The 453,378-nt window shown below is 64.5% G+C and carries 411 protein-coding genes, 6 tRNA genes, 16 pseudogenes and 1 riboswitch (1 of these 434 only partly in view); of the genes and pseudogenes, 209 read left to right on the top strand and 224 right to left on the bottom strand.

The features are described from left to right. Nucleotides 1–1,523 carry the 5' portion of a hybrid sensor histidine kinase/response regulator gene (locus QA640_RS02165; protein WP_283039143.1) on the bottom strand. It extends 1,252 nt beyond the left edge of the window, so the window shows 1,523 of its 2,775 coding nt (coding positions 1–1,523); it begins with the start codon at nt 1,521–1,523; its stop codon lies off the left edge, out of view. Between the two features lie 653 nt (nt 1,524–2,176). Here QA640_RS02165 and QA640_RS02160 point away from each other — a divergent pair. The 4 genes from QA640_RS02160 to QA640_RS02145 all read left to right on the top strand — a co-directional run bounded on the left by QA640_RS02160 (nt 2,177) and on the right by QA640_RS02145 (nt 4,615). After that, a complete protein-coding gene (locus QA640_RS02160) occupies nt 2,177–2,887 on the top strand; it encodes a Crp/Fnr family transcriptional regulator (RefSeq protein ID WP_283039142.1) in 711 nt (236 codons plus the stop codon). A 193-nt stretch (nt 2,888–3,080) separates the two neighbouring features. Next, nucleotides 3,081–3,788, top strand: coding sequence for a Crp/Fnr family transcriptional regulator (locus QA640_RS02155; RefSeq protein ID WP_283039141.1), 708 nt, complete (start codon nt 3,081–3,083; stop codon nt 3,786–3,788). Nucleotides 3,789–3,879: 91 nt separating this feature from the next. After that, nucleotides 3,880–4,254 (top strand): Hpt domain-containing protein, encoded by a 375-nt coding sequence (locus QA640_RS02150; protein ID WP_283039140.1) that lies wholly within the window; start codon nt 3,880–3,882, stop codon nt 4,252–4,254. 112 nt (nt 4,255–4,366) lie between these two features. Continuing rightward, nucleotides 4,367–4,615 carry a hypothetical protein gene (locus tag QA640_RS02145; protein ID WP_283039139.1) on the top strand — a complete coding sequence of 83 codons (249 nt, stop codon included), beginning with the start codon at nt 4,367–4,369 and terminating at the stop codon, nt 4,613–4,615. A 38-nt stretch (nt 4,616–4,653) separates the two neighbouring features. Here the strand turns inward: QA640_RS02145 and QA640_RS02140 are convergent, their stop codons facing one another. Then, nucleotides 4,654–5,250 carry a helix-turn-helix transcriptional regulator gene (locus QA640_RS02140; RefSeq protein ID WP_283039138.1) on the bottom strand — a complete coding sequence of 199 codons (597 nt, stop codon included), beginning with the start codon at nt 5,248–5,250 and terminating at the stop codon, nt 4,654–4,656. 340 nt (nt 5,251–5,590) lie between these two features. Between QA640_RS02140 and QA640_RS02135 the strand changes: the two genes are divergently transcribed. The 3 genes from QA640_RS02135 (at nt 5,591) to QA640_RS02125 (ending at nt 10,104) form a co-directional block, all read left to right on the top strand. After that, complete coding sequence (locus QA640_RS02135) at nt 5,591–6,751, top strand: hypothetical protein (RefSeq protein WP_283039137.1); 1,161 nt, start codon at nt 5,591–5,593, stop codon at nt 6,749–6,751. 425 nt (nt 6,752–7,176) lie between these two features. Next, complete coding sequence (locus QA640_RS02130; protein WP_283039136.1) at nt 7,177–8,508, top strand: MFS transporter; 1,332 nt, start codon at nt 7,177–7,179, stop codon at nt 8,506–8,508. A gap of 381 nt (nt 8,509–8,889) precedes the next feature. After that, nucleotides 8,890–10,104 carry an EAL domain-containing response regulator gene (locus QA640_RS02125; protein WP_283039135.1) on the top strand — a complete coding sequence of 405 codons (1,215 nt, stop codon included), beginning with the start codon at nt 8,890–8,892 and terminating at the stop codon, nt 10,102–10,104. 10 nt (nt 10,105–10,114) lie between these two features. Here the strand turns inward: QA640_RS02125 and QA640_RS02120 are convergent, their stop codons facing one another. Then, complete coding sequence (locus tag QA640_RS02120; RefSeq protein WP_283039134.1) at nt 10,115–10,975, bottom strand: DMT family transporter; 861 nt, start codon at nt 10,973–10,975, stop codon at nt 10,115–10,117. Between the two features lie 157 nt (nt 10,976–11,132). Here QA640_RS02120 and QA640_RS02115 point away from each other — a divergent pair, with 157 nt between their 5' ends. After that, entirely contained in the window at nt 11,133–12,500 is a 1,368-nt protein-coding gene (locus QA640_RS02115) for a PLP-dependent aminotransferase family protein (RefSeq protein WP_283043094.1), read from the top strand. A 107-nt stretch (nt 12,501–12,607) separates the two neighbouring features. Beyond that, nucleotides 12,608–13,630, top strand: coding sequence for an LLM class flavin-dependent oxidoreductase (locus QA640_RS02110; RefSeq protein WP_283039133.1), 1,023 nt, complete (start codon nt 12,608–12,610; stop codon nt 13,628–13,630). A 741-nt stretch (nt 13,631–14,371) separates the two neighbouring features. Here the strand turns inward: QA640_RS02110 and QA640_RS02105 are convergent. The 4 genes from QA640_RS02105 to QA640_RS02090 all read right to left on the bottom strand — a co-directional run bounded on the left by QA640_RS02105 (nt 14,372) and on the right by QA640_RS02090 (nt 18,235). Next, a complete protein-coding gene (locus QA640_RS02105; protein WP_283039132.1) occupies nt 14,372–15,580 on the bottom strand; it encodes an MFS transporter in 1,209 nt (402 codons plus the stop codon). Between the two features lie 112 nt (nt 15,581–15,692). Then, on the bottom strand, nt 15,693–16,175 hold the full coding sequence (locus QA640_RS02100) for a cupin domain-containing protein (protein WP_283039131.1): 483 nt from the start codon (nt 16,173–16,175) through the stop codon (nt 15,693–15,695). Nucleotides 16,176–16,289: 114 nt separating this feature from the next. Next, on the bottom strand, nt 16,290–17,651 hold the full coding sequence (locus tag QA640_RS02095) for an NAD(P)/FAD-dependent oxidoreductase (protein ID WP_283039130.1): 1,362 nt from the start codon (nt 17,649–17,651) through the stop codon (nt 16,290–16,292). An 89-nt stretch (nt 17,652–17,740) separates the two neighbouring features. Next, on the bottom strand, nt 17,741–18,235 hold the full coding sequence (locus QA640_RS02090; RefSeq protein ID WP_283039129.1) for a DUF302 domain-containing protein: 495 nt from the start codon (nt 18,233–18,235) through the stop codon (nt 17,741–17,743). A 231-nt stretch (nt 18,236–18,466) separates the two neighbouring features. Here QA640_RS02090 and QA640_RS02085 point away from each other — a divergent pair, with 231 nt between their 5' ends. Together QA640_RS02085 and QA640_RS02080 are read left to right on the top strand one after the other, a co-directional pair. Beyond that, nucleotides 18,467–18,748: a hypothetical protein gene (locus QA640_RS02085; protein ID WP_283039128.1), complete on the top strand. Its 282-nt coding sequence runs from the start codon at nt 18,467–18,469 to the stop codon at nt 18,746–18,748. A 69-nt stretch (nt 18,749–18,817) separates the two neighbouring features. After that, on the top strand, nt 18,818–19,540 hold the full coding sequence (locus QA640_RS02080) for a peroxiredoxin-like family protein (RefSeq protein ID WP_283039127.1): 723 nt from the start codon (nt 18,818–18,820) through the stop codon (nt 19,538–19,540). Between the two features lie 31 nt (nt 19,541–19,571). On the opposite strand, the pseudogene QA640_RS02075 reads toward QA640_RS02080, so the two are convergent. Then, nucleotides 19,572–20,460, bottom strand: a pseudogene (locus QA640_RS02075) (LysR family transcriptional regulator). 191 nt (nt 20,461–20,651) lie between these two features. Here QA640_RS02075 and QA640_RS02070 point away from each other — a divergent pair. From QA640_RS02070 to QA640_RS02060, 3 genes are all read left to right on the top strand, one after another. Continuing rightward, on the top strand, nt 20,652–21,476 hold the full coding sequence (locus tag QA640_RS02070; RefSeq protein WP_283039126.1) for a 3-hydroxybutyrate dehydrogenase: 825 nt from the start codon (nt 20,652–20,654) through the stop codon (nt 21,474–21,476). Nucleotides 21,477–21,551: 75 nt separating this feature from the next. Further along, the gene (locus tag QA640_RS02065) at nt 21,552–22,697 is read left to right on the top strand and encodes a patatin-like phospholipase family protein (protein WP_283043093.1); all 1,146 of its coding nucleotides are present in this window, start codon (nt 21,552–21,554) and stop codon (nt 22,695–22,697) included. A gap of 92 nt (nt 22,698–22,789) precedes the next feature. After that, a complete protein-coding gene (locus tag QA640_RS02060) occupies nt 22,790–23,029 on the top strand; it encodes a DUF2798 domain-containing protein (RefSeq protein ID WP_283039125.1) in 240 nt (79 codons plus the stop codon). A 272-nt stretch (nt 23,030–23,301) separates the two neighbouring features. Here QA640_RS02060 and QA640_RS02055 read toward each other — a convergent pair whose 3' ends face one another. Continuing rightward, the gene (locus QA640_RS02055) at nt 23,302–23,961 is read right to left on the bottom strand and encodes a hypothetical protein (RefSeq protein ID WP_283039124.1); all 660 of its coding nucleotides are present in this window, start codon (nt 23,959–23,961) and stop codon (nt 23,302–23,304) included. Between QA640_RS02055 and QA640_RS02050 the strand changes: the two genes are divergently transcribed. Then, the gene (locus QA640_RS02050) at nt 23,962–26,520 is read left to right on the top strand and encodes an AAA family ATPase (RefSeq protein ID WP_283039123.1); all 2,559 of its coding nucleotides are present in this window, start codon (nt 23,962–23,964) and stop codon (nt 26,518–26,520) included. Between the two features lie 66 nt (nt 26,521–26,586). Here the strand turns inward: QA640_RS02050 and QA640_RS02045 are convergent, their stop codons facing one another. From QA640_RS02045 to QA640_RS02030, 4 genes are read right to left on the bottom strand one after another with little or no spacing between them, the layout of a single operon-like run. Continuing rightward, nucleotides 26,587–27,099, bottom strand: coding sequence for a DoxX family protein (locus tag QA640_RS02045; protein ID WP_283039122.1), 513 nt, complete (start codon nt 27,097–27,099; stop codon nt 26,587–26,589). Continuing rightward, nucleotides 27,099–27,881, bottom strand: coding sequence for a DNA-binding domain-containing protein (locus QA640_RS02040; RefSeq protein WP_283039121.1), 783 nt, complete (start codon nt 27,879–27,881; stop codon nt 27,099–27,101). The genes QA640_RS02045 and QA640_RS02040 overlap by 1 nt, the downstream gene beginning before the upstream one ends. Then, on the bottom strand, nt 27,871–28,782 hold the full coding sequence (locus tag QA640_RS02035) for a DUF692 domain-containing protein (protein WP_283039120.1): 912 nt from the start codon (nt 28,780–28,782) through the stop codon (nt 27,871–27,873). The genes QA640_RS02040 and QA640_RS02035 overlap by 11 nt, the downstream gene beginning before the upstream one ends. A gap of 36 nt (nt 28,783–28,818) precedes the next feature. Next, complete coding sequence (locus tag QA640_RS02030; protein WP_283039119.1) at nt 28,819–29,124, bottom strand: DUF2282 domain-containing protein; 306 nt, start codon at nt 29,122–29,124, stop codon at nt 28,819–28,821. 303 nt (nt 29,125–29,427) lie between these two features. Between QA640_RS02030 and QA640_RS02025 the strand changes: the two genes are divergently transcribed. Further along, nucleotides 29,428–31,542, top strand: a complete 2,115-nt coding sequence (locus QA640_RS02025) for an adenylate/guanylate cyclase domain-containing protein (protein ID WP_283039118.1) — start codon at nt 29,428–29,430, stop codon at nt 31,540–31,542. A gap of 446 nt (nt 31,543–31,988) precedes the next feature. Next, on the top strand, nt 31,989–32,627 hold the full coding sequence (locus QA640_RS02020; RefSeq protein ID WP_283039117.1) for a protein phosphatase 2C domain-containing protein: 639 nt from the start codon (nt 31,989–31,991) through the stop codon (nt 32,625–32,627). Nucleotides 32,628–32,932: 305 nt separating this feature from the next. Here the strand turns inward: QA640_RS02020 and QA640_RS02015 are convergent. Both QA640_RS02015 and QA640_RS02010 read right to left on the bottom strand, forming a co-directional pair. Further along, nucleotides 32,933–33,022: transfer RNA gene (locus QA640_RS02015), tRNA-Ser, on the bottom strand. A 605-nt stretch (nt 33,023–33,627) separates the two neighbouring features. Then, a complete protein-coding gene (locus QA640_RS02010; protein WP_283039116.1) occupies nt 33,628–34,782 on the bottom strand; it encodes an ROK family protein in 1,155 nt (384 codons plus the stop codon). A 331-nt stretch (nt 34,783–35,113) separates the two neighbouring features. Between QA640_RS02010 and rplU the strand changes: the two genes are divergently transcribed. From rplU to QA640_RS01995, 3 genes are all read left to right on the top strand, one after another. Further along, on the top strand, nt 35,114–35,500 hold the full coding sequence (gene rplU / locus QA640_RS02005; RefSeq protein ID WP_283039115.1) for a 50S ribosomal protein L21: 387 nt from the start codon (nt 35,114–35,116) through the stop codon (nt 35,498–35,500). A gap of 102 nt (nt 35,501–35,602) precedes the next feature. Beyond that, nucleotides 35,603–35,872, top strand: a complete 270-nt coding sequence (gene rpmA, locus QA640_RS02000) for a 50S ribosomal protein L27 (RefSeq protein ID WP_283039114.1) — start codon at nt 35,603–35,605, stop codon at nt 35,870–35,872. A 131-nt stretch (nt 35,873–36,003) separates the two neighbouring features. Further along, complete coding sequence (locus QA640_RS01995) at nt 36,004–36,597, top strand: GNAT family N-acetyltransferase (RefSeq protein WP_283039113.1); 594 nt, start codon at nt 36,004–36,006, stop codon at nt 36,595–36,597. Between the two features lie 84 nt (nt 36,598–36,681). Here QA640_RS01995 and QA640_RS01990 read toward each other — a convergent pair whose 3' ends face one another. After that, complete coding sequence (locus QA640_RS01990) at nt 36,682–37,596, bottom strand: DMT family transporter (protein WP_283039112.1); 915 nt, start codon at nt 37,594–37,596, stop codon at nt 36,682–36,684. Nucleotides 37,597–37,860: 264 nt separating this feature from the next. Here QA640_RS01990 and QA640_RS01985 point away from each other — a divergent pair, with 264 nt between their 5' ends. The 3 genes from QA640_RS01985 (at nt 37,861) to QA640_RS01975 (ending at nt 41,192) form a co-directional block, all read left to right on the top strand. Then, entirely contained in the window at nt 37,861–38,340 is a 480-nt protein-coding gene (locus tag QA640_RS01985; protein ID WP_283039111.1) for a MaoC family dehydratase, read from the top strand. A 98-nt stretch (nt 38,341–38,438) separates the two neighbouring features. Continuing rightward, nucleotides 38,439–39,491: a GTPase ObgE gene (gene obgE, locus QA640_RS01980; protein ID WP_283039110.1), complete on the top strand. Its 1,053-nt coding sequence runs from the start codon at nt 38,439–38,441 to the stop codon at nt 39,489–39,491. Between the two features lie 69 nt (nt 39,492–39,560). After that, nucleotides 39,561–41,192, top strand: a complete 1,632-nt coding sequence (locus QA640_RS01975) for an alkaline phosphatase family protein (protein ID WP_283039109.1) — start codon at nt 39,561–39,563, stop codon at nt 41,190–41,192. A 151-nt stretch (nt 41,193–41,343) separates the two neighbouring features. Here QA640_RS01975 and QA640_RS01970 read toward each other — a convergent pair whose 3' ends face one another. After that, the gene (locus QA640_RS01970) at nt 41,344–42,309 is read right to left on the bottom strand and encodes a Bug family tripartite tricarboxylate transporter substrate binding protein (RefSeq protein WP_283039108.1); all 966 of its coding nucleotides are present in this window, start codon (nt 42,307–42,309) and stop codon (nt 41,344–41,346) included. Between the two features lie 186 nt (nt 42,310–42,495). On the opposite strand from QA640_RS01970, the gene proB reads away from it, so the two are divergent. The 10 genes from proB (at nt 42,496) to QA640_RS01920 (ending at nt 52,412) form a co-directional block, all read left to right on the top strand. Beyond that, entirely contained in the window at nt 42,496–43,617 is a 1,122-nt protein-coding gene (gene proB, locus QA640_RS01965; protein WP_283039107.1) for a glutamate 5-kinase, read from the top strand. Nucleotides 43,618–43,877: 260 nt separating this feature from the next. Further along, the gene (locus tag QA640_RS01960; RefSeq protein WP_283039106.1) at nt 43,878–45,173 is read left to right on the top strand and encodes a glutamate-5-semialdehyde dehydrogenase; all 1,296 of its coding nucleotides are present in this window, start codon (nt 43,878–43,880) and stop codon (nt 45,171–45,173) included. Nucleotides 45,174–45,189: 16 nt separating this feature from the next. Then, the gene (locus QA640_RS01955) at nt 45,190–45,834 is read left to right on the top strand and encodes a nicotinate-nucleotide adenylyltransferase (RefSeq protein ID WP_283039105.1); all 645 of its coding nucleotides are present in this window, start codon (nt 45,190–45,192) and stop codon (nt 45,832–45,834) included. Nucleotides 45,835–46,041: 207 nt separating this feature from the next. Beyond that, a complete protein-coding gene (gene rsfS / locus QA640_RS01950; RefSeq protein ID WP_283039104.1) occupies nt 46,042–46,398 on the top strand; it encodes a ribosome silencing factor in 357 nt (118 codons plus the stop codon). A 110-nt stretch (nt 46,399–46,508) separates the two neighbouring features. Next, a complete protein-coding gene (gene rlmH / locus QA640_RS01945; RefSeq protein ID WP_283039103.1) occupies nt 46,509–46,991 on the top strand; it encodes a 23S rRNA (pseudouridine(1915)-N(3))-methyltransferase RlmH in 483 nt (160 codons plus the stop codon). A 32-nt stretch (nt 46,992–47,023) separates the two neighbouring features. Further along, nucleotides 47,024–48,358: a peptidoglycan DD-metalloendopeptidase family protein gene (locus tag QA640_RS01940; protein ID WP_283043092.1), complete on the top strand. Its 1,335-nt coding sequence runs from the start codon at nt 47,024–47,026 to the stop codon at nt 48,356–48,358. Beyond that, nucleotides 48,355–49,710: a S41 family peptidase gene (locus tag QA640_RS01935; protein ID WP_283039102.1), complete on the top strand. Its 1,356-nt coding sequence runs from the start codon at nt 48,355–48,357 to the stop codon at nt 49,708–49,710. The genes QA640_RS01940 and QA640_RS01935 overlap by 4 nt, the downstream gene beginning before the upstream one ends. Nucleotides 49,711–49,857: 147 nt before the next feature. Further along, the gene (locus QA640_RS01930; protein ID WP_283039101.1) at nt 49,858–51,069 is read left to right on the top strand and encodes a divergent polysaccharide deacetylase family protein; all 1,212 of its coding nucleotides are present in this window, start codon (nt 49,858–49,860) and stop codon (nt 51,067–51,069) included. A 71-nt stretch (nt 51,070–51,140) separates the two neighbouring features. Beyond that, entirely contained in the window at nt 51,141–51,647 is a 507-nt protein-coding gene (locus QA640_RS01925; RefSeq protein WP_283039100.1) for an RNA pyrophosphohydrolase, read from the top strand. A gap of 264 nt (nt 51,648–51,911) precedes the next feature. Beyond that, nucleotides 51,912–52,412: an RNA pyrophosphohydrolase gene (locus QA640_RS01920; protein WP_283039099.1), complete on the top strand. Its 501-nt coding sequence runs from the start codon at nt 51,912–51,914 to the stop codon at nt 52,410–52,412. 357 nt (nt 52,413–52,769) lie between these two features. Here the strand turns inward: QA640_RS01920 and QA640_RS01915 are convergent. After that, nucleotides 52,770–53,017, bottom strand: a pseudogene (locus QA640_RS01915) (thioesterase); the annotation flags it as partial. A gap of 149 nt (nt 53,018–53,166) precedes the next feature. On the opposite strand from QA640_RS01915, the gene QA640_RS01910 reads away from it, so the two are divergent. Then, nucleotides 53,167–53,748, top strand: coding sequence for a hypothetical protein (locus QA640_RS01910; RefSeq protein ID WP_283039098.1), 582 nt, complete (start codon nt 53,167–53,169; stop codon nt 53,746–53,748). 49 nt (nt 53,749–53,797) lie between these two features. On the opposite strand, the pseudogene QA640_RS48235 reads toward QA640_RS01910, so the two are convergent. The 6 genes and pseudogenes from QA640_RS48235 to QA640_RS01880 all read right to left on the bottom strand — a co-directional run. Continuing rightward, nucleotides 53,798–54,217, bottom strand: a pseudogene (locus tag QA640_RS48235) (hypothetical protein); the annotation flags it as partial. A 149-nt stretch (nt 54,218–54,366) separates the two neighbouring features. Continuing rightward, complete coding sequence (locus tag QA640_RS01900) at nt 54,367–54,774, bottom strand: F0F1 ATP synthase subunit epsilon (RefSeq protein WP_283039096.1); 408 nt, start codon at nt 54,772–54,774, stop codon at nt 54,367–54,369. 90 nt (nt 54,775–54,864) lie between these two features. Then, on the bottom strand, nt 54,865–56,307 hold the full coding sequence (gene atpD / locus QA640_RS01895) for a F0F1 ATP synthase subunit beta (protein ID WP_283039095.1): 1,443 nt from the start codon (nt 56,305–56,307) through the stop codon (nt 54,865–54,867). A 54-nt stretch (nt 56,308–56,361) separates the two neighbouring features. Further along, nucleotides 56,362–57,234, bottom strand: a complete 873-nt coding sequence (locus QA640_RS01890) for a F0F1 ATP synthase subunit gamma (protein ID WP_283039094.1) — start codon at nt 57,232–57,234, stop codon at nt 56,362–56,364. A gap of 135 nt (nt 57,235–57,369) precedes the next feature. Further along, nucleotides 57,370–58,899: a F0F1 ATP synthase subunit alpha gene (gene atpA, locus QA640_RS01885; RefSeq protein ID WP_283039093.1), complete on the bottom strand. Its 1,530-nt coding sequence runs from the start codon at nt 58,897–58,899 to the stop codon at nt 57,370–57,372. Next, on the bottom strand, nt 58,899–59,459 hold the full coding sequence (locus tag QA640_RS01880; RefSeq protein WP_283039092.1) for a F0F1 ATP synthase subunit delta: 561 nt from the start codon (nt 59,457–59,459) through the stop codon (nt 58,899–58,901). The genes atpA and QA640_RS01880 overlap by 1 nt, the downstream gene beginning before the upstream one ends. A 631-nt stretch (nt 59,460–60,090) precedes the next feature. Between QA640_RS01880 and QA640_RS01875 the strand changes: the two genes are divergently transcribed. Beyond that, nucleotides 60,091–60,600 (top strand): septal ring lytic transglycosylase RlpA family protein, encoded by a 510-nt coding sequence (locus QA640_RS01875; RefSeq protein ID WP_283039091.1) that lies wholly within the window; start codon nt 60,091–60,093, stop codon nt 60,598–60,600. Between the two features lie 411 nt (nt 60,601–61,011). Here the strand turns inward: QA640_RS01875 and QA640_RS01870 are convergent, their stop codons facing one another. Further along, a complete protein-coding gene (locus QA640_RS01870) occupies nt 61,012–63,222 on the bottom strand; it encodes a primosomal protein N' (RefSeq protein ID WP_283039090.1) in 2,211 nt (736 codons plus the stop codon). 113 nt (nt 63,223–63,335) lie between these two features. Between QA640_RS01870 and QA640_RS01865 the strand changes: the two genes are divergently transcribed. After that, nucleotides 63,336–64,301 carry a tyrosine recombinase XerC gene (locus QA640_RS01865; protein WP_283039089.1) on the top strand — a complete coding sequence of 322 codons (966 nt, stop codon included), beginning with the start codon at nt 63,336–63,338 and terminating at the stop codon, nt 64,299–64,301. Between the two features lie 228 nt (nt 64,302–64,529). Further along, complete coding sequence (locus QA640_RS01860; protein WP_283039088.1) at nt 64,530–65,123, top strand: DUF4337 domain-containing protein; 594 nt, start codon at nt 64,530–64,532, stop codon at nt 65,121–65,123. 188 nt (nt 65,124–65,311) lie between these two features. Here QA640_RS01860 and QA640_RS01855 read toward each other — a convergent pair whose 3' ends face one another. The 12 genes from QA640_RS01855 to QA640_RS01800 form a co-directional block, all read right to left on the bottom strand. Next, nucleotides 65,312–65,842: a hypothetical protein gene (locus QA640_RS01855; RefSeq protein WP_283039087.1), complete on the bottom strand. Its 531-nt coding sequence runs from the start codon at nt 65,840–65,842 to the stop codon at nt 65,312–65,314. A 34-nt stretch (nt 65,843–65,876) separates the two neighbouring features. Continuing rightward, a complete protein-coding gene (lpdA, locus tag QA640_RS01850; RefSeq protein ID WP_283039086.1) occupies nt 65,877–67,277 on the bottom strand; it encodes a dihydrolipoyl dehydrogenase in 1,401 nt (466 codons plus the stop codon). Nucleotides 67,278–67,310: 33 nt separating this feature from the next. Next, entirely contained in the window at nt 67,311–68,060 is a 750-nt protein-coding gene (locus QA640_RS01845) for an SDR family oxidoreductase (protein WP_283039085.1), read from the bottom strand. A gap of 65 nt (nt 68,061–68,125) precedes the next feature. Next, nucleotides 68,126–69,358: a 2-oxoglutarate dehydrogenase complex dihydrolipoyllysine-residue succinyltransferase gene (gene odhB / locus QA640_RS01840; RefSeq protein WP_283039084.1), complete on the bottom strand. Its 1,233-nt coding sequence runs from the start codon at nt 69,356–69,358 to the stop codon at nt 68,126–68,128. Between the two features lie 180 nt (nt 69,359–69,538). Then, entirely contained in the window at nt 69,539–72,496 is a 2,958-nt protein-coding gene (locus tag QA640_RS01835) for a 2-oxoglutarate dehydrogenase E1 component (RefSeq protein WP_283039083.1), read from the bottom strand. Between the two features lie 137 nt (nt 72,497–72,633). Continuing rightward, on the bottom strand, nt 72,634–73,518 hold the full coding sequence (gene sucD, locus QA640_RS01830; RefSeq protein WP_283039082.1) for a succinate--CoA ligase subunit alpha: 885 nt from the start codon (nt 73,516–73,518) through the stop codon (nt 72,634–72,636). 33 nt (nt 73,519–73,551) lie between these two features. Next, nucleotides 73,552–74,031: a DUF1579 family protein gene (locus QA640_RS01825; RefSeq protein WP_283039081.1), complete on the bottom strand. Its 480-nt coding sequence runs from the start codon at nt 74,029–74,031 to the stop codon at nt 73,552–73,554. A 3-nt stretch (nt 74,032–74,034) separates the two neighbouring features. Next, the gene (gene sucC, locus QA640_RS01820; RefSeq protein ID WP_283039080.1) at nt 74,035–75,231 is read right to left on the bottom strand and encodes an ADP-forming succinate--CoA ligase subunit beta; all 1,197 of its coding nucleotides are present in this window, start codon (nt 75,229–75,231) and stop codon (nt 74,035–74,037) included. Nucleotides 75,232–75,432: 201 nt separating this feature from the next. Next, on the bottom strand, nt 75,433–76,401 hold the full coding sequence (mdh, locus tag QA640_RS01815; protein ID WP_283039079.1) for a malate dehydrogenase: 969 nt from the start codon (nt 76,399–76,401) through the stop codon (nt 75,433–75,435). A gap of 252 nt (nt 76,402–76,653) precedes the next feature. After that, entirely contained in the window at nt 76,654–77,841 is a 1,188-nt protein-coding gene (gene zapE / locus QA640_RS01810) for a cell division protein ZapE (protein ID WP_283039078.1), read from the bottom strand. Nucleotides 77,842–78,037: 196 nt separating this feature from the next. Further along, nucleotides 78,038–78,574 (bottom strand): RNA 2',3'-cyclic phosphodiesterase, encoded by a 537-nt coding sequence (thpR, locus tag QA640_RS01805; RefSeq protein ID WP_283039077.1) that lies wholly within the window; start codon nt 78,572–78,574, stop codon nt 78,038–78,040. 172 nt (nt 78,575–78,746) lie between these two features. Beyond that, nucleotides 78,747–79,382, bottom strand: a complete 636-nt coding sequence (locus QA640_RS01800; protein WP_283043091.1) for an arylesterase — start codon at nt 79,380–79,382, stop codon at nt 78,747–78,749. Nucleotides 79,383–79,437: 55 nt separating this feature from the next. Here QA640_RS01800 and QA640_RS01795 point away from each other — a divergent pair, with 55 nt between their 5' ends. The 4 genes from QA640_RS01795 to QA640_RS01780 all read left to right on the top strand — a co-directional run bounded on the left by QA640_RS01795 (nt 79,438) and on the right by QA640_RS01780 (nt 84,656). Continuing rightward, nucleotides 79,438–80,160 (top strand): ABC transporter ATP-binding protein, encoded by a 723-nt coding sequence (locus tag QA640_RS01795; RefSeq protein WP_283039076.1) that lies wholly within the window; start codon nt 79,438–79,440, stop codon nt 80,158–80,160. After that, nucleotides 80,157–82,772, top strand: coding sequence for an FtsX-like permease family protein (locus QA640_RS01790; RefSeq protein ID WP_283039075.1), 2,616 nt, complete (start codon nt 80,157–80,159; stop codon nt 82,770–82,772). The genes QA640_RS01795 and QA640_RS01790 overlap by 4 nt, the downstream gene beginning before the upstream one ends. 269 nt (nt 82,773–83,041) lie before the next feature. Further along, nucleotides 83,042–83,833: a Bax inhibitor-1/YccA family protein gene (locus QA640_RS01785; protein WP_283039074.1), complete on the top strand. Its 792-nt coding sequence runs from the start codon at nt 83,042–83,044 to the stop codon at nt 83,831–83,833. Nucleotides 83,834–84,125: 292 nt separating this feature from the next. After that, a complete protein-coding gene (locus tag QA640_RS01780; protein WP_283039073.1) occupies nt 84,126–84,656 on the top strand; it encodes a GNAT family N-acetyltransferase in 531 nt (176 codons plus the stop codon). 118 nt (nt 84,657–84,774) lie between these two features. On the opposite strand, the gene QA640_RS01775 is transcribed toward QA640_RS01780, so the two are convergent. The 3 genes from QA640_RS01775 to acnA form a co-directional block, all read right to left on the bottom strand. Next, nucleotides 84,775–85,146: a DUF2794 domain-containing protein gene (locus QA640_RS01775; protein ID WP_283039072.1), complete on the bottom strand. Its 372-nt coding sequence runs from the start codon at nt 85,144–85,146 to the stop codon at nt 84,775–84,777. Nucleotides 85,147–85,626: 480 nt separating this feature from the next. Then, on the bottom strand, nt 85,627–86,445 hold the full coding sequence (locus QA640_RS01770) for a DUF1223 domain-containing protein (protein ID WP_283039071.1): 819 nt from the start codon (nt 86,443–86,445) through the stop codon (nt 85,627–85,629). 247 nt (nt 86,446–86,692) lie between these two features. Further along, nucleotides 86,693–89,413, bottom strand: a complete 2,721-nt coding sequence (gene acnA / locus QA640_RS01765; protein ID WP_283039070.1) for an aconitate hydratase AcnA — start codon at nt 89,411–89,413, stop codon at nt 86,693–86,695. 263 nt (nt 89,414–89,676) lie between these two features. Here acnA and ccmA point away from each other — a divergent pair, with 263 nt between their 5' ends. The 5 genes from ccmA (at nt 89,677) to QA640_RS01740 (ending at nt 92,859) form a co-directional block, all read left to right on the top strand. Beyond that, on the top strand, nt 89,677–90,279 hold the full coding sequence (gene ccmA, locus QA640_RS01760) for a heme ABC exporter ATP-binding protein CcmA (RefSeq protein WP_283039069.1): 603 nt from the start codon (nt 89,677–89,679) through the stop codon (nt 90,277–90,279). Between the two features lie 271 nt (nt 90,280–90,550). Further along, nucleotides 90,551–91,219 (top strand): heme exporter protein CcmB, encoded by a 669-nt coding sequence (gene ccmB, locus QA640_RS01755; protein ID WP_283039068.1) that lies wholly within the window; start codon nt 90,551–90,553, stop codon nt 91,217–91,219. A gap of 77 nt (nt 91,220–91,296) precedes the next feature. Then, nucleotides 91,297–92,088, top strand: coding sequence for a heme ABC transporter permease (locus tag QA640_RS01750; RefSeq protein ID WP_283039067.1), 792 nt, complete (start codon nt 91,297–91,299; stop codon nt 92,086–92,088). A 1-nt stretch (nt 92,089) separates the two neighbouring features. Next, nucleotides 92,090–92,269, top strand: coding sequence for a heme exporter protein CcmD (ccmD, locus tag QA640_RS01745; protein ID WP_283039066.1), 180 nt, complete (start codon nt 92,090–92,092; stop codon nt 92,267–92,269). Beyond that, on the top strand, nt 92,266–92,859 hold the full coding sequence (locus tag QA640_RS01740; protein WP_283039065.1) for a DsbE family thiol:disulfide interchange protein: 594 nt from the start codon (nt 92,266–92,268) through the stop codon (nt 92,857–92,859). The genes ccmD and QA640_RS01740 overlap by 4 nt, the downstream gene beginning before the upstream one ends. 130 nt (nt 92,860–92,989) lie before the next feature. Here the strand turns inward: QA640_RS01740 and QA640_RS01735 are convergent, their stop codons facing one another. Further along, nucleotides 92,990–93,592 (bottom strand): septation protein A, encoded by a 603-nt coding sequence (locus tag QA640_RS01735; RefSeq protein WP_283039064.1) that lies wholly within the window; start codon nt 93,590–93,592, stop codon nt 92,990–92,992. A 1-nt stretch (nt 93,593) separates the two neighbouring features. Continuing rightward, nucleotides 93,594–94,538: a signal recognition particle-docking protein FtsY gene (gene ftsY / locus QA640_RS01730; RefSeq protein WP_283039063.1), complete on the bottom strand. Its 945-nt coding sequence runs from the start codon at nt 94,536–94,538 to the stop codon at nt 93,594–93,596. A gap of 60 nt (nt 94,539–94,598) precedes the next feature. Between ftsY and QA640_RS01725 the strand changes: the two genes are divergently transcribed. Continuing rightward, nucleotides 94,599–95,300, top strand: a complete 702-nt coding sequence (locus QA640_RS01725; RefSeq protein WP_283039062.1) for an RNA pseudouridine synthase — start codon at nt 94,599–94,601, stop codon at nt 95,298–95,300. A gap of 270 nt (nt 95,301–95,570) precedes the next feature. Next, nucleotides 95,571–96,680, top strand: a complete 1,110-nt coding sequence (locus tag QA640_RS01720; RefSeq protein ID WP_283039061.1) for a DUF2336 domain-containing protein — start codon at nt 95,571–95,573, stop codon at nt 96,678–96,680. Nucleotides 96,681–96,911: 231 nt separating this feature from the next. Here the strand turns inward: QA640_RS01720 and mtaB are convergent, their stop codons facing one another. Together mtaB and dapF are read right to left on the bottom strand one after the other, a co-directional pair. Further along, nucleotides 96,912–98,165, bottom strand: coding sequence for a tRNA (N(6)-L-threonylcarbamoyladenosine(37)-C(2))-methylthiotransferase MtaB (mtaB, locus tag QA640_RS01715; RefSeq protein ID WP_283039060.1), 1,254 nt, complete (start codon nt 98,163–98,165; stop codon nt 96,912–96,914). Beyond that, complete coding sequence (gene dapF, locus QA640_RS01710) at nt 98,165–99,037, bottom strand: diaminopimelate epimerase (RefSeq protein WP_283039059.1); 873 nt, start codon at nt 99,035–99,037, stop codon at nt 98,165–98,167. Before dapF ends, mtaB begins: the two co-directional genes overlap by 1 nt. 201 nt (nt 99,038–99,238) lie before the next feature. Here dapF and QA640_RS01705 point away from each other — a divergent pair. Beyond that, nucleotides 99,239–99,983: pseudogene (locus QA640_RS01705) on the top strand (GyrI-like domain-containing protein). 5 nt (nt 99,984–99,988) lie between these two features. Next, entirely contained in the window at nt 99,989–100,699 is a 711-nt protein-coding gene (locus QA640_RS01700) for an SIMPL domain-containing protein (RefSeq protein WP_283039058.1), read from the top strand. A 96-nt stretch (nt 100,700–100,795) separates the two neighbouring features. Here the strand turns inward: QA640_RS01700 and QA640_RS01695 are convergent, their stop codons facing one another. Next, nucleotides 100,796–101,791, bottom strand: a complete 996-nt coding sequence (locus QA640_RS01695) for an MBL fold metallo-hydrolase (RefSeq protein ID WP_283039057.1) — start codon at nt 101,789–101,791, stop codon at nt 100,796–100,798. Between the two features lie 453 nt (nt 101,792–102,244). Between QA640_RS01695 and ffh the strand changes: the two genes are divergently transcribed. The 7 genes from ffh (at nt 102,245) to QA640_RS01660 (ending at nt 108,333) form a co-directional block, all read left to right on the top strand. Further along, nucleotides 102,245–103,798, top strand: a complete 1,554-nt coding sequence (gene ffh / locus QA640_RS01690) for a signal recognition particle protein (RefSeq protein ID WP_283039056.1) — start codon at nt 102,245–102,247, stop codon at nt 103,796–103,798. 178 nt (nt 103,799–103,976) lie between these two features. Continuing rightward, entirely contained in the window at nt 103,977–104,309 is a 333-nt protein-coding gene (gene rpsP, locus QA640_RS01685) for a 30S ribosomal protein S16 (protein WP_283039055.1), read from the top strand. Between the two features lie 9 nt (nt 104,310–104,318). Then, the gene (rimM, locus tag QA640_RS01680) at nt 104,319–104,864 is read left to right on the top strand and encodes a ribosome maturation factor RimM (protein ID WP_283039054.1); all 546 of its coding nucleotides are present in this window, start codon (nt 104,319–104,321) and stop codon (nt 104,862–104,864) included. Nucleotides 104,865–104,976: 112 nt separating this feature from the next. Then, nucleotides 104,977–105,720, top strand: coding sequence for a tRNA (guanosine(37)-N1)-methyltransferase TrmD (gene trmD, locus QA640_RS01675; RefSeq protein ID WP_283043090.1), 744 nt, complete (start codon nt 104,977–104,979; stop codon nt 105,718–105,720). Nucleotides 105,721–105,828: 108 nt separating this feature from the next. Next, a complete protein-coding gene (rplS, locus tag QA640_RS01670; protein WP_283039053.1) occupies nt 105,829–106,209 on the top strand; it encodes a 50S ribosomal protein L19 in 381 nt (126 codons plus the stop codon). Between the two features lie 409 nt (nt 106,210–106,618). Further along, nucleotides 106,619–108,025 (top strand): 3-isopropylmalate dehydratase large subunit, encoded by a 1,407-nt coding sequence (gene leuC / locus QA640_RS01665; RefSeq protein WP_283039052.1) that lies wholly within the window; start codon nt 106,619–106,621, stop codon nt 108,023–108,025. A gap of 98 nt (nt 108,026–108,123) precedes the next feature. After that, a complete protein-coding gene (locus QA640_RS01660; RefSeq protein ID WP_283039051.1) occupies nt 108,124–108,333 on the top strand; it encodes a hypothetical protein in 210 nt (69 codons plus the stop codon). Between the two features lie 73 nt (nt 108,334–108,406). Here the strand turns inward: QA640_RS01660 and QA640_RS01655 are convergent, their stop codons facing one another. Then, entirely contained in the window at nt 108,407–108,670 is a 264-nt protein-coding gene (locus QA640_RS01655) for a hypothetical protein (RefSeq protein ID WP_283039050.1), read from the bottom strand. 97 nt (nt 108,671–108,767) lie between these two features. Further along, nucleotides 108,768–108,986, bottom strand: a complete 219-nt coding sequence (locus tag QA640_RS01650; protein ID WP_283039049.1) for a hypothetical protein — start codon at nt 108,984–108,986, stop codon at nt 108,768–108,770. A 258-nt stretch (nt 108,987–109,244) separates the two neighbouring features. Between QA640_RS01650 and QA640_RS01645 the strand changes: the two genes are divergently transcribed. Next, nucleotides 109,245–109,457 (top strand): hypothetical protein, encoded by a 213-nt coding sequence (locus QA640_RS01645; RefSeq protein WP_283039048.1) that lies wholly within the window; start codon nt 109,245–109,247, stop codon nt 109,455–109,457. Between the two features lie 10 nt (nt 109,458–109,467). On the opposite strand, the gene QA640_RS01640 is transcribed toward QA640_RS01645, so the two are convergent. Next, entirely contained in the window at nt 109,468–109,764 is a 297-nt protein-coding gene (locus tag QA640_RS01640; protein WP_283043089.1) for a hypothetical protein, read from the bottom strand. Nucleotides 109,765–109,921: 157 nt separating this feature from the next. On the opposite strand from QA640_RS01640, the gene QA640_RS01635 reads away from it, so the two are divergent. The 4 genes from QA640_RS01635 to QA640_RS01620 all read left to right on the top strand — a co-directional run bounded on the left by QA640_RS01635 (nt 109,922) and on the right by QA640_RS01620 (nt 112,777). Continuing rightward, nucleotides 109,922–110,320 (top strand): metallopeptidase family protein, encoded by a 399-nt coding sequence (locus QA640_RS01635; RefSeq protein WP_283043088.1) that lies wholly within the window; start codon nt 109,922–109,924, stop codon nt 110,318–110,320. A gap of 279 nt (nt 110,321–110,599) precedes the next feature. Continuing rightward, a complete protein-coding gene (gene leuD, locus QA640_RS01630; protein WP_283039047.1) occupies nt 110,600–111,205 on the top strand; it encodes a 3-isopropylmalate dehydratase small subunit in 606 nt (201 codons plus the stop codon). Between the two features lie 140 nt (nt 111,206–111,345). Then, entirely contained in the window at nt 111,346–112,131 is a 786-nt protein-coding gene (locus tag QA640_RS01625; RefSeq protein ID WP_283039046.1) for a hypothetical protein, read from the top strand. A gap of 226 nt (nt 112,132–112,357) precedes the next feature. After that, nucleotides 112,358–112,777 carry a hypothetical protein gene (locus QA640_RS01620; RefSeq protein ID WP_283039045.1) on the top strand — a complete coding sequence of 140 codons (420 nt, stop codon included), beginning with the start codon at nt 112,358–112,360 and terminating at the stop codon, nt 112,775–112,777. Nucleotides 112,778–112,883: 106 nt separating this feature from the next. On the opposite strand, the gene QA640_RS01615 is transcribed toward QA640_RS01620, so the two are convergent. Beyond that, a complete protein-coding gene (locus QA640_RS01615) occupies nt 112,884–113,765 on the bottom strand; it encodes a CoA ester lyase (RefSeq protein ID WP_283039044.1) in 882 nt (293 codons plus the stop codon). A 108-nt stretch (nt 113,766–113,873) separates the two neighbouring features. On the opposite strand from QA640_RS01615, the gene QA640_RS01610 reads away from it, so the two are divergent. Beyond that, nucleotides 113,874–114,518, top strand: coding sequence for a carbonic anhydrase (locus QA640_RS01610; protein ID WP_283039043.1), 645 nt, complete (start codon nt 113,874–113,876; stop codon nt 114,516–114,518). Between the two features lie 151 nt (nt 114,519–114,669). Here QA640_RS01610 and QA640_RS01605 read toward each other — a convergent pair whose 3' ends face one another. Continuing rightward, nucleotides 114,670–115,704 (bottom strand): aspartate-semialdehyde dehydrogenase, encoded by a 1,035-nt coding sequence (locus tag QA640_RS01605; protein ID WP_283039042.1) that lies wholly within the window; start codon nt 115,702–115,704, stop codon nt 114,670–114,672. A gap of 116 nt (nt 115,705–115,820) precedes the next feature. Here QA640_RS01605 and QA640_RS01600 point away from each other — a divergent pair, with 116 nt between their 5' ends. Together QA640_RS01600 and QA640_RS01595 are read left to right on the top strand one after the other, a co-directional pair. Next, complete coding sequence (locus QA640_RS01600) at nt 115,821–116,591, top strand: hypothetical protein (RefSeq protein WP_283039041.1); 771 nt, start codon at nt 115,821–115,823, stop codon at nt 116,589–116,591. Nucleotides 116,592–116,748: 157 nt separating this feature from the next. Further along, on the top strand, nt 116,749–117,132 hold the full coding sequence (locus QA640_RS01595; protein WP_283039040.1) for a hypothetical protein: 384 nt from the start codon (nt 116,749–116,751) through the stop codon (nt 117,130–117,132). Nucleotides 117,133–117,156: 24 nt separating this feature from the next. On the opposite strand, the pseudogene QA640_RS01590 reads toward QA640_RS01595, so the two are convergent. Both QA640_RS01590 and leuB read right to left on the bottom strand, forming a co-directional pair. Further along, a pseudogene (locus QA640_RS01590) lies at nt 117,157–118,080 on the bottom strand (IS630 family transposase); the annotation flags it as partial. A 275-nt stretch (nt 118,081–118,355) separates the two neighbouring features. Next, nucleotides 118,356–119,468: a 3-isopropylmalate dehydrogenase gene (leuB, locus tag QA640_RS01585; protein WP_283039039.1), complete on the bottom strand. Its 1,113-nt coding sequence runs from the start codon at nt 119,466–119,468 to the stop codon at nt 118,356–118,358. Between the two features lie 307 nt (nt 119,469–119,775). On the opposite strand from leuB, the pseudogene QA640_RS01580 reads away from it, so the two are divergent. Both QA640_RS01580 and QA640_RS01575 read left to right on the top strand, forming a co-directional pair. Further along, a pseudogene (locus tag QA640_RS01580) lies at nt 119,776–120,358 on the top strand (YbfB/YjiJ family MFS transporter); the annotation flags it as partial. Between the two features lie 394 nt (nt 120,359–120,752). After that, entirely contained in the window at nt 120,753–121,880 is a 1,128-nt protein-coding gene (locus tag QA640_RS01575; protein WP_283039038.1) for an IS110 family transposase, read from the top strand. A 38-nt stretch (nt 121,881–121,918) separates the two neighbouring features. Here QA640_RS01575 and QA640_RS01570 read toward each other — a convergent pair whose 3' ends face one another. The 4 genes and pseudogenes from QA640_RS01570 to QA640_RS01555 all read right to left on the bottom strand — a co-directional run bounded on the left by QA640_RS01570 (nt 121,919) and on the right by QA640_RS01555 (nt 124,697). Further along, nucleotides 121,919–122,701, bottom strand: coding sequence for a molybdopterin-binding protein (locus QA640_RS01570; RefSeq protein ID WP_283039037.1), 783 nt, complete (start codon nt 122,699–122,701; stop codon nt 121,919–121,921). Nucleotides 122,702–122,715: 14 nt separating this feature from the next. Next, nucleotides 122,716–123,345, bottom strand: coding sequence for a cytochrome b/b6 domain-containing protein (locus tag QA640_RS01565; protein WP_283039036.1), 630 nt, complete (start codon nt 123,343–123,345; stop codon nt 122,716–122,718). A gap of 180 nt (nt 123,346–123,525) precedes the next feature. Continuing rightward, the gene (locus tag QA640_RS01560) at nt 123,526–124,080 is read right to left on the bottom strand and encodes a fasciclin domain-containing protein (RefSeq protein WP_283039035.1); all 555 of its coding nucleotides are present in this window, start codon (nt 124,078–124,080) and stop codon (nt 123,526–123,528) included. Nucleotides 124,081–124,287: 207 nt separating this feature from the next. Beyond that, a pseudogene (locus QA640_RS01555) lies at nt 124,288–124,697 on the bottom strand (SDR family NAD(P)-dependent oxidoreductase). Between the two features lie 108 nt (nt 124,698–124,805). Here QA640_RS01555 and QA640_RS01550 point away from each other — a divergent pair. Then, entirely contained in the window at nt 124,806–126,335 is a 1,530-nt protein-coding gene (locus tag QA640_RS01550; protein WP_283039033.1) for a malonyl-CoA synthase, read from the top strand. Between the two features lie 194 nt (nt 126,336–126,529). On the opposite strand, the pseudogene QA640_RS01545 reads toward QA640_RS01550, so the two are convergent. Then, nucleotides 126,530–126,948 (bottom strand): annotated as a pseudogene (locus QA640_RS01545) (sulfite exporter TauE/SafE family protein). A gap of 498 nt (nt 126,949–127,446) precedes the next feature. Between QA640_RS01545 and sdhC the strand changes: the two are divergent. From sdhC to QA640_RS01495, 10 genes are all read left to right on the top strand, one after another. After that, nucleotides 127,447–127,845: a succinate dehydrogenase, cytochrome b556 subunit gene (gene sdhC, locus QA640_RS01540; RefSeq protein ID WP_283039032.1), complete on the top strand. Its 399-nt coding sequence runs from the start codon at nt 127,447–127,449 to the stop codon at nt 127,843–127,845. Then, nucleotides 127,842–128,246, top strand: coding sequence for a succinate dehydrogenase, hydrophobic membrane anchor protein (sdhD, locus tag QA640_RS01535; RefSeq protein ID WP_283039031.1), 405 nt, complete (start codon nt 127,842–127,844; stop codon nt 128,244–128,246). The genes sdhC and sdhD overlap by 4 nt, the downstream gene beginning before the upstream one ends. 3 nt (nt 128,247–128,249) lie before the next feature. Then, complete coding sequence (gene sdhA / locus QA640_RS01530) at nt 128,250–130,085, top strand: succinate dehydrogenase flavoprotein subunit (RefSeq protein ID WP_283039030.1); 1,836 nt, start codon at nt 128,250–128,252, stop codon at nt 130,083–130,085. A 24-nt stretch (nt 130,086–130,109) separates the two neighbouring features. After that, complete coding sequence (locus QA640_RS01525; RefSeq protein WP_283039029.1) at nt 130,110–130,892, top strand: succinate dehydrogenase iron-sulfur subunit; 783 nt, start codon at nt 130,110–130,112, stop codon at nt 130,890–130,892. A 194-nt stretch (nt 130,893–131,086) separates the two neighbouring features. Continuing rightward, nucleotides 131,087–133,225 carry a hybrid sensor histidine kinase/response regulator gene (locus QA640_RS01520; protein ID WP_283039028.1) on the top strand — a complete coding sequence of 713 codons (2,139 nt, stop codon included), beginning with the start codon at nt 131,087–131,089 and terminating at the stop codon, nt 133,223–133,225. A 54-nt stretch (nt 133,226–133,279) separates the two neighbouring features. Further along, nucleotides 133,280–135,238 carry an ABC transporter ATP-binding protein/permease gene (locus QA640_RS01515; protein ID WP_283039027.1) on the top strand — a complete coding sequence of 653 codons (1,959 nt, stop codon included), beginning with the start codon at nt 133,280–133,282 and terminating at the stop codon, nt 135,236–135,238. Between the two features lie 85 nt (nt 135,239–135,323). Then, complete coding sequence (locus tag QA640_RS01510; RefSeq protein WP_283039026.1) at nt 135,324–136,148, top strand: FkbM family methyltransferase; 825 nt, start codon at nt 135,324–135,326, stop codon at nt 136,146–136,148. Between the two features lie 24 nt (nt 136,149–136,172). Then, a complete protein-coding gene (locus QA640_RS01505) occupies nt 136,173–136,559 on the top strand; it encodes a VOC family protein (RefSeq protein WP_283039025.1) in 387 nt (128 codons plus the stop codon). Nucleotides 136,560–136,645: 86 nt separating this feature from the next. After that, nucleotides 136,646–136,888: a hypothetical protein gene (locus QA640_RS01500; RefSeq protein ID WP_283043087.1), complete on the top strand. Its 243-nt coding sequence runs from the start codon at nt 136,646–136,648 to the stop codon at nt 136,886–136,888. Nucleotides 136,889–137,090: 202 nt separating this feature from the next. Beyond that, on the top strand, nt 137,091–139,256 hold the full coding sequence (locus QA640_RS01495; protein WP_283039024.1) for an OmpA family protein: 2,166 nt from the start codon (nt 137,091–137,093) through the stop codon (nt 139,254–139,256). Between the two features lie 167 nt (nt 139,257–139,423). Here the strand turns inward: QA640_RS01495 and argG are convergent, their stop codons facing one another. From argG to QA640_RS01465, 6 genes are all read right to left on the bottom strand, one after another. Further along, nucleotides 139,424–140,761: an argininosuccinate synthase gene (gene argG, locus QA640_RS01490; protein WP_283039023.1), complete on the bottom strand. Its 1,338-nt coding sequence runs from the start codon at nt 140,759–140,761 to the stop codon at nt 139,424–139,426. A 108-nt stretch (nt 140,762–140,869) separates the two neighbouring features. Next, nucleotides 140,870–141,646, bottom strand: coding sequence for a phosphatase PAP2 family protein (locus QA640_RS01485; protein WP_283039022.1), 777 nt, complete (start codon nt 141,644–141,646; stop codon nt 140,870–140,872). Between the two features lie 48 nt (nt 141,647–141,694). After that, complete coding sequence (locus QA640_RS01480) at nt 141,695–142,183, bottom strand: hypothetical protein (protein WP_283039021.1); 489 nt, start codon at nt 142,181–142,183, stop codon at nt 141,695–141,697. A gap of 100 nt (nt 142,184–142,283) precedes the next feature. Further along, a complete protein-coding gene (gene rlmN, locus QA640_RS01475) occupies nt 142,284–143,486 on the bottom strand; it encodes a 23S rRNA (adenine(2503)-C(2))-methyltransferase RlmN (RefSeq protein ID WP_283039020.1) in 1,203 nt (400 codons plus the stop codon). A 161-nt stretch (nt 143,487–143,647) separates the two neighbouring features. Next, the gene (locus tag QA640_RS01470) at nt 143,648–144,289 is read right to left on the bottom strand and encodes an invasion associated locus B family protein (protein WP_283039019.1); all 642 of its coding nucleotides are present in this window, start codon (nt 144,287–144,289) and stop codon (nt 143,648–143,650) included. A gap of 126 nt (nt 144,290–144,415) precedes the next feature. Further along, the gene (locus QA640_RS01465) at nt 144,416–145,255 is read right to left on the bottom strand and encodes an SDR family oxidoreductase (protein ID WP_283039018.1); all 840 of its coding nucleotides are present in this window, start codon (nt 145,253–145,255) and stop codon (nt 144,416–144,418) included. Between the two features lie 303 nt (nt 145,256–145,558). Between QA640_RS01465 and QA640_RS01460 the strand changes: the two genes are divergently transcribed. The 3 genes from QA640_RS01460 to QA640_RS01450 all read left to right on the top strand — a co-directional run bounded on the left by QA640_RS01460 (nt 145,559) and on the right by QA640_RS01450 (nt 149,115). Then, nucleotides 145,559–146,533, top strand: a complete 975-nt coding sequence (locus QA640_RS01460) for an NADPH:quinone oxidoreductase family protein (protein ID WP_283039017.1) — start codon at nt 145,559–145,561, stop codon at nt 146,531–146,533. A gap of 529 nt (nt 146,534–147,062) precedes the next feature. Further along, entirely contained in the window at nt 147,063–147,926 is an 864-nt protein-coding gene (locus tag QA640_RS01455; protein ID WP_283039016.1) for a hypothetical protein, read from the top strand. Nucleotides 147,927–147,945: 19 nt separating this feature from the next. Next, entirely contained in the window at nt 147,946–149,115 is a 1,170-nt protein-coding gene (locus QA640_RS01450; protein ID WP_283039015.1) for a TAXI family TRAP transporter solute-binding subunit, read from the top strand. A gap of 157 nt (nt 149,116–149,272) precedes the next feature. Here the strand turns inward: QA640_RS01450 and QA640_RS01445 are convergent, their stop codons facing one another. Both QA640_RS01445 and QA640_RS01440 read right to left on the bottom strand, forming a co-directional pair. Beyond that, on the bottom strand, nt 149,273–149,668 hold the full coding sequence (locus QA640_RS01445; protein ID WP_283039014.1) for a YkvA family protein: 396 nt from the start codon (nt 149,666–149,668) through the stop codon (nt 149,273–149,275). A 120-nt stretch (nt 149,669–149,788) separates the two neighbouring features. Further along, nucleotides 149,789–150,079, bottom strand: a complete 291-nt coding sequence (locus tag QA640_RS01440; protein WP_283039013.1) for a 4a-hydroxytetrahydrobiopterin dehydratase — start codon at nt 150,077–150,079, stop codon at nt 149,789–149,791. 149 nt (nt 150,080–150,228) lie between these two features. On the opposite strand from QA640_RS01440, the gene QA640_RS01435 reads away from it, so the two are divergent. Both QA640_RS01435 and QA640_RS01430 read left to right on the top strand, forming a co-directional pair. Further along, on the top strand, nt 150,229–151,677 hold the full coding sequence (locus QA640_RS01435) for a TAXI family TRAP transporter solute-binding subunit (protein ID WP_283039012.1): 1,449 nt from the start codon (nt 150,229–150,231) through the stop codon (nt 151,675–151,677). 104 nt (nt 151,678–151,781) lie between these two features. Continuing rightward, complete coding sequence (locus tag QA640_RS01430; RefSeq protein WP_283039011.1) at nt 151,782–153,329, top strand: alkaline phosphatase D family protein; 1,548 nt, start codon at nt 151,782–151,784, stop codon at nt 153,327–153,329. A 9-nt stretch (nt 153,330–153,338) separates the two neighbouring features. Here QA640_RS01430 and QA640_RS01425 read toward each other — a convergent pair whose 3' ends face one another. Further along, nucleotides 153,339–153,746: a response regulator gene (locus tag QA640_RS01425; protein WP_283039010.1), complete on the bottom strand. Its 408-nt coding sequence runs from the start codon at nt 153,744–153,746 to the stop codon at nt 153,339–153,341. Nucleotides 153,747–153,911: 165 nt separating this feature from the next. On the opposite strand from QA640_RS01425, the gene QA640_RS01420 reads away from it, so the two are divergent. From QA640_RS01420 to QA640_RS01410, 3 genes are all read left to right on the top strand, one after another. Continuing rightward, a complete protein-coding gene (locus tag QA640_RS01420; RefSeq protein ID WP_283039009.1) occupies nt 153,912–154,709 on the top strand; it encodes a Crp/Fnr family transcriptional regulator in 798 nt (265 codons plus the stop codon). Nucleotides 154,710–154,948: 239 nt separating this feature from the next. Further along, nucleotides 154,949–156,775, top strand: a complete 1,827-nt coding sequence (gene typA / locus QA640_RS01415; protein WP_283039008.1) for a translational GTPase TypA — start codon at nt 154,949–154,951, stop codon at nt 156,773–156,775. A gap of 101 nt (nt 156,776–156,876) precedes the next feature. Then, nucleotides 156,877–158,214 (top strand): NAD(P)/FAD-dependent oxidoreductase, encoded by a 1,338-nt coding sequence (locus tag QA640_RS01410; protein WP_283039007.1) that lies wholly within the window; start codon nt 156,877–156,879, stop codon nt 158,212–158,214. Between the two features lie 6 nt (nt 158,215–158,220). Here the strand turns inward: QA640_RS01410 and QA640_RS01405 are convergent, their stop codons facing one another. Genes QA640_RS01405 through QA640_RS01390 form a run of 4 tightly spaced genes read right to left on the bottom strand, consistent with a single transcriptional unit; the run spans nt 158,221 to nt 159,974 of the window. Next, nucleotides 158,221–158,454: a DCC1-like thiol-disulfide oxidoreductase family protein gene (locus tag QA640_RS01405; protein WP_283039006.1), complete on the bottom strand. Its 234-nt coding sequence runs from the start codon at nt 158,452–158,454 to the stop codon at nt 158,221–158,223. Then, nucleotides 158,447–158,602: a hypothetical protein gene (locus QA640_RS01400; protein WP_283043140.1), complete on the bottom strand. Its 156-nt coding sequence runs from the start codon at nt 158,600–158,602 to the stop codon at nt 158,447–158,449. The genes QA640_RS01405 and QA640_RS01400 overlap by 8 nt, the downstream gene beginning before the upstream one ends. Nucleotides 158,603–158,610: 8 nt before the next feature. After that, entirely contained in the window at nt 158,611–159,078 is a 468-nt protein-coding gene (locus QA640_RS01395) for a DUF2269 domain-containing protein (protein ID WP_283039005.1), read from the bottom strand. Then, entirely contained in the window at nt 159,075–159,974 is a 900-nt protein-coding gene (locus QA640_RS01390) for an alpha/beta fold hydrolase (RefSeq protein ID WP_283039004.1), read from the bottom strand. The genes QA640_RS01395 and QA640_RS01390 overlap by 4 nt, the downstream gene beginning before the upstream one ends. A 268-nt stretch (nt 159,975–160,242) precedes the next feature. Here QA640_RS01390 and QA640_RS01385 point away from each other — a divergent pair, with 268 nt between their 5' ends. Both QA640_RS01385 and ppa read left to right on the top strand, forming a co-directional pair. After that, complete coding sequence (locus tag QA640_RS01385; protein WP_254101691.1) at nt 160,243–160,752, top strand: GNAT family N-acetyltransferase; 510 nt, start codon at nt 160,243–160,245, stop codon at nt 160,750–160,752. A gap of 176 nt (nt 160,753–160,928) precedes the next feature. Continuing rightward, the gene (gene ppa, locus QA640_RS01380) at nt 160,929–161,465 is read left to right on the top strand and encodes an inorganic diphosphatase (protein WP_283039003.1); all 537 of its coding nucleotides are present in this window, start codon (nt 160,929–160,931) and stop codon (nt 161,463–161,465) included. Nucleotides 161,466–161,572: 107 nt separating this feature from the next. On the opposite strand, the gene folD is transcribed toward ppa, so the two are convergent. Genes folD through QA640_RS01365 form a run of 3 tightly spaced genes read right to left on the bottom strand, consistent with a single transcriptional unit; the run spans nt 161,573 to nt 163,145 of the window. Continuing rightward, nucleotides 161,573–162,457 carry a bifunctional methylenetetrahydrofolate dehydrogenase/methenyltetrahydrofolate cyclohydrolase FolD gene (folD, locus tag QA640_RS01375; protein WP_283039002.1) on the bottom strand — a complete coding sequence of 295 codons (885 nt, stop codon included), beginning with the start codon at nt 162,455–162,457 and terminating at the stop codon, nt 161,573–161,575. Between the two features lie 3 nt (nt 162,458–162,460). Continuing rightward, nucleotides 162,461–162,838 carry a DUF167 domain-containing protein gene (locus tag QA640_RS01370; protein ID WP_283039001.1) on the bottom strand — a complete coding sequence of 126 codons (378 nt, stop codon included), beginning with the start codon at nt 162,836–162,838 and terminating at the stop codon, nt 162,461–162,463. 16 nt (nt 162,839–162,854) lie between these two features. Continuing rightward, nucleotides 162,855–163,145 carry a YggT family protein gene (locus QA640_RS01365; protein ID WP_283039000.1) on the bottom strand — a complete coding sequence of 97 codons (291 nt, stop codon included), beginning with the start codon at nt 163,143–163,145 and terminating at the stop codon, nt 162,855–162,857. 198 nt (nt 163,146–163,343) lie between these two features. On the opposite strand from QA640_RS01365, the gene QA640_RS01360 reads away from it, so the two are divergent. Continuing rightward, nucleotides 163,344–163,419: transfer RNA gene (locus QA640_RS01360), tRNA-Ala, on the top strand. 172 nt (nt 163,420–163,591) lie between these two features. Here the strand turns inward: QA640_RS01360 and QA640_RS01355 are convergent. The 6 genes from QA640_RS01355 to QA640_RS01330 all read right to left on the bottom strand — a co-directional run bounded on the left by QA640_RS01355 (nt 163,592) and on the right by QA640_RS01330 (nt 170,614). Then, a complete protein-coding gene (locus QA640_RS01355) occupies nt 163,592–164,386 on the bottom strand; it encodes a glutamine amidotransferase (protein ID WP_283038999.1) in 795 nt (264 codons plus the stop codon). A gap of 269 nt (nt 164,387–164,655) precedes the next feature. After that, entirely contained in the window at nt 164,656–165,435 is a 780-nt protein-coding gene (locus QA640_RS01350) for an SDR family oxidoreductase (RefSeq protein WP_283038998.1), read from the bottom strand. A gap of 223 nt (nt 165,436–165,658) precedes the next feature. After that, entirely contained in the window at nt 165,659–166,147 is a 489-nt protein-coding gene (locus QA640_RS01345) for a TerB family tellurite resistance protein (RefSeq protein WP_283038997.1), read from the bottom strand. Between the two features lie 233 nt (nt 166,148–166,380). Further along, the gene (locus tag QA640_RS01340) at nt 166,381–167,790 is read right to left on the bottom strand and encodes an adenylate/guanylate cyclase domain-containing protein (protein WP_283038996.1); all 1,410 of its coding nucleotides are present in this window, start codon (nt 167,788–167,790) and stop codon (nt 166,381–166,383) included. 50 nt (nt 167,791–167,840) lie between these two features. Next, nucleotides 167,841–169,208: a cytochrome P450 gene (locus tag QA640_RS01335; protein ID WP_283038995.1), complete on the bottom strand. Its 1,368-nt coding sequence runs from the start codon at nt 169,206–169,208 to the stop codon at nt 167,841–167,843. 35 nt (nt 169,209–169,243) lie between these two features. Beyond that, the gene (locus tag QA640_RS01330; protein ID WP_283038994.1) at nt 169,244–170,614 is read right to left on the bottom strand and encodes a hydrolase; all 1,371 of its coding nucleotides are present in this window, start codon (nt 170,612–170,614) and stop codon (nt 169,244–169,246) included. 136 nt (nt 170,615–170,750) lie between these two features. Between QA640_RS01330 and QA640_RS01325 the strand changes: the two genes are divergently transcribed. Then, the gene (locus QA640_RS01325; protein WP_283038993.1) at nt 170,751–172,439 is read left to right on the top strand and encodes an MFS transporter; all 1,689 of its coding nucleotides are present in this window, start codon (nt 170,751–170,753) and stop codon (nt 172,437–172,439) included. Between the two features lie 115 nt (nt 172,440–172,554). Here QA640_RS01325 and QA640_RS01320 read toward each other — a convergent pair whose 3' ends face one another. Together QA640_RS01320 and QA640_RS01315 are read right to left on the bottom strand one after the other, a co-directional pair. Then, nucleotides 172,555–172,770, bottom strand: a complete 216-nt coding sequence (locus QA640_RS01320) for a hypothetical protein (protein WP_283038992.1) — start codon at nt 172,768–172,770, stop codon at nt 172,555–172,557. A 186-nt stretch (nt 172,771–172,956) separates the two neighbouring features. Beyond that, entirely contained in the window at nt 172,957–173,253 is a 297-nt protein-coding gene (locus QA640_RS01315) for a hypothetical protein (RefSeq protein ID WP_283038991.1), read from the bottom strand. A gap of 254 nt (nt 173,254–173,507) precedes the next feature. Here QA640_RS01315 and QA640_RS01310 point away from each other — a divergent pair, with 254 nt between their 5' ends. Continuing rightward, the gene (locus tag QA640_RS01310) at nt 173,508–174,557 is read left to right on the top strand and encodes a polysaccharide deacetylase family protein (protein WP_283038990.1); all 1,050 of its coding nucleotides are present in this window, start codon (nt 173,508–173,510) and stop codon (nt 174,555–174,557) included. Nucleotides 174,558–174,624: 67 nt separating this feature from the next. On the opposite strand, the gene QA640_RS01305 is transcribed toward QA640_RS01310, so the two are convergent. The 5 genes from QA640_RS01305 to QA640_RS01285 all read right to left on the bottom strand — a co-directional run bounded on the left by QA640_RS01305 (nt 174,625) and on the right by QA640_RS01285 (nt 179,165). Then, nucleotides 174,625–174,942, bottom strand: coding sequence for a hypothetical protein (locus tag QA640_RS01305; protein ID WP_283038989.1), 318 nt, complete (start codon nt 174,940–174,942; stop codon nt 174,625–174,627). 147 nt (nt 174,943–175,089) lie between these two features. Then, nucleotides 175,090–175,165: transfer RNA gene (locus tag QA640_RS01300), tRNA-Thr, on the bottom strand. A 101-nt stretch (nt 175,166–175,266) separates the two neighbouring features. Then, entirely contained in the window at nt 175,267–177,081 is a 1,815-nt protein-coding gene (locus QA640_RS01295) for a heme biosynthesis HemY N-terminal domain-containing protein (RefSeq protein ID WP_283038988.1), read from the bottom strand. 21 nt (nt 177,082–177,102) lie between these two features. Beyond that, on the bottom strand, nt 177,103–178,344 hold the full coding sequence (locus QA640_RS01290) for a hypothetical protein (RefSeq protein ID WP_283038987.1): 1,242 nt from the start codon (nt 178,342–178,344) through the stop codon (nt 177,103–177,105). A 74-nt stretch (nt 178,345–178,418) separates the two neighbouring features. Then, on the bottom strand, nt 178,419–179,165 hold the full coding sequence (locus QA640_RS01285) for a uroporphyrinogen-III synthase (RefSeq protein WP_283038986.1): 747 nt from the start codon (nt 179,163–179,165) through the stop codon (nt 178,419–178,421). A 147-nt stretch (nt 179,166–179,312) separates the two neighbouring features. Here QA640_RS01285 and tsaD point away from each other — a divergent pair, with 147 nt between their 5' ends. From tsaD to QA640_RS01270, 3 genes are read left to right on the top strand one after another with little or no spacing between them, the layout of a single operon-like run. Beyond that, a complete protein-coding gene (gene tsaD, locus QA640_RS01280; RefSeq protein WP_283038985.1) occupies nt 179,313–180,386 on the top strand; it encodes a tRNA (adenosine(37)-N6)-threonylcarbamoyltransferase complex transferase subunit TsaD in 1,074 nt (357 codons plus the stop codon). 2 nt (nt 180,387–180,388) lie between these two features. Then, nucleotides 180,389–181,369 carry an NAD(P)H-dependent glycerol-3-phosphate dehydrogenase gene (locus QA640_RS01275; protein ID WP_283038984.1) on the top strand — a complete coding sequence of 327 codons (981 nt, stop codon included), beginning with the start codon at nt 180,389–180,391 and terminating at the stop codon, nt 181,367–181,369. 2 nt (nt 181,370–181,371) lie between these two features. Beyond that, nucleotides 181,372–181,785: an EVE domain-containing protein gene (locus QA640_RS01270; protein ID WP_283038983.1), complete on the top strand. Its 414-nt coding sequence runs from the start codon at nt 181,372–181,374 to the stop codon at nt 181,783–181,785. Nucleotides 181,786–181,925: 140 nt separating this feature from the next. Here the strand turns inward: QA640_RS01270 and QA640_RS01265 are convergent, their stop codons facing one another. Then, entirely contained in the window at nt 181,926–183,008 is a 1,083-nt protein-coding gene (locus tag QA640_RS01265; RefSeq protein ID WP_283043086.1) for an adenylate/guanylate cyclase domain-containing protein, read from the bottom strand. A gap of 116 nt (nt 183,009–183,124) precedes the next feature. On the opposite strand from QA640_RS01265, the gene QA640_RS01260 reads away from it, so the two are divergent. Continuing rightward, nucleotides 183,125–183,583 (top strand): SRPBCC domain-containing protein, encoded by a 459-nt coding sequence (locus QA640_RS01260; protein WP_283038982.1) that lies wholly within the window; start codon nt 183,125–183,127, stop codon nt 183,581–183,583. Nucleotides 183,584–183,596: 13 nt separating this feature from the next. Here QA640_RS01260 and QA640_RS01255 read toward each other — a convergent pair whose 3' ends face one another. Then, complete coding sequence (locus tag QA640_RS01255) at nt 183,597–184,763, bottom strand: DNA topoisomerase IB (RefSeq protein ID WP_283038981.1); 1,167 nt, start codon at nt 184,761–184,763, stop codon at nt 183,597–183,599. 393 nt (nt 184,764–185,156) lie between these two features. Between QA640_RS01255 and acs the strand changes: the two genes are divergently transcribed. Continuing rightward, entirely contained in the window at nt 185,157–187,109 is a 1,953-nt protein-coding gene (acs, locus tag QA640_RS01250) for an acetate--CoA ligase (protein WP_283038980.1), read from the top strand. A gap of 372 nt (nt 187,110–187,481) precedes the next feature. Next, complete coding sequence (locus QA640_RS01245; RefSeq protein WP_283038979.1) at nt 187,482–187,997, top strand: L,D-transpeptidase; 516 nt, start codon at nt 187,482–187,484, stop codon at nt 187,995–187,997. A gap of 53 nt (nt 187,998–188,050) precedes the next feature. Here QA640_RS01245 and QA640_RS01240 read toward each other — a convergent pair whose 3' ends face one another. Both QA640_RS01240 and QA640_RS01235 read right to left on the bottom strand, forming a co-directional pair. Continuing rightward, nucleotides 188,051–188,647: a thermonuclease family protein gene (locus QA640_RS01240; protein WP_283038978.1), complete on the bottom strand. Its 597-nt coding sequence runs from the start codon at nt 188,645–188,647 to the stop codon at nt 188,051–188,053. 165 nt (nt 188,648–188,812) lie between these two features. Then, complete coding sequence (locus tag QA640_RS01235; RefSeq protein WP_283038977.1) at nt 188,813–189,019, bottom strand: DUF1674 domain-containing protein; 207 nt, start codon at nt 189,017–189,019, stop codon at nt 188,813–188,815. 191 nt (nt 189,020–189,210) lie between these two features. On the opposite strand from QA640_RS01235, the gene QA640_RS01230 reads away from it, so the two are divergent. The 3 genes from QA640_RS01230 to purH all read left to right on the top strand — a co-directional run bounded on the left by QA640_RS01230 (nt 189,211) and on the right by purH (nt 194,191). After that, a complete protein-coding gene (locus tag QA640_RS01230) occupies nt 189,211–190,557 on the top strand; it encodes a transcription antitermination factor NusB (protein ID WP_283038976.1) in 1,347 nt (448 codons plus the stop codon). Between the two features lie 157 nt (nt 190,558–190,714). Further along, nucleotides 190,715–192,433 (top strand): heparinase II/III family protein, encoded by a 1,719-nt coding sequence (locus QA640_RS01225; RefSeq protein WP_283043085.1) that lies wholly within the window; start codon nt 190,715–190,717, stop codon nt 192,431–192,433. 59 nt (nt 192,434–192,492) lie between these two features. Continuing rightward, nucleotides 192,493–192,574, top strand: a riboswitch (ZMP/ZTP riboswitch). Nucleotides 192,575–192,598: 24 nt separating this feature from the next. After that, complete coding sequence (purH, locus tag QA640_RS01220) at nt 192,599–194,191, top strand: bifunctional phosphoribosylaminoimidazolecarboxamide formyltransferase/IMP cyclohydrolase (RefSeq protein WP_283038975.1); 1,593 nt, start codon at nt 192,599–192,601, stop codon at nt 194,189–194,191. A gap of 89 nt (nt 194,192–194,280) precedes the next feature. On the opposite strand, the gene QA640_RS01215 is transcribed toward purH, so the two are convergent. Next, entirely contained in the window at nt 194,281–195,708 is a 1,428-nt protein-coding gene (locus QA640_RS01215; protein WP_283038974.1) for an MFS transporter, read from the bottom strand. A gap of 151 nt (nt 195,709–195,859) precedes the next feature. On the opposite strand from QA640_RS01215, the gene ggt reads away from it, so the two are divergent. Further along, nucleotides 195,860–197,608 carry a gamma-glutamyltransferase gene (ggt, locus tag QA640_RS01210; protein ID WP_283043084.1) on the top strand — a complete coding sequence of 583 codons (1,749 nt, stop codon included), beginning with the start codon at nt 195,860–195,862 and terminating at the stop codon, nt 197,606–197,608. Between the two features lie 94 nt (nt 197,609–197,702). Beyond that, the gene (locus tag QA640_RS01205) at nt 197,703–198,998 is read left to right on the top strand and encodes an MFS transporter (protein ID WP_283038973.1); all 1,296 of its coding nucleotides are present in this window, start codon (nt 197,703–197,705) and stop codon (nt 198,996–198,998) included. Nucleotides 198,999–199,052: 54 nt separating this feature from the next. Here the strand turns inward: QA640_RS01205 and QA640_RS01200 are convergent, their stop codons facing one another. Next, entirely contained in the window at nt 199,053–199,718 is a 666-nt protein-coding gene (locus QA640_RS01200; protein ID WP_283038972.1) for a glutathione S-transferase, read from the bottom strand. Nucleotides 199,719–199,873: 155 nt separating this feature from the next. On the opposite strand from QA640_RS01200, the gene QA640_RS01195 reads away from it, so the two are divergent. From QA640_RS01195 to panE, 4 genes are all read left to right on the top strand, one after another. Beyond that, nucleotides 199,874–200,458: a DUF2239 family protein gene (locus QA640_RS01195; RefSeq protein WP_283043083.1), complete on the top strand. Its 585-nt coding sequence runs from the start codon at nt 199,874–199,876 to the stop codon at nt 200,456–200,458. 110 nt (nt 200,459–200,568) lie between these two features. Next, nucleotides 200,569–201,120: a hypothetical protein gene (locus tag QA640_RS01190; protein WP_349253685.1), complete on the top strand. Its 552-nt coding sequence runs from the start codon at nt 200,569–200,571 to the stop codon at nt 201,118–201,120. 60 nt (nt 201,121–201,180) lie between these two features. Further along, complete coding sequence (locus QA640_RS01185; protein WP_283038971.1) at nt 201,181–201,789, top strand: 2-hydroxychromene-2-carboxylate isomerase; 609 nt, start codon at nt 201,181–201,183, stop codon at nt 201,787–201,789. Between the two features lie 201 nt (nt 201,790–201,990). After that, the gene (panE, locus tag QA640_RS01180; protein WP_283038970.1) at nt 201,991–202,914 is read left to right on the top strand and encodes a 2-dehydropantoate 2-reductase; all 924 of its coding nucleotides are present in this window, start codon (nt 201,991–201,993) and stop codon (nt 202,912–202,914) included. A 23-nt stretch (nt 202,915–202,937) separates the two neighbouring features. On the opposite strand, the pseudogene QA640_RS01175 reads toward panE, so the two are convergent. From QA640_RS01175 to QA640_RS01165, 3 genes and pseudogenes are all read right to left on the bottom strand, one after another. Continuing rightward, a pseudogene (locus QA640_RS01175) lies at nt 202,938–203,036 on the bottom strand (cytochrome c4); the annotation flags it as partial. Nucleotides 203,037–203,144: 108 nt separating this feature from the next. After that, a complete protein-coding gene (locus QA640_RS01170; protein ID WP_283038969.1) occupies nt 203,145–204,131 on the bottom strand; it encodes an NAD(P)-dependent oxidoreductase in 987 nt (328 codons plus the stop codon). A 76-nt stretch (nt 204,132–204,207) separates the two neighbouring features. Next, nucleotides 204,208–204,282, bottom strand: a tRNA-Gly gene (locus tag QA640_RS01165). A 275-nt stretch (nt 204,283–204,557) separates the two neighbouring features. On the opposite strand from QA640_RS01165, the gene trxA (QA640_RS01160) reads away from it, so the two are divergent. Next, the gene (trxA, locus tag QA640_RS01160; protein ID WP_283038968.1) at nt 204,558–205,481 is read left to right on the top strand and encodes a thioredoxin; all 924 of its coding nucleotides are present in this window, start codon (nt 204,558–204,560) and stop codon (nt 205,479–205,481) included. A gap of 37 nt (nt 205,482–205,518) precedes the next feature. Continuing rightward, nucleotides 205,519–206,196 carry an LON peptidase substrate-binding domain-containing protein gene (locus tag QA640_RS01155; RefSeq protein WP_283038967.1) on the top strand — a complete coding sequence of 226 codons (678 nt, stop codon included), beginning with the start codon at nt 205,519–205,521 and terminating at the stop codon, nt 206,194–206,196. A 15-nt stretch (nt 206,197–206,211) separates the two neighbouring features. On the opposite strand, the gene QA640_RS01150 is transcribed toward QA640_RS01155, so the two are convergent. Beyond that, nucleotides 206,212–206,562 (bottom strand): hypothetical protein, encoded by a 351-nt coding sequence (locus tag QA640_RS01150; protein WP_283038966.1) that lies wholly within the window; start codon nt 206,560–206,562, stop codon nt 206,212–206,214. A gap of 110 nt (nt 206,563–206,672) precedes the next feature. On the opposite strand from QA640_RS01150, the gene QA640_RS01145 reads away from it, so the two are divergent. After that, complete coding sequence (locus QA640_RS01145; protein WP_283043082.1) at nt 206,673–207,206, top strand: TetR/AcrR family transcriptional regulator; 534 nt, start codon at nt 206,673–206,675, stop codon at nt 207,204–207,206. Between the two features lie 7 nt (nt 207,207–207,213). Here the strand turns inward: QA640_RS01145 and QA640_RS01140 are convergent, their stop codons facing one another. Together QA640_RS01140 and QA640_RS01135 are read right to left on the bottom strand one after the other, a co-directional pair. Further along, nucleotides 207,214–208,044: an FTR1 family protein gene (locus tag QA640_RS01140; RefSeq protein WP_283038965.1), complete on the bottom strand. Its 831-nt coding sequence runs from the start codon at nt 208,042–208,044 to the stop codon at nt 207,214–207,216. A gap of 9 nt (nt 208,045–208,053) precedes the next feature. Next, complete coding sequence (locus QA640_RS01135; RefSeq protein WP_283038964.1) at nt 208,054–208,413, bottom strand: cupredoxin domain-containing protein; 360 nt, start codon at nt 208,411–208,413, stop codon at nt 208,054–208,056. Nucleotides 208,414–208,674: 261 nt separating this feature from the next. Here QA640_RS01135 and QA640_RS01130 point away from each other — a divergent pair, with 261 nt between their 5' ends. Continuing rightward, on the top strand, nt 208,675–208,872 hold the full coding sequence (locus QA640_RS01130) for a Trm112 family protein (RefSeq protein WP_283038963.1): 198 nt from the start codon (nt 208,675–208,677) through the stop codon (nt 208,870–208,872). 138 nt (nt 208,873–209,010) lie between these two features. Here the strand turns inward: QA640_RS01130 and QA640_RS01125 are convergent, their stop codons facing one another. Next, nucleotides 209,011–210,231 (bottom strand): ubiquinone biosynthesis hydroxylase, encoded by a 1,221-nt coding sequence (locus tag QA640_RS01125; RefSeq protein WP_283038962.1) that lies wholly within the window; start codon nt 210,229–210,231, stop codon nt 209,011–209,013. Between the two features lie 153 nt (nt 210,232–210,384). On the opposite strand from QA640_RS01125, the gene tesB reads away from it, so the two are divergent. Further along, nucleotides 210,385–211,248 (top strand): acyl-CoA thioesterase II, encoded by an 864-nt coding sequence (gene tesB, locus QA640_RS01120; protein WP_283038961.1) that lies wholly within the window; start codon nt 210,385–210,387, stop codon nt 211,246–211,248. Nucleotides 211,249–211,379: 131 nt separating this feature from the next. Here the strand turns inward: tesB and QA640_RS01115 are convergent, their stop codons facing one another. Continuing rightward, a complete protein-coding gene (locus QA640_RS01115; RefSeq protein ID WP_283038960.1) occupies nt 211,380–212,273 on the bottom strand; it encodes a DUF4339 domain-containing protein in 894 nt (297 codons plus the stop codon). A 244-nt stretch (nt 212,274–212,517) separates the two neighbouring features. Here QA640_RS01115 and QA640_RS01110 point away from each other — a divergent pair, with 244 nt between their 5' ends. From QA640_RS01110 to QA640_RS01085, 6 genes and pseudogenes are all read left to right on the top strand, one after another. Next, on the top strand, nt 212,518–212,856 hold the full coding sequence (locus QA640_RS01110) for a P-II family nitrogen regulator (protein ID WP_254101593.1): 339 nt from the start codon (nt 212,518–212,520) through the stop codon (nt 212,854–212,856). Nucleotides 212,857–212,928: 72 nt separating this feature from the next. Further along, the gene (locus QA640_RS01105) at nt 212,929–213,174 is read left to right on the top strand and encodes a hypothetical protein (protein ID WP_283038959.1); all 246 of its coding nucleotides are present in this window, start codon (nt 212,929–212,931) and stop codon (nt 213,172–213,174) included. Next, nucleotides 213,156–213,328, top strand: a pseudogene (locus tag QA640_RS01100) (ammonia channel protein); the annotation flags it as partial. The gene QA640_RS01105 and the pseudogene QA640_RS01100, both read left to right, overlap by 19 nt. A gap of 310 nt (nt 213,329–213,638) precedes the next feature. Then, entirely contained in the window at nt 213,639–213,977 is a 339-nt protein-coding gene (locus QA640_RS01095; RefSeq protein WP_283038958.1) for a P-II family nitrogen regulator, read from the top strand. A 37-nt stretch (nt 213,978–214,014) separates the two neighbouring features. Further along, nucleotides 214,015–215,463, top strand: a complete 1,449-nt coding sequence (locus QA640_RS01090; RefSeq protein WP_283038957.1) for an ammonium transporter — start codon at nt 214,015–214,017, stop codon at nt 215,461–215,463. A gap of 216 nt (nt 215,464–215,679) precedes the next feature. Further along, entirely contained in the window at nt 215,680–216,084 is a 405-nt protein-coding gene (locus tag QA640_RS01085; protein WP_283038956.1) for a GFA family protein, read from the top strand. A gap of 89 nt (nt 216,085–216,173) precedes the next feature. Here the strand turns inward: QA640_RS01085 and QA640_RS01080 are convergent, their stop codons facing one another. After that, nucleotides 216,174–216,959 carry a GGDEF domain-containing protein gene (locus QA640_RS01080; RefSeq protein ID WP_283038955.1) on the bottom strand — a complete coding sequence of 262 codons (786 nt, stop codon included), beginning with the start codon at nt 216,957–216,959 and terminating at the stop codon, nt 216,174–216,176. Between the two features lie 292 nt (nt 216,960–217,251). Here QA640_RS01080 and QA640_RS01075 point away from each other — a divergent pair, with 292 nt between their 5' ends. The 4 genes from QA640_RS01075 to QA640_RS01060 all read left to right on the top strand — a co-directional run bounded on the left by QA640_RS01075 (nt 217,252) and on the right by QA640_RS01060 (nt 222,929). Continuing rightward, nucleotides 217,252–218,466 (top strand): aminotransferase class I/II-fold pyridoxal phosphate-dependent enzyme, encoded by a 1,215-nt coding sequence (locus QA640_RS01075; RefSeq protein WP_283038954.1) that lies wholly within the window; start codon nt 217,252–217,254, stop codon nt 218,464–218,466. Nucleotides 218,467–218,470: 4 nt separating this feature from the next. Further along, on the top strand, nt 218,471–220,939 hold the full coding sequence (locus QA640_RS01070) for a DNA translocase FtsK (protein WP_283038953.1): 2,469 nt from the start codon (nt 218,471–218,473) through the stop codon (nt 220,937–220,939). Nucleotides 220,940–221,102: 163 nt separating this feature from the next. Continuing rightward, the gene (locus QA640_RS01065) at nt 221,103–221,867 is read left to right on the top strand and encodes an outer membrane lipoprotein carrier protein LolA (protein WP_283043081.1); all 765 of its coding nucleotides are present in this window, start codon (nt 221,103–221,105) and stop codon (nt 221,865–221,867) included. A 246-nt stretch (nt 221,868–222,113) separates the two neighbouring features. Further along, a complete protein-coding gene (locus QA640_RS01060) occupies nt 222,114–222,929 on the top strand; it encodes an exodeoxyribonuclease III (protein WP_283038952.1) in 816 nt (271 codons plus the stop codon). Nucleotides 222,930–223,071: 142 nt separating this feature from the next. Here QA640_RS01060 and QA640_RS01055 read toward each other — a convergent pair. From QA640_RS01055 to QA640_RS01045, 3 genes and pseudogenes are all read right to left on the bottom strand, one after another. Then, nucleotides 223,072–224,403, bottom strand: a pseudogene (locus QA640_RS01055) (IS1182 family transposase). A gap of 193 nt (nt 224,404–224,596) precedes the next feature. Further along, nucleotides 224,597–225,040 carry a cyclic nucleotide-binding domain-containing protein gene (locus QA640_RS01050; RefSeq protein ID WP_283038951.1) on the bottom strand — a complete coding sequence of 148 codons (444 nt, stop codon included), beginning with the start codon at nt 225,038–225,040 and terminating at the stop codon, nt 224,597–224,599. A 59-nt stretch (nt 225,041–225,099) separates the two neighbouring features. Next, nucleotides 225,100–225,786, bottom strand: a complete 687-nt coding sequence (locus tag QA640_RS01045; protein WP_027525091.1) for a response regulator transcription factor — start codon at nt 225,784–225,786, stop codon at nt 225,100–225,102. A 201-nt stretch (nt 225,787–225,987) separates the two neighbouring features. Here QA640_RS01045 and QA640_RS01040 point away from each other — a divergent pair, with 201 nt between their 5' ends. Continuing rightward, nucleotides 225,988–226,548, top strand: a complete 561-nt coding sequence (locus QA640_RS01040; protein WP_283038950.1) for a L,D-transpeptidase family protein — start codon at nt 225,988–225,990, stop codon at nt 226,546–226,548. Nucleotides 226,549–226,553: 5 nt separating this feature from the next. Further along, a pseudogene (locus QA640_RS01035) lies at nt 226,554–226,896 on the top strand (hydratase); the annotation flags it as partial. Between the two features lie 160 nt (nt 226,897–227,056). Here the strand turns inward: QA640_RS01035 and QA640_RS01030 are convergent. After that, nucleotides 227,057–228,700 (bottom strand): S53 family peptidase, encoded by a 1,644-nt coding sequence (locus QA640_RS01030; protein WP_283038949.1) that lies wholly within the window; start codon nt 228,698–228,700, stop codon nt 227,057–227,059. Between the two features lie 270 nt (nt 228,701–228,970). Here QA640_RS01030 and QA640_RS01025 point away from each other — a divergent pair, with 270 nt between their 5' ends. Then, complete coding sequence (locus QA640_RS01025) at nt 228,971–230,143, top strand: hypothetical protein (protein WP_283038948.1); 1,173 nt, start codon at nt 228,971–228,973, stop codon at nt 230,141–230,143. A gap of 88 nt (nt 230,144–230,231) precedes the next feature. Continuing rightward, the gene (locus QA640_RS01020; RefSeq protein WP_283038947.1) at nt 230,232–230,984 is read left to right on the top strand and encodes a sulfate transporter family protein; all 753 of its coding nucleotides are present in this window, start codon (nt 230,232–230,234) and stop codon (nt 230,982–230,984) included. A gap of 181 nt (nt 230,985–231,165) precedes the next feature. Here QA640_RS01020 and nth read toward each other — a convergent pair whose 3' ends face one another. Then, entirely contained in the window at nt 231,166–231,960 is a 795-nt protein-coding gene (gene nth / locus QA640_RS01015; RefSeq protein WP_283038946.1) for an endonuclease III, read from the bottom strand. A gap of 22 nt (nt 231,961–231,982) precedes the next feature. Between nth and QA640_RS01010 the strand changes: the two genes are divergently transcribed. Together QA640_RS01010 and QA640_RS01005 are read left to right on the top strand one after the other, a co-directional pair. Beyond that, a complete protein-coding gene (locus QA640_RS01010; protein ID WP_283038945.1) occupies nt 231,983–232,516 on the top strand; it encodes a DUF2244 domain-containing protein in 534 nt (177 codons plus the stop codon). A 54-nt stretch (nt 232,517–232,570) separates the two neighbouring features. Further along, nucleotides 232,571–233,467 (top strand): bifunctional helix-turn-helix domain-containing protein/methylated-DNA--[protein]-cysteine S-methyltransferase, encoded by an 897-nt coding sequence (locus QA640_RS01005; protein ID WP_283038944.1) that lies wholly within the window; start codon nt 232,571–232,573, stop codon nt 233,465–233,467. Between the two features lie 292 nt (nt 233,468–233,759). Here QA640_RS01005 and QA640_RS01000 read toward each other — a convergent pair whose 3' ends face one another. The 8 genes from QA640_RS01000 to dnaK all read right to left on the bottom strand — a co-directional run bounded on the left by QA640_RS01000 (nt 233,760) and on the right by dnaK (nt 241,143). Continuing rightward, complete coding sequence (locus QA640_RS01000) at nt 233,760–234,383, bottom strand: 2,3-bisphosphoglycerate-dependent phosphoglycerate mutase (RefSeq protein WP_283038943.1); 624 nt, start codon at nt 234,381–234,383, stop codon at nt 233,760–233,762. A 30-nt stretch (nt 234,384–234,413) separates the two neighbouring features. Then, nucleotides 234,414–235,229, bottom strand: a complete 816-nt coding sequence (dapB, locus tag QA640_RS00995; RefSeq protein WP_283038942.1) for a 4-hydroxy-tetrahydrodipicolinate reductase — start codon at nt 235,227–235,229, stop codon at nt 234,414–234,416. Nucleotides 235,230–235,507: 278 nt separating this feature from the next. Beyond that, nucleotides 235,508–235,813 carry a DUF1330 domain-containing protein gene (locus QA640_RS00990; RefSeq protein WP_283038941.1) on the bottom strand — a complete coding sequence of 102 codons (306 nt, stop codon included), beginning with the start codon at nt 235,811–235,813 and terminating at the stop codon, nt 235,508–235,510. Nucleotides 235,814–235,833: 20 nt separating this feature from the next. After that, nucleotides 235,834–236,544 carry an orotidine-5'-phosphate decarboxylase gene (gene pyrF / locus QA640_RS00985; RefSeq protein WP_283038940.1) on the bottom strand — a complete coding sequence of 237 codons (711 nt, stop codon included), beginning with the start codon at nt 236,542–236,544 and terminating at the stop codon, nt 235,834–235,836. Nucleotides 236,545–236,550: 6 nt separating this feature from the next. Further along, the gene (locus QA640_RS00980) at nt 236,551–237,129 is read right to left on the bottom strand and encodes an NAD(P)H-dependent oxidoreductase (protein ID WP_283038939.1); all 579 of its coding nucleotides are present in this window, start codon (nt 237,127–237,129) and stop codon (nt 236,551–236,553) included. Between the two features lie 57 nt (nt 237,130–237,186). After that, complete coding sequence (locus tag QA640_RS00975) at nt 237,187–237,786, bottom strand: rRNA adenine N-6-methyltransferase family protein (RefSeq protein WP_283038938.1); 600 nt, start codon at nt 237,784–237,786, stop codon at nt 237,187–237,189. Nucleotides 237,787–237,874: 88 nt separating this feature from the next. Continuing rightward, nucleotides 237,875–239,008 carry a molecular chaperone DnaJ gene (gene dnaJ, locus QA640_RS00970; protein WP_283038937.1) on the bottom strand — a complete coding sequence of 378 codons (1,134 nt, stop codon included), beginning with the start codon at nt 239,006–239,008 and terminating at the stop codon, nt 237,875–237,877. 233 nt (nt 239,009–239,241) lie between these two features. After that, a complete protein-coding gene (dnaK, locus tag QA640_RS00965; RefSeq protein ID WP_283038936.1) occupies nt 239,242–241,143 on the bottom strand; it encodes a molecular chaperone DnaK in 1,902 nt (633 codons plus the stop codon). 415 nt (nt 241,144–241,558) lie between these two features. Between dnaK and QA640_RS00960 the strand changes: the two genes are divergently transcribed. Next, the gene (locus QA640_RS00960) at nt 241,559–242,497 is read left to right on the top strand and encodes a hypothetical protein (protein WP_283038935.1); all 939 of its coding nucleotides are present in this window, start codon (nt 241,559–241,561) and stop codon (nt 242,495–242,497) included. 86 nt (nt 242,498–242,583) lie between these two features. Next, nucleotides 242,584–243,306, top strand: coding sequence for a bifunctional nicotinamidase/pyrazinamidase (pncA, locus tag QA640_RS00955; RefSeq protein WP_283038934.1), 723 nt, complete (start codon nt 242,584–242,586; stop codon nt 243,304–243,306). Between the two features lie 149 nt (nt 243,307–243,455). On the opposite strand, the gene grpE is transcribed toward pncA, so the two are convergent. Together grpE and hrcA are read right to left on the bottom strand one after the other, a co-directional pair. Beyond that, on the bottom strand, nt 243,456–244,070 hold the full coding sequence (gene grpE / locus QA640_RS00950) for a nucleotide exchange factor GrpE (protein WP_283038933.1): 615 nt from the start codon (nt 244,068–244,070) through the stop codon (nt 243,456–243,458). A gap of 101 nt (nt 244,071–244,171) precedes the next feature. Further along, on the bottom strand, nt 244,172–245,260 hold the full coding sequence (gene hrcA, locus QA640_RS00945; protein WP_283038932.1) for a heat-inducible transcriptional repressor HrcA: 1,089 nt from the start codon (nt 245,258–245,260) through the stop codon (nt 244,172–244,174). A gap of 159 nt (nt 245,261–245,419) precedes the next feature. On the opposite strand from hrcA, the gene rph reads away from it, so the two are divergent. Genes rph through hemW form a run of 3 tightly spaced genes read left to right on the top strand, consistent with a single transcriptional unit; the run spans nt 245,420 to nt 247,923 of the window. Beyond that, the gene (gene rph / locus QA640_RS00940; protein ID WP_283038931.1) at nt 245,420–246,133 is read left to right on the top strand and encodes a ribonuclease PH; all 714 of its coding nucleotides are present in this window, start codon (nt 245,420–245,422) and stop codon (nt 246,131–246,133) included. Nucleotides 246,134–246,143: 10 nt separating this feature from the next. After that, a complete protein-coding gene (gene rdgB, locus QA640_RS00935; protein ID WP_283038930.1) occupies nt 246,144–246,779 on the top strand; it encodes an RdgB/HAM1 family non-canonical purine NTP pyrophosphatase in 636 nt (211 codons plus the stop codon). Next, nucleotides 246,766–247,923 carry a radical SAM family heme chaperone HemW gene (gene hemW / locus QA640_RS00930; RefSeq protein ID WP_283038929.1) on the top strand — a complete coding sequence of 386 codons (1,158 nt, stop codon included), beginning with the start codon at nt 246,766–246,768 and terminating at the stop codon, nt 247,921–247,923. The genes rdgB and hemW overlap by 14 nt, the downstream gene beginning before the upstream one ends. 115 nt (nt 247,924–248,038) lie before the next feature. Here the strand turns inward: hemW and QA640_RS00925 are convergent, their stop codons facing one another. Then, nucleotides 248,039–249,271 (bottom strand): penicillin-binding protein activator, encoded by a 1,233-nt coding sequence (locus QA640_RS00925; protein ID WP_283038928.1) that lies wholly within the window; start codon nt 249,269–249,271, stop codon nt 248,039–248,041. 240 nt (nt 249,272–249,511) lie between these two features. Between QA640_RS00925 and rsmI the strand changes: the two genes are divergently transcribed. The 7 genes from rsmI (at nt 249,512) to QA640_RS00890 (ending at nt 256,575) form a co-directional block, all read left to right on the top strand. Then, nucleotides 249,512–250,465 (top strand): 16S rRNA (cytidine(1402)-2'-O)-methyltransferase, encoded by a 954-nt coding sequence (gene rsmI / locus QA640_RS00920; protein ID WP_283038927.1) that lies wholly within the window; start codon nt 249,512–249,514, stop codon nt 250,463–250,465. After that, nucleotides 250,452–250,859, top strand: coding sequence for a YraN family protein (locus QA640_RS00915; protein ID WP_283038926.1), 408 nt, complete (start codon nt 250,452–250,454; stop codon nt 250,857–250,859). Before rsmI ends, QA640_RS00915 begins: the two co-directional genes overlap by 14 nt. A gap of 10 nt (nt 250,860–250,869) precedes the next feature. After that, a complete protein-coding gene (gshB, locus tag QA640_RS00910) occupies nt 250,870–251,814 on the top strand; it encodes a glutathione synthase (protein ID WP_283038925.1) in 945 nt (314 codons plus the stop codon). 363 nt (nt 251,815–252,177) lie between these two features. Then, entirely contained in the window at nt 252,178–252,987 is an 810-nt protein-coding gene (gene cpaB, locus QA640_RS00905; protein WP_283038924.1) for a Flp pilus assembly protein CpaB, read from the top strand. 14 nt (nt 252,988–253,001) lie between these two features. Further along, a complete protein-coding gene (locus QA640_RS00900; RefSeq protein WP_283038923.1) occupies nt 253,002–254,513 on the top strand; it encodes a type II and III secretion system protein family protein in 1,512 nt (503 codons plus the stop codon). 35 nt (nt 254,514–254,548) lie between these two features. Then, nucleotides 254,549–255,283 (top strand): CpaD family pilus assembly protein, encoded by a 735-nt coding sequence (locus tag QA640_RS00895; protein WP_283038922.1) that lies wholly within the window; start codon nt 254,549–254,551, stop codon nt 255,281–255,283. Between the two features lie 2 nt (nt 255,284–255,285). Continuing rightward, nucleotides 255,286–256,575: an AAA family ATPase gene (locus QA640_RS00890; RefSeq protein ID WP_283038921.1), complete on the top strand. Its 1,290-nt coding sequence runs from the start codon at nt 255,286–255,288 to the stop codon at nt 256,573–256,575. Nucleotides 256,576–256,598: 23 nt separating this feature from the next. Here the strand turns inward: QA640_RS00890 and QA640_RS00885 are convergent, their stop codons facing one another. After that, complete coding sequence (locus QA640_RS00885; protein WP_283038920.1) at nt 256,599–257,366, bottom strand: tetratricopeptide repeat protein; 768 nt, start codon at nt 257,364–257,366, stop codon at nt 256,599–256,601. Between the two features lie 377 nt (nt 257,367–257,743). Here QA640_RS00885 and QA640_RS00880 point away from each other — a divergent pair, with 377 nt between their 5' ends. Beyond that, entirely contained in the window at nt 257,744–259,075 is a 1,332-nt protein-coding gene (locus QA640_RS00880) for an IS1182 family transposase (RefSeq protein WP_283038919.1), read from the top strand. A gap of 143 nt (nt 259,076–259,218) precedes the next feature. Here the strand turns inward: QA640_RS00880 and QA640_RS00875 are convergent, their stop codons facing one another. Further along, nucleotides 259,219–259,464: a PilZ domain-containing protein gene (locus QA640_RS00875; protein ID WP_283038918.1), complete on the bottom strand. Its 246-nt coding sequence runs from the start codon at nt 259,462–259,464 to the stop codon at nt 259,219–259,221. A gap of 230 nt (nt 259,465–259,694) precedes the next feature. Here QA640_RS00875 and QA640_RS00870 point away from each other — a divergent pair, with 230 nt between their 5' ends. The 3 genes from QA640_RS00870 to QA640_RS00860 all read left to right on the top strand — a co-directional run bounded on the left by QA640_RS00870 (nt 259,695) and on the right by QA640_RS00860 (nt 264,184). Beyond that, nucleotides 259,695–261,233 (top strand): YifB family Mg chelatase-like AAA ATPase, encoded by a 1,539-nt coding sequence (locus tag QA640_RS00870; RefSeq protein ID WP_283038917.1) that lies wholly within the window; start codon nt 259,695–259,697, stop codon nt 261,231–261,233. Between the two features lie 122 nt (nt 261,234–261,355). Then, nucleotides 261,356–261,823 carry a hypothetical protein gene (locus QA640_RS00865; protein WP_283038916.1) on the top strand — a complete coding sequence of 156 codons (468 nt, stop codon included), beginning with the start codon at nt 261,356–261,358 and terminating at the stop codon, nt 261,821–261,823. A gap of 126 nt (nt 261,824–261,949) precedes the next feature. After that, nucleotides 261,950–264,184 (top strand): ATP-binding protein, encoded by a 2,235-nt coding sequence (locus tag QA640_RS00860; protein WP_283038915.1) that lies wholly within the window; start codon nt 261,950–261,952, stop codon nt 264,182–264,184. A gap of 267 nt (nt 264,185–264,451) precedes the next feature. Here the strand turns inward: QA640_RS00860 and coaA are convergent, their stop codons facing one another. From coaA to hisB, 7 genes are all read right to left on the bottom strand, one after another. Next, complete coding sequence (coaA, locus tag QA640_RS00855) at nt 264,452–265,408, bottom strand: type I pantothenate kinase (RefSeq protein WP_283038914.1); 957 nt, start codon at nt 265,406–265,408, stop codon at nt 264,452–264,454. A 134-nt stretch (nt 265,409–265,542) separates the two neighbouring features. Further along, entirely contained in the window at nt 265,543–265,866 is a 324-nt protein-coding gene (locus QA640_RS00850; RefSeq protein WP_283038913.1) for a phosphoribosyl-ATP diphosphatase, read from the bottom strand. A gap of 76 nt (nt 265,867–265,942) precedes the next feature. Further along, nucleotides 265,943–266,719 carry an imidazole glycerol phosphate synthase subunit HisF gene (gene hisF, locus QA640_RS00845; protein WP_283038912.1) on the bottom strand — a complete coding sequence of 259 codons (777 nt, stop codon included), beginning with the start codon at nt 266,717–266,719 and terminating at the stop codon, nt 265,943–265,945. A gap of 9 nt (nt 266,720–266,728) precedes the next feature. Beyond that, complete coding sequence (gene hisA, locus QA640_RS00840; protein WP_283043080.1) at nt 266,729–267,469, bottom strand: 1-(5-phosphoribosyl)-5-[(5-phosphoribosylamino)methylideneamino]imidazole-4-carboxamide isomerase; 741 nt, start codon at nt 267,467–267,469, stop codon at nt 266,729–266,731. Beyond that, complete coding sequence (hisH, locus tag QA640_RS00835) at nt 267,466–268,116, bottom strand: imidazole glycerol phosphate synthase subunit HisH (protein ID WP_283038911.1); 651 nt, start codon at nt 268,114–268,116, stop codon at nt 267,466–267,468. The genes hisA and hisH overlap by 4 nt, the downstream gene beginning before the upstream one ends. After that, the gene (locus tag QA640_RS00830; RefSeq protein WP_283038910.1) at nt 268,113–268,646 is read right to left on the bottom strand and encodes a DUF2628 domain-containing protein; all 534 of its coding nucleotides are present in this window, start codon (nt 268,644–268,646) and stop codon (nt 268,113–268,115) included. The genes hisH and QA640_RS00830 overlap by 4 nt, the downstream gene beginning before the upstream one ends. 69 nt (nt 268,647–268,715) lie before the next feature. Further along, entirely contained in the window at nt 268,716–269,309 is a 594-nt protein-coding gene (gene hisB / locus QA640_RS00825; RefSeq protein WP_283038909.1) for an imidazoleglycerol-phosphate dehydratase HisB, read from the bottom strand. Between the two features lie 279 nt (nt 269,310–269,588). On the opposite strand from hisB, the gene hslV reads away from it, so the two are divergent. From hslV to QA640_RS00800, 5 genes are all read left to right on the top strand, one after another. Further along, nucleotides 269,589–270,149, top strand: a complete 561-nt coding sequence (gene hslV / locus QA640_RS00820) for an ATP-dependent protease subunit HslV (RefSeq protein ID WP_283038908.1) — start codon at nt 269,589–269,591, stop codon at nt 270,147–270,149. Nucleotides 270,150–270,337: 188 nt separating this feature from the next. Beyond that, complete coding sequence (locus tag QA640_RS00815; RefSeq protein ID WP_283038907.1) at nt 270,338–270,823, top strand: GNAT family N-acetyltransferase; 486 nt, start codon at nt 270,338–270,340, stop codon at nt 270,821–270,823. After that, nucleotides 270,820–271,437, top strand: coding sequence for a DUF2585 domain-containing protein (locus QA640_RS00810; protein ID WP_283038906.1), 618 nt, complete (start codon nt 270,820–270,822; stop codon nt 271,435–271,437). Before QA640_RS00815 ends, QA640_RS00810 begins: the two co-directional genes overlap by 4 nt. A 53-nt stretch (nt 271,438–271,490) precedes the next feature. Beyond that, complete coding sequence (hslU, locus tag QA640_RS00805; protein WP_283038905.1) at nt 271,491–272,795, top strand: ATP-dependent protease ATPase subunit HslU; 1,305 nt, start codon at nt 271,491–271,493, stop codon at nt 272,793–272,795. A gap of 226 nt (nt 272,796–273,021) precedes the next feature. Then, complete coding sequence (locus QA640_RS00800) at nt 273,022–274,146, top strand: hypothetical protein (RefSeq protein WP_283038904.1); 1,125 nt, start codon at nt 273,022–273,024, stop codon at nt 274,144–274,146. Nucleotides 274,147–274,324: 178 nt separating this feature from the next. Here QA640_RS00800 and QA640_RS00795 read toward each other — a convergent pair whose 3' ends face one another. The 3 genes from QA640_RS00795 to QA640_RS00785 are packed head-to-tail and all read right to left on the bottom strand — an operon-like array spanning nt 274,325 to nt 277,167. After that, the gene (locus QA640_RS00795) at nt 274,325–274,906 is read right to left on the bottom strand and encodes a Smr/MutS family protein (protein WP_349253766.1); all 582 of its coding nucleotides are present in this window, start codon (nt 274,904–274,906) and stop codon (nt 274,325–274,327) included. Nucleotides 274,907–274,910: 4 nt separating this feature from the next. Further along, the gene (locus QA640_RS00790) at nt 274,911–276,485 is read right to left on the bottom strand and encodes an MltA domain-containing protein (RefSeq protein WP_283038903.1); all 1,575 of its coding nucleotides are present in this window, start codon (nt 276,483–276,485) and stop codon (nt 274,911–274,913) included. Beyond that, nucleotides 276,463–277,167 carry a Tim44/TimA family putative adaptor protein gene (locus QA640_RS00785; protein WP_283038902.1) on the bottom strand — a complete coding sequence of 235 codons (705 nt, stop codon included), beginning with the start codon at nt 277,165–277,167 and terminating at the stop codon, nt 276,463–276,465. Before QA640_RS00785 ends, QA640_RS00790 begins: the two co-directional genes overlap by 23 nt. A 404-nt stretch (nt 277,168–277,571) precedes the next feature. On the opposite strand from QA640_RS00785, the gene secB reads away from it, so the two are divergent. After that, nucleotides 277,572–278,054: a protein-export chaperone SecB gene (secB, locus tag QA640_RS00780; protein WP_283038901.1), complete on the top strand. Its 483-nt coding sequence runs from the start codon at nt 277,572–277,574 to the stop codon at nt 278,052–278,054. 208 nt (nt 278,055–278,262) lie between these two features. On the opposite strand, the gene dnaQ is transcribed toward secB, so the two are convergent. From dnaQ to QA640_RS00760, 4 genes are read right to left on the bottom strand one after another with little or no spacing between them, the layout of a single operon-like run. After that, the gene (gene dnaQ, locus QA640_RS00775) at nt 278,263–278,985 is read right to left on the bottom strand and encodes a DNA polymerase III subunit epsilon (RefSeq protein WP_283043079.1); all 723 of its coding nucleotides are present in this window, start codon (nt 278,983–278,985) and stop codon (nt 278,263–278,265) included. A gap of 20 nt (nt 278,986–279,005) precedes the next feature. Then, nucleotides 279,006–279,605, bottom strand: coding sequence for a dephospho-CoA kinase (gene coaE / locus QA640_RS00770; RefSeq protein ID WP_283043078.1), 600 nt, complete (start codon nt 279,603–279,605; stop codon nt 279,006–279,008). 22 nt (nt 279,606–279,627) lie between these two features. Further along, nucleotides 279,628–280,236, bottom strand: coding sequence for a Maf family nucleotide pyrophosphatase (locus QA640_RS00765; protein ID WP_283038900.1), 609 nt, complete (start codon nt 280,234–280,236; stop codon nt 279,628–279,630). A gap of 7 nt (nt 280,237–280,243) precedes the next feature. Further along, on the bottom strand, nt 280,244–281,083 hold the full coding sequence (locus QA640_RS00760; RefSeq protein ID WP_283038899.1) for a pyruvate, water dikinase regulatory protein: 840 nt from the start codon (nt 281,081–281,083) through the stop codon (nt 280,244–280,246). A 471-nt stretch (nt 281,084–281,554) separates the two neighbouring features. Here QA640_RS00760 and hemJ point away from each other — a divergent pair, with 471 nt between their 5' ends. The 8 genes from hemJ (at nt 281,555) to QA640_RS00720 (ending at nt 291,437) form a co-directional block, all read left to right on the top strand. Continuing rightward, nucleotides 281,555–281,989, top strand: a complete 435-nt coding sequence (hemJ, locus tag QA640_RS00755) for a protoporphyrinogen oxidase HemJ (protein ID WP_283038898.1) — start codon at nt 281,555–281,557, stop codon at nt 281,987–281,989. 250 nt (nt 281,990–282,239) lie between these two features. Beyond that, on the top strand, nt 282,240–283,505 hold the full coding sequence (rho, locus tag QA640_RS00750) for a transcription termination factor Rho (RefSeq protein WP_027525104.1): 1,266 nt from the start codon (nt 282,240–282,242) through the stop codon (nt 283,503–283,505). 228 nt (nt 283,506–283,733) lie between these two features. Further along, on the top strand, nt 283,734–285,110 hold the full coding sequence (mnmE, locus tag QA640_RS00745) for a tRNA uridine-5-carboxymethylaminomethyl(34) synthesis GTPase MnmE (RefSeq protein WP_283038897.1): 1,377 nt from the start codon (nt 283,734–283,736) through the stop codon (nt 285,108–285,110). A gap of 509 nt (nt 285,111–285,619) precedes the next feature. After that, nucleotides 285,620–287,503 carry a tRNA uridine-5-carboxymethylaminomethyl(34) synthesis enzyme MnmG gene (gene mnmG / locus QA640_RS00740; protein ID WP_283038896.1) on the top strand — a complete coding sequence of 628 codons (1,884 nt, stop codon included), beginning with the start codon at nt 285,620–285,622 and terminating at the stop codon, nt 287,501–287,503. A gap of 320 nt (nt 287,504–287,823) precedes the next feature. Then, nucleotides 287,824–288,465, top strand: a complete 642-nt coding sequence (gene rsmG, locus QA640_RS00735; RefSeq protein ID WP_283043077.1) for a 16S rRNA (guanine(527)-N(7))-methyltransferase RsmG — start codon at nt 287,824–287,826, stop codon at nt 288,463–288,465. Between the two features lie 51 nt (nt 288,466–288,516). After that, entirely contained in the window at nt 288,517–289,371 is an 855-nt protein-coding gene (locus QA640_RS00730; protein WP_283038895.1) for a ParA family protein, read from the top strand. A 152-nt stretch (nt 289,372–289,523) separates the two neighbouring features. Continuing rightward, nucleotides 289,524–290,408 (top strand): ParB/RepB/Spo0J family partition protein, encoded by an 885-nt coding sequence (locus tag QA640_RS00725; RefSeq protein WP_283038894.1) that lies wholly within the window; start codon nt 289,524–289,526, stop codon nt 290,406–290,408. An 89-nt stretch (nt 290,409–290,497) separates the two neighbouring features. Next, nucleotides 290,498–291,437, top strand: a protein-coding gene (locus tag QA640_RS00720) for an IS630 family transposase (RefSeq protein ID WP_283038893.1) whose coding sequence is annotated in 2 segments (ribosomal slippage) — nt 290,498–290,844 and nt 290,843–291,437 — 942 coding nt in all. Because the reading frame shifts where the segments join, the coding sequence is not laid out codon by codon here. Between the two features lie 317 nt (nt 291,438–291,754). On the opposite strand, the gene holA is transcribed toward QA640_RS00720, so the two are convergent. From holA to QA640_RS00700, 4 genes are all read right to left on the bottom strand, one after another. Next, the gene (gene holA / locus QA640_RS00715) at nt 291,755–292,783 is read right to left on the bottom strand and encodes a DNA polymerase III subunit delta (protein ID WP_283038892.1); all 1,029 of its coding nucleotides are present in this window, start codon (nt 292,781–292,783) and stop codon (nt 291,755–291,757) included. 5 nt (nt 292,784–292,788) lie between these two features. Next, on the bottom strand, nt 292,789–293,340 hold the full coding sequence (lptE, locus tag QA640_RS00710; RefSeq protein ID WP_283038891.1) for an LPS assembly lipoprotein LptE: 552 nt from the start codon (nt 293,338–293,340) through the stop codon (nt 292,789–292,791). Beyond that, nucleotides 293,327–295,951: a leucine--tRNA ligase gene (gene leuS, locus QA640_RS00705; RefSeq protein WP_283038890.1), complete on the bottom strand. Its 2,625-nt coding sequence runs from the start codon at nt 295,949–295,951 to the stop codon at nt 293,327–293,329. The genes lptE and leuS overlap by 14 nt, the downstream gene beginning before the upstream one ends. Before the next feature lie 112 nt (nt 295,952–296,063). Next, nucleotides 296,064–297,761 carry a diguanylate cyclase gene (locus tag QA640_RS00700; RefSeq protein WP_283038889.1) on the bottom strand — a complete coding sequence of 566 codons (1,698 nt, stop codon included), beginning with the start codon at nt 297,759–297,761 and terminating at the stop codon, nt 296,064–296,066. 109 nt (nt 297,762–297,870) lie between these two features. On the opposite strand from QA640_RS00700, the gene QA640_RS00695 reads away from it, so the two are divergent. Together QA640_RS00695 and trpS (QA640_RS00690) are read left to right on the top strand one after the other, a co-directional pair. Next, nucleotides 297,871–298,581, top strand: coding sequence for a YggS family pyridoxal phosphate-dependent enzyme (locus QA640_RS00695; protein ID WP_283038888.1), 711 nt, complete (start codon nt 297,871–297,873; stop codon nt 298,579–298,581). Between the two features lie 242 nt (nt 298,582–298,823). Next, nucleotides 298,824–299,840 (top strand): tryptophan--tRNA ligase, encoded by a 1,017-nt coding sequence (trpS, locus tag QA640_RS00690; protein WP_283038887.1) that lies wholly within the window; start codon nt 298,824–298,826, stop codon nt 299,838–299,840. 95 nt (nt 299,841–299,935) lie between these two features. On the opposite strand, the gene nikR is transcribed toward trpS (QA640_RS00690), so the two are convergent. Together nikR and QA640_RS00680 are read right to left on the bottom strand one after the other, a co-directional pair. Continuing rightward, nucleotides 299,936–300,376, bottom strand: a complete 441-nt coding sequence (gene nikR / locus QA640_RS00685; protein ID WP_283038886.1) for a nickel-responsive transcriptional regulator NikR — start codon at nt 300,374–300,376, stop codon at nt 299,936–299,938. A gap of 71 nt (nt 300,377–300,447) precedes the next feature. After that, a complete protein-coding gene (locus QA640_RS00680; RefSeq protein ID WP_283038885.1) occupies nt 300,448–302,898 on the bottom strand; it encodes a heavy metal translocating P-type ATPase in 2,451 nt (816 codons plus the stop codon). A 50-nt stretch (nt 302,899–302,948) separates the two neighbouring features. Here QA640_RS00680 and QA640_RS00675 point away from each other — a divergent pair, with 50 nt between their 5' ends. Continuing rightward, nucleotides 302,949–303,224, top strand: coding sequence for a metal-sensitive transcriptional regulator (locus QA640_RS00675; RefSeq protein ID WP_027525166.1), 276 nt, complete (start codon nt 302,949–302,951; stop codon nt 303,222–303,224). A 96-nt stretch (nt 303,225–303,320) separates the two neighbouring features. Here QA640_RS00675 and QA640_RS00670 read toward each other — a convergent pair whose 3' ends face one another. After that, the gene (locus tag QA640_RS00670) at nt 303,321–304,244 is read right to left on the bottom strand and encodes a YiiX/YebB-like N1pC/P60 family cysteine hydrolase (RefSeq protein WP_283038884.1); all 924 of its coding nucleotides are present in this window, start codon (nt 304,242–304,244) and stop codon (nt 303,321–303,323) included. A gap of 191 nt (nt 304,245–304,435) precedes the next feature. Between QA640_RS00670 and QA640_RS00665 the strand changes: the two genes are divergently transcribed. Next, nucleotides 304,436–305,818 (top strand): NAD(P)/FAD-dependent oxidoreductase, encoded by a 1,383-nt coding sequence (locus tag QA640_RS00665; protein ID WP_283038883.1) that lies wholly within the window; start codon nt 304,436–304,438, stop codon nt 305,816–305,818. A 294-nt stretch (nt 305,819–306,112) separates the two neighbouring features. Here the strand turns inward: QA640_RS00665 and QA640_RS00660 are convergent, their stop codons facing one another. The 6 genes and pseudogenes from QA640_RS00660 to rpmI form a co-directional block, all read right to left on the bottom strand. Next, nucleotides 306,113–306,883: a sulfite exporter TauE/SafE family protein gene (locus QA640_RS00660; protein ID WP_283038882.1), complete on the bottom strand. Its 771-nt coding sequence runs from the start codon at nt 306,881–306,883 to the stop codon at nt 306,113–306,115. A gap of 55 nt (nt 306,884–306,938) precedes the next feature. Then, nucleotides 306,939–309,347, bottom strand: a complete 2,409-nt coding sequence (gene pheT, locus QA640_RS00655; RefSeq protein ID WP_283038881.1) for a phenylalanine--tRNA ligase subunit beta — start codon at nt 309,345–309,347, stop codon at nt 306,939–306,941. Between the two features lie 136 nt (nt 309,348–309,483). Further along, nucleotides 309,484–309,789, bottom strand: a pseudogene (locus QA640_RS00650) (DUF559 domain-containing protein); the annotation flags it as partial. A gap of 221 nt (nt 309,790–310,010) precedes the next feature. Continuing rightward, nucleotides 310,011–311,093 (bottom strand): phenylalanine--tRNA ligase subunit alpha, encoded by a 1,083-nt coding sequence (gene pheS, locus QA640_RS00645; RefSeq protein ID WP_283038880.1) that lies wholly within the window; start codon nt 311,091–311,093, stop codon nt 310,011–310,013. Between the two features lie 219 nt (nt 311,094–311,312). Then, complete coding sequence (gene rplT / locus QA640_RS00640) at nt 311,313–311,672, bottom strand: 50S ribosomal protein L20 (RefSeq protein WP_027528250.1); 360 nt, start codon at nt 311,670–311,672, stop codon at nt 311,313–311,315. Between the two features lie 82 nt (nt 311,673–311,754). Next, entirely contained in the window at nt 311,755–311,955 is a 201-nt protein-coding gene (gene rpmI / locus QA640_RS00635) for a 50S ribosomal protein L35 (RefSeq protein ID WP_008539890.1), read from the bottom strand. A 286-nt stretch (nt 311,956–312,241) separates the two neighbouring features. Between rpmI and QA640_RS00630 the strand changes: the two genes are divergently transcribed. After that, the gene (locus tag QA640_RS00630) at nt 312,242–312,640 is read left to right on the top strand and encodes a hypothetical protein (protein ID WP_283038879.1); all 399 of its coding nucleotides are present in this window, start codon (nt 312,242–312,244) and stop codon (nt 312,638–312,640) included. A gap of 232 nt (nt 312,641–312,872) precedes the next feature. Here the strand turns inward: QA640_RS00630 and infC are convergent, their stop codons facing one another. Further along, nucleotides 312,873–313,412: a translation initiation factor IF-3 gene (gene infC / locus QA640_RS00625; protein ID WP_283043076.1), complete on the bottom strand. Its 540-nt coding sequence runs from the start codon at nt 313,410–313,412 to the stop codon at nt 312,873–312,875. Between the two features lie 244 nt (nt 313,413–313,656). Here infC and QA640_RS00620 point away from each other — a divergent pair, with 244 nt between their 5' ends. Then, nucleotides 313,657–314,457: an alpha/beta hydrolase gene (locus QA640_RS00620; RefSeq protein ID WP_283038878.1), complete on the top strand. Its 801-nt coding sequence runs from the start codon at nt 313,657–313,659 to the stop codon at nt 314,455–314,457. Between the two features lie 139 nt (nt 314,458–314,596). Here QA640_RS00620 and QA640_RS00615 read toward each other — a convergent pair whose 3' ends face one another. The 3 genes from QA640_RS00615 to QA640_RS00605 form a co-directional block, all read right to left on the bottom strand. Beyond that, nucleotides 314,597–315,394 carry an acyl-CoA thioesterase domain-containing protein gene (locus tag QA640_RS00615; protein ID WP_283038877.1) on the bottom strand — a complete coding sequence of 266 codons (798 nt, stop codon included), beginning with the start codon at nt 315,392–315,394 and terminating at the stop codon, nt 314,597–314,599. Between the two features lie 298 nt (nt 315,395–315,692). After that, entirely contained in the window at nt 315,693–316,871 is a 1,179-nt protein-coding gene (queG, locus tag QA640_RS00610) for a tRNA epoxyqueuosine(34) reductase QueG (RefSeq protein WP_283038876.1), read from the bottom strand. Further along, nucleotides 316,820–317,512, bottom strand: a complete 693-nt coding sequence (locus tag QA640_RS00605; protein WP_283038875.1) for a glutathione S-transferase family protein — start codon at nt 317,510–317,512, stop codon at nt 316,820–316,822. Before QA640_RS00605 ends, queG begins: the two co-directional genes overlap by 52 nt. 164 nt (nt 317,513–317,676) lie before the next feature. Between QA640_RS00605 and QA640_RS00600 the strand changes: the two genes are divergently transcribed. From QA640_RS00600 to QA640_RS00590, 3 genes are all read left to right on the top strand, one after another. Next, nucleotides 317,677–318,483 (top strand): undecaprenyl-diphosphate phosphatase, encoded by an 807-nt coding sequence (locus tag QA640_RS00600; protein ID WP_283038874.1) that lies wholly within the window; start codon nt 317,677–317,679, stop codon nt 318,481–318,483. A 206-nt stretch (nt 318,484–318,689) separates the two neighbouring features. Then, the gene (locus QA640_RS00595; RefSeq protein ID WP_283038873.1) at nt 318,690–320,027 is read left to right on the top strand and encodes an FAD-binding oxidoreductase; all 1,338 of its coding nucleotides are present in this window, start codon (nt 318,690–318,692) and stop codon (nt 320,025–320,027) included. Then, the gene (locus tag QA640_RS00590; RefSeq protein ID WP_283038872.1) at nt 320,024–320,764 is read left to right on the top strand and encodes an SDR family oxidoreductase; all 741 of its coding nucleotides are present in this window, start codon (nt 320,024–320,026) and stop codon (nt 320,762–320,764) included. Before QA640_RS00595 ends, QA640_RS00590 begins: the two co-directional genes overlap by 4 nt. A gap of 58 nt (nt 320,765–320,822) precedes the next feature. On the opposite strand, the gene QA640_RS00585 is transcribed toward QA640_RS00590, so the two are convergent. Then, a complete protein-coding gene (locus tag QA640_RS00585; RefSeq protein ID WP_283038871.1) occupies nt 320,823–321,788 on the bottom strand; it encodes a complex I NDUFA9 subunit family protein in 966 nt (321 codons plus the stop codon). A 138-nt stretch (nt 321,789–321,926) separates the two neighbouring features. Here QA640_RS00585 and QA640_RS00580 point away from each other — a divergent pair. The 11 genes from QA640_RS00580 to ptsN all read left to right on the top strand — a co-directional run bounded on the left by QA640_RS00580 (nt 321,927) and on the right by ptsN (nt 333,421). After that, nucleotides 321,927–322,013 (top strand) — tRNA-Leu (locus tag QA640_RS00580). A 237-nt stretch (nt 322,014–322,250) separates the two neighbouring features. Continuing rightward, the gene (locus QA640_RS00575) at nt 322,251–323,588 is read left to right on the top strand and encodes a UbiA family prenyltransferase (protein ID WP_283038870.1); all 1,338 of its coding nucleotides are present in this window, start codon (nt 322,251–322,253) and stop codon (nt 323,586–323,588) included. Beyond that, entirely contained in the window at nt 323,588–325,330 is a 1,743-nt protein-coding gene (locus QA640_RS00570) for a DUF6798 domain-containing protein (RefSeq protein ID WP_283038869.1), read from the top strand. Before QA640_RS00575 ends, QA640_RS00570 begins: the two co-directional genes overlap by 1 nt. 19 nt (nt 325,331–325,349) lie before the next feature. Then, nucleotides 325,350–326,690: a hypothetical protein gene (locus tag QA640_RS00565; RefSeq protein ID WP_283038868.1), complete on the top strand. Its 1,341-nt coding sequence runs from the start codon at nt 325,350–325,352 to the stop codon at nt 326,688–326,690. Nucleotides 326,691–326,805: 115 nt separating this feature from the next. Further along, the gene (locus tag QA640_RS00560) at nt 326,806–327,420 is read left to right on the top strand and encodes a ribonuclease D (RefSeq protein WP_283038867.1); all 615 of its coding nucleotides are present in this window, start codon (nt 326,806–326,808) and stop codon (nt 327,418–327,420) included. A 236-nt stretch (nt 327,421–327,656) separates the two neighbouring features. Further along, complete coding sequence (lptC, locus tag QA640_RS00555) at nt 327,657–328,391, top strand: LPS export ABC transporter periplasmic protein LptC (protein ID WP_283038866.1); 735 nt, start codon at nt 327,657–327,659, stop codon at nt 328,389–328,391. Nucleotides 328,392–328,396: 5 nt separating this feature from the next. Further along, nucleotides 328,397–329,098 (top strand): LptA/OstA family protein, encoded by a 702-nt coding sequence (locus tag QA640_RS00550; protein ID WP_283038865.1) that lies wholly within the window; start codon nt 328,397–328,399, stop codon nt 329,096–329,098. Nucleotides 329,099–329,321: 223 nt separating this feature from the next. Beyond that, nucleotides 329,322–330,302, top strand: coding sequence for an LPS export ABC transporter ATP-binding protein (lptB, locus tag QA640_RS00545; protein ID WP_283038864.1), 981 nt, complete (start codon nt 329,322–329,324; stop codon nt 330,300–330,302). Nucleotides 330,303–330,393: 91 nt separating this feature from the next. Continuing rightward, nucleotides 330,394–332,016 (top strand): RNA polymerase factor sigma-54, encoded by a 1,623-nt coding sequence (rpoN, locus tag QA640_RS00540; protein ID WP_283038863.1) that lies wholly within the window; start codon nt 330,394–330,396, stop codon nt 332,014–332,016. Between the two features lie 82 nt (nt 332,017–332,098). Continuing rightward, nucleotides 332,099–332,692: a ribosome-associated translation inhibitor RaiA gene (gene raiA / locus QA640_RS00535; RefSeq protein ID WP_283038862.1), complete on the top strand. Its 594-nt coding sequence runs from the start codon at nt 332,099–332,101 to the stop codon at nt 332,690–332,692. A gap of 267 nt (nt 332,693–332,959) precedes the next feature. Further along, on the top strand, nt 332,960–333,421 hold the full coding sequence (gene ptsN / locus QA640_RS00530) for a PTS IIA-like nitrogen regulatory protein PtsN (protein WP_283038861.1): 462 nt from the start codon (nt 332,960–332,962) through the stop codon (nt 333,419–333,421). 107 nt (nt 333,422–333,528) lie between these two features. Here the strand turns inward: ptsN and QA640_RS00525 are convergent, their stop codons facing one another. Beyond that, nucleotides 333,529–334,167: a TetR/AcrR family transcriptional regulator gene (locus QA640_RS00525; protein WP_283038860.1), complete on the bottom strand. Its 639-nt coding sequence runs from the start codon at nt 334,165–334,167 to the stop codon at nt 333,529–333,531. 327 nt (nt 334,168–334,494) lie between these two features. On the opposite strand from QA640_RS00525, the gene QA640_RS00520 reads away from it, so the two are divergent. From QA640_RS00520 to QA640_RS00510, 3 genes are read left to right on the top strand one after another with little or no spacing between them, the layout of a single operon-like run. After that, nucleotides 334,495–335,298, top strand: a complete 804-nt coding sequence (locus QA640_RS00520) for an SDR family oxidoreductase (RefSeq protein ID WP_283038859.1) — start codon at nt 334,495–334,497, stop codon at nt 335,296–335,298. Between the two features lie 36 nt (nt 335,299–335,334). Then, the gene (locus QA640_RS00515; RefSeq protein ID WP_283038858.1) at nt 335,335–336,465 is read left to right on the top strand and encodes a DUF5938 domain-containing protein; all 1,131 of its coding nucleotides are present in this window, start codon (nt 335,335–335,337) and stop codon (nt 336,463–336,465) included. A gap of 56 nt (nt 336,466–336,521) precedes the next feature. Then, a complete protein-coding gene (locus QA640_RS00510) occupies nt 336,522–338,045 on the top strand; it encodes an AMP-binding protein (protein WP_283038857.1) in 1,524 nt (507 codons plus the stop codon). A 99-nt stretch (nt 338,046–338,144) separates the two neighbouring features. Here the strand turns inward: QA640_RS00510 and QA640_RS00505 are convergent, their stop codons facing one another. Then, nucleotides 338,145–338,417 (bottom strand): DUF1150 domain-containing protein, encoded by a 273-nt coding sequence (locus QA640_RS00505; protein WP_283038856.1) that lies wholly within the window; start codon nt 338,415–338,417, stop codon nt 338,145–338,147. Nucleotides 338,418–338,467: 50 nt separating this feature from the next. Next, nucleotides 338,468–338,893: an Hsp20 family protein gene (locus tag QA640_RS00500; protein WP_283038855.1), complete on the bottom strand. Its 426-nt coding sequence runs from the start codon at nt 338,891–338,893 to the stop codon at nt 338,468–338,470. Nucleotides 338,894–339,711: 818 nt separating this feature from the next. Here QA640_RS00500 and QA640_RS00495 point away from each other — a divergent pair. From QA640_RS00495 to QA640_RS00485, 3 genes are all read left to right on the top strand, one after another. After that, nucleotides 339,712–340,587, top strand: a complete 876-nt coding sequence (locus QA640_RS00495) for a tyrosine-type recombinase/integrase (RefSeq protein WP_283038854.1) — start codon at nt 339,712–339,714, stop codon at nt 340,585–340,587. Between the two features lie 9 nt (nt 340,588–340,596). Then, nucleotides 340,597–341,796, top strand: coding sequence for an IS91 family transposase (locus QA640_RS00490; RefSeq protein ID WP_283038853.1), 1,200 nt, complete (start codon nt 340,597–340,599; stop codon nt 341,794–341,796). A gap of 434 nt (nt 341,797–342,230) precedes the next feature. Next, nucleotides 342,231–343,544: an adenylate/guanylate cyclase domain-containing protein gene (locus QA640_RS00485; RefSeq protein ID WP_283038852.1), complete on the top strand. Its 1,314-nt coding sequence runs from the start codon at nt 342,231–342,233 to the stop codon at nt 343,542–343,544. 1,447 nt (nt 343,545–344,991) lie between these two features. Here the strand turns inward: QA640_RS00485 and QA640_RS00480 are convergent. The 7 genes from QA640_RS00480 to QA640_RS00450 form a co-directional block, all read right to left on the bottom strand. Continuing rightward, nucleotides 344,992–346,026 (bottom strand): IS110 family transposase, encoded by a 1,035-nt coding sequence (locus QA640_RS00480; RefSeq protein ID WP_283035464.1) that lies wholly within the window; start codon nt 346,024–346,026, stop codon nt 344,992–344,994. A 677-nt stretch (nt 346,027–346,703) separates the two neighbouring features. Beyond that, nucleotides 346,704–347,795 (bottom strand): sn-glycerol-3-phosphate import ATP-binding protein UgpC, encoded by a 1,092-nt coding sequence (locus QA640_RS00475; protein WP_283038851.1) that lies wholly within the window; start codon nt 347,793–347,795, stop codon nt 346,704–346,706. A gap of 6 nt (nt 347,796–347,801) precedes the next feature. Next, the gene (gene ugpE, locus QA640_RS00470; protein ID WP_283038850.1) at nt 347,802–348,650 is read right to left on the bottom strand and encodes a sn-glycerol-3-phosphate ABC transporter permease UgpE; all 849 of its coding nucleotides are present in this window, start codon (nt 348,648–348,650) and stop codon (nt 347,802–347,804) included. Next, nucleotides 348,650–349,531 carry a sn-glycerol-3-phosphate ABC transporter permease UgpA gene (gene ugpA, locus QA640_RS00465; protein WP_283038849.1) on the bottom strand — a complete coding sequence of 294 codons (882 nt, stop codon included), beginning with the start codon at nt 349,529–349,531 and terminating at the stop codon, nt 348,650–348,652. The genes ugpE and ugpA overlap by 1 nt, the downstream gene beginning before the upstream one ends. A 48-nt stretch (nt 349,532–349,579) precedes the next feature. Further along, the gene (gene ugpB / locus QA640_RS00460; protein WP_283038848.1) at nt 349,580–350,896 is read right to left on the bottom strand and encodes a sn-glycerol-3-phosphate ABC transporter substrate-binding protein UgpB; all 1,317 of its coding nucleotides are present in this window, start codon (nt 350,894–350,896) and stop codon (nt 349,580–349,582) included. Between the two features lie 215 nt (nt 350,897–351,111). Beyond that, entirely contained in the window at nt 351,112–352,317 is a 1,206-nt protein-coding gene (locus QA640_RS00455) for a CaiB/BaiF CoA-transferase family protein (protein ID WP_283038847.1), read from the bottom strand. A 185-nt stretch (nt 352,318–352,502) separates the two neighbouring features. Further along, nucleotides 352,503–352,928 (bottom strand): organic hydroperoxide resistance protein, encoded by a 426-nt coding sequence (locus QA640_RS00450; protein WP_283038846.1) that lies wholly within the window; start codon nt 352,926–352,928, stop codon nt 352,503–352,505. A gap of 157 nt (nt 352,929–353,085) precedes the next feature. Between QA640_RS00450 and QA640_RS00445 the strand changes: the two genes are divergently transcribed. Further along, on the top strand, nt 353,086–353,547 hold the full coding sequence (locus QA640_RS00445; protein WP_283038845.1) for a MarR family transcriptional regulator: 462 nt from the start codon (nt 353,086–353,088) through the stop codon (nt 353,545–353,547). A 5-nt stretch (nt 353,548–353,552) separates the two neighbouring features. On the opposite strand, the gene QA640_RS00440 is transcribed toward QA640_RS00445, so the two are convergent. From QA640_RS00440 to QA640_RS00430, 3 genes are all read right to left on the bottom strand, one after another. Next, a complete protein-coding gene (locus tag QA640_RS00440) occupies nt 353,553–353,795 on the bottom strand; it encodes a GIY-YIG nuclease family protein (RefSeq protein ID WP_283038844.1) in 243 nt (80 codons plus the stop codon). Nucleotides 353,796–353,944: 149 nt separating this feature from the next. Beyond that, a tRNA-Ala gene (locus tag QA640_RS00435) sits at nt 353,945–354,020 on the bottom strand. Nucleotides 354,021–354,086: 66 nt separating this feature from the next. After that, on the bottom strand, nt 354,087–354,494 hold the full coding sequence (locus QA640_RS00430) for a TIGR02300 family protein (protein WP_283038843.1): 408 nt from the start codon (nt 354,492–354,494) through the stop codon (nt 354,087–354,089). 180 nt (nt 354,495–354,674) lie between these two features. Here QA640_RS00430 and aroA point away from each other — a divergent pair, with 180 nt between their 5' ends. The 11 genes from aroA (at nt 354,675) to QA640_RS00375 (ending at nt 366,220) form a co-directional block, all read left to right on the top strand. Next, nucleotides 354,675–356,012 (top strand): 3-phosphoshikimate 1-carboxyvinyltransferase, encoded by a 1,338-nt coding sequence (aroA, locus tag QA640_RS00425; RefSeq protein ID WP_283038842.1) that lies wholly within the window; start codon nt 354,675–354,677, stop codon nt 356,010–356,012. After that, on the top strand, nt 356,009–356,647 hold the full coding sequence (gene cmk / locus QA640_RS00420; RefSeq protein WP_283038841.1) for a (d)CMP kinase: 639 nt from the start codon (nt 356,009–356,011) through the stop codon (nt 356,645–356,647). Before aroA ends, cmk begins: the two co-directional genes overlap by 4 nt. 266 nt (nt 356,648–356,913) lie before the next feature. Beyond that, complete coding sequence (rpsA, locus tag QA640_RS00415) at nt 356,914–358,623, top strand: 30S ribosomal protein S1 (RefSeq protein WP_254101372.1); 1,710 nt, start codon at nt 356,914–356,916, stop codon at nt 358,621–358,623. A gap of 342 nt (nt 358,624–358,965) precedes the next feature. Next, nucleotides 358,966–359,946: a signal peptide peptidase SppA gene (sppA, locus tag QA640_RS00410; protein ID WP_283038840.1), complete on the top strand. Its 981-nt coding sequence runs from the start codon at nt 358,966–358,968 to the stop codon at nt 359,944–359,946. A gap of 172 nt (nt 359,947–360,118) precedes the next feature. Beyond that, the gene (locus QA640_RS00405; protein WP_007598410.1) at nt 360,119–360,424 is read left to right on the top strand and encodes an integration host factor subunit beta; all 306 of its coding nucleotides are present in this window, start codon (nt 360,119–360,121) and stop codon (nt 360,422–360,424) included. Nucleotides 360,425–360,494: 70 nt separating this feature from the next. Then, complete coding sequence (locus QA640_RS00400; protein WP_283038839.1) at nt 360,495–360,887, top strand: lipopolysaccharide assembly protein LapA domain-containing protein; 393 nt, start codon at nt 360,495–360,497, stop codon at nt 360,885–360,887. Between the two features lie 65 nt (nt 360,888–360,952). Next, complete coding sequence (locus QA640_RS00395) at nt 360,953–361,612, top strand: phosphoribosylanthranilate isomerase (RefSeq protein ID WP_283038838.1); 660 nt, start codon at nt 360,953–360,955, stop codon at nt 361,610–361,612. Further along, a complete protein-coding gene (gene trpB / locus QA640_RS00390; RefSeq protein WP_283038837.1) occupies nt 361,609–362,826 on the top strand; it encodes a tryptophan synthase subunit beta in 1,218 nt (405 codons plus the stop codon). The genes QA640_RS00395 and trpB overlap by 4 nt, the downstream gene beginning before the upstream one ends. 148 nt (nt 362,827–362,974) lie before the next feature. Then, on the top strand, nt 362,975–363,811 hold the full coding sequence (gene trpA, locus QA640_RS00385) for a tryptophan synthase subunit alpha (protein ID WP_283038836.1): 837 nt from the start codon (nt 362,975–362,977) through the stop codon (nt 363,809–363,811). Nucleotides 363,812–363,938: 127 nt separating this feature from the next. Continuing rightward, nucleotides 363,939–364,880, top strand: a complete 942-nt coding sequence (accD, locus tag QA640_RS00380) for an acetyl-CoA carboxylase, carboxyltransferase subunit beta (RefSeq protein ID WP_283038835.1) — start codon at nt 363,939–363,941, stop codon at nt 364,878–364,880. Further along, nucleotides 364,877–366,220 (top strand): folylpolyglutamate synthase/dihydrofolate synthase family protein, encoded by a 1,344-nt coding sequence (locus tag QA640_RS00375; RefSeq protein WP_283038834.1) that lies wholly within the window; start codon nt 364,877–364,879, stop codon nt 366,218–366,220. The genes accD and QA640_RS00375 overlap by 4 nt, the downstream gene beginning before the upstream one ends. 40 nt (nt 366,221–366,260) lie before the next feature. Here QA640_RS00375 and QA640_RS00370 read toward each other — a convergent pair whose 3' ends face one another. The 12 genes and pseudogenes from QA640_RS00370 to ubiE form a co-directional block, all read right to left on the bottom strand. After that, nucleotides 366,261–367,274: an ATP-dependent DNA ligase gene (locus tag QA640_RS00370; RefSeq protein ID WP_283043075.1), complete on the bottom strand. Its 1,014-nt coding sequence runs from the start codon at nt 367,272–367,274 to the stop codon at nt 366,261–366,263. Between the two features lie 145 nt (nt 367,275–367,419). Then, complete coding sequence (gene trxA / locus QA640_RS00365; protein ID WP_254101356.1) at nt 367,420–367,740, bottom strand: thioredoxin; 321 nt, start codon at nt 367,738–367,740, stop codon at nt 367,420–367,422. A 68-nt stretch (nt 367,741–367,808) separates the two neighbouring features. After that, complete coding sequence (gene addA, locus QA640_RS00360) at nt 367,809–371,318, bottom strand: double-strand break repair helicase AddA (RefSeq protein WP_283038833.1); 3,510 nt, start codon at nt 371,316–371,318, stop codon at nt 367,809–367,811. Further along, complete coding sequence (gene addB / locus QA640_RS00355) at nt 371,312–374,458, bottom strand: double-strand break repair protein AddB (RefSeq protein WP_283038832.1); 3,147 nt, start codon at nt 374,456–374,458, stop codon at nt 371,312–371,314. Before addB ends, addA begins: the two co-directional genes overlap by 7 nt. Nucleotides 374,459–374,623: 165 nt before the next feature. Further along, nucleotides 374,624–375,346: a nucleotidyltransferase family protein gene (locus QA640_RS00350; RefSeq protein WP_283038831.1), complete on the bottom strand. Its 723-nt coding sequence runs from the start codon at nt 375,344–375,346 to the stop codon at nt 374,624–374,626. Nucleotides 375,347–375,459: 113 nt separating this feature from the next. After that, nucleotides 375,460–375,770 (bottom strand): annotated as a pseudogene (locus QA640_RS00345) (PilZ domain-containing protein). A 210-nt stretch (nt 375,771–375,980) separates the two neighbouring features. Next, nucleotides 375,981–377,507: a tRNA (adenosine(37)-N6)-threonylcarbamoyltransferase complex ATPase subunit type 1 TsaE gene (gene tsaE, locus QA640_RS00340; RefSeq protein WP_283038830.1), complete on the bottom strand. Its 1,527-nt coding sequence runs from the start codon at nt 377,505–377,507 to the stop codon at nt 375,981–375,983. Continuing rightward, nucleotides 377,504–380,008: a PAS domain-containing sensor histidine kinase gene (locus QA640_RS00335; RefSeq protein WP_283038829.1), complete on the bottom strand. Its 2,505-nt coding sequence runs from the start codon at nt 380,006–380,008 to the stop codon at nt 377,504–377,506. The genes tsaE and QA640_RS00335 overlap by 4 nt, the downstream gene beginning before the upstream one ends. Nucleotides 380,009–380,202: 194 nt before the next feature. Further along, nucleotides 380,203–380,661, bottom strand: a complete 459-nt coding sequence (gene dut, locus QA640_RS00330) for a dUTP diphosphatase (RefSeq protein ID WP_283038828.1) — start codon at nt 380,659–380,661, stop codon at nt 380,203–380,205. Next, the gene (gene coaBC, locus QA640_RS00325; protein ID WP_283038827.1) at nt 380,658–382,109 is read right to left on the bottom strand and encodes a bifunctional phosphopantothenoylcysteine decarboxylase/phosphopantothenate--cysteine ligase CoaBC; all 1,452 of its coding nucleotides are present in this window, start codon (nt 382,107–382,109) and stop codon (nt 380,658–380,660) included. The genes dut and coaBC overlap by 4 nt, the downstream gene beginning before the upstream one ends. A gap of 56 nt (nt 382,110–382,165) precedes the next feature. After that, nucleotides 382,166–383,740, bottom strand: coding sequence for a 2-polyprenylphenol 6-hydroxylase (gene ubiB / locus QA640_RS00320; RefSeq protein WP_283038826.1), 1,575 nt, complete (start codon nt 383,738–383,740; stop codon nt 382,166–382,168). After that, nucleotides 383,737–384,498, bottom strand: coding sequence for a bifunctional demethylmenaquinone methyltransferase/2-methoxy-6-polyprenyl-1,4-benzoquinol methylase UbiE (ubiE, locus tag QA640_RS00315; RefSeq protein WP_283038825.1), 762 nt, complete (start codon nt 384,496–384,498; stop codon nt 383,737–383,739). The genes ubiB and ubiE overlap by 4 nt, the downstream gene beginning before the upstream one ends. Nucleotides 384,499–384,579: 81 nt before the next feature. Here ubiE and mutM point away from each other — a divergent pair, with 81 nt between their 5' ends. Continuing rightward, the gene (mutM, locus tag QA640_RS00310) at nt 384,580–385,461 is read left to right on the top strand and encodes a bifunctional DNA-formamidopyrimidine glycosylase/DNA-(apurinic or apyrimidinic site) lyase (RefSeq protein WP_283038824.1); all 882 of its coding nucleotides are present in this window, start codon (nt 384,580–384,582) and stop codon (nt 385,459–385,461) included. Between the two features lie 365 nt (nt 385,462–385,826). Here mutM and QA640_RS00305 read toward each other — a convergent pair whose 3' ends face one another. After that, nucleotides 385,827–387,185, bottom strand: a complete 1,359-nt coding sequence (locus QA640_RS00305) for a serine protease (protein WP_283038823.1) — start codon at nt 387,183–387,185, stop codon at nt 385,827–385,829. Between the two features lie 229 nt (nt 387,186–387,414). Here QA640_RS00305 and moeB point away from each other — a divergent pair, with 229 nt between their 5' ends. Next, nucleotides 387,415–388,218, top strand: a complete 804-nt coding sequence (moeB, locus tag QA640_RS00300) for a molybdopterin-synthase adenylyltransferase MoeB (RefSeq protein WP_283038822.1) — start codon at nt 387,415–387,417, stop codon at nt 388,216–388,218. Nucleotides 388,219–388,472: 254 nt separating this feature from the next. Here moeB and QA640_RS00295 read toward each other — a convergent pair whose 3' ends face one another. Both QA640_RS00295 and QA640_RS00290 read right to left on the bottom strand, forming a co-directional pair. After that, nucleotides 388,473–389,273, bottom strand: coding sequence for a phytochelatin synthase family protein (locus QA640_RS00295; RefSeq protein WP_283038821.1), 801 nt, complete (start codon nt 389,271–389,273; stop codon nt 388,473–388,475). Nucleotides 389,274–389,484: 211 nt separating this feature from the next. After that, nucleotides 389,485–390,486: a D-glycerate dehydrogenase gene (locus QA640_RS00290; RefSeq protein WP_283038820.1), complete on the bottom strand. Its 1,002-nt coding sequence runs from the start codon at nt 390,484–390,486 to the stop codon at nt 389,485–389,487. A gap of 324 nt (nt 390,487–390,810) precedes the next feature. Between QA640_RS00290 and QA640_RS00285 the strand changes: the two genes are divergently transcribed. Then, complete coding sequence (locus QA640_RS00285) at nt 390,811–391,338, top strand: SH3 domain-containing protein (protein ID WP_283038819.1); 528 nt, start codon at nt 390,811–390,813, stop codon at nt 391,336–391,338. A gap of 178 nt (nt 391,339–391,516) precedes the next feature. On the opposite strand, the gene irrA is transcribed toward QA640_RS00285, so the two are convergent. Then, entirely contained in the window at nt 391,517–392,008 is a 492-nt protein-coding gene (gene irrA / locus QA640_RS00280) for an iron response transcriptional regulator IrrA (protein ID WP_283038818.1), read from the bottom strand. A gap of 352 nt (nt 392,009–392,360) precedes the next feature. Between irrA and fabA the strand changes: the two genes are divergently transcribed. From fabA to fabI, 3 genes are all read left to right on the top strand, one after another. Continuing rightward, nucleotides 392,361–392,882, top strand: coding sequence for a 3-hydroxyacyl-[acyl-carrier-protein] dehydratase FabA (gene fabA / locus QA640_RS00275; protein ID WP_283038817.1), 522 nt, complete (start codon nt 392,361–392,363; stop codon nt 392,880–392,882). Between the two features lie 47 nt (nt 392,883–392,929). Continuing rightward, nucleotides 392,930–394,153, top strand: a complete 1,224-nt coding sequence (fabB, locus tag QA640_RS00270) for a beta-ketoacyl-ACP synthase I (protein ID WP_283038816.1) — start codon at nt 392,930–392,932, stop codon at nt 394,151–394,153. A gap of 149 nt (nt 394,154–394,302) precedes the next feature. Further along, entirely contained in the window at nt 394,303–395,103 is an 801-nt protein-coding gene (gene fabI / locus QA640_RS00265) for an enoyl-ACP reductase FabI (RefSeq protein WP_283038815.1), read from the top strand. A 109-nt stretch (nt 395,104–395,212) separates the two neighbouring features. Here the strand turns inward: fabI and QA640_RS00260 are convergent, their stop codons facing one another. The 3 genes from QA640_RS00260 to QA640_RS00250 form a co-directional block, all read right to left on the bottom strand. Next, entirely contained in the window at nt 395,213–395,809 is a 597-nt protein-coding gene (locus QA640_RS00260) for a glutathione S-transferase family protein (RefSeq protein WP_283038814.1), read from the bottom strand. Between the two features lie 111 nt (nt 395,810–395,920). Then, nucleotides 395,921–396,376, bottom strand: a complete 456-nt coding sequence (locus QA640_RS00255) for a GNAT family N-acetyltransferase (protein WP_283038813.1) — start codon at nt 396,374–396,376, stop codon at nt 395,921–395,923. A 24-nt stretch (nt 396,377–396,400) separates the two neighbouring features. Further along, nucleotides 396,401–397,339 (bottom strand): hydrogen peroxide-inducible genes activator, encoded by a 939-nt coding sequence (locus QA640_RS00250; RefSeq protein WP_283038812.1) that lies wholly within the window; start codon nt 397,337–397,339, stop codon nt 396,401–396,403. Between the two features lie 114 nt (nt 397,340–397,453). On the opposite strand from QA640_RS00250, the gene katG reads away from it, so the two are divergent. Continuing rightward, nucleotides 397,454–399,610, top strand: coding sequence for a catalase/peroxidase HPI (gene katG / locus QA640_RS00245; protein ID WP_283038811.1), 2,157 nt, complete (start codon nt 397,454–397,456; stop codon nt 399,608–399,610). A gap of 74 nt (nt 399,611–399,684) precedes the next feature. Here the strand turns inward: katG and pnp are convergent, their stop codons facing one another. The 8 genes from pnp to rimP all read right to left on the bottom strand — a co-directional run bounded on the left by pnp (nt 399,685) and on the right by rimP (nt 410,050). Further along, nucleotides 399,685–401,847, bottom strand: coding sequence for a polyribonucleotide nucleotidyltransferase (pnp, locus tag QA640_RS00240; protein ID WP_283038810.1), 2,163 nt, complete (start codon nt 401,845–401,847; stop codon nt 399,685–399,687). Between the two features lie 378 nt (nt 401,848–402,225). Further along, entirely contained in the window at nt 402,226–402,495 is a 270-nt protein-coding gene (gene rpsO, locus QA640_RS00235; RefSeq protein ID WP_283038809.1) for a 30S ribosomal protein S15, read from the bottom strand. A 2-nt stretch (nt 402,496–402,497) separates the two neighbouring features. After that, nucleotides 402,498–403,625: a tRNA pseudouridine(55) synthase TruB gene (gene truB / locus QA640_RS00230; protein ID WP_283038808.1), complete on the bottom strand. Its 1,128-nt coding sequence runs from the start codon at nt 403,623–403,625 to the stop codon at nt 402,498–402,500. Then, nucleotides 403,622–404,065 (bottom strand): 30S ribosome-binding factor RbfA, encoded by a 444-nt coding sequence (rbfA, locus tag QA640_RS00225; protein ID WP_283043074.1) that lies wholly within the window; start codon nt 404,063–404,065, stop codon nt 403,622–403,624. The genes truB and rbfA overlap by 4 nt, the downstream gene beginning before the upstream one ends. A gap of 157 nt (nt 404,066–404,222) precedes the next feature. After that, nucleotides 404,223–406,904: a translation initiation factor IF-2 gene (gene infB / locus QA640_RS00220; protein WP_283038807.1), complete on the bottom strand. Its 2,682-nt coding sequence runs from the start codon at nt 406,902–406,904 to the stop codon at nt 404,223–404,225. Between the two features lie 69 nt (nt 406,905–406,973). Then, the gene (locus QA640_RS00215) at nt 406,974–407,657 is read right to left on the bottom strand and encodes an RNA-binding protein (protein ID WP_283038806.1); all 684 of its coding nucleotides are present in this window, start codon (nt 407,655–407,657) and stop codon (nt 406,974–406,976) included. Nucleotides 407,658–407,681: 24 nt separating this feature from the next. Then, nucleotides 407,682–409,292: a transcription termination factor NusA gene (nusA, locus tag QA640_RS00210; protein WP_283038805.1), complete on the bottom strand. Its 1,611-nt coding sequence runs from the start codon at nt 409,290–409,292 to the stop codon at nt 407,682–407,684. 2 nt (nt 409,293–409,294) lie between these two features. Further along, entirely contained in the window at nt 409,295–410,050 is a 756-nt protein-coding gene (gene rimP, locus QA640_RS00205) for a ribosome maturation factor RimP (RefSeq protein ID WP_283043073.1), read from the bottom strand. 345 nt (nt 410,051–410,395) lie between these two features. Here rimP and QA640_RS00200 point away from each other — a divergent pair, with 345 nt between their 5' ends. Further along, nucleotides 410,396–411,466 carry a DUF2336 domain-containing protein gene (locus QA640_RS00200; RefSeq protein ID WP_283038804.1) on the top strand — a complete coding sequence of 357 codons (1,071 nt, stop codon included), beginning with the start codon at nt 410,396–410,398 and terminating at the stop codon, nt 411,464–411,466. A gap of 3 nt (nt 411,467–411,469) precedes the next feature. On the opposite strand, the gene trmB is transcribed toward QA640_RS00200, so the two are convergent. From trmB to murJ, 17 genes are all read right to left on the bottom strand, one after another. Continuing rightward, nucleotides 411,470–412,183, bottom strand: coding sequence for a tRNA (guanosine(46)-N7)-methyltransferase TrmB (gene trmB / locus QA640_RS00195; protein WP_283038803.1), 714 nt, complete (start codon nt 412,181–412,183; stop codon nt 411,470–411,472). Beyond that, the gene (locus QA640_RS00190; protein ID WP_283038802.1) at nt 412,180–413,307 is read right to left on the bottom strand and encodes a M20 family metallopeptidase; all 1,128 of its coding nucleotides are present in this window, start codon (nt 413,305–413,307) and stop codon (nt 412,180–412,182) included. Before QA640_RS00190 ends, trmB begins: the two co-directional genes overlap by 4 nt. Nucleotides 413,308–413,441: 134 nt before the next feature. Then, nucleotides 413,442–413,855 (bottom strand): helix-turn-helix transcriptional regulator, encoded by a 414-nt coding sequence (locus QA640_RS00185; RefSeq protein ID WP_027550026.1) that lies wholly within the window; start codon nt 413,853–413,855, stop codon nt 413,442–413,444. A 217-nt stretch (nt 413,856–414,072) separates the two neighbouring features. Then, the gene (gene lnt, locus QA640_RS00180; RefSeq protein WP_283038801.1) at nt 414,073–415,686 is read right to left on the bottom strand and encodes an apolipoprotein N-acyltransferase; all 1,614 of its coding nucleotides are present in this window, start codon (nt 415,684–415,686) and stop codon (nt 414,073–414,075) included. Beyond that, complete coding sequence (locus QA640_RS00175) at nt 415,683–416,801, bottom strand: hemolysin family protein (protein WP_283038800.1); 1,119 nt, start codon at nt 416,799–416,801, stop codon at nt 415,683–415,685. Before QA640_RS00175 ends, lnt begins: the two co-directional genes overlap by 4 nt. Before the next feature lie 13 nt (nt 416,802–416,814). Further along, nucleotides 416,815–417,312, bottom strand: a complete 498-nt coding sequence (gene ybeY / locus QA640_RS00170) for an rRNA maturation RNase YbeY (RefSeq protein ID WP_283038799.1) — start codon at nt 417,310–417,312, stop codon at nt 416,815–416,817. A gap of 55 nt (nt 417,313–417,367) precedes the next feature. After that, entirely contained in the window at nt 417,368–418,363 is a 996-nt protein-coding gene (locus QA640_RS00165; protein ID WP_283038798.1) for a PhoH family protein, read from the bottom strand. A 65-nt stretch (nt 418,364–418,428) separates the two neighbouring features. Next, nucleotides 418,429–419,826 carry a tRNA (N6-isopentenyl adenosine(37)-C2)-methylthiotransferase MiaB gene (gene miaB, locus QA640_RS00160; RefSeq protein ID WP_283038797.1) on the bottom strand — a complete coding sequence of 466 codons (1,398 nt, stop codon included), beginning with the start codon at nt 419,824–419,826 and terminating at the stop codon, nt 418,429–418,431. Between the two features lie 190 nt (nt 419,827–420,016). Then, nucleotides 420,017–420,697: an HAD family hydrolase gene (locus QA640_RS00155; protein WP_283038796.1), complete on the bottom strand. Its 681-nt coding sequence runs from the start codon at nt 420,695–420,697 to the stop codon at nt 420,017–420,019. 92 nt (nt 420,698–420,789) lie between these two features. Continuing rightward, on the bottom strand, nt 420,790–421,245 hold the full coding sequence (locus tag QA640_RS00150) for a Fur family transcriptional regulator (RefSeq protein ID WP_283038795.1): 456 nt from the start codon (nt 421,243–421,245) through the stop codon (nt 420,790–420,792). A 38-nt stretch (nt 421,246–421,283) separates the two neighbouring features. Beyond that, the gene (rimI, locus tag QA640_RS00145) at nt 421,284–421,769 is read right to left on the bottom strand and encodes a ribosomal protein S18-alanine N-acetyltransferase (RefSeq protein WP_283038794.1); all 486 of its coding nucleotides are present in this window, start codon (nt 421,767–421,769) and stop codon (nt 421,284–421,286) included. Next, a complete protein-coding gene (gene tsaB, locus QA640_RS00140; protein WP_283038793.1) occupies nt 421,766–422,461 on the bottom strand; it encodes a tRNA (adenosine(37)-N6)-threonylcarbamoyltransferase complex dimerization subunit type 1 TsaB in 696 nt (231 codons plus the stop codon). Before tsaB ends, rimI begins: the two co-directional genes overlap by 4 nt. 87 nt (nt 422,462–422,548) lie before the next feature. Beyond that, entirely contained in the window at nt 422,549–423,118 is a 570-nt protein-coding gene (locus tag QA640_RS00135; RefSeq protein ID WP_283038792.1) for a NifU family protein, read from the bottom strand. 147 nt (nt 423,119–423,265) lie between these two features. Next, nucleotides 423,266–423,760: a universal stress protein gene (locus tag QA640_RS00130; protein WP_283038791.1), complete on the bottom strand. Its 495-nt coding sequence runs from the start codon at nt 423,758–423,760 to the stop codon at nt 423,266–423,268. A gap of 77 nt (nt 423,761–423,837) precedes the next feature. Next, nucleotides 423,838–424,233, bottom strand: coding sequence for a hypothetical protein (locus QA640_RS00125; protein ID WP_283038790.1), 396 nt, complete (start codon nt 424,231–424,233; stop codon nt 423,838–423,840). Beyond that, nucleotides 424,220–425,305 (bottom strand): tryptophan--tRNA ligase, encoded by a 1,086-nt coding sequence (gene trpS, locus QA640_RS00120; protein ID WP_283038789.1) that lies wholly within the window; start codon nt 425,303–425,305, stop codon nt 424,220–424,222. The genes QA640_RS00125 and trpS (QA640_RS00120) overlap by 14 nt, the downstream gene beginning before the upstream one ends. Before the next feature lie 76 nt (nt 425,306–425,381). Then, nucleotides 425,382–426,932 (bottom strand): murein biosynthesis integral membrane protein MurJ, encoded by a 1,551-nt coding sequence (gene murJ, locus QA640_RS00115; protein ID WP_283043072.1) that lies wholly within the window; start codon nt 426,930–426,932, stop codon nt 425,382–425,384. A 124-nt stretch (nt 426,933–427,056) separates the two neighbouring features. On the opposite strand from murJ, the gene QA640_RS00110 reads away from it, so the two are divergent. Further along, nucleotides 427,057–428,058: an adenosine kinase gene (locus QA640_RS00110; protein WP_283038788.1), complete on the top strand. Its 1,002-nt coding sequence runs from the start codon at nt 427,057–427,059 to the stop codon at nt 428,056–428,058. Between the two features lie 264 nt (nt 428,059–428,322). Here QA640_RS00110 and QA640_RS00105 read toward each other — a convergent pair whose 3' ends face one another. Together QA640_RS00105 and QA640_RS00100 are read right to left on the bottom strand one after the other, a co-directional pair. After that, nucleotides 428,323–430,017, bottom strand: coding sequence for an AMP-binding protein (locus QA640_RS00105; protein WP_283038787.1), 1,695 nt, complete (start codon nt 430,015–430,017; stop codon nt 428,323–428,325). Between the two features lie 116 nt (nt 430,018–430,133). Continuing rightward, nucleotides 430,134–431,327, bottom strand: a complete 1,194-nt coding sequence (locus QA640_RS00100; RefSeq protein WP_283038786.1) for a serine hydrolase domain-containing protein — start codon at nt 431,325–431,327, stop codon at nt 430,134–430,136. Nucleotides 431,328–431,649: 322 nt separating this feature from the next. Between QA640_RS00100 and QA640_RS00095 the strand changes: the two genes are divergently transcribed. Both QA640_RS00095 and QA640_RS00090 read left to right on the top strand, forming a co-directional pair. Beyond that, nucleotides 431,650–431,970, top strand: a complete 321-nt coding sequence (locus QA640_RS00095) for a hypothetical protein (protein ID WP_283038785.1) — start codon at nt 431,650–431,652, stop codon at nt 431,968–431,970. 112 nt (nt 431,971–432,082) lie between these two features. Further along, nucleotides 432,083–433,576: an NAD-dependent succinate-semialdehyde dehydrogenase gene (locus QA640_RS00090; protein WP_283038784.1), complete on the top strand. Its 1,494-nt coding sequence runs from the start codon at nt 432,083–432,085 to the stop codon at nt 433,574–433,576. A 318-nt stretch (nt 433,577–433,894) separates the two neighbouring features. Here the strand turns inward: QA640_RS00090 and QA640_RS00085 are convergent. From QA640_RS00085 to QA640_RS00075, 3 genes and pseudogenes are all read right to left on the bottom strand, one after another. Beyond that, a pseudogene (locus tag QA640_RS00085) lies at nt 433,895–434,131 on the bottom strand (hypothetical protein); the annotation flags it as partial. A 310-nt stretch (nt 434,132–434,441) separates the two neighbouring features. Next, entirely contained in the window at nt 434,442–435,356 is a 915-nt protein-coding gene (locus tag QA640_RS00080; RefSeq protein ID WP_283038783.1) for a phosphoribosylaminoimidazolesuccinocarboxamide synthase, read from the bottom strand. Between the two features lie 63 nt (nt 435,357–435,419). Next, a complete protein-coding gene (locus QA640_RS00075; RefSeq protein ID WP_283038782.1) occupies nt 435,420–436,337 on the bottom strand; it encodes a pirin family protein in 918 nt (305 codons plus the stop codon). 187 nt (nt 436,338–436,524) lie between these two features. Between QA640_RS00075 and QA640_RS00070 the strand changes: the two genes are divergently transcribed. Both QA640_RS00070 and QA640_RS00065 read left to right on the top strand, forming a co-directional pair. Continuing rightward, complete coding sequence (locus QA640_RS00070; RefSeq protein ID WP_283038781.1) at nt 436,525–437,589, top strand: helix-turn-helix domain-containing protein; 1,065 nt, start codon at nt 436,525–436,527, stop codon at nt 437,587–437,589. Between the two features lie 144 nt (nt 437,590–437,733). Beyond that, complete coding sequence (locus QA640_RS00065) at nt 437,734–439,161, top strand: serine hydrolase (protein WP_283038780.1); 1,428 nt, start codon at nt 437,734–437,736, stop codon at nt 439,159–439,161. A 164-nt stretch (nt 439,162–439,325) separates the two neighbouring features. Here QA640_RS00065 and QA640_RS00060 read toward each other — a convergent pair whose 3' ends face one another. Next, on the bottom strand, nt 439,326–440,693 hold the full coding sequence (locus QA640_RS00060) for an MmgE/PrpD family protein (protein WP_283038779.1): 1,368 nt from the start codon (nt 440,691–440,693) through the stop codon (nt 439,326–439,328). Nucleotides 440,694–440,810: 117 nt separating this feature from the next. Between QA640_RS00060 and QA640_RS00055 the strand changes: the two genes are divergently transcribed. Further along, entirely contained in the window at nt 440,811–441,926 is a 1,116-nt protein-coding gene (locus QA640_RS00055; protein ID WP_283038778.1) for an FUSC family protein, read from the top strand. Between the two features lie 112 nt (nt 441,927–442,038). On the opposite strand, the gene QA640_RS00050 is transcribed toward QA640_RS00055, so the two are convergent. The 10 genes and pseudogenes from QA640_RS00050 to dnaA form a co-directional block, all read right to left on the bottom strand. After that, nucleotides 442,039–442,689 (bottom strand): DsbA family protein, encoded by a 651-nt coding sequence (locus QA640_RS00050; RefSeq protein WP_283038777.1) that lies wholly within the window; start codon nt 442,687–442,689, stop codon nt 442,039–442,041. Continuing rightward, nucleotides 442,686–443,027, bottom strand: coding sequence for a DUF2867 domain-containing protein (locus tag QA640_RS00045; protein WP_283038776.1), 342 nt, complete (start codon nt 443,025–443,027; stop codon nt 442,686–442,688). The genes QA640_RS00050 and QA640_RS00045 overlap by 4 nt, the downstream gene beginning before the upstream one ends. Further along, the gene (locus QA640_RS00040) at nt 443,024–444,412 is read right to left on the bottom strand and encodes an MATE family efflux transporter (RefSeq protein ID WP_283038775.1); all 1,389 of its coding nucleotides are present in this window, start codon (nt 444,410–444,412) and stop codon (nt 443,024–443,026) included. The genes QA640_RS00045 and QA640_RS00040 overlap by 4 nt, the downstream gene beginning before the upstream one ends. Nucleotides 444,413–444,582: 170 nt before the next feature. Continuing rightward, complete coding sequence (gene murA / locus QA640_RS00035; protein WP_283038774.1) at nt 444,583–445,878, bottom strand: UDP-N-acetylglucosamine 1-carboxyvinyltransferase; 1,296 nt, start codon at nt 445,876–445,878, stop codon at nt 444,583–444,585. A gap of 17 nt (nt 445,879–445,895) precedes the next feature. After that, on the bottom strand, nt 445,896–448,331 hold the full coding sequence (gyrB, locus tag QA640_RS00030) for a DNA topoisomerase (ATP-hydrolyzing) subunit B (protein WP_283038773.1): 2,436 nt from the start codon (nt 448,329–448,331) through the stop codon (nt 445,896–445,898). A gap of 143 nt (nt 448,332–448,474) precedes the next feature. Further along, nucleotides 448,475–448,744 (bottom strand): hypothetical protein, encoded by a 270-nt coding sequence (locus QA640_RS00025; protein WP_283038772.1) that lies wholly within the window; start codon nt 448,742–448,744, stop codon nt 448,475–448,477. Between the two features lie 71 nt (nt 448,745–448,815). Further along, the gene (recF, locus tag QA640_RS00020; RefSeq protein ID WP_283038771.1) at nt 448,816–449,952 is read right to left on the bottom strand and encodes a DNA replication/repair protein RecF; all 1,137 of its coding nucleotides are present in this window, start codon (nt 449,950–449,952) and stop codon (nt 448,816–448,818) included. 73 nt (nt 449,953–450,025) lie between these two features. Beyond that, nucleotides 450,026–450,390, bottom strand: a pseudogene (locus tag QA640_RS00015) (DUF559 domain-containing protein). 209 nt (nt 450,391–450,599) lie between these two features. Then, the gene (gene dnaN, locus QA640_RS00010; protein WP_027527810.1) at nt 450,600–451,718 is read right to left on the bottom strand and encodes a DNA polymerase III subunit beta; all 1,119 of its coding nucleotides are present in this window, start codon (nt 451,716–451,718) and stop codon (nt 450,600–450,602) included. Nucleotides 451,719–451,959: 241 nt separating this feature from the next. Next, nucleotides 451,960–453,378: a chromosomal replication initiator protein DnaA gene (dnaA, locus tag QA640_RS00005; RefSeq protein WP_283038770.1), complete on the bottom strand. Its 1,419-nt coding sequence runs from the start codon at nt 453,376–453,378 to the stop codon at nt 451,960–451,962.

The raw sequence follows: 453,378 nt of genomic DNA, 5'->3' as shown, positions 1-453,378 counted from the left end.
TGGGGGATCGCAAAGCGGTCGCCGCCGGCCTCCACGATCAGGGCGGAGACGATGGCCAGCGTCAGCGGGATCTTGATGGTGACGGACGAGCCCTCGCCGGCGACGCTCTTGATGTCGATGGTGCCGCCGATCTGGTCGATGTTGGTGCGCACCACGTCCATGCCGACGCCGCGGCCCGAGACCGAGGTGATGGCGGCCGCGGTCGAGAAGCCCGGCGCGAAGATGAACTTGTGGATCTGCGCTTCGCTCATCTTCTCCAGCTCGGCCTCGCTGACGAGACCGCTAGAGAGCGCCTTGGCCTTGATCCTCTCGGTGTTGAGGCCGCGGCCGTTGTCGGCGATGCAGATGATGATGTGGCCGCCCTCGTGATAGGCGGACAGCCGGATGGTGCCCTGCTCGCCCTTGCCGCTCGCCAGGCGCTCGGCCGGGGTCTCCAGGCCGTGGTCGGCGGAGTTGCGCACCATGTGGGTGAGCGGATCCTTGATCAGGTCGAGCACCTGGCGGTCGAGCTCGGTGTCGGCGCCGTGCATCTCCAGCTCGATCTGCTTGCCGAGTTCGCTCGACAGGTCGCGGACGATGCGCGGCAGCTTCTGCCAGGCATTGCCGATCGGCTGCATGCGCGTCTTCATGACGCCCTCCTGCAGCTCGGCGGTGACGTTGGAGAGGCGCTGCAACGGCACCTTGAACTCGGTGTCCTCGTTGCGGCGGGAGATCTCGAGCAGCTGGTTGCGGGTCAGGACCAGCTCGGAGACCATGGTCATCAGATGCTCCAGCGTATCCACGTTGACGCGGATCGACTGGTTGGCGACGCGGTCGCCTTCGGTGACGGCCTCGTCCGCCATCGATTTCTTCGGCGAGGGTTTGGCTTCCCTGGCGGATTTTGCAGCATCCTTCGCGGCGGGCGCGGCGACAGCAGCAGCCGCCGGCACCGGCACCTCGATCGCGGTCTCGCGGAAGGCGCGCTCGAGCTCGTCGAGCGAGACCTCGCCCGGACGCAACGGACGCTCCAGCGTCTGCTCGATCAGCGTGCCCTGGGTCAGCTCTTTGGCGGGCGCGGCCGGGGCTTCCGGCGCCAGCGGCGGCGCGTCGGCAACCGCTGCGGCGCCACCTGTCGGCATCGGCTGCGCCGAGCCGGACATCGCCGCCATGCCCTGCTCGACCATCGCTTCCAGCTTGTCGATGAGGTCGCGGTCGGTGCCCTCGGGCTCGGCTTCGGTCGCCTCGAGCCCGGCCAGAATCTCCTTGATGCGATCGATCGACGACAGGATCACCGTCACCGCCTCGGCGGTCACCGGCATGCCGTCGCGGAATTTGCCCATCAAGGTCTCGCCGGCATGCGCCAGCGCTTCGAGCCGCGGCAAACCCAGAAAGCCGCAGGTACCCTTGATGGTGTGGACGAGGCGGAAGATGTTATCCAGGATCTTGGCGTTGTTCGGCTCCTGCTCGAACTTCACCAGCTGATTGTCGACGGTGTCCAGGCTCTCGCTGGTCTCCGTCAAAAACTCCCGCAACAGATCATCCATGGAATACGCCTTACTAGCTTGGACTTCAGCGGAGGGTGTCGTGGCAACGCCGGCTTCGCCTTCCCGACATCGACGCAACGCCTCCTCTCAACCGTTAGACATCGCATTTCACGGCCGCGTTAATTTCGACCTCCGTGCTAATACGGATATTGAAGACAAGTTTGCGTTCGGCAAAAACGGCCGCAGGCGCCGCAACGATGACGCGACTGGCCACGCGCCGCGAGTTGGTTACGCCCCGCAATAAAAAGCCTCGGCGGTGAAAGGTGCTATGCCGGTGCCGCTCGGATTGAATCAAATCATCCGTATCGGGCATCGCCCGCAAGGCCGGCGGTTGTCGCGACGAGAGTGACGCAGACGACCCGCGTTCGCGGTAAACAGACCCTTACCCCGTGAGCGCATCGGGCGAGAGCGTGCTAACCCAATCGCGCCGCTGAAAGAGCTCTGCCGGCATGGTCTTCCGACAGGCACTCGTTGATGGCAGCAAGCGGCTGACGCAGGCGTGAACGGCTTGCGCAAGCAGCGCGCGCGTCTGCCCCCTAACGTGTATATGGACCAATGCACAACTCATATTGTATCGTCGATCAGCCGTGCAACAGCGCCACGAGACGCAGCGCGCGGCGTGACGACGAACCGCAGCGCCGGATTGATTTCGCATGACTGCAAGCGGTCGCCCGCCCAATCAATTGCTCGGGACGCTCGATGCAGCAGACTTCAAGCTGCTGGAGCCTCATCTCGTGGCCGTCGAGCTGGTCAGGGAGATGTCGCTCGGCGTTGATGGAGTTCCGCCGAAGCAGGTCTACTTTCCACTTCGCGGCGCGGTCTCGATCACGGTCAAGCTCGCTGGCGGTCAGACGATCGAGGTGGCGATGCTGGGCCGCGACAGTGTCATCGGCAGCGGCGCGGCACTGGCCGGCTGGACTGCGCTGGCGGATGCCGTCGTGCTGTTTCGCGGCACAGCCGTGAGCCTGGACCACACCGCGTTTCGGGACATCGCCGACCGAAGCCCGGAATTCCGTCGCCTGATGGTCCGGCACGAACAGGCGCTGCTGGCCCACGTGCAACAATCCCTGCTCTGCAACACGCTGCACCCGGTCGAGGCCAGGCTTGCGCGCTGGCTGCTGCGCGCCCGCGACCTCTGCGACGGTACGACCGTTCCACTGACGCAGGAACTGCTGGCGCAAATGATCGGGGTTCGGCGCAACGCGATCTCGCTGGTCGCGCATTCGCTACAGCGGGCCGGCATCATCCGCTACAGCCGCGGCCAGATCGAAATCACGGACTTTCATGCGTTGGAGGCAACATGCTGTGCGTGTTACGGAGCGGTGAAAAATGTCTATGCACGGCTGCTGGTATCCGCTCCTTGAGCCGGCTGGCTGCGTCGTGGTGACGCGACCCGGTGTGCATGCCGACGTGCACACAAGCTGCTCACGCCCATCAGGACGCTATATGTCCAATTGCCAACATATCCGGGAAGGCACATGATGCGCGCCTAGACCCGTGCGAGAGATGGCGAATGCGTGTCAGCGCTTCGCCGGCTGGGAAAGACGGGAGGCAGTTATGGAAACGATGGTGCGTCCATCCAATGGTTTCCTGTCTGCGCTGTCGGCGGATGACTATGATTTGATCCGCCCGCACTTACGCACCAGCGATCTGCCCCATGAGGCCGTGCTGGTGGAGACGGGCGAAACGCTCAAACGCGCCTACTTCCCTCATCGCGGCGTGATCTCGCTTGTCGTGGAACTCGCCAAGGGCGAACATGTGCAGGTTGCGATGATCGGTCGCGATAGCCTGCTCGGAACATTGTCAGCGATGGGTGATGCGCGCGCGCTGAACAGCGCGGTGGTGCTCGTCGGCGGAACGGCCTCGGTCATGGATCTCGACCGGTTGTGCGTGGCGGCCGATCAGAGTTCCTCCCTGCGGACCCTGCTGGCGCGCCACGGGCTTGCGGTCTACGCGCAGGTCCAGCAGACCGCCGGCTGCAATGCCGCCCATCCCGTGGAGTCGCGGCTGTCGCGGTGCCTGTTGCAAATCCACGACCTGTCGGGCGACGTCAGGCTGCTGCTGACCCAGGAAAACCTCGCTCAGATGATCGGCGCGCGGCGCAACAGCGTCTCGCTGGTCGCCAACACGCTGCAACAGGCCGATTTCATCCACTACAGCCGCGGCCACATCCAGATCAACAATCTCGACGGGCTGCGCCAGACCGCGTGCGAATGCTATGCCACGGTGAAGGCGCAGTACGACCGGCTGCTTGGGCCGCGATGATCCGCTGCCCCGCAGCAGCCGCCCGATCATGCATAGTGTCACGCGGCAGGGAATTTACACGGCGTAGACGTTCAGCCGCTAGAACCCTCTCATGCGCGAAGTTGCCGCTCTGCTGTCCGCCGAATCCGCCCTCGCCGCCGAGCCGGCACGGGATCCCGGTGCATTCCAGGCGCTGGTGCGCGAGATCGGAGAGGACGGGGCCGGCGAAGTCCGCGCCGTGTTCTGGAGCGAGACGGATGCGCGCCTGAAGCGGTTCGGCGACCTCACCCTTGCGCAGCAGCGCGGTCGGATCGAACGCGAAGCCCATTCGCTGAAAAGCGCGGCGCGCACCTTCGGCTATCGGCGGCTCGCGGCGCTTGCCCAAGAGCTCGAGCGAAACGCGGCGGCGCTCGACGACGCCGTCTACCGCGAGCTGCTGGACGCGATGGCGAAAGCCTATGCCGCGGCGCGCGACGAGGACGCCTGATCCCTCGGGCAAAATCCCGCCGTACTTCTACGGCTTGGGATTTTCACACATGGCTAATCAACATTTGGCTAATCATAGGTGGCGATAGTCGCGCGAGACCAGGAGGGTTTCCATGTTCACCTATGAAACCGCGGACCAGAAGGAAGTCCGCCGCTTCCGCATCGCTCAGTTCAACGGCCGTATGGCAACGGTGAAATCGGGCGAGGAGACGGTGACAGGCTTCGTGCGCTCCGTGCTGGAACAGGAATCGAGCATCCCGCCGCGCTGGACCATCACGATCATCCCGAGCGCGCCGAAGGACGAGGTGAAGCCGCTGCGTCCGACCTCGCGCCTGCGCCCCTTCGCGGACGACTATTACTGACACGGCAGCCGGCCCCACCACCGCCCGTACAGCCGGCCTCAATCGATCGAATGCAGCAGCGCCGCGCGGACCAGATCCGCGGTGTTGCGCGCCCCGAGCTTGCGCATGGCCTCCGCGCGATGGCTCTCGAAGGTGCGCGGGCTGATCTGCATTCGCAGCGCGCCCTGCTTGTTCGAATAGCCTTCGGTGATCAGCCGCAGCACCTCGCGTTCGCGCCGGGTCAACCGCTTCGAGCCATGCGGGCCTGAGAGCTCGCTGCTGGCCGGGCGCAAGGCCGTCGCCTCGCTGGCGTCGATCCCCGACACTCCGTTCCGCGGCCCGCCGCCGAGCTGCTTGACCAACGTGCAGACGCGCTCGGTCTGCGCCAGCGCATTCTCGACCACGCGCTGCAAATAGGTCCGATCGGCGAAGACCGGGGAAAGCTGGTCGCTGTGATGCTTGATCTCGCCCATGTAGAGGAGAAGGGCGGTCAGAGGGCCATTCAGCTCGCGGGCTATCGCGGCGGCGGTCTCCTCGGAAGCCTTGGCGCAGGCGGCGTTCAACCGGGCGAGTTCGAGCTCTTCGTGCTGAGACGTGCTGCTTTCGTACCAAGCCGACGATCGCGAATCAGCGATCGGATCATTCTGTTGCCCCATGGGCTTCGTTTAGCGGAACCCGGGGCGAATCGTGGTTAACTTTTTGCTCCGTAAGACTACGGTGAACTTGGCGATTTTGCAGCAAATCCCCGGCGACGGCACAATTCCTGCTTGCTATGATGACCAGCGGACCGCCTAGCGGTTGCAAATCTACCTAAATCTCGGGCGTTTCTTGAAGTCCATTCTTAACGTCAGGATAGCGGGCGGAGCGCCGCGCCCTACGACTTTACCAATTAATTAACAGTGACTTGCTTCTCTGAAGCACAGTTGAGAGCGCGCAAATGCCTCCTCGCGAGGAACCAAGTAACAGCTCCGGAAAAGTTGCGGAAAATTGCGTGCCATGAGCGAGGTCAATCAGCTCTGGGAATTCCTGCAGCGGCTGACGCCGTTGTCGCGGAGCTGTCTGCTCAGCGAGCTCGAGCGGCTCGAGCTTTGCGGGATCGACATGCCGGGCTCGCCCGACATCCAGGCGAAGCTGCGCGCCGAATTCCGCAAGGACGGTTCGCCCCAGGCGCGCGCCAATCCGGCGCGCTTTTTCTTCGCACCGCTCGAGCTGCTTCTGATCGACGGTGCGCCCGAGCACGCCAATATGGGGCGGATCTCGCGCAACACGCTGACGCCGATCTGGGAGTGGATCTGCCGCGACCTGCTGCCGACCATGGCGCGCGACTACATCAAGGCGATCAACGACCAGGTCGCCGCCAATAGCCCGAAGGACGCGCAGAAGACCGCGACCGCGTTCCAGATCAAGGTCATCAAGGTCCTCGAGAACACGCTCGCCTCGCCCGATGGCACCGAGCTCGCACGCGCCAAGCTCGGGCACTACACCGCCTCGCGCTTCGCCTTCGACGACGTGACCAAGATGCTGCAGGTCCTGCGCGCCCACAACGCGCTGGCAAAATTCAACGAGAAGCTGCCCGAAAAGATCTCGAAGTTCGACGACGGCCAGGTGGCGCAGATCACCGCGCGGCTCGACACCTTCAGGAAGACCAATCCCGAGGCGCTGCCCTTTGCGCTGACGCTGGTGGCGCGGCGGCTTAAGACGCCCTGGCAGCTGATCCGCCTCGCCACCAAAGCCGCGCCGACCAAAACCGCCGTCGACATCGCCGCCACGCCCTACGCCATTACGGTTCCGATGGTGCTCGACCGGCTCGACGACAAGCGCCTGGCGCTCCGGGTCGCGCTCAAGCACAACCGGGTGCTGGTCGCGCGCGACCTGCTCGCCGAGATCTATGACACCGAATATGCGCTCAAGGTCCGCATCGACGAGATCGAGCCATCGGAGTGGGGCATCCGCCTCCAGCAATTGATGGACGCGATCGCCGCGCTCGTCGCCGCCGAGGTCAGCCGCTTCCCGGCCAATGTCGGCCACATCCTCGGCTCGCGCCGCCTGCGCAACCATGACTCGCTCACCGGCAAGCTGACCTATCTCGCCTGGAAGGGGCGCGATGCCGTGCAGGACGGCGCGGCGGCGTTCCGCAAGCTGATCGGGCAGACCTAAGCCCTTGAGTTGCGCATCATCTCCGCGCAAACGCTCTGCGTTTGTCGAGAGAAAAAACCGTTACACAGTTTTCCGGATCATGCGCAGGCTAGTCTAGTCCCGCGGAGCGGGCGGCAGGCTGAGGAAGCGGTCGAGAAATCGTCCCGACAGCACGAGCCAGAACCACCAAGCCATCATACGCCGCATCGTCATTGCTGCGATCCATTGGACGGCCCACCACCGGTTGCCCGCATGAATAGCGCAGGCGGGCGGAAAACGCATGTGAGCTGCTTCACAGTCGTGCGGCGGCCGACCGCCGCCGCCGGAACCGGGCGGCGCGCGGTCCGGCTGTGGCCCTATTGGAACCGTCACGCGGTTTGGGAAGTTTTTTTCGCAAAACAACCCCATGCAAAGGAGGGGGCGGCGCTCCAGGAAAGGTTCCCGCCATGTCCCTGTCCAATGTCGACCCGATCTCGCTGCCCGACAGCGAGCACCAGATTCAGCTGCGCCGCGCCGTGGTCGCCTCCACCATCGGCACCGCCATCGAGTGGTACGATTTCTTCCTCTACTCGACGGTCACCGGCCTCGTTTTCGCAAAACTGTTCTTTCCGCACTCCGATCCGTGGGTCGGCACGCTCGAGGCCTTCGCGATCTACGCCGTCGGCTTCATCGCCCGTCCCGTCGGCGCCGCCATTTTCGGCCATTATGGCGACCGCATCGGCCGCAAATCGACGCTGATCGCGACGCTTCTGCTGATGGGGCTCGCCACCTTCGCGGTGGCGCTGGTCCCGACCTATGAGAGCATCGGCATCTGGGGCGCGGTCATCCTGACCGTGCTGCGCTTCATTCAGGGCGTCGGCGTTGGCGGCGAATGGGGCGGCTCGGTGCTGATGTCGATGGAGTGGGCGCGCAACGACCACTCGCGCGGCCTGATTGCCTCCTGGCCGCAATTCGGCGTGCCCTGCGGGCTGTTCCTGGCGAACCTCGCCGTGCTGGCCTTCAGCCAGATGTCCGGCGAGCAGTTTCTGTCATGGGGCTGGCGCGTACCCTTTGCGCTCAGCCTCATCCTGGTGGGCGTCGGCCTCTACATCCGGCTCGGCATTCTGGAGACGCCGGTATTTTCCAGGCTGGTCGCGGAGCGAAAAGTCGAGCGCACGCCGATGCTGCAAGTGATCAAGGAGCATCCGAAGGAGATCTTGCTGTCGGCCTTCGCGCGCATGGCCGAGCAGGCGCCGTTCTACATCTTCACCGCCTTCATCTTCGCCTACGGCGTCAAGACGCTGAACGTATCGCGCGATTTCCTGCTCACCGCGGTGCTCGCGGCCTCGGTGCTGTCCTTTGTCTCGATCCCGCTGTTCGGGCACCTGTCCGACCGCATCGGGCGCAAGACCATGTACATGATCGGCGCGGCCGTGACCGGCGTGTTCGGCTTCATCTATTTCAGCATGCTCGACACCGGATCGGAGCCGGTCATCTTCCTCGCCATCATCCTGTCGCTGATCCCGCATGACATGATGTACGGCCCGCAGGCCGCGCTGATCGCCGAGAGCTTCACCGGGAGGCTGCGCTACAGTGGCGCCTCGCTCGGCTACCAGCTCGCCTCGGTGATCGCCGGCGGACCGGCGCCGCTGATCGCGGCCTGGCTGTTCGGCACCTTCCAGTCGGCGACCGCGATCGCCGCCTATGTCGCGCTGTGCGCCGTGATCAGCCTGATCGCGACCGCGGCGATGACCGACTACACCGGCAAGAACATCTCGGGCGAGTACAGGGCGGGCTGAAGCATCGTGAGAGGGAGTCTGGTTGCGAGCTGCGGAGGACGGTGCGCTCCCTCTCCCGCTTGCGGGGGCAGCACGACAAGGCTGCCAGCAACTTAATACCGGCGTTATCGAATGAGGCGACATCGCGCGCGGTGTCGCCTCTTCGCTGGGTCAGGTCAGTTGCCGCACCGCGTGCGCGGCATCGCCGATAGCGCAACGATTGCAGCCTCACGTGCTCGCCAGAGCTGCGAGTGTGAAGTTCGATTCAACAAGATCCGTACAATTTTACATATGATGAGAGCTTTAACGTTACCCAAATAATTCAACAATGAAGCTGAAGCTCTCCACATTTGAAGCCGCACACGCCGTTATGAAGCTGTCACGGAACGGGAGTGGTGTGCGATGGACGAGGGGCTGGGCGAGCTCGCCGGACGGAAGACTGTAACCTTTGGACGGCGGAAGGTGACGCCGCGCGCTTGCGTGGCCGACGGCAAAAGGCACCTGCGTGCCTTCATGAGCGAGGTGCTGGAAGATCTCGGCTTCGTCACCAGCGAATGCGGCACGGCCGATGAGCTGCGAGGCGCGCTCACCGCAGAGCTCCCCGATTTGATCCTGCTCGGCGTTGCCGCCGACGGCATCGAGCCGGGGAAATTTCTGGAAACGCTGGTGCGCGGGGAGTTCGGCGGCAAGGTGCTGGCTGTCGGCGCGCGCGAGTCGATCATCGTGAAGGCCGTGCAGCAGGTCGGCGAGGAATACGGCCTGGCCATGCTGCCGCCGCTGACGACGCCCTTTGCCGCCGAGACGCTGCGCGACCTCATCGCGATGCTGCTGCCGGACGAGCCGGCGCCGAGCCCGGCCGTGCATGTCGGCGAAGCCTTGCATGCGGGCTGGCTCGAGCTCTGGTACCAGCCGAAGATCGATGCCCGCACGCTGATCCGCTGCGGCGCCGAGGCGCTGGTGCGGATGCGGCATCCAACCTGGGGCGTGGTGCCGCCGGCCTATTTCATTCCGGAAGAGCGCGATCCGCACTTCCGCGAATTGTCCGAGTTCGTGATCGAACGTGCCCTGCAGGACTGGCATTATCTCGTGGAGCGGCAGAGCCCGGTCGATCTCTCGATCAACCTGCCGGCCTCATTCCTGCGCGAGCCGCAGGCCGTGCGCGATCTCTTCCGGCGCATGCCCGCGCATCCCGCCTTCGGAGGGCTGACGATCGAGATCGAGAGCTCCGAGGTGATCCGGGATCTCGACCTGCTGCTCGACGTCGCCTCCGAGGTGCGCTTTCACAACATCGGGCTTGCGATCGACAATGTCGGCACCAACTGGCCGGAGCTGATGGGTCTCGACCGGTTTCCCTTCGTCAAGCTCAAGGCCGACCGGCACTTCGTCACCGGCTCTGGCAACGATGCCCTGAAGCGCAACGTGTGCCGCCACATCGTCGAGCTCACCCGGGATTACGGCGCGCGCAGCGTCGCCGAAGGCGTTGAGACCCGCGCCGATCTCGTCGCCGCCAACGAGATCGGCTTCGACCTCGTGCAGGGCTACCTGTTCGGCAAGCCGATGCCGCTGAAGAAGTTTGCAAGGAGTGCGCTGATGCGGACGGTGATGGGACAGGGGTGAGGCAGCGGCCTCACGCAAACCGCCGCGCGAAGGCGACACAGATAACCACGATCGCGGTCGCAGCCACCATCGTCCACGCCACCGGCTCGTGCAGGACGAGGCCGGCGAGCGCGAGGCCGAAGAAGGGTTGAAGCTGTTGCAGCTGGCCGATGCGAGCGATGCCGCCGAGGGCGAGGCCGCGGTACCAGAACACGAAGCCGACGAACATGCTGAAGACCGAGACGTAGGCAAGGCCGACCCAGGCAGGAAGCCCGATGCCGTCCCAGGTTTGCGGCAACGACACGATCGCAACCGGCAGCATCAATGGCAGCGCGAGGATCAGCGCCCATGAGATGACCTGCCAGCCGCCGAGCCGGCGGGAGAGCGTCGCGCCTTCGGCGTAGCCGAGGCCGCAGAGCAGGATCGCGGCCACCATCAGGAGATCGCCGGTGAGCGAGCCCGCGCTGCCGCCCGACAGCGCAAAACCCGCAACCGTTGCGCTGCCGAGGATCGAGAATAGCCAGAACCGCAGTTGCGGCCGCTCGCGGCCGCGCAGCACGGCGAAGACGGCGGTCGCAAGCGGCAACAGGCCGATGAAGACGATCGAATGCGCCGAGGTGATGTGCTTGAGCGCCAGCGCGGTCAGCAGCGGAAAGCCGATCACGACGCCCAGCGAGACGATGGCGAGCGAGGCGAGGTCTTTTCGCGCGGGCCGCTCCTGACGAAGCAGGGCAAGCAAGGCTGCGCCCAGGAGCGCTGCGATCACCGCGCGCGCCGAAGTTAGGAAGGTTGCCGAAAAGCCGCCGACGGCGACGCGCGTCGCCGGCAGCGAGCCGCTGAAGATGACGACGCCCAGGAGTCCGTTACCCCATCCGTTGCCGGCCGCTTGCATGTCGCCTCGCTTTCTCCATCGACCCTCGCCCTTTGGCAGTGGCGAAACCAGCGACAATCCCATACAATCTGGCAAAACTGTATTGGTATGGAAGCCCATACACTTGGACCAGACGACGCAAACCAGAGGCCGCGGCGGGGCGCGCACCACCGACGTGATGAGCGCAATCCGAGCCAAGGTCGCGGGCCGCGTCCTTGGCCCCGGCGACCGCCTGCCGTCGATCCGCAAGCTTGCCGTGGCCATGGGCGTTTCGCCCTCCACCGTGGTGGAAGCCTATGATCGGCTGGCAGCCGAAGGCTTGATCCGGGCGCGTCGCGGCTCCGGATTCTATGTCGCGGCGACCACCATGCCGCCGCTCGCGCTCGCCGATGTCGAGCCGCGCCGCGACCGCGCTGTCGATCCGTTCTGGGTCTCGAGGCAATCGCTCGATGCCGATGCAGCCGCGCTCAAGCCGGGTTGCGGCTGGCTGCCGGCCGACTGGATGCCGGAGGCGGCCTTGCGCCGCGCGTTTCGCGCGCTCGCCCGCAGCGATGACGGCGTGCTCGCAGACTATGGCACCACGCGCGGCTCGCTGGCATTGCGCCGGTACTTGCTGGCCCGCTTTGCCGAGGACGGCATCGAGGCCTCGATCGACCAGCTCCTGCTCACGGGTTCAGGAACGCAAGCGACCGACCTCGTCTGCCGCTTCCTGCTGCGGCCCGGCGACACCGTGCTGGTCGATGATCCCTGCTACTTCAATTTTCGCGCGCTGCTCCGCGCGCATCAGGTGAAAATCGTGGGCGTGCCCTACACGCCGTCGGGCCCGGACGTCGCTCGTTTCGAGGCGACCCTCGAAGCTCACCGGCCGCGCCTCTACATCACCAATTCCGCGCTCCACAACCCGACCGGCGCCACGCTGTCGCTGCAGACTGCGCATCGCGTGCTCCGCGCCGCCGCTGCACATGAGCTGGCGATCATCGAGGACGACATCTTTGCCGATCTCGAGCCCGAGCGCTCGCCGCGCCTCGCCGCGCTCGACGGGCTCGCCAACGTCATCCGAATCGGCAGCTTTTCCAAGACGCTCTCCGCTTCGGTGCGCTGCGGTTATATCGCCGCGCGCGCCGACTGGATCGAGCATCTCGTCGATCTCCAGGTCGCAACCAGCTTTGGCGGCCCGAGCCCGGTTGCGACCGAAGTGATTGCGAAGGTGTTCGCCGGCGGCAGCTACCGCAAGCACATGGACGAGCTCAGGCAAAAGCTCACGCGCACGCGGCGCGAGGTGGCGCGAAAACTCGGGGCGCTGGGCATCGAGCCGTGGCTGACGCCGCGGGGCGGATTCTTTCTGTGGTGCCGCCTGCCCGACGGGCAGAATGCAACGCATGTCGCGCGTGCGGCGCTCGCCCAAGACGTGGTGCTCGCGCCGGGCAACGTGTTCAGCGTGTCGCAAACGGCCGGGCACTTCATGCGATTCAACGTCGCGCAATCGACCGAACCGCGCATGTGGGACGTGATGCGGCGGGCGTTGAAGGCGGCTGAGGGAGCGTGATGGCCAGTCGCGCCTCACGTGAATGTGCTTGCCAGCGCGAAGGATCCTCGATTCTTCGCCGTGATCGCATTGACGATCGCCAATCAATCCGGACATAGACTGACGGCATGAAAAGAATCGGCTTTCTCTCGTTCGGGCACTGGACGCCCTCGCCGCAATCGCAGACCCGCTCGGCCGCGGATACGCTGTTGCAATCCATCGAGCTCGCCGTCGCTGCCGAGGAACTGGGCGCGGACGGGGCCTATTTCCGCGTCCATCATTTCGCGCGCCAGCTTGCTTCGCCCTTTCCGCTGCTGGCGGCGGTCGGGGCGAGGACTGGCCGTATCGAGATCGGCACGGCAGTGATCGACATGCGCTACGAGAATCCGCTCTATATGGCGGAGGACGCTGGTAGCGCCGATCTGATCGCCGGTGGACGCCTGCAGCTCGGCATCAGCCGCGGCTCGCCGGAGCAGGTGATCGATGGCTGGCGCTATTTCGGCTATCAGCCGGCCGAGGGGCAGAGCGATGCCGACATGGGCCGGCGTCACGCCGAGATCTTCCTCGACCTCTTGCGCGGCGAGGGTTTTGCGAAACCCAATCCGCAGCCGATGTTTCCGAACCCGCCCGGCCTGCTGCGCCTCGAGCCACATTCGGAAGGCCTGCGCGAGCGCGTCTGGTGGGGCGCCGGATCGAACGCCACCGCCGTCTGGGCCGCCAGGCTTGGCATGAACCTGCAAAGCTCGACGCTGAAGAACGACGAGACCGGCGAAGCCTTCCACGTGCAGCAGGCCGCGCAGATTCGTGCCTACCGCGCCGCCTGGAAGGAGGCCGGCCATACCCGCGAGCCGCGCGTTTCGGTCAGCCGCAGCATTTTCGCGCTGATGGATGATCGCGACCGCGCCTATTTCGGACGCGGCGGCGAATCTGAGGACCAGATCGGATTCATCGACGCGCAGACGCGCGCGATCTTCGGCCGCAGCTATGCCGCCGAGCCGGACGTCCTGATCGAGCAGCTCCGCAACGACGAGGCCATCACTGAAGCCGACACGCTGCTGCTGACCATCCCCAACCAGTTGGGCGTCGCCTACTGCGCCCATGCGATCGAAGCGATTTTGAAGCACGTCGCGCCCGCGCTTGGGTGGCGCTGAGTCTCAGCTCCGATCCGGCTCGCCGGTCCAGCGATCGCGCCCCCCACGCCAGCCTCGGGCATCGCTAGTATTTCAAGCCGCGCTGGCTATCCTTTTCGAAGAGATCGACAGAACGCTGGCGCTCATTGGCTGTCCCGCGGCTTCTCGGTTGAACGAGTCATTCATCGCAGCGTCTGCGCACTTGCCCACGTGCCTTTGGTCGTCGGGCATGGCAACTTAGAACCACCCTAGGGGCTACACCAGAGACCTCTGGCGTGCATTAGGACCTGATCTTACGGGGCTTTCTCGACGTCGTTTTATTATGGCGGAGAGGGTGACAAAATTAGCGTATATCGCCCTTGTTCGCACGCGTTCGGCGAAATTCAAGAAACACCTGCGCAACTGGAGCGAACCGTACGCCCGACCTCACGCGGGTTCATCCCAATTCGCGTGCAATCTTCAGGCAAATATGGGCCGGAGTATGGGCGGTAACGTTCGACGGAAGGTGGGATTGACGGATAGAGCTGACCAGCGCGTTTACTTGAATGACTGTGGGATCGAAACGCTCTTTTTGTTGGCCGACTGCTTGGGCCAGCCGCGCCGCTTGACAAGGTCTTTCGTGTGAACGATCCGTATTCAGCTGTGGGCCCAACAGCCGACGCTAGGTCAAGCATCGGGGTTGTCGCGGACGGCCAGAAGGCGACCTCACCGAAATGATCGGTAACAGCGCAGCGACGGACACTCGGATCGAGCCAAAGTATATCATTGCTGTGGCGTCAACATCGCGGTGAGCAGCGCGGCCGCGAACAAAGAGCCGGTCACGCCGATCACACAGGCCATCCATCCAAAGGAATCGAATAGTCGGCCTAGAAGCGCGGTACCCACAAGCCCTCCAAAGAAATAGCAGGCAAGATACGTCCCACTGGCGATTCCCCGGTTCTCACTGGCGGCCTGGCCGACGAAGCCGGTCGCTGCTGCCTGCGCGAAGAACGTTCCGACGCCAACCAGTACCATTCCGGTGAGAACCAGCGGCAAATGCGACGTAAGCATCAGAGGGAGGCCTATCACGGCAACGCCAAGGGCGGCCCAGATCGTCAAGCGAGTCCCGAGCCACGCGGCGACCCTTCCGGCAAGCAGGGTCGTGAAAATCGACGGCAGAAAGACGAAGTAGACAAGGCCGAGGTCCATCATGCCGAGCGATAGTGGTGGCCGTACCAAAACGAAGTTCACGAATGTGAAGGTGCCGATAAAGGCGAACAGAATGCAGAAGCCGAGGCCGTAGGCTGCCCGTAGCCGAGGATTTCGCCAATGCGCGAGCATGGCGCTGAGCGGTGAGTCGATCGCCATCATCACCTGCATTGGTTGCACGCGATGTATGGAGAAGTAGACCAGGACGGCGCCGGCGAGATTCAAGGCCGCGAAGAAATAGAAGTTCCAGGCCAGGCCCAGACCGTCGGCAACTGCGGCGGAGACCAGCCGGCCAATCAGATTGCTGGCAACGTTGCCGGTGATGTAGGCGGCAAACGCACCGCCCGCGTCCATAGCGCTGCACTGCTCACCAAGGTAGGCAAGCGTCAGGGTAAATGCAGAAGCCATGCACAGACCCTGCGCGACGCGCAGTATTGTGAAGACGGTGATATTAGGTGCGATCGCAAGCAGACTTGTGGGGATCGCGAGTAGCGTCAGGCTTAGAAGAATACCGAGCCTTCGGTCGATATGCGGGCTGAAGAAGCCAACGACGAGACCTGCGATTGCCATTCCAAATGTGCTGGCATTGACCGCAAATCCCATAGCCGCCGGGGTCACGCCGTAGTGGCGCGTCAAGGAGGGGAGGATCGCTTGCGTTGCGAACAGGTCGACAACGGTCAAAAATGCGGTCAGTCCGATCACGAGCGAGCGAAGCACGACACCCGGCGAATGCTCGTGCATCTCCATCGCGGCCGGCTTCATGTGGGCGGACAAATCGGTCATTGCACGACGTCTCCTGGTGTTTGAAATGAGGATGTGACGCCCGGCGTGCGGGGCGGCACGGGGGATCCCGGGTCGTCACATCCGGTAACGAGGCTGGGGCTGGGAGCACTCGTTACATGTTGTGGTCGTGCGGATCCTTGCGGACGTCGCCGACATAGAGAATGACGGTTTCCTTGCCGAGGTTCTTCCACCAGTGCGAGGTGCCGAAAACTTCGGGGCGAAGATCGCCGGCCTTGTGCACGATCGGGTCGACGCAGTTGGAGGCGTATTCGACGATCTCGCCCTGCTGCACGAAGATCAAAGCCGGACGATCGTCATGACTGTGCCAGGGCACGATGCCGCCAGGCTCGATGGTCAGCTTGCGGAAGCGCAACTCGCGGTCCTTGATGTTGGCGGGCTGTTTTTCGAGGTTGATTGAGCCGAGCGTGACGTCGGTGACGCCGACCGGCATGTAGTCGACCATATGGCGTGCATTCGGCTTGATCTTGTCGGCCGGGCACTCGCCCGCGAATACGGGCTGCGTGGTGAGCGTGAGCGCGCCGAGGAGGGCGACGCCAGGCCAGACAACATGCGATAATTTGAAGTTCTTGAGCATAGTGAGGTCTCCTGTGTTGGCCGTAACCTCATTGGTCGCCGGCTATGGGAACAGCTTCGCCGAAGTTGAGCGCTCCTTGAAATGCCGTATGTCTTTTGAAACGATAGCGGGCCGCTATGCGTGCCCGAGCATGTGCTTGATGTCGGCTGAAAACGTCGGATAGGCGTAGACGTTGTCGCGCAGTTGCTTTGCGGTGATGCCGAACTTGACCGCGAGACCAAAGACGTTGATCAACTCCTGGCCGGCATGGCCGACGAAATGCGCGCCGAGGATTCGGTCTGTGGCGTGATCGACAATCACTTTCGACCAGGCGACGGTCTCGGCATATGATCGCGACGAGAACCAGTCGCGCATGTCGTTGACGTGAACGTCGACTGCAGAGCCAGTCTGCCGCGCCGCCTCCTCGGTGAGGCCGACTGCGGCCAGCGCCGGCACGGTGTAGACTGATGTCGCCATGCCCGTGTAGTCAGGCGCGTGTTTCGGTCCGTCGACGATGTTGCGGCCGACTATGTCGCCTTCATAGGTTGCAATCGGCGAAAGTTGGGCTGAGATCGGCACCGCATCGCCGCAGACGTGGACTCGAGGGTTTGAGGTCGAGCGCAGGTGGCGATCGATGGCGACCCGGCCATTTGCGTGCTCGACCTGACCTCTCGCCAGATCGAGCGAGCCGACATTGGCGATCCGGCCGGCGCCGTTGACGACACGATCGGCTTCGAGCGCCTGTTCGATGCCGCCGTGGGCGAAGATTACGCGAAACCGGCCGTCCGCCGGCTCGATCCGCTGGACGGCGACGCCGGTTCTGACTTTGATGCCGATGCGCTCGCTCTCGGCCTGCAGTTGCGCGACCGCGTCAACGTCCATCGCCGGCAGGAGCTGCGGCAGGGCTTCGAGAACCGCTACCGCGGAACCTGCGCGTGCATAGACATGGCCAAATTCCAGCGAGATCACGCCGCCGCCGATGAAGATCACGGATGCCGGCAGCTCGCGCTCGCTCAGCATCTCGTCCGAGGTGATCATGTGCTCGGCGCCAGGAATCGGCAGCGGTCGCGCCTTGGATCCGGTGGCGATCACGATGTGCTTAGCCTCGAGCACGCGATCTCCGACGCGGATGGCGTTGGGGCCGACGAAGGCACCCTGCCCCCTGATCACCTCGACGTCCCGGCGCGCCATCGCGAGGGCGAGATTAGCCGGAATATCCTTGATCATCGCCTTCTCACGGTCGATCAGCGCCGCCCAATCGAGCTGGGGATTGCCGACCGTGATGTGATGAGCGGACGCGCGCTCGATGTCGTGCAGTGCCTGGCCCGCTGCGACCAGAATCTTCTTCGGCGTGCAGCCGCGGTTGGGACAGGTGCCGCCAAGATCGCGGGGCTCGATCATCGCGACCGAGAGGCCGGCGCGGCGAACCGGGCCGGTCACACCGATGCCCGCGTTGCCGCCGCCCAGGATCACCACGTCGAATTTCTTGCTGGTCATGGGACGGCTCTCCAAGGCCGGATTAGAGCGTCGCTTGCGTGATCGGTCCGCGTCTTTCGATGCGGCCCGACGCCCGGGCATTTTCGCTGCTACTTGGTAGCGATGGTGGAGGTGATGGACTTGACAACCATGGTCGCCATCTTGAACTGCGCGTCGCGATTGCCGATTTTGTGGCGCTTGGCGATCCAGTCGAAATCTGTCCATACGGCCCAGACGTCGCCGTTGTCGTCCTGCGTGAGCAGCAGGCGGACCGGCCAGTCGAGCCCCGCGTTGGCATTGGCTGTGATGAACTGAGTGCCGAGCGGCGGATTACCGAAGATGAGCAGAGTTGAGGGCCGGAGCTTGATGCCGGCGTCAGCGGCAAGCTTCGACTGATCGACCTGCAGGAAAAATTTGATGCCCTTGGCGGCAATGTCCGCCTTGATGCGGCTGATCGCTTCCGACATCGGTACTGCGCTCTTCACGCGCACGATGCCATCATCGCTGTCGGCCCGCGCGACGGATGTCGCAGCCGAAAGCAAGAGGAACAACAGCAGAAGCGAGGTGGCGAGATTCGCAAGACGCAAAGTGATGTGACGGCCCATGGCATTTCCTCCGGTGGATGGCAGCTTTGGATTGCGGGAAGGATGCACGCCGCCCTCAAGAAGGTGAAATGCCGTCTGGCTCTTGAGGCGATAGCCCCACGCTATCGCGGCGCGATAGGCGGCGGCTATCAAACCGATTGGGCATCGGCATTTCCGTTCCCTTGTCATCGGGCGTTCGATGGCAGTGCGTCCGACTGTCGGGCGTCCAGGTCAAATCAGGAGGAGTATCCAATGACGACGCTGTCCAAGAGCCTCATCGCCGCGGGCGCATTTGTGATCGCCACGGCCGCATTCGCGCAGACACCCTGGGAATTGAAGTCTGGCATCGCCTACATCTACGGCAGGCCGGGCAAGATGTCGGCCATGGCAATGGCGTCAACTGAGAAGAACCATGAAGCGATGGTGAAAAATGCTAAAAAGGTCCCCGAGAACACGGTGTTCTTCATGGATAAGGGCTCGCTTTACTACACCTCTGGTAGGCTCGACCCGACTGGCAATTTTTACGTGAACTGATTGCAGCTCTTCTTGCGGGGCGGACGAAATGCAAAATAGTAGGCCTTAACTCTTGTGCCGGAGCTGAAGATGACGTCCCTTTCACCAGCCAATGCCGAACGGCTCAAACTTGCCTTCAAGCGCTGCCGTGACATGGAGGGCACGCTGAACGAGCAGCTTCGAGCCTATGCCGATGCCGGCCGCGAGATCTTTCCGGCCTATGGCCAGGCGGTCGATCGCCTTGTGGCAAGACTTGTCGAGAATGGCGGCGGCGAGAATGCGCCGCGCCCGGGCGAGGTGATGCCGCCGTTCATGTTGCCTGACGAGAATGGGCGGCTGGTCACGCTGCCGTCGCTGCTCGAGCGCGGCCCGGTGGCGGTCATGTTCTTTCGCGGCCATTGGTGCCCTTATTGCCGGCTGAACGTGCGGGCGGTGATCCAGGCGCAAGACCGTATCAAGGCGATGGGCGCGCACGTTGTTGCCATCATGCCGGAGACGCAGGAATTCACCGAGCAGCTCAAGGCCGATTCAGGTGCGCCGTTCCCAGTCCTGACCGATCTCGACAACGGCTACGCGCTGTCCCTGAATCTGGCGATCTGGCTGGGTACCGAGATCCAGGGGCTGCTTTCCTATCAGGACATGGCGCGCTTTCATGGCAATGATGGCTGGATGCTACCGATCCCCGCAGTGTTCGTCGTTGGGCGCGACGGCCTCGTGAAGGCGCGCTTCGTCGATCCCGACTTCCGCAAGCGCATGGAAATCGATGACTTGCTCAAAGCGCTGGAAAGCGCGAGCCGATTGACTTTGGGCTGACCTCGCTCTGCGGGCGGCAAAATCGGCCGAGCTATCCCGCGATCTCCCGCCAGTCGGCGCCGCGCAGCATTCGCATGACGGCGGACGCGACTGCGGTGCGCTGGCGCCCGGCAAACGCCATACAAATTGACGGTGCGGCGGGCGTCCAGTCCGGCAACGGCTGCGCGTTTGAGGCTTGCCGGGACAGGCGAGGTGTGCGGCACCATCGCCACCCCGATGTCGGCTTCGACGAGCTCGATCAGATCGCGCTCACTGGAAACTTCATGGCTGTGAACGACGTCGATGCCGTGCTCGCGCAGGTTCGCCAAGATCCGCTTGGAATGCTCGCAATAGGTTCGACTCAGCAATTGTTCTGAGCGCAGATCATCGAACTCGATATTGCCTCGCTCGGCCAGTCGGTGGCTCTTGCTGACCACGAGGTCGAAATCCTCGGTGAACAGCGGCCAGACATTGCCGCTCCCAGGCTTCATCGATCACGGCAGCGATGCCGAGTTCGGCTTCGCCCTTTTTCAGGAGTTCGCAGACCTCCCGGCCGGTGCCGCGCAGGAAGCGGAATTCGAGCCGGTTGAACTGCCGTTTGATCTGGTCGAGGTGAGGAATGAGCAGCGCAAGGTCGATCGAATGCGTCAATGCGACGCGCAGCGCACCGATCTCGCCGCTCTTGAACGACGAGGCGAGTGAGCGGGCGCCGGGCCGCCGCCTCATAGCATTGCTTGAGCAGTGGATGCATACGCTGACCGTGCTCGGTCAATTGGGCAGCCGGCCGCTCACGCCGAAACAGATCGCCGCCGAGCTCGGCTTCGAGCTGCTTGATCGCGCGGGTCAGCGAGGGCTGCGTCACATTGCATACTTCGGCGGCGCGTGTGAAGTTGAGGTACTGCGCCACCGCGAGGAAAATAGCGGACCTGGTGCATTTCCATGGATCGGCTCCCAGCAAGATCGTCCCGAAATCTAGCCGATCGGGGCCGCGAATGACATCCCAACCGCAATAGCGCCAGCGTATGGTTTCGGAAGCCAATGAGCATTTCCGCGAAGTCGGGAAATCCCTCAGAGTCCACGAAAGCCAAGGTCCGGTCGTGAGATCGGTAACCACCAACGAGAGGCTCGGATCATGAATATTTCGGTCAAATCGCAGGCTCCAACTGCTACGCGGACGCTGGTCGGCAAGGTGGCGCTGGTCACGGGCTCAACAAGCGGTATCGGGCTTGGCATCGCGCGGGAGCTGGCGGCTGCCGGTGCTGATATCGTGCTCAATGGCCTTGGCGCCCCAGAAGCAATTGGTCGGACACGCGAGCAGATTGCCGCGGAATTTGGCGTCAAGGCGAACTATTCGGCGGCCGATATGAGCAAGCCGAAGTCGATCGCCGAAATGATCGCGGCTACGGTCGCACAATCTGGCCGGCTTGATATCCTCGTCAACAATGCTGGGATCCAGCATGTTGCGCCGCTCGACCTGTTTCCAGTAGAAAAGTGGGACCAGATCCTCGCGATCAACTTGTCGTCCGCATTTCATACGACGCGTCTTGCACTGCCCGCGATGCGCCAGAATGGGTTCGGCAGGGTCATCAATATCGCTTCTGCGCATGCCTTGGTGGCATCCCCCTTCAAGGCAGCGTACGTCGCGGCCAAGCACGGCATCGTCGGTCTGACAAAGGTCACAGCGCTCGAGACCGCGGAAGAGGGTATCACCTGCAACGCAATCTGCCCGGGCTACGTCTATACTCCCCTCGTGGAAGCGCAGATCGATGGCCAAGCGAAAGCGCACGGCATTTCCCGTGATCAAGTCATTCGTGACGTGCTGCTCGCGCAGCAACCCAATAAGCGCTTTGCCACCGTTGAGGAGATCGGAACGCTTGCGGTGTTCCTGTCTACCGACGCGGCGGCTTCGATCACAGGCATCGCGCTTCCGGTCGACGGCGGCTGGACCGCCCATTGAGATGAAAAGGCGTAACAAAAGTCCAAAGCCTTGCGAAGAACGCTGAAGCGCTGGCAGGAGCGAAACATGGATGCGATGCAGGACAATTCGACCCAAGTCGCCAAGGTGAGGGATCTGCCGGGCCAGGTGGTGCTGGTGCTACAAGGGGGTGGAGCACTCGGCTCGTATCAGGCCGGCGTTTACCAGGCGCTCCACGAGGCCGGTATCGAGCCGGATTGGATCATCGGCACCTCAATCGGAGCCATCAATGCCAGCCTGATCGCGGGTAACAAGCCGCAGGACAGGTTGGCGCGGCTGAAGACCTTCTGGAAGCGGATGGAGCAGAATCCAATCTGGAATCTCCGGACGGCCTTTCCCGATTTCAACGACAAGCTCTCGTACTGGGCGACGGTTACCAACGGAATTCCGGGCTTCTTTCGTCCCAACCCGCTAGCTCATGCAGGGGACTCCTATCCGCTCGGTGCCGATCACGCGGGCTTCTATTCAACGGCGCCACTCGAGAAGACGCTGGGCGAACTCGTGGATTTCGATCTCCTCAATCGTTGCAAGCCGCGCCTCACCGTCGGCGCAGCCCACGTCCGTACCAGCCAGATGCGCTACTTCGACAGCCGCGATGGCGAACTGACGGTGAAGCACATCATGGCCTCCGGTGCGCTGCCGCCGGCATTTCCGGCCATACGGATCAATGGTGAACTCTATTGGGATGGCGGCATCCTCTCGAACACGCCGACGGAAGCGGTCTTTGACGACAACCCGCGCAAGGACTCCCTGATCTTCGCCGTGCATTTGTGGAATCCGGCCGGGCACGAGCCCACCACGATGGCCGAGGTGTTCAATCGGCATAAGGATGTGCAGTATTCCAGCCGGATCGCCAGCCAGATCGCGCGACAGCAGCAAGCGCACCGGCTGCGTCATGTCATCAATCAGCTTGCCGCCCGGCTGCCCGAGAGCGAGCGCACCGATCCCGCCGTCCGCGAGCTGATTGGCTATGGCTGCCGGACCCGCATGCACGTGGTCCGTCTTCTTGCGCCTCAGCTCGACCGCGAGACCCATACCAAGGACATCGATTTCAGCCCGAAAGGAATCATGCGACGGTGGGAGGCGGGCTACGCCCATACCAAGGCTGTGCTGGAGCGTGCGCCATGGAGAGGCGAGTTCGATCCTCTCACGGGTGTGGTCCTCCATGAGCAGCAGGAAATTATGCCGATGGCGGCAGAATGAGCAGCTAAGGCACCCTTTTGAGCATCCGCACGCATTGAAATCGTGCTGCGCACAAGTAGCATAGCCACCGTCCGATCGGTTTTGAGGGGCCTATGTTCGCAATTCCGCGCCGCTACAGTCACTTTGTCTTTGGCGTCATCCAGTCGGGATTGACCTCTCTCATTGCGGCAGGCATCGCAAGCTTTCCCGCGGTCGCAACCGGACATTTCATGTCGAATTGGCTGGCTTCCTGGCTCGTCTCCTGGGCCGTCATGTCACCCGTTGTTCTGCTTGCCGCACCGACGATACGATCGCTGTCCATGGTTCTCACGCGAGAGGAGTCCTTGGATTGATCAGAGCCCGATACGTCTGAGCTGAACTATCAGTTTCGGCCGGGGCGGCGTTCGATACTGGCGCCGACTGTAACGCAATGATGAGAAGAAGACAGCTCGGACGAATTTCCGCTTAGGTTCTCGCTCCGGCTGAGTTACCATCAGCCACGATATCGCAATCGAAGGATCCAAAGGTGCCGGAGCGCCCGATGGAAGTCGCCGATTGGCTCAGGACTTTGGGACTCGAGCAGTACGCGCCGCAGTTTTGCGACAATCACATTACTGCCGACCTGTTACCCAATTTGACGACCGACGATCTCAGGGATCTTGGTGTCACCTCGGTCGGACATCGGCGTCGCCTGCTCGACGCGATTGCGCTCTTGCGCGACGAGCCAGGTGCCGGCGCGCGTGCGAATACGGAGCCGCAGCCAGAAGAGCCGCACAAGACCGCTCCAAGCGAGCGGCGGCAGGTTACCGTGCTGTTTGCGGATCTCACGGGATATACCCGGCTGAGCAAGCTGCTTGATGCTGAGGATATCGAGGGCATTCTCACCGCATTCTTCGAAATTGCCGATGCTGCGATCATTGAGCACGGCGGCACCATCGACAAGCACATCGGTGACTGCGTCATGGCCGTGTTCGGCGCTCCGATAGCTCATGGCAATGATGCCGAGCGAGCGGTCCTCGCGGCACTGAGAATCCGCCACGCGATCCCGATGCTCGGAAAGCGGCTCGGCCGCGACATTGGCGTGCATGTAGGAGTCGCAAGCGGTGAGGTCCTGGCGAGTCAGGTGGGGAGCGCGCGTCACAAGGCCTACACCGTCACCGGCGAAAGCGTGAACTTGGCCTCGCGTCTGACAGATCACGCCCGAAGCGGCGAAGTGCTGCTGTCGTCCGCCGTCCATCGTGCGTTGCAGGACCGACTCGACTGTGTCGATCTTGGCGAGATTCACGTGAAAGGCTTCGCCGCGCCGGAGAGAGCCTGGCGGCTGTCGGGGACGAGGAACGTGCCGCTGGAGGGCCGCATCTTCGTGGGACGCGCGGCCGAGCTGGATCAGTTTGCAGCCGCGATGGCGGCTTGCCTTGAGGTCCGTCGCGGCCGCGTCGTCTACGTCCGCGGTGAAGCCGGGCTCGGCAAGACACGCCTCGTCGAGGAGTTTCAACACCGTGCGCGAATAGGCGGCTTCACCTGCCATGGCGGCTTGGTGCTCGACTTCGGCGCGCGAAGCGGGCGTGATGCGGTGGCCACTGTCATCCGCAGTATCGCCCTCGAAGGGGATGCCGAACAATCCGAATGCGTTGTCGGCCCCGATCGGGTCGGTGCGCTCGTCGAAGCCGGCCACATTGCCGCGGACCACGCGATCTTTCTCTATGATCTGCTCAACCTGCCCCCGCCGATTGGCTTGCACGCGCTGTACGACGCGATGGATATCGGCACACGGAGTCGCGGCGTCCTGGCCACGATCACGGAGGTTATCGCCTCGGCTGCCAAAGAGAAGCCCTTGCTGATCGTGATAGAGGACCTGCACTGGGCCGACGACGCGGTTCTCGCCCGGATTGCGGCTGTTGCAGAGGCGACGAGCGACTGTCCCCTGCTGGTCATCCTCACCTCGCGCAACGTCGGCGACCCCTCGACTCGCGGATGGCAGCCAGGTAGCCCGATCCTGACGATCGATCTCGCCCCGTTGCACCGTGAAGAGGCGCTGGCGCTCGCGCGCAACGTGTTCGGGCAGATGGGTCCCCTGGCCATGAGCTGCCTCGAGCGAGCAGCAGGCAATCCGTTGTTCCTGGAGCAGTTGCTGCGCAATGCGGAGGAGCATGCCGACGGTGCTGTTCCGGACTCAGTGCAGAGCCTGGTGCAGGCCCGCATGGATCGGCTCGCGCTGCGGGACAAGCAGGCCCTGCAGGCGGCATCCGTCTTCGGCCAGCGCTTCTCACTCGGCGAACTGCGCGCCCTGATCGAGGAACCGGTTTATGCGCCCCGCGTGCTCGTGGAGCATGCGCTGCTCCGACCGCATGGCGACGAGTTCCTATTCGGCCATGCCCTGATCAGGGACGCCGTCTATGCGACGCTGCTCCGCTCACGGCGGCGGGAGCTTCACAAGCGCGCCGCAGCATGGTTTGCGGAGCGGGATGTGATCCTTCATGCCCAGCACTTGGATCGCGCCGAGGATCCACGTGCGCCGCAGGCGTATCTGGCGGCTGCCCGCCACGAAGCCGCGCGATATCGCTATGAGCAGGCGCTTACGCTGGTCAGGCGTGGCGCCTCCCTGGCTCGGGAGCTGCCGGATCGCTTTGCGCTCGCCTGTTGCTGTGGTGAGTTGCTGCACGACATGGGCGAAGTCGCCGAGGCCCGCGCGGCCTATGAGGAGGCGCTGCAGCAGAGCCAGGACGATGCGGACCGCTGCCGCGCCTGGCTTGGGATTGCCGCCGTCAAGCGGGTGACCGACGAGGTTCATGAAGCCCTGGCGGATGTCGAACGGGCGGAGGGCATTGCAACCCGTTTGTCGATGCCCGGCGAGGCCGCTCGCGCACATTTCCTACACGGCAATCTCTTGTTTCCGCGCGGCGATGTGGAAGGCTGCCTCCGCGAGCACCGGCAGAGTCTGGCTCTCGCGCGAGAAGTGGGCTCGGCGGAGCTTGAGGCTGCAGCGCTCGGCGGACTCGGCGATGCAGAATACGCACGGGGCAGGATGCTGAGCGCACGCGACCATTTTGCCATCTGCATCTCACTGTCGCGCCATCATGGCTTTGGCCGGATCGAGGTCGCAAACCTTCCGATGTCCGCGTTCATGCGATATTTCGCGGGCGAGATGCGGGCTGCGCTCGCCGAAGCGCTCGCCGCGGTCGAGATGGGAGCCAAGGTTGGGCACCGCAGGGCGCAGACCATCGCGCACCACGCCGCCTACCACGCGCGTCATGCGCTCGGCGAATTCGCGGCCGCGCAGACCAATGTCGATGCGGCCCTGGATCTGGCCCGGCAGCTCAAGGCGCGACGCTTCGAGGCAGAGGCGCTGGCCTTTGGCGCTGAACTCCACCGCCTGGCCGGACGCCGAGATGAAGCCCATGCCGCCATTCGCGAGGCGCTCGCCATCAGCGCTGAAACTGGAATGGCCTATTTCGGACCCATCTACTACGGCATACTGGCTTTGATCGAGGAGGACGAAGCGCCTCGCAGGGCGGCTCTGTTGGACGGCGAAGCGCTGCTCTCCGACAACGTCGTCGCGCATAATCATCTGTTGTTTCGCAAGGACGCGGTCGAGGCTTCCATGATGCTCCACGACTGGAATGAAGCGGAACGTCATGCCGCGGCCCTCGAGGAGTTCGTCCGTCCGGAGCCGCTGCCCTGGACCGACTTCATCATCGCGCGAGCGCGCACCTTCGCGGCGATCGGTAGAGGGGATCGCAGCAAGCGGCTCGATCACGAATTGCAGCGTCTGCGGACCGATGGCGATCGGCTAGGGATTTGCCTTCCGAGTTTTTCGGAAGTGGTTGATCTTGCACTTGGCTGAAGCCGGTGGCCGGATCAGCTTGATTGCAAGCGTCTACCTTTACCTTAGCCTAACAACTGGAAGAGACTATTCCTCTGATGCTTGAACGATGCGGCCGGCCACATGGTCAATCGAGAAACGTCCGGGCCCCCAACACATAATGCCCAGCGCCATGGCCGCCCAGGTGAGGTGGATTGGCCAGCCGTGCGGCACCGTAAGCTCGACGATCACCGTCATGAACAACAAGCCGAGAGCCGCGAAACGGGTACCGAGACCAAGAATCAGCAGGACTGGAAAACAGATCTCCCCCAATCCGGACAGAAAGGCCATGACCGTCGGCACCGGGAAATGATAGGGTCCCCCGGGAAGATGCAACATGAACTCGTCGCTGAACAATGCAACCGCGGTATCATTGAGCTTGAGGAAGCCGCCCCATTTCAGAATGCCTGAACGCCAAAAGGGCACCGCCAAGGCCACGCGCGTGACCAACTGAACCAAGGACGGCGACGCAATGGATTGCACCAGCCGGTTGACCCTACCCGCGAGGTGCATCAGCGGCGCAAATCCTAAGGCGGGCGCCATCCGTTGCTGCGTAATCATCATTTGTCTCCAAAGCTTATCGAGGCGAATACGCCAGCCTCCATCATGCCGGCGAGGTTTGGCGCGATATCAAAGGAGTCAGTCTCGTTTTGGGCCTCTGCGACTGCCTCGCCCAACGTCCATCCCGAGATCAGCAACGAAATGAATTTCGCGCCTCCAGATGGAAGGCGCCGTACGACGACTTCAAAATCGGGTCGAGTGATCAACGCATCCTCTGGTATCGAGGCATCGATATTGCGGCTTTGCTGCGCTGCTTCGCGGCTGGCGGCAAAGATCGACACGGCCGAAAATTCTGACCTGACGATTCGCACCGCGGGATGTGCTTCAAACGTCACCGCTGCGAGCTGGTCATGTGGCACCGATGCAAGCGCGTCGATGGCGAGCGGGCGCATGTCCGCAGCGTGATACGCATCGAGCCACGCTCGCTCGATCCGCGCGACATCGGCAAGCCAGGGCATCGAACGCGCATACTCATACTGCTCGATGAAGGCCGGGAAATCGCGGCCATACTCGAACAGCAGGGGCGATATCGGCGGGGTGGCCCGGATATGAAAGCGAGCCATGGCGCGGAAGAAGTCCACGCCGGTGATACGCTGCACGGCCGGATAGACGGCCGCAAGCGCGTCAATCAGGCTCACCGTGACATTGTTACGATAGACATTGTAGCGCTTTGTCACCGCCTTGCCGCTCGGCCCAGTAACCCGGGACGGAGTCTGACGTGTCGGATCAAGCAGTCCCGACGCGAACGCCGCCGCGTGAGAAAGGTGAATTTCAAGCGGCACGACGGTCCCCCAACGATGCAATGCCTTGGTAGCGATCGAGGATCCCCTGCGCAGCAGCGGCTTCTGCCCTCAGGACGGGCCAGACCGGGATTTGGCTGTCCCACTCGATCAGCGTGGGGACCGGCCCAAGCCGCTTGATAACAATCTCGAACAGCTTCCAGACGGCATCGGCGACCGGTCCATCGTGGCTGTCGATCAGCAACGGGTCACCTTCGTCGTCGCTCTGCTCAGCGTGGCCGGCGAGGTGAATCTCGCCAACATGTACGAGCGGGAAGTCGGAGAGGTACTCGAGAGCCGAGAAGCCGTGATTGGTTGCGGAGATGAACACGTTATTGATGTCGAGCAACAGACCGCAGCCGGTACGTTTGACGACATTGTGGATGAAATCCGTCTCGCTCATCGTCGACTCCGCGAAGGCGAGATATGTCGACGGATTCTCAAGCAGGATGGGACGCCGGATTGTTTCCTGCACCTGGTCGATGTGGTCACAGACGTATCGGAGTGTCGCGTCCGTGTAGGGCAGTGGAAGCAGATCATTGAAGTAGGTGCTATCGTGCGTCGACCAGGCCAAATGCTCGGAAACCAGCGCTGGTTGATACCGGGCGACAAGGCCGCGAAACCGCGCAAGATGCGCCCGATCCAGCGGTTGGGGGCCGCCGATCGACATGCAGACCCCGTGCACGGAAAGCGGATGATCGCGACGTATCGTTTCGAGAGCCCGGTGCGGTGGACCGCCTGCGCCCATATAGTTCTCGGCGTGAACTTCGAAGAATCCACGCTGTTTGCCGTCGACGAGGATTGCGGGGAGGTGCTCCTGCTTGAAGCTGGTCCCCGCTCGCCCGCCAATCGGGAACGAGAAGCGAAGGGGCACCGCAGGCGGGGTAAGTGGTCTGATGGCCATGTGCTCCCTCCTTCTCTTGATCCGGTCTTTGGCTGATCAGACCGGCTTCAGTGAACCATGCTTCCCGTTCGGCAGCTCGATGTTGGTGCAGGTGCCGCCCTGGACGAACTTCCAGGCGTTGCCTTGGAAATCGACGGTGGAAGTGCCCTGGCACGTGGTGCCCGGTCCCGCCGCGCAATCGTTCTGACCTTTGAGCGCAACGCCGAAGCACTTCTCCTTTTTGGCGGCGATCGCGGCATCGGCTTCTGCCTTGGTCAGCGGGGCTGCCGCGGCAAGTGTGGCAAGCGCCGTGGAAACTGCGCCGGCAAGAACGAGCGAACTCACAACATGTTTCGTCGACATGAATTTCTCCTCTCGAGTGGTTGGTTCGGCTGCAAAGGTGAACGTTGTCTCTTCGGGCCGTTCGCAGCCTTTGTTACAGTCTGACCTGCTCACATGTCCGTGAGACCATCAGTGTGCTACGCAACGTGCGTTGCCCGTGGGCTCTGAATACTGGCGGGAGAGGTACCTATCCAATGCTTTGGCTCTATGGGCTTGTTAGCCAGCGGGCATTGGAGAGAACGGGCGATTGTTGCCAGAGGTAACGATCGAACGGCGCACTCGTATAGCCGTTCAGGCACCCTTAAGGCGGGAGCGGAAAACAGGATGGCCGTCGTTCCAATGAGAGATCGCCCTAAGCCGCATTCCTTCAATCTCAGGCTGAAACAGCTAACGATCAGCATCCGGCTTGCTGTTTCCGGCTTGGTATTGGCCGCAATTCTCCTGACCGCGGCCGGATCGAGCCTCTTGTGGTGGCGGACGGCCGAAGCCATCAGCCGTCAGCTCGCGAGCACGATCAACGGGCAGATCGTCGCCGCAGTGCGGAAAGAAGTGTCAGGGATCGTCGACGAAGCCCGCGCGGCCCATACGGCTATTCGGACGCTGTTCCTGCAGAACGTCCTGGATACGCGCGAGGCAGACAAACGGGAGTTCGTCTTTCTGTCGCAGTTGCAATCTCAGGCGACAATATCCTGGGCAGCCTTCGGTTGGCCCGACGGGTCATTTTTTGCCGCCCACAAGCTCGGCGACCGCCGTTTGGAGATGATGGAGATCTCGCTGACCGATCACCCCGGTCAGCGCCGGATCGACGAATATGATGTTGTCCCAGGCGACATCGAATTCGCAAACCGCCGGTTCGAGCCAACCAATTTTCACGTTGCCAACCAGACCTGGTTCAAGACAGGCATCAAGGCTGATGAGCCGGAGTGGTTCAAGGTGATCGACTACCCAACGGGACAACGTCCCTCGATCGCCTTTGCCGGGCCGATTGACGTGTACCAGGAGCGTCAGGGCGTTCTCGCTATCGTCATCGAATATACGAGACTGGCGCGTTTCTTGTCCCAGCTAGAGGTGGGGCGCACGGGCGCGGCATTTATCTTTGATGGCTCTGGCGAGCTTGTAGCCGCGCCAGACAATGAAGCCGACGAATTGCATCCCGTCCGCGGCGAGCAGCGCCTGTTGCCTGTTGCCCGACTGGCGTTCACTACTGCCGGAGAAGAAGGTCGCCGGGACGTCTGGCGCAGCCGAATTACCGCAGGCGCGGCTTACGAGGTCGCGCTCACGCCATTGCCGTTTCCTGGATGGTCCCTCGCCACGGTAATCCCTGAAGCCGAATTCCTCGGGCCTGTCGAGACCGCACTCCGTCGATTGATCATCAGTCTGGGCTTGGGCGCAACCGTTGCCGCGCTGCTGTCAGCGCTACTGGCTCGTACTGTCGTTGCTGCTCCTCTTGCCCGTGTGGTCGGTGAGCTCCGCCACGTCGAGAGCTTTGCACTCGAACAGGTCCGTCGCTATCCATCTCGCCTGAAGGAGATCGCGAGCCTCTCCAGCGCGATCGCCGAGATGGCGAGCGGCTTGTCTGCGTTTCGAAAATTTATACCCGCCGACCTGGTCCGCCTGCTGCTTCGCCAGGGCGTCGAAGCAAAACCGGGCGGCTCAATTCAAGAGCTAACTGTGATGTTTATCGACATCGCCGGATTCACCGGACTGTCGGAGCGCATGGGTGATCGTATCGTTCCGCTTCTATCGAAATACCTCGACGTTCTTTCAGAAGTCATCGTGGCCAACGGAGGCACAATCGACAAATACATCGGCGACGCCGTCATGGCATTTTGGGGAGCTCCAACGGCCCAACCCGATCATGCTCTGCTGTGCTGCCAAGCGGCGCTTGCCTGCCGCAAGGCGATCGAAGAAGCAAAATTGATAGACGATCAGGGGCATCCGCTGCAAATCCGTATCGGCATCAATTCGGGCCGCATGCTGGTCGGCAATATCGGTTCCGAACTGCGGCTGAACTACACGGTGATTGGCGATGCAGTTAACGTGGCGAGCCGACTAGAGAGTGCGAACAAGAGCTACGGCACTCGCATTCTCATCGGCGAAGCCACCCACTGTCTTGTGAGTGCCTCTATGATCACGCGTGAGGTCGACAAGATCGCGGTTTATGGCCGCGAAGAGGGCCTTTCCGTCTACGAACTGATCCAGGATGCACGAGACAAAGCCGCAAAGGAAAGCGCTTGCTCCTGGATTACGCGATATCAGGACGCACTGGAAAAGTACCGCAATCGTGAGTTTTTGAGCGCCCTTCGCGGTTTTGAGGACCTCTTGCGAGAGCGCCCGCACGATGGGCCTGCTGAGGTGATGCGAGCCCGCTGTAGTGAGCTGTCGCGAACGGGGCTTGGCGAATCTTGGCAGCCGGTCACCACGCTGACATCGAAGTAGGAAAACTGTGCGCTTCTATGCCGACCAATCTCGCCGCCATAGACGCACTGCATCGGCACTAGAGCAATACAGCATTTCCGAATTGACTCGCGCTCCAGCAGGATTGTGCTCTCCTGATCAGCAGGACAGCACAACTCTTGGAGGAATCGATGAAGAACTATGCTCTTTTGCTGCTCGCCGGTTTGGCAGCTATCAGCTTCCATTCGCAAGCATTCGCGGATGGTTTCAGGTATGCTGGGTCGCCCAAGCTTGGCGCGTACTACGTCAGGACCAATACACATGGTTCTGGCGCTACCTGGACTGACACAAGAGCCGAGCTGCCTCGAATGCCATCCTCCCAGATCCGCGGCGGGATTGGACTGCGGACACCCTGAAGCGACGGCGTTCGTGCGCGGACGCCTTTATGCCTTGACAAGGGCGGCATCATCCGCCCGGATTGTCTGAATATGCCAAGCTGGACCATCGCTGCGTTCACCCATCGCGGTCGCGTGCGTCCGAACAACGAGGACGCTATCGCGATCGACAACCGTGTCCTCACCGGCGACATGGACGTGCCGATAATCATGTCGTCACCGAACGATTGCTGCCTCCTGATGATCGCGGACGGCATGGGTGGCCACGCGCACGGCGCGATGGCCAGCCGTGCTGTCCTCGATTATCTGGTTGCTGCGATTGATCGGCTTTCAAATCCCGCCTCCTGTGCTGAGGTGGTCGAGGAAGCTAATCGATACCTCTACGAACTCATGCTGGAGCACGAGGAAGCGCTCGGCATGGGTTCGACGCTCGTGGGAGCGGTTCTGACGGCCGGTCAACTACTCACATTCAACATTGGCGACAGCCGCTGCTATCTGCTCAGCGGGGGCCAATTGGTGCAGCTCAGCCACGACGATGTACCCGAAGGCGAGAGCAGTCACTTCGGTCACCGCCGGTCCCATGCCCTCACTCAGGCCTTGGGCGGCTCTTCATTTCCTATCGCGGTCGAACCTCACATCTCCGTCGACCCGCCGCTTGCTCCCGGAGAGACCCTGCTCCTGTGCAGCGATGGCCTCACCGACATAGTCACCAGTGAGATCAGTCACCAGTGAGATCAGTCACCAGTGAGATCAGTCACCAGTGAGATCATCGGGAGCACCTCGAGAAGGGCCAACGATCCTCTCCAGGTCACGCGTAAGCTCGCCGCGAAGGCCTTCAGCGGCGGCGCGCGAGACAACATCTCCCTGGTGGTGGCACGCTGTTCAGATACCCCCGACGCCTCGCAAAGGTAACCGTATCGCTCGAACACGCACGCCCAAGGCAGTGATTCCGCCCCATCGGAAGTATGGGCCGGGATATGGGCCGCTCAACAGCCAGCTTCAGGAAGCGCTGAAAAATAAGAGCTTTTCGGCCTATATGGCGGAGAGGGAGGGATTCGAACCCCCGATAGGCTTGCACCTATGCCGCATTTCGAGTGCGGTGCATTCAACCACTCTGCCACCTCTCCTGAAGGCGCCAAATCGGGGGTAGCCCCGGGCGGTCGGGGCGTGTTCTAGGCGAGGATGACGGGCCAGACAAGGCGCGGCGGAGGAAAATCCAGTGCCTCGTGGTGGCGGCAAAGAGGAACGAGCGGCCGACCCCGGGCCGATGGCCGGTTTTCGTGCAGATTCGTTCGCCGCCATCGGAGCGCGCGGAGCCTGACTGCCTCAGTTCGAGACGGGGGTGCCGAGCAGGGCGACAGCCGTCAGTACGACCGGCAGCGTTCCCAGGACGATGACCGCGATACGAAACACCAGATCGTTCCCCATGCGGTAATACTAGACCGGGGAGAACGGGTGCAAAGTGCAGTTTGTGCCAAAACTTCCCGAATCCGGCGGGGCGCAACCGAGCCCTGCGCGAATCACGCTGGTTGGGAAGCGACGGGGCCGGCATGGCGGCGCCAAAGGCGGGACCGCCAGACGCGGTAAAACACTGGCGGTCCCGTTGCCGCTCATTGAGATGCAGGCCGAGAAGGGCGGCTTCGCCGGCCGGCGTGAGGCGACGGATGCAACTATAGCGAGTGTGCGACACACCTCGCAACGCAATCCGTTCCTTAACCTTAACCGCTCAGGGTTACTCCTTGTCGTTCTGCCTGTCTTCCTTGTTGTTCTCCTTGGCCTTCTTCTTCCCGTTGTCCGCAGAGGAACGGTCCTTGCCGTTGCCGCCCTCCTTGCGGCGGTTGGTGAAGCGCGCATTCCCAAGGCCTGTGCCGATCGTGAGCACGCCCCAGCGCTCGACATCCTGCATGAAGGGCACCTCCGAGAGGCCCTGGACGACGCCGTCATTGTGCATCACGATCGCGGTGTCGTGCCCGCCGATCTCGGGGATGCCCGCGATCAGGCTGGCCGGCAGGTTGAACTTGCTGCTCTCCCAATTGCCCGGCAGGTTCTGCGCGCCCTTCTCGATCGAGCCGTCCGCGTTGATCACGCCGGGACAGGCAATGCCGATGAAGGGCGCAAGCTTGAAGCCTTCGGCCTCGGCGTCCTCGATCAGGCCTTCGAGCATCTTGACCAGCCGTTTCACTGCGGCCTCGCGGCTCGGCTCACCATCGGCATGGCGCCATAGATCGGATTTGAAGACCACCGCCTTGGACAGATCGGGCGCTTTCTTCCAGCGCGTCTCGACGATGCCACAGCGGATGTTGGTGCCGCCGATGTCGACCGCGAGGATGCTGTCATAAGCCTCGAAGATCCAGGACGGCGCGAGATGCAGGGCTCCGATCAGGCCGGCATCATCCGGATCGAAGCGGATCGGCACCAGGTCGACCTTGAAGCCTTCCGATTTGAGAATGATCTCGGCCCGGGCGATGGCAATTTCGCCGAGCCGGCTGGCGCGAAAGCCGCCACCGACCACGATGCACTCGGTCTTGGCCCAGGCCTTGGTCTTGAGGAACCGCCGCGTGACGTAAGCGAGCTCCTGGGCGAAATCCTCGATCGCGCTGTGCACGACGGCCGTGGCCTCGGTATCGTCGCCGATCAGGACCGCATCGAGGGCCTTCTTGCTGATCTTGTCGGATGGCTCGTCGCCGAAGGGATCCTCGCCGCTCTTGCGCAGCGGCTTGCGCCACTCTTCGAGAATGTCGCGAAACGCACCCTTGCTGGCGCGGTCGCCGAGGAAGCCATCATCGTCCTTGATCTCGATGTTGAAGCTGTCGACATCGACCGACGGCAGGCGGCTCGCCCCGTGCTGGGCGATGCCCGTCGTCTTGACCAGTTCGTCTGTTGCCATGGGAGCCCTTGCCCGCATATCTGTTCCGGCCGGGACAACTGCGGGGGAACCGGTTTGTTGCAAAGCCGGTCGAGATTCGGCCGAAGGCCGCCAGCGCGGCCAAATCCTTCAAATCCGGGCCGTTTTCAGCGGTTTTCCTTGACTTGCGGCGGATGGCCGCTATAAGTCCCGCAGCCGGCGCGGGGCGTTTCTCGCGCCGCTCGTTTTTGCGTGGGTTTTCAATGGGATTCCTCCCGCCCGCGCGAAACTTAAGAAAACCCATAGCGACTGACAAAAAGCCGACCCGGACGATGCTCGTCCCGAGGCCGGGATTGAACACGGAGAAAGAACGATGTTCGCAGTCATCAAAACCGGCGGCAAGCAATACCGCGTCGTGCCGGATGATGTTCTCGAAGTAGGCAAGATCGCCGGCGAAGTCGGCACGATCGTGCAGCTGAGTGAAGTTCTGGTGGTCGGCGGCGACACGCCGGTCCTGGGTGCCCCGACGGTTGCCGGCGCGTCCGTGGCGGTCGAGGTGCTCGACCACAAGCGCGGGCCGAAGGTCATCGCGTTCAAGAAGCGCCGCCGCAAGAATTCGCGCCGCAAGCGCGGCTATCGCGACGAGATCACCGTGCTCCGCGTCACCGAGATCCTGACCGACAACGCCAAGCCCACCAAGGGCCCGCGCCCGAAGAAGGAGAAGGTGGCCAAGGAGTCGGTAAAGGAAGCCGCCGAATAACGACATTTGATCACGCCAATTCACGAATTGATGCGTGAGAAAAAGTGAAATGATTCCGTCAAGGAATTGATCTAGAGATACGCAGGATTTCGGAGACGAGCCATGGCTCACAAAAAAGCAGGCGGTTCATCGCGCAACGGACGCGATTCGAAGGGCAAGCGCCTCGGCATCAAGGTGTTCGGCGGGGAGCATGTGATTCCCGGCAATATCATCGCGCGTCAGCGCGGCACCACCTGGCATCCCGGCCTTAATGTGGGCATGGGCACTGACCACACTCTGTTCGCCAAGGTGGAAGGCCGCGTTGCGTTCCAGGCCAAAGCCAACGGCCGCACGCTGGTATCGGTGCTTCCGGTCGTAGAGGCGGCTGAATAATACGGTGGATCAAATCTGGAGTCCGCCGGGTCCTGACCAAACCGGCGGAGTCCTAAGATCAAGGCTCCAGGGGAGGCGGGAAACCGGCCTCCCCTTTTCGTTTTGACTTTAAGTCTTTGACGGAGCCGGACATGTTGCAGGACTTTTCGAGCACGACCTTGCGCGAAGCGAGGCCGAACGTCGTCGCCACCGAGCGGCTGACCTTGCGCAAGCCGACACTCGCCGACGTCAAGGCGATCGCCCGCCTCGCCAACGACCGCCGCATCGCCGAGAACACGCGCCGCCTGCCGCATCCCTATTCGCACGACGACGCCGTGGAATTCATCCGCGCCACCGCCGAGCTCGGCAACGAGACCGTGTTCCTGATCGAGCATGACAATGCGCCCGTCGGCATGATCGGCATCGACTGTTCGACGCCCGATAGCGCCGAGCTCGGCTATTGGCTCGGCGTCGAGCATTGGGGCAAGGGCTTCGCCACCGAGGCTGCGCGCGGGGCGATCGACTTCTTCTTCGAGGAGTTTTCCGAGGATCATCTCTATGCGGGTGCGCGCGTCACCAATCCGGCCTCGCGCAACGTGCTGGAAAAGTGCGGCTTCCAGTGGAGCGGCGTCCAGCTGCATCGCTTCTACGCGCTGGGATCCTCGACCCCCGTCGACTGCTTCCGCCTGTCGCGCGGCGTGTGGTCCTCGCTGAAGAGCTGGAGCAGCGCGCGGCGGGTCAGATAGGCACGGCGTCGCCGCAACAACGGCCGTCGTCCCGGGGCGCGCGAAGCGCGAGTCCGGGACGACAGCAGATTTGTGGCGCCGCTCTTACACGGGCGGATTCACCTGGTCATCCTGCCGTCCCAGATCCCGCTCACGCAGATAGATGTAGAAGCCGGCTCCGATGATGATGGCGGCGCCGATGATGGTGGCGATCTGCGGCACGTCGCCGAACACGATGAAGCCGAAGATCACGGCCCAGACGATCATCGAATATTGATAGGGCACCACAACGCTCGCCGGCGCGAGCTTGAGCGAACGGTTGACGCACAGAAGCGCCGCCACCGAAGTGCAGCCGGACAGCACAAACAGCACGAGGCTGCCCGCGCTGGGCGGCACCCAATGAAACATGGAGAGGCCGAGCCCGAGCAGGAACGTTCCGCCGAACTGCGAGGAGGCCATCACGATGTCGGGAGTGGCGCGCAGCGAACGCGTGACCAGCATCAGCGTCGCAAACGACAGGCTGCCGCCGAGCGCAATCAGCGCCGGCAGGCTCACCGTCTGCGCCGACGGCCGCAAGGCGATCAGGACGCCGGAAAAGCCGATCAGGATCGCGGTCCAGCGCCGCCAGCCGACCTGCTCGCCCAAGACGATCGCGGATAGCGCGGTGACGAAGATCGGACCTGCCAGATAATAGGTGATGACGTCGGCGAGCGGCAGATAGACGGTCGCGAGGAAGAAGGCCGCCACCTCCAGCGTCGAGAGCACCACGCGGAAGAGTTGCAACCAAGGCCGCTCCAGATGAATGAATTCGTGACGCTGCCGCCAGATCGTTGGTGCCAGCACGAGCAAGGCCGCGCAGGCGCGCAGAAACAGAAGCTGCCCTACCGAATAGGTCGCGACGATGAACTTGCCCATGGCATCGCCGAACGAGAACATGAAGATCGACAGCACCATCAGCAAAATGCCGGCCAACCGCGCCGAGCGTTCGTCATAGGCCGAGAGTTTCTTGAAGATAGGCATTGCTGTCGTTCGTGGAGACTCCTCATTGCGAGGAACAAAAGCGACTTCAGCAATCCAGACTGCTTTCGCGGAGACAGACTGGATTGCTTCGCTTCGCTCGCAATGACGGGCGGAAGGAGCGTCAGAAACCGGCGAATAGATTCGCTTGCGGTCGTTTTAATGACGTGGAGCCGCGGGACAAGCCCGGTCATGACGAATTGAACATATTGTCGCGCTCCTCGCATCGCGGTAGCGATTGGTATCTCCGGCAAGAGAGCACTCGACATGACCGCGTTCAATCCGAACCAGCACCGCATGATCCCAGCGCAACGCTGGTTTGAGGATTTCGTCCTCGGCGAACGCTTCGTGCTGCCGAGCCGCACGCACACCTCGGCCCTGTTCGCCGCGTTCCAGACCGCGAGCGGCGACACCCAACCGGTGCACTGCGACGTGGAGATTTGCCGCGCCCGCGGCATGCCGAACCTGCTCGCCCACGGCTTCCAGACGCTGATCCACACCGCGCCCGGAGCAGGCCTGTTTCCGTTCATGGTCGAAGAGTCCCTGGTCGGCTTCCTCGAGCAATCGAGCCGCTTTCTCAAGCCGGTGTTCGCCGACGACACGATCGATCCGGCGCTCGAGGTGACCGAGCTCGTGCCGGGCCGCTCGACCGGCGTGGTCGCGCTCGCGAGCACCGTCTACAACCAGCGCAAGGAGCTGGTGCTGGAAGGGACGCAGAAATTCCTCATCCGCCGGCGGCCGGCCTGATCTTAAGGGTCAAGCAAGGGCCGAAAATCGCGGAATTTCGCTCCCCTCCCGGGCAAGTTCGGGTTGCCGCGCCCGCTCCCCTGCCCTACCTATGGCCCATGAAATTCCTCGACGAAGCAAAGGTCTATATCCGTTCGGGTGACGGCGGGAACGGCTGCGTGGCGTTCCGCCGCGAGAAGTTCATCGAATTCGGCGGCCCGTCCGGCGGCAATGGCGGCCGCGGCGGCAATGTCGTCATCGAGGTCGCGGACGGGCTCAACACGCTGATCGACTACCGCTACCAGCAACATTTCAAGGCCCAGAAGGGCGAGAACGGCATGGGCTCGGACCGCCACGGCGCCAACGGCAAGGCGATCGTGCTGAAGGTGCCGGTGGGCACGCAGATCTTCGACGAAGACCGCGAGACGCTGATCCACGACTTCACCAAGGTCGGCGAAAAGTTCGTGCTCGCCGAGGGCGGCAATGGCGGTTTCGGCAACGCGCATTTCAAGTCGTCGACCAACCGCGCGCCGCGCAACGCCAATCCCGGCCAGCCCGGCGAAGAGCGCTGGATCTGGCTGCGGCTGAAGCTGATCGCCGACGCCGGCCTGGTTGGGCTTCCCAACGCCGGCAAGTCCACCTTCCTCTCCAAGGTCAGCGCGGCAAAGCCGAAGATCGCCGACTATCCCTTCACCACCCTGCATCCGCAACTCGGCGTCGTGAATGCCGACGGCCGCGAATTCGTGCTGGCGGATATTCCGGGTCTGATCGAGGGCGCGCATGAGGGCGCCGGCCTCGGCGACCGCTTCCTCGGCCATGTCGAGCGCTGCCGCGTGCTGCTGCATCTCGTCGACGCCACGTCCGAGCACGCCGGCAAGGCGTACAAGACAGTGCGCAAGGAGCTTGATGCCTATGGCGGGCTGCTGACCGACAAGATCGAGATCGTCGCGCTGAACAAGATCGACGCGGTCGAGCCGGATGAATTGAAGAAGCAGAAGGACCGCCTCAAGCGCGCCGCCAAGAAGACGCCCCTGCTGCTCTCCGGCATCACCGGCCAGGGCGTCAAGGAAGCGCTGCGCGCGCTCGCGGACGTGATCGGCGAAAGCCCGGTGTCCAGCAAGGCCAAGAGCGCCGCCGAAGCGGAGCCGTGGTCGGTCGACGTCGAGCGTTGAACCCAGCCTGGATGTCTTCGCCGACGCGATGGCGCAGCATCGAGCAATCAAGAAAAGCGGGGGCGAACCATGTCGCGCGCGAAGAACGTTCTCTGGATCATGTGCGACCAGCTTCGCTACGACTATCTCGGCTGCACCGGTCACCCCTCGCTGAAGACGCCGAACATAGACGCCATGGCGAAGCGTGGCGTGCTGTTCTCCAAGGCCTATGTGCAGTCGCCGATCTGCGGGCCGTCGCGCATGTCGTTCTACACCGGGCGCTACATGCGCTCGCATGGCTCGCACTGGAACGGCTGGCCCTTACGCGTCGGCGAGCCGACGCTCGGCGATCATCTCAACAAGATCGGCGTGCGCAACGTGCTGGTCGGCAAGACCCACATGGCGCCCGACCTCGAAGGCATGAAGATGCTCGGCATCCCGCCGGAATCGATCATCGGCGTGCACGTCGCCGAATGCGGTTTCGAGCCCTATGAGCGCGACGACGGCCTGCATCCGACGGGCCGGCCGCGTCCGAAATACGACGAGTATCTGCGCAGCCAAGGATTTGAGGCAACCAATCCCTGGGAGCATTGGGCGAATTCAGGTGCTGCCAACGACGGCACCTTGCAGAACGGCTGGCTGCTGGTGCACGCCGACAAGGCCGCCCGCGTGCCGGACGAGCATTCCGAAACGCCCTACATGACGCGCCGCGCGATGGATTTCATCACCGAGGCCGAGAGCGATAGCCGGCCGTGGTGTCTGCATCTGTCCTACATCAAGCCGCACTGGCCCTACATCGCGCCGGAGCCCTACGCCAGCATGTACAAGACGTCAGACATGCGGCCGGCGATCCGCTCCGAGCGCGAGCGGCAGAACCCGCATCCGGTGTTCGGCGCCTATATGGACATGCGTTACTCCCGCAACATGGCACGCGACGACGCCCGCGAGAAGGTAATCCCGACCTATATGGGCCTGATCACGCAGATCGACGACCAGATGGGCGTGCTGATGAAGTTTCTGGAAGAGCGCGGCCTGCTTGAGACCACCATGATCGTGTTCACGTCGGATCATGGCGATTATCTCGGCGATCACTGGATGGGCGAAAAGGATCTGTTCCACGAGCAGTCGGCGAAGATCCCGCTGATCGTGATCGATCCCTCGCAGGAGGCGGATGCCACACGCGGCACGCAATGCGACGCGCTGGTCGAGGGCATCGATCTCGCACCAACCTTCGTCGACTACTTTGGCGGCAAGGTGCCGGGCCACATCCTCGAGGGCCGTTCGCTATTGCCGCTGCTGCGCGGTGAGAAGCCGGAATGGCGCAAGGTCGCTTTCTCCGAATACGACTACGCCATGCAGGACGTGCGGCTGAAATTGAACCAGCCGATCGAGCGCTGCCGACTGTTCATGGTGTTCGACGGCCGCTGGAAATACATCCACGCCTCCGGCTTCCGCCCGATGCTGTACGACCTCGAGACCGATCCGGACGAGTTTGTCGATCGTGGCGACGATCCTGATTGCGCCGCAATCATTGCGCGGCTGCAGGCCGAGCTGTTCGACTGGGCGCTGCATCCGAGCGGTCACATCACAACACCCCCTGAGAAGATCGCGGCCTATGCCGACAACCAGCTGCAGGTGAAGGGCGGGTTTTTGATCGGCATCTGGGACGAAGCCGAGCTGACCGCAATCCGCGACGGCATCGCACAGCGCGCGAAGTTGTGAGTATTTCGCCTCTCCCCGCCTGCGGGGAGAGGCGGACGCGCGAAGCGCGGCGGGTGAGGGGAAGCCTCCGCGAATCCAACTCTCACTGCATTTGCGGAGACAGCCCCTCACCCCAACCCTCTCCCCGTAAGAACGGGGAGAGGGAGAGAAATCAATTCTCGATCTTATACCCCGTCGCTTTCACGATCGGCTGCCAGAAGGCCGTGTTCGCGGCGAGCTCTTGAGCCAACCCGTCCGCCGTGCTGCCGATCGGAATGAGTCCGATTCCCGTGAGCTTCTCCTTCACCTCGGGCTTGGCGAGCGCTGCGGCCGCCGCCGCGCTGAGCTTGCTCGCAAATTCCGGCGGGCTGCCGGCGGGAAGCCACATGCCGTACCAGGCGTCCGCGACGAGATCGATGCCGCTCTCCTTCAGCGTCGGAACATCCGGCGCGAACGGCGAACGCTCTGCGCTCGAGACGGCGATGATCGTCACGCCCTTGGCGCGATGCTGCGGAAGCGCGTCGGCCAGCGTCGTGATGCCGAACGGCACATGGCCGCCCACGAGATCGTTGAGGACCGGCGCGCTGCCGCGATAGGGCACACGGCTTAAGGGGATGCCGAGGTCCTTCTCCAGCTTCGAGCCCATGAAGTGCGGGATGGTACCGTTGCTGGGCACGCCGAACGTCGCCTTGTCCGGATTCGCCTTCAGCCAGGCGACGAACTCGCCGAAATTCCTGGCTGCGATGGCCGGCCCGATCACGACGGCGAACTCGAAGCGCGCCAGCAGCGACACCGGCATGAAATCCTTCGCCGTATCGAAGGTCGGCGTCGTCTCCACCATCGGCAGCAGATACATGGTGGGACCCGTCGTCACCAGCACCATGCTGCCGTCGGGATTGGCGCCCTTCACGGCCTTGATGCCGATCAGGCCGTCGCCGCCGGTGCGGTTCTCGACGACGATGGTCTTCTGCAGCACCGGCGCCATGTCCTGCGCGATCAGCCGGCACAGCGTATCGCCGCCGGCGCCCGCCGCGAACGGGAAGATGATCTTGGTCAGCCCGGCTTGGCCGTGTGCCCGGCCCGCCGGCGCCAGCAGCGGCAGGCTGAGACATCCGGCGATGAAGTCACGGCGATCCATGCGTGTCCTCCGTCTTGCCCGGCCGCATTAGACAGGTGCCGCGCTGGCAGACAAGGCCGTTAACGCTGTTTACCTGCTGCCCCGCCTTGCGCCGGCCATCGTCCTGCTGCAAAAGCAGGCCTCACCGGCGCCGCCTTTTTGCTCCGCCGCTTCCCAAATGCAGAGCAGATCGTCGCAAGCGCGCCCATGGCCAGCCCCGAACTCAGTCAATTCCGCCGCATCGTGGTCAAGGTCGGCTCGGCCCTGCTGGTCGATTCCGACGCCGGCGAAGTGCGCGCGTCCTGGCTGGCCGCGCTTGCGGCCGACCTCGCAAAGCTGCACCGCGAGGGGCGCGATGTCCTGATCGTCTCCTCCGGCTCGATCGCGCTCGGCCGCAGCCGGCTCAAGCTGCCGCGTGGGCCGCTGAAGCTCGAGGAGAGCCAGGGGGCCGCTGCCGTCGGGCAGATCGCGCTGGCGCGGATCTGGTCGGAGGTGCTCGGGGCCCATGGCATCGGCTCCGGGCAGATATTGGTGACGCTCCAGGACACCGAGGAGCGGCGCCGCTATCTCAACGCGCGCTCGACCATCGGCAAGCTCCTGGAGTGGCGCGCAATCCCCGTGATCAACGAGAACGACACGGTCGCGACCAACGAGATCCGCTATGGCGATAATGACCGCCTCGCCGCGCGCGTGGCCACCATGGCGAGCGCCGACCTCCTGGTGCTGCTCTCCGACATCGACGGGCTCTACGATGCGCCGCCGAAGAACAATCCGAACGCACGGCTGATTCCGGTGGTCGACAGCATCTCCTCGGAGATCGAGGCTGTGGCAGGCGACGCCGGGTCCGAATTGTCGCGCGGCGGCATGCGAACCAAGGTCGAGGCGGCGAAAATCGCGACCACCGGCGGCACACATATGCTGATCGCCTCGGGCAAGATCGAGCACCCCTTGCTGGCGATCGCAGACGGCGGCCGCTGCACCTGGTTCCTGACGCCTGCCAATCCCGTGACCTCGCGAAAGCGCTGGATCGCGGGCTCGCTGGAGCCGAAGGGCACGCTGACGATCGACGCCGGCGCGGTCGCCGCGCTTCGCGCAGGCGCCAGCCTGTTGCCGGCGGGCGTGATCAAGGTCGAGGGTCAGTTCGCCCGCGGCGATGCCGTGATCGTGCGCGGCCCCGACATGCGCGAAATCGGCCGCGGCCTGATCGCCTATGACGCCGACGATGCCGAGCGGATCAAGGGCCGCTCCTCGCCTGACGTGATGGCCGTCCTCGGCATCAGCGGCAGGTCGGAGATGATCCACCGCGATGATCTGGTGGTGGGCGGGTAAGGCACGGAAGAACTCCAGCCGTCATGCCCGGGCATAGCCGTCCGAAGGACGGCGTTGCTTCGCTCGCCTATGTCCCGGGCATCCACGCTGTCTCGTCCCGGACAAGGCGTGGATGGCGGGGTCAAGCCCGGCCATGACGAGAACTGGGCCATTGGCCGAGCACTGACCCGCCAATGGAAGCCCTGCCATACCCTTCCAACCCTTCGCAGGCCCGGGATTTCCGTGCTAGGACACCGCCTTAGCAGAAGGTTGAACTAGCCATGGCCGCCCCCCTCAAAGCCCTCGACGGCACCGCCGACCTCCAGGCGCTGATGACCGATCTCGCCGCCCAAGCCCGCGCTGCGGCGCGCGTGCTGGCGCTGGCGCCGGCGGAGCGGAAGAACCGGGCGCTGGAGGCCATGGAGCGGGCGGTCCGCCAGAACGCGGCCGCGATTCTCGCGGCCAATGCGGAGGACGTTGCCGAGGCCCGCAGCAGCGGCAATGCGACAGGCGCCTTCATCGACCGTCTCACGTTGACGCCCGCGCGCGTCGAGGCGATGGCCGAGGGCATCGCCATCGTGCGCGGCATTGCCGATCCCGTCGGCGTCGTCACCGAGAGCTGGCAGCGGCCGAACGGCATGACCATCGAGCGCGTGCGCGTGCCCCTCGGCGTCGTCGGCGTGATCTTCGAGAGCCGGCCCAATGTCGCGGCCGATGCCGGCGTGCTGTGCCTGAAGTCCGGCAATGCCGTGATCCTGCGCGGCGGCTCCGACAGTTTCCGCTCCTGCCGCGCGATCCACGAATGCCTGGTGCAGGGTCTGCGCGAGGCAGGCCTGCCTGAGGCTGCGATCACGCTGGTGCCGACGCGCGACCGCGCGGCGGTCGGCATGATGCTTGCGGGTCTGAACGGCGCCGTCGACGTGATCGTGCCGCGCGGGGGAAAGAGCCTGGTCGCGCGCGTCGAGGCGGAGGCGCGCGTGCCGGTGTTCGCGCATCTCGAAGGCGTCAACCACGTCTATGTCGATGGCAGCGCCGATCTCGATATGGCGAAGTCGATCGTGCTCAATGCCAAGATGCGCCGTACCGGCGTCTGCGGCGCGGCCGAGACGTTGCTCGTCGATCGCGCCGGCGCCGCGAAAAGCCTGAAGCCGCTGGTCGAGATGCTGATCAATGCCGGCTGCGAAGTGCGCGGTGACGACGCCGTGCAAAAGACAGATGCGCGCGTAAAACCCGCCAGCGAGGACGACTGGGACACCGAATATCTCGACGCGATCATCGCGGCGAAAGTGGTGGACGGCGTCGACGGCGCGATCGCGCATATCCAGAGTCATGGCTCGCATCACACCGACGCGATCGTCAGCAAGGACGAAGCTGCGGCGCAGAAGTTTTTGAGCGAAGTGGATTCCGCGATCGTCCTGCACAACGCCTCGACGCAATTCGCCGATGGCGGCGAATTCGGCTTCGGCGCTGAGATCGGTATAGCCACCGGCAGATTCCACGCCCGCGGCCCGGTCGGCGCCGAGCAGCTCACGAGTTTCAAGTACCGCGTCCACGGCACCGGACAGACGCGGCCGTGACCTCGCAGGGCGGGCATTGAGCAACAATTTCGCCGTGCCGCGCTTCGTGGCGCAAGCATTGCCGCCCTACACCGATGGCATGCGCGTCGGGCTGCTCGGCGGCTCCTTCAATCCGCCGCATCACGCACACCGCGCGATCAGCCGCTTCGCGCTCACGCGCTTGCAACTCGATCGCGTGTGGTGGCTGGTGACGCCGGGCAATCCCTTGAAGGAGAACGGCGCGCTGCATGCGCTCGGCGAACGCATGAAGGCAGCACGCGATGTCGCCGACGATCCGCGCATCGAGGTGAGCTGTCTCGAATCCGTCATCCGCACGCGCTACACTATCGACACGATCAACTTCTTGCGCCGCCGCGCAAGCGGCTTGCGCTTTGTCTGGATCATGGGCGCCGACAATCTCGCGCAATTCCATCGCTGGCAGGACTGGCAGCGCATTGCTGCCCAGGTGCCGATGGCGGTCATCGACCGCCCGCCGCAAAGCTTTCGGGCCCTCGCCTCGCCCGCCGCCCAGGCACTCGCCCGTTACCGTTTGCCCGAGAACGAGGCAGCGCAGCTCGCGGACCGGCAGGCGCCGGCATGGGTCTTCCTCCCCGGGCTGAAGCTCAGCCTGTCGTCAACCACCTTGCGGAACCCGGACGGCAGCTGGAAGGCGGCCAAATGAGGCATCGCGTGAGGCGGATCGTGCGAGGAACACGCTCTGGCATATTGAAACCCTTAACCCCACATGATGTAGTGTAACCAGTGAGCGCGGGATTCGGCGTTCGCGATACAGTGAAAGGAATGGTCCCTGGCCACATCTGTATTGTCCAAGTCTGTTTTACCCAAGGTTGCTAAGCCTACGCGTAAAACATCGACCCAAGCTGCGGCCTTGAAGGCGCAACCCGACGCCGACAAGACGCTGAGCCTGATCCTCTCCCGCCTCGAGGATATGAAGGCGGAAGAGACGGTCACCATCGACCTTCGCGGCAAATCGGCGTACTCCGACTACATGATCGTCACCACGGGCCGGGCCAACCGGCACGTTGGCGCGATCGCGGAAAACGTCACGAAGGGCCTCAAGGAAACCGGCCTCAAGAACATCCATGTCGAGGGCTTGCCCAATTGCGACTGGGTGCTGATCGATTCCGGCGATGTGATCGTGCACGTGTTCAGACCCGAGGTCCGTGAGTTCTACAATCTCGAGAGATTGTACACGCAGGGCCCTGGGGCGGCGAAGGCGATCTAGAGGCTGAAGAGGCCGATATCGAATCGGCTGGCGCGCATGCTAGCGTCGTGCGCGCGCGTGGTGTGCGCGGTCTGAAAACGCGGCTCTCAAGACGCGATTCTAAGAATGCTATGCGTGTTGCAGTCATTGCGGTTGGCCGGCTGAAGCAGGGCCCCGAACGGGAGCTTGCCGATCGCTACTTCGAGCGGTTCGACGAGGTCGGCCGCAAGCTCGGGTTTCGCGAGCTCACGATCTGCGAAATTCCCGAAAGCCGCGCGCGCGACGCCGCAACGCGCATGGCCGAAGAGGCCGCTGCGATCGAAGCGCATATTCCCGACAAGTCGGTGATCGTGGCGCTGGACGAGCGCGGGCAAAATCTCGGTTCGACCGTATTTGCACGGAATCTCGGCCGCTGGCGCGACGAGGGTAGCGCGCATACAATATTCATCATCGGCGGGGCGGACGGACTTTCGCCCGAATTGCGCCGTAAGGCCAAGCTCGCGATCGCGTTCGGCTCGGCGACATGGCCGCACCAAATGGTCCGCGTCATGCTCCTGGAACAGCTTTATCGGGCCGCAACCATCCTGGCCGGCCATCCCTATCATCGCGCGTGATCCGCGCCTCAACGAGCACCTTTTCCGACGAGATGCGGGCGCCGCTTTTCAACCTGTTGCTGATCGCAGGCTTTGCCGGCAGCCACCTTGCGCCGGCGGCCGCGCAGACGGCGACGCCCGCGCCGCAGACGACTGCCGCGATCTCGGAGGATGCGATCAAGCAGCGCGAGCAGGAGCTCGAAGCCGCGCGGCAGCGGCAGAAGAGCGCCGAGGAGGCGCAGGCCAAACTGAAGGCCGAGATCGCCTCGCTCGGTCAGGACCGCACCCAGCTCAACCAGCAGCTGATCGACACCGCCGCCAATGTCCGCACCGTCGAGACCAAGATCGGCGAGGCCGAGCAGCGGCTGACCGCGCTCAATGGACGCGAGCAGGAGATGCGCGCTTCGCTCGTGTCGCGGCGCGCCGAGATGGTCGAGGTCCTGGCCGCGCTCCAGCGCGCCGGACGAAGGACGCCGCCGGCGCTCCTGGTACGGCCCGAGGACGCGCTGCAATCGCTGCGCACGGCGATGCTGCTCGGCGCCGTGGTTCCGGAACTGCGTGGCCGCGCCGAAAAGATCGCAAGCGAACTCGGCGAGCTCGTGGCCTTGCGCAAGACCATCGCAACCGAGCGCGACCAGCTCGCCTCCGACCGCGACAAGGTCCGCAACGATCAGACGAGGCTTGCAGCCCTCGTCGACGAGCGGCAGCGCCAACAGGCCTCGCGGGAAAAGGACCTCGATGCCGAGAATGCGCGCGCCATGACGCTCTCCCGGCAGGTGGGCGACCTCCAGGGCCTGATCACCAAGATGGAGCAGGACCTGCAAAGCGCCGCCAAGGCTGCTGAGAAGGCGGCCGAGGCCGCAAAGCAGGCCGAGGCAAAGGCCGCCGCCAACGCCAAGCCAGGGCCGGCCGCCTTCAAGGACCGTTCCCGGACCAGCCCAGCAATCGCCTTCGCCTCTGCCAAGGGCCTACTGCCCCTGCCTGTCAACGGTACCAAGATCAGGGATTTCGGCGGTTCCGACGGCCTCGGCGGCGTACAAAAGGGCATTTCTTTGGCAAGTAGGCCCGGCTCCCAGGTCACGACGCCGTGTGACGGCTGGGTGGTCTATTCCGGCCCGTTCCGCAGCTATGGACAACTCTTGATCCTTAACGCTGGGGGCGGGTATCATGTCCTGATCGCCGGGATGGAGCGCATTTCGGTAAACATCGGACAGTTTGTGCTCACGGGGGAGCCGGTCGCGACCATGGGGTCGACATCTCAAGTCGCCTCCATTCTCGCCACCAATGCGAATGAACCCGTGCTCTATGTCGAGTTCCGCAAAGACGGCACTCCAATCGATCCAGGCCCATGGTGGGCCGCAAATGAAGGCGAGAAGGTTCGCGGATGATGCGCAAGACTTCAGTTATCCTCCTCAGCGCGGCCACCGGTGCGGCGCTGACGCTGTTCGTGACCCAGCCGCGCGCGGTGTTCATGGGCTCGAGCGCGCGCGCCGCGACCGCGGACACGTACCGCCAGCTCAATCTGTTCGGCGACGTGTTCGAGCGCGTGCGTTCCGACTATGTCGAAAAGCCCGACGACACCAAGCTGATCGAATCGGCCATCAGCGGCATGCTCTCCGGCCTCGATCCGCACTCCAGCTACATGGACGCCAAGAGCTTCCGTGACATGCAGGTGCAGACCCGCGGCGAGTTCGGCGGCCTCGGCATCGAGGTCACCATGGAGGACGGCCTGATCAAGGTGGTCTCGCCGATCGACGACACCCCGGCCTCCCGCGCCGGCGTCATGGCCAACGACATCATCACCAATCTCGACGACGAAGCGGTGCAGGGCCTGACCCTGAACCAGGCGGTCGAGAAGATGCGCGGCCCCGTCAACACCAAGATCAAGCTCAAGATCATCCGCAAGGGCGTCGACAATCCGATCGAGGTCACGCTGGTGCGCGACAACATCCGCGTCCGCTCGGTGCGCGCGCGCGTCGAGGCCGACGACATCGCCTATATCCGCATCACCACCTTCAACGAGCAGACCACCGAAGGCCTGAAGAAGGAAATCGCCAATCTTTCGAATCAGATCGGAGACAAGCTGAAGGGCTACGTCATCGACCTCCGCAACAACCCCGGCGGCCTTCTTGAGGAAGCGGTCACCGTGTCCGACTCCTTCCTGGAGCGCGGCGAGATCGTGTCGACCCGTGGCCGCAATGCCGAGGAGACGCAGCGCCGCTCCGCTCATCCGGGCGACCTGACCAAGGGCAAGCCGGTGATCGTGCTGGTCAATGGCGGCTCGGCCTCGGCTTCAGAAATCGTCGCCGGCGCGCTGCAGGACCACAAGCGTGCGACCATCGTCGGCACGCGCTCCTTCGGCAAGGGCTCGGTGCAGACCATCATTCCGCTCGGCAGCGGCAACGGCGCGCTGCGGCTGACCACGGCGCGCTACTACACGCCGTCGGGCAAGTCGATCCAGGCCAAGGGCATCGTGCCCGACATCGAAGTGCTCCAGGACGTGCCGGACGAGCTGAAGTCCCGTACCGACACCAAGGGCGAGGCCTCGTTGCGCGGCCACCTCAAGAATGACGGCGACGAGAAGACCGGCTCGCAGTCCTACGTTCCGCCGGATGCCAAGGACGACAAGGCGCTCAAGATGGCCGACGATCTCCTGCACGGCATCAAGAACAGCGCCTCTGCGGCACCCACGCCCGGTGACAGCAAGGCCGTGGCCGACAAGCCAAAAGCGGCGAACTGACACAACGCGGAAATCGCGCGGTCTCGACAAAAGGGCGGCTCCATGAGCCGCCTTTTTTGCTGGGAGGGCTTGAGCCCGGTACACCCACGGCCTGCCGCCGCTTGACCCGGCCGTGGTATCGTCGGCCTGAGTGATTCGGGATCGCGCATGACTGAAACGGCCGATGATCTGAGCGCCCCGCTCGGACAAGACAAGCCGCGCCGGAAACGCCGGCTGCGGCTGCCGTTCACGGGGCTCCAGGCGCTCGCCGTCCTGCTTCTCCTGTTTCTCGCGACCTTTGCCGGCTTTGCCATCTTTCATAAGGACCCGCTCGGCGGCGAGCCGATCGCGCGCGTTGCCATCCGCGAGCAGAAGGCGGCCGAGGACAAGCCGGCGGCCGCCGCGCCCGAAAGTTCGGGCCACGAGACCAAGGCGGCGCCGAAGCAGGCGGCAAGCGGCGACCAGAAGACCGTCACCATCATCGACGGCTCCAGCGGCGCCCGCCATGACGTCGTGATCGGCAGCGGCAGCGAGGCTGCCGACAAAGGCGAGCCAGCCGCCGCAGCGCCCGCCGTCATGTCCGGGGTCGACCAGCGGCTGCTCGAGAAGTCGCGCTACGGCATGATCCCGGTCGCAGCCGCCGATCTGAAACCGTTCACTGCCTATGCGGCGGACGCCGATCGCGCCAAGGCGGCCAATACGCCGGTTGTCGCGATCGTCATCGGCGGGCTCGGCGTCGGCGCCGCCAAGACCGCCGATGCGATCATGAAACTGCCGGGCGCGGTGACGCTGGCCTTCACCCCCTATGGCGCCGATCCCGGCAAGTTCGCCGAGCGCGCCCGCGCCCAGCGCCACGAGATCTTCCTCCAGATCCCGATGGAGCCCTACGACTTCCCCGACAATGATCCGGGCCCGCAGACCCTGCTCACCTCGCTCAGCGCCGACCAGAACATGGACCGGCTGTACTGGCACCTGAGCCGGATGCAGGGCTATGCGGGCCTCGCCAATTTCATGGGCGCGCGTTTCATTGCCACCGACGCGGCGATGCAGCCGATCGTACGCGAGGCGGCCAAGCGCGGCCTCGGCTTCTTCGACGACGGCTCCTCGCCGCGCAGCGTCGCGCCCCAGGCCGCCGCAAGCCAGGCCATGCCGTTCGGCAAGGGCGACATCGCGATCGACGCGGTACCGACCGGCGCCGAGATCGACCGCGCCCTGAACAGGCTCGAATCCGTCGCCCGCGAGCGCGGCGTCGCGATCGGCACCGCCTCCGCCCTTCCCGTCTCGATCGAGCGAATCGGCGCCTGGATCAAGACGCTTCCCGACCGCGGTGTCCTGCTGGTGCCATTGACAACCGCGATGTTGAAATCAAAATCCAGCTGAATCAACGGATTGGCACGGCAGGTCCCACGGGGCCGAAAGGGTCGGCCACGAGTGGCGAGAGGTTTGGCGGAATGGCGCGTTACGAGGATCTGCCCTACCGCACCTGCGTCGGGGTAATGCTTCTCAACAAGCACGGACTGGTCTTCATCGGGCGCCGCGCCGGCGGCATCGAGCATGTCGACGAGACCCATGTCTGGCAGATGCCGCAGGGCGGTGTCGATCCCGGTGAGGATACGTGGGAGGCCGCCAGGCGCGAGCTTTACGAGGAGACCAGCGTGCGCTCGGTGGAACGGCTCGGCGAGGTCGCAGACTGGCTCACCTACGACATTCCGCGCACCGTAGCGGGCCGTGCCTGGAAAGGCCGTTACCGCGGCCAGCGCCAGAAATGGTACGCCATGCGCTTCACTGGCAAGGACAGCGAGATCGACGTCGCCAATCCCGGCGGCGGCGGCCACAAGGCGGAATTCGTCAGCTGGCGCTGGGAGCCGATGAAGAATCTTTCCTCGCTGATCATTCCCTTCAAGCGCCCGGTCTATGATCGCGTGGTGCAGGAATTTGCCGCGCTCGCGGACGACTAAAGCGCGATGAGATTAGGATGAATCGTCATCGCGCTTTAGGTTGTTGTTTGCGCATGATCTCCGCGCAAACGCGTTCCGCGTTTGTCGCGAGGGAAAACCGCTTCACACTTTTCCGGATCATGCTTTAGTCGGACGAGCTTTCAACCGCCTGCCGCCTGTGGTTATGGATTCCGGGCTGGCGTGGAGCCTGTCATCGGGCCGCGCTCCGCGCGGTCCCCGTGGCGCGCCCCGGAATGACAAAGAAAATGACAAAGAAAGAAGTCCGTGTCCGATCAGAAACCCTATCGTCCCAATGTCGGGATCGCGCTGTTCAATGCCGACGGCCTGGTGCTGATCGGCCATCGCTTCCGGGGTGACGGCCCGGAGATCATCCTGCCGGGACTGGACTGGCAGATGCCGCAGGGCGGCGTCGACGAAGGCGAGAACCTGCGCGATGCCGCCATGCGCGAACTCTGGGAAGAGACCGGCGTCAAGAGTGCCGAGTATCTCGGCGAGACCGATTGGCTCACTTACGAATTCCCATCCTATGACGGACCGCAAACGCATCGCCTGGCGAAATTCCGCGGTCAGCGGCAAAAATGGTTTGCGCTGTGCTTCACCGGACGCGACGAGGAGATCGATCCTTTGACGCCGCGCAACGGCCAGCCCGCGGAGTTCGATGCCTGGCGCTGGGAGCATCTGGACCGCGTCGCCGATCTCGTGGTGCCGTTCCGCCGCGAGGTTTATCGCGCGGTAGCGCAGCACTTCGCGCGCTTCGCAACCTAAAATATCGAAAAACAACCCCATGCAAAGGAGCGGGCAAACCGCCGGCACGATGCGCTGTGGGTTCAGAGAAGCCACTGATTCCCCGGGCAAAATCAGCGGCGGGGCGCAAATCGCCGCAATGTCGATCGGTAGCGCCCTTTGCACGATGCGACCAGGCTGAACCGTGCGGCATCAGGAGTTCACCTCTCCCCGCTGGTCCCGACTGGAGTTCTGCCCGTTCGCCGCTTCCCTTGTGGATAGCCCGGCTGGCTGCGCCGCGTGGCCGCCGGTGCTGCCGCCCCGGGCCCTGGGCGGCCTTCCTATGGCCTCGCCTGTCGCCTCTGCCCGTTGCGCTGGTGACGTGAGTGCATTGACGGGCTAGCGGGGATGGGTGTCGCCCTCGTGCTTCGGCACCACGCGGAACGTAGCGTTCGCCCGAACGATTACGCTGTCGTCGGCCTTGATTAGGCTTTGTGCGAAGCAGATCGTCCTGCCGGTTTTGATGACGTCGCTTTCCACGGTGAGCCATTGCCCGATCTGCGCAGCCCGCCGTGAACGTTGCCACGTGCATTGGTGTGCGGATCAGCCAACCGTAATCCGATGATCACGGCTTTGTCTGTCCGCTTCGGTGACGGCAGCAGCGCGAGCGTGAGCTATGTGGACTTCCGGTTAAGGCATCCTGCCATTCACCAACATTTCACGTGGCGCCCCCCAACGCGAAGCAGTAGACGGTATCGACGGGGTTCTTCGCGAAGCCCGGCGGTGGAGCGCAAAGGTGATTGCGGCCGTCGGGGTTATCCCTGTTCCGCTCTATTTTCTGGGGCGGAATGAGAATGTATTTCCCGTCCTCCCGGCGCTTCGCATAGATCTTGCCGTCGACAGATTTGATTTCGGTCGGGTAGCAGTCCGCATTATTGCAACAGCTGAACGCCGGGTTATCAGGCATGTGCCACGTCGAATAAAACCTCTCGTGCAGAAGCTGATCCTGCGCGGGATGGTGGCGATGAGCGGCCTGGTTCTGCTCACCTTCCTGCGCATGGACGAGCGTTGGCAGCAGGCCAAGAGCGCTCGAGAGGAGGAGCTGGCAAAGAACGTTCAAGGCGCGGTCTCCTTGCTCATGGGAGCCCTATACGAAGGTAAGATCGTCTCGAACAACGTCAAGCGCCAACGCCTAAACTCCGGTCAGCGCGCGATGGCGGTAGCGATGATGTACCCGGAATGGTGGCAGTCGCCGGGCGGCGCGGTTCTTGCCGCCGCGGTTGCCCGACTTCGGCATCGTCAGGCGCGGGGTCGCGCCACGATGCAAGTCCTCGACCAGAGGCCGCGAGCCCGCTTCAATCGATCGGGCCAACCGTGAAGGGGCCAATCGCGATGACGTGGCAATCGCTGTCGCGCTTGGCGCATTTGCGCGCGGCCTCCTCGTTCGGCTGGTGCAACGCGGAGCCCGTGAAGCCCCCGACATTGAGCGCGAAGGCCTTGTAGTCTCCGGCAGCGGAATATTCGCCAGCCAGGTAGTTGCGGACGCGCTCGTTGACGAAGGGGACGGAGTCGGCCGGAAACTTGGCGGCGGCCGGCGGCGGAGCCTGCGTCGAGGCTGCCGCGGTCGCCGTCGGGGTTCAGCGCACCGCGTCCACCGCGCTCGGGAATTCCGCGAGCACGGCATCGCCGGCGGTATTGAAGATCCGCCCGCCAGCTTTCGCGATGAAATCGTCGACGACGGCCCGACAAGACGCGAGACGCCGCAGCGTCTCCTCTTCGTCTTCCGCGACCCGTCTGGAATAACCGGCAATATCAGCCGCGAAGATCGCCGCGATCTTGCGTTTCATCTGTACCAGCCCTGGAACTCCGTCTGCCGCAGCAGAATGCCGTTATCCAAGACGCGGTGCAACAAGGTTTCAGCGCCCGTCACGGGTGTGACGAGCGCTGAGTTTATTCAACTATTTCCAGTTCGAGCCCCGGAGCGGTGCCCCGGGGCTTAGTGCATAGCCGTGGTGTTGAGCTCGTGCTGGATGCTCTTGAAGTGGTCGAGCCGCTCGACCGCGTGGTCGAGCTCGGAGCCCTCCTTCTCAGAAAGCTTCTCCTGCATCTGCGCGATCGTGTCGGCGAACTGCGCCCGGTCGAGCTCATCGATCGAGGTCGCAACGTCGGCAAGCACCGTCAGACGGTTGTCGGAGACCTCGGCCAAACCGCCGAGCACGATGACCTTCTGCTTCTGGCCGCCGATGAAGATGGTCAGGATGCCCGGCCGCACCGCGGCCACCACCGGCGCATGTCCGGCGAGCACGCCGAAATCACCTTCCCAGCCGGGAACGTCGACCTGATCGACCTCGCCGGCGAAGGCGAGCTTTTCGGGAGAGACGAGATCGAAGTGGAAGGTGGCCATGGAAAGGAAACCTGCGAATGGTGAGTAGCGAATGGTGAGTGGCGAACCAGGGAGCAGCCAGTCGCCACTCCCTATTTCGGCATTCGCTGCTTAGGCCGCCTCGGCAGCCAGCTTCTTGCCCTTCTCGACCGCCTCTTCGATGGTGCCGACCATGTAGAAGGCGGCTTCCGGGAGATGGTCGTACTTGCCTTCGCAGAGGCCGCGGAAGCCCTTGATGGTGTCCGCGAGCTCGACGAACTTGCCGGGCGAGCCGGTGAAGACTTCGGCGACGTGGAACGGCTGCGATAGGAAGCGCTCGATCTTGCGGGCGCGGGCCACCGTCAGCTTGTCCTCTTCCGAAAGCTCGTCCATGCCGAGAATGGCGATGATGTCCTGGAGCGACTTGTAGCGCTGCAGCACCTGCTGGACCTGACGGGCGACGGCGTAGTGCTCCTCGCCGACGACCAGCGGGGAGAGCATGCGCGAGGTCGAGTCGAGCGGGTCAACCGCCGGATAGATGCCCTTTTCCGAAATTGCGCGCGACAGCACCGTGGTGGCGTCCAAGTGCGCGAACGAGGTCGCGGGCGCCGGGTCGGTCAAGTCGTCAGCCGGAACGTAAATGGCCTGCACCGAGGTGATCGAGCCCTTCTGCGTGGTGGTGATGCGCTCCTGGAGCGCGCCCATGTCGGTGGCGAGCGTCGGCTGATAACCCACCGCCGAAGGAATACGGCCGAGCAGCGCCGACACTTCCGAACCGGCTTGCGTGAAGCGGAAGATGTTGTCGACGAAGAACAGCACGTCCTGGCCCTGGTCGCGGAAGTGCTCGGCGACGGTGAGACCCGTCAGACCGACGCGGGCGCGCGCGCCCGGCGGCTCGTTCATCTGGCCGAACACCAGCGCGCACTTCGACTTCACGCTCGGATCCGGATTGTGCGGATCGGCGTTGACCTTGGACTCGATGAACTCGTGATAGAGGTCGTTGCCCTCGCGGGTACGCTCGCCGACGCCGGCGAACACGGAGTAACCGCCGTGCGCCTTAGCGACGTTGTTGATCAGCTCCTGAATCAGCACGGTCTTGCCGACGCCGGCGCCGCCGAACAGGCCGATCTTGCCGCCCTTGGCGTACGGAGCAAGAAGATCGACGACCTTGATGCCGGTGACGAGAATTTCAGCCTCAGTGGACTGGTCGGTATAGGTCGGCGCTTCCTGGTGGATCGCGCGAATGCCCTCGGCCTTGATCGGACCAGCTTCGTCGATCGGCTCGCCGATTACGTTCATAATGCGACCGAGCGTGCCGTCTCCGACGGGAACGGCAATCGGCTGGCCGGTATCGGTCACTTCCTGGCCGCGCACCAGGCCTTCGGTGGCATCCATCGCGATCGTGCGCACCGTGGACTCACCGAGGTGCTGCGCGACTTCCAGCACCAGGCGATTGTTGCCGTTCTTGGTCTCCAGCGAATTGAGAATGGCGGGCAGGTGGCCCTCGAACTGCACGTCGACAACGGCGCCCATGACCTGGGTGACGCGACCGATCTGGTTAGCTGCTGTGGCCATGAATGGTTCTCCTTCGAAATTCTGTACTTGAACGACCGTCGGTTGATTGGTGCGCTAGACCGCCTCGGCGCCGGAGATGATCTCGATCAGCTCCTTGGTGATCTGGGCTTGACGGGTTCGGTTGTAGACCAGGGTCTGCTTGCGGATCATTTCGCCCGCATTGCGAGTGGCGTTGTCCATTGCGCTCATCTGCGCGCCGTAGAACGAGGCGTTGTTCTCCAGGAGTGCACGGAAGATCTGCACCGCGAGATTTCGCGGCAGCAGGCGGGTGAGGATCTCGTCCTCCTCCGGCTCGTATTCGTAGGACGTGGCACTGGTCGCACCGCCCTCTTCGACCACCAATGGGATGATCTGCTGGGCGGTCGGGATCTGCGCGATCACCGACTTGAAGCGGGAATAAAACAGCGTGCAGACGTCGAATTCGCCGGCGTCGAAACGGGCGAGCACCTTCTTCGCAATGTCCTCGGCGTTGACGAAGCCGAGCTGACGGACGCTGCGAAGGTCGAGATGCTCGACGATCTGCTTCTCGAACAGACGGCGGAGCTGCTCATAGCCCTTGCGGCCGACGCAGAAGAATTTGACTTCCTTGCCCTCGTTCATCAGCGCCAGCGCGCGCTCGCGCGCCAGACGCACGATCGAGGAGTTGAACGCGCCGGAGAGGCCGCGCTCACCGGTGCAGACCAGGAGCAGGTGGACCTGATCCTTGCCGGTGCCCGTGAGCAGCGCAGGCGCGCCGGGCGATCCAGCGGCGGCGCTGGCGATATTGGCGATCACGGCAGACATCTTGTCCGCATAGGGACGCGCTGCTTCGGCGGCAGTCTGGGCGCGGCGCAGCTTCGAGGCCGCCACCATCTGCATGGCCTTGGTGATCTTCTGCGTCGCCTTGGTGGAGGCGATGCGGACCCGCATGTCTTTGAGAGACGCCATTCTTCGTTCACCCCGACGGTCCGACCGATCAGACCGCTAGCCTATCCCTATCGTCATGCCCGGCCGTGTGCCGGGCACGCGCTCTTCATTTGTTACGTCAAGCGAAACGCGTGGCCGGGTTGCCCGGCCGCGCTATCAGGCAAAGCTCTTCGCGAAGCCCTCGACCACCGACTTCAGCTTGGCGGCGGTGTCGTCGGAGAGGTCGCGGCTGTCGCGGATCGAATTGAGGATCTCGACGTTCTTGCCGCGCAGCAGCGACAGCAGGCCGTCCTCGAACGCCTTCACCTTGTTGAGCGGGAGCGGATCGAGATAGCCGTTGGTGCCGGCCCAGATCACGCAGACCTGCTCTTCCATCTTCAGCGGCGAGAACTGCGGCTGCTTCAAGAGCTCGGTCAGGCGCGAGCCGCGGTTGAGCAGGCGCTGGGTCGAGGCGTCGAGGTCGGAGCCGAACTGCGCGAACGCCGCCATTTCGCGGTATTGCGCGAGCTCGCCCTTGATCTTGCCGGCGACCTTCTTGGTGGCCTTGGTCTGCGCCGAGGAGCCGACGCGCGACACCGACAGACCGACGTTCACGGCAGGGCGGATGCCCTGGAAGAACAGGTCGGTTTCCAGGAAGATCTGGCCGTCGGTGATCGAGATGACGTTGGTCGGGATGTAGGCCGACACGTCGTTGGCCTGGGTTTCGATGACAGGCAGCGCCGTCAGCGAGCCCGAGCCCTGGTCCTTGTTGAGCTTCGCCGCGCGCTCGAGCAGGCGGGAGTGCAGGTAGAACACGTCGCCCGGATAGGCTTCGCGGCCCGGCGGGCGGCGCAGCAGCAGCGACATCTGGCGGTAGGCGACGGCCTGCTTGGACAAGTCGTCATAGATGATGACGGCATGCATGCCGTTGTCGCGGAAGTACTCGCCCATGGTGCAGCCGGTGAAGGGGGCGATGTACTGCATCGGCGCCGGATCGGAGGCGGTGGCGGCGACGATGATCGAATATTCCAGCGCGCCCTGCTCTTCGAGCACCTTCACGAACTGCGCGACGGTGGAGCGCTTCTGGCCGATCGCGACGTAGACGCAGTACAGCTTGATGTTCTCGTCCGGCTGCGCGTTGAGCGGCTTCTGGTTCAGGATAGTGTCGAGCGCGATCGCGGTCTTGCCGGTCTGGCGGTCGCCGATGATCAGCTCGCGCTGGCCGCGACCGATCGGGATCAGGGCGTCGATCGCCTTGAGGCCGGTCGCCATCGGCTCGCTCACCGACTTGCGCGGAATGATGCCGGGCGCCTTGACGTCGACGCGCATGCGCTTGTCGGCCTGGATCGGACCCTTGCCATCGATCGGGTTGCCGAGCGCGTCGACGACGCGGCCGAGAAGGCCCTTGCCAACCGGCGCGTCCACGATGGCGCGGGTGCGCTTGACGGTCTGGCCTTCCTTGATCTCGCGGTCGGCGCCGAAGATGACCACGCCGACGTTGTCGGTTTCGAGGTTCAGCGCCATGCCGCGGGTGCCGTTCTCGAACTCGACCATTTCACCGGCCTGAACGTTGTCCAGACCGTAGACGCGAGCGATACCGTCGCCGACGGACAGCACCTGTCCGACTTCGGAGACTTCAGCTTCCTGGCCGAAATTCTTGATCTGGTCCTTGAGGATCGCGGAAATTTCCGCGGCGCGGATGTCCATCAGCCTGCCTCTTTCATCGCGTGCTTGATCGAATTGAGTTTGGTGCGAAGCGAACTATCGATCATGCGGCTGCCAAGCTTGACGACGAGGCCGCCGATGATCGAGCGGTCAACTTTCACGTTGAGCGCGACGTCCTTGCCGGTCACCGATTTGAGGGCGGCCTTGAGGGCGTCGAGATTCTTGTCCGAGAGCTGCTCCGCGACGGTCACGTCGGCAGAGGCCTCGCCTTTATGTTTGGCGACCAGCGCGCTGTAGGCGCGGATCACGTCGGCCACCGCGAACAGCCGGCGGTTGGCCGTCAGAACTTTCAGGAAATTGGCGGAAATGCCGGTGATGGCGGCCTTGTCCAGCACAGCGGCGAGCGCCTTGGACTGTGCATCGGCGGAGAACACCGGGCTGCGGACGAGGCGCTTCAGATCGGCGCTTTCGCTGAGCATGGTGCCGAACCTGTCGAGATCGGCTTTGACCGCATCGACCACATTCTGGTCGCGGGCCAGTTCAAACAAGGCCGTTGCATAACGGCCGGACACACCTGAAACGGACGTATCTTCTGCAGCCACAGACGCGCTCTTTATAGCTGTCAAACTCGCAAGGGAAAAACCGTCGCCACGAAGCGGCGCCTAGCGATCCAAGCCCTTGGAATTCAAGCGGGACTTCGATTTTCGACCGACACAGGGAAGTGCCGGCTCGTTAAAATCGCGGCTTTGCTAACATAGCAGGCGCGCAGGTGCAACATGACGCCAAATTAAAGGCTGCGGCTCTCCGTCCTGCCTTGGTCGGAGGCAGGCGTCATCAGCTACGTTCTCGCCGCCACCCCGATAGGCCCTCGCGCCGCCTCGACGTCATTGGTTCCTGTCCTCAGCGCATAGCGGCCATGAACACATGTCGCAGAGGCGTGAACGCGGCGTTGCTGCTCCACTTGGTCAATTACTTATCAAATTCTCAACGCGCCTCGCGATGACTTGGTTTTACAGTATTCGCAGGTACTCGATCGGTTAACCTGTCGTTAACATCAGAGCTCACTGAACGGCTCTCGAATATCTGGCCAGATGACAAGATATTTCATCCGGGCACATAGCGAAATTACTGCCCAATTCATGCCGCATTGCAACGTGAAACGCGCAAGCGCTCACAAACTGATGGGGGCTCCACTGGCCACACATGTGGCAATACTAGCGTAGGGACCTATAAATGTTGTCATCGAAGATGCCGGGGTTCGCAACCCGGCCGCGCGCCGCGATCGCTTTGGTCGCGGCAACTCTCGTCATCGGTGGAACTGCCACCGAAGCATCCGCCAAATCCCGGCATCACCATTACCGGCACCACCACCGCCAGCACGAGGCCAATACCAGCGACACGTCCAATGCGGGCTCCTGGATGAATGCCAGCGCCTCCGTGGCGCCCTCCTCGGGTTCCAGCCACAGCTTCTCGGGCATGGCCTCCTATTACGGCAATGAGTCCGGCAGTCGCACCGCGTCGGGCCAGCGCTTCAACCAGAACGCCATGACCGCAGCGCACCGTTCGCTGCCATTCGGCACCAAGGTTCGTGTCACCCATGGCGGCCAGAGCGTGATCGTCACCATCAATGACCGCGGCCCGTTCGTTCGCGGCCGTGTCCTCGACCTCTCTACCGGCGCTGCTCGCGCCATCGGCCTGACCGGCGCCGGCGTCGGCCGCGTCACCGCAGAGGTCGTCTCCTGACGGCGCGAGAAGCGCCTCAGTCCACACGCGCAGTTTTCATCACCGTCCAGAAGGACGTGAGCAGTTTGATGCGCGCGTGAAACAAGCCCGTGGTCTTGGGGGACCACGGGCTTTTTGTTTGCCGTCATTGCCGCTCGTGTCCCGGACAAGCTGCAACGCCGCTTGGCGTCGCGGCGCAGAGCCGGGACCCAGAACAGCCACACGGCAATGTGTGGAGACATGGGCCCCGGCTCTGCAGCGCACCGTCGAAGAGACGCTGCGCTGCGTCCGGGGCACGAGATGAGAGTGACGTGCGTACTCTCTCCACCGTCATTGCGAGCGAAGCGAAGCAATCCAGAATCTTGCCGGGGAGGGACTCTGGATTGCTTCGTCGCAAGGGCTCCTCGCAATGACGGGGAGAGAGCGGTGGCCCTACAAAAAGCTCTGCGGGTCGACGTCGACTTCCAGCTTCTGATTGCCTGTCGGCTTCGGGCACACCGCGAGCCAGTTGCGCAAGTAATCCGAGAGATCGAAGCCGCGCGCTGATTTCACCAGGATACGGAAGCGATAGCGGCCCTTGATCACGGCGAGCGGCGCCTCGGCAGGGCCCAGTACCTTCACGCGCTCGTCGCGCGGCGCGACCGCTACGAGGCGGCGCGCAAATCCCTCCGCACTCGGGCGATCGCCGGCGGAAATGACCAGGCCCGCGAGCCGCCCGAACGGCGGATAGAGCGTGCGCTCGCGCAGCTCGATCTCGCTGTTGTAGAACGCCTCGCGATCGCAGGCGATCAGCGCCTTCATCACGGGATGCTCGGGCTGATGGGTCTGGAGATAGCCGACACCGCGACCCTGCTCGCGGCCGGCACGGCCGATCACCTGGTTGAGCAGCTGCCAAGTGCGCTCGGCGGCGCGCGGATCGCCGTTGCTGAGGCCGAGATCCGCATCGACCACACCGACCAAATTGAGCCGCGGAAAATTGTGGCCCTTGGCGACGAGCTGGGTTCCGATGATGATATCGACGCGGCCCTCGGCAATTTCATTCAGCTCCGAGCGCATCGTCTCGATCGAGGTAATGAGATCGCTCGACAGCACCATGGCGCGGGCTTGCGGGAACAGCGCCGCCGCCTCCTCCTGCAAGCGCTCGACGCCGGGCCCGACCGCGACCAGAGATTCTTCGGCCGCGCAATGCGGGCAGACGTTCGGCCGCGGCATCGAGAAGCCGCAGTGATGGCAGACCAGCCGCTGGCGGAATCTGTGATCGACCAGCCAGGCATCGCAAATGGTGCAGGCGAAGCGATGGCCGCAGGCGCGGCACAGCGTCAGCGGCGCGTAGCCGCGACGATTGAGGAACAACAGCGCCTGCTCGCGCCGCTCGATCGCGGTCCGGATCTCGCTGGCAAGTCGCGGCGAGATGAAGCGGCCGCGCGCCGGCTGCTCACGGCGCAGGTCGATCGCCTCGATATGCGGCATGTGCTGGCCGCCGAAGCGCGAGGGCAGCGCGATGCGCTGATAGCGTCCCTTGCGCGCATTGACCTCGGACTCGACCGACGGCGTCGCAGACGCCAGCACGATCGGAATTTTTGCGATATGCGCCCGCACCACCGCCATGTCGCGGGCGTGATAATGCACGCCGTCGTCCTGCTTATAGGCCTGGTCGTGCTCTTCGTCGACGACGACGAGGCCGAGATTGGCGTAGGGAAGAAACAGCGCCGAGCGCGCGCCGACCACGACCGGCGCGCTGCCTTCCGAGATCGCCGCCCAGTTGCGCGCGCGGGTGCGCGGGGTGAGCTCCGAATGCCATTCCAGCGGGCGCACGCCGAAACGGCGTGCGAAGCGATCGAGGAACTGGCCGGTGAGTGCGATCTCGGGCATCAGGATCAACGACTGCTTGCCACGGCGGATGGTCTCGGCGACCGCCTCGAAATAGACCTCGGTCTTGCCCGAGCCGGTGACGCCGTCCAGCAGCGCGACATGGAAGGTGCCGTTGGCCGCAAGCGCGCGCATCGCATCGACCGCCGCGCGCTGGAGATGACTGAATTCCGGCTGGCCGTAGGCGGGGTCGGGCGCCGGTGGTGGCGGCGGCGGCGGCAACGGCTCGACCGTCAGGGTGCCTTCATCGACGAGGCCGTCGATCACCCCGGCCGAGACGCCGGCCTCCTTCACGACATCGGACTTGCCGTGCAGCAGACGATCCGAGAGTACCTCGATCACGCGCCGCCGCGCCGGCGTCAGCCGCCTTGGCGGATCGCCGACCAGCCGGACGCCGGCGCGCATCCGCTCGGGCCCGAGATTTTCGCCCATGCGCAGGCACATGCGCAAAACCATGCCGCGCGGACCGAGCGTGTAGTTGGCAACCCAGTTGACCAGCGCGCGCAGCTCGCTCTTGAGCGGCGGGACGTCGAGCTTTTCGCTGACGTCCTTCAGACGGTTGTGCAGGCGCGGATCCGGATTGGCGTTCTCCGCCCACACCACCGCCAGCACCTCGCGCGGGCCGAGCGGCACGCCGACGAGATCGCCCGCCTTCAACTCCATGCCGCGCGGCACGCGGTAGGAATAGGTCTGGTCGAGCGCGACCGGCACCAGCACGTCGACCATGCGGGTCGCGTTGGCGGAAACGGCGTTGCTGCGCGGCGAATGATCCATGACCAGAGAATCGGAACCCGGGGGGCCTCAAGGCTAGCCGCGCGAGGCGGCCTTAGCGAACGATAAACGAGTGTGATGCGATATACTGTGCGGAATCATTACGTCCAGAGCGCATGAGCAAAGCGGCTGCCCCACAAATCGAGCTCGCCAGCGCCGACGACAGCATCGCGCAGGAGATGATGCGCTGGCTGTCGCACCTCGGCGCCGAGCGGCGGCTGTCGCCGAAGACGCTGGAGGCCTATGCGCGCGACCTCAGGCAGTGCCTGGATTTCCTTTGCGCGCATTGGGGCGAGCCCGTGACGCTGAAGCGCTTCGCCGCATTGGAGGCCAGCGACATCAGAGCCTTCATGGCGATGCGCCGCGCCGACGACGTCGCCGGCCGCTCCTTGATGCGCGCGCTTGCCGGCCTGCGCTCGTTCGGCCGCTTCCTGGAGCGCGAGGGCAAGGGTAAAGTCGGCGCGCTCTCGGCGATCCGCGCGCCAAAGGTGGCCAAGAGCCTGCCGAAGCCGCTGCCGATGGCATCCGCCAAACGCCTCACTGATGCCGACGAACGCGCCGGCGAAGAGCGCGAGACCTGGATTCTCGTTCGCGACGCCGCCGTGATGGCCCTGCTCTACGGCTCGGGCCTGCGGATCTCGGAAGCTTTGGGACTAAAGCGGCGCGACGTGCCACGCCCCGGTGAAGGCGACGTGCTCGTCGTCACCGGCAAGGGCAACAAGACGCGCATGGTGCCGGTGCTGCAAAACGTGCTGGCGCTGGTCGCCGAATATGTCGCGATGTGCCCGCATCCGCTTGTACCCGAAGGGCCGATCTTCGTCGGCGCGCGCGGCGGCGCCTTGAGCCCGCGCATCATCCAGCTCGCGATGGAGCGGCTGCGCGGCGCACTGGGACTACCCGACAGCGCCACGCCGCATGCACTCCGGCATTCCTTTGCCACGCATCTATTGTCGCGCGGCGGCGACTTGCGCGCGATCCAGGAATTGCTCGGCCATTCCTCGCTGTCGACCACGCAGGTCTACACCGACATCGATTCCGAGCGGCTGCTCGAAGTCTACGCCAGCGCGCATCCGCGGCGGTGAATTCACGCAGAAGCCGTCGCGCCCCGGACCAGCGCGGCACGCTGTGATGCACTGCTGAGCCGGGGCCCACGCCATGGAGCCCGGCTCTGCGTCGCACCGCTTACGCGCTGCGCCGCGTTCGGGATACAAGAGTTGGCGACCTGACACACTCCCGTCACAACGCGCTGGCCTCTTGCGCATGCCGCACGGTTCGGTCAATCGTGGGGCACCGAGGCAGGAGAGGAATTCATGAGCGCACACGAAAGCATGGAGCATGCGGAGCATGCCGAGCACGCATCCGGCGAGAACAAGAAGATCGCCCTTCTGATCGCGGTGCTGGCGCTGTTCCTTGCGATCTCTGAGACGCTCGGCAAAGGCGCGCAGACCGAGGCGATCAGCAAGAATGTCGAGGCCGCCAATCTCTGGGCGTTCTTCCAGGCCAAGAGCATCCGCCGCACCGTGGTGCAGACCGCGGCCGAGCAGGGCAAGCTCACGCTGGGCTCGATCGCCGACGACGCCAACAAGGCGGCCATCCAGAAGCAGATCGAAGACTGGCAGAAGACCGCGGCGCGCTATCGGTCCGAGCCGGAAACCGGCGAGGGCACCGAGCAGCTTGCCGAGAAGGCCAAGCACGCCGAGCACGAGCGCGACGAGGCGACCGCAAAATACCATCACTTCGAGCTGGCCTCGGCCGCCTTCCAGATCGGCATCGTGCTGGCCTCCGCCACCATCATCACGGGCATTCTGGCGCTCGCCTATGTCGGCGGCCTGCTGACGCTGGCCGGCATCGTGATGACCGTGCTCGGCATGTGGTGGCCGCATCTGCTGCATCTGCACGGATAGCGGCGCGCGGGACAGCGCAGCAATCTGCCGCCACACATTCCGCTGTCATGCCCCGCCACCGGGTCTCGCCTTCGGCGAGCCCGATGACAGGCTGGCGGGCCATCCAGTACGCCGCAGCCGCTCCGTATCCACACGCCGTCTCTGGAATACTGGAATGACCGCGAGTGAGATAACGCCGGTCGTGATGGTCAGCGCGCCTCGTGCACGCTCTTGCGGAAGCGCTGGATCAGGCGGAGCACCCGGGAGGACCATCCCTCGCCATTGCCAGTGAGGACGTTCTTGAGGCGCAGCTTGATCGGCTCGACCAACGCAGTTGCCCTGGCGCGGATCGTCAACACGAGCTCATAGAGCCGCTCGAACCAGGCCATCTCCAAGAGCTTGTCGCGCGTCACGTCGAACACGAAGGCAGTGATGCCGACGCCGAGCAGTTTGGCAAACAGGAGCGTGAACACCGCGCTCATCCAATATTCGTGGGTGAGCAGCCAGAGCCCGACCAGTTTCAGCGGAAACAGCGGGATGATCGGTACGGCGAAGACGATCAGCGTCATTGCCGGCGACAGCGCGTCGACGCGATCTGTCAGCCATTCCTTGAAGCGCGCGAGCGGGATCGCGGCGACGACACGCGCCACGATCGGCTCGAGATGGTCCCACAGCCAGGCTTCGATCAAGAAGATGATCGCCAGCAGGACCCAGACCGGTTGAAGAAGGCGGCGCAGCATATGTTTCCCGCCCGATTCCGCGTAGGGCGCGTACCTACATATGGATGGCCCGCTTGCCGACCGCAAGCGCGGCTTCCTTGATGGCCTCGGAGCGGGTCGGATGCGCATGGCAGGTGCGGGCGAGATCTTCCGCGCTGCCCCCAAACTCCATCAGCACACACGCTTCGTGGATCATTTCGCCGGCTTCACGACCGACAATGTGCACGCCAAGCACACGATCGGTCTTCGCGTCTGCGAGAATCTTCACGAAACCGTCGGTGGTCTGGTTGACCTTGGAGCGGCCGTTGGCGGTAAAGGGAAACTTCCCGACGGTGTAGGCCGCACCCGCCTGCTTCAACTCTTCCTCGGTCTTGCCGACGGAAGACACTTCCGGCGTGGTATACACCACACCTGGGATCACGTCGTAGTTCACGTGGCCGGCCTGACCGGCGAGAATTTCTGCAACCGCAACGCCCTCGTCTTCCGCCTTGTGCGCGAGCATGGGGCCGGCGACGACATCGCCGATGGCATAGACGCCCCTCAGGGTGGTCGCGAAGTGGGCATCGATCTGGACGCGGCCGCGGTTGTCCAGCGCAACGCCGGCCTCCTTCAGCCCCAGACCGTCGGTGTAGGGCACGCGACCGATGCAGACCAGCACGACATCGGCTTCGATGGTCTCGGCGGCGCCGCCGGCGGCCGGCTCTACCTTCGCAAGCAGCGCCTTGCCGTTTGCTTCGACGCCCGTGACCTTGGAGCCGAGCTTGAATGCAAATCCCTGCTTTTCAAGAATGCGCTGGAATTGCCGTGCGATCTCGCCGTCCATGCCAGGCAGGATGCGATCGAGGAATTCGACGACCATGACTTCGGCCCCGAGGCGGTGCCAGACCGAGCCGAGCTCGAGCCCGATCACGCCCGCGCCGATGATCAGCAGCTTGCCCGGCACCTTCTCCAGCGACAGAGCGCCGGTCGACGACACGATGCGCTTCTCGTCGATCTCGATGCCGTTCAGCCGTGCGATATCCGAGCCGGTGGCGATCACGATGTTCTTGGTCTCGATGACTTGCGATTTGCCGTCGGCGGAGACCTCGACCTTGCCGGTGCCCAGGATCTTGCCGCTGCCCATGAGCACGTCGATCTTGTTCTTCTTCATCAGGAATTCGACGCCCTTGACGTTACCGTCGATGCCCTGCTGCTTGAAGTTCATCATCGCGGGCAGATCGAGCTTCGGCGCCGGGACCGAGACACCCATCTTGGCAAACGAATGCCCGGCTTCCTCGAACATCTCGGAGGCGTGCAGCAGCGCCTTCGACGGCATGCAGCCGACATTGAGGCAGGTGCCGCCGAGCGTGGCATTCTTTTCCACCACGGCGACTTTCATGCCGAGCTGGCTTGCGCGCACCGCGCAGACATAACCGCCCGGTCCGGTGCCGATGACGACGAGATCGTAGGTAGCCATGAGAGGAAGTCCTGTAGGAGATGTTGAGATGTGTCAGCGTCCGCCGGACACATCGAGAATGGCCGAGGTCACGTAGGAGGCATCGTCGGACATCAGCCAGACGATGGCATTGGCGATTTCCTCCGCCGTGCCGACGCGCTTCATCGGCACCATATGGGCCAGACGATGGGCGCGGTCGGGCTCGCCGCCGGCGGCGTGGATTTCGGTGTCGATCAGGCCGGGACGGATCGCGGCGACGCGGATGCCTTCGCCGGCGACCTCATAGCCGAGGCCGACGGTGAAGGAATCGATCGCGCCCTTGGAGGCGGCATAGTCGACATAGGTGTTGGGCGAGCCGAGCTTGGCGGCGACCGACGACAGGTTGACGATCACGCCGCCCTTGCCGCCATGCTTGGTCGACATCCGCTTCACCGCCTCGCGCGCGCAGAGGATGGAGCCGGTGACGTTGACCGCCATCACGCGCTGGATGCGCTCGGCCGACATCTCGTCGACGCGCACGCCGCTCTTGCCGACGATGCCGCCATTGTTGACGAGCGCGCCGAGCGTGCCGAACTGGTCGGCGGCCTTGAACAGCGCGAGGATGTCCTTCTCCTCGGCGACGTCGCACTTCACCGCGATCGCCTTGCCGTTCATGGCCTCGATCCGGGCGACGACCTCGTCGGCGGCCTTCTTGTTGCTGGCATAGCCCACAACGACGCGGAAGCCGCGCGCGGCCGCCGCAATCGCCGTCGCCCGCCCAATGCCACGGCTACCGCCGGTGATGATCGCAACCTTGTCCGTCACGCTCGCCTCCATCTTTGCGCACACGCCGTCGCCCGTGCAGGCGACGGCGTTTTCAGGCTTGGATATCAGAGATCGAGAACCAGCCGCGCCGGATCTTCCAGGCTCTCCTTGACGCGGACCAGGAAGGTCACGGCTTCCTTGCCGTCGATCACGCGGTGATCATAGGACAGCGCCAGATACATCATCGGGCGGACCTCGATCTTGCCGCCGACGACCATCGGCCGTTCCTGGATCTTGTGCATGCCGAGGATGCCGGACTGCGGTGCGTTCAGGATCGGCGTCGACATCAGCGAGCCATAGATGCCGCCATTGGTGATGGTGAAGGTGCCGCCCTGCATCTCCTCGATCTTGAGCTGGCCGTCGCGCGCGCGGCGGCCGAAATCGGCGATGCCCTTCTCGATGTCGGCGATCGACTTCTGATCGCAGTCGCGGACCACGGGCACGACAAGCCCCTTGTCGGTGCCGACGGCGACGCCGATGTGATAGTAGTTCTTGTAGATCAGGTCGGTGCCGTCGATCTCGGCGTTCACCGCCGGGATGTCCTTCAGCGCCTGCACGACCGCCTTGGTGAAGAAGCCCATGAAGCCGAGCTTGGAGCTGTGCTTCTTCTCGAACACGTCCTTGTAGTGCGCGCGCAGCGCCATGACGTTGGTCATGTCGACCTCGTTGAAGGTCGTCAGCATCGCAGCCGTGTTCTGCACGTCCTTCAGCCGCCGCGCGATGGTCTGGCGCAGGCGGGTCATCTTGACGCGCTCCTCGCGCGCGGCGTCATCCGCCGGCGACGGGGCGCGCACCTGCACCGCCGCGGCCGGCTGGTTGACCGGGGTCGGCGCCGCGGCGGCGCGCTCGATCGCGGCGAGCATGTCGCCCTTGGTGACGCGGCCGTCCTTGCCGGAGCCGGGCACGGTCGAGGCGTCGATGCCGGTCTCGGCCGAAAGCTTCCGCACCGACGGGGCGAGCGGCGCATCGGCCGCAGGCGCCTTGGGCGCTGCGGGCGCGGGCGCAGCAGCGGGAGCGGCGGCGGCCGGCCTGGCGGCAGCAGCCGTCGGCTTGGCGGCGCCGGCGCCATCGGTGATCTGTCCGAGCAGCGCGCCCACCGCGACCGTCGCACCGTCAGCGGCGATGATCTCGCTGAGCGTGCCGGCCGAGGGCGCCGGCACTTCGATGGTGACCTTGTCGGTCTCGAGCTCCACCAACGGCTCGTCGACGGCGACAGGATCGCCGGCCTTCTTGAACCAGCGGCCGATGGTAGCCTCGGTGACGGATTCGCCGAGTGTCGGCACACGAATTTCAGTCATGGTCTTTTCCTTAAGGGATCGCCAGTGCGGTCATAAAGTCTTGAACGTCATCGCCCGCGTAAGGCAGGCCATCCAGCAAGCCGGGACGTTCGCACTCAGCACGGACGACACGGCGTACCGGATGCCCCGCTCCAGTGCGCAGTTGCGCACAAGGCGGGGCATGACGCAGTTCAAAATTGGTCAGCTCAAAGCTTCGTCCAGGAATGCCTTCAACTGCGCCAGATGCTTCGACATCAAGCCGGTCGCGGTCGCGGCGGATGCGGCGCGGCCGACATAGCGCGGACGCCGGCTCACGCCGTTCACCTGGTTGAGCACCCATTCGAGATAGGGCTCGATGAAGTGCCACGCACCCATGTTGCGTGGCTCTTCCTGGCACCAGATCACCTCGGCCTTCTTGAAGCGCGAGAGCTCGGCGACCAGCGCCTTCAGCGGCACCGGATAGAGCTGTTCGATACGCATCAGGTAGATGTCGTCGATGCCGCGCTTCTCGCGCTCCTCGTAGAGGTCGTAATACACCTTGCCCGAGCAGAGCACGATACGACGGATCTTCTCGTCCGGAACGAGCTTGAAGGCCTCGGTCGGCAGCATCTGGGCGTCATCATACAGGATGCGGTGGAACGTCGTGCCCTTGGCGAGCTCGTCGAGCCGCGACACCGCGCGCTTGTGGCGGAGCAGCGACTTCGGCGTCATCAGGACCAGGGGCTTGCGGATCTCGCGATGAAGCTGGCGGCGCAGCACGTGGAAGTAGTTTGCCGGCGTCGTCGGATAGACCACCTGCATGTTGTCTTCGGCGCACATCTGCAAGTAGCGCTCGAGGCGCGCCGAGGAGTGCTCCGGCCCTTGCCCCTCATAGCCATGCGGCAGCATGCAGACGAGACCCGACATGCGCAGCCATTTGCGCTCGCCCGAGGAGATGAACTGGTCGAACACGACCTGCGCACCGTTGGCGAAATCACCGAACTGCGCTTCCCACATCGCCAGCGCATTGGGCTCAGCCAGTGAAAAGCCGTATTCGAAGGCGAGCACCGCTTCTTCGGAGAGCAGCGAATTGATGACCTCGTAGTGGCCCTGCTCGCCGCCGAGATGGTTGAACGGCGTGTAGCGGCTCTCGTCTTCCTGGTCGATCAGCACGGAATGGCGCTGCGAGAACGTGCCGCGCTCGGAGTCCTGGCCCGACAGCCGCACATGATGACCTTCCTGCAGCAGCGAGCAGAACGCCAGCGCTTCGCCGGTCGCCCAGTCGATGCCGACGCCGTTATCGATCGCCTTGGCGCGGTTCTCCAGGAAGCGTTGGATGGTGCGGTGAACGCGGAAACCATCCGGCACCTTGGTGATCTTGCGGCCGATCTCCTTGAGGATCGGCAGATCGACGCCGGTGACGCCGCGCCGCGCATCCTCTTCCTGGTCGGCAAGCTTGAAGCCGGCCCACTTGCCGTCGAGCCAGTCGGCCTTGTTCGGCTTGTAGCTGGTGCCGGCCTCGAACTCGGCATCCAGCCGCGCGCGCCAATCGGCCTTGGCCTTCTCGACCTCGCCTTCCGTGATGACGCCCTCGGCAACCAGCCGCTTCGCATAAATCGAGAGCGTCGATGGATGCGAGGCGATCTGCTTGTACATGACCGGCTGGGTGAAAGCCGGCTCGTCGCCCTCGTTATGGCCATACCGGCGATAGCAGAACATGTCGATGACGACCGGCTTGTGGAATTTCTGCCGGAACTCGATTGCGACCTTGGCTGCGAACACCACGGCTTCCGGATCGTCGCCGTTGACGTGGAAGATCGGCGCATCGATCATCTTCGCCACGTCGGACGGGTAAGGCGAAGAACGGGAATAACGCGGATAGGTGGTGAAGCCGATCTGGTTGTTGACGATGAAATGCAGCGAGCCGCCGGTGCGGTAGCCCTTCAGGTCGGACAGGCTGAAACACTCGGCAACCACGCCCTGGCCGGCAAATGCCGCGTCGCCATGCATCAGCAGCGGCAGCACCGAGATGCGCTGGTCCGGCGGATCGCCATGCTGATCCTGCTTGGCGCGCACCTTGCCGAGCACGACGGGGTCGACGATCTCGAGATGCGAGGGGTTGGCAGTCAGCGACAGATGGATGCGGTTGCCGTCGAACTCGCGGTCCGAGGACGCTCCAAGATGATACTTGACGTCACCGGAGCCTTCGACGTCCTCCGGATTCGCCGAGCCGCCCTTGAACTCATGGAACAGGGCGCGGTGCGACTTGGCCATCACCTGCGTCAGCACGTTGAGGCGGCCGCGATGCGGCATGCCCAGCACGATTTCCTTCACGCCGAGATTGCCGCCGCGCTTGATGATCTGCTCGAGTGCGGGGATCAGCGACTCGCCGCCGTCGAGGCCGAAGCGCTTGGTACCGGTGAACTTGATGTCGCAGAACTTTTCAAAGCCTTCGGTTTCGATCAGCTTCATCAGGATCGCACGGCGACCTTCACGAGTGAACGAGATCTCCTTGTCCGGACCTTCGATGCGTTCCTGGATCCAGGCCTTCTGCGCCGCGTTGCTGATATGCATGAACTCGACGCCGAGCGTCTGGCAGTAGGTGCGCTCGCAGATCGCGACGATCTCGCGGAGCGAGCCGTATTCGAGGCCCAGCACGTGATCGAGGAAGATCTTGCGGTCGAAGTCGGCCTCGCTGAAGCCGTAGGTGCGCGGGTCGAGCTCCTCGCGGTTGCGGGGCGCCTCGATGCCGAGCGGATCGAGCTTGGCGTGGAAATGCCCGCGCATGCGGTAGGCGCGGATCAGCATCAGGGCGCGCACCGAATCGCGGGTGGCCTGGAGCACGTCCGCGGAGGACAGATCAGCCCCCTTGGCCTGCGCCTTCGCGGCGATCTTGCTGCCGACCGCTTTCTCGACCTGGGCCCAGTTGCCGTCGAGCGCCGAGGTCAGCTCGTCCTGGGGGGCGACCGGCCAGTTGTCCCGGGCCCAGGACGGCCCCTCCGCGTTCTTGCGAACGTCGGCTGGCTGGTCCTTCAGGCTCCGGAAGAACTCCTGCCACTCGGCGTCAACAGAGGAGGGGTCTTCCTCGTAGCGGGCGTAGATTTCGTCGATGTAGGTGGCGTTGGTGCCCTGCAAAAAGGAGGAGAGGGCAAAGGCTGCGTTCGCGTCCTGGCGAGACATACTTGAGTTCCTGGCGATTTCGGTTCGCGCAAATGAAAACGGCGCCGACACCGATCCTCCGGCAGCGGATCGGCGTGTCAGGCACCGTTTACCCTATCTGCTCCGAACTTTCGCCCGGAAAAGCACCAAGAACTGAATCAGTTTTTCAACATTTCGGCAAGGGTATGCCCGAGCCGAGCGGGGGACGGAGAGACGGTAATACCGGCCGATTTCATCGCTTCGGTCTTGGAACCGGCGTCACCCTTACCGCCCGAAATGATCGCGCCGGCATGGCCCATGCGACGGCCGGGAGGTGCAGTAACACCGGCAATGAATCCGACCATCGGCTTCTTGCGGCCACGCTTGGCCTCGTCCTTGAGGAACTGCGCAGCGTCCTCCTCGGCGGAACCGCCGATCTCGCCGATCATGATGATCGATTCGGTCTTGGGGTCGGCCAGCAGCATTTCCAGCACGTCGATGAACTCGGTGCCCTTGACCGGGTCGCCGCCGATGCCGACCGCGGTGGTCTGGCCGAGGCCTTCCTGCGAGGTCTGGAACACGGCTTCATAGGTCAGCGTACCGGAACGGGAGACGATGCCGACGCTGCCGGTCTTGAAAATATTGGCGGGCATGATGCCGATCTTGCATTCGCCGGCCGTCATGACGCCCGGGCAGTTCGGCCCGATCAGGCGCGACCTGGAGCCGGCGAGCGAGCGCTTCACCCGCACCATGTCGATGACCGGAATGCCTTCGGTGATGCAGACGATCAGCGGGATCTCGGCATCGATGGCTTCGCAGATCGCATCCGCAGCCCCCGGCGGCGGCACGTAGATCACGGACGCATCGGCGCCGGTCTTCTCACGCGCCTCGCGCACGGTGTCGAACACCGGCAGCCCGAGATGCGTCGCGCCGCCTTTGCCGGGTGAGGTGCCGCCGACCATCTTGGTGCCGTAGGCAATCGCGGCCTCGGAGTGGAAGGTGCCGTTCTTGCCGGTAAAGCCCTGGCAGATGACCTTGGTGTTCTTGTCGATCAGGATGGACATGAGGTCTGCTTTCGCGAAACTAACAGTGAGAGGTCAGTGGATGCGGCGATAGACGCCAGTGAGCACGTCGGCCCAGCCTTCCGCGTCCGGCGAGAACTGAATCTTCAACGAGTAGGAATTGTCGTCGATGATCTCGTAGACGTGGCGCGCATTGCCGCGCAGCGAGCCCCGCACCAGCGTCAGGGTCTTGCCGACCCAGCCGCCGGACGCGGGCGAGGGCGGCGTGTAGCCGAGCGAGTCGTACCAGAACAACTTGTAGGTCCGGTCGTCGCGGTCGTAGGTGAAGATGCCGTGGGTGGCGAAGATCTGCTTGCCGTCGCGCATCTGGACGCTGTCCTGGATCAGATAGAAGCCGTTGAGATCCATGCGTGCCACCGTGCGCGAGGTCGCAGGTCCCCCAGCATTCCAGCGCGACGGGTAGACCATCTCCTCGCCATTCCATTCACCGGCGAAAGCGGCGAGACGCGCGTGTTCCGGCAGCGGAGATGATTGAGCGAGATGGTCCTGGGGCATGGCCTAGCCTCCCTTGACGGCCTTCACGATCTTCTGTGCGGCGTCATCGAGATTGTCGGCCGGCACGACATTCAGGCCTGATTCACGGATGATCTTCTTGCCGAGCTCGACATTGGTGCCTTCGAGGCGGACCACCAGCGGGACGCTGAGACCGACTTCGCGCACTGCAGCCGTGACGCCCTCGGCGATCACGTCGCACTTCATGATACCACCGAAGATGTTGACCAGAATGCCCTTCACGTTCGGGTCGGCGGTGATGATCTTGAAGGCGGCGGCGACCTTCTCCTTGCTGGCGCTGCCGCCAACGTCGAGGAAGTTGGCCGGCGCCATGCCGTAGAGCTTGATGATGTCCATGGTCGCCATGGCAAGGCCGGCGCCGTTGACCATGCAGCCGATATTGCCGTCGAGGGTGACGTAGTTGAGATCGTATTTCGAGGCCTCGATCTCCTTGGCGTCCTCCTCGGTCTCGTCGCGCAGCGCCAGCACTTCGGGATGACGGAACAGCGCGTTGTCGTCGAAGGAGACCTTGGCATCGAGCACGCGGAGCTGACCCTGCTTGGTCACGACCAGCGGGTTGATCTCCAGCATCGACATGTCCTTGGCGACGAAGGCGGCAAAGAGCTGCGCGGTGAGCTTTTCCGCCTGCTTGGCGAGATCGCCGGACAGGTTCAGCGCCTTGGCAACGGTGCGGCCGTGATGGCCCATGATGCCGGTCGCCGGATCGACCGAGAAGGTGACGATCTTCTCAGGGGTGTTGTGCGCGACGTCCTCGATGTTGACGCCGCCTTCGGTCGACACCACGAAGGAGACGCGCGAGGTCTCGCGATCGACCAGGATCGAGAGATAGAACTCCTTGTCGATGTCCGAGCCGTCCTCGATGTAGAGGCGGTTGACCTGCTTGCCCGCCGGGCCGGTCTGCACGGTCACGAGCGTGGCGCCGAGCATCTGCTTGGCGAATTCGGCAACCTCAGTGACCGACTTGGCGATGCGGACACCACCCTTGTCGCCGGCGCTGGCCTCCTTGAACTTGCCCTTGCCGCGGCCACCGGCATGGATCTGGCTCTTCACCACCCAGACCGGGCCCGGGAGAGCCTTTGCCGCCGCTTCCGCGTCGGCTGCCTTCAGGACCGGAACGCCCTTGGAGATCGGCACGCCGAACTCGTTCAAAAGCGCCTTGGCCTGGTACTCGTGGATATTCATCTGGTCGCTCCCTGAACCCGCGCGCGGTGACCTCGGGGGTTCACCTCAAATTTGCCCTCTGGCATACCATATACCACAGCTGCTGCAACCCGGAATCTTTTGGAATCTGGGGACTACCGGATCCGGGAACCCACCTGACGGGGAACCCCGGATATGAAAGCGCCGAGGATCGGGTCCGATCCTCGGCGAGATTTTTCCCGATCAGCGGCCCAGAAGGTCGGGCGCGATCTTCTTGCAGGCATCGACCAGGCCTGACACCGCGCCGACCGACTTGTCGAAAGCCTCGCGGTCCTTGCCGGCGAGCTCGATCTCGACGACGCGCTCGACGCCCTTGGAGCCGATGACGACGGGCACGCCGACATACATGTCCTTCACGCCGTATTCGCCGTTCAGATAGGCGGCGCAGGGCAGCACGCGCTTCTTGTCCTTCAGATAGCTCTCGGCCATCGCGATCGCGGAGGCCGCCGGCGCATAGAAGGCCGAACCGGTCTTCAGCAGGTTGACGATCTCCGCGCCGCCATTGCGGGTGCGGTCGACGATCTCGTCGAGGCGCGCCTGCGAGGTCCAACCCATCTTGACGAGGTCGGGCAGCGGAATGCCGGCGACGGTGGAGTACTTCACCAGCGGCACCATGGTGTCGCCGTGGCCGCCGAGCACGAAGGCGGTGACGTCTTCGACCGAAACGTTGAACTCATCGGCCAGGAAGTAGCGGAAGCGCGCCGAATCCAGCACGCCGGCCATGCCGACGACCTTCTTGTGCGGCAGGCCCGAAGCCTTCTGAAGCGCCCAGACCATCGCGTCGAGCGGGTTGGTGATGCAGATGACGAAGGCGTCGGGGGCGTACTTCTTGATGCCGGCACCGACCTGCTCCATGACCTTGAGGTTGATGGAGAGGAGGTCGTCGCGGCTCATGCCGGGCTTGCGCGGCACGCCGGCGGTGACAATGCAGACCTTGGCGTTGTCGAGCGCCTCGTAGGAGTTCGCGCCGGCGTAGTGCGCGTCAAAACCGTCGACCGGCGAGGACTGCGCGATGTCGAGCGCCTTGCCCTGCGGCACGCCCTCGGCGATGTCGAACATCACCACGTCGCCGAGTTCTTTCAGGCCGATGAGATGAGCCAACGTTCCGCCGATCTGGCCGGAGCCAATCAAAGCAATCTTGTCGCGCGCCATGTGAACCTGTCCTCTAGCATCCGAAGGAGGGGAAAAACTGAGAGGGTGGTTATCCCTTTCGCCTCCCCCGTTCAAGTCGCCGAATGCCCAATTGTCGGGCTTGCCGACGCCTCGGGCACGCAGCCCTGTCATTCCGGAGCGCGACGAAAGTCGCGAGCCCGGAATCCATCGGGCGAAAGAAGCGCGCTGATGAATGGATTCCGGGCTCGTCGCTTCGCGACGCCCCGGAATGAAAGGATCAGAGCATAGGACTTAAGTCTCCACGAGGCCCTTGGTGGAGCCGCTGGCCGTGGAATCCCTGCGGCCGTGCGGCTGCGCCAGATAGGATTCCGAGCTCATCTCGATCAGGCGCGAGGACGTGCGCTTGAACTCGTTGGCCTCGTTGCCTTCGTTGGCCAGGTACAGCGACACCGGATTGGCTTCGGCCGAGGCCATCAGCTTCACGGCATTGTCATAGAGCGTGTCGATCAGCGTGATGAAGCGCTTGGCGGCGTTGCGCTCGGCAAAGTCCATCACTGGAATATGGTCGACCAGGATGGTGTGATAGTCGTGGGCGAGCCTGAGGTAGTCGGATGCTCCGAGCGGCTTCTCGCAGAGATCGGCGAACGAGAACCGTGCCACGCCGTGCGCGGAGCACGGCACGTGCAGGATGCGACCCTTGATCGAAATGTCGCGCGACTTGCCTCTGGCATGGCCGGTCATCCTCGCCCAGGCGCGATCGAGCGCGACATCGGCGTCGGCATCGGCCGGCACCAGCCACATCTTCACGCCCTGAAGTTTCTCCAGCCGGAAGTCGGTGCGCGCATCGAGCCGCAGCACGTTCATGTGGTCGTTGATCTCTGCGATGAAGGGGAGGAACAGCGCGCGGTTGAGTCCGCCCTTGTAGAGATCGTCGGGTGCGACGTTCGACGTCGCCACCACCACCGTGCCGAGGTCGAACAGTTTTGCGAACAGCCGTCCGAGGATCATCGCATCCGCGATGTCGGTGACGTGAAACTCGTCGAAGCAGAGCAGCCAGCTCTCCTCGAAGATCGCATTCGCCGTAAGAGCGATGACGTCGCCGTCGGCGATCTCGCCGCGCGCGATGTTCTGGCGATAACCGTAGATGCGCTCGTGCACCTCGGCCATGAATTCGTGAAAATGGGCGCGGCGCTTGTGCGTGACGGAGGAGTACTGAAAAAACAGATCCATCAGCATGGTCTTGCCGCGACCGACCTCGCCATGGATGTAGAGCCCGCGCGGCGCGTCATCCTTGTCGCCGTTGCCGAACAGACGGCCGAGCAGGCCCTGCTTGCGTGCCGGCTTGTAGCTCGCAAGCCGCTGGTCCAGCGCCGCAAAGGCCTGCGCGACCTCGGCCTGGGCCGCATCCGGCTCGATCGCGCCGGATGAGATCTGCGCCTGGTATTCCGCGCGGAACGATGAATTGGGGGTGGAGAGCATGGCCCCTTACCGCCAGAGACTGGCCGAAAATGCAAGCCGAGAATTGGCGGTGGGGGTATGCGGATTTCATGTCCCGGACGCACGGAGTGACGCTGCGCAGAGCCGGGACCCACGATTTCGTTCCTAGGAGGCGATCGGCCCCGGCTCAGCAGCGCACGGCGCACGCGCTGCGCCGCGTCCGGGGCGCGAGAGTTACCTACGCGCAGAGGTCGTAGGAATCCTCGACGATGTAAGGCCCACCGCCGGTGGATGCGCGCGAGGAGAACAGCACGAAACGTTCGGCCGTGAACACCTTGCTGGGGAAATAGCCGCGCACCGAGAGATAGTCGGCCACGTCCTGGCTCGAGGCATCATGCAGCCGCGCCAGCGTGACGTGCGGGATGAACTTGCGGCCCTCGGGATCGAGGCCGATGCGCTGCATCATCCGCTCGAGCTCGGCCTGCAATTCGATCAAGGGCCGGCTCGGCTCGATGGCAGCGACGACTGCGCGCGGCTTGCGGCCGCCGAAGCTCGTGAGTCCCTGCACCTTCACCTCGAACGGCTTGCGGTTGACCCGAAACAGCAGCGAGGCGATCTCGTTGGCGAAAGCGCCGTCGATATCGCCGATGAAGCGCAAGGTAACGTGATAATTTTCGGGATCGATCCAGCGGGCGCCTGGAAGGCCACCGCGTAAGTTGGAAAGCGTCTGACCGACCTCGGCCGGAATTTCCAGACCCGTGAACAAACGTGGCATCGTTGAGCCTCCCGATGCTTGGGCATGACCCTGGATTAAGGACCATATCCAAATTAGAGCCGGCGACGAATCACCGGTAACCTGATTCCTATCGCAGTTATGTGACTCTGCGAAGCTTGGTGCGGGCTACTCCGGGAAAACCCTGGGAATTAGGGTTGGTTTTGCCTGCTTTTCAACGCTGTTGCCCGCTTATCGTGCCAAGGAATGCCTCGACGGTGGGCATGATGTTCTTGACGATGATGTCGACGCCCGCGGGCGTGGGATGAATGCCGTCGGCCTGGTTGAGCTTGGCGTCGGCCGCAACGCCGTCGAGGAAGAACGGATAGAGCGGCACGTCGAATTTTTTCGCCAGATCCGGATAAATCGAATTGAAGCGCGCGGCATAATCAGCCCCGTAGTTCGGCGGCGCCAGCATGCCACACAGCATCACCGCAACGCCACGCGCCTTCAGCCGCGCCACGATGTCGCTGAGCGCCGCCCGCGTGACGTCGGGATCGAGCCCGCGCAGCGCATCATTGGCCCCGAGCTCGACGATCACGCCCTCGGTTCCCTCCGGCACCGACCAGTCGAGCCGGTCGCGGCCGCCGGACGAGGTGTCGCCGGATACCCCGGCATTGATCATCTCGACCGCTATATCTTTGTCCCGCAAGGCTTTTTGGAGCTTCATGGGAAATGCCTCCTGGCCCTGGAGGCCGAGACCGGCGCTCAGAGAATCGCCGAGCACGACGAGCTTGATCGGTGGTTTGGCCTGCGCACTGGCGCCGGCAATCCCCGTCATCAAAGCGACCATCAACACGGCTATGTGCATGAAGAATCCGTAACGCCTCTCGACCGGGTGCGCGGAGTTGCCATATGACCGGACCATGGACAGTCGCATCGAATCCTCTTCGCTGGCCGGCACGACGCCGGACACCATCTCCATCGCCAACGTCAATCTCTCACTGGGCACGGGCGCGGCACGCGTTCACATTCTCAAGGATATCAGCCTTCGGGTCGGCCGCAGTGAAGCGATCGGCCTGATCGGCCCGTCAGGCTCGGGCAAATCCACGCTGCTGATGGTGATGGCGGGGCTGGAGCGTCCTGATAGCGGAGAGGTGGTGGTGGGCGGCACGCCTTTCAATGCCCTCGACGAGGACGCACTCGCCCGTTTTCGCGGCCGCGAGGTCGGCATCGTCTTCCAGTCCTTTCATCTGATCCCGACCATGACCGCGCTCGAGAATGTCGCAGTCCCCCTCGAACTCGCCGGCAATCCCGATGCGGGAAAGCGCGCCGCGCAGGAGCTGCAATCTGTCGGGCTCGGAGATCGCCTGCATCACTATCCCTCGCAACTCTCGGGCGGCGAGCAGCAGCGAGTCGCGCTCGCCCGCGCGCTGGCGCCGGACCCTGCGATCCTGGTCGCCGACGAGCCCACCGGCAATCTCGATGAAGCGACCGGAAAGCAGATCGTCGATCTCATCTTCGGCAAGCATGCCGAGCGCGGCATGACGCTGGTGCTGGTGACCCATGATTCCTCGCTCGCGCACCGCTGCGACCGCGTAATCCGCCTGCGTTCCGGGCGCATCGATACGCAGTTTTCGCAGTCATGAGCGTCGCCGGCGAACCGTTCGCGCCAAAACCATTCGCGCCAAAACCATTCGCGCCAAGACCATTCGCGCCAAGACGCGCGGCCGCGCTGTCGCTGCGCTATGCGCTACGCGAACTGCGCGGAGGCCTGCGCGGCTTCTACGTCTTCATCGCCTGCATCGCGCTTGGCGTGATGGCGATTGCCGGTGTCGGCTCGGTCGCGGCGAGTCTCAGCGAAGGCCTCGCGCGCGAAGGCCGCACGCTGCTCGGCGGCGACGCCTCGTTCGTGCTGTTCCAGCGCGAGGCAAAGCCGGAGGAGATCGCCTTCCTGCGCTCGCGCGGCACGCTGTCGATCGCCGCGACCTTGCGCGGGATGGCGCGGGCGGCCGACGGCAGGCTCGCGCTGGTCGAGATGAAGGCGGTCGACGGCAATTACCCGATGCTCGGCCAGCTGATGCTGACGCCGGCGATGCCGCTGACGGATGTCCTCGCGGAGCGTGACGGCGCGTTCGGTGCCGCCGCCGATCCGACGCTGCTGGCCCGGCTGTCCCTCAAGACCGGCGACCGCGTCACCATCGGCAACGCGACCTTCCAGATCCGCAGCGCGGTCGAGGCCGAGCCCGACAAGCTCGCCGGCGGTATCGGCTTTGGCCCGCGCTTCCTGATCAGCGAGGCGGGCCTGCGCGCCACCGGCCTGATCCAGCCGGGCAGCCTGGTGCGCTGGGTCTATCGCGTCAAACTGCCGGACAGCGCCAACAGCGAGCGCGCGACCGAGGCCTTCATCAGCGATGCCCGTAACGCGGCACCGCAGGCCGGCTGGGAGATCCGCAGCCGCTCCAATGCCTCGCCGCAGCTCGAGCGCAATATCAGCCGCTTCACCCAATTCCTGACGCTGGTCGGCCTCGCCGCGCTGTTGGTCGGAGGCGTCGGCGTCGCCAATGCCGTGAAAAGCCATATCGACCGCCGGCTCGAGGTCATCGCGGCGTTCAAGGCCGTCGGCGCGACAGGACGTGACGTGTTCGGCATTTATCTCGCGCAGGTGATCCTGCTCGCGGGGATCGGCTCGGTAATCGGGCTGGCGCTTGGCGCAGCGCTCCCCTTCGCCATCGTCGCCCTTTTTGGAAAGCTGTTGCCGCTGCCGGTGATCCCGGCCGTGCATGCCGACGAGCTGGCGCTCGCCTTCGTCTATGGCTTGCTCACCGCGCTCGCCTTCGGCCTGTGGCCGCTCGGGCGCGTCCATGACGTGCCGGTGGCCGCGCTGTTTCGCGACACGATCAGCGCCGAATGGCACCGGCCGCGCTGGCGTTATCTCGCCTTCATGGCCGTGGTGGTCGCGCTTCTCGTCGCAGTCGTGATCGGGCTGTCCTTCGACAAGCGCATCGCCACGGTATTCGTGCTCTCGTCTGTCGTGGTGTTTGCGGTGCTGCGCGGCATTGCGGGCCTCTTGATGGCCGTCGCGCGGCGATTGCCGCGCACGCGGCTGCCGATGCTGAGGCTTGCGGTCGCCAACATCCACCGTCCGGGAGCGCTGACGCCGTCGGTCGTGCTCTCGCTGGGGCTCGGGCTCGCTGTCCTCGTCACCATCACCCAGATCGACGGCAATCTGCGCCGGCAGTTTCTCGCGGCGCTGCCGGACCGGGCGCCGTCGTTCTACTTCATCGATATTCCGAGCGCGCAAGCCGAGCGGTTCGACGGCTATCTGCGCCAGATCGCGCCGGGGGCGAAGGTTGAGGACGTGCCGATGCTGCGCGGCCGCATCGTCGCCGCGCGCGGCGTCAAGGCCGAGGAGCTCAAGCCTGCGACCGACGCCGAGTGGGTGCTGCAAAGCGACCGCGGCCTGACCTATACCAGCGAGCTGCCGAAGGGCTCCAAGGTGGTCGACGGCGAATGGTGGCGCGCCGACTATTCCGGCCCGCCGCTGGTCTCGATGGAGAAGAAGATCGCCGACGGGCTCGGGCTCAAGCTCGGCGACGAGATCGTCGTCAACGTGCTCGGCCGGGACATTCCCGCAAAGATCTCCAACCTGCGCAACATCGACTGGCAGGGGCTCGGCATCAATTTCGTTCTGGTGTTCTCGCCCAATGCCTTCAAGGGCGCGCCGCACACCCATATCGCCACCCTGACCGAGCAGGGCGGCGATGCGGCCGGCGACGGACGCATCATCAAAGAGGTCGCCGATGCCTATCCGATGGTGACGAGCGTGCGGGTCCGCGAGGTCATGGAGACGGTCGGCTCGGTCGTCACCAATCTCACGCTGGCGATCCGCGGCGCCAGCGCGGTGACGCTGATCTCGGCCGTCCTGGTGCTGGGCGGCGCGCTCGCCGCCGGCCATCGTCACCGGGTCTACGACGCCGTGATCCTGAAGACGCTGGGCGCCACACGGCTGCGGCTGCTCGGCGCCTATGCGCTCGAATATCTCCTGATCGGGCTCGCCACCGCCGTGTTCGGCGTCATCGCCGGCAGCATCGCGGCCTGGATGATCGTGACCCGGCTGATGACGCTGAGCTTCGTCTGGCAGGCCGGCAGCGCGGCCGGCGTGGTCGCCTCCGCGCTTGTCGTCACGGTCGGGCTCGGGCTTGCCGGGACGCTGCTGGCGTTGAACCAAAAACCCGCCACGGTGTTACGGAATTTGTGACAAATTGAAGCGGGCAGCGGCGCGGTACCCCCCAATCGAGGAATTTTCCGGGGTTAACCACGGCCGCGCGTCGGGATTGCGCGTCCAGGCGACATTCAGCCGCGCGTGAACGCTTGCAGTGAATGTGTTAGTTTCCCACATATCGAGTGGGTTCGGATCCCCGATTGTTATGCAAAATTAATGTCGGCAGACATCGGTATCCGAGATAGAGTTTTGACGACCCGGCGGCGCCAACCCTTGCGTCCCGGCCAACCAACGGGAATTCGACCATGTCGGACCTAGACCGCAACTACGCTTCTCCTTTCGGCAGAGCCGCCGGGCGTGTCGACGCCGCGACGGTCGATGCCGGCCTGCGCGCATACATGCTGCGCATCTACAATTACATGAGCGTCGGCCTGGCCATCACCGGCCTCGCCGCGCTCGGTGTCTACATGGCGGCCGTGACCAACGACCCGTCGGGCGCCGCCGCGAAGATCGGCAACGCGTTCCTGACGCCGTTCGGCTACGCGATGTTCGTGAGCCCGCTGAAATGGCTGTTCATCCTGGCGCCGCTCGCCATGGTGTTCGTGATCTCGGCCGGCATCAACCGCCTCGCCCCCTCGACCGCCCAGATCCTGTTCTGGGTGTTCTCGGCGCTGATGGGCATCTCGCTGTCCTCGATCTTCCTGGTGTTCACGCACACCTCGATCGTGCGGGTGTTCTTCATCACCGCGGCCACCTTCGGCGCGCTGAGCCTCTATGGCTACACCACCAAACGTGACATGAGCGGAATGGGATCGTTCCTGTTCATGGGCCTGATCGGCATCATCATCGCGAGCCTCGTCAACCTGTTCCTGGCGAGCTCGGCGCTGCAGTTCATCGTGTCGGTGGTCGGCGTGCTGGTGTTCGCGGGCCTCACCGCCTGGGACACCCAGCGGCTGAAGAACGACTACATCTACGGCTACGCCTCGGCCGGCGGTGACATTGCCGAACGTGCGGCGATCACCGGTGCGCTGTCGCTCTACCTGAACTTCATCAACCTGTTCACGCTGCTGCTGCAGCTGCTCGGCCAGCGCGACTAGGCGCCGATACGAGTGAGCAACACGAACCCCGGCCGCAAGGCCGGGGTTTTCGTTTGGGCGAGGTCGCATCCGCTAACTCCGTCGTTGCGAGGAGCCACCCGGTCCCGCCTTCGGCGGGCCGGATGACAGGCTCCGCGACGAAGCAATCCACCTTCCACGGATACATTTCTGGATTGGTTCGCTGAGCCTGTCATCGGGCCGCGCTACGCGCGGACCCGGTGGCGCGCAATGACGATGGGGGAAGCGGTGTTGCCCCCTTCCGGCCGCCGCGGGGAGGCTCTAATCTCCCCCCATGTCTGCACCTGAAATCAGGCCCACGACCGAGGCCGATCTTCCCGCCGTCACCGCCATCTACGAGCACGCCGTGCGCCACGGCACTGCGACCTTCGAGCTCGAACCACCCGACCTCGCCGAGATGACGCGCCGCTACCGCGCGCTGGCGGATGGAGGCTACCCGTATTTCGTGGCCGTGCTCGAGAACCGGATCGCCGGCTACGCCTATGCCGGCGCCTACCGGCCGCGGCCGGCCTATCGCTTCACGGTGGAGAACTCGATCTATCTCGATCCGTCGTTCCATCGACGCGGCATCGGCTCGGCGCTGTTGCAACGCCTGATCGTCGAATGCGAGGCGCGCGGCTTCCGCCAGATGATCGCCGTGATCGGCGATTCCGCCAATGCCGGCTCGATCGGGGTACACACCAGCGCCGGCTTCAAGATGATCGGCACGCATCCCAATGTCGGCCTGAAGTTCGGCCGCTGGCTGGACACGGTGATGATGCAGCGCGAACTCGGCGAGGGCGCAACGAGCGTGCCGGAGAGGTAGGCGAAGCGCAATCCGGGAACGCCCCGCATGTGGATTAACCCCGGATTTCGCTTCCGCTCCATCCGGGCTGCGATGCCCTTGTCGCACCACCGCCAGTGCCGATGACTTAATCGAGCCGCTACACCACCGCCAGCTTGCGGTCGATCGCGAGCAGCACGCGCTCGAGCTCGTGGCCGCGGCGCAGGATCAGGCCGGTCGCCGAGATCACGCTGTACATGCCCTGCTTGCGCGCGAGCCGCGGGTCTTTCTCGATGCGGTAGATCGGCACTTCGGAGGCGCGGCGATAGACCGAGAACACGGCACGGTCTCTCAGGAAATCGATGGCATAGTCGCGCCACTCGCCGTCGGCGACCATGCGGCCATAGAGGTTGAGGATGCGATGCAATTCGGGCCGGTTGAACGTCACCCGGCCTGCCTGGGAACCCGCAGCGGCGCTCCGCGCCACTGCGCGCTGCTCGCTCGGATCGGCATCCTCCGGCATCAGACTCATGGGCGCCTCCCTGTCGCTCCGACACGTGACCGGCGGCCGTAAAAACCGTGCCCGTCCCGCGGATCATGACAGTTGCATGATTGCGCCAACCGCGGCCCGCCGCAAGGGGCGCCAACCGCGCGGCTGCACATCGCACCGCAAACACACCTCCCGGCTGTGGAACCCGCTCGCGACATACCGTCACGGGATCGTTAGCAGGAATCATAGTCTCGCCGCTTTTCCGCCCAGCGCCTGCCGCCCTGCACTGCGAAAAGATTCGTGTGCGTTGGCCCGGTCCTTTCGGTTCCGGATTCCTCAGCCCCCAGCCCCCCGGGGTCGTCGGGATCGGGCCTGTTCGCACAAAGGAAGGGCCAACGCGAGTTGGTCCTTTTTTGTTGTGGGGGTGTTTCTGCTCGCTGTCATTCCACATTGCGCGATGGGGCGCGATGGCGCGAGCCCTGAATGACCGGAATGCCGCGCGTTGGCGGCTGAGTTGAGTAATCAGTGCAGTGACGTGTACGCCGCGCCCAGCATCGGTCCCGGCTTCTCGCGGTTGCCATCCTGGACGTAGACGACCGCACCGTCGACGCCCTCGCGCGTGAGGTTTTCCAGCGGCACGGTCCAGCTTTCCGGAGTACCGTTCCAGTCACCGACCTTCAGCAGGTTGCGCACCACGTTGTGGTAGGTGATCTGCTGCCCGCGATTTTCGCCACGGCTGATCGAGATCGGCACCGCCCTGGTGATCGAGCAGATCCAGACCTCGCCATGCGAGACCGCCGCCTCCTTGCTCGCCGCTACCGAGACGTTGAGCTGCTTGCCTGCAAGCGACATCGACACCGGCACGCTCATCACGGTGTCTCCCTTGGCGGTCTTCTCGATCGCGCTCTCGATGCCGGCGCGGTCGCTGCCAATGACATGCGCGGAGCCGTTGACCACGACTTGCGGCGTGTAGACCTCGCGGTCGCCGCGCATGCGGGAATAGGCGCGCTGCCGCGCCGAGAAACGCGAATCCGCCAGCGTGTCCTTCCAGCCGAGATAATCCCAGTAGTCGATCGGCATGCTCAGCGCGATGATCGAGGGATCGTTGGAGAGTTCGCCGATGATTTTGTCGGCGGGCGGACAGGACGAGCAGCCCTGCGAGGTGAAGAGCTCGACCACCGCGCGGGGATCGGCGTGGGCGGGACGGATGACGGCGATGATTGCGCAGACGCCAAGTGCACTTGACCAGATCGCACTTGACCAGATCGCACTTGACCAGATCGCACCTGACCAGATCGCACCTGACCATCGCGAAATCAAACCAGAGGCCATCATAGTCATGTTGAACGCCGCACACCTTGCTGATGTCGAGGAGAAATCTTATCGCCGATTGGTCACCGTAGTCTTACGGACAAGCCTTACGGAGAAGTCCCGCGCGCGGGTACGCTCCGCATCGTCCGAGACGAAGATCTTTCGCCGGACGCGCCCATCGGAACATACCGCAAACGAACAAAGGCGACCCTTGATAGGCCGCCTTTGCTCAACCTTCTACTCACTTCGCAGTGAGCCATCGTTCACAAATCCGCGCTTACGCAGCGAGTTTGCGCAGCACATAGTGCAGGATGCCGCCGTTGCGATAGTAGTCGAGTTCGTCCAGCGTATCGATGCGGCAGAGCAGCGAAACGCGCTGCAGGGAGCCGTCGGCCGAGACGATCTCGGCGGTCAGCTTCTGGCGCGGCTTGAGGTCGCCGACGAGGCCGCGCAGCGTAACCTTCTCATCGCCCTTCAGACCAAGCGACTGCCAGGAGGCGCCCTCCTCGAAGGTCAGCGGCAGCACGCCCATGCCGACCAGGTTGGAGCGATGGATGCGTTCGAAGCTCTGGCAGATCACGGCACGGACACCGAGCAGACGCGTGCCCTTCGCGGCCCAGTCGCGCGACGAACCGTTGCCGTATTCGGCGCCGGCAAACACCACCAGCGGCACGCTCTCCTGCTGATACTTCATCGCCGCGTCGTAGATCGACATCTGCTCGCCATCAGGCCAGTGCTTTGTCAGGCCGCCTTCCGGAATATTTCCGTCAGCGCCTTTCAGCATGAAGTTCTTGATGCGGATGTTGGCAAACGTGCCGCGCATCATCACCTCATGGTTGCCGCGCCGCGTGCCGTATTGGTTGAAGTCGGCCGGACGCACCTGATGCTCGCTGAGATACTTGCCGGCCGGCGAGGTGAGCTTGATCGAGCCTGCAGGCGAGATGTGGTCGGTGGTGATCTTGTCGCCGAACATCGCGAGGATGCGCGCCTCGACGATATCGGTGACCGGCTCCGGCTCCTTCTTCATGCCTTCGAAGTAGGGCGGGTTCTGCACATAGGTCGAGCTCATGTTCCAGCGATAGGTCTCGCTCTCGACCGTCTTGATCTTGCGCCAGTTGGTGTCGCCCTTGAACACGTCGGCATACTTCTTCTTGAAGATCGATGCGGTCACGAATTTCTTCATGAAGGCGTTGATCTCCTTGGTCGTCGGCCAGATGTCCTTCAGGTACACCGGCTTGCCGTCCTTGCCCTCGCCGAGTGGCTCGGTGGCGAGGTTCTTGGTCACGCTGCCCGCGAGCGCGTGGGCGACGACGAGCGGCGGCGAGGCCAGATAGTTCGCCTGCACGTCCGGCGAGACGCGGCCTTCGAAATTGCGATTGCCGGAGAGCACGGCGGCCGCGACGATGCCGTTGTCGTTGATCGACTTCGAGATTTCCTCCGGCAGCGGACCGGAATTGCCGATGCAGGTGGTGCAGCCGAAACCGACCAGGTTGAAGCCGACCTTGTCGAGATCGGACTGCAGGCCCGAATTGGCGAGATATTCGGCGACGACCTGGCTGCCCGGCGCGAGCGAGGTCTTCACCCAGGGCTTCGCCTTCAGGCCTTTCTTGGCCGCATTGCGCGCCAGCAGGCCGGCGCCGATCAGCACGCTCGGATTGGAGGTGTTGGTGCAGGAGGTGATCGCCGCGATCACGACGTCGCCATGGCCGAGCTCGAAGTTCTTGCCCTCGACCGCGTAGCGCTTCTCGGCGTCATCGCCCTTCTTGTACTCGTTGGCCATTGCCAGCGAGAAACCTTCCGACACGGAGGGCAGCGCGATGCGGCCTTCGGGACGCTTCGGACCTGCCATCGACGGCACGACGTCTCCGAGGTCGAGCGTGAGCGTCTCAGTGAACACCGGGTCCGGCGACTTGGCGGTGCGGAACAGACCCTGCGCCTTGGCATAGGTCTGCACCAGCGCGACGCGCGCCGAGGCGCGGCCGGAGGTCTTGAGGTAATCAATCGCGGCGGCATCGACCGGGAAGAAGCCGCAGGTCGCACCGTATTCGGGCGCCATGTTGCCGATCGTGGCCTTGTCGGCGACCGAGAGATTATCGAGACCGGGGCCGAAGAACTCGACGAACTTGCCGACGACACCGAGCTTGCGCAGCATCTGCGTCACGGTGAGAACGAGGTCGGTCGCGGTGACGCCTTCCTTGAGCTGCCCCTTGAGCTTGAAGCCGACGACGTTCGGCAGCAGCATCGACAGCGGCTGGCCGAGCATGCAGGCCTCCGCCTCGATGCCGCCGACGCCCCAGCCGAGCACGGCGAGGCCGTTGACCATGGTGGTGTGGGAGTCGGTACCGACCAGCGAATCGGGATAGGCGACCTCGAAGGTGCCGGTCTTCTTGCCGACCGTCATCTTCTCCTTCTTGGTCCAGACGGTCTGGGCCAGATATTCGAGATTGACCTGGTGGCAGATGCCGGTGCCGGGCGGCACGACGGAGAAGTTCGAGAACGCCTTCTGGCCCCACTTCAGGAACTCGTAGCGCTCCTGGTTCTGCTTGTATTCCTCGGTGACGTTCTTGGCGAAAGCCTTGTTGTCGCCGAAGAAGTTAACGATCACGGAATGGTCGATGACGAGATCGACGGGCACCAGCGGATTGATCTTCTCGGCGTCGCCGCCGAGCTTCTGCATCGCATTGCGCATCGCGGCGAGGTCGACCACGGCCGGCACGCCGGTGAAATCCTGCATCAGGACGCGCGCCGGGCGGAACGCGATCTCATGCTCCAGCGATTTCTTGCGCAACCATTTGGACACCGCGACGATGTCCTCTTTCTTGACCGAACGGCCGTCCTCGTTGCGCAGCAGGTTCTCGAGCAGGACCTTCATCGAATAAGGGAGCTTTGAAATCCCCTTCAGACCATTCTTCTCCGCGGCCGGCAGGCTGTAATAGACATAGGTCTTGGCGCCGACCTTGAGGGTCTTTTTGCATTTGAAGCTGTCGAGCGAGGTCATGTAGGAAATCCCAATTGTTAGGTATACCCGGCAGAGGGTACTTTAACACCGTCAGCAAATCCGGCTGGGTCGCTTGCAGGAGCGAGTGGAGTGCTGCATCAAGTTCCGGGCTTATAGAAGCTTTCTAACCGCACCGCCACAAGGACGATCGTGCCGCAGCAATCCGGAAGCCACAAATTCTGATGCGCTACCCCAAGATTTTCTGGCGGTATGCTTGAAGGTCTCCTTGGGGCTCGCTTGAGAGCGTGGATGTAAGAGGCGACATGCAGCTCTCAGGGCGTGGCATCAGATGCGTGCGGGGCGGCCGCGAGGTGTTTGCCGGCCTCGATTTTGCGGCCGCCTCCGGCGAGGCGCTGGCGGTCCTGGGGCGCAACGGCTCCGGCAAGACCTCGCTGCTGCGACTGATCGCGGGGCTCCTGGTCCCAGCCGGGGGCACCATCGAGCTTTCCGGCGGTGACGCCGAGCTGAGCTTGGCTGAACAATGCCACTATCTCGGCCATCGCGACGCGCTGAAGCCGGCGTTGAGCGTTGCCGAAAACCTCGCATTCTGGGCTGATTTCCTGGGTGGCGAACGCTTCGACGGCGCGACGAGCCTTGCGACCGTCGGCCTTGACCACGCCACCCGTCTGCCGGCCGCGTTCCTCTCCGCCGGCCAGCGCCGCCGCCTGTCGCTCGCCCGCCTGCTGACGATCCGCCGCCCGGTCTGGCTGCTGGACGAGCCGACCACCGCGCTCGACGCCGCCGGTCAGGACATGTTTTGCGGCCTGATGCGGGAACACCTGGCGCACGGCGGAATGATCATCGCCGCCACCCACATGTCGCTGGGGATCGAATCGCGGGAGCTGCGGATCGGGGGGGCGGCGTGAGGTCTAACCACCCTCAGCTTTACGAGCGGCTGGGTACAGCTCTCTCCGTTCCCTCGCCCTTACGGGGGAGGGTCAGGGAGGGGGCGCCACGCTGTGCGGCCTCGCGGTTCGAGTACTTGCGAGGCGGGAGCTCTGTTGCCGGCGGTCCACACCCCGCGAACTGCTTTCCCGGGGCCACCCCCTCCCCCCCGCCCTCCCCCGCAAGGGGAGGGAGCGCGGCGGCCGGGCGGCTCGACTCGAATCTCTATCAGCGTGTAACGAGAGGCACCGCATGACCGCCCTCTCCGCCCTTATTCATCGCGACGTCCGGATTGCCCTGCGGGTGGGCGGCGGGGCGCTCATTGGGGTGCTGTTTTTCCTGACCGTGGTGGTGCTGATGCCGTTCGCGGTGGGGCCGGATCTGGCGCTGTTGTCGCGGCTGGGGCCGGCGATCCTGTGGCTGGGGGCGCTGCTGGCGAGCCTGCTCACCCTCGACCGGCTGTTCATGGCCGACCATGAGGACGGCTCGCTCGACCTGATCACGATGAGCCGGACGCCGCTGGAACTCGCCTGTGCGGCGAAGGCGCTGGCGCATTGGCTGGCCGCGGGCCTGCCGCTGATCGTCGCAACTCCCATTCTCGGCCTCCTGCTCAATCTCGACATGGTCGCGACCGGGGCGGTGGCCCTGACGCTGCTGGCGGGAACGCCGGCCCTGACCTTCACCGGCATGATTGGCGCGGCGCTGGCAGTAACGCTGCATCGCGGCGGGCTGTTGATGGCGGTACTGGTGCTGCCGCTGTCGATCCCGGTGCTGATTTTCGGCGTCGCGGCCTCGCAGGCCGTGATCGTCGGACCAATGTCATTCGGTGCCCCGTTCTCGATCCTGTGTGCGCTGTCGCTCGTCAGCCTGGTGATCGGCCCCTTCGCGGCCGCCGCAAGCCTCAGGCACGGACTGGACTGATCTTGACCCCGATCAACTTTCGCTGCGCGCTTTCGTGCTGATTGCCTGAGCGGCCACCGGTGATTATCAGGGTACCCATGACGCTGACCGACCTCGCCAATCCATCGCGGTTCCTTGCGCTGACGGCGCGCGTGCTGCCGTGCCTTGCGGGGGCGACCGCGATCCTGCTCGCCCTTGGCCTCTATCAATCGGCGCTTGCGCCCGACGACTACCAGCAGGGCGCCACCGTGAAGATCATGTTCATCCACGTGCCCAACGCGTGGCTGTCGATGTTCGTCTGGGGCGTGATGAGCGTGGCCTCGCTCGGCACGCTGGTGTGGCGGCATCCGCTCGCCGACGTCGCCGCGAAAGCGGCTGCTCCCATCGGCGCCGCCTTCACTTTCCTCGCGCTGCTCACCGGCTCGCTGTGGGGCCGGCCGATGTGGGGCACCTATTGGGAATGGGACGCCCGGCTGACCTCCGTGCTGATCCTGTTCCTGATGTATCTCGGCCTGATGGCGCTATGGCGCGCGGTCGAGGATCCCTCGCGCGCGGCACGCGCTGCTGCGGTGCTGACGCTGGTCGGCGCGATCAATCTGCCGATCATCAAATTCTCGGTCGACTGGTGGAACACGCTGCATCAGCCGGCCTCTGTGATGCGCATGGGCGGCTCGACGCTCGACAAGTCGTTTCTGATTCCGCTTCTCGTGATGGCGATCGCCTTCACACTGCTGTTCGTTACGCTGCACCTGGCGGCGATGCGTAACGAGATCCTGCGCCGCCGTGTCCGTTCCCTGCAAATGATGCAGGCAAGCCGTATCGCGTTTTCGAGCGAGGTTGGCGCCGGTTCGCGTGAAGAAAGCGCGTCAAAAGAAGCTGGGGCTGCATAACATGTCGCTCGGCCCTTACGCATCCTTCATCGTGACGTCCTATCTTGCCGCAGCCATCGTGGTGGCGATCCTGATCGGCTGGATCATGATCGACTATCGCAACCAGACTGGGCGCCTGCGTGAGCTGGACAAGAGCGGCGTCACCCGCCGTTCGGGCCGCAGCGCAACGGAGCTGCCATGAGCGAGCACTCGACCTCCGCCACGCCGTCGCGCGGCACCTTCCTGGTGGTGCTGCCGCTGATCGCCTTCATCGGCCTTGCGCTGCTGTTCTGGGTCCGGCTCGGCAGCGGCGATCCCTCGCGCATTCCCTCGGCGCTGATCGGACGCCCTGCGCCGCAGACCTCGCTGCCGCAGCTCGATGGCCTGCAAAACAACGGCGCACAGGTGCCGGGGCTCGACCCGGCCGCGTTCAAGGGCAAGGTCAGCCTTGTCAATGTCTGGGCGTCCTGGTGCGTGCCCTGTCACGACGAGGCGCCGCTCTTGACCGAGCTTGCCAAGGACAAGCGCTTCCAGCTGATCGGGATCAACTACAAGGACGCGTCCGACAATGCGCGCCGTTTCCTCGGCCGCTACGGCAATCCGTTCGGCCTCGTCGGCGCTGATACCAACGGCCGCGCCTCGATCGAATGGGGCGTCTATGGCGTGCCGGAGACCTTCGTCGTCGGACGCGAGGGCAAGATCGTCTACAAGCTGGTCGGCCCGATCACGCCGGAGAATTTGCAGACCGTGCTGCTGCCGCAGCTCGAGAAGGCGTTGAAGGCGGGGTCTTAGCTCCACTGTCGTGCCCCGGACGCAGCGCGTCATTGCATGCCGCGCTGCTGAGCCGGGGCCCATCTCCAAGCGATTGCTCTTTGCGATTTCTGGGTCCCGGCTCGCGCTTCGCGCGTCCGGGACACGAGACTTACCCCTTGCTCACATCGCCTGCTTCGGCCTCGCTCGCTTCCAGCGAGACCGGCGCAATGTGATAGCGCTTCGTCAGCGGCATCTGCGCGATGGCAAAGATCATCGTCAGCGGCGTCACGCCAAACACCTTGAAGTTGACCCAGAAATCCGTGCTCTGGGTGCGCCAGATGATTTCGTTGAGCACCGCCATGCCGGCGAAGAAAAGCGCCCAGCGGAAGGTGAGGATGCGCCAGCCCTGCGGCGTCAGGTTGAACATCTGATCGAACATGATGGCGATGAAGGAGCGGCCGAACAACAGCCCGCCGCCGAGCACGGCTGCGAACAGGCCGTAGATGATGGTCGGCTTGACCTTGATGAAGGTCTCGTCGTGCAGCACCAGCGTCAGCGTGCCGAACACCAGCACGATCACGCCGGTAACCAGCGCCATGATCGGCACGTGGCGCGTCACCACATAGGAGGCGATCATCGCCGCCACGATCGCGACCATGAAGGCGCCGGTCGCGGCGAACAGGTTGAACCTCGAATTCACGAAGAAAAACACGAGCAGCGGGCCGAGCTCGGTTGCCAGCTTGAACAGCGGATGCGGCTGGGTCTTGTCCATCTCAACTCTCAATTCCGGCGATCGCGCGGGCGAAGTCGCGCGCGGTGAACGGCGCGAGATCGTCGACGCCTTCGCCGACGCCGATGAAATGCACCGGCAGTTTGAACTTCTCGGCGAGCGCCACCAGAATGCCGCCGCGCGCGGTGCCGTCGAGCTTCGTCATCACGAGGCCGGTGACGCCTGCGGTGCGGTGGAACGCCTCGACCTGCGACAGCGCGTTCTGCCCGACAGTGGCGTCCAGCACCAGGAGCACCGCATGCGGCGCCGAGGCATCGACCTTGCGGATCACGCGCACGACCTTTTCGAGCTCGTTCATCAGCTCGGACTTGTTCTGCAAGCGACCCGCCGTATCGACCAGCAGCACGTCGATCGCCTGGTCCTTCGCCGCCGTCAGCGCGTTGAAGGCGAGGCTCGCCGAATCCGAGCCTTGCGCACCGGCAATGACCGGCGTCTTCGTCCGCTCGCCCCAAACCTTGAGTTGCTCGATGGCTGCTGCGCGAAACGTGTCGCCGGCGGCCAGCATCACCTTGCGGCCTTCGGAGGCGAATTTCGCCGACAGCTTGCCGATGGTCGTGGTCTTGCCCGAGCCGTTGACGCCGACCACCAGGATGACGAAGGGCTTTTTCGCCGTGTCGATCTCGAGTGACTTGGCGACCGGCGACAGGACCTTCTCGACCTCGGTGGCAACGACGTCCTTCACCTCGTCTGCCGAGATCGCCTTGTCGTAGCGTCCCGCGCCGACCGCATCCGCGATGCGCACCGAAACCTCGGTGCCGAGATCGGCGCGCAGCAGCACATCCTCGATGTCGTCGAGCATGGCGCGGTCGAGCTTGCGCTTGGTCACGAGGTCGGCGACCGCGCTCCCGAGCGAGGACGACGTGCGCTTCAGCCCGTTGGACAGGCGTCGCCACCAGCTCAGTTTGGGGGTGTCGGTGGTATCGTTCATGGTGGGGGTGTGTTAGCCGTTCCGGCTCGCGAACGAAAGTCTTGAACGAAAGTCCTGATATTGCTCGATGTTCCCGAACTGACATCAGACGAAATTGTGGCGCGCGTGCTTCACCGCGACGGGTTGATGCTGGTGATCGACAAGCCGGCGGGCCTGCCCGTCCATCGCGGCCCCAAGGGCGGGGCGAACCTGGAAGCCTCGTTCGATGCGCTGCGCTTCGGCCTGCCACGGCCGCCGGTGCTGGCCCACCGGCTGGACAAGGACACCTCCGGCTGCCTCGTGCTTGGGCGTCACCGTAAGGCGACCGCCTCGCTCGGCCTGCTGTTCAAGCACGGCAAGATCGGCAAGACCTACTGGGCCGTGGTCGAAGGCGGCCCTGCCGAGGACGAAGGCACCATCGACTTAGCCCTCGGCCGCCTCAATGCCGAGCGCGGCTGGTGGCAGAAGCCGGACCCGGAAGGCCAGAAGGCGATCACCAACTGGAAGGTGATGGGCCGCGGCGAGGGCCTGACCTGGCTCGCCATGGAACCGGTCACCGGCCGCACCCATCAATTGCGGGTGCACTGCGCGGCCCGGGACTGGCCGATCGTCGGCGACAACGTCTATGGCAACGGCCCGCGCTTCGGCGAGCCGCGGCTGCACCTGCACTCGCGCGAGATCGTGGTGCCGATCTCACGCAACAAGGAGCCCGTGCGCGTGGTCGCACCGGCACCGCCGCACATGCAGGAGCGGCTCAGGGTCTGCGGCTGGAACGGGGAATAGGCGCTGCTGTCGTTCACCTCTCCCGCTTGCGGGAGAGGTCGCGCCGAAGGCGCGGGTGAGGGCTTTCCCCCTTGGGGGTTCTTCATTGCGAAGACACCCTCTCCGCAACCCTCCCCCGCAAGCGGGGGAGGGAGCCGCGGTTCCTCCGCGGCGGCATCTCCCCGAAGCGACGGCCTTCCATGGTTTACGAAACGTTCAGCGCTCGCCTCTAATGATACCGGTTGCTTAGAACAAGCTTCTTTCGAACCGGCTCAGGATGAGCAACGTTTCATGCCGCAGATTCAGCCATCGATCATCGCCGAAGTCGAGGGTGCGATTCGCGCCGGCTCCGACGAGAAGCGCCTGGAGACGGCGCGGCGCGTCACCGACCTGTTCCTGTCCTCCGCCGGCAACTTCAATGACGAGCAGATCGCACTGTTCGACGACGTGCTCGAGCGGCTGATCAAGACCATCGAGCTGCGCTCGATCGCCGACATGGGCGCGCGCGTCGCGCTTGCCGAGATCAGCGCGCAGCTTGCACCGATCGCACAAGCGCCGCCGTCCGTAATCCGCCGTCTTGCCGGAAATGACGAGATCAGGATCGCCGGCCCGGTGCTTCAGGAATCCGCGCGCCTCGACGAGGCCGAGCTGCTCAACATCGCGGCCAGCAAGGGCGAGCAGCATCTGCTCGCGGTCGCCGGCCGCTGGTGGCTGAAGGAAATTGTCACCGACGCGCTTCTGGCGCGCCGCTATCCGAGCGTCAGCCGGCGGCTCGCCTCCAATCCCGGCGCCCGGTTTTCGGCAAGTGGCTTTGCCGTCATCGTCGGACAGGCCGAACGGGACCCCGAACTGACCGTGAGCGTCGGCGTGCGCGTCGATCTGCCGTCGGACCTGCGCCGTCAATTGCTGCGCTCGGCGACCGACACGGTTCGCACGCGCCTGTTGTCACGCGCCCCGCCGCATCTGTTCGAGGAAATCCAGAACGCCATCGCAGCGGTCACCACCGGCGTCGACCGCGAGATGTCGGGTATCCGCGATTTTGAAGGCGCCAAGCGTGCCATCGCAAAGCTGAAGAACGCCGGTCAGCTCAACGAGGCGACACTCTACGGCTTTGCCAAACAGCGGCGCTATGAGGAGACCGTCGCAGCACTGGCGGCGCTATCCGAATCGACTTACGAGGTCATCCGGCCGCTGATGCAGAGCCTGCGCGATGACGGCCTGCTCGTACCCTGCCGCGCCGCCCTCCTGAGCTGGGAAACGACCAGCGCCGTGCTGGAGAGCCGCTACGCCACCGGCACGATGAAACCCGCCGACCTCGCCAAGGCCAAAGGCCATTTCGCCAGAATGACGCCGGAAAATGCGCGGCGCACGCTCAGGTTCTGGCAGGTGCGGGCGTCGTAGGCGGTGCACACGTGACGAGCGTCCTCGCCAAATAGACGGTGTCATCACCCGCCTTTGTGCGCACTTGCGCACTGGGGCGGGTGATCCAGTCTTCCAGAGACAGTGGTGGGATACGGAGAAGCCGCGGCGTACTGGGTCGCCCGGTCCCGGCTCCGCCAAAGGCTTCGCCGGACTTTCAGTGTTGGGCCGGCGTAGCGTAAGCGAAGACGGCAAGCCGGGCGACGACAGCGACTATGTGGTGAGCCGCACGCCATTCTCACCGGCGATCCTGACCGACATCACACTCCCCACCGACGCACCCGCAACCGCCACCGGCAGATAGTGCTCCGTGCGGCCCTGGCAGTCGCTCTCGATCAACACGTCGCGCGTCGCGCCGATCTCGTCCTGGAGCCTGCGCCGCAACGCCGCTTCGCCCGCTGCACGCAGCCGCTTCGCGCGATCCTTGATCACCGCGCCCGCGACCTGCGGCATCCGCGCGGCGGGGGTGCCGGGGCGTGGGGAATAGGGGAAGACGTGCAGGAAGGTGAGACCGCATTCCTCAACGAGGTCGTGGGAGCGCGCAAACATCTCTTCCGTCTCGGTCGGAAAGCCCGCGATGATATCGGCGCCCAGTGCGATGTCCGGCCGCAGGCGGCGGACCTGCTCGCAGAACGCAATCGCGTCGCGCCGCGAATGCCGTCGCTTCATCCGCTTCAAAATCATGTCGTCGCCGGATTGCAGCGACAGATGCAGATGCGGCATCAGCCGCCCATCATCGGCGATGGCGTCGAGCAGATCGCTGTCTGCCTCGATCGAATCGATCGAGGAGATCCGCAGACGCTTCAATTCCGGCACATGCCGCAGGATCTGCTTCGTCAGCATGCCGAGCTTTGGCGCGCCCGGCAGATCGGCGCCATAGCTCGTGAGGTCGACGCCGGTCAGCACGATCTCGGCATGACCTCGTTCGACCAGTGCACGGACCTGCTCGACCACCGCCCCCATCGGCACCGAGCGCGAATTGCCGCGACCGAACGGGATGATGCAGAAGGTGCAGCGATGGTCGCAGCCGTTCTGAACCTGCACGAACACGCGCGGCAGGCCGGCGGCAAAGCCGTCGATCAGATGCGGCGCCATCGCCTTCACCGTCATGATGTCGCTGACCGCGATCTTCTCGCGCGCACCGACGTCGAATGCGCTGCGCGCCGCGCGCCAGGCTTCGCTGCGCATCTTGTCGTCATTGCCGACGACGCGGTCGACCTCGACCATGTCCGCAAACATCGCGCTTTGCGTCTGCGCGGCGCAGCCGGTGACGACGATGCGCGCTTCCGGCCGCTCGCGCCTCAGTTTGCGGATCGACTGCCGCGCCTGCGCCACCGCCTCGTTGGTGACCGCGCAGCTATTGATGACGATGGTGTCGGAAAGCCCTGCGCTCTCCGCCTCGCGGCGGATCACCTCGGCCTCGAAGGCGTTGAGGCGGCAGCCGAAGGTCAGGACCTCGACGCCCATCAGGCGACCGAGGCGAACAGCGCCGGATCGAAATTGCCCTCATATTCGAAGGTCGCGGTGCCCGTCATCAGCACGTGATCGTCGCGCTCGCGCCATTCGATGCCGAGCTTGCCGCCGGGCAACGTGATCTCGACGGTGCGGTTGGCGCGCTTCAGCCGCGCCGCCGCCACCGCGGCCGCGCAAGCCGCCGAGCCGCAAGCCTTGGTGAGGCCGGCACCGCGCTCCCAGGTACGGATCGTGATGTGGTCGCGATCGACGATATGGGCGAGCGTGATGTTGGCGCGCTCGGGGAAGATCGGATGGTTTTCGAGCAGCGGACCAAAACGCCCGAGGTCATAGGCGTTGACGTCGTCGACCCAGAAGATCGCGTGCGGATTACCCATGCTCACTGCCGACGGTGAATGCAGGATCGGCTTGTCGATCGGCCCGATCTGCAATTCGATGTAACGGGTGTCGCGAAACTCCTCCGCCAGCGGAATGTCCTGCCAGCCGAACTTCGGCGCGCCCATGTCGACGGTATAGAGATCGGGAGCCGGCCCCTGCCAGCAGTTCAGAAGCCCCGCTGATGTCTCGAATGTCGCGGTGGTCTGCCCGGTCTTCTCAAAAACGCGCCGCACCACGCAGCGCATGCCGTTACCGCAGGCGCCGGCCTCCGAGCCGTCATTGTTGTAGATGCGGATGAAGGCCTCGGTGCCGTCGAGCCGCGGCTTCTGCAGCACCATGAGCTGGTCGTAGGGCACGCCCTTCGCGGAGGCGACCGCACGCGCGTCGTCCGGCGTGACCGGGGCAGCGGAATCCCGCATGTCGACAACGACGATCTCGTTGCCGATGCCGTTCATCTTGGCAAATGCGTGATTGGCGAGCGCGCTCATGAAATGTCCTGAATTTCGCCTGCCTTATATGGCGATCATGGGAGGGTTGGCCAGTCATTTGCCGCGCGTGACCTATGACGCATCTGTCATGGGACGAATTTGGCACATGCGTGTTAGATAGGAGCGTTCGCGCGAACAGGGACGCGTACGTGGTGCAAGAATGCGGCAGGGGCCTCTAAAAGTGCCTTGGGGAGACACGCAATGACTAGTTTTTTCCGTCCTTTTTTGGCTGCGGTGATCCCGGCAGCGGCCATTTCCCTCTGCCTCTCAGGCGCGTTCGCCCAGTCGCCGAGCCCGGCTCCGGCCGCGTCCGCAAGCCCCTCGCCGGCCCCCTCGGCTTCGCCCTCCCCGGCCGCCAGCGCATCGCCATCACCTGCGGCGAGTCCGGCGCCGGCTCCGGCGGCCAGCGCCTCCCCCTCGCCCAGCCCGACGGCGCCCCCGCCGCGGCCGCGACCCCGCCCGCCGCTGGCGCCCCGTGCAGACTGCCGACCCCTTTGGGCTCGAGACGACGCTGGAACCGAAAAAGGTCGTGATGGCCAAGGGCAGCGCCAATTGGGATTCGGCCTTCGACACGCTGATCGATTCGTTCAAGGCGCTGAACGCGCTTCTCGACAAGCAGGGCATCAAGCCCGCGGGTAACCCGATGATCGTCTACACCTCGACCGACGACACCGGCTTCACCTTCCTCGCCGAGATCCCGATCGATCAGGAGCCCAAAAACTTGCCTAAGGACATGAGCATCGGCAAGTCGCCGGAGGGCAAGGCGCTGAAGTTCGTCCATCGCGGCTCCTACGACAACATGGACAACACCTATGAGGCGATCACCAATCACCTCGACGACAAGAAGCTGGAGGCCAAGGACACCTTCATCGAGGAGTACCTCACCGATCCCCTGAAGACGGCAGAGGACAAGCTCGTGATCAACGTCTACGTTCCGCTGAAGTGAGGCCGATGAAGAGCCCCGCGATCATCGCCGCTATTATCGCCGCCGCGCTTGGCGCGACGCCTGTGCTTGCCGACGATTTTCCCTCGGCGGTCTCGGTGAGCGGGGAGGCAACCGTGTCGGCGGCGCCTGATCTCGCGCAGATCGATGCCGGCGTCGCCAACGACGCGAAGACGGCAAAAGAGGCCTCCGACGCCAACAACGCGGCGATGGGCAAGGTGCTGCTGGCCTTGAAGGGCGCAGGCATCGACGAGAAGGACTATCAGACCTCGCGGCTGTCGCTGCAGCCGCAATATGCGACCTCGTCCAAGACGTCGGACCGCGCAACCAGCATCGTCAGCTTCCGCGCCAGCAACCGCGTCACAGTCAAGATCCACGACGTCACGAAGGTGGCCAGCGTCATCGACACGCTGGTCGGCGCCGGCGCCAACGATATCGGCAACATTTCCTTCGAAGTCACGCAAGCCTCGAAACTGCTCGACGGCGCCCGCGAGCAGGCACTCGCCGACGCCCGCCGCAAGGCCGAGATCTATGCCAAGGCGGCCGGCGTCACGCTCGGCGCACCCCTCAGCATCTCCGAAGGCGGCGGCCCGATGCCATTGTTCAAGAGCCGCGTCGCCGCCGCGCCGGTGGCCGCAGCCCCGGCGCAGGTCGCTCCCGGCGAGGAGACGCTGTCGGTGACGGTGAATGTGGGCTGGGCGATCAAGCCGACGCAGTAGCCGCCACGTCGTCATTGCGAGCGAAGCGAAGCAATCCAGACTGCTTCCGCGGAAACAGTCTGGATTGCTTCGTCGCTTCGCTCCTCGCAATGACGGTCAAATCTCCACCACCTGCCCGGGCCTCATCGCAACGAACCGCTCCTGCGGGATGTTCGCCGCAGCCAGCGCTTCGACCAGCGCCTTGGCCGGCGCATCGATCGCTTCATCGGTGAGCTGGAACGTGCCGTGATGATGGCCGAGCGCGGCCTGCGCGCCGCAATCGATCAGCGCCTTCACGGCGTCTTCCGGGTTCATGTGCTGCTCGCGCATGAACCAGCGCGGCTCGTAGGCGCCGATCGGCAGGATCGCGAGCCTTAAAGGTCCATGCGTTTCGCCGACGCGGCGGAAATGCGTGCCTTCGCCATAGCCGGAATCGCAGACGACGTAGATCTTCCCAGCCGGCGTCTCCAGCACGAAGCTCGCCCACAGCGCCTTGTTGCGGTCGAACAGGTTGCGCGCCGACCAGTGCCGTGTCGGCACGAGATGCACGGCAATGCCGCCGCCGAGCTCGACGCGGTCATGCCAATCGAACGCCTCGGCCTGGATCGCGCCATCGCCCTCACGCATGGTGAGGTCATTGCCGAGCGGCGTGATCACGCGCGGGGCAAAGTTCTTTGCGAGCCGCGACAGCGTCGCGATGTCGAGATGGTCGTAGTGACCGTGCGAGACCAGCACGACATCGATCTTCGGCAGCTTGTCGAAGGCAATGCCGGGATCGTTGTGACGTCTCGGCCCGGCCCAGCCCACCGGCGAGACCCGCGTCGACCAGACGGGATCAACGAGGATGTTGAGACCGCCGGTCTGGATCAGCCAGCTCGCGTGCCCGACGAAGGACAGCCGCACCTTGCCGCCATTAACCTCGGCCGGCGGATGATCGGCGTAGGGGCTCGGAACCCAGGCCGGCCAGACTGACCGGCTGCGCTTGCCGCCGAATTGCCAGCGCAAGACCTCGCGGAGCGATTTTGGTGGAACCCCATCGGGGTCGAAGAATTTTTCGCCGTCGAAATGATCGGACGGCGGGCCGGAATAGGTCTTGATGCGACGGGAGGTCATTCCACGGCCCGGCTGGCCCCAAAATTGGGTTCCGGCAAGGAATAAGCAGCCGAACCGGCCCCTTCAAGATGCCGCATTTCGGCTTGTTTCCTTGACTTTTGCGCCTTGCGGAGGTTTAAGGCCGCACCACTTCTCGGAAAGGCTTTCTTTTCGACCCGCCGACTGGTCCTGGAGGCCAGAGGTCAACGCCCGACAGCGCGATGCGCCCTCGGGCGCAAAGGTGTTTGGAAGGCCGCTTTCTGGCTTTGGCCAGGACCGAAACCAGTGGTCATCACCCGCCACCGGGTCTCGCCTTCGGCGAGCCCGATGACAGGCTCCGGCGGGTGATCCAGTATTCCAGAGGCAGCTCGGCTTGAACCGAGGCGCCGCGGCGTACTGGATGCCCCGGTCAAGCCGGGGCATGACAGCGGTGAACGAGGCAACCCTGCGCGAGCAGGATAAAGGACGACTTCATTGTTCGACAATCTGTCGGAAAGGCTTGGCGGCATCCTCGATCGTCTGACGGGGCGCGGTGCGCTGACCGAGAAGGACGTCGACGCCGCGATGCGCGAGGTGCGGCGCGCGCTGCTGGAAGCCGACGTTGCGCTCGAAGTGGTGCGCAGCTTCACCGAGCGCGTGCGCGAGCAGGCGATCGGCGCCACCGTCGTCAAGTCGGTGACGCCCGGCCAGATGGTCGTCAAGATCGTCCATGACGAGCTGATCAACACGCTCGGCGCCGAAGGCCAGACCATCGACGTGAATTCCGTGCCGCCGGTGCCGATCATGATGGTCGGCCTGCAAGGCTCCGGTAAGACGACCACCACCGCAAAGCTCGCCCGCCGCCTCGTCCAGCGCGACAAGCGCAAGGTGCTGATGGCTTCGCTCGACGTCTACCGCCCGGCGGCGATGGAACAGCTGGCCGTGCTCGGCCGCGATCTCGACATTCCGACGCTGCCGATCGTCGCGGGCCAGCAGCCCCCGCAGATTGCCAAACGCGCGCTCGAAGCCGGCAAGCTCGGCGGCTACGACATCGTACTGCTCGACACCGCCGGCCGCACCACGCTCGACGAAGAGATGATGGCAGAGGCCGCCGCGATCAAAGCTGCCGCCAATCCGCACGAGGTGCTGCTGGTCGCCGATAGCCTCACCGGCCAGGACGCGGTGAACCTCGCGCGCTCGTTCGATCAGCGCGTCGGCCTCACCGGCATCGTGCTGACGCGCGTCGACGGCGACGGCCGCGGCGGCGCCGCGCTGTCGATGCGCGCGGTCACCGGCAAGCCGATCAAGCTGATCGGCACCGGTGAAAAGACCGATGCGCTGGAGGACTTCCATCCCGACCGCATTGCCGGGCGCATCCTCGGCATGGGCGACGTGGTGTCCCTGGTCGAGCGGGCTGCCGCCAACATCGACGCGGAAAAGGCCGCGCGCACCGCCGAGCGGATGCGCAAGGGCCAGTTCGACCTCAACGACATGCGCGAGCAGCTCTCGCAGATGGCGAACATGGGCGGCATCAGCGGGCTGATGGGCATGATGCCCGGCATCTCCAAGATGAAGAACCAGATCGCGGCCGCAGGGATCGACGACAAGATCCTGAAGCGCCAGGTCGCGATCATCGATTCGATGACGCGGGAGGAGCGTCGGCACCCCGATCTTCTCAAGGCGAGCCGCAAGAAGCGCATCGCCGCGGGAAGCGGCCAGAGCGTCGAGCATGTCAACAAGCTGCTCAAGATGCACCGGAACATGGCCGACGTGATGAAGGCCATGGGCTCGGGCAAGCGCGGACCGCTCGCCGGCATCGCGCAGGCCATGGGCTTTGGCGGCGGCATGAAGATGCCCTCGCCCGAGGAGATGAAGGCGCTGCAGGAGAAGATGCAGGGTGGTGGCGGACAGGGCTTGCCGAACCTGCCGAAGGATTTGCCCGCGGGCCTGCGCCAGGGCTTACCGAATGTGCCGGGGCTCACGGGCCTCAGCAACAAGCCGACCCTGCCCGGGCTCGGCGGCTTCCCCGGACTGGGGAAGAAGAAGTGATGTCACTCACCCTCACCCGTCATTGCGAGGAACCAACGGGTCCGGCCTTCGGCCGGCCCGATGACAGGCTCCGCGACGAAGCAATCCAGACTGTTTCCGCGGAAAGATTTCCGGATTGCTTCGCTTCGCTCGCAATGTCGTACCAACCTTTCAATTAACAGACACTCAGGAGACCAACATGCCAGTCGTTATCCGCCTCGCGCGCGCGGGCACCAAGAAGCGCCCCGTCTATCACGTCGTCGCCGCCGACTCGCGCTTCCCGCGCGATGGCCGCTTCATCGAGCGTCTCGGCTATTTCAACCCGCTGCTGGCGAAGGACAACGAGGCGCGCCTCAAGCTCGACATGGACAAGGTGAAGGCCTGGCTCGCCAAGGGCGCGCAGCCGTCGGACCGCGTGATGCGCTTCCTCGATGCCGCCGGCGTCAAGAAGCGCGAAGCGCGCAGCAACCCGCAGAAGGCCGTGCCGCGCAAGGAGCGCAAGGCACAGGCCGAAGCCGCCGCGAAGGGCTAAGGCCAGCCCATGCCGGCGCTGGTCTGCGTCGCGCGGATCGGCGCCGCGCATGGTGTGCGCGGCGCGGTCAAATTGTGGACCTTCACCGAAGATCCCTTTGCCGTGCAGCGTTATGGTCCGCTCGTTACCAAGGACGGCGCGCGCCAGTTCGAAGTCGCGCAAGCGCGTGAAGCCAAGGATCATCTGGTCGCGACGTTCAAGGGCGTCACGACCCGCGATGAGGCCGAGCGCCTCAACGGCATCGAGCTCTACGTCGCGCGCGAAAAGCTGCCCGCGACCGACGAGGACGAATATTACCACACCGATTTGATCGGGCTCGCCGCCGTCACCACGGCCGGCAATGCACTCGGCCGCGTGCTCGCGATCCATAATTTCGGCGCTGGCGACATCATCGAGATCGCGCCCCCGAAAGGCACGACGATGCTGCTGCCGTTCTCCAATGCGGTGGTGCCGGAGGTCGATCTTGCAGGCGGTCGCGTCGTGATCGCGCTGCCGCAGGAGATCGAGGGCGAGGACGAAGACTCCGTCCCGAGTCGTCCCGGCGGGGACCCATAACCACAAAACGTAGTTTTTGGTTAAGCTGATGGCCCCGATCATCGCAAAAACGACCTGCGGTGATTGGGTCCCGGATCGCGCTTCGCTGTCCGGGACGACGAGAATGGAAGCAATGACGAACCCCTCACCCTGGCGCGCGACCGTGCTGACGCTGTTTCCGGAGATGTTTCCGGGACCGCTCGGCGTGAGCCTCGCTGGCCGGGCGCTGGCCGCGGGTCTCTGGGAGCTCGAGGCGCGGGACATCCGGGCGTCTGCGACCGACCGCCACCGCAGCGTCGACGACACACCGGCCGGTGGCGGCCCGGGCATGGTGCTGCGGGCGGATGTCCTGGCAGCGGCCATCGATGCCGCCGAAATCGGCGAGGGGCGGCCAAAGCTGCTGATGAGCCCCCGGGGTCGGCCATTGACCCAGGCCCGCGTGGTGGAGCTGGCACAGGGCCCCGGCCCCCTGATCGTCTGCGGCCGGTTCGAGGGGATCGACCAGCGGGTGATCGACGCACGGGGCCTGGAGGAGGTCTCGATCGGGGATTACGTGCTCTCAGGTGGCGAAATCGCCGCGCTGGCGCTGATCGACGCCTGTGTCCGGCTCTTGCCGGGGGTGATGGGCAAGGAGGCTTCGGGGACCGAGGAGAGCTTTTCGGACGGTCTTCTGGAATACCCTCAATACACCCGTCCGCAGCTGTTTGAGGGGGTTCCGATCCCCCAAATCCTCACCTCCGGCGACCACGCCAAGGTTGCGGCCTGGCGGCGGGCCGAATCCGAGGCCCTGACGGCCGCCCGGCGCCCGGATTTGTGGGAAAAAGCCGAGAATCGGGCGGTCGGCCAAAAAACGCCAAAAAACACGACAGACGGGTGACAAACGCTCCCGCGTGCCTTATAGGAGCGGCCAAATCCGCAATGGCTGGATAGACGAATTTCGCGCAGCCCCCGTTTCTCAAGGCTGGGCGCGCCGATGGAGTTACCCATGAACCTGATCAAGCAGCTCGAAAAAGAGCAATTCGACAAGCTCTCCGCCAGCAAGGAGATTCCGGAATTCGCCCCCGGCGACACCGTGATCGTCAACGTGAAGGTCGTCGAAGGCGACCGCACCCGCGTGCAGGCCTATGAGGGCGTCTGCATCGGCCGTTCCGGCGGTGGCCTCAACGAGAGCTTCACCGTGCGCAAGATCTCCTACGGCGAGGGCGTCGAGCGCGTATTCCCGCTGCTCTCGCCGATGATCGACTCGATCAAGGTGGTGCGTCGCGGCAAGGTGCGTCGCGCCAAGCTCTATTACCTGCGCAATCTCCGCGGCAAGTCGGCTCGCATCGTCGAGAAGCAGGACCGCGCGGCCGCAGTCAACGAGTAATCTTCGCAACAGGCGGATCGGCAAAAAGCGCGGGGCTTGGCTTCGCGCTTTTTTGTTGCGTACGTCGTCATTGCGCGGAGCCAAGCGACGAAGCAATCCAGACTGTTTCCGCGGCTGCATTCTGGATTGCGTCGCTTCGCTCGCAATGACGGTCAGGGAAGGCTCTCGCGCTTTTAACTCCGCGTGTTATATAGCCTCTAGAATGTTTCCAGATCTGACCAGCTTCGCACCCATCAAGCGCATCGTCATCGACGATCGCTCGCGGCTGCCTGGCCGGTTCTTCGGACGATTTGCGACCTCGGCAACGTCAGAGCTTAGGCGCGCAGCTTAAACGCTGCGCTGACGATTTTTGATGCCCCGCGCGTAAGGCGCGCGTTTCGCTCACACAACATTCCCGGAGCTCACGCTCATGTCCAAACCGACCACGCTGTACGACAAGATCTGGAACGACCATCTGGTGCACGAAGCCGAGGACGGCACCTGCCTGCTCTATATCGACCGCCATCTGGTGCACGAAGTGACCTCGCCGCAGGCCTTCGAAGGCCTGCGCGCCACCGGCCGCAAGGTGCACGCGCCGGAGAAGACGCTCGCCGTCGTCGACCACAACGTGCCGACCACCGACCGCACCAAGCCGAATCCCGACCCCGAGAGCATCGAGCAGATCAAAGCGCTCGCCGAGAACGCCAAGGAATTCGGCATCGAATATTACAACGAGTTCGACAGGCGCCAGGGCATCGTCCACGTCATCGGCCCCGAGCAGGGATTTACGCTGCCCGGCACCACCATCGTCTGCGGTGACAGCCACACTTCGACGCATGGCGCGTTCGGCGCACTCGCGCACGGCATCGGCACGAGCGAGGTCGAGCACGTGCTGGCGACGCAGACGCTGATCCAGAAGAAGGCGAAGAACATGCGCGTCACCGTCGACGGCAAATTGCCGGAGGGCGTGACAGGCAAGGACATCATCCTGGCCATCATCGGCGAGATCGGCACCGCCGGCGGCACCGGCTACGTGCTGGAATACGCCGGTGACGCGATCCGCGCGCTCAGCATGGAAGGCCGCATGACGGTCTGCAACATGTCGATCGAAGGCGGCGCGCGCGCCGGCCTCGTCGCCCCCGACCAGAAGGCGTTCGATTTCCTGCGCGGCCGCCCGAAGGCGCCGCAGGGTGCCGCCTGGGACGCCGCGATGCGCTATTGGGAGAAGTTGCGCTCCGATGACGGCGCGCATTTCGACCACGAACTGCGGCTGGATGCCGCCAAGCTGCCGCCGATCGTGACCTGGGGCACAAGCCCTGAGGACGTGATCTCGGTGACCGGCCTCGTGCCGGATCCGGACAAGATCGAGGATGAGGCCAAGCGCCTCTCCAAGCATCGCGCGCTGAAATATATGGGCCTGGCCGCGGGCACGAAGATCACCGACATCAAGCTCGATCGCGTCTTCATCGGCTCCTGCACCAACGGCCGCATCGAGGACCTGCGCGCCGCGGCGAAGATCGCCGAGGGCAAGACCGTCAGCGCCCACGTCAACGCCATGGTCGTGCCGGGCTCCGGCATCGTGAAGGAGCAGGCCGAAGCCGAAGGTCTCGACAAGATCTTCATCAAGGCCGGCTTCGAATGGCGCGAGCCGGGCTGCTCGATGTGCCTTGCCATGAACCCCGACAAGCTGAAGCCGGAAGAGCGCTGCGCTTCGACCTCGAACCGCAATTTCGAGGGCCGCCAGGGCTTCAAGGGCCGCACGCACCTCGTCTCGCCGGCGATGGCAGCGGCAGCAGCGATCGCGGGTCACTTCGTTGACGTCAGGGATTGGCGCTGAGCCACTCCCGCGCAATTCTAACGATCCGGGCAAGCCTGCCTTAAGCGGTATGCCCGAAGACTTCATCCTCGCGACGAGCTCGCGAGGATGAAAAGGCCATGGCCAACAAGCCGGAATATGTCGATCTCATCAGCGATGCGACACGCCAGCATCGGCGGCGCGCGGCGCCGTTGCGCGTCGCCGCCAAGCCCGAGGTCGAGGAGACGTCGCGCCTGAGCCGCTGGCCGCCGGCGATGTTTCGGCAATGGAAGCTCGACAATCTGATGCGCTGGAAGTCAGCATCGTGGAAGCTCAGGGATTGGCTCTGAGCTGGCACAGCGCAAACCAAGGGCGCCCTTTTCGATTCAGCCGTTGCGCCTCACATCACCAAAGAGCGCGCCGTCACCACCACGGCCCGAATCCGAGCACGAAGGGAGCGGGCACGCCGTAAGGATAGGGACGATAATAGACGGGCCTGGCGTAGTAGTGCGGCTGGTAGGGCACGTGCCGAACGCTGCGTGCGTATCGGTCGTGACGCCGCATTCCGAAATCGACCGTTCGCACTGAGGCCTGCTGCTGCGTTGCGATTGACGCCGCCGCAATCGAGCCCTCCGGCAGGGCCATCGCCAGTCCAAAGGCGCCGACGATCACGATCGCTGTCTTCATGACAATCTCCATGCCTCCAGCATGGGGCCTTCACGATAGCGCCTGCAAGCGAAAACAGGCCCGGCGATCCGGGCCTGTTTTGCCGCCGATCGACGCGTTACCACCAGTGGCGGTGATGCCAGCGGTGCCAGCGCCAATGATGATGGTGCCAGCCATGCCAATGCACTTCCGTTGTTGGACTCGCGACATCCTGCACCGACGGCGCGGCGCCGGGATTGATCAGCGATACGGCCTGCGCGCGCTCGACGGGCACAGCACACATCAGTACCGCTGCGATGGCAGCGAGACCAAGCACCTTGACGTTCGTGGATTGCATGTCGTCCTCCTCCGATCTCCAAAAGTGACGCAACAAGTGTGACGCAATCCAGCATGGCGTCACGGAGGAGAACGCTAGAGCCAGCGGGCTGAATCGTGTATGAATGAACGGGCCGCAAAGGTGACTGCAAAGAGATGCACGCGAAAGTCCCGCGGCCCGATGCTTTCGAGACCCGCGCGAACACATTTCGTTTGCGCCAACAAAACCAACCGTCAACGATCGGCGTATCTTCTGGACGACCAGATGCAGGAGATGGTCATGGCACAGTCTCGCGGCGGGCTGCCGGTTTCTCGCCTTGCGGTTTCAACGGTCACGCTGTTCGGTTCGGAGGCGGCGCTCGCCGCACAGGGGCCGGGCGTCGAAGCCGGCACGGCGAGCCCATTGGCACAAGCCGTGATGGCGATCCTGGTCTATGGCGCGTCCGCACTCGTCGTCGGCGTCGGCCTGATCGGTGCGCTGCGCGGTCGTTAGGCGCGAGACGTCAACCGCGTCGCCAGTAGCAGCTCATCCGCGGCACGATCACCGTGCCGCTCGGCCGATATTCCTGCACATAGGTGGCGTTGCATTCGCGCACCGCGTCAGGGCCGGGATTGTAGCGCGGATAGACCCCATCCGGCGTCTCGTACGGCACCACGCGGAGCCGCGGCCGGCGGCGCGGAGACGGGGCATCCGGCGGCAGGACATCTGGCGGAAAGGCCTGGGCCAGCTTGATGCCCGCAGCCGCGGTCCGGGCTTGCGCGCCGGCGTCAGGCAACAAAAAAAGCGAAAACAACCCCATGCAAAGCAAAATCAATGCTGTTCCCGCCCGCATCATACCACCCACCTGAACCGTCCCCATCGAGGCGCCGTACGCTCCCCGTTTTGGCGCCGCGCGTCAACCTTGCCGCGATCATAAAGCGGGATGCATCGCCATGGAACCCGCGCTAAGAGAGGGCATGTGGACGGAATTGAAAGCGCCCTCGCTGGCCGAAATGGAAGTGGTGGCGCATGACATCTTCGAGCGGCTGCCCAAACAGTTTCGCGATCTCTGCGAAGGCGTGATCATCCGCGTCGACGACTTCCCGACCGAGGACGTCCTGGACGAGATGGACTGCGAAAGTGAGTTCGACCTGCTTGGCCTGTTCCAGGGGGTCGGCCTACCGCAGCAGAGCCTTGGCGACGTGGCGCGACTGCCGAACATGGTCTGGCTCTATCGCCGGCCGATCCTGGACTACTGGGCGGAGCACGAGGAGAGCCTCGGCCATATCGTGCGCCATGTGCTGATCCACGAGATCGGCCACCATTTCGGCCTGTCGGACGACGATATGGCCGCGATTGAGTCTGGGGCTGATTAGGACGCGCCAGCAGGTGCGCCCCCTCTCCCGCTTGCGGGAGAGGGCTGGGGAGAGGCTGTCTCCGCAATGGGACAATCCCCAAGCGGAAAGAACCCTCACCCGGCGCTGCGCGCCGACCTCTTCCGCATGCGGGAGAGGCGCAATCCCGATGCCGCACCAGTCCGGCCTCAAGCCCCGCAAGCGGGAGAGGTAAGGCAGACCTGCCGAATTTGGCCTAGGATTTGGGCCTCGATCGCGATAAATAGCCGTTCTCCTGTACCATCCCCGGGAAGCGCAACCATGGACAAGTTCACCACGCTGGAAGGCGTCGCGGCACCGCTGAAGATCATCAATGTCGACACCGACATGATCATTCCGAAGCAGTATCTGAAGACCATCAAGCGCACCGGCCTTGGCAAGGGGCTTTTCTCCGAGCAGCGCTACAAGGACGACGGCAGCGAGAATCCGGACTTCGTGCTCAACCAGCCGGCCTACCGCAACGCCAAGGTGATCGTTGCCGGCGACAATTTCGGCTGCGGCTCGAGCCGCGAGCACGCGCCCTGGGCGCTGCTCGACTTCGGCATCCGCTGCGTGATCTCGACCTCGTTCGGCGACATCTTCTACAATAACTGCTTCAAGAACGGCATTCTGCCGATCCGCGTCTCCCAGGCAGACCTCGACAAGCTGTTCGACGATGCCGAGCGCGGCGCCAATGCGACGCTCACCATCGACCTGCCGAACCAGGAGATCCGCGGTCCCGACGGCGGCAAGGTCAAGTTCGAGATCGATCCGTTCCGCAAGCACTGCCTGATCAACGGCCTGGACGACATTGGCCTCACGATGGAGAAGAAGGCCTCGATCGACACCTACGAGGAAAAGCTCAAGCGCGAACGCGCTTGGGCCTGAACTTGGGCCTGAACTTGGGCCTGAGATCGGCCACCGTTTCGAGCCCCGGTGCTGACGGCGCCGGGGCTTGTTGTTTGCTCGCTTGTTCTTTGCCCGCTTGTTCTTTGCCCTCCTGCGTTTGTCATCTATAGCTTCCGCGTATGTTGCCCGACGTCGTCACCTTCTGGCATGGCCCGATGGATGCGCTGCGCCAGACCTGTCTGCGCTCGCAGCTCGCGGCCGGCCACAAGGTCACCGTCTACAGCTTCGACACCATTCCGGGTCTGCCCGCGGGCGTCGACAATGCCGAGGCCGAAGCGATCCTGCCGCACGTGTTCTCCGAAAAGCTGCGGCCGCCGCAGCCGGACGGAAGCTGGCGCGACTGGACCACGCTGCAATTCAGCGACTTCTTCCGGATGAAGCTGATGGCGAAGGGCGCTGGCCTGTGGCTCGACGCCGATGTGCTGCTCCTGAAGCCTGTCGAGATCGATCCGGCAAAACCCTATTTCGCCTGGGAGCGGCCGCGCCAGCTCGGCAACTCCGTGCTCTATCTGCCGGCGAAGCACGGCATCATCAGCGCATTCGAGGCGCTGATGGAGCAGGAGGAGCTGACGCCGGACTGGCTATCATTGCGCCATCGCCTGACCTTTGCGATGCGCCGCCTGCGCGGCGGCTCGAACCGGCTCTCGGATATTCGCGTCGCGATTTATGGCCCCGCTGCGCTGACCGCACTCGCGCATCGCTTCGGCGAATTGCAGCAGGCACTGCCGAAGCAATCGTTCTACGCCGTGCACGCCGAGCCAAAACTGTTCTTCGAACCGTCCAACTATCTCGGCCTCATCGCCAACCCCGACATCATCGGCCTGCACATCTCGCCCAAGGGTCGCGGTGGCCAGAAGCCGATTCCTGGGAGTCTGTACGCCTGGGCAGCGGAGCGGTTTGCGTAACAACTCTGCTCTCGTGCCCCGGACGCAGGGGCAGCGCGAAGCGATGCGCTGCTGAGCCGGGGCCCAGCGATGAAAGCGAGATAGGTCCCGGCTCTGCGCAGCAGCGTTTCACGCTGCAGCGCGTCCGGAACACGAGATCAGCAGCCCGCTGATTCCAATTTGATCCAGCGCAACGAAATTTCCTGCATGTCTGCTCTATTGCCTCCAATACCGATGGAGCTTCGAGATGAGCACCCAGAGCAGACCCTATCCCGTGGTTCAGGACCTCATCGATTCCTTTGCCGGCTGGCTGAAGCATCGCCGCGAGCTGAACGAGATGCGGCAGCTCGATCGTTCCGATTTCAACCGGATCGCGAGCGATCTGCGCGTGTCGCCGGTTGACCTCGAAGAGCTGGTCCGTCACGGCCATCATGCCGCCGATGAGCTTCCCAAGATGCTCGAACAGCTCGGCATCAGCGAAGAGCAGCTCGGCCGCGCGCAACCGCTTCTGCTGCGTGATATGGAACGGGTCTGCGCGCTGTGCCGTAACAAGCCGCAATGCGACCGCGATCTCGCCGACGGCAGCGCTGCGGAGAACTATCACGGCTATTGCCCGAACGCGTCCACGCTGACGTCACTCGATCGCGCCGATCTCGCGCCGCACTGAGACGCCTGAGGTTTTGCCGCACGAAGGCCCGACTTACTTGGCTCTCAGCAGCGGACTTACGTCGCCGGCGTCCGTGACGCCGAGCATCCGCCCAGCTCGAGCGGCTCTAGCCTTTCCCCATCGCCGCGATCGCGTCCGCGATCTCGATCGTGCGGCGCGCCATGTCGGCGTGCAGCCGCTCCACCATCTGGCCGTCGAGGCGGATTGCGCCGCGCGAGACGTTCTCCGGCAATTCGAACGCCGCGATGATTTTTCGGGCGCGCGCGACATCCTCTTCGGGTGGCGTGAAGATCGCGTTGCAGGCTTCGATCTGCGAGGGATGAATCAGTGTCTTGCCGTCGAAGCCGAGATCGCGGCCTTGCGCGCATTCCGTCGCAAAGCCGCTCGAGTTGTTGATGTCGCTATAGGGCCCGTCGAGGATTTCGAGGCCGTGCGCGCGCGTCGCCAGGATGCAGTGGGTCATCATCGGGATCATCGCGGCGCGGCCCGGCAGCATCCTGATCCGCGTCTCGCGCGAAATGTCGTTCGGTCCGAACACGTAGCCGACGAGGCGGGTGACCGGATCGCGCGCGGCGGCCGAGAGCTCTTCCGCGTGCAGCACCGCGCGCGCGGTTTCGATCATGGCCCAGACCTTCACCGTCGGAGCCGCGCCGAGCTCGGCCAGCCGGCTGCCGATCATGTCGAGATCCTCGACGCTGGAGACCTTCGGAACCAGGATGCCATCCGGCGATACCTTGGCGGCCATGGCGACGTCATCGGCCCACCAGGGCGTATCGAGGCCGTTGGTCCGGATCAGGATCTCGCGCTTGCCAAAACCTCTGGCGGCAATCGCGGCCGCGATCTGGTCCCGCGCCACCGCCTTGGCGTCGGGAGCGACGGAATCCTCAAGATCCAGGATCAGGCCGTCGGCCGCCAGGTTGCGGGCCTTTTCCAGCGCGCGGGGGTTGGAGCCGGGCATGAACAGGTGGCTGCGGCGCGGACGGGTCATGCTGGCGCTCCCTTGAAGTTCAAGTGTGTTCCCTCAGGAGCCGATAGCACCTGGCCTGCCTATTCGAAAGGCTTGTTCGCCCCTGCGGTATATGATTAGGCATAGGCCATGATCACATTCCCTGAGCACTTGCTGCAAGGCTACAAGGCCTTCGCCACCCAGCGATTGCCGGCCGAGCAGAGCCGCTACCGCGAGCTGTCGGTGAAAGGGCAGTCGCCCGAAGTGATGGTGATCGGCTGCTGCGATTCCCGCGTCTCACCCGAAGTGATCTTCGACGTCGGCCCGGGCGAGCTCTTCGTCGTCCGAAACATCGCCAATCTGGTGCCGGTGTATCAGCCCGACGAGAATGCGCATGGCGTCTCGGCGGCGCTGGAATATGCCGTGACGGTGCTGCGCGTCAAACACATCGTGGTGCTCGGGCACGCGCAATGCGGCGGCATCCGCGCCTTCGTCGACAAGATCGAGCCGCTGACGCCGGGCGACTTCATCGGCAAATGGATGCAGATGTTCATCAAGCCCGGCGAGGTCGTCGAGCAGCGCAACCACGAGACGATGGCGCAATTCGTCGAGCGCATCGAGAAGGCCGCGGTGTTCCGCAGCCTCGAAAACCTCATGACCTTCCCGTTCGTGCGCAAGGCTGTCGATACCGGCCAGATGCAGCTCCACGGCGCTTATTTCGGCGTCGCGGAAGGATCTCTGTTCGTGCTCGACAAGGTCGCGAAGGAATTCAAGAGCGTACGCGACGCGGCGTGAGTTCGTAAGGTGGGCAAAGGCGCGAAGCGCCGTGCCCACCTCCCGCCGCCGCCTGGCCACGCCTTGACGGACCCGAGCACGGCGTCATGCTCACAGCAATCGGACCTCGCTTTAATGGTTGCTACGCAGATCCTACGCCTACGGCAGCTCGTTACGCCGCCTTCTTCTTCGCGGTGATCAGCTTGCGGTTGATCAAAACTTCGGCGATCTGGATCGCATTCAGCGCGGCGCCCTTGCGAAGATTGTCCGACACGCACCAGAACGCGAGACCGTTCTCCACCGTGGCGTCCTCGCGGATGCGGCTGATATAGGTCGCGTCCTCGCCGGCCGCCTCGTACGGCGTGGCGTAGCCGCCGGGCTCCTGCTTGTCGATCACGAGGCAGCCGGGCGCCTTGCGCAGGATCTCGCGCGCCTCGTCTGGCGCGAGCGGGGTCTCGAACTCGACGTTGACGGCTTCCGAATGACCGACGAAGACAGGCACGCGCACGCAGGTCGCGGAGAGCTTGATCTTGGGATCAAGGATCTTCTTGGTCTCCGCCATCATCTTCCACTCTTCCTTGGTGTAGCCGTCCTCCATGAAGACGTCGATGTGGGGGATGACGTTGAAGGCGATGCGCTTGGGGAATTTCTTCGCGACCAGCTCGTCATTGGTGTAGACGGCCTTGGTCTGCGAGAACAATTCGTCCATCGCGTCCTTGCCGGCGCCCGAGACCGATTGATAGGTCGAGACCACGACGCGCTTGATGGTGGCCTTGTCGTGCAGCGGCTTCAGCGCGACGACGAGCTGCGCGGTCGAGCAGTTCGGGTTGGCGATGATGTTCTTCTTGGCGAAGCCCTTGGTCGCATCGGCATTCACCTCGGGCACGATCAGCGGCACGTCCGGATCCATGCGCCAGGCCGAGGAATTGTCGATCACGACCGCGCCGACGGCGCCGATCTTCGGTGACCATTCCTTCGAGACCGAGCCGCCCGCCGACATCAGGCAGATGTCGATGTCGGAGAAGTCGTAGTGCTCGAGCGCTTTGACCTTCAAGGTCCGATCGCCATAGGAGACCTCGACGCCGACGCTGCGGCGTGAGGCCAACGCCACGACCTCGTCCGCGGGGAATTTGCGCTCATCGAGGATGTTGAGCATCTCCCGTCCGACATTGCCGGTCGCTCCAACGACTGCGACTTTGTAACCCATCGTTCACTCTCCGATGAAAAAGGCCTTCCGAAAGCTGTGCGCTTAAGCAGGAAGAGCAGCGCTTCTATGCGAGAACCGCCCTCAAGACAACGTTTGACCGTGCCAGAAGGCATTGGATGCCGCCGTACCATGCCCCCGCGGCCGCACTTCCCAGAACCTGGGTCCATCTGGCACTCCTAGGCTTCGCCGACGAGATCGTTGGCACGCTGGCGCGCCTGTTCGCCTATCTGGGGACGCTGGCGCTGCTTGGCATCCTGTTGCTTGCCACACTCGGCCAGTTGCCGAGCCTGCATGACGACGAGGTAGCGACAAGGCCAGGCTGGAACGTGGCCGACCGCTCGCGTCCGGCCTTTGCCGTCAGCCGGCTCGATTCCAACGGTAAAACAGCCGCTTACATCATCCTTCGGCATCCCGAGGGCGGCCGCATGGACGTCATGCGCTGGGTCGGCGATCCGCCGGTGCCAGTCGCCGAGCTCGAAATCTACCGCCCCGGCGGCGAGTTCGATCCGGCGGCACGCCTGCCGGCCCGGAGGGGCCTCAAGGACGCGACGCCGATCGAGGAAGCCGGCGTCATCGACAGCAAGTTCGGGCCCGTAGCCCTGTATCGCCCGAGCGGGCAGGCGTCGGGCTGTCTCGGCTATGTCAAGCGGATCGTGGAGCCCCCGCTTCAGATCTCCGGCTGGTCGTGCCAGGGTGACGCACTGCCCGCCCGGCGCGCCGCAATCGCCTGCACATTGAACCGGCTGACGCTGCTCGCCTCCGGCAACGAGCCGAAGCTGGCCGAATTGTTCGCCCATGCCGAGCTCAAGCGCCGCTCTTGCCGCACCCCTGCTGCCGCGGACTGGCTGATGGTCGCTGGAAATGCGCAGCTGCGCGGCGCGCTTTGACGCGCATCAAGCCCAAGTGGCTGGTTTTCATGCAACTTTTGGTCGTTGCTACAATTATTCCGGCGCGGTGTGACCCAATTGACCTAGTTCCGGCCACGCCCGGCGCGCTAGTATGGGGCGAAATCGATTGGCGGCCCTGCCGCCTGAAGGGGACGTGATGAGCTCGAAATTCTCTGCCGCGAACAAATTGGCGATCTGGCTTGCGGCCGGCGCTGTTGCCGCCATCGGCCTGACCGCCTCGGCCGATGCCAGGACCAAGCGCACCTATGACGATCGCGGTCGCGTCTATTACGGACCGGGCGGCCCCAACGTTGTTTATCAGCAGGGCCCGCGTACCCGCATCTATGTCAGCAAGCGCTCCTGGCTGGACGGCGGCACCGAGGTCAATCCGGGCGACCGCAAGTTCTCCGACTATGCCTTCCCGCCTGCGATCGGCTATCCGACCTTCGCGCGTGAGAACAACAACCGTCCGATCGATCGCCAGCCGCTCTCGCCGCCGGCCGATCTCGGCGGTTACCCCACGGCGTTCCCGCTGTACTAGAAGCGTTAGCCGATCAGATTGCAAATAGCCGGCGGCGGCGAAGTAGTTCCTAGACTCTGCGGGCGTGTAGGTGTCGACGATGCGCCCGATCGCATCCCAAAGGCCGCCGATGGTCCGTTCGGCGGCCTTTCGCAAGTGTGCTTTGAGCTTGGCGAAGGCGTTCTCAATCGGATTGAGGTCGGGGCTGTAGGGCGGGAGATAGAGGAGCGTGGCGCCGGCCGCCTCGATCATCTTGCGTATGCGTGGTCCTTTGTGGCTGGACAGGTTGTCCATGATGACGATGGCGTGTTCCGGCAGCTCGGGGACGAGCACTTTTTCGACATAGGTCTCAAAGGCGTCGCGGTTGATGGGGCCATCGAGCACCCATGGAGCGATGATGCCGTTCGTGGTGAGGGCGGCTACGCAGGTTGTCGTTTTCCAGTGACCGTGAGGAATGCTGGCCACCGCGCCGGCAGCGGCCGTGTGTTCGCGCCATGTTGGTCGATGCCCAAGTCTCATCAATGAAGACGAGGCGATCCCGGTCGAGCTTGTCCTGGCTCTCGCGCCAAGCCTCGCGGTCCTTCAAAACGTCCGGACGGTTCTGCTCTGCGGCATGGGCAGTCTTTTTTTGCGCGTGATCTTGTGACGTTCGAAGAAGCGGCGGATCGTGCCATAGCCAAAGGATAGGCCTTGTTTGCTCAAGCTGTGCCGCAATTCCTCAATGGTGATATCGGGCGACGCCTCGAGCAAAGCTATGATCGCCGCCTGGTGAGCATCGATCCGGTGCGATTTGCGATCACCGCCTTGAGCCTTTGGCAGAGCATCGCCTTGCTCCCGCTCGCGCGTTCGCCAACGGCTTACGCTGGCCGGGCTCACTCCAAATCGCTCAGCAGCCTGCCGGCCTGAAACGCCGCTCTCAATACAGCTAAGAACACGTTCGCGAAGATCCATCGACAACGGTTTCGCCATGCTCGCCGGCCTCCGGTCCCGGCCAACAGCTTGAATCAGGAAACCGCTGATTTGGGAATCCCCAACGATTCAGTAAGATGGGCTACCGCTCTAGTAACAACAGCTACGCCTGAATCGAAATGGCCGGGCATTGCCCGGCCATTTTGTTTGGGAAATAAAAGGTTGGGCAAAGGCGCTCTTGCGCCGTGCCCACCATCTCTCAGCAATGACGACAGAAGTGGTGGGCACGCTGCGCTTTGCCCACCCTTGCTACGATTGCTACAACTCTGCTGCGCTTACGCGTGCAGCTTCTGCAATTCCTTCAAGATCGCTTCGCCCATCTGCGTGGTGGAGGCGGCGGTCGTGCCTTCCGACTTGATGTCGGCAGTGCGCAGGCCGCTCGCCAGCACGGCTGATATCGCGGCGTCCAGCTTGTCGGCGAGCGCGCCCATATCGAAGGAGTAGCGCAGCGCCATGCCGAAGGAGGAGATCATCGCGATCGGGTTGGCGAGGCCCTTGCCGGCGATGTCGGGCGCCGAGCCGTGCACGGGCTCATACAGCGCCTTGCGCTTCTTGCTCTTCACATCCACTTCGCCGAGCGAAGCCGAGGGCAGCATGCCGAGCGAGCCGGTCAGCATCGCCGCGATGTCCGACAGCATGTCGCCGAACAGATTGTCGGTGACGATCACGTCGAACTGCTTGGGCCATTTCACCAGCATCATGCCGCCGGAATCGGCGAGCTGATGCTCGAGCGTCACGTCCGCGTATTCGCGCTTGTGGACTTGCGTCACCACCTCGTTCCAGAGCACGCCAGACTTCATGACGTTGCGCTTCTCCATCGACGTCACCTTGTTGCGGCGCTTCCTGGCGAGGTCAAAGGCGACACGGGCGATGCGCTCGATCTCGTAGGTGTCGTAGACCTGGGTATCGATGGCGCGCTTCTGGCCGTTGCCGAGATCGGTGATGGTCTTGGGCTCGCCGAAATAGACGCCGCCGGTGAGCTCGCGCACGATGACGATGTCGAGGCCCTCGACGGCCTCACGCTTCAGGCTCGATGCGTCCGCGAGGGCCGGATAACAGACGGCAGGGCGGAGGTTGGCGAACAAAGCGAGATCCTTGCGCAGCCGGAGCAGGCCGGCTTCGGGGCGCACCTCATAGGGCACGGCATCCCACTTCGGGCCGCCGACCGCACCGAAAATGACGGCATCGGCGTCCTTGGCCTTGGCCATGTCGCCCTCGGAGATCGACACCTTGTGCGCGTCATAGGCGGCGCCGCCGACGAGGCCGGTATCGGTCTCGAATTTGGCGATCCCTGCCGCATTGAGCCAGTCGATCAGCCGCTTCACCTCGCCCATCACCTCGGGGCCAATGCCGTCACCGGGGAGCAGCAGCAGTTTATGGGTCGCCATGGTCAATTTTCCTCTCGATCTCACCGCGTCATTCCGGGGCGCGAGCAAGGCGAGCGAGCCTGGAATCCATCTGGCCACGGAACAGGCGGCGAAATGGATTCCGGACTCGCGCATCCAAGTCGGCTGTTGCCGGCTTGAGCACCACCTAAGTCCCAACTCGGGTAAGCCCGAGTTAGGCGGCGCGCCCCGGAATGACGGTTGGCCGGAGTGCTAGAGCGGCGTTGCGCGCTTGGCAAGACACCATTGCCGCGGCGCGGCTTTGCAAGGCGCACCGGGCCTGCCACAATCGGCATTGCCGGAGTACCCCTTGCACGCCCCTGACCGTCCGCCACTCAAGGCGCGCCCTGCGCGGCTGATCCTGACGCTGTCGCTGGCGGCGACTATCGGGCTCGGCATCGGCCGCTTTGCCTATGCTGCCGGACATGCGGGACGGCCTGAACTGGTCCTACTCGGCCGCCGGCTTCATGAATACCATCAACGCCGTCGGCTACCTTGCGGGCGCCCTGATGGCCTCGCGGCTGGTCAAGCGGGTGGGCTGGTCGGCCGCGATCCGCGGCGGAACACTGGCCTGCCTTGCGGCGCTCGCCGTCTGCGCGCTGACCGGCAATTTCATTGCGCTCAGCCTGGCGCGGCTGGTGCCGGGCCTTGGCGCCGCGGCGGACTTCGTCGCCGGCGGTGCGCTGGCCGCGACCATCGCGCAGTCGCATCCCGAGCGGGCGAACTTCCTGCTCAGCCTGTTCTATGCGGGACCCGGCGTCGGAATTCTCGCCTCCGGGCTGATTGCGCCATTCACGCTGCAATATTTCGGACCGGGCTCGTGGTGGATCGTGTGGTGGGCGCTGACGCTGCTCTCGGCCGTCATGACGATCCCGCTGTTTTTGATCCGTTTGAGGAGCTTGCGAAGCAAGCGTCTCGAAGGATGTGGGCCACAGGCGGGGCCTCATGGTTCGAGACGCGCTTCGCGCTCCTCACCATGAGGGTTCGTGACACAGTAAGGTTCGCGAAGCGTAATCCACCTCTTCCGTCTCCGCGGCGGCAGAAGTGGTGGGTTAGGCCTTCGGCCAAACCCATCCTTGTATTAGCCCGATCTCTTATGATGGTGCCGTTCCGTGAGGAATGGCCCAGCCCGGGTGACGGCCCGAGCTGGGTCGCCGTTCGATCGGATCGGTACCCATCGAAGCCTTAAGGGCTGTCCGACGTAGCGAGATCGCGACCGGCACTTCATCGGGACCCGAATGGTTGAACGAACTTGAGGTTCGCATAACAAGGGAGGGATCGACGAAGATGGGCAAGCATACCACGACCTGTGCCGGGGTCGATACCGGCAAACGGAAGCTTGATGTGGCGATCGAGGGCCGCCGCGAGCAGTTGCAGGTGGAGAACACGTCGGAAGGTCACGAGGCTTTGTTGGCGTGGCTGCGACAGCATCGCGTCAAGCGCATCGGCATCGAGGCGAGCGGCGGTTACGAACAGCCTGTCGTCGCTGAACTGCGACGCAAGCGGTTTGTGGTTGTGGTGTTTCAGCCGGCTCAGGTCCGGGCCTATGCCAAATTCCACTTGCGGCGGGCCAAGAACGATAAGATCGATGCTGCTCTTATCGCAGCTTGCACCGCAGCGGTGCGGAAGATCCATGCCGCTCCCGATCCTCGGTTGCGGCCATTCGCCGAGCAACTGACCATGATCGATCAGATCGGCGAGGATATCGCGCGCCTCAAGAACAGGATCGAGAGCTGCCGCAATGTAGGGATTAACCAGCTCTGGCATGAGGATATCGCGCGTTTGGAACAACGTGAGAAGGCCGCACTCAAGGCTCTGGTCGCCTCGATCTGCAAGCATCCCGACCTTGCCAAGAGGCTTGCGCTGATCAACAGCGTCGACGGCATCGGGCTGCCGACCGCCGTTGCCATCCTGGTGCGTCTGCCTGAGATCGGCCGGATCACACGGGAGCAAGCTGTCGCTCTCGCCGGACTTGCGCCCTATGACGACGACAGCGGCGACCAGGTCGGGGTTCGGCATATTGAAGGCGGACGAAAGCGGCTGCGTCGCGCCCTTTATACCGCTTCACTGGCTGCATCGTTTCGATGGAATCCACAGCTCATCGAGCTCTACCGCAGGCTGACCGCAGCCGGAAAGGAACACAAGCGCGCGCTCGTTGCCTGTGCCAGGAAGATGCTCATCTGGCTCGCGGCACGCCATGGTGCGGCGAACCGCCGGTGCGATCCTTCTCTGTTTCTTAGTTGGACCGGGACGAGTTTCTTCGTCCCGACCTACGGCCTCTCACGACGCCGCGCGCAGCGTCCGTCAAGGCTGGCCGTCGCTCGCCAGAACTCACCTTATCTGCCGCCAGGCCACGCCTTGACGGACGCGAGTACGGCGTCATCGTGGCGGGCTCGGATGATCAAAAGGGCGTAGAACACAGCCACCATTTAATGGTTGCTACGGCAGGGTAGCTAGCTTCCACTGAACGAATTGTACCCCTGGTCTTCCCAGTAGCCGCCCTTGTACTCGTTGGTGACTTCCATCGAGACCACATATTTTGGGTTCTTGAATCCGAGCTTCGTCGGCACGCGGATCTTCATCGGGTAGCCGTACGCGCGCGGCAGAATGTCGTTGGCATATTTGAATGTCATCTGCGTCTGCGGATGCAGCGCCGAGCGCATGTCGAGCGGGGAGTTGTAGCCATCCTTGTCGGCGCACTGGAACCAGACATATTTCGCGCGGGTGTCGGCACCGATCAGTTTCAGGAAATCGCGCAGCGGCGTGCCGGTCCAGCTGCCGATCGCACTCCAGCCCTCGACACAGATGTGGCGGGTCACTTGCGTGACTTGCGGGAGCTTGTAGAGCTCGTCCAATGTCCAGGACTTCTTGTTGTCGACGAGGCCGCGCACCTCGAGCCTCCAGTCCTTGCCGTCGAGGTCAGGCGCCTCGTCGAGATCGTAATAGCCGTTAAACGGGAACGGCTTGGTGATCGCGCTCTCAGGGAACGTCGGCGCCAGCGCGTCCGGATTGAAGATGAAGGCCTGCACGGCGTCGTTGAATTTCGAGACCGACTTCAGCATCTCTTCAGCCGACGAGGAATCGACGACGTCGCAGCCGGTGAGCAGGCTCAGCGCGCCGAGGCTGGCGCCGCCGGTGATAAAGCGGCGGCGGGTCAGGTCCGGCATCACCTTGAGCGAGTCCTTGACGAGGAGACGCTTGTCGACGCCCGGGATCAGGAATGAACGTTTCGCCATGACAGGTCTCCCGATCAGCGGCCGATGATCATGGCGCGCAGGCTCTTCGGCACGAGCAGCGCGAGCGCGACGTGGACCACGAGGAAGGCGCAGATCGCGGCCATGCAGAAGAAATGGACGTAGCGCGCGGTCGGATAGTCGCCAAACAGCATCACCAGCCAGTAGAGTTGCACGGGCTTCCATATCGACAGGCCGGACAGCACGATGAGCACGCCGACCACGATGATCCCGGCGTAGAGCAGCCGCTGCACATAGTTGTAGACGGTGAGATCGTCATGGCCGAGCTTGAGGGTCAGCGCCGCCCTGACGTCGTGGAGCACGCCGGACGGCGTGATCGGCAGCAGTTTTTTCCGGAAGCGGCCGGTGGCAAGGCCGGTGACGAGATAGGCGAGCCCGTTGATCATCAGGATCCACATCGCCGCGAAATGCCAGAGCAGCGCACCGCCGAGCCAGCCGCCGAGCGTGATGTGGCGGGAGAAGCTGAAATTGAACAGCGGGGAAGCGTTGTAGATCTGCCAGCCCGACATGATCATCAGGATCATGGCGAAGGCATTGATCCAGTGCATCACCCGCACCCAGGCCGGCTGGATGGTCCTGGCCTTGGTAGCGCTGATGGCAGCGTCGGCTGCGGCTAGGCTCGACATGGTGGTCCGTCCTCAGAGATCGCGTGACGATGAATATACGCCAGCGGCTGCGGTTTCGTTACGTCCTGCCAGCTATCGATTTGATACCCGAAAGGTATCTTGGTCACAAAAAAGCGAGCCGGGATCCCCGGCTCGCCGTTTCGCGCGTCCTGTTCGGGGATGAAACAGGGCGTGTCGGTGTTACGTCGACGGCATCAGCACGCTATCGACCACATGAATGACACCGTTGGACTGATTGACGTTGGAGATCGTCACCATGGAGGTGCCGCCCTTGGCGTCAACGATCCAGGTCTTGCCGTCCATCTTCTTGACCGTCAGTTCCTCGCCTTCGGCGGTCTTCAGCTTCTTGCCGTCGGTGAGGTCGGAGGCCTCGAGCCTGCCGGGCACGACATGGTAGGTCAGGATCTTGGTCAGGGTCGCCTTGTTCTCAGGCTTGACCAGGGTGTCGACGGTGCCGGCCGGCAGCTTGCCGAAGGCCGCGTTGGTCGGCGCGAACACCGTGAACGGGCCCTTGCCTTCCAGCGTCTGCACCAGGCCGGCGGCCTTCACCGCGGCCACCAGCGTGGTGTGGTCCTTGGAGTTGACGGCGTTCTGGATGATGTTCTTGGAGGGGAACATCGCGGCCCCACCGACCATGACGGTCTTTTCCTCGGCGCGAGCCGGCGCGACGACGGCTGAGGTGATGGCGAGCGCGCTGAAAGCGGCAGCGGCGAGATAGGCAATACGCTTCGACATGGAGAGTCTCCCGATCATTGGATGAAGTCCTGCAACAACAGCGCCCGATGTTGAGGCAGCAGCGCCGTCGTTGGGCCGAACTACGGGAGATTTTGCGAGACGGTTTCGGAGTATAATTTATTGTGATGCGTGAAACTTTGGGTCGGCATGTCCGTGTGATGGCGCTGCGTCCTCACACGGGATGCCGCGGCAACCACGAATGTGTCGTCAATCCCTGCTCAGCGGCGTCTGGATGAAGCCGCGATTGTGGGTCGGGCTGATCAGCACCTCGTTGATGCAGACGCGCGGCGGCATGGAGGAGGTTGATCTCGACGAGCTTGTCCCAACCCTCCAGTTCCAACTCATTCCAGCTTCGCCTGGGAACGTTGATACCGGCGCTGTTGACCAGGAGGTCGATGCGGCCGTGTTTCGCCAGTATTGCGCCTTCTGGACATCGGCGGCAACGCTGACATCGAGCGGGATCGCTCCGCCGCCCCGCCAGCTTTGGCGATCTTGACGACCACGGCATCCAGCGCGTCCTTGCGCCGGCCGGACACCACCACCGTCCAGCCGTCGGCCGCGAGCGCCTCCGCGCCGGCCTCCCCGATCCCGCTGCCGCCGCCCGTGACCCAGGCCACGCGTTTCCTTGCCGTTTGTCATGCAAACTGTCTCCGTTGCTTCATCGGGGCTGTTTTTGCTAATCCAGCCCTCGGTTTTGACCGGCCTTCGCCGGCGAGGAATGTTGCATGAACCAAGCTGCCAACGCCAATCTGTTTTCCCGCCTGTTCGATGACATCAAAGATCCGACGCGGCTTGCGATCGAGACCCATGACGGCAGACGCATCAGCTATGGCGAGCTGATCGCACGCGCGGGCCAGATGGCGAATGTGCTGGTCGAGCGCGGCGTGAAACCTGGCGACCGTGTCGCTGTGCAGGTCGAAAAATCCGTCGCCAACATCGTGCTGTATCTCGCAACCGTGCGGGCCGGCGCGGTCTATCTGCCGCTCAATACCGCCTACACGCTGAACGAGCTCGACTACTTCATCACCGACGCCGAGCCGTCGCTGGTGGTCTGCGATCCCTCCAAAACTGACGGCATCGCAGGGATCGCCGCCAAGGTGAAGGCCAAGATCGAGACGCTCGGACCGGACGGCAAGGGTTCGCTGACTGATGCGGCCGACAAGGCGAAGAGTGAGTTCGCCACCGTGGGGCGCACGAATGACGATCTCGCCGCGATCCTCTACACGTCAGGGACCACCGGCCGCTCAAAGGGCGCGATGCTGTCCCACGACAACCTCGCCTCGAATTCGCTGACGCTGGTCGACTGCTGGCGCTTCACCGACAAGGACGTGCTGATCCACGCGCTGCCGATCTACCACACCCACGGCCTGTTCGTGGCGACCAACGTCACGCTGTTCGCGCGCGCCGCGATGATCTTCCTGCCAAAGCTCGATCCGGACCTGATCATCAAGCTGATGGCGCGCGCCACCGTGCTGATGGGTGTGCCGACCTTCTATACCCGCCTGCTCCAGAACCCCGCGCTGTCGCGCGAAACCACAAAACACATGCGGCTGTTCATCTCGGGCTCGGCGCCGCTGCTCGCCGAAACCCATCGCGAATGGTCAGCGCGCACCGGTCATGCCGTGCTCGAGCGCTACGGCATGACCGAGACCAACATGAACACGTCGAACCCGTATGACGGCGAGCGCGTGCCCGGCGCGGTCGGCTTCCCGCTTCCCGGCGTCGCCGCGCGCGTCACCGACCCTGAAACCGGCAAGGAGCTGCCGCGCGACGAGATCGGCATGATCGAGGTGAAGGGCCCGAACGTATTCAAAGGCTATTGGCGCATGCCGGAGAAGACCAAGTCGGAATTCCGTCCCGACGGCTTCTTCATCACCGGCGACCTCGGCAAGATCGACGCCAAGGGCTACGTCCACATCCTCGGCCGCGGCAAGGATCTTGTGATCTCCGGCGGCTTCAACGTCTACCCGAAGGAAATCGAGAGCGAGATCGACGCCATGCCCGGCGTGATCGAATCCGCCGTGATCGGCGTGCCGCACGCCGATTTCGGCGAAGGCGTCACCGCGGTCCTCGTCTGCAACAAGGGCGCCGACGTCAGCGAAGCCTCGGTGCTGAAGGCGCTCGACGGTCGCCTCGCAAAATTCAAGATGCCCAAGCGCGTCTTCGTCGTCGACGAACTGCCGCGCAACACCATGGGCAAGGTGCAGAAGAACGTGCTGCGGGATACGTACAAGGATATCTACGCGAAGAAGTAGGGGCGCGCTTTTCCGGTCATTGCGCGGAGCCGTTGCGAAGAGTTGGCCACCGTCACGCTGTCATGGCCCGGCTTGACCGGGGCATCCAGTACGCCGCGATTTCTCGATTCATCGCGGACGCCTCGGGGTACTGGATCGCCCGATCAAGTCGGGCGATGACACCGAGAATGTGGTGAGCGCGTACACCCGCTCTGTCACTGCCCATCCACCAGGCTCACCACAAACCGGCTGCCGACAATAAACAGATAGCACCCGAACGCGGTCTCCAGCGTGCGCTTCGACATCGCATGCGCGGCTCTCACGCCGAGCGGCGCTGTGACGAGACTCATCGGCATCACCAGCACGGCGCCGATCAGCGAGACGTAGCCCAGCGCGAACGGAATTTGCAGAGCCACAACGCCAGGATAGTTCGCTGGCGCGGGCCAGCCGGCATAGAGGTAGCCGAGCGCGCCCGGGATCGAGATCAGCGGAAGCATTCATAGAATACGGGGACCAGGATCGCACCGCCGCCGATGCCGAACACGCCGGCGAGAAAGCCCGAGAGCGCACCGACCGCGATGAGCAACAGCGCCAACTCGACGATGTCCTGGAGATTGAGACACGCGAATCGTATCCCGGCACGCAACGCGAACCTCCTGGCTGGATCCGGACGAAGAGCGATGCATTCGCAACTTCTAGATTATGTCGGTGGGAATGTGACAGGCGCGGAATGCGGAGCATGCATATCGGAGCCGCCCGGTTGCGGTGACAAAGGGCGGAAACGTTCAAACGCCGGGCGCCCCGGCTCTTTTGGGGTTCCTCCAACACTATTTCGGCTGCATTTTGCAGCATGACCGAACTGGTTCGCGTGAGGATGATCCTCTTGTGATTTCAAATCGCGAGGCGAGCGTGGGAAAGATTGGTTCATTATTCATTCTTTCAACATCCCGATGTCGCTCTGGTATACCAAGCCCCTGATGGGTCTTGTTTTGCCACCCCACTAGAGCTGAACGGCGATTCGCTTTATGGCGATTTGGTGATTGCGCAGGTGAATTCGACTCCGTAAATAGGGCCGACCTTTCGCGATCCCCGCGTGCCCCTGCCGGGCCGCAATAAAACACCAAAGTCGCCCATGACCGCACGGATCGAACGACCGCTTTCACCACACCTGCAAGTCTACCGCTGGACGCTGACGATGGTGCTGTCCATCGTCCACCGCGCCACCGGGATCGCTCTTTATGTCGGAACCCTGCTGCTGGCCTGGTGGTTGATCGCCGCGGCCTCCGGCCCGACGGCGTACTCCCACGTGCAGGCCTTTACCGGCAGCATCATCGGCCGCCTGATCGTGTTCGGCTACACCTGGGCGCTGATGCACCATATGCTGAGCGGTATCCGGCATTTCATCTGGGACCTCGGCTATGGCTTCAAGGCCAATGAGCGCGAGGCGCTGACCTGGGGCGCGCTGATCGGCGGCATCGCGCTCACTGTCCTGATCTGGATCATTGCCTACGCGATCGGAGGCGGACGATGAGCACGACCGATACGCCCAAGCGCAGCATGCGCACCCCGCTCGGCCGCGTCCGCAATCTCGGCGCCGCGCATTCCGGCACGTCCGACTTCTGGCGCCAACGCCTCACCGGCGTCGCGATGACGCTCTTGATGCTGCCCGTGATCGTCGTCGTCATGATGCTGCTCGGCCGCAACCAGGCGGGCGCTGCGCAGATCCTCGGCTCGCTGCCGATCGCGCTGATCCTCCTGCTCTTCATCTTCGCCAGCGCCTGGCACATGAAGATCGGCATGCAGGTCGTGATCGAGGACTACGTCCACAACGAGAAGCTGAAGCTCGTTGCGGTCATGCTCAACAACTTCTTCTCGATCGCGGTGGCGCTCGCCTCGACCTACGCGATCCTCAAGCTGTCATCCGGAGTGTAACCCATGGCCGCCAGCACGAATGGCAAGGGCAACGGCGCTCCCGCCACCAACGGAAAAGCCTATCCGCTTGAAGACCACACCTACGACGTCGTCGTGGTTGGCGCGGGTGGCGCAGGACTGCGCGCAGTCGTCGGCTGTAGCGAGGCGGGCCTGCGCACGGCCTGCATCACAAAGGTATTCCCGACCCGCTCGCACACCGTCGCTGCGCAGGGCGGCATCTCCGCTTCGCTTGGCAACATGCACAAGGACGACTGGCGCTGGCACATGTACGACACCGTGAAGGGGTCGGACTGGCTGGGCGACCAGGATGCGATCGAATACATGGTGCGCCACGCCCCCGAAGCGGTCTACGAGCTCGAGCATTGGGGCGTGCCGTTCTCGCGCACCGAGGACGGCAAGATCTATCAGCGCCCGTTCGGCGGCATGACCACGGAATTCGGCAAGAGCCAGGCGCAGCGCACCTGCGCCGCCGCCGACCGCACCGGTCACGCCATGCTACACACAATGTACGGCCAGTCGCTGCGCCACGCGGCGGAATTCTTCATCGAGTTCTTCGCCATCGACCTGATCATGGACGACCAGGGCGCCTGCCGCGGCGTGATCGCGCTGAAGCTCGATGACGGCACGCTGCATCGCTTCCGTGCCCAGACCACGATTTTGGCGACCGGCGGCTACGGCCGCGCCTACGCCTCCTGCACCTCGGCCCATACCTGCACCGGCGACGGCGGCGGCATGGTGCTGCGCGCCGGCCTGCCGCTCCAGGACATGGAGTTCGTGCAGTTCCACCCGACCGGCATCTACGGCTCGGGCTGTCTCGTCACGGAAGGCGCGCGCGGCGAAGGCGGCTATCTCGTCAACTCCGAGGGCGAGCGCTTCATGGAGCGCTACGCGCCGTCGGCCAAGGATCTCGCCTCGCGCGACGTCGTCTCGCGCGCCATGACCATCGAGATCCGCGAGGGCCGCGGCGTCGGCAAGAAGAAGGATCACATCTTCCTGCATCTCGATCACCTCGATCCCGCAGTGCTGGCCGAGCGGCTGCCGGGCATCTCCGAATCCGCAAAGATCTTCGCCAATGTCGACGTGACGCGCGAGCCGATCCCGATCGTGCCGACCGTGCACTACAACATGGGCGGCATCCCCACGAACTATCACGGCGAGGTGCTGACCAAGAAGGACGGCGACGACAACGCCGTCATCCCCGGCCTGATGGCGATCGGCGAAGCGGCCTGCGTCTCCGTGCACGGCGCCAACCGTCTCGGCTCCAACTCGCTGATCGACCTCGTGGTGTTCGGCCGCGCCGCGGCGCTGCGCTGCGCCGAAAAGCTCACCGCCAACGGCAAGCAGCCGGAGCTGCCGGCGAACTCGGCCGAACAGGCGGTCGGCCGCCTCGACCATTACCGCTACGCCTCCGGCGGCACGCCGACAGCGAAGCTGCGCGAAGGCATGCAGCACGTGATGCAGAACAATTGCGCGGTGTTCCGCACCGGCGAGGTCCTGAGCGAAGGCCAGAACCTGATCCAGAAGGTCCACAGCGGCATCACCGATATCGCCGTCTCCGACCGCTCGCTGGTATGGAATTCGGACCTCGTCGAGACGCTCGAGTTCGACAATCTGATCTCGCAGGCGGTGGTGACGATGAACTCGGCCGCCAACCGCACCGAGAGCCGCGGCGCGCATGCCCGCGAGGACTACTCGGAGCGCGACGACAAGAACTGGATGAAGCACACCCTGGCCTGGCTCGACGATGCCGCCAAGGTCACCATCGACTACCGCCCGGTGCATAACTACACCATGACCAACGACGTGCAGTACATCCCGCCGAAGGCGCGCGTGTATTGAGCGAAAGCGAAGGCCTGATCGAAAATGGTTGAATTCGCACTTCCGAAGAACTCGAAGATCACCGGCGGCAAGACCTGGCCGAAGCCCGCGGGCGCGACTGAGCTTCGCGAATTCCGAGTCTATCGCTGGAACCCGGACGACGGCAAGAATCCGAGCATCGACACCTACTACGTCGACACCAATGACTGCGGTCCGATGGTGCTGGATGGCCTGATCTGGATCAAGAACCACATCGACCCGTCGCTGACCTTCCGCCGCTCCTGCCGCGAGGGCGTCTGCGGCTCCTGCGCCATGAACATCGACGGCCAGAACACGCTCGCCTGCACCCGGTCGATGCACGACGTGAAGGACGGCGCGGTGAAGATCAATCCGCTGCCGCACCAGCCAGTCGTGAAGGACCTCGTCCCCGACCTCACCAATTTCTACGCGCAATACGCCTCCGTCGAGCCGTGGCTGAAGACGACCTCGCCGACGCCGCAGAAGGAATGGCGCCAGAGCCACGAGGACCGCGAGAAGCTCGACGGCCTCTACGAGTGCATCCTCTGCGCCTGCTGCTCGACCTCCTGCCCGAGCTACTGGTGGAACAGCGAACGCTATCTCGGCCCCGCCGCCCTGCTCCAGGCCAACCGCTGGGTGTCCGATTCGCGCGACGAGGCGACCGGCGAACGGCTCGACAATCTCGAGGACCCGTTCAGGCTCTATCGCTGCCACACCATCATGAATTGCGCCAAGGCCTGTCCGAAGGGCCTCAACCCCGCAGAGGCGATCGCCGAGCTGAAGCTGAAGCTCGTCGAGCGGCAAGTTTAGGCGAGCTTTATGCATCGGCCACGGCCGTTAGGGCCGCGGCCGATTTGCCACCTATAGTAGTCTTCACTATGATTGCTACCGGCGCAGCCTTCGCGGGCGGAGACGCGCCAGTCGCAACCAAAGGTTCCCCCCCATAAGCCACTTCCTTCCCTGCGGGAAATTCAAGTAAACTTCGTTCCGGGTCAGGAGCGACTGTGCAGGGCGCGCAACGCAATTCGTTGAAACTGCTGCAGTGGATGATGGCGGCATCCCTGGCGCTGCCGATTGCGCTGTTCGTCATCGCTTCGGCGATCTCCTATAACTCGACCAATGACATCGCCGACCGCGAGATCGAGCGCACGCTCGACGTCGCCCATGAGCATGCGCTCAAGGTCTTCGAAACCATCGATCGCAGCCTTGGCGAGCTCAACGAGGTGGTGCGCGGCCTTTCCGACGAGGCGATCCGGTCCCGCGAGGAGGCGCTGCACAGGCGCCTGAAGCGGCTGACGGACTCGCTGCCGCAACTCAAATCCGCCTGGATCTTCGACGCCCGGGGTCACGCGCTGGTCAACAGCCTGCTATACCCGGCGCCGCAGATCAGCTTTTCGGACCGTGATTATTTCAACGCCCATGTCGACCAGACCATCGGCACCTTCATCGGCACGCCGCTGACGCCGCGCCAGCCCTACCAGGGCGCGCGCTTCTTCGGCGTGAGCCGCCGTCGCGATTCCGACGACGGCAGCTTCATCGGCGTGATCCAGGCCTCGGTCTTCCCCGAATATTTCGAGAGCTTCTACGCCCGCATCGGCAGCGATCCCGGCAGCTTCTTCGCGTTGGGACGGACCGATGGCGTCCTGCTCGCGCATTATCCCCACCTCGATCACGACGTCCGGCTCGATCCGGGCGGGCCGGTGGGCCGGAAGATCGCGCTGAGCCCCGAGCACGGGCTGATGACGATCGCCTGGCCCGCCGACGGGATCGAGCGGCGCATTGGCTACAAGCGCGTCGCCGAATATCCGATCTATGTCAGCGCAGGAATCGAGACCTCGGCGATCCGTTCGCGCTGGCTCGCCACCATGGGCCAGCACCTGATCTTCGGCCTGCCTGCCACAGCCCTGCTGTTCTTCATCCTCGCGCTGGCGTTGCGGCGCACGCAGAACCTCCAGGCCGAAGCGGCACGGCGGCGCGACGCCGAGGAGGCGCTCAAGCACAGCCAGCGCCTGGAGGCGCTCGGACAGCTCACCGGCGGCGTGGCGCACGACTTCAACAACCTCCTGACCGTGATCCGCGCCTCCATCGACCTGTTGAACCGACCGCAATTGTCGGAGGAGCGACGGCAGCGCTACATCAACGCCATCACCGACGCGGTCGCGCGCGCCGCAAAGCTGACCTCGCAGCTGCTGGCCTTCGCGCGGCGTCAGACGCTGAAGCCCGAGGTGTTCGATGTCGGCACGCGCGTGCAGTCGCTGCGCGACATGATCGCCACGCTGACCGGACCGGCCATCGAGATCGTGATGCGGCTGCCGACGGAGGCCTTTCTCGTCAACGCCGATGCCGGTCAGTTCGAGACGGCGCTGTTCAACATGGCGGTCAACGCGCGCGATGCGATGCAGGGCCGCGGCAGGATCACGTTCACGGTGGAGGCCGCGACGGCCGTTCCCGACAGCCTGGCACATCTCATCGGCAGCCATGGCTTCATCACCGTCACGGTCACCGACACAGGGTCCGGTATTCCCGCAAGCCAGCTCGGCCGCATCTTCGAGCCTTTCTTCACCACCAAGCAGGTCGGCCAGGGCACCGGCCTCGGCCTGTCGCAGGTGTTCGGCTTCGTCAAGCAATCCGGCGGCGAGGTGACGGTTGCGAGCGAGGTCGGTCACGGCAGCACCTTCACGCTGTATCTGCCGCGTGTGCCCGCCGAGGTGCTGCCGCAACGGCAGGCGCCCGACACCGCGCCCGCACTCGCCGGCAGCGGAATGTCGGTGCTGGTCGTCGAGGACAATATCGAAGTGGCCAATTTCGCCGCCGACGGGCTCACCGAGCTCGGTTACAGCGTCACACTGGTCGACAATGCCAGCGACGCCCTGGTCGAGCTGGCGGCGGATGTGGACCGCTTCGACGTGGTATTTTCCGACGTCGTGATGCCCGGCATGACCGGCCTTGATCTTGCGCACGCGATCCGCGATCGCGGCATCGACGTGCCGATCGTGCTCACCAGTGGCTACAGCCACGTGCTGGCGCAGGACGGCAGTTTCGGCTTCGAGCTGCTGCAAAAACCCTACTCGATCGAGGCCCTGTCGCGCATGCTGTACAAAGCCGCCCGGCTGCGCCGGGTGCGAGACGGCGCCGCGGAATGAACGCGGCCGCCGGAACCCCTTGGAACCGCCTGATTTCCCTCGCGTTGTTCCAACATGCAAATGCCGGACACAAAGCGCGAGCAGGGAAGGAAGCCGGCTATCGTCGAGATCGTCGGTGAGGGCGGCGAGGAGGCCGCCCCACCGCCGCCCGAAGTGCTCGAGCCGGATGAAGAGCTGTCGCCGGAGGACATCGAGCAGGCGCGCAAGGATTATCTGCTGACGCGCTTCTGGATTAGCGCCAGAGGCTTCTGGGGCCGCAAAGGCGACCGGCTGGCCTGGCCATTCTCCATCGGCCTTGTCGTGCTGATTGTCTTAACGGTCGGCTTCCAATACGGCATCAACGTCTGGAATCGCGCGATCTTCGATGCCATCGAGAAGCGCGACGCTGCGACCGTTTTCCATCTCTCGGCGGTGTTCTTTCCGCTCGCGATCGGCAGCATTGCGCTTGGTGCGGCGCAGGTGTTCGCACGCATGCGCATCCAGCGCCGGTGGCGGGCCTGGCTCACCGCAAGCGTGCTGACGCGCTGGCTCGCCAACGGCCGCTATTACCAGCTCAATCTCGTGAGCGGGGACCACGACAATCCCGAATACCGCATCGCCGAGGATTTGCGGATTGCGACCGATTCGCCGGTCGACTTTCTCGCAGGCGTCACCTCGGCGCTGCTGTCCGCCGCGACCTTCATCGTCGTGCTCTGGACCATCGGCGGCGCGCTCACCGTCACGTTTGGCGGATCGTCGCTCACTGTTCCCGGCTTCCTGGTCATCGCTGCGATCCTCTATGCCGCGATCGCCTCCGGCTCGATCACGGTGATCGGACGACGCTTCGTGCAAGTCTCCGAAAACAAGAACCAGGCGGAAGCCGACTTTCGCTACACGCTGACGCGCGTGCGCGAGAACGGCGAGAGCATCGCCTTGCTCGGCGGCGAGGACGAGGAGCGTGACGGCATCGACCGCAATTTCACCAACGTGCTCCAGCAATGGGCGCGTCTCGCGGGCCAGCATATGCGTACGACGCTGGTTTCGCAGGGCTCGAGTCTGGTTGCTCCAGTGGTCCCTCTCTTGCTCTGCGCGCCCAAATTCCTCGATGGCAGCATGACGCTTGGGCAAGTGATGCAGGCGGCTTCCGCCTTCACCATCGTGCAGGGCGCCTTCGGTTGGCTGGTCGACAACTATCCGCGGCTCGCCGACTGGAACGCGTGCGCGCGCCGAATTGCCTCGCTGATGATGTCGCTCGATGGGCTTGAGCGCGCCGAGCAGGGCGACGGCCTCGGCCGCATCAGGCGTGGCGAAACCGGGAATGAGGCGATGCTCGAATTGCGCGATCTCTCCGTCACGCTCGACGACGGCACCGCGGTGGTCGGCGAAACCGAGGTGGTGATCGAGCCCGGCGAACGGCTGCTGGTGGCCGGCGAATCCGGCACCGGCAAGAGCACGTTGGTGCGCGCGATCGCGGGCCTGTGGCCATGGGGCGGCGGCAGCGTCAACCTCCATGCCGACCGCCGGCTGTTCATGCTGCCGCAGCGCCCCTACGTGCCGTCGGGGACTTTGCGCCGCGCGGTCGCCTATCCCGGCGCCGCCGAAGACTGGACGATCGACGAGATCTGCGAAGCCCTGCACAAGGTCGGCCTCGATCATCTCAGGGAGAAGATCGAGGAGGAGGGGCCGTGGGACCAGACGCTCTCAGGTGGCGAGAAGCAACGCCTCGCCTTCGCGCGCCTCCTGCTGCACAGCCCCGACATCGTGGTCCTCGACGAAGCGACGTCGGCGCTCGACGAGAAAAGCCAGGACAGGATGATGCAGATGGTCACGGACGAATTGCCCAGGGCGACCATCGTCAGCGTGGCGCATCGCGTCGAACTCGAGGCCTTTCATAGCCGCAAGATCGTGCTGGAGCGGCACAGGGGCGGCGCCAGGCTCGTGAGCGACGTCGATCTCATTCCGCGCAAGGGCAGACGGCGGCTGCTCGGCAGCTTCCTGCGCCAGCGCAGGCCTGCGGCGAAAAAGGTCGCGTGAAATGTAGCCCGGATTCTTTGGCCGCAACATTGGAGTCGGGGGCAAAACCGGCTATGCATGCGCCGCTTGCAACGAGGACTTCTGCTTGACGCCCGACACCGCCCCCTCGCCCGCGCCGTTCGGCGCGTTTGCGCCGAATGCGGCGCAGGCTGCGATCATTTCACTTGCGCACCGCTCCGGGCTGAAGCGCGGCGCGTTCCGCCCGTGGCTGTCGCGGTTGGTCAACCTGCTGCGCCCAGGTCCCGTCGACGTGCAATATCAGGGCGCCTCGTTCCGCTTCCATCACCAGGCGAGCGCGACCGAGCGCGGCGCGCTGTTCAACCCCGACTATAATCTCGACGAGCTCGACTTCCTGCGCCAGCACACGCCGGCTGGCGGCGTGTTCGTCGACGTCGGCGCCAATGTCGGCACATTTGCGCTGGTGATGGCGCGTCATGTCGGCCCACAGGGCAAGGTCGTCGCGATCGAGCCGCATCCCATGACCTTCGCGCGACTCTCGTTCAACAATGCGGCGTCGGGCCCGACCCAGCTCCGCCTCGTGCAGGCGGCGGCCGGCGAGGCCGACGGCGAACTGATGATCGAGACCGACGGCGACAATCTCGGCGCCAGCCATGTCGTGACGGGCACGGCGACGGCAAGGGCCATCAAAGTGCCGTCGTTGCGGCTGATACGCATCCTCGAGGAGTCCGGCGTCACGCAGGTCGATACCCTCAAGATCGACGTCGAGGGCTTTGAGGACCGCGTGCTGATCGGCTTTTTCCGCGATGCGCCGCGATCGCTATGGCCCCGCGCTGTCGTGATCGAGCATCTGTCACAAAACGAATGGCGCGAGGATTGTATTACAGACATGGTCGCGCGTGGCTTTGCCATCGCGCGCAGGACGCGGAGCAACACCTTCCTGTCGCGCTGACGACAATCAACAACGGAGATTGCGATGATCGATCACATGGGTTTTCCGGTTTCCGACTACGAGCGCGCCAAGGCGTTCTACATGAAGGCGCTGGCGCCGCTCGGCTACAGCCTGATCATGGAGGTCACGCAGGAGCAGACCGGCCACGATCCCGCCGCGGGCTTTGGCGCCGACGGCAAACCGGACTTCTGGATCGGCGGCGAAGGCGCGTTGAACAAGCCGGTGCATGTCGCGATCCTCGCCAAGGATCGCGCCACGGTGGATGCGTTCTACAAGGCGGCCATGGCGGCCGGCGGGCGCGACAATGGGCCGCCGGGCATTCGCGCACATTATCATCCGAATTATTACGGCGCGTTCGTGCTCGACCCCGATGGTCACAACATCGAAGCCGTCTGTCACGCGCCCGAATAGGCCTGTTCCATCGTCCCGATGCGCGGGAACATCGCCGCATCGGCAACGTTGTCTTCTTTCGAGCAACGACATGTCGATGATGGATGATGCCGATCGAACCTCCGGAGATTCCTCCGGCAACACCGGGCACACCGAGTGAGCCGCCACCAGGAATTCCACCGGGCAATCCGCAGCCGGATATCACGCCGCCAGTTCGCGAGCCCGGCGAATCACCGCGCCCCGATGAGTTGCCCGGCCGTATCCCGGAGGAGATTCCACCACGCGGACCGAACGGGCCGCGCACGCCCAATCCCGCGACGGATGCGAATTTGCCGCGCCGTCACACCTGAGGCGATTGCAAACACCTGAGGCGATTGCAAGATGGGCCTGAATGCGCAATGAACGTCGATGTTCTGAAGTGATTTGCATGCAGAAATAAATCGCGACGCGGCTGCTTCGCCCGCCACAATCCGGCCTAACGCGTATCCGTTGATCGCAACACTGACTCTCCAAGCCCTTCCTCGACAAGAACCTTCCCTAGGAACTCACCACATGACTCAATTTCGCTTCGTGCTGCTTGCCACGACGGCTCTGACCGCGATGCCATTCGCAAGCTCCGCATCGCACGCGCAAAGCGCACCCATCGTGATCGCGCAGGCGCAGCCGCAGGGCGAAGTCGGCCCTGACGGAAAACCGAAGCAGCCATCCCGGGAGCAGCCGAAGGCACCGCCGCAACAACCGCCGGCCGCTCGCCCCGCACCAGCCCCGCCGCCGCCGCCCGCGGCTCCCCAGCGTCCGAGTGCACCGCCGCCGGCGGCTGCGCCTCCGCATGCCCCGACGCCACCGCCGCCACCGGCGCCCGCGCGGCCGACAGCTCCACCGCCGCCCCCTGCGACGCATCAGGCACCAACGCCACCACCACCTCCGCCGCCTGCGGCCCCCAAGCAACCGTCACCGCCACCGGCGGCGGCGCCGCAGCAGCATGCGCCGACGCCGCCTCCGCCGCCTCCGGCTGCACCGCCCGCGCGCGTTGCTCCGACACCGACGCCTCCGCAAGGTCGGGTCGCCCCAACGCCGACGCCCACCGCAACGCCGGCACCGACACCGGCCGCGCCGAACGTCCGCCAAACGCCAGCGCCGACGGCAACGCCTGCACCGGCAGCGCCAACGACTCGCGCCACGCCGGCACCGACGGCGACGCCAGCTCCCGCAGCGCCAACGACTCGCGCCACACCGGCGCCGACGGCGACGCCTGCTCCGGCAGCGCCAGCGACCCGCGCCACGCCGGCGCCGACGCCGACGCCTGCACCGGCAGCGCCAGCGACTCGCGCCACACCGACCCCGACGCCCGTACCAACCGCCACACCCGCCCCCGGCGGCGCCACGACCACGCCGCCACCGGCAGGTCGAACGGGTCCGGCACCGGCGCCCGGCGCAACCCCGGCCCCCACGGCGACGCCGGCCCCCGGCGGGGCCGCAACGCCGGCGCCAGGACGTCAAGGTGGAACGCCTCCTGCAGCTACGCCGCCTGCGGGCGCGCCCGCTGCCGGAACTCCGACTGCGCCGCAGGCAGCCGCCCCGGCCCGGCCCACTGCTCCCGCCGGCGCCGCGGCGCCGACTGTCGTCCCCGGCTCGGCAGCTGCAGCTCCCCCGCCGGACAGGGCGCAATACGCTCCGCCGACGGTCGCGCCGGCTTTCCGCGCCGCGCCCACGGTCGCAGCGCCCCTGCCGCCACCGCCGCGTCCGCCGCAGCGTGACCTGACGCCGCTCGCAATTGGTGCAGGCGTGGTGGCCGGTGCCGTGATCGGGGCGACCATCGCCGACTACCGCAATCAGCGGCAGGAGGTCGTCGAAGACGGCCGCACGATCTACACCGAGCCGGACCGCATCATCATCCGCGATCCGAGCGGGCAGGAATATGTCCGCGGTAATGATCTCTACCGCTTCCGTTACGGCGCCCGCGACATCCGCACCGAGACGTTCGGCGGCGAAACCCGCACCGTGGTGATCCGTCCCGACGGCAGCGAGGTGATCACCATTGTCGGTGCCGACGGTCAGCTGCTGCGCCGAATTCGCAGGGATCCGCGCGGCCGCGAGATCATCATCATCGACAACACCTACCGCGATCCGCAGGCCGTCGGCGGCTTCTATGTCGACGTGCCGCCGCCGGTGGTCAACATCCCCTACGATCGCTACATCGTCGATGCCGAGGAGGCTTCGCCGCAGGTGATCTACGACACCATGCGGGCGCCGCCGGTGCAACGGATCGAACGGCGCTACTCGCTCGACGAGATTCGCTACAGCCCCAATGTTCGCATGCAGATGCCGAGCATCGACGTCAACACGATCAACTTCGAGACGGGATCGTGGACCATACCGCCGGACCAGGCCGCGCGGCTGCAAGTGATCGCCGACGGCATCAACCAGGCGATCCAGAGCAACCCGCAAGAAGTATTCCTGATCGAGGGCCACACCGATGCGGTCGGCAACGACGTCGACAATCTGTCGCTGTCGGATCGCCGCGCGCAGGCTGCCGCCGAACTGCTGACCCAGCAGTTCGGTGTGCCCGCGGAGAACCTGACCTCGCAGGGCTACGGCAAGCAGTATCTGAAGGAGCAGACCGACGGCCCGAGCCGCATCAATCGCCGCGTCACCGTCCGCCGCATCACCCCGCTGCTCAACGGCGGCCAGGCCAACGCTGCGCCGCCGCCGCGCTGAGCAGGCGCATCACGAGACAAAATGGCCGGGAGCGATCCCGGCCATTTTCGTTTTCGTCATTGCGAGGAGCGAAGCGACGAAGCAATCCAGACTGTCACCGCGGAAGGATTCTGGATTGCTTCGCTTCGCTCGCAATGACGAATGAGGCGACAGTTGCCGGCCACGCCTCAACCCTTGTCGCTCTCGAGCCTGAAGATCTGCGCGCCTTCGCCGCCGGACAGCAAGCCGTTCTCGGTGTAGAGCTTGAGCTTGGTGCGGGTGTCGGCGATGTCGAGGTTGCGCATGGTGAGCTGGCCGATGCGATCGGCCGGCGTGAACGCCGCATCCTCGACCTTCTCCATGCTGAGCCGTTCCGGCGCATAGGTGAGGTTCGGACTCTCGGTGTTGAGGATCGAGTAGTCGTTGCCACGGCGCAGCTCGAGCGTCACCTCGCCGGTGACGGCGCGCGCGACCCAGCGCTGCGCGGTTTCGCGCAGCATCAAGGCCTGCGGATCGAACCAGCGGCCCTGGTAGAGCAGGCGGCCGAGGCGCAGGCCGCTGACGCGGTATTGCTCGATGGTATCCTCGTTGTGGATGCCGGTGACGAGGCGCTCATAGGCGATGTGCAGGAGCGCCATGCCGGGCGCCTCATAGATACCGCGGCTCTTGGCCTCGATGATGCGGTTCTCGATCTGGTCGCTCATGCCGAGACCATGACGGCCGCCGATGGCATTGGCTTCCAAGAACAACGCGACGGGATCGGCAAAGGTCTGGCCGTTGAGCGCGGTGGGCTGGCCCTCCTCGAAACGCACGACGACCTTCTCGGCCTTCACTGTGCAGTCGTCGCGCCAGAACGGCACGCCCATGATGGGATTGACGATCTTGATGCCGCTGTCGAGGCTCTCGAGATCCTTCGCCTCGTGCGTGGCGCCGAGCAGATTGCTGTCGGTCGAGTACGCCTTCTCCGCACTCATCTTGTACGCAAAACCCTGGGCGGTCATGAACGCCGACATTTCGGCGCGGCCGCCGAGTTCGTCGATGAACTGCTGGTCGAGCCAGGGCTTGTAGATACGCAGGCTCGGATTGGTCAAAAGGCCGTAGCGATAGAAGCGCTCGATGTCGTTGCCCTTGAAGGTCGAGCCGTCGCCCCAGATGTTGACGCCGTCTTCCTTCATCGCGGCAACCAGCATCGTGCCGGTCACGGCGCGTCCGAGTGGCGTGGTGTTGAAATAGGTGATGCCACCGGTCGAGATGTGGAAGGCGCCGGACTGGATCGCGGCGATGCCTTCGTGGACGAGCTGCGTACGGCAATCGACGAGCCGCGCCTTTTCGGCACCGAACTCCATCGCCTTGCGCGGAATCTCGTTGTAGTCGGCTTCATCGGGCTGGCCGAGATTGGCGGTATAGGCGTAGCAGCGCGCGCCCTTCTGCTTCATCCAGAGCAGAGCTGCGCTGGTGTCGAGACCGCCCGAGAAAGCTATCCCGACTTTTTCCCCCTTGGGCAGGCTCTTCAGAATCGTACTCATGGCGCTTCCAATCGGATCTTAAGGGGCTGATATCGTCCGCGGTTTGACTTAAGCGGTTTGACTTGCGCGATTATCAAATTTCGCGCGGGGGGGCACGCCTTTAATGGCTCACAGCGACGCCGCCGGGCCGGTTTTGCCGCCGAACAGGCGCTGCCGGAGCCGATAGGCCGGCCAGGCCAGTCGGGTCAGGGCGGCATCGACCGCCTCGTCCGAAAACCGTGTCCGCGGCCAGCGGTAAATCAGGGCGTAGGCGAGCCAGATCACCACGAAGGTGACGAGGCCGGCGATCGAGACGTCGGTGAAGAAGTGCCCGCCGAACGCCATGCGCAGGCCGCTGGTCACGGCGCCGAACACCACGGCCCCGGCATAGGCGAGCGGCCGCCACGGCGGCGGCGCCAGCGCCGCGGGCGCCAGCGTCCAGAACGCCGTCGCGCCCTCGCCGGAGAAGAACGAGCAGTTGCGCCCGCAGCCGCCACGCGGATCCCACCACGGCACGAACGGCAGATCGCCGGCAAACTCGCTCACCACCACCGGGCGCGGTCGCCCCCAATAGGACTTGAAGGCGAGATTGGCGAGAATGGCGGCCGACAGCGTCAGCGTCACCAGCAGGAAGACGATGGCTCGCCCCGACACCAGCAGCGGCCGGTCGGGCCTGATCAGCTTGACCACCAGCGCCACGATCGATGGCAGCGCGAACGCCCAGGCGATCCACATCGCCGCATCGCGCGCAAAGCCGGCCCAGCCATTCAGCTTGAGCGGAAACGTCTTCGTGGCAGGGTCGAAGAACAGCGAGGCGAGCTTGAGATCGAGCTCGGGAAAGACGCCGAAGACGACGCCGATGACGAGCCACAGCGCCAGCGCGATGAAGAGTCCGGTCCGGTTCATGGCGCGCGGTTTAGCCGAGCGGGGAGCGGATGAAAACCCCGGCGCGCCTCATTCCGGCCGCGAGGCGGCGGGCAGCGGCGGGGGCGGCTTGCGCGGGGGCGGCGGGTGGCGCCAGGCGCCGGCGTTGCGGCCGGCGATCATCCAGTAGACGACACCGGCAACGATGCCCGCGCCGGTCATGATCTCGAGATGGCGGCGCACGATGCCCTCGAACTGCAGCGTCTCGGGATGGAAGGGGACGAGGCCGAGATAGCAGGCGAGCCCGACGAGCCCGCCGCCGACCGCGTAGGCGAGCGCGCTGCGGATGTAGAACGCTTCCGTGATCACGACGATCACCATCGCCGGCAAGAGCGCAAAGCCGGAGACGAAGATGAAGCCAAAGCCGAGCAGGATGTCGATCGTGCCTTCATCGACGGGACCTGCGCCGAGATCGGAGAATTCCGGAAACAGCAGCGCAGCCACGACGATCATGCCGCCGACCAGGCACGAGGCCAGAAAGCCGAGAAAGATCACGACGAGGCGCCCGATCAGTGCCATCGGACGCGACCATCATCATTGAGCGTGAACAGCACCACATCCCCCGCGGTCATGCCGAACCCCGTCCGTGGCCATGACGGAAGTTGATGGCCGCTTCATGTCAATCGGTCATCGCCATCGCGCGTAGCGTCTGGCGCTCGCGGGCCGAGAGCTTTTCCGTCTCCGATTTGAGCTGGCCGCAGGCGGCGAGGATGTCGCGGCCGCGCGGCGTACGCACCGGGGAGGAATAGCCGGCGTTGAAGATATATTCGGAGAATTTTTCGATCTGGTCCCAGTCCGAGCATTCATAGGCCGTACCGGGCCAGGGATTGAACGGGATCAGATTGATCTTGGCCGGAATGCCCTTCAACAGCTTCACCAGAAGCTTCGCATCGTCGAGGGAATCGTTGACGCCCTTGAGCATCACATATTCGAAGGTGATGCGGCGCGCATTCGACGCGCCCGGATAATCGCGGCAGGCCTGCAACAATTCCGCGATCGGATATTTGCGATTGAGCGGCACGAGCTCGTTGCGCAGCTCGTCGCGCACCGCATGCAGCGAGATCGCGAGCATGACGCCGATCTCGTCGCCGGCGCGCACGATGTTCGGCACCACGCCCGAGGTCGACAGCGTGATGCGGCGGCGGGAGATGCCGATGCCCTCATTGTCTCCGACGATAAGAAGCGCGTCGCGCACCGCGTCGAAATTGTAAAGCGGCTCGCCCATGCCCATCATCACGATGTTGGTGACGAGACGCGTGCCGTTCTCGCGATCGGCCCAATCATTCAGGCGATCGCGCGCCACCATGACCTGCCCGACGATCTCGCCGGCGGTGAGGTTGCGCACCAGCCGCTGCGTGCCGGTGTGGCAGAAGGCGCAGTTCAAGGTGCAACCGACCTGCGAGGAGACGCACAGCGTGCCGCGATCGGTCTCGGGGATGTAGACGCACTCGACCTCGTGCGCCTTCTCGACATTGTCGCCGCTCGGCAGGCGCAACAGCCATTTGCGGGTGCCGTCGTTGGAGATCTGCTCGGCCACGACTTCGGGCCGGTCGACAGTGAAGTGCTTTGCGAGCTCGGCGCGGATGTCCTTCGAGATCGAGGTCATCTCGTCGAAACTCCTGGCGCCGCGGAAATAGATCCAGTGCCACAATTGCTGCACGCGCATCCTGCGCTGCGCGGGCCCAACGCCGATCTCGCCGAGGCGTTCGGCAAGCTCGTTGCGCGACAGGCCGATGAGCGAGGGCCTCGCCGGCGGCACATAGGCTTCGAGCGGCGTCTTCTCCACCAGGGTGGCGCTGTGCGGCGTGGCAGGCGACTGCATTGAATGGACCTAAAGGTTATTTGGTCGTTCCGGGATGGTCCGAAGGACCAGACCCGGAACCTCGAGATTCCGGGTTCGATGCTGCGCATCGCCCCGGAATGACGGGAATGAAGCTTGGAGCTGCCTCTATATAGCAACCGGAAAGTCGGATTGCGACTGCGCTAGCGCTTGCAGTCCTGCGCGATTCGATCGAGGGCCTGGGCTAGGCCCTTGAGCGAGAAGGTGTCGGTGGTCTCGGTCCCCTTGGCCGAGACGCCCTTGACCACGAGATCGGCGGATTTGCGCATGGCCTCGACCATCCGATCCTCCTCGGCCGCGTTCTTGATCCAGAGGCCGTCGCCTTGCGTATACATCGCGTAGGACGCACCCCCGACCTCCAGGGTCGATTCGGAGCCCGGTTTCAGCGCGTAGCCGATCATGACCGAGACTTCGTTGCTGACCTTCTCCGACGGCCGGGTGGAGACGAAGGCATAGGCCGGATCGCGCGGACGGTTCGGCGGATTGGTCTTCGAGGACGAAGGTTTTGCCAGCGCGAAACAGACTTTCTTGCCGTTGGGTGTCGCCGAATAGGCGCCCCAGGTGCCGAACTGGCCGATCAGGGTCGGCTCCGCACCGCCCGCAATGGCCGGGGGCGGCGCCACCTGCTTGCTCTCGGGCTTTGCGGCCGTCTTGGCGGCAGCAGCCGGCTTGGCCGCTGCCTTTGGCGCCGGTTGCGCGGTTGGCGCGGTTTGCGCGCGCGCAAGATCGGCCATCCCGCACGCCGCCACGCCAGTCATCAACGATAAAAAAAGCACCCGCCACATGCTGGAGTGGTTCCCTCAATATTGTGACTGGAAGATGGCCCGGCCGGACTTTGTCCCAGACCGAAAATAACCTGTAAGGGTCTGATTCGGAACGAGGATATAGGGAAGAAAGTCCTAGCCCGCCGACTAGCCCTTGGATCTTGCGGCGCGTTGCGCAGCCCATTGTGCTTCGGTCCAGCCGAGCAGGTCCTCGGCGCCGGAGCTGCGCAAATGGGCACCGCCGTCGATCACGACCATTTCGCCATTGATATAGCCAGCGCGGTCAGAGACCAGAAAGCTGGCGAGATCGGCGAGTTCGGCATGCTCGCCGGTGCGGCCCAGCGGATTGCGCGACGTCCAGCCCTCATCGCGGCCCTCCGGGCGCAGCTGGCCGGAGGCGCCGGCGGTTGGGAACGGACCCGGCGCAATCGCCACGGTTCGGATGCCCTTCGGTCCCCATTCCACGGCAAGGCTCCTGGTCATCGCCAGGACGGCCGATTTCGCCATCGCTGAAGGCACGGTGAAGGCGCGTCCGGTGATGGTCGAGGTGGAGAGGATGGACAGCACGACACCCTTGTGCGCGCCTTCGATCCAGCGGCGGCCCGCCGCAAGCGTGCAATACATCGCGCCGTGCAGCGTCGGCGCCAGGATCGCGTCCGCCGCACGGAATGAGAGATGCTCGCTCTGCGCGATGAAGGTCGCGGCCGCGTTGTTGACGAGGATATCGAGCGGCGCCTCGCGCCAGATCTGATCCATCATGCCGTCGACCGGGGCTCCCTCGCGGATATCGCAGACGATGATGGTGACCTTGCCGCCGGTTTCCTTTCGCATCTCGGCAGCGGCAGCCTCGAGGCGATCGAGCTTGCGGCCGCAGATCACGAGCTCGGCGCCGAGCGCGAGGAAGCGGCGTGCCATCGCAGCACCAAGTCCGGAGCCACCGCCGGTAACCAGGATGCGCTTGTTCCTGAGCAGGCCTGTTTCAAACATCGTTTGAATCCTGTCCTCTCGTCATTGCGAGGAGCTCGCGACGAAATTGCGGAGCAATTTTGCGCTGAAGCGACGAAGCAATCCAGGCTGTGTCCGCTGATGCATTCTGGATTGCTTCGCTTCGCTCGCAATGACGGAGAATAGGCCTATGTTTTGCTCCCATAAAGAAACCGGATTGTCGGGCCGCTTCAAATCCGGCAGAAACGAGCCCAACTATAATTCCGATTTCGAAACGCCAAGCGCGCTCAAGCAAGTGCTCTGAAGCAAGTACTCTGAAGCAAGTGCACTCAAGAAGGTATCGCCATGAAAGCCATCCTCTGCTCGCAATATTGCCAACCCGACGATCTCGTCCTGGCCGATGTGCCGGATCCGGTGGCAGGGCCCGGCGAAGCCGTGATCGCGATCAAGGCGGCGGCGCTGAATTTCTTCGACATCCTGATGATTCAGGGCAAGTACCAGGTCAAGCCGCCGTTCCCGTTCTCGCCGGCCGCCGAAGTCGCCGGCGTGATCGAGAGCGTCGGCCCCGGCGTGACCGATCTGAAAGCGGGCGATCGCGTGGTGGCCTCCTGCGGCCATAACGGCGCGCGCGAGAAGATCGCGCTGCCGGCCGCTTCGATCGTGAAGATCCCGGACAATCTCGACTACGACCGCGCGGCCGGCATCATCATCATCTACGGCACCGCGCTGCATGCGCTTGAAGATCGCGCGAGCCCGAAGCCGGGCGAAACGCTCGCGGTGCTGGGCGCAGCCGGCGGCACGGGGCTTGCGGCCTGCGAACTCGGCAAGCTGATGGGGCTGAAGGTGATCGCCTGCGCCTCGTCAGATGAGAAGCTTGCCTTCGCGAAAGCGCACGGCGCGGAGCTGACTCTCAACTACGGCAAGGAAGATCTGAAGGAAGGCCTGCGCAAGCTCACCGACGGCAAGGGCGTCGACATCATCTTCGATCCCGTGGGCGGTGCTTACGCGGAAGCCGCGCTCCGCTCGATCGCCTGGGAAGGCCGCTTCCTGGTGATCGGCTTTGCCGCTGGCGACATCCCAAAGATGCCGCTCAACCTCGCGCTCTTGAAGGGTTGCGACATCCGCGGCGTGTTCTGGGGCGCCTGGACGCGGCTCAATCCGGCGAAGAATCGCGCCAATCTGGAGAAGCTCGTGAAGTGGACAGCGGAAGGCATGATCTCCTCCCACGTCGACCGCACCTTCCCCCTGGCGCAGACCGCCGATGCGCTGAAAGTGCTGGCCGGCCGCCAGGCGATGGGCAAGGTCATCCTGCGTCCCTGACGTCGCGCGAATGTTGCTAAATGCTGCTCGCCACGAAGCTGGCCGTCATCGCCCGACGTCGTGCCCCGGTCAGGGGCATGACAGCAGAATGCGCGGTCGACAGCGCAGCTAACTCACCGCGCCCCCGCCTTCACGCGCAATAACGCGTCACCCAGGCGCGATGAGATTGCGATGAGTCGTCAATCGCGCTTCGGGTTATTGTTTGAGCATGATCTCCGCGCAAACGCTCCGCGGCTGTCGCGAGGGAAAACCGCTTCACGCTTGGCGCTAACCCGGCCCTTCGGTCCGGATCATGCTCCAGATAGTAAAAATATTCTCAACCACCGCGATCAAAATTGCGGTGCACTCCCCGCTGCTGCCTCAATCAAACCCAAATCTTTCCTGATTCGCCCAAATCGCGGTCGTCTTTTGGGCTGAATCGGACGGCGATTTACCGGTTCCAGTGAGCGGGGGCTTCTGGACAATAACAAGAAGACTTCACCCGAGATGCCCCAGCGCGTCGCGTTCAGTATTTGGGGAGCATCATACCATGGAGAGGACGGCCTACCGTCTGTCCAACACGTCGCGGACGTTCGACGTCGAGCAAGTCACGACCGAACCGAACGTCATGCCCTTTCATCTGGCACAGGCCGACCGGACCGAGCTTTCACCGCACGATCCGATCCCGCTGTTTCTGTCCGATCCGCTGGGCACGCCGGATCCGCGGGAGTTTGCGCCCCGCCGCGTGCGGCGCGTTGGCCTCGCAACGCAGATCGTGGCCAGCGTGCTGGCCGCATCCGCGATCGCCGTGCTGGTCACGCTGTTTCACTCCGACGTCAGCCGCCTGTTCGCCGTCAATGCCAAGGACTGGATGAGCAGCCTCGCGGCAGAGCAGCCGGCGGAACCTCCGGCGCCGGTCGCGCCCCAGTCTCCGCTGAAGGATCCGGCCCGCGTGTCGAATCCGATGCAACTTGCGAGTGCAGAAGCCAGGGAGGTCATCGCGCCGGCAGCGCCGAGCCGCGAAGCGATCGCGACCGCCTACCAGAACGCGCTGCAAGCGCAGACGCCGGCACAGGCCGCCGTCGCACCCGTCGCGCCACCGCCTGCGCCGACGCCGCCTCCGCCGGTCAAGACGCTCGATGCCGACACACTGGCCGGGCTGATGACGCGCGCCAGGAGCCTGATGACGATCGGCGATATCGCCGCCGCCCGGCTGCTGCTCGAGCGCGCGGCGAATGCGCAGGACGCGACAGCGGCGTTCGTTCTGGCACAGACTTTTGACCCGGCCGTGCTCGGCACCAAGGATACGCGCAGCATCACCGCGGATCCCGCCGCTGCACGCAGCTGGTACCAAAAGGCCGCCGCGCTCGGATCCGCGGAGGCTCGGGCGCGCCTCACGCAACTTCAAGACTAAGACTTCAGCAGGGAACATCATGCGTAACGCTTTGAGAATGGCGCTTGCCGCCATAATGACGATGTATGGCCTGTCGGCACAGGCCGAGCAGACCGAATACGACCCAAGCAAGGTCTCGGACAGCCTGAAGGCGATCTTCCAGTTCGGATCGGTCTCGACCAAGCAGGCGTTGAACGCCAACACGGTCACGCTGATCACCGGCACCATCGGCGGCACCTATGTGCAGTTCGGCGCCGACCTGGCCTCCGTGCTCGACGACGGCAACAAGCTGCGCGTACTGCCGATCGTCGGCCGCGGCTCGGTGCAGAGCGTCGCCGACATCCTGTTCCTCCAGGGCGTCGATCTCGGCATCGTTCGCGCCGACACGCTCGACTATCTCGAGCGCAAGGGTTTTGCGAGCGACATCAAGAAGCAGTTCACCTATGTGACCAAGCTCTACAACGAAGAGATGCAGGTCATCGCGCCGAAGTCGGTTGCGACGCTGAAGGATCTCGAGGGCAAGAAGGTCAGCGTCGACCTGCCCAATGGCGGCACCTTCGTCACCGCGCTCACGGTGTTCGAGCGGCTCGGGATCAAGGCCAACTTCGTCTATATCGAGCAACGCATCGCGATGGAGAAGCTGAAGGCCGGCGAAATCGACGCGGTGATCGTCGTCGGCGGCAAGCCGTACAAGTCGGTTTCGACCTTCAACAATGACGGCCGCTTCCACCTTGCTGGCGTGGACTACGCCAAGCCGCTCCAGAGCGACTATCTGCCGGCGACGTTGTCCGCAAAGGACTATCCGAACCTGATCAAGGACGGCGAGACGGTCGACACGATCGCGGTGCCGGCCGTGCTCGCTGCGTATAATTGGGGGCCGAAGTCGGAGCGTTATCGCAAGATCACGCAGTTCGTGGACGCGTTCTTCACGAAATTCCCGATGCTGCAGAACCCGCCCTTCCATCCCAAATGGAAAGAGGTCTCGCTCGCGGCCCCGTTGTCGGGCTGGAACAGGCTGCCGGTGGCGCAGCAATGGCTGGACAGCCACGGTGTCGAGCCGGTGGCGCGCCAGCGCTTCGAGACGTTTCTGAAGCAGAATCCCGCGGCGGCTAAAGTGTCCGACACCGACAAGGAGGCGCTGTTCAAGCAATTCCAGGCCTGGGAAGCGCAGAACGGCTCGCGGACGCAGGCGAGGTCGGAGAAGAAGTAGAAAGCGCCATCCGTCCACTCACTGTCCTCACCCGCCTTGTGCGCAATTGCGCACTGGAGCGGGTGATCCAGTATTTTAGAGGCAGCGCGACGACGCGAACAAGCCGCGGCGCAATGGATTGCCGGCTTCCGCGGGCAATGACGGCGCAGCGTGTTGACTACGCTGCTTCGGCTTCCGGCTCGGCCTCGCCCATACCGCGCTTCAGCGCGGCGCGGGCAGCCTCGCGATGGTCCGGCGTGATGTGGCTGGCGACCAGTTTGATTGCAGTCGCGAGCACGGCGGCATCATCGGTGAAGCCGAGCATCGGCAGCATGTCGGGCACGACATCGAACGGCAGGATGAAATAGGCGATCGCACCCAGCAGCGACGCCTGCACATGGCGCGGCGTCTGCTTGTCGAAGGCGCAGTAATAGGCGGCGAGCAGATCCTCGGCGAACGGCAGGTGCGCGACCACGCGCTTGAGCTTGCGCCAGAAACGCCGGCGCACGGTCTCGCGATCTTCCGCCAGGCGATCGGCCGGCTCAAAGCCGACGCTGTGTTCGGCAGCAGCCATCGTCAACCTCCCCGTTGTCTAACTCCCCGTTCAGGCCGGCGCGGTCGATTGTCCCAGCCGATGCCGATCACAAGATGGGGATTCGCCGGCACAGCAACAAGGCATCAACCGTGGCGCAAGCTACCTCGCGATGGCGTTCATCGCCTTGGCGAGCTCGATATCGAGCGCGGTGACGCCGCCGGCATCATGGGTCGACAGCACCACCTCGACCGTCTTGTAGATGTTCTTCCACTCGGGATGATGGTCCATCTTTTCGGCCACCAGCGCCGCGCGCGTCATGAAGCCGAAGGCCTCGTTGAAATCCCTGAAGGCAAACGTCTTGCCGATGGCCTCACGGCCGGGGGTCTCGGTCCAGCCGGATAGTCCATTCAAGGCCTGATTGCGTGCTTCCGCCGACAGCCGCTGCGCCATGATCGCCTCCGTTTTTTCAGGGGAACTTTACCCTAACACCGTGCCGACGTCCGGGTTCACCGAGGTGTCCCATCCGCTAACCATGACGCAGATGTAACCCTTCCAGGCAAGAAATTTGCTACAATTGCTGGTCTAATGACCAGGCCAGGATGAAACCGAGCCTGAAGCGCCTGTATGGGAGATCGATGACCGGGGGCCTCGACCTGGCCGAAACACCCACACCGACGTCGCCGCGATCGGCGGCCCGGAAGACGATGCTCGTGTCGCTCGCGTTCGTGCTGGCGATCGTCGGCGCGCTCGTCGGCGGCTATTATTTTGCGATGCGCCCGGTGACGCTCAGAATCGCGGTTGGCCCGGCCAACAGCGACGACGTCAAGGTCGTGCAAGCGCTGACGCAAGCCTTCGTCCAGAGCAAGGGCCAGGTCAGGCTGCGTCCGGTCCAGACCGAGGGCGCCTCCGCGAGCGCCGAAGCGCTCGCGGAGAACAGGGTCGACCTCGCCATCGTGCGCGGCGATCTCGACGTGCCGAAGAACGCGCAGGCGGTCGCCACGCTGCGCAAGAATGTGGTCGTGCTGTGGGCGTCTCCGGCCGGCAAGGGCAAGAAGAAGGGCGCCAAGATCACCAAGATCGCGCAGCTCGCCGGCCATCGCATCGGCGTGGTCGGCCGCACCCAGGCCAACGTCAATCTCCTGAAGGTGATCCTCCAGCAATATGGCGTCGATCCCGCCAAGGTGGAGATCGTGCAATTCCCGGCCAATGAAGCCGCCGAAGCGATCCGCACCCAGAAGGCCGACGTCTATCTCGCGGCCGGCCCCGTCAACAGCAAGATCACCGCGGATGCGATCGCCGCCTCCACCAGGGACGGCGGCACGCCGACCTTCCTCGCGATCGATTCGGCCGACGCCATCGCGCAGAACCATCCTGTCTATGAAGCGGCCGAGATCCCCGCCGGCACCTATGGCGGCTCGCCCGACCGGCCCGATGACGAGGTCAAGACGATCAGCTTCGCCCACCACATCGTGGCGCGCAAAGGCCTCTCGGATACCACCGTCGCCGCCTTCACGCGGCAGCTTTTCGCGATCCGCCAGCAACTGGTGACGGAATTCCCGCTGGCGGCGAAGATCGAGACGCCCGACACCGACAAGGATGCGGTGATCCCCGTGCATCCCGGCGCCGCCGCCTTCGTCGACGGCGAGGAAAAGACCTTCCTCGACAGATACAGCGATTACATCTGGTGGAGCCTGATGGCGCTCTCGGCGATGGGCTCGATCGGCGCCTGGTTCGCCGGCTACCTGAAGAAGGACGAGCGGGACAACAACAGCCATCTGCGCGAACGGCTCCTGGACATGATCGCGGCAGCGCGGCGCTCGGAGACCGTCGACGAGCTCGACCAGATGCAAAGCGAAGCCGACGACATCCTGCGCGACACCCTGCGCTGCTTCGACCACGGGGCCATCGAGGAAGGGGCGCTCACCGCCTTCAACATCGCGCTCGACCAGTTCCACACCGCGGTCGCCGACCGCAAGGCGGTGCTGCTCAGCCTCCCGCAGAACCTGCAGCGCGCCGGCGCCCAATTCCGCGCCGCCGGCAACGCGTAAAAATTTGCGCGCGTAATCGCTGCGTCACATTGTCTCAATATAGCGTTGGCTTCGCAGTGACGGCTGCCACCGCAGTCGTCCGACCGATCTCGAGACGATTCCCCATGAAAATCAAATTCTCCCGCCGCCAATTCCTCTCCACCAGCGCTGGTGCGCTCGGCGCGCTCGCGATGCCCTATGTGTCGCGCGCAGCCGACCGCCCTGTGATCACCCATGGCGTGCAGTCGGGCGACGTCACCGTCGACGGCGGCGTGGTCTGGGCGCGTGCCGATCGTCCCTCGCAGATGTTGGTCGAGGTGGCGACGACTGATAGCTTCAAGGATGCCCGTGCGCTGCCGCCGATCGCGGCACTGCCCGAGAGCGATCTCACGGCGAAGATGCTGGTCGAGAATCTGCCCGGCGGCCAGGACATCTTCTACCGCGTCCGTTTCCGCGACCTCTCTCATATCGCGATCGAGAGCGAGCCGGTGGTCGGCCGCTTCCGCACCGCGCCCGCTGACCGCCGCGACGTCAGCTTCGTCTGGGGCGGCGACGTTGCCGGCCAGGGCTGGGGCATCAACCCCGACGACGGCGGCATGTTCACCTTCTCGGCGATGCGCAAGCACCGCCCGGACTTCTTCCTGCACTCGGGCGATACGATCTATGCCGACGGCGTGATCCCCTCCGAGGTGAAGCTGGCCGACGGCAAGACCTGGAAGAACGTCACCATCCCCGAAAAGGCCAAGGTCGCCGAGACGCTCGACGAGTTCCGTGCCGCGCACAAATACAATTTCACCGACGACAATCTCCGCGCCTTCAATGCCGAGGTACCGATCTTCGTGCAGTGGGACGACCATGAGGTCACCAACAACTGGTCGCTGTCGAAGGACCTGCCCGCCGCTTACAAGGAGCGCAACATCACCCTGCTCGCCGCGCGCGCGGCGCGCGCCTTCCACGAGATGTATCCGATGCGCGAGAGCATCGTGGAGCCGGGCCGGGTCTATCGCCAGATCTCCTACGGCCCGCACCTCGACGTCTTCGTGCTGGACGAGCGCAGCTATCGCGGCCCCAATGGTCCGAACCTGGAAACGGAATACGGCCCCGCGTCCTATTTCCTCGGGCCGGATCAGCTGGCGTGGCTGAAGCGCGGCCTGCTCAATTCGCGCGCGACCTGGAAGGTGATCGCCTCCGACATGCCGCTCAGCATCCTCGTCTACGACGATGCCGCGAACAAGAAGGGGTCGGAAGCCTTCGCGCAGGGCGACGGCCCGGTGCGCGGGAGAGAGTTCGAGATCGCCGATCTTCTGCGCTTCATCAAGATGGCGCCGATCAGGAACACGGTGTGGCTGACCGCCGACGTGCATTACGCCGCCGCGCACTACTACAATCCGAACAAGGCGCAGTTCCAGGAGTTCGAGCCGTTCTGGGAATTCGTCTCGGGTCCGCTGCATGCCGGAACGTTCGGACCGGGCGAGATGGACAACACGTTTGGACCGGAGGTGCGTTTCGTCAAGGCGCCAGGGCTGGACAAGCAGAACCTGCCACCGTCGGCCGGCATGCAGTTCTTCGGTCACGTCAAGATCGACGGCGCAAGCGGCCAGATGACGGTGACCTTGCGCGACCGCGCCGACGTCGCGCTATGGTTGACAACACTCGATCCGAAGCTGGCCTAGGTCGCACAGCTAGCTGGAGGCGCGCTTTCGCAGCGCGGCCTCCATCGCATCGCTCGAGCAGGGCTTTTGCAACCGCGGCACGTCAGCGAACTCAGGCGGAATCCGCGTCTCCGCGCCATAGCCGGTGACGAAGACGAATGGGATCTTAAGCGCAACCAGTCGCTCAGCGATCGCAAAGCTCTTCTCACGCACCAGCTCGACATCGAGAAACGCGAAGTCGGGCGCTTGGTTGGCGATCGCATCCAGCGCCCGCGCGACGGATGCGACCGTGCGCACGTGCTCCACGCCGAAGCCGAGCAGGCGATCCTCGAAATCGATCGCGATGATGGGATCGTCCTCAACGATCAGCACGTCGGCGGGGACATCGGAGCCGTCGAATGAAGCGCGCTGCATGATCTCGTCGGTTGAAGGCTGCATGGTCTTCCAATCAGCACGGGGCCTCGCATCCCGATGCCTCCGTCCCCGCGCATCGGTGTTCCAGGAACGAAACCCACCACATCGTTGTTTCTTCGTCTGTCCACTTGTGCGCACAAGCGGTGAGCGGAACCAGCTAATGTCGAGGGGAGATCGGAGAGCGTTGCGATGGATGCGCGAAGCAGCAAGGCAGCGGAGATTGCGAGCCGGCCATACAACAATCTGCTGCGGCGGTTGAACGCGGCCGACTACGCGCTGGTCGCGCCGCATCTGACGAGCGAGGCAGCATCGGCGAACGATCTGCTCTACAATCCCGGCGACGACGTCCAGGTCGTGCACTTCCCCTGCGGACCGTCGCTTGCGACCTTTCTCGTCCCCAACGAAGACGGCCGCGACGTCGAGACCATTCTGGTCGGCCGCGAGGGCGCCGTCGGCGGCATCGTCAGCGAGGGCTATCTGCCGGCCTATACGCGGATCGTCGTGAAGTTCGGCGGGCCCTTCGCGCGCATCCATGTCGGCAAGCTCGAGGCGGCCAAGCGGAGCTCGCCGTCGCTGCGCAACGTCTTTGCGCGCTATGCCGATTGCATGCTCGCGCAGATCTTCCAGTCGACGGCCTGCAACGCCATCCACTCGATCGAGCAGCGCACCGCCAAATGGATTTTGGCCGCGATGGAGCGCACCGACGGCGACGACAGCGTGCCGCTCACTCACGAGCAGCTCGCGACCCTGCTCGGCGTCGGGCGCAGCTATGCGAGCCGCGTCATCCAGTCCTTCAAGGCGCAGGGCGTGATCGAGACGCGCCGCGGCTCGATCCTAGTGCGCAATCGCGATGGCCTCAAACTACGGGCCTGCCTGTGCAATGACGCAGTGAAGGATCATTTCGAGGAGGTGCTGCGTGGGGTCTATCCGACCGAGGAGGCGGATGACGGCGCGGCAGGCGGTCCGCAACCTCGCTCCCGTCCGTAAGCCCGGGGATTTCCGGGCAAAATTCAGTCAACCAACCCGCAAAGAACCCGTTGTTTTTTGGCGTTTTTTGCCTATATTGCGCTGCAAACGCGTTGAGGTGCCCGGCTCGCTAGGCCGGGCTTCCTTTTTGGGCGGAAAGCGCCCTTTTTCTCAGGTTTCAAAGCGTTATCCGAAAAGAGGTCCCGGTCTGACCGGCGAGATCGCGCTAACCCATTGTTCGACCGCAAAGAAGCTCACTCATGAACCTTCGTAACGTCGCCATCATCGCCCACGTCGACCACGGCAAGACGACCCTCGTCGACCGTCTCCTCCAGCAATCCGGCACCTTCCGCGAAAACCAGAAGGTGGCCGAGCGAGCCATGGACTCCAACGATCTGGAGCGCGAGCGCGGCATCACCATTCTGGCCAAGGCGGCCTCGGTGCAGTGGAAGGATACCCGCGTCAACATCGTCGATACCCCCGGCCACGCCGATTTCGGCGGTGAGGTCGAGCGCATCCTGAACATGGTGGACGGCGCGCTGGTGCTGGTCGACGCCGCCGAAGGCCCGCTGCCGCAGACCAAATTCGTGGTCTCCAAGGCGCTCAAGGTCGGGCTGAAGCCGATCGTCGTCATCAACAAGGTCGACCGCCCCGACGCGCGCCCGACCGAAGTCATTAACGAGGTGTTCGACCTGTTCGCCGCGCTCGATGCGAGCGAGGAGCAGCTCGACTTCCCGATTCTTTATGGATCAGCCAAGCAGGGCTGGATGGCCGAGAGCCCGGAAGGTCCGAGGGACAAGGGCATGGAGCCACTGTTCGACCTGATCCTGCGCCACGTCGCGCCGCCGAAGGTCGAGGAAGGTCCGTTCCGCATGATCGGCACCATCCTGGAGGCCAACCCCTATCTTGGCCGCATCATCACCGGCCGCATCTCCTCGGGCGTGCTGAAGCCTAACCAGCAGGTCAAGGTGCTGAACGCCGACGGCAAGCTGGTCGAGCAGGGCCGCATCACCAAGATCCTGGCGTTCCGCGGGCTCGAGCGCACGCCGCTCGATGAAGCCGAAGCCGGCGACATCGTCGCCATTGCCGGCCTGACCAAGGGCACTGTCGCCGACACCTTCTGCGATCCGACCGTCGAGGTGCCGCTGCCGGCGCAGCCGATCGATCCGCCGACCGTGTCGATGTCCTTCATCGTCAACAACTCCCCGCTCGCCGGCACCGAAGGCGACAAGGTGACGAGCCGCATGATCCGCGACCGTCTCTTGCGCGAAGCCGAGGGCAATGTCGCGCTGCGCGTGGTCGAGGCCGACGACAAGGATTCGATGGAAGTTTCGGGCCGCGGCGAATTGCAGCTCGCGATCCTGATCGAGACCATGCGCCGCGAGGGCTTTGAGCTCTCGGTGTCGCGTCCGCGCGTCGTGCTACAGAGGGATGAGGCGACCGGCGCCACCATGGAGCCGATCGAGGAGGTCGTCATCGACGTGGACGAGGAGCATTCCGGCGTCGTCGTGCAGAAGATGAGCGAACGCAAGGCCGAGCTGATCGAGATGAAACCCTCGGGCGGCAACCGCCTGCGCCTGGTGTTCTACGCCCCGACCCGCGGCCTGATCGGCTATCAGGGCGAACTGCTCACCGACACCCGCGGCACCGCGATCATGAACCGCCTGTTCCACGGCTACGCCCCATACAAGGGCGAGATCCAGGGCCGCCGCAACGGCGTGCTGATCTCCAACGACCAGGGCGACGCGGTGGCCTACGCCATGTTCAAGCTGGAAGACCGCGGCCCGATGATGATCGAGCCGGGCTGGAAGGTCTATCGCGGCATGATCGTCGGCGAGCACACCCGCGACAACGATCTCGAGATCAACGTGCTCAAGGGTAAGCAGCTCACCAACATCCGCACGACGTCCAAGGACGAGGCGGTCCGCCTGACCCCGCCGATCAAGATGACGCTGGAAAAGGCGCTCGCCTATATCGAGGACGACGAGCTCGTCGAGGTGACGCCGAAGTCGATCCGCCTGCGCAAGAAGCACCTCGACCCGAACGAGCGCAAGCGCGCGGAAAAGGCCAAGGAAGCGGTGGCGTAACGCGGCGAATGGTGTATGGCGAATAGCGAATAGGGCTGTTTGGCCTTCGGTTCGCTTTACGATACGCTATTCGGCAATCGCCATTCGCTATTCGCTCCCTCATGTCCCTCCCCTCCTCCGTCGATGTCGCGATTATCGGTGCGGGCGCCGCCGGTCTCGGCGCGGCGCATGCGCTGAGGGATTCCGGACTCTCGGTGATCGTGCTGGAGGCGCGCGATCGGCTCGGCGGCCGCGCCTGGACGGTGCAGGCCTCGCCTGAGGTGACCTTCGACGTCGGTTGCGGCTGGCTGCATTCGGCGGACAAGAACTGCTTCGTTCCGATCGCCCGGCAACTCGAATTCGAGATCAACAGGGATCTGCCGCCGTGGCGCGAGCGCGCCTATGGCAATGCCTTTCCGCAAGCCGAGCGCGACGATTTCATGCGCGCGATCGACGCCTTCTATGAGCGCCTCTGGGAAGCCGCCCAGAAAGGTGACGACGGTCCCGCGAGTCAGAGCCTGGAGCCCGGCAATCGCTGGAATCCGATGATCGACGCGATCTCAACCTACATCAATGGCTGCGAGCTTAAGGAGATGTCGACGCTGGACTGGGACGCCTATGAGGACAGCAACGTCAACTGGCGCATCCGCCGCGGCTATGGTGCGCTGATCGCGGCCTACGGCGCGCCCTGTCCGCTGGCACTGAACTGCAACGTCACGCTGATCGATCATTCGGGCGCGCGCATCCGTCTCGAAACCTCACTAGGCACGCTCCATTCGGCGAAGGTCATCATCACCGTGCCGACCAACCTGATCGCGGATGAAGCGATCCGATTTTCGCCCGCGTTGCCCGTCAAGGTCGATGCCGCGCACGGTCTGCCGCTCGGCGTCGACGACAAGGTGACGCTCGCGCTCGACAATGCCGAAGCCTTCCCGACGGAAGCAAACTTGCGCGGCGCCACCATGCGCACCGCGATGGGCACCTATCACATCCGCCCCTTCGGCCAGCCCTGCATCGAAGGCTTCTTCGGCGGCAGCTTTGCGCGCGAACTCGAAGATGCCGGCGACGGCGCTTTCGCCGCAGAGAGCATCAACGAGATCGCCGGCTTCCTCGGCAACGACATCAGACGCAAGCTGAAGCCGCTATACGAATCCCGTTGGGCGAAGGACCCCTTCGCCCGTGGCGCCTACTCGCACGCGCTGCCGGGCCACGCCGGCGACCGCGCCGTGCTGGCCGCGCCGGTCGACGGCCGGCTGTTCTTCGCGGGAGAAGCAACGTCGCCGAATTTCTTCACGACCGCGCATGGGGCGAGGGACAGCGGGGAACGCGCTGCGAGGGAAGTGCTGGCGGAAATGGCGAGCCGTAGCAACCAACTCCGTCATTGCGAGCGAAGTGAAGCAATCCAGAAGCTTCCCGTGGATAAATTCTGGATTGCTTCGTCGCTTCGCTCCTCGCAATGACGAGTGCTACTCAATCACCCGCGCCCGCAAATCGGCGTCAGGCACGAAGCACGCATCATACTTGCCAAAAATGCGGTAACGGTTGCGCGCGACGAGATTATAGACGCTGTTCCGAAGCGGGATCGGCGTGAAGCGGAAGCGCCTTGCCGTGTCGCGCGCCGCGACGAAGCGGACCCAGCGCGAGCAGAAGATGCAGACGCCGTCGAACAGGATCACATCGTCGTCGGGCCATTTATTCATTCGATTCTCTGTCTTGACGCGTTTTCTTCAGCAGCCATCGAGCCACGCCGACGACGCGAAAGGCGCGGGCGCGGAGATCGTTGGTGACGAAGCGGCCGATCAGGCCGGAGGCTGCCAACAGGAGAACGTTGCGCACCACGTCGCTCATCGCGTCACTCAAAACGGCTTGGCGATCATCAGCCAGAGGATCAGCATCGTCGCGCCGAAGCCAGGGAAGCCGAAGACGAACCAGCGGCGGAACAGCACGAAATAGCGCGGCGGCAAACCTGCGCGCTGCTCGGCCGCCTTGCGCGCGAGATCGCGCATCTCGATCTGCATGAACACGACAGGCACCCAGAATAGGCCGGCGACGGCATAGAGCGCGAGCGAGGCGATGAGCCAACGCTCCGTGAGCGACGTTGCCGAGAGCATCATCAGCATTCCGCCCGTGATCGGCTGGAGGATGACCGCTGATAGCGTGAACAGCGCGTCCGCAATCACCACGACCGATGCCGTGCGCGCGACGAACTCGGCATCCTGGCTGCGATGCGCCATCAGCATGAAGAACGCGATGCCGCCGCCGGTGCCGAGAATGACGATGGCGCCGAGCACATGCAGATATTTGACCAGGAAATACAGCGTCATGGCTTCTTGGCCACCACCGGCTTCGGCGATTTCAGCGCGCGCTCGAGCTCGGCGCCGGCGGCTTTGACGCCGGCTTCGGTCTCGATCATCCAGTGGCCCTCGCTGCCCATGGCAGGCAGCGCGCGGAAATCGACCGTGCCACCACTGCTGCGAAACGCATCGGCCAATTGCCGCGAAAATGCCGGCGCGAAATATGTGTCGTTGGCCGCGACCAGCCACGTAACGGGCACGCGCGCCGCCCTGCCGAATTCGCCTGCCACCGCAATCAGCGTATGCGGCGCGCAGATCTGGTTCAGGAAATCGTTGGCATGGCCACCGCGCCCCGGCGCGAAGGCGATGATGGCGGCAACCGTCTTCGGGCCGGCATCGGCAAGCGCCAGCGCACCCCAGCCGCCCGCGGAATGACCGAGCACGACGGCGCCGTCCTTGCGGACGAAATCCTGTGTTTGCAAAAATTTCAGCGCGCGCGCGATTTCCTCGGCGGTGGCGCGGCCCGAGCGCGCATAGTCCGCCTCGTCGCAGCCACCCTGGTCCTCGATATAACCCCCGCCGGTTGCGCCATGGCCGAGCCGTTCCGGCACCAGCACGGCAAAGCCGCGCGCGACCAGGAACGCGGCCAGCGCGCGATACTCCGGTTGCGGCATTTGCGCACGACGCAGCACATTTTGCGTCGATGCATGCGCGATCAGCGCGAGGCGAAACGGGCCGTCGCCCGGCGGGCGGAAGAGCAATGCGCGCGCTGCGATTCCGGCGTCGGAGGTGGGCACGCGCCACTCTTGCCGGCGAAACGGCTCGCCTTCGTCACCTGACGCCCCCAATGCGCTCTGAGCACGGGCGGGCGAAACCGCCAACGTGGCAAGCAGGGAGAGGGCAAGGACGAGCTTCAGGGACTGCATGAATGGCCGGATGCGAATTCTAACAGCGTGAGGCAAGACTAGCTGGAACGAATCATCCTGGGCGGACTTTTCTCGCGTTGCCGCCATCCAGTCCTTCGCGACACGACCAGTTTTGCACCCGCGCACGGCGTCTCGGTGCCGTCCAAAGCGGCGCCCTGTCCTCTTTCGGTACACCATCGCTTGAAAACTGATGCAGAAAGTCCACAGGTTAACCGATAATTAACGATAGCTCTTGCCGCCGGCGCGGCGACTTGGTTTGATCGCGTCCATGAGCACAACCCTGATCGAGGTCCGGCCGGCCAAAGCTGCTGACGCAGCCGCGGTGGCGTCTACCCATGACGAAGCCTGGCGCTCGGCCTATCAGGGCATCATTCCCGGCGCCGAGCTGGAAAAACTGATCAACCGCCGCGGCCCGCAATGGTGGGACAGCGCGATCCGCAAGGGCAGCCGCGTCAGCGTGCTTGTGTTCGGTGACAAGATCGCCGGCTATGCGAATTACGGCCGCAACCGCGCCCGCAGCCTGCATTTCGACGGCGAAATCTATGAGCTTTACCTGCGTCCGGAATTCCAGGGGTTGGGCTTTGGCCGGCGTCTGTTCGCCGCCGCCCGTCGCGACCTGATGCAGAGCAATTTGAAGAGCATGGTGGTCTGGGCGCTGTCCGACAATGATCCGGCGACGGAGTTTTACCGGGCGCTGGGCGGCCGCATGGTGGCGCGCTCCTCGGAGCGGTTCGGGCCGAAATCGCTTGATAAGGTCGCTTTCGCCTGGACCAATTGATCTGCCACCGTTTGGTCGGCCGTACTTCCTTCCGCTGATACCGTTTGCCCATTTGCGCCGGTAGAACCGGGGTTCACAATTTCGCGAAAAGTCGATGGATCGGCGGGCCAAGCCCGCGTATGACAGCGCGAAATCGCGGCCGGGCGAGATCCCTTTCGGCAAACACGGAGTCTTTTATGCGTATCGATGCGGTCTCGATCGGGACCAAAGCGCCAAACGAAGTCAACGTCATCATCGAAGTGCCGGTTGGCGGCGAGCCGATCAAGTACGAGATGGACAAGGAAGCCGGCACATTGGTGGTCGACCGCTTCCTCTATACGCCGATGCGCTACCCCGGCAATTACGGCTTCATCCCGCACACGCTGTCGGATGACGGCGACCCCTGCGACGTCTTGATCGTCAACACCCGCGCCATCATCCCCGGCGCCGTCATGAGCGTGCGCCCGGTCGGCGTGCTGTTCATGGAGGACGAGGCCGGCGGCGACGAGAAGATTTTGGCGGTGCCATCGTCAAAGCTCACGCAGCGCTACGACAAGATCAAAGCCTATAGCGACCTGCCCGACATCACGCTGCAGCAGATCCAGCACTTCTTTGAGCACTACAAGGATCTCGAGAAGGGCAAATGGGTGAAGGTGCTGCGCTGGGGCGGCCCGGAGGACGCGCACAAGCTGATTCTCGAAGGCATCGAGCGCGCGAAGAAGAACAAGAAGTAGGAGATCCCACCGTCATTCCGGGGCGCGCGCGCAGCGCAGCACCCGGAATCCGGAAGTTTGGCGCGAGATTCCGGGTTCGATGCTACGCATCGCCCCGGAATGACGGTTCAAACCGCGGGCTTCGGCAGGCCCGCGATCGCACAGGCGGCGCGCAGCGTATTCACCAGCAGGCACGCCACCGTCATCTGGCCGACGCCGCCGGGCACTGGTGTGATCGCACCGGCGACGCCAAGCGCTTCCTGATAGGCAACGTCTCCGACGAGACGCGCCTTGCCGTCTTCTTTCGGGATCCGATTGATGCCGACGTCGATCACGGTCGCGCCCGGCTTCAGCCAATCGCCGCGCACCATTTCCGCCTTGCCGACGGCGGCATAGACGAGGTCGGCGCGCTTGACGAGACCGGGCAGATCGCGCGTGCGCGAATGCGCAATCGTCACCGTGGCGTTCTCGTTCAGCAGCAACTGCACCAAGGGACGACCGACCAGGTTGGAGCGGCCGATGACGATGGCGTTCAGGCCTTCGAGGGACGCGTGCACGCTCTTGGTCAGGATGATGCAGCCGAGCGGCGTGCAGGGCGACAGCGCCTGGAAGCCGCCGGCGAGCCGGCCGGCATTGTTCGGATGCAGCCCATCGACGTCCTTGGCGGGGTCGATCGCGTTGATCACCGCCTCGGTGTTGACGCCCTTGGGCAGCGGCAGCTGCACCAGGATGCCGTGCACGGCCGGATCGCGATTGAGCTTTGCGACCATCGCAAGCAAGTCCGCCTGCGAGACATCGGCCGGCAGCTTGTGCTCGAACGAGGCCATGCCGGCCGCTTGCGTCTGGGTGTGCTTGGAGCGGACATAGACTTCGCTGGCGGGATCATTGCCGACCAGCACGACCGCAAGCCCCGGCACCAGATTGTGCTCGCGCTTGACGCGAGCGACCTCATCGGCGACGCGGGCGCGGAGCTCCGCGGCAATAACTTTTCCATCGATGATCTTGGCCGTCATGTCCTAATCCTTGTCCGTCGGTTTGGCCGCGGCGAGCAGGCCGAGCGTCTCGCCAAGGCGCACCGGATCGCCATCGACCGCAATCTGCTTCAGCCGCGAGGTGGCGCCCGAGAGCAGCCGTACGCTCGTCTTCGGGACCCCGAGCGATTTCGCAATCAATTGCAAGACCGCACGGTTGGCCCCGCCGCCATCGGCGATCGCGCGCACCCGCACCTTGAGCACGCTGCGGCCGTCGGAGAGCGCCTCGATGCCGTCGATGTCGTCGCGGCCACCGCGTGGCGTCACCCGCAGCGCGATGCTGATACCCGAGGTGGAATAGCGCCAGGGCGGCGCTTGAGAAGGCTCTTGGGACGACTCTCTGGAGGACTCCGGGGTGGCCAAGGCCCGCCTGCTTTGCCTAAATCACGTTCGGGTAGATGTAGTACATGATCACCCGCTCGATGAACATGATGACCAGAATCAGGATGATCGGCGAGATGTCGATGCCGCCGAGATTGGGCAGGAAATTGCGAATCGGCGCCAGCACCGGTTCGGTGATGCGGTACAGGAACTCCGCGACCGCCGAGACGAACTGGTTGCGGGTGTTCACCACATTGAAGGCGATCAGCCAGGACAGGATCGCGGAGGCGATCAGCAGCCAGACGTAGAGGTCGAGCACGATGATGACGATGTCGAGAACGGCACGCATGGCGGGGAAAACTCTGGCTTGCGTCGGGGATTTGGGACTTTTGGGACTTTTGCTAGATATCGGTTCCCCCCCGCCCAAACAAGGGAAGTTCGGGCGCCGGGATGGCTAAAACCGGGTTACGCCCGTCCTTGACTTGACCTTGGCGGGGACTTAAATGGCGCCCGGTTGTCGGCCGCATTCACCAGAGCGGCCTACGACGGGGCCATAGCTCAGCTGGGAGAGCGCGTCGTTCGCAATGACGAGGTCGGCGGTTCGATCCCGCCTGGCTCCACCACGCTTCGCCCTTCGGGCTACGCGTGGCGCGGCCACGCCGGAAGCCTGAAGGGTGAAGCGTGGTGTCCGGCGAAGCCCAAAGAGCGAAGACGGACTTTCTCCGTAAATCGAAGCATTCTCCGTAAATCGAAGCATCCAAACAAGAGCAACGGCAGATCGAAAGCGCCTAGATCTTACTCGGCGGCTTGCGCCATGACCGGCCGGCGCGCGAGCCAGCCGTCGATGAAATTCTTCAGCCAGGCGCGCTCGGCAACATCATAGACAGCGCGGTCCGCGAAATGATGGTGGCGGGCGCACGCACCGGGCGCACTCAGGCCGTCATAGCCGCGCGTGGTCCAGCGATGCATCATGGCGTAGGTCACGTCAGGATGAAACTGGAAGCCGAAGGCATTGCCGGCGCAGAACGCCTGCACCGGAAAATCGTCGCCCTCTGCGAGCAGCTCCGCGCCAGTGGGCAGCTCAAAGCCTTCGCGGTGCCAGTGATAGACCTTTCCCGGCCAGTCCGGGCACAGCGCGTGACCGGCCGCCGTCGGATGAATCGGATAGTAACCGATCTGGGTGAGCGCGTCGGGGTGCGGCGCGACGCGAGCGCCGAGCTGCATTGCGAGCATCTGCGCGCCGAGGCAGATGCCGAGAAACGGGCGCTGCTCGCGGAGCGGAATTTCGATCCAGTCGATCTCGCGGCGGATGTAGTCGTCGCAATCATTGGCGCTCATCGGCCCGCCGAAAACCACGGCACCGGCGTGATGCTCGAGTGTCCGGGGCAAGGGATCGCCAAAGCGCGGCCGGCGGATGTCGAGGCGATGGCCGAGCGCGCGCAAGGCGTTGCCGACCCGGCCGGGTGTCGAGGATTCCTGATGCAGAACGATCAGAACGGGCAGCGGCGGCTGGCGGTCGGCGGCCGCTGGCGTCCTTCTCCTGAAGGGGACCACCTCCGCGCCACCAAGCCTGTCCGTCCGGAACGACATTGCCTTTTCGAAAGCTACGGTTCAGACCGCCAGCATAACTAAGCGATCGTTAATTTCGTGTGAGTTTACGCACACACTGAACTGAAAGGAGATCAAGCAAGCACCGGGCCAAAATCGGCTTTCGTTGCACGGTTAAAGCGCAAAAGATCGCATCGCGCATCAGGTTGTTGTTCGAGCATGATTTCCGCGCAAAAACGGTCCGCGTTTGTCGCGAGAAAAAGCCGCTGCGCACTTCGCGCCAACGCGGCCCTTCCTGTCCGGATCATGCTTTAGCGCCTGCGCCTTTGGAACCGGCCGACGGCGGCCAAAATGAAGCCGCGTGGGAAGAAGCGCAGCAGAAAAGGCACGATCTTGATCCCAAGACCAGGCAGCACCGCCCGTTTATTGGCCATCAGCCCCCGATAGGCGGCGCGCGCAACGTCAGCGGCCGAGACGTCGAGAACGGCGGAATCGAATCCCGGGGCAAAGCCCGCGCGGGCCTGAAATTCGGTCGCCACAGGACCCGGGCAAAGTACAGTGACGCGAACGCCGCGCGGCCCGAGTTCGCCGCGCAGCGCCTCGGTGAAGGAGATGACGTAGGCCTTGGAGGCGTAATAGACGGCCATGCCGGGGCCGGGCAGGAAGCCCGCAACCGAGCCGACGTTGAGAATGCCGCCCTTGTACTTGACGAGCTGATCCGCGAAACGCAGCGACAGATCGGTCAGCGCGCGGACGTTGACGTCGATGATGCCGAGCTGCTCGGTGCGATCGCAGTCGATCGCGTCACCGAATACCCCGAAGCCGGCATTGTTGACGAGATGGTCGAGCTCGACGCCTGCAGCGGCCAGCGCCGCCGCGATCTTCTCGCCCGCACCGGGCTCTTCCAGATCGCAGGCGAGCACGATCGGCGTCTTGCCGCCGTTGGCCGCGATCTCGCTGGCCAAGGCATCGAGCCGGTCGGCGCGGCGCGCCGTCAATGCGAGACGGTGACCGTTCGCGGCAAACACGCGCGCCAGCTCCGTGCCTATGCCCGCCGAGGCACCGGTAATCAGCGTCACACGCTCAGTCACGATCGACGTCTCTTCAATGCAAGCGAAATTAGGGCGACAACCCCAGGACGAGAGCATAGGCCGCGTGCGGGATGCAAGTCGCACGTCAGCCTCGCTGATGTGCACCAGGATGGAGGATGCAGAAAAACCGCTGATTTGCAGGGGGATTTGGCCAAGTCGCGATTCGGCCGATACATTAAAGTTTCGTCATGTGGTCGCGACTGACCGCGTCCCGCCGATGCGATCAAATCCTGGCGACACCGTCCTTGACCTGACCGGCACGGCGGCTGGCGATGAGATGCTTGAGGTCGATCCGGTCGCGCTGTGACACGCCGAGCAGATCGGAGGCACGCCAGACGACGTTGTCCTCGAACTCCGTCACCTGGCCGTCGGCATAGACGAGCTCCCACATCATCTCGACGATGCGCTTGCGGCCCTCGTCATTGAGCGAGCGCATGATGACGCTGGTGAAGTGATAGAGATCGACCGCCTCGCCCTCGACCTGGGTTGCGGAGGCGATCAGGCGGTCCGCGGTGCCGCGATCCAGCGAGAAATGACTTTCGATCAGGCTGTGCAGCTTGCGCCGCTCGGCGTCCGTCGGCTCGCCATCGAGCGAGATCACATGGATCAGCAGCGCGGTCGCCGCCAGGCGATAATCGCTGTCGCCGAAGGCGCGGTCCTGCGCCTGGGGGGCGACGATGTCGGCAATGAATTGGCGCAGTCCGTCGAGCATGAAATCCTGCCGCAATGGTGGCGCTGCAAAGGCAGCTTGCCCCCTTTATATGAGCGGGAAATTCGCACCGCGCAATGCGCGCTTATGCCCCGCGCTGCATTACGTTTCGGCAATCCACTTTATGTCATTCCGGGACGCCTAAAGCGCGAACCCGGAATCTCGAGATTCTCAGGTGCGCAACTGCGCACCATAGTTCGATGCTGACGCTTCGCCCCGGAATGACTCCAAGGAACTCACGGCAGTTCGTATACCACCATCTTGTCGGCGATGCCGCGGAGCGCGGCCTGTTTCTGGATCGGCTTGATCGACCACTGCTCCAGGATCCTGGCGACCGCCGGCGCGTCCAGCACGGGACCGGTGATGTGGATTTCCTGAGCCATCGACACGCTCTGCACGCGCGCAGCGATGTTGACGGTCCGGCCGAAATAGTCCTGTCGCTCATTGAGCATGACCGCCAGACAAGGCCCCTCATGAATGCCGATCTTGAGAACGAGATCTTCGGAGCTGCGTTTCTTGTTCAATTCCTCCATTGCGGCACGCATGCGCAAGCCGGCGACAAGAGCGTGCTCCGGCTTGACGAACGTCGCCATCACGGCGTCGCCGATCGTCTTCACCACCGCGCCCTTCTCGGAGGCGATGATCTCGAGCAGCGCATGGAAATGCGCGCGTACGAGGTCGAAGGCGGCGAGATCGCCGACGCGCTCATAGAGCGCCGTCGAGCCCTTCAGATCGGTAAACAGGAAGGTCAGCGAGGTGATCTGTAGCCGCTGGTCGATGTTGAGATTGTCGGCCTTGAAGACGTCGCGGAAGGTCTGGTTGGACAGCATCCGCTTGGCGGTGAGGAACGGCTTGCGCTTGCCGATCAGCTGATGCAGCGCCTCGGCGGCAATGAACACCGTCGGCAGCACGCGCATGCCAGTCTGATTGTCCAGTGAGAGCCGCAAGGGTCCGGGACGAAAGGTCGTGGTCCCCGTCGGGGCCTGGACCTTGTTGTACATGATCGCGAGCTGCTGACGCTCCTTGGTCGGCTCGCCCTGAACATCGATGAAATGCGCGGCGTGCGTCACGGGCTCGAACACGATGACGAAATCGTTCGGGAGCTGGAGCGACATCGTCGCCTTTTCGCCGGGCGGAAGCTCGAGCGTATCGAGCGTGACCTCATTGGCGAGGGTCGCGAACTGCTCCTTGTTGAAGTCGACGCCCGAGCTCCAGAACATCTGCTTGAAATAGTCCCATACCGGCAGCGAGTCAGGATCGTGTGCCGCGATGCGCCGCACGCGCGGGCTGACCGTGAAGGAAACCTCGACCGCCTCGTCGACGGACGCCTTGTAGCCGCAGGCGCAAAGCGCGCAGTTGTAATCGTCGGACTTGAGCGACTTCAGCGTCGAATGCGCACCCAGCACGCCGCCGCAACCCGGGCACAGCACGTTCCAACCGAGATCGAACAGCCCGAGCCGCGCCGAATGCAGGAATGCGGAGATTGCCCGCTCCTCATTGAGGCCGTACTGCTTGGAGAAGTCGATGACGTTGATCCGGTTGAGCTCGTGATCTTCGCCCTGCTCGATAAGGCGCTGGATTGCTTCGACCGCGCCGGGATCAGCGGTCTGCTTCAAGACGGAAAACTGGGCTTGAATGTCGCTCATGGCGAGACTCTATCTAGGGTGGATCACGCCATTGGCCAGACAGCCGCCTGTCACCGTGGCGTGATGCGGAACATGGGAGAATGGTCCGGTTGCGTCGTGACGATGCCGAGGGGAATGACGGGTGCGGTATCGACCAGCTCGACACGGAATTCTCCGATCAGCCGGGCCAGGGCCAGCACCGACTCGGCTTGCGCAAATGGCGCGCCGATGCAGACGCGTGGGCCGGCGCCGAACGGCAGATAGGCGAAGCGGTCGGGCGGGGTCGCCGCCATGAACCGCTTGGGGATGAAGGCATTGGGCTGCTCCCAGAGCTTTTCATGACGGTGCAGAAGCCACGGCGCGATCATGATGATATCGCCCTTTTCGATCTCGACACCCGCCGCGTTGTCCTTGTCGAGCGCCGCGCGTGCGATCAGGAAGGCTGGCGGATAGAGCCGCATGGTCTCCTCGATCACGGCGCGGGTGAATTTCTGCCGGTCGATATCGGCCATGCTGTCGAGATGCTCGCCGCGCGTCTCGGAGGCGACTTCCTCCTGGGTTTCGGGATCGAGCGCCAGGAGATAGAGCGCCCAGGACAGCGCCGTCGCGGTCGTCTCGTGACCGGCCAGGATCATGGTGGCGACCTCGTCGACGAGCTGCTCGTCCGAAAAGGCCTTGCCGGTCTCGGGATCGCGCGCTTCGTCCATGAGGTCGAAGAGATCGCGCGGCGGCGCCCCCTCCTTCTTGCCGGCGGCACGCCGCTCGGCAATCAGCATCGCGACGAACGCGGTCCAGCGCTTGCGGAAGCGGGCGCGCGCAAAATCCATCGGGCTCGGCCACGACACCGGCAGCAGCATGTCGAGGAAATACGGCCGGCCCAGGCGCTGGCCATACTCCATGACGAAGTTGCGCAAGGTCGCGCCATGCTTGTCCATGCCGAAAGAGAACATGGTCCGGCCAGCGATCTCGAGCGTCATCCGCTGCATGATTTCTCTGATGTCGACGACCTCACCGGACTTCGTCTTGAGCTTCGCGATGGTCTCGTCGAGCACCGCGGTCATGTGCGGGACGAGGTTGGTGGTAGCGTGTGGCGTGAACGCAGGCGCCAGTGTTCGACGCTGGTGCCGCCAAGGCTGCCCTTCCGCGATCAAAAGACCCTGGCCGAGCACCGGACGCAGCATCCGGATGCCGGCCGGCGTGCGCGTGTAGTTCTCGTAATTGGTGAGCAGGATGTGCCGGATCGCGTCCGGCTGGTTGAGGATGAAGCTGTTGTGAAGGAAGAAGCGCCCCTGGATGACGTCCTCCTCATAGGCACGCTGCCCCCAGGTCGCGATCATGTTCTTGCGGATCACCGCAACGCGGCGGAGGAACGACATCCCCTCCGGCGCGCGCGGCGGGGTCGGCGGAATGATGGGCCGGCGTACCTGGGTGACATTCATGGGCTCTCTCCCCGCATTCCACCGCACCCACAGAGCTAGGAAGTCAGCTCCGCAATCGCAATCCTGTTCTCGGCAGCCGGCCAGGTCCTGGCCACGATCCGTTCTTCGTTGAATTGAACCACAACGTTACGCCCCGCCTCCGCAGCCGAAAGGCGCAGGGTTGCTGCCGAATCCGTGGGCACGCCCGGCTTGACGTCGGCCGGCTCCTTGCCGTCGAACAGCACGATATCCCGCGGCAGGCCAAAATAGCCGCGCGGTCGCGACATGATCAGGACTGCGCCCGCACCGGCGTCGGGCGGCCCGAGCGGACGCGCCGCGCGCAAATGCACGACATCCGACGAGCGCAGGAACGGCGAACGGTAGATATGCGTCGTGGGGGCGTCCGGCGAGGTCAGGACGAATTCGAGCGGCCAGGCCGGATCGGCCTGCACCGGCCCCCAGCGGCCGTCGGCGGTGGTCTTCGCGCCGTACAGCGCGGCGCCCTGGCGCTCGCCGCTCACGGGATCGAGGCGAAACACCTCGAGCAAAGCGCCCTCCACGGGACGATTGGTCGGCACGCCACCGGGCGTTCCCGTCACCAGCCCGCTCAACTTGACGCTGCTCTCGGGCGTGATCGCGATGCGGTCGGGCTCGCGGCCCGCGATGAACTTGTAGATCTCGCGAAACGCGCGTGGATGGAACGCCACCTCGCGGTGATCGAGCGTGCCGAGCACGAGATTGGTGGCGCCTTTCAGCTCCGGGCCTTCGGCCGTGACATTGGTAGGCACACCGGGCATGCCGATGAAGCGGCCATCCGCTTGCGCATATTTGTCCATGCCGTCGCTGCGCAGGGTGAGAAAGGCGGTGCCCGGTGTGACCTCGCTCTCGCCCGCGTTCAGGCCGCGCAGGAAGGCGCCGCGGCCATTGAACTCGCTGCCGAGCAGGTCGTCGATCGCGAACACGCCGTGATTGGGCGTGCCGCACAGCACGGCATGGCTGACGTCGCCGGCGCCGCCATTCTTGATCACGTTGCGGATGGCGTAGCCGCCGCGCGAGCTGCCGACCAGCGCGACGCGCGGAGCGCCGGTACGGCGCTTCAATTCAGCGATCGCGGCGGCGAGCTCACGGCGCTGATCCTCGGTCGAGGAGCGGTTGGGCTGTTCGACCCTGTCGTCGTCGCGCGCCTTGGGGTTGGTGAAATTGATCGCTAACATGCGCTCGCGCGCGATGCCGTTCGACTGCATCCGCCATAATGTCGTCATCCAGAGCGCGTCGTAGTCGCTATCGCCGTGGACGAACAGGATCGGCGGCACCTCGGCGGGCGACGCTTGGGGCGTGCTTTGGGCCAGCGCCGACGTCCGCAAGCTCGCAACCGCGAAAGGCAGCGCGCTGGCGCCCTGCAAGACCGTCCGTCGCGATAGTTTCATGTCGTTCCTCCCCGGCAAACCAGTTGGTTGCGCCGCTTATAACCGTCTAACCACTGGACAGCGAAGGACTTTCGCGGGCATCACTGGGCCAGCAGGAATCGCCGAACCATTTCTCGCAAGCCATTTGGAAGGGGATATGACCGAGCAGCCCAAACGCCAGAAATTTGCCAATGACGGCATTACCGCGCCCCTGCGGTATACCGTATTCCGGCGCATCTGGCTTGCCAGCCTGCTCTCCAATCTCGGGCTGCTGATCCAGGGCGTGGGCGCGGCCTGGGCGATGACGCAGATGGCCGCCTCCGCCGACAAGGTCGCACTGGTGCAGACCGCGCTGATGCTGCCGATCATGCTGATCTCGATGCCGGCCGGCGCCATCGCCGACATGTATGATCGCCGCATCGTCACCCTGATCTCGCTTTCGATCGCGCTGATCGGCGCGTCGGCGCTCACGATCCTGGCCGGGCTCAAGCTCATCACTCCCGAAACGCTGCTCGCCTTCTGCTTCATCGTCGGCAGCGGCAACGCGCTGTTCGGCCCGGCCTGGCAGTCCTCGGTCAGCGAACAGGTGCCGCCGGACTCGCTGCCATCGGCGGTTGCGTTGAACGGCATCAGCTACAACATCGCACGCAGCTTTGGCCCCGCGATCGGCGGCGTGATCGTCGCTGCGGCCGGTGCGGTGGCGGCCTTTGCCTGCAACGCGATCCTCTATCTGCCGCTGCTGGTCGTGCTGCTGCTCTGGCGGCGCAGCACCGAACCGTCGCGCCTGCCGCGGGAAAAGCTCAACCGGGCCATGGTCTCCGGCGTGCGCTACATCACCAATTCGCCGCCGATCAAGATCGTACTGACGCGGACGCTGCTGATGGGCCTGATCGGCGGCGCCATCATGGCGCTGATGCCGTTGGTCGCGCGCGACCTGTTGCATGGCGGCGCACAGACCTACGGCATCATGCTGGGCGCTTTCGGCATGGGCGCGGTGATCGGCGCGCTCAACATCCACGAGCTGCGCAAGCGCATGAGCGGCGAATCGGCGATCCGCGCCTGCACGATCTCGATGGCGTTTGCGATGGCCGCCATCGCGCTCAGCAGCGAGCCGGTGCTGACGGCCGCTGCCCTGGTGCTGGCAGGCGCGGTATGGATGGCGGCGGTGGCGCTGTTCAATATCGGCGTGCAGCTTTCGGCGCCGCGCTGGGTCGCGGGCCGCTCGCTCGCGGCATTCCAGGCCTCGATTTCCGGCGGCATCGCGATCGGCGCCTGGGGCTGGGGCCATCTCACCGATTATGCCGGCGTCGAGATGGCACTGCTCGTGGCCGCCGGCCTGATGCTGATCTCGCCGGTGCTCGGCCTTTGGCTGGCAATGCCGCGCGTCGGCGCGCGCAATGAGGACGCCGAGGTGCTCGCCGATCCGGAGGTGAGGCTGTCGCTGACCGGCCGCAGCGGTCCCCTGGTGGTCGAGATCGAATATCGCGTCGCGCAGGAGAACGCGCGCGCCTTTCACAATGTGATGCAGGACGTGCAGCTCTCCAGGCAACGCAACGGCGCCTATGGCTGGTCAATCGCGCGCGACATCGCCGATCCCGAGTTGTGGACCGAGCGCTATCACTGTCCGACCTGGCTCGACTATTTGCGCCAGCGCAACCGATCGACGCAGTCCGAGCGAGCGCTGCATCAGCAGGCGATCGATTTCCACATCGGCCCCGAGCCGGTGCGGATCCGCCGCATGCTCGAGCGTCCATTCGGCTCGGTACGCTGGAAGGAAGAGACGCCGGACCGCAGCAGCGGCGAGGTGCTGCCGGTCGTCGCGACCGCGGCAGGGAGCAGTACGTAGTTATTGTCATTCTGGGGGCGCGCCGTCAGAGCCCGGAATCCATTCCTCCAGGCAGATGCAGCTCGATGGATTTCCAGGTTCGCGCTTCGCGCGCCCCCGTATGACGCTTGAGAGATTACTGCCCGTGCTCGGTCAGGACCTTGTCGCAGGCCTTGCTGAGGCGGGCGCGGTTCTGCTTCAGGCAGGCGAGCACGGCCGAATCGCCATTGTTCATCACGGAACGGCAGAAGCGCGAGACGTCGCGGGCGCAGGCGTCGTGTCCCGGCTGCTGCTGCGCCGACGCACGCGATGCGATCAGGGCCAATGAAAGAATGAAAAGGAATCTGCTCATCTCGTAATGCTCATACCCGAAACGATGGGCGGGCGACGCTAGAGCGATGGTTCCCGCGCTGCAACGGCTTTGTTGGTGAGCCGCGCCGGCGAGAAGCGAGTGGCCCTCGGCCTGGCACCAGGGCACTTCGCGCGGGGAGTTCGAGCGCGCGATGATGGCATCATCAGCACGCGGGCAGCGCTTGTCCTACTGCGCGCTCTCCTTCGCGTCGGCGACCTTGCGCGATGACGCCTTGGCGAGGTCCTTGTCCATCACCGCGCGGCAGCCGGGGCTGAGGTCGGCGCGATGCCTGATCATGCAGGCGGTGATCGCGGGGATGTTGGGAATTTCCGAGGAGCAGAGGCGGAAGGCGTCGCCGGTGCACATCTGCTGCGCCTCGGCAGTGTAGGCAAAGCTTGGCGTCGAAGACGGGATCGAGACGAAAACGGCAAAAACCAGCGCCAGGCTGGCGTCGCGGATCTTGGACGAGAACGACATGGTCATTTGAGGCTCCCGTTGGCGCCGCCGTCAGGGCGGGCGCGTTGTTAACGGGGGCTACGATGCTCTGGCAAAACCGTTTCCACTGTGATGACGGTCACGACCGGCCTGCCGACCGTAAGGTCGGTCACTTTGGCGCACCCTGCTGAAATTCCACCGCAACCGCCGTCGCGTTGGTGTCCCGTTAACTGTTTCTTCGCATTAATGGCTCGGCGCGGGGAAAAACCGCTTGTTTGGTTGCGTATTTGGAAAGAGTAGCGATGCGTAATGCGTTGGGCCTGATGGTGGCCAGTGTGATTGCGGCGGTCGTGATCGCCGGAGGTTGGTTCTTCTATTCCTCGCGTGCCGAACAGGCCGCTCCCCAGACAATGGCCGCCCGCCCGCCCGAGCCTCTGCCCGCGACGGCGAGGCTTGCCGCCAAGGACGACGTCGAGACCACTGCGGCGCTCTCCGGCAAGCCGGCTGCGGCGTCGAGCGCGCCGCCTGCGCCGGTGCCGGCGATGCCGGTTCAGCAGAAATCGACCTGCGCCAATCCGAACGCGCTTGGCGTCGCACGCGTGGTTGAGATCGACACCACCGGCGGACCGGGTTTTGGCTTCGAGCATTTCAAGCAGTTCGACTTCCTCACTGACAAGGAGGTCGTGCTGACCTTCGACGACGGACCGTGGCCGAACAACACGCCCGCGGTGCTGAAGGCGCTCGCCGACGAATGCACCAAGGGCCTGTTCTTCGCGGTCGGAAAGCACGCGACCTATCATCCCGAGATCCTGCGCCAGGTGCTGGCCCAGGGCCACACGGTCGGCTCGCACACCTGGTCGCACGTCAACCTGAACGGCAAGAAGATGACGGAGCAACAGGCCAAGGACGAAGTGGAGAAGGGTTTTAGCGCGGTGAAGTTCGCGCTCGGCACCAACCCCGCGCCGTTCTTCCGCTTCCCGCAGCTTCAGCACAATCCGGCGATCGTGAGCTATTTCGGCACCCGCAACGTCGCAATGTTCTCGACCGACCTCGACTCCTTCGACTTCCGGAAGGAAAGCACCCCGGACAAGATCGTCAGCAACGTGATGACCAAGCTCGACAAGCTCGGCAAGGGCATCATCCTGATGCACGACTTCCAGAAGCACACGGCCGAAGCCCTGCCGACGCTGCTCGCACGCCTGAAGGCCGGCGGCTACAAGGTCGTGCAGATCAAGGCCAAGACGACCTTCGAGACACTGCCGGAATATGACGAGGCGCTGCTCAAGGAACTGAAGGTGCCGACCTCGAGCGCGCGTCCGATCTCGAGCGTGGTGCAGACGGTTTCGCAGTAGCGCGACAAGCCAGTACGCTTCGACAGTTCATGATGGCCGGGCTTTCCCGGCCATCATCGTTTTCGGGCTACCAATAGATTCCGTGGCGATGCAGCTCGCCGATGATGCGGCCTTCGGTCCAGTAAGCCTTGCGCTTCGGCTTCTCAGCCTTCGCTGCGGTCGTTGAACTGGTGGTGGCCGTCGTCGCCGGTGTCGTGGACACGGCCGCGGGCCGGTCGACATATTTCGGAGCCTCTGGGCGCTTGGAGGCCGCCGGCGCGGCGGTGGTCGTGGTCTGCTGCGCAGCCGGATCATCGGCGGAAGCGAGCGTAAGCCCGCGCGAACCGGCGGCCTGCGCGGACGCGGAGGCCAGAATCATGGCAGCAATCAGCATGATCTTGCGCATGTGAGTGTCTCCCGTGTTTGAGCATGCGGAGACAGTAGGAAAGGCCGGTGCGCAGTTATGTGATGCGTCTCACGCAAGCGGCCTCGGAGCAGGCAGCCAGCACTCAAGGCGATAACGGTGTCGCTCCGGGTCGGACAATTGAGGCAATGGTGCCGCAAGAGGGATTCGAACCCCCGACCCCGTCATTACGAATGACGTGCTCTACCGACTGAGCTATTGCGGCGGACCCTTGGCGGCCGGCACGATGTGCGGCCCCAAATGCGCGCGCCCCTGATATCGGGCGTGGCCCGAATTGGCAAGGACAAGCCGGGCCGAACTTGCCGATCAGCGGCCCCAGCGGGACCAGAACCCCCGCCAGCCGCCGGCCTGGGCCTTTGGCGTGCCGATTTGTTCCGTAAATTCATCGCTCGTCCCCTCGTCATCGATTCCGGGGTCGTCTGGCGCGCGGATGATCGGGATGACGGCAGGAATCGGCGAAGACGCCGGTTTGCCGAGGTCGGCCCGGGCGCGGAACACCGGCGTTGCCGCTATGGGGGCTGATTCGGCGGGTTCCGGCGCCGGTCTGGCCGGCTCAGTGGCGGCGGTAGCCGGCTCGGGCGTTTCGGGCGCCTTCACGTCGACTGTGTTCGCTTCGGCCTTGGTTTCCGGCACCTTTACCTCCGAAAGCTTGACCTCCGAAGGAGTCTTGGTTTCCGAAGGTTTGGGCTCGGGCGGCAGATTGTCCTGCGCGGCCGGCACAGGCGCTGGCTGGACCGGTTCCAGCGCCTCGCTGCTCACGGTGATATGCTTCGGCGGCGGGGCAGCCAGCATGGCCTCCTCGAACGGGGAGGCCTCGATCGTCGTGCCCTTGTCCGAGGGCAGGCTTGCCACCGGCGTCTGCCATTGGAAGGCGTCGAGCCGGCCGGTGACCGGCGAAACCGGACGCCAGCGGCTGCTGACATAGCCGTCGGCCGTCCAGGCCGGGTCGTGACGGGCGCGCACCGCGCGCAATGTCCAGGCCCGCGCGCGGCCGCTGTCGCCATGCTCGGCGCGCTCGATCTCCGCCATCAGGAGCGCAACCCGCTGGGTCGGATCGTTGATCAGCGGCGCCAGCGCCTGGCGGGCGCGGGCGAATTCGCTGGCGTCGATCGCGGCGCGCGCGAGCGCGAGCTGGCCTTCGACATGACCGGGCGTCTTGGCCGCCAGCGTCTCGATCCGCTGCAAGCGCTGCCGCGCGGAATCGCCGAGCTTCACATGCGCATAGGCGTCGGCGAGATCGGGATGCGGATGGGAGAGCCAGGCGGCTTCCACCAGCTTCATGGCCCGTCGCACCTGATGCGCCTCGCTTTCGAATTTCGCGGCGAGGGCCGCAGCCGGCACCAGCGTCGGCGCGAGCTTCACCGCTTCCATCACGCTCTCGCGCGCGACGTCGCGGTCCATGGTCTCGAGCTCGAGCGCGCGCGCCGTGAGCAGCACGCCGCGCTGCCGGCGCCAGGTCCTCTTGTCGATCAGGCCCGCCGAGAGATTTGAATCGAGGATCGCGAGTGCACCGCTCCAGTCGCTGCGCGCGCAGCGGAAACCGAGCACCGCCTGCGAAGCCCAGGTCGAGGACGGCGACAGCTTGATCGCCTCTTCTGCGATTGCCACCGCAGAGACGGCGTCATCGGCGCGCTGCGCCTCGATGAAGAGACCGCGAAGGCCGAGGAGCCGCGTGTCGGGTCGTTCGGCCATGGCGCGGAACGCGCGCTGCGCCTCGTCGCGATTGCCGTCGAGTTGCGCCGACTGCGCATGGAGCAGCAGCGCCAGCGGATCGTCCGGCGCATGCCGCCGCGCCGCATCCGCGTGGCGGCGCGCGAGCGCGGTGTCGCCGTGGCCGATCGCCAGCAGGCCATGGGTGATGGCGTGACGGCCGCGCGCGTGGCGCTTCTCGTGACGACGGCGGCGCATCCGGGCGGGCGTACGCCAGATCGCGCTCAAAATGCTCCAGGCGAATACCGCTATCACCGCAACGAGGCCGAGTCCGAACGCGAACACCGGCACTGTCGTCTTGGCGCGCAGATTGCCCCAAGTCAGGACGACGTCGCCGGTCTGATCGGCGACCCAGGCGGCGCCGGCCGCGGCAAGTGCGATGAGGATGAGGAATGATACGACGCGAAGCATGGCGATCCCTTTGGCGCGGGTCTATTGCGCGGGCTTGGCGAGATCCGCCATGGCATCGTCGGCGAATTTGCGGGACGCGGCGAGCGCGGCATCGCGCGCGTCGGCCTTGTCGAGCCAGGCCTTTGCGGCTTCGCGATCGGCTTCCGGCAAGGTCTTCAGCTCGCGCCGCGCCTCGTTGAAATCGCTACGCAGCGCCGCCGCCGTCACCCGCGCGATGATCGCGCCACGGTCGTTGCCGACGCCGTCGGTGCGCTCGATGCGGACGAGCTTTGAGGCACCCGCCTGCAGGCGTTCGACGATGCCGTTACCGCTGGTCTGCGCTTCAGCCGGCGGCGAGAGTTTTGGCACGATGTTGAGGAGATCGCGGCTCAGCATGACCGGGTTTGGAATGCCGCTGGAAGCAAACGTCTCGAGCGGCTTCAACGTCTCGGAATCGGGCGCGAATGATTTCGCCGCCGCAAGCTGCGCGGCGTAGGGATCGTTGTGTCGAACGGCGACGTCGAGCAGTGCCGCCGCGACGACGCGACGCAACGCCATGTCGTCGGTGGACTTTGCATCGGCGATCTTCTCGCCCTGCTGTGCGAGCTCGGCACGCTCGGCCTTGATGGTACGCTCGAGCTGCGCGATGCGATCGGTGACGCCTGACAGATCCGGCGTTGCACCTGCGTCGCGCGGCGCCGATTTCACGTCGTTCAGTGCACTGCCGAGCTTGTCCGATTGCGTACGCAGGATTGCGACGTCGCTGCGCAAGGCGGCGACGGATTTGTCCAGCGCGTCAAGCCGCGCCGCTGCGGCCGGGTCCGCGGCCGGTGCCGCGGGCTTGTTGATCTTGGTCTCGACAGCGGCGAGGCGCCCGCTCAATGCGTCGACCGTCGTAGTCGTGGCCTGCGGCGTCGCCGTTGGCGCTTGCACCTGGGGCCAGCCCAGCATCCAGCCAACCGCGATCACGAGCGCTGCTGCGACCGCACCCGACAGCGGCGCGATGATCCAGGGGGACACGGGTTTGGACATCGGAGGCACCGCGGCCCTCGCCTCGGCGCGTTCCGGTTCGTCTTCCGGCTCGTCTTCCGGCTTGGCTGCCTCGGCCGCGACCGATTCGGCCCTGGCCGCATCGGCGTCGGCCGGCTCCGGCTGCACCTCATCGGCCGGCTGTTGCGGCTGGGTGGACACCTCGGTCGCCTCGAGATCGATGGTGGGCGGGGTGCGCTTGGCACGGCCGGACTCGGGGGCCAATCCTGCGTCTTCAGGCTTGTCTTCGGCCATCGTGACGTTTCCTTCACACTTGCAAGCGACGTACTCGGACCGGACCCCTCAGGTTAAGGATTCGGCCCGTTCTCTTACGCCATACGGGTGCGCAAAGCACGCGCCAAGGTCTCAAATAAGGAATTTTCGTCCGGCCTGGCCGCGACCGCAACCTGCGTCGCGCCCGCCTCGCGAAGCACGCCGGCGATGCTCTCGGACAGGCAGCACTGCGGAATCGACAACGCGGAGATTTCGACGCCCTCGTCGCGCGCCGCATCCAGGAATGCGCGCGCGCTGCGCCGCGAATAATGCAGCACCGCCCGGATGCCATCGGCGGCAAAACCTTCGCAGACCTCGCGCGGCAGGTGCTTGACCGGCGCCATGCGATAGATGGTCTGCGTGACCACGTTGAATCCGTCCGCGCCGAGCTCGCTCGAGAGATCGCGCGACAGATCCGCGCCCGCGAGATAAAGCAACGTGCTCTTTTTCTTCACGACCTTGTCGCGCGCGCCTTGCAGCACCTTGTCCCTTAACGCCGCCGCATCGCCGCCGGCGACGATGACGTTGACAAAGCCGGCCTCGCGCGCGGCTGTGGCGGTGTGCTCGCCGACCGCGAACAGCGGCAGCTTCGACAGACGAAGCTTCGGCAATTGCGGCGCGATGGCGCGGATCGCGTTCGCCGAGGTGACGATGATGCCGCTGTAGCTTGCCTCACTTTCGTCGCGAAACGCCACCGGCTCGAACTTGAGTGCCGGCGCCAGCAGCACCACATAGCCCAGGGCACGCAAGCCTGCCGCGGTGGCCTCATTGTCGGGATGCGGCCGTGTGACAAGAATGGCCATGATCTCTATTCTCCGGTGCACCGCGACGAGGCTTTCGGGAACGTTGCAAGGCGCGATTGCCTTTGGCGACCCCGGAATGCTACCGGACGTACCAGAACTCTGCTTTGCGGAAGAGCGCAAGGGCGCAAATTGGATAACGATTCGCCAATGCTGGTATTGGGCATCGAAACCACCTGCGACGAAACCGCCGCCGCCGTGATCGCGCGCGCGGGCGATGGCGACGGCAAGATTCTGTCCAACATCGTGCGCTCGCAGGTCGAGGAACACGCCCGCTTCGGCGGCGTGGTGCCGGAGATCGCCGCGCGCGCCCATGTCGACCTGCTCGACGGTATCATTGACCGCGCGATGAAAGAGGCCGGCATCGGCTTCGCCGAATTGTCGGGTGTCGCCGCTGCGGCTGGCCCGGGACTGATCGGCGGCGTCATCGTCGGGCTCACCACGGCAAAGGCGATCGCGATGGTGCACGACACCCCGCTCGTCGCGGTGAACCATCTCGAGGCGCATGCGCTGACGCCGCGACTGACCGATCACCTCGAATTCCCCTATTGCCTGTTCCTGGCTTCGGGCGGCCACACCCAGGTCGTCGCGGTGGTCGGCGTCGGACAATATATCCGGCTCGGCACGACCGTCGATGATGCGATCGGCGAAGCCTTCGACAAGGTCGCCAAGATGCTCGGGCTGCCTTATCCAGGCGGACCGCAGGTCGAGCGCGCCGCGGCAGACGGCGATGCGGCGCGATTCGCGTTTCCGCGGCCGATGCAGGGGCGGCCCGATGCCAATTTCTCGCTATCGGGACTAAAGACGGCGGTGCGCAATGAAGCGAGCCGGATCGTTCCGCTCGAGCCACAGGACATCAGCGATCTCTGCGCGAGCTTTCAGGCCGCGGTGCTGGACTCGACCGCGGACCGCCTGAGCATGGGCCTCAAACTATTCCGCGAGCAGTTCGGTGCGCCGCAGGCGCTCGTCGCGGCCGGCGGCGTTGCCGCCAATCAGGCGATCCGCGGGGCGTTGCAGGACGTCGCCGACGCAGCGGGGACGCGGCTGATCATGCCGCCGCCCGCGCTCTGCACCGACAACGGCGCGATGATCGCCTGGGCCGGCGCCGAGCGTCTCGCGCTCGGCCTCACCGACACGATGGAGGCCCAGCCCCGCGCCCGCTGGCTGCTCGACGCCAACGCCACGGCGCCGGCCGGTTACGCCAACACACGCGCGGGATTCTAGCGATGACATCCTTCCAATCCGTCGCGGTGATCGGCGCGGGCGCCTGGGGCACGGCGCTGGCGACGGTCGCTGCACGGGCGGGACGAAAAGTGACGCTGTGCGCGCGTAGCACCGAGCACGCGGGCCGGATTGCCTCGACGCGCGAAAACCCGCGGCTGCCTGGCGTGCAGCTCTCGTCCGATATCGTGGTGACGAGCGAGCTTGCCCTCACCGCGCGCGCCGACATGCTGCTGATCGTAACACCGGCGCAGCACCTGCGCGGTGCGGTCAACGCGCTGGCGTCACATCTCACAAAGCCTGTGCCGGTCATTGCCTGCGCCAAGGGCATCGAGCACGGTACCCACAAATTCATGACCGACGTGATCGCCGAAGCTGCGCCGCATTCGCTGCCAGGGATCCTGTCGGGACCGAGCTTTGCGGACGACGTCGCGCGCGGCTTGCCGACGGCGGTGACGCTGGCCGCAAAAGATGAGCAGCTCGCCAGCTCCCTGGTGCAGGCGCTGGGCTCGCCGACCTTCCGCCCCTATCACTCCACCGATGTACGCGGCGTCGAGATCGGTGGCGCGGCCAAGAACGTGCTGGCGATCGCGGTCGGCATCGCGGTCGGACGCAAGCTCGGCGCCTCCGCGCAGGCCGCATTGACCACGCGCGGCTTTGCCGAGCTCGCCCGCTTCGGCCGTGCGCTCGGCGCGCGCAGCGAGACGCTCGCAGGCCTGTCCGGCCTCGGCGATCTGATCCTGACCTGCTCGAGCCCGCAATCGCGCAACTTCGCGCTCGGGCTCGCACTCGGGCGCGGCGAGACGCCGCCAGCCGGCAAGCTCGCCGAAGGCGAATTCACCGCACCCGTGCTGATCGAACTCGCGTCTTCGCAAAACATCGAGATGCCGGTATCAGCAGCAGTCGCAGCGATCCTGAGTGGCAAGAGCACGATCGACGCCGCAATATCCGGACTTTTGACGCGCCCCTTCAAGGCAGAGGAATGAACATGGCGTACTGGCTGGTGAAATCCGAACCGTCCGTCTGGTCGTGGGACCAGCAGGTCGCCAAGGGCGCCAAGGGCGAGGCCTGGACCGGGGTGCGCAACTTCACCGCGCGGCAAAACCTCGTCAACATGAAGAAGGGCGACAAGGCGTTCTTCTATCATTCCAACGAGGGCAAGGAGATCGTCGGCATCGCTGAGGTCATCAAGGAGGCCTATCCCGATCCGACCGACAAGACCGGCAAGTTCGTCTGCGTCGACATCAAGGCCGACAAGCCGCTCAAGACGCCGGTGACGATGGCCGCGGTCAAGGCCGAGAAGAAGCTCGCGGACATGGCGCTGGTGAAATATTCGCGCCTCTCGGTGCAGCCGGTGACGGCGGACGAGTGGAAGCTCGTCTGCAAGATGGGCGGGATGTAGTCAGCCACGAATGTTAAGGCGGGCAAAGCGACTTGTCCGCCGTAGCTCAACGAGCGAAGGCGGAAGCGTGCCCACCAATCAAAAAGACCGCTCGCGATTGGATGGTGGGCACGGCGCGCGCAGCACCAGCGGCTACGTCATCAACTGTCCGGCAGAGCGAAGACCTCGCAGGGCGCGGCGATCCCACGCAGCGGATGCATCCCGAGCGCAAGCAATGGCGTGTCGGTCTCGGCAGCGAGCGCACCCGACACCAGAACCGTTCTGCCGAGCGGCTTGCACAATCCCTCGAGCCGGCTCACCAGGTTGACGGCCGAACCGATCGCGGTGAAATCCAGCCGGTTGGCCGCGCCGATATTGCCCCACAGCATCTCGCCGAGGTGAAGCGCGGCGCCGAATGACAGCGACGGCAATCCGCGGGCGCGGCGTTCGTCATCAAGGTGCATCATGCCGGCGCGCGCCGCGGTCGCCGCGCGCAAGGCAGCATCGCAGGCACGACGCGGCGAGTCATCAACCACGGGGAAGATCGCCAGCACGCCGTCGCCGATAAATTTCAGCACCTCGCCGCCAAAGGCGTGCACCGCGCCGGCGATGCGATCGAACCAGGCATCGAGCGCCGAGATGACAGCGGCCGGCGGGTTGGCTTCGGACAGCGCCGTGAAGTCGCGCAGATCGGCATAGAGCAGTGCCGCCTGGATGGTTTCGCCGAGGTCGCGGCGGAGCGGCGCCGCCAGCACGCGCTCGGCGCTGCGCCGGCCGAGATAGGCTTCGAGCGCCGCCGCCAGCGTGGCCCGCGCGGCGAGCACGGCGAGCGGCGCGGCGGCGAAGCGCGCGGCTTGCCGGAGATCGTCGATTTCGCGCGGCGTGAACGGGCGCGGCCCGATCCAGCCGAGCAACGGCCCGTCCTGCCGCGGCCCGATCACGTCTTCGTGGACGATGCCGGCGGCCGTCGCGCTCAGCCAGCGCCGGCCGGCATCGTTGCGTGGCGCGAGCGCGGCTGCCCCCGGCGCAAAACCGAGGGCTTCGACGACCTCGCCGCTCTCGGCGCGCCACAGCCAGGTTCGCTGTGCGATCAATGGATGCGGGACGTCCAGCGTCAGGCTGCCCGCAACGAGCGGCAATCCATCGGCAACCAGATGCCCGCCGAGATCCGCGAGCAACCGGTGGGCACCCGTGGTCTCAGCGGCGGCATCGACGAGCCAGGCGAGCGTCGAGGACAACTGCATGGTGCGATCATGTGGTCTGCTCGCCATTCTTGTCACGACCTATCGTCGGTGGGCGGGCCTTGAACACGTGCTGTAGCGGCGCCATCTGCCTAGTTCAGCCTTGGGAACCGACGCCGATGACTGAGCCCTTCATAGTCCGCCGCGAGACCCATATCCCGGCCCCGCGCGCCACTGTCTTCGCTTACCTCGCCGACCCCGACAAAATCGTGAACTGGATGGGCACGGAGGCGGCGATGGAGCCGCATCCCGGCGGGCTCTATCTGCTCAAGGGTATTGGCCAGCGCGGCGGCATCGCCCGCGGCGCTTTTCGCGAGGTCGTTCCGGTGCATCGTCTCGCCTACACGTTCGGTTGGGAGGGCGGCCAGGAAGTGCCGCCCGGCTCGAGCCTGATCGAAATTGACCTGATCGAACGCGATGGCGGCACGCTGTTGCGCATGACGCACAGCGGCCTGCCGACCGCAGAACAATGCGAAGCGCATAACAAGGGCTGGGAACACTATCTGGGCCGGTTGAGCCTCGTGGCCGGGGGTCGTGACCCCGGACCCGATGTGATGCAGCCCGCGAACCGAATGTGACGTCGGTTCTGCGCTACACGGCCGCGGTCGCCACCACCTGCGCCAGGAGCTGCTCGCGCCTCGCCTGAGAGCGCTGGCCTTTCATCGTCGCGGCAAAACGCTCGAGGATGCCGTCCTCGAACGCGGTGACGATGGTGTCGTGGACGTAGCTCCTGCGGCAGATCGCCGGTGTGTTGGAGAGCTGGTCGGCAGCCGCACGAATCGCGTCCAGCACCTGCCGCTTGCGGCCGCGCTGGCTGGTTGCCGGCGTGATCCGCGACAGCGATTCCACCACGACGGCCGAGGCCATCAGGGTGCGAAAATCCTTCAGCGAAATCTTGATGCCAGCGATCTCGCGCAGGAATGCGTTGACCTGCGTGGTGTTCACCGAACGCACCGTACCGTAGGCATCGCGATACTGGAACATGCGCTTGCCCGGCACGCTGCGCAGGATGCCGATGGCACGCACGAGCTTGGCCGCGTCGCACTCCTTCCGCACCGCCTTGCCGCCCTTGGCCTTGAAGGTCAGCACGAAGCAGTCGTCTTCCAGCGTGACGTTGGACTTCAGCAGCGTGGTGGCGCCGCGGGTGCCGTTGAGACGGGCGTAGGATTCATTGCCGGGACGGATCGCGGTGCGTGCGATCAGCTCGATCACCGCCGAGAGCGCGAACTCACGCGTCGGCTCCTCGCCCGACAGGAACATGGACACCTTGCGCCGGATCTTCGGCAGCGCGCCAACGAGCTTCTCCAGGCGATGCGCCTTGCGCTGCTCGCGGACCTTTTCCCAGTCGGCGTGGTAGCGATATTGCAAACGCCCTGCGGCATCGCGCCCCACCGCCTGGAGATGCGAGTTCGGGTCGGCCGAGTAGCGTACCTCGCGATAGGCCGGCGGCACCGCCATGGCGTGCAGGCGGCGGATGGTGCGGGCGTCGCGGATATGGGCACCGTTGGGACGGACGAAGGAGTAGCCCTTGCCGCGCCGGATGCGGCGGATGGTCAGCTCGTTCTGGTCGCCGAGCCGCAAGCCGAGCTCCCTCGCGAGCGCCTCGACCGTCGCAGGGGCCGTGTCATAGGTCTTTTTCGGGTTGGGACGCTTGAAACCGGTCGGTTTCGGCCATTGTCCGAGCGCCTTGGCCAGCGCAATAGCGGCGGGATCGGCTGAAGCGGGCCGCATCGTCCCGAAATTCTGCTGATCCATCATAGCCTTACGCCTAAGCTCCGCCTGTTATCGAACAATGCGGTTGTTTTGATGTTTGTTCCGTCGGGTCTCTTTGGACCCGGTCAGGCCATTTAGGGGGTTCCGAACGGCATTGCGAGTCCCGAATCAGTGACGAATGGTTTCTAAATACCTCCAATCCGCGCATGGGCGCCCTGCGCGGGCGGCTTCCGGAGATCTCGGTAAAGAAGCCGGCGGGTCAGATCGGCGTCTGTTTCAGATTTGCGACAGGCATACTGCCCAGCTTGATCTTGCTCATGGTTGCTTGCCCGCCGAAGGTCCAGCTTGTCCTCCTTGTCGGGTCCGGTTAGCCCGACGCATAATCATTCGAATGACGACGTCGGCATTGCCTGAGCTTGCCGCTTGTGGAGGGAAAACATGTCCGAGAAGATCTACGACGTGCCGGCAGAGTGGGCGAAACGCGCCTGGGTCGATCAGGCCAAGTACAAGGACATGTACGATCGCTCGATCTCGGACCCGAACGGCTTCTGGGCCGAGCAGGCCAAGCGCGTCGACTGGATGAAGCCACCGACCAAGATCGAGAACGTCTCCTTCGCGCCCGGCAACGTCTCCATCAAATGGTTCGAGGATGGCGTCCTCAACGTCGCCTGGAACTGCATCGACCGGCACCTCGCCAAGCGCGCCAACCAGACCGCGATCATCTGGGAAAGCGACGATCCCTCGCAGTCCCGGCACATCACCTACAAGGAGCTGCACGACGAGGTCTGCCGGATGGCCAACATCCTGCGCACCCGCAACGTCAAAAAGGGCGACCGCGTCACCATCTACCTGCCGATGATCCCCGAGGCCGCCTACGCGATGCTGGCCTGCGCGCGGATCGGCGCAATCCACTCCGTGGTGTTCGCCGGCTTCTCGCCCGACAGCCTCGCCCAGCGCATCAACGACTGCAAATCCAAGGTCATCATCACCGCGGACGAAGGCATGCGCGGCGGCAAGAAGGTGCCGCTGAAAGCCAATGTCGACTCTGCGCTCGCCAAGACCGAAGGCGTCGACTGGGTCATCGTCGTCAAGCGCACCGGCGGCAAGGTCGATATGAATCCGTCGCGCGACCTCTGGTACCACGACGCGGCCAAGATGGTGACGACGGAGTGCCCGGCCGAGCACATGCACGCCGAGGATCCGCTGTTCATCCTCTATACGTCGGGCTCGACCGGCACACCGAAGGGCGTGCTGCACACCTCCGCCGGTTACCTCGTCTATGCCGCGATGACGCACCAATACGTGTTCGATTATCACGACGGCGACATCTACTGGTGCACCGCGGACGTCGGCTGGGTCACAGGCCACAGCTACATTCTCTACGGGCCGCTGTGCAATGGCGCGACCACGCTGATGTTCGAAGGCGTGCCGAACTACCCCGATAATTCGAGGTTCTGGAACGTCATCGACAAGCACAAGGTCAACATCTTCTACACCGCGCCGACCGCGATCCGCGCGCTGATGCAGGGCGGCGACGAGCCGGTGAAGAAGACCTCGCGCGCTTCGCTCCGCCTGCTCGGCTCGGTCGGCGAGCCGATCAATCCGGAGGCGTGGGAGTGGTATCACCGAGTCGTCGGCGAGGACCGCTGCCCGATCGTCGACACCTGGTGGCAGACCGAGACCGGCGGCATCCTGATCACGCCGCTGCCGGGCGCGACCAAGTTGAAGCCTGGCTCGGCGACGTTGCCGTTCTTCGGCGTGGTGCCGGAGATCGTCGATGCCGATGGCAAGGTGCTGGACGGCGAAACCACTGGCAATCTCTGCCTCACCCGGTCGTGGCCGGGCATGATGCGCACGGTCTATGGCGATCACGCCCGCTTCGAGCAGACCTATTTCTCGACCTACAAGGGCAAGTATTTTACGGGCGACGGCTGCCGGCGCGACGCCGACGGCTATTACTGGATCACAGGCCGCGTCGATGACGTCATCAACGTCTCCGGCCACCGCATGGGCACCGCCGAGGTCGAGAGCGCGCTGGTCGCGCATGAGAAGGTCTCGGAGGCCGCCGTGGTCGGCTTCCCCCACGACATCAAGGGCCAGGGCATCTACGCCTATGTCACCCTGATGGCCGGCGTCGAGCCGACCGAGGATCTACGGAAAGAGCTCGTCACCTGGGTGCGCAAGGAGATCGGCCCGATCGCCTCGCCGGACCAGATCCAGTTCGCGCCCGGCCTGCCCAAGACCCGTTCCGGCAAGATCATGCGCCGCATCCTGCGCAAGATCGCCGAGGACGAGCCGGGCAGCCTGGGGGACACCTCGACGCTCGCCGATCCCGCCGTGGTCGACGACCTCGTCAAGAACCGCCAGAACAAGAAGCAGACGTCGGCGTAAGCCAACAACACTTGTCATTCCGGGGCGGTCCGCAGGACCGAACCCGGAATGACGGGATTCCGGGTCGCGCTGCTGCGCGCCCGGAATGACGGCGCTTGGTCCTCACGCACTTGTCAGGGCGTGCGCCGGCGCGGCCGCATGTTTCTCGGCGAGTGTTGTTTTCCGGTCATTTACTTTAATTCGAACTTTTCCTTTGTCCCCGCGGCTGGCTGGGCCCAAGGCGCGGCGCGTGGAAACCATCCGGTTAACGCGCGCGGTTAAGAATACGCGGTTAAGAATACGTGGTTAAGAATACCTGGGCGAGCGGGCGATTTCCGGGATTTGCGTGCATTTTGAACGACCCGTTCGGGGCGACGGATAAGGAAGCAAGCGATGTCGATGAGGATTGCGGTGGCATTGGCCGCCACCATCGGGGCAGGGATCTTGATGTCGACGGTGGCCGAGGCGCGGCCGGAAGTCGTGGGGCTGCACGGTGGCGAATATTCGCCGGGCACCATCGTGGTCAAAACCAACGAGCGCCGGCTCTATCTCATTCTCGACGACGGGCACGCCATGCGTTACCCGGTCGGCGTCGGCAAGTCCGGCAAGCAGTGGGCCGGCACCACCCGCATCGACGGCAAGTACCGCAACCCGGCCTGGTCGCCGCCGGCTGAAGTGAAGCGCGACAAGCCACAGCTTCCCGACGTGATCCCTGGCGGCTCGCCGCGCAATCCGATGGGGGTTGCGGCGATGACGCTTGCCGGCGGTGAATACGCCATCCACGGCACCAACGTGCCGGGCTCGGTCGGCGGCTTCGTCTCCTATGGCTGCATCCGCATGCTCAATGACGACATCACCGATCTCTATAGCCGCGTGTCGGTCGGCACTCCGGTGGTGGTGACGCGCTGAGATCGATTTGCATCAAGGCGAACGATAAAGGCCGCGCTTTCTGCGCGGCTTTTTTAGTGCCAGAAACGCCAGCCGCGCGCGCACCAGCCCTCGCGATGGCCACCGTTATAGCTGCGCGTATAACCGCCCGCGAGCAGCGCCGGCGAGACGTTGGCCGTGCGCTTTGTCGCGACGTCGGCAACGATGCGGCCTTGATATTTGTCCGGTCCGATATTGTAGATGGCGATGCCGCCCTCACGCAGCAGATTGCGCAGCGCGTCCGTCGCGGCCTCGGCCTTCTCCAGTTCCGCGCGGCAGGACGCCTTCAGCTCAGGCGCATCGATGCCGCGCAAGCGGACCCGCGTGACGAGATCACGGCCATCCTGTTGGTGCACGCGCGCGACAAAGGTGTCGCCGTCGATGGTGCGGATCACGTCCACGCCGTAGCGGACGTCAGCCTTGCCGGCGTGCTGCAACACGATCTCGGCATCCTGCGCCCGGTCATCCCCGACATGCGGAACGGGCCAGTTCGTGCCATGCCGGTAGGTGAGCACGATCGCCGTCACGACAACGACCACGAACATCCATGGCAGCAGGCCCGCAAAGCGGCGGCCAAATGGCGCGCCGCTGAACGAGGGCCGATACGGAGTGATTCGGTCGCGGGACGACATCGGCCGAGGCTAAAGCATGATCCGGAAAAGTGCGAAGCGGTTTTCCCTCGCGGCAAACGCGGAACGCGTTTGCCGGAGACCATGCGCGATCAATAATCCAACGCGGGATGACGATTGATCTCAATCTCGTCGCGCTTTAGTCAGCCGGCAAGAGACAGCCCGGTCTCAGAAATCCGAGGCGATGCCCTTGCGCTCCCAGTCGCCGAAACGCGTGGGCTCGGGCCCTTTCGGACCCTGCAACTCCTTGGGCGCGGCTTTGGCATTGGCATTGGCCTCAGCCGCCTGCCGGCGTGCCTCAGCTTCCGCCAACGCGCGCTGGGCGGCCGGCGTGAGCGGCTTGCGCTGGGGCGGGCTTGAGGGAGTGTCGTTCATCTCTGGCTTCCTAGCCCAGGCGCGCGCCGCGCGCGATCCAAAAAACACAGCGCTTGTGGCAGAGATCGTCATGCTGGCTGAAAAAACCAGAGTCGATTCTTACATTTGGCATATTCGCATGCCACAGATGCGCTTCTTAAGGCATGCGCCCTCACGGCGGAACTGCCGCTCGCTCAGAACCTTACCTTCGCATGCCGTCTCAACGTTTTGCTCCACCGACCGAAGTGCCTGGTCTCGCGGCGCGCCGGATCGCCGCCGACATCGTCGATGGTGTCCTCCATAAGCGCCGCACGCTGGACGACCAGCTCGATGGGGGCGGCGCCCATCCCGGACTGAAGACGCTCGCCGATCGCGACCGCGCGCTGATGCGGCGCATGGTGGCGACTGTCCTGCGCCGGCTCGGCACGCTCGGCCACGTGCTGTCGCGTCTGCTCGACAAGGGCATCCCTGCCGAGGCACCGCGCGCGCAAAGCGCGCTTCTGATCGGCGCTGCGCAAATTCTCTGGATGGATGTTCCCGATCACGCGGCCGTCGATCTCTCGGTGCGCCTGGTGCAATCCGACCGCCGTGCCGCGCGCTATGCCGGCCTCGTCAATGCCGTGCTGCGCCGCTGCGCGCGCGAGGGCAAGGCGCTGGTGGAGGAAGTCGCGACGCAATCGCTCGACCTGCCGCCCTGGCTGCTTGCGCGCTGGAGCACGCATTATGGTGAGGCGACCGCGCGCGAGATGGCGCTCGCGCTCGGCCATGAGCCCTCACTCGATCTGACCGTGAAGTCGGATGCCGCGCAATGGGCGAGCCGCCTGCATGGCGAGGCACTGCCGACCGGAACCGTGCGTACGCTGCTGCACGGCTCGGTGACCATGCTGCCCGGTTTCAGCGAGGGACAATGGTGGGTTCAGGACGCCGCGGCCGCACTGCCGGCCCGGTTGTTCGGCGATGTCGCCGGCAAATCCATCGCCGATCTCTGCGCCGCTCCCGGCGGCAAGACGGCCCAGCTGGTTCACGCCGGCGCGAATGTTGTCGCTGTAGACCGTTCGCCGGCGCGCGTGGCACGGCTGCGCGAGAACCTGGCGCGGCTGTCGTTGCGGGCCGAAACAGTCGTCGCCGACGCCGTGGAATGGGCGGGTCCGCCGCAAAGTTTTGACGGCATCCTGATCGATGCGCCCTGCACTTCGACCGGCACGATCCGCCGCCATCCTGATGTGGCCTGGCTGCGCCAGGAGTCCGACATTGCGGCGCTCACGGCACTTCAGCAGCGCCTGCTGGGCAAATCCGTCTCGCTGCTCAAACCGGGTGGAACGCTGGTCTATTGCACCTGCTCGCTGGAGCCTGAGGAAGGCGAGCAGGCGATCGCCGCGCTGCTGGCCGCCGAACCGGCGCTGCGCCGCGTAGCGATCCAGCCGTCCGAGGTCGCAGGGCTGGCTGAGATCATTACCGCCGACGGCGACCTGAGGACCCTGCCGAGCCACCTGCCAAACGCCGACCCACGGCTCGGCGGGCTCGACGGATTCTTCGCCGCCCGGCTCGTTAAATCCTGATTTTGCACCGGATTTTGCGTAGCCGATGCTGATTCGCCGCCTTTCAAGGTGGTGTCAGCCGGCCGATTTTGGGATTAAAAGGATTCGTCAGGAATCCTCTCCCCCTTCAAGGCAAGGCGTGTCGGTCGCTCAACGCAGACGCATCTCGACGCTGGTCATGAACCGCTTCGCGCGGAACATGCTTGCGCGCGCGAGCGGCGGTTCCGTGACGCTGTCGCGGCTGTGGCCGGGCCGCACCGACCGGCTGATCATCGCGCCGCACGATTTACGCACCGCGGATGCCACCCGCGCGGCGGAGATCTATGCCGGGCGATTCGTGTTCGCCGGCAAGATTGTCAATTGCCATGGCCGCTCGATCTTCGATCTCGAGCCGCCGTCGGAAGACTGGGAGGTCGCCCTGCTCGGCTTCGGCTGGCTGCGCCATTTGCGCGCCGCCGACACCGCGCTGACCCGGGCCAATGCCCGCTCGCTGGTCGAGGACTGGATCTCCAATCCCGCCAACAAGCGCCGGGCCGTGGCCCGCCGCGCCGACGTGCTGGCTCGGCGCGTGATCTCGCTGCTGTCGCAGGCACCGCTGGTGCTGGGTGACACCGACAACAAATTCTATCGCCGTTACTTGCGGGCGATCGCGCGCGAGCTCCGCTATCTCCGTTTCACCATGGTCGACATCCCGGACGGGGTGCCGCGGCTGCAAGTGTTGATCGCGCTCTGCTACGCCTCGTTGTGCCTTGCCAACCAGGCGCGCCATATCCGCAGCGCCTCGCGCAAACTGTCCGACGAGTTGCAACGCCAGATCCTCCCCGACGGCGGACACATCTCCCGTAATCCAGGCGCATTGATCGAGCTCCTGATCGATTTGCTGCCGCTGCGGCAGACCTTTGCGGCGCGCAACATCGCGCCGCCGCCGGCGCTCCTCAACGCGATCGACCGCATGATGCCGATGCTGCGTTTCTTCCGGCACGGCGACGGCAACTTTGCGCTGTTCAACGGCATGAGCGCGACGCCGTCGGATCTGCTCGCCACGCTGCTCGCCTATGACGATACCCATGGCGCGCCGATGGCGACCATGCCGCACACCGGCTTCCAGCGTCTCGACGCCGGAGCGTTGACGCTGATCATGGATACCGGCGCGCCGCCGCCGGCCAATGTCAGCCACGACGCCCATGCCGGCTGCCTGTCGTTCGAATTATCCTCGGGCACGAGCCGCATCGTGACCAATTGCGGCATGCCGACGACGGGACGCGACAATTGGCGGCCGTTCGCGCGCGGCACCGCGGCGCACTCCACGCTGACCTATCACGAAACATCGTCCTGCCAGTTCGTCCAGCTGTCGGCAATGAAGAAGCTGTTGCACGGCGCACCCGTGATCAGCGGGCCGGCGGTGGTTGAGAATTTTCGCGAGGTCGTGGCGAACGGCACGCTGCTGACGACGTCCCATGACGGCTATCTCGCCAAGTTTGGCGTGATCCACCGGCGTGTGGTGATGGTCGCCAATGACGGCACGCGGCTCGACGGCGAGGACACGCTGTCACCGCCGCAAGGCGCGCGGCTCAAGGGCGCGAATACCGATTTCGCGCTGCGCTTCCACCTGCACCCGGCGGTGAAGGCGAGCCGGCTGTCGGACGCCCGCGGCGTGATGCTGGTGCTGCCGAACCGCGAAGTCTGGACCTTCGAGGCGCTCGATGACAAGGTCGAGCTCGAGGACAGCGTATTCCTGGCCGGCAATGACGGGCCGCGCCGCACCGCGCAGATCGTGATCCGGCAGGACGCACGCCAGACCCCCTCCATCCGCTGGAGCTTTGTCCGCTCCACCGCCTCGCCGGCGGTCACCAATGCCCGCCGCAACGCCCGGCGCGAGCCGGAACTTCCGCTGTAAACGCGCGCGGCTCGCGTCTATCTAGCCGTTGTGAAGAGCGTCGAAAGCTGGTAACGAGCACCCGCTCGCGCGACTGGCGACCTTGGATGGAGCACCATCGGGAAGCGCGGGACATATCTGCCGCGCGCCTGGGCATAGGTACTCCCCACACAGAGGATCTTGCCCATGACTGATCATCCCCGCCGCGTCACCCGCGCCCTGCTCTCCGTTTCCGACAAGACCGGCCTGATCGAATTCGCCAAGGCGCTTTCCGCCCATGGCGTCGAGCTGGTGTCGACCGGCGGTACCGCCAAGGCGATCGCGCAAGCCGGCCTCAAGGTGAAGGACGTCTCCGAGCTCACCGGCTTCCCCGAGATGATGGACGGCCGCGTCAAGACGCTGCATCCGAAGGTGCATGGCGGTCTGCTCGCGATCCGGGACAACAAGGAACATGCGGAGGCGATGAAGACGCACGGGATTGCGCCGATCGATCTGCTCGTCGTCAACCTCTATCCGTTCGAGGCAACCGTCGACAAGGGCGCCGGTTTTGAAGAGTGCATCGAGAACATCGACATCGGCGGTCCCGCGATGATCCGCGCCGCGGCCAAAAATCATGACGATGTCGCCGTCGTCGTCGAAGCGCAAGACTATCAGGCCGTGCTCGATGAGCTCGCCGCCAACAACGGTGCGACCACGCTGAAGCTGCGCCGGCGCCTCGCCGCCAAGGCCTATGCCCGCACCGGCGCCTATGATGCCGCGATCTCAAACTGGTTCAACCGTCAGCTCGAGATCGATGCGCCCGACTACCGCGCCTTTGGCGGCAGGCTGATCCAGGCGCTGCGCTATGGCGAGAACCCGCACCAGACCGCCGCGTTCTATGCGACGCCTGACAAGCGGCCCGGCGTCTCGACCGCGCGGCAGTTGCAGGGCAAGGAGCTCTCCTACAACAACATCAACGACACCGACGCGGCCTATGAGTGCATCGGCGAGTTCGACGCCAAGCGCACCGCGGCCTGCGTCATCGTCAAGCACGCCAATCCCTGCGGCGTCGCGGAAGGTCCCGACCTCGTCACCGCGTATCGCATGGCCCTCGCCTGCGACTCGACCTCCGCCTTTGGCGGCATCATCGCGATGAACCGCGCGCTCGATGCGGACACCGCGCGCGAGATCACAAAAATCTTCACCGAGGTGATCATCGCACCCGATGCCAGCGAGGAAGCGATCGCCATCATCGGCGCGCGCAAGAATCTGCGCCTGCTGCTCGCCGGCGGCCTGCCCGACCCGCGTTCGGCGGGTCTCACCGCCAAGACTGTTGCCGGCGGCTTGCTCGTGCAGAGCCGCGACAACGCCGTGGTCGACGACATGACGTTCAAGGTGGTCACCAAGCGCGCGCCGACCGACGCCGAGATGCGCGACCTGAAATTCGCGTTCCGGGTGGCAAAGCACGTCAAGTCCAACACCATCATCTACGCCAAGGATCTCGCGACCGTCGGCATCGGCGCGGGCCAGATGAGCCGGGTCGATTCGGCGCGGATCGCGGCGCGGAAGGCCCAGGAGGCGGCGCACGAGCTGAAGCTCGCCGAGCCCCTCACCAAGGGATCGGTCGTAGCATCCGATGCGTTCTTCCCGTTCGCCGACGGCATGCTCGCATGCATCGAGGCCGGCGCCACCGCCGTTGTGCAGCCCGGTGGCTCGATGCGCGACGACGAGGTGATCAAGGCTGCCGACGAGCACGGCATCGCCATGGTGTTCACCGGCACGCGGCATTTCCGGCATTGATCTACTTGTCATTCCGGCGCGCCAGCGCGAACCCGGAAATCTCGCGCAGCAACATCGGCATTCTCTGGTGCGCATTTGCGCACCAGAGTTCATCGCTCCGCGATGCCCCGGAATGACGACAGTGGAGGCGGCTGCTCCCTCACCCGCATCAACAGCGCGAGCCCCGCGGCGAAGAACACCACCAGCACGCCCATGCCGGCCTTCTGGCTCGCGGTCCCGGCCGTGATTGCGCCGATCAGAAGCGGGCCGATAAAGGATGTCACCTTTCCGGTCAGCGCGAACAGGCCGAAATACTGCGCGATGCGGTCCTTTGGCGCGAGACGGATGAGGAGCGTGCGCGAGGCGGCCTGGAGCGGGCCGCCGGCAGCGCCGATCAGACAGCCCAGCACGAGATAGGCGCGTTCGGCCGCGCCCGCGAACAGGGTGCCGCCCGGCTCGGGCGAGGCGACCTTGATGAACAGGATCGAATCCTTGTCGACCAGCAGGATCGCGGCGAGCGACAGCAAGAGGACCAGCATGCTGCCGGCGATCACGCGCTTCGGTCCCAGCAGATCGTCGAGCTTGCCGCCGAGCCATGCGCCGAAGGTGCCAGCGATCGCCAAGATGATGCCGAAGGTGCCGATCTGGATCGTCTGCCAGCCGAACGTGCCGGCGGCGTAGATGCCGCCGAAGGCGAACAGCGAGACGAGGCCGTCGCTGTAGATCATGTTGGCGAGCAGGAACGTCGCCAGCGATTGCTGCCGCGGCAGTTCGCCGAGCGACTGCTTCAGTTGTGCAAGGCCGGCGCGCAGCGCCTGGCGCACCGGACGCTTGGCCGGGTAATCCGGCGTGAACACGAACATCGGCGTCACGAACACGATGAACCAGAGTCCCGTCAGCGGCCCGGTGATGCGATCGCCTTGATGCGTGGCCGGATCGAGCCCGAACAGCGGCGTGAAGCCGAGCAGCGTGCGTCCGGTCTCTGGATTCGCGGCGAGGAAGCCAAGCACGATGATCAGGCTGATGATGCCGCCGACATAGCCGGTGGCCCAGCCATTGCCGGAGAGCCGCCCGATGCGCTCCGGCGGCACCAGTGTCGGCATCATCGCATTGTTGAAGACGGTCGCGAACTCCGCACCGACGCTGGCGAGCGCCACCGCGGCGAGCAACGCGGGAATGATGCTGGCGTCGCCGGGCTTGCCGATCCACAGCGCGCAGGAACCCAGCACCAGCATGGCGCCGAACGCCGCAATCCAGGGCTTGCGCCGGCCCGCGGCGTCGGCGATGGCGCCCAGCACCGGCGACAGGAGCGCAATGACCATGCCGGCCGCCGCCATCGCGAATCCCCACAGCGATTGTCCGGTCGCAGGGTCCGGCGCGACGCTGGTGGCGAAATAGGGCGCGAAGACGAATGTCGTGATCAGGGTGAAATAGGGCTGCGCAGCCCAGTCGAAGAAAATCCAGCTGACGACGGCGGCGCGCGGCGGATAGGTCCGCTCCGTGTCGGCCATATCGGCATCAGACGCGATCGTCGTCATCAGCATTCCTTATCACGAACAGTTTTGCATCACGAACAGTTTTGCCCCACTTGGCGCAACCGGTATAGCATTGCCGCGACGGCTGTGGAGTGGCGCCAAGACAAGGCAAAAACAAGACACAGCAGAAGGAAGGCGCGGTGGAATTTTGATGATGTCGTTAGTTCTGGCACGACGAAAAGTCGTAGCCGCCATCGCGATTCTAGGTATCTGCCTGTTCCCGGCGCGCGCTCAGGATGCGCGCCGCATCTACCAGCCGCCAGCGCTCGACACCGTTCACGCCATCGCCGCCGAGCATGGCATGGTGGTGGCGCAGGAAAGGATCTCCGCGCAGATCGGCGCAGACATCCTGCGGAGTGGCGGCAACGCGGTGGACGCCGCGGTCGCGACCGGTTTCGCCATGGCCGTGACCTATCCGCGGGCCGGCAATATCGGCGGCGGCGGCTTCATGGTGATCCACTCAGCCGACCGCAAGCAGGACATCGCAATCGACTATCGCGAGACCGCAACAAGCGCGACCACATCAGATATCTTCCTCGGCGCCGACGGCAAGCCGGACATCGCGAAGTCGCGCGACTCCGCGCTCGGCATCGGCGTGCCTGGTACGGTCGCGGGGCTGGCGCTGGCGCTGGAGAAATACGGCTCCGGCCAATTCACGCTGGCGCAGTTGCTGAAGCCCGCGATTTCGCTCGCCCGCGACGGTTTCGTCATCAGCGACGACATCGCCGACACACTGCCGGGCGCGCACAAGCGACTAGCCCGCTGGCCGGCGTCGGCGAAAATCTTCTCGCGACCGGACGGCACGCCGCTGCAAGAGAATGACCGGCTGGTGCAAGGCGATTTGGCTGAGACGCTGTCCACCATAGCCGCCCGAGGCCCGCGCGGATTTTACGAGGGACCGATCGCCGAAAAGCTCGCCAAAACCGTCACCGATGCCGGCGGCATCATGACTCCAGATGATCTGCGGTCATACGAGCCCGTCATCCGCGAGCCGGTGCGGGGAAGCTACCGCGGCTTCGACATCGTCTCGATGCCGCAGCCGTCATCGGGTGGCGTGGTTCTGGTGGAGGCCCTGAACATCCTGGAAGGCTTTCAGCTCTCGGACCTGAAGCAGGGCTCGCCGGCCTCGCTGCATCTGCTGATCGAAGCCATGAAGCGCGCCTATGCGGATCGCGCGCGCTATCTCGGCGATCCGGCTTTCGTCGAGGCGCCGATCGAGACCCTGATCGCCAAGGACTATGCGGCGAAGCTCCGCGCCGGCATCAGCGCCGACAGGGCCACGCCGGCGAAAGAGATCGCGGCGCGCGCGACACCGCCGCGCGAAGGCAGCAACACCACGCATTTCTCCGTCGTCGACAGCCGCGGCAATGCGGTGAGCAACACCTATACGCTGAACTTCAGCTACGGCGTCGGCCTCGTCGCCGACGGCACCGGCGTGCTGCTCAACAACGAGCTCGACGATTTCACCGCAGCGCCAGGCGCCGCCAACGCCTATGGCCTCGTCGGCTACGAGGCAAATCTGCCGGGGCCGGGCAAGCGGCCGCTGTCCTCGATGTCGCCGACCATCGTCCTGAAGGACGGCAAGCCGGTGCTGGTGACGGGCTCGCCCGGCGGCAGCCGTATCATTTCGACGGTGCTCCAGGTGATCGTCAACGTGCTCGACTATCATATGGATGTCGCCGCTGCCGTCGCAGCGCCGCGGCTGCATCACCAATGGCTGCCGGATGAAGTGCGCGTCGAACGCGGCTTTTCCGACGACGTGCTGTTCGAGCTGAAGGCGATGGGTCACATCGTCGTCGAGCCGATGGGCCAGACATCGGCCAACTCGATCGCGGTGACGCCGAGCGGGCCGTTCGGCGCGCCCGACCCGCGCACACGGGGCTCTGCTGCCGAGGGACAATAGGCTTTCCCTTTTGGGAGCCCCGCGATCAATGGCGCTGGTTTTCCGGCGCCGCAGCGCGTGCTACCACCCGTCAACGAGTAGACGGGGAAACGCCATGACCACAGCCGAGCCAACCGAGCGCATCGAGCGCGCCGAGATCGAAGACACCAGCCTTCTTGCCTTCTACCGCGACATGAACGTAGCCGAACGGCGGACGTTCTGGGCCTGCGCCGCCGGCTGGGCGCTCGACGGCATGGACTTCATGATATATCCGCTCGTCATCGGCACCATCATCGCGCTGTGGAAGGTCGATGCCGGCTCTGCCGGGCTCGCCGGCACCGTCACGCTGCTGGCGTCCGCGATCGGCGGCTGGCTCGGCGGCTATCTCTCCGACCATATCGGCCGGGTCAAGACGCTCCAGTTCACCATCATCTGGTTCTCGTTTTTCTCGCTGGTCTGCGCGGTCGTGAAGAATTTCGACCAGCTCCTGGTCGCGCGCGCCCTGCTTGGCCTCGGCTTCGGCGGCGAATGGGCGGCGGGCGCAGTGCTGATGGGCGAAGCGATCCGGCCGCAATATCGCGGGCGCGCGGTCGGCTCGGTGCAATCGGGCTGGGCCGTCGGCTGGGGGCTTGCGGTGCTGTCGCAGGCGATCCTGTTCTCGCTTCTTCCTGCCGAGACGGCGTGGCGCTGGATGTTCGTGATCGGCGCGCTGCCGGCCCTCCTGGTGTTCTACATCCGCCGCTCCGTCACCGAGCCGGAGATCGCGGTCGCGGCGCGCGCGAAGCAAGCGGAAACCGGCAGCCATCCAAAGCTGTGGGAGATCTTCTCCTTCCCGATCGTCAAGACCACGGTCCTCGCGTCCTTGATGGTGACCGGCTGCCAGGGCGGCTATTACGCGATCACCTTCTGGGTCCCGCAGTTCCTGACCAAGGAGCGGCATCTCACCATCGTCGGCTCGACCGGCTATCTCGCCGCGTTGATCATCGGCTCCTTCGCCGGCTATCTCGTCGGCGCCTGGCTCGCCGACCGCATCGGCCGGCGCAATCTGTTCCTGATCTTCTCGCTCGGCGCGATGGCCGTGGTGCTGCTCTACACGCAATTGCCGCTCACCAACGAAATCCTGTGGCTGCTCGGCTTTCCCCTCGGCTTCTTTGCGTCCGGCTATTTCTCCGGTGTCGGCGCCTTCCTGACCGAGCTCTACCCGACGCGGCTGCGCGGCTCCGGCCAGGGCTTTTGCTACAATTTCGGCCGCGGCATCGGCGCGCTGTTCCCGTTCCTGGTCGGCGCGCTGTCGGCGACGACCTCGCTTGCCAATGCGATCGCGATCTTTGCGGCCGCGGCCTATGCGGTGTTCTTCCTCGCCGCCTTTGCGCTGCCGGAGACACGGGGCCGCGTGCTGCGTGCGGATTGATAGAGTGCTGTCATTCGGGGCGCGCGAAGCGTAAACCCGGAATGATGAAGAAAACTACCGCCCGACCTGATACGGCCCGCCCTTCTCCAGTGCGCGTTGATAGGCTGGACGCGCGTGGATGCGCTCGAGGAACGCCATTGCCTTGGGATGGCCCTGCTCCAGGCCGCCGCGCGCTTGGGCCGCTTCCAACGGAAAGCTCATCTGGATGTCGGCCGCGGTGAACTCGTTGCCGGCGAACCACTCGGTTTTGCCGAGCTCGCCTTCCCAATAGTCCATGTGCTGCTTGATCTGCGGGTTGACCAGCGCAGTCAGCGCCTGGTTCGACACTTTGCGGACCAGAGGGCGCAGCAGCGCCGGCGCACGCTTCGGCATCAGCGTGAACAGCAGCTTGAGCAGCAGCGGCTGCATCGCCGAGCCTTCGGCATAGTGCAGCCAATAGGTGTAGCGCAGACGCTCCGGCGTGTTTGGCGGCGGGATCAGGCGTCCTTCACCATAGGTGCCGACGAGATATTCGACGATCGCGCCTGATTCGGCGATGGTGTTGCCTTTGTCGGTGATCACGGGCGACTTGCCGAGCGGGTGGATGGCGCGCAACTCCTTGGGCGCACGCATGTCCGCCTGGCGCTGATAGCGCACGATCTCGTACGGCACGCCCAGCTCCTCGAGCAGCCACAACACGCGCTGCGAGCGTGAATTGTTGAGGTGATGAACGGTCAGCATTTTTTGAGGTCCCCCGGGTGGTCTCGGGCGCGTTGGTGCCAGCCCGGCGGGCGAATGTCGAGCCGGATGGTCGGTATTTTTACCCGGGCATATTGACGCTGCTATTTTACCCGGATATTAAATGGACCGTCAGGTGTGATTTCGTAGTGATTTCAATGCAGGCAACCTTCACAGCCTTTGTGGGCCAACGGCGTCTGGCCTCAGGGCCGATCGCGGATGTGGTCCTGGCGGTCAAGCGCGCGGATGCGTGGGCGGGCTCGCCGATCGTGATCTTCAGCGACCTGACCGGACGGTCGGTGGATTTCGACCTGCGCGGCGACGACCAGGAGGTGCTGGCCCGCCTGGCGACGATCGCGCCGGCGCAATCCGATGCCGGCATCGAGAAACCGAGCGCGCCGCGCGGCCGCGGCCGGCCCAGGCTCGGCGTCGTGGCGCGCGAGGTGACGTTGCTGCCGCGGCACTGGGAATGGCTCAACGCACAGCCGGGCGGCGCCTCGGTCGCGCTGCGCAAGCTTGTCAACGAGGCGCGACGCGCCAGCGGCGATCGCGACCGCGAGCGGCAGGCGCGCGATGCCGCCTACCACTTCATGTCGGCGATGGCCGGCAATCTCGCGCATTTCGAAGAGGCCTCGCGCGCGCTGTTCGCAGGCGATCGCCGGCGCTTCGCGGCGGAGATCGTCGACTGGCCCGCCGACATCCGCGACCACGTGCTGAAACTCGCAAGCAGCGACCGCGCGTAGCCGAGTCTTTTCCACCGCGATCAACGACCGCAGCCGCGCTGCGTTCCGCGGCAACGGTTGCGCATGCCCAATCGAAAGCGACCTCCTATGCGCGCATCATGATGGTCTCGATGCCCTTGATCTTCGTCCTCATGCTCATGGCAGCCATGCTGCGTGGCGTCGGCGACGCCATGACGCCGCTCGTGGCGCTGGCCATCTCGGCCGCGATCGGTCTCCTAGCAACGCCGGCGTTGATCCTAGGCTGGTTCGGCCTGCCCCGGCTCGGCATCGTCAGCGCGGCCTGGGGATCAGTCGTATCGAGTGTGCTCACGCTCACATGGCTTGCCTTTCATCTCCGCCGCCGCGAGCACGTGCTGATGCTCGGCACCGCCCTGGCGCGCGCGATGCGGCCTGACCTCGCGCTGCTGCCGACGCTGCTGCGCCTCGGCATCCCGGCCGCCATCGGCATGGTGGTGATGTCGGTGGCGGAGCTGGTGTTGCTCGGCCTCGTCGGCGATTGCGCTCAGCCGCATGATCGGAGTCGAAGGCGTCTGGGCCGCCTATCCGATCACGTTCTCTGCCATGTTCATTCTGCAGATGGGCTATTACCTGCTGGTGTGGCGAAAGCGCGCAGTCCGGCGTCTGATCTGATCGACTCATCAGAGTATGACGACCATCATTAAACAGTAGACCCGCCACGCCGGCTGCGCCACAATTGCGCACAAACTCACGGGAGGACGGTTTTGACGCGCGCGGCCCCACAATTCCTGTTCGATTTCGGCAGCCCCAATGCGTTTCTCAGCCATGAGGCGATCCCCGCGATCGAGACGCGGATCGGCATGAAATTCGAATATGTGCCGATTCTGCTCGGCGGCATCTTCAAGGCGACCAATAACAAGTCGCCGGCCGAGACACTTGCCGGCATCAAGAACAAGCGTGAATTCCAGGCGGTCGAGACCGAGCGCTTTCTCAAGCGCTTCCATGTGCAGCCCTATGTCTGGAACCCGTTCTTCCCGATCAACACGTTGAACCTGATGCGAGCCGCGATCGCGGCGCAGCTCGAGGGCGTGTTCGAACGCTATGTCGAGGCCGCATTCCATCACATGTGGCGCGAGCCGAAGAAGATGGACGATCCGGAGGTCGCGATGAAGGCGCTCGCGTCCTCCGGGCTGGATGCGCAAAAACTGTTCGCCCGCGCCCAGGAGGGCGAGGTGAAGGCGAGACTGATCGGGAACACCGAGGAGGCCGTCGCCCGCGGCGCGTTCGGCTCACCGACCTTCTTCGTCGGCAAAGAGATGTTCTTCGGCAAGGAGCAGCTCCGCGAGGTCGAGGAGATGGTGTCGGGAAAGTGATCCCTCCTCCAGGGCGAAGCGAGCTATCTCCCCGATGTCGTCCTGGCGAAGGCCGGGACCCATGACCACCGAACGTCGTTGTTCTGGTGAATCGGACCTCTGACTTGTCCGACACCGAGCAATCGGGGGAGCGGGTCCTGGCCTTCGCCACGACGACGGCGAAGCAAGCGCAACAAGAGCAAGAACAAACGGAGCATCCCCATGCGCATTCTCGTGGTCGGCGCCGGCGCCATCGGCGGCTACTTTGGTGGCAGGCTGTTGCAGGCCGGGCGCGACGTCACCTTCCTGGTGCGGTCGCGGCGGGCAGCAGAGCTTGCGAGTGCCGGTCTCGTCATCAAGAGCCCGAACGGCGATGCGACGCTGACGAACCCACCGGTGGTGCAGGCAGACAAGCTCACCGAAAAATTCGACGTCGTGCTGCTCAGCTGCAAGGCGTTCGACCTCGACGACGCCATGAAATCCTTTGCGCCGGCGGTCGGGCCGAACACGACGATCATTCCGGTGCTCAACGGCTTGCGGCATCTCGACGTGCTGGACCAGAAGTTCGGCGCCGAGCACGTGCTCGGCGGCCTCTGCGCCATCGCCGCGACGTTGAACGAGAAGCGCGAGGTGATGCAGCTCCAGCCGATGCAATCGATCAACTACGGCGAGCGCGACGGAAAACTGTCGGCGCGGGTGAAGGCGATCGACGAAGCCTTCACGAGCGGCATCGCCGGCGCGGGTGCGAGCCAGAGCATCATGCAGGACATGTGGGAGAAGTGGGTGTTTCTCTCCTCGCTCGCGGCATCGACCAGCCTGATGCGCACCTCCGTCGGCAACATTCTGGCGGTCCCCGGCGGCAAGGATTTTCTCCTGGGCATGCTCGATGAGACCAGCGCGACTGCGACCGCATCGGGCTATGCGCCCGGCGGGCCGTTCTTCGAGCGGGTCAAGGGCTTGATCACCACCGAAGGCTCGCCGATGACCGCGTCAATGTTCCGCGACATCAAGGCCGGCCTCCCGGTCGAGGCCGACCACATCATCGGCGACCTCATCGCGCGCGCCGATGCTGCAAAAGTGCCGGTGCCAAAACTGCGCATCGCCTATACGCATTTGAAGGCGTATGAAAAACAGCGGGCGGGGTAGGAGTTTGCTGCTTGCACTTTCCGCTACGGCAAATGCGCGAGATAATGCGCCAGTGCGGTGATTTCTTCCTCGCTCAGCGAACAGGCGATATCCGTCATGGCGGCGACGCCGCCTCCGACGCGCAGAACTGGTCGCCGGTATAGAACTTCATGCCGAGCGGAGCGACATGCGCCCCTAAGTTCAGCACGGACGGTGCAGATGCGCTGCGTGCACGCGATGAGAATTGAGACTTATGAGCCTACGGGATAAGGCCCGTGGTCGAAGATCGTGTCATGATAACCTTTTGAGCCGACCTGACGCGCCAGCTCGCTGCGAAACTCGCTGTTTGCGCGCAGACTGCTCAGCACGTGGGCAAAGTCGAATGCGGGCCGCCAACCCAATTGGCGGCGGGCGCGATCGTTGACGTAGACGCGGTCGATGGTCGGAAACAGGCGCCAGCCCCGTGCCGCATAGAGCTCCGCGCAATCGGGATAGAGCGTGCGCACAACGCTTGCCGCATCCTCGGCCAGGGCTTTGAGGTGGCTTTGCGTGAATGGGCTCGTCGCCGACACGATGTAGCGCGCGAAGCCGATTCTCGGCGCGTGCTCGACGGCGAGCAGATGCGCGCTCACCGCGTCCGCTATATCCAGCCGACGATAAAGCAGCTCGTTCGCCTGCGCGTTCTCGGTCCCAAAGCTCGCGCGTGCGATGGGATCGTCGTCCTCTTCCGGAAAGAAGCGGGAGGTTCTGAGCACGATGACGGGAAGACCGCGCTCGCGAAAGAACAGCTCGCACAGATTCTCCGCCATCAGCTTGGAGGTGCCGTAGATATTCTTCGGCACCGACGGCAGATCTTCGGTGACCCAGACCGCGGCGTCCCCCGCGCCCGGCTTGAGCTGCGAGCCGAACGCGCTCGTGGTGCTGGTGAAGACGAAGCTCTTCACGCCAGCGGCAGTGGCCGCCTCCAGCAGGTTGAGCGTGCCGGTGACGTTGGTGTCGATGAAATCCTGCCTGGAATGCGTGGCGACATGCGGCTTGTGCAGGGTCGCGGTATGGATGACGGCGGTGACGCCTGCCATCGCGGTCCGCACGAAGCCGGAATCCGTGATCGAGCCGACGGCGTCGGTGAACTCCGATTTCCGCAAATCAACCCCATGCAAAGGCAAGCCGCGCGCGTAAAGCGTCCGGAGAATGGCTTCCCCGAGATGGCCTGCGCTGCCCGTGACCAGGATTGTCATTCCAACGTCCAACGCACATCCGGACGGGGCCGCCCAAGGGCGATCCAGTCCTGTCAGGCTCGACGCTGGGAGAAATTGGAGCGGGCGAAGGGGCTCGAACCCTCGACCCCGACCTTGGCAAGGTCGTGCTCTACCACTGAGCTACACCCGCGTCCTGTGTCGGTCGCATGACGCGCCGGCAACGGCTGTCGTATGCCAAAAGCGGAGGGCGAATGCAACAGCTACCGGCAGCATCAATTCGCTTTCCAGCACCCCATATGGGCTCGAATCGGGGCGAAAACGATCCCAAACGCCCAGGAATCACCGAATCACTCGGCATGCATTGAAATTCGGCCGGCCCGGCCCAATTTAGGAGCCGGAACCGCAGCATATGGGCGCGCGACGTGCTAAAGAGCCGCCTTTCCAGACATCAGATGAGGGACTTCCGTGACGATCATTGACCAGGGCAACGGAGCGGCGGGCCAGGCTGCGCCCGATCTGATCAAGGACACGACCACCCAGACCTTCGTGAAGGACGTCATCGAGGAATCGAAGCGCCAGCCGGTGCTGATCGACTTCTGGGCCGAGTGGTGCGGCCCGTGCCGGCAGCTCACCCCGGCGCTCGAAAAGGCCGTCAAGGCGGCCAAGGGCAAGGTCAAGATGGTCAAGATGAACATCGACCAGCATCCGGCGATCCCGGGCCAGATGGGCATCCAGTCGATCCCGGCCGTGATCGCCTTCATCAACGGCCAGCCGGCCGATGGCTTCATGGGTGCGGTACCCGAGAGCCAGGTCAACGCCTTCATCGAGCGCCTGACCAAGGGCGTGACCGCGCCGGGCGAGGTCAACGTCGCGGAGATCGTGAAGGAAGCCGACGCCGTGCTCGCCGAGGGCGACGTCACGGGCGCCGCGCAGATCTATGCCGAGGCGCTGTCGCACGACGCGACCAACATCGCCGCGCTCGCGGGCCTTGCAAAATGCTACGTCACCTCGGGCGCCATCGAGCAGGCCAAGCAGACGCTCGCCATGGTGCCGGAATCCAAGCACGGCGATCCCGCGGTGAAGGCGGTGCAGGCCGCAATCGATCTCGCCGAGCAGGCGGAGCAGCTCGGTCCGGTCGGCGATCTGGAACAGAAAGTCGCCGCAAATCCGCTCGATCATCAGGCCCGCTTCGACCTTGCGACCGCGCTCAACGCGCAGGGCGACCGGGCGGCCGCGACCGACCAGCTGCTGGAAATCGTCAAGCGCGACCGCAAATGGAACGACGATGGCGCACGTAAGCAGCTCATCCAGTTCTTCGAGGCTTGGGGCGGCGCTGATGATGCGACCGTCGAGGGACGCAAGCGGCTCTCGACGATCCTGTTCTCTTAAGGCGATAGACATCATGTGAATCAGCGGGGACCGGGGTATGCCGATCAACATCGAATATCGCGGGCCCGCCGATCTTCCCGAGATCATCCCGGTGTTTCCGCTGCCCGGCGCGCTGCTCCTGCCGCGCGGGCAGATGCCGCTGAACATCTTCGAGCCGCGCTATCTGGCGATGGTCGACGATTCCTTGCGCGACGGCCATCGGCTGATCGGCATGATCCAGCCGGATGTCGCCCATTCGCCGAAGAATTCGGACAAGCCGGTGCTGTTCAATGTCGGCTGCGTCGGCCGCATCACCCAGCTCGCCGAATCCGGCGACGGCCGCTACATCCTCGAGCTCACCGGCATCGCGCGCTTCAAGGTGGTCGAGGAGCTGGAGGTGCTGACATCCTACCGGCAGTGCAAGGTGGACTTCTTCGCCTTCACGGATGATTTCATCGCCCGCAAGGGCGAGGACGCGGTCAACCGCGAGGCGCTCCTGGTGGCGCTGGCCGACTTCCTGAAGGCCAACAACCTCAAGGTCGATTGGGAAGGCGTCGAGAGCGCACCCAACGAGGCGCTGGTCAATGCGCTGGCGATGATGTCGCCCTATGGTCCCGCGGAGAAGCAGGCGATGCTGGAAGCGCCCGACCTGAAGACCCGCGCCGAAATCCTGATCGCCATCACCGAGATGGACCTCGCCAAGAAGCGCACGAGCGGCGATCCGCCCCTGCAATAGCGATCGCGGTTCGCTTTAGTATCCAGCCACCGCCATCGCCACCACGGCGCTCAATGCCATCCAGCCGAAATGGCGGCCGCGCGTTGCGAAGGCATTGGCGAAGGTGGCAAAGCCGAACACGACAGCCAGCGTGATGACGATCCAGTGGCGCGCGGGCTCGGACGCCATCCATGGCGTGGCCAGCAGCAGGACGCCGCCGCCGATCCAGGCGACCGTCGAGGTCTGCCAGACCAGACGGATCAGGGTCCGTAAGCGTTCCGGTTCGATTTTGGCGCGGGCAAAGACCTTGGTCTCGCCGAGAACGCCGTGAGCGAACGCCACGACGATCGTGGCCAAGCCGGCGCATTGCAACAGCAGATCACGCATGGGTTCGTAACCTCGCACGATCGGTCCATACACATCTGTATGGTTGTAGGCACGGGATTGCCCGCTGTCAATACAGGAGTGTATGGTTGAGCATCATACGGAACCCCGACATGACCGAGCAGCTTTCTGCCCAGGACTGGATCAAGCAGGGCCTGAAGGCGCTCACCAAAGGCGGCTTCACGTCACTGAAAGCCGATCCGCTCGCCAAAACCATGGGCGTCTCCCGCGGCAGCTTCTACTGGCACTTTGCCGATCTCGGCGCGTTCCACGCCGCGGTGTTGAAGCGCTGGCGCGAGATCGCGGCCGAGCAGATCATCGCCGATGTCGAGGCCGACAGCGGGGGCGAGCCGCTGCGCGCGCTGTTGCGGCGGAGCTTTGGCGCCCGGCTCGATCTGGAGCGCGCGGTGCGCAACTGGGCGGCGTTCGAACCGGCGGCGCAAGCTGCCGTTCGCGCGATCGACCGCCGCCGGCTCGACTACATCGAAGGACTGCTCGAAAAGCGCGGCCTAGCCTCGGCCGCGGCACGGACGCGCGCGCAAATCCTGTACTGGACGTTTCTCGGCTTTGCGCTGTCGGACACTCAGCTGCCGGCAGCGCGCCTGGAGTCGCTGCTCGACGAGCTCTTGCGGATGATCTTGGCGTAACGACGGCTCAGCCTGCGGCGACCGCGTGCCGGGGCGGCTCGGATCCGATCAGCCGCATCAAAGCGCTCGTGACCAGGACGACGGCCGCATAGATCACGAGCTGCATCCCGGTCGGCTGATCGGTGTAGCCGATCAGCGTGTGCAGGGTGCGGCCCAAGATGCTGTCCTCGGAGAGCAACCAGCTCGTGTCCCACACCACGGTGCCGAGCGCGGTGAGCCAATTGGCGCGTTCAAGGAACGAGACCGCCTGCGCGGCCATGCCGGCCGCGAGCAGGGTGATGAGCACCGTCGTGGTCGTAAACAGCGCGCGCGGCGGAATCCGCAGCAGGCCGAAATAGGTCAAAAGGCACACCGCGCCGCCGAGCACGAGGCCGAGCAGGCCGCCCAGGAACAGGCTCATCGCCGGGCCGCCATCGGATGCGGCAACGCCGTAGAGAAACAGCGCCACCTCGCTGCCTTCGCGCAGCACCGCGACCCCGACCACGACCGCGAGCGCCAGCAGCGATTTGGAGCCTTCGGCGACCGCCTGGCCGACGGCGCGCAATTCGCCCGCCATCTCCTTGCCATGCCGCGCCATCCAGACATTGTGCCAGGTCAGCATGACGACGGCGACGGTAAGGATCGCCGCGTTGAACAGCTCCTGCCCCATGCCTTCAAACAGCTGCGACAGGGCGCCCGCAAACGCCGCGACCACGCATGCGCCCACAACACCCGCCAGCACCCCGCCCACGATCCAGCGATTGCGATGCGCAACGGAGCGCGTCACCGCGAGCACGATGCCGATGATCAGACCGGCCTCGAAGACCTCGCGGAAGACGATGATGAGCGCGGCGAGCACGAGCGGACCCTATTCGACGACGAGCGTGCCGCGGGCTTTTTCGTTGAACTCGTCGAAGAACTCGTAGCGGCCGGCCTTCTGGGCGCGGACGTTGACGACGGCTTCGCCCTTCGACGGAATGACCTTCTCGACCTTCAGCGTCTTGCTCTCGAACTCCATCGCCTTGGAGGTGTTGTTCTTGACCTTGACGGTGACCGGCTTGCCGGCCGGTGCGCGCAGCTCGTTCGGCTGGAACGCGCCGTCATAGGCGATCTGGAGTTCGGTCGCCTGCTGCGCGTTCGCGGCGGAGAGCGGCAGCAGCGCGGCGACGCAGAGCGCGGCGAGGGCGCAAGTTGTTATCGAAGTCCTTGACGTGAGCGAAGCGAACATGGATCGGCGTGTCCTAAGGCTTTGGAAAGGTCATAATCGATGGCAAGCGCGGGCCGCGCTCGCCCCGTCCTTGCAAACCAAAAATCGGCGCTGGCGGCTAGGCGGCGCCCTCGCAAAAGGACTTACTCTAAAGCTATTCTAAGTTGGAAAGCCGCGCAGAAAATGCCGTCGCGCCAGGGATCGCGCAGCGCATGAGACCCGTGTGCGGCGACACGCCGCAGCTTTCTGTGCTAAGGGCTGGACCACCGCCGGAGACCATTCATGACCACGCCAACTGAACGCCCCGAAGCCACGGTCGATCCTAAATTGCTGGAGATCCTGGTGTGCCCGCTGACCAAGGGCCCGCTCGAATTCGACGCCACCAGGCAGGAGCTGATCTCGCGCTCCGCCAAGCTCGCCTACCCGATCCGCGATGGCATCCCGATCATGCTGCCGGAGGAGGCGCGGAAGATCGATTGACACGGCAGCTCCTCATGGTGAGGAGGCGCGTCAGCGCCGTCTCGAACCATGAAGGCCCCGCTGCCGCAACTCGGCCTTCATCCTTCGAGACGCGCGCAAGCGCGCTCCTCGGGATGAGGGTCATGGTCCTGGCGACCGCTAAAGCGCCTCGCCCTTCAACAATTTCGGCACTTCGCCGGTGAGGCCGGCGGCCTGGCGGATGAAGAGATTCTTCAGCGGCGGGGCACGGTCAACGATGCCGAGGCCGATGTCGCGCACGGTGCGGAGCAGCGTCGATCTGTTGGAGAACAGGAAGTTCAGCGAATTGGTCGCAACGCCCATCGCCATGGTGTCGAAGCGCCGCCAGCGCTGGTAACGCTCGAGCACATCGGCTTGCCCGATATCCATGCCGAGCCGGGCGGCATCGACGACCACTTCGGCGAGGGCCGCGACATCCTTCAGGCCCATGTTGAGACCCTGGCCCGCGATGGGGTGAATGACATGCGCAGCATCGCCAACCAGCGCAAGGCGCTCGGCGATGAAGGAGCGCGCCACGAAATAGGACAGCGGAAACGCGCGCGGCTTGTCCAGTGCCTTGATCTCGCCGAGATGCAGGCCAAAGCGCTGCTCGAGCTCGTTGTGGAATTCATCCTCGCTCAACGCCGCGATGCGCGCGGCCTCCGTGCGGCGCTCGGTCCACACCAGCGAGGAACGTTTTCCGGTGAGCGGCAGGATCGCGAAGGGACCGGCGGGCAAAAAGTGCTCCTCGGCACGGCCCTCATGATCGCGCTCATGGCCGACGGTGACGACGATGCCGGATTGATCGTACTCCCAGCCATGTGTGACGATACCGGCACGCTCGCGCAGCTTCGACTTGGCGCCGTCGGCCGCGATCAGCAGGCTCGCCGCGACCATGCTGCCATCGCCGAGCGTCACGTCGATGCCGTCCGGGCGCGCCTCATAGGAAGCGACAGTGGTGGCGCGAAGATCGATGCCTTCGGCCTCGGCGCGCCCCACCAGCACGTCGATGAGCTGGCGGTTCTCGACCATATGGGCAAAGGGCTCGCCGGGCTCGACATCGCCGGCGAAGGTCAAGAACACCGGACGCGTGACGTCCTCCAGCTTGGAATCGGTCACGACCATGTCGAGGATCGGCTGCGCGACGCCCTTGACGTCATCCCAGGTGCCGATCGCCTCGAACAGCCGGCGGCAGGCCGTCACGATGGCTGTGGCGCGCGGGTCGCGGCTCGGCCGTGTGGCCAATGCCGGATCGGCGACGATCACGGGAATTTCGGGACCGAGGCCCTGGCGCAATGCGAGCGCGAGCGCCAGGCCCGCGAATGCGCCGCCGCCGATGACAATGCTATCCTGTACTGACATACCCTGAATCCCGGCTAACTCTTGGACTTGCTAGCAGACTTGAGCTGGGCGAAACAGTGCGGTGAAACAAGGGCCGAAAGGGCCCAAAGAACGTCATTCCGGGGCGCGCGCGACCGCACATCCGGCAATGACAGGCCAAGCGAAAGCGTCACCATGTCCAAAAGCCTGATCGACCTCATCTCCATCCTCGATATCGAACCGCTCGAGGTGAATTTGTTCCGTGGCAACAGCCCGAAGACGAGCTGGCAGCGGGTGTTCGGCGGGCAGGTGATCGGGCAGGCGATGGTCGCAGCCTGCCGCACCGTGGAGGGCCGGCTGCCGCATTCACTGCATTGCTATTTCATCCTGCCGGGTGATCCGCAGGTGCCGATCATCTACCAGGTCGAGCGCCTGCGCGACGGCAAGAGCTATTCGACGCGCCGCGTCACCGCGATCCAGCACGGCAATGCGATCTTCTCGATCATGGTCTCGTTCCATGCCGAGGAGGAGGGCGCTTTCGACCACCAGGACAAGATGCCCGACGTGCCGCCGCCGGAAAAGCTGACGGCGGAAGAAGTCTCGAAGCAGCCGATATTCCGCGAGATGCCGGAATTCATCCGCCGCTATTACGAATCCGATCGTCCGATCGAGCTGCGCCCGGTCGAGCTCAGCCGCTATTTCGGCCAGAAGATCGAGGACGGCCGCATTCACGTCTGGATCAAGACCGCGGCGACATTGCCCGATGATCCGGCGCTGCACATGTGCGCGCTCGCCTATGCCTCGGACTTCTCGCTGCTCGATGCGGTGATGGCGCGCTACGGCCGCACACTGTTCGACAAGCGCATGATGCCGGCGAGCCTCGATCATGCGATGTGGTTTCACCGCCCGTTCCGCGCCGACGAATGGCTGCTCTACGCACAGGACTCGCCAAGTGCGCAATCAGGCCGCGGCTTGACCCGCGGCCTGATCTTCAAGCCCGATGGCACGCTGGTGGCCTCCGTCGCGCAGGAAGGCTCGGTGCGCGAGCGGAAGGCCTGAGAGCTAGGGCATGATCCGGAAAAGTGTGAAGCGGTTTTCCCTCGCAACAAACGCGGAACGCGTTTGCGCGGAGATCATGCTTAAACAATAACCTAAAGCGCGATGATGATTCAGCCCGATCGCATCGCGCTTTAGACCGACCCCTTCGGCACGAGCTCGGTCTGCGACGCCAGCCAGCCCATCATCCAGCGATACATCCAGGGAATCGGGATGATGAAGGCGCAGAGGATGGCGGTCACAATCGCGCGCCAGAGAAACTCAAGTCCGGTGCCTTTGAAGACGATGTCGCGCCGCGTGCCCTCGATGCTGCGGCACATCCAGCGGATCTGGGCCACGGCGACCCAGGCCCAACCGATGATGGTGAAGATGGAGATCGCGAACAGCAGGTTCCAGCCGATATAGGCCCAGACCGAGCCCGTGAAGCTGAGGCCAAGCAACTGCCCGTTGGAGGCGAGGTTCGCGACCATCCATTTGATCAGCAGCCAGGCCAGAACGATCTCGATGATGGAGGTCAGAGTGTTGAGCGACTGGATGCCGATGAAGTTGACGGCGATCACCAGAACGATGAACCCGAAATACCAGGGCACGAGCGTCATCGCATTGCCGGTGAAGCTCATGTTCGGGCGCCCGGGAACCCTCACGCAGGACACGATCCATTGCGTGTACCAGACGAACGCCCAGGGCGCCGGGATCACGAGGATCATGCCGATCAGCGTGACGATGCTGCGCCAGGTGAACTCCAGGATGCCAAAATCGATCGAGAGCGCGGCGCCACCGCCGCTGTAGCCGCTGCTAAAGCCCCCGCCGGAGGCCATCGCAGGCCGTCCACCCTCCGGAATGGTCGGCGGCGCGCCGCCGCCAGCCATCAATCCCGGAATTTCGGCGGCCCTCTGCCAGCCCGCCATGCCCTCGGTCCATACCAGCGTATCGGCGCGGACCACGCCCTGGGCAATGAGATCGCGGAATTGACCGTCCGGATAGGGCCCCTGCTGCTTGCCCTCGGCCGCGTAGAACCAACTCGCCATGAACGTCCCCCTTAGTAACAATACTTTTGTACCGGCCTGGGACGGTTGGGTTCACCGCTTCCATGCCAAAAATGCATCGTGGAGAACGATCGGCTGCTCTGTATAGAGGTGGCGGCCCTCGTTGCTTCGCCTTTTTCCCTCTTCAACCTGCAACATTTTTATGCCATTTGCCTAGAAAGATGCCAAATTGACGCAGCGCTACCTGCGCATTATGTGGCGAAGTCCCGGGGAAACAGGCCTGACCATGAAACTCGTCGTCGCGATCATCAAACCCTTCAAGCTCGATGAGGTCCGCCAGGCGCTGACGGCGATCGGCGTGCACGGCATGACCGTCACCGAAGTGAAGGGCTACGGCCGCCAGAAGGGCCATACCGAAATCTATCGCGGCGCCGAATATGTCGTGAACTTCCTGCCCAAGCTCAGAATCGAAATCGCGGTCCCCTCCGACATCGCCGAGAAGGCCGTCAACGTCATCACCTCGACGGCGCGCACCGGGCAGATCGGCGACGGCAAGATCTTCGTTACGCCGATCGATCACGCGCTGCGCATCCGCACCGGCGAGACCGACAGCGACGCGCTGTGAACTTTTTCTTCGAAACGCGCCGGCCGATGACGCCATAGCGCGCGTTCGATTTCCATGCATGGGGGAAACGACATGGCGGTTGCTTTGCGCCGCGCAGCCACTATGGCTGCGCCGATCGGACTGTTGTCCGCGATTGCACTGGTTGACGCCGGCGCACGCCGCGACGACCGAGATCAACACCGCCGACACCGCCCGGATGATCGTCGCCACCGCCTGGTGCTGATGATGACGATCCCGGGGCTTGCGCTGTCCTACTCCGGCATGGTGCGCAACGTCGTGCATCTCTCGGCCGGCACCGGCACCCGCAGCGGTTCCTGATCCAGCTTTACGGGGTGGCCGTCACCTTCGTCTGCTCGGCGGGCGCGAGCTTCGTCCTCCTCAAGCTGGTCGCGCTGTTCGTGCCCTTGCGTGTCTCGCGTGAGCACGAATTGGAAGGCCTCGACATTCCCAGCACGGTGAGGCGCTCCAGTAAGCGTTGATACGTAGCCAAATACCTTTCTGCTGCCCCACGCATGAGCAACATTGTGTCGGCAGATTGTCCTGCATCCGTTTTGGGCAGACGTGGCTACGTTTTGGGCGCGACGTATTAGCGCACTGCAGCGCGACACCCGCAAACCGGGAAAAGCCTCGCATTCATAATCCGTTAGGTAACACCGTCGATCTGGCACGGCATTTGATTCTCAGGCCCCCGGCTGTGCCCGCGGTGTGAAGCTTCTCCTCGTGGTGAACCAGTCGAGAACGCCCGGCCATGTCCGGACCGGGCCCAAGCGGGGATAGGACCCATGAAAATTGTTATGGCGATTATCAAGCCATTCAAACTGGAAGAAGTCCGGGACGCCCTGACCGCCATCGGCGTTCACGGTCTCACGGTGACGGAAGTCAAGGGATATGGCCGGCAGAAGGGCCATACGGAAATCTATCGCGGCGCCGAATACGCCGTGAGCTTCCTGCCCAAGATCAAGATCGAGGTCGCTGTCGGTTCCGAACAGGTCGACAAGACCATCGACGCCATCACGTCGGCTGCGAAAACCGGACAGATCGGCGACGGCAAGATCTTCGTCATCAGCCTCGACCATGCGGTCCGCATCCGCACCGGCGAGGCCGACGCCGCGGCACTTTGATTTCGCGCTCAACCTTATCGAATCAGGAGAAAATGAAATGACGTTTAAGCGTCCCTACGGCGCGGGACTGGCCGCCCTCGCAGTCGGCATGTTCGCTGCGACCGCAGCCTATGCCGAGCCAACGGTCAACAAGGGGGATAACGCCTGGATGCTGACATCGACAGTGCTCGTGCTGTTGATGACGATCCCGGGCCTCGCGCTGTTCTATGGCGGTCTCGTCCGCTCGAAGAACATGCTCTCGGTTCTCGCCCAGGTCTTCTACACGGTCTGCGTCGTCACCGTGCTCTGGGCTCTCTATGGCTACAGCCTCGCCTTCACCGGCGGTTCCGACTTCATCGGCGGCTTCTCCAAGGCCTTCATGATGGGCATCACGACGGACTCGAAGGCGGCGACCTTCAGCGTCGATGCCAATATCTCGGAGCTCGTCTATGTCTGCTTCCAGATGACCTTCGCGGCGATCACGCCTGCCCTCATCGTCGGCGCCTTTGCCGAGCGCATGAAGTTCTCGGCGGTGGCGCTGTTCATCCCGCTCTGGGTCACGCTGATCTACTTCCCGATCGCGCACATGGTCTGGTACTGGCCCGGCCCGGATGCGATCCAGGATGCTGCCAAGGCTCTGGCTGCTGCGGGTGATGCGGCGGCGAAGACCGCGGCCCAGGCCAAGCTCGACGAGATCAACGCCGACGCCGGCTGGATCTTCAAGAAGGGCGCGATCGACTTCGCGGGCGGCACCGTGGTGCACATCAACGCCGGCATCGCCGGTCTCGTTGGCGCGCTCCTGATCGGCAAGCGCACCGGCTACGGCAAGGAGCTGATGGCCCCGCACTCGCTGACCATGACCATGATCGGCGCCTCGCTGCTCTGGGTCGGCTGGTTCGGCTTCAACGCCGGCTCCAACCTGGAAGCCAATGGCGGTGCCGCGCTCGCCATGACCAACTCCTTCGTCGCCACCGCGGCCGCTGCGCTCGCGTGGATGTTCGCGGAGTGGATCGTGAAGGGCCATCCCTCGGTGCTCGGCGCGCTCTCGGGCGCTGTCGCAGGCCTCGTGGCGGTGACTCCGGCGGCCGGCTACTCCGGCCCGATGGGTGCGATCGTTCTCGGCCTCGTCGTCGGCATCGTCTGCCTGTTCTTCTGCACCGTGGTGAAGAACGCGCTCGGCTACGATGACTCGCTCGACGTGTTCGGCGTGCACTGCGTCGGCGGCATCGTCGGCGCGCTCGGCACCGGCATCCTCGTCAACCCGGCGCTGGGTGGTGCCGGCATCATCGACTACACGGCGATCCCGCCGAAGGTTGCCGATTACGACCTCGTGGCACAGATGACCTCCCAGGTCTGGGGCGTCTGCACCACGCTGGTGTGGTCGGGCATCGGTTCGGCGATCCTCTACAAGGTCGTCGACGTGATCGTCGGCCTGCGTGCCAACGTCGAGACCGAGCGTGAGGGCCTCGACATCACCGAGCACACCGAACGCGCTTACAACATGTAACGCTCTCCTCCCGGATGCGATCTCCCCTGGCAGATCGCATCCAGAACTACGGTTTGGGCACGTACCCGGCAATGCCCCGACCGTTGAGGGGCTCCAGCGCAAGTTGGAGCCCCTTTCTTTTTGATCGTTTTTTGACCGACCCGACAAAAAAGAGGGATTGCCAGGCCGCAGCGTCGGCGCCGAAATAGCGACCTCAACAACAAAAGGGAGGTCCTCATGCGGCTCGAAGGTGGATGCTATTGCGGCGAGGTGCGCTACGTCGCCGAGGGCGACCCGATGATGCAGGCGCAATGCCATTGCCGCGAATGCCAGTACATCTCGGGCGGCGCACCCAACACGTTCATCGCCATGCCGGCCGCCGGCTTCACCTACATCACCGGACAGCCCAAGCAATTCATGCGCAAGGATCTCGAGCGTGCGGTGACGCGGGAGTTCTGCGCGGAATGCGGCACGCATCTGGTGACCAGAGTTCCGGGCCTGCCCGCCGTCGTCGTCAAGGTCGGCACGCTGGACGAGCCGGCGCAATTCCATCCGCAACTGGCGATCTACACCTGCGACAAGCAGGAATTCCACCAGATCCCCGCGGGCATTCCGACGTTCGATAAGCTGCCGGGCCGCTAGCGTGTGACAAATTGAGTCCGATCGGCGACGTCGGTGTTCACCTCTCCCCGGCCGGGAGAGGTGAACCGTTCCTATCAACCCGCAGACGATCACGCCGCCACGAGCGCGCGCTCGTCGGCCTCGACCACGCGATCACGGCCGCGGTGCTTCGCAGCATAGAGCGCGCGGTCGGCGATCCGGATCAACTCGGCGAGCTCGGCGTCGGCGCATGACACCGTGAAGCCGACGCTGATGGTGACGCGCTCGAGATTTTCACCGATCGGGATTTCGCGCGCAGCGCACCGCGTGCGCAGCGCCTCCGCATGCCGCTCGGCCTGATCGCGGGTGACGCCGACGATCAGGCCGGCAAATTCCTCGCCGCCATAGCGCGCGACCAGCGCGCCCTCGGTCCGCGCAAGCTGCCGCAACACGTCGGCGACTTCGACCAGAACCTTGTCGCCGGCGTCATGGCCGAAGCGGTCGTTGATCGACTTGAAATGATCGATGTCGCACAAAAACACCGTGACCGGCACGCTGCGCTTGCGCGCCGAGGTCAGCGCGAGCACGGCCGCATCGTCAAAGCCGCGCCGGTTGAAGAGGCCCGTGAGCTGGTCAGTCTGGGAGATGCGCGCCAGCTCGCTGCGGGTCAGCGTCAGTTCCTGCATCAGAAGCGCCGAGCGATAGCTGAGCGCGGAGGACAGCGAGGCCGAGATTGCGGTCGCAACGCACAGGCTGAAGCCGATGATGTGGCCAACGCTGACCGTGGCGCTGAAATTGGTGCCGAGATGCAGCAGCAGCGTCGATGCCGTCATCACGATGGTCAGGCCAGCGGCGATCGCCGCGCGCCTCGCAGTGTGGCGAAGCACATCGCCATGTGTCGCAATCTGAATGGTCACGCGCGCCCCCGCTTGTCGTCGAGAGCCATAACACTGGCGGACCGAGCGAATCGCCAACGCGAAAACCTTCTTGAGTCAATGAGGTGAGACGGCCTTGCCTAAAATGTCGAGAAGCGGGAACCACCGACGGCCGCGCATTCCCTTGTCAACGGCTGCAATTATTCGGCTCTGGACGGGGGCGCCAGTCGATGGTTAATCGCGTCTTAACCTCGCCCTATCTATGGTGAACTGAACCGCTTCCGGCCGGTGCGACCTGCAACCGGCAGTTACAAGAGTGCTGGCGCCCCAACGTATGGCTATGACCGCTTCATCCCGTGCGCCGCAGGGCAGTGGAAGCTCTGATACCGAACGCTCGCCCTTCATCCGGCTAAACGAGCTTCTGGCCCCGCACCAGCCGGGTAAGTCCTTGATTACGCTCGCCGTTGGCGAGCCGCAGCATCCGGTCCCCGATTTCGTCGGCCCAGTGTTGGCAAAACACACCAACGAATTCGGGCGCTATCCGCTGGCCAAGGGCATCGAGCCGTTCCGCAAAGCCGCGGCGGCCTGGCTCGGCCATCGCTTCAAGCTGCCGCGCGCCGTCGATCCCGAGAGCGAGGTCCTCGTTCTCAACGGCAGCCGCGAAGGCCTGTTCTTCGCGGCGATCACGGCCGCGCGCTATGTCGGCCGGCGCCCCGGCAAGCCAGCGATCCTGATGCCGAACCCGTTCTACCCGGTCTATGGCGCCGGCGCCCGCGCCGCTGCTTGCGAGCTGGTTTACCTTCCCACCACGGTCGCGAACGGCTTCCTGCCCGATCTCGATGCGATCGACGAGGCGACGCTCGCCCGCACCGTCGCGTTCTATATCGCTTCGCCCGCCAACCCGCAGGGCTCGGTCGCCTCGCGCGACTACTTCACCCGCCTGAAGAGCCTCGCCGATCGCTACGGCTTCGTCATTCTCAGCGACGAGTGCTATTCGGAGATCTACACGCGGGAAGCGCCGGGCAGCGCGCTCGAATGCGCCGGTCCCGACTTCACCCGCGTCGTCGCCTTCCAGTCGCTCTCCAAGCGCTCGAACCTGCCGGGCATGCGCGTCGGCTTTGCTGCCGGCGACAAGAAATTCTTGAGCCTGTTCCTCGAGCTGCGCAACGTGGCGGCGCCACAGGTGCCGGTGCCGCTCCAGCATGTCGCGACTGTCGCCTATGGCGACGAGACACATGTCGAGGAGAACCGCAGGCTCTACCGCATCAAGTTCGATCTCGCCGATCAGATCCTCGGCAACCGCTACGGCTATCGCCGGCCCGAGGGCGGCTTCTGCGTCTGGCTCGACACCTCGCCGCTGGGCGACGACGAAGCGGTAACCGTCAAGCTCTACAAGGAAGCGGGCGTGCGTGTCGTGCCGGGCAGCTATCTGGCGCGACTCCAGCCGGATGGTTTCAATCCGGGCGCAGGCTTCATTCGCCTGGCGCTGGTGCAGAACGGCGAGGTCACCGCCGAGGCCCTGCACCGGCTGGTCGCGACGTTGGATTAGGCGGATGAGCATGTCGGCAATCGAACGTGTCATCCCACTGGTTGGACACCTGCCACCGTCAATCCGCGACGCGCTGACGCGCCGTGTACGCGAGCTCACCGGACTTGGCCTGATCGCGCTATCCGGCGTTGCCGCGACCGGACTGATGACCTGGTCGGTGCAGGACCCGAGTCTGAGCCATGCTACCTCGCGACCGATCCGCAACATCCTCGGCTATGCTGGCGCGATCGGCGCCGATCTCGCAATGCAGATTCTCGGTCTCGGCGCGATCATGCTGATCCTCACCATCGCGGTGTGGGGCTGGCGCATGATGACCCACCGCCCGTTCGATCGCGAAGCGCTGCGGCTCGGCTCCTGGACCCTCTCCACGGTGGTCGCCGCTGGTTTTGCGAGCTGCTGGCCGCATGGCGGCGCATGGCCGCTGCCGACCGGGCTCGGCGGCGTGATCGGCGACGCGCTGGTGCGCGCACCGGCCGTGATCTTCGGACCTGCGGGCGCCATCTATCGCATCGTACTGGGCCTGATCCTGTTCGTCGCGATGACCGCGACGTTCCTGATCGCCTGCGGCCTCGGAGCGCGCGCGCGCGACGACGAGTTGACGCCGATCGAGGACGACGACACCCCGTTCGAAGAAGAGGACGAGGACCGCGGCTCGGTGTCGCTCGGATGGCTGTTCCATGCGCTGATGAGCACGAAGGCACGGATCGTCTGGCTGTGCGGCGCCGCCTATCGCTCGCTGGTCTCGAGCGGATCCAAGCCGCGCGCTGCATCTTTCGATCGCCAGGAGCCCAGTCTCGGCGGCCGCGCAGCACCTCCGATCTCGCCGCATGCCGGGGACGAGGACTACGAGGAGGAAGAGGACGAGGAGGACGAAGAGGAGGAGGAGCAGACGCCAGCCGCGCGCGCCCCGCGCAAGAAGGCTGCACCGAAAGCGCCTTCGAAAAAATCTTCCGACAAGTTCGACCTTCCGTCCGTCGCCATGCTGGCCGCGCCGAAGGCTGGCGATCGCCAGCCACTCAGCAAGGCCGAGCTGGAAACCAATTCGCGTTCGCTCGAAGGCGTACTCCAGGACTTTGGCGTGCGCGGCGAGATCGTCAAAGCCAATCCGGGTCCGGTCGTCACGCTGTACGAGCTGGAGCCGGCCCCCGGCATCAAGTCATCGCGCGTGATCGGCCTTGCCGACGACATCGCGCGCTCCATGAGCGCGCTTTCGGCGCGCGTCGCCGTCGTGCCCGGCCGCAACGCCATCGGCATCGAATTGCCGAACGCGCATCGCGAAAAGGTTTACCTGCGCGAACTGCTGGTCGCGAAGGAGGCGACCGAGACGGTGGCAAAACTGCCGCTGTGCCTCGGCAAGACCATCGGCGGCGATCCCGTCATCATCGATCTGGCGCGCACGCCGCACATGCTGATCGCCGGCACCACCGGCTCGGGCAAGTCGGTCGCGATCAACACCATGATCCTCAGCCTGGTCTACCGGCTGCGCCCGGATCAGTGCCGGCTCATCATGGTCGATCCGAAGATGCTCGAACTCTCCGTCTATGACGGCATTCCGCATCTGCTCACTCCCGTCGTGACCGACCCGAAAAAGGCGGTGGTCGCGCTGAAATGGGCCGTGCGCGAGATGGAAGAGCGCTACAAGAACATGGCCAAGCTCGGGGTGCGCAACATCGACGGCTACAACGCGCGCCTCCTGGAAGCCAAGGGCAAGGGCGAGGAACTGACACGCACGGTGCACACCGGCTTCGACAAGGAGACCGGCAAGGCGATCTACGAGGAAGAGAAGCTCGCTCTCGATCCGCTGCCCTACATCGTCATCATCGTCGACGAAATGGCCGACCTGATGATGGTCGCCGGCAAGGACATCGAAGGCGCGGTGCAGCGCCTCGCACAGATGGCGCGCGCCGCGGGCCTGCACGTGATCCTCGCGACGCAGCGTCCGTCGGTCGACGTCATCACCGGCACCATCAAGGCGAACTTCCCGACACGCATCGCCTTCCAGGTCACCTCCAAGATCGACAGCCGCACGATCCTGGGCGAGATGGGCGCCGAGCAACTGCTCGGCCAGGGCGACATGCTCTACATGGCCGGCGGTGGCCGCATCAGCCGCGTGCACGGCCCGTTCGCCTCCGACGAGGAAGTCGAGAAGGTGGTGCGTCACCTCAAGACCCAGGGACAGCCGGAATATCTCGAAGCGGTGACCGCGGAAGAACCTGCCGAGGGCGAAGACGGCGCGGTTTTCGACGCCACCGGCATGGGTGCGGATGGCGGCGGCGACCTGTTCGCCCAGGCCGTTGCGATCGTCAAACGCGACCGCAAGGCCTCCACCAGCTACATCCAGCGCCGGCTCCAGATCGGCTACAACCGCGCCGCCTCGCTGATGGAGCGCATGGAACTGGAAGGCATTGTCGGACCGGCCAATCATGCCGGCAAACGCGAGATTCTGGTCGAGGAAGAGGACAGCCATATGTGAGGCGTCGCGCTCGAGCCGACCTCACAATGAGTTTTTCACGCAAAAACGATATCCGCTTTTGACCGAAATCACGGTAAAAGGGCGCCCAGCCACACAGGACGACGCGTTGACCGGAAATCCAGATACTCGTTTTGCTGCCTCCTTCGCTGCGCGCAGCGCGCGGCTGGCGGGCATGCTCGTCATCACCGCCTCGATGGCTGCCGCCAGCGCGACCTCGTTCGCGCAGACCGTGCCCGTTCCGAAACCCGCGCCGAAGGGCCGCGACGGCGGACAAACAAGCGGCGGGGCCGCCACGACCGGAGCCACCCAGGCGCCGCCCAATCCGATCATTCCGGATCCGCGCCGCAACGTGCCGAGCAGCATCTTCCAGACTTTTGACGACAAGCAGAAGGCACAGGCCGCCAGGGTCAGCGCCTATCTGTCCTCGTTGCAGACGCTGGTCGGCAATTTCGTGCAGGTCGGGCCCGACGGCAGCAAGACGCAAGGCGACTTCTACATCCAGAAGCCCGGCAAGATGCGCGTCGAATACGATCCGCCCAATCCGATCGACATCATCGCCGACGGATCCTCGCTCGTGGTGCGCGACCGCAAGCTCGCGACCCAGGACGTCTATCCGCTGTCGCAGACACCGCTCCGCTTCCTGCTCTCGGACCGTATCGACCTGATGAAGGACACCAACGTCATCAACGTCAGCGCGGACGATCTCTTCATCAGCGTCACCATCGAGGAGAAGCAGGCGCTGATCGGCACCAGCCGCCTGTTGCTGATGGTCGGCGCCAAGGACGGCCAGTTGAAGCAATGGACGGTGACCGACCCGCAGGGCTACGACACCACCTTCGCGGTCTATAATCTCGACAGCACCAAGAAGCTCGATCCGAACATGTTCAAGATCGACTTCACCAACTACAACGTACCGTCGCCTGGTTGAGCTTTCTCGTGTCCCGGACGCGGCGCAGCGCGAAGCGATGCGACGCCGAGCCGGGACCCAGAAGCGGGGATAAATCGGTTATAGGCCCGGCTCAGCAGCACGTCACCATAGCGCGTCAAAGACGCGCGTGAACGCGCTTTCGGTGCCGCGCCGCGTCCGGGGCACGAGAGATTGCCGTGGATGGCCTTGATTGGCCGTGGCTCCCAGTGATTCCCAACTTGCAATCCATGCTATGACGCATCCCTCATGCGTCTTTCCCTGACAACCTGGAACATCAATTCGGTGCGGCTTCGCATCGATCTCGTCGCCAAATTCCTCAAGAGCGCGCGGCCGGACGTGCTGTGCCTCCAGGAGACCAAGTGCATCGACGATGCCTTTCCGCTGAAGCGCTTCAAGCGGCTCGGCTATGAACACGTCGCGCTGAACGGGCAGAAGGGTTATCACGGCGTCGCCATCGTCTCGAAGATTCCGTTCGAGAACACCGATATCCGCACCTTCTGCGACAAGGTGGATTCGCGCCACATCTCGGTGTCGTTCGGCGGGAAGGCGAACATCGCAAAGCCGCTGGTGCTGCACAATTTCTACGTCCCCGCCGGCGGCGACATTCCCGATCCCGCACTGAACGAGAAGTTCGACCACAAGCTTCGCTTCCTCGACGAACTAAAGGCCTGCGAGCCGCTGCATCCGCGCGGGGAGGACCGCCACATCCTGGTCGGCGATCTCAACGTGGCGCCACATGAGAACGACGTCTGGTCGCACAAGCAGCTCCTGAAGGTGGTCTCGCACACTCCGATCGAATGCGAGAAGCTGCTGGCGGCGCTCTCCGCCGGTGAATGGATCGACGTTGCGCGCGAACGGATTCCGATGACGGAGAAAGTCTACACCTGGTGGAGCTATCGCGCCGCCGACTGGACCGTCGGCGACCGCGGCCGCAGGCTCGACCACATCTGGGTCTCACGCGCGCTCAAGGACATGTTGCAGGATTTCAGGATTCTTCGCGATGCCCGGAGCTGGGAACGGCCGTCGGACCACGTGCCGGTAACGGTGACGCTGGAGGTGTGATCTCCGCACCCGGTCCTCATCCTGAGAGCTTGCCAATCTTTCTCGTTTTGCGTGGTCATCGAAGGATGTGGCAGTTCCTCGTCGTGGCAACGCGTGGGCTGGGCGGCTGTGGCGAGGTTGGGGGATGTCGATGAACGCTCCTCTATGCGCTAGCGAGGCGGTTGCCTTGCAGGATGTTGTTGGCGAGGGCGTACCAGAGCACGACGGCGCGGACCTTTTCGAAGCCGCGCACGGTCAATTGGCGCAGGTCCCAGTTGCGCCAGCGGGCATGTATGCACTCGCAAATCGACCGGGGCTTGTATCGGGCCTTGCCCTCTTCGCTCGCCATGCGCGCACGCTAGGCCAACACCCCCGGGCCGCCGCCGCGTCGCGGTAGATGGGGATCGGTGCCGTGCTTGGATTGAGTGGGCGGGCAAAAGATATCGATGCCCTCGGCGTGCGCCCACTCGATGTCCTCGGCACTGCCAAAGCCGCCATCGACGAGATGGTCCTTGGGCAACCCGCCAGGACGCGCGCGCTGCCGCTCCAGCATGGGCCGCATCAGGCCGCGGTCGGACCCGGTGTTGCAGACCTTGATGTCAACGACGATCGGCTGGCCGGCGGCACTCGTCACCTGCACGTTGTAGGCGGGGCGGAAGCCGCCGTCGGCCATCTTCATGACCCGTGCGTCGGCGTCTGTCGTGGAGGCCCGCGGCTCTTTCGGCTTCTTGCCGTTGCCGCGCTTTTCTTCGCGCTCCTTGCGCTGCTGCTTGATTTCGGCGAGCGCCGTCTGCGCCGCTTTGACGCGCGCTCTGCGCTCACGCGCGGCGCGCTCCTTGGCGGCCTTCATGCGCTGATTGCTAGCATCCGAACGAGCGTCAACCTCGCGTTTGAGGTCTTCCACCACCGCCTCAGCCAAGGCCAGGTGCCGATCGAGCGTCGCCTCCCGCCGGAACGAAGCGGCCCCGGCGCTGGCCCGGACCCGAACACCGTCCTGCGCCAGCGTTTCCAGATTGACGAGGCCGACCTTCGCCAGCACCGCCAAATGCTCGCAAAGCAGCCGGTCGAGCAGGTCGGCGCAACCGACCCGGAAGTCCGCCAGCGTGTGATGGTTCACCGACACCCCGCCACACAGCCAACGATAGGCGTCATGGCTCTCGCAAAGCCGCTCCAACGCGCGCGCGCTGCCGACGCCCTCGCTGGTGGCATAGAGCCACAGCGCCAGCAAAAGCCGCGGCGATGTCGCGGGGTGACCGGGCCGATCGCCCCGCGCTTTGATCCGGTTCTCCAGCTCACTCAGGTCGAGTTCCTCGACATAGGACCAGATCAGGCGCACCGGATGGTCTTCCCCGATCAGGCTCTCGATATCCACTGCTCGCAACTCGATTTGATCGCGTTGGGGCTCACGAAGTCGCGGCGCTGCGAGCGGCGCCGCACCGGCTTGCGGCTTTGCCTGCTCCGGCAGATCCCCAAACAATTCATCAGCGGCCATCATCCCTCCTGCGAATCCATCACCGCAAGAGAATCACACAGCACCAGCTTTCGGCTATACCGCTTGCGAGCAGTCAAAAAGATTCACAGCCTCTGAGGAGACCGCGAAGCGGTCGTCTCGAAGGATGACCACTGGCGAGATCCGGGCCTTCATGGTTCGAGACAGCGCTGACGCGCCTCCTCACCATGAGGGGCTGCTACGAATTCAGCTTCGAGCCCGCCATCAAAATATCGCTCGCGATCTGGCTCGACCGGATCGCGAACTCGTCGCGGAGGCGGCGGGCGGCGGCGGGGTCGCTTTCCAAGACGCGCTGAAACAGGCTGCGGGCGACGCGGATGACGGAGGAATGCTCCAGCGCGGTCGCGCTCGAGGGCCGCTTCATCGGCACCACGAGCGCGAGCTCGCCGATCAGCGTCCCGGGGCCGGCGATCATCTCGGCGCCGGCGCCGTCCTCGACGCGAAAGGCGCCGCGCTGAACCACGAAGCCGGCGTCCGCATCGTCGCCCTGGTTGAAGAGCACATCGCCGCGCACGAAATCGCGCTGCTCGGAGCCGATCGCCAACATGCGCAGCGAGGCGTCTCCCAACAGGCGCAGTGTCGGGACACGCTCGAGCAGCGCTACGTCATCGTCGATTGACATTCAGGTCCGTGGCTCAAGGGCCCGCGATCTAGAACGATTCGCGGGACCATCGGAGCGTATCACGGCACCAGCTTGTAGCCACCGGCTTCCGTGACCAGGATTTCCGGATTGGCCGCGTCCTTCTCGATCTTCTGGCGGAGGCGGTAGATATGAGTTTCCAGCGTGTGGGTGGTGACCCCGGAATTGTAGCCCCAGACCTCCTGCAGCAGGGTCTCGCGCGAGACCGGCATCTGGCCGGCCCGGTAGAGGAAACGCAGGATGGCGGTTTCCTTCTCCGTGAGGCGCACCTTGCGGGCGTTGGCGGCAGTCAGCATTTTCGAGCCCGGGCGGAAACTGTAGGGGCCGACCGAGAACACCGCGTCCTCGCTGGCTTCGTGCTGGCGAAGCTGGGCGCGGATGCGCGCCAGCAGCACCGCGAAGCGGAAGGGCTTTGCCACATAGTCGTTGGCGCCGGATTCCAGCCCCAAGATCGTGTCGGAATCCGTATCGTGCCCGGTCAGCATGATGATCGGGGCCTTGAAGCCGCCCTTGCGCAAGCTACGCACCACCTCGCGGCCATCGGTGTCGGGCAGGCCGACATCCATCAGCACGAGATCGGGGGAATTGGCCTTTGCGGCGCTCGCGCCCTTCGCACCGGTATCGACTGCCGAGGCTTCGAACTCTTCGTGTAGCGATAATTGCTCCACCAACGTATCGCGCAGATCGGAATCGTCATCCACGATCAGGATCTTGCGGGCATTGGCCATGGGGTCATCCTTTTGGAGTCGAACTCCGACGCGCGCATGCCGCGTGAGAGCTGCGATTGGTAAGTTAGAGGTCGCCGTTATTATTGTTGTTCGTCTTGAAGTAGTGGGCTGTTACCGATTCACAAGCCAGAACTACTCTAACCCACAATAGCAGGACAATTCGATGAATGTCCTGTAATGAAGCCGACACCGCGCCTTCAGATGAAAAAACATGTTATATCAACCACTTACAGCAAGAACAGTCCGCTTTCATCGATCCGGGTGAGGGCGTCGGCCGGTAATCCGCGGCGGGGCTGGCTGACAGCCGGATCCCTGGCGATTCCCGTGGCACTCGGACGCGGCGGCATTCGCGCAAATAAGCGCGAGGGCGATGGTGGCACGCCGAAGGGCAGTTTTCGGCCGCGGCAGCTCTGGTGGAGGGGCGACCGTCACCGCCGGCCGCAGACCTTTCTGCCGGTCCGCGCCATCCAGCCTGAGGACGCCTGGTGCGAAGACCCAAGCGACCGTCACTACAACCGGCCGATCCGGCGGGGAGCGGGACAGGGCGGTGACCGGCTGACGCGCGCCGACCAGCTCTATGACTTCATCGTCGAGATCGACCACAATACGCGGCCGCGCATCGCCGGCCGTGGCAGTGCGGTGTTCCTGCATTTGGCGCGCGACAATTTCGGCCCGACCGCAGGTTGCGTCTCGATGACGCAAGCCGCGATGCTGCAATTGCTGCGGCGGCTCGGACCAAAGACAAGAATCATCATCGGGTGAGGACCATGCTCGACCAGAACCAGATCCGGGCTGCCTCGCACGTACTTGCGGGTCACTGGCATGCCGGCACCAAGCTCGACACGCTCGAGAGCTCCTTGCGTCCACGCACACGCACGGAGGGCCATCCAGGCCGCGCTCGAATCCTCTTCGAGCGGCAAGCGGTTCGGCTGGAAGATCGCGGCGACCAGCGAGGCCGGCCAGAAGCACATCAATGTCAGGGGCCCCATGGCCGGGCGCATCCTGAGCGACACCGTCATTGCCGATGGCGGCACGGCCTCGATGGCGGGCAACGAGATGCGGGTGGGCGAGCCGGAATTCGCCTTCCGCATGGCGCGTGACCTGCCGCCAGAAGGTGTCGGTGAGATTCGCGTAAGTGCCGCACGCTCCGCCGTCATTGCCATGACGGGGGACGCTTTCGGCGAGTCTGACTCTCGCCGCGATTGCGCCCACAGCCCTTCGCTCCCGCCCTCTCCCCGCGAAGGGCGGGGAGAGGGCGAAGCACCCGTGATCAAGCCGCCAGCAGGTCCTGCAACGCCGAGCCGTTGGGAACGCCGAGACCGGAGCAGGCGTCCCAGCCGGGGCCCGCCTTGTACGTGCCGTGCAACTGGCCGGTGATGTCGTTGTTGCCGCTGGTGATGTCGCGGAACGCGGCTTGCGCATTCGGCGCGTAGATCAGCGGATTGATGAAACCGACCGTCTTGCCGAATTTCTTCGTCGTCGCCTCATTGATCCGCGCGATCAAACCGGCCATCAGCGGCGCCACCGCGCTGGTGCCGCCGATCGTGGTGCCGACGCCGTTGAGGAAGATCTGATAGCCGGTCGCCGGATCGGCGTCGCCCGCGACGTCGGGCACGCCGCGCCCGCTCTGATGCGTCGGCGATTTCGGGACATGGGCGTTGGCCTGGTATTTCGGCTGCGCGAACACGACACTCACCCCGCCGCCGCCCGCGCCATCCTCCGGCCCGCCATTCCAGACCACCTCTTCGATATGACCGTTCGGCGCCCTGAGATTGGTACCGCCGCAGCCCAGCGCAAATGGGCTCGACGCCGGGAAATCCGCATGGGGCTTGCCGTCCCATCCTTCGCCCATGTCGGCCGAGCCGTTGTCGCCAGAGGCGACACAGACCGTGACTCCCATCGCCGCTGCGTCGCGGATCGCCTCATTCAGGCCGTCGACGAATTGCTGCGAGCCTTGCGGATCTTCCGGGCCGCCCCAGCTGATCGAGATCACCGATGGTTTTCGCGCGGTGTCGTGGACTGCGGCCTTGACCGCATCGATGAAGCCGTTGGTGGTGTTGGGCGCGAAATAGACCACGATATTGGCCCCCGGCGCAACGGCGCCTGCGATCTCGATATCCAGCACGACCTCGCCGTCGGCCTCGGAATGGCCGGGCTTGTTGGCCCCGCCGTCGACGCTCGCCGGCGCGATATGCGGCATCGGGATGCCGGCCTTCTTGAAGAACGTCTTCAGGTCCGACGTCTTGTAGCCGGCCCCGATCGGCTTTCCCTTCTGGTCGATGTCGTTGAGCTCGATGATGGCGATACACTGGCCGGCGCCGGTCTCGCCGTCCGGGAAGTTGTAGAGCTGGGCGATCTGCTGGACCGAGAAGCTGCGGTTCTGCGCCGCGCGCGCGATCGCCGCCCGTCCGATCCGCTTGTGCCGGAAGTGCGGACGCGCGACCGGGCGATTGTCGAGCCCGTGCACGCCAATGACGATACCCTCGAGCTCGGCCGGTATCTGCACGTTGCCCTTGCGCATCCGATAGGTCGCGCCCTCGTGCTTGACCTTGTTGAGCTTGACGCCGAAGGCTGCGCTCATCGCCTTCACCGTGCCGGTCAGCTTTACCGTGCGCGAGCCCAGATGCACGCTCTTGACGTTGAGATCGTGGTGGTGGGCGAAATTGTCGATCTTGGCGACGTCAGCGGGATCGGCGCCCATCTGCTCGGCAAATTCGCTGCGGGAAAGATATTGCCGTTCACGCGGCAATTGCGCACCCAGCGCCATCACGGTGTCATCGTCGGAGCGCTTGGCGCGCAGGCGGACGCTGATCTCGATCTCCTGCTTGGAATCGGCCGCGCCGACGAGCTTGGCCCCCTTCGGCAACTTCCGTGCGCTATTCGCCAGTGCCACGCGTTTGATCGTACCTGCCATGACTTCCTCCGTTTGTGATTGGAAGGGCGATTGCCGGTATTCAACTATAGGTGTAATCTGGAATAGTCATTGGTTCAGATATTGGACGATATTTTTTTCAGAGAAGCCTTTGTCTTGCAGCTCAAAACATCGACAGCCCAATCCGGAGCGGAATTGGTCAGCGGCTCGGACCAATTGATATCGGCGAACTCGATTTAAAATTGCAACCGTCGGCCTGCTTGGCCGACCAATGGAAGATACCGTCAAAATCAATTGGCGCAGGAGCGTACGATGCTGGCTGACCGCAAATGGGTTCAGACAAATCTTGGTTTCGATCCGATCACGACACCGCCGCCGCGCGAGACCTTCACCGTCAAGCGTCTGGCGGACGCGGCGGTGAAGCGGTCCACAACAGTTTCTCCGGAAGATTTTCAGCGCGAGATCATCGACTTCGATTCGGAATCGCCTGCGGGCCGCGAGTTCATGGCCTTCTCGACCGCGACCGGACTGTCGCGCTTCACCGACATTCCCTGGCCGAAGGGGCTCGCACCGCAGACCGGGCCGAAGCCGAAGGGCAACGGCAACAGCGCGCTGCCGCGCGCGGACGTGCTGGTGGTGACCTGGACCGTCGACGAGGGCCATGCGCTCAGCCGCGTCCTGACGCCGGGCAAGGACTCCCGCAACGACTACCTCCCCTACACGCACAATTTTACGACCATCTCTAGGAAGATGCGCAACGGCTGCCCGGCCATGGAGCTGAAACGGCTCGGCACCTACTGGACCACGACGATCGGCAAGAAGAAGGTCGTGATCTTCAAATCCGATTCGCACATGTCACAGGACGGCCCGCAATTGCCGAACATCGACGTCTGGCGCCAGATCATCCAGGAAGTGCAGCCCTCGCTCGTCATCACCACGGGAACCGCCGGCGGCATCGGCAAGGACGTCGAGGTCGGCGACGTCATCGTCAGCCCGATCGTTCGCTTCGACTGCCTGTCGAAATTCAAGAAGCAGCCTTTCGCGCAGGAGCATTTTTCGAGCAGGTCGGCAAAGACGACGCGCTTTGCGCAGGCCAAGACGCTGTTCAAGGCCAATGCCGGCCAGCTGCCGAAGGACAATACGAGGCCGCCAAAAATCTTCGTGGTGAAGCCGGGCGGATTGAACTCGTCCGTGGTCACCACCGACTTCTTCGGCTTCGACACCTCGGACGATCACTTCCATCTCCAGGGGCTCGGCGACGTCTCCGAGATGGGCGACGCGATCCTGGGGCTGGTCGCCAAGGACATGGGCGCGAAGGCGCCGCGCTGGCTTGCGATCCGCAACGTCTCCGATCCGCAGATCAAGGCCGAGGGCACTTTGAAGCAGCAGGAGCAGGTCGCCGCCCAGATCTACAAGGGCTTCGGCCGCTGGAGCTCGGTCTGTAGCGCGATCACCTGCTGGGCCAGCATCGCGGCCGAACAATAGGCCGCACGCTTGGGCAGATCGGCCTCTCTTGCCGAAAGGGGCCTGCATGTCTACCTCTCGCGAGTGAATTCTCGTGAGAGGGACCTCGATGCTTGACGCCGCCGTCAAAGCACTGTCGCAGATCATCTCGCCGCCGATGCGCTCGATCCTGTGGCGCTCGATCGGCGTCGCGCTCGTGCTGATCACCGTGCTCGCGATCGGCTTGCAGCGGCTGCTCAGCTGGTTTGCCACCTATGGCGAAGTCTGGCTCGAGGGGCTGCTCGGCCCCGGCTGGCACTCCGCGCTGGAAGTGCTGTCCTGGATCGTCTCGATCGCCGCCGGCCTTGGCGTGGTGTTCGGCGGAATCCTGTTGATGCCCGCGATCACCTCGCTGGTGGCGAGCCTGTTCGTCGACGAGGTCGCCGATCACGTCGAGCGCGAGCACTATCCGGCCGAGCGGCCCGGCGTTGCGCTGCCGTTCACGATGGCCATCCACGAGGGCGTCAAGACGGCGCTGCTGACCATCCTGGTCTATCTGATCGTGCTGCCCTTCGTGTTCCTGGCGGGCGCCGGCTTTTTGATCTTCTTCCTCGCCACCGCGTGGCTTCTGGGCCGCGAATATTTCGAGCTTGCCGCGATGCGGTTCCGCTCGCCGGAGGAAGCCAAGGCGATGCGGCGCGACAACGCGGCGACGATCTTCGCCGCCGGCCTGATCATCGCCGCCTTCGTCTCGATCCCGATCGTCAATCTGGCGACGCCGATCTTCGGCATGGCCTTCATGGTCCACATGCACAAGCGCCTGTCCGGTCGACGGCCGGAGCTGATCGAGCCAAGGCGCAGGAGCGGCGTGCCGGTGCGATAGATGGACCCGTCATTGCGAGGAGCTCGCAACAAATTGCGAAGCAATTTTGCGCTGAAGCGACGAAGCAATCCAGACTGCTTCCGCGGATAGAATCTGGATTGCTTCGCGGAGCCTGTCATCGGGCCGCGCTACGCGCGGACCCGGTGGCTCGCAATGACGGCGGAGAGGCGTGGCACGCTTCTCAGTAGCCCGTCTTCTCCGGCCACCGGCAGAGATCGTTGATCAGGCATACCTCGCAGCGTGGCTTGCGCGCGAGGCAAGTATAGCGGCCGTGCAGGATCAGCCAATGATGGGCATGCAGCATGAACTCCGCCGGGATCACCTTTTCGAGACCGAGCTCGACCTCGAGCGGCGTCTTGCCGGGCGCAAGCCCTGTGCGATTGCCAACGCGGAAGACATGCGTGTCGACTGCCATGGTGTGCTCGCCGAAGGCCATGTTGAGTACGACATTGGCGGTCTTGCGCCCGGCGCCCGGCAGCGACTCGATCTCCGCGCGCGTGCGCGGTACCTCGCCGCCGAAATCGGTCAATAGCTTGGCCGACAGCGCGATCACGTTCTTCGCCTTGGTGCGGTAGAGGCCGATGGTCTTGATGTAATCGCGCAGGCGCTCCTCACCGAGATCGAGCATCTTCTGCGGAGTGTCCGCGACCTGAAACAATTCGCGCGTCGCCTTGTTGACTCCGGCGTCAGTGGCCTGCGCCGACAGAACGACGGCAACGAGCAGCGTGAAGGGATTGAGATGCTCGAGTTCCCCCTTCGGCTCCGGGTTGGCCTTGCGGAAGCGGGAGAAGACCTCGTGGATCTCGGCCCGCGTCCAAGGTTTAACGGTCTTGGGCCTTATGGCCTTGAGCGATGTCTTCGCCGATGTCTTTGCCGATGTCTTGGCGGCCCGCGCGGGCTTGGTGGCTTTCGCCTTTGCCTTCTTCTTCGGCACAGGGGATTTGCGGACGGCCGTCTTGCGGGTGATTTTTGCCATGACCGGGATATACTGACAGGCCATGAGCACAGGCAACGAATTTGAGCGCAGGGAATCTGAAGGCCACGGCGAGGTGCAGATCTTCGCTGCGCTGCTGACGCCGCATCGCTCGCTGAATCGCACCGGCTTTCTCGCGGTGATGCTGTTCCTGAGCCTCGTCAGTTTTGTGACCGGGATGGTCTTTCTGATGATGGGCGCCTGGCCGGTGTTCGGCTTTTTCGGCCTCGACGTGCTGGTGATCTGGTGGGCCTTCAAGGTCAATTTCCGTACCGCGCGGGCGAGCGAGGAGATCGTGGTTACGGTTTCGGAATTGCGCGTGCGGCGGGTCAGCCATCGCGGCCATGTCGCCGAATGGGCGTTCAATCCGCTCTGGGTGAAGCTCGATCTCGAGGCCGACGAGGAGTTCGGCATTGAGCGGGTCTATCTGATCTCCCGCGGCCGCCGCCTGTCGATCGGCAGTTTTTTGGGGCCCGACGAAAAGGCAAGCTTTGCCAAAGCCTTACTGGAGGCATTGAACGCCGCCAAGCGCGGCCCGACCTACAATCCGATCGCTTGAACCCTGTCGGAAATCGGGTGGTTTGCGGCCGCTCCTCCTCCTACATTTCCGGACATGATGACCCTCGCCATACATGACCATCGCCTGGCCAAGCCGGGCTCCCAGAACGCCGCGCTGCGGGATTACGATTCCGTGCGTCGCGCGATCGCCTTCATCTCGGAGAACTGGCGCGCGCAGCCGACCATCGAGGCGATGGCGGATGCGGCCGGCGTCACGCCGGATGAGCTGCACCATCTGTTCCGTCGCTGGGCGTCCATCACGCCAAAAGCCTTCATGCAGGCGCTGACGCTCGACCACGCCAGGAATCTGCTGCGCGATTCCGCGAGCATCCTCGACGCCGCGCTCGACTCTGGCCTCTCGGGTCCGGGACGGCTGCACGATCTCTTCGTGACTCACGAAGCGATGTCGCCGGGCGAATGGAAGAACGGCGGCGCGGGCCTGACGCTGCGTTACGGCTTCCATCCCTGCCCCTTCGGCACCGCGATCGTGATCGCGACCACTCGCGGCCTGTCGGGGCTTGCCTTCGCCGACGCGAACGAGGAGCAGGCCGCACTCGCAGACATGATGCGGCGCTGGCCGAACGCCACTTACGTCGAGGACCATGAGGGCACCGCGCCGCTCGCCCAGCGTATCTTCGACACAAAACTGTGGCGACCGGATCAACCGCTGCGCGTCGTCTTGATCGGTACCGATTTCGAGGTGCGGGTGTGGGAGACGCTGCTCCGGATCCCGATGGGTCGCGCGGTGTCCTATTCGGACATCGCCTGCAAGATCAACAGTCCGAAGGCCTCACGCGCAGTAGGCGCCGCGGTCGGAAGGAATCCGGTGTCCTTCGTCGTGCCCTGCCACCGCGCACTCGGCAAGGACGGCAAGCTGACCGGCTATCACTGGGGCGTCACCCGCAAGCAGGCGATGCTGGGCTGGGAAGCCGGGCGGGTCGGGGTGCAGTAGGGCGAGATGCCGTAGAGTGGGTTAGCCTTACTGTTTCACTAACCCTCATGGTGAGGAGCGCGAAGCGCGTCTCGAACCATGAGGCCCCGCCTGTGGCCCACATCCTTCGAGACGCTTGCTTCGCAAGCTCCTCAGGATGAGGAGTTAGAGCGTTTATGACGCAGCAAGGTTAGCTTGCGGCTGCGCGAAGCGTAGTCCGCTAGCGTAACCCACCTCTTTGGTTTCTGCGGTGGCAGAAGTGGTGGGTTACGCTGCGCTAACCCACCCTACGGCTCTGCGTTTGTGGCGAGGCCTACCCCGCCAGATCCAGCTTCGACGCCACGGTCGAATCCGCATTGAGCTGGTAGATGATCGGCACGCCGGTGGCGAGCTCGCGCTTCAGGATGCCTTCGGGCGAGAGCTTCTCCAGCACCATGATCAGCGCGCGCAGCGAGTTGCCGTGGGCGGCGACCAGCGTACGCTTGCCGTTGAGCACGCCCGGCAGGATCTCCTGCACGTAATAGGGCAGTGCGCGTGCGAGCGTGTCCTTCAGGCTTTCGCCGCCGGGCGGCGCCACGTCAAACGAGCGGCGCCAGACGTGGACCTGGTCCTCGCCCCATTTCTTGCGGGCGTCGTCCTTGTTGAGGCCGGAGAGATCACCATAGTCGCGCTCGTTCAGCGCGAGGTCCTTCGATGTGGGCAGCCCGGTCTGGCCGAGCTCGGTGAGAATGAGATCGAGCGTGTGCTGGGCGCGCGTCAGCACCGAGGTGAAGGCGACGTCGAAGACGAGGCCCTTCGCCTTCAGCTTGCGGCCGGCTTCCTTGGCTTCCGCCACGCCCTGTTCAGTGAGATCGGGATCCTTCCATCCCGTGAACAGGTTCTTCAGATTCCATTCGCTCTGGCCGTGGCGCACGAGCACGAGAAGACGTTCGCTCATTCCTGCTTTCCGTTCGTTGCGTTCGATTGTTCAGATATCGGCGAGACCGAGCACATCGGCCATCGAGTAGAGGCCCGGCTTCTTGCCATGGGCCCACAGCGCGGCCTTCAGCGCGCCATGAGCGAACAGCATGCGATCCTCGGCGTGGTGCGACAGTGTCAGGCGCTCGAACGGCCCGAGGAAGCTGACGCTGTGATCGCCGGCCGCGGTGCCGCCGCGCAGCGAGGCAAAGCCGATGTCACCGGTTCGACGCGCGCCCGTGACGCCGTCGCGGCCGCGGGCCGAATGATCCCTGAGCGAAATGCCGCGGCCGCTGGCTGCGGCTTCACCCAACATCAGCGCCGTGCCCGAGGGCGCATCGACCTTGGCACGGTGATGGGTTTCGACGATCTCGATATCGAACGTGTCGCCCAGCGACTGCGCCACGCGCTTGACCAGCGCGGTGAGCAGATTGACGCCGAGACTCATATTGCCGGATTTGACGACAACGGCGCGGTTGGTGACGCTCTTGATCACCGCGTCATCCGACGCCGAGAGGCCGGTCGTGCCGATGACGTGAACGAGCCCGCGCTGCGCGGCGATCGCCACGTTGGCGATGGTCGCGGCCGGCGCGGTGAAATCGAGAATGCCGTCAGCCTCCGCCGTCATGGCCCAGAGATCGGCCGAAAGCATCACGCCGTTGGCCGGGAGACCTGCGAGCACACCGGCGTCCTTGCCGAGCAGTTCCGAGCCCGGCGCCTCCAACGCGCCGGCCAGCACCGCGCCTTCGGTCTCGGAAATCGCACGCGTCAGCGCCCGGCCCATCCGGCCGCCAGCTCCAGCAACAATCAAGCGCATGTCGGACATGATGTGATCCTCTCGGGGCCCGTTGTAGCGGGGGGATGCTGTTCCGGCAACCGAGGGGCATCAGCTGCGGGACGCTCTTACCCTCCCCTGGAGGGGGGAGGGTCGGCACGCGATCGAGCAAAGCGAGATTGCGTGACGGGATGGGGTGACGGTCCCTCCGCGACCAACAGCGCCCGAGTGGAGAGATCACCCCACCCCGCTGCGCATCTCGCTTCGCGACATGCTCAGCGACCCTCCCCCTCCAGGGGAGGGTAAGATGAGATCGCGGCTCAGCCGTCCTACGGCTGCGGGCCGTCGTAGCCCTCGATGACGATGAGGTCGGCGATCGAGTGCGGCTGGCGCACCTTGATGTTGGCCTGGTATTCTGGCGAGTTGTAGCAGGCGAGCGCGGCCTCGTAGCTCGGGAATTCGATCACGACGTTGCGGGCGCGGCTATGGCCTTCGACGCTGGTGAGCTTGCCGCCGCGAACCACGTAGCGTCCGCCGAACTTCTTGAAAATCGCGAGATTGGCGGCCGCATAGGGCTTGTAGCCCTCGTCATTGTGAACGTCGACGCGGCCGATCCAGTAGCCTTTTGCTGCCATTCTTCTTCTCCTTGTGATGTTCAGGTGAGCGCCCGCGCGATCTCGGCCTGGATGGCCTCGGCCGTCGCCTTGGGATCCGCGGCTTCGACGATCGGGCGTCCGACCACCAGATAGTCCGCGCCCGCGGCAATCGCGCGTCCCGGCGTCATGATGCGCTTCTGGTCGCCGGCGGCCGCCCCGGCCGGCCGGATGCCGGGCGTGACGAGGTTCATCTGGTGGCCGACGATCTTGCGCAGGGCGCCGGCTTCCTCCGGCGAGCAGACGAGGCCGTCGATGCCGAGCACCTGCGCCTGCTGCGCGCGCGCTTCGACGAGTTCGGAGACGCCGAGGCGGTAGCCGGCCGCATGCAGATCGTCATCATTGTACGAGGTCAGCACGGTGACCGCGAGAATCTTCAAGCCCGATTTGCCGCGACCTTCAACGGCTGCCTTCATGGTCTGCGGATAGGCATGCACGGTGAGGAAGGTCGCGCCCGATTTGGCGACGCTTTCCACGCCGCGCATCACGGTGTTGCTGATGTCGTGCATCTTGAGATCGGCAAACACCTTCTTGCCCTGATCGGCGAGCTTTCCGATCAGCGGGAGGCCCCCGGCATAGGCGAGCTGATAGCCGATCTTGTAGAACGTGACGCTATCGCCGAGCCTTGCGACCATCGCCTCCGCGGCCTCCGGGCTCGGCAGGTCGAGCGGGACGATCAGGCGGTCTTTCGCGGCGATTTCGGCTTGCGTCATGTCACCTCACATCATGCGTTGGGAAATGTCGATCAGTTGCCGCACCAAGTCCTTCAACGCGGCGATATCGCCCTCGTTCTTCAGCCTGTCCATATCGTCATAGGCTTGGTCGGCAAAGGCGAGCGCGAGCTGGCTGGCTATCACATTGGCGTGGCAGGAGGTCAGGATCAGCCGCAGCGCAGAAAGCGCACGCGCGCCGCCGAGACGGCTCTGCGAGGCGCCGGCGATCGCGAAGGCGCGACCCCGAAACACCTCGCCGCGCGCTTCATGCGGATCCTGCACGCGGCTGACCCAGTCGATCGCGTTCTTCAGGAGCGGCGGCACGGAGGCGTTGTATTCGGGCGTCACGATCAGCACGCCCTGATGCGCGCCGATCATGCGCTTCAGGTTGACCGCGTGCTTCGGCACACCGGACTTCACATACAGGTCTTCGTCATAGATCGGCAGCGGGAAGTCGGCGAGCGAGACGCGGGCGACGTCGACGCCGGCCTGCGCGAATTCGAAAGCGGCGACCGCCGCCAGCTTCGCATTGTGCGAGCCGGTGCGCAGCGAGCCGGGAATGACCAGGATCTTGGGTGCGGGCATCCAGAAAAACGCGTTCGGCGAAAGGCATCCGCCGCGCGAAGACGAAAGCCGGCGGAATTAGTCCTTGCGATACACCCAGACGCGGGCCGGCGGAAGGTTCATCCAGATCCGTTCCGAGGCCTCTGTGGACACGCCGGGCAGCGATTTCGGGATCGGCGGCACCACCGAATAGGTGAACTGCACGAAGGGCGCGCCGGGCGCGAGCGCCGTGAAGGCGTCGCGAATGAGCCTCAGGCGCGTGAACATCGGCTTTGTGACCAGCGGCAGGCCGGAGACCACGGCGGACGCGGGCGCACCCAGCACGTGCCAGAGCGTGTCGCGCAAGCGGTAGGCGTCGCCCTGCACCACCTTGGCTTGCGGATAGCGGTCGCGCAGCAGCGCGCAGAAGCCGGGATTGTATTCGACCAGGACGAGGCGCTTCTGGTCGATGCCGCGCTCGATCAGCGCGGAGGTGATGGCGCCGGTGCCGGGCCCGAGCTCGACCACCGGTGCATCCGAATCGACATCGACATATTGCGCCATGGTGCGGGCGAGCAGCCGGCCCGACGGCATCACCGCACCCATGTGCAGCGGCTTTTCGATCCATGACCGGAGAAAACGGACCTCGTCGTCGAGACGGGGCTTCTTCAACGCGCGCACGGACGATTGCATGGGCATGTCTGGACCGGACGGGACCGCGGGACCGCGGCGTGTCAGAAAATGGTCATAAAGACGTATAGGCCGCGGGCGATACGGTCAAGCCGAGTCAATTCGCCCGATTACCGAAGAAATCCTTGACCTTGGCGAAGAAGCCCGCGGATTCCGGCTGGGTCGCACCGGACGAGAGCTTTTCGAACTCGGCCAGCAATTCCTGCTGCTTCTTGGTGAGATTTTGCGGCGTCTCGACCGCGACCTGGACGTACATGTCGCCCATCTGGCGCGAGCGCAGCACCGGCATGCCCTTTGATGCAATGCGGAATCGGCGACCGGACTGGGTTCCGGCCGGAATCTTCACCTTGGACTTGCCCTTGTCGATGGTCGGCACCTCGAACTCGCCGCCAAGGGCCGCCGTGACCATCGAGATCGGCACGCGGCAATGCAGATCGGCGCCGTCGCGCTGGAAGAACTGGTGCTGGGACAGCGACAGGAAAATGTAGAGGTCGCCGGACGGACCGCCGCGCACCCCCGCCTCGCCTTCGCCGGCGAGCCTGATCCGCGTGCCGTCCTCGACGCCCTGGGGAATATTGACCGACAGTGTCCGCTCGCGCGTGACGCGGCCCTGTCCTGCGCAGGACGGGCAGGCGTCCTCGATCATCTGACCGCGGCCCTGGCAGCCCGGGCAGGTGCGCTCAAGCGTGAAGAAGCCCTGCGACTGCCGCACGCGGCCGGCGCCGGCGCAGGTCGAGCAGGTCTTCGGCTTGGTGCCGGCCTTGGCGCCGGTGCCCGAGCAGGATTCGCAGGTGACGGAGACCGGGATCTCGATCTGCGCGGTCTTGCCGGCAAAGGCTTCCTCGAGCGTGATCTCCATGTTGTAGCGCAGGTCCGCCCCGCGCTCGCGGCCGCCGCGGCCGCGCTGTCCGGCCATGCCGAACAGGTCCTCGAAAATGTCGGAGAAAGAGGAGGCGAAGCCCGCGCCGAAACCGGCGCCGCCGCTGCCGAAGCCGCCGCCCTGCTCGAAGGCCGCGTGGCCATAACGGTCGTAGGCTGCGCGCTTGTCCTTGTCCTTGAGGACCTCGTAGGCCTCGTTGATCTCCTTGAAGCGAACTTCGCTGCTGTCGTCCCCGGGATTGCGGTCGGGGTGGAATTTCATCGCCAGCTTGCGGAAGGACGATTTCAGCACCGACTCGTCGGCGTCGCGGTCGACTTCGAGGGTCTCGTAATAACAGCGCTTGGTGGACATTGTGAGCTCGGTCGCAGTTTAGGCCGGGACAAAACAGCGTCGCCACGCGACGATATGAGCACCCCCTCGCCTCACGACAATGGGCTGCATGGCTGCATGCAAAATAGCGGCTGGGAGTTGATCTATCGTAACGGGGAGGCGCCCCGTCTGACCCGGCACGACGGCCTCCCCCTTGTGGGGGGAGGCGATCGCAGCGTGGGTGCAAGCCGTCCGCATCATGACCCTCTAAGGGCTTAGGCGGACTTCTTGTTGGTCTTGTCGTCGTCGACTTCGGTGAACTCCGCGTCGACCACGTCGTCCTTGGCAGCATCCTTCTTGGCGTCGGCCTCGGCCTGCTGCTTGTACATGGCTTCGCCAAGCTTCATCGAAGCCTGGGCCAGCGTGTTGGTCTTGGCCTTGATCGCCTCGGCATCGTCGCCCTTCAGCGCTTCCTTGAGGTCGCTGACGGCATCCTCGATGGCGCGGCGCTCGGTCTCGGCGACCTTCGAGCCGTGCTCGGCCAGCGCCTTCTCGGTGGAATGCACCAGCGCGTCCGCATGGTTCTTGGCGTCGACCGCCTCGCGGCGCTGCTTGTCGGCCGCGGCATTGGCCTCGGCGTCCTTGACCATCTTCTCGATGTCGGCTTCCGACAGGCCGCCGGAGGCCTGGATGCGGATCTGCTGCTCCTTGCCGGTCGCCTTGTCCTTGGCCGAGACGTTGACGATGCCGTTGGCGTCGATGTCGAAGGTCACCTCGATCTGCGGCATGCCGCGCGGGGCCGGCGGAATGCCCATCAGGTCGAACTGGCCGAGCATCTTGTTGTCGGCGGCCATCTCACGCTCGCCCTGGAAGACACGGATGGTGACCGCGTTCTGGTTGTCTTCGGCGGTCGAGAACACCTGGCTCTTCTTGGTCGGGATCGTGGTGTTGCGGTCGATGATGCGGGTGAACACGCCGCCCAGCGTCTCGATGCCCAGCGACAGCGGGGTGACGTCGAGCAGCAGCACGTCCTTGACGTCGCCCTGGAGCACGCCGGCCTGGATCGCAGCGCCGATCGCGACGACTTCGTCGGGATTGACGCCCTTGTGCGGCTCCTTGCCGAACAGCTGCTTCACGACTTCCTGGACCTTCGGCATGCGGGTCATGCCGCCGACCAGCACCACTTCGCCGATCTCACCGGCGGTGACGCCGGCATCCTTCAACGCCTTGCGGCAGGGCTCGATGGTCTTCTGCACGAGGTCGTCGACCAGCGCCTCGAACTTGGCGCGGGTGAGCTTCATGGTCAGGTGCTTCGGCCCGGTCTGGTCCGCCGTGATGAACGGCAGGTTGATCTCGGTCTGCGTCGTCGAGGACAGCTCGATCTTGGCCTTTTCAGCAGCTTCCTTCAGGCGCTGCAAAGCGAGCTTGTCGTTGCGCAGGTTGATGCCCTGCTCCTTCTGGAACTCGTCGGCGAGGTAGCCGACGAGGCGCATGTCGAAATCCTCGCCGCCGAGGAAGGTGTCGCCGTTGGTCGACTTCACCTCGAACACGCCGTCGCCGATCTCGAGAATCGAAATATCGAACGTGCCGCCGCCGAGGTCGTACACCGCAATCGTGCCGGCCTTGGTCTTGTCGAGGCCATAGGCGAGCGCGGCCGCGGTCGGCTCGTTGATGATGCGCAGCACTTCGAGGCCCGCGATCTTGCCGGCGTCTTTCGTCGCCTGGCGCTGGGCGTCGTTGAAGTAGGCAGGAACGGTGATGACGGCTTGGTCGACCTTCTGGCCGAGATGAGCTTCCGCGGTCTCCTTCATCTTCTGCAAGATGAACGCCGAGACCTGCGAGGGCGAGTAGGTCTGGCCGTCGGCCTCGACCCAGGCGTCGCCGTTGGAAGCCTTCATGATCTTGTACGGAACGAGCTTCTTGTCCTTCTCGACCATCGGGTCGTCGTAGCGGCGGCCGATGAGGCGCTTCACTGCGAAGAAGGTGCGCTCGGGATTGGTGACGGCCTGGCGCTTGGCAGGCTGTCCGACGAGGCGCTCACCGTCGTCCGTGACGGCGACGATCGAAGGCGTCGTGCGCATGCCCTCGGAATTCTCGATAACTTTGGCGTTCTTGCCATCCATTACGGCGACGCACGAGTTCGTGGTGCCGAGGTCGATCCCAATGACCTTTCCCATGGTCCTGATATCCTTCTTTTTGCGGCAGGTTGGTTGGGCCCAGAAGGCACCCGATCCAAAACCCCCTAAGATCAAACATCCGCGATATTGCGACGGTTGAGCCTCATATAGGAGGGGGGGACCTGCCCGCAAGGACCGAACGCAAGTTTCAGCCGCGAAAACATTGGGTTTTGGAATGGCATATCGGCCTCTCCGGCGCGCTCACAGTGAGGGTTTATTAACGGGTTCAGTCCTCAAGCCCCGGGGCCATGCCCGATCGTGCCCCACCCTGTTACGGCGCAGCCAAACCCGTTAAAAGTCCGGGCGACAAGACTCCGGGCGGCCGGACAGCTCCGCCAGGGCCCGCGCCCCGCACGACAAAGAGGCCCGACGGCCGACCATCGAACGGCCTCAATGTGGACCAAGTAGACTAACCATGAAATTGATACGCCCCCTTGCCGCGCTCGCCCTCCTCATTGCCTCCGCCCTTCCGGCCCTCGCGGCCGATGCCATCTTCCCGCCGGGCCTGCGCGTCGGCATGGTGCCGTTGATCGGCCTCTCCCAGGCCAGGACCTTTCCGGGCTTCGAGAGCGACGACGGAGGCGTGAAGGTGCTGGTCACCGAGCTGCCGCCCGACGCCTATGGCGAGGTTGCCAACGCCTTCAAGGCCAATCCCGGCGGCCCCGGCGGCATCAAGCCGGAGAAGCTCGATACGCCGGCGGGACTTGCCTATTACACCGCCGAGACCGGCAAGGCCGGCACGGCGACGGTGAAGCGCTATTCGATGATCGTGCCGGGCACCGGCTTCTCCGGCTATGTCGCCGTGCAGGTGCCTGAGAACGTCACCAGGATCTATTCGGACGACGCGGTGCGTCAGATGTTCGCCACCGCCGTCACGCGCAAGGAGGTGCCGGTCGACGAGCAGCTCGCGCAGATGCCGTTCAGGATCACCGATCTCGCCGCCTTCAAGAACGTCCGTACGCTGTCGCCGGGCGCCAGCATCGTGCTGGCCGACGGCGACGAGGCCACCGGCTTCGAGCCAAAGCCGTACATGATCATCGGCCTCATCGGCGCAACGCCGCAGCAGGCGGAAGACCGCGCCCGCTTCGCGCAGGAGGCCGCGATGCAGATCCCGGGCATGCGCGAGTCCAGAATCACCATGTCCGAGCCGATCCGCGTCAACGGCCAGCCGGCGATCGAAACCCGCCTCGACGGCGTCAGCGGCAAGGACAAGACAGCGGTCACGGTGGTGCAGTGGATCCGCTTCGGTGGGGGTACGTCGCTGCGCATCATCGCCAGCGCCCCGCGCGATCAGTGGTCGGAGGCGTTCACCCGCTTCCGCGCGGTGCGCGACGGCATCCAGCCCAAGAGCTGACCAAAGCCGGCCGTATTTTCGGGCTTTTGTTTGTACACAAATGGAACTACGCTTGCCTCCCTGGTTCATTCCTGGAGGGACGTACGATGCTGGATCGGCGCAAAGTACTCGCGGGCGTTTCCACTGTTGCTCTCGCGAGCCTCGTTTCAAGCAAGCTCTGGGCAGCGTCGGCGATTAAACCCGACGATGCCTCCGCACTGCTCGTGATCGACGTGCAGAACTGCTTCCTGCCCGGCGGCAGCCTCGCCGTGAAGGAAGGCGAGCAGGTGGTGCCGGTGATCAACAAGATCGCAAAATCGTTCGCCAATGTCGTGATGACGCAGGACTGGCACACGCCGGGGCACGTGTCGTTTGCGTCAGTCCATTCCGGCAAGAAGCCGTTCGAGACCATCGACCTGCCGTACGGCAAGCAGGTGCTGTGGCCCGATCATTGCGTGCAGGGCACCGACGGCGCCGCGCTCTCGAAGGACCTGTCGATCCCGCAGGCCGCGCTCATCATCCGCAAGGGTTTTCACAAGGACGTCGACAGCTACTCGGCTTTCATGGAAGCCGACGGCAAGACCACCACGGGGCTCGCCGCTTACCTGAAGTCGCGCAAGATCAAGCGCGTGTTCGTCGCAGGGCTCGCCACCGATTTCTGCGTAGCCTGGACTGCGCTCGACGCGCGCAAGACGGGCTTCGAGGTCTATGTGGTGGAAGACGCCTGCCGCGGCATCGACACCCAGGGCTCGCTGGCAAAGGCCTGGGCCGACATGGCGAAGGCCGGCGTGAAGCGGATCCAATCGGGCGATATCGCGGTGACGGCGTAAGCTACCTGACCCTCATGGTGAGAAGGCGCGAAGCGCCGTCTCGAACCATGAAGGCCGAGATGCAGCAGCGGGGCCTCCATCCTTCGAGACGCCGCTAACGCGGCTCCTCAGAATGGGGGTCTCGTGTCGTGCGCGTGGCGAGGCGCGGCTTACGCCGCGTTGTTCGGCTCGTTGGTGTTGGCGGCGGCTGCCGCCTTGGCGCCGCCCTTGGCGACCCCGACGAGAGCCGGGCGCAGCACGCGCTCGCCGATGGTGTAGCCGGCCTGCACGACCTGCACCACGGTGCCCGACGGCACCGACGGATCGGGCACCTCGAACATCGCCTGCTGGAAGTTCGGATCGAACTTCTGGCCCTGCGGATCGAACTTCTTCACGCCGTGCTTCTCCAGCGCGTTGAGCAGCGAGCGCTCGGTGAGTTCCACGCCCTCGATCAGCGCGGTCAGGCCGGGATCGGCATTGGCACGCGCCTCGGCCGGCACCGCATCGAGCGCACGCTGGAGGTTGTCGGCGATATCGAGCACGTCGCGCGCAAAACCGGTGATCCCGTAGAGCCTGGCGTCGGCGACCTCCTTGGTGGTGCGCTTGCGCAAATTCTCCATCTCGGCCAGCGTCCGCAGCATCCGGTCGCGCGCTTCGGCGGCTTCCTTCTGCAAGGTCTCGACCGAACCGGGCTCCGGATCGTCGGGCATCACATACGGCTTCGACACAACGGGCTCGCCGGTCGGCGCGGTCGTGTCTTCGGGTTGCCGGTCTTGATCGGTCATCGGCTGCCTTCTCGAACTGGTCTCAAGGGATTTTTTCTCGACCGGGATATCGTGCTTCGCAGCGCGAAAATCAAGCGCCCGTGATCAGGCGAAAACGGGTGTCAGCCACCCAGGAGGCGGCTGACGATGCGGGCGGCATAGTCTACGGTCGGGATCACGCGGGCATAATTCAGCCGCGTCGGCCCGATCACGCCCAAAACGCCGACGATGTGACCGGCGGCATCCCGATAGGGCGAGATGATCGTCGAGGAACCCGACAGCGAGAACAGCTTGTTCTCCGAGCCGATGAAGATACGCACGCCCTCCGCGGTCTCGGCACGCCCGAGCAGGTCGATCACGCCGCGCTTGGTCTCGAGATCGTCGAACAACAACCGCACCCGCTCGAGATCCTCCAGCGCATGCAGGTCTTCCAGCAGATTGGCGTGGCCGCGCACGATGAGCTGGCGGTCCTCGCTCTCGCCGCCGGACCAGCTCGCGATGCCCGCCGAAATGACCTTCTGGGTGAGCTGGTCGAGCTCGGCGCGTGCCTGGCCCAGTGCGGTTTCCAGCTCGAGCCGAGCCTCGGCCAGGGTGCGGCCCCGGATACGGGCATTGAGGAAGTTGGAAGCCTCGGTGAGCGCCGAGGAGGGAACCCCGGGCGGCAGCGTCAGCACGCGGTTTTCGACCTGGCCATCCTCGCCGACCAGGATCACCAGCGCCCGCTCGGGTTCCAGGCGGACGAATTCGATATGTTTCAGCCGCGCATTGGACTTCGGCGTCAACACCACGGCCGCGGCGCGGGTGAGGCCCGACAGCCGCGTCAGCGCCTCCTCGAGGACCGCCTCGACCGATTGCGCGTGGCCGACAGTGGTGAGCTGGCTCTGGATCGATTGCCGCTCGGCCTCGTTGAGCTCGCCGACCTGCATCAGGGCGTCGACAAAGAAGCGCAAGCCGAGTTCCGTCGGCAGCCGGCCGGCGGAGGTATGCGGGGCGTAGATCAGGCCGAGCTGTTCCAGATCGGCCATGACGTTGCGCACCGAGGCCGGCGACAGCGGCAGCGCGATCAGGCGGGAAATATTGCGCGAGCCGACCGGCTCGCCGGTCGCCAGATAACTTTCGACGATTTGACGAAAGATGTCGCGAGAACGCTCGTTGAGCTGGGCGAGGCCCGCGCGCGGCGCGATCAGATGAATCGGATCGTGATGGGCCACAGACGGTAACTCCTCTCAGATGCACATAATTTGTCCATCCGGAAGGCCCCTGACAAGCGCGTCTTTGGCCGGAGCGGGGAAAAGCCCTTGCCGGGCCCCCTTCCCGCTCCTACAAGCACCGCGAACAGCCTTTTCCCTGCGAGTTTTGGAGGATTTCCCATGCGGCCAAGCCGCCGTGCGCCCGACGAATTGCGCCCCGTGACGCTGGAGCGCGGCGTGGTCAAATATGCGGAAGGCTCCTGCCTGGTAAAATTCGGCGACACCCATGTGCTGGTCACCGCGACGCTGGAAGACCGCCTGCCGCCCTGGCTGAAGGGCCAGGGCCGCGGCTGGGTCACCGCCGAATACGGCATGCTGCCGCGCGCGACCTCGGAACGGACGCGCCGCGAGGCTTCCGCCGGCAAGCAGAGCGGCCGCACCGTCGAGATCCAGCGCCTGATCGGCCGCTCGCTTCGCGCCATCGTCGATCTCGAAGCGCTCGGCGAACGCCAGATCACGGTCGATTGCGACGTGCTCCAGGCCGACGGCGGTACGCGCACGGCCTCGATCACCGGTGCCTGGGTCGCGCTGGCCGACTGCATCAACTGGATGAAGACGCGCAACATGATCAAGGCCAACGTGATGCGCGATAACGTCGCCGCAATCTCCTGCGGCATCTATCAGGGCACGCCGGTGCTGGATCTCGACTACGCCGAGGATTCCGAAGCCGAGACCGACGCAAACTTCGTCATGACCGGCGATGGCCGCATCATCGAGGTGCAGGGCACCGCGGAACGCGAGCCGTTCACGCAAGACGAGTTCCTGTCGTTGATGGCGCTGGCGCGCAAGGGTGTCGCGCGTCTCGTGGACTTGCAGAAAATGGCGGTGGCGTAGTCAATAAGCCATGCACCGGCGAATCACAGGCAAGCTGATCATCGCGACCCATAATCCCGGCAAGCTTGCCGAGATGCGGGAGCTGCTCGCGCCACACGGCGTCGAGGCGGTCTCGGCCGGCGAGCTTGGCCTGCCCGAGCCGGAGGAGACCGGCAAAGATTTTCGCAACAATGCCGCGATCAAGGCGATCGCCGCTGCGAAGGTTATGGGGCTTCCGGCCTTCGCCGATGATTCCGGCATCGTGGTCGATGCGCTCGACGGCGCGCCCGGAATTTACAGCGCGCGCTGGGCGGGCCCCAAAAAGGACTTTGCCGCGGCGATGGCGCAGATCGAGCGCTTGTTGCAGGAGCGCGGCGCCACCGCGCCCGACAAGCGCAAAGCGCATTTCGTCTCCGCGCTTTGCGTCGCCTGGCCCGACCACCATCTCGAGGAGGTCGAGGCGCGCGTCGACGGTACGCTGGTCTGGCCGCCGCGCGGCACGGCGGGCTTCGGCTACGACCCGATGTTCTTGCCCGACGGCCACACGCGCACCTTTGGCGAGATGGAAAGCATCGAGAAGCACGGCCTGCCACCGTTGGGCCTTGGCCTGTCGCACCGCGCCCGCGCCTTCGTGAAACTTGCGGAGATCTGCCTTGAGCCGCGCTGAAAAGGAAGCCTTCGGCGTCTACGTGCACTGGCCGTTCTGCCTGTCGAAGTGTCCTTATTGCGACTTCAACAGCCATGTCCGCCACGCCGCGATCGACGAGGCACGCTTTGCCCGCGCCTTCGGCCGCGAGATCGAGACCACGGCCGAGCGCGCGCCCGGCCGCGAAGTCACCTCCATCTTCCTCGGCGGCGGCACGCCGTCCCTGATGCAGCCCGCAACCGTCGGCGCCGTGCTGGAGGCGATCGGCAAGCACTGGCGCGTCGCAAGCGACGTCGAAGTCACGCTGGAAGCCAATCCCACCAGCGTCGAGGCGACCCGCTTTGCCGGCTATCGCACAGCCGGCGTCAACCGCGTCTCGCTCGGCGTGCAGGCGCTGGACGATGTCTCGCTGAAGATGCTGGGCCGCCTGCACAGTGCACGCGAGGCGCTCGATGCGGTTGCCATCGCGCGCCGCTCGTTCGACCGCTACTCGTTCGACCTGATCTACGCGCGCCCGGACCAGACGCCGGCGATGTGGGAGGGTGAGCTCCGCCACGCCATCGAGGAAGCCGCCGAGCATTTGTCGCTCTACCAGCTCACCATCGAGGAAGGCACGCCGTTCTTCGGCCTGCACCAGGCCGGCAAATTGAAGACGCCTGACGAGGCGGTCGCGCGCGCGCTCTATGACGTCACGCAGGAGACCTGCGACAAGCTCGGCCTGCCCGCCTACGAGATTTCCAACCACGCACGCCGCGGCGCCGAGTGCCGGCACAATCTGGTCTACTGGCGCGGCGAGGAATATGCCGGCATCGGCCCCGGCGCCCATGGCCGCCTCGACATCGACGGCATCAGGCACGCGACCGCCACCGAGAAGCGCCCGGAAGCCTGGCTGATGCGCGTCGAGACCAACGGCGACGGCGTCGTCACCGACGAACTCCTGAACAGCGAAGAGCGCGCCGACGAGTTCTTGCTGATGGGATTGCGCCTCGCCGAAGGCATCGACCCCAAGCGCTACGCCGCGCTCGCCGGCCGCCCGCTCGATCCGCGCCGCATCGCGCTGTTGCGCGAGGAAGGTGCCATCACCGTTGACACAACCGGCCGCCTGCGCGTGACCAGCAGCGGATTTCCGGTGCTCGATGCGGTGGTGGCGGATCTGGCAGCGTAGCGGAGTGCCGTAGGGTTGGCAAAGCGAAGCGTGCCCACCGCTTGCAGCAATCTTGAGAAAGATGGTGGGCACGGCGCATTCGCGCCTTTGCCTACCCTACGGCCCTATAAATACGCTATGCCCCAAAACTCTTCGGCGAGCCCGCGACGGCGACGCCGCCGCCGGTCGTCACCTTCATGACCGCAAGGCCGCGCTCATTGGTGCCGTCGGCGCGGAAGCGGAACAGACCGTCGATGCCGGCAAAACCGGATGGGTTGGTGAGAACGTCCTGGGAGAAGCGCGTGGTGCCTTGGGTGCGCGCGAGCGCTGCGACGAGCGCCACTGCATCATAGGCGAGCGTCGCCGTGCGCACCGGCTCAGCGCCATATTTCGTGCGGTAGCGACCGGAGAAGGCGCGGAAACCCGCCGGGTCCGGCGCGGCGTAGAGACCGCCTTGCAGCGCCTGGCTCGCATAGACGCGCGGATTGTCCCACAGCCCGGTGCCGAGCAGCTGGATGTTACGCAGGTTCGCGCCCGCCGCGGTGAGCGCATCGGCCACCGCGACGACGGAATCGCCGTCATCGGCGATGAACAGCGCATCCGCACTGCCGAGCGCCTGCGCCACTGTGCGAGCCGGCGTAGCGCGATCGCCCCCGAATTTCTCGAACGCAACGACGCGTCCGCCCCGCCGCGGCACGGCCGCCTTGAAGGCCGCCTCCACCACATTGCCGTAAGCGTTCTCCGGTAGTAGCGCCGCGAAGGAGCGCTTCCCGATGCTGGCGGAATATTCGACGATGCGGTTGACGTCCGACTCGGGCAGGAAACTCAACAGGAAGACGCCGCGGCCAGCGATGCTGGCATCGGTCGAGAACGCCATCACCGGGATGCCGCGCGTGCGCGCGACCTGCGCAACCGCCGGCACCGACTGCGCGAACAGCGGCCCCAGGATGATCTCCGCGCCTTCGTCGACCGCCTGCTGCGCGCCGCCTTGCGCGCCTTGCGGCGTGCCGTTGTCGTCCTTGATCAGGAGCTGGACGTTCGGGTTCTGGAATTCGGCGAGCGCCATCTCGGCGGCGTTGCGCATCGACTGCGCGGCGAGCCCGGCATTGCCGGCGGCCGACAGCGGCAGGATCAGGCCGACCTTCACCCCGCCGGTGCCGGCGGTGGTAGCCTGCTGCGGCGGCCCGGCGGGCCCCGGCTGGGGGGCGGATGAGCTGAATGGATTGGAGAATTGGCTCAGACTCTGCTGCACGCCGGCGCACGCCGAGAGCAAGGGCGTGCCGAGCAAGAGCCCAAGCGCGCTGCGCCGGGTCGCCCCCGACGAAGGGGAAGCGGAGATGGGAGACTTGGGGTAACGCGGACCCGGCATGGCAGCTCTTCGTAGCGACCAGCCCATTCCAGGCCCGGTCAAGACTTCACCTCCGCAAGGGAGGACGCGGATTGCAGCATATTGTCGGCAAATAGTTAACCAAAACAAAAGGATAATAACCGCTTAACGCGGCCGCCCCTCCACAATGGCAAGCTGTCCGCCGATTTTGCCGGGCTGCACCAACGCGGGCTTTTCGCCGCGAATATGGCGCAAGCACGTCTCTCCCTTTAAGTATCCATTATGCGCGCAAAAGCCGCCCCGATAAATACGCCTGAAGGTGCGGCGGAACCCGCCGCGCACGGTTTTGCCGTTGGTGCCCATCACTTTTCAGCCAGCAAGGCGGCGCCGGGCCTCTACCTCGTCGCCACCCCCATCGGCAATCTCGGCGACATCACCTTGCGGGCGCTCGAGACGCTCGCCGGCGTCGACATCATTGCCTGCGAGGACACCCGGATCACGCGGCGGTTGACCGAGCGCTACGGCATCGCGGCGCAGCTCAAACCCTATCACGAGCACAATGCGGAGGCGGCGCGGCCAAAGATCCTGGCGGCGCTGGCGCAGGGCGGCTCGATCGCGCTGGTCTCCGATGCCGGTACGCCGCTGATTTCCGACCCCGGCTTCAAGCTGGTGCGCGAGGTCTCTGCCGCAGGTTACGCGGTGCATGCGCTGCCAGGTCCTTCGTCGGTGCTGGCGGCGCTGTCGGTTTCGGCACTGCCGACCGACCGCTTTTTCTTCGAAGGCTTTTTGCCGGCCAAATCAACCGCACGCCGCAAGCGCCTGACCGAGCTCGCCCGGATCGATGCGACCCTGGTGCTGTTCGACTCCGGCAATCGCGTGCAGGAGACGCTGGCCGATCTCGCCGAGGTCATGGGGAATCGCGAAGCCGCGATCTGCCGCGAGCTGACGAAGCTGCACGAGGAGATTTCGCGCGCGCAGCTCAGCGAGCTCGCGCGCCAGGCCGATACGCTGGAGACCCGCGGCGAATTCGTGCTGGTGATCGGCCCGCCGGCAGCCGATGCGCAAGAGATGACGCCGGATGCGCTCGACGATCTGCTGCGCGAACAGCTCGCGAACGGCAGCGTCAAGGACGCGGTCGCGCATGCGGTCGAGCTCTCGGGGAGGCCGCGACGCGAGGTCTATGCCCGCGCGCTCGAGCTCGCCAAGGATTTGCGGGGTGGCGATGGCGAAAACTGACGGCGCCGGGCCGGCGGAACCGAAGGCGCCCTCGCCCGAACGTGTCGCCGCGTTCCAGACCGGCATTTCTGCGGAAAGCCGCGCTGCGGCCTTCCTGATCGCCAAGGGCTATCGCATTCTGGCGCGACGCTTCCGCACGCCGCATGGCGAGATCGACATCGTGGCCCGCCGGCGCAATCTGATTGCCTTTGTCGAGGTCAAGGCCCGTGCCAGCCTCGATGGGGCCGCCTTCGCCGTGACACCGCGCCAGCAGCAGCGCATCATCGATGCCGCGCAGGGCTGGCTTGCGACGCATCCCGAGCATGCCGAATTTGAATTGCGATTCGACGCCATGCTGATTGCGCCGCGGTCTCTCCCACGCCATGTGATGGCGGCATTCGACGCCTCGACCTGAAAGGCAACCCATGAAACTGAACGTCGCCGTCCAGATGGATCCCATCGCCCGCATCAACATCCGCGGCGATTCCACTTTTGCTCTGCTTCTGGAGGCGCAGAAGCGCGGCCACGGGCTGTCCTACTATACGCCCGATAAGCTGTCGCAGCTCGGCGACGAGCTGGTCGCTCCGGTGCAGCTCCTCACCGTACGCGACGAGCCCGGCAATCACTTCACCCTCGGGGAGCCCAGGCGCGAGGCGCTGAACGGCTTTGACGTGGTGCTGCTGCGCCAGGATCCGCCGTTCGATCTCGCCTACATCACCTCGACGCATTTCCTGGAATGCATCCACCCCAAGACGCTCGTCGTCAACGACCCCGTGAGCGTGCGCAACGCGCCGGAAAAGCTGTTCGTGATGAACTTTCCGCAGCTGATGCCGCCGACGCTGATCTCGCGCGACCTCGACGAGATCAACGCCTTCCGCGAGCAGCACGGCGCCGTCGTCATGAAGCCCCTGCACGGCCATGGCGGCGCCGCGGTGTTTCGCGTGATGCCGCAGGACATGAATTTTGGCTCGCTCTACGACATGTTCTCGGTGACCTTCAGGGAGCCGTGGGTGATCCAGCAGTTCATCCCCGAGGTCAAGCACGGTGACAAGCGCATCATCCTGGTCAACGGCGAGTTCGCCGGCGCCGTCAACCGCGTCCCGGCTCCCGACGATCTCCGCTCCAACATGGTGCGCGGCGGCGCGGCGCAAGCAACCGACCTCACCCCGCGCGAACGCGAGATTTGTGAAACAGTCGGACCTGCGCTGCGCGAGCGCGGCCTCCTGTTCGTCGGCCTCGACGTGATCAACGACCGGCTCACCGAGATCAACGTCACCTCGCCCACCGGCATCCGCGCCATTGCACGGCTTGGCGGTCCGGACATCGCGGCGAAGATCTGGGACGTGATCGAGAAGAAGCGAAGCAAGTAGCATTGCCGGATGGAGCGAAGCGAAATCCGCGATTGCAGCGTGCTGGACGGCCCCGGATTGCGCCTGGTTTCATCCGAGCTACACATCTGTGGAGCATGGCGCACCCCAAGCGGGGCCATGCACTCGACTAAACCACCCGTTCACCATGACGCCTCGCGACACGCGCGCAAACGTCCGAGCTTTGCGTAAATCTACGTAGTTATCGCATTCCGAATAACGCCGCGTTCACCATGCGGCCAAGACTCGCTACGTGACCGGCGATCACATTCGGCCTCGCAACACCCCTTATACTTTTACTGCCTACTCATCGACGACGGGGGAACCCGCCACGTGCGGTTCGAGTGTCCCCGAAGAGTAGGGCGTATGAATACCGCACGCATTGTCGTTCTCGTCATCGCGCTCGGCGCCGGCGGCGTCGCCGCGTATCTTGCGAGCGGCTATGAGAACACGCCGGCACCGGCGACAACACCCGTGGCCGCGCAGCTGCCCACCGTCGAGGTTCTCGTCGCAAGAGCCGACATTGGCCTCGGCCAGACCGTCAAGCAGGAAGACCTGCAATGGCAGACCTGGCCGGCGTCCGCCGCGAGCGGCAGCTTCATCCGTCGTGAAGGCCGCCCCGACGCCGTAACCCAGATTGCCGGCTCGATCGCGCGCACACCGCTGATGCAGGGCGAGCCGATCCGCGAGCAGAAGCTGGTGAAGGCAGACGGCTCGGGCTTCATGGCCGCGATCCTGCCCACGGGCATGCGGGCGATCTCGACCGAAATCTCCGCCGAGACCGGCGCAGGCGGCTTCATCCTGCCGAACGATCGCGTCGACGTGCTTCTCACCCGGCGCGACAAGAACGCGGGCGCCAACAATAACGGCGGCGGCGGCGACGTCGTGTCCACCGAAACCATCCTGTCGAACATCCGCGTGCTGGCGATCGACCAGGCACCGAAGGAAAAGGACGGACAGAACAGCGTCGTCGGCAAGACGGTGACGCTCGAATTGAAGCCCGAGCAGGCCGAGACGCTGGCCCGCTCGCGGCAGACCGGCCAACTGACGCTGGCGCTGCGCAGCATCGTCGACGCCAAGGTTGCCGAGAAATCCGACGACGAACAGCCCGTGAAGCGCGGAGCCAGCGTGAACGTCGTTCGTTACGGCGTTTCAAGCACATCGTCACAGAAGTGATGGGGATACCCGGAATGAAGAGTGGGGGAAATCGGAACGCGATGCGCATTCGGGGGAATGGCGCGCGTTCTCTGGGGGTGGGGATCATGCTGCTGCTCGGCCTCGCCGCAGCACCGGCGACCGCGGCGGACGCGCCGGTCGGCGACCAGACCCCGGTGCAGGCACCCGATCTCGGCGTATCGCCGGTCGCAACGATCGCGCCGGCCAGGACACGCTTCCTCGCGCTCGGCGTCGGCAAGTCGGTGGTGATCGACCTGCCGCGCGAGGTGAAGGACGTGCTGGTCGCCGATCCCAAGATCGCCAACGCCGTGATCCGCTCCGCACAGCGCGCCTATATCATCGGCGGCGCGGTCGGGCAGACCAACGTCGTGTTCTTTTCGGCCGATGGCCAGCAGGTCGCATCCTACGACATCGCGGTGAAACGCGATCTCAACGGCGTGCGCGCCGCGCTCCGGCAGTCGATGCCTGGCGTCCAGATCGAAGGCGTCGGTGACGGCGTCATGCTGACCGGCTCGGTGTCGAGCCCGGTCGAGGCGCAGCAGGCCGGCGACGTCGCCGCCAAGCTGGTCGGAGGCGCCGACAAGGTCGTCAACAACATCGTCGTGCGCGGCCGCGACCAGGTGATGCTGAAGGTCGTCGTCGCCGAAATGCGCCGCGACATCATCAAGCAGATGGGCGTCGATCTCAGCGCCAGCCTGAACGCCGGCACGGCGGTCGTGAACTTCAACAATTCCAACCCTTTCACCGTGAGTGGCGGGCCGCTGGTCAGCAACAACGGGCTCGGGCTAGGCGCCCTTGCCAAGGGCAATGTCACGGTCGCCGCAACCATCCGCGCCATGGAAAGCGCAGGCGTCGTGAAGACGCTGGCCGAGCCGAACCTCACCGCGATCTCGGGTGAATCAGCGACCTTCATCGCAGGCGGCGAATTCCCGATCCCGGGGGGCTATGCCTGCGATCCCGTCACGCATGTCTGCACCACCCAGATCTCCTACAAGAAGTTCGGCATCTCGCTGAACTTCACGCCCGTGGTGCTGAGCGAGGGCCGCATCAGCCTGCGCGTGATGACCGAGGTCTCGGAGTTGTCGAACACCAACGCGATCACCGTCTCGCAGTCGATCTCCTCGACCGCGACGAGCTCCGTCACGATTCCCTCGATCCAAACCCGCCGCGCCGAGACCTCGCTCGAGATTCCGTCAGGCGGCTCGATGGCGATGGCCGGCCTGATCCAGCAGCAGACCAAGCAGGCGATCAACGGCCTGCCCGGCTTCGACCAGATCCCGATCCTCGGCCAGCTGTTCCGCAGCCAGGACTACGTGAACAACGAAACCGAGCTGATGGTGATCGTGACGCCCTATGTCGTGCGGGCGGTCGCGCAGAAGGAGCTGTCCCGGCCCAATGACGGATTTGCGCCGCCATCGGATGCGCAATCGGCGCTGCTCGGCCGCATGAACCGTCTCTACGGCATCGCGCGCCAGATCGATCCCGTCACCGGTTACCAGGGCGATTTCGGCTTCATCATCGACTGAGACGAACCAGGCTTCAACACGAGGGGGATGAAGCGATGACGAAACTACCGGTCGATAGCCGCAACAAGCTGCGCCTTGCGGTCGCGCTGATAGGGCTCACCGTCGCGCTCGGCGCGTGCAACACCACCGAGGAGGTCGTCACCCAGACGGTGCCGACCGACTATCGCCAGCGCCACCCGATCGCGGTGCAGGAGGCCAAGCGCTCGATCGTGATCTTCGTCGGCCAGGCCCGCGGCGGCCTGTCGGAAGCGCAGCGCGCCGACGTCATGGGCATCGCGCGGGACTGGGTGCACGAAGGCACCGGCGCCGTCGTGGTCGACGTGCCCATCGACACCAAGAACGCCCGCGCTGCGGCTGCGACCTCCCACGAAATCCGCTCGGTGCTGGCGGCCGGCGGCGTGCCGGCGCGCGGCATCGTGCAGCGCCCCTATCGCCCCGACGATCCCGGCCTGCTGCCCACCATCCGCCTGAGCTACTCGAAGATCGCCGCGGTCGCAGGTCCCTGCGGACTGTGGCCGGAGGATACCGGGCCGTCGATCTTCGACCCCGGCTACAACGAGAACAGGCCGTACTTCAACCTCGGCTGCGCGACGCAGCGCAATCTCGCGGCGATGATCGACAACCCCGCCGATCTCGAGCAGCCGCGCGCCGAAACGCCTGCCTATACATCGCGGCGCGCGATCGCGTTCGACCGGTACCGCAAGGGCATGCCGACCTCGACGACCTATCCCGACGCCGACAAGGCCAAACTCAGCGACACGGGCAAATGACCATGAGCGGCCAATACGAAGACGACGCCGACGATCCGCAGCACCCCGACGAACACATTGCACCGGTCCCGCGGGTCTCCGTGCAGGCGTTTTGCGAGACCGAGCAGACCTATGACGCGATCACCGCGGCTGGCCAGGACCGGCGGCTTACGAAGGCACATCTCACCGTCAAGGAGGGTGGCCTTGCGGCGGCGGTCGAGGCCTATGGCTCGATGCCGACGCCGAACGTGATCGTGATCGAATCCGACGGCACGCGCGACATCCTCGAAGGGCTCGACGATCTCGCCGGCGTCTGCGATCCCGGCACGCGCGTGGTCGTGATCGGCAGTCCCGGCGACGAAGCGCCCTATCGCGAGCTGGTGCGCCGCGGCGTCAACGACTACGTGATCGGGCCGGTCGAGACCATCGACGTGGTGCGCTCGATCTGCAGCCTGTTCTCGGCCTCGGAAGCCATCATCACCGGCCGCGTCATCGCGGTGGTCGGCGCCAAGGGCGGCGTCGGCGCATCAACGGTCGCGCACAATGTGGCCTGGACGATCGCGCGCGATCTGGCGCTCGATTCCGTCGTGATCGATCTCGACCTCGCCTTCGGGACCGCGAGCCTCGACTACAACCAGGATCCGGTGCAGGGCATCGCCAACGCGGTGCTGACGCAGGAGCGCCCGGACACCGCGCTGATGGAGCGTCTGCTCGCCAAATGCACCGAGCGTCTCAGCCTGCTGGCAGCACCAGCCACTCTCGACCGCGTCTATGATTTCGGCGCCGAAGCCTTCGACGCCGTGTTCGATACGCTGCGCATGACCACGCCCTGCATCGTGCTCGACGTGCCCCATCAATGGTCGGGCTGGACGCGCCGCGCGCTGATCAACGCCGACGACATCGTGATCGTGGCCGAGCCAGATCTCGCCAACTTGCGCAACACCAAGAACATGCTGAACGTGCTGAAGGCCGCGCGGCCCAACGATCGCCCGCCGCTCTACTGCCTCAACCAGGTCGGCATGCACAAGCGCGCGGAGATCGAGGTCAAGGCCTTCGCCAAGACCATGGAAAGCCAGCCGGTCGCGGTCATTCCCTTCGATTCAAAACTGTTCTCGACGGCTGCCAATAACGGCCAGATGATCGCGGAGGTCTCCAAGAGCCACCGCACCGCCGAGACGTTCCAGAACCTCGCCAACCGGCTTGCCGGGCGCGGCGAGGTCAAGAAGCCGAGGCAGTCGCTGCTGGCGCCGCTGCTGAAGAAGTTGAAGGGCAAGCCGAAGCGCGCATCCGCACCGCATCGCAAGGCGTCGTAAGCCGGCGCCGAAAGCAGGCGGCGCTATTTCTCCGCCCGCTGCTGCTTCCTGGTGAGGAGCTGCCGCAGCGCCGTGACCTTGGCCTGCGCCTCGTCCGGCGGCAGATCGGCCTTCACGATAGCCTCGGCCTCGGCCTGGCGGCCTTGTAGTCCCACCACGAGCGCGAGATTGGCCCGCACGCGCGCGTCCTGCGGCGCGCGCTCATGGGCACGGCGCAGCGTCTCCTCCGCCTTGGGCAGATTGTTCTGGAGCACGTAGGACAGACCGAGATTGGACAAAACCTGCGGCTCGTCCGGCACGATCTTCAGGGCGCTGCCGTAATATTGCTGCGCCTCCTCGTTGCGACCGAGCTGATCGAGCACCGCGCCTTGCGCCGACAGGATGTGCCAGTCGGGATCCTCCGGCGTATGCGCGCGGCTGAGCACGTCGAAGGCCTGCTGGAAATTGCCGTTGTCGGCGAGCGCACGGCCATAAGCCGCAAGCAGCGGCTTGTTGGCGGAGTGGGTGAGCACGGCCTGCTCGAGCACGGCGACGGCCTGCGAGCGCTGGCCGTTCTCGCGCAGCGCCTTGCCGTATTGCAAGGCAAGTTCGGGATCGCTTGGGGTCGCGCGGTAGCGCTCACGGAGCGCATCGAGATCGGGCTTGGCCTCGCGCGCTTTTTCCGAGTTGGTGCCGAGCGCGCCGGTGACGTCCTCGAGCCCGGTGGTCTGGCAGCCGCAGAGCCCCAGCGCGAGAAGCGCGGACAACAGCCATCGCGCCGGGGAAGAGACGAGGGACGAACGCTGGGACATACTCTGATCTACCGTCGGCGACTGATCGGAGATGCTTTCCCGATTAACGCTAAATTCCCGTTAAGGCGCAGCCCGGCGCCCTATTGTTTGCGCATGATCTCCGCGCAGTCGCGAGGGAAAACCGCTGCACACTTTTCCGGATCATGCGCTGGTTGTGTCACAAGACCCTCATGGTGAGGAGCGCGAAGCGCGTCTCCGGACGATGCTTCGCATCGCCGGGGGAACCATGAAGGCCCGGCTCTCGCCCGCTGCCATCCTTCGAGACGCCCGCCTTCAGCGGCTCCTCAGAGGCTGTGAATCTTTTTGACTGGTCGCAAGCGGTATAGCCGAAAGCTGGTGCTGTGTGATTCTCTTGCGGTGATGGATTCGCAGGAGGGATGATGGCCGCTGATGAATTGTTTGGGGATCTGCCGGAGCAGGCAAAGCCGCAAGCCGGTGCGGCGCCGCTCGCAGCGCCGCGACTTCGTGAGCCCCAACGCGATCAAATCGAGTTGCGAGCAGTGGATATCGAGAGCCTGATCGGGGAAGACCATCCGGTGCGCCTGATCTGGTCCTATGTCGAGGAACTCGACCTGAGTGAGCTGGAGAACCGGATCAAAGCGCGGGGCGATCGGCCTGGTCACCCCGCGACATCGCCGCGGCTTTTGCTGGCGCTGTGGCTCTATGCCACCAGCGAGGGCGTCGGCAGCGCGCGCGCGTTGGAGCGGCTTTGCGAGAGCCATGACGCCTATCGTTGGCTGTGTGGCGGGGTGTCGGTGAACCATCACACGCTGGCGGACTTCCGGGTCGGTTGCGCCGACCTGCTCGACCGGCTGCTTTGCGAGCATTTGGCGGTGCTGGCGAAGGTCGGCCTCGTCAATCTGGAAACGCTGGCGCAGGACGGTGTTCGGGTCCGGGCCAGCGCCGGGGCCGCTTCGTTCCGGCGGGAGGCGACGCTCGATCGGCACCTGGCCTTGGCTGAGGCGGTGGTGGAAGACCTCAAACGCGAGGTTGACGCTCGTTCGGATGCTAGCAATCAGCGCATGAAGGCCGCCAAGGAGCGCGCCGCGCGTGAGCGCAGAGTGCGCGTCAAAGCGGCGCAGACGGCGCTCGCCGAAATCAAGCAGCAGCGCAAGGAGCGCGAAGAAAAGCGCGGCAACGGCAAGAAGCCGAAAGAGCCGCGGGCCTCCACGACGGACGCCGACGCACGGGTCATGAAGATGGCCGACGGCGGCTTCCGCCCCGCCTACAACGTGCAGGTGACGAGTGCCGCCGGCCAGCCGATCGTCGTTGACATCAAGGTCTGCAACACCGGGTCCGACCGCGGCCTGATGCGGCCCATGCTGGAGCGGCAGCGCGCGCGTCCTGGCGGGTTGCCCAAGGACCATCTCGTCGATGGCGGCTTTGGCAGTGCCGAGGACATCGAGTGGGCGCACGCCGAGGGCATCGATATCTTTTGCCCGCCCACTCAATCCAAGCACGGCACCGATCCCCATCTACCGCGACGCGGCGACGGCCCGGGGGTGTTGGCCTGGCGTGCGCGCATGGCGAGCGAAGAGGGCAAGGCCCGATACAAGCCCCGGTCGATTTGCGAGTGCATACATGCCCGCTGGCGCAACTGGGACCTGCGCCAATTGACCGTGCGCGGCTTCGAAAAGGTCCGCGCCGTCGTGCTCTGGTACGCCCTCGCCAACAACATCCTGCAAGGCAACCGCCTCGCTAGCGCATAGAGGAGCGTTCATCGACATCCCCCAACCTCGCCACAGCCGCCCAGCCCACGCGTTGCCACGACGAGGAACTGCCACATCCTTCGATGACCACGCAAAACGAGAAAGATTGGCAAGCTCTCAGGATGAGGGGAATCACAATAAGACTAGTCGATGAATTCGGCGCCGAATTCGCAGCCGATGCGCCAGCGGAGCTGGCACTGGCGGGAATAGTCCGGCGCGAAGATGATGGTGAATTGCGGCGGCACCTCCAGAAACTCCGCCACCACTTTCACGCCGCCATCGGAAATATCCGTGATCGTGCAGTCCCTCGGCAGCGACCCCGCGCCAAGATGAATCTTGGCAAGCCGACTGCACACCCGACGTTCGCTTCTCCGGCGATTTGCTAGCATTTCGATTATTCACTTGTTAGATCACGGCCCATCCCGCGCTCCTACACTTAGCGAACATTCGTTGGGATGTGCTGAGCGGATCGGCTCGCATTCGAGGCTTACTGTCCCCGTCCCGTTTACGCCTCGTTAGGAAATGCGCGGGGGCCGGGACATATGTTCCCGTATTGTTCTTGCCAGCCGATCGGCCGCCTGCTACCCTCGATTGTGTACGAAAGCAGGCTGGTTCGAGCATGGTTCAGCGGGTTTCTACTGTCGCCTTTGAGGGGATCGAGGCCCGCGCGGTCGACGTGCAGGTGCAGGTCGCGCCTGGCCTGCCGGCCTTTGCCATTGTCGGTCTTCCGGACAAGGCGGTCTCGGAGGCGCGCGAGCGGGTGCGCTCGGCGCTGATCGCCTCGGGCCTGGCGCTGCCGGCGCGGCGGATCATCGTCAATCTGGCGCCGGCCGATCTGCCCAAGGAAGGCAGCCATTACGACCTGCCGATCGCGCTCGGGCTGATGGCGGCGATCGGCGCCATCCCGCCGGATGCCCTCGCCGGCTTTACGGTGCTGGGCGAGCTCGGCCTCGACGGCTCGATCGCGCCGGTTGCCGGCGTGCTGCCGGCGGCGATCGGCGCCAATGCCCGCGAGGAAGGTTTGATTTGTCCGGCGGCCTGCGGCTCGGAAGCCGCCTGGGCGAGCCCGGATATCCAGATCATCGCCGCCAGCTCGCTGATCCAGATCGCCAACCACTTCAAGGGCACGCAGGTGCTGTCGCGGCCCTCGCCGAAGGTGCATGAGGCGGCCGCCTCCCCGCTCGATCTGCGCGACATCAAGGGCCAGGAGAGCGCCAAGCGCGCGTTGGAGATCGCGGCGGCAGGCGGACATCACCTGCTGATGATCGGCGCCCCAGGCGCCGGCAAATCGATGCTGGCCGCGCGCCTGCCCTCGATCCTGCCGCCGCTGTCGCCGGGCGAACTTTTGGAGGTCTCGATGATCGCCTCCGTCGCCGGCGAGATCGAAGGCGGCGCGCTGACCGCACGGCGGCCGTTCCGCTCGCCGCATCATTCCGCCAGCATGGCCGCGCTGACCGGAGGCGGCATGCGCGCAAAACCCGGCGAGATCTCGCTGGCACATCAGGGCGTGCTGTTTCTCGACGAGCTTCCTGAGTTCGATCCGCGCGTGCTGGATTCGCTGCGCCAGCCGCTGGAAAACGGCGAGGTCTCGGTGTCGCGCGCCAATCATCGCGTCACCTACCCTGCCCGCTTCATGCTGGTCGCGGCAATGAACCCGTGCCGCTGCGGCAACGCGTTCGAGCCCGGCTATGCCTGCAAGCGCGGCCGCATCGATCGCTGCACGGCGGACTACCAGGCGCGCATCTCGGGTCCGCTGATGGACCGCATCGATCTGCGCATCGAGGTGCCTGCGGTGACGGCTGCCGACCTGATCCTGCCGCCGTCGGCGGAAGGCTCGACCGAGGTCGCCGCACGCGTCGCCGCTGCCCGTGACATTCAGCTCGCGCGTTATCAGGCCGCAGGACTGCCAAACGTGCGCACCAATGCCGAGGCGCCGGCCGCGGTGCTCGAGGAAATTGCCAAACCCGATGCGCAGGGCCAGAAGCTGCTGCGCGATGCCGCCGAGACCATGCGACTGTCGGCGCGCGGCTATCATCGCGTGCTGAGGGTGGCGCGCACGCTGGCCGACCTCGACAACGCCGACAAAATCGGCCGGCTGCATCTCGCCGAGGCCCTCTCCTACCGCGCACTCGCGGAGGATGTGCGCCAGATGGCGTGACGCGCATGCGTATATCAACCCGGCAGTAACGAGTTTCCTTTACGCTCTGCAAACCATAAAGGCCCACGCGTTTCCACGAGCTCCTCCTGAGTTCACTTGGGGCCTCAGGCGAGTAGAGTGTCATGTTGCGTTTCAAGGTTCTGGCTTCGGTTGTTCCCTTGATGGCGGCGGCGGTGCTGGCGCGCGGCGGGCCCGGGACTCCATCGCACCCCTGCATCGTCGTCGGCGAAACCCCGGTCGAGCTCGCTTCCGTTCCCTGGTCTGCCGGCCTGCACGTCGCCTTCACCGACGATCCCGCCCACGCCACCGTCCGCGTCCAGATCACCGAGACGGCGGAAGCTGCGGATTTCGTCCTGGTCGACGACGGGCCGACCGCGGAGACGGACGCCTGCCAGGCCAGCGCGGCAACGCGCCTCGTCGCGATCTCCGCGCATCCGAGCAGCGCCGATCCGGTGATCTATCTCTTCAGCGCGGGGCCGGCCGACTACCACATCTATGTGCGGTCGAAGACGTTCTCCGCCCGCGATGCCGCCGCGCTGATCGTCGGCGCTGCCGGCGAACATCGCCATCTTCAGGCGGCCTCGCTCTGAGCCGTTAACGTCTCATCAACCCTGTTTCGAGCCGGCTGCAAAACCTCAAACTGTTCGCAAGGTCGAGCGACGCATCGTCACCGAGGGCGGGCAAAAGAATTCTAGGCAGAGTCAGGATCTTTGGCGATGGGTCGGTCGTTCCGGATCAAGGTGCACATGCGCCGCTTCAGGCGCCGCCATCCCAGGATCGCCTTCGCGATCCGCTCCTTCATGATCTTTTCGGCAACGTTCGGCGGCGCCTATGGCTTCATCGCCGGCAGCCGGGCCGAGAAGTCCGGCTACGATCCCAACGCCTTTGCCATCGGCGCGAGCTTCCTGTTCGCCCTCGCCTGCCTTGGACTCGCCACGCTCAGCATGCGGCTGCGCTTCGTCAACAAAAGGCTGCGCACGCTCGCAACGCATAACGAGGCGCTGGTCGATCGCAATTGGGAGCTCAAGGAGGCCGAAGAGCGCGCGCGCAGTCTCTTCGAATCGCAGGGTGATCTGATCGTGCTGCGCGATCACCAGGGACGCATCACCTTCGCCAACGACGCCTATTGCGAGCTTGCCGGGCAGGCCCGCAGTACGTTGGTCGGCACGCGCTTCAATTTCGACGTGCTGGAGCAGGGCGACGCCGCGCTCGAGAGCAACGGCACGCGCATCCACGACCAGAAGATCGCGACCCCTATCGGCGCCCGCTGGATCGCCTGGCGCGAGGGCTTTGTGCGGCTGGATGCCGGTCAGCCGGCCGAGCTCCAGAGCGTCGGCCGTGACGTCACCGATCGCACCGAGACCGAACGCGCGCTCACCGAGGCCCGCGACCAGGCGGACGCGGCCAACCGCGCCAAGTCGCGTTTTCTCGCAATGGCCAGCCACGAGATCCGCACCCCGCTCAACGGCATCATCGGCATGAGCAGCCTGTTGCTCGACACCACGCTGACGGCGGAGCAGACGACCTATGCGCGGGCCGTGAAAACCTCCGGCGAAGCGCTGACCGCGCTGATCGAGGAACTGCTCGACTATTCCAAGATCGAGGCGGGCAAGCTCGACCTCGAACAGCGTGCCTTCGCTTTGTCGACGCTGGTCGAGGAGATCACCGAGCTGCTCGCGCCGCGCGCGCAGGCAAAAAACCTCGAGATCGCGGCCTATGTCGACGAGCGCCTGCCGCTCGACATCGTCGGCGATGCCGCGCGGCTGCGCCAGGTGCTGCTCAATCTCGCCGGCAATGCCATCAAGTTCACCTCGCATGGCGGCGTCGCGCTGATCGTCGAGCCTGGTCTCTGGCCAAACGAGGTCAGCTTTTTGGTGCGCGACACCGGCATCGGGATCGCGGCCGAGGCGCAGTCGCGCATCTTCCGCGAATTCGAGCAGGCCGACGAGCGCGTCGCGCGCACCTATGGCGGCACCGGCCTTGGCCTTGCGATCAGCGAGCGCATCGTCAAACGCATGGGCGGCCGGATCACGCTGGAGAGCGAGCCGGGCAGGGGCTCGACCTTCGAGGTCTCCCTTCCGCTCACTCCAGTCGAGGCAAGCGCCCGACACACGACGTTCCCGAGCCCCGACCTCACCGCCAAATCGATCCTGCTGATCGCGGCCCAGGGCATCGAGGCGTCGCTGATCGCGCGGCGGCTGGAGCGCTGGGGCGGCCAGATCTGCACGGTCTCGGACGTGGACGTCGCGCTGGCGCTGCTGCCGGAGCGTTCCTGGCATGCCGTGCTGATCGATCGCGCGCTCGGTCCGGACATCGCGGCACGGCTTGGCGATGCGGCGCGTAGCCATGCCGTCCAGCGGCTGGTGCTGCTCACGCCGGCGACGCGGCACGAACTCTTCTCGCCGGCCTTCACGGGCTTTCTGGTGAAGCCGTTGCGCGCAGCCTCGCTCGCCGCACGTCTGTCACTGACCCCGGAGGTCGCCTCGCCCGAGCTCGCGCCGGAGCCGCCAGCCGAGGCATCCATCACGCCGTCTGCTGTGACAAAGGGTCTGTCGACCCTGGTCGCCGAGGACAACGAGATCAACGCACTGTTGATGCGATCGCTGCTGACGCGGCTTGGGCATCGCGTCGTGATCGCAACCCATGGCGAGGCGGCGCTGGAATCCTGGCTCGCGGCGAAATCGGCCGGCACGCCGTACGATCTCGTGCTGATGGACATCCAGATGCCGCAGCTCGACGGCATCGAAGCGGCCAAACGCATCCGCGCGCATGAGGCAGGCGAGGGCGGTCGCCACACGCCGATCCTGGCGCTGACCGCGAACACCCTGGTGGAGGATCGCTACGCCTGTTTCGAAGCAGGCATGGACGGATTTTTGATCAAGCCGCTCGACCGCGAGAAGCTGGAAGAGGCACTGGCGGGCCTCGCGGCGTCACGGCATCTGGCGCTGTAGCCACAATCGACACTGCCGTACGGTGGGTTAGATTAGACTAATCTTTGTCACTAACCCTCATGGCGAGGAGCGCGAAGCGCGTCTCGAACCATGAGGCCCCGCCTATGGCCCACATCCTTCGAGACGCTTGCTTCGCAAGCTCCTCAGGATGAGGAGTTAGAGCGTTTATGACGCAGTAAGGTTAGCCGAAGGCGTAACCCACCACTGACTATCTCCACGGAAGCAGAAGAGGTGGGTTACGCTTCGCTAACCCACCCTACCAAATGGTTACAACCTTCGCAGCGCCACACTTTCCACCACGTGGTCGGCGCCCTTCTTCAGGATCAGCGTCGCGCGGGGGCGGGTGGGCAGAATGTTGTCCTCGAGGTTGGCGAGGTTGGTGCGCTCCCAGATCGCGATCGCGGTGGCGGTGGCCTCGTCGTCCGAGAGCAGCGCGTAACGGTGGAAGTAGGACTTTGGATTGGTGAACGCGGTGTCGCGCAGCGCCAGGAAACGCTTGACGTACCATTGCCGCAGCGCCGCCACGTCGGCGTCGATATAGACCGAGAAATCGAAGAAGTCGGAGACGACAGGCACCGCCTTGCCGTCACGCGGCAGCTTGCCGGTCTGCAACACGTTGACACCCTCGACGATCAGGATGTCAGGCTGATCGACCTCGGCCCACTCATTGGGCACGATGTCGTAGGTCAGATGCGAATAGACCGGGGCGCGCACGGGGTGGCGGCCGGACTTGACGTCGGAGAGGAAGCCGAGCAGCAGCGGCAGGTCGTAGCTCTCCGGAAAACCCTTCTTCTGCATGATGCCCTGCCGCTCGAGCACGGCATTGGGATAGAGAAAACCGTCCGTCGTGATCAGATCGACTTTCGGTCGCGGCGACCAGCGCGCGAGCAGCGCCTGCAACACGCGGGCGGTGGTGGATTTGCCGACCGCGACCGAGCCGGCCACGCCGATGATGTAGGGCACCTTGCGATCGCGGATGTTGAGGAACTGGCGCTGTGCGTAATACAGGCGCTGCATGGCGTCGACGTAGATCGAGAGCAGGCGCGACAGCGGCAGGTAGATGTCCTCGACCTCCTGCAAGTCGAGGCGGTCATGCATGGAGCGGAGCCGGTCGAACTCGCCCGGCTCCAGCGTCATCGGCGTATCATCACGCAACCGCGCCCACTGCTCGCGCGTATAGAGGCGGTACGGATTGTACTGTTGCTCGGGTGCGCGGATATCCATGACGCCGCCTTTCCGTTCCGACTCTAGCTCTTTGGTTTGAGCATGACCTCCGCGCAAACGCGTACCGCGTTTGTCGGGAGGGAAAACCGCTTCGCAAATTGCGCTGACGCGGTCCTTCGGATCAGGATCATGCTCTACTCGCTCTTGCGCGACGCTTTCTCTTCCAACCCCGACATTGACGTCCGCTTCTCGAGCGCCGCCTCGACCTCTTCCAGCTTTACGCCACGCGCCTTGAGCAACACAAGGAAGTGGTAGAGCAGGTCGGCGCTTTCAGCGATCAGATGTGCGCGATCGTTTTCGACTGCTGCGATTACGGTTTCGACTGCTTCCTCGCCGAACTTTTTCGCGCAATGTTCCGCGCCCTTGTCCAGGAGCTTGCGCGTATAGGACACCTCGCCAGCAACCGCGGCGCGGGTATCGATGGTTGCGGCCAGATCATGGATCGTGAAACGCGACATACAAGATACTCAGAAACACGCCGGCTTTACCAACCGTCCAGACTTGCCCGTGTAGCACTTTTACGAACCGGAGTCGTCAGGCATCCAGCCGCATCGGCAGGCCGCGACGGGCCATGTGGTCCTTGGCCTCGCGGATGGTAAATTCCCCGAAGTGGAAGATCGACGCCGCCAGCACTGCGGTGGCGTGGCCGTCGCGGATGCCGTCGACGAGGTGATCGAGATTGCCGACGCCGCCCGAGGCGATCACGGGAACGAGAACGCTGTCCGCGATGGCCCGGGTCAGCGGGATGTCAAAGCCCTGCTTGGTGCCGTCGCGGTCCATCGAGGTGAGCAAAATTTCACCGGCACCCAGCGACACCACCTCCTGGGCATATTCGATGGCATCGATGCCGGTCGCATTGCGCCCGCCATGGGTAAAAATCTCCCAGCGGTCGGAGCCGCCGGGGCGCTTGACGCGCTTGGCGTCGATCGCGACCACCACGCACTGCTCGCCGAACTTTTCCGCGGCTTCCTTGACGAACTCGCGCCGCGACACCGCGGCACTGTTGATCGAGACCTTGTCGGCGCCCGAGCGCAGCAGCGTCTTGATATCATCGACCTTGCGCACACCGCCGCCGACGGTCACCGGCATGAAACAGGCCTCCGCCGTGCGCCGGACCACGTCCAGCATGATGCCGCGGTTCTCATGGGTCGCAGTGATGTCGAGAAAGCAGAGCTCATCGGCGCCGGCGGCGTCATAGGCGATCGCCGCCTCGACGGGATCGCCGGCATCGCGCAGGTCGACGAAATTGACCCCCTTGACGACCCGGCCGTCCTTGACGTCGAGGCAGGGGATTACGCGCACCTTGAACATTTGATTCTCCTAGGCAGCAGCGCGCGCGTTGCGGATCAGGGTGAGGGCGCTAGCCGGATCAAGCCGGCCGTCATAGAGAGCGCGGCCAGCGATCGCACCGGCGAGCTTTCTGGCGTGCGGCGTCAGCATGGCCTTGACGTCCTCGATCGAGGCGAGGCCGCCGGAGGCGATGACGGGGATCGAGATGCTATCTGCCAGTGCGATGGTCGCCTCGAGATTGAGGCCTTTCAGCAGGCCGTCGCGGGCGATATCGGTGAAGATGATGGCGGCGACGCCGGCATCCTCGAAGCGCTGCGCGATTTCCAGCACCGTCACCTGCGAGGTCTCGGCCCAGCCTTCGACAGCGACCTTGCCGTCGCGGGCATCAAGGCCGACGGCCACGCGGCCGGGGAATTTCTTCGCCGCGCTTTTCACCAGTTCCGGATCGCGCACGGCAGCCGTGCCGATGATGACGCGCGTGATGCCCTTGGCGAGCCAGGCTTCGACGGTCGCAAGATCGCGAATGCCGCCGCCGAGCTGCACCGGGATCTTGATCGTCTTCAGCATGGCCTCCACGGCATCCGCGTTCACCGGCTTGCCGGCGAAGGCGCCGTCAAGATCGACGACGTGGAGATATTCGAATCCCTGCGCGGCGAAACTTCGCGCCTGCGCCGCAGGATCGAGGTTGAATACGGTGGCGCGCGCCATGTCGCCTTGCTCCAGGCGCACGCATTGGCCGTTCTTCAGATCGATGGCGGGGAAGAGGATCACGGCTTCCATCTCAAAAAGTTCGAGATCAGGGCGAGGCCAAAGCGCTGGCTCTTCTCGGGGTGAAACTGGGTGCCGATGGCGGTGTCCTTGGCCACGATGGCCGTGACGGGCCCGCCATAGTCGGCGCGCGCGAGCACGTCCGCCTCAAAGGCGGCATTGAGGTGATAGGAATGCACGAAATAGGCGTGCTGGCCCTTCGGGCCGAGCGGCAGCTTGTCCATCACCGGGTGCTCGCGCACGACGTCGAGCGTGTTCCAGCCCATGTGCGGGATCTTCAGGTTTTCGTCGCGCGGCGTGATCTTCTCGACGTCGCCGGCGATCCAGTTCAGGCCTTCGGTGATGACGTGCTCCTTGCCGCGCGTGGCAAAGAGCTGCATGCCGACGCAGATTCCGAACATCGGTCGCGCCTTCACGCGCACCGCTTCGGTGATCGCCTCGACCATGCCGTTGACGGCATCAAGCCCACGCCGGCAGTCGGCGAAGGCGCCGACACCGGGCAGCACGAGGCGATCGGCGCTGTAGGCCTGATCCGGATCGCTCGTCACGAAGACCTTTTGCCCATCCTCCATGCTGCGCGCGGCGCGCTCGAAGGCCTTTGCGGCGGAATGCAGATTGCCGGAACCGTAATCGATGATGGCAACGCTCATCGTGATGACCCTCCCGGTTCTGGAAACAATCCAATGATGCCACCGGACGGAAGCGGCGGCGGGTTTGAGAACGGCTGACCCGGGACGGAGCGGGTCGGCGGTGGGCCGCCGCGGTCGACGGCCCATTGATCATTGACGAGGCCGCGCTGCTTCTGGCTCCAGCGCTCGAAGAAGCGGCGCTCGGCGGTGTCCTGGTCGTCGGCGATGACCACGTCGAGCTGACGCCAATTGCCGCGCGACAGCGTCCAGCGGCGCAGGCTCGACGCCTCGAGGCCCATCAAGAGGGCCACGACGATATCGGCAAAGAAGATCGAGGAGCGGCCGACGCCAAGGCTCGACAGCCCGGCCTGGAACGCGGCGAAGAAGATCGCCCAGCCGAGCAACGCCAGCCACAGCCGGTGCCACAACAGCCAGAACGGGCCGAAGATCGCCGCCCAGAAATGAAAGCCGTCGCGCACAAAGACGAACCTGTCCGTCGCGCGTAGGTCCGCGCCGCTAGGGCCTGGAGCATGAACTGTGTAGGCAGGCATGTTGGATGCCCCGTTCTCAAGAAGATATTTGATACCGTCAGCGGCGCCCATCGCCGCGAGACGGAGATGTCAGCCGCCGAGCGAGCCCTTGGTGGAGGGCACTTCGCCCGCCGCCTTTAGGTCGATCGCCACGGCGGCGCGCAGTGCCCGCGCCAGACCCTTGAAGCAGGATTCGGCGATATGGTGGCTGTTCTCGCCATATAGGGTCTCGACGTGGAGAGTCACGCCGGCGTTCATGGCGAAGGCGTTGAACCACTCGCGCACGAGCTCGGTGTCGAACTCGCCGATCTTGTCGCGGGGGAAGTCGGCCTTGAACACCAGGACCGGACGGCCCGAGATGTCGATGACGACGCGCGACAGCGTCTCGTCCATGGGCATATGGACGCTCGCATAGCGGGTAATGCCCGCCATGTTGCCGAGCGCCTGCCTGACGGCCTGGCCGAGCGCGATGCCGGTGTCTTCGGTCGTATGGTGATAATCAATGTGCAGGTCGCCCACTGCCTTGACCGTGAGGTCGATGCGGGAATGGCGGGCGAGGAGATCGAGCATATGGTCGAAAAAGCCGATACCGGTCGTGATATCAGACACGCCGGACCCATCGAGGTTCACGGATACCTCGATATCGGTCTCTTTGGTCTTGCGCTTGATCGTCGCGGTGCGCATTGAAAGTTGGCTTTCGCTTCTATTTGAGTATTTGAGCAAGACCTCCGCGCAAACGCGTTCCGCGTTTGTCGCGAGGGAAAACCGGTGCCCACTTGTCCGGATTGTGCTCCCTTGGGGCCGAAAACGGCGGTCTTTTAACAGCCAAATGACGCCTTCGCTACTGCGGGATGCTCCCGGCAGGGCTCTACTTCGGCCTATGGTGAGCGAATTTAGGGCCGGAGCGGCCCGTTGTGCCCCGGGACCGGACCGCCTAAATCAGGCCGGACAACGAGGTACTTCATGCAGGATTCCCAGAACAGCCCGCCGGTCTGGCACGGCACGACGATCGTAACCGTCCGCAAGGGCGGCCGGGTGGTGGTCGGCGGCGACGGCCAGGTCTCGATCGGCCAGACCGTGATCAAGTCCAACGCTAAAAAGGTCCGCAGGCTCGGCAAGGGCGACGTGATCGGCGGCTTCGCCGGCGCGACCGCGGACGCCTTCACCCTGTTCGAGCGGCTGGAGAGCAAGCTCGAGCAATATCCGGGGCAGCTGACCCGGGCCGCGGTCGAGCTCGCCAAGGATTGGCGCACCGACCGCTATTTGCGGCGGCTGGAGGCCATGATGATCGTGGCCGACAAGGAGGTCTCCCTGGTCCTGACCGGCACCGGCGACGTGCTTGAGCCCGAAGCCGGCGTGATGGCGATCGGCTCCGGCGGCAACTACGCGCTCGCCGCGGCCCGCGCCCTGCTCGACACCGACAAGGACGCCGAGACCATCGTCCGCCGCTCGCTCGACATCGCCGCCGACATCTGCGTCTACACCAACCGCAACGTGACGATCGAAAGCCTGTCGAGCGGCTAGGTCATGGGTTTGACGGACAAGCCCGTCCGCATGCCGGCTGCAACCTCTCCCACTTGCGGGAGAGGTCGCGCCGAAGGCGCGGGTGAGGGCTCTCTCCACATCAGGATTATCGGTTGCGGAAGCACCCTCTCCCCAACCCTCTCCCGCAAGCGGGAGAGGGAGCGCAGTCCCGCCGTTGCTACTATTAGATGACTAGCATTTACAACTTCCGCCCGATGACAGCGGCCGACCTGCCGCTGATCCGGCGGTGGCTGGCCGAGCCGCATGTGCTGAAGTGGTGGGGCGATCCGGAGGAGCAGTTCACGCTCGTGAGCGGCGACCTCATTGAGCCTGCGATGGACCAGTTCATCGTGTTGGCCGAGGGCCAGCCGTTCGGCTATCTTCAGTGCTACAGCCTGACTGCCTGGAATGCGGGCTTTGGACCGCAGCCGGAGGGTACACGTGGCATCGACCTCTTCATCGGTGAAGCCGGCATGATCGCTCGCGGGCACGGCTCGTCGTTCATCCGGCAGTTCGTGGATGAGCGCTTTCGGCAAGGGCTGCCGCGCATGGTGACCGATCCCAATCCGCTCAACATTCGCGCCGTGCGCGCCTATGAAAAGGCGGGTTTTGAGAGAGTTGGCATGGTGGAGACACCCGACGGGCCATCGCTGCTGATGATGCGCAATCCATGACGCCCGCGCCAACCCGCACCATCAAGACGGCGTTTCCGCCGATCACCTGGATCGGTCTCGCGCTGTTGCTGCTGGCGCTGCAGGCTTCGATCCTGTTTGCGATGGGGCGGGTACCGATCTGCACCTGCGGCTATGTCAAATTCTGGCACGGCGTGGTCAACAGCTCGGAGAATTCCCAGCACATCGCCGACTGGTACAGCTTCTCCCACATTCTCCATGGCTTCCTGTTCTACGGATTGACGTGGCTGCTGTTCGCGCGCCTGCCGTTCTTCCAACTGTCCTGGCCGGCGCGGCTGATCATCGCCATGCTGATCGAAGGCACCTGGGAGATCGTGGAGAACTCGCCCTTCATCATCGAGCGCTATCGCGCCGGCACGATCTCGCTGGATTACTACGGCGACAGCATTGTCAACTCGGTCTCCGACACGCTGTTGATGGTGCTCGGCTTCCTCGCGGCGCGGATTCTGCCGGTCAAGGCCATCGTCCTGATCGGGCTCGTTTTCGAGATCATGATGGCGCTCCACATTCGCGACAATCTGACGCTCAATATTCTGATGCTGATCCATCCGATCGAGGCCGTGAAACATTGGCAATCCGGTCCGCCGATTATCTGACCCCTGCAAAATGCGGCTTGTCCCGGCCGGTTTCTGATCCTAGCTAAGGTCCCATGACAGACTTCTCCCCCCGTGAAATCGTTTCCGAACTCGACCGTTTCATCGTTGGCCAGTCCGAGGCCAAGCGCGCCGTCTCGATCGCGCTCCGGAACCGCTGGCGGCGCCAGCAGCTCACCGGCTCGCTTCGCGAGGAGGTGCTGCCGAAGAACATCCTGATGATCGGGCCGACCGGCGTCGGCAAGACCGAGATCGCGCGGCGGCTGGCCAAGCTCGCCAACGCGCCGTTCCTTAAAGTTGAGGCGACCAAATTCACCGAGGTCGGCTATGTCGGCCGCGACGTCGAACAGATCGTGCGCGATCTCGTCGAGGTCGCCATCTTCCAGGTGCGCGAGCGCAAGCGCAAGGACGTGCAGGCGCGCGCCCAGCTCGCCGCCGAAGAGCGCGTGCTGGATGCCCTGGTCGGCGCCAATGCCAGCTCCGCGACGCGGGAATCGTTCCGCCGGAAGCTGCGCGCCGGCGAGCTCAACGACAAGGAAATCGAGATCGAGACACAGTCCTCCGGCGGCGGCCTTCCGATGTTCGAGATCCCGGGCATGCCCGGCTCGCAGATGGGCGCGATCTCGATCGGCGACATCTTCGGCAAGTTAGGGGGCCGCACCAAGACGCGGCGGCTGACCGTCGAGGGCTCGCACGAGATCCTCGTCAACGAGGAATCCGACAAGCTCCTGGACAACGACCAGCTCACGCTGGAGGCGATCGGCGCGGTCGAGAACAACGGCATCGTGTTCCTGGACGAGATCGACAAGATCTGCGCGCGCGACGGCCGCGTCGGCGGCGACGTCTCGCGCGAGGGCGTGCAGCGCGACCTCTTGCCGCTGATCGAGGGGACCACCGTCTCGACCAAGCACGGCGCGGTGAAGACCGACCACATCCTGTTCATTGCGTCCGGCGCTTTCCACGTCGCAAAGCCCTCGGACCTGCTGCCGGAATTGCAGGGCCGCCTGCCGATCCGCGTCGAATTGCAGGCGCTGACCCGCGATGACCTGCGGCGCATCCTCACCGAGCCCGAGGCCTCGCTGATCAAGCAATATGTCGCGTTGATGCAGACCGAAGGCGTGACGCTCGACATCACCGACGGCGCCATCGACGCGCTCGCCGACATCGCGGTCGCCGTCAATTCGACGGTCGAGAACATCGGCGCGCGGCGGTTGCAAACGGTGATGGAGCGGGTGCTGGACGAGATCTCCTTCACCGCGCCGGACCGCAACGGCGAGACCATCCGGGTCGACGCCGACTTCGTGCAGAAGCACGTCGGCGACCTCGCCAAGAATGCCGATCTGAGCCGGTTTATTTTGTAATTCGCCGGAGGTCGGCTATCTATCCCGCCGTCGTCATGGCGAAAGCCAGGACCTCCGCGCGAGCGCTCGTGCTCGTTGCGACTACCCCTGACGGCAATCGTCGACAAGATAGCGGCCCCGGCTTTGGCTCAAACGAATATTAGTGGTTACGGGTCCCGGATCGGCGCTCACTTCGTGCGCTTGTCCGGGATGACGGCGGGGGCAATGTCCGCAGCGCGGGTGCCCTGTGCGCGGTAGTCTTTGGCAAAATCCCTGGCGCCTGTTGCTCGCCATCAACGCCGCCGTGATCGCCGGCGTCTTCCTGCACAAGATCCTGCTGCCGCCTTACGTTCCCTACATCCACCTTCTCGTCGACTATCATTTCGGCTTCATCAAGCGCGCGCTGATCGGCGCCATCGTTGCGCTGTTCACGGCGAAGGTGCCGGTGTGGCTGGTGTTCGCGCTCGGCGGCGTGACATGGCTGGTGACGCTGGGGCTGTTCGTAATGCTGTTCCGCAGGGTGTTTGGTCTCAACGAGAAGACCCTCCCGCTGTTCGTGTTCATCGCGGGCTCGCCCTTCTTCCTGAAGAACTTCATGCATACGCTCGGCCATTTCGACATCTATGGCTGTGCGCTCGCGATCGTGCTGCTGCTGCTCCCGGCGCGCTCGGTCCTCTATGTTGCGATCGCCGCCCTGTTCTCGATCGTGCTGATCCTGATCCACCACATCCATCTGTTGATGTATGTGCCGACGATCATCATGGTCGTCGTCGTCAGGCATTATCTCGGGCACGGCATCAATCGCGTGAACGTCGCGTTCGGGCTCGCGGCTCTGCTCGTCGTCAGCGCGCTGTTCTTCGCCGCGCAATTCCTGGGAACGATGCCGATACCGGAGGCTGATTTCGTCGCCTATCTGAAGAGCCGCATGGCCGATCCCGCCCGCACCGAGCTGCTGCAATTCAGCTACATCTGGTACCAGCCGCTGGCGAAGGAGCTTGCGGACACCTGGGGCCGCATGCCCCACAACGTTCTCGGCGTGCCCGTCTTTGCGCTGCTGATCTGGCTGCACATGCCGTTATGGCGTTATTTTACGCGCCTGATCCGCGCGCTCGCCGATGAGACTCACCGGCGTCTCGTCATCGCAGGCCTCCTCGGCGTCAGCCTCGCCTATGTCGTGATGTTCGCGATGGTATTCGACTATTCGCGCTGGATCTCGAACTGGGCGGTCTGCATGTTCCTGATCCTGCATGCAGTGAAGATGCTGCCGGCCAAGCAGGAGACAGCGCTGATCCCAGAAGAGGATCAGAGGACAAATATCTTCGGATTGATCATCACTTTGATCCCGCGAGTCGGAATTGTGCGGCCGTTTTAGAGTTCTGCAAGAGCAGATTACTTGTGGCCACACCGGAGGTGCGCTCCCTCTCCCGCTTGCGGGGGAGGCCTGGGGCAGGGGTGTCTCCGCATTGGGACTCCCCGTGTTGAGAGAGCAACCACCCGGCGCTTCACGCCGACCTCCCCCGCAAGCGGGAGAGGTTGCAGCGAGTCCGCGGCTAAGACCTCGCGCGCCTGATCCGCACGTAAAGCGCGCCCGCCCCGCCATGGCCGATATGGGCTTCCTCGAAGCCGACGACGAAGGCGCGGAATTCCGGCAGGCTCAGCCACTCCGGCACCTGGCGGCGGAGCACGCCGCTTTCGCCGCCGGCTTTTCCCTTGCCGGTGATGACGAGCACGAAGGTGAGGCCATCATGATGGGCGCGCTGGAGGAAGCCTGAGAGCGCGCGATGGGCGCGCATCTGGGTCATGCCATGCAGATCAAGCCGCGCCTCGATCTCGCTGCGGCCGCGTGACAGCTTTGCGCGCTCGCGCCTGCCGAGCGGCGCCAAAGGCGGGACGGCGGGCTTCATCACGCGAGGAGCCGGCGCAGGGACGATCGGCCTTGACGGCGCTGGATGCCTCGCCGCGGGCCCAGCCGGCAAGACTTCGGCGCGCGCCGCCGCCTCCGCCTTCGTCACGCGACGTTTTCGGAGCGGCTTGACCTGCTTTGCAACCATCTCCCACAGCGCGCGCTCGTCCTCGCTGAGCGCTCGGCGGCGGGGGAGGGCGGCGGGTCCAGAACGGGCGGGCGGGACGATCGCTTCATTGCGGGCTGGTACGACGGCGCACGTGCTTGCGTTGCTCGCGAACAGGTTTGATGATGGGGCGCGGCTCCGGCAGCGGCACGGGATTGGCCACCACAACGGTCGCGTCCCTGGCTTGTGACACCGTGGAAGCCGCAGCGCCAGCCTTTGCAGCGTCCGAAGATTTGGCTGCCTGCCCCGCCCCGGCGTTCTGACCGGACACCGGCGCCGTTTGCGGAAACAGCTTTGCGATCTTCGCCGAGGGCCGCGGATCGGGCAGGGGCAGCCTCGTACCGCGCGCGACGGGATCGAGGCTCTTGGGCACCAGCATCACGAAATGCATGTTGTGGCGCAGCCGGCCCGAGACGCGGCCGGCTTCCTGGCCGGCTCCGAAATAGAGATCGGCGCGCGCGGGGCCGATGATCGCCGAGCCCGTGTCCTGCGCGATCATCAGGCGATGGAACGGCGTCCTGGATTTCTCGGAGTCGATCGGCAGCTCGCCCTCGATGAAGAACGGCGTGCCATAGACATGCAGCGATTTGTCGACCGCAATCGAGCGGCCCGCCGTCAGCGGAATGCCCTGCGCGCCGACCGCCTCGTCCTTGTCGGACAGGTTGACCTGGCGGAAGAAGATGTAGGAGCGGTTCTGGCGGCGGAGCTCCTTGGCGCCATCAGGGTTCTGCGTCATCCACTCCCTGATCTTCTGCATGGACATGTCCTGCTTGGGGATGATGCCGCGCTCGATCAGGATCCGCCCGACCGCCGTATAGGGATAGCCGTTATAGGCGTCGTAGTTGAGGCGGATGGTCGAGCCGTCGTCGAATTTGATCCGCGCCGAACCCTGGATCTGCGCGAACAGCAGGTCCGTCGGATCCTTGAGCCAGCAGATCTCGAGGCCACGGCCGGCGATCGCACCATCCTCGATCTCGCCGCGGTCGTAATAGGGCACCAGCTTGCGGCGACCGATCTTGCGGTACACCGGGCCGTTGTTGGGCAGGCTCGGCGCATCCTGCTTGAAGCCGCGGACGAAGAGATTGGAGGGACGGCGATAGACCGGAACGTTGTAGACGTCGGTCTGGACGCGCGAGCCGTCGAGCACCGGCTCGTAATAGCCGGTGACAAAGCCGTCGGCCTCGCCGAGCCGCGAGATGCGCAGCGGCGAAAAATGCCGTTCGAAAAACGCCTTGGCCTTGCTCGCGTCGGAAAGGTCGAGCGATTTGGCGATCCGGCACGGCTCCTTCAGCGAACCGCCGATGGCCTTGGGCTCGATCACCTGCGGCTGTGGCGCCGCAATCGATTTGCAGCTCGCGCGAAACGCCCTGTAGGCCGCAAGATGATCGTCATCGCTCCAGCCGGCCACATCGGACCAGGCGAGCGGCAGATATTGCGCGCCGGGAATCTCGAGCGGCAACGCGAGCTGGGGGTAGGGCAAGGCCCGCGGTGGTGGGGCGGCGATTTCGGAAGCAATGCGGCTGTGATGATGACGGCGCGCCGCTTCAGCGCCCAGCGAAAACGACGATAGCGCGACGGCACCTGCGCACAGCGCCGTCGCGCAATTTGTCAGGGCCGCCTTAATGCGCGCTTCCGGTGCCAACCAGCTTCCAGTTCGGATCGCGAGAGGTGGTATCGCGGGCGAAGGTCCAGATGTCGGTGATATCGGCGACCTTGTCGGCATTGCCGTCGACGATGTTGCCGGCCTTGTCGCGGGTCACCGAGATCATCTGCGAGACGAAGCGGACGGTGAGCTGCGCGGTGCGGTCGCGCATCTCGGCGCCGACCAGCTCGGCCTTGTCGATCGAGACGAAGCGCGTCTCGGTCTTCTGCTCGTTCTTCTCGCGCTCCTTGATCGCGGCGTCGAAGCTCTCGAACACTTCCGAGGACAAGAGGTCGCGCAGCGACCGGCGATCGCCATTGGCAAAGGCGAGCACGATCATCTCATAGGCGCTGCGGGCGCCGGACAGGAAGTGGCGCGGATCGAAGGAGGCGTCCTTCTCGACGATCGCGTCCAGCCCCTGGGCCAGTGCGGTGCCGGGTTCAGTCAGACCTTTCCAGCGGTCGGCAGGCTGCGTGACATCAGCGGTCGGCGCCAGCGGAGCCTGATCGATCACCTTGCCCGGCATGGTCACGATGTTCTTGTCCTGGGCACCCTGGAGCGCATTACGGGCGGTGCGGTCGAACGGCGGCCGCTCGTTGCCGGTCCGCTGCCCCAGCACGCTGCGCAGGCGCAGGAAAATGAAGACCGCCAGCGCTAGGAAGATGATGGTGTAGATGTCCACGTCGTGTTCGCTCTCTGGTCTCTGCCAAGGTCTCTGCCAAGGGTCTTCGCCGGGAAAATCAGTCCGGCCAATCAACCGTTCCATACATGAACGGCAAGGCGACATCAGGTCCGCTTCAGATCCAAGCGATGTAGGCACGAAATCTTGCCCGGCCAATGGCGCCTTTTGGCACAGCGCGAAGTGTAGCGCGTTTTATCCTTAAGGGGAAATCGGATCCTGGCCGGAAATCGCGCATCTTCAATCGTTTAAGATGTGCTTCGCCCCCGCGAGGACGGGTAAAGGGCCACCCTTTTCGACCCTGCCAGGAGTCCGGATCCGGGGCCGTTCGTCCTTGTGGAACGAGGCGGGCCTATGTTAGCCAACCGGCCGCGATATCAGGCCCATTCGGGTAAGGAGACATTTTCATGACCAACGGAAACGGCACCCCCGAGGCAGGCCAGGCTCCGCAGCTCAACGTCCTGGCGCAATATACCAAGGATCTGTCGTTCGAGAATCCAAACGCGCCGGCCTCGCTTCAGCCGCAGGGCCAGCAGCCCCAGATCAACATCCAGATCAACGTCAACGCCAACAACCTCTCGGAACACGAATACGAGGTCGTGCTGTCGGTCGAGGGCAAGGCCGAGACCGCAGGCAAGGTGATGTTCTCCTTCGAGCTCGCCTATGCCGGTGTGTTCCGCATCGTCAACGTGCCGCTGGAAAATCTGCACCCGCTGGTCATGATCGAATGCCCGCGGCTCTTGTTCCCGTTCGCCCGCGAGATCATCGCCACCGCCGTGCGTGACGGCGGGTTCCCGCCGCTGATGCTGGATCCGGTCGATTTCGTCGGTCTCTACCGGCAGAACATGGAGCGGCAGATGGCCGCCCAGGGTCAGGTCAAGCCGAGCTAAGCTGAACTCGGTGGGAGGCGATCCTCGGTCTTCACCTCTCCCCAGCGGGAGAGGTTGGATTGCGAAGCAATCTGGCTGAAGGACCGCTGCGCTCAGTGAGACCGTTACCCTCACCCGGATCGCATCTTTCGATGCGCTCCGACATCTCCCTATGGGAGAGGTGAATCGCGGCTGGCAGCGACCGAAACTCACCGTCCTCTAATCTAAGTCAAGTTGAGCTTACGGCTGGCTGGGCGAGATACTCGTTCCAGATCGCCTTTTCGCCTATCGTTGCAATGAAGGCTCGATGGGCCTCGCGCTCGGCTTCGCTGACGCGCGGGGCCAGCGGCGCCGGCCGCTGCCGCCGCGGCGCGTCCCCGCTCGTCCCGATACGAATTTCCTCGGACTCCGACGCCAGGATGAGCTGCGACTGCCGGGCGCCGATCAAATCGACATAGACTTCCGCGAGCAACTCGGCGTCGAGCAGCGCGCCGTGCTTGGTGCGGTGGGAATTGTCGATCGCATAGCGCGAGCAGAGATCGTCCAGCCGGTTCGACACGCCGGGATGCTTGCGCCGCGCCAGCAAAAGCGTGTCGACCAGCCGCTCGCGCGGGATCGCTGCGCGCTTGATACGGTCGAGCTCGGCATTGATGAAGCTGATGTCGAACGAGGCGTTGTGGATCACCAGCGGCGCATCGCCGATGAACTCCAGGAACTCGTCGACGACCTCATCGAACAGCGGCTTGGTCGACAGAAATTCGGCCGAAAGGCCATGGACCGCGAAGGCCTCGGCCGGCATGTCGCGCTGCGGATTGATGTAGCGGTGGAAGGTTTGCCCCGTGGGCATGCGGTTGAATATCTCGACACAGCCGACCTCGACCAGGCGGTCGCCGCGCAGGGGATCAAGGCCGGTGGTTTCAGTGTCGAGAACGATTTCGCGCATATTCTTCAGGAGCCGGTCAGATAAGCGAATCAGCTTCGCCGCTGCGGCATCTTAACGACCTCGGCCAGGATGTGCTTGATCTGTGCGCGCACGGGATCGAGCCCGTGCGAGGTATCCACCACGAAATCGGCCCGCTTGCGCTTCTCGGCATCGGGCGTCTGCTTGGCGATGATGGCGTCGAGCTTTTCGGCGTCCATGGTGCCGCGCGCCAGCACGCGCTCGCGCTGAAGTTCCGGCGAGGTCGTGACTACGACGACCGCATCGACGCGCTTCTCTCCGCCGGTCTCGAGCAGCAACGGGATATCCAGAACGACGACGGGCGCCTTCCTGGCCTCGGCGTCTGCGAAGAACTTCTGGCGCGAGGCGCCGAGCATGGGATGGACGATCTGCTCGAGCTGCTTCATCGCCGCGGCATCGCCCACCACACGCGCCGACAGCTTTGCACGATCGACCTTGCCGTTCGCGGTGGTGCCGGGAAAGGCAGCTTCGATCGCAGGAGCGGCCTCGCCCTCATAGAGTTGATGAACGGCGGCATCGGCGTCGTAGACGGGGACATCAGCCTCCGCGAACAGTTTTGCGGTGGTGGACTTGCCCATCCCGATCGAGCCGGTCAGTCCGAGGATCAGCATCAGGTCGCAGCCATTTGTCGGTTCATACCGCAACTAGACGCTCGTGCCGCAGAAACGCAAGCAGCGGCAACAGCGGCAGGCCGAGGATCGTGAAATGATCGCCCTCGATTTTCTCGAAAAGATGAATTCCGAGGTTTTCGAGCTGATAGCCGCCGACGCTGGTGGTCACGGCCTCGCCGGCGGCATCGACATAGGCAGAGAGCTCAGCCTCGGTCATTTGTCGCATGGTCATGCGGGCCACCGAAACATCCTCGAACAGAACGGCGCCGTCACGCGCCACCGCAACCGCGGAGTGCAGCGCATGCGTGCGGCCGGCGAGATCGCGCAGTTGCGCCATCGCCTGCGTCCGGCCGGACGGTTTTGTGAACAGCTGCTCGCCGAGCGCCAAGGTCTGGTCGGCGCCGATGACATGACGGCCAGGATGTTGAACCGATACCGCTTTCGCCTTTTCGCGGGCCAACAGCAGGGCGATCTCGCGCGGGCTTTGAAGTCGCGATGCCGCCTGCACGCCGCGCTCGTCGATATCGGCCGGGATCGCCTCGAACTCGAGCCCGGCATTCGCCAACAGCATTTTTCGCGCCTGGCTTTGCGACGCCAGGATCAACGGAGCTTTGCCACGCCAGAGGGACATGGAGGGCCTAGTCCGAGGGACGGTTGCGTTGCCGGTCGGTATAGAGCTTCATGATCGCAGCCGCCGTTTCCTCGATCGAGCGGCGCGTCACCTCGAGCAAAGGCCAATTGTGCTTGGCGCTGAGCTTGCGGGCGAACGCGACCTCGTCGGCGACAGCCTGCTTGTCGATATAGGTGTCGCTGCTGGTATCGGCGCCCATGGTCAAGAGGCGGTTCTGGCGGACCTGGATCAGACGCTCCGGCGTCGCGTGCAGGCTCACCACCAATGGCCGCGTCAAGGTCTCCAATTGCGAAGGCACCGGAATGCCCGGCACCAGCGGCACGTTGGCGGTGCGGATGCCGCGATTGGCGAGATAGATCGAGGTCGGCGTCTTCGACGTCCGCGACACCCCGACCAGGACGACGTCAGCCTCTTCCAGGCCATCGACGTGCTGACCGTCGTCATGCATCATCGTGTAGTTGAGGGCGTCGATGCGCTTGAAATATTCCGCATTGAGCACGTGCTGAGCGCCGACGCGACCCGTCGTTGCCGCGCCGAGATAGGCCTCGAACAGCTGCATCACCGGGCCGATGATCGACAGGCTCGGAACGTTGATCTCCTTGCACTTGTCCTCGAGCCGGGCGACCAGATCCTTCTCCAGCAGCGTGAACAGCACGATTCCCGGCGCCTCCTCGATCTCGTCGAGCACGCGATCGAGCTGCTTCTGGCTGCGCACCAGCGGATAGACATGCTCGACCGGCGTGACGTTGGCGTATTGCGCGGCAACCGCGCGCGCCACGGTGATCAGGGTCTCGCCGGTGGAGTCGGAAACCAGATGAAGATGGAAATAATTGTTGGAGGTCGGCACGAAAACTCTTCGCTTGAGGGCCTGGGATGAGCGCTGGGTGATTTGTGAATTTCTGTGGAGCTTAACCCCTCGGAAAGGGTTGTGCGACATCACCGGCGGGATAACCGCCAAGTTTCTTCACATCGCTGTTCGGAAGGACAAGTCCCGGGACCAGGCGAGGGGAAGCGGGACAGCACCAGGCAAGCCTTTTCATAAGCTGCCGATAATATCTCACAAGCCTTTGAATATGGACGGATTATCCGCGTTCGCCGGATCCGCGCCGGAGATGTTGATGGATGTGTACAAGCATCCGCAAAGCGCCTGACAGCGTTGCGTGAGTCCAATCCACCGTCATGAAGACTCAAACCTTAAGAATCTAAGATTCTAGATTTGAGAAGGGCGCTACGGACGGATATGTGTGCGCGGAAGAACTTAACGAGTTCTTACTATCCCCAGCGACGGTGAGGCTGGGCGCAAATTCGGACGTTGCAAATGCTCGACGAGCTCTACCCTTGGATCAAGGCGCTGCATGTGATCGCCGTCATCTCCTGGATGGCGGGCATGCTCTACCTGCCGCGGTTGTTCGTTTATCACTGCGAAGCCGAGATCGGCTCGAAGCAGTCGGAAACCTTCAAGGTGATGGAGCGCCGGCTTCTCAAGGCGATCATCAACCCCGCGATGACCGTGACCTGGGTCCTCGGGCTCTATCTCGCGTGGTCGGGCCATTGGTTCGCCTCGCCCTGGTTGCACGTAAAACTGGCACTGGTGCTGGCGATGTCCGCGGTCCACGGCTTTTTTTCCCGCTGGGTCAAGGATTTCGCTGCCGACAAGCGACCCCGGAGCCAGAAATTCTATCGTATTATCAATGAGGTGCCGACGGTCCTGATGATCTTCATCGTGATCATGGTGATCGTGAAGCCGTTCTAGGCAAAGTTCGAACCTCGCCGCTCAGCGCTTCGGCTTGCGAAGGGCGAAGCGATTTTCTATATTGAGGCTATCCCCACCCAACGCAGGCGGATGTGGTTGTGTCCGAGCTTCTTCGAAAGCCGGGCGCCGCATCAGGTTTGAAGCCCCACCGGCACTCACCTTGCTAGACCTGCGGACCTTACCTGCTCGCGTCCGCATTTTCGAAGCCTCCTCGCACCCCCTTCCAAGGTTACCCCACAGGACCACCCCAATGCGGGAAATCAAACTCCAAGACCTCAAGTCCAAAACCCCGGCCGAGCTCGTCTCGTTCGCGGAAGAGAATGGGGTCGAGAATGCCAGCACCATGCGCAAGCAGGAGCTGTTGTTCGCCATCCTCAAGCAGCTTTCGCTCGCTGAGACCGACATCGTCGGCGAGGGCGTCGTCGAGGTGCTCTCCGACGGTTTCGGCTTCCTGCGCTCGCCGGACGCCAATTATCTGCCGGGCCCGGACGACATCTACGTCTCGCCGTCGCAGATCCGCCGCTTCGGCCTGCGTACCGGCGACACCATCGAGGGCCATATCCGCAGCCCGAAAGAGGGCGAGCGCTATTTCGCGCTGCTCAAAGTCAACACGCTGAATTTCGAGGACCCGGAAAAGGCCAAGCACAAGGTCAATTTCGACAACCTCACGCCGCTGTTTCCCAACCAGCGTTTCCGCATGGAGATCGACGATCCGACGCGCAAGGATCTCTCTGCGCGCGTGATCGATATCGTCGCGCCGATCGGCAAGGGCCAGCGCGCTCTGATCGTGGCGCCGCCGCGCACGGGTAAGACCGTGCTGATGCAGAACATCGCTCACTCCATCACCGCCAATCACCCTGACTGCTATCTGATCGTGCTCTTGATCGACGAGCGCCCGGAAGAAGTCACGGACATGCAACGCTCGGTGAAGGGCGAGGTGGTGTCCTCGACCTTCGACGAGCCGGCCGTTCGTCACGTCCAGGTCGCCGAGATGGTGATCGAGAAGGCAAAACGCCTGGTCGAGCACGGCCGCGACGTCGTGATCCTGCTCGATTCGATCACGCGCCTCGGCCGCGCCTACAACACCGTGGTTCCGTCATCCGGCAAGGTGCTGACCGGCGGTGTCGACGCCAACGCCTTGCAGCGGCCGAAGCGGTTCTTCGGTGCCGCGCGCAACATCGAGGAGGGCGGCTCGCTGACCATCATCGCGACCGCGCTGGTCGATACCGGCAGCCGCATGGACGAAGTCATCTTCGAAGAGTTCAAGGGCACCGGTAACTCGGAGCTGATCCTCGACCGCAAGGTTTCGGACAAGCGCACCTTCCCGGCGATCGACATCTCGCGCTCCGGCACGCGCAAGGAGGAGCTCATCACCGATCCGCAGGTGCTCAAGAAGATGTACGTGCTCCGCCGCATCCTGAATCCGATGGGCACGATGGATGCGATCGACTTCCTGCTCGACAAGCTGCGCTCGACCAAGAGCAACGCCGAGTTCTTCGATTCGATGAACACCTGAGCTAACTTGCAGCAATCTTGCGGAGGGCGCCCTTTTGCGTCCATGCTGCGGCTTTGCTGCAGCATGGTGCAGCAAAGTGGGAAGCGCGCTCAGTGCGATGCGATATTGCGGTGCAATATGGAGCATCTGCTGCGCGAGAACCGCCCCGGCGGGCGCGAAGAGACTCCGAACGCGAAGAGACTCCGTAAACGAGATTTGCGTTTTGGTGGGCGCGCGGACAAATAGGCCATGCATCCCCGCGACCAGACCATCTTTGCACTATCCTCAGGCCGGCCGCCAAGCGCGATCGCGATCGTTCGCGTCTCGGGCACAGAGACCAGCCAGGTTCTGATGCGACTGGCGGGAGAGTTGCCGAAGCCGCGGCTTGCCCACCGGGTGCTGCTGCGGGACGCGACCGGCCAGGGGATCGACGATGCCGTGGTGCTCTGGTTTCCGGGGCCCGGGAGCGCGACCGGCGAGGACGTCGCCGAATTCCACGTCCATGGCGGGCGGGCGGTACTTGCGGCGCTGTTTACAGCTATTTCCGTTATTCCGAATTTGCGAGCCGCCGATCCCGGCGAGTTCACCCGCCGCGCTTTCGAGAACGGCAAGCTCGATCTCACCGAGGCCGAGGGTCTCGACGATCTCATCCACGCCGACACTGACCGGCAGCGGCGTCAGGCGTTGCGCCAGCTGCAAGGCTTGTTGGGCGATCGCGCGCGCGACTGGCGCGAGCGCATCATCGAGGCGTCCGCGCTGATCGAGGCTGGCATCGACTTCTCGGACGAAGGCGACGTATCGGCGGAATTGCTCGCGCCGGCGCGCACGAAGATCAAAACCCTGCAGGACGAGATCGCAGCAGTGCTTGCAGGAGAGGGTAAAGCCGAACGTCTGCGCGACGGCCTTGTCGTCGCGATCGCCGGTCCGCCGAACGTCGGCAAGTCGACGCTGATCAATCAGCTGGCGCGGCGCGAGGTTGCGATCGTCTCGCCGCATGCCGGCACCACGCGCGACGTGATCGAGGTGCAGCTCGATCTCGACGGCTATCCCGTGACCGTCATCGACACCGCCGGCATTCGCGAGACGGATGATCCGGTAGAGCAGGAAGGCGTGCGCCGAGCGCGGGCGAGGGCCAAGGATGCCGATCTCGTGTTGTGGTTGGCCGATGCAGATCGCACCGAGGAAGGCCGGCCGGCCGGGACCACGCCGGTCTGGACCGTGCGCAACAAGATCGACCTTGGCCAAGAAAACCTGAGGGAGATCTCGAGCGTGACCTTGAGGCCGGAAGCGAACACGGCTATGGGGCCTGACCCGCGCACCAGGATGTTTGCGATCTCGGCGCGCCGCGGCGACGGACTGCCCGAGCTGATCACGGCGCTGGTGGAGTTCGCCGCCGATTTCTTCGGGACCAGTGAGGGCGCGCTGGTCACCCGCGCCCGGCAGCGCGATCTGTTGAGCCGCGCGGCGGGTTCGCTGGAGCGGAGCCTCGATCTCCTCGGTGAAGGCGAAGAGCTCGCCGCAGAGGAACTTCGCGCCGCCGCCTACGCGCTCGGCCGGCTCTTGGGCCGGGTCGATGTGGAGGACGTCCTCGGGGCGATCTTCCAGAAATTCTGTATCGGAAAGTAGTGGTAGTTCTTCATTGTAGAACTAGTGCTTGTTCCAGTTCTTCGCGGTGTTTCACGTGAAACGCTCGAGGACTGGCGGGCACGCGCTCCCTCTTGCGGTGCCGTTGCAGATGGCAGCGTGTCGCGTAACTCGGCCTCATGGTTCGAGACGTGCCGCAACCGCCGCTCCTTACCATGAGGATCTAAGATTTCTCCGCGAAACATAGTCCTCATCCCGAGGAGCCCGCCGAAGGCGGGCATCTCGAAGGATGGCCGCAACGAGGCCTCCCACCACGTTCTGTTTCAGATGCGATAGGTCTGCCGTTGCGGGGAGGACCAAGGTTGGAGGCTTCCACAATCGTCGCTCTCAAGAGGAGAGAACCCTCGCTCGCATGGAGCAACAGCAGTCCTTTGCATGGGGTTGTTTTGCGAAAATGATTTGGGCCTCGGCGTACTCCTGTTTCACGTGAAACAATCGTCTCGCCCAGTTTCTACTTCCGGCTTCTTCCACCCTGAGTTAGAAGTTCGCCCATGCGGACAGAGCGAGAGAGTTTTGACGTCATCGTCATTGGCGGCGGCCATGCCGGCTGTGAGGCCGCGGCTGCTTCTGCCCGGATGGGTGCGACGACCGCGCTAGTGACGCACCGTTTCGCGACCATCGGCGCGATGTCCTGCAATCCCGCCATCGGCGGGCTGGGCAAGGGCCATCTGGTCCGCGAAGTCGACGCGCTGGACGGTCTGATGGGCCGGGTGGCTGATGCCGGCGGCATCCAGTTCCGCATGCTCAATCGCCGCAAGGGTCCGGCCGTCCGCGGCCCACGGACCCAGGCCGACCGCAAGCTCTATGCGGCCGCGATGCAGGCCGCGATCCAAGAGACTGATGGTCTCAGCGTGATCGAAGGCGAGGCGGACGAGCTGATTGTCTTCGACGGTCGCGTGACCGGGCTCCGTCTGGCCGATGGCCGGACGATCCGGGCAGGGGCTGTCGTGATCACCACCGGTACCTTTTTGCGCGGCCTGATCCATCTCGGAGAGAAGAACTGGCCTGCCGGCCGGGTCGGCGAGGCTCCGGCAATGGGTCTGTCGAAGTCTTTTGAGCAGGCCGGCTTCACGCTGGGCCGGCTCAAGACCGGTACACCGCCGCGTCTCGATGGCACGACAATCGACTGGTCGGCGGTGGAGATGCAGCCCGGCGATGATCCGCCGGAGCCGTTCTCGGTCATGACGGAGCGGATCACGACGCCGCAGATCCAGTGCGGCATCACCCGGACCACGGCCGCCACTCATGAGGTGATCCGGGCCAATGTGCACCGCTCGCCGATGTATTCCGGCCAGATCAAGAGCACCGGCCCCCGTTATTGCCCGTCGATCGAGGACAAGATCGTCCGCTTCGGCGATCGGGACGGCCACCAGATCTTTTTGGAGCCTGAAGGGCTCGACGATACAACCGTCTATCCCAACGGCATCTCGACTTCGCTGCCTGAGGAAGTTCAGCTCGCGATCCTCGCCAGCATCCCGGGCCTTGAGCGGGTCAGGATGGTCCGGCCGGGCTACGCCATCGAATACGACCATGTCGATCCCCGCGAGCTCGATCCGACCCTTCAGACCAGGCGGGTGCAGGGGCTGTTCCTGGCCGGGCAGATCAATGGCACCACGGGATATGAGGAAGCCGCTGCACAGGGCATCGTCGCCGGCCTGAACGCGGCACTCGCCGCCAGCGGGTCAGCGTTGACGGTATTCGACCGCGCGGACGGCTATCTCGGGGTGATGATCGACGATCTCGTCACCCGCGGCATCTCCGAGCCCTATCGGATGTTCACCTCACGCGCCGAGTACCGGCTGACCCTGCGGGCCGACAATGCCGACCAGCGTCTGACCGCGAAGGGCATTGCACTGGGATGCGTCGGCAACGCCCGGACGGCGCACCATCTCGCCAAGATGGCAGCTCTCCAGGCCGCCAAGACGCTGTCAAAGTCGCTGACGCTGACGCCGAACGAAGCGGCAAAACATGGGCTGTCCCTGAATCGCGATGGCCAGCGCCGGTCGGCCTTTGAGCTATTGGCCTATCCGGACGTCGGCTGGAGCCAGGTTCGTGCCATCTGGCCGGAGCTGTCGGCCATTGACCCCGTAATCGCGACCCACCTCGAGATCGACGCCAAGTACGACGTCTATCTTGAGCGCCAGAGCGCCGACGTCGAAGCCTTCCGGCGGGACGAGGGACTTGTCCTGGCCGATGTCGACTACCAGCTCGTGCCGGGGCTCTCCAACGAGGTGCGGACCAAGCTGGAGAAGGCGCGGCCTTTCACGGTCGGCCAAGCCGGCCGGATCGACGGCATGACGCCAGCCGCGCTGGGCATTCTCGCCGTCTACTTGCGCCGCGAGGCACGCCGGAAGATCTCCAAGGCGACTGCATAGAGTACGGCGATGTTGTCCACTGCGAGCCAGGAAGGCAGTGTGCTCCCTCTCCCGCTTGCGGGAGAGGGCCGGGGTGGGGGTGCTTGCGCAGTCGATATCCCCAGCGTGGAGAGAGCCCTCACCCGGCGCTTCGCGCCGACCTCTCCCGCGAGCGGGAGAGGTGAAACGAGTCTTCGGCTCGGTCGAGCCGCGCGGCGGTTATCTTCCTGCAGGCGTTTCACGTGAAACAGCGCGGACCGGCCAGGGGCAAATCCTCATCACGGCAACCTGACGCGGGCGAGGGGGACCGGAAGCACGCGTCATCGCAAGGTGCGGGGGCGCTGGACGTGGCGCTGGCGGCGGACAAAGCCGTAGCACTCAAGCTCGCTCCCGTTTCACGTGAAACGGAGGCGCGTCTCGATCGCTACGTTGCGCTGTTATTGGACTGGCAGGCCAAGACCAATCTGGTCGCGCCCTCGACGCTACCCCATCTCTGGACCCGGCACATCGCCGATTCGCTCCAGCTCGTTTCGCTGGCACCGTCCGCCAAGCGCTGGGCGGATCTCGGCAGTGGCGGCGGTTTCCCGGGCGTGGTGCTGGCCTGCGCGATGGCGGAGACGCCGGGTGCCAGCGTCCACCTTGTCGAGCGGATCGCCAAGAAAGCGGCCTTCCTGCGCGAGGCGATTCGTGTTGCTGGTGCGCCAGGGGTCGTACATCTCGCCGAGATCGGGGATAATGTGGATAGAATCACCGGCCCGGTCGATTGCGTCACCGCCCGCGCGCTGGCTCCGCTACATCAACTCATCGGCTTGGCAGAGCCCTTGGTGCGCAGCGGTGCAAAAGCGTTGTTTCTCAAGGGTCAAGATGTAGAGGCTGAATTGACCGAAGCCGCTAAATATTGGACTATTCAGCCTCAACTCCATCAAAGCCGCACGGGAGATGGCTGGATTGTCGAGCTGAACGAGATCAAGCGGCGCGGGTGAGGCGCCAACATCGGTAGAGGGTCATGACGGGGTCGCGGGGGGAAATTGGCTATGACCGTGATTGACGAACCGCAACAAGAACAGACCGACGCGGTGCCACCGGGGCATCCGCGGATCCTGGCGCTCGCGAATCAGAAGGGCGGCGTGGGAAAGACAACCACGGCGATCAATCTCGGAACCGCACTCGCGGCGATTGGTGAACGTGTCCTGGTCGTCGATCTCGATCCCCAGGGCAATGCCTCGACCGGTCTGGGCATCGATCGCCGCAACCGCTCCTGCTCGACCTACGACGTGCTGGTCGGCGAGGCGAGCTTGCGCGAAGCGGTGGTCGCAACCGCGGTGCCTCGGCTGCACATTGCGCCCTCGACCATGGACCTCTCCGGCCTCGAGCTCGAGCTCGGCCACACGCCCGGCCGCGCATTCAAGCTGCGTGACGCAATCAGCTCGCTCAACAACAACGTCTCGCCGGATGCCGATTACACCTACGTGCTGATCGACTGCCCGCCCTCGCTCAACCTGCTCACGGTGAATGCGATGGCGGCCTCCGATGCGATTCTGGTGCCGCTGCAATGCGAGTTCTTCGCGCTCGAAGGTCTGTCGCAATTGCTGCAGACGGTCGAGCAGGTGCGCTCGACGCTCAATCCCAATCTGTCGATCCACGGCATCGTGCTGACCATGTTCGACTCGCGCAACAACCTCTCGAACCAGGTCGTCGCCGACGTCCGCCAGTTCATGGGCGAGAAAGTCTACAAAACGATGATCCCGCGCAACGTGCGCATCTCGGAGGCGCCGTCCTACGGCAAGCCGGTGCTGGTCTACGATCTCAAATGCGTCGGCAGCGAAGCGTACTTGCGGCTCGCCACCGAAGTGATCCAGCGCGAGCGCGAGCTGCGCACCACACATTGACGACGCCGGCCCGTAGGGTGGGTTAGCCGAAGGCGTAACCCACCAAGCCTGCCGCCTCGAACAAAGCAATGGTGGGTTACGCTTCGCTAACCCACCCTACAATTCGAAATTCAGTTCTGGAGTGCTGCCACGTGAATCCAAGGGAGCTGGCGATGGCCGATGAAGCGCGTTCGCGACTGGGCCGGGGTCTTGCGAGTCTGATCGGTGACGTCGGCGGCGAGGCCGCGCATGTCGAGCGGCCGCGCGCGCATCGCAAGGTGCCGATCGAATTCCTCAAGCCCAATCCGCGCAACCCGCGCCGCGCTTTTTCGGAAGTAGAGCTCAAGGAGCTGAGCGACTCCATCAAGCAGCACGGCGTGATCCAGCCGATCGTGGTGCGTCCGGTGAAGGGCACGCAGGACCGCTACGAGATCATCGCCGGCGAGCGGCGCTGGCGTGCCTCGCAGCTCGCAGGCCTGCACGAGGTGCCGATCGTCCCGGTCGACATCAGCGACAGCGATGCGCTGGAATTCGCGATCATCGAGAACGTGCAGCGCGAAGACCTCAACCCGATGGAGGAGGCGCAGGGCTACCACGCGCTCGCAGGCGAGTTCAAACGCAGCCAGGACGACATCGCAAAAGTCGTCGGCAAGAGCCGCAGCCACGTCGCCAACATGATGCGGCTGACGAAGCTGCCGGCCGAGGTGCAGGCCTTCATCGCCACCGGACAGTTGACGGCCGGCCACGCCCGCGCGCTGATCGGCGTGCCCGATCCGCTCGCCGCTGCCAAGCGCATCGTCGCGGAAGGTCTCAATGTGCGCCAGGCCGAAGCGCTCGCGCACGAGGAGGGCGTGCCGGAGCGCAAGCCGCAAAAGGCGCGCGCCGGGGCCAAGGAGAAGGACCCCGATACGATCGATCTCGAGAAGCGCGTCAGCGACGCGCTCGGGCTCAAGGTCACCGTCAACCATCGCGATCCCGGCGGCTCCGTGCAGATCAACTACCGCAACCTCGAGCAGCTCGACGAGGTGATGCGACGCCTGGCGAAGGGCGTCGTCTAAAGCGGGATGGGGTTAAGTTGAATCGATTTGGGATTCCCAAATCAGCTTGTTTCTGATTCATCATGCTGGCTGGACGGAGGCCAGCATGGATGGGCAAGCCGTATTCTCTGGATCTTCGCAAGCGTGTCGTGGCTGCGATCGAGGGCGGGATGTCCCGCAATCAGGCGGCCAAACAGTTTGGAGTAGCGATCAGCACGGCTATCGGCTGGATGCAGCGGGTCGAGCAGACCGGCAGCGTTGAACCCGGCCAGATGGGCGGTCACAAGCCGAAGGCTGTTTCGGGAGACCACGCCGTCTGGCTGTCGCAGCGGATCAAGGACGGCGATTTCACCATACGTGGTCTCGTTACCGAGCTTGCCGGTCGCGGTCTGAAGGTCGACTACCACTCGGTCTGGGACTTCGTACATGCCGAGAAGCTCAGCTTCAAAAAAAAGCGTGGCGGCTGGCGAACGGGATCGACCCGAGGTGGCGCGGCGACGAGCCCAGTGGGCAAAGTATCAAAATCGCGTCGAAGCTGAGCGCCTGGTCTTCATCGACGAGACCTGGACCAGGACCGATATGGCACCCTTGCGGGGATGGGCGCCGCGCGGGTGTAGACTTCACGCCAAGGTTCCCCACGGCCGCTGGAAGACTATGACCTTCCTGGCGGCCCTGCGCCACGACCGGATCGATGCTCCATGGTTCATCGAGGGGCCGATCGACGGCGTGAGCTTTCGCGCCTATGTCGAGAAGGTTCTTCTGCCCGTCCTTCGACCCGGCGATATCGTCATCTTGGACAACCTCGGCAGCCACAGGAGCAAAGCAGTTCGCCAGCTCATCCGTTCGGTCGGGGCCAAGCTCTTCTTCCTGCCAAAATACTCGCCCGACCTGAACCCGATCGAGCAGGTCTTTGCCAAGCTCAAGCACCTGCTTCGCAAAGCTGCCGCGCGAACTGTCGACGCAGTCTGCACCGCAATCGGCAACGCACTCGATGCCTTTACCTCAGAGGAATGCGCCAACTACCTCAAAAATTCAGGCTATCGAACTTAATGCCATCACGCTTTAACTAACTCCGAAATCGCCATTCCGGGGCGCGCGAAGCGCGAACCCGGACTCTCGTGCCGCAACTACATTCTATCACCCTCACCCTGAAGGAGCCGCGAAGCGGCGTCTCGAAGGGCCGAGGGCTACCAGCCGGGCCTTCATCCTTCGAGACGCTTGCTGCGCAAGCTCCTCACGATGAGGGGTTTGACGATTCCATGCGTCGTCATTGCGAGCGAAGCGAAGCAATCCAGAATCTTTCCGCGGAAAGACTCTGGATTGTTTCGTCGCTTTGCTCCTCGCAATGACGAAGGGAGAGGGCGGTGTCAGCCCCGCCGCTTCGCGTTCGCAGCGATCGCCATCAGCGTGCGCTGCGCGATCGCGGCGGCGAGGGCCGGCTGCTTGCGGGTGTCGAGCGCTGCGGTTGCGAGTTGCTCGATGACGCCGGCGAGCCGCGCCACGCTGAAATTGCGCAGCGCCGTTTCGACCGCAGGCTTCCGTGAAAAATGCAGCCGCGGAAAGCCACCATCCAGCACCGCGGAAGCGGGCGCGCCGTCGGCGATGGCGAGCGCGGATTTGTGGAGCCACGCGGCCTGGCGCTGCGCGGCCGAGATGATCACGCCGGGATAGGTGCCGGCGATCATGGCTTTCGCGAACTCGCTTTCGACGATATCCGGCCTGCCGGCGAAGGCACCGTCGACGATCGGATCGAGCTTCAGCTCGGACGCGTCAGCGACGACCGCCATCACGTCGTCAAGCGTGATCTCGCCCTTGCCATGGGCGTAGAGCGTCAGCTTGCGCAGCTCGTTGCGCGAGGCCTGGCGATCGCCGCCGAGGAACGACGTCAGCGCGGCGCGCGCGTCCTGCGCGATGCGCAGGTTCGCGATGCGAAGCTCGTCTTCCATCAGCTTGGCGAGATCGCGTTCGGTGTCGGGATAGCAGCCGATCGCGACCGCCGTCTTGGCGCGTTCGCAGGCCTTGCGCAGCGGCGATTCCGGTCGCAACTCGCCGGCCTCGATCACGATGCGGCAGTCCTTCACGTTCATCTCGGCCAGCGTATCGACGCCGCTGGCAAAGCTGCGCGAGCCGGCACGTACGCGGATGGCCCGGCGGCCGCCGAACAGCGGCACGGTCATGGCTTCGTCGACGAGGCGTGAAGGCTCCGCGGAGAGCTCGTCGCCGTCGAGCTTGACGAGAGAGAAGGGGTCGTTGGGATCGTCGACGGCCGACGCAATCAGCGCGTCGGCGCGCTCGCGCACGAGCCCGGCGTCGGGACCGTAGAGCAGGATGATGGGACGGCCCGAATCGGGACGGGCGAGGAAGGCGTCGATCTCTTTTCCGCGCAGCGCGACCAAGAACGTCAGGTGCCGGCGGTGAAGAACGCGGCGAGCCGGGTCGAGATGTTCTCGGCGACCTCGTTGGCGGCACGATCTTCCGCATCGCGAACGGCGCGCTGACGGGAGAAGCGCTGGTAGGAGCCCGGGATGTCGTAGGATACGCGCGAGAATGTGGTGCCGGTCATCACCGACTTGTTGGTCGCGTTGTCGATCAGATTATACTGAACGTCGATGCCGTAATTCTCGCTGGTCGGCAGGCCGGTCGCGGCGCTGACAATGAGCGAGGAGCGGCTGGTCGAGAACCGCAGCTCCAGGCGGTGGGTTGGCGGCGCGCCAGTGGCGGTACCATAAAGCTTGAAGGCGAGGGCGTTGCGGATCTCCACGCCGACCCGGGCCTCGCGCGAGGCGTTGGGCTTTTCGACGGGGGGGATTTCCACCCCCATCAGCTTGTCCCGCAAGCCCGGAGTGCCGTCGGTATGCTCGGCATACATCGGCTGGAAGCAGCCGGCCGTCATTGCCGCGAGGGCGGCAACCACCAGCAGGCGGGCTGCGATGCGGATCCTAGCCGACAACATTCACGATCCTCTTGGGGACGATGATCACCTTGCGGACGGGTTTGCCGTCCAAGGCCAGTTTTACCGCATCGAGCGCCAAAACGGCAGCCTCGATTTCCGGATTCTGGGCCGCTGTTGCAACAGTGACCTCGCCCCGCTTCCTGCCATTGACTTGGACCACCAGGGTCACGGTGTCTTCAACCAGCAAATCGCGTTCGATTTGCGGCCATTGGGCCTCCGAAACGAACCCGGTCTGGCCCTGCACCTGCCAGCATTCCTCGGCCAGATGCGGCATCATCGGAGAAAAGAGCTGGACCAGGATGGTCCCGGCCTCCCGGATCGCCCAGCCGAGATCGGCGGAAGGCTGATCGGAGCGCTGGAGCACCTCCGACAGGCTATTGGCGAATTCGCGGATATGGGCGAGGCAGACGTTGAAGTGCAGCCGCTCGATGCCCGTGGTGACCTTGTCCAGCGCGCCATGGGCGGCCTTGCGAAGGGCGAGCGCATCGGCGCCAAAGTCCGCCGGCCGGGCCGCCGGCGCGCCCCTCGAGGCTTCGGCGGATTCGTTCACCAGCCGCCACAAACGCTGGACGAAACGCGAGGCGCCCTGGACGCGCTCATCGCTCCAGATCACGTCGCGGTCGGGCGGTGAGTCCGACAGCATGAACCAGCGCGCGACGTCGGCGCCGTAGGTCTCGATGATGTCGTCGGGGTCGACGGTGTTCTTCTTCGACTTCGACATCTTCTCGATCGCGCCGATCTGGATGTCCTCGCCGGTTGTGAGCAGCGTGGCGCGGCGGCCATTGCCGCCGGTCTCGATCTTCACCTCGGCCGGCTGCACATAGCTGCCGTCGGCCTTCTGGTAGGTCTCGTGCACCACCATGCCCTGTGTGAACATGCCGGCGAACGGCTCGTCCAGCGCGATGTGCCTGGTCGCCTTCATCGCGCGGGTGAAGAAGCGGCTGTAGAGCAGGTGCAGGATCGCGTGCTCGACACCGCCGATATACTGGTCGACCGGCAGCATCCGGTTGGCGACCGCGGGAGTCGTCGGCGATGCCTCGTTCCAGGGATCGGTGAAGCGCGCAAAGTACCAGGACGAATCCACGAAGGTGTCCATGGTGTCGGTTTCGCGTTGGGCCTTGCCGCCGCATTTCGGGCAGGTGACGTGCTTCCAGGTCGGATGATGGTCGAGCGCGTTGCCCGGCCTGTCGAAGGTCGCGTCGTCAGGCAGCTTCACCGGCAGGTCTGAATCCGGCACCGGCACGACGTCGCATTTCGGGCAGTGGATCACCGGGATCGGGCAGCCCCAATAGCGCTGCCGCGAAATGCCCCAGTCGCGCAGGCGGAAATTCACCTGACGCTCGCCGACCGGCGCATTGCCGCGCATCTCGTTTTCCAGGCGCTTTGCGATCTCTTCCTTTGCCGCGTCGATGGTCATGCCGTCGAGGAAGCGCGAATTGATCATGCGGCCGTCACCGTCGTAGGCGGTGTCGGTGATGACGAAGGATTTCGGATCCTGGCCCTCGGGGCACACCACCGGCGTGTTGCCGAGGTTGTACTTGTTGACGAAGTCGAGGTCGCGCTGGTCGTGCGCGGGGCAGCCGAAGATCGCGCCGGTGCCGTATTCCATCAGCACGAAGTTCGCGACATAGACCGGCAGCTTCCAGGAAGGATCGAACGGATGGATCGCGCGGATGCCGGTGTCAAAGCCCTGCTTCTCGGCGGTGTCGATGATCTCCTGCGCGGTGCCGATCTTCTTGATCTCGGCGATGAACTCCGAAAGGTCAGGGTTCTTGGCAGCCGCCGCGATCGCCAGCGGATGATCGGCCGAGATAGCCATGAATTTTGCGCCGAACAGCGTATCGGCGCGCGTCGTGAAGATCTTCAGCTCGCTCTCGCCGGCGGGCGTCGTCGCCTGATCCAGCGCGAAGCGGATCAACAGGCCCTCCGAGCGGCCGATCCAGTTGCGCTGCATCAGCCGCACTTTGTCGGGCCAGCGGTCCAGCGTATCCAGCGCGCTCAGGAGTTCCTGCGAGTACTTCGTGATCTTGAAGACCCACTGGTTCATTTCCCGTTGTTCAACAACGGCACCCGAACGCCAGCCGCGGCCGTCGATCACCTGCTCGTTGGCGAGCACGGTCATGTCGACGGGATCCCAGTTCACCTTGCGCTTCTCGCGCTCGGCGAGGCCTGCCTGCAGGAAGTCCAAAAACATCTTCTGCTGGTGCTTGTAGTAGGAGGGATCGCAGGTCGCGATCTCGCGGCTCCAGTCCAGCGACAGCCCGATCGAGCGGAGCTGCTTCTTCATCGCGGCGATGTTGTCGTAGGTCCACGCCTTCGGCGCGACCTTGCGCTCGATCGCGGCGTTCTCCGCCGGCAGGCCGAAGGCGTCCCAGCCCATCGGGTGCAGCACGTTGAAACCCTTGGCGCGCATGAAGCGGGCCAGCACGTCGCCGAGCGTATAGTTCCGGACATGGCCGATATGGATGCGCCCGGACGGGTAGGGGAACATCTCGAGCACATAGTATTTCGGCCGCGAATCGTCGTTCTTCGAGACGAAGATCGCCTTTTCGTCCCAGGCGGCTTGCCAGCGCGGTTCGGAATCGCGGGCGTTATAGCGTTCGGAGGTCATGGAATCGTTGGGTTTTCTTAGGTTCGGCCGTCGTAAAGACGGCGGACTAGGCCACAAAAACCGCTGTGGGGTCAACGTCTAAGGCCTTCAAAACACCCCTGGCAGGGCTGTTTCAGCCTGCCATTGCCATTTCGCCGGCACCTTCGCTTTCCTGCACCAAACCGTGCTCGATGACGGTATTGCGGCCGCGATGCTTGGCGGCGTAGAGCGCGGCATCGGCCGCTTCGATCAGATCGCCCGGACGCAAGGCCTCGTTGGGCTGTGCCGCGGCAACGCCGATCGAGACGGTGACGATCATGTGGCTCGAGGTGATGTGCGGCAGGCACAGCCTCAGCACTGCAGCGCGCACGGTCTCGCCGATCTCGACGGCGTGCGTGAGGTCGGTATTCGGCAGCAACAGGCAGAATTCCTCGCCGCCATAGCGCGCGGCAAAGCCCATGGTGTCGGCAGCGATCCCCGACAGCGTCTCGCCGATCCTCGTCAGGCAGGAGTCGCCCTCGAGATGGCCATAGGTGTCGTTGAAGAGCTTGAAATGGTCGACGTCGATCATCAGCAGCGACAGGTTGCTGTCATATTGCTGCGCGCGCATCCACTCGAAATCGAGGCGGCTCTGGAAGCCGCGGCGGTTGGCAAGGCCCGACAGCATGTCGATCGAGGCCATCACGGTCAGCCGGTCGTTGCTTGCGATCAGCTCGCGCTCGCGCTGGCCGAGCTGCGCGGCCATCGCATTGAAGGCGCGGGCGAGCGGCACGAACTCGGCGGGCAGGCGGTTGCGCGCGGCGCGCGCCGAGAGGTCGCCCTCGCCGAAACGCTTGGCCATGTCGGCAAGCATCTCGATCGGCCTGATCACGAGTTTTTCGGCTGCGATCAGCGCGCCGAGCAGGACGAACACGACGACGAAGGCGAGTTGCAGATAGGCGGTGCGGATGTCGCGGCTGACCGCGGCGGACACCTTGTCCTCGTCGATGCTGGCGATCAGGCGCGCATTGGTGCCGGCGATGCGGATGTAGCTCACCGCCCGACGGGAGCCGTCGACCGCGATGAAGGACAGCGATCCCTCGTCCTGATCCGAGCGCAGCGCCATGTCGGCGATTGCCGACATCAGCGGTAGATTGTCGAGCGGGCGTCCGACCGCGCTGTGCTGATCGGCGGGCGCGGCCAACACCGTGCCGGTGCTGTCGACCAGCACCGCCGAAATGCCGGAGCGTCCGCCCAGATTGTTCATGATCTTCGACATCCAGTCGAGATTCACGGCTGCGAGGACGACGGCGTCGGAGGTGCCCGAGAGCGCGGAGACCGGATAGACCGCCATCACGCTCGGCGTCTGCGAGGGTCTTGACAGCAGGAAATCGGAGAGGACGAAGCGGCCGGTCTCCTGCGCCTGCTGGAAATAGGGCCGGTCACTCAAGTCGAGGCCGACATACATGTTGTTGGTCGAGCACTGGATGCGTCCGTCCTGGCCGGCGATCAGCAGCGTGCGGATCCAGGGCAGGCTGGTCGGCAGGCTCGCGCGCAGCACATCGCAGCTCTTGCTGACGCCGCCGGCGGAGGCGCGGATGAACGCCTCGGACTTCAGAATGGTCTCGACCGAGGAAATCACCTCGCGCTGCGCGTCGGCGCTATGTCTCGCGATGGCGGTGAACTCGGTTGTCGCCTGCGCAATCTGCTTGACGCGCGCGTCCTCGAGCGAACGAATGCGCTCCAGCATCAAGGGCGCCACCAGTATCACCGCGAGCAACGCAAGCCGGGCCCGGATTCCGAGAACCTGCTTGAGTTTCGCGCGTTTGCGGTTGAGACTGACGTTGGCCATTTGTGCTACCCACCCCGCGCGCAACATAGTTCGAAGGGTTCAAGAAGCCTTAGTTGAACTCGGTAAAATTGGAACTACCTCCGTAGAGACACGGGCCTCGAGCGACGTCATGACAGAAGCCAACGCCTCGCCGCTAACCGGGCATTCACCAAATGCGCTCGCCATCGTGGAGCAGGAGATTACGCGTGCCTGCAAGGACGCGGAGCGCGACCGCGCTGCGGTGACGCTGATCGCAGTGTCGAAGACGTTCGCTGCGGATGCAATTACACCGGTCATCGCGGCCGGGCAGCGCGTATTCGGCGAGAATCGCGTGCAGGAAGCCAAAGCGAAGTGGCCGGCGTTAATTTCGAGTTACTCCGGTATCGCACTGCATCTCATCGGACCATTGCAGTCGAACAAGGCGAAAGAGGCGGTCGCGCTGTTCGACGCCATTCATTCGGTCGACCGTCCGAGCATTTGCCAAGCGTTAGCCAAGGAAATAGAATCCCAGAACAGGCACCCGCAGCTCTTCGTTCAGATCAACACCGGCGAGGAGCCGCAGAAGGCCGGCGTTGCGCCCGGCGACGCCGATGCCTTCATCGCGAGCTGCCGCGACACCTATGGCCTCAACATTTCCGGCCTGATGTGCATCCCGCCGGCGAACGAGCCGCCCGCCGCGCATTTCGCCCTCACCGCCAAGATCGCCGCGCGCAACGGATTGAAAAATCTCTCGATGGGCATGAGCGCGGATTTCGCCACCGCCATCATGCTCGGCGCCACGCATATACGCGTGGGCTCGGCGATCTTCGGCCATCGCTCACAGCCGTCGCCGAGGTCGTGACGCTCTTGCAGTGACGGCGAACGAACGCCGGTGATGCCTCCTCTTGTCGACGCAACGTGGTTGTGCGAATAGAGTGTCATGATCGACGTGGTGATCCCTTCCATCTGCACCTGGTGGCGCTCCTTCTGAAGGAGCGGCGAGTCGTCATGTCTTTCATTCGACCAATCGCCGCCGTCGTTCGGCATGGTCGTCATTCCCGCACCCTCTGTCGAAGCGCGGCGGCTCCAATCCCGGAGACGTCAATGCTTTCCCCTGCGCAAGACAAGCCGATCATCCTGACCGGTGATCGCCCCACCGGCCCGCTGCATCTCGGGCACTATGCGGGTTCGCTGCGAAACCGCGTCGCGCTGCAGCGGTCGCACTGCCAATACGTCCTCATCGCCGACAGCCAAGCGCTGACCGACAATGCGGATGATCCCGACAAGGTGAAGCGCAACGTCATCGAGGTCGCGCTGGACTATCTCGCCGTCGGCGTCGATCCTTCGGAGACGACGATCTGCCTGCAATCGGCGCTGCCGGCATTGTCGGAGCTGTCGCTGCTCTATCTGAACTTCGTCACCGTGGCGCGGCTGGAGCGCAACCCGACGGTCAAGGCGGAAATCCAGCTGCGCGGCTTCGAGCGCGATATCCCGGCCGGCTTCCTCTGCTATCCCGTCGCGCAAGCCGCGGATATCACCGCGTTCAGGGCGAGCGTCGTCCCCGTGGGCGAGGACCAGGCGCCGATGATCGAGCAGACCAATGAGATCGTGCGGCGGATCAACCGCCAGGTCGGACGAAAACTGCTGCCGGAAGCCGAAGCAATGATCCCGACCACGGGGCGACTTCCCGGTATCGATGGCCGGGCGAAGATGAGCAAGTCGCTGGGCAATAGCATCGCCCTGTCGGCGTCGCCGGATGAGATTCGCGAGGCCGTGCGCAAAATGTACACCGATCCCGGCCATGTCAGGGCCAGCGACCCCGGACGGGTCGAGGGCAATGTCGTCTTCATCTATCTCGATGCATTCGCCGAGGATCGGGCCGAGGTGGACGACCTGAAGGCGCGCTATCGGGCAGGGGGCCTCGGCGATGTCAAGGTCAAGACGCGCCTTGAGGACATCCTGCAAGCCTTGCTCGCGCCGATCCGGGAGCGCCGCCACCGGCTCGCGCAGGATCAATCCCATGTGCTTGCAGAGTTGCGCAAAGGAACCGAACGCGCGAAGCAGGTCACGCAGGCGACGCTGGATGAGATCAAGTCAGGCCTGGGGTTGTTCGTCCTCTGATGCGAGCCTGCTCCGAAGACAGCGTGAGGGGCGCGCGCTACGCTCCCTTCTCCCCTTGTGGGAGAGGGTGATGCAGCGCCTGCGCGGTTGCTGAACTACCCATGCTTACGCGCATGCTTGCGTGACCTTGCTTGCTTGCCCTCGCCCGTCGGAATCATCACGACGCGGCCGTAGCGCACGCCGCGTTCGGCGATGGTGTGGTCGGCGAAATGCTTGACCTCGTCGGCGGATCCCCGCGTCATTTCCATGCAGTTGTCGTCGTCGAGATCGACGTGGAGCGTCGCCAGCGCGAGGTCGTGATGGCCGTGGAATTCCTGCACCAGGCGCTTGGAGAGATCGCGCGCCGCGTGGTCGTAAACATAGACGAGGCCGGCGACGCAAGGACCCGTTCGCGCGGTGTCGCCCGCCGTCTGCTGCAACCCCGTCCTGGCGAGATCGCGGATGATCTCCGAGCGGTTCTGGTAGCCGCGCGCCTGCGCCGCCGCATCGATCTCCGCCAGCAAATCGTCCCCGATCGTGATCGTAACCCGCTGCATGGAACGCCCCCGTAACGTCGCGCGATATCGCGCGGCGTCAACATGATCGTTCTAGACGGATTTCGCGCACATCACAGCCGTGTTGCGCGAAGCCTCAGCGCGTTGCCGACGACGCTGACCGACGACAGCGCCATCGCGGCGGCCGCGATGATCGGCGACAGCAGGATGCCGAAGGCCGGATAGAGGATGCCGGCCGCGATCGGGATCCCGGCCGCGTTGTAGATGAAGGCGAAGAACAGGTTTTGCCGGATGTTGCGCATCGTCGCCTGCGACAGTTTTCGCGCGCGAACGATTCCCGTGAGATCACCCTTGAGCAGGGTGACGCCGGCGCTTTCCATGGCCACGTCCGTGCCAGTGCCCATGGCGATGCCGACCTCGGCCGCCGCCAGCGCCGGCGCGTCGTTGACGCCGTCGCCGGCCATCGCGACGGAACGGCCCGATGTCTGAAGCCTGGTCACCACCACGCCCTTCTGATCCGGCAGCACCTCGGCCTCGACGTCGGCAATGCCGAGCCTGCGCGCAACGGCCTCGGCCGTGGTGCGGTTGTCGCCGGTCAGCATGATGACCTTGATGCCCTCGGCGGCGAGATCCTTCAGGGCCTGCGGGGTCGACGCCTTGACCGGATCGGCGATCGCGAACAGCCCGGCCAGCCTGCCGTCGACCGCCATGTTGATCACGGTCGCGCCGTCCTGGCGCAGCCGCTCTCCCTCCGCATCGAGCGACCGCGTATCGATGCCGATCGCGGCAAAATATTTTGCGTTGCCGAGCGCGATGGTCTTGCCGTCGACCATGCCGGTCGCGCCCTTGCCGGTCGGCGAATCGAACTGATCGACCTCGCCGAGGCTGAGCTGCTTCTCCTTCGCCGCCCGCACAACCGCATCGGCCAGCGGATGCTCGCTGGCGCGTTCGACGCTGGCGGCAAGGCGCAGGATGTCATCCTCGGCAAAGCCTTGAGCCGGAACGATCCTCACCACCTTCGGCTTGCCTTCGGTCAGCGTGCCGGTCTTGTCGACCACCAGCGTGTCGATCTTCTCCATCCGCTCGAGCGCTTCGGCGTTCTTGATGAGAACTCCGGCCTGCGCGCCGCGGCCGACCCCAACCATGATCGACATCGGGGTTGCGAGGCCAAGTGCGCAGGGGCAGGCGATGATGAGGACGCTGACGGCCGCGACGAGGCCGAAGGCGAGCCGCGGCTCCGGCCCGAACCAGGCCCACGCGGCGAATGCGATGATGGCGACGGCGATCACCGTCGGCACGAACCAGCCCGCGACCTGGTCGGCGAGACGCTGGATCGGCGCGCGCGAACGCTGGGCGTCGGCAACCATCTGCACGATCTGCGACAGCAGCGTCTCACGCCCGACCTTTTCGGCGCGCATGATGAAGCTGCCGGACTGGTTCAGCGTGCCAGCGATGACTTTCGCGCCGACCTCCTTGGTGACCGGCATGGATTCGCCGGTGACGAGCGATTCATCGAGCGAGGAACGTCCTTCCAGCAGGAGGCCGTCGACCGGTACCTTCTCGCCGGGGCGGACGCGCAAGCGGTCGCCGGCATGAAGCGTGTCGATCTCGACCTCGTGCTCGCTGCCATCAGGCTCGACGCGCCGCGCGGTCTTTGGTGCGAGCTGGAGCAGGGCCTTGATCGCGCCTGATGTCGCGTCCCGGGCGCGCAGCTCCAGCACCTGGCCGAGCAGCACCAGCACGGTGATGACAGCGGCGGCCTCGAAATAGACCGCGACCGCACCACCGTGGCCGCGGAAGTTCGCGGGGAAACTCTGCGGCGCCAGCGTGCCGAACAGGCTGTAGACGTAGGCGACGCCCGTGCCCATCGCGATCAGCGTGAACATGTTGAGGTTGCGCGTGAGGAGCGATTGCCAGCCGCGTACGAAGAACGGCCAGCCGGCCCACAGCACGACGGGTGTTGCGAACACGAGCTGGATCCAGTTCGATAGCGTCGGATCGACCCAGTTGTGCGGGCCGGCGAGATGGCCGCCCATTTCGAGCACGACCGGCGGCAATGCCAGCGCGCCGCCGATCCAGAACCGCTGCGTCATGTCGGCGAGCTCGCGATTGGGGCCGGTGTCGAGGCTCGCCACCTCCGGCTCCAGCGCCATGCCGCAGATCGGGCAGCTTCCGGGACCGACCTGGCGGATCTCCGGATGCATCGGACAGGTGTAGATGGTGCCCGCGGGCATCGCGGGCTCGGGCGTCTTGTTGACGAGATACCTGGCGGGGTCGGCCGCGAATTTGGTGCGGCAACCGGCGGAGCAGAAATGGAAGGTCTCGCCGTGATGTTCGAAGCGATGCCTTGATGTTGCGGGATCGACCATCATGCCGCAGACGGGATCGCGGACCTTGTCGCTGGACGCAGCGTGATGGCGATGATCGTGACCGGCGTGATCGCCATGGCCGCCGCAGCACGATGATGCCGCGGGCTTTTCCGCCGGCGGGGCAGCCTTGGCCGAACAACCGCATCCGGAGGGCTTAGCAGCTGCGTCGGCCTGCTTGTGTTCGGCTTCGTTCATTGCAGTGCTCCGCCCTTGCAACCCATACCCGGTAGGGGTATATAGACCCGATGCGCAAGGACATCAAGGCATCCGTCGGCAAACGTCTGGGCCGGATCGAAGGACAGGTCCGCGGCCTCTCCAAGATGGTCGACGAGGACCGCTACTGCATCGACATCGTGACGCAGATTTCTGCGGTGCGCGCCGCGCTGCGCCGCGTCGAGGAGGAGATCCTGAAAGATCACGTGGCGCACTGCGTCGAGCACGCGATCTCGAGCGGCAACAAGACGGATCAGCGGGAAAAGATCGCGGAACTGATGGCGGTCATCAGCCGCGCGGAGCGGTAGTTTTCACAGCCTGGTTCGCCAGGACGACTTTGGGGGTCGCCCTCACGCCGCGAAATCGGGCGCACGGCGCCGGGGGCGGTACATGGCGATGGTCTTTCACAATGCAAAACGTTCCTTGACTGGAACGCGCGCGGCGATATCGGCCTTGGCCGCACTCATTTCTTCAGCCGGAACCTCAGCCGGCGCTTTTTCGTCAGGCGCTTCAGGAACGAGCGGCGGCGAACGGAGCGCTTCTGGAAACACACTGAAAGTGCCCGCCACCTCCTCGAGCGGCTTCTGTTTGTCGGCCCAGTGCAAGGCGGTGTAGTCGAAGCCATGCACGATGGTGGGTTTGACGACCTCGAAATAGGGCGAGATGTCGAAGTCGCGGGGCATGTAGAGCGAGGAATCGCGGATGTGCAGGATTTCGCGCTTGGCCTGGCGGCTGCCCGCCTTGGTGATCTTGGGCAGGATCGGATAGCGCACCGCGTCAAAAGCTTGCGCGATCAGCGCCGAGCAGATGATCTTGGTCGGATCGCCCGAGCCAATCGCGATCATGCGCCGCCGCCAGCGCTGCGGGATCGGCAGCGGAAACAGATAGCGCATCAGGTCCAGGATGTTCTTGGTGTCGTAGCCGAAGCCGATGCGGTTGACGGCATAGCGGCAGACGGCGGTGCGGTCCTCGTAGGACAGTCCCACCGGACGGCACAGCCGGGTGTGGTACGGAAAATATTTCGACAGCGGCGCGGAGGTGACGCCTTCGCCGATATTGGCTTCGATCAGCACATGCTGCTCGCCATTGGGCTCCTCCGCGCCCTCGACGGGCCCGACATAGAGCGCGGCATGCGACCAGGTCGATTGCGTGAGATATTTGATGATGCCGGAGATGCGGTTGTTGCCCTCGACCAGCAGGACGTCGCCGGGCTGGATGACGCCGCGCAGATGCTCGGGATCGCTCGGCGTGAACGGCTCGTAGCCCGGCACCTCCTTGGAGAGGTACGCGGCAATCAGCTTGCCGACTGAGTCTAGGACGGTCCCCATCGCGAGCTCCCCGCAGCCTTTTCCGGCTGCCTTTTTCCCTTCTCTTATCATGGTCGATACGCGTTGCAATTTGGTTCATCGCGCGCAGCGATCAAGTACGATTGATTCACCATGATGGTTGCCGCGCTGCGCCAGATACGGCAAGGTTCGCTAGCTGTTCCCGTTCCCTTCAAGTCCCCGGAAACCATGAGATGACAATCACGCGCCGCAGCTTCCTATCGGCGTCGGCGGCGTTCGCCGCTTCCCCGATCCTGCGCGCGACAGCGGCAACCCTGCCGCGCGAGGCTGACATCGTCGTGATCGGCGCCGGCGCGGCGGGCATCGCTGCAGCGCGGCGAGTGATGGCGGCCAATCGCAAGGTCGTGGTGGTGGAAGCGGCAAGCCAGATCGGCGGCCGCTGCATCACGGACGGCGCCACGTTCGATACGGCATTCGATCGCGGTGCGCGCTGGATGCACAACCCCGACACCAACCCGATGATCCGCCTTGCGCGCAGCGTCGGTCTCGACGTGTCGCCGGCCCCCGCCGGCCAGAAGATGCGCATCGGCCGCCGCAACGCGCGCGCCGGCGAGACCGAAGAGTTTCTGGCGGCACTGGTGCGCGCCAATCGCGCCATTGATGAAGCCTCGCGCGGCAAGCTCGATACGTCCTGCGCGTCGGTGCTGCCGAAGGACCTCGGCGACTGGGCGGGCACGGCCGAGTTCTTGCTGGGCGCGAGCTTCGCCGGCAAGGACCTCAAGGAGCTTTCGGCGATCGACAAGGCGCGCGCGCAGGACCGCAATTCCACGATCGCGTGCAAGCAGGGACTGGGCACGCTGATCACCAAGCTCGGCGAGCAGACGCCGGTCGCGCTGTCGACGCCGGCGAGCCGCATCGTCTGGAGCAACCGCGACGTCAGCGTCGAAACGTCAGCCGGCAAGATCGTCGCGCGCGCCGCCATCATCACGGTCTCGACCAATGTGCTCACCGCAGGGGCGATCAAGTTCGCGCCCGATATCCCCAAGCGCACGCTCGATGCAGCCTCCAAGCTCAGCCTCGGCAGTTATGATCACATCGTGCTGCAACTGCCGGGCAATCCGCTCGGGCTCGCGCGCGACGACATGCTGATCGAGCAGAGCAATTCGACGCGCACCGCGCTTTTGTTTGCCAATATCGGCGGCTCCTCGCTGTGCTCGATCGACGTCGGCGGTTCCTTCGGCCGCGACTTGTCGGAACAGGGCGAGCAGGCGATGGCCGCATTCGCCAGGGAATGGCTGACAAAGCTGTTCGGCAGCGAGGCCACAATGGGAATCAAGAAGATCAGCGCAACGCGCTGGAATGCCTCGCCCTTCGTGATGGGCGCGATGTCGGCGTCCGCGCCGGGCGGCCAGCTTTCGCGAAAAATCCTGACCGAGCCGATCGGCTGCATGTATCTCGCCGGCGAAGCCACGCACGACACGCTGTGGGGCACCGTTGACGGCGCCTGGGAGAGCGGCGAGCGCGCCGCCGAAGCCGCGCTCCACCGCATCGGTGCGCTGAGGGACGAGTCGGTCGACGTTCCGACTCAATCAACCAAGCGGCGGCAAAAGCACTAACCGGCGGAGGCGGTCCTAATCTTACTGTGTCACTAACCCTCATGGTGAGGAGCGCGACTCGAACCATGAGGCCCATGAGGCCCCGCCTGTGGCCCACATCCTTCGAGACGCTTGCTTCGCAAGCTCCTCAGGATGAGGAGTTAGAGCGTTTATGACGCAGTAAGGCTAAAGCGCAATGAGATTAGGATGAATCGTCATCGCGCTTCAGGTTGTTGTTTGCGCATGATCTCCCCGCAAACGCGTTCCGCGTTTGTCGCGAGGGAAAACCGCTTCGCACTTTTTCCGGATCATGCTTTAGCGCAACGCCCCGTCGAGCGCCGGCAGCCCGAAAATGACGGCCATTGCGATCAGCGCGTAGCAGATGGCGCGAAACACTTTTTCGCTGGCACGGCCGAACAGTGACGCGCCGAAGGCCACGCCTGCCGCATAGACCGGGCCGACGACGAGGGAGAGCAGGACCGCATCGCGCGTGATCAGGCCGCTCATTGCGTAGCTCACCATGGAAAAGAAATCCGAGGCGCCGAAGAACAATACGATGTTGGCACGGGCGACCGTGGCGGCAATGGGACGGCCGAGCCAGTAGCCGACGATCGGCGGGCCGCCGGTTTGCGCGAGCCCGCTGCAAAAGCCGGAGAGGCCGCCAATGCCGACCGAAAGCCAGGCGTGATCCTTGCCGCGATAGCGCCAGCCCGACAACAGCAGCATCAACAGCGCCGCGACAAACCCGGAGATGATCCAGCGCGTCGTGACGGGATCGAGTACGCTGAGGAAATAGGTGCCGATCGGCACGCCGATCAGCGCGCCCAGCACGATCACCGCCGTCGCCTTGCGGTCGGCCTTGCGCCAGGCGTCTGGCAGCAGCGGCGCGGCGGCGACGAAATCGATGATCAGCAGCAGCGCCGCGACCAGCCGTGGCGGCGCGACGCTGCTCGCAAGCGGCATGAAGATCAACGCCGAGCCGAAGCCCGAGAAGCCGCGCGCGGTGCTCGAGACGAGGGCGACGACGCAGATCGCCAGCGCCGTCGCAAGACCGACGTCCTTCGGCAGAAGGTCGGTCAGACTCATGCTCCATGACTTCTGAGCATGACGTCGTGAGAAAACCGCCTCACACTATTCGGCATCATGCTCGCAGGATACCGCCGGTCTTCTTCGTCACCTCGGCCGCGATCTTGGCGGCTACGGCCTCGATCTCCTGGTCGGTCAGCGTCTTCTCCCGCGGCTGGATCGTCACCGCGATCGCGATCGACTTCTTGCCGTCGTCGATGCCCTTGCCCTCATAGACGTCGAACACGTTGACCGCGGTGATCAGTTTCCTGTCGACATTTTGCGCCGTGCGCACGATATCGCCGGCCTTCACGCCGCGATCGACGATGAAGGCGAAGTCGCGCGAGACCGGTTGGAACGCAGACAGCTCGATCACGGGCTTAGCCCGCGTCGGCTTCTTCTTGGCCTCGGGAATGCGATCGAGGATCACCTCGAACGCCATCACGGGGCCGTCGGCGCCGAGCGCCTCCAGCGCGCGCGGGTGCATCTCGCCGAAATAGCCGAGCACGTTCTGCGGGCCGATCTGGATGGTGCCGGAGCGCCCGGGGTGCAGCCAGTTTGGTCCACCGGCAACGATCTGCAGCGCTTGCATCGGCGCGCCGGCCGCGGCGAGCACCGAGAGCGCATCGGCCTTGACGTCGAACGCGTCGGCGGCGGCCGAGCCGGACCAGTGACGGCCGAGACCCTCTGATGATGCAAAGCCGCGACGGACGCCGGACGCGGCCATGAACTGATCCTGCGGACGATCGCCCTTGAAAAGCTGGCCGACCTCGAACAGCGCGACGTCGCCGAAGCCGCGATCGGCATTGGCCTGCGCCGCGGCGATCAGTCCCGGCAGCAGGCTGGGCCGCATGTCGGAGAGATCAGATGCGATCGGGTTGGCAAGCTCGAGCTCGCGCTGACCGCCGCCGAACAGCTCGGCCACCGGCTTGGCAATGAACGACCACGTCACCGCCTCGACCATGCCGCGGTTCGCGAGTGCGCGCCTGGCGCGGCGGGTGCGGAGCTGTGGTGCCGTCAGCACCGGTTTGCGCGCATCCTCGCCGCGCTCGAACGGCGTTTCCGGCACCTTGTCGACGCCAAAGATGCGGACGATCTCCTCGACGATGTCGGCCTTGCCGTGCACGTCGGTGCGCCAGGAGGGAACAGCGACCTTCACGGTCGGACCCGAGCCCGCCATCATGAAGCCGAGATGGCTCAGAATGCGCTTCATCTCGACCTGCGGCACCTCGATCCCGGACAGCCGCTTGACCTCGGACAGCGGGAAATCGATCACGCGGTCATCGCCGAACGCCTTGCCGGTGACGAACGTTTCCGACGGGGCGCCGCCGCACATCTCCATCACCAGCCTGGTCGCAAGCTCCAGGCCCGGCACCATGAAGGCCGGATCGACGCCGCGTTCGAAACGGTAGCGCGCATCCGAATTGATGCCGAGCTTGCGGCCGGTCTGCGCGATGTTGATCTCGTTCCAGAGCGCCGATTCGATCAGCACGTCGGTGGTGTTCTCGTCGCAGCCCGAGGCCTCGCCGCCCATGATGCCCGCGAGCGATTCGACGCCGTGCTCGTCCGAGATCACGCAGATGTTGGAATCGAGATTGTAGGTGCGGCCGTCGAGCGCGAGCAGGCTCTCGCCGTCGCGCGCGCGGCGCACGACGAGATTGCCTCTCACCTTCTTGGCGTCGAACACGTGCAAGGGGCGCGCGCGATCGAAGGTCATGAAATTGGTGATGTCGACCAGCGCGTTGATCGGGCGCAGCCCGATCGCGGTCAACCGCTTTTGCAGCCATTCCGGCGACGGGCCGTTCTTTACCCCGCGCACCAGACGCAGCGCGAAGCCCGGGCACAGCGTCGTGTCCTCGACGCTCACCTTCACCGGGCAGGGGAATTCACCCTTCACGGCCTTGATGGTGGGGTCCTTGAACTTGCCCATGTCAGCCGCGGCAAGATCGCGCGCGATGCCATGCACGCCAGTGCAGTCCTGCCGGTTCGGCGTCAGGTTGATCTCGATGACGGGATCGCCGAGGCCGGCCCATTCGGCATAGGGAGCGCCGACGGGCGCGTCCGCCGGCAATTCCATGATGCCGTCATGGTCGTTCGAGATCTGCAATTCGGCCGCCGAGCAGAGCATGCCGCGGCTCTCGACGCCGCGGATGGTGCCGACGCCGAGCGTGATGTCCTTGCCGGGAATGTAGGTCCCGGGAGCTGAGAACACGCTGACGAGCCCGGTGCGCGCATTCGGCGCGCCGCAGACGACCTGCACCGGCGCACCGCCGTCACCGGTGTCGACCATGCAGACGCGCAGGCGATCGGCATTCGGATGCTGCTCGGCGGAAATCACCTTCGCGATCGTGAACGGCTTCAGCGCCTTCGCCTTGTCCTCGATGTTCTCGACCTCGAGCCCGATCATGGTGAGCTTCTCGGCGAGCTTTTCCAGCGGCTCGTCGGTGTCGAGATGATCCTTCAGCCAGGAGAGGGTGAATTTCATGGCCGCTTTTTCTCCACGGGGACGGTCTTCTCCCCCTTCCGCTTGCGGGGAGGGCTGGGGTGGGGGCGCTCTCCACGATGGCTGTAGCGATTGTTTCGAGAACGCCGACACGATTTGTCATCACATCGTGATTGCTGAAGCGGAGCACCTTGAAGCCCTTCGCTTCGATCACGGCAGATCGCCGCTCGTCGGCGCGTTCGCCTTCGTCCGAGAAGTGTTGGCCGCCGTCGAGCTCGATCACGAGCTTGGCCGCGTGGCAGACGAAATCGGCGATGTAATTCTCGATCGCGACCTGGCGGCGAAAATTCACGCCGTTCAATCGGCCGGCGCGCAGCTCCGACCAGAGGATACGCTCTGCATCAGTCGAATTGCGTCTGAGCGCGCGCGCATTGGCGCGGAGCTTGGGCGGCACTTTCCAGTCCGGATGATCTGGATCGACCATTGACAACCCCATCGAGGAGACACCCTCACCCCAACCCTCCCCCGCAAGCGGGGGAGGGGGCTCGGCCTGTCGAGCCGACAGAGCATACGTACCCATGAGACGAACGCCACGCGCGCGCTCCATCCATTCCCTCCCCCGCTTGCGGGGGAGGGGCAGGGAGAGGGCTGTCTCCGCACAGGGAACGGAGAGAGTCTTCGCAAGCTCTTGCTGGAGACCGAGCATCACGAGCTCAGCCCTCCTGCCAGCGTCGGGACTTCGAGCGGCTTGAAGCCATAGTGGGACAGCCAGCGGACGTCGCTGTCGAAGAGCTGGCGCAGATCCGCGATGCCGTATTTCAGCATGGCGATACGGTCGATGCCCATGCCCCAGGCAAAGCCCTGGTACTCGTCGGGATCGATGCCGCAGGCACGCAGTACGTTCGGATGCACCATGCCGCAGCCGAGAATCTCGAGCCAGTCCTCGCCTTCGCCGAAGCGGATCTCGCCCTTGTCGCGGCGGCACTGGATGTCGACTTCCAGCGACGGCTCGGTGAACGGGAAGAACGACGGGCGGAAGCGCATGTTGATGTGGTCGACCTCGAAGAATGCCTTGCAGAACTCGTGCAGGATCCACTTGAGGTGGCCGAGATGCGAGCTCTTGTCGATCACGAGCCCCTCGACCTGGTGGAACTGCGGCGTGTGGGTCGCATCCGAATCGATGCGGTAGGTGCGGCCCGGGCAGATCACGCGGATCGGCGGCTTCTGGCTCAACATGGTGCGCACCTGCACCGGCGAGGTGTGGGTGCGCAGAAGCATGCGTGAGCCGTCCTCCTTCGGATGGAAGAAGAAGGTGTCGTGCATCTCGCGCGCGGGATGGCCGACCGGGAAGTTGAGCTTCGTGAAGTTGTAGTCGTCGGTCTCGACATCGGGGCCTTCGGCGACCGAAAAACCCATGTCGGCGAAGATCGTGGTCAGTTCGTCCCAGACCTGGCTGAGCGGATGGATGCGGCCGGCCTCAGTCGCAGCGTCGCGCAGGGGCAAGGTGACGTCGATGGTCTCGGCGGCGAGCCGTGCATCGAGCGCTGCCGACTTCAGGACGTCGCGCCGCGCGGCGAGTGCCTGCGTGACCTTGTCCTTGGCCTGGTTGATCGCGGCGCCCTGCGTCTTGCGCTCGTCGGGCGACATTTTTCCGAGCGTGGCGAGCAGCGCGGAGATCGAGCCCTTCTTGCCGAGCGCGGCGACGCGGACGGCCTCGAGCGCCGCCTCGTCGTTGGCGGCCGCGACATCGGCGATGATCTGAGATTCGAGGGTGGCAAGATCGGTCATGGCAATCCCTTTTGGCCAGGATGCTTAGCCGATGCTCCTAGCCCGTCACACCCGGCCCAAAAGCGCGAAGCGCGTCTTCGCGTTAGATTCGCCGGGCATCCACGTCTGAGAAGTGTGTTTGCGCGAGAAATGACGGCCGGGGCAGTTAAAGCGCGACAACGCGCCTCTGCCCGGGCCATCACGGCTTGAAAACTGCGCAGAGCACAGTCAAAGGACGGCTTACGCCGCCAGCGCGGCCTTGGCCTTCTCGGCGATCGCCTGGAACGCGGCGGGCTCGCGGATCGCGAGATCCGACAGCACCTTGCGGTCCACGGTGATGCCCGACTTGGCAAGACCGTCGATAAATCGGCTGTAGGTCAAGCCGAACGGACGTACGGCGGCATTGAGACGCTGGATCCAGAGCGCGCGGAAGGTGCGCTTGCGGCGTTTGCGGTCGCGGAAGGCGTACTGCGCGGCCTTCTCGACGGCCGGCTTGGCGGCGCGGATCGTGTTCTTGCGGCGGCCATAAAAACCCTTGGCGGCCTTGTAGACCTTCTTGTGCTTGGCGTGGGCGGTCACACCGCGTTTGACGCGAGACATGACAAAAATCCTTCAGAGATGACTTTGGTTTTCGGAAGCGCCGCAGATACCTGCGGCTCGGCTGAATTGATCGTGGACGCGATCAGGCGTTCGGCAAGAAGTACTTCTTGACGTTGTCGCCGTCGGTCTTGAACAGCACGCGGGTGCCGCGGAGCTGACGGATCTGCTTCTTCGTCCGCTTGATCATGCCGTGACGCTTGCCGCGCTGGGCATGCATCACTTTGCCGGTGGCAGTCACCTTGAAGCGCTTTTTGGCGCCCGACTTGGTCTTCAACTTGGGCATTTGGCTCTCCTAATGGCCACAACAGAGTACCGCCCGCGAAGGCGGCTGGCCGTCAAAATGCTCGTTAGAGCGTTGATTGTGCTCGGGTTTTTGCGACTTGCCAGGCAAATCAGCGCGAAGCCCGCACGGGCACCGCCACGGCAGCCCTTAAATCAGCCGGGCGATGAAGGCTGGGCTTATGGCAGAGCCAGAGCCAAATGGCAACGATGAACCGCTGAAACGGGCCGTCCGACTATTTGAGGTTACCAGCCTCATCTTCATGCCTTGCTGCTGGAGCAGGACCAAAATGCCTCATTTTCCGCAATCGCTCTTGCCTCGTGCTTTTCCCCGCCTCACCGCGGTCGCACTCCTTACCGTGCTCGGTGCGGCCGCGCCGACCGCCGCCGATGCCAAGGCCGGCGGCTATGACGGGGTCTGGAACGTCACCTTCGCCACCACGCGCGGCAACTGCAGCTCCGGCTACAGCGTCCCCTTTACGGTGACCGGCAGCCGCGTGATCTCCGCCGGCGGCGGCCGGGTGTCCGGCTCCGTCAACCGCGCCGGTTCCGTTGCCGTTCGGGTTTCGGTCGGCGCCTCCCATGCCAGCGGCGGCGGCCGGCTTGCCGGCGTGAACGGCGCCGGGTCGTGGAGGGGCATCATCTCCGGCGACCAGTGCAGCGGCACCTGGCAGGCGACGCGGACGTAATCGCCGAGCGCTTGGTGCGCTCCCTCCCCCGCCCGCGGTGGAGGGTCGGGGAGAGGGTGTCTCCTCTCGCGAGAACCCCAAGAGGCGAGAGCCCTCACCCGGCGCTTCGCGCCACCCCCTCCCGCAAGCGGGAGAGGGTGCAGCAGCGCCCGCGGGCACTACCTCGACAAAACCAAACGGCCCGCCGGAGATCCGGACGGGCCGTTGAAATTTCGGCTGCTAAAGGCCGGCGTCAGCGCGGCGCCAGCACCATGACGACCTGGCGGCCCTCGAACCTGGCGTCCTGCTCGACCTTGGCGAGCTCGGCGACGTCGCTCTTGATCTTGTCCAAAAGCTTGGTGCCGATCTCCTGATGCGCCATCTCGCGGCCGCGATAACGCAGCGTGATCTTGACCTTGTCGCCCTCTTCGAAGAACCGCTGCATCGCGCGCATCTTCACGTCGTAGTCGTGATCGTCGATCATCGGGCGGAGCTTGATCTCCTTGATCTCGACGGTCTTCTGCCGCTTGCGGGCTTCAGCGGCTTTTTTTTGGGCGGAATACTTATACTTCCCGTAGTCCATAATCTTGCAGACGGGAGGGCTGGTATTCGGCGAAATTTCCACGAGATCCATGCCGGCTTCCTGCGCCATCTTGATGGCGACCATGGTCTCGACGGTGCCTTGGTTGGCGCCGGTGTGATCGATCAGCTGGATCTGCGCATTGCGAATATCATCATTGATGCGCGGCCCGTCTTTGGCGGCAGGGGCCGGGGCTCTATTGGGACGGCGAATGTTGGTTCTCCAAAGTTGTGAACGAAGCGGGTAGTCTGAAGGAAGCTGCGTCTGCGGGCAAGCAAGTCCCGCCTGCCGCACGCGAAACCCTCAAATGCGAGGCATTTTGGTCACGCCCAATCGCACGTCGCTCGACATAGACACCTTGTCCCAGTTCCGCAAGCGTCCCTAAGGGCCAATGCCGATGCCGACCTATTGCGGTGGCGCCGGACAGCTCAAACCACACAGCAAGAGTAAACGTTCCATGACCAACTCGACCGCTGACCAAGCTCTCACCTTCATCGATGTGGGCGAGGGCCCATTGCCGCGGAGGATCGCGGTCCGCACCCGGGCCGGGAAGGGGCCTGGGCTGTTCTGGCTCGGCGGTTTCAAATCGGACATGCAGGGCACCAAGGCGGTGGCGCTGGACGGTTGGGCGGTGGCGCATGGCCGCGCCTCGGTCCGGTTCGACTATTCCGGCCACGGCGAATCCGGCGGCGATTTCGCCGACGGCACCATCGGGCGCTGGCTCGAGGAGAGCGTCGCGGTGTTCGAGCAATTCTGCGCGGGACCGCAAGTTCTGATCGGTTCCTCCATGGGCGGCTGGATGGCGCTGCTGCTCGCGCGCGAGATCAGGAAGCGGCAAGACAAACAACGGGCCACAGCATCGCTGGCGGGCCTTGTGCTGATCGCGCCGGCGCCTGATTTCACCGAAGAGCTGATGTGGAAGAATTTCCCGGCCAACGTAAAGCAGGAGATCGAGACCAGAGGTTCCTGGCTCCGGCCGTCCGAATATGGCGACGGCTCGCCCTATCCGATCACGCGGAACCTGATCGAGGAAGGTCGCAACCATCTGCTGCTCGGCAGCGCCATCGATGTCGGCTGTCCGGTGCGCATCCTGCAAGGGGCCAAGGACCCGGACGTGCCGTGGCAGCACGCCTTTGCGCTGACGCATCGCTTGCCGGCCGACGACGTCGTGCTGACGCTGATTCAGGACGGCGATCATCGCCTGTCACGCCCGCAGGACATTTTGCGCATCCTTGCCGCGGTCGCGGAGATCGGATGAGGTGTTGCACAGTCGATGTCATTGCCCGCGGAAAGCGGGCAATCCAGTATCCAGAGACGGTCATGCTTGAACTGAGAGGCCGCGGCGTACTGGATGCCCCGCCTGCGCGGGGCATGACGGAGGAGAGAAGGCGCGCGCCTCACCGCTTCGACGGATTCGGCATCGGCTTGCGCTGCGCAAGTGCGGCCACCGTCGACGTGCCGATCGGACCCTCTTCGTCATAGAGCCAGCATTCGCCGATCGCGACGCCGTCGGCGGAGTGATGGTTCGCCACCTCGAAGCCGATCCATTCCGTGACGGGCAGGCGATGCAGGTACACGGTGACGTCGCTGTTGATGAAGGCGAGCCCCTGATCGCCGGCATTAGCGAAGGGGCTGGCGAAATCCGCTGCCACCGCGACGCGGGTGAACGGCGTCAGCGCAAAGCCCTCGACCAGCTCCCGCACCTCGCTCATCCAGAGCCGGCGCGGACCGAGCGAGCCCATATGGCCTGTGATCGGGCGCGTCGTCCATTTGCCGTGCATGCCGAGGCGCGGATCGGTCGGCTTGGGAATGTCGGCAGGCTTCGGCGCATCCCAGTTCGGCGGCGACCAGATGTTGCCGTCCGGATTCTGCGTCCGCCGCAGGAGCTGGCACGAAGCGCGCGCCATGCTGACGCCGCCTGAGACAAATTCCGCTTCGACCACGCGAATGCGCAGGCCGTCGCGGACGAGCCGCGTGGTGATCCCGACCGGCTTGTCGATCGTCGGCAGGCGAAACATGTCGACCGTGAGCCGCGCCGGCACGAACTCGGGGCCGCAGTAGCGCTCCTCGATGCCGAAGCCGAGCAGGCCGACGATGACGCGTCCGTGCAGCGACTTCGGATCCCAGGGACCGTTGGCAACTTCCGTCGGATGGAATGTGTCGCCGGTGCGCGTGAAGAAAGGCATGTTCGTCATGACGCGCGACCTTGAAGGAACGCGCGCGGAAATCAAGTGTGGTGGTCCTCATGGTGGGGAGGCGCGAAGCGCCGTCTCGAACCATGAGAGCCCGGCTCGAGCGCCGGCCTGCATCCTTCGAGATGCGCGCAAGCGCGCTCCTCACGATGAGGATCAGAAGCGGTGCGATGGTCGCCACAACATCCGCTGTCATCACCCGCGGGAAGCGGGTGATCCAGTATTCCAGAGTCGGTGAGTGATACGGAGAGGCTTGCGGCGCATTGGATGCTCCGCCTGCGCGGGGCAGAACAGTCGAATGCTACGAAGCAGCCTGCCACTCCTCACGCACGCTGGCGTCATGCTCGTTCGCGATCGAAACCGCTCTCGTAGCCGCGAACTCCTCGCGCGATAGTAACTGCCCCAGCGCCCACACGGCTGCGCCACGCACCAGGGGGCTCGCATCCGCGAGCAGGCGCCGCGCCTCCTCCGCCAGCGCCGCATGGCCGGAGTTGCCGATCGCGATCAGCACGTTGCGCAGGAAGCGGTCGCGGCCGACGCGCTTCACCGGCGACTTCGTGAACAGGCTGCGGAACGCCGTATCATCGAGCCGCGCGAGTACGGCCAGATCAGGCGCGCGCAGCGCCTCGCGTGCGGCGAGCTTTGCCTCGCGGCCCTCTTGCGCGAACTTGTTCCAGGGGCAGGCGGCGAGGCAATCGTCGCAGCCATAGATGCGGTTGCCGATGGCCTTGCGGAATTCGCGCGGGATCGGTCCCTTGGTCTCGATGGTCAGATAGGAGATGCAGCGCCGCGCATCGAGTTTGTAGGGCGCGGGGAATGCCGCGGTCGGGCAGATGTCGAGGCACGCGCGGCACGAGCCGCAGTGATCGATCTCGCTGTCATCGCGCGGCAGTTTCAGCGTGGTGTAGATCGCGCCGAGGAACAGCCAGGAGCCGAACTCGCGCGAGACGAGGTTGGTGTGCTTGCCCTGCCAGCCCAGGCTTGCGGCCTGCGCCAAGGGCTTCTCCATCACCGCTGCGGTGTCGACGAACACCTTGACCTCGCAAGGCGCCGTCGCAACCAGCCAGCGCGCCAGCGCCTTCAACCGCTTCTTGATCAGGTCATGATAGTCGTCGCCTTGGGCGTAGACCGAGATCGCAGCGCGCGAGCGTGCTTTGAGGATCGCCAGCGGATCCTGGTCGGGACCGTAGTTGACGCCCAGCATGATCACGGAGCGCACCTCGCTCCACAGCCCGCGCGGATCGACGCGGCGCTCCGGCTGCGCGGCAAGCCAGTCCATGTCGCCATGGGCGCCGGAGGCGATGAACTCGAGGAAGTGTTTTCCGGCGCCTTCGATCGCGCCGGGCTCGGTGACGCCGATGCAGTCGAAGCCCAGGGCTTGCGCTTCGCGCGCAAGCGCCACCTTCAGGTCAGACAGACCGGCTTCGGTCAGAAATCCAGGTCCACGTAGGTCCGCGACGCCGGCACGCCGGCCAGCCATTCGCTCAGCAGCGGGCGGAACGACGGGCGGGATTTCACCCGCGCGTACCACGCCTTTGCCGCCTCGTCCTCGCTCCATGGCACGTCGCCCAGATAGTCGATCGCCGAAAGGTGCGCCGCGGCGGCGAGATCCGCGTAAGTGAGCCGGTCGCCGGCGAGGAAATTTCGCGTCTGCGCCAGCCAGCCGATATAGGCCAGATGATAGCGCACATTGGCCTTGGCGGCGCGCATCACGTCCGCGGAAGGCGGGCCGCCGCCATTCTCCTCGCTCATGAAACGCTTGTAGATGCGTTCAGTCACCAGAGGATGAGAGACTTCCTCGAAGAATTTCTCGTTGAACCACGCCATCAGCCGCCGCACCTCGATGCGCTCGGCAATTGTTTCCGGCATCAGCCGCTTGACGCCCATCGCGGCGCCATGGGCCTCGTCGAGGTATTCGGCGATGATGGCGGCGCCCGGAACGGATGGCTGTTCCTCGGTCGCCAGCACCGGGGTGGTACCCGCCGGATTGAGCGTCAGAAAGGCCTCGCGCCGTTCCCAGGCGCGCTCTTCCACCAGCTTCAGGTCGAGCCCGTACTCGCCGATGATCAGGCGAATGAAGCGCGAATGCGGGCAGAACGGATGATGAAACAGCGTGAACATGTCTTTGACTATGTCGGGGGTGATTAAGAATCCATCAATGTTCGGCGCCACACTAGTCCTTCAAAACCGCGAGGCAACCCCGTGATTTCCGCATTTAGCGATTGCGGCAGAGGGACGAATAGGCGAGAAGAGCCTCGCTTTTCCAGCCGAAATGGACCGTAAATATGTCAGACACGATACGGGCAGTGATCCTCGGCATCATCGAGGGTGTGACCGAGTTCCTTCCCGTTTCCTCCACCGGACATCTGCTGCTCGCCGAGCGCTTTTTCGGTCTCGGTGAAGGCGCGTTCTGGGACTCTTTCACGGTCCTGATTCAGCTCGGCGCGATCCTCGCGATCGTGGGGCTCTACTTCAAGAAGCTGTGGGATGTCGCGATCGGCATGTTCTCGGGCGATGCCTATGCGCGCCGCTTCGTGATCGGCGTGCTGGTCGCGTTCCTCCCCGCCGTCATCGTCGGCCTCATCGCCGGCAAATACATCAAGAGCATGCTGTTCAATCCCTGGGTGGTGTGCTTCACGCTGATCGTCGGCGGCGCCATCCTGCTCTGGGTCGACCAGCTCGACCTCAAGCCGCGCGAGCATGATGCGACGCGCTTCCCGCTTCCGACCTATCTGTTGATCGGCGTCGCGCAATGCCTGGCGATGATTCCCGGCGTGTCGCGCTCGGGCGCCAGCATCGTCGCCGCGATGCTGCTCGGGGCGGACAAGCGCGCGGCGGCGGAATTCTCGTTCTTCCTCGCCATCCCCACCATGATCGGCGCGTTCGCCTATGACTTCTACAAGAGCCGCGCCGAGATGACGATGGATCACATGGGCATCGTCGCGATCGGCTTCGCGGTATCGTTCGTGACCGCGATCATCGTGGTCAAGAGCTTCCTGGAATACGTCACGCGCCACGGCTTTACGCTGTTCGCCTGGTGGCGCGTCATCGTCGGCTCGCTCGGCCTGATCGCGCTGGCGCTGGGACGGTAATTCCGTCCGCAATCGCGCGGGCATGATCCGGACCCGAAGGGGCCGCGTTCGCGCAAAGTGTGAACCAGTTTTCTCGCGACAAACGCGGAACGCGTCCGCGCGGAGATCATGCTCAAACATTGAGGCTCTTCTCAACGTAATGTAAGTGTTTGGGCGGTAGGCAGTTTCCTGACAGCCGGGGCAAGGCCCCCGCGAAGGAGCTGAACATGGCGCTGATCTGCGGCTGGGGACGTTTCCCGGCCGTCGATACCGACCTCCTGACCCCGCGATCGTTCGATGCGGTCGGCGATGCCATCGCCGCGACCTCCGGCGGCATCGCGCGTGGCAACGGCCGCGCCTATGGCGACGCCGGCATCGGCGTCAGCCAGACCATTGCCATGACGGGCTTCGACCGCGTCAGGTCGTTCGATCCAGCGACCGGGCGTGTTCGCCTGGAGGCCGGCGTGCTGCTGTCGGATTTGATCGACACGTTTGGCCCGCGCGGCTTTCTGCCTTACGTCGTGCCTGGGACCCGCTTCGTCTCGGTCGGCGGCGCCATCGCTGCCGACGTGCACGGCAAGAACCATCATTGCGAAGGCGGCTTCGGCCGCTATGTCGACAGCATTCTGCTGCGCACCGGTACCGGCGAGACCATCGAGGTCTCGCACGAAGCGAATCCGGAGGTCTTTCTCGCCACCATCGGCGGCATGGGCCTGACCGGTGTGATCCTCGAGGCGACGCTCAGGCTGAGGCCGGTCGAGACCGGCTGGATCCGCGAGCGGGTAATCTCGGCGTCCGATTTGCATGCGGCGATGCGCGCGCTCGATGCCGGCGACTCCGCGACCTACTCAGTGGCGTGGATCGATTGCGTGGCACGCGGCAGCGATCTCGGCCGCTCGCTGATCTATCTCGGCGAGCATGCCCGTGCCAGCGAGCTGTCTGATGGTACCGAGGCCTTTCCCCGCGGGCGCGATCCGAGGCTCACCGTGCCCATCGACCTGCCGTCGATGACGCTGAATCGCTTCAGCGTCCGCGCCTTCAACGAGCTCTATTATCGCATGGGTGCGCGCCGCGCCGGCGGCAGTCACCTGGTCTCGATCTTTCCCTATTTCTTTCCACTCGACGGCGTCGGCGCCTGGAATCGCATCTACGGCCGGCGCGGCTTCCTCCAGCATCAATGCGTGATCCCGCAGGATGGTGCGCTTGCCGTGCTCGGCGACATCCTCGATCGCGTCTCCCGGCGCGGCGACGCCTCGTTCCTCACCGTGCTCAAGAAGCTTGGCCAGGGCGACGGCCTGATGTCGTTTCCGATGCCCGGCTACACGCTGGCGCTGGATTTCCCGGTGACCGGAAGCATCATGAATTTCGTCGACGAGATCGACCGTCTCGTCGTCGCAGCCGGTGGCCGGCTTTATCTGGCGAAGGACGCGCGTCAATCGCGCGCCACCTTCGAGGCCGGCTATCCGGCCCTGCAGCGCTTCAAGGAGATCCGGGCATCGCTCGATCCAACCGGGAAAATCCGCTCAAAGCTTTCGCAGCGTTTGTTTGATGAGGTGCGGCCGTGAACTCTCGCAAGATCGTACTGGTGTTAGGGGGCAGCTCCGATATCGGACGCGCCACGGCGCGCAGTTTTGCCAAGGCCGGCTGGGATGTTCAGCTCGCGGGCCGCGAGGCGGTCGCGCTGGAGCCCGATGCCGCCGACCTGCACGCGCGCTACGACATCAATGCCAGCACCCATCGCTTCGACGTGCTGGACACCGCATCGTTCGTCGACTTCGTGGCTGGGCTTCCGGCGCTGCCCGATGTCGTCGTCTCGATCGTCGGCCTTCTGGGCTCGCAGCAGACGGCAGAGCGCGAGCTCGAGCATGCGGCGACGATCATGCGCTCGAACTACGAAGGCCCTGCGCTGATCCTCGGCCTGTTCGCCGAAAAATTCTTGGCGCGCGGCAGTGGCTCGATCGTCGGGGTGTCCTCGGTCGCGGGCGACCGCGGCCGCGCCTCGAACTACGTCTACGGCTCCGCCAAGGCCGGATTTTCCGCGTTCCTGTCAGGCCTGCGCGCCCGCACGAGCCGCGGCGGAGTTCACGTCGTGACCGTGAAGCCGGGCTTCGTCCGCACCAGGATGACCGAGGGCATGAAGCTGATCGGCCCGTTGACCGTGGAGGCGCCCGTGGTCGGCGATGCCATCTTTGGCGCTGTCGAGCGCCGGACCGACGTCGTCTATGTCAGCGGCAAATGGCGCCTCGTGATGCTCATCATCAAGGCGCTGCCCGAAGCCGTCTTCAAGAAGCTGAAGTTTTGAAGGGTGTTACCGCGTCGGGACTGCGCTCCCTCGCCCGCAAGCGGGAGAGGTGAAACCCTTACGCGTCCTTGCGCTGGAACTGCCCGGCGGGGCGGAAGCGCCAGAGATATTGCGGGGCGATGCCTTCGAGCGAATCCGGCGCGATGCCGAGGCCTTCCAGCGTCAGGCCGGCCCCCTTCGCGGCCTCCGAGACCACATTGTTCTTCTCGAGCAGCGTCACCTGGTCCGGCGTCAGCTTGAACGCGCCCGGCGCGAATTGCAGGAAGTTGGCCTGGAAGCGCGCCAGTCCGAACGGCAGCGGCACGAGCATCCGCTTGCGATTCGTGATCGCCAGGATGGCCTCGATGATCTCGCGCATGGTCAGAACTTCCGGCCCGCCGAGCTCGTAGGTCGCACCCGCCTTGGCCTTGCCGTCGACGGCATCGGCAATCGCGGTCGCGACGTCCCGGACATAGACCGGCTGCATCTTCGTCTCACCGCCGATCAGCGGCAGCACCGGCGACATCCGCGCCAGCGCCGCAAAGCGGTTCGTGAACTGGTCCTCAGGGCCAAACACCACCGAGGGACGGAAAATCGTGGCTGAGGGCACCGCGGCCAGCACCGCCTTTTCGCCGAGCGCCTTGGCGCGGGCATAGCGCGAGGCCGACTGCTCGTCGGCGCCGATCGCGGAGACGTGCACGAGGGAAGCGCCGGCCGCGGCTGCGGCCTTGGCGACGGTCTCGGCGCCCTTGGCCTGAACGGCATCAAAAGTCTGCCCGCCGCTCTCGGCGAGGATGCCGACCAGGTTGATCACGGCACGCGAATCACGCAGCGCCGCCTCGACCGAGGCCGGATAGCGCAGATTGGCCTGCACGGTGTGGACCTGCCCGACCCTGCCCGAGGGCTGGAGAAAGCCGGCGAGCTCCGGCCGCCGCACCGCGACCCGGACGCGGTAGTCGCGCTTGCACAGCGCGCGGACGACGTTTCTGCCCAAAAACCCCGATCCGCCGAAAACCGTGACGAGGGTGTCGAGATTCGATGCCATGGGGGTCCGTTCCTGCCGAAGGCTATACCTGAGGCAGGCTTGTATCGGGCCGGTTTGCGATGCGCAATCGGCTCGCCACGTTCGATTTGACAAGCGCGTCATCGATCCGTAGTAACCGCCCCCGTGCCTAACCGGCATGCCCAGGTGGCGGAATTGGTAGACGCGCTGGCTTCAGGTGCCAGTGGCTTCACGGCCGTGAAGGTTCGAGTCCTTTCCTGGGCACCATTTTTCTCGGTAGCTCCCTGATGTGACGGCCGAATCGAGGCCTGGGCGCTGCCATGGGTCCGAAGGGCTGCCTCGCGCCGAACCATTTCGGCCGGTTCCTGATCCCAGAAATCCCGCCCTACCTTCTCCGCTCCGATTAAGCCGTCCTTAGCGTTTGGAAATTACGGTTTTGCCGTCCATTTCCCTGCTCCCCGGCCTCTGGCCGGCCATGCCAATCAGTCAAGAGCGCGTATTCGAATGGAGCAGCCCCAATGGCAGCGCGATCTCGCCGGATCGGAGCCGTTACCGTCTCTTTCGGCGTCGCCGCGCGCGCTCGTCATTGACCTCGAGGGCGCGCTGCTGCGCTCGAACCTGCTGCTGGAGGCGCTGTTCAGCAGGCCCGGCCGGATGCTGGCCCGCTTCGGCGCGGGCGGACAGGCGGGCATGGCGCCGCTCACGGACATTCTGGCGCGCGCCAAGATCGACTACGCCCATCTTCCCTATGATGCCGACGTGCTCAACCGCGCGCTGGCGGCGCGGGCGCGGGGCGAGCGGATCTATCTCGCCGCCGGCCGCTTCGAGGCCCACGCCGCGGCGATCGCGGCGCATCTCGGCTTCGATGGTGTGGTGACGTCGGCGGATCTCGCCGCAGGCGATGGGGCTGCGCCGCCGTTCGACCCGCGATCCACCGGTCACATCGCCGACCAGCGGGCCAGCCGTCAGGTCGGTTGGCGAATTTGGCTGCGGGCGCTGCGCGTCTATCAATACGCCAAGAACTCGCTGGTGTTCGTTCCCCTGGTCACGGCGCATCAGATGAGCCCATCGGCGCTGGGCGCGGCGCTGCTGGCGTTCCTGGCGTTCTCGGCCTGCGCGTCGGGCGCCTATCTGATGAACGACCTGCTCGACCTCGCGGCCGACCGGCAGCATCCGACAAAGCGGCATCGTCCGCTCGCGGCCGGCGACCTGCCGATCGCATCGGCGCTGGTCGCCATACCGCTGCTGTGGCTCAGCGCCCTCGCCGCCAGCCTGTGCATCTCCGGCATCTTCGTCGCCGTCCTCACCGGCTATCTCGTCACCACGGTCGCCTACTCGCTGTTCCTGAAGAAGAAGATGCTGCTCGACGTCGTCACGCTCGCCGGCCTCTACAGCTTGCGCATCGTCGCCGGCGCCGTCGGTGTCGGCGTGGTGCTGTCCGAATGGCTCTTGATGTTCTCGCTGTTCGTGTTCACTTCGCTGGCGCTGATCAAGCGCTTCAGCGAGTTGACGCTGCGTCAGGGCGCAGGCCTTTCCGATCCCGCCAACCGCGATTACAGGATCGGCGACCTCCAGGTCATTGCCGCGATGGCGGCGGCGAGCGGCATGAACGCGGTGATCGTCTTCTCGCTCTACGTCTCGTCCTCGGCGGTGATGTCGCTCTACAGCCGTCCCTGGATGCTGTGGCTGCTCAATCCGCTCCTGCTCTACTGGTTCGGCCGCGCGCTGATGATGGCGCATCGCCGCGAGATGCCGGACGACCCGATCCTCTACACCTTCAAGGACAACGCCAGCCGCATCACCGTGGTGGCGATGATCTCTATCATGCTGGCAGCGATCTGATGACCGAGACAAGTCTGAGCATGCCTATCGACCGGCGGGAGCGCGCTACGAGCCTTCCCGCTCCCTTCATCGAGGCGCTAACGATTGCCGTGGCCGGCTCGCTGCTGTCGATCCTTACAAGCGGATTTGTCTTCGGCGTGGAAAACAACATCTTCCACCTCCCGATCGTCGCCGGGCTCTACAATGAGCCCCAATACCAGGACGATGTGTTCATCCAGTCGATGCGCTACTTCGCGTCCGGCATATGGATCGTGCTCGGGGATACCCAGAAATATCTCGGCCACACCGAGCAGATCTTCTTTGCCCTGAATTTTCTGTCCAGGCTGATCTCTGTCCTTGGCTTCCTGTGCTGCGCTTCGCTGCTTGGCATCACCGATCGGCGCGACAGGATCGTGTTCACGCTGCTCGTCTGCTCGATGCCGCTGCTTTTCGGCTACAGCCCGGCCGGCACCGGTGGCCTGTTCATCAACTATTTCACGCATTCGGAGATCGCCAATGGCACGATTCTGCTGGGGATCTATTTCGCGGCGCGAGGGCGGTTCACGGCGGCGACCGTGGCGTTGGGAATAACGTTCTTCGTCAACGCGTTCATGGCGATCTGGCTCGCGCCGTTGCTGGCGCTGATCGCCGTTTGTCTCCTGATCAAGAAGGAAACGAGCCTCGGTGCGATCTGCGTGCGGACGGCGATCGGCGCTGTGATCAGCGCGCCGATCATGTTTCCGGTGCTCCATGCGATCCTGACCAATCCCGAGCTCGGAAAGTCGCTTGGCGTCGATTATGCTGTTTATCTCCGCGAATATTTTGCCGGCCATTCCCTGATCGACTCGATCGCGCCTTCCAGCATCCTCGGGATGTTTGAGGTCGCTGCCCTCGGTGCAATCGCGCTGTACTGGTTCGGGCCAACGGCTCGCGAGCTGCAGGCGGCCTATCTCGGGGCGATCGTCCTCTATCTGCTTGGCGTCGTGGTGCCATCCTTCAGCACGTCACCCTTCCTCCTCAACATTCAGCTTCTTCGCTCGGGGACGATCATTCATCTGTTGGCCGGGCTTGCCGTTGCGGCCCTGGCCACGAGCTGGTTGCGTCGTGACAGTTCTGCGCTGTTTTTACCCGGCTGCGCGGTCGTATTGACGCTCTATCTGGGCGACGTTGCATTTCTGGCTGCCATGCCAATCATCCTGGCAACCCGACGGATCCACGCAGCGACGGAAGCCCTGCCTCCCTATCGTCGCAAGCTGGGTTACGGGATGCTTGCGATGGCTGGAGGCGTGCTGTTTCCGGTGTGTGCCTGGCATTATTTCGTGTTCGATCGGGCTTATTCCGCGGCGGCCCGGGAATGGGCGGATGTGGGCAGCTGGGCGCGTACATCGACGCCAACAAGCGCAACCTTCATCGTGCCGCCGAGACCCAACATCGAGGCGGAGCCCTCGCCTTCCATCACGGACATCGCCCTGTCGCGGGCGGGCAATTTCGAATTCGTCTCGCACCGCCGGGTCTGGGTCGACTACAAGCGCGGAGCGGCCGCGATGTGGACGCCATCCTACTATTCGGTCTGGCATGAGAGGATGACCGAGACGGCTGCCGCGAACGATCACGCGTCGCGGCTCGGCTACGCCGCGCGCAAGGGCATCGGCTACGTTGTCGAGATCTGCGATACGATGCCGTCTCAGGACGCAGGCGATGTGCTCTTCCGCACCGCGCATCTCTGCGTGTCCGCCGCCAAACGCCAGGCTGCGGGGCTCTGAAGGCGCCGGGGCGCTCCACATGGCCAAGGAGAACGCACAGCGGCCGAACTCGACGGGGACGTCAGTCGGGAAGGTTGAGCTCGCCCTGTCGCATCCCGGTGGCGGTCTCGGTCAACTGCCGAGCGCCTGGCTGATGGGCTTTGCTGCGCTCCTCGCCATCCTGGTCCTTGCAAGCTTCGTCGTCGATGGCAATTCGAGTGGGGCACTCGGGTGGGATCTTCACGTGAACTGCGCCGCGGTCGAGGCCAATATGGAGGGGCTTGACCCCTACATCATCAACAATCTGCGGGACACGACGTTCGCGTACCCCTATCTGCCGGTGACATTGGATCTCTTCCGGCCCTTGTGCTCCGCGGGACTACTCGTCGATCATCACAGGGCCGTCTATCTCGTCCTTGCCATTCTCTGCGGACTGCTGTTGCCCGGTCTTGGCGCGCCCCGTGCGGGCCTGCGCGACACATGTTTCAGAGTACTTTGTGCCCTCGGAGCGTTCGTCGGTTTCGAATGGACACTGGCTTCCGGAAATTTTTCGATTCTGACCGGCTTGCTGACGGCGGTTGCGCTGGCGCTCCTGCTCGGTGGCAGTCTCCTTGAAGAGGAAGACAAGACGAGTTTCATGCTGCGCTTGCTTGGCGCCGCCATGCTTGGCCTCGTGACTTCATTCAAGCTGGTCTTCTGTCCGGTCCTTGCCTCACTCTACTTCCTGCCGCAGCCGCGTTTTCGCAAACTCATCCTGATCGCCGCCGCGGTCGGCATGTTCATCTTGCCAATCCTGATTTCGATGGTGTTTTACGCGGACCTCTTCGGAAGCTGGCTCCGCGCAATCTCCGGTCAGATTCCCGGGCAACTTGGCGTTGCCCAGGACAGGATGAATCCCTCGCTCTTCATTCTCGTCCAGGGCCTGGCAAGGCATTGGGGGCTGGCGGACAGCGGACCGATCGTCTTCGCCCTCTATGGTCTTGCGGCGATCGCGCTGGTGCTGGCGCCATTCGCCGTGTCGGTGTCTCGCGCAATCGGGGGTCAGGCCGAAACCGGCTGGATTGCGGACAGGATCGACCAATGGCTGATCGATCATCCCCGCGAGGCGGCGCGCATCACGGTTCTCGCAATGTACGCGCTCTATCTCTGTTCGCCGCGGCTCAAGGAATATGCCTTCTTTGAACTGGCGATCTATGCCGCTGTTCTCGTCGTCGATCTTCCAGCCATGGCCATCACGGCCGTCCTGACGGTCGCAATCCTCATTCCAACCTCGGTATCCATCTCCGGCGGCGCCATCGAAGGCAGCTTCCTTCAGCTCGTCGCAGCGCTGCTATGCTTCTGGGTCTTCCTGGCTGATTTTCGCAAGTTCTATAGTTCCTGAGGTCAGCTTGCGCGGATATCTGCCAACGGATACACCGCCAGCCGGCCCTCGCCAGTTCCAGTTCCGGGCATTAGCCTCGTGCGAGGGCATCGATTTGACTGAGGTTTGAAACGCCATGACCGTACGCCTGCATCGCGGCGATCTGCCGGACCTGTCCCGCTACACCGGGTCGGTCGCGATCGATACCGAGACCATGGGCCTGAACCCGCATCGCGACCGGCTGTGCGTCGTGCAGCTCTCGCCGGGCGATGGCAGCGCCGACGTTGTTCAGATCCCCAAGGGGCACACCGACGCGCCGAACCTGAAGGCGCTGCTCGCCAATCCCTCCGTCACGAAGATCTTCCATTTCGCGCGGTTCGATATCGCCGTGCTGTACGAGGCCTTCGGCGTGATGACGACGCCACTCTACTGCACCAAGATCGCCTCGCGCCTGACCCGCACCTACACCGATCGCCACGGCCTCAAGGACCTCGTCCGCGAGGTGCTCAACGTCGACCTGTCCAAGCAGCAGCAATCGAGCGATTGGGGCGCGGACAGCCTGAGCGAGCCGCAGCTCGCCTACGCCGCCTCCGACGTCCTGCACCTGCATGCGCTACGCGAACGGCTGGATGCCATGCTGGTGCGGGAGGGCCGCACCGATCTGGCTCAGGCCTGCTTCGAGTTCCTGCCGACGCGGGCGAAGCTCGATTTGCAGGGCTGGGAGGCCGAGGACATTTTTGCGCATTCCTGAGGTGTTTTACCTCTCCAGCTTGCGGGGGAGGTCGACGCGCGAAGCGCGGCGGGTGGGGCTCTCTCCCCTTGGGCGGTCTCTCCCGTGGAGGCACCCAAACCCCGGCCCTCTCCCGCAAGCGGGAGAGGGAGAAGCCGGCCGCCCTGTTTCGGACACAGTCGTAACAGCCTGTCGCGGGCTGCATATTCCGGCGGCGCCGGATACAATCGGGCGTCAACAGACACCCCGGAGCAGCGGTGAATTCGGTCCAGACCCCAGCCTATGATGCCCTGGAGGCGCGCTTCGCGGCAGCGGCGCGTCACAGCCGGCTGGTCCACATTCTGCGCATCGCCGTGCCGGTGACGGTCGTCGTGGCGATGGCCATGATCGTCTTCGTCTCGGCCTTCAACAAGTTCCGGACCACGAAGGAAGTGGCTTTCGATCCCGGAAATCTGGTGGTCTCCGGCACCAAGATCACCATGGAAACCCCGCACCTGTCGGGCTACACGCCCGACCAGCGACCCTATGAGCTCTGGGCCAAGACGGCGACCCAGGACATCAGAGATCCCGACCATGTCGATTTGCACAAGCTCAGGGCCAAGCTCCTGATGCAGGATCAATCGACCGTGTTCCTCGATGCCCTCAACGGATACTTCGACAACAAGCAACAGCAGCTCGATCTTCGCAAGAACATCGTGCTCACCACCTCGACTGGTTATGAAGCCCATCTCAGCCAGGCCTTCGTCGACATGGTCAACAACACGGTCACCTCGGATGAACATGTCGACGTCAAGCTGACCAACGGTACCCTGTCCTCCGACCGCCTGAAGATCATGGAGGGCGGCGACGTCATCCGCTTCGAGGGCAACGTCGTGATGTACCTCGACAAGCTCAGCACCGACGAGCCGGTTGCCGCCCCGCAAGTGCCCGTCGAGCCCGCGCCGCCGCCGAAAACGCGCGTCCTCCAAAACAAGTCTGCGACTTCAAGATGACCTCGATGACGAAGCATTTTTTGCGCAACGGTTTTTCCCGAAACCTTGCGTTCAGCGCCGGCGCCCTCGCGCTTGGAGGGGCGTTGATTGCCGTCGCGCATGCGCAAAGCACCATGCAGGGCGTGCCCAACGCGATGCAGGGGTTTTCGCAGAACCGCGACCAGCCGATCCAGATCGAGGCCGCCTCGCTGGAGATGCGGGACAAGAAGAAGGAGGCGACCTTCGCCGGAAACGTGAAGGTCATCCAGGGCGACACCACCATGACCTCGAAGACGCTGGTCGTGTTCTACGAATCGAGCGGCTCGAATTCGGGACAGCCGGCGCCGCAGCCGGCGAAAAACGCCAAGTCAGCCTCGATGCAGTCGGCAACGCCGGGGCCGGGCGGCAGCTCCTCGATCAAACGTCTGGAAGCCCGCGGCAATGTCGTGGTCACCCAGAAGGACCAGGTGGTGACCGGCGAGACCGCCATCTTCGATACCAAGACCAATCTGATCACGATGCTGGGCGGCGTGGTCCTCACCCAATGCAAGAACGTGCTGCGCGGCGACCGGTTGATGGTCGACATGACCACCGGCGTGTCCCGCGTGGAATCCGACAGCGGCAAGGTGCAGGCCCTGCTCCCGCAGGGCGGCGGCGGCGATTGCGGCCCGGCCAAGCCCGGCGCTGGCCCGCCTTTGGCGCTGCCGGGTGCAAGCAAACCGAAGTAGTTTCAGCAGCTTACATCTTGTGCTGTCGGAGCGAGGTTGAAGCCTGCCCGACAAGACTGTATCTACCCGGGCGGGCTCGGCAGCGAGATCCGCCGAAACGGATCGAGGGTGTTCTCTGGGCAAGACACACCCTTTCACTCATGCTGTGCCGGCGAATCGCGCCGGTGCGGCAGAGCGCGGGATCACCGTGCAGGATCGTCGTGAAAGGCTTGAGACAGCGGGGATGGTCGATTTATTCAGCATGTTCCGTCGGCGCCCCGCCAAACGCGGCCGGCCAGGATTTGCGCGCCTCCGCGACGACATCACCACGCTCGGTGACAGCGTCGGCAGTCTCCTGACCAGCCCGGTGCGGGACGCCCCGCCGATTGCGCGCGAGCAGCCAATCCCGGTGCAGGAGCCGCCGCGGCCGCGCCCCCAGCCCGCCAGACCCGTCCAGACCACCAGGTCCAATGGCTCGGGTGGTCCGCAGCTCCTGCGACGACCGGGCTTCCTGGCTGTGCATAGCGTGGAGAAGAGCTTCGGCAGCCGCCAGGTGGTGCGCGGCGTCAGCATCTATGTGCGCCGCGGCGAAGCCGTCGGCCTGCTCGGTCCGAACGGCGCCGGCAAGACCACCGTGTTTTACATGATCACCGGGCTGATCAAGGCCGATCGTGGCGCGATCGAGCTTGACGGCCATGACGTGACGAAGCTGCCGATGTATCAGCGCGCGCGGCTCGGCATCGGCTATCTACCGCAGGAAGCCTCGATCTTCCGCGGCCTCACCGTCGAGCAGAACATCCGCGCCGTGCTCGAAGTGGTCGAGCCGTCGCGCAAGAAGCGCGAGCAGCAGCTCGACTCACTGCTCGACGAGTTCAACATCACGCGCTTGCGAAAATCACCGTCGATCGCGCTGTCCGGTGGCGAGCGCCGCCGCGTCGAGATCGCGCGCGCGCTGGCGACGCGCCCGAACTACATGCTGCTCGACGAGCCCTTCGCCGGCATCGATCCGATCGCCGTCGGCGACATCCAGGACCTGGTGCGCCACCTCACCAACCGTGGCATCGGCGTGCTGATCACCGACCACAATGTGCGCGAGACGCTCGGACTCACCGATCGCGCCTATATCGTCTATGCCGGCGAAATCTTGACCGAGGGTACCCCGGATGAGATCGTCAACGATCCGGACGTCCGCCGTCTTTACCTTGGCGAGGAGTTCCGCCTCTAGCCCGATTTTTGCGTTCGTCAAGACGTGTACATCGGGCTCGGACTAGGATAAGCAAAAATCGGACCAAATTTTTGGGAACGGTTCTTGCTTTATGGCGCTGACGCAGAGATTAGAGTTCCGACAGTCGCAGTCGCTGGTGATGACGCCGCAGCTGATGCAGGCGATCAAGCTGCTGCAGCTGTCCAATCTCGATCTCACGACCTTCGTTGAGGAGGAACTCGAGCGCAATCCGCTGCTTGAACGGGCCAATGACGAGCAGCCGGCGAGCGATGCTCCGCCCGAGGCGGCCCAATTCAGCGATGGCGACGATGCCGGCGGCCGCTACGGCGACGAACCCGGCGGCGGTTCAGGCGAAGCCTTCGAGCCGGGCCAGGAAGAGTGGATGAGCAAGGATCTCGGCACCCGCGCCGAGATCGAGCAGACGCTGGATACCGGGCTGGACAACGTCTTTTCGGAAGAGCCTGCGGAAGCCGCGGCGCGCAATGCGCAGGATGCGGCGCCGAGCGTCTACACCGAATGGGGCGGCGGCGCCTCCGGTGACGAGGACTACAACCTCGAAGCTTTTGTCGCGGCAGAGACGACGCTGTCCGACCACCTCGCCGAACAGCTTTCGGTCGCGTTCAGCGCGCCGGCGCAGCGCATGATCGGGCAATACCTCATCGACCTCGTCGATGAGGCCGTCTATCTGCCGCCGGATCTCGGCCAGGCCGCCGAACGGCTTGGTGCATCGCAGCGGGAGGTCGCGGACGTTCTTGCGGTGCTGCAAAAATTCGATCCTCCCGGCGTTTGCGCTCGCTCCTTGAGCGAATGCCTGGCGATCCAGCTTCGTGAGCTCGACCGCTACGATCCGGCGATGCAAGCGCTGGTCGAGAATCTCGATCTCCTGGCCAAGCGCGACATCGGGGCCTTGCGCAAGCTCTGCGGCGTCGACGACGAGGACATCGCCGACATGATCGGCGAGATCCGCCGCCTCGATCCCAAGCCCGGCATGAAGTTCGGCTCCGCGCGGCTCCAGACCATGGTCCCGGACGTCTATGTCCGCCCGGGTCCCGACGGCGGCTGGCATGTCGAGCTCAACAGCGACACCTTGCCGCGTGTGCTCGTGAACCAGACCTATTATTCCGAGCTGTCGAAGAAGATCGGCAAGGACGGCGACAAATCCTATTTTACCGATGCCTTGCAGAACGCGACCTGGCTCGTGCGCGCGCTCGATCAGCGCGCCCGCACCATCCTGAAGGTTGCAACCGAGATCGTGCGCCAGCAGGACGGCTTCTTCACCCATGGGGTCGCGCATCTGCGCCCGCTCAATCTGAAAGCGGTTGCCGACGCCATCCAGATGCATGAATCCACGGTGTCGCGCGTCACCGCCAACAAATACATGGCGACCAATCGCGGCATCTTTGAATTGAAGTATTTCTTCACGGCGTCGATCGCGTCGGCCGATGGCGGCGAAGCGCATTCCGCCGAAGCCGTCCGCCACCACATCAAGCAGCTGATCGATTCGGAGGAGCCGTCCGCAATCCTGTCGGACGACACGATCGTGGAACGGTTGCGTGCGTCCGGCATTGATATCGCCCGGCGCACGGTTGCGAAGTACCGCGAAGCCATGCGCATTCCCTCTTCGGTACAACGCCGTCGCGACAAGCAGAGCGCCCTTGGTAACGTCCTCTCCACTGCCCTGTCCGATCGCTCCCGCAACACCGAGCCGGCCTGATTGCGCGCGCCTCAAATCGCGCTACTCTCGACCCCCCATCGCGACCGATCCAAGCTAGGCAGCAACCAAGCGAGGCATCACCATGACTCTCCGGATTTCGGGCAAGAGCATCAGCGTCGGCGAAGCCCTCCGCGGCCGCGTCGCCGAGCGCACGGACGAGGTTTTGCGCAAATATTTTGACGGCAATTATTCCGGCCACATCACGTTGAGCAAGGACGGGTTCGGCTTCCGCACCGATTGCGCGCTGCACCTCGATTCGGGGATCACGCTGGAAGCCGATTCGAACGCGCCGGATGCCTATGCGAGCGCCGACCAGGCGCTGCTGATGATCGAGAAGCGGCTCAAGCGCTACAAGAGCCGGCTGAAGGACCGCTCCGCCCGCAAGGCCGCTGCGGCCTCCGCCGCGCTGGCCGCGCTGGACGCCACTGCTTACGTGCTGGAGGCCCCCGGCGAGGGCGAGGACGAGGTCACCGGCTACAGCCCGGTGATCATCGCGGAATCGACCACCTCGCTGAGGCAGCTCTCCGTCAGCGAGGCCGTCATGGAACTCGACCTCAGCGGCGCCCACTGCCTGGTCTTTCAGCATGGCTCGAGCGGCCGGGTGAACATCATTTACCGCCGGCCGGACGGCAATGTCGGCTGGATCGACCCGCCGGCGGCCAAGTCCGGAAACTAAACTCCGGGAACTAAGTCCGTCGGCCAGCCCCGCCGGCCATTTGGGGCCTCGCGCCCCTTCCCCCGTAGGACTCCTGTCTTTAAGGAAGACCACGGTAAAAGGCGTTCGCGGGAGTTGGCACCGGGATTGCGTTGGAGTAGAAGCGCCCCACATCAGGACCGGGGGCTAAGTCCGCCTCCTGCTTCACCTTATTGACGCCGGCCAAATCTGGTCTTCCAAGTTGGCCAATTCGGAACCTGACGGTCTTAATTCACCTCGGAAAGCTCCATGCCGATTACCGATCTGGTCGCACCCGAGGCGATTCTCCCGGCATTGAAAGTCAACAGCAAGAAGCAGGCCTTGCAGGAACTGGCTGCCAAGGCCGCCGCGCTCACGGGGCAGAACGAGCGTTCGGTCTTCGAGGTGCTGTTGCAGCGGGAGAAGCTCGGCACAACCGCGGTCGGCTACGGCGTTGCGATTCCCCACGGCAAGCTGCCCAAGCTGGAAAAGATTTTTGGCCTGTTCGCGCGGCTCGATCGCCCCATCGATTTCGAGGCGATGGACGGCCAGCCGGTCGACCTCGTCTTCCTGCTGCTCGCACCTGAAGGCGCGGGCGCCGATCATTTGAAGGCGCTGGCGCGCATCGCGCGTCTTCTGCGTGACCAGGACATCGCCAAGAAGCTGCGCGCCTCGCGCGACGCCCAGGCGATCTATTCGGTGCTGGCGCTGCCGCCCGCGACGGCGGCGTGACTTCGAATCCAATCGGTAGAATGAAAACGGGCATGCCCGTCGCGTAACGGTGCCCGCTTGAATTCCTGATTCGCGCTGACAGCGTGTAGGGGCGCCGTTCGCACGGTTCAGCAGATCGTCGGCAGCAGGCGGCGGACTTCGTCGAGTAGATCGGGGATCGCCATCTTGTCGCCCGCGAGGTGCCTGAGCAGCGCGCTCTGGAACAGGCCGTCGAACAGCGCATAGAGCGCGGCCGGCGACGACGCCGGCTGCTTGCCGCCGAGCTCGGCATAGCGGGACGTGATGCGCCAGATCATCGCCTCCAGGCTCTTGTCGATCTCGAGCACGTCCTTGCGAAACGCCGCCTCGAACATCGCCTGCGAGCGCAGGTCGTACCAGAGCCGGTGCATGCGGGCTTCGTTCTGCAGCGTTGCCGCAAGCTTGGCGAGAAAACCCTCCGTCAATTCGTCGCGGCTCCTTGCGGTCGTGACGACTTCGTCATATCGCGTCACACACTTCGCCTTGTAGTGGCGCACGCAGCAGCAGATCAGGTCGAGCTTGTCGCTGAAATAGTAGTGGAACACACCGTGCGTGAACGCCGAGTTCTGCGCGATCTCGCGCAGGCTGGTGCGTGCGAAGCCAAGCTCTCCAAGCGTTTCGAGCGCGGCCTCGGCAAGCTCGATGCGTCGCGCGTTGAACTTCTCGTCTCGCAGCATCTCGGCCGCGTCAGCCACGCGCTGGGCCGCCCCCGTCATCTGCCGCGCCATTTCGTTCCTTCCTCAGTCTTGGTCTTTCAAGGACTTATACCGCGACGCCCGCGGCATGGCTTCCATCTCTCACAACCATTTCCTTAGACGACTGTCAAATTCCATCTTGACAAGTGTCAAGTTTCTGGCGGAGGCTCGCGGCAACAATTTGGACAGTCGTCAAGACGCGTGATCAGGGAGGAACGTTTGGCCGGGTGCGGCCCGAGGCCTGCGCACGTCGACCCGGCCGGTCGACATGGATTGCGACCACGGCAGCGCACGCGCAGTGCCGGAACGACCGCGATCAGCGGCAGCACGAATCAATCATCAGCAACGGAGGAGCAAGCCATGGGTGGGAAGAGCCTTGCAGGTCGAAAAGCCCTGGTCACCGGCGGCGCCCGAGGGATCGGCGCGGCCATCGCACAGGCGCTGGCGCGAGCCGGCGCCTCGATCATGATCGCCGATATCCTGGAGGATGCCGGCCGGGCCAGCGCAGCCGCGATCGCGAAGGAAGATGTTGCGACGGGATTCGTCCAACTCGATGTCGCCGATGATGCTCAATGGGAGCGAGCGGCGGATGCGACCATCGCGACCCTCGGCGGCTACGACATCCTGATCAACAATGCCGGCATCGAAATCACCTCGCTGGTCAGCGAGATCAAGGCTGAAGACGCGCGGCGAATGTGCGACGTCAATATCGTCGGCACCGTGCTGGGCATGAAGCATGCCTTCCGCGCGATGCGGCCCGGCGGGCCCGCCGGAAAGGGCGGCGCGATTGTCAACATCGCCTCGGTTGCCGCAACCATCGCGTTCCCGAGCATCGCGGTCTACTCCGGCACGAAATCCGCGGTCGACCGCATGACGCGGGTCGCGGCGATGGAAGCCGGCAAGCTCGGCTATGGCATCCGCGTCAACTGCATCTATCCGGGTTTGATACCGACCGACATGGGCATGCAGCTCGCCAACGACATCGTCCAGGTCGGGCTTGCGCCTGACGTCAATGCTGCGGTCGGCTCGGTGGTCGAGCAAACCCCGCTCGGGCGGCTCGCTGAAGTCACCGACATTGGCGATGCCGCGGTGTTCCTGTGCTCGAATGATGCTCGCTTCATCACCGGCATTGGCCTGCCGGTCGACGGCGGCATGGGCATGTAACGACAACGCCGACAACGAGTATTTCGGAGGATCGCAATGAGCGAGAAGAAGCCCGTCATCGTCTATGGCGCTTCCGGCTACACCGGCCGGCTGGTCTGCGAATATTTGCGCGAGTACAACATCCCCTTCATCGCCGCCGGCCGCAGCGCCGAGAAGCTCAACGCCGCGATGACGTCGAACGTGGCCGGCATCGAGACCGCCGACTACGAGGTGGTGGCGGTGCCGCACACCGTGGCCGCGCTGACTGAACTGTTCAAGGGCGCTTCGGTGGTGCTCAACACCGTGGGCCCGTTCGCCAAGTTCGGCGGCGAGGTGATCCAGGCCTGCCTGGCTTCCAAGTGCCACTACACCGACACGACCGGCGAGCAGGACTGGCTGATCACCGTCGAGCAGGAGTGGGGCGCGAAGTTCGCCAATGCCGGCCTGCTGCTCGCGCCGGGCATCGCGCAGATGTATACCACCGGCGAGATCGCCGCGCAGCTGTGCCTGGAGACCCCCGGCCTCGACACGCTGGACATCGCCGTGTTCTGGGGCGGGAGTCCGACCATCGCCTCGACGCAGACCATCCTGGTCAACGCCGCGATGGCCAAGGCCTACTACCTAGAGCAGAACAAGTATGTCGAGCATCAGCCCGATGCCGGCCTCTACAATCTCGCCATCCCCGGCCAGCACGAGCTGGCGCTGGCGCTGCCCTGGGGCGGTACCTCGCACCCGGTGTGGTTCAAGCGCGATCCGCGCGTGGCCAACGTGAAGGTGCTGGGCGGCGTGTTCAACCGCGCGCTGATGATGGGCGTGCCGCAGATCGTCGCCGCCGCGATGGAGGCGACCAAGGACATGAACCCCGACGACCGCTACGCCGCGCTGGCGCAGACCGCGGCCGGCGTGATGAACACCATGCCACCGCGCGAGAACCCGCGCGTCAACAAGTCGATGGATTCGGTGCATGCTTCCGGCCCGTTGGGGCGCGCGCACTGCATCATCTATGGCAACAGCAACTACAAGCAGACCGGTTTGCTGCAGGCCTATGCCGCGGCGCATCTGCTGCAGCAGCCGCCCAAGCGCGTGGGCTTCGCCTCCGGCTGTCAGGCGTTCGGCCATCGCGAGCTGCTCGGACAATTGCGCAGCTTCGGGCTCGTCAGCAAGCCGATTCTGACCGTGCAGGATTAGATAAATCGTGGGTGGCGCGGTTCTCCGCGTCACCCGCTGCCGCTTCGGGAGCGACCATGGGCTTCACCGACTATCTCGACAAAGGCGCTTCGCTCGGCGCCGACGCGCCCTGCTTCACGATTGGCGGACGCGATTTCAGCTATGACGAGGTGCAGCGGCTGAGCTACCGCATCGCGCGCGGGCTCGACCGGTCGGGCATTGCCCCCGGCGATAAGGTCGCCATCTTGTCGGGCAACGATCCGCTTGCCTTCAGTTGCGTCTTCGGCATCTCGCGCGCCGGCGCGGTGTGGTGTCCGATCAATCCGCGCAACGAGGCTGCCGAAAACAGGTTCATACTCGATCAGTTCGATTGCAGCCTGCTGCTGTTTCATTCGAGCTTCGCCGCCATGATCGAGGCGGTGCGCAACGAGTTGCCGAAGCTGCGCGTGCTGGTCTGTCTCGATATCGAGCTGCCGTTCGCACCCTCCTTCGAGCGCTGGCTCGATGGCCTTGCCGACGACTTCTATCGACGGGAGCCGGTCGACGATCTCGCGATGATTCCGGGCACCGGCGGCACCACCGGCAAGCCGAAAGGTGTGATGCTGTCCGGGCGCAACATCGAGGCGATGACCGCGTTGACGCTGATGGGCTATCCGTTCAGGGGCCGGCCCGTCTATCTTGCCCTGGCGCCGCTGACGCATGCCGCCGGCGTGCTCTGCTTTCCAATCATGACGCTCGGCGGGCGCATCGTGATCATGGCTCATCCCGATATCGGCGAATTCCTGACGCTGATCGCGCGCTATCGCGTCACCCACACGTTTCTGCCGCCGACCGTGATCTACATGCTGCTGGATCATCCGCAGCTCGGTTCGACCGATCTCGCCTCGCTGCAGTGCTTCTGGTACGGCGCCGCGCCGATATCCGCCGCGCGGCTCGAGGAAGCCTTGCAGCGGATCGGGCCGATGGCCCAGCTATTCGGTCAGACCGAGGCGCCGATGATGATCTCGATGTTGCCGCCGGACGGGCATTACAATCCGGACGGCAGCATCGCACGACACCGCCTCGCCTCTGCCGGGCGGATCAGTCCGCTGGTGACCGCCGGCATCATGGACGGCGATGGCAATCTGCTGCCAACCGGGTCGCGCGGCGAAATCGTGGTCCGTGGTTCGCTCGTCATGATGGGGTATTACAAAAATCCACAAGCGACGGCCGAGGTCTCGGCGCATGGCTGGCACCATACCGGCGACATCGGCTACATCGACGGCGACGGCTACCTCTACATCGTCGATCGCGCCAAGGACATGATCATCACCGGCGGCTTCAACGTCTACTCGATCGAGGTCGAGAACGCCTTGCGCGCCCACGAGGCGGTGCAGGATTGCGCGGTCATCGGGCTGCCCGATCCGAAGTGGGGTGAACGGATCGTGGCGGTGGTGCAGCCGCGTGCCGGCCATAGCATCGACCCGGCGGTGCTGGCCGCCTTCGTCAAGCAGCAGATCGGTAGCGTCAAGACGCCGAAGCAGATCGAAATCTGGGACGATCTTCCGCGTTCCAAGGTCGGCAAGGTGCTGAAGCCGGACATCCGTGCGCGATTGACCTGATCGAGCCTGCCGTCATCAAAGAAAATGCGCGGGCTCGCTCGATTTCGACTGAGCAAACCCGCGCATCCGAACTCGGGGATGCTGAATGATGGCGCTACGTCAGTGCACGCTCACCGCCTGCAACTCGTTGCTCCAGGCATTCGCGATCGCGGCTTCGCGACTGTCGGTCAGCATGATCGGCGTGCCGTCGGCGGCGTGGAGGGCGAAGAGTTTCAGGCCCGGCGCAATCTTGGGCGCCTCGGGAAACAGGCCTGGCACGTCCTCGGAGCGGATCTGCTTCACATAGGCGATGTGGCCTTCGCCGAGGGTCGCCAGCGTCTCGGGTGAGACGTTCTGGGCTTCGTATTCGAACGCAACTTGACCGTTACTCATGGTCTCGACTCCTCTGGGAAACTAAGCGGTCGAGTCCGCTACTCGTTCCATTATTCGTGCTCATTGATAGCGATTGTCTTAACGATCTTTTCCGGTTCCGGCCGGGCAAGATCGATCGACAGCAGCCCGTTCTTCAGATCCGCACCCAGCACCAGCATCCCCTCCGCCAGCACGAAGGTGCGCTGGAAGTGGCGCGCGGCGATGCCGCGATGGATGTATTGCCGGGTCTTGTCGTCCTGCTGACGCCCGCGGATCACGAGCTGGTTTTCCTCAATGGTTACATCGAGTTGGTCGCGGGTGAAGCCGGCGACCGCCAGCGTGATGCGTAAGCGCTCGGGTTGACCCTCCGACCGATCGCACCTCTCGATATTGTAGGGAGGGTAGCCGTCGGCGCCTTTGACGACACGATCGAGCACGCGCTCGATCTCGTCGAAGCCCAGGAGGAACGGACTGGATAACGTGGGAACACGAGACATAGTTTACAAAGTCCTCTCGGAAAGCGACTTTGATGTTTCAGGGCCCACAATGGCACCCCTTGTGACCCAATATGGGCACATCCCCGTGCAGGTTCAAGCACCTAGCCGGGGTTTGCACAGGCTCCATTCCGGAACGATCCGAAGCAACGGGTACGGAATCCCGTATGCGGCTCCCCAACCCGCACAAAAGATGTTGGTCGTAAGCGTGGAACTCTAAAGCGTTGGCTGTCCGCTGGCCGATTGATTTGAGTTGATAGATACCTTGGCGGAATGAGCTTTCGCAGCTCTCCGGGCCTCACGAAGTGGAGATTTTCAGCAAACTGCGGAAAGTCATAGAACGTCGGATTCGATGTGGCGATGATCGGGATGTGCAGATTGGAATGCAAACTCCATCCCATTCGGGCGTGCGCGGCCCGTAAACATAGTGATCGGGGGCATATGCTCGATCGTTGTGGGGATGCTGGTACAATAGATGCAGCGAGTTTCGCTCCTCAGAAGCGCGTTTAAGTTTCTGCTTTTTTGTCTTGCCTGACCCATCTGCTGATCACCAATTGCATTCTCAGGCCATATAGATATCCAACGGCTGACAACCAGCATTGAATCGAGGCGCAAGCCGTTGGAGCGCGGAGACTATCAAGGGCGCGGCGGTAGCGGCACAGGATCGGACATCGCATGAGGTCCGAGAAGGGCCTCTGGACTAAACCGCTCGCGCGGTAAGGCGCTGCGGCAAGCGGGGCGGCCAAGCCGATAGCGCCAAGGGGCGTCCTGTCTTGAGATTGAGGGGTTGCAACAACCTCACTCAAGACAGGAGCATCCCCATGACCGACGAGGCAGTGAGCCCATTGCGCCGGCGCATGATCGAAGACATGACGATCCGCAAGTTGGCCCCGAAGACCCAACATGACTACGTGCAAAGGGTCAAGAACTTCGCGGCGTTCCTCGGGCGCTCGCCCGATACGGCGAGCTTCGAGGACGTGCGCCGCTACCAGCTGCATCTGGCGGCGAGCGGTGTTGGCGCGCCGACCATCAACCAGACCGTCTCGACATTGCGGTTCTTCTTTAAGGTCACGCTCAGGCGCCACGAGATCGTCGAGCACACCCATGTCATCCACGAGCCGCGCAAGCTGCCGGTGGTGCTCAGCGTCGAGGAGGTGGCGCGCCTGCTCGATGCCGCACCGGGGCTGAAGTATAAGGCGGCGCTGAGCGTGGCCTATGGCGCCGGCCTGCGCGCCACCGAGGTGGTCTCGCTCAAGGTTTCCGACATCGACAGCAAACGCATGATCATTCGCGTCGAGCAGGGCAAGGGCGGCAAGGACCGTAACGTCATGCTCTCGCCCAGCCTGCTCGACCTGCTGCGCGCCTGGTGGAAGGCGTCGCGCCCGCAGGGCTGGCTGTTCCCGGGCCGCGACCCGGCCCAGCCGATGACCACGCGCCAGCTCAATCGTGCCTGTCACGCCGCGGTCCAGATGGCGGAGATCAAGAAGCGCGTCTCGCTGCATACCTTGCGGCACAGCTTCGCCACCCATCTGCTCGAGCAGAACATCGATGTCCGTGTGATCCAGGTCCTCCTCGGCCACGCCAAGCTCGACACCACGGCGCTCTATACCCGCGTCGCCACCAAGACGATCAGCGAAGTCATGAGCCCGTTGGAGCAGGTCGCGCTCAAGCTCAAGGAGATCCGGCCGCCCAACTGACGCGCGGCAATGTCGCGCTCGGCGTTGGAGGTTGCGGATATCTTCCGCAGCCATGGTCCGGCGTGGCGCAAGGCCCATGCCGGTCACGTCAGCCTCGACCAGCTCAAGGTGATGTCGGCAATCGAGCGCTGCCGCACGGCAGCCCTCGGCGGCCATGTCGCGCGCTGCGCGGACTGCGCCTACACGACCATCGCCTACAACTCCTGCCGCAACCGGCACTGTCCGAAGTGCCAAGGCGCCGCCGCGAAGGAATGGCTTGCCGACCGCGAAGCCGACCTGTTGCCGGTACCGTACTATCATGTCGTGTTCACGCTGCCTGTGGCGATCGCCGACATCGCCTACCAGAACAAGGCCGCCCTATACGATCTCCTGTTCAAGGTGTCGGCCGAGACCATGCTGACGATTGCCGCTGATCCGAAGCATCTTGGTGCCAGGATCGGCATCACCTCCGTGCTGCACAGCTGGGGCTCGGCGCTCACCCATCACCCGCATGTGCACATGATCGTGCCGGGCGGCGGCATCGCACCCGACGGCCAGCGCTGGGTGTCCTGCCGGCCCGGATTCTTCCTCTCCGTGCGCGTGCTCTCCCGCCTGTTCCGACGACTGTTCCTGGAGAAGCTCGTCGCCGCGCACCAAGCCGGCCGCCTGAGCTTCTTCGGCGATCACGCCTATCTCGCCGAGGCGCAATCCTTCGCGGCTTATCTCGCACCGCTACGCAAGGCGGAATGGGTTGTCTACGCAAAGCGCCCGTTCGGCGGACCTCAGGCAGTGCTGGCCTATCTGTCGCGCTACACCCACCGCGTTGCCATCGCCAACAGCCGCCTGATCGCCTGCGACCAGCAAGGCGTCACCTTCAAGTGGAAGGACTACCGCGTCGAGGGCCGCAATCGATACAAGCGCATGACGCTCGCAACAGACGAGTTCATCCGCCGCTTCCTCATCCATGTGCTGCCAAAAGGCTTGCATCGCATCCGCCACTACGGCCTGTTCGCCAAAGGTGCTTGCGCCGCCAACATCGCCCGCGCGAGGGAACTGCTCGCCGCTGCAACACCTGAAGCCGAGCCCAGCACTGCCGCTATCGACCCCGGCAAGCCGACCTGCCCATGCTGCGGCGGTCACATGATCATCATCGAGGTCTTCGAGGCCGGTTGTACGCCACGTCATCGGCCGACAGCTCCAACGAACCGCTTCAGGATCGACACCTCGTGACCGCGTCACAATCCCGCAAATCTCCTCATTGTGCTCGCCATCTCTCGATCGGCCACCGGAAAGCGCGTTCTGATATCCGGCTGTCACCGCAAATCGTTCGACAATTTACAGCGCTCGGCACCATCCGCAGTCATTCGTCCGCCGCTCAACTGTCGAACAGCTCGTTGCATCGGCTCGATTCAAATCCGCCAGCTCGCCCGCGGCGCCCAAATCCCCATAGCGCATGCGGCCCCACCTTACGTTCCCTTACGCGCGGTTTCCTCCCTTGGAGGCTTTCGGACGCCAGCCGCCCGAAGCCGCGGCGCCATCCCTCACGCGGCCGGCATCCGAAACCCTTCACAGAAGACGACATTGTGGGGCTTGCCGTTTTTCCATCGTCAGGTCAGGTTTCAGAATTCGGCCGGGTAAAGCCCGGTGAACCTGTAGGGACGCCCATGCAGCCGGTCACGCAATACGCCAAGAGCGGCGATGTGCATATTGCCTACCAGTCGTTCGGCGGTGGTCCGATCAATCTGGTTATGGTTCCGGGGTTTGTATCGAACGTAGAGAATTATTGGGAAGAGCCCGATCTCGCTCGCTTTCTGAATCGTTTGGGCACCTACGCCCGAGTGGTAACTTTCGACAAGCGCGGGACCGGCATGTCGGATCGGGGCGTGGAGCTTCCCGGCCTCGACCAACGTATGGACGATCTTCGAGCGGTCATGGATGCCGCCGGCATGGAGCAGGCGGCACTCCTTGGGATTTCTGAAGGCGCTCCGCTGTCCGTCTTATTTGCCGCAACCTACCCCGACCGTTGCCGCGCGCTGGTGCTCTATGGCAGCTTTTCACGGTTTTCCTACTGGTTTCCGACCAACGAAGCGCTCGAGTCGTTTTTCGGTTACGTTGAGCAGGCATGGGGCACAGGCGGCAGCGTACAGAAATTCGCGCCTTCTCGCGCGAATGACGCGGCTTTCCAACGCTGGTGGGGTCGCAACGAGCGGCTCGGTGCCAGCCCAGCCGCCGTGAAAGCTCTCATGAGCATGAACAGCCAGATCGAAATCAGCGATATTCTACCGGCGGTTCGGGTGCCAACCCTCGTGATCCACCGGACTGGGGATAAAACTGTCAGTGTAGAGGGTGGGCGCGACGTGGCGGCGCACATTCCCGGCGCCCGGCTTTTTGAGCTTTCGGGAAGCGACCACATTTTCTACGTCGGAGAAAACGCAGACGAAATTTCCGATGCCATCGAGGAATTCTTGACTGGTTCAAGGACATCGGTCCCGGTCGACCGCGTCCTCGCCACGGTTCTCTTCACCGATATCGTGGGTTCAACCGAGAAAGCCGCTGAGCTTGGCGATCAACGCTGGCGTGATCTTCTCGAGAATCATCACGCAACGATCCGGCGCAATCTCGCGCGCTTTCGAGGCCGAGAAGTGAAAACAACTGGAGACGGCTTTCTCGCGACCTTTGACGGTCCAGCCCGCGGCGTTCGCTGCGCCTCGGCCATTGCCGAGGAAATCAGGCCGCTCGGCATAGAGGTTCGTGCTGGGCTTCATACAGGCGAGTGCGAAATGATTGGTGATGATGTCGGCGGTATCGCTGTGCACATAGGAGCGCGGGTTGCGGCGCTTGCCGGTGCAAGCGAGGTTTTGGTGTCGAGCACGGTCAAGGATCTGGTGGCCGGTTCTGGGTTGCGCTTCAAGGACCGCGGCACCCGATCCCTCAAGGGTATCCCGGGGGAGTGGCGCATATTCGCAGCTGAACGTTAAGAGGTGCCTCCGAGCATTACTCCATCTCCACCTAATGGTCTGCAGTGGGTCCAGAATCGGAAAACTCTGATTGAGCAGAAAATCTCTGCTTAGACCCCAAAAGCTGACGTCTGCGCGTTTATGAGTACACGCCCTTCTGTAATGGGCCCGATGATGTCAAGCCTCCCGAGTGAACGTCACGCCGCCGAGCTCATGCTTCTGTCCGTGGTCAACGCTTGGCCGCCACATCATGCTGTCAGAGGGAGCGGTGAGCCTATCTAGATACGCGTGGTTCGTCGGGCGACGGCCACTGGGCGTGTAACGGCTTCGCCGCATCCACCGTCCCGGCGACGGGACTTCGGGCACTTCTGTAATGGGCCCGATGATGTCAAGCCTCCCGAGTGAACGTCACGCCGCCGAGCTCATGCTTCTGTCCGTGGTCAACGCTTGGCCGCCACATCATGCTGTCAGAGGGAGCGGTGAGCCTATCTAGATACGCGTGGTTCGTCGGGCGACGGCCACTGGGCGTGTAACGGCTTCGCCGCATCCACCGTCCCGGCGACGGGACTTCGGGCACTTCTGTAATGGGCCCGATGATGTCAAGCCTCCCGAGTGAACGTCACGCCGCCGAGCTCATGCTTCTGTCCGTGGTCAACGCTTGGCCGCCACATCATGCTGTCAGAGGGAGCGGTGAGCCTATCTAGATACGCGTGGTTCGTCGGGCGACGGCCACTGGGCGTGTAACGGCTTCGCCGCATCCACCGTCCCGGCGACGGGACTTCGGGCACTTCTGTAATGGGCCCGATGATGTCAAGCCTCCCGAGTGAACGTCACGCCGCCGAGCTCATGCTTCTGTCCGTGGTCAACGCTTGGCCGCCACATCATGCTGTCAGAGGGAGCGGTGAGCCTATCTAGATACGCGTGGTTCGTCGGGCGACGGCCACTGGGCGTGTAACGGCTTCGCCGCATCCACCGTCCCGGCGACGGGACTTCGGGCACTTCTGTAATGGGCCCGATGATGTCAAGCCTCCCGAGTGAACGTCACGCCGCCGAGCTCATGCTTCTGTCCGTGGTCAACGCTTGGCCGCCACATCATGCTGTCAGAGGGAGCGGTGAGCCTATCTAGATACGCGTGGTTCGTCGGGCGACGGCCACTGGGCGTGTAACGGCTTCGCCGCATCCACCGTCCCGGCGACGGGACTTCGGGCACTTCTGTAATGGGCCCGATGATGTCAAGCCTCCCGAGTGAACGTCACGCCGCCGAGCTCATGCTTCTGTCCGTGGTCAACGCTTGGCCGCCACATCATGCTGTCAGAGGGAGCGGTGAGCCTATCTAGATACGCGTGGTTCGTCGGGCGACGGCCACTGGGCGTGTAACGGCTTCGCCGCATCCACCGTCCCGGCGACGGGACTTCGGGCACTGGGCTTCTGTTCAGCCCGATTGCATTCCAGCTCTTCTCCTCGTGCTCTATGCTGCGATCGGGCCCGCGTCAGCCCAGCGGTAAGTTGTGCCGTCGACCCAGATCCGATGCAGGATCACTGCGAGCTTACGTGCCAAGGCGACTTTGGCGCGCTTCGAGCCTCGCCGCTTGGCGACGTCCATCCCCCAGCGCTTAAGTTTTGAGAACCGGGTGATGCGCGACAGCAGAACGTTGGCGGCCTCATACAACACCGTACGCACTATCTCGTCGCCGGCCAGCGTGATCCCGCCCGTGACGTCCTTTTCGCCCGATTGGTACTTCTTTGGCGTGAGCCCGAACAGCGCGCCTGCCGATTTTGACTTCGTGATGCGATTGGGGTCGTCAATCGCCGATTTGTAGGTAATAGCCACCAGAGGACCAACGCCTGGCACTGTCATTAGCCGGCGACAGACCGCATCGTCACGCACCGTTGCCAGCACAGCCTTGTGTAGCCTTCCGTACTCAGCCTTCAAGGCCGATCGCGCCGAAAGCATCGCTGCGGCAATGCGCTCCAATGTCGCCTGACCCGCAACCAACTCACGGATCCGCGCTTCGAAATTCTTCCGCGTCACCGGGCCAACCTTCAGCCCAAAGCCGCGCAAAATCCCGCGGATGCTCAATTCCACGTCGATCAGCCGCCCGAGAAGCTGTTTGCGTGCGATCAGAAGGGCCCGGATCTCTTGCGCATCGACCGACTTTGCGTGTACCGGCCGGAACCATCCCATCCGGATCAACTGGGCAATCCCGCGCGCATCCTTGCGATCCGTCTTGACCGTCATCGCAGATAATGCGGCCTTTACATGTCGCGTTTCCAGCAGAACCGTTTCGAAGCCTGCTCTTTTCAGCGCCGCATGCAGCCATTGCGACAGCGGCCCAGCCTCCAGCCCGATCCGCTTCACTGCAAAGCCAAGCGTCTCAAAAAATTCAACCAAGGCGTCGGGTTCGCTCGCGACCTTCGCCTCCTTCAGGATCTTACCCTGGGCATCCACAACGCACACGCTCGACAGTTCCAATGATACGTCGATTCCGGCATAGTTCTCCACGGCTGTCCTCCGTCTCCAGATGCTTGGGGCCGACTCAGGTCGTGACCCCGTTTCATCATCTATCGGGGGACAGCCACCATCATGACCCCTTGCTCGGAGCAGGGCCCATTACGGCATCTAGTGGGCCTTGGCCGGGACGACTCTGCGGAGTCCACTTGACCGCACATGTACGTGCGCCGCCCGTCTTGCACCTGCCCATATTGATGCAAGTCTGGATCGGACAGAGGGCCGCCGGGGGCGGGAATCCCCGGTGGTCTTTTTCTTTTCCAGATCAATTCATGCGGCCTTTGCAGGCCTAATCTCGATGCACTTCTCCTAGGCGTGAGCTGCCCTAGGCCAGCGCCGCTGTGCTCCTCCATGACCCCTTTTGGGAAAATTTGGATCGGCGGGACGCAAACAGACTCGCGCCAAGCGGGGAGTTGCAGGGGCAGACAGCGCCTGCTGTGGGGCCAAGTATCAGTGAGTCCTCGGAGATTCCCAACTAAAAAATCTGTGTGCGGAGTTGATGCGAACGGCTCGTGCCGTAGCTGCGCGGAATCATCGGGGGACCCTCGGTGTCCCGGGACAAGCCCGGCCATGACGAATCGACGGACGATTTATCTCAATGAAAACAAGCCCCCGACTCCTGTGCATGGGGTTGTTTTTCTCGTTTTTGATCGGCCGGCCGGCGGAACCGGTCAGGCCTCGATCCGCTTCCGCCCGTCGCCGCTGAACAGATGCAGCTTCTCGCGCACCGCGGCGACGCGGATCTTCTGGCCGATCACGGGCGCCTCGGCTCCGGGGATCCGGACAATGATTTCGCCGGGCGGCAGCTCGCCGGGGTTCGCTGCGACCTGCTGCTCCTCCTGCGCCCGCGAGCCGTAGACGAAGGTTTCGGCGCCGACGCGCTCGATCGCTTCCACGGTGAGCGCAAGCGCGACGCCACCGGCCGGCGTCTGGTCGGTGATGGCGAAGTCTTCCGGGCGGATGCCGAGGATGCCGGCCTCCGCCGCGCGGCCATTGCTGCCGAGCTGCGACTTGATCTCGTCCGGCCGCGTCGACATCAGATTCATCGGCGGCGCGCCGATGAAGGAGGCGACGAAAGTGGTGGCCGGCTTCTCGTAGATCGCAAGTGGATTGCCGATCTGCTCGACCTGGCCGCCGTTCATCACCACGAGGATGTCGGCCAGCGTCATCGCCTCGAGCTGGTCGTGGGTGACGTAGATCGATGTCGTGTTCAGCCGGCGCTGCAATTTGCGGATCTCGACGCGCATCGCGATGCGAAGCTTGGCATCAAGATTGGACAGCGGCTCGTCGAACAGGAACACCTTCGGCTGCCGCACGATGGCGCGGCCCATCGCGACGCGTTGACGCTGGCCACCGGAAAGCTGGCGCGGCTTGCGCTCGAGCATGGCGCCGAGCTCGAGCACTCGCGCGGCTTCCTCGACGCGGGTCTTGATCTCGGCTTCCGCCATGCCGCGGTTGCGCAGGCCGTAAGCCATGTTGTTGTAGACGCTCATATGCGGATAGAGCGCGTAGTTCTGGAACACCATCGCGATGTCGCGGTCGGCGGGCTCGACCTGGTTGACGACGCGGCCACCGATGTCGATCTCGCCACCGCTCACGGTCTCGAGCCCCGCGACCATGCGGAGCAGCGTCGACTTGCCGCAGCCGGAGGGACCGACCAGCACGCAGAACTGCCCGTCGCCGACATCGAAGTCGACGCCCTTGATGGCCTCGAAGCCGCCGGGATAGGTCTTGCGGACGTTGCGCAGCGTGACGTTAGCCATGAAAACTCACTTCTCCGTCTCGACCAGGCCGCGCACGAACAGTTTCTGCATCGCAAGCACGACGAATACCGGCGGCAGCATCGCGAGCACGGCGGTCGCCATCACGACCGGCCATTCGGTGAGCGCATCGCTGGTGGTGATCATCTTGCGGATGCCGACCTGGATGGTCTGCATGTCGTCGCGGGTGGTGATGAGCAGCGGCCAGAGATATTGATTCCAGCCGAGGATGAACAGGATCACGAACAGCGCCGCCATGTTGGTGCGCGACAGCGGCAGCAGCGTATCCCAGAAGAAACGCAGAGGTCCCGCGCCGTCGATGCGCGAGGCTTCCAGGAGCTCGTCCGGTACCGTCATGAAGAACTGGCGGAACAGCAGCGTCGCGGTAGCCGACGCGATCAGCGGCAGCGACAGGCCGGCATAGCTGTCGAGCATGTGAAGGTCGGCGACGATCTTGTAGGTCGGATAGATGCGCACTTCGACCGGCAGCATCAATGTGATGAAGATGATCCAGAAGATCGGCATCCGGAACGGAAAGCGGAAATAGACGATCCCATAGGCCGAGATGATCGAGATCGCGATCTTGCCGACCGCGATCAGCATCGCCATCACGAGCGAGTTGAGCATCATGTTGGCGACGGGCTCGCGGGTCGAGCCACTCGTGCCGACGAAGATGGTCTGGTAGTAGACTTCGAAGAAATGCCCGCCCGGCAGGAGCGACATCTGACCGTTGGCGATCAGCGCGTTGTCCTGGGTCGAGGCGACGATCGCGACATAGACGGGGAAGGCGACGATCGCGATCCCGATCCACAGGATGACATGGGCGACGTAGCGGCGGATGCCCTCCTGTTCGACCATCAGTAGGTCACCTTGCGTTCGACGAAGCGAAACTGGATTCCCGTCAGCACGATGACGATGACCATCAGGATGACCGATTGCGCCGCGGAGCCGCCGAGATTGCCGCCGAGCAGCCCGTCGGAATAGACCTTGTAGACCAGCGTTTCCGTCGCCTTGCCGGGACCGCCGCGGGTCATGGTGTCGATGATGCCGAAGGTGTCGAAGAAGGCATAGACGATGTTGATGACCAGGAGGAAGAAGATGGTCGGCGACAGCAGTGGGAAGGTCACGGTCCAGAACCGCCGCATCGGGCGGGCGCCGTCGATTGCGGCCGCCTCCATCACGCTCCTCGGGATGGCCTGGAGGCCGGCGAGGAAGAACAGGAAATTGTAGGAGACCTGCTTCCAGGCGGCGGCGAGGATGATCAGCGTTGCTGCCTGGTTGCTGTCGAGCAGCGGGTTCCAGTCGATGCCGGCGGCGCGCAGGTAACGAGAGATGACGCCCAGCGAGGGATGCAGCATGAAGATCCAGAGCACGCCGACGACGGGCGGGGCGACCGCATAGGGCCAGATCAGCAGCGTGCGATAGAGCGTGCCGCCGCGCATCGGCTTGTCCGCCATCACCGCGAGCAGCAGCGCTAGCGACAGCGACGAGACGGCGATGGCGAACGAGAAGAAGAAGGTCCGGACGATCGCCTCGAAATAGGCGGGCTCCTTGAACAGCTCGACGTAGTTCTCGAACCAGACGAAACTCGTCGAGAGGCCGAAGGCGTCCTGGAGCAGGAAGGACTGGATCACCGCCTGCAGGGCAGGCCAGTAGAAAAAGATCAGGACGATCGCGAGCTGTGGCGCGACCAGCGCGAACGGCAATAGCCTGGATTGGAAAATGGCTTGCTTTTGCATGGTGTCAGCAGAAGCGGCAGGCCGGTGCACGGCCTGCCGCTCATTGCCTCACTTCACGGCGGTCTTTTCGAACTGCCGGAGCATCGCGTTGCCGCGTTCGACGGCGGCATCGAGCGCCTGCTTGGCGGTCTTCTTGCCGGCGAGCGCCTGCTCGATCTCTTCCGACCAGACGTCTCGGAGCTGCACCATGTTGCCGAGCCGCAGGCCGCGCGAATTGTCGGTCGGCTCCTTGTTGGTCAGCTCGAGCAGCGGCGTTTCGAGATAAGGCTGGTCCTTGTAGAAGCCCTCCGCCTTCGCCTTCTCATAGGCCGCCTTGGTAATCGGCAGATAGCCGGAGGCCTTGTGGATCCAGACCTGGCGGTCGGTGTCCGAGAGGAAGGTCAGGAACTTCGCTACGCCCTTGTACTCGTCAGCCGATTTGCCGCCCATGATCCACAGCGAGGCGCCGCCGATGATCGAGTTCTGCGGCGCGCCCTGGACATCCGGATAGTAGGGCATCGGGGCGGCGCCGAACTTGAACTTGGCCTGCGCCTTGATGTTGGCGAACAACGATGAGGAGCTCAAGAAGATCGGACACTCGCCGGAGGTGAAGCGACCTTCGCCGGTGTTGGTGCGGCCGGCATAGTCGTAGGTCTTGTCCTTCTGCAGCTCGACGAGATTCTCGAGATGCTTGACCTGCACCGGGCCGTTGAACTGAAGAACCGTGTCAAAACCATCGAGGCCATTGGCCTTGGTCGAGAGCGGCACGTTATGCCACGCAGAGAGCTGCTCCAGGTTGACCCAGGTGACCCAGGCGTTGGAGAAGCCGCAGGTGGCGTGGCCGGCGGCCTTCAGCTTCTTGGCGGCCTCGAACACGTCCGGCCAGGTCTTCGGGATCTCGACACTGGCCTTCTTGAGCTCGTCGAGATTGATCCACATGACCGTGGATGACGAATTGAAGGGGAAGGACAACATTTCGCCCTTCGAGGTCGAGTAGTAGCCGGTGATCGCGGGCAGATAGGCCTTGGGATCGAACTTCTCGCCGGTCTCAGCCATCAGCTTGTAGACCGGTTTGACGGCGCCGGTCGCGGCCATCATCGTCGCGGTGCCGACCTCGAACACCTGCATGATGTGCGGTGCGTTGCCGGCGCGGAAGGCCGCGATGCCAGCGTTCATGGTGTCGGGATAGCTGCCCTTGTAGGTCGGAATGACCTTGTAGTCGCTCTGCGACGCATTGAAGTCGTTGGCGAGCTTGACGATGACGTCGTTGTTCGCGCCGGTCATCGCGTGCCACCATTGAATCTCGGTCACGGCCTGCGCCGGCGAGGCGGCAAGGCCGAACGTGGCGGCAACGGCGGCAGCGGCCGCAAATTGTCGAAGAGCCATCAAGAAACCTCCCTTGGGCCGTCATCAAAGAGCGCTTGCGCTAGCAGCGCCATGTGACGTTCACGTGACTGTGTAAGCGGCCGAAACGAAAGCGGCAAGCGCCGCAAAAGGGAAGCCGTCAAATAGGCGAAGACGCCCTGTGCAAGGCACCTCGTTCGCGGCGCACTATCGTGCCCGCGCCGCAGTGCGGCATCGGCTGCTGGATGCGAGGTGCTTCAGCGCTTGCGCTCGGGACCGCAGACCACGCCGTCCTCGACCATCGCGTCGATCTCGGCGCTGGAATATCCGAACTCGCCGAGCACTTCAGTGGCGTGCTGGCTGAATTTCGGCGGCAGGCGGCGCAGGCTCGGCTTGCTGCGATCGAGCCGGATCGGCGAGGCGACGCCCTTGTACCAGTCCTTTTCGATAATATCGCCGCGGTAGATCGTGTGCGGATTGTTCAACGCCTGGTCGATCTTCTGCACCGGACCTGCCGGCAGACCTGCGGCGAGCAGGCGGTCGCACAGCGGTTCGGCCTCGTGCTGGCTGAATACCGCGGCAAGCTCGGCGCGCAGTGCCTCGCGATTGGCGATGCGGTCCTTGTTGCGGGCAAAGCGCGGGTCGGTGCCGAGCTCGGGCTTGCCGATCTCCCTGGCCAGCTTGCGGAACGTGCCATCATTGCCGACGCCGATGAAGATGTCGTCCGTCCTGGTCGGGAAGATCGCGTAGGGCACGAGATTGGGATGCTCGTTGCCGGTCAGGCCGGGGGGCTTGCCGTGCATGAAGTAGTTCGCGGTGTGCGGATGCATGATCGCAAGGCCGGTCTCGTAGAGCGTGGTCTCGAGGAATTGCCCCTGGCCCGAACGCTGCCGCTCCGACAGCGCCATCAGGATGCCGATCGCGGCATAGAGCCCGGTGGTGATGTCGACCAGCGGCACACCAATCCGCATCGGCCCACTCTCGCGCGAACCCGTCGCCGCGATCATGCCGGTCATCGCCTGGATGATGGCGTCATAGCCGGGATTGCCGCCGCGCGGGCCGTCGGCGCCGAAGCCGCAGATCCGGCAATGCACGAGGCGCGGGAATTTTTCGCGCAGCACCTCGTTGCCGATGCCCCATTTCTCCAGCGTGCCGGGCTTGAAATTCTCGATCAGGACGTCGGCCGTCTCCAGCATCTTGAGCAGCACGACGCGGCCGCCCTCGGCGGCGAGGTCGAGGCCGATCGAGCGCTTGTTGCGGTTGATGCCGACGAAGTAGGCCGCGTCCTCCTCGTGGAAGGGAGGTCCCCATTCGCGCACCTCATCCCCCGCGGGCGGCTCGACCTTGATCACGTCGGCGCCGTGGTCGGCGAGGATCTGCGTGCAATAGGGGCCGCCGAGCACGCGCGTGAGATCGATGACGCGCAATCCGCTCATTGCGCCGGGTGCAGCTTCGGAAGTCATGACGGCAACCTTCGTTTCGGCTCGTTGATCTCTTCGATCACAGGCCTAGCGAGGTTCGCGCGGGCCGGCAATGGCTCCCGGCGTGGGGCTGCATGCGCAGCCGCTGCCAATCCCGCGACGTGGCATATCGGGCGACGAGCGGCTGGCTCGAGGGGGATCTCGGGCCAGCCAGCCCACCGCTGGCGTCACGCAACCTTCAAGCGGACGTCGACGTTGCCACGGGTCGCGTTGGAGTACGGGCAAACCTGATGGGCCTTCTCGACCAGTGCCTCGGCCTCCGCGCGGGCAATGCCGGGCAGCGAAACCAGGAGCTCGACGTCGAGGCCGAAGCCGCCTTCCGAGCGCGGGCCGATGCCGACCGTCGAGGTCACCGAGGTATCGGCGGGAACCTTCGGGCCGCCCTGGGAGGCCACGAACTTCATGGCGCCGATGAAACAGGCGGCATAGCCGGCCGCAAACAGCTGCTCGGGATTGTTGCCCGCACCGCCTCCGCCGCCGAGCTCCTTCGGAGTCGTGAGCTTCACGTCCAGTGCGCCGTCGAGGGTCGCAGCGTGGCCGTCGCGGCCGCCGGTGGCCTTGGCGCTGGTCTTGTAGAGGACATTCACGGGCATCTTGAGTCTCCTGGTTTCCGGTTGGGGGCGCGCCGTGTATTGCAGACAATTAGATTGCGCGCAATATAAATCGCGGAGCCTCACGTTTAATTGTCCGCAATTGAATATGCGGCCGCTCCGCCCCAGAATGTCGAAGCGAATCTCGTGAGGTTTTTCCATGGCCCGGAAACAACTGGCCGCCGACCAGCCGCTGCGGCTCGATAACCAGATCTGCTTTGCGGTCTATTCCGCCGCGCACGCCTTCAACCGCGTCTACAAGCCGCTGCTGGAGCGGCTCGGCCTGACCTATCCGCAATATCTGGTGATGCTGGTGTTGTGGGAGCGCGACGGCGTGCCCCTCAAGGATATCGGCGAGAGGCTGTTTCTGGACTCTGGGACACTCACGCCGCTGCTCAAGCGCCTGGAGGCAGCGCAGCTCGTCAAGCGCACGCGCTCGACCGAGGACGAGCGCCAAGTGCTGATCGCGCTGACGCCGCAGGGCCTGGCGTTGAAGGACAAGGCGCGCAGCGTGCCACAGTCGATCCTCGCCGCGTCCGACTGCACGGTGCCGGAGCTGGTCGCGATGAAAAACGAGATCGTCGCACTGCGCGACAGGCTGAATGCGGTGATCGGGGGGTAGGGGGACTAGCAGAGCCGCTTTTTCGAAAAGGCGCGGCCTGAGTGCGACTTCAGATATTTCTCGAACGCCAAGGCTTTCAGTTCGTCAGGGAAAGCGCAATACCAGACCAGCTTCCAGGGCTTGAACTTGGCTGTATGAGCGGATTTGCCGGCGTTGTGTTCCGGGACTCGTCGCTTCAAGTCTTCCGTGGCGCCGATGTATTCCTGATCGGGGAACTCGATACTGCGGATGATGTAGACGTACCACATTGACGTCCCGTGTCTGGGCAGTCGGGTAGGAAGTAGAAGGGGATAGAACGTGTGGCAGTCCGTCTTCGCCCTATGGGCTTCGCCGGACACCACGCATCACCCTTCGGGCTCAGCGCGGCTGCGCCACGCGTAGCCCGAAGGGCGAAGCGTGGTGGAGCCAGGCGGGATCGAACCGCCGACCTCTTGCATGCCATGCAAGCGCTCTCCCAGCTGAGCTATGGCCCCTTAACCATCCGGCGCGTCTTGGGCGGCGCGTCGGGAAAGACCCAGAACCACAGTTCTGGAATTATCTCAAGTCTCTTCATCACCTCCGACATCACCAATGATGTCGGTCACGTCCTCATCGCCCTCTTCGTCGTCGGCGATGAAGGTCGAATCATCGTCATCGTCGTCTTCGAGGGTCTCGTCGACTTCGATGTCGTCCTCCGATTCCGGCACGGCGGCCTTGACCTTGCCGGTGTTCTCCTCGGCATCGGCCTCCTCGAGCGAGACCATCTCTTCGGCCTCGGCCGGCTCCGGCGTGGTGTCCTGGGCCATGCTGCGCGCTTCGGCGCCGCGGCTCGGGCGCACCGGCGCCACCGGTGCAATCGGCACCACCTCGCCAGTGTAGGGCGAGATCACCGGATTCTTGTTGAGGTCATAGAACTTCTTGCCCGTGGTCGGGCAAATGCGTTTGGTTCCGAGTTCGGACTTGGCCACGGCAGGAATCCTGGGAATGTCTGAAAAGCGGTGCTTCACTTGGCTAGTTGGCGGCCCGCTGTCAATAGCGCATTACGGAAGAAAGACATGCCCGTGACGGCGGGCTGACCATGTGTTACGTGCGGCCGCGAGCCCCCAAGGACACTCAAAGGCCATCCGAGGGCATTCAAGGACACAATCTTGACCCATTCCGACCAACCGAGGCCGCTCCAGTCGCGCGCCAGCGGCGCCCTGACCGGGAAAGTACGGGTGCCCGGGGATAAATCGATTTCCCACCGCTCGCTCATCCTGGGAGCGCTGTCGGTCGGCGAGACCCGGATCACCGGCCTCCTGGAGGGCGAGGACGTCCTCAATACCGCAAAGTCCATGCAGGCGCTCGGCGCCACGGTCGAGCGGACCGGGGATTTTACCTGGCGCGCGCGCGGGGTCGGGGTGGCCGGCTTTGCGCAGCCCAAGGCGCCCCTGGATTTCGGGAACTCCGGGACCGGCTGCCGGCTGGTGATGGGAGCGGTCGCAGGCTGCCCGATCTCGGCGGTGTTCGACGGCGACGCCTCGCTGCGCAGCCGCCCCATGCGCCGCGTGCTCGACCCCTTGGAGAAAATGGGGGCCAGGGTGATCGCCGGCGGCGAGGGCGGCCGTCTTCCGCTGACGCTCCAGGGCGCGCGCGATCCCCTGCCGATCACCTATAAGACCCCGGTGGCCTCCGCCCAGATCAAGTCGGCGGTGCTGCTGGCGGGCCTGGCTGCGCCGGGAACGACGACCGTCATCGAGAGCGAGGCGAGCCGCGACCACACCGAGCTGATGCTCAAGCACTTTGGCGCCGATATCATGTCGGTGACGGAGGGCCAGCATGGCCGCCGCATCACACTGGTCGGCCAGCCCGAGCTCCACGGCGCCGATGTCGTGGTACCCGCCGATCCTTCGTCGGCCGCCTTTCCGGTCGTTGCCGCGCTGATCGCCGAAGGCTCCGACGTCGTGCTGTCCGACGTCATGACCAATCCGCTGCGCACCGGGCTCTTCACGACGCTTCGCGAAATGGGCGGCGCGATCGAGGAGAGCGAAGTTCGCAGCGATGCCGGCGAGCCGATGGCGAGCTTGCGCGTGCGCGCCTCGAAACTGCGCGGCGTCGAAGTGCCGCCGGAACGCGCGCCGTCGATGATCGACGAATATCTGGTGCTCGCGGTGGCGGCGTCCTTCGCCGAAGGCACGACCATCATGCGCGGTCTGCACGAGCTGCGCGTCAAGGAATCCGATCGGCTGGCGGCGACCGCGGACATGCTGCGCGTCAACGGCGTCAAGGTCGAGATCTCCGGCGACGATCTGATCGTCGAGGGCAGAGGACATGTGCCGGGCGGCGGTCTCGTCGCTACCCATATGGATCATCGGATCGCGATGTCGGCGCTGGTGATGGGCTGCGCGTCCGATCAGCCAGTGAAGGTCGACGACACCGCCTTCATCGCCACCAGCTTTCCCGACTTCATTCCGATGATGCGTTCGCTGGGGGCCGATTTCTCATGATCATCGCCATCGACGGTCCTGCGGCTTCCGGCAAGGGCACGCTCGGCAAACGCCTCGCGCATCACTACGGCTACCGTCACCTCGATACCGGCGTGATCTACCGTGCGGTCGCCCATGCGCTGATGCAGGCGGGCGCCGACCTGCGCGACGAGGCCGCGGCCGTTGCGGCGGCCTTGGAGCTTGATCCCGAAAAATTCGGCAATCCCATCCTGAAGACCCAGCAGGTCGGTGACGCCGCCTCCGTGGTTTCCGCAATTCCGAGGGTCCGCGAGGTCCTGGTCAATTTCCAGCGGCAATTCGCCGCCGACCCGCCCGGCGCGGTGCTCGACGGCCGCGACATTGGAACCGTGATCTGCCCCGACGCCGACGTGAAGATCTTCGTTGTCGCGGACCCCAAGGTCCGCGCCCGCCGCCGCACCATGGAGGCCAGGGCAAGGGGCGAGGAGGCGGACGAAGCCGCCGTGTTGGCCGACATCATCGCGCGCGACGAACGCGACCAGAACCGGCCGATCGCGCCCCTGAAACCGGCCCCGGATGCTTACTTGCTAGATAACTCCCAACTGGATATAGAAGGCGGCGTCCGGGCCGCCATCGACATTATCGAGGCCGTCCGAGCGGGCCGTCCGCGGGCCTAAGCCGCGGTCGTCATTGGAGGAAGAGCCCGCTCCCGTTCTTGAAGGTCGATAGTCCGATCCCCGTTTCGGGACCGGCGACGATTTGAGGCTCCGGAAACAATTCAACGTATCGAACGCGCGGGCTCTCGCCGGCCCGCTCTTGCTGTTATCGGTGAAAACCTGCGGCAACGAGCGGTCGCTCGAAGGTTTTGCGGACCTTCCGACACTGCGCGCGCGATACGCCCACAAACCCAACGGCCGGCAAGACATCCGCAACTGGAGAACAAATGGCTTCGACTTCCGCTAATACCTACAGCCCCTCGCGCGACGATTTCGCCGCGATGCTCGACGAGTCCTTCGCAGGCGGCAACCTGCAGGAAAGCTCCGTCGTCAAGGGCAAGGTTGTTGCAATTGAAAAGGACATGGCCGTCATCGATGTCGGCCTGAAGACCGAGGGCCGCGTTGCGCTGCGCGAATTTTCCGGCCCCGGCCGTGAGAGCGACCTCAAGGTCGGCGACGAGGTGGAAGTGTTCCTCGATCGCATCGAAAACGCCCTCGGCGAGGCCGTGCTGTCGCGCGACAAGGCGCGCCGCGAAGAGAGCTGGGGCAAGCTCGAGAAGGCGTTCCAGAACAACGAAAAGGTCAACGGCGTCATCTTCAACCAGGTCAAGGGCGGCTTCACCGTCGACCTCGACGGCGCCGTGGCCTTCCTGCCGCGCTCGCAGGTCGATATCCGTCCGATCCGCGACGTTGCGCCGCTGATGAACAACTCGCAGCCGTTCCAGATCCTCAAGATGGATCGCCGCCGCGGCAACATCGTCGTCTCCCGCCGCACTGTGCTGGAAGAGACCCGCGCCGAGCAGCGTCAGGAACTGGTGCAGAACCTCGAAGAGGGTCAGGTCATCGACGGCGTTGTCAAGAACATCACCGATTACGGTGCGTTCGTTGATCTCGGCGGCATCGACGGCCTCCTGCACGTCACCGACATCGCGTGGCGCCGCGTCAACCACCCGACCGAGGTGCTCTCGATCGGCCAGACCGTGAAGGTCAAGATCATCAAGATCAACCACGAGACGCATCGCATCTCGCTGGGCATGAAGCAGCTGCTGGATGATCCGTGGCAGGGCATCGAAGCCAAGTACCCGCTGGGTGCCCGCTTTACCGGCCGCGTCACCAACATCACCGACTACGGCGCGTTCGTCGAGCTCGAGCCTGGCATCGAAGGCCTGATCCACGTCTCCGAGATGTCGTGGACCAAGAAGAACATGCACCCCGGCAAGATCGTCTCGACCTCGCAGGAAGTCGAAGTGCAGGTGCTGGAAGTCGATTCCGTCAAGCGCCGCATCTCGCTCGGCCTCAAGCAGACCATGCGCAACCCGTGGGAGGTCTTCGTCGAGAAGCATCCGACCGGTTCGGTGGTCGAGGGCGAGGTCAAGAACAAGACCGAGTTCGGTCTGTTCCTGGGTCTCGAGGGCGACGTCGACGGCATGGTCCACCTCTCCGACCTCGACTGGAAGCTTCCGGGCGAGCAGGTGATCGACAACTACAAGAAGGGCGACGTGGTGAAGGCCGTCGTGCTCGATGTGGACGTCGAGAAGGAGCGCATCTCGCTTGGTATCAAGCAGCTCGAAGGCGACCCCTTCGCCGAGCCGGGCGATGTCAAGAAGGGCGCGGTCGTGACCTGCGAAGTGCTCGAAGTGAAGGAAGCCGGTATCGAGGTGAAGATCGCCGGTACCGATTTCACCACCTTCATCAAGCGCTCGGAGCTTGCCCGTGACCGCAACGACCAGCGCGCCGAACGCTTCGCCGTCGGCGAGAAGGTCGATGCCCGCGTCATCCAGTTCGACAAGAAGGCCCGCAAGGTTCAGGTGTCGATCAAGGCGCTGGAAGTCGCCGAGGAGAAGGAAGCCATCGCGCAGTACGGCTCCTCCGATTCGGGGGCGACGCTGGGCGACATTCTCGGCACCGCGCTCAAGAACCGCGGCGAGAACAAGTAAGCCAACGGCTTGTTTCGCAAGCATCAAAGCCCCGGCATTTCGCCGGGGCTTTTTGTTGCCGCAAACTCAATCGTCGTCCCGGGACCCGTACCCACAAGGAGTAGTTGTGGAGCCGGCAACTCCTGGTCTCCGCCAAACTCAATCCCGTGGTTATGGCTCCCGGATCAGCGCGCCGCTTCGCTGCGCCTGTCCGGGACGACGAACGAGCGTGCGGCAAGATCTGAGGCCTCCACCGGTCCAGGCCTTCAATTCTTCAAATTGCGTCGCAATTGATGTATTCAGACAAGCCGATGGTCACGCTGTGACGGCAAAAGGCGTGAGCCCACATTTGGAGATTTTTCGATGTCGCTCGATTCGGACATCATCGTCGATCGCCGCCGGATCCGCCGCAAGCTGACCTTCTGGCGCGTCGCTGCCGCGCTGATCGCGATCGCGGCGATAGCAGGCTTTGCGCTGGTCGCGACGCCGGGCGCGCGCGGCACGTTCGCGTCTGCCGGCTCGATCGCGCGCGTCCAGATCGATGGGCTGATCCGCAGCGACGCCGATCGCACCCAGGCGCTCGAGCGGCTGGAGAATTCGCGCGCGGCCGCCGTCATCGTTCACATCAATTCGCCGGGCGGTACCACAGCGGGCTCCGAGCAGCTCTATGATTCCCTGACGCGGCTGAAGGCGAAGAAGCCGCTCGTCGTGGTCGTCGAGGGGCTTGCCGCTTCCGGCGGCTACATCACCGCGATCGCGGCTGACCACATCATCGCCCAGCAAAGCTCGCTGGTCGGCTCGATCGGCGTATTGTTCCAATATCCGAACGTCGCCGACCTCCTGAAGACCATCGGCGTGAAGGTCGAGGAGGTAAAATCCTCGCCGTTGAAGGCGGCGCCGAACGGCTTCGAGCCCACCAGCCCCGAAGCGCGCGCCGCACTCGATGCGCTGGTGAAGGACTCCTACGCCTGGTTCAAGGGACTGGTGAAGGAGCGCCGCGGCATGGATGATGCGCAACTCGACAAAGTTGCCGATGGCCGCGTTTTCACCGGTCGGCAGGCGGTCGAGCTGAAGCTGATCGATCAGCTCGGCGACGAGAAAGCCGCGGTGACCTGGCTCGTCGAGCAGAAGGGCGTCAAGAAAGATCTGCCGGTCCGCGACTACAAGCTCCAGCCTCGCTTCGGCGATCTGCCATTTCTCAAGACGGCGGCCTCCGTCACGCTCGAAGCCATCGGTTTGAGCTCGCTGGCGCATCAGATCGAGCGCAGCGGCATCACGCAGGCGGTCGATCGGTTCGGTTTGGACGGAATGCTCGCGCTATGGCAGCCCGCCGCGTCAAATTGACGGGAACCGGGCGAGCCCTGGAGAGTTTTCCCGTTCGGCGCGTATTGTGACAGGCCCCCTTTCGGGCCTTTGTCACGTACTTTAGCTCCTCCCAAACTTGATTTAGCGTCTTGACAGTTCAAGGCATTTTCACGGAAATGGTCATCCGCACGCTTCCGGGTCCTATCTCTCGATGATCAAATCCGAACTTGTTCAGCGTATCGCCGAGCACAACCCGCATCTGTACCAGCGGGATGTCGAGAACATTGTGAATGCGATCCTCGAGGAGATCGTCGCAGCGCTGGCGCGCGGCGATCGGGTCGAGCTGCGCGGTTTCGGGGCTTTCTCGGTGAAGCATCGCCCCGCGCGCGCAGGGCGCAATCCACGCACCGGCGCCCATGTGCCCGTCGACCAGAAGAGCGTCCCGTTCTTCAAAACGGGCAAGGAAATGCGCGAACGGCTGAACCGCGACCATCCGGACCCTGGCGCACCGGACTAGGCCGACGCCCAGCTTTACCGGCGTGGCCGCTCGATGCGGCCACAAGCATGATTCGAGGCGAGCGATCGAGATGCGAAAATTCCTGACCGCGTTGATCGTGATTCCGTTCGGCCTGCTGCTCGTGGTTTTCGCCGTCGCCAACCGCCATTTCGTCACGGTCTCCTTCGACCCCTTCAATTCGGCCGATCCGTCGCTGTCGGTCGCCCTGCCGCTATTCCTGCTCCTGATCCTGGTGGCCCTCCTCGGGGTGCTGGCCGGCGGCTGCGCCGTCTGGTTCGGCCAGCGGCATTGGCGCCGCGCGGCGCGCCGCCACGAGGCGGATGCCCGCTCGGCAAGGGCCGAGCTGGCTGGCTTTCGGGCTTCCACGGCCGCCGCAAGACCCGATCCGCAGCGCCTGCCGGCCCCCGTCGGAGCCGGCCTTTACGGCTCTGTCGGGCGAGACAAGCAGCGCGCGACGTTGTAGAAGCGGCCGCACCGAAAACCCGTTTTTCCGGCCGCGGCACCGCGGCCTCCACGCGCTTTGAGATCATGTCCCTGCTCGTCAAAATCTGCGGCCTGTCCACGCGCGAGACGCTTGACGTCGCGCTCGACGCCGGCGCCGACATGGTGGGGTTCGTGTTCTTTCCACCCTCGCCCCGGCATCTGTCGCTTGAAGCCGGGCGCGATCTCGGCCGCCAGGTCAAGAAGCGGGCGCTGAAGGTCGCGCTCACGGTGGATGCCGACGACGCGACGCTCGACAACATCATGGACGCGCTGTCGCCGGATATCCTCCAGCTCCACGGCAAGGAGAGCGTGGCGCGGCTGCGCGACATCAGGCAGAAGTTTGGCCGCCCGGTGATGAAGGCGCTGCCGATCGAGACGGCGGCCGATCTCGCTGACCTGCCCGGCTACGCCGCGGTTGCCGACCGCATCCTGTTCGATGCCCGTCCGCCGAAGGACGCGACGCGGCCCGGCGGGCTGGGAGCACCCTTCGACTGGCGCCTCTTGAAAGACCTCGATCTGAAGCTGCCCTATATGGTCTCGGGCGGGCTGCACGCCCAGAACGTCGCGGAGGCCCTTCGCCTCACCGGCGCGGGCGGCGTCGACGTCTCCTCCGGTGTCGAGAGCGCCCCCGGCGTGAAGGACCCGGAGATGATCAAAGCCTTCATTCGCGCCGCGCGCGCCACCCAAGAGTTGAGCGTACGATGAACATCGCCAAACCAAACTCCTACCGCAGCGGCCCGGACGAGCGCGGCCATTTCGGCATCTTCGGCGGACGCTTCGTCGCCGAAACCCTGATGCCGCTGATCCTCGATCTGGAGAAGGCGTACAACGAGGCCAAGGCCGATCCGTCCTTCCAGGCCGAGATGAACGGCTACCTCAAGAACTATGTCGGCCGGCCCTCGCCGCTCTACTTCGCCGAGCGCCTGACCGAGCATCTCGGCGGCGCAAAGATCTACTTCAAGCGCGAGGAGCTCAACCACACCGGTTCGCACAAGGTGAACAACGTGCTCGGCCAGATCATGCTGGCGCGGCGCATGGGCAAGAAGCGGATCATCGCTGAGACCGGCGCCGGCCAGCACGGTGTGGCGACCGCGACGCTGTGCGCGCGGTTCGGCCTCGAATGCGTGGTCTATATGGGCGCCGTCGACGTCGAGCGGCAGCAGCCCAACGTCATCCGCATGGAAATGCTGGGCGCAAAAGTGTTTCCGGTGCAATCGGGCACGCGCACGCTGAAGGACGCCATGAACGAGGCGCTGCGCGACTGGGTCACCAACGTGCACAACACCTTCTATTGCATCGGGACGGTCGCAGGTCCCCATCCCTATCCGACGCTGGTGCGCGACTTCCAGTCGGTGATCGGCAACGAAACCAAGGTGCAGATGCAGGAAGCCGAAGGCCGGCTGCCGGATTCGCTGGTCGCCTGCATCGGCGGCGGCTCCAATGCCATGGGCCTGTTCCATCCCTTCCTCGACGATCCCTCGGTCGAGATCTTCGGCGTCGAGGCTGCGGGCCATGGGCTCACGCAGTTGCACGCCGCCTCGATCGCGGGCGGACGTCCAGGCGTGCTGCACGGCAACCGCACCTATCTCTTGATGAACGAGGACGGCCAGATCCAGGACGCGCACTCGATCTCGGCCGGTCTCGACTATCCCGGCATCGGCCCCGAGCATTCCTGGCTGCACGAGATCGGCCGCGTCAACTATCTCTCCGCGACCGATGACGAGGCGCTCGCAGCGTTCCAGCTATTGTCGCGGCTCGAAGGCATCATCCCGGCGCTCGAGCCGGCGCATGCCATTGCCAAGGTGATGGAGCTCGCGCCGAAGCGGCCCAGGGATCACCTGATGGTCGTCAATCTCTCCGGCCGCGGCGACAAGGACGTCCCGCAAGTCGGCGACATCCTGAGGGGCAAGGCCAAGTGAGGCAGACGTCGCGCTTTCTGCACCTCTCCCCGACGGATTTGCGGAGCCTCCGAGCTCTGGCCTTGAACTTCTCCATCCCCCTCACCCGGCTGCTGCGCAGCCGACCTCTCCCCGGAGGGGAGAGGTATAGCACGGCGACCGCAAAAACATGACCACGCGTATCGATACCCGTTTCGCCGAGCTGAAGAAGCAGGGCCGCTCGGCCTTCGTCACCTTCCTGATGGCCGGTGATCCCGATCCAGCGACCTCGCTCGAGATCATCAAGGCGCTGCCGAAGTCCGGCGCTGACGTGATCGAGATCGGCATGCCCTTCACCGATCCGATGGCCGATGGCCCGTCGATCCAGGCCGCCGGGCTTCGCGCGCTCAAGGGCGGCATGACGCTGAAGAAGACGCTGGAGCTCGTGCGCGGCTTCCGCAAGGACGACAACACGACGCCGATCGTGCTGATGGGCTACTACAACCCGATCTATATCTATGGCGTGGACAAGTTTCTGGCCGATGCCAAGACCGCCGGCGTCGATGGCCTCATCATCGTCGACCTGCCGCCGGAGGAAGACGACGAGCTCTGCCTGCCCGCGATGAAGGCCGGCCTCAACTTCATCCGCCTGGCGACACCGACGACAGACGACAAGCGTCTGCCAGCCGTGCTCGCCAACACGTCGGGCTTCGTCTACTACGTCTCGATCACCGGCATCACCGGTGCGGCGGCCGCGGACTCCAGCGCCGTGAGCGAGGCGGTCGCCCGCATCAAGCGCCATACAAAACTGCCGGTCTGCGTCGGCTTCGGCATCCGCACCCCGGAAGCGGCCCGCGCCATCGCCTCGCACGCCAATGGCGCGGTGGTCGGCACCGCGCTGGTCGATGCCCTCAAGAACAGCCTCGATGCGGAGGGACACGCCACCAGCAGGACCGTTAACGCCGTCGCCGAGTTGACCGCGTCCCTCGCCCAGGGCGTGCGGGGCGCGCGGCAGGCGGCGGAATAGGATTCAGTAAGAATAGGCCATAATTCCGCTTCCAACGCGGACCACACGGCGGCTTGCCGGGGGAAGTCCCGGGCGCCATATATCCCTTCAGGCGATCCCCAGGCGGGATGGCTAATCGGAGCAAACCATGAACTGGCTCACCAATGTGGTCCGGCCGAAGATCCGTAACATGCTGCGGCGGGAGACGCCGGAGAACCTGTGGATCAAATGCCCGGATTCCGGGCAGCTCGTGTTCTACAAGGACGTCGAGGCTAACCAGTTCGTCATCCCCGGCTCGAACTACCACATGCGCATGGGCGCGGTGGCGCGGCTCAAGTCGATCTTCGACAACGAGACCTGGTTCGACGTCGCTTTGCCCGAGGTCACTCCCGATCCGCTGAAATTTCGCGACGAAAAGAAATACGCCGATCGCATCAAGGATGCGCGTGCCCGCACCAATCTGAACGATGCGATCAAGGTCGGCTATGGCAAGCTCGAAGGCGCCGCCGTCGTCATCGCCGTGCAGGATTTTGACTTCATGGGCGGCTCGCTCGGCATGGCCGCGGGCGAAGCCATCGTGCGCGGGCTCGAGCTCGCGGTCGAGAAGAAGTCGCCCTTCATCGTGTTCGCGGCCTCGGGCGGCGCACGCATGCAGGAGGGCATCTTGTCGCTGATGCAGATGCCGCGCACGACGGTCGCGGTGCAGATGCTGCGCGAGGCAAAACAGCCCTATATCGTGGTGCTGACCAACCCGACCACCGGCGGCGTCACTGCGTCCTATGCGATGCTCGGCGACGTGCAGATCGCCGAGCCCGGTGCGCTGATCGGCTTCGCCGGCGCCCGCGTCATCGAGCAGACCATCCGCGAAAAGCTCCCCGAAGGTTTCCAGCGTGCCGAGTACCTGAAGGAGCACGGCATGGTCGACATGGTCGTGCACCGCCATGATTTGCGTCCCACCCTGGCGCGGCTCTGCCGTTTGCTGACCAGGTCGCCGGCGCTGGAGAACGTGCCCAAGTCGGTGCAGCCAGTCACGAGCGCGGCGCAGATCGTATCGGCCCCCGAAGTGGCGCCGGCCGCACCGCACGCGTGAACGCCTCTGCTGACAGCACAAAGCCGTCGCTCGGTGACGTGATCGGGCGGCTGTCGGCCCTGCATCAAAAGCGGATCGATCTCGGGCTCGAGCGGATGCATCGCCTGCTCGAGCGGCTCGACCATCCCGAACGCAAGCTGCCACCGGTGATCCACATCGCCGGCACCAACGGCAAGGGTTCGACGCTCGCTTATCTCCGCGCAACGCTGGAAGCCGCCGGCCTGTGCGTCCACGCCTACACCTCGCCCTACCTGGTCCGGATCAACGAATGCTTCCGGCTCGGCCGCGTCGGCGGCGGCGTGCTGGTCGGCGACGATGAGCTCCGTGACGCGCTGGAATTGGTCGAGCGCGTCAACGCCGGCGAAGCCGCGACCGTGTTCGAGTTGAAGACCGCCGCCGCCTTCCACCTGTTCGCGCAAAATCCGGCCGATGTGGTGCTGCTCGAGGTGGGGCTTGGCGGACGGCTCGATTCGACCAATGTGGTCGATGCACCGGCGGCTTGCGTGATCACGCCGATCAGCATGGATCATACGGATTTCCTCGGCGACACCTTGACCGCGATCGCCGGCGAGAAAGCCGCGATCATCAAGCGCGGCGTGCCCGTGATCTCGGCTGAGCAGGCGCCCGAGACGATGGCGGTGCTCGAGGCGCAGGCGAAACGCATGCGCGCGCCGCTGTTTGCGGCGGGCGAGGGCTGGCATGTCAATGTCGAGCACGGGCGGCTGGTCTATTCGGACGATCGCGGGCTGATGGATCTCGCGGCGCCACGCCTGTTCGGTCGCCACCAATTCGACAATGCCGGCCTCGCGATCGCGACGCTGCGCGCCACCGGCGCCTTCAAGATCAGCCATGCAGCGTTTGAGGCCGGCATCTTGGGCGCCGAATGGCCGGCGCGGATGCAGCGGCTCACCTCTGGCGAGTTGCTCGGCTGGGGGCCGCAGGGCAGTGAGATCTGGCTCGACGGCGGCCACAATGCCGAGGGCGGCCGCGTTGCTGCGGCCGCGCTCGGCGATCTCGAAGAGCGGGTGTCGCGGCCGCTGGTGGTGATCTCAGGCATGATGGCCAACAAGGACGCCCACGGCTTCCTCGCCAATTTCGCCGGCCTCACCCGTCACATCATCGCGGTGCCGATTCCGGGAGCCGAGAACGCGATGCCGGCCGATCGGCTCGCAGACGCCGCACGCAGTTTTGGCATGCGCGTCGAGACCGCGCCGGGCGTCGAGGCGGCGCTGCGCGCTCTCTCACGGCTCGCCTACGAGGTGCCGCCGCGCATCCTGATCACCGGCTCGCTCTATCTCGCCGGCCATGTGCTCGCGCTCAACGGCACGCCTCCTGCATAGAGTCTCGCGTAGCCCGGATAGAGCGGAAGCGAAATCCGGACTACGGTCGTAGCAGCTTCATGGGGTCGGCCGCCTTCTGCTTCAACTGCACGAAGGTGCATTGCTGCGGCGCCTTGTCGGGGCGCCAGCGCAGGATCGAGGTGCCGTGGCGAAAACGCTCACCGCTGAAATGGTCGTAGCAAACCTCCACCACCAGCTTCGGCTTGAGCGGGCACCACTTCGCCGAGCGCTCCGTCGACCAGCGGCTCGGACCGCCCGGCGCGTTACCGGTGAAGCCGGATTCGCCAATCAGCGCCTCCAGCCTGTCGGTCAACCCAGGTTTCTCCTCCTGCTTGATCGCCGAGCTGAAGCCGACATGGTGCAGCAGGCCCTCGTCGTCATAGAGCCCAAGTAGCAGCGAGCCGACGACCTTCCGGCCGCGGATTCTGTTGGTCGCATAGCGGAAGCCGCCGACAACGCAATCCGCGCTGCGAAATCGCTTGATCTTCTGCATGCCGTCGCGATTGCCGGCCCGATAGGGCAGGTCGATGCGCTTGGCGATAACGCCGTCCGAGCCGCCGCCGGATTGCGCCAGCCACTTTTGCGCGGTCGCGTAGCTCGACGTGACCGGCGAGAGACGGAAGCTCGCGCTGTTCCGGAAATTGGCTTTCGCGAAAGCTTCCAGCGCCGGCCTTCGCTCGCTCAGTGGCGTCTCGGCAAGCTGCCTGTCTTTGACGGTCTTCAGCAGATCGAAGGCGAGATAGAGCGCCGGCGTGTCCTGGGCGAGCTTCTTCACCCGGCTCGCGGCGGGATGAATTCGCTGCAGCAGCGCATCGAAGGAGAAGCTCTTGCCCTGCGGCACGACGATCTCGCCGTCGAGCACGAAGCTGTTTGCCTTCAGCTTCAGAGCCGCGGCGACGAGCTCAGGAAAATAGCGCGCGAGATCCTCGCCGGACTTGGAGCGGAGATCAACGCTGTCAGCCTCGCGCGAGAGCAGGCAGCGAAAGCCATCCCATTTCGGCTCGTACTGCCATTCCCGCCCGCGGGGGATGGCGTCGACCGAACGCGCTTCCATGGCAATGGGAAAGGTGGATTTGCGCGCGCGTTTGCGGGGAGGGGCAGGCAAGGGTAGGCCTCGTTAGACGCAGGACATAGCCTCCCAACGCAAAACGGCCGGCATTTCGCCGGCCGGTGTCGAAAATAGTCGTCAGCGACTGAGATCAGACCGCGGCGGTGATCCACTGCTGGAGCTTCGCCTTCGGCGCGGCGCCGACCTGGCGGGAGGCCATCTCGCCGCCTTTGAAGATCATCAGGGTCGGGATCGACATCACGCCGTACTTCGACGCGGTTTTCGGGCTCTCGTCGACGTTGAGCTTGACGATCTTGACCTTGTCGCCCATCGCGCCGGCGATCTCGTCGAGCGCGGGTGCGATCATGCGGCAGGGGCCGCACCATTCGGCCCAGAAATCGACGACCACCGGGCCGTTCGCCTTGAGCACTTCGGCTTCGAAATCGGCGTCAGAAACCTTGCCAACGGCCATTGGAGTACCTCGTTCGGTTGAAAGGAAGCGGCGCGACGTGGAATCGCACCAAAGATCATGGCGTCAACCTATGAACGGTGCCTTGCCGGGTCAAGGATGCTCACGCCGACATGAAGGGATGCCAGCGCCGCGTCCAGCGCGGGAGCGGAAATCTCCATATATTCAAGGGTCTCGGTCCAGAGCAGGACCGCCCTGATCGGCGTTTGGGGATAGAGCCGGGAGAGCACGGCCCGGTACAGCGCGAGCTGGCGGACATAAGCCGCCGGCGCCTCAGTGGCGCTCTTCGGCGCCACCTGGTTGGTCTTGAAATCGACGATCAGGACCTCGTCCGGCGTGACCACCAGCCGGTCGATCTGGCCCGACACCAGCGCCGGCGGCCGGCCGGGTCGTTCGAGCCGGCCGACGATAGCGACCTCGGCGCGGCTGCCCGCCGCGAACACGGCGGCAAAACGCGGCGCGGCGATCAAAGCGAGCACCTTGTCGGCCAGCGCCGCGCGGTCGGCTTCCAGCCAATCCGCGGCGTTGCGCGCCACGAAGCCGAGCGCGGACTCGCGCCGGCGCTCAGTGGCGATATCGGGCAGGGATTGCAGCAGCCGATGCACCAGCGTGCCGCGCTGCAATGCAAGGGCCCGGGACTGGAGCGATTCGCCCGAACGGACCGCGCGGCCTTCCTTGGCAGCCTGGCCGGAGGGCCGCACCGGATCGTCATCGAGGATGTCTTTGGGCGCCTTGGTTCGCAGCCAAGCCGGCAGCGCGATTGTCTCGTCAACCGAGGTTGAGGGCGTGCCCAGCGCCGCGACGTCCGAGGGACGGGCAAAGCGGGTCACCTTGCCAAGCGGCGTCTCGGTCGTCTGTTTCTCGAGACCGGAACCGGTGAGCCCCTTGTCGACGAGATCGTACCAGCACAGCTTGCGCACCGTGTTCATGTTGCCGGGCATGCAGCCGCCGACGATCAGCCGGTCGGCCGCCCGCGTCATCGCGACGTAGAGCAGGCGGCGATATTCGTCCTCGGTCTCCTCGAGCATGGCCTTGCGCGCATCGACAACGGGCTTCGGATCGTCAGCTTTGCGGCCGGCCCAGACCACGATCTCGCCGCCATTGCCGCGCGGCACCTGGATCAGCCGCAGGCGCTGCGTGTCCGAGGGCGAGGATGTGGTGTCGACCATGAACACCACGGAGGCCTCCAGGCCCTTGGCACCGTGGACTGTCATCACGCGGACCTCGTCGCGCGAGATCTCCATGTCGCGCTTCACTTCGGTGTCGGCCGAGCGCAGCCAAGCCATGAAACCCTGCAGTGAAGCCGGCGCCTTGCGCTCATAGTTCAGCGCGAGCTCCAAAAACTCGTCGAGCGCATCGTTGGCCTCGTGGCCCAGCCGGCGCAGGATGCGCGCGCGGCCCTCGTCGCCGCCGAGCAGCCAGGCATAGAAGGCGAACGGCGTCTCGTTGCGCGCGCGGGCCTCGCAGGCCTCCAGCCGGCGCAGCACGCTTTCGAATTTCTCGCTTCCACGCGCGTGCTCGGCCAGCGCGCGGCGCAGCGAGCCCTTGCGATCCCAAGCGAGCGCGAACAGGTCGTCGTCGTCGAGGCCGAACAGCGGGCTCTTCAGCGCCACCGCGAGCGCAAGATCGTCCTGCGGCAGCAGCAGCGCATCGGCGAGGTTCATCAGATCGATGATCGCGATGTGCTCGGTCAGCTTCAATCGGTCGGCGCCGGCAACCGGGATGCCGGCGTGCTTCAGCGCCTGGATCACCGCGTCGAACGCATTGCCGCGACGCCGCACCAGGATCAGCATGTCGCCATAGCGCAGGGGACGCCGCTCGCCGGCATGTCCCGTCAGCGTGCCGCTCTCCACGAGATGCTTGATCTCGGTCTGGATGCGGCGGGCGAGCTTGACCTCGGGGCTGGTCACGGAGACGCCGTCGAACGGCGCGCGCCAGCCTTCGATGTCCTGCCGGTCGTCGGCTTCCGCAAGATCCCAGAGCTCGATCAGGCTCGGGCCGGCGTCACTCAGTGCATTGTGCAGGGGATGGCCGATCTCGATCGCGTGGATGCTCTTGTAGATCTCGGGCTCACGGAAGACGTGGTCGACCGAGTGCAGGATCGCAGCACCCGAACGGAACGAATAGGTGAATGCGACCGGATCGAATTTCAACCCGGCTGCGGTGAACTTGCGATGCAGCTCGCGCCGGCGCGCGTCGAATTCCCGGGGCTGCGCGCCCTGGAACGAGAAGATCGATTGCTTCTCGTCGCCGACGGCGAAGATGGTGCGGTTGAGCCCCTCGCGCGCACCTTCGCCGGCCGTGAACTCGGAGATGATGTGCGCGACGATGTCCCATTGCCGCGGACTCGTGTCCTGCGCCTCGTCGATCAATACGTGATCGACGCCGCGGTCGAGTTTGTAATGCACCCAGCCCGAGCTGACGCGGTTCAGCATCGTCAGCGTCTTGTCGATGAGGTCGTCGTAGTCGAGCAGCCCGCGCTCCTGCTTCTCACGGCGGTAGTTCGCCGCCGCGGCGGTCGCGATATGCAGCAGGGCCTCGGTGCGGTCCCGCACGGTGACCGCGCGGCGCTTCTCGATGAGCCCGCCGAGACGCTGCGCCTCGGCCTCGAACAGGCGAGCGACGGAGGGGTTGTGATCGCCGAACTTCTTGGTCAGCACCGCCTTGCGCGGCAGCTTCTCGTCGGTGAGGAAGACGTTCAGGTAGGCATCGACCTGCGCGCCGCCTGAAAACCCTTTTGCGGCGCGCAGTCGCTCCGCCTGATCGTTGTCGGACTTGCTGCCGTCCTCCAGCGCAAAGGCGATGTCGTCCCAGCGCGCACGCGGCAGGAATGGACCGTCGAGAATTTCAAGCTCGATGTCCTCCACACGATCGCCTGCATCGACGCCCAGCACCGCCGCCATCTCCGCGGCAGCTAGCTCGGCGCTGCCGGCCGCATCGGTCCAGGCCATGAAGTGGTCGCGGCTGAGACACGCTTCGCGCACGACCTCCTTGAAGGTGACGTCGGCGGCGCTCGCCATCGCGGTCAGCAGTGCGCGGCCGGTGACGCTCTCAGGATCGCGCGCGGCCTCCAGCAACACCTTCAGGTTGGCGCGCTCCATCATGTCGGTCTGGTCGCGCTCGTCGATCACGGCGAAGCGCGCCGGCACATTGGCCTCGAACGGGAACTGCTGGAGCAGCCGCGTGCATAGCGCGTGAATTGTCTGTACTTTTAATCCGCCCGGCGTCTCCAGCGCGCAGGCGAACAGCTTTCGTGCCTCACGCCGCAGTTTTGCGTTGGGATAGGGGATCCCGGCCGCGCGGATCGCATCGTCCAGCGCGGCATCGTCCAGCGTCACCCAATGGCCGAGCGTGGTGAAGACGCGCTCCGCCATGTTGGCGGCGGCCGCCTTGGTGAAGGTGATGCAGAGGATCTTTTCCGGAGGCACGCCCGACAGCAACAGGCGGATCACGCGCTGCACCAGCACATGGGTCTTGCCCGAGCCGGCATTGGCCGACACGAAGGCCGATGCGTTCGGATCGGACGCGCGCGCCTGTGTCGCACGCACGGCATCGGGGATGGGGCGCGGTGCCTTCACCATTCCTCGATCCCCAGGCCGCCGGCGGCAGACCATTCCTTGATGCGCGCGAGATCGTCGTAAGCGCCGTAGCGGTTGGTCCACATCGGCAGATTCAGCGAGGTATAGGCCTGGTTCTCATCCTCGAAGGCGCGGATCAGTGCTTCCAGCTTGTTTCGTGCCTCCGCGGCTGCGGTGTCCGGCGGCTGCGGTGTGTCACTCGGCTTGATCTTGAGCTCGAGAATGCGCTCTTCCCCCGGCGGATTGTTGCCGCTCAGGCGAACGTAAACGAGCTGGCTGACGGATGAGCCGGCGTCGATGTCCGGGAAGCCGCCCTCGCGCAGGATCGCGGCTTCCAGCGTGAGCTGCGGCGACAATCCCATGCGCACCTGCTTGCCGGTCGGCGGTTGGCCGGTCTTGTAGTCGAGGATCGCGTAACCGCCGCCCTGGCGCCGCTCGATGCGATCGGCGCGCGCGGAGAGATAAAACGTGCGCTCATTGCCGAGCGGGATTGCGATCTCGCCGCGGGTCTCGGCGGTGATCGCTTCGATTGCGTCGCGCCGCGCCTGCTCCCAATCGCCAAACCAGCGGGCAATGCGCTGGAAGCGCGGCCACCACAACGCGCGCGCTTCGGGGCGCTCCATCAGCGGCGCAAAATGCTTTTCGCCGATCGCGCGCAGCACGCGCGCCGGATCCTGGGGCAGGCGGGCCGCGTAGGCTTCCGTGAACTCGCCCAGCGCATCGTGGATGGCAGAGCCACGGTCGGCCGCCGAAAGCGGCATGTCGACGGGATCGAGCGCATCGAGCCGCAAAATGTATTTTGCATAGATCGTGTAGGGATCACGCAGCCAGTCCTCGATCGCGGTGACCGACAGCTTCAGCGGCCGCGTTGCGCGCGGCGGCCGCGGTTCGGGCTGCTTGATCGGCTTGACCTCGTCGGGCTGGTCCAGCGCGCCGGCGAACCGCACGTATTTTTCCCCGGCGCGTTTTGCCGCCTTCCACTGCGCATCACCCGCAACCGCCTCCAGCCGATGCAGGAAACGCGAGGCCACCGCCGGCGCACCGCCCGCCTTGGCGGAATGGGTGAGGATCACCTCATCGGCGCCGAGCAGTTGCGCGAAGTCATGCGCGGAGAGGCCGATGCGGCGCTCCGGCAGATCGAGGCCGAGCTCGTGCCGCATCGGTCGGCTGAGCCAGGGATCGATGCGCGGCGAGGGCGGCCACACGCCTTCGATCAGTCCGCCGACGATGATGCGGTCGGCCTGCATCAATCGCGATTCCAGGGGACCATAGATCTGGAGCCGTGCGCCGGGCTTGTCCGGCCGCCGTACCGCGCGGTTGCCGAACGCGATCTGGAACACATCCGCATAATCCGGCAGCGGAACCACCAACCCACTCGTCGTCCCGCCGCGCAAGAGGTCGTCGAAGGCGGCGGCAAGCGCCAGCCCTTCGCGATCCTCGAAGGCAAGCGGAATGCCCTGCTCGTCGCGCGACAGCGCGATCAGGATCTCGCGATGGCGATGCGCGAGCTCGGCGAAATCGCAGGGCTTCGACGATGCCAGACTCTCGATCGGCGCCAGCGCCGTCTGCAAGGTCGCGATCAGCGCCTGGATGCGCTCGAGATCCTCCGCCTTCAGCCGCGCGCGGGGCTCGCTCCGATGCAGCGCGGAAACCTCGTTACGACAGAGTTTTGCGAGCTCATCGCGGAAGCGGGTGAACTCGCGCGAGAGCCCTGCCGTGCCGGGCGGCGGGCGTGTGCCGCGCAACACCGCGAGCTCCAAACCCTCGATCGCGCGCGTCCACGCGCCGGGCACGGCGCCGAGCCGGCACAGCGGATGCTTCAGCAGCGCCAGCAAGGTCGGCGGCTCCAGGCCCTTCGTCGCAACTTCCGCCGCAAGACGCGCAAAGGTGCCGGCGGAGGTTTCCATCAGCACGTCGCCGCCGGAATCGTCGAAGGCGAGATCCCATCGTGCGAGCGCCGCCATCACCCGCCTGGCGAGCGCGCGATCCGGCGTCACCAGCGCTGCGGATTTGTCGAGGTGCCGCGCCTCGCGCATCGCAATCGCGATCGCCAGCGCTTCCATCTCGGGATTGGGCGCCTCGACGACGGCGAGGTTCGTCATGGCGCCGGCAATTTTTGCGGCAACGTCGGGCTGCTTCAGGCGATCGTGCCAAATTTCCGTCTTGGCAGATGGCCGCATCGACTCGGATGCCAGAAGATCGCGGCCGCCCTCCGCCGGCGGCCGGAGACTATCGACGTCGCTGCGCTTGATGCCGAAGCGCTGTAGCAGCGCATGCATCGCATATTGCGGATGGTTCGAGGCCGGATGTTCCGCGAACCTGCCCAGCGCATCGCGCACGCCGCCGATGGTGCGCCAAGCGTCCTCGTCGAGATCGGTGTCGAGGCCCGGCAGCACAACGGCGCCATGCGGGAGCGACGCCACCGCGTGCAGGAATTTTGCGGTGGCCGGCATCGAACCGGTCGAGCCTGCAGCGATCACGGGCCCTGCGGGATGCACGGTCAGCCGCTTTGCTTCTGCGGCGATGAGTTGATCGCGCCGCGCCGCGGGTTCGATCCGGTTGATCTCGGCGAGGTGGTTGGGCCAGGCCTCGCGCGCGATGCGCAGGAACTGAAGCGAATGCTGCCAGTATTGATCGAGCTGGTCGGGAATGAGCCCGTCGAGCGCGCTCCAGTCGACGCCGCGCGTCACCATGTCGTCGATGAGGCGCGCAAGATCCGAGGCGAGCGCGAGCGTCGAGGCCGGGCCGCCGACCACCAGCGGCGCCAGCACCGGACCTTTGGCCCAGGCCGCGACCAGCCGCGCCAGCGTCAACCTGCGTTCGAGCTCGCCGAGTCGTGGTGGAATGTCGAGCGGCGCCGTGCCGGAAAACTGCTCGGCCTCGTCGGCAAAGGCGAGCTCGTCCTCGTCGATATCGCCGAGGGCGACGATACGCGGCAGCACGACGGCGTCAGCCTTCATCTCCTCCAAAAAGATCTCGCGCACCACGCGCATCGCGCGCCGTGTCGGCAGGTAGAGCGTGGCGTCCGCCAACCGCGCCGGTTCCTTGCGCGCCTCAAAGCCGTCGACCAGCCCGCCGTCGAGCAGCGCGGCGACGACCGTGCGCAGGAAGGGAACCGAGACTGGGACGGTGAAGACGCGCATGAGCTGCCTGATTCGGGGATCAGGCGCCAATATAGGGAGATCGCTTCAAATGGTCATGCGCGCAAGCTACGTCTTCCCCGCTGTTCGCCACAGCACTTGCTCTCGTGCCCCGGACGCAGCGCCGCACCGCTGCGCGCTGCACCGCGTCCGGGACACGAGGGCGGCTTAAGCCACGCTCTCCAGAAATGCCTCTTCCGCTGCGCGCACGGCATCGGGCGTGCCGACATGCATCCACAGGCCGTCGAGGCGGAGGCCGAACAGCCGCTCGTGCTCGCCGGCGCGGTCGAACATTTTCGTCAGCGAGAACTCGCCCTTGGGTGCGCCGGCGAGGATCGTCGGCGAGATGATGGCCGCACCCGCATAGACGAACGGTACCACCTGGTTCTCGCGCCGGGCACGCAAGGCGCCGTCCGGCTGCATCGAGTAGTCGCCGCGGCCGCTATAGCCGATGCTGCTCGCGGTCGGCGCCATCAACAAGAGGATGTCCATCCGCGCCGGATCGAAATTCTCCGCAAGCCGCTCCAGGTTGGAGCGCACGCCGTCGATCCACAGCGTGTCGGAGTTGACGTGGAAGAACGGGGCATCGCCCAGCAGCGGCAGTGCCTTGACCACGCCGCCACCGGTGCCGAGCACCTGGTCGCGCTCATCCGAAATGATCACGCGCGGCTGCTTGCGGCCGGCGACGTGGCCGATGATCTGGTCCGGTAGATAGTGGACGTTGACCACCGCCTCGGCGACGCCGGCCTGGCCGAGCTTGTCGAGCACGTGGTCGAGCAACGGCTGGCCCGCGACGCTCACCAGTGGTTTCGGCATCTTCTCCGTCAGGGGGCGCATGCGCAGGCCGAGTCCGGCTGCGAGTACCATGGCTTTGGTCGGTTTGACGGGCATCCCTGACTTTCTCGGAACCTCAGTTTCTGCGGCCGCACCAATCCTAGCACGCCGATCGGCCGGCCAAACTGCCATAATCACCTGGGGTGACGTTTGTAAGACGAGTGTTGCAGTCAAGCTCCCGCAGATGTGGATCGTGCCTTTTTCCGGTTGTCGCCCTGTTTCAGGAAGTTGACGCCGATCTGGTCGCCATTGACCCAGGCCAGCTCGCAGCGGCGGTAGGCCAATCCGGACAGCAGCAGGAAAAATTCCTTGAGGTGCAGACCCTCGACCGAGCCGTCGATGGTGAGCTTGGCGCGGGTCTCCGAGACGTCCTCGTGACACAATCGCGCCGCCAGGTCCCGTCGATCCCCATCATATGCGCGGGTATCCCGCGCTCGAAGACGACGCGGTCGCCTTTGCGCCGTTCGGTGCTCGCTGCCATGCGTCCTCGCTTCCGACCCGTATCTTCCGGCCTCCAGCGGGCGAGATTACGACCGCGATGGCTAACAGCCGGTAAATCGAGGTTTTGATCAGCCTCTTAAAGCATGATCCGGAAATGTGTGTAGCGGTTTTCTTTCGCGCAAACGCGGAGCGTTTGCGCGGAGATCATGCGCAAACAAAACCCGAAGCGCGATGACGACTCATCCGCATCTCATCGCGCTTTGGGCGGCGGAACGTTGGCGAGGTACCAGTCCCGCATATGAGCCAGTGACGGGTGGGCCAGCGAGCGCTGAAGATAGGTCCAGATCCGCGGCTGGTGGCGCAGATAATGCGGCTTGCCGTCGCGGCGGTTGAGGCGCGCAAAGGTGCCGAGCAGGCGCGTATTGCGCTGCGCCGACATGATGGCGTAGAGCTCGGCAAAGCCCGCCGGATCGAAGCCGGCATCGCCGGCGCGCCGCGCCTTGATGTAGCGCGACAGCAGCGTCAGCTCGAGGCTCTCAGGCACATCGATGCGGGCGTCCTGGAGCAGCGAGACGACGTCGTAGGATTGCGGTCCCAGCACGGTGTCCTGGAAGTCGATCACGCCGACACGCGCGATGCCGATGCGGTCCGCAAGCCAGATCAGATTGGGCGAGTGATAATCGCGCAGCACCCAGCTCTTCGGCGCCGCCAGCGGCTTCTCGATCAGCTGGCGCCACATCGCGAAGAACTCCGCGCGCCTCTCCTCGCTCAGCGGAGCGTCGCGATCGGGGAGATACCATTCCGGCATCAGCCCGATCTCGATCAGAAGTGCCTCGGCGTCGAAGACGGGAATGGCGTAGTCGCCATGACCGGGCAGCGGCAGGGTCTCCGGCAACGCCACGCCGTGCAGCGCGGCCAGCGCATCGGTCGCGGCCTCATAGCGCTCGGCTATGGGGCGCGGCGGATCGCCTTCGATCACGCCCTCGCTGCCAAAGTCCTCCGTGATCAGGAAGCCGTGGTCGAGATCGGAATGGTGGATTTGAGGCGCGGAGATGCCTTGCGCGCGCAAGCCCTCGTCGATCGCGACGAAGGGCTTGACGTCTTCGGCCAGATGCACGGCGGCGCTGTAGGACTTGCCGTTGTAGATCGCGGCGCCATCCGGGCGTCTGGGAAAGTTCATCAGGATGACGATGCCGTCGTCGCGGAGCAGCCGCGCATAGGAACGCGTCGAGGCATCGCCGTTCATGCGGCGGCGCGTCGCCTCCATGTAACCGGATGTTTCGAGAAACTCGCGCAGCGCCTTCAGCCGCGCAACCGTTGCTGCAGCCTTGCCGTGGCCGGTGATATCGGCTGCACGCGCGGTCGACCCGAGCGCGGGCCGGTGCGTGAGCGTGATATCGATGCGATCCGGAGGTAAGGCGGACGGCGCGCGCTCCGGCCATTCGACGAGGGCGAGCGTGCCTTCAGGCAGCGGGGAAAGCCCGATCTCCTCGAGCTCGCCTTCGTCCTCGACGCGATACAGATCGGCATGCAGCACCGCGAAAGCCGGCAGCTCATAGCTCTGCACCAGCGTGAAGGTCGGGCTCGGCACTTCCAGCGTCTCGTCGCCCGAGAGATAGCGGATCATGGCGCGTGCGGCGGCGGTCTTGCCGGCACCGAGATCGCCAGAGAGGGCGATGACGTCGCCGGGTCCGACCAGGAGCGCGAGGTCGGCCATCAGCCGTGCAGTGGCCGTCTCGTTGAAAAGCGCGACGCAGAAGGTCGTTGACGCGGTCATTCGGCGGCGTCGCGATGCGCCGCCTGGTCGGTCGGAAAATCGCAGGTCATGGTCGTACCCTTGCCGACGATCGAATCCACCCGCACCTTGCCGCCATGCAGCTCGACGAAGGAGCGCACCAGCGACAGGCCGAGGCCGGCGCCGCGATGGCGCGAGCCTTGCGAGCGGCTTTCGAACCAGTTGAACACCTTGTCCTTCATGTCGGCAGGTATTCCAGGCCCGGAATCTGTCACGGTGAAGACCACGCTGCGCTCGGTGCGGCGCGCACTGATGCCGACGGTAGAATCCTGCGGCGAGAAGCCGATGGCATTGGCGAGCAGGTTATAGAGCACCTGCACCACGCGTTTCTCGTCGCCGACGAAGCTGCCGACGTCGGGGGCGATCTCGACCCTGAGGCGGATGCGGTCGGTGGCGAGCCGGTCCTGGATACCTTCGGCGGCAAGCTCGATCGCTTTGGCCACATCGACCGGGCCGAGCTCGAGCTTCATGGCGCCTGCGTCGATGGTCGCAAGATCGAGGATGTTGTTGGTCAAAGCGAGCAGCGCGTTGGTCGATTTGGTGACGTAATCGAGATATTCGGCCTGTTTCGCCGTCAGCGGGCCGGTCGAGGGATCGCTGAGGAAGTGCGCGAAGCCGATGATGGTGGTGAGCGGCGCGCGCAGTTCGTAGGAGACGTGGTGAACGAAATCCACCTTCATCTGGTCGGCCGCCTCAAGCGCCTCGTTGCGCTCGCGTAGCGCGCGCTCGACGTTCTCGGTGTCGGTGATGTCCTGGAAGGTCAGCATGGTGGCGCCGTCGGGCAGCGGCCGGATCATGCCGTTCACGACGCTGCCGTCCTTGCGCTCCAGCTTCAGCGGCACATCGACGCGATTTTCGATCGAAGTGATGGCTTCGCGAATCTGTCGCCAGACGTTCGCCTCATCGAACAGCGGATGACACCAGCTCTCCACGGTCTGGATGTGCGGCTGCTCGTGCAACGCCTCGTTCGACAGCTTCCACATCCGCGCGAAGGCCGGGTTCGACAAACGGACCTTGCCGTTGCTGCCGAACACCGCGACGCCTTCGGCGAGGCTGTCCAGCGTCTCGCGCTGCACGCGGATCAGGCCGTCGAAACGGCGCGCGAGATCCAGGCTCTCGGTGACGTCATCGAACAGATAGGTGACGCCGCCTTCGGGGCTGGGCGTGGTAACGACGGAGAGCGCGCGACCGTCGGGCAGAAACCAGGTGTCATGGGCGGTCTCGACCGCGCGATAGGCCTCGTGCAGCTTGGCCTTCCAGGCGCGAAAATCCGGCTGTTCCGGCAGCTTGCGCGCGGCGCGGAGCTGATCGAGCACGCTGGAATCATCGGGATTGGCATCGAGGAAGGTACGGTCGAGATCCCAGAGCCGGCGATAGGAGTCGTTGTAGAAGGCAAGTCGCCGTTGTCCGTCGAACACGGCGACGCCGGAGGAGAGCTGGTCGAGGGTGCGGCGATGCGCCTCCGCCATCCGCACCAGCGCCGAACTCAGCGCATCCGCTTCGCTGGCGTCGATCGCGACGCCGACGCTGCCGTCACCGACATTGACGGCACGAACGTCGTAGATGCGGCGCTCGCCGCCGATCACGATCGGCAGGCGCGAGGTGAAGTTGGCCGCATCCTTCAGCCCGCGCTCCATGTCGGCGCGGTCGGCGCTGTCCAAAAGTTCGAGCTTGCGCTCCTGGGCGTCGGTGACGCTCGCGGCTTCGGTCGCCCGTACATAGGCGGGGTTGACGTAGGCGAGCGCGCCGTTCGCGCTCTTGGCCCAGATCGGCCAGGGGCTGGTGGCGGCAAAGCCGCGCAGCATCTCGGTCTCGTCGAGCAGCGCCTTGTGCCGCAAATTGGTTTCGGCGAGTTCGCGTCTGAGCCCCGAGAGCTCGCGAATCCTGACAATGGCCTGGCCGCCGATGGCGCGGCCGATGGCTTCGAGCGTTCGGCCGCCCGTGGTGGTCAAGTTGAGCTGGAACCCGTCGCCATGCTCGCGCAGCGCGTCGACCGCGTGATCCATCTGGAGCGCCGGCTCGGGTGGCAGCCAGGTTCCAAACGCCAGCACGCGCTGCGGCGAGGAGTCGCGCGCCAGCACCATGGAGATGTCGCCCGAGATCTGGGCGCGATTATCCCCCGCGGGCCAGGAGATCAGGATCTGCGGCTCGGCGAACAGCAGCGCGCCGAAGCGGTCGGCCTGGAGTTGCAGTTCCCCGATCCGGGTCTGCAACCGCGCCTCGAGCTTCGCGGTGCGGACGCGGGTCCGCATCAACAGGATCGCGGCCACGACCGAGAAGCCGAGCAGAGCCAGCGCGGTGGTCAGCACCGCGATTTCCTGCCGGTTGAACTCCAGCAGTGTGGAAAGTGTGTCGATGAGGTCGGCGGCCTTCGCCGGCGCAGCCGGAAGCAACGCCGCGAGAGCGCCGCCGATCAGGCCGTTGCGCGCCAATGACGTGCACGATAGCAGCGTCCGACGCATCGACACGATCACGCCTGACATAATTGCCCCAAGACCGCACGAATTTGCGCCCGGCGATTTCCCCCGCCGCGCGCGAATCAAACGACAATATCCCCAACGTGACTCGACCGGTAAGAGTCCAGATCGTGAACGCAAAGGTGGCCCCAAAAAAATGCCCGCCAGGCCATGTGAACCGCGTCGTTTTGCGGTCGATTCGATCGAATTTGCCGAAAGGCTCAGCGCCCGGTCGAGCCGAAGCCGCTGGCACCGCGATTCGTCGCCGACAGCGTGGCGACGGGAACCAGACGGGCCTGAACCACCGGCGCGATCACCATCTGGGCGATGCGCTCGCCGCGCTTGATCACGAACGGCGTATCGCCGTGATTGATCAGGATCACCTTGATCTCGCCGCGATAGTCCGCATCGATTGTTCCGGGCGAGTTCAGCACGGTGACGCAATGCTTGGCGGCGAGCCCCGAACGTGGCCGTACCTGCGCCTCGTATCCGCCCGGCAACGCGATCGCGAGTCCCGTCGGCACCAGCGCGTGCTTGCCGGGGGCGAGCGTCAGAGGTTCGCTCTCGGGAACCGCGGCCATCAGGTCGAGACCGGCGGCCTCCTGCGACTGGTAGGCCGGCAGCGGCAGGCCTTCGGCGTGTGCGAGGCGCTGCAGTTCGACCGCGACTGTTGTGCTCAAGATGCCGGCTCCGCTGCTTCGTCATTCAGGCTTTTCGCGACATGCGCGATCAGCTCGGTGGCGACCTGTTCCTTGGTCATCACCGGCCAGGAATCAACCGCAATCTCGCCGTCCTCCCCGCCGCTTTTGCGGCTGAGCAGATGCACGGTGTTGCGGTCGCCGCCCATCACGCCGGTGGCCGGCGAGACATCGTTGGCGACGATCCAGTCGCAGCCCTTGCGCGCGAGCTTGGCCTTGGCGTTGTCGATGAGGTGCTCGGTCTCGGCGGCAAAGCCGATTACCAGCGGCGGACGCTTGTCCCTGAGTTTCGAGATCGTGGCGAGGATGTCGGGGTTCTCGACGAGCTGAAGCGGCGGCATGCCGGCCGACGTCTTCTTCAGCTTCTGCTCGCCTTCATTGGCGACCCGCCAGTCGGCGACGGCTGCGGCAAAGATGGCGATGTCGACCGGAAGCGAGGCCTGCACCTGCTCCAGCATCTGCCGGGCCGATTCCACGTGCGTGACGTTGACGCCGTCGGGATCGTCGAGATCGACCGGGCCGCTCACCAAAATGACCTCGGCGCCTGCGGCTTGCGCGGCCGTGGCAATGGCAAAACCCTGTTTGCCGGAGGAGCGGTTGGCGATGTAGCGCACCGGATCGATCGGCTCGTGCGTCGGACCTGCTGTGATCAGTACCCGCTTGCCGACAAGTGGCCGCGGTACTGGCGGCCGAAGCAGGCGCTCGGCGGCCGCCGCGATCTCGACCGCCTCGGACATCCGGCCGACGCCGGCTTCGCCGGCTTCCGCCATCTCGCCGGCATTGGGGCCGATCATCACGACGCCGTCGCGCTGGAGCAAGCCGACGTTGCGGCGTGTCGCGGCGTTGTTCCACATCAGCGGATTCATCGCCGGCGCCAGCAGGATCTTTCGGTTGGTGGCGAGCAGGATGGCGCTGGCGAGATCATCGGCATGGCCGTTCGCCATCTTGGCCATCAGATCGGCGGTCGCAGGGGCCACCACGATCAGGTCGCAGTCGCGCGCGAGCCGGATATGGCCGGCGTCGAACTCGCTCTGGGGGTCGAACAGGTCGGTGTAGACGCGCTCATGGGACAGCGCGCTTGCCGCCAGCGGCGTGACGAATTGCTGCGCGGCCTTGGTCAGCACGCAGCGGACCTCGACCCGCCGCTCCTTCAGCCGGCGGATCAAGTCGAGCGACTTGTAGGCTGCGATCCCGCCGCCGATGATCAAGGTGACGCTGACCTCGGCTAGGGCGCTGGTGCGTGGGGATGGGGCGGCGGGGGATGCGGCGGGCGGCACCGCGAACGGCGTCAGCGGCTCCTCGCGGCCCTCGATCAGCTCCCGCAGGATGACCCGGACTTCTTCCTCAACCGAGCGGCGGTTCTTGGCCGAGCGCAGGCGCAGATAGGTTTTGATGCCCTCGTCGAGCTTGCGGATGGTCAGGCTGGCCATGACGCCCTCCAGCAGGGGATGATGGCAATGCTATCGAATCTGTGATTGCATCGCAATCACAGATTCCGGACGGCGATCAGGATTCCGATGAAGGTCACGGCGATGATCCAGAGCGCCACGGTGCGCCAGCGGTTCTTGCGGCCCTCGCTGCGGCCCATGGCCGCGATGCTCTCGGGCGACAGCCGCAGGCCCTCGCGCGTCATGGTCTCGAGCTGCTCCAGTACCCTGACCGAGCGCCCGGCGATATCGGGCAGGTTCATCAACACCCGCGCGATCTCGCTGGTGCCGGCGAGCGCGCCCTGCACCCGGCCGATGGGTCCGAGGTTGCGCTCGATCCATTCGCGCACGACGGGGTCGGCGGTCTTCCAGATATCGAGCCTGGGGTCGAAACCGCGCGCCACGCCCTCGACCACCACCATGGTTTTCTGCAATAGGATCAGCTCGGGCCGGGTCGTCATGTCGAACAGACCGGTGACCTCGAGCAGCAGCGTGAGCAGCCGCGCCATCGAGATCTCCTCGGCGGTGCGGTTGTGGATCGGCTCGCCGATGGCTCGGATTGCTTGCGCAAAGTTCTCGACCGAATGATGCGAGGGCACGTAGCCCGCCTCGAAATGCACCTCCGCCACGCGGCGATAGTTGCGGGTAATGAAGCCGAGCAGGATTTCCGCGAGAAAGCGCCGCTCCTTCAAGCCGAGCCGGCCCATGATGCCGAAATCGACGGCGACGAGGCGTCCTGCATCGTCCATGAACAGGTTTCCTGGATGCATGTCGGCGTGGAAGTAGCCGTCGCGCAGCGCATGCCGCAAGAAGCTCTGGATGACCTTGCGGCCGAGATCGGGCAGGTCGACATTGGCTTCCTTTAGGCGCGCGTGATCGTTCAACGCGATGCCGTCGATCCATTCCATCGTCAGCACGTTGTGCGTGGTGCGATCCCAGTCGACCGTGGGCACGCGAAAATCCGGATCGTCGCGCGTGTTCTCAGCCATCTCCGACAGCGCAGCCGCTTCCAGCCGCAGGTCCATCTCCATGGCGACAGAGCGCGACATGGTGTTGATGACCTCAACGAGGCGCAGGCGGCGGGCTTCGGCCGAGTAAGTCTCCGCCTTGTGGGCGACGAAGAAGAAATCGGTGAGGTCGCGCCGGAAACGCGCGGCGACATTGGGCCGCAGCACCTTGACTGCAACCGGATGGCGCACGCCATTGCGAATGACTTCGCCGCGATGCACCTGGGCAATGGAAGCCGCCGCGACCGGAGGCCCGATGCTCGCAAACACGTCGGTGAGCGGGCGCTCCAGCGAGGTTGCGATGACCGCTTCGGCTTCTTGCTGCGGAAATGGAGGCAGGCGGTCCTGGAGGCTTTCCAGATCGCGCGCCATGACGACACCGACCACGTCTGGTCGCGTCGCCAGGAACTGACCGAGCTTCAGATAGGCAGGTCCGAGCCGGGTCAGCGCCCGCGACAGGCGCGGGCCGGACTTGTCGCCGCGCCGTTCGACCAGGCGAGCGAGTTTCAATGCGAGCTGCCCGGGCGGCGGCACCAGGGTTGGATCGACGACGCCGAACACGCCCTCGCGCGCGAACACGATCGCGGCGCGGGCAAGACGCCCAATGTGGGTAATGGCAGAGATCACAAACGCCAGCCTGAATGCAATGCGACGATGCCGCCGGACAGGCTCTGCCAGCTCACGCGGGAGAAGCCGGCGTCGCGGATCATGTCGGCGAAGACGTTCGGCTTCGGGAATTTGCGGATCGATTCGACGAGATACTGGTAGGACTCGGCATCGCCGGTGACCATGCGGCCAAGCGGCGGAATCACCTTGAATGAGAACAGGTCGTAGAGACGATCGAGCCCGGGCATCTCGACCGTGGAGAACTCCAGGCACAGGAAGCGGCTGCCCGGCTTCAGCACCCGATAGGCCTCGCCAAGCGCGAGATCGATCCGCGGCACGTTACGAATTCCGAAAGCGATCGTATATGCGTCGAAGCTACGATCGGCAAAGGCGAGCGCTTCGGCATTACCCTCGACGAAGTCGACCTGGGTGTCGAGATGCCGCTTCTCGGCGCGCTCGCGTCCCACGGCCAGCATGTTGGCGTTGATGTCGCAGACCGTGGCATGAAAGCCGGCGCCTGCCGCCTTGGCGGCGCGGAAGGAGATATCGCCGGTGCCGCCGGCGACGTCGAGCAGCGCGAACGGCCGGTCGCCCCGGGGCGGATCGAGCGCGTTGATCATGATGTCCTTCCAGATCCGGTGCAGGCCACCGGACATCAGGTCGTTCATCAGGTCATAGCGCGAAGCAACGCTGTGAAACACATCGTTCACCAGCGTCTGCTTGTCGCTCAGGGGGACGTCCCTGAAGCCAAAATGCGTGGTTTCGCCCGGCCGATCCATTACTCTACTCCACGAGGCGGACCATAGCGCGGCCGCCGCAATGGCGCTATCACACCGCCCTCATAAGGTGAATGCCCGACTATGCCTGAATTGCCCGAAGTCGAGACCGTCCGCCGTGGACTCCAGCCTGTCATGGAAGGCGCAAAAATCGTCAAGGCGGAGGCCCGCAGGGCCGATTTGCGCTTTCCCTTTCAGCCGGATTTCGTGGCGCGGCTCCAGGGCCAGGTGGTCACCGGGCTCGGCCGGCGCGCAAAATATCTCATGGCCGATCTCGCCTCGGGCGACGTGCTGTTGATGCATCTCGGCATGTCCGGCTCATTCCGCGTGATCAAGCCGGATGACGAAAAAGCGCCGGGAGATTTTCACTATCCCAGGGGCAAGGACTCGACGCACGACCACGTGCTGTTTCGCATGTCCTCTGGCGCCGATATCGTGTTCAACGATCCGCGCCGCTTCGGTTATATGAAAGTGATCGCGCGCAATGCGCTCGAGGACGAGCCACTGCTGCGCGGGCTCGGCCCCGAGCCGCTCGGCAACGAGTTCGACGCCGCGATGCTGGCACAGTCCTGCGCCGGCAAGAAGACCAGCCTGAAGGCCGCGCTGCTCGACCAGCGCGTGGTGGCAGGGCTTGGCAACATTTACGTCTGCGAGGCGCTGCATCGGGCACATCTGTCGCCGCGCCGGATCGCCGCGACGCTGGCCACGCGAAAGGGTGAGCCGACCGACCACGCGAAGCGGCTGGTCGGAGCAATCCATGCCGTGCTCAACGATGCGATCGACGCGGGCGGCTCGAGCTTGCGCGATCATCGCCAGACATCCGGCGAGCTCGGCTACTTCCAGCATTCGTTCAAGGTCTATGATCGCGAAGGCCAGACGTGCAAAACGCCGGGCTGTGGCGGCATCGTGAAGCGCTTTACCCAGAACGGACGCTCGACGTTCTGGTGCCCGAAATGTCAGAAATGAAAAGCAGAGCAGTCGCCGATTCTGAAGGAGTTGAGCTGGACTGAGCATTCGCCGTCATTGCGACCGGAGTGAAGCATCCGGAATTTCTCTCCGCGGAGACAGTCTGGATTGTCGCTATAGCTCCTGGCAATGACGAGCGTGGTCCAAGGTGCTCGCCTCTGCAACTTGATCGTCGTGCCCGGCCCGATCCAAAGGGATCGCGGATGTCCGAATCAACAATGACGATGATGGCGGAAACTTGGATTCCGGTTAATCCGTACCATTACTGAATCCGTGGTCGTGTCGGTTCAGACTGAGCCGGGTTCTCATGCCCCGATCCCGGCGGAGCGCGTCGGGACGCGACAGGAAGACCATCATTGCCTGGTCTATTTGCGCACGCAGATCACGCGCACGACGGCCGCTTTCGCATCCGCCGAGCTGCCATTTGCGGTGACAGCGTTCGCTTTCAGGAAATCACGCACGATACCTGCGGACACCATCACGGCCTGCGCAGCGGGGGCCGAGTTGGCGGGGCCGGCGACGATCGCCGGCTTCAGCAGCGCGATGCCGGCGAATTTGCCGTCGCCGTCGATCGCGGCGCTGCCGGAAAATCCAACCGCCGGCGGCGGCGAGAGCGCGGCAGCGCCGCTCGCGACCGGGGCCAGCGCGGCCTTGAGGCTCGAGACCGCGGCGCCGCCGCCCTGGTTCTGGGGATCGGCGATGCCGACGATATCGACATTCGTCTTCGCCGTGCCGCCGGAAAGATCGAGTGGCCTCAATCCGCGCGCACCATAGATGTGCAACAGCGCGAGATCGTGCTCCTTGTCCTCGGCAAGACGGTCGGCATTGCCGTAGCCGCCGATCGTGAGGGCTAGGCAGCCGTCGGTGACGAGACGGTCTGTGACGATCGCGCCGTCATCGGTGACGACGATGCCGGTGCCATATTCGACCGTCTTGCGCGGTGGCGGGCTCGCCTGCGGCCCTGACGGAAACGCGTTGAAGGCGCTCGACATTGCGATCACGACTGGCTCGACGGTGTTTTCCATGGCCTGGTCGTAGAGGATCGTCATGATCCGCACCTCGTCACCTCTGAAGGTGCCGCGCACGTAAAACTTCTTCAGGCCCTGCAACCCCGACATTACGAAGAAGTCGGGCTTCACCACGGTGTAGTCGATCTTGCGCCCGGCGGGCTCCTTCTTTTCGACTTCGGCGAGCTTTGCGGTGGTCGGGTTCGCCTCCTTGCGGCGGCTCAGCAGCACCTGCACCGTGCCGGTCGGCGAAGTCCATTTCGAGCCGTTGGCATCGCTCGCCTGCTGCGGCACGAGCTTGCCGGGGATGCCGAGCCGCGCGCCGCTGGTCGGCTCCATCACGATCTTCCAGCCGACGCTCTCCTGCTTCTTGCGCGCCGTCTCGGCGAGTACGGCGCGCTCCTGCGGGTTCAGCGCGCCGGTTGGCTTGCCGCCCTGCGCCTTCTGGTATTCCTTGATGGCGTTGACCATGCGCTCGCTGACGTCGCCGGTGATCGCGCCGTTATACTGTCCGACCCAGGCGAGGTCGGATTGCAGGAGAACACGCTCTGCCCGGGCCATGGCGTCCGCGGTCTCGGAGGGCGTTTGCAATGCGGGACGGATCGGAACGGTCTGGACCGTCTTCGGTTTGGCGCCGGGAAGCGGCGGCGTCGTCATCTGCGCATGCGCAGCAGTCGCGGTCATCAACACAAATGTTGCCGCGAGCATCGATCTCATGACAAATCCAACCCGGCCATTGAATGAGGGCTCATTGAAGCACATCTCGTTGGTCGCAAACAATCTCGGGGTGGTTCAGGCCAACTTCCGAGGTCAGACCCTCATCCTGAGGAGCTGGCGCAAGCGTCTCGAAGGATGGAGGCCACTGCTGCTGCAGCTCGGCCTTCATGGTTCGAGACGCGCGTTCCGCGCTCCTCACCATGAGGGGTTGAAAGGACGAAGAACGACGATGCTGAGTCCCGACGAACTCGAACGCTATGCCCGCCATATCGTGCTGCGCGATGTCGGCGGCCCGGGCCAGGCCGCGCTGAAACAGGCCTCCGTGCTGGTGGTCGGGGCCGGCGGGCTCGGCGCGCCGGCCTTGATGTATCTTGCCGCCGCCGGCATCGGCACGCTCGGCGTGGTCGATGACGACGTCGTGTCGCTCTCCAACCTTCAGCGCCAGGTCATCCACACGACGCCCGATATCGGCCGGCACAAGGTCGAGAGCGCAGCGGAGCGGATCGCGGCGCTCAATCCGCATGTACGCTTCGTCGGCCATGCCACCTGGCTCAATGCCGATAACGCGCTGAATCTGATCGGCGACTACGATCTCGTGCTCGACGGCTCTGATAATTTTTCGACGCGCTATTTGGTCTCCGATGCCTGTTTCTTTGCGAAGAAGCCTCTCATCACGGCCGCGCTCGGTACCTTCGACGGTTCGCTGACAACGATCCGCGCGCATGAAAAGAACGAAGCCGGCGAATTCAATCCGACCTATCGCTGCCTGTTCCCGGAAGCGCCGCCGCCCGGCACCGTGCCGGCCTGCTCGGAGGCCGGCGTGATGGGTGCGCTCGCCGGCGTGCTCGGCTCGATGATGGCGCTGGAAGCGATCCGCGAGATCGTCGGCTTTGGCGAGGGCCTGGTCGGCCGTCTCCTGATGCTGGATGCGCGCGCGATGCGTTTCGAGACATTGCGCTACGCACGCGATCCGGCCAATCCGCTCAACGGCGATGGGCCCGTGTTCGACGATCTGAGCATCCACCGCGAGTAGGGGCACGCCACCCAGCGCGCGAGCGGCCGCTGTCCATGAGGAGCGGCGCGGCTGAACGTCAAAGCATGCTCGGCAGCACGCGATCCGGCGGCTTCGGCTAACTAAGGTCCGCCTTGGGTCACGAGGGACAAAACTCACATGAGCGCAAGGTGTCCACTCTCACCCTGACCGCTGACATGCGAGGAAGCGCATTTCCGCCGCGATCGGCCATGTGTGGAAGTTTCCGTTTCATCGACGCGAAGTGAAGAACGCTTTTAAGGGGTCTCAACAAGAATATACCCGCGATTCTCAACGGTATCGAAAGTGCGCATCCCCTTAACGAGGGTCGCAGTTGGCATCCACACCCAGCCAGCGCTCGCAGGGTTGACGTCAAGGATAAGGAATGAGTCAGATTCAGCGTCGTATGCGCCAAGCGGCGAGATATGTCCGGGGCCCTGTTGACCTACGGCCTTGCGTTGGTAGTTGACGATCACATAGTCATTCCGACGCTTGAGGTTATCAACCAAGTCAGTCCGAATATCCTGCTCGGGCTTGCTGTCATCAACGATGACAAGCCTGGTCGTGAGACCATTCGCCCTCAGCATCTCATCGAGCTGACGGATCTGATAGCCGAAATCCTGGACTTGTTTTCCATTGATCGTCACCGGCTCGCCGAGAACTTGCGCGCGGGTCTTCAGGCCTTTGGTGATTACGTTGTCCTGTGTGAAGCGGGGAATAGTGGGATCGTAAGCGCTCGGAATGTACTTAAGGTCTTCTGAATGCAATCGGCTCCGGTCCCGTGGTAGATCAGCGCTCCGACCTCGAACGGCGTTGAGCACAATTGCGGCAGACGCGGGTCCACAGAATGCGCTGTTCGCCTCCGCTTCGAACTGATTGGCAAGGGCGGGAAAGTCCACTTTTGCAGTGGAGCGGGCCAGCAGCGCAAGCCCCTCATCGGACGAGAATGGCACAAGCTGCTGAGAAATGGTCGCCGGTGCATTATCTAGCGCAAATGTTGCCGGAAGTTGTGCCGTCGCTAGCAAGAGCGCGAGTGCAATTCGCGCGAGATGTGACATGGCTACCTCCTATTTCTTGGAAGCCCGACCGAAACGAATCTATCGAGCCCCAAAGGCCGGTTACAGCAGAAATGTTGCCACGTTTTTGCGACTCAGGAGACCAAAGTCGCCTATGGTTCACGCAAGCCGTTGATGACGGCCAAGTGGGACGACTTCCGCTTTACCCTCGGAAGCTGCGTTTATCAGTACAGGCCCTTGGCCCGCCGCGCCTCTAGAGCATGCTCGGCAGCACGCGATCCGGCGGCTTGTGGGCGTCGAGGAAGGTGCGGATGTTGATGATCACCTTCTCACCCATGTCGACGCGGCCTTCTATGGTGGCCGAGCCCATATGCGGCAGCAGCGTCACCTTGCCGGCTTTCGCGAGCCGCACCAGCTTCGGATTGACCGCAGGCTCGTGCTCGTAGACGTCGAGGCCGGCGCCGCCGATCTCGCCGGCTTCGATCAGCTTGATCAACGTGTCCTCGTCGGTCACCTCGCCGCGCGCGGTGTTGACGATATAGGCTTCTTTCCGGATCAGCTTCAGCCGCCGCGCCGAGAGCAGATGGTAGGTCGCGGGCGTGTGCGGACAGTTCACCGAGATGATGTCCATGCGAGCCAGCATCTGGTCGAGGCTTTCCCAATAGGTCGCGCCGAGCTCGTCGGCGATCTTCGGAGCGACCGGGCGGCGGTTGTGATAGTGAATCTGCAGGCCGAAGGCCCGCGCGCGACGCGCGACGGCCTGGCCGATGCGGCCCATGCCGACGATGCCGAGCCGCTTGCCGCCGATGCGGTGGCCGAGCATCCAGGTCGGCGACCAGCCCGCCCAGGGTTTTCCTTCCGTGAGCACCGAGGCGCCCTCGATCAGCCGGCGCGGCACCGCGAGGATCAGCGCCATGGTCATGTCGGCGGTGTCCTCGGTCAGTACCTTCGGCGTGTTGGTGACAGTGATGCCGCGCGCGTGCGCCGCCTCGACGTCGATATTGTCGACACCGTTGCCGAAATTCGCGATCAGGCGAAGCTTGCAGTCGGGCTGATTGATGATGTCGGCGTTGATCTGGTCGGTCACGGTCGGAACAAGCACGTCGGCGGAGCGCGCGGCCTCCGCGATCTGCTCTCGCGACATCGGGGTGTCGTCAAGATTGATCCGGGCGTCGAACAATTCGCGCATGCGCGTCTCGATGGAGTCCGGCAGCTTGCGTGTCACGACGACGAGGGGTTTTTTCTTGACCGACATGTCCTGCTCTCATGAGGCGTCGCTGGTCGCCTCTGTCGTCAAAGGCTTACCGTTCAGACCTCATTAACCCGGTTGTTCGACACTGGCCCTGCCGCATCGTCCCCGGCGTTTCCTTCAAGCTCTCCCGACATTTCCGGCCGGAAAATCGGGCCAAACTGGTTTGTTTGACGCTCGTCCTCTCTAGCAGATGGCCGGGCCAAGACAAGAACCACCGCAGAGCCCGGGAAAGATCCGCGTGGGGCGGGGAGAGGGACATGCGGCATGGATTTGGAAGCAATTCGCGGAATTCGGCTCGCGCCGGGTTCCGGCAGGAGACGGGTCGTGATGGCGTTGGGGCGTTTTTGGTCGGTGGTGGCGCTCGTCTTGGGTTGGCTGGGCGCATCGGTCAGCCCCGGACATTCCGCCAAGGATGCGGTTCAAACTGCGAGCGGCCTTCCCGTGCCGCGCTATGTCAGCCTCAAATCCGACCATGTGAATGTCCGCGCCGGACCGACCAAGGACAATGACGTGGCCTGGGTCTACACCCGCGCCGGCCTGCCGGTCGAAATCACCGCCGAATTCGAGAACTGGCGGCGGGTGCGGGATTCCGAAGGCGCCGAGGGTTGGGTCTATCATTCATTGCTGTCAGGGCGACGCACCGCCGTCGTGACCATGAAGCACAAGGACGATCTCGCGCCGATCTATGATCGCGCCGATACCGAGAGCGCGATTGCAGCAAAGCTTCAGGCCGGTGTCGTCGCCCAGGTCAAGAAATGCATTACCGGCTGGTGCCACGTCACGGGCAACGGTTTTGACGGCTGGATCCAGCAGGAACGGCTCTGGGGCGTCTACGCCGACGAGTTGGTGAACTGACGCCGAAGGCGTCATCCCTGGGCGATGCGTGAGCATCGAACTGTGGTGCGCAATTGCGCACCACAGGATCTCGAAATTCCGGATCTGGTGCTATCGCACCATTCCGAAATGACGCCGAAAATGACAAAGGCCGGGACAAAGCCCGGCCATGACGATCTCAGATCGATTCAGGAAAATCTCAGCGCTTCTTGCGCAGGCGCACGACCATATCGATGCGTGCGATCTCGTAGCCCTCGGGCACGTCGGGCATCTTCGACAGCACCAGATGCGGGTCGGGAATGTCGACCAGCTCGTGGCTGTTCTCGAGATAATAATGGTGGTGCGTGGTGACGTTGGTGTCGAAATAGGTCTTGGTGCCGTCGACACTGACCTGGCGCAGCAGACCGGCGTCGGTGAGCTGGTTCAGCGTGTTGTAGACGGTCGCCAGCGACACCGGAACCTTGGCCAGCGTCGCTTCCTCGTAGAGCATTTCGGCGGTCAGGTGCCGCGCACCCTTGCCGAACAGCAGCCAGCCCAGCGCCATTCGCTGGCGCGTCGGGCGAAGCCCGGCAGCCTGGAGCATTTCGTTGACGTCGTGCCACGGGCAGCCGGTCAAGGCCGGCTGGCGTCCGGAGTGCAGGGACGCGGAATGGGCGGTTTCGTCGTGTTGGTTCGGGGCGCTATCGCTCATTTCCGATTTCAGGGCACGCGTGGAAAAACACTATTGTTCTGCAATATATGGACGGATAGATGCAGGTGCAAGTTTCTCGCAACTAGAGTGGTTCTAAGTCGTTCCGGAACCGGGACGGAATGCGATCATTTTACCCAGTAAAGGGCGCTTTGACGGCGGAAGGGCCTATGATAGAGAGCGCGCGGTCCCGCTTAACCGCTTTTGGCGCAGCCGGGCTCAACGAGGCTTGGCCCGCGGTCCGTCCGGTCGCGCGGTTTTCGCACCTGACGACGGCGAAGGGCGCTCCTTCCGTCGAGAAACGGGGCCATTCTCGCCAAAACTGCCCCATCGGGATTTGAACAGAGGCTCCGGGATGCTGAACAGGCGCAACGGTTACGAATACGAGGATTTGCTGGCCTGTGCCCGCGGCGAGATGTTCGGCCCAGGCAACGCCCAATTGCCGCTGCCGCCGATGCTGATGTTCGACCGCATCACGGAAATTTCCGATAATGGCGGCGAATTCGGCAAGGGACTGGTGCGGGCCGAGCTCGACGTCAAGCCGGACCTCTGGTTCTTTGGCTGCCATTTCAAGAACGACCCGGTGATGCCGGGCTGTCTCGGCCTCGACGCGCTCTGGCAGATGGTCGGATTCTACCTTGGCTGGATCGGCGGCGAGGGCCGCGGACGCGCGCTGGGGCTGAGCGAGTTGAAGTTCGGCGGCCAGGTGCTGCCCGAGGCCCGCAAGGTTGTGTACAACGTCGACATCAAGCGCGTGATGCGCTCGAAGCTGGTGCTGGGCATCGCCGACGGGTGGCTTTCGGTCGATGACGCGATTATCTATCGCGCCAAGGACCTGAAGGTCGGCCTGTTCAAGCAGGGCACGAGCCTGGGCTGACGCAAAGCGCATCACTGAAAGACGATAACGATTAGGACGAGGCTGTCATGAGGCGGGTTGTGGTCACCGGGATGGGCATTGTCTCGTCCATCGGAAACAACACCCAGGAAGTGCTTGCGAGCCTTCACGAGGCGAAGTCAGGCATCTCGCGGGCAGAGAAATATGCCGAGCTCGGCTTCCGTTCGCAGGTAGCGGGTGCGCCGACGCTCGATCCCGCGACGGTGATCGACCGGCGCGCGATGCGCTTCCTCGGCCAGGGCGCGGCGTGGAATCACATCGCGATGGAGCAGGCGATCCAGGATTCCGGTCTTGGGCCCGACGACGTCTCCAACATCCGCACCGGCATCATCATGGGCTCCGGCGGACCGTCGGCCCGCACCATCGTCGAATCCGCCGACATCACCCGCTCCAAGGGGCCGAAGCGCGTCGGACCGTTCGCGGTGCCGAAGGCGATGTCGTCCACTGCCTCGGCGACGCTCGCCACCTGGTTCAAGATCAAGGGCGTGAACTATTCGATCTCGTCGGCCTGTGCGACGTCGAACCATTGCATTGGCAATGCCTATGAGACGATCCAGATCGGCAAGCAGGACGTCATCTTCGCCGGCGGTTGCGAGGAATTGGACTGGTCGCTGTCGGTGCTGTTCGACGCCATGGGCGCGATGTCCTCGAAATACAACGACACGCCCGCCACCGCCTCCCGTCCCTATGACGTCAATCGCGACGGCTTCGTCATCGCAGGCGGCGCCGGTGTGCTGGTGCTGGAAGAGCTCGAGCGCGCCAAGGCGCGCGGCGCGCGCATCTATGGCGAGATCGTCGGCTATGGCGCGACGTCGGATGGCTATGACATGGTCGCTCCGTCGGGCGAAGGCGCGGAGCGCTGCATGCGCATGGCGATGTCGACCGTGAAGACCAAGGTCGACTACATCAACCCACACGCCACCTCGACGCCGGCGGGCGACCCGCCGGAGATCGAGGCGATCCGAAATGTGTTCGGCGCCGGCGACAAGTGCCCGCCGATCTCAGCCACCAAGGCTCTGACCGGCCATTCGCTGGGCGCGACCGGCGTGCAGGAAGCGATCTACTCGCTCCTGATGATGAACAATGGCTTCATCTGCGAGAGCGCGCACATCCAGGAGCTCGACCCGGTGTTCGCCGACATGCCGATCGTGCGCAAGCGCATCGACAACGCCAGGATCGGCACCGTGCTGTCGAACTCGTTCGGCTTCGGCGGCACCAACGCCACGCTGGTGTTCAGCCGGCTGGATGCGTGATCCTGGATTGATCCTTGGGCACGGTCATGCCCCGCTCTTGCGGGGCATCCGGTACGCCGCGGCTTCTCGGCCTATAACGACTGCCTCTGCAATAGCTGATCGCTTGTCTGCGTGGGCGATGATCTCGGAATGATGGGAGCCACCGGGCGATGGAAGGTCTGATGAAAGGCAAGCGCGGTCTGATCATGGGCATCGCCAATGATCACTCGATCGCCTGGGGCATGGCCAAGACGCTGCACGCCCATGGCGCCGAGCTCGCCTTCACCTTCCAGGGCGACGCGCAGGGCAAGCGGGTCAGGCCGCTCGCAGAGGCGCTTGGTGTCGACACCGTGCTGCCTTGCGACGTCGAGGACATCGCCAGCGTCGATGCGCTGTTCGAGGCGCTGCGCGCCAAGTGGGGCCAACTCGATTTCGTGATCCACGCGATCGGCTTTGCCGACAAGAACGAGCTGAAGGGCCGCTACGCCGACACCAGCCGCGAGAATTTTTCGCGCACCATGGTGATCTCCTGCTTCTCCTTCACGGAAATCGCCAAGCGCGCCGCCGATATGATGCCGCAGGGCGGGTCCATGATCACAATGACCTTCGGTGCATCGATGCGCGCGATGCCGAACTACAACGTCATGGGTGTCGCGAAAGCGGCGCTGGAAGCCTCGGTGCGTTACCTCGCCGCCGATTTCGGTCCACGCGGCATTCGCGTCAACGCCATCTCCGCGGGGCCGGTGCGCACGCTCGCCGGCTCCGGCATCGGCGAGGCCCGCGCGATGTTCGCATTCCAGCAAAAGCATTCGCCCCTCGGCCGCGGCGTCACGCTCGATGAGCTCGGCGGCTCGGCGCTGTATTTGCTGTCGGAGCTATCGGGCGGCGTCACCGGCGAGGTGCATTACGTCGATTCCGGCTACAACATCATCCTGATGCCGAAGCCGGAAGACTTGAAGGCCGCAGAGTAAGCCGCCAGTTCGTAGGGGGGCAAAGCGAAGCGTGCCCACCGCTTTTATCGCGTCGCGGAGACATGGTGGGCACCGCGCCTTTGCCCACGCTACAAATCTCAACGCCGCCTCACCCCGCTGCGATCTTCTCTGCGCGCTGGAAGGCCGGCCGCGCCACGCAGCGGGCGATATAGGCGTCGAATGAGGTGCGCGGCGGCACCATTTTGAACATCCGCACGGCAAAGTTCAGCCCAGATCCGATCACGATGTCGGCGGCCGTGAACTCGTCGCCAAGAATCCATGGCCCCTTTGCCAGTGCGGCGTCGAGGACGTCGAACACCTGCGTCGCGCTGCCCCAGGCCGCGGTGGAGGTGGGCACTTCGAGCTTGGTGAAGATCTGGATCAACCCGGGCTCGATGCAGCTTGGCCCGAAGAACAGCCATTGCAGGTATCGCGCGCGCCGCGGATCGGAAGGCATCGGCGCGAGCTTCGTCTCCGGGTAGCGATCGGCGACATAGGCGCAGATCGCAGCCGCCTCGCCGAGCGCGGCTTCGCCATCGACCAGGGCCGGCACCTTGCCCATGGGATTGATCTTCAAGTACTCCGGCGCCTTCTGAGCGCCCGTCGTGATGTCGGTCAGCACGCGCTCATAGGGCAGGCCGGTTTCCTCCATCAGCCAGAGCGCAGAGAAGGAACGCGAGCGGGGCGACCAGTAGAGCTTGATCATGGAGCGGAACCTTTCATCGGGACGAGATGACATCGTTGCATCGCGCGTCTTGTGCAACTTGGCAAGTCGCTACGGCTGGGACGGCAGTCCGTGCTCCATGCGAGATGTTGGTCAACTGTGCCTTTTCCAGCGATAGCACTTCATCATGAATCCGTTCATCGGATTCACTTCCTCCCCCTCGAACACGAATCCTTCACGCTCGTACCAGCGCCACGCCTTTTCGTTCTCGCGCACGCAGCGCAGGACGATTTCGTCGGGCAACTGCGTCCGCGTGAAGGCGAGCAACTGCCGGCCGAGCGAGCGGCCCTGATGGCTTGGTGCGACGAAGAGCTGGTCGAGATAGAGTTTTGGCAGATGCAGCGCCAGCATGGCGGCGATCGTGCCGTTGTCGTCGACAACGAACAGGCTACAACCATCCTCGATCTCGCGCCGCACGCGCGCGCGCAGGTTCGCGAGCAGGAAATTGCTCGCCTCCGCCAAGCCGGTCGAGACCCAGCTCTCCATCCAGACGCGGGCGATCTCGTCGTACTCGTGCGGCTCGGCGGGACGGATGACTGGACTGGACATGGGGATGGGTCTGCCGCCAGCTGATCAGGCCCTGGGATTGCGCGGCATGGCGCTCGCCGCATGCCGCGCGCGCACCTTGCCGGCCGACAGGCATACCACCTCGGAGATTTGCAGGAGCTGCCGCGCCAACGGACTGGTCTTGCGCCAGACCATGCCGATGGTGCGCGAGGGCTGCGGATCGGCAAAGCGTGCGACTGAGACGGAGGCGGATCGCGTCTCCACCGGCAGGGCCATTTCCGGGATCAAGGTCACGCCGATGCCGGCGCTGACCATCTGGACCAGCGTCGACAGCGAATTCGCATCAAGCATCTCGCGCGGCGGGGCCGATTGCATGTTGCAGAACGACAGCGCCTGGTCGCGGAAACAATGTCCCTCCTCGAGCAGCAACAGCCGCATCTCGCGCATCATCTCGCGTGAGGGCACCGGCGTTCCCTCGTCCGTGCTCGGCCGCACCAGCAAAAATTTTTCCTGGAACAGGGCAACTTCGGTCAGCGAGGGTTCGGAGACCGGCAGGGCGACGATCGCGGTGTCGAGCCGGCCCTCCGTCAGCTCCTGGATCAGCTTGGGTGTCATCGTCTCGCGCACGCGGATGTCGAGCTCCGGATGCAGGCGCGTGAGATTCTTGGTGATCGTGGGCAAGAGATAGGGCGCGATCGTCGGGATCATGCCGATGCGCAGGCGGCCGGCAAAGCGGTCGCGCGAGGCGCGCGCGAAGTCGCCGAGCTCATCGACCGAGCGCAGGATCTCGCGCACGCGCTGGGCGAGCTCCTCGCCGAAGCGCGTGAGTGCGACCTGGCGCGCGCTGCGCTCGAGCAGCAAACCGCCGAGCGTCTCCTCCATTTCCTTGATCTGCATCGACAGCGCCGGTTGCGAGATCGAGCAGGCTTCCGCCGCGCGTCCGAAATGGCCGAGACGCGCCAGCGCATCGAAATACCGGAGCTGCCGCAGCGTCAGATTTATCATCAGAAAATCCTATCGCAGCGATCATTAAAGTCAACTTTACCTGATAAGAGGCGACGCCTAGAGTCGCAATACCTGGGTCATGCGCGAAGTTCGACGCCACCAGAGGAGGTATTCATGGACGATCAAGCAAAATGCCCGTTCACGGGCGGAAAACCTGCACCCACGAACCGAGAGTGGTGGCCGAACCAACTGGATGTTCAGGTCCTGCACCGGAATTCCGATCTGTCGGATCCGATGGGCAAGGATTTCGACTATGCCAAGGAATTCAAGACGCTCGACCTCGATGCGGTCATCAAGGACCTGCATGCCCTGATGACCGACTCCCAGGAGTGGTGGCCGGCCGACTTCGGTCACTATGGCGGCCTGATGATCCGCATGGCCTGGCACAGCGCCGGCACGTACCGCATCACCGACGGTCGCGGCGGCGCCGGTGCCGGTCAGCAGCGCTTTGCGCCGCTGAACAGCTGGCCCGACAACGCCAATCTCGACAAGGCTCGCCGGCTGTTGTGGCCGATCAAGCAGAAGTACGGCCGCAAGATCTCATGGGCCGACCTGATGATCCTCGCCGGCAACGTCGCGCTGGAGTCGATGGGCTTCAAGACGTTCGGCTTTGCAGGCGGCCGCGCCGACGTCTGGGAACCGGAGGAATTGTATTGGGGTCCCGAGGGCACGTGGCTGGGCGATGAGCGTTACAGCGGCGAGCGCCAGCTCGCCGAGCCGCTCGGCGCGGTGCAGATGGGCCTCATCTACGTCAATCCGGAAGGGCCGAACGGCAAGCCGGACCCCGTTGCTGCGGCGAAGGACATCCGCGAGACGTTCTTTCGCATGGCGATGAACGACGAGGAGACCGTCGCGCTGATCGCCGGCGGCCACACCTTCGGCAAGACGCACGGTGCCGGCGATCCGTCACTCGTCGGACCTGAGCCGGAAGCCGGTGCACTGGAGGATCAGGGCCTCGGGTGGAAGAGCAAGCATGGCACGGGCATCGGCGCCGACACGATCACCGGTGGTCCGGAAGTCACCTGGACGCAGACGCCGACGAAGTGGAGCAACTACTTCTTCGAGAACCTGTTCGGTCACGAATGGGAGCTGACCAAGAGCCCGGCCGGCGCGCAGCAGTGGAAGGCCAAGACGACCGAGGCGGTCATTCCGGATGCGTTCGACAAGTCCAAGAAGCATGTGCCGACCATGCTGACGACCGATCTCTCGCTGCGCTTCGATCCGGCCTATGAGAAGATCTCGCGGCGCTTCCTTGCGCATCCCGACCAGTTCGCGGACGCCTTTGCCCGCGCCTGGTTCAAGCTCACCCACCGCGACATGGGTCCGCTCGCGCGCTACCTTGGCCCGCTGGTGCCGAAGGAGACGCTGATCTGGCAGGATCCAATTCCGGCCGTCGATCATGAGCTCGTCAGCGAGCAGGACGTCGCAGGGCTGAAGACGAAGATCCTGGCTTCAGGCCTCTCAGTGTCCGAACTGGTCTCCACGGCCTGGGCGTCGGCCTCGACCTTCCGCGGCTCCGACAAGCGTGGTGGCGCCAATGGCGCGCGCATCCGTCTTGCTCCACAGAAGGACTGGGAGGTCAACCAGCCGGCCCAGCTCTCCAAGGTGCTCGGCAAGCTCGAAGCGATCCAGAAGGAGTTTGGCGCAGGCAAGAAGAAGATCTCGCTTGCCGATCTCATCGTCCTCGGCGGTGGCGCCGCGGTCGAGAAGGCTGCGAAGGACGCCGGCATCGACGTGAAGGTGCCCTTCACACCGGGTCGCATGGATGCGTCGCAGGAGCAGACGGACGTTCCGTCCTTCGCGCCGCTCGAGCCGCGGGCTGATGGCTTCCGCAACTATGTCAGCGGCAAGCATCAGTTCCTGAAGCAGGAAGAAGCCCTGGTGGACCGGGCGCAGCTGCTGGGGCTCACCGCGCCCGAGTTGACGGTTCTCGTCGGCGGCCTGCGCGTGCTCGGCGCCAACGCAGGTGGTTCGAAGAACGGCGTCTTCACGGCGAAGCCGGGCACGCTGACCAACGACTTCTTCGTCAACCTGCTCGACATGAGCACGCAGTGGGCGCCGACCGGCAACGGCGCGTATGAGGGACGTGACCGCAAGACCAATGCGGTCAAATGGACCGCAACGGGCGCCGACCTGATCTTCGGCTCGCACTCCCAGCTCCGCGCCTTCGCCGAAGTCTATGCGAGCGCGGATGCGAAGCAGAAGTTCGCCAAGGACTTCGTGGCGGCCTGGACCAAGGTGATGAACGCCGACCGGTTCGACATCGCCTGATCGTTCGAAGCGTCAGCAAACAAACAAAAAGGGCGGCCGAGAGGCCGCCCTTCGTGCTTCTGATGCGGAGAGATTTACTCGCCGGCCGCTTCGCGCGGAGCCTGCTGGCCCTCGGCGGCCTTCTGCTTGGCCTCGAGGTCCTCGCCGGTCTGCTGGTCGACCGCCTTCATCGACAGGCGGGTCTTGCCGCGGTCGTCGAAGCCGAGCAGCTTGACCTTGACCTTGTCGCCTTCCTTGACGACGTCGGTGGTCTTCTGCACGCGGCTGGCCGCGAGCTGGCTGATGTGGACGAGGCCGTCCTTGGAGCCGAAGAAGTTCACGAAGGCGCCGAACTCCATCACCTTGACGACCGTGCCGTCATAGATCTGGCCGACTTCGGGCTCGGATGCGATCGACTTGATCCACTTGATCGCGGCCTTCATCGCCTCGCCGTCGCTGGAGGCGACCTTCACGGTGCCGTCGTCCTCGATGTTGACCTTGGCGCCGGTCTTCTCGACGATCTCGCGGATCACCTTGCCGCCGGTGCCGATCACTTCACGGATCTTGTCGGTCGGGATCTTGAAGGTCTCGATGCGCGGCGCGTATTCGCCGAGCTCGGCGCGGGCCGCGGTCAGGGCCTTGGCCATCTCGCCGAGGATGTGAATGCGGCCTTCCTTGGCCTGGCCAAGGGCGACGCGCATGATCTCCTCGGTTATGCCCTCGATCTTGATGTCCATCTGGAGCGAGGTGATGCCCTGGTCGGTACCGGCGACCTTGAAGTCCATGTCGCCGAGATGGTCCTCGTCACCGAGAATGTCCGAGAGAACCGCGAAGCGCTTGTCTTCGAGGATCAGGCCCATCGCAATGCCCGCGGTCGGCCGCTTCAACGGCACGCCGGCGTCCATCAGGGCGAGCGAGGCGCCACAGACCGACGCCATCGAGGACGAGCCGTTGGACTCGGTGATCTCCGACACCACGCGCGTGGTGTAGGGGAATTCGTGATGCGGCGGCAGCACGGGATGGATCGCGCGCCAGGCGAGCTTGCCATGGCCGATTTCGCGACGCTTGGTGCCGCCGAGGCGCCCCGTTTCGCCGACCGAGTAGGGCGGGAAGTTGTAGTGCAGCAGGAACGTTTCCTTGTACGTACCCGACAGCGCGTCGATGTACTGCTCGTCCTCGCCGGTGCCGAGCGTGGTCACGACCATCGCCTGGGTCTCGCCGCGGGTGAACAGCGCCGAACCGTGGGCGCGCGGCAGCACGCCGACTTCGGCGACGATGTTGCGGACCGTCTTGACGTCGCGGCCGTCGATGCGCTTGCCGGTGTCGAGGATGTTCCAGCGAACGATCTTGGCTTCCAACTCCTTGAACACGCCGGCGACACGGAGCTTGTCGTATTTCGGCTCCTGCCCTTCCGGGAAGTAGTGGGCCATCACCTTTTCCTTGGCGACGCCGACCGCAGCATAGCGCTCCTGCTTGAGCGGGATCGCATAGGCAGCGCGCAGCTCCTGCTCGATCAGGCCGAGCATTTCCTTTTCGATCGCCGAATTATCGATCGTGGTGACCTCGCGCGGCTCCTTCGCGGCCTTCTCGGCGAGCTCGATGATCGCCTTGATCACCGGCTGGAAGTGGCGGTGGCCGAACATCACCGCGCCGAGCATGATGTCCTCGTTGAGCTCCCTGGCTTCCGATTCCACCATCAGCACCGCGTCGGCGGTGCCGGCGACGACGAGGTCGAGCTGGGTGTCGGTCATCTCGTCAAGCGTCGGGTTGAGAACGAATTCGTCATTGGCAAAGCCGACGCGGGCAGCGCCGATCGGGCCCTTGAAGGGCGCGCCGGACAATGTCAGGGCGGCAGACGCCGCGACCATTGCCACGATATCGGGATCGTTTTCCATGTCGTGCGACAGCACGGTGACGATGACCTGGGTCTCGTTGCGCCAGCCGTCGACGAACAGCGGACGGATCGGACGATCGATCAGGCGCGAGACCAGCGTCTCCTTCTCGGTCGGACGGCCCTCGCGCTTGAAATAGCCGCCGGGAATGCGGCCCGCGGCATAGGCCTTCTCCTGGTAGTCGACGGTCAGCGGCAGGAAGTCGACGCCTTCGCGCGGCGCCTTCGCCGCGACGACGGTGGCGAGCACCACGGTCTCGCCGTAGGTCGCGACGACGGCGCCGTCGGCCTGACGTGCGATCTTGCCGGTTTCGAGCTTGAGAGGGCGTCCGCCCCAGTCGATCTCGACTGAATGCTTATTGAACATAGATGTCTTCTTTCATGGGTTCTCGAAAGAAGGGGCGCGTCGAAAAACAAAAACCATGCGCAAGATTGCGGGACGCTGATCGAAACGGATGATCAGCGTCCTGCGATCCTGCCATGGTTTTTGGATTTCGGATGGCGTCCATCCTTTCGGGTCATACGGGCGCCTTGCCCGTTGCGCCCAGCCGCCGGATTGCTGCTGGACTGGTCAGTCGGCATGAGCGCGAACGCCGAATCGCGGCCTTCGACCCTCATGCCCGGATGCGAATCGGTATTGGCCCGCACCCGACATGCGCGTGAGCCTCGATCAAAAACCTTGATAAAAGTGCTTTCGTTCGAAACCACGCGCAAAAACGCGCGCCGGTGGCGCGCGCAAGAGCTCTTAACGACGAATGTTGTGCTTCTCGATCAGCGCCTTGTACCGCGCCTCGTCCTTCTTCTTCAGGTAGTCGAGGAGCGAACGACGCGTCGACACGAGCTTCAGGAGACCGCGGCGCGAATGGTTGTCCTTCACATGGGTCTTGAAATGGTTCGTGAGGTTGTTGATGCGTTCCGAAAGGATCGCGACCTGGACCTCGGGCGAGCCGGTGTCGCCGGCCTTGGTGGCATTCGTCTTGATGACTTCCGCTTTGCGTTCTGCGGCAATCGACATCGTCAATTTCTCTCGTTGCGACCGGTGCTGGCAGTCAGGCCGGTCAGGTTGAACACACGCTTGGGGATGATTTCGCCATTGCCAACTTCGGCAAGCGCGAGAAGCCGGCCTGCCACCGTGACATAGACTGTGCCGCTACAAGTGGGCGCATCCCGTCCGCGCAACAAAACGGCCTGGCCCCGATGGAGCCTTGCCGCATCAGCCCGAGTGACGGCCAGTGCCGGGATGTCGTCCAGCGCGGTCTCAACGGGCAAAAGCGCGTCGGCGAGGCTGCCCTCGCCGGACGCGGCTCTATGGCACAAAGCCTCCAGCTGATCCAGCGGAATCATGTCGTTCTCGCCAAATGGGCCGACCAAGGTCCGCCGCAGCGCGCAGATATGGCCAAAAGCGCCGAGAATCCGGCCCATATCCCGGGCCAGTGCGCGGACATAGGTCCCCTTGCCGCACTCGGCCTCGAACACGGCTCGATCGTTATCTGGTTGATCCACAAGGGATAAATGGTGGATCTCGACCGGACGGGGGGCGAGTTCCACGACTTCGCCGTCGCGCGCCAGGTCGTAGGCACGCTCGCCCTGGACCTTGATTGCGGAATAACGCGGCGGGACCTGCTCGATCACGCCGGTGAACCGGGGCAGCAGCGCGAGGATGGCCTCCCGGGTCGGGCGCTGGTGGGAGGTGGCGGTCGGCTGGCCCTCGATATCGTCGGTATCGCGCTCCTCGCCCCAGCAGACGGTGAAGCGGTAGCGCTTGCGGCCGTCCATCACGAAGGGGACGGTCTTGGTGGCCTCCCCGAGCGCGATCGGCAGGCCGCCGGAGGCGAGCGGGTCGAGCGTGCCGGCGTGGCCAGCGCGCTTGGCCTGGAACAGGCGCTTCACCACCGCAACGGCCTGCGTCGAGGTCATGCCGATCGGCTTGTCGAGCACGACCCAGCCGTGCACGTCGCGCCGGTCGCGGCGCGGCTGATTGTTCTTCTGCTGCTTCTGCTGCTTGGCGCGCGGATCGTTGTTGACGCGGCGCTCCTGCGAATGCGGCGTGGCGTCTGCGCGCAGCTCGGCAAAATTATTTTTCTGTACGTCGCCCGAATCAGCGTCTTCGGTGCCGATTGCGCCGTAAGCCGGGTCCATCATCATCGCTCTTCTTCCCGATCCGAATCCGGATCCTGCTCCAGATCCTTGTCCAAGTCTTTTTGCACCGCAGGCGTTCGCAATAATTTCTCGATCCGTTCCGCTTCGTCGAATCGCTCGTCGACGCGGAAGCGAATGTCAGGTGCAAATTTCAGGTTAACGCGCCGCGCGACTTCGCCGCGCAGGAATTTCTTGTTGCGATCGAGTGCGGCAATCACGCGCTCGGTGTCGTGGCCGCCGAGCGGCATCACGTAGATGGTCGCGAGCTTTAAATCCGGCGACATCCGTACCTCCGGCACGGTGATGATGTGGCCTTCGAGGTCCGCATCATGCACATTGCCTTGCGCCAGAATATCGGCCATCGCATGGCGGACCTGCTCGCCGACGCGCAGCTGCCGCTGCGAGCCGCCGGGCGCGGAACTCTTTTTCTGATGGTGGCGGGGCATTGTCCGAAAAATCACCTCGTCATGCCCGTGATGGGACACGGGCATTGTCATTTGTCATGTCGAAACGAATGAGACGTCGATGGCCGGAATGAATCCGGCCATCGCGCTCTCGCAATTTCAGTTCAAAAAGATCCAGGCGCTTCGGTAAGATTTGGACTTACAGGGAGCGCTGGATCGTCTCCACTCGATAACACTCGATCACGTCGCCCACGCGCATGTCGTGGTAGCTCTCGAAGGCCATGCCGCATTCCTGACCGGCCTGCACTTCCTTCACTTCGTCCTTGAAGCGCTTCAGCGTCGACAGCTTGCCTTCGTGCACGACGACGTTGTCGCGGATCAGGCGCACATTGGCGCCGCGTTCCACGGTGCCGTCGGTGACGCGGCAGCCGGCGACCTTGCCGACCTTGGAGATGTTGAAGATCTCCAGGATCTCGGCATTGCCCAGCATGGTTTCGCGCAGGGTCGGCGCGAGCAGGCCGCTCATCGCCTTCTTCACGTCATCCACGAGGTCGTAGATGATGTTGTAGTAGCGGATCTCGATGCCGTTGCGCTTGGCGGCGGCCGCCGCCTCCTTGTTGGCGCGAACCGAGAAGCCGATGATCGCGGCATTGAAGCCTTCCGCGAGCGTGACGTCGGATTCCGAGATGCCGCCGACGCCCGCATGCAGGATGCGGGCTGCGACTTCCTCGGTGCCGAGCTTCTCGAGCGAGCCGAGGATCGCTTCCAGCGAGCCCTGCACGTCGGCTTTGACGATCAACGGGAATTCCTTGCGGCCCGCGGTCTTCAGCTGCGACATCATCTGCTCGAGCGAGCCGCGCATCCCGGAAATCGAGGCAGCCGCGTTCTCGCGCTTCTGGTGCGCGCGATAGCTGGTGACCTGGCGGGCGCGGGCTTCGTTCTCGACCACCGCGAGACGATCGCCGGCCTCCGGCGGACCGTTGAAGCCGAGCACTTCGACCGGCACCGACGGACCTGCCCCCTGCACCGTGTCGCCCTGATCGGAGATCAGCGCGCGGACGCGGCCCATTTCGGCGCCGGCGACGATGATGTCGCCGACACGAAGCGTGCCGCGCTGAACCAGCACGGTCGCGACTGGACCGCGGCCGCGATCGAGCTTGGCTTCGATCACGGTGCCCTCGGCCGGACGCTCCGAATTGGTCTTCAGGTCGAGGATTTCGGCCTGCAGCGCGATCATCTCCAGCAGCTTGTCGAGATTGGTCTTGTTCTTGGCTGACACCTCGACGTCGACCACTTCGCCGCCGAACGACTCGACCTGCACTTCGTGCTGAAGCAGTTCGGTACGCACGCGCTCGGGCTTGGCATCGGGCTTGTCGATCTTGTTGATCGCCACGATGATCGGCACGCGCGCGGCCTTGGCGTGGTTGATGGCCTCGACCGTCTGCGGCATCACGCCGTCGTCGGCCGCAACCACCAGCACCACGATGTCGGTGACCTTGGCGCCGCGGGCGCGCATCGCGGTGAACGCGGCGTGGCCGGGCGTGTCGATGAAGGTGATCTTCTTGCCGGTTTCGGGCGAGGAGACCTGATAGGCGCCGATATGCTGGGTAATGCCGCCGGCTTCGCCCGAGACCACATTGGCGTGACGGAGCGCGTCGAGCAGCGAGGTCTTGCCGTGGTCGACGTGGCCCATCACGGTCACGACAGGCGAACGCGGCTCGGTGTCGGTGGAATCGTCGACGACGTCGAACAGGCCTTCTTCGACGTCCGAGGCGGCAACACGCTTCACCGTGTGGCCAAGCTCTTCGGCGATGAGCTGCGCGGTGTCGGCGTCGATCACGTCGGTGATCTTGTGCATCGCGCCCTGCTTCATCAGCATGCGAATGACGTCGACCGCGCGCTCGGACATGCGGTTGGCGAGTTCCTGGATGGTGATGGCCTCCGGGATAGTCACCTCGCGGATCAGCTTTTCCTTCGGCTCGTTCGAGGCGTGGCCTTTCAGGCGCTGGGTGCGGCGGCGGAACGAGGCGATCGAGCGCTCGCGGACGTCGTCGGCATTGAGCGCGGTGACGACCGTCAGGCGGCCGCGCTCCTTCTGCGGACCTGGCTTGTGGGTGGTCTTGGGCGCAGCTGCAGGACGCATGGCGCCGCCGGGACCGCGACGGATCTGGCGCGGAGCCTCGTCCTCATCCGCTTCGGCCGCAACCGCCGGTGCGCGGCCAGCCGGAGCGGCCGGTCGCGTCGTGGTGGTTCCCGGCGCGTTGGTGGTCCGAGCCCCCGGTGCCGTGGCAGGACGGGCCCCCGGAGTCGTCGCGGGACGGGCCGCGGGTGCGCGGGCCTGTTGCGAGGCGGGCTGCTCGCCTTCGCCAAAACGTTTCTTGGCCTCGATCTCGGCCTTCCGCTTGGCTTCGTCCTCGTGGCGATGACGTTCGTCCTCGGCCTTGCGGCGGGCTTCAGCGGCCTCGCGCTCGGCGCGCTCGGCGGTTTCGCGGATGGCGCGGCGCTGGGCTTCCTCTTCGGCCTGGCGGCGCTCTTCGATCTCGCGCAGCTTGGCGTCGGCCAGCGCGCTGGCACGGGCGGAACGCTCGTCCTCGGTCAGGGTGCGCAGCACGACGCCGGAATTGGCGCTGCGCGGCGCGGCCGCCGGAGCGGGGCGCGCCGCAGGGGGCGCGGCCGGCGCGGGCTTCGAAACCTCAGGGGTGTGCGGCTCAGGACCGGTGTCTCCGATCCGGCGCTTGCCACGCTTCTCGACCACAACCTGCTTGCTGCGGCCATGGCTGAAGCTCTGGCGCACGGTGCCCGTTTCGACGCGCGGCTTGAGCGTCAGCGTCTTGCTCGGAACGCTCAGCTTCTTGTCGCCAGGGGTCTTGGTATCAACCATTCAGCAGTCCTAATCCTGATCTTGTTATCGTTGTGCGTTGCCGCACTGTCATACCGGTCGTCGTTGTCTTCAGAAATCCTGGCCGCGCTTTTCGGCAGTCTCGTCATCGTCCGCCAGCCGGTATCGGACCAGCACCTGGCTACGTGACAGGAATGTCCTGCTCGCCGGGCCCGCGAGCAGCGCAGCATGTATCACATTTGACCTGCCTAGTGCCAAATCCAATTCTGCCGATTTCAACGCGGTGACGACGGGAATTTGTGGCTTCTCGTCGCGATTCCGCTCGTTTTGCCGCACCAGGGCGTCCAATTTGCGAATTCCGTCCTGGGCTCCGTCACTGGCGTGGATCAGGACCGCGACCGTTCCCTCTTTCAGGGCGGCCTCGACCTTGGCGAAGCCCGCCAGGACCTGGCCTGCCTTGGTGGCAATCGCGAGCGCCTCGGTCACACTCCGAACCAGCAGCGTTTCCGTGTCGGAGGGAAGCGTCGGCGGGACGCGCAAATTGCGCTTGAAAGCCTTGCTGAAATGGTGACGGTGCACGGCTTGCGCAACCGCCTGCCGGCTGGCCGATATCCACATGCCCCGGCCGGGCAGCTTGCGCTTGAGGTCGGGAACAATATCGCCCTGGGGTGAAACGACGAAGCGGATCAGCTCGTCGATCGGCCGGACCTTTCGGCTGACCACGCACATGCGCATGGTCGCGGACCTTTCGGTCCGCGGTCCGTGGTCGAGTTCGGGGTCAGTGCTGGCAAGCATCCGGGCGACATCTCCTGATCGTCCTTAAGCCGGCTGCTGTTCGGACGCCTCGGCGTCTTCAGCGGGCTTGGCGAGGTCGGCCTCGGTTATCCAGCCGGCCTTGACGCGCGCCTGCATGATCATCGCCTCCGCATCATCGCGGGAGATGTCGATGCCATCGAGCGCGCCGGCATGCTTGGTCTGCTCGCCGCCTTCCTTGCGCTCGGTCCAGCCGACCAGATCGTCGGTGGCGCAGCCGGCGAGGTCGTCGACCGTCTTGATGTCGTTCTCGCCGAACTTCACCAGCATCTTCGAGGTGACGCCCGGCACGTCCTTCACGGCGTCCTCGACGCCGAGCTCCTTGCGCTTGGCCTCGAGCTCGGCTTCCTGCTGTTCGAGATATTCGCGCGCGCGGTTCTGCAGCTCCTGCGCGGTCTCCTCGTCGAAACCTTCGATGCCGGCGAGTTCCTTGACGTCGACCATCGCCAGTTCCTCGACCGAAGTGAAGCCTTCGGACGCCAGCAATTGACCGACCACCTCGTCGACGTTGAGCGATTCCATGAAGACGCGGGTGGAGTTCTCGAAGTCTGCCTGGCGGCGCTCCGATTCCTCCTGCTCGGTCAGGATGTCGATGTCCCAGCCGGTGAGCTGCGAGGCAAGGCGGACGTTCTGGCCGCGGCGGCCGATCGCCAGCGACAGCTGGTTGTTGGTGTCGGGCACCACGACCTCGATGCGTTCGCGGTCCTCGTCGATGACGACCTTGGACACTTCGGCCGGAGCCAGCGCGTTGACCACGAAGGTCGCGATGTCGGGCGACCAGGGGATGATGTCGATCTTCTCGCCCTGCAATTCGTTCACCACCGCCTGCACGCGCGAGCCGCGCATACCGACACAGGCGCCGACCGGATCGACCGAGGAATCGCGGGAAATCACGCCGATTTTGGCGCGCGAGCCGGGGTCACGGGCCACCGCCTTGATCTCGACGATGCCGTCATAGATTTCCGGCACTTCCTGCGCGAACAGCTTGGCCATGAACTGCGGATGGGTGCGGGACAGGAAAATCTGCGGGCCGCGAGTCTCGCGGCGCACGTCGAAGATGTAGGCGCGGACGCGGTCGCCGTTGCGGAACACCTCGCGCGGCAGCATCTCGTCGCGGCGGATGATGGCTTCGCCACGGCCGAGATCGACGATCACGCTGCCATATTCGACGCGCTTGACGACGCCGTTGACGATGTCGCCGATGCGATCCTTGAATTCCTGGTACTGCCGGTCGCGCTCGGCCTCGCGCACCTTCTGCACGATGACCTGCTTGGCCGACTGTGCGGCGATGCGGCCGTATTCCAGCGGCGGCAGCGTGTCGGCGATGGTGTCGCCGACCTGGGCGCCGGGATTGGCGCGCTGCGCGTCGACCAGTGAGATCTGGTTGGAATGGTTTTCGACCTTGTCGACGACCAGCATGTGGCGCGACAGCCGAAGCTCGCCCTTCTTGGGGTCGATCTCGGCGTGAACGTCAGTCTCGCTGCCGTAACGGGCGCGCGCCGCCTTCGCGATGGCGTCCTCCATCGCGGCAATGACGATGCCGCGGTCGATCGATTTCTCGCGCGCAACGGCGTCGGCGATCTGCAGCAATTCAAGTCGATTGGCGCTGACTGCCATGGCTAGTCTCCTTCGTCAGGCTCGATTTCGCCACGCCGCGCACGTTCGGCGGCCAGGCGATGTTGTTTGGTGTTCTTCGGTGCCGGCTTCTTTTTCGGCTTGGTGTTCTTGGTCGTTTTTTCGCTGATCTTGGCGTGCGCCGGTTGCGGCGGCTCCAGGCCGAGATTGCGACGCATCTCGCGCTCCTGGGCCTTGCCACGGCGCATGGACTCCGCGATCAACTCGTCGGTCAGGACCAGCCGCGCCTCGCCGATATCCTCCATCACCAGGAGAACGTCGGCGTCCTCGCCGGCCTTGACGTCGTCGCGCGTGATGCGAACGCGGTCGCCTTCGATGCCGGCGATGGTGCCGCGGAAGCGCTTTCGTCCGTCGTGGGCGACGGCCATTTCGATCTTCAGCAGATGCCCAAGATGGCGCTCGAAATCGGAGCGGCGCACCAGCGGCCGGTCGATGCCCGGCGAGGAAATCTCCAGCCGATAGGCGCGGTCGATGGGGTCGGCGACGTCGAGCACCGGCGACAGCGCCCGCGAGATCGCTTCGCAATCCTCGATCTGCATCGAGCCGTCCGGCCGCTCCGCCATGACCTGGACCGTGCAGCCGGCTTCCCCGGAGATGCGGATCCGCACCAGGCGATATCCCATGCCTTGCAGGACGGGACTCGCGATCGCCGAGACCCGCGCGGCCACGCCCGGCTCGACCACGAGCCGCGGCTCGGCCAACAGCTCGGCATCCGTGGAACCAGTGCTCGGTTCGATCATATCAGCGGTCAAGATGGTTCTTATGGTTAACGCTTGCTTTACGTTGGGAACTCGTGGGGCCGGTCGGCCTCCACAGAAGGCCGCCCGATCTCGTCGTCGATGCAGGTAATAAAAAAGAGCGGGTCCTTCCGGGCCCACTCTCAATACCGATCGTATGAGAAGATAAGTTGGCGCGGATATAGCGCTTTTCGCTCCTCGCGACAAGGCCCGGCTGGGCCCGGAGCGCCTTTTTATGCGGTCTCCGCCTAACCGTTCCTTCACCAAGGATGGCCTAAATTGCCTGCTGACGGTGCATTTTAAGGCTTTTCGTGTACTCCCGGCGTGCCCAATGCGAGTTCGCGTTTCATGACCGTTGCCACGTCGCTCATTCCGGGACTGGACGAGATCGTCAGGCGCGGCGACCCCAGGCGTCGCAGCGACATCGCGCGCGCCATCGCTGACCTGTTCTTCCAGGATGCCGCCAAGCTCAGGCCTGATCTCGTCGATCTCTTCGACAATCTCCTGATCGACCTCGTTCCGCATGCCGATCTGACGGCGCGCGTCGATCTTGCCGAACGGTTTTCGCGCGTGGCGAACGCGCCGCGCCATCTCGTCGGTCAGCTCGCGCGCGAGAACGAAATTCAGGTGGCGGGCCCGGTGTTGCGTCGCTCTCCGGTGCTCGACGAAGCCGCGCTGATCGAGATCGCGCGCCTGAAAGGTCAGGGCCACCTTCTCGCGATGACCGAGCGGGCCGCCCTGTCGGCGGGGATCACCGACGTGCTGGTCGAGCGCGGCGATCGCGACGTGGTGCGGCGTGCTGCCGGCAATGCGGGTGCGACGTTCTCGGCAGGGGGCTATTCGGAGCTGATCAAGCGCGCGGCGCAGGACGGTGTGCTGACGCTCAAGATCGGCCAGCGCGACGATCTCACCGGCGACCAGCTCAAGGAGCTCCTGGGCGGAACGCTCGACGTCATCCGCCGCCGTCTGTCGAGCGTGGTCAAGCCTGCGCGCCAGGCGGAGATCAGGCGCGCGATGGCCGAACTCGAGGAGGCTTCGCTGCCGCCAGGTCCGCGGCGCGACTTTGCGGCGGCGCAGCGCACCGTGCTCGGGCTGCATCGCGAAGGCCACCTCGGCGAAAGTGCGCTGCTCGGCTTCGCCAAGGCCCACAAATATGAGGAATCCATCGCGACGCTCTCCGCGATGTCCGGCATCAAGCTCTCCATCCTCGACCGGCTGATCGCCGGCGACCGTTACGATCCGATCCTGATCCTGGGCCGGGTTCTGAATTTCGGCTGGCCGACCGTGCGCGCGCTGGTCCTGTTGTGGTACGGCCCGCAGCGCACGCCCGCGGACGCCGACATCGAAGCGGCGCGAACGAACTTCACCAAGCTGATGCCGTCGACCGCCGAGCGCGTCGTGAATTTCTGGCGCAACTGAGGCTCAGACTCTCCGGAATCGCAAATACGCCGCCTTGCGTCCTTCCCGCGCGGCCTTTCGCCCGTAACGTGTCATGGTGTAGCCGGCCCAGGGCAGCCGAAAATCGTCGGCACGCTCGGCGAGCCAGACGAAATCCGGCGAGCGGGCGAGATGCGACAGCGTCCAGGCGCAGTAATCGTCGATGTCGCAGACGAAGCGGAATTCGCCGCCGCTTCGGAGCACGCGGGCCATTGCGGCAATCGTCTTGTCCTGGACGAAGCGCCGCTTCCAGTGCCGCCGCTTCGGCCAGGGATCGGGATGGATCAGGTCGATCCGCGACAGTGAAGAGTTCGGCAGCCAGGCCAGCAGCTCGGCCGCATCGCCCGCGAACAGGCGGATATTGCCGATATTGTGCGCCTCGATCTGCGCGAGGATTTTTGCCATGCCATTGACATAGGGCTCGCAGCCGATGAAGCCGGTGGCCGGAAAGTTTTGCGCTTCCGCCGCCAGATGCTCGCCGCCGCCGAAGCCGATCTCGAGCCGCAACTCTTCGGCAGCGGGATCGAAGATCTCGCGCGTATTCGCAGGCGCGTCTTGCGCGATGTCGAGCGCAAGATGTGGCAGCAGATGCGCAACGAGGTCGGCCTGGTGCGGTCGGAGCTTGTGCCCCTTGCGGCGGCCGAAGAACGCGCGTTCGCCGTCGTCAGCGCGAGCCGGATCCGATCTGCGCTCGCTCATCGCAGCGTCTGGTACAGGCGATAGAGCAGCCGCGCGCGCGGCTCGAGCGAGGAGAGGTAGAGCTGCTCATAGTGGGTGTGCGCACCGGTACCGTCGACGCCGAGTCCGTCGAGCGTTGCGGTATGGGCCGCGGTGAAATTGCCGTCCGATCCGCCGCCGGTGTGGGTGTCGATCAGATCGAAGCCGAGCTCGCCCGCCAGCGTTTTCGCATGCTCATAGAGCGAGGCGCCGGAATTGCTCTTCTCATAAGGAGGTCGGTTGAGGTCGCCCGTCACCTTGACGGTGACGCCTTCGGTCTTGGAGGTCAGCCCAAGAATCTTTCCGACGAATTCGTCTGCGTCGGCATTGCTGAGCACGCGCAGATCGACCTCGGCATAGGCTTCTTCCGGCGTGACGTTGGGCCGCGTGCCGCCACGCACCACGCCGACATTGACGCTGACGCCGCGCTTGACATCGTTCATCCCCTCCAGCGCCTGAATGATATTGGCGAGCTCGCGGATGGCGCTGCGGCCATCCTCGGGCCGCGAGCCTGCATGCGCGGGCACGCCCTTGATGAAAACTTCGAACCGTCCGACGCCCTTGCGCCCGGTCACGATCTTGCCGCCGTCGCGCGCCGGCTCCGTCACCAGCACATATTTGGCCTTGCGCCCTTCCGCTTCGATCAGCGCGCGCGAGGTCGGGCTGCCGATCTCCTCGTCGGAAGTGAACATGTGGGTGATGCCGAGCGGCGAGCGGTCGGACGTCGCGCAGAGGTTGCGGAAGGCGTGATGGGCGATATAGGCGCCGCCCTTCATGTCGTAGATGCCGGGGCCGAAGGCACTGTCGCCCTCGATTTTGAAGGGCAGGCGCTCGATGAAGCCCAGGGGGTGTACGGTATCGAGGTGGCTGAGCACGAGGATGCCGGGTCTGTCCTGGCCCCATGCCGAGCGCACCACGAGATGATCGCCGCAGCCATTGATGCCCGCGACGCGTTCGGTCGTGACGGGCAGGTCGCGATGCTGCTCTGTGACGACAGACATCAACTCGTTGACCTGCTCGGGCGCTTCCGTCGGCGTCTCGATCTCCACCCAGCGGCGGATGCCCTCAAGGATGGTCGCGGTGTCGAACGAATTTGAGCTGGACATGTCGTCGCCTGTGCCTCGGGGTGAGGAATGTCGTGGAAGGTCGCGCGCCTTATACGCGGACCACAGATCACGACATAGGCCAGATTTGGCGCAGCCTCACGGCCCGAATGCAAAGCTGGAACGGCAAACGCGCGTCAGCGCTTGTCGGGGCCTTCGCGGGCGGCGATTTGCTCGACGAGATCGACGATCGAGCGGCGCAGCTTGGAATCGGTGATTCGGGTGAAGGCTTTCGTCAGCGCCAGCCCTTCCGACGTGGCGAGGAAGTCGGAGACGTAGGAGGGCGAGGCGCCCTCGCTGAAGCCATCGGGGCCCGGCGTGCCGCTCGGTCCGCCCTCGAACAGGAACGACACCGGCACCTGTAGGATTTCCGCGATCTGCTGAATACGACTCGCGCCGACCCGGTTGGTGCCCTTCTCGTACTTCTGGATCTGCTGGAACGTAAGGCCAAGCGCTTCGCCGAGCTTCTCCTGGCTCATGCCCAACATGATGCGGCGCATGCGCACGCGGCTGCCGACATATTTGTCAACAGGGTTGGGCGCTTTCGACATCTCCTCTGTCCTCCTCAGACACCTTTAGCGCAACAGGGGAGTATGCGTCAGGTGATACGTCGCTAAAACCTCTCTTGGGATTTTTGGGAAACATTGCGGAGAAATTTAGCAACGCCCCACTGTCTTCGTGCAGCAGGAGCAGAATGCGGAGCGTGCCGCCGATCTGTCAACCGGTGGATTACGGTTGTCAAAAGTTAACCGCCGGCGCCGCCGGCGATCAGGAATGCCGTCTGGCAACGCGCTTGCGCACCGCAAGAATGACGGCGAGCGCGACGAGGAGCGCGGCCGGAATGTCCCCGACCCTGGCATACAGGGTCGGGGGGATCGCGGCGGGCAGGCCCGAATCCAGCACGCCTTCGATGCCGAGGCCAAGGCTGGCGATGGTCCGGCCTACGGGATCGACGACCGCTGAAACCCCTGTGTTTGCCGAGCGGACCAGCGGCAATCCGAACTCGATGGCGCGCATCCGCGCCTGCTCCATGTGCTGGTAGGGGCCGGTGGAAATTCCGAACCAGCCGTCATTGGTCAGGTTGACGATCCAGCCCGGCCGCTCCTTAAGTCCCGCAACGTCACCGGGAAAGATGGCCTCGTAGCAGATGAGCGGTAGCGCGGACGGCGCACTCGGCACCGGCAGCGCATGCCGCACGGTGCCGGGAATGAAACCGCCCTGAACCCGGGTCAGTTGCTCGAAGCCGAGCTCCTCCATCAGGTCCTGATAGGGCAGAAATTCTCCGAACGGTACCAGGTGCAGCTTGTCGTAGACGGAAAGCACGCCGCCGTCGTGGTCGATCACATAGATCGAGTTATAGGCGCGCGTGATTCGCCTGCCCGGCGGCAGATCAGGCGCACGGACCGACCCCGTGATCAGCACCGTGCCCTTGGGCAGGAGGTCCGCGATTTGCGCCATCGCGTCGGCTTCGCGGGTCAGGAAAAACGGAAAGGCGGATTCCGGCCAGATCAGGATGGTGGCATCGCGTACGCCGGTCGACTGGGGTCCGGAGGCGCGGTCCGACAAAGCGAGATATTTCTTCATCACCTCCGCCTTGGCGGAGTAGTTGAATTTGGCGTCCTGCTGCAGGTTCGGCTGCATCAGGCGGAGCTTGGCGCCCGCCACCATCGTCGTCGGATGCAGCGACAGTCGGATCGCGCCGAAGATGCCCATGATCATCAGCAATACGATCGCCGCGGCCGGCGCGCGCCACGGCATTTTCCGATCCGCGGTGCGGTCGATCAGCGCCGCAGGGCTGGCGAAGATCGCGACCGTCAGGAACGTCATGCCCCACAGGCCGATCAGCGACGCGGTCTGTGCCAGCGGCAGCGGCTCGAACAACGCGTAGCCGAAGGCGTTCCAGGGAAAGCCGGTCAGGGCATGGCCGCGCAACCATTCGGCGACGGTGAGACTGGCTGCGAGCGCGAGGATGCGCGCGGCGTCCTTGGTCCAGAACAGCCGCGCCAGCGCAAATCCGATCGCCGTGTAGATGGCCAGATACGCCGGCAGGCCCAGCACCGCAAACGGCGTCAGCCAGGCAAAGGTCTGAGCATCGACGAAGAAGGCGTAGCCGATCCAGTAGAGGCCGGGGACGAAATAGCCGAGCCCAAACCAGTAGCCAGTCAGCGCCGCCGCGGGAACGCCGCCGAACCGGCCGCCGCCGGCGCCGTCGATGAGCCAGACCAGCACCGGAAAGGTCAGAAACAGCACCGGCCAGGCATTGAACGGTGAGAGCGCCAGCACCGAGAGCGCGCCGGCCGCCATCGCAATAGCTGCGCGCTTCCATCCCCAGGTGAGGATGATGGCGAGCGCGACCGTCCGAAGTCGTTGTGCGAGGGTCACTGCGGGCCGGCTCCGTCGCCGGGCGGCGGATTGGGTGTGTCACCGGATGGCGTCGTGCCCTGATCGGGCGTCGCCTCGCGGCGGCGGCTTTCGCGCTGGGTGCGCGGGGCCGGACGTTCCTTGCGAGCCGCGATGCGCAGGCGCTTGACGCGGCGCGGATCGGCGTCGAGCACCTCGACCTCGTAATTGCCGGGGCCGGAGATCACCTCGCCGCGCACAGGCAGGCGGCCGACGAAGCTGACCAGATAGCCGCCGAGCGTCTCGACCTCTTCACCCGCTTCGCCGGTAACGAAATCCTCGCCGATCACGGAGCGGACGTCGTCGAGGCTAGCGCGCGCATCGGCGATGAAGGAATTGTCTGCTTGCCGCACGATCGACGGCGGCTCGTCGCTGTCGTGCTCGTCGTCGATCTCGCCGACGATCTGCTCGACGATATCCTCGAGCGAGACCAGCCCGTCGGAGCCGCCATATTCGTCGACCACGAGCGCGAGATGGATGCGCGAGGCCTGCATCTGCGCGAGCAGGTCGATTGCCCGCATCGAGGGCGGCACGTACAGGAGCTTGCGGATGATGTTGGCTTCGTGCAGCGGCAGCGCGAGATCGACGGCGCGCAAATCGAGGCCGGCGGGCAGCGGCTTCTTGCGCTTGGTCTTGGTGGCTTCCGAGACGCGGGCCTTGGCCGTCATGAAGGTCAGGAGATCGCGGATATGCACGATGCCGACGGGATCGTCGAGCGTCTCGTTGTAGACCACGAAGCGGGAGTGGCCCGCGCTCTCGAAGCGGTCCATCAGCTCGCCGAGCGGGATGTCGCGCTTCACCGCGATGATGTCGGCGCGATGCACCATGACGTCGGCGATGCGGCGCTCATGCAGGTTGAGGATGTTGCGCAGCATGGTGCGCTCGACGGCGGAGAAGCCGGCATCGTCAGGCGTCGTGGCGTCGAGCACGACCTGGAGATCGTCGCGGACCGAGCCCGCCTTCCAGCCGAACAACGTGCGGATGGCGCGGATCAGCCAGCCTTCGGCGGCCGGACGCGGGACCTCGCCCGGCTGCACCACCGCGGGCAGGTTGCGGGTGTTTCGCGGATTGTCATGGATTGGTTCGGAATCCGCCATCTCGATCCATCCGTCAGCGCTCTGCATAGGGGTCTGGGATACCGAGCTGGGCCAGGACGTCCCGTTCGAGCCCCTCCATCTCCTCCGCGTCAGCGTCGTTTTCGTGGTCGTAGCCGATCAGGTGCAGGAAACCGTGCACCGCGAGATGGCTCAAATGGTGGTCGAAAGGCTTCTGTTCCTCGGTCGCTTCGCGCCGCAGCGTCTCATAGGCGATGGCGATGTCGCCGAGCATGCGCGGCGCATCGCCTGGCTTCCATTCGCCCTCCGGCTGGAGCGCGGGAAAGGACAGCACGTTGGTCGGCTTGTCGATGCCGCGCCAGTTGCTGTTCAGCGTGCGGATGCCGGAATCATCGGTCAGCATCACGGCCACTTCGGCGCCGGCAAAGTCATCGTCGATCATCGCCGCGGCTTCTGCGATGGCGCGCTGGATCACGCCCTCGGCATCGGGCTCGCCCTGCCAGCAATCGGCAACGACGAGGACCTCGGTCATGGGAAGGTTGGAATGCGACATGGTGTTGTTCGGAACGGACGACGCTTACTTGCGTCTTGCGATCCGGTTTTTCTCGTTATGGCTTGCCTGCGGCCGGGCGCTGCGCCGAGCCCTCATAGGCGGCAACGATCCGCGCCACGAGCTCGTGGCGGATCACGTCCTCGGCCGTGAAATGAACTTGCGAAATGCCCTCGACGCCGCCGAGCAGACGGGTCGCCTCCGACAGGCCGGACGTCTGGCCGTTCGGCAGGTCGATCTGCGACGGATCGCCGGTCACGATCATCCGGCTGTTCTCGCCAAGACGGGTCAAAAACATCTTCATCTGCATCGAGGTGGTGTTCTGCGCCTCGTCCAGGATGATCACGGCATTGGTCAGCGTGCGGCCGCGCATGAAGGCGAGCGGCGCGATCTCAATCTCGCCGGTCTGGAGCGCGCGCTCGACGATGCGCGCGTCCATCAGGTCATACAGCGCGTCGTAGATCGGACGCAGATAGGGGTCGACCTTCTCGCGGAGATCGCCGGGCAGGAAGCCGAGCCGCTCTCCGGCTTCCACGGCCGGGCGCGACAGGATGATCTTGTCGACCTCCTTGCGCTCGAACAGTTGCGCGGCGTGTGCGACGGCGAGCCAGGTCTTGCCGGTGCCGGCCGGGCCGACGCCGAACACCAGCTCGTGGCGTTTCAGCGCACGAATGTAGGAATCCTGTGCGGCGGTGCGCGCGCGCACCGGGCGCTTGCGCAAATTGATGCTTTCGAAGGTCGACTTGGCCGACTTGGCGTCGAACTCGAACAGCGAGCCCTGCGCGATCACAGCGCGGATCGCGCCTTCGACCTCGCCCTGGTCGAGATCCTGTCCCTTCACAGCCTGGGCGTAGAGCATCTCCAGTACGCGCCGCGCGGCGTCGCAGCCATCGCGCGTGCCGCCGATGGTGATGTGGTTGCCCTTGGAGTCGACGACGACGCCGAGCCGGCGCTCGATCTGCGCCAGATTCTGCCCGTACGGGCCGACCAGCGCGGAAGTGGCGCGGTTGTCGTCGAAGTCGATGACGACCTGGGTTTCGGGCGGAACTTGCATGTCGCGGTCAAATTTGCGGCTGGGAGCGAACGAAGACGAATCCGATGCGCTTTTTGGCAAGGGTTTCAGGCTCCAGTGGCGATTGGCGATAAAGCGGGCCGCTGCGCGGGCTCAGGCGTCGCGAGCTCGCCGAGCAGGCTGTAGCGCTCGAGGCTATCGATCCGAACCGGCAGGATTTTTCCGATGATGGTGGGTGACGCCATCACATGCGCAGGCTGAAGGTAAGCGGTGCGGCCGACGATCTGGCCGGCATTGCGCGCCTCGCGCTCGAACAACACGTCAACGGTTGTGCCAATCGCAGCCTTGTTGAAGGCCGATTGCTGCGCGTCGATCAACTCCTGGAGCCGCTCCAATCGCTGGTCCATCTCGACTAGGGACACCGTCTCCTGCATGTCCGCGGCGGGGGTTCCCGGCCGGGCCGAATATTTGAACGAGTACGCTGCAGCGTAGCCGATTTGTGTGACCAGTGCGAGGGTCGCGCAAAAATCTTGCTCAGTCTCCCCAGGGAAACCGACGATAAAATCTGATGAAAAAGCAATGTCTTGGCGCACAGCCCGGAAACGGTCGATGACTTTCCGATAATCATCGGCGGTATGTTTGCGGTTCATGGCCGCCAGGATCCGGTCCGAGCCGGACTGCACCGGCAAATGCACGAAGGGCATCAGGCCGGGCAGATCGCGGTGGGCCGCAATCAGGCTGTCATCGACGTCGCGGGGATGGCTGGTCGAATAGCGCAACCGCGCGATGCCGGGAATCTGCGCGAGATGCTCGAGCAGCTTGCCAAGCGGCCAACTTTGTCCGTCCGGACCCTCGCCGTGATAGGCGTTGACGTTCTGGCCGATCAGCGTGAGCTCGCGCACGCCGTTGTCGGCGAGCCGCTTCACGTCGTCGACAATCTTCGCAACCGGCCGTGACACTTCCGCGCCGCGCGTATATGGGACGACGCAGAAGGTGCAGAACTTGTCGCAGCCTTCCTGAACGGTGACGAAGGCGGAGATGCCGCGCGCGCGGATCGTTTCGGGCTTTGGCTGGGCGAGGAAGCCGAACTTGTCGGCAGCCGGAAATTCGGTCTCGATCGCGCGGCCGTCATGGTCAGCGCGCTTCAACAGCTCCGGCAAATGGTGGTAGCTCTGCGGGCCCACCACGACATCGACGGCAGGCGCGCGGCGCACGATCTCCTCGCCCTCGGCCTGTGCGACGCAGCCGGCGACCGCGATCTGCATGGTGCGGCCACGGCGTGCCGCCTCGTCCTTGGCGACGCGCAAGCGCCCGAGTTCGGAATAAACCTTCTCCGACGCCTTCTCGCGGATATGGCAGGTGTTGAGGATGACGAGGTCGGCGTCTTCAGTGCTCGACGTCTCCACGAATCCTTCCGGAGCCAGCGTGTCCACCATGCGCTGGGCATCGTAGACGTTCATCTGGCAGCCATATGATTTGATGTGCAGCTTGCGCGGCGGCGTCATGGAACCCGGATTTGAGGTGGAGAACGGCCTTCAGATATAGGCTGGAAGGGCGAAAATCCAGCGAATGAGGCGTTCCTGCCCTCATTCGGGGGCGATGCGCAGCATCGAACCCGGAATCTCGCGCCAAAAACCTCTAGATTCCGGGTTCATCGCTCCGCGATGCCCCGGAACGACGCCGGCGTGCGGGGAATCAGCCTACGACGGCGTCGGCCTCGACCCTCCGGACCAGATCCGGCAATTGCCGCATATCGCCAAAGGTCAGGTCAGCGCCCGCCTGGCGCAGGACGTCGGCATAGTGCGGACTGCAATGGCTGCCCCCGTAAAAGCCGAACACAACCATCCCTGCCGCCCGGGCGCCGGCAATGCCGGCAAGGCTGTCCTCGATCACGACACAGCGCTCGGGCGGCACGCCCATTTCCTTTGCCGCGAACAGGAACAGGTCGGGCGCCGGCTTGCCGTTCTTCACTTGCGAGGCCGAGAAGATGTTCGGCGCAAGCCGCTCATGGAGCGAGGTGCTCCCCAAGCTCACGCGCATGCGCTGGTGCGAGCCGCTGGAAGCCACACACACGCGTTGCTTGACCTGATCGAGCACATCGTGAATCCCGCGGATCGCTTCCAGGTCACGTTCGAACGCGCCGAACAGCTCGTCTTGCAGATCGCCGTGATAGGCCTCGGGCAGCTTGCGGCCGAGCTCGGTCTCGATCTCGAGATTGGCCTGCCGCGTCGAGCGGCCAAGGAAGCGCTCGAACACCTGCTCCGATGTGATCGGATAGCCGTGCCGGGTGAGCACATCCGCATGCGCGCGACAGGAGATAACCTCGCTGTCCACGAGCACGCCGTCGCAATCGAAGATGATGAGATCGATGGGCACTTTAGCTCTGAGGGTCAAATGATCTGGTGCGATGCGGTGTCACATCTCCCCAACGAGGAGAGGTGAAGAGAGCTCGCCGAAAGATCTGTTCATCAAGACGTCGGCTTGTCGTCGTCGAGCGGGACGCAATAGAGCTCGAGCCGGTGATCGACCAGCTTGTAGCCGAGCTTGCGGGCGATCTCCGCCTGCAGCTTCTCGATTTCTTCGGAGGTGAACTCGATCACCTTGCCGTCGCGTAAATTGATGAGATGGTCGTGATGGCTGTCGCGCATCTGCTCATAGCGCGCGCGGCCCTCGCGGAAATCATGGCGTTCGATGATGCCGGCATCCTCGAACAGCTTTACGGTGCGATAGACGGTCGAGATCGAGATCTTGTCGTCGACGGCAACGCAGCGCCGGTAGAGTTCCTCGACATCGGGGTGATCCACGGCCTCCGCGAGCACGCGGGCGATGACGCGGCGCTGCTCGGTCATGCGCATGCCGGTGGCGGCACAGCGCGCCTCGATGCCGGTCGCCTTGGTCGCGGAAGAAGGTTTTAGTGCGGTCATAGGGTTGTCTGCCTGGCGGGCGCTTTGCTCAATCGATGTTACGACAAGTCACGTCGCATCAGAAGTGCGTTCAATTGTTCCCCGTTCGCCTGCTTATAGTAGCGTTCGCGGCGCCCGACCACCATGAATCCGATACGGTCGTAGAGCGCCCGCGCGGGCCGGTTATTTTCCTCGACTTCGAGAAATATAGTGCGCACGCCGCGGCCGGCGAGGTGGCCGAGATGGGTCATCAGCAGCGCGCGGGAGAGCCCGCGACCGCGATAGGCCTGGTCGATGGCAATGGAGAGGATTTCCGCCTCGTCCGCGCCCATCCGCGAGACTGCAAAACCGATCGTCTTGCGGCCCAATCGCAAGCGGTGCACCAGCGTGTTGCGCTCGCTCACCATGCTTTCGAATTCGGCTTCGCCCCAGCCGCGCGCAAAGGATGCGCCATGCAGTTGCGCCAGCCGCGCAGCGTCGCGCGCGGTCGCGCTCTCGACGACGACACTGTGGCCGCGCCACCATTCGGCGAGCCAATTCATCATGGGGTTGCGGCGTGTGCTGCGAGCGGCGGAATGGCTGCCGGTTTCGCATCGGGCGCACGCAAATAGAACGGACGTGCCGGCCTGGTGCCGGGATCAGCGGCCGCAGCCAGCCATGCCACCCAATTGATGTCGGGCGCGACTTGCTGGTCGACGGCGATCGGTTGGGCTGCATCCTTCGGCCAGCGATCGGCGAGAATTTTGGCGGCATTGCCGACCAGATGCGGCGCGCCGAATTGTGAGGCGGCAATCGCCTCATCGATGCCAGCAACTCTTGGCCGCACCAGCTGGCTGCCGTCGCCGGCGACGATCTGGAAATAGACGTGATCATGCCGCGCGTCGATGGCGGAGATCACAGGCGCCGTCTTGCTCTGGCTGACGATGGCCGCGGCAAAGGCCGACAGTGTCGTCAGTCCCACCGCCGGCTTGCCGGCGGCGAGCGCAAGTCCGCGCGCTGCCGAGATGCCGACGCGCAGGCCCGTGAAGCTGCCCGGACCGGTCGTGACCGCGATGCGGTCGAGCGCGGTGAAGCTGAGCTCGGCCGATTGCATCACCCGCGCAATCAGCGGCATCAGCGCTTCCGCATGCCCGCGCTTCATCGCGAGCGATTCCTGCGCAAGCAGCGCAGCGGCCCCGGTGTCGAGCACGGCGGCCGCGCAGGCGTCGAGTGCAGTATCGATGGCGAGGATCAACATGAAAAAGCGAATGGCGAGTGGTGAACGGCGAATAGTCTAATCGATCGGAGTTCCATTCGCCATTCGCTACGCGCCATTCGCGCTCGATTACATCGGCCGGACTTCGACCACGTCGGGCACGAAGTGCCTGAGCAGGTTCTGGATGCCGTGCTGGAGCGTCGCGGTCGACGACGGGCAGCCGGAGCAGGCGCCCTTCATGTTGAGATAGACGACGCCGTCCTTGAAGCCGCGGAAGGTGATGTCGCCGCCATCATTGGCGACTGCCGGCCGCACGCGGGTCTCGATCAGATCCTTGATCATGTCGACCGTCTCGGCGTCCGCCTCGTCGAAAAATTCGTCTTGCTCGTCGAGATTGTCGTCATCAGGGGCCACGCCATCGGCGAGCAGCGGCGCGCCGGACATGTAATACTCCATGATGGCGCCGAGGATCGCGGGCTTGAGCTGCTGCCATTCACCGCTCGCCTTGGTCACGGTGATGAAGTCGCTGCCGTAGAACACGCTGGTGACGCCGGGCACGTCGAAAAGTTTTTCGGCGAGCGGCGAGCGGGCGGCAGCCTCGCGCGAGGCGAATTCCATGGGGCCGCCATCGGACACGACGCGGCCGGGAATGAACTTCAACGTGGCGGGATTGGGGGTGGCTTCGGTCTGAATGAACATGGTTTTCTCCGGACGTCGCCGGTTCAAGGCCGGCGCGTGAGCTCTCAGTACCAGATGGCGACGCCAAACGCACGGTCAAGGGGCGGTTGTAGGAGTTTCCCTGCGGTATCAGCGAGTTAACTTCCTCGCGCCGATCTGCGGGGAGGCCTACGACAGCGCGTCGACTTCGGGGTCGCTCAGTTCGCCCGAGATGATCGTCACCGGAATCGGGAACGTGCCGACCGCGTTGGCGAGCAGCGCAACGAGTGGCCCCGGTCCCTCGGCGCCGGGATTGGCGGCGAGCACCAGCGTGGCGATATCCGGATCCTGATCGATAACCTCCAGCAATTGTTCCATCGGGGCGCCCTCCCGGATCACGCGCTCGGGCGTGATCGCGGCGATGCCGTTGGCGCGGCCGGCTGCCCGGTCGAGCGCGGCGTTGGCCTCCTCCTGCGCCTCGGCGCGCATGATGTCGGCGACACCGAGCCACTGCTGGTTCTGGTCCTCGGTCTCGATGATGCGCAGCATCACCACGCCACCGCCGGCGCGGATCGCCCAGCGGCTGGCGTAATAGACCGCGCGATCCCATTCGGCGGTGTCGTCAACGATGACAAGGCATTTGGGCTTGTGACCCGGCTCAAAGCATCGTCGCTTGCTGCTCATGCATGTCCCGGCGTATCCCCGCTTGGCATGCTGCCACGGCGTAGTGGCCTTCGACAAGCGGTGTCGCCGGTTAGCGCTTAGCCTGAGCGATCCCAGGGGATCGGCACGGGCGCCTTCGCGGCTGCGATACTTTCCGCGTCGCCGGGCTGCACGGAAATGATGTGCCGGTAGTCAAACGGAAGCTCGGTTCCGCGCCAAAACTGATCGTTCTCGGCGATGGAGGAGGGTTGGTTGGCGAGCATACCGACATAACCGTTCGCCGTGCGCTCGCGGACGACCACCCACATCCGCTCTACCGACGGATATTCGTCCCCTTCAACTGCAATCTCGAAGATCAACTTGGCATAATCGCCTGGCTCAAGAAGCTTTCGCGTCGCGACGTCCGGGATTTGAAAGGTCACGGGAGCCGCGCGGTGACGCTCCTCGCCGTCGTCGAGACGCCAGCCATCTCGTTCGATGTCAGGTGTTCTCATCGACGTGCTGGTCCTCTACCTGGCGCTTGCGGATGAAGCCGACGATGTCCTTGGAAAGTGCCATGGTCTCATCCGCAATCGCGCGCGCGCGGTCGGCGCCGTCGTTGAGGATCGCGTCGATGTGGCCGGGGTCGGCGACCAGGCGTTTCATCTCGCCGGCGATTGGCGCGAGCTTTGTGACGCAGAGATCGACCAGCGCATTCTTGAAGCTGGAGAACTGGCCGCCGCCGAAATCGCGCAGCACGTCGGCTTTGGCCCGGCCGGACAGCGCGGCGAAGATGCCGACGAGGTTGTCGGCCTCGGGGCGCGTTTCCAGGCCCTTTTCTTCCGTCGGCAGCGGCTCCGGATCGGTCTTCGCCTTGCGGACCTTCTGCGCAATGGTGTCGGCATCGTCGGTCAGATTGATGCGCGAATAGTCCGACGCATCCGACTTCGACATCTTCTTGGTGCCGTCGCGCAAGCTCATCACGCGCGTCGCCGGTCCCGTAATCAGCGGCTCGGGGAGCGGGAAGAACAGTCCGTCGCCGAAGCCATGACCACGAATCGAATCGCCAAAGTCATTGTTGAACTTCTGCGCGATGTCGCGCGAGAGCTCGAGATGCTGCTTCTGGTCCTCGCCGACCGGCACATGCGTGGCGCGATAAAGCAGAATGTCGGCCGCCATGAGCACGGGATAGTCGTAGAGTCCGACGGAGGCGTTCTCGCGGTCCTTGCCGGCCTTCTCCTTGAACTGGGTCATGCGGTTGAGCCAGCCCATGCGCGCGACGCAGTTGAAGATCCAGGCGAGCTCGGCGTGGCCGGCGACCTGGCTCTGGTTGAACACGATGTGCTTCTTCGGATCGATGCCGCTGGCGATGAATGCCGCGGTCACCTCGCGGGTATTGCGCGCGAGCTCGGCCGGTCCGCCCCAGACGTCCACTCCTTGCGTGATCGCGTGCATGTCGACCACGCAATAGATGCAGTTGTGCGTTTCCTGCATCTTCACGAAGTTGACGATCGCGCCGAGATAGTTGCCGAGGTGCAGATTGCCCGTCGGCTGGACGCCCGAAAAAACCCGTTCAACGAATGCCATGGCAAGCCTTCCTGGAAGTGGCCGGGCCGTCGTTTCCAACAGCGGCGCTGCTCCGTCAAGTGTAATTCGCTGCTTCTTACGCGCCCCGGTCCTGATGCGCCGGCCGCCTCAAGGCGGCAGTCGCCTCGCGCCAGGAGGCGATGCCGAACAGTTTTAGGAATAGGCCGTAGGCCGCCAGGCCGCCCGCGATCTGGAGGCCGAGAACGATCAGCCCGAGCAGGCTGTGGCCGCCGGCGGGCGCGATGCCGATCGTGAGCCAGAGCAGGCCGCCCATGGCGAGCGCGGCGAGCGCGATTCGCGGCAGCCGCTTGCGGGCGGCGGGGTCGACCGCGAAACCGAATTCGGTGGCACCCTTGCGCAGCAGCGAGAGCGCGCTGCTCCAGGCGCCGCAGGCGATGCTGGCCGCAATCCCGGTCGCACCGAAGGCATGGCCGAGCAGCACGGCGAGCGCCACGGCGACCACGAACCCTTTTGCGGTCGCGATCAGCGGCGCGATGGTGTCGCCGCGCGCAAAAAAGGCCGGCGACAGCGCCTTGATCAGGACATGGGCGGGCAGCCCGAGCGCCAGTGCCATCAGCGCGCGTGCGGTGGCCGCACTGTCGCTCGTCGCGAACGCGCCATGCTCGAACAGCAATCGCACGATCGGCTCGGCCAGCACGATCAGGCCCAGGGTCGCGGGCAGCGCGAGACCCGTGGCGAGCTCGAGCGCCCGCGATTCGGCATGCGCCACGGCACGGCGGTCGCCGCTACCGGTCGCGCGCGTCAGTTCCGGCACCAGCACGGTGCCCATGGCGACGCCGACGATGCCGAGCGGCAATTCGATCAGGCGGTTGGCGAAATAGAGCCAGGAGACCGCGGACGGCGTCGCGGAGGCGATGATGGCGCCGGCCACCATCAGCCATTGTGGCCCTGAGCTTGCGATCATGCCGGGAATCGCCTTGCCGAAGAAGCCGCGCATGTCCTTGTCGAACGTCACGCGCAAGGGCGTGGCGAGGCGCGCGCTGCGCTGTGAGCCCAGCATCAACAGTTGCAGGAGCCCCGCGACGCCGACGGCCGCCGCCAGCATCCACGCGGCGACGACGGCATCGGCGTGTCCCAGCAGGAGGGCCGCGATCGCGGCGATCAGCGCGATGTTGAACAGCAGCGGCGAGAACGCTGTGAGCGCAAAGCGCCCTTGCGCATTGAGCAGCCCCATCAGCACCGTGACCGGTCCGGCGAAGGCGAGGTAGGGCAGCATCAGCCGCGCGTTTGCCACCGCGAGATCGCGCGTGTCGCTTCCGGTGAACCCAGGCGCGATGACGGTGATGATCAGCGGCATCACGAGCGCGATCACGATCGAGGCCACGATCAGCGCCGCACTGATCGTGCCCAGCACACGGCCGGCGAAGGCCGCCGCGGCCTCTTCGCCGTCGCGCTCGCGCGTGCGCAGCCAGGCCGGGACCAGCGCGGCATTCAGCGCGCCTTCGCTGAGCAGCCGCCGCACCACGTTGATGAGCTGGAACGCGGCCAGGAACGCATCGGCCACCGCGCCCGTGCCGAGCAGCGCCGCGATCAGAGAATCGCGCGCGAACCCCAGCAGCCGTGAGGCCAATGTTCCCGTCGAGACTGTCAGGAAGGAGCGGATCATCGGGCCCGAATAATACCGTTGCTTGCTCGCCTGGGGTCGGTCGTGATAGGCCGCGAGCCGGATTTTCAAGGCGTAGGAAGCGGATTTTCCGCGGCTTCGCAACCGGGCAACAGGATCAAGGTGAATGGCTGACGCAAAATACGACGTCTTGGGGATCGGCAACGCGCTGTTCGACGTGCTGGTCCGGACGGATGAGGCTTTTCTCGCCAAGCATGGCATGACCAAGGGCAGCATGTCCCTGATCGACGAGGCGCGCGCCGCCGCGATCTACATGGATATGGGCCCGGCGACTGAAGTCTCGGGTGGCTCGGCCGCCAACACCATCGTCGGCATCGGAAGCCTGGGTGCGCGCGCCGCCTATGTCGGCAAGGTCAAGGACGACCAGATCGGCAAGCTCTATGCGCACGACATCCGCGCCGCCGGCGTTGCCTTCAACACGCCGGCCGCCAAGGATGGTCCGGCCACCGGCTGCTCCTACATCCTGGTGACCGCGGATGGCGAGCGCACCATGAACACCTATCTCGGCGCGGCGCAGGACCTGTCGCCCGCCGATATCGACCCGGCCGAGATCGCTGGCGCTGCAATCGTCTATCTCGAGGGTTATCTCTGGGATCCCGAAAACGCCAAGGATGCTTTCGTCAAGGCGGCGAAGATTGCGCACGATGCGCGCCGCAGGGTGGCGCTGACGCTGTCGGATTCGTTCTGCGTAGACCGCTACCGCGACGAATTCCTGTCGCTGATGCGTAACGGCACCGTCGATATCGTGTTCGCCAACGAGTCCGAGCTGCACTCGCTCTACATGACCTCCGACTTCGACACCGCGCTCAAGCAACTCCGCAACGACGTCAATCTGGGTATCGTCACGCGCAGCGAGAAGGGCTGTATGGTGGTGTCGTCCGAAGAAGCCGTTGCCGTGCCGGCCTCCCCGATCGACAAGCTCGTCGATACCACCGGCGCCGGCGATCTCTTTGCCGCCGGCTTCCTGTTCGGCCTCTCGCGCGATTTGCCCTACGAGCAATGCGGCCGGCTCGGCGCGCTCGCCGCGGCCGAAGTGATCCAGCACATCGGTGCACGTCCGCAGGTGTCGCTCAAGGAGCTGGCGCAGCAGCGCGGGTTGGGGGTGTAGCGGACTTCTCTCCGCCGTCATTGCGAGGAGCGAAGCGACGAAGCAATCCAGACTGTCACCGCGGAAAGATTCTGGATTGCTTCGCTTCGCTCGCAATGACGATGTGGATGCTGGGCGCGCCAAACCTTCAACTGTCATCGCCCGGCTTGACCGGGCGATCCAGTATCCCAGAGACGCCGGTAGGATACGAAGAAGCCGCGGCGTACTGGATTCCCCGCCTTCGCGGGGAATGACAGCTCACTTGTGATGGAATTGCGCTCCCTCTCACGCCGTCTTGGCCGCCTTCAGCCCGAGCCGTTTCTCCACGGCATCTCGCATCAGAAACTTCTGGATCTTTCCCGTCACGGTCATCGGGAATTCGTCGACGAACTCCACGTAGCGCGGGATCTTGTTGTGCGCGATCTGGCCTTCGCAGAAGGCGCGGACCTCTTCGGCCGTGAGCTTCTCGCCTGATCTGACGCGGATCCAGGCGCAGAGCTCCTCGCCATAGCGGTTGTCTGCCACGCCAAAGATCTGCACGTCCTGGATCTTGGGGTGGCGATAGAGGAATTCCTCGATCTCGCGCGGATAGAGGTTCTCGCCGCCGCGGATCACCATGTCCTTGATGCGGCCCACGATGTTGCAATAACCTTCGTCGTCGATGGTGGCGAGGTCGCCGGTGTGCATCCAGCCGTTGGCGTCGAGCACGTCGGCGGTCTTTTCCTTGTCCTCCCAATAACCCAGCATGACGCTGTAGCCGCGGGTGCAGAGCTCGCCGCGTTCGCCGCGCGTGACGATCTTGCCGTCGAGGTCGACGACCTTGACCTCGACATACGGATGAATGCGTCCGACGGTGGAGACGCGGCGTTCGAGCGGATCGTCGACCGCGCTCTGGAAGCTGACCGGACTGGTTTCGGTCATGCCGTAAGCGATCGTCACCTCCCGCATGTTCATCTCGGTGTTGACGCGCTTCATCACCTCGATCGGGCATGGCGCTCCGGCCATGATGCCGGTGCGCAGCGATGTCAGGTTGAAGGTCGAGAACTCGGGATGGTCGAGCTCGGCGATGAACATGGTCGGCACGCCGTAGACTGCGGTGCACTTCTCCTGCTCGATCGTGCGCAGCGTTATGAGCGGATCAAAGCCCTCGCCGGGGTAGACCATGGCCGCGCCGAGCGTCACGGAGGCGAGGTTGCCCATCACCATGCCAAAGCAGTGATAGAGCGGCACGGCAATGCAGATGCGATCCGTCTCGGTGAGGCGCATCGCGCGGCCGGTGAAATAGCCGTTGTTGAGGATGTTGTGATGGGTCAGTGTCACGCCTTTGGGCGATCCCGTCGTGCCGCTGGTGAACTGGATGTTGACGGGATCGTCGAACTGCAAGGACGCGCCGAGCGCGGCCAACTGCTCGCGGTGACGGGCGCCGCCCAGCCGTGCGACTTCGTCGAACGGGATCGTGCCGGATGCGGCGGGGCTGCCGATCTGGATGACAATGCGCAAATCGGGTAGCCGCGCCGCGCGCAATTGTCCGGGCCTGGCGCTGGCAAGCTCCGGCAGCAGCGCGTTGAGCATCTCCATGTAGTTGCTGGTCTTGAAGCTCGTCGCGGTGACGATCGCCGCGCAGCCGACCTTGTGAAGCGCGAATTCCAGTTCACTCAGGCGATAGGCGGGATTGATCGTCACCAGGATCAGCCCGGCCTTGGCGGCTGCGAACTGGGTCAGTGTCCATTCCGGGCGGTTCAGCGACCAGATGCCGATCCGCTGCCCCCGCTCAAGACCGAGTGCAAGGAAGCCGGCGGCGAGCGCGTCGACCCGTTCAGCAAATTCCTTCCAGGTCCATCGCACGCCGTGGCTGGGCGAGACCAGCGCCTCACGATCGCCCCAGCGCCGCACCGCCAGGTCGAGGCAGCGGCCGATGGTGTCGCCGAGCAGCGGCGTGTCGGAGATGCCACAAACGTAACTGTCGGCTTTGTCTGCCAAGGTCGTGTCCTCCAGCCTGGTTCATGGTTGCCACGCGCCCCGAGGGCGAGGGCCTTCGGGGCACGGTACATCCTGTTGTGAGCGCGCGCGATACGGCGCGTATTAGACTTAAGGGGCTATGCCGCCCTCTGCCCGCTTCCTGCATCGAGCCCGGCATAGACGCCACGTTCGAAGCCGGCGAAGGCCTCAAGGCATTTAGCGTCGACGAACGGCAACACTTGCATCAGGATAACGCCGGAAACATCGCGCGCGGGGTCGATCCAGAAATAGGTGTTGGCGAGACCTGCCCAGGCAAGGCTGCCGGCGCTGCGGCCTTCCGGCGTCTTGGCGGTATTGATCAGGAAGGATAGCCCCCACTTCTTCACGATGTCTGGGAAGAGATCGACATCGTTGGTGTACATGGGCGCCGTCGTCGTCATCCTGCCAATGGTGAGATCGCCGATGTGGTTCTGGCCCATCAGAGCGACCGTCTCGGGCTTCAGCACCTGGTTGCCGTTGCCGCGGCCCTTGTTGAGGATCATCTGCGTGAACTTGATGTAGTCACCGGCAGTGCTGTAAAGGCCACCGCCGCCCATGTGGAATTCCGGATTCTGCTCGATCTCGAACGGGATCGGCGCCAGCGATCCATCCTCGCCGCGTGCATGCGTGGCGACCAGCTGCTGGCGCATGTTGTCGGTGATCTTGAAGCCGGTGTCGTTCATGCCGAGCGGCGTGAACATGTGGTCGCGCAGATAGGCATCTAGGCGCTTGCCGCTCGCAGCTTCCACCGCCTTGCCGACGAAGTCGATGTTGATGCCATATTCCCAGCGCGTGCCGGGATCGGACATGATTGGCGTCTTCAGCGCGACGTTCTGGCAGGAGAAGATGTTCGGGGTTCCGGTCTTCTCCAGATATTGAGCGCAGTCGCCGTTCCAAATGTTGTAGGCAAAGCCGGCTGTATGCGTCATGAGCTGACGCAGCGTGATCGCTCCCTTCGCCGGCCGCAGCTTCGGCTCGCCCTTGGCGTCAAAGCCTTCGAGCACCTGCGGCGCGGCGAGATCGGGCAAGAGCTTGCCGATCGGCGCATCCAGCGACAGCTTGCCCTGTTCGACCAGTTGCATCGCGCCGGCCGCGGTGATCGCCTTCGTCATCGAGGCGATCCAGAACACGCTGTCGAGCGTCATCGCATCGGATTTGGACAGGTCGCGCTTGCCGAACGCGCCCTCATAGAGCACATCGTTACCGCTCGCGGCGATGGCGACGACACCGGGAATCTCCTTCGCGTCGCTCTTCTGGCGCAGAACCTGATCGATCTGAGCTTTGCCTTGCATGCGCATTTCCTCCGGTTTGATTATTGTTGGAAGTGATCGATTGTCCTCCCGCAAACCACGTGCGGCAAGCATCTCAACTCTCGCGCCGTTCGCGATGTCGTGACTTGACGGCGGGTCGCTCGCGAAGGACGACAGCGGGACCAAACTGCAACAGCTCGTCACAATCTGTGGGGGATGACCTCGCTGGGCGTCAGGCGAGCTTCGGGCATATGCTTTGCGACATTTTGTGCACCAAGGCGTTCAGGACACGGCCAAATCGACGCGGCTGATCAAACGATTGATGCAAATCTTGGCGGCTTCGATGGCCGCAAGGGGGCTTAAGATGATTTCGACCTGGAGCGAATGGAAGCGCTATCCCCGTGCCGGACGGGGCGAGAACCTCGAGGCGCCGATTTCGCCTGGCGTTTACGAAGTCCGGATAGCCGGTACCGGCGCGCTATATTCCTTCGGAGCGGTCGACAATCTGGCGCAGGCCCTGGCACTGCTGCCGGTCGGCTCGAAGTCGTGGTTCGGCCGGCGCGCTACCACGGCCGTGCCCGATCTCGAATACCGGACCTGTGCGACCTCGACCAAGGCCGACGCAAAGGCGGCTGCAGAGCGCATGATCGGCCGCCGCGAGACCTATATGAGCGGCGCTGCCTGAGGCGGCCGTTGCCCCCAGCTTAGCTTGACGCTGCTGTGCGTTGCGCACCGGTGCATTGTGCGCCGGTTGCTCCTATATTCCGGGCTAATCCGAGAGCCTAAGGAGCAACGCCATGACCCCGACCGCCGCCGCACGCGCCTCGCAATCCACCTCCACCCTGCGCGACCGGTTGAAGGACCCCTCGCTCCTGCGTGAGGCCTGCTACATCGACGGCGCCTGGGTCGGCACGCCGTCGCGGCCGGTGGCCAATCCAGCGAACGGCGTCGAGCTCGCCAAAATCCCGGTTATGAGCACGGCGGAGACCACGCAGGCGGTGGAAGCCGCCGAGCGGGCGTTTCCGGCCTGGGCCAGGCTGACGGCAAAACAGCGCTCCAATATCCTGCGCAAATGGTTCGAATTGATTGCGGCCAATCGCGAAGATCTGGCACTGATCCTCACCTCGGAGCAGGGCAAGCCGCTCACCGAGGCCCTCGGCGAGGTCGATATCGGTGGCGCCTATGTCGAATTCTTCGCGGAGGAGGCCCGCCGCGTCTATGGCGAGACCATCCCGACCCAGCGTCCCGACGCGCGCCTGCTTGCGGTCAAGCAGCCGATCGGAGTTTGCGGCGCGATTACGCCGTGGAACTTTCCCTGCTCCATGATCACCCGCAAGGTCTCGCCTGCGCTCGCGGCCGGCTGCACCGTGGTGCTCAAGCCCGCGAATGAAACGCCGCTGACGGCGCTTGCGCTGGTCGCGCTCGCCGAAAAGGCCGGCGTGCCGAAGGGCGTGTTCAACATCGTCACCGGCAACTCGTCGGCGATCGGCAAGGTGCTGTGCGAGCATCCCGCCGTGCGTTTCGTCGGCTTCACCGGCTCGACCGAAGTCGGCAAGATTCTTTATCAACAAGCCTCCGTCGGTGTGAAGAAGCTCGGCCTCGAGCTCGGCGGCAACGCGCCCTTCGTGGTGTTCGACGATGCCGATATCGACGCCGCGGTCGAGGGCGCGATCGTCTCGAAATACCGCAACATGGGCCAGACCTGCGTCTGCGCCAACCGCATCTACGCCCAGGACAAGATCTACGACGAGTTCGTCGAGAAGCTTTCAAAGAAGGTCGCGGCAATGAAGATCGGCGACGGCACCGAGGCCGGCGTGGTGCAGGGCCCGCTGATCAACTTGGAAGCGGTCGACAAAGTCGAGAAGCACATTGCGGACGCGGTGAAGGGCGGTGCGAAGATCGTCACCGGCGGTAAGCGCCATGCGCTCGGCGGCAGCTTCTTCGAGCCGACGGTGCTCGCCAACGTCAAGCCGGACGCACTCGTTGCGCATGAAGAAACCTTTGGCCCGCTCGCGCCGGTGTTTCGTTTCAAGGACGAAGCCGAGGTGATCGCGATGTGCAACAACTCGCCGTTTGGTCTTGCCTCCTATTTCTATTCCCGCGACCTCGGTCGCGTCTGGCGCGTTGCCGAGGCGCTGGAGGCGGGCATGGTCGGCGTCAACACCGGCCTGATCACGACGGAAGTCGCGCCCTTTGGCGGCGTGAAGGAGAGTGGTCTTGGCCGCGAGGGTTCGCATCACGGCATGGAGGAATATGTCGAGATCAAATACGTGATGATGGCGGGGATCTAACCGGCAATCGACCCTGCGCGCCGGCGATCCCAGCTTGCTGGATCAATGGAGCAAGGGAACGCACAGCGGCTTGCTCGCTGTTGCGAGGCGCGTGGCTTCTGGCAGAGGTGCAAGATGCGGGAGACAGCTCGAGAGCTGCCTCCCGCTCCTGCGTTTGCGTCTTTACTGACAGCGATACATCCGGCCGTCGTCCATCTTGGTCAGCGTACCGGGCGCGCAGATTATGCCATTTCGCTTGCGCCACTCCTCCGGCGAGTACGCGTAAGAGCCGTAGGGACCGGCGCCCCATCCAGGTGAGGTCGCGGCGACCGCGGCGGCCGTGCCAGCCGCTGCGGCGCCGGCCCCGACTGCGGCGGCACCGTATGCGCCTCGCCGCGCCTGGCGACGCGCCACGCCAGCAACGCTCACGGGAGTCAGCGGGCGACCGACCCGCGCCTGTGCACTGTCGACCGACATCGAGACGCCGTGCTCCTCGGACCAGGCGAAGGAGAACAACGCTGCGCACGCGAAGGTCGAGACTGCCAATGCAATTCTTGTCGCACGTGTACGTGTCATGTTTCTTCTCCATTGCTGTCTTCCAAATGCGCTTTCTCTGCCCAGGGGCCGTTGCGCGGTCTTCGTCGCGCCGGTCTGGAGCGGCGTGCAATCGAAGCCGTTTGCGCTACGCGCAAGCGGCGGCTGTAGCGGTTGCGATAGGAGAAGCTTCATCGGAGGCACGCCGTAGGGTGCTCTGAGAGCCAATGGCACGCAGGATCATATTCGAAATCGGCGCCAGGAGCTATTGTCCCGACGCATCGCAATGGGTCACGCCAGCTGCCTCATTGCAGGGCTTGGTGGCGCAATCTCATGAGACGGGAAGTCAAACTCAAATAGCGAGCTTCGAACCCGTCACGCGCCGATACGCTTCCAGATACCTCTTGCTCGTCGCCTCGACCACGCTCGCCGGGAGCGGCGGGGGCGGGGCGTCGCCATTCCAGCGACCGGCGCGGCGTTCGACATCGAGATAGTCGCGGAGCGGCTGCTTGTCGAAGCTCGCCTGCGGCTGACCCGGCTTGTAGGCACTGGCCGCCCAGAAGCGCGAGGAGTCCGGCGTCATCACCTCGTCGATCAGGATGATGCGGCCGTCCTTGTCGCGGCCGAACTCGAACTTGGTGTCCGCGATGATGATGCCCTGCTCACGCGCCAGCTCCTCGCCGAGCGTGTAGATCGCGCGCGTCATGCTCTCCAGCGTATAGGCGACCTCGTCGCCGACGATCTCGCGCATCCGCGCGATCGTGATGTTCTCGTCATGGCCGGTCTCCGCCTTGGTCGCCGGGCTGAAGATCGCAGGATCGAGTTTTTCGCTCTCGACGAGGCCTGCCGGCAGCTTTTCGCCGGCCAGCGTGCCGCTTGCGGCGTATTCCTTCCAGGCGGAGCCGGAGATATAGCCGCGGATCACGCATTCGATCGGGAACACCGTGGTGCGCTTGCACAGCATGGCGCGGCCGAGGATGTCGGCGCGGTGCGTTTTCAGCGCCGGCACGGCGGTGATGATCTCGTCGGTGCTGGCGCTGATGACGTGATGCGGGACCACACCTTCGAGCTCTCTGAACCAGAAGGCGCTGATCTGGGTCAGCACCGCGCCCTTCATCGGAATGGTCTCGTCCATCACGACGTCGAAGGCGCTGATGCGGTCGGTGGTGACGAGCAGCAGGCGGTCGTCATCGACGGCGTAGATATCGCGTACCTTGCCACGCCCGATCTTGGGGAGCGGCAGGTCGCTGGTCAGCATGGCGTTCATCGGCGGGCCTTCAGGCAGGAGATCTCAGGGCCGTGCGGCAGCGCGGCCTAAGATCGGGATAGCCTATTCCGGCAGCGGAATGAACTCGTGTTCCTGCGGAACCGCGGCAAAGCGGCCGGTTTTCCAGTCCTGCTTGGCCTGCTCGATCCGCTCCTTGCTGGAGGACACGAAATTCCACCAGATGTGGCGCGGGCCCTCCAGCGCATCGCCGCCGAGAAACATCATCCGCGTCGGCCTCACGGCGTTCACGGTGATGCGGTCGCCGGGCCGGAAAATCAGCAGCCGCGGTCCCTCATACCGTTCATTGGCGATCTCGACCTCGCCATCGACGACATAGATCGCGCGCTCCTCGTGATCGGGGTCGAGCGGCAGGCTCGCGCCTTCCGCGGCCGTCACCTCGGTATAGAACCAGGGCGAGGCCATCGACACGGGCGAGGTGATGCCGAACGCGGAGCCGGCGATCACGCGCGCGGTGAAATCGCGCTCCGAGATCATCGGCAGATCGCCCGCGGCGTAGTGCTGGAACGATGGGGCGATCTCTTCCGATGCCGCCGGCAGCGCGATCCAGCTTTGCAGGCCCAGCATCTTCTGACCCGAGGCGCGCTGCGTATCCGGCGTGCGTTCGGAATGCGCGATGCCGCGGCCCGCCGTCATCAGGTTCATCGCGCCGGGCTGGATTTCCTGGATGTTGCCCTCGCTGTCGCGATGCATGATCGCGCCGTCGAACAGATAGGTGACGGTGGCAAGGCCGATATGCGGATGCGGCCGCACGTCCATGCCCTTGCCGGAGACGAACTGCACCGGGCCGAAATGATCGAAGAAGATGAAGGGCCCGACCATCTGCCGCTTGCCATGCGGCAGCGCGCGGCGGACTTCAAATCCATCGCCGAGATCGCGGGTGCGCGGCACGATGACGAGATCGAGCGCATCGCAGGTTTTGGGATCGCCGAGCACGGGATCATTGTCGGGCATCCAGCTCATGACGGGCTCCTTCTTGAGTTTCTTGAGCCCGATCGTAGCAGGATTTCGCGGGATCGTCGCGACAAAGCCCGATCATTGCACACGCGTGAAGGGGCATCGCTAACCCTGTCGATCAGGTGGTCCTTGAAAAAACCGGGCTGACGGACGATGTTCGGCTGATTTCATTCAGGTGTGACCGCACCATCCGATGACACTTGCCGCAACCGAATTTGCCTTTCGCGCTGCCAGCGTGGCGTTGCTGCTGGTGCTGGCGGCGTCGCTGGTCTCGGATTTCCGCAATGTGCCGGCGGGGTGGCTCGGCGCGGCCTTCGCGCTGGGCTCAGCCGCGCATGTCGTGAGCTATTCGGTCGGTACGTCGGCGTTGGTTCCCACATGGCACGCGCCGCTGATTGCGCTTTCGACCGGCAATATCGTGGTGTTCTGGCTGTTCACGCGGGCGCTGTTCGACGACGAGTTTCGGCTGCGCTGGTGGCACGGGTTGGTGTGGGCGCTGGTGACGGCTTTCAGCCTTATCGGATGCCTCTGGATCGCGCCGGGCGGTCACGTGCGGTTCTCGGTCACCATAGTCAATCTGATCGTGCTCGGCTTCATCGCGCTCGCGGTGGGGCAGACGGTCACCTCATGGTCGGCCGACCTGGTTGAGCACCGCCGCCGCGTGCGCGTCTTCATTGTCTGCGCGGCCGCACTCTATGGCGGGCTGAATGCGCTGCTCCAGATTCTTGTCGTCGGCAGCGACATCGGCGCTATCGCCGACACGATCAATGCCGGCGTGCTCGCTTGCGTTGTCGCGGCGATCGCCTACACGATGATGCGCGTCGACGGCGCCGATTTGTTTTCAAGGGTGACCACGACGGCTTCAACGGTCATTCTGAATCAGCCAGCCGCCACCGAGGAGGCTGCCGACCAAAAACTGATCGAGGCCCTGATGCGGCTGATGGCGGACGAGCGCATCTATCGCCAGGAGAACATCACCATCGGCGTGCTGGCGACCCGGCTGAAGATCCCCGAATACCGGTTGCGGCGGCTGATCAACCAGCGGCTCGGCTACCGCAATTTCAATGTCTTCCTCAACGAGCACCGGATCGAGGAGGCCAAGGCGGCGCTGGCCGATCCGGCCCAGGCCGAGGTGCCCGTGATCACCATCGCGATGGACGCCGGCTTCCAGTCTCTCGGCCCCTTCAACCGCGCCTTCAAGGCGGTGACGGGCGTGACGCCGACCGAGTACCGGCGGCTCAGGGTCAATGCGGCCTGATCTATAATCCGTTGTAATAATTACAAAATTTCAGAATCGACGAGGCCGCTTCCGACTTCGGCGAGATAGATTTCCAAATCCGGCGAGCGGCGCGCGGTCCGAATTGGCTTTCTCTCCGGCGCCACCCCAAGCCGGAGAAGCCCTTTGACCCGTCGCCGCATGATCATCCTCCTCACCTCCACCTTTGCCTTTATCGGCCTCGCCCTGGGCGCAGCCCGCGCCCGCGATGTGCCGAAGGTCGCGACCGGCTTCATCGCCGAGGTGCTCTGTTCGGAGACGTTTGTCTCGGGGCTCGATCCCCGGCGAACCTTCACGGAAACGACGGACGCGATGCCGGGCTCCAGCCTGATCACCTGGGCGATGGACTACCAGGTCAATCGCACGCGGAAGGATGTCACGGTGACGCTGTTCGGCCTCGGCCGCAGCCACGCGGTCTATCGCGAAGGTCTCGGCTGCACGCTCGAGCACGGCGAGGGAATTGCCGATGTCGCGGTGCCCGCCGATGACAGGCAGCCAGCGTTGCTGCCCGAGATCGCCGGGCCTTCGACCGTGGCCCCGCAAAGTGCGCAACTCGCCGCCGCGCTGGATCGCGCCTTTGCCGAGCCCGAACAGCCGCCATACCGGCGCACCCGCGCGGTGATCGTCATGAAGGAGGGCCGCATCATCGCCGAGCACTATGCCGACGGTGTCGGACCGCAGACGCCGTTGCTAGGCTTCTCCATGACCAAGTCGGTGATCTCGGCGCTGGTCGGCGTGCTGGTGCGCCAGGGCAAGTTGACGCTCGATGCTCCTGCGCCTGTTGCCGCCTGGCAGGATCCGGACGACCCGCGCCACGCCATCACGGTCGACCAGCTCCTGCGCCACACGGCAGGGCTCGCGCTCGCCAGCTCGTTGCAGGCCTCGCTCGGCTCCGCCTTCGAGCCGGTCAATCGCATGAAATTCGCCGAGCACGACATGGCCGCCTATGCGGAGCGCACGCCGCTGGAGACTGCGCCGGGTGCCGTGTGGAATTATCATGACGGCAACAGCATCATTCTCGCTCATATCATTCGCAACGCGGTCGGTGGAAATCCGTCCGACGTGCTGCGCCTTGCGCACCGCGAGCTGTTCGCGCCTCTGGGCATGCGCCACGTCACGCTGCAGCTCGACGGCGCCGGCACGGTGGAAGGCTCGAGCGAGATGCTGGCCTCCGCGCGCGACTGGGCGCGCTTCGGTCAGCTCTATCTCAATGACGGCATGGCCGGCGGCAGACGCATCCTGCCCGAGGGCTGGGTCGGCTATTCGGCATCGGCCACGCCAAATGCCTGGGTCGGCATCGGCGCCGGCTTCTGGACCAATCAGGGCGACAGCTTTGGCGCCAACTTCCGTATCGACCACGGCTGGCCGCGCGATGCCTTCTTCGCCAAGGGAACGATCGGGCAATATGCGATCGTGATCCCGTCCGAGCGACTCGTGATCGTGCGCCTCGGCCGCTCGCCGAACTGGCCGCCGGAGGTGGATGGGGTGTTCGATCTCGTCCGCGACGTGGTCGCGGCGACGCATGACAAGAGCAAGATGGCAGGGGCGAACTAGTGCGGGTGCCGCCGGTTCAACTCGCCCCGCTTGCTGGGAAGGGTCGGAATTCAAGCGCAGCTTGAATTCCGGGTGAGGGGTACAGGTCTCTCGTCAATCTCATCCGTGGAGAGGGCCCTCACCCCACCCCTCTCCGCGTAGGAACGGGGATCGGGAGAGCAACGTCACTGCCTCCCCAATTCCGTCGCCTTCGCCACGCGATCGAATCGCTCAAGCGACAGGATCGCGTCCGCAAATTGCTCCGCGCGTGCATTCAGCACGGGGCGGGCCAGCGTCAGGAACTTCTGCTGCATCGCCTGCGCGTCCGGGAACGAGTTCGGCTCGCCGGAGGGATCGGCGTAGAGCCGTTCGTGCACGCCGTCGTCGGTGGTGATGCTCACGCGCGCGCCGAAGGGATGGATGCGGCCTTCCAGGCGCGAATCCTGCACGACGTCGAATTTGTCGGCGAGCGCATCGATCGCGGCATCGCCGAGCCGGCCATAGTCGTCCCAGCCAAAGCTGCCCTGGTCGAGCGCGAGCGCGCCGGTGAAGAACATCGAGAACTGGCCGCCGACGATCGAACGCGGATGGCGCTTGGTCGCGGCATCGCCGGTCAGCGTGATGCCGTTGCGGTGCAGGCCGATCTCGACACGCCTGACCTGCTCGGGCGTCAGGTTGTGATCGCGCCGCATCGCGATCAGCGCGTCGATCGCGGCGTGGGTATAGCGGCAGCTCGGATAGGGTTTGACGCCGATCTTCATGGTCTCGTAGCTCTTGCCGAGCTCGGCTGTGGCTTTGTCGGGATGCGCGTCGTCGGTGTAGCCGACCAGAAGGCCGTGCTTGCCCTCGACCGATTCCGTCGAGCCCACGAAATCGTTGCGTGCCAGCGTCGCGGCGATCACGCCGTTCATCGCGGCGGCGCCGACCTGGTAGCGCTTGTTCCAGGCGCCGTTGAGCAAAAATTGCAGTGAGCCGGCGGCCTGGCTGCCGGAGACGCCGAAGGCCGAGATGATCTGCGTCTCATCGAGGCCGAACAGCTTTGCGGCGGCGGCCGCCGCGCCATAGGTTCCGGCGGTCGCGGTCGGGTGGAAGCCGCGGGCATAATGCGAGGTCGGGTCGAGCGCGTTGCCGAGCCGGCAGCAGACCTCATAGCCCGCGACGATCGCGGTGAGCACGTCGCGCCCGGAGGCGCCGACCATCTCGCCGACCGCGAATGCGGCCGGCACCACTGGCGCGCTCGGATGCAGCGAGGAATCCGCATGCGTGTCGTCGAAATCGAGGGAGTGGCCGAGGGCGCCGTTGAGGAGCGCGGCGACCGCCGGCGTCCAGGTTTTGCTGTCGCCGAACACGGTGGAGTCGCCCTTGGTGTCGAGCGCCAGCGCCTCCAGCATTTTCAGCAGCGACGGCGTCGATTCCGCCTCGCGGCGCGCGCGGATCGCGCTGCCGAGGAAATCGAGCGTCAACACTTTTGTGCGCTCAAGCACCTCCGCCGGTATATCCTCATACTTCAGATTGGCGACGTAGGCGGCGAGCGTTGCGGTTTCGTGGGCCATCGTGTTTCCTCGTTTTGGTCGGCAGGGTAGGCGGGCGGATATCCCCTTTCAAGCCGCCCTGGGGCTGCGGGTATCAGCTATGCTTTGGGCCGGTTACGGGAATCGGGATATTCGACGATGGCACTCGCACGGCAGCTGTATGACCAGGTCCGGTCGCGAAGGACGCAATTGGGGCTGGCGATCCGGGTCACGGTGGCGGCAACCGCGGCCTATGTGATCGCGACCGCGCTGCACCTGCTGCTGCCGCTCTGGGCGGTCCTGACTTCGCTGATCGTGACTCAGATGAGTGTCGGACGCTCGCTGAAGGCGACGCGCGACTACATGCTGGGCACGATCGGCGGCGCCATCTATGGTGGCGCCATTGCAATCCTGATCCCGTACTCCAGCGAAGCCGGGCTGCTCGGGCTTCTGGTCCTGTCGGTCGCCCCGCTCGCCCTCATCGCCGCGATCAATCCGAGCCTCAGCGCGGCGACAGTGACGGCCGTAATCGTGCTTTTGGTTCCGACCATGCATCATTCCGATCCCATGACTTCGGCCATCGATCGCGTCAGCGAGGTCGCGGTCGGCGCGATCACGGGGCTGCTCGTCTCCTTCCTGGTGCTGCCGTCGCGCGCGATCCGGCAGATTCGTGCCGGCGCCGCGCGTCTGCTCGAGCTGATCGCCGACGCCTTCACCGAACTGCTGGCCGGCCTGACGCGCGGCCGCGACAACGATGCGCTGCATCGGATCCAGGACGGCATCGGCACGGCGATGGTAGGACTGAGTGCCACCGGCTCCGAGGCCGAGCGCGAGCGCGCGGCGCGGCTGTCGAGCGGGCCCGACACCGGTCCCCTGCTGCGAACCGTCCTGCGGCTGCGCCATGATGTCGTGATGATCGGCCGCGCCACCGTGGTGCCGCTGCCGGCCGACGTGCAGATCAGGCTCGCCGCGCCGCTCTCGGAGGTCGGCACGGTGATCGCGCAGTTCCTGCGCTCCGCAGCCGCGGCGCTAAGGGCCGGCGCCGGCGCGCCGCCGATCCATCCCGTGCACCTCGCGCTTCAAAACTATGCCGATGCGGTCGCCGCCGTCCGTCGTGACGGCCTGATCCGCGGCCAGCCCGGCGATACCGCCGAGCGTTTTTTCGCGCTCGGCTTCTCGCTGGAGCAGATGCACCAGAATCTCTGCGACCTCGATCGCGTCGTCGGCGAGTGGTCGGAGGCGACCGCGAACAAGCCGGCGCGGGTCGCGGAGTGAGCCATGGCGGACATTAGGTATCAGAAATGATAGCCCGACGCTCGGTCCAAGCATCAGTAAACCGGTTGATCGCTTAAACCCTTCAAGCCGAAGGATCAGGATACGCCCTAGACTAACGCCGCCTCAAGCCCTTGCTTTGCATGCGCCAGACCAACAGATCGATACGGTCCTGGCCGAAGAACGGCTCCTTCTCGAACACGAAGGTCGGCACGCCCCAATGGCCGGAGGCCGCGTGATCCTTTTCGTTCGCGGCGATGACCTGCTCGTAGCGGTCGGGGTCGGCGCTGACAGCGGCATCCATCGCGGCGAGATCGAAGCCGGCTTTTTCGGCGGCGCGCGCCAGATGGTCGCCTTCGTTCCAGCGCGCGACCGAGCCGTCCCACAGCACGCCCGCGATCGCGTAAGTAAACTCGAGCGCGCGGCCTTCGAGTTGCGCCAGGGCGCCAAGCCGGGTGAGGCGGTGGATGTAGGGTTGCTCCGCAGCGACCTCCAGTGTGGTCTTGTCCTGCACGATCGGATCGGGACGGGGAAAGCGGAACGGAATGTTCTCGCGCTGTGCGACCCGGCTGGAATCGAGCATGGCATAAGGGATGAACTGCCGGTTGGTTCTCTTGAAGAAGCCGGGCACGCGCACGGCCAGCGGGTAGACCGGCCGCAGGTTCACCGCGAGATCATACTCCTCGACGAGTTTCAGCGTTCTCGGCAGTGCCAGATAGCTGTAGGGGCTGCGGAAGGAAAAGAACAGGTCGACTGAGAGGGTCATCGGACTGCCTCCGCGATCCGTCGCATCATACCGCGCACGACCAGCTTGTGGAACGGCATGATCAGCGCGAGATAAAGGCGGCCCAGCAGATTGTGGGTTCGTACGAGCGTGGTCGAGGTCACCTTCTGACGCGACCAGTCGCAGCGACGCCGATGAAGCGCGACGGGAACGGCGATGCGCGGCGGGCGTTGAGCGTTACCTTGCGGAGAAAGCGTTGGGCCGCCGGCCACATCGACCACGATGCCGCCGATCGCGACGCGATGGGCATCGACGAACTGCGCGCCGGCTAGCAGTGCGTCTGCATCGACCTCGGGGGTGACTTCGCGGACGGGCGTCATACCCCCAATCTGCGCGTCAGCCGCTGGAAGCGCAAGATCAGAAGGGTGGCGTAGACGAAGGTCCCGAGCGACAGCCCGATCCAGACGCCGACCGCGCCGAGATGGAAGTTGAAGGCGAGCAGCCAGGCCGTCGGGAAGCCGACGCACCAATAGCCGATGAAGGCGAACACCAGCGTCATTCTGGTGTCGTTGAGGCCACGTAGCGCCCCGCCCATGATGGTCTGGAGACCGTCGGCGATGAAGAAGGTCGAACCGACCAGCAAGAGAGTCGCGGTCAGCTCGATGGTCTCCGAGCTCGTCTCGCCACCGCCGAAGAACAGCCGCGCCAGCGCATATCGTCCGATCATGATGGCCAGCGTTAGCGCCGCGACGAGCGCAATTCCGAGCAGCGTTGCGACGAGGCCCGCGCGCTTCACCGCGGTCGGCTCGTTGCGGCCGAAGGCGTGTCCGACCCGCACCGTCGCCGCCATGCCGATGCCGAGCGGGATCATGAACAGGACGGCGGTGACCTGGAGCGCGACCTGGTGGGCGGCAAGCGCCGTGGTGCTGATCAGCCCCATCAGAAGCGCGGCCGAGGAGAACATGCCGTATTCCATCAACAGCGCAAACGAGATCGGCGCGCCGATCATGAGCAGCTCGCGCATCAAGGGCCCGTCGATCCGCCAGAGACGGACCAGCGGATGATAGTCCGAAAATGGCTTGCGGAACGCGGCAATGGCCAGCGCGGCGAAGAACGTGCCGAAGTTGACCAGCGTGGTCGCGAACCCCGCGCCGAGCAGGCCGAGCTGCGGCAGGCCGAACAGGCCGTGGATGAGCAGATAGACCAGCACCGCATTGGCGGGGATCGCGGCAAAGGTGATCCACAGCGGCGGTTGCGGCCGGTTCACCGCGCCCATGAACCCGCGCAGCGCAATGAAGCCGAGCGCCGGTGCGATGCCCCAGGCGAGCCCGAACAGATAGCGTTGCGCGAGTGCGGCCGAATGCGGTGTCTGTCCGAGCGCCAGCAGGATCTCTTCCCCATAGAGCGGCGAGGCCATCATCGGCAGCGAGATCAACAGCGCCACCCACAGCCCGACGCGAAGGGAGCGCCGGATGCGCCTGACGTCGCCTGCGCCAAAGGCCTGCGCCGCCAGCGGCGCCACCGCGGCGACCAGGCCAAGGCCGAAGGTGAAGCTGATGAAGTAGACGGTGTGCGCCAGCGCCGCGGCGGCCACCGCGTCCTCGCCGAGCCGGCCGATCAGCGCGAGATCGGTCGTCATCATCGCGATCTGCCCGAGCTGGGTCAGCATCATCGGCACGGCCAGCCGCAGCGTCTCGCCGAATTCATCGGCGAGGTGGTTGGGCGCGGCGAGCTGCTGCGACGGGCGACGGACGGCTTCGAGCATCTTCGAAGCGTAGCATCTCGGCACGTCCAAAACATGGCCGCCGTTTTCGTGTCCCGAACGCGCTGCAGCGTGCAAACGCTGCGGCGCGGAGCCGGGACCCAGAAATCGTGAACATGCGTCCGGGGCCCGAGATCATTTTCAGACGGACAGCGGGCGGGAGAACCGTCGCCTCAGCTCTTCCGTTCCGGCATGCGCTTGATCTTGGCGCCGAGCGCGTTCAGCCGCTCATCGATGCGCTCATAGCCGCGCTCGATCTGGTCGGCATTGTTGATCGTCGAGGTACCCTCGGCGCAGACGGCGGCGAGCAGCATGGCCATGCCGGCGCGGATGTCGGGCGAGATCATCGAGGCGCCGCGCAGGCGGCTCGGCCCGGCGATGATGGCGCGATGAGGATCGCACAGCACGATGCGCGCGCCCATTGCGATCAGCTTGTCGACGAAGAACATCCGGGATTCGAACATCTTCTCGAACATCAGGATCACGCCTTCGCATTGCGTGGCGGTGACGATGGCGATCGACATCAGATCGGCCGGGAAAGCCGGCCAGGGCTGATCCTCCAGTTTCGGCACGTGGCCGCCGAAGTCGTCCTGGATCTTCAGCGTCTGGTTGGACGGCACGATCAGATCGTCGCCTTCGACGCGGCAGACGATGCCGAGCCGCTCGAAGCCCATGCGGATCGAGCGCAAATGCTCGACACCGGCGCGGACGATGCGCAAAGGCGAGCGCGTCACGGCGGCAAGCCCGATCAATGACCCGACCTCGATATGGTCGGGCTGGATCGCATAGGTCGCCGAGCCCAGCGTCGCCTGGCCATGCACGATCATGGTGTTGGTGCCGATGCCCTCGATCTTCGCGCCGAGCGCGACCAGGAAATTGGCGAGGTCCTGCACATGCGGTTCGGAGGCGGCATTGCGCAAATGGGTGACGCCGTCGGCAGCCACCGCCGCAACCAGTGCGTTCTCGGTCGCGGTGACGCTCGGCTCGTCCAGGAACACGTCGGCGCCGGTCAGTTTTGGCGCGCGGAATTCCAGCCGGTCGGTCGCAGTGACCCTGGCGCCGAGCTGCTCAAGCGCCAGCACATGCGTGTCGAGCCTGCGCCGGCCGATGACGTCGCCGCCGGGCGGCGGCAGCATCACCTCGCCGCAACGGGCGAGCAGGGGACCTGCGAGCAGGATCGAGGCGCGGATGCGGACGCAGAGCTCGGGATCGAGATCGGCGGCGCGGATGCTCTTGGCGTGAATGAGAAGCGTGTTGCGCTCGCGCCATTCGGCCGACGCGCCGACCGAGCGGATCAGCTCGACCAGTGTTTCGGTGTCGCGGATGCGCGGCACGTTCTGGAGCGTCACCGGGTGTTCGGTGAGCAGGGCCGCCGCGATGATCGGCAGCGCCGAGTTCTTGTTGCCGGACGGCTCGATCGAGCCCGAGAGCCGGTGACCGCCCTCGACGATATATTGGATGGGCGCCACTGCCTTGCTCCCGTTGTCTAGATGTCGATGGTCGCGCTGAGGGAGTGCTCCTGGATGAAGTCGCGCCGTGGCTCGACCACGTCGCCCATCAGCTTGGTGAAGATGTCGTCGGCCTCGTCGACCTCCTTGACCTTCACCTGGAGCAGCGAGCGCACCTCGGTGTCCAGCGTGGTTTCCCAGAGCTGCTCCGGGTTCATCTCGCCCAGCCCTTTGTAGCGCTGCAGCGTGATGCCCTTGCGTCCCGAGTCGGTCACCGCCTCGAACAGGTCGCTTGGGCCGTGGACCACGTGCTCGGCGTCCTTGCGCCGAAGCTTGCCGGAGCGGGCATAGACGTCCTGGAGCTTCGGCGTGTATTCGTCGAGCTTGCGAGCCTCGGCCGAAGCCAGGAAGGCGTCGTCGATGACGGCGGCTTCCTTGACGCCGCGCACCGTGCGCTCGAACTGAAAGCCCTGACCTTCCACGTAGTGGCCGGCCCAGCCGCGTTCGACCTCCTCGGCCTGACTGTCCAGGCGACCGGCAATGTATTGCGCGGCCGCCGCAGCCTTCTCGGGATCGCCATAGATTGCCTTGTTCAGCACGCCGGTGATCGCGGCCTGCTCGACGACCTTGCGGTTGTAGCGGCTGTGCATGTTGCGCAGGATGCTGCGGACGACGCGGGCGTCGTCGACCAGCGAGCGCAGGTCGCGGCCGGTGCGATCGCCGCCGGTTCCGGGGATGAACACGCAATCATCCAGCCCGGCGTCGATCAGATAGTCCTCCAGCGCGCGCTCGTCTTTCAGGTACTGCTCGGACTTGCCGCGCGTGACCTTATAGAGCGGGGGCTGAGCAATATAGAGATAGCCGCCGTCGATGATGTCGCGCATCTGCCGGTAGAAGAAGGTGAGCAGCAGCGTGCGAATATGGGCGCCGTCGACGTCGGCGTCCGTCATCACGATGATCTTGTGATAGCGCAGCTTCTCGACCGAGAAGTCATCACTGATGCCGGTGCCGAGCGCCGTGATCAGAGTGCCGATCTGCTCCGATGACAGCATCTTGTCGGGGCGGACGCGTTCGACATTGAGGATCTTGCCGCGCAGCGGCAGCACGGCCTGGAACTCGCGGTTGCGGCCCTGCTTGGCGCTGCCGCCTGCCGAGTCGCCCTCGACGATGAACAGCTCTGACTTCGCCGGGTCCTTTTCCTGGCAGTCGGCGAGCTTGCCGGGAAGCGAAGAGACCGAAAGCGGGCTCTTGCGCGTCAGCTCGCGCGCCTTTCGTGCGGCTTCGCGCGCAGCGGCCGCCTGGATCACTTTTCCGACGATGACCTTGGCTTCGGACGGATGCTCCTCAAACCACGCCGCAAGCGCCTCGTTGAGCACGTTCTCGACCACGGGCCGCACTTCCGAGGACACCAGCTTGTCCTTGGTCTGCGATGAAAACTTCGGATCGGGCACCTTCACCGAGAGCACGGCCGTAAGGCCTTCACGGCAATCGTCGCCGGTGAGCGCGATCTTTTCCTTCTTCGCATTGGCCTCGGCATAGCCGTTGACCTGGCGCGTCAGCGCGCCGCGGAAACCGGCGAGATGGGTGCCGCCGTCGCGCTGCGGGATGTTGTTGGTGAAGCAGAGCACGTTCTCGTGGTAGCTGTCGTTCCACCACAGCGCCGCCTCGATGCCGATGGCATTGGCTTCCGAGCGCACCATGATGGGCGCCGGCACGATCGCCTTCTTGTTGCGATCGAGATATTTGACGAACTCTTCGACGCCGCCGGAATAGTGCATCTCCTCGCGCTTCTCGACCGCATGGCGCATGTCGGAGAGAATGATGTTGACGCCGGAGTTGAGGAAGGCGAGCTCGCGCAGGCGGTGCTCGAGCGTTGCGAAATCATATTCGACGTTCTTGAAGGTTTCGGTCGAGGCGAGGAACGTCACCTCGGTGCCGCGCTTGCCCGGCGCGTCGCCGACCACCTTCAGCGGTGCGACGGCATCGCCATGGGCGAACTCGATGTAGTGCTCCTTGTTGTCGCGCCAGATGCGAAGCCCGAGCTTGCTCGACAGCGCGTTGACGACGGAGACGCCGACGCCGTGCAGGCCGCCGGAGACCTTGTAGGAGTTCTGGTCGAACTTTCCGCCGGCATGGAGCTGGGTCATGATGACCTCGGCCGCCGAGATGCCTTCACCCTTGTGGATGTCGACGGGAATGCCGCGGCCGTCGTCGCGCACGGTGACGGAATTGTCGGGGTTGAGCACGACCTCGACGCGCGTGGCATGGCCCGCGAGCGCTTCGTCGATCGCGTTGTCGACGACCTCGTAGACCATGTGATGCAGGCCTGACCCGTCGTCGGTGTCGCCGATATACATGCCCGGCCGCTTGCGGACGGCATCGAGACCCTTGAGCACGCGGATCGATTCCGCGCCGTATTCGCTCGCGTTGGAGGGCTCGTTTTCGGCACGCGGCTGCCGAGCAGGTTCTGTCATGAGAGGCCTTCGAGGATGTCGCCCGAATCAGCGGCGCAAAAGGCGCTGATTTGGGAGCTATTTGTGCCATGAAAGGAGGATTGCGCCTAGCGCAAAGTATCCCCCCGCAACCCTTTGAGGAAATAGGGATTTTTAGCCGGCTTTCAAGGCTCGCGAAGGCTGATTCTGGGCGCTGCAAAAAGCCCGATTCGACGCCTCAATTTGCTTCCCCGAAGGGCGTGGATTGTATTGGTATTTGCCGGGCGCCAGGCCGCGGCCTCGGGGTTCTTCTGCACGAGATTGGCTGAGGTCTCGCCGATGTTGCGGCCGAGCTTCAGCATGGCCGGACCCTGCGGCAAGGCGAACGGAAGCCGGACATGGTCGGCGGCGATCCTCGCGCCATCCGGTTTCTCCTGCCAGCCGAGCTTGGGCATTTCCCTCTTCCGTCCAGCCGTCGCGTCCCTCTTCCGCCCAGCCGTGCGCGGTGAACTCACGATCGGTTGCCCTACCGGCGCGCCGTGACCCGCCCGTTCTCGACATCGAAAACCTGGCCGGAAGGGCCGATCCCGGCAAACGCAGCTGGATCCGCGCCGGTCAGCCAGACCTGCGCGCCGAGCTTTGCGAGCTCGTCGAACAACGCGGTGCGGCGGTTCGGATCGAGATGCGCAACCACTTCGTCGAGCAGCAGCAGCGGCACGATGCCAGTCATCTCGGCGACCAGCGTCGCATGCGCCAGCACGAGCCCGATCAGCAGTGCCTTCTGCTCGCCGGTCGAGGCATCACGCGCCGGCATTCCCTTTGGCGCATAGACCACCTGGAGATCGGTCAGATGCGGTCCGTCGGTGGTGCGCCCGGCGATCGCATCGCGCGGACGGTTGTCGCGCAGGATCTGGCGATAGCGGTCCTCGACGGGGGTCGCGGGCTCGCTGAGCAGCGCGTTTTCCATCCAGCCGTCGAGCGCGATTCTAGCCGACGGGAAGGCGGAGGATTGCGCGCGGGCATTGAGCATCTCGGTGAGCTTTGCCGCGGTCTGGCCGCGCGTCGCTGCGACCGCGACCGCAAGCTCCGCGGTCTCACGCTCGATCGCGTCGCACCAATGGTCGTCATAATTGCGCACTTCGAGCAGCCGGTTGCGCGAGCGCAAGGACCGTTCAAGTGCGGAGATGCGGCTGGAGTGCTCACTGTCGATTGCGAGCACCAGGCGGTCGAAGAAGCGCCGCCGCTCGGAGGCTGCACCCATGAACAGCCCGTCCATCGCCGGCGTCAGCCACACCATGCGGATGTGGTCGCCGAAGGCGCTCGCCGAATTGACCGGCTCGCGGTCGATGCGGCAGCGCCGGCTCACCGCGCCGTCGGCGCGCGGCGCATCGATGCCGGTGCCGAGCGTGGCAAGGCCGAGCGCGCCCTCGACCTGCGCGGAGACCGCCCAGGAGCCGTCGCCCTGATTGTCGGCGACGTCTTCCAGCGTGGCCCGCCGCAAGCCGCGGCCTGGCGACAGAAACGAGATCGCCTCGATGCAATTGGTCTTGCCCGCCCCGTTGGGTCCGACCAGCGCCACCATGTCAGCCGCCGTCTCAAGCCCCGCCGCCCGGTAATTGCGAAACTGCGTCAGCGTCAGGCGATGAATGCGGGAAGGGGTCATGCGAGGTTCTCTTACCCTCCCCCTTGTGGGGAGGGTGGCGCCTCACGAAGTGAGACGACGGGTGAGGGGTATCTTACCGCTCGGCAAGCTTTGCAAGGATATCCTCAAATACCGAGGCGGGCTGCTGTAACACGTCATTGTTCCAGTAACGCGCCATCGAGAAACCCTTCGCGGAAAGTGCGGCATCCCGAACTGCGTCACGCCGCGATTCTGCGCGCTGACTTCCGTCAATCTCGATCACAAGACGTTCTCGAAGCAGACGAAGTCGAGGATGTAGTTCTCGAACGGGACCTGCCGGCGAAATTTGTAGGCCGATAGCCGGCGATCCCTCAGCAAGCGCCACATAGCCGCCTCCGCATCCGTTGGCTTGTGCCGCATGTTTTTCGCGAACTGGCGAAGATGCTTGGCTGTCGGCCGATGGTGCGGATCTTGCGGCATCGGTGTTCATTCTGAACGCCGTTGGGGCGCGGTGCTTTCCCTCTCCCCGAGGGGTTGTCTCCGCATGGAATGTGCCGCAAGAGGACCCCTCACCCGAGTGAGGGCTTGGTCAATAGCGGAGCTGCCCTCTCCCGCAAGGGGAGAGGGCACAGCAACGGGCATCGCGTCAGGTATCAGAAGCAGTGTATGCGACGGAGGGAGCACGCCCCTCACACCCGCATCGGCATCAGCACGTACAGCGCGCTCTTGTCGTCGCGGTCCTGGACGAGGGTCGGTGAACCCGGATCGGCAAGCTTGAGGGTTGCGACCTCGCCTTCGATCTGGGCGGCGATGTCGAGCAGATAGCGGGAGTTGAAGCCGATATCGAGCGCGTCGGAGGCGTATTCGACCTCGAGCTCTTCGGTCGCGCTGCCGGAATCCGGATTGGTCACCGACAGCACCAGCTTGCCGGCGGAGAGCGACAGTTTCACTGCGCGGCCGCGTTCGCTGGAGATGGTCGAGACGCGGTCCACCGCGGCCTCGAAGTCCTTCTTGTCGACGACCAGCTCCTTGTCGTTGTTCTGCGGGATGACGCGGCCGTAATCGGGGAAGGTGCCGTCGATCAGTTTCGAGGTCAGCACCACATTGCCGATGGTGAAGCGGATCTTGGCCTGCGACAGCTCGATCGTGACTTCGGCCTCGCTGTCCTCGATCAGGCGCTGCACCTCGCCGACGGTCTTGCGCGGCACGATCACGCCGGGCATGCCGGCAGCGCCCTTGGGTTGGACGAGATCGAGCTGGGCGAGGCGGTGGCCGTCGGTGGCGACGCCGCGCAAGGTCGCGGCTTTGGCCGAGCCTGCGGCATGCAGATAGATGCCGTTGAGATAGTAGCGCGTCTCCTCGGTCGAGATCGCGAATTGGGTGCGGTCGATCAGCCGCTTCACGTCCTTGGCGGCAAGATTGAAGGAATGCGACATGTCGCCGGCCGCAAGATCGGGAAAATCGTTCTCCGGCAGCGTCTGGAGCGTGAAGCGCGAGCGGCCGGCGCGAATAGCCAGCACCGAGCGGTCGCCGTCGCCTTCCAGCACGATCTGCGAGCCGTCGGGCAGCTTGCGCACGATGTCGTAGAACATGTGCGCCGGCACGGTCGTGGAACCGGCAGTCGCGGTTTCCGCGGCGAGCGTCTCCGTGACCTCGAGGTCGAGGTCGGTCGCCTTCAGCGACAATTTGGCGCCCTCTGCGCGCACCAGCACGTTGCCGAGGATCGGGATCGTGTTGCGGCGCTCGACCACGCGGTGGACGTGGCCCAGCGATTTCAGGAGTTGCGCGCGTTCGACCGTAACCTTCATTGCACTACCCGCCCGATCCCCAGGATGGAAAAGCCGGGCGGCCGAAAACGGCGCCGCGGCACGGAAGAAACCCGACAAAGCCGGATCATCCAGCCGATATGATCAAAGCCGTCAGGGTCGCGCAAGGTGGCGCGTAAAGCCATCCGATTCAAGGGATTGGGGTGCTGTTCCCCACGATTTACATCTCGCCCCGGCGGCCAAGCCGGGACGATCAATGGCAGGCCGGAACGGCCTTAGGGGTTTATTCCTGAAGCTGGCGCTTCAAGGATTCGACCTCTTCGGACAGCGCCGCATCCTTGCTGACCAGTGCCTCGATTTTGCGCACGGCATGCAGCACCGTGGTGTGATCGCGTCCGCCGAAGCGGCGGCCGATCTCAGGCAGCGAGCGCAGGGTCAGCGTCTTGGCGAGGTACATCGCGACCTGCCGCGGCCGGACCACGTTGGCGGTACGGCGCGAGGACAAGAGGTCGGACCGGCTGACATTATACTGCCGCGCCACCACGCGCTGGATGTCCTCGATCTTGATGCGCTTGGGCTCCTGCGGCCGGATCAGGTCGCGCACCTCGCGCTCGGCCATTTCCAGCGTCACCGGCTGGTTGTTCAGCTTCGAGTGAGCAAGCAGCCGGTTGATCGAGCCCTCGAGATCCCTGCCGTTATGGGTGATGGTGCGCGCCAGATAGTTCAGCACCTCCTCGGGTACATCGAAGCTTGCATGATGGGCGCGGGCGGCTGCGACGCGCGACTTGAGAATGCCAAGCCGCAAATCCTCCCCAAGCGATCCCATCTCGACCACGAGCCCGCCGGCGAGCCGCGAGCGGACGCGATCATCCAAGCTCTCGAGGTCGGACGGCGGGCGGTCGGCCGCTATCACGACCTGGCGTCCGGCATCGATCAGCGCATTCAGCGTGTGGCAGAACTCGGCCTGCGTCGACTTGCCCTGGAGGAACTGGAGGTCGTCGATGACCAGCACGTCGATGCCGCGCAGCGCTTCCTTGAAGGCGAGCGCCGTCTGCGTCTTCAGCGCGGCGACGAAGCCGTACATGAATTTTTCCGCGGTGAGATAGAGCACCTTGCGCTCGCTGCCGGAATTGCCGGCCCAGGTCACCGCCTGCAGCAGGTGCGTCTTGCCGAGGCCAACACCGGCATGGATGTAGAGCGGATTGAACATCACGGGATCGCCGCGACGTCCTTCGGCGACCTGGCGTGCCGCCGCATGCGCCAGCGTATTGGCGCGGCCGACCACGAAGCTGGCAAAGGTCAGGCGCGGATCGAGCGGCGAGCCGCCGAGCGCGTCATGGCTGGCGGAGACCGGCGCCGTCGCGGTCGCGCGCAGCTCGGCCGACGGGCGGCCGTCCATGCGCTTGGCCTCGATTGGCGCCGGCGTTTCCTTGAGCGCAATGGTCGGGCGCACAGCGGTGCGCACGGTGAGGTCGATACGATGCACTTCCGGCATCTCGGCCTGCCAACAGGAGAGCACGCGCTCGGCATAGTGGGCCTGAATCCAGCTCTTCAGGAAGCGGGTGGGAACCGAAAGCCGCACGCTCTCATCCTGCACTCCTTCGAGATCCATCCGTGCGAACCAGCTCGTGTAGACGTCCTCGCCAACGCTCGTGCGTAGCCGACCCTTCACGCGTGACCAGCGATCCTGTTCCGATGTCAT

This window comes from Bradyrhizobium sp. CB82 (assembly GCF_029714405.1).
Lineage (GTDB): Bacteria > Pseudomonadota > Alphaproteobacteria > Rhizobiales > Xanthobacteraceae > Bradyrhizobium.
The sequence above is the reverse complement of the archived record's forward strand: the minus strand, read 5'-3'. Positions and strand labels throughout refer to the sequence as shown.

What these genes read in the sequence shown, in the direction of transcription:
- hemJ (WP_283038898.1), top strand. Translation starts at nt 281,555, where the DNA reads ATGCTCGACGAGCTCTACCCTTGGATCAAGGCGCTGCATGTGATCGCC.
- QA640_RS00050 (WP_283038777.1), bottom strand. Translation starts at nt 442,689, where the DNA reads ATGACCCTCTCAGTCGACCTGTTCTTTTCCTTCCGCAGCCCCTACAGC.
- QA640_RS01330 (WP_283038994.1), bottom strand. Translation starts at nt 170,614, where the DNA reads ATGAAACTATCGCGACGGACGGTCTTGCAGGGCGCCAGCGCGCTGCCT.
- mdh (WP_283039079.1), bottom strand. Translation starts at nt 76,401, where the DNA reads ATGGCGCGCGACAAGATTGCTTTGATTGGCTCCGGCCAGATCGGCGGA.
- rimP (WP_283043073.1), bottom strand. Translation starts at nt 410,050, where the DNA reads ATGATCGAACCGAGCACTGGTTCCACGGATGCCGAGCTGTTGGCCGAG.
- sdhC (WP_283039032.1), top strand. Translation starts at nt 127,447, where the DNA reads ATGACCGCACGGATCGAACGACCGCTTTCACCACACCTGCAAGTCTAC.
- QA640_RS01395 (WP_283039005.1), bottom strand. Translation starts at nt 159,078, where the DNA reads ATGACGCTGTATTTCCTGGTCAAATATCTGCATGTGCTCGGCGCCATC.
- QA640_RS01550 (WP_283039033.1), top strand. Translation starts at nt 124,806, where the DNA reads ATGAACCAAGCTGCCAACGCCAATCTGTTTTCCCGCCTGTTCGATGAC.
- QA640_RS00055 (WP_283038778.1), top strand. Translation starts at nt 440,811, where the DNA reads ATGGCACTCGCACGGCAGCTGTATGACCAGGTCCGGTCGCGAAGGACG.
- QA640_RS00405 (WP_007598410.1), top strand. Translation starts at nt 360,119, where the DNA reads ATGATCAAATCCGAACTTGTTCAGCGTATCGCCGAGCACAACCCGCAT.
- QA640_RS00135 (WP_283038792.1), bottom strand. Translation starts at nt 423,118, where the DNA reads ATGTTCATTCAGACCGAAGCCACCCCCAATCCCGCCACGTTGAAGTTC.
- QA640_RS00925 (WP_283038928.1), bottom strand. Translation starts at nt 249,271, where the DNA reads ATGCCGGGTCCGCGTTACCCCAAGTCTCCCATCTCCGCTTCCCCTTCG.
- QA640_RS01245 (WP_283038979.1), top strand. Translation starts at nt 187,482, where the DNA reads ATGTCGATGAGGATTGCGGTGGCATTGGCCGCCACCATCGGGGCAGGG.
- QA640_RS02070 (WP_283039126.1), top strand. Translation starts at nt 20,652, where the DNA reads ATGAATATTTCGGTCAAATCGCAGGCTCCAACTGCTACGCGGACGCTG.
- QA640_RS00450 (WP_283038846.1), bottom strand. Translation starts at nt 352,928, where the DNA reads ATGCCCGTGAATGTCCTCTACAAGACCAGCGCCAAGGCCACCGGCGGC.
- QA640_RS00125 (WP_283038790.1), bottom strand. Translation starts at nt 424,233, where the DNA reads ATGAGAACACCTGACATCGAACGAGATGGCTGGCGTCTCGACGACGGC.
- lpdA (WP_283039086.1), bottom strand. Translation starts at nt 67,277, where the DNA reads ATGGCTACCTACGATCTCGTCGTCATCGGCACCGGACCGGGCGGTTAT.
- QA640_RS00860 (WP_283038915.1), top strand. Translation starts at nt 261,950, where the DNA reads ATGGGTCGGTCGTTCCGGATCAAGGTGCACATGCGCCGCTTCAGGCGC.
- rbfA (WP_283043074.1), bottom strand. Translation starts at nt 404,065, where the DNA reads ATGCCCCGCCACCATCAGAAAAAGAGTTCCGCGCCCGGCGGCTCGCAG.
- QA640_RS01295 (WP_283038988.1), bottom strand. Translation starts at nt 177,081, where the DNA reads ATGCTTCGCGTCGTATCATTCCTCATCCTCATCGCACTTGCCGCGGCC.
- QA640_RS00815 (WP_283038907.1), top strand. Translation starts at nt 270,338, where the DNA reads ATGACTAGCATTTACAACTTCCGCCCGATGACAGCGGCCGACCTGCCG.
- hisH (WP_283038911.1), bottom strand. Translation starts at nt 268,116, where the DNA reads ATGAGCGTTGCCATCATCGATTACGGTTCCGGCAATCTGCATTCCGCC.
- QA640_RS01855 (WP_283039087.1), bottom strand. Translation starts at nt 65,842, where the DNA reads ATGCTGCGCCGCCTTCTTCAACCGGTCTGGGTCCTGCTGGCGATCATC.
- zapE (WP_283039078.1), bottom strand. Translation starts at nt 77,841, where the DNA reads ATGCTCTCCACCCCCAATTCATCGTTCCGCGCGGAATACCAGGCGCAG.
- murJ (WP_283043072.1), bottom strand. Translation starts at nt 426,932, where the DNA reads ATGATCCGCTCCTTCCTGACAGTCTCGACGGGAACATTGGCCTCACGG.
- QA640_RS00370 (WP_283043075.1), bottom strand. Translation starts at nt 367,274, where the DNA reads ATGGAAGCGCGTTCGGTCGACGCCATCCCCCGCGGGCGGGAATGGCAG.
- proB (WP_283039107.1), top strand. Translation starts at nt 42,496, where the DNA reads ATGGCCAGCCCCGAACTCAGTCAATTCCGCCGCATCGTGGTCAAGGTC.
- ugpA (WP_283038849.1), bottom strand. Translation starts at nt 349,531, where the DNA reads ATGCAAAAGCAAGCCATTTTCCAATCCAGGCTATTGCCGTTCGCGCTG.
- QA640_RS00975 (WP_283038938.1), bottom strand. Translation starts at nt 237,786, where the DNA reads ATGCCCATGCAATCGTCCGTGCGCGCGTTGAAGAAGCCCCGTCTCGAC.
- QA640_RS01900 (WP_283039096.1), bottom strand. Translation starts at nt 54,774, where the DNA reads ATGGCCACCTTCCACTTCGATCTCGTCTCTCCCGAAAAGCTCGCCTTC.
- leuB (WP_283039039.1), bottom strand. Translation starts at nt 119,468, where the DNA reads ATGGCGACCCATAAACTGCTGCTGCTCCCCGGTGACGGCATTGGCCCC.
- QA640_RS00990 (WP_283038941.1), bottom strand. Translation starts at nt 235,813, where the DNA reads ATGGCAGCAAAAGGCTACTGGATCGGCCGCGTCGACGTTCACAATGAC.
- QA640_RS01575 (WP_283039038.1), top strand. Translation starts at nt 120,753, where the DNA reads ATGGGCAAGCATACCACGACCTGTGCCGGGGTCGATACCGGCAAACGG.
- coaA (WP_283038914.1), bottom strand. Translation starts at nt 265,408, where the DNA reads ATGGATATCCGCGCACCCGAGCAACAGTACAATCCGTACCGCCTCTAT.
- katG (WP_283038811.1), top strand. Translation starts at nt 397,454, where the DNA reads ATGGACGATCAAGCAAAATGCCCGTTCACGGGCGGAAAACCTGCACCC.
- QA640_RS01505 (WP_283039025.1), top strand. Translation starts at nt 136,173, where the DNA reads ATGATCGATCACATGGGTTTTCCGGTTTCCGACTACGAGCGCGCCAAG.
- gshB (WP_283038925.1), top strand. Translation starts at nt 250,870, where the DNA reads ATGAAACTGAACGTCGCCGTCCAGATGGATCCCATCGCCCGCATCAAC.
- addB (WP_283038832.1), bottom strand. Translation starts at nt 374,458, where the DNA reads ATGCGCGTCTTCACCGTCCCAGTCTCGGTTCCCTTCCTGCGCACGGTC.
- QA640_RS00875 (WP_283038918.1), bottom strand. Translation starts at nt 259,464, where the DNA reads ATGCTAGCAAATCGCCGGAGAAGCGAACGTCGGGTGTGCAGTCGGCTT.
- QA640_RS01070 (WP_283038953.1), top strand. Translation starts at nt 218,471, where the DNA reads ATGAGCATGTCGGCAATCGAACGTGTCATCCCACTGGTTGGACACCTG.
- QA640_RS02090 (WP_283039129.1), bottom strand. Translation starts at nt 18,235, where the DNA reads ATGGGCCGTCACATCACTTTGCGTCTTGCGAATCTCGCCACCTCGCTT.
- rph (WP_283038931.1), top strand. Translation starts at nt 245,420, where the DNA reads ATGCGGCCAAGCCGCCGTGCGCCCGACGAATTGCGCCCCGTGACGCTG.
- QA640_RS00865 (WP_283038916.1), top strand. Translation starts at nt 261,356, where the DNA reads ATGTTGCGTTTCAAGGTTCTGGCTTCGGTTGTTCCCTTGATGGCGGCG.
- QA640_RS02030 (WP_283039119.1), bottom strand. Translation starts at nt 29,124, where the DNA reads ATGTCGACGAAACATGTTGTGAGTTCGCTCGTTCTTGCCGGCGCAGTT.
- hslU (WP_283038905.1), top strand. Translation starts at nt 271,491, where the DNA reads ATGACAGACTTCTCCCCCCGTGAAATCGTTTCCGAACTCGACCGTTTC.
- dnaJ (WP_283038937.1), bottom strand. Translation starts at nt 239,008, where the DNA reads ATGTCCACCAAGCGCTGTTATTACGAGACCCTCGAAGTCGACCGCGAC.
- rsmI (WP_283038927.1), top strand. Translation starts at nt 249,512, where the DNA reads ATGCGCGCAAAAGCCGCCCCGATAAATACGCCTGAAGGTGCGGCGGAA.
- QA640_RS00830 (WP_283038910.1), bottom strand. Translation starts at nt 268,646, where the DNA reads ATGCCTGCCTACACAGTTCATGCTCCAGGCCCTAGCGGCGCGGACCTA.
- QA640_RS01085 (WP_283038956.1), top strand. Translation starts at nt 215,680, where the DNA reads ATGCGGCTCGAAGGTGGATGCTATTGCGGCGAGGTGCGCTACGTCGCC.
- QA640_RS01405 (WP_283039006.1), bottom strand. Translation starts at nt 158,454, where the DNA reads ATGAATAAATGGCCCGACGACGATGTGATCCTGTTCGACGGCGTCTGC.
- QA640_RS00510 (WP_283038857.1), top strand. Translation starts at nt 336,522, where the DNA reads ATGGGCTTCACCGACTATCTCGACAAAGGCGCTTCGCTCGGCGCCGAC.
- dnaN (WP_027527810.1), bottom strand. Translation starts at nt 451,718, where the DNA reads ATGAAGGTTACGGTCGAACGCGCGCAACTCCTGAAATCGCTGGGCCAC.
- cpaB (WP_283038924.1), top strand. Translation starts at nt 252,178, where the DNA reads ATGAATACCGCACGCATTGTCGTTCTCGTCATCGCGCTCGGCGCCGGC.
- QA640_RS01645 (WP_283039048.1), top strand. Translation starts at nt 109,245, where the DNA reads ATGGCACAGTCTCGCGGCGGGCTGCCGGTTTCTCGCCTTGCGGTTTCA.
- QA640_RS01030 (WP_283038949.1), bottom strand. Translation starts at nt 228,700, where the DNA reads ATGGCAGGTACGATCAAACGCGTGGCACTGGCGAATAGCGCACGGAAG.
- hisB (WP_283038909.1), bottom strand. Translation starts at nt 269,309, where the DNA reads ATGCGCACCGCGACGATCAAGCGCAAGACCAAAGAGACCGATATCGAG.
- rlmN (WP_283039020.1), bottom strand. Translation starts at nt 143,486, where the DNA reads ATGCAGTCGCCTGCCACGCCGCACAGCGCCACCCTGGTGGAGAAGACG.
- QA640_RS02085 (WP_283039128.1), top strand. Translation starts at nt 18,467, where the DNA reads ATGACGACGCTGTCCAAGAGCCTCATCGCCGCGGGCGCATTTGTGATC.
- tsaE (WP_283038830.1), bottom strand. Translation starts at nt 377,507, where the DNA reads ATGACCGCGTCAACGACCTTCTGCGTCGCGCTTTTCAACGAGACGGCC.
- rpsA (WP_254101372.1), top strand. Translation starts at nt 356,914, where the DNA reads ATGGCTTCGACTTCCGCTAATACCTACAGCCCCTCGCGCGACGATTTC.
- QA640_RS01135 (WP_283038964.1), bottom strand. Translation starts at nt 208,413, where the DNA reads ATGTTCGCTTCGCTCACGTCAAGGACTTCGATAACAACTTGCGCCCTC.
- QA640_RS00455 (WP_283038847.1), bottom strand. Translation starts at nt 352,317, where the DNA reads ATGACTTCCGAAGCTGCACCCGGCGCAATGAGCGGATTGCGCGTCATC.
- ptsN (WP_283038861.1), top strand. Translation starts at nt 332,960, where the DNA reads ATGCCGATTACCGATCTGGTCGCACCCGAGGCGATTCTCCCGGCATTG.
- QA640_RS02080 (WP_283039127.1), top strand. Translation starts at nt 18,818, where the DNA reads ATGACGTCCCTTTCACCAGCCAATGCCGAACGGCTCAAACTTGCCTTC.
- QA640_RS02045 (WP_283039122.1), bottom strand. Translation starts at nt 27,099, where the DNA reads ATGATTACGCAGCAACGGATGGCGCCCGCCTTAGGATTTGCGCCGCTG.
- QA640_RS01435 (WP_283039012.1), top strand. Translation starts at nt 150,229, where the DNA reads ATGAAACCGAGCCTGAAGCGCCTGTATGGGAGATCGATGACCGGGGGC.
- QA640_RS00295 (WP_283038821.1), bottom strand. Translation starts at nt 389,273, where the DNA reads ATGTCACATCTCGCGCGAATTGCACTCGCGCTCTTGCTAGCGACGGCA.
- ppa (WP_283039003.1), top strand. Translation starts at nt 160,929, where the DNA reads ATGCGTATCGATGCGGTCTCGATCGGGACCAAAGCGCCAAACGAAGTC.
- QA640_RS01615 (WP_283039044.1), bottom strand. Translation starts at nt 113,765, where the DNA reads ATGACCCGTCCGCGCCGCAGCCACCTGTTCATGCCCGGCTCCAACCCC.
- QA640_RS00175 (WP_283038800.1), bottom strand. Translation starts at nt 416,801, where the DNA reads ATGGCGGATTCCGAACCAATCCATGACAATCCGCGAAACACCCGCAAC.
- QA640_RS01975 (WP_283039109.1), top strand. Translation starts at nt 39,561, where the DNA reads ATGTCGCGCGCGAAGAACGTTCTCTGGATCATGTGCGACCAGCTTCGC.
- purH (WP_283038975.1), top strand. Translation starts at nt 192,599, where the DNA reads ATGACTGATCATCCCCGCCGCGTCACCCGCGCCCTGCTCTCCGTTTCC.
- QA640_RS01145 (WP_283043082.1), top strand. Translation starts at nt 206,673, where the DNA reads ATGACCGAGCAGCTTTCTGCCCAGGACTGGATCAAGCAGGGCCTGAAG.
- QA640_RS00250 (WP_283038812.1), bottom strand. Translation starts at nt 397,339, where the DNA reads ATGATAAATCTGACGCTGCGGCAGCTCCGGTATTTCGATGCGCTGGCG.
- QA640_RS01205 (WP_283038973.1), top strand. Translation starts at nt 197,703, where the DNA reads ATGACCACAGCCGAGCCAACCGAGCGCATCGAGCGCGCCGAGATCGAA.
- QA640_RS01515 (WP_283039027.1), top strand. Translation starts at nt 133,280, where the DNA reads ATGCAAATGCCGGACACAAAGCGCGAGCAGGGAAGGAAGCCGGCTATC.
- QA640_RS01060 (WP_283038952.1), top strand. Translation starts at nt 222,114, where the DNA reads ATGCGTCTTTCCCTGACAACCTGGAACATCAATTCGGTGCGGCTTCGC.
- QA640_RS00285 (WP_283038819.1), top strand. Translation starts at nt 390,811, where the DNA reads ATGGCGTTGGGGCGTTTTTGGTCGGTGGTGGCGCTCGTCTTGGGTTGG.
- dnaA (WP_283038770.1), bottom strand. Translation starts at nt 453,378, where the DNA reads ATGACATCGGAACAGGATCGCTGGTCACGCGTGAAGGGTCGGCTACGC.
- QA640_RS00660 (WP_283038882.1), bottom strand. Translation starts at nt 306,883, where the DNA reads ATGAGTCTGACCGACCTTCTGCCGAAGGACGTCGGTCTTGCGACGGCG.
- QA640_RS01935 (WP_283039102.1), top strand. Translation starts at nt 48,355, where the DNA reads ATGATGCGCAAGACTTCAGTTATCCTCCTCAGCGCGGCCACCGGTGCG.
- ugpB (WP_283038848.1), bottom strand. Translation starts at nt 350,896, where the DNA reads ATGGCTCTTCGACAATTTGCGGCCGCTGCCGCCGTTGCCGCCACGTTC.
- QA640_RS00810 (WP_283038906.1), top strand. Translation starts at nt 270,820, where the DNA reads ATGACGCCCGCGCCAACCCGCACCATCAAGACGGCGTTTCCGCCGATC.
- QA640_RS02060 (WP_283039125.1), top strand. Translation starts at nt 22,790, where the DNA reads ATGTTCGCAATTCCGCGCCGCTACAGTCACTTTGTCTTTGGCGTCATC.
- ccmA (WP_283039069.1), top strand. Translation starts at nt 89,677, where the DNA reads ATGCAGCTCTCAGGGCGTGGCATCAGATGCGTGCGGGGCGGCCGCGAG.
- QA640_RS02120 (WP_283039134.1), bottom strand. Translation starts at nt 10,975, where the DNA reads ATGCAAGCGGCCGGCAACGGATGGGGTAACGGACTCCTGGGCGTCGTC.
- QA640_RS00675 (WP_027525166.1), top strand. Translation starts at nt 302,949, where the DNA reads ATGCGCAAGGACATCAAGGCATCCGTCGGCAAACGTCTGGGCCGGATC.
- acs (WP_283038980.1), top strand. Translation starts at nt 185,157, where the DNA reads ATGTCCGAGAAGATCTACGACGTGCCGGCAGAGTGGGCGAAACGCGCC.
- nth (WP_283038946.1), bottom strand. Translation starts at nt 231,960, where the DNA reads ATGGCAAAAATCACCCGCAAGACGGCCGTCCGCAAATCCCCTGTGCCG.
- mnmG (WP_283038896.1), top strand. Translation starts at nt 285,620, where the DNA reads ATGCGGACAGAGCGAGAGAGTTTTGACGTCATCGTCATTGGCGGCGGC.
- QA640_RS02025 (WP_283039118.1), top strand. Translation starts at nt 29,428, where the DNA reads ATGGCCGTCGTTCCAATGAGAGATCGCCCTAAGCCGCATTCCTTCAAT.
- QA640_RS01455 (WP_283039016.1), top strand. Translation starts at nt 147,063, where the DNA reads ATGGAGAGGACGGCCTACCGTCTGTCCAACACGTCGCGGACGTTCGAC.
- moeB (WP_283038822.1), top strand. Translation starts at nt 387,415, where the DNA reads ATGCTGAGTCCCGACGAACTCGAACGCTATGCCCGCCATATCGTGCTG.
- QA640_RS00525 (WP_283038860.1), bottom strand. Translation starts at nt 334,167, where the DNA reads ATGGCGCGGCAGATGACGGGGGCGGCCCAGCGCGTGGCTGACGCGGCC.
- QA640_RS00520 (WP_283038859.1), top strand. Translation starts at nt 334,495, where the DNA reads ATGGGTGGGAAGAGCCTTGCAGGTCGAAAAGCCCTGGTCACCGGCGGC.
- QA640_RS01195 (WP_283043083.1), top strand. Translation starts at nt 199,874, where the DNA reads ATGCAGGCAACCTTCACAGCCTTTGTGGGCCAACGGCGTCTGGCCTCA.
- QA640_RS01860 (WP_283039088.1), top strand. Translation starts at nt 64,530, where the DNA reads ATGAGCGCACACGAAAGCATGGAGCATGCGGAGCATGCCGAGCACGCA.
- QA640_RS02145 (WP_283039139.1), top strand. Translation starts at nt 4,367, where the DNA reads ATGTTCACCTATGAAACCGCGGACCAGAAGGAAGTCCGCCGCTTCCGC.
- QA640_RS00730 (WP_283038895.1), top strand. Translation starts at nt 288,517, where the DNA reads ATGACCGTGATTGACGAACCGCAACAAGAACAGACCGACGCGGTGCCA.
- rpmA (WP_283039114.1), top strand. Translation starts at nt 35,603, where the DNA reads ATGGCTCACAAAAAAGCAGGCGGTTCATCGCGCAACGGACGCGATTCG.
- QA640_RS02010 (WP_283039116.1), bottom strand. Translation starts at nt 34,782, where the DNA reads ATGGCAACAGACGAACTGGTCAAGACGACGGGCATCGCCCAGCACGGG.
- sdhD (WP_283039031.1), top strand. Translation starts at nt 127,842, where the DNA reads ATGAGCACGACCGATACGCCCAAGCGCAGCATGCGCACCCCGCTCGGC.
- QA640_RS01930 (WP_283039101.1), top strand. Translation starts at nt 49,858, where the DNA reads ATGACTGAAACGGCCGATGATCTGAGCGCCCCGCTCGGACAAGACAAG.
- QA640_RS02135 (WP_283039137.1), top strand. Translation starts at nt 5,591, where the DNA reads ATGAGCGAGGTCAATCAGCTCTGGGAATTCCTGCAGCGGCTGACGCCG.
- QA640_RS02065 (WP_283043093.1), top strand. Translation starts at nt 21,552, where the DNA reads ATGCAGGACAATTCGACCCAAGTCGCCAAGGTGAGGGATCTGCCGGGC.
- QA640_RS01390 (WP_283039004.1), bottom strand. Translation starts at nt 159,974, where the DNA reads ATGCAGTCCCTGAAGCTCGTCCTTGCCCTCTCCCTGCTTGCCACGTTG.
- panE (WP_283038970.1), top strand. Translation starts at nt 201,991, where the DNA reads ATGCGCATTCTCGTGGTCGGCGCCGGCGCCATCGGCGGCTACTTTGGT.
- QA640_RS01365 (WP_283039000.1), bottom strand. Translation starts at nt 163,145, where the DNA reads ATGCGTGCCGTTCTCGACATCGTCATCATCGTGCTCGACCTCTACGTC.
- ubiE (WP_283038825.1), bottom strand. Translation starts at nt 384,498, where the DNA reads ATGGATCGGCCGGGCGAAACCACGCATTTTGGCTTCAGGGACGTCCCC.
- QA640_RS01190 (WP_349253685.1), top strand. Translation starts at nt 200,569, where the DNA reads ATGCCCTTGATCTTCGTCCTCATGCTCATGGCAGCCATGCTGCGTGGC.
- QA640_RS00695 (WP_283038888.1), top strand. Translation starts at nt 297,871, where the DNA reads ATGACAGAAGCCAACGCCTCGCCGCTAACCGGGCATTCACCAAATGCG.
- QA640_RS01480 (WP_283039021.1), bottom strand. Translation starts at nt 142,183, where the DNA reads ATGGCACTGATCGGGCGCCTCGTCGTGATCTTTCTCGGCTTTCTGGCC.
- QA640_RS02100 (WP_283039131.1), bottom strand. Translation starts at nt 16,175, where the DNA reads ATGCTCAAGAACTTCAAATTATCGCATGTTGTCTGGCCTGGCGTCGCC.
- QA640_RS02105 (WP_283039132.1), bottom strand. Translation starts at nt 15,580, where the DNA reads ATGACCGATTTGTCCGCCCACATGAAGCCGGCCGCGATGGAGATGCAC.
- QA640_RS00630 (WP_283038879.1), top strand. Translation starts at nt 312,242, where the DNA reads ATGCCTCATTTTCCGCAATCGCTCTTGCCTCGTGCTTTTCCCCGCCTC.
- QA640_RS00165 (WP_283038798.1), bottom strand. Translation starts at nt 418,363, where the DNA reads ATGCAAGTTCCGCCCGAAACCCAGGTCGTCATCGACTTCGACGACAAC.
- QA640_RS00895 (WP_283038922.1), top strand. Translation starts at nt 254,549, where the DNA reads ATGACGAAACTACCGGTCGATAGCCGCAACAAGCTGCGCCTTGCGGTC.
- nikR (WP_283038886.1), bottom strand. Translation starts at nt 300,376, where the DNA reads ATGCAGCGGGTTACGATCACGATCGGGGACGATTTGCTGGCGGAGATC.
- QA640_RS01050 (WP_283038951.1), bottom strand. Translation starts at nt 225,040, where the DNA reads ATGTCAATCGACGATGACGTAGCGCTGCTCGAGCGTGTCCCGACACTG.
- QA640_RS00570 (WP_283038869.1), top strand. Translation starts at nt 323,588, where the DNA reads ATGACCGAGACAAGTCTGAGCATGCCTATCGACCGGCGGGAGCGCGCT.
- obgE (WP_283039110.1), top strand. Translation starts at nt 38,439, where the DNA reads ATGAAATTCCTCGACGAAGCAAAGGTCTATATCCGTTCGGGTGACGGC.
- QA640_RS01430 (WP_283039011.1), top strand. Translation starts at nt 151,782, where the DNA reads ATGAAAATCAAATTCTCCCGCCGCCAATTCCTCTCCACCAGCGCTGGT.
- QA640_RS00130 (WP_283038791.1), bottom strand. Translation starts at nt 423,760, where the DNA reads ATGAGCAGCAAGCGACGATGCTTTGAGCCGGGTCACAAGCCCAAATGC.
- argG (WP_283039023.1), bottom strand. Translation starts at nt 140,761, where the DNA reads ATGAGTACGATTCTGAAGAGCCTGCCCAAGGGGGAAAAAGTCGGGATA.
- QA640_RS00485 (WP_283038852.1), top strand. Translation starts at nt 342,231, where the DNA reads ATGCAGCCGGTCACGCAATACGCCAAGAGCGGCGATGTGCATATTGCC.
- dnaK (WP_283038936.1), bottom strand. Translation starts at nt 241,143, where the DNA reads ATGGGAAAGGTCATTGGGATCGACCTCGGCACCACGAACTCGTGCGTC.
- cmk (WP_283038841.1), top strand. Translation starts at nt 356,009, where the DNA reads ATGATCATCGCCATCGACGGTCCTGCGGCTTCCGGCAAGGGCACGCTC.
- QA640_RS00255 (WP_283038813.1), bottom strand. Translation starts at nt 396,376, where the DNA reads ATGTCCAGTCCAGTCATCCGTCCCGCCGAGCCGCACGAGTACGACGAG.
- hslV (WP_283038908.1), top strand. Translation starts at nt 269,589, where the DNA reads ATGCAGGATTCCCAGAACAGCCCGCCGGTCTGGCACGGCACGACGATC.
- pncA (WP_283038934.1), top strand. Translation starts at nt 242,584, where the DNA reads ATGCTGGATCGGCGCAAAGTACTCGCGGGCGTTTCCACTGTTGCTCTC.
- QA640_RS01660 (WP_283039051.1), top strand. Translation starts at nt 108,124, where the DNA reads ATGGCCAACAAGCCGGAATATGTCGATCTCATCAGCGATGCGACACGC.
- ggt (WP_283043084.1), top strand. Translation starts at nt 195,860, where the DNA reads ATGTCGTTAGTTCTGGCACGACGAAAAGTCGTAGCCGCCATCGCGATT.
- QA640_RS01255 (WP_283038981.1), bottom strand. Translation starts at nt 184,763, where the DNA reads ATGATGGATCAGCAGAATTTCGGGACGATGCGGCCCGCTTCAGCCGAT.
- QA640_RS01320 (WP_283038992.1), bottom strand. Translation starts at nt 172,770, where the DNA reads ATGAGCAGATTCCTTTTCATTCTTTCATTGGCCCTGATCGCATCGCGT.
- irrA (WP_283038818.1), bottom strand. Translation starts at nt 392,008, where the DNA reads ATGAGCGATAGCGCCCCGAACCAACACGACGAAACCGCCCATTCCGCG.
- QA640_RS00505 (WP_283038856.1), bottom strand. Translation starts at nt 338,417, where the DNA reads ATGAGTAACGGTCAAGTTGCGTTCGAATACGAAGCCCAGAACGTCTCA.
- sucC (WP_283039080.1), bottom strand. Translation starts at nt 75,231, where the DNA reads ATGAATATCCACGAGTACCAGGCCAAGGCGCTTTTGAACGAGTTCGGC.
- queG (WP_283038876.1), bottom strand. Translation starts at nt 316,871, where the DNA reads ATGGCTGGCCGGCGTGCCGGCGTCGCGGACCTACGTGGACCTGGATTT.
- mutM (WP_283038824.1), top strand. Translation starts at nt 384,580, where the DNA reads ATGCCTGAATTGCCCGAAGTCGAGACCGTCCGCCGTGGACTCCAGCCT.
- rplT (WP_027528250.1), bottom strand. Translation starts at nt 311,672, where the DNA reads ATGTCTCGCGTCAAACGCGGTGTGACCGCCCACGCCAAGCACAAGAAG.
- QA640_RS01200 (WP_283038972.1), bottom strand. Translation starts at nt 199,718, where the DNA reads ATGCTGACCGTTCATCACCTCAACAATTCACGCTCGCAGCGCGTGTTG.
- QA640_RS01265 (WP_283043086.1), bottom strand. Translation starts at nt 183,008, where the DNA reads ATGCAGTTGTCCTCGACGCTCGCCTGGCTCGTCGATGCCGCCGCTGAG.
- leuS (WP_283038890.1), bottom strand. Translation starts at nt 295,951, where the DNA reads ATGACCTCCGAACGCTATAACGCCCGCGATTCCGAACCGCGCTGGCAA.
- QA640_RS01525 (WP_283039029.1), top strand. Translation starts at nt 130,110, where the DNA reads ATGGTTGAATTCGCACTTCCGAAGAACTCGAAGATCACCGGCGGCAAG.
- raiA (WP_283038862.1), top strand. Translation starts at nt 332,099, where the DNA reads ATGACTCTCCGGATTTCGGGCAAGAGCATCAGCGTCGGCGAAGCCCTC.
- QA640_RS00215 (WP_283038806.1), bottom strand. Translation starts at nt 407,657, where the DNA reads ATGCTTGCCAGCACTGACCCCGAACTCGACCACGGACCGCGGACCGAA.
- QA640_RS01225 (WP_283043085.1), top strand. Translation starts at nt 190,715, where the DNA reads ATGAACCGCTTCGCGCGGAACATGCTTGCGCGCGCGAGCGGCGGTTCC.
- QA640_RS02095 (WP_283039130.1), bottom strand. Translation starts at nt 17,651, where the DNA reads ATGACCAGCAAGAAATTCGACGTGGTGATCCTGGGCGGCGGCAACGCG.
- QA640_RS01735 (WP_283039064.1), bottom strand. Translation starts at nt 93,592, where the DNA reads ATGGACAAGACCCAGCCGCATCCGCTGTTCAAGCTGGCAACCGAGCTC.
- recF (WP_283038771.1), bottom strand. Translation starts at nt 449,952, where the DNA reads ATGACCCCTTCCCGCATTCATCGCCTGACGCTGACGCAGTTTCGCAAT.
- QA640_RS01970 (WP_283039108.1), bottom strand. Translation starts at nt 42,309, where the DNA reads ATGGATCGCCGTGACTTCATCGCCGGATGTCTCAGCCTGCCGCTGCTG.
- ccmD (WP_283039066.1), top strand. Translation starts at nt 92,090, where the DNA reads ATGTCGCTCGGCCCTTACGCATCCTTCATCGTGACGTCCTATCTTGCC.
- pheT (WP_283038881.1), bottom strand. Translation starts at nt 309,347, where the DNA reads ATGAAATTCACCCTCTCCTGGCTGAAGGATCATCTCGACACCGACGAG.
- grpE (WP_283038933.1), bottom strand. Translation starts at nt 244,070, where the DNA reads ATGACCGATCAAGACCGGCAACCCGAAGACACGACCGCGCCGACCGGC.
- QA640_RS01875 (WP_283039091.1), top strand. Translation starts at nt 60,091, where the DNA reads ATGTTGTCATCGAAGATGCCGGGGTTCGCAACCCGGCCGCGCGCCGCG.
- QA640_RS00915 (WP_283038926.1), top strand. Translation starts at nt 250,452, where the DNA reads ATGGCGAAAACTGACGGCGCCGGGCCGGCGGAACCGAAGGCGCCCTCG.
- ccmB (WP_283039068.1), top strand. Translation starts at nt 90,551, where the DNA reads ATGACCGCCCTCTCCGCCCTTATTCATCGCGACGTCCGGATTGCCCTG.
- QA640_RS02140 (WP_283039138.1), bottom strand. Translation starts at nt 5,250, where the DNA reads ATGGGGCAACAGAATGATCCGATCGCTGATTCGCGATCGTCGGCTTGG.
- atpA (WP_283039093.1), bottom strand. Translation starts at nt 58,899, where the DNA reads ATGGACATCCGCGCCGCGGAAATTTCCGCGATCCTCAAGGACCAGATC.
- QA640_RS01865 (WP_283039089.1), top strand. Translation starts at nt 63,336, where the DNA reads ATGAGCAAAGCGGCTGCCCCACAAATCGAGCTCGCCAGCGCCGACGAC.
- QA640_RS01215 (WP_283038974.1), bottom strand. Translation starts at nt 195,708, where the DNA reads ATGACGACGATCGCGTCTGATGCCGATATGGCCGACACGGAGCGGACC.
- gyrB (WP_283038773.1), bottom strand. Translation starts at nt 448,331, where the DNA reads ATGACAGAACCTGCTCGGCAGCCGCGTGCCGAAAACGAGCCCTCCAAC.
- QA640_RS01105 (WP_283038959.1), top strand. Translation starts at nt 212,929, where the DNA reads ATGGCGGTTGCTTTGCGCCGCGCAGCCACTATGGCTGCGCCGATCGGA.
- QA640_RS01655 (WP_283039050.1), bottom strand. Translation starts at nt 108,670, where the DNA reads ATGAAGACAGCGATCGTGATCGTCGGCGCCTTTGGACTGGCGATGGCC.
- QA640_RS00605 (WP_283038875.1), bottom strand. Translation starts at nt 317,512, where the DNA reads ATGTTCACGCTGTTTCATCATCCGTTCTGCCCGCATTCGCGCTTCATT.
- QA640_RS01000 (WP_283038943.1), bottom strand. Translation starts at nt 234,383, where the DNA reads ATGAGCGAACGTCTTCTCGTGCTCGTGCGCCACGGCCAGAGCGAATGG.
- QA640_RS00305 (WP_283038823.1), bottom strand. Translation starts at nt 387,185, where the DNA reads ATGAGATCGATGCTCGCGGCAACATTTGTGTTGATGACCGCGACTGCT.
- QA640_RS01355 (WP_283038999.1), bottom strand. Translation starts at nt 164,386, where the DNA reads ATGTCGTTCCGGACGGACAGGCTTGGTGGCGCGGAGGTGGTCCCCTTC.
- QA640_RS01335 (WP_283038995.1), bottom strand. Translation starts at nt 169,208, where the DNA reads ATGAATGTCACCCAGGTACGCCGGCCCATCATTCCGCCGACCCCGCCG.
- rpsP (WP_283039055.1), top strand. Translation starts at nt 103,977, where the DNA reads ATGCCAGTCGTTATCCGCCTCGCGCGCGCGGGCACCAAGAAGCGCCCC.
- trmB (WP_283038803.1), bottom strand. Translation starts at nt 412,183, where the DNA reads ATGAGCGAGCGCAGATCGGATCCGGCTCGCGCTGACGACGGCGAACGC.
- QA640_RS00350 (WP_283038831.1), bottom strand. Translation starts at nt 375,346, where the DNA reads ATGCCCGTCAAACCGACCAAAGCCATGGTACTCGCAGCCGGACTCGGC.
- QA640_RS01345 (WP_283038997.1), bottom strand. Translation starts at nt 166,147, where the DNA reads ATGCTCGACGGACTGCGCCAATTCATTGCCGACATCGTCGCCCCCCAG.
- fabI (WP_283038815.1), top strand. Translation starts at nt 394,303, where the DNA reads ATGGAAGGTCTGATGAAAGGCAAGCGCGGTCTGATCATGGGCATCGCC.
- dapF (WP_283039059.1), bottom strand. Translation starts at nt 99,037, where the DNA reads ATGAGCGCGCTCGCCAATCACGCATTTGCCAAGATGAACGGCATCGGC.
- QA640_RS02150 (WP_283039140.1), top strand. Translation starts at nt 3,880, where the DNA reads ATGCGCGAAGTTGCCGCTCTGCTGTCCGCCGAATCCGCCCTCGCCGCC.
- QA640_RS01315 (WP_283038991.1), bottom strand. Translation starts at nt 173,253, where the DNA reads ATGACCATGTCGTTCTCGTCCAAGATCCGCGACGCCAGCCTGGCGCTG.
- QA640_RS01340 (WP_283038996.1), bottom strand. Translation starts at nt 167,790, where the DNA reads ATGAGCGACATTCAAGCCCAGTTTTCCGTCTTGAAGCAGACCGCTGAT.
- coaBC (WP_283038827.1), bottom strand. Translation starts at nt 382,109, where the DNA reads ATGGCCAGCCTGACCATCCGCAAGCTCGACGAGGGCATCAAAACCTAT.
- hisF (WP_283038912.1), bottom strand. Translation starts at nt 266,719, where the DNA reads ATGTTCAAGGTGCGCGTAATCCCCTGCCTCGACGTCAAGGACGGCCGG.
- QA640_RS02110 (WP_283039133.1), top strand. Translation starts at nt 12,608, where the DNA reads ATGAAAAGAATCGGCTTTCTCTCGTTCGGGCACTGGACGCCCTCGCCG.
- QA640_RS00880 (WP_283038919.1), top strand. Translation starts at nt 257,744, where the DNA reads ATGATGGCCGCTGATGAATTGTTTGGGGATCTGCCGGAGCAGGCAAAG.
- QA640_RS01610 (WP_283039043.1), top strand. Translation starts at nt 113,874, where the DNA reads ATGATCACATTCCCTGAGCACTTGCTGCAAGGCTACAAGGCCTTCGCC.
- QA640_RS00060 (WP_283038779.1), bottom strand. Translation starts at nt 440,693, where the DNA reads ATGGCCCACGAAACCGCAACGCTCGCCGCCTACGTCGCCAATCTGAAG.
- QA640_RS01110 (WP_254101593.1), top strand. Translation starts at nt 212,518, where the DNA reads ATGAAACTCGTCGTCGCGATCATCAAACCCTTCAAGCTCGATGAGGTC.
- QA640_RS01960 (WP_283039106.1), top strand. Translation starts at nt 43,878, where the DNA reads ATGGCCGCCCCCCTCAAAGCCCTCGACGGCACCGCCGACCTCCAGGCG.
- trmD (WP_283043090.1), top strand. Translation starts at nt 104,977, where the DNA reads ATGACGAACCCCTCACCCTGGCGCGCGACCGTGCTGACGCTGTTTCCG.
- rplS (WP_283039053.1), top strand. Translation starts at nt 105,829, where the DNA reads ATGAACCTGATCAAGCAGCTCGAAAAAGAGCAATTCGACAAGCTCTCC.
- QA640_RS01385 (WP_254101691.1), top strand. Translation starts at nt 160,243, where the DNA reads ATGAGCACAACCCTGATCGAGGTCCGGCCGGCCAAAGCTGCTGACGCA.
- QA640_RS00575 (WP_283038870.1), top strand. Translation starts at nt 322,251, where the DNA reads ATGGAGCAGCCCCAATGGCAGCGCGATCTCGCCGGATCGGAGCCGTTA.
- QA640_RS00550 (WP_283038865.1), top strand. Translation starts at nt 328,397, where the DNA reads ATGACGAAGCATTTTTTGCGCAACGGTTTTTCCCGAAACCTTGCGTTC.
- QA640_RS01445 (WP_283039014.1), bottom strand. Translation starts at nt 149,668, where the DNA reads ATGGCTGCTGCCGAACACAGCGTCGGCTTTGAGCCGGCCGATCGCCTG.
- pyrF (WP_283038940.1), bottom strand. Translation starts at nt 236,544, where the DNA reads ATGACGCAAGCCGAAATCGCCGCGAAAGACCGCCTGATCGTCCCGCTC.
- QA640_RS00565 (WP_283038868.1), top strand. Translation starts at nt 325,350, where the DNA reads ATGGCCAAGGAGAACGCACAGCGGCCGAACTCGACGGGGACGTCAGTC.
- QA640_RS01170 (WP_283038969.1), bottom strand. Translation starts at nt 204,131, where the DNA reads ATGACAATCCTGGTCACGGGCAGCGCAGGCCATCTCGGGGAAGCCATT.
- rplU (WP_283039115.1), top strand. Translation starts at nt 35,114, where the DNA reads ATGTTCGCAGTCATCAAAACCGGCGGCAAGCAATACCGCGTCGTGCCG.
- thpR (WP_283039077.1), bottom strand. Translation starts at nt 78,574, where the DNA reads ATGCCACGTTTGTTCACGGGTCTGGAAATTCCGGCCGAGGTCGGTCAG.
- sucD (WP_283039082.1), bottom strand. Translation starts at nt 73,518, where the DNA reads ATGTCCATCCTGATCGACAAGAACACCAAGGTCATCTGCCAGGGCTTT.
- ybeY (WP_283038799.1), bottom strand. Translation starts at nt 417,312, where the DNA reads ATGTCGCATTCCAACCTTCCCATGACCGAGGTCCTCGTCGTTGCCGAT.
- QA640_RS02115 (WP_283043094.1), top strand. Translation starts at nt 11,133, where the DNA reads ATGAGCGCAATCCGAGCCAAGGTCGCGGGCCGCGTCCTTGGCCCCGGC.
- QA640_RS00070 (WP_283038781.1), top strand. Translation starts at nt 436,525, where the DNA reads ATGACACTTGCCGCAACCGAATTTGCCTTTCGCGCTGCCAGCGTGGCG.
- typA (WP_283039008.1), top strand. Translation starts at nt 154,949, where the DNA reads ATGAACCTTCGTAACGTCGCCATCATCGCCCACGTCGACCACGGCAAG.
- lptB (WP_283038864.1), top strand. Translation starts at nt 329,322, where the DNA reads ATGGTCGATTTATTCAGCATGTTCCGTCGGCGCCCCGCCAAACGCGGC.
- QA640_RS00200 (WP_283038804.1), top strand. Translation starts at nt 410,396, where the DNA reads ATGACCGTTGCCACGTCGCTCATTCCGGGACTGGACGAGATCGTCAGG.
- QA640_RS00600 (WP_283038874.1), top strand. Translation starts at nt 317,677, where the DNA reads ATGTCAGACACGATACGGGCAGTGATCCTCGGCATCATCGAGGGTGTG.
- QA640_RS01125 (WP_283038962.1), bottom strand. Translation starts at nt 210,231, where the DNA reads ATGTCAGTACAGGATAGCATTGTCATCGGCGGCGGCGCATTCGCGGGC.
- QA640_RS00725 (WP_283038894.1), top strand. Translation starts at nt 289,524, where the DNA reads ATGGCCGATGAAGCGCGTTCGCGACTGGGCCGGGGTCTTGCGAGTCTG.
- rdgB (WP_283038930.1), top strand. Translation starts at nt 246,144, where the DNA reads ATGCACCGGCGAATCACAGGCAAGCTGATCATCGCGACCCATAATCCC.
- QA640_RS02020 (WP_283039117.1), top strand. Translation starts at nt 31,989, where the DNA reads ATGCCAAGCTGGACCATCGCTGCGTTCACCCATCGCGGTCGCGTGCGT.
- QA640_RS01570 (WP_283039037.1), bottom strand. Translation starts at nt 122,701, where the DNA reads ATGGCGAAACGTTCATTCCTGATCCCGGGCGTCGACAAGCGTCTCCTC.
- trxA (WP_254101356.1), bottom strand. Translation starts at nt 367,740, where the DNA reads ATGGCCGTTGGCAAGGTTTCTGACGCCGATTTCGAAGCCGAAGTGCTC.
- QA640_RS01010 (WP_283038945.1), top strand. Translation starts at nt 231,983, where the DNA reads ATGAGCACAGGCAACGAATTTGAGCGCAGGGAATCTGAAGGCCACGGC.
- QA640_RS00890 (WP_283038921.1), top strand. Translation starts at nt 255,286, where the DNA reads ATGAGCGGCCAATACGAAGACGACGCCGACGATCCGCAGCACCCCGAC.
- QA640_RS01045 (WP_027525091.1), bottom strand. Translation starts at nt 225,786, where the DNA reads ATGGCCAATGCCCGCAAGATCCTGATCGTGGATGACGATTCCGATCTG.
- QA640_RS01595 (WP_283039040.1), top strand. Translation starts at nt 116,749, where the DNA reads ATGAGCTCGAAATTCTCTGCCGCGAACAAATTGGCGATCTGGCTTGCG.
- coaE (WP_283043078.1), bottom strand. Translation starts at nt 279,605, where the DNA reads ATGCTGATCCTCGGACTGACCGGCTCGATCGGGATGGGCAAGTCCACC.
- sppA (WP_283038840.1), top strand. Translation starts at nt 358,966, where the DNA reads ATGTCGCTCGATTCGGACATCATCGTCGATCGCCGCCGGATCCGCCGC.
- QA640_RS01485 (WP_283039022.1), bottom strand. Translation starts at nt 141,646, where the DNA reads ATGAACCGGACCGGACTCTTCATCGCGCTGGCGCTGTGGCTCGTCATC.
- QA640_RS00900 (WP_283038923.1), top strand. Translation starts at nt 253,002, where the DNA reads ATGAAGAGTGGGGGAAATCGGAACGCGATGCGCATTCGGGGGAATGGC.
- QA640_RS00515 (WP_283038858.1), top strand. Translation starts at nt 335,335, where the DNA reads ATGAGCGAGAAGAAGCCCGTCATCGTCTATGGCGCTTCCGGCTACACC.
- QA640_RS01285 (WP_283038986.1), bottom strand. Translation starts at nt 179,165, where the DNA reads ATGGCCATTCTTGTCACACGGCCGCATCCCGACAATGAGGCCACCGCG.
- sdhA (WP_283039030.1), top strand. Translation starts at nt 128,250, where the DNA reads ATGGCCGCCAGCACGAATGGCAAGGGCAACGGCGCTCCCGCCACCAAC.
- QA640_RS01785 (WP_283039074.1), top strand. Translation starts at nt 83,042, where the DNA reads ATGTCGGACCTAGACCGCAACTACGCTTCTCCTTTCGGCAGAGCCGCC.
- QA640_RS01750 (WP_283039067.1), top strand. Translation starts at nt 91,297, where the DNA reads ATGACGCTGACCGACCTCGCCAATCCATCGCGGTTCCTTGCGCTGACG.
- QA640_RS00560 (WP_283038867.1), top strand. Translation starts at nt 326,806, where the DNA reads ATGACCGTACGCCTGCATCGCGGCGATCTGCCGGACCTGTCCCGCTAC.
- QA640_RS01790 (WP_283039075.1), top strand. Translation starts at nt 80,157, where the DNA reads ATGAGCGTCGCCGGCGAACCGTTCGCGCCAAAACCATTCGCGCCAAAA.
- infB (WP_283038807.1), bottom strand. Translation starts at nt 406,904, where the DNA reads ATGGTTGATACCAAGACCCCTGGCGACAAGAAGCTGAGCGTTCCGAGC.
- QA640_RS01115 (WP_283038960.1), bottom strand. Translation starts at nt 212,273, where the DNA reads ATGGCGAGTTGGTTCTACGCGGCCGAGGGCAAGCAGCAGGGGCCCTAT.
- QA640_RS01605 (WP_283039042.1), bottom strand. Translation starts at nt 115,704, where the DNA reads ATGGGTTACAAAGTCGCAGTCGTTGGAGCGACCGGCAATGTCGGACGG.
- QA640_RS01795 (WP_283039076.1), top strand. Translation starts at nt 79,438, where the DNA reads ATGGACAGTCGCATCGAATCCTCTTCGCTGGCCGGCACGACGCCGGAC.
- QA640_RS00095 (WP_283038785.1), top strand. Translation starts at nt 431,650, where the DNA reads ATGATTTCGACCTGGAGCGAATGGAAGCGCTATCCCCGTGCCGGACGG.
- QA640_RS01325 (WP_283038993.1), top strand. Translation starts at nt 170,751, where the DNA reads ATGACCGAGCAGCCCAAACGCCAGAAATTTGCCAATGACGGCATTACC.
- QA640_RS00395 (WP_283038838.1), top strand. Translation starts at nt 360,953, where the DNA reads ATGTCCCTGCTCGTCAAAATCTGCGGCCTGTCCACGCGCGAGACGCTT.
- QA640_RS01985 (WP_283039111.1), top strand. Translation starts at nt 37,861, where the DNA reads ATGACCGCGTTCAATCCGAACCAGCACCGCATGATCCCAGCGCAACGC.
- QA640_RS00475 (WP_283038851.1), bottom strand. Translation starts at nt 347,795, where the DNA reads ATGGCTAACGTCACGCTGCGCAACGTCCGCAAGACCTATCCCGGCGGC.
- ftsY (WP_283039063.1), bottom strand. Translation starts at nt 94,538, where the DNA reads ATGAACGATACCACCGACACCCCCAAACTGAGCTGGTGGCGACGCCTG.
- QA640_RS01800 (WP_283043091.1), bottom strand. Translation starts at nt 79,382, where the DNA reads ATGCACATAGCCGTGTTGATGGTCGCTTTGATGACGGGGATTGCCGGC.
- QA640_RS01835 (WP_283039083.1), bottom strand. Translation starts at nt 72,496, where the DNA reads ATGTCTCGCCAGGACGCGAACGCAGCCTTTGCCCTCTCCTCCTTTTTG.
- QA640_RS01650 (WP_283039049.1), bottom strand. Translation starts at nt 108,986, where the DNA reads ATGCAATCCACGAACGTCAAGGTGCTTGGTCTCGCTGCCATCGCAGCG.
- tesB (WP_283038961.1), top strand. Translation starts at nt 210,385, where the DNA reads ATGTCCAAAAGCCTGATCGACCTCATCTCCATCCTCGATATCGAACCG.
- atpD (WP_283039095.1), bottom strand. Translation starts at nt 56,307, where the DNA reads ATGGCCACAGCAGCTAACCAGATCGGTCGCGTCACCCAGGTCATGGGC.
- miaB (WP_283038797.1), bottom strand. Translation starts at nt 419,826, where the DNA reads ATGACGCCGCCGCGCAAGCTGCACATCAAATCATATGGCTGCCAGATG.
- accD (WP_283038835.1), top strand. Translation starts at nt 363,939, where the DNA reads ATGAACTGGCTCACCAATGTGGTCCGGCCGAAGATCCGTAACATGCTG.
- QA640_RS01275 (WP_283038984.1), top strand. Translation starts at nt 180,389, where the DNA reads ATGACATCCTTCCAATCCGTCGCGGTGATCGGCGCGGGCGCCTGGGGC.
- QA640_RS00025 (WP_283038772.1), bottom strand. Translation starts at nt 448,744, where the DNA reads ATGCCCAAGCTCGGCTGGCAGGAGAAACCGGATGGCGCGAGGATCGCC.
- QA640_RS00045 (WP_283038776.1), bottom strand. Translation starts at nt 443,027, where the DNA reads ATGACGCCCGTCCGCGAAGTCACCCCCGAGGTCGATGCAGACGCACTG.
- QA640_RS01150 (WP_283038966.1), bottom strand. Translation starts at nt 206,562, where the DNA reads ATGCGTGATCTGCTGTTGCAATGCGCCGGCTTGGCCACGATCGTCGTG.
- acnA (WP_283039070.1), bottom strand. Translation starts at nt 89,413, where the DNA reads ATGACCTCGCTCGACAGCTTCAAATGCAAAAAGACCCTCAAGGTCGGC.
- QA640_RS01290 (WP_283038987.1), bottom strand. Translation starts at nt 178,344, where the DNA reads ATGGCCGAAGACAAGCCTGAAGACGCAGGATTGGCCCCCGAGTCCGGC.
- QA640_RS01090 (WP_283038957.1), top strand. Translation starts at nt 214,015, where the DNA reads ATGACGTTTAAGCGTCCCTACGGCGCGGGACTGGCCGCCCTCGCAGTC.
- QA640_RS01130 (WP_283038963.1), top strand. Translation starts at nt 208,675, where the DNA reads ATGACCACGCCAACTGAACGCCCCGAAGCCACGGTCGATCCTAAATTG.
- QA640_RS01640 (WP_283043089.1), bottom strand. Translation starts at nt 109,764, where the DNA reads ATGGGGTTGTTTTCGCTTTTTTTGTTGCCTGACGCCGGCGCGCAAGCC.
- fabB (WP_283038816.1), top strand. Translation starts at nt 392,930, where the DNA reads ATGAGGCGGGTTGTGGTCACCGGGATGGGCATTGTCTCGTCCATCGGA.
- QA640_RS00495 (WP_283038854.1), top strand. Translation starts at nt 339,712, where the DNA reads ATGACCGACGAGGCAGTGAGCCCATTGCGCCGGCGCATGATCGAAGAC.
- QA640_RS01500 (WP_283043087.1), top strand. Translation starts at nt 136,646, where the DNA reads ATGCCGATCGAACCTCCGGAGATTCCTCCGGCAACACCGGGCACACCG.
- QA640_RS01230 (WP_283038976.1), top strand. Translation starts at nt 189,211, where the DNA reads ATGCCGTCTCAACGTTTTGCTCCACCGACCGAAGTGCCTGGTCTCGCG.
- QA640_RS01450 (WP_283039015.1), top strand. Translation starts at nt 147,946, where the DNA reads ATGCGTAACGCTTTGAGAATGGCGCTTGCCGCCATAATGACGATGTAT.
- rpoN (WP_283038863.1), top strand. Translation starts at nt 330,394, where the DNA reads ATGGCGCTGACGCAGAGATTAGAGTTCCGACAGTCGCAGTCGCTGGTG.
- QA640_RS01075 (WP_283038954.1), top strand. Translation starts at nt 217,252, where the DNA reads ATGGCTATGACCGCTTCATCCCGTGCGCCGCAGGGCAGTGGAAGCTCT.
- QA640_RS01625 (WP_283039046.1), top strand. Translation starts at nt 111,346, where the DNA reads ATGTTGCCCGACGTCGTCACCTTCTGGCATGGCCCGATGGATGCGCTG.
- QA640_RS01465 (WP_283039018.1), bottom strand. Translation starts at nt 145,255, where the DNA reads ATGTTTGAAACAGGCCTGCTCAGGAACAAGCGCATCCTGGTTACCGGC.
- QA640_RS00335 (WP_283038829.1), bottom strand. Translation starts at nt 380,008, where the DNA reads ATGTCAGGCGTGATCGTGTCGATGCGTCGGACGCTGCTATCGTGCACG.
- QA640_RS00765 (WP_283038900.1), bottom strand. Translation starts at nt 280,236, where the DNA reads ATGTCCCTCTGGCGTGGCAAAGCTCCGTTGATCCTGGCGTCGCAAAGC.
- QA640_RS00850 (WP_283038913.1), bottom strand. Translation starts at nt 265,866, where the DNA reads ATGTCGCGTTTCACGATCCATGATCTGGCCGCAACCATCGATACCCGC.
- QA640_RS01460 (WP_283039017.1), top strand. Translation starts at nt 145,559, where the DNA reads ATGAAAGCCATCCTCTGCTCGCAATATTGCCAACCCGACGATCTCGTC.
- QA640_RS00185 (WP_027550026.1), bottom strand. Translation starts at nt 413,855, where the DNA reads ATGTCGAAAGCGCCCAACCCTGTTGACAAATATGTCGGCAGCCGCGTG.
- folD (WP_283039002.1), bottom strand. Translation starts at nt 162,457, where the DNA reads ATGACGGCCAAGATCATCGATGGAAAAGTTATTGCCGCGGAGCTCCGC.
- QA640_RS00960 (WP_283038935.1), top strand. Translation starts at nt 241,559, where the DNA reads ATGAAATTGATACGCCCCCTTGCCGCGCTCGCCCTCCTCATTGCCTCC.
- QA640_RS00400 (WP_283038839.1), top strand. Translation starts at nt 360,495, where the DNA reads ATGCGAAAATTCCTGACCGCGTTGATCGTGATTCCGTTCGGCCTGCTG.
- QA640_RS01995 (WP_283039113.1), top strand. Translation starts at nt 36,004, where the DNA reads ATGTTGCAGGACTTTTCGAGCACGACCTTGCGCGAAGCGAGGCCGAAC.
- rlmH (WP_283039103.1), top strand. Translation starts at nt 46,509, where the DNA reads ATGCGTGTTGCAGTCATTGCGGTTGGCCGGCTGAAGCAGGGCCCCGAA.
- QA640_RS01440 (WP_283039013.1), bottom strand. Translation starts at nt 150,079, where the DNA reads ATGGCGCAGCGGCTGTCGGCGGAAGCACGCAATCAGGCCTTGAATGGA.
- trpS (WP_283038789.1), bottom strand. Translation starts at nt 425,305, where the DNA reads ATGGCATTCGTTGAACGGGTTTTTTCGGGCGTCCAGCCGACGGGCAAT.
- addA (WP_283038833.1), bottom strand. Translation starts at nt 371,318, where the DNA reads ATGGTGAAGGCACCGCGCCCCATCCCCGATGCCGTGCGTGCGACACAG.
- QA640_RS01925 (WP_283039100.1), top strand. Translation starts at nt 51,141, where the DNA reads ATGGCGCGTTACGAGGATCTGCCCTACCGCACCTGCGTCGGGGTAATG.
- QA640_RS01775 (WP_283039072.1), bottom strand. Translation starts at nt 85,146, where the DNA reads ATGAGTCTGATGCCGGAGGATGCCGATCCGAGCGAGCAGCGCGCAGTG.
- trpB (WP_283038837.1), top strand. Translation starts at nt 361,609, where the DNA reads ATGAACATCGCCAAACCAAACTCCTACCGCAGCGGCCCGGACGAGCGC.
- QA640_RS00110 (WP_283038788.1), top strand. Translation starts at nt 427,057, where the DNA reads ATGGCTGACGCAAAATACGACGTCTTGGGGATCGGCAACGCGCTGTTC.
- QA640_RS01770 (WP_283039071.1), bottom strand. Translation starts at nt 86,445, where the DNA reads ATGACTATGATGGCCTCTGGTTTGATTTCGCGATGGTCAGGTGCGATC.
- trpA (WP_283038836.1), top strand. Translation starts at nt 362,975, where the DNA reads ATGACCACGCGTATCGATACCCGTTTCGCCGAGCTGAAGAAGCAGGGC.
- QA640_RS00615 (WP_283038877.1), bottom strand. Translation starts at nt 315,394, where the DNA reads ATGACGAACATGCCTTTCTTCACGCGCACCGGCGACACATTCCATCCG.
- mtaB (WP_283039060.1), bottom strand. Translation starts at nt 98,165, where the DNA reads ATGGGCGTCGAGGTCCTGACCTTCGGCTGCCGCCTCAACGCCTTCGAG.
- QA640_RS01305 (WP_283038989.1), bottom strand. Translation starts at nt 174,942, where the DNA reads ATGCGCAAGATCATGCTGATTGCTGCCATGATTCTGGCCTCCGCGTCC.
- leuC (WP_283039052.1), top strand. Translation starts at nt 106,619, where the DNA reads ATGTCCAAACCGACCACGCTGTACGACAAGATCTGGAACGACCATCTG.
- QA640_RS01740 (WP_283039065.1), top strand. Translation starts at nt 92,266, where the DNA reads ATGAGCGAGCACTCGACCTCCGCCACGCCGTCGCGCGGCACCTTCCTG.
- QA640_RS00290 (WP_283038820.1), bottom strand. Translation starts at nt 390,486, where the DNA reads ATGTCGGTCAAGAAAAAACCCCTCGTCGTCGTGACACGCAAGCTGCCG.
- rpsO (WP_283038809.1), bottom strand. Translation starts at nt 402,495, where the DNA reads ATGTCGATTGCCGCAGAACGCAAAGCGGAAGTCATCAAGACGAATGCC.
- QA640_RS01005 (WP_283038944.1), top strand. Translation starts at nt 232,571, where the DNA reads ATGATGACCCTCGCCATACATGACCATCGCCTGGCCAAGCCGGGCTCC.
- QA640_RS02155 (WP_283039141.1), top strand. Translation starts at nt 3,081, where the DNA reads ATGGAAACGATGGTGCGTCCATCCAATGGTTTCCTGTCTGCGCTGTCG.
- QA640_RS01600 (WP_283039041.1), top strand. Translation starts at nt 115,821, where the DNA reads ATGCCGCCGTACCATGCCCCCGCGGCCGCACTTCCCAGAACCTGGGTC.
- QA640_RS00620 (WP_283038878.1), top strand. Translation starts at nt 313,657, where the DNA reads ATGACCAACTCGACCGCTGACCAAGCTCTCACCTTCATCGATGTGGGC.
- QA640_RS01620 (WP_283039045.1), top strand. Translation starts at nt 112,358, where the DNA reads ATGAGCACCCAGAGCAGACCCTATCCCGTGGTTCAGGACCTCATCGAT.
- leuD (WP_283039047.1), top strand. Translation starts at nt 110,600, where the DNA reads ATGGACAAGTTCACCACGCTGGAAGGCGTCGCGGCACCGCTGAAGATC.
- QA640_RS00885 (WP_283038920.1), bottom strand. Translation starts at nt 257,366, where the DNA reads ATGTCCCAGCGTTCGTCCCTCGTCTCTTCCCCGGCGCGATGGCTGTTG.
- QA640_RS00500 (WP_283038855.1), bottom strand. Translation starts at nt 338,893, where the DNA reads ATGTCTCGTGTTCCCACGTTATCCAGTCCGTTCCTCCTGGGCTTCGAC.
- rimM (WP_283039054.1), top strand. Translation starts at nt 104,319, where the DNA reads ATGCCGGCGCTGGTCTGCGTCGCGCGGATCGGCGCCGCGCATGGTGTG.
- QA640_RS02160 (WP_283039142.1), top strand. Translation starts at nt 2,177, where the DNA reads ATGACTGCAAGCGGTCGCCCGCCCAATCAATTGCTCGGGACGCTCGAT.
- odhB (WP_283039084.1), bottom strand. Translation starts at nt 69,358, where the DNA reads ATGACTGAAATTCGTGTGCCGACACTCGGCGAATCCGTCACCGAGGCT.
- fabA (WP_283038817.1), top strand. Translation starts at nt 392,361, where the DNA reads ATGCTGAACAGGCGCAACGGTTACGAATACGAGGATTTGCTGGCCTGT.
- QA640_RS01495 (WP_283039024.1), top strand. Translation starts at nt 137,091, where the DNA reads ATGACTCAATTTCGCTTCGTGCTGCTTGCCACGACGGCTCTGACCGCG.
- QA640_RS00490 (WP_283038853.1), top strand. Translation starts at nt 340,597, where the DNA reads ATGTCGCGCTCGGCGTTGGAGGTTGCGGATATCTTCCGCAGCCATGGT.
- rpmI (WP_008539890.1), bottom strand. Translation starts at nt 311,955, where the DNA reads ATGCCCAAGTTGAAGACCAAGTCGGGCGCCAAAAAGCGCTTCAAGGTG.
- pnp (WP_283038810.1), bottom strand. Translation starts at nt 401,847, where the DNA reads ATGTTCAATAAGCATTCAGTCGAGATCGACTGGGGCGGACGCCCTCTC.
- QA640_RS00670 (WP_283038884.1), bottom strand. Translation starts at nt 304,244, where the DNA reads ATGGGGACCGTCCTAGACTCAGTCGGCAAGCTGATTGCCGCGTACCTC.
- QA640_RS00080 (WP_283038783.1), bottom strand. Translation starts at nt 435,356, where the DNA reads ATGAACGCCATGCTGACCAGCGACCTGCCGCTCCCCAAGATCGGGCGT.
- QA640_RS00190 (WP_283038802.1), bottom strand. Translation starts at nt 413,307, where the DNA reads ATGTCCAGCTCAAATTCGTTCGACACCGCGACCATCCTTGAGGGCATC.
- QA640_RS01990 (WP_283039112.1), bottom strand. Translation starts at nt 37,596, where the DNA reads ATGCCTATCTTCAAGAAACTCTCGGCCTATGACGAACGCTCGGCGCGG.
- QA640_RS01040 (WP_283038950.1), top strand. Translation starts at nt 225,988, where the DNA reads ATGAAAAAACATGTTATATCAACCACTTACAGCAAGAACAGTCCGCTT.
- QA640_RS02035 (WP_283039120.1), bottom strand. Translation starts at nt 28,782, where the DNA reads ATGGCCATCAGACCACTTACCCCGCCTGCGGTGCCCCTTCGCTTCTCG.
- QA640_RS01260 (WP_283038982.1), top strand. Translation starts at nt 183,125, where the DNA reads ATGACTGAGCCCTTCATAGTCCGCCGCGAGACCCATATCCCGGCCCCG.
- ugpE (WP_283038850.1), bottom strand. Translation starts at nt 348,650, where the DNA reads ATGGTCGAACAGGAGGGCATCCGCCGCTACGTCGCCCATGTCATCCTG.
- rimI (WP_283038794.1), bottom strand. Translation starts at nt 421,769, where the DNA reads ATGATGAATTGGCTCGCCGAATGGTGGCGCGGCCACAGTGTCGTCGTC.
- QA640_RS00680 (WP_283038885.1), bottom strand. Translation starts at nt 302,898, where the DNA reads ATGAACGAAGCCGAACACAAGCAGGCCGACGCAGCTGCTAAGCCCTCC.
- QA640_RS00260 (WP_283038814.1), bottom strand. Translation starts at nt 395,809, where the DNA reads ATGATCAAGCTCTACTGGTCGCCCCGCTCGCGTTCCTTCTCTGCGCTC.
- QA640_RS01700 (WP_283039058.1), top strand. Translation starts at nt 99,989, where the DNA reads ATGAAGAGCCCCGCGATCATCGCCGCTATTATCGCCGCCGCGCTTGGC.
- QA640_RS01635 (WP_283043088.1), top strand. Translation starts at nt 109,922, where the DNA reads ATGTGGACGGAATTGAAAGCGCCCTCGCTGGCCGAAATGGAAGTGGTG.
- dapB (WP_283038942.1), bottom strand. Translation starts at nt 235,229, where the DNA reads ATGTCCGACATGCGCTTGATTGTTGCTGGAGCTGGCGGCCGGATGGGC.
- QA640_RS01400 (WP_283043140.1), bottom strand. Translation starts at nt 158,602, where the DNA reads ATGAGCGACGTGGTGCGCAACGTTCTCCTGTTGGCAGCCTCCGGCCTG.
- QA640_RS01025 (WP_283038948.1), top strand. Translation starts at nt 228,971, where the DNA reads ATGCTGGCTGACCGCAAATGGGTTCAGACAAATCTTGGTTTCGATCCG.
- QA640_RS00075 (WP_283038782.1), bottom strand. Translation starts at nt 436,337, where the DNA reads ATGAGCTGGATGCCCGACAATGATCCCGTGCTCGGCGATCCCAAAACC.
- QA640_RS01240 (WP_283038978.1), bottom strand. Translation starts at nt 188,647, where the DNA reads ATGTCGTCCCGCGACCGAATCACTCCGTATCGGCCCTCGTTCAGCGGC.
- QA640_RS00870 (WP_283038917.1), top strand. Translation starts at nt 259,695, where the DNA reads ATGGTTCAGCGGGTTTCTACTGTCGCCTTTGAGGGGATCGAGGCCCGC.
- secB (WP_283038901.1), top strand. Translation starts at nt 277,572, where the DNA reads ATGACCAACGGAAACGGCACCCCCGAGGCAGGCCAGGCTCCGCAGCTC.
- QA640_RS01425 (WP_283039010.1), bottom strand. Translation starts at nt 153,746, where the DNA reads ATGCAGCCTTCAACCGACGAGATCATGCAGCGCGCTTCATTCGACGGC.
- trpS (WP_283038887.1), top strand. Translation starts at nt 298,824, where the DNA reads ATGCTTTCCCCTGCGCAAGACAAGCCGATCATCCTGACCGGTGATCGC.
- QA640_RS00445 (WP_283038845.1), top strand. Translation starts at nt 353,086, where the DNA reads ATGGCCCGGAAACAACTGGCCGCCGACCAGCCGCTGCGGCTCGATAAC.
- QA640_RS01780 (WP_283039073.1), top strand. Translation starts at nt 84,126, where the DNA reads ATGTCTGCACCTGAAATCAGGCCCACGACCGAGGCCGATCTTCCCGCC.
- QA640_RS01270 (WP_283038983.1), top strand. Translation starts at nt 181,372, where the DNA reads ATGGCGTACTGGCTGGTGAAATCCGAACCGTCCGTCTGGTCGTGGGAC.
- QA640_RS00585 (WP_283038871.1), bottom strand. Translation starts at nt 321,788, where the DNA reads ATGGCATCGAATCTCGACACCCTCGTCACGGTTTTCGGCGGATCGGGG.
- QA640_RS00150 (WP_283038795.1), bottom strand. Translation starts at nt 421,245, where the DNA reads ATGACCGCACTAAAACCTTCTTCCGCGACCAAGGCGACCGGCATCGAG.
- QA640_RS01565 (WP_283039036.1), bottom strand. Translation starts at nt 123,345, where the DNA reads ATGTCGAGCCTAGCCGCAGCCGACGCTGCCATCAGCGCTACCAAGGCC.
- QA640_RS00980 (WP_283038939.1), bottom strand. Translation starts at nt 237,129, where the DNA reads ATGCCCGCACCCAAGATCCTGGTCATTCCCGGCTCGCTGCGCACCGGC.
- QA640_RS00090 (WP_283038784.1), top strand. Translation starts at nt 432,083, where the DNA reads ATGACCCCGACCGCCGCCGCACGCGCCTCGCAATCCACCTCCACCCTG.
- QA640_RS02130 (WP_283039136.1), top strand. Translation starts at nt 7,177, where the DNA reads ATGTCCCTGTCCAATGTCGACCCGATCTCGCTGCCCGACAGCGAGCAC.
- QA640_RS01695 (WP_283039057.1), bottom strand. Translation starts at nt 101,791, where the DNA reads ATGACCTCCCGTCGCATCAAGACCTATTCCGGCCCGCCGTCCGATCAT.
- QA640_RS01940 (WP_283043092.1), top strand. Translation starts at nt 47,024, where the DNA reads ATGCGGGCGCCGCTTTTCAACCTGTTGCTGATCGCAGGCTTTGCCGGC.
- tsaD (WP_283038985.1), top strand. Translation starts at nt 179,313, where the DNA reads ATGCTGGTATTGGGCATCGAAACCACCTGCGACGAAACCGCCGCCGCC.
- QA640_RS01095 (WP_283038958.1), top strand. Translation starts at nt 213,639, where the DNA reads ATGAAAATTGTTATGGCGATTATCAAGCCATTCAAACTGGAAGAAGTC.
- QA640_RS01235 (WP_283038977.1), bottom strand. Translation starts at nt 189,019, where the DNA reads ATGAACGACACTCCCTCAAGCCCGCCCCAGCGCAAGCCGCTCACGCCG.
- mnmE (WP_283038897.1), top strand. Translation starts at nt 283,734, where the DNA reads ATGCATCCCCGCGACCAGACCATCTTTGCACTATCCTCAGGCCGGCCG.
- QA640_RS00100 (WP_283038786.1), bottom strand. Translation starts at nt 431,327, where the DNA reads ATGCAAGGCAAAGCTCAGATCGATCAGGTTCTGCGCCAGAAGAGCGAC.
- QA640_RS01470 (WP_283039019.1), bottom strand. Translation starts at nt 144,289, where the DNA reads ATGTGGCGGGTGCTTTTTTTATCGTTGATGACTGGCGTGGCGGCGTGC.
- QA640_RS01020 (WP_283038947.1), top strand. Translation starts at nt 230,232, where the DNA reads ATGCTTGACGCCGCCGTCAAAGCACTGTCGCAGATCATCTCGCCGCCG.
- QA640_RS01870 (WP_283039090.1), bottom strand. Translation starts at nt 63,222, where the DNA reads ATGGATCATTCGCCGCGCAGCAACGCCGTTTCCGCCAACGCGACCCGC.
- tsaB (WP_283038793.1), bottom strand. Translation starts at nt 422,461, where the DNA reads ATGTTGATCCTCGCCATCGATACTGCACTCGACGCCTGCGCGGCCGCC.
- QA640_RS00040 (WP_283038775.1), bottom strand. Translation starts at nt 444,412, where the DNA reads ATGCTCGAAGCCGTCCGTCGCCCGTCGCAGCAGCTCGCCGCGCCCAAC.
- QA640_RS00700 (WP_283038889.1), bottom strand. Translation starts at nt 297,761, where the DNA reads ATGGCCAACGTCAGTCTCAACCGCAAACGCGCGAAACTCAAGCAGGTT.
- QA640_RS01420 (WP_283039009.1), top strand. Translation starts at nt 153,912, where the DNA reads ATGGATGCGCGAAGCAGCAAGGCAGCGGAGATTGCGAGCCGGCCATAC.
- nusA (WP_283038805.1), bottom strand. Translation starts at nt 409,292, where the DNA reads ATGGCAGTCAGCGCCAATCGACTTGAATTGCTGCAGATCGCCGACGCC.
- truB (WP_283038808.1), bottom strand. Translation starts at nt 403,625, where the DNA reads ATGATGATGGACCCGGCTTACGGCGCAATCGGCACCGAAGACGCTGAT.
- QA640_RS01825 (WP_283039081.1), bottom strand. Translation starts at nt 74,031, where the DNA reads ATGCCCCAGGACCATCTCGCTCAATCATCTCCGCTGCCGGAACACGCG.
- QA640_RS01410 (WP_283039007.1), top strand. Translation starts at nt 156,877, where the DNA reads ATGTCCCTCCCCTCCTCCGTCGATGTCGCGATTATCGGTGCGGGCGCC.
- QA640_RS01560 (WP_283039035.1), bottom strand. Translation starts at nt 124,080, where the DNA reads ATGTCGAAGCGTATTGCCTATCTCGCCGCTGCCGCTTTCAGCGCGCTC.
- QA640_RS01720 (WP_283039061.1), top strand. Translation starts at nt 95,571, where the DNA reads ATGCCGCAGATTCAGCCATCGATCATCGCCGAAGTCGAGGGTGCGATT.
- QA640_RS01890 (WP_283039094.1), bottom strand. Translation starts at nt 57,234, where the DNA reads ATGGCGTCTCTCAAAGACATGCGGGTCCGCATCGCCTCCACCAAGGCG.
- rho (WP_027525104.1), top strand. Translation starts at nt 282,240, where the DNA reads ATGCGGGAAATCAAACTCCAAGACCTCAAGTCCAAAACCCCGGCCGAG.
- QA640_RS00665 (WP_283038883.1), top strand. Translation starts at nt 304,436, where the DNA reads ATGACAATCACGCGCCGCAGCTTCCTATCGGCGTCGGCGGCGTTCGCC.
- QA640_RS01310 (WP_283038990.1), top strand. Translation starts at nt 173,508, where the DNA reads ATGCGTAATGCGTTGGGCCTGATGGTGGCCAGTGTGATTGCGGCGGTC.
- lptE (WP_283038891.1), bottom strand. Translation starts at nt 293,340, where the DNA reads ATGTTGTCGGCTAGGATCCGCATCGCAGCCCGCCTGCTGGTGGTTGCC.
- QA640_RS01155 (WP_283038967.1), top strand. Translation starts at nt 205,519, where the DNA reads ATGCCGATCAACATCGAATATCGCGGGCCCGCCGATCTTCCCGAGATC.
- QA640_RS02125 (WP_283039135.1), top strand. Translation starts at nt 8,890, where the DNA reads ATGGACGAGGGGCTGGGCGAGCTCGCCGGACGGAAGACTGTAACCTTT.
- QA640_RS00595 (WP_283038873.1), top strand. Translation starts at nt 318,690, where the DNA reads ATGGCGCTGATCTGCGGCTGGGGACGTTTCCCGGCCGTCGATACCGAC.
- QA640_RS00440 (WP_283038844.1), bottom strand. Translation starts at nt 353,795, where the DNA reads ATGTGGTACGTCTACATCATCCGCAGTATCGAGTTCCCCGATCAGGAA.
- pheS (WP_283038880.1), bottom strand. Translation starts at nt 311,093, where the DNA reads ATGACCGATCTTGCCACCCTCGAATCTCAGATCATCGCCGATGTCGCG.